The sequence below is a fragment of the Burkholderia sp. AU17457 genome, from assembly GCF_002223255.1.
In the GTDB taxonomy this organism is placed as follows: domain Bacteria; phylum Pseudomonadota; class Gammaproteobacteria; order Burkholderiales; family Burkholderiaceae; genus Burkholderia; species Burkholderia sola.
In genome coordinates this window covers 228,107-689,479 of the sequence record NZ_NKFB01000005.1, presented here as the reverse complement: position 1 = coordinate 689,479, position 461,373 = coordinate 228,107, and the positions used below count along the sequence as shown (strand labels likewise).

Genomic DNA, 461,373 nt, shown 5'->3' with positions numbered 1-461,373 from the left:
CGCCGCACGCCCCGCCCCGCGCGCGAACCGGCCCGCAAGTCCGCCGCCGCCCTTGAGCAGATTGCCGCGCCAGAGCGCGAAGCCGCCGGCGATCGTCAACAGCAGCACGCCGAGCGCGCCGCCCGCATAGACGACCCAGCCGTCCTGGCGGTGCGGGTGGGCAGGTGGATCGAGCGCATCGGCCGGCACGCTCGTCACGCTGACCTGATCGTAGGTCAGCCCCTCTATGCTGTGCACGACCAGGTTCTTGATCGCCGGCGTCATCCGATCGAGATTCGCGTCGGGCCGGTACTTGATGAAGACCGATGCGGACGACGGCTTGACCGACTGCGCGAGCGGGTCGTTGTTCGGCAGCACGATCTGCACGCGCGCCACGACCACGCCGTCGATCTTCGACAACGTATCGTCGAGTTCCTGCGACAAACCGTAAATGAAGCGCACGCGCTCCTCGGTCGGCGTGGAAACGAGCCCGTCCTTCTTGAACAGCGAGCCGAGGTCGTCGAATTTCTTGCGCGGCAGGCCGCGTGCGCGCAGCACTTCCACGGCATGCACGATCTGCTTTTCGTCGACGCTGACCGACCAGGTCTTGCCGCCATCGGGCGTGCTCTTTTGCGCGTCGACGCCGGACATCAGCAGCGCGGCCGCCATTTCGTTGCAGTCGCTTTCGGTCAGTTGCCCGTAGAGCTCCTGCTTGCAGGCCGCAAGCGACAGCACGAGCGCCGCCACCGCGACGAGCCGCCATGTGGAGGGCAGCCTCGAAGGCACGAGGTTCGGTTTCATCAGTTGCTCCGGCCAGTGTGAGAATCCTCTCCCTTTAGGGAGAGGAGAACGTCAAGTCATTGGTTCTTCATGAGCGTCTGCACGGCGTCCTTGGACGACTGCACGGTCGCCATCTTCACCTGCAGATCGGCGTTCAGGCTTGCGATCTCGAGCTGGATCGTCATGTCGGCGGCGGCAAGGCGCTCCATCGACAGCGCGCTCATGTGCTGAGTCATATAGAGCACGTCGTTCGGCACTTGCCGGTAATAGTCCGCCTGCTCCTCGACTGCTTTCGTCACGAGGTCCGCGCGCTCGGTCGGGTGGACGGCTGCCGCATGGTGGGGCGCCGAAGCCATCATCGCCTGGAATTTGTCGACGAGCGGCTGCGATATCGCGTCCGCATTCGGCGCCGCGGGCGTCGTGCCGGTGACGCGGGCCAGTTCGTACTGGAGTTGCGATGCAGTCGTGATGCTCATTTCGTTTCTCCTGGTAGGGGCAACAGGCTCAGACACGCATGTACTGCATCGTCAGCAGCATGTCGCTGGATGAGGACGACGGCGTCGCGACCGCTTCGCCGTCTTCGGCGTGCGCGCCGTTCTCGAACGCGAGCGCGGAATCCGGCGCAACGAAGCGGCCCGTGCGCTTCGCGGTCGCGACCGCCTGCTTCAGCTCCTCGCTCGCAAGCAGAACCTTCGCGAGCCGTTCAACCTCTTCGTTGCCGCCCTCCTCCAGCAGGTGTCGGGCCTCGTCCTGCCAACCGAACTCCTGGCGGGCCTTCAGGCACTGCAGCAACATTCCCTTGCTGGCCGGCAGGCAGACCGCGCGCTCGACCAGATCGCGAAAGAGCCGTTCGGCCTCGCTCCATTCCGCGCGCACCATATGCAGCCAGCCGTCGAAAAACGCGAATTCGGCGGAATCCGGGCGCAGCAGATGCAGCACGTCGACGAGGTGCTCGAGATCGTCGATGTCGACTTGCTGCGGCGTGCCTGCGCGGGCCAATGCCACCCTGACCAGGTCGACGATCGCGCCGACGACTCCCGATGGGCACTGCGGCCGATCCTTCAGAACGTCCATCCTTTCCCCCAAGGAAATCAGATTCGATCCGATGGGCCGCACCCGATGAGGCGTGGCCTTCCGTTGACGCTAAGTTACGCAACACGACGGGCGCGCCACGTGCCGGGCACGAAGTCGCACAACGAATTGCGAAGCGCCGCATGCGATGCGGCGGCGGTCCGAGCCGCTTTCGCGGACGCCTTCGCGCGCGCCCGCCGCCGCGCGGTTTGCCTTGCTCACGTGGCCTGCGCCCGAGCGACGCGCCGTCGCGCCGCCCGCTTCGCAGCCCTTGTCCTTGCTTCGCATCGCCGTCGCGCCGGATACCGCGGCGCCGCTAACGTTGCATCGGGGCGCCCCATCCCGGGTGCGCGCCGGCGACAAGCGAAGGACAGCGGTCATGAGCGACGAGAAAACCGAAGAGCCCACAGACAAGAAGCTGGACAAGGTCCGCGAGGAAGGCCAGGTCGCGAAGAGCACCGACCTCGTCGAAGTCGCGTCGCTCGGCTCGATCGTGCTGGTGCTGACGGCGGGCCAGCACTATCTGGCCGACACGCTGCGCGCGGTCGTCAAGGAAGCGGTCGATTTCACCCACGGCGAGCGCGAGTTGCAGGACCTCTGGCCCATCCTCGTTCATATCGGCCTGCAGGCGCTCGGTCTGCTGTGCGGGATCGCGGCCGTCGCGCTCGTCGCCGCCATCATCGCGCTCGCCCCCCAGACGGGACTCAAGATTTCGCTGAAAGCCGTGATGCCGAAGCTTGCGTCGGTCAGCCCCGGGTCCGGCTTTCAGCGCATCTTCTCGATGAACTCGGCCATCGACCTCGCGAAGATGGTCGGCAAGGCCGCGATTCTCGTCGCCGTCATGTGGCAGACGATCAAAAGCGCGATGCCCGTGGTGGCGAGCGCGCTCGATCAGTCCGTACCGCAGTTGATCGGCGTGCTGTGGTCCGTGCTCATGCATGTGGTCGTGGTCGCGCTCGGCGTGTTCGTCGTCATCGGCGCGTTCGACTACAAGCTGCAGAAGTGGCTCTTCATCCGCAAGAACCGGATGTCGAAAGACGAGGTGAAGCGCGAGCACAAGGAAAGCGAAGGCAACCCCGAACTCAAGGGCGAGCGCAAGCGCATGGCCAGGGAGATGTCGCAGGAAGGCCCGAAAGGCGGCGTCGCGCGCGCGAACGTCGTCGTGGTCAACCCGGTTCACTACGCGGTCGCGCTGCGCTACGACCCGGCGGAGTTTCCGCTGCCCGTCGTCCTCGCCAAGGGCGTGGACGAGCAGGCGCTGCGGCTGCGCCAGCAGGCGATGCACGCGCGCGTGCCCATCGTCGCGAACCCGCCCGTCGCGCGCATGCTGCACAAGGTGCCGCTCAATCAGCCGATTCCCGAAGAACTGTTCGAAGTCGTCGCCGCGATTCTTCGCTGGGTGGACGGCCTCGCGCCTCAAACCGCCACCACGGAGTAGTGGACATGTTCAAGACCATGAAACTGCCCGGCATCGGCGAGGCCGGCATCGCCGTCCTGCTGATCGCGATCGTCTCGCTGATGATCCTGCCGCTGCCCCCCGCCATCATCGACGGGCTGCTCGCGATCAACATCACGATCAGCATCACGCTGCTCATGGTGACGATGTATGTGGGCCATATCGCCACGCTCTCGGCGTTCCCGTCCGTGCTGCTCTTCACGACGCTTTTCCGGCTCTCGCTGAATATCGCGTCGACGAAGTCGATCCTGCTGCATGCCGATGCCGGCGAAATCATCGAAAGCTTCGGCCAGCTCGTCGTGGGCGGCAATCTCGTCGTCGGCCTTGTCGTGTTCGTCATCATCTCCGTCGTGCAGTTCATCGTGATCGCCAAGGGCTCGGAGCGCGTCGCCGAAGTGGGGGCACGGTTCACGCTCGATGCGCTGCCCGGCAAACAGATGAGCATCGATGCCGACCTCCGCGCGAACATCCTGACGCCGGACGAAGCCCGCAGGAAACGCGCAAGGCTCGCCATCGAAAGCCAATTGCATGGCGGCATGGACGGCGCGATGAAGTTCGTGAAAGGCGATGCGATCGCCGGCCTCATGATCACGATGATCAACATCGTCGCGGGCATCGCCGTGGGCGTCGCCTATCACGGCATGTCGGCCGGCGAGGCGGCCAACCGCTTCTCGGTCCTCTCGATCGGCGACGCCATGGTCTCGCAGATTCCCTCGCTGCTGATCTCGGTGGCCGCGGGCGTCATGATCACGCGCGTGGACGAGGGCGGCGACCATGGAAACTCCTCCCTCGGCGAAGACATCAGGCGCCAGTTCACGAGCAGCTCGCGCGCGCTGTACTTCGCCGCGCTGCTGCTGCTCGGCTTCGCCGCCGTGCCCGGTTTTCCGGCCGCGCTCTTCGCGCTGCTCGCCGGGCTGCTCGGCTTCGTCGGCTACCGTCTGCAGAAAAAGCAGGATGGTCCCGCCAAAGGCGCCGGCAAGCCCGTAGGGGCACTGCAGCGCGCCGGCGCCAAGGGCGACGCGCCGTCGATCCTGCCACGCCCGCCGCAGTTCACCTGCCCGCTCGGCGTGCGCCTCGCAACCGACGTCAGCGCGCGTCTCGCGGCCGATGCCCTTGATCGCGCGTTCGACGCACAGCGCCACGCGCTGCAATCGGAAGTCGGCCTGCCGTTCCCCGGCATCATGATGTGGTCCGACGGCACGCTGCCCGAGGACAGTTACGAAGTGCTCATCTTCGACGTGCCGCAAGGACGCACCACGCTCGCCGAAACGCGCGCGGTACACGCGGCGGCCGACGGCGGCGCACCGGACGCGCCTGCCGCCGCGGCGACACCGGAAGCATTGATCGCACGCCACACGATCGACCTGCTGCGGCGCAATGCCCATCTCTTTCTCGGCATCCAGGAAGCACAGTGGATGCTCGATCAGCTCAACGAGGACTACCCGGGCCTCGTCGCGGAGGTACAAAAGGCACTGCCGCTGCAGAAGATGGCGGACGTGCTACGCCGGCTGCTGGAGGAAGACGTGCCCGTGCGCAATATCCGCAGCATCACCGAAAGCCTGATCGTCTGGGGACCGAAGGAGAAGGACATGCTGATGCTGACCGAGTACATCCGCATGGAGCTCGGCCGGCTCATCGCCTATCGCGCGACGGGCGGCGTGCGGGATTTGCCCGTCGTACTCGTCGACGTTCAGGTCGAGCAGCACATCCGGCAGTCGATCAAACAGACCCCCACGGGCAACTTCCTCGCGCTGCCGCCCGACGAAATCGGCCAGCTCGTCGGCAAGATCGCCGACATCGTCGGCGATACGCCGCGGCAGCCGCTGGCGCTCGTCGCGTCGATGGATATCCGGCGCTACATCAAGCGCATGATCGAGGCACGGCTGCCCTGGCTGCCCGTGTATTCGTACCAGGAGCTCGGCGCGCATGTCGATCTCCAGCCCGTCGGCCGCCTGGCGATGTGATCGAGGGAGCCGCGCCATGCACTCCTCCGCCCCTCATCGCGCCCGCGTCATCGCGGCGCCGGCCGCGCACACCGACCCCGCACCCGAGATGCCGGCCGCGCAGTTGAGCCGCCAGGCCGCCCTTTTTCAGCGCCTGCGCGAAGGCACGCGCGCCGGCGCATCGGAAGCGCCCGGCGACGGGCAGCCGTGCGCCGCACCGGCCGAGCCGCCGTTCGCCGAGCCAGCCGATCCGCTCTACCCGGTCGCCGGGTTCGCCGCGGACGAACATCGCGACGATGCCGGCAGCGGCGAGCGCGACGACGACGCACAGGCCGGCTCCGGCGACGAACACGACGACGCTGCGGCGCACGCCCGATCGGCAGCCCCGGTGCCCGCTCCGGTACCTGCGACGATTCATCCGCCCATGCATTCGACGATGCGCGTGCCGGTGCATTCGGCCATGCATGGGCTCGTGCATGTGCCGGCATATTCGACGATGCCCGTACCGACGCCGATGCCGGCGCGCGGCGCGGCGCCGCTTTCACCACAGAGGCCGCCCAACGCCCGGCCATCGGCGACTGCGCCGGACACGCCGCACGTACAAACCGCGCGCGAGCCGCGGCGCCCCGAAGCAGGCGGCCCGCACGCCGTGGTCGCCGTGCAGGCACCGGCGCGCACGGGCCAGGACATGAACCGGTTCGTCGATTCGATCGTCGCCGAGGTGTCGGACTTCTGCGCCAATCCGATCGTGTTCGCAAGCGGCGACTGGCAGATCACGATTCCCATCGATCCGGCGCTGCTGCCAGGCTGCACGTTGAGCCTCGCGCTTTCGCATTTCCAGTTGACGCTTCGCTTCGACACCACCGACGCACGCTCGCGCGAACTAATCTCACAGCATGCGGCGACGTTGCGCACAAGCCTCGAAGAAGTGATGCAAGGCCGCTTCGACGGCGCGCGCAGCGTCGAGATCATCGTCACGTAAAACCCATATGGACACCACACGAACGCTACTGACAGACCACGTTGCGGCGGGCGCCCAAGCGCCGGCGGTAGCCGTTTTGCTCGATCCCGCGCGGCTGCCCGCGCTTGCGGCCGCCACCGCGCGCCAGCATCGGCTCGCCGTCGACGAGCGCCTGAGCGCACTGCTCGCTCACGCGCTCGGCGTCTCGGCCTTCAGCGTCGGCGCGCACGACTTCGTGGCGCCGGAGCGCGCCGCCGTCGTGCGCGTGCGCTGGGGCATGGAGACGGCCGCGGTGCGCATCGACGTCGGACAGCACACGGGGCTCGCGAGCGTCGTCGCGTCGGACGAGCCCGTCAACGAGCGCTTGCGCGATGCCGTGTGCGCGATCCTGCTCGATCCGCTGCGGCGTGCCCTGCAAGCGCTCGGCTTCGACGGCGCGGAAATCGTCTCGCTCGAACGCGCCGCGCGTCAGCCGCCGAGCGCGCCTTGCTGCGCGCTCTCGCTGCGCCTGGGCGATACCCGCTTCGATGCGGTGATCGAGCACATCGACAGCGGCTGGCTCGACGCGCTCGAAACGCTCGTGGCCCGGCAATGCACGCCGTTCGCCACCCACGTCAGCGAGATCGCCGTACCGGGCCGGCTGCGGATCGGCGAGAAAACCATGAACGTGACGACGCTCGATTCGCTGCGCGCGGGGGACGTCATCTTGCGTGCCGTTCCCGAAGCCACCCGCGCGCTCTTCGCGAGCGAGCGCTCGTCCGCCCCGATGCAAGTCGTCTGGGGCCGCTACGGGACGCGGCAACTGCGCGCCGTGGCAGACGTCACCCACCACCTGATGACCTTGAGCGAGGACCCCACCATGAGCCATGAGACGCAGTTCAACGCGCCGCTTACCGATTCGATCGACACGCCCGTCGAAATCAGCCAGCTGGACCTGCCGCTGAAGCTCGAGATCGACACGGTTTCGATGCCGGTCGCCCAGCTCTCGGCGCTGCGCGCGGGCTACGTGCTCGAGCTGCCCACCGCGCTGCCCGATGCGCGCGTGCGGCTCGTCACCTACGGGCAGACGATCGGCTTCGGCGAACTCGTGAGCGTCGGCGATCATCTCGGCGTGCGTCTCGTTCAGCTGTCGCGCGGCCATGGTTCAGTTTAGCGATCTCACCGGGCTGCTGATCACCGTCGTCGCGATCAGCCTGATCCCGTTCGTCGCCATGGTCGCGACCTCGTACGCGAAGATCGTGGTCGTGCTCGGACTGTTGCGCAACGCGCTCGGCGTGCAGCAGGTGCCGCCGAACATGGTGCTCAACGGCATCGCGGTCCTCGTCTCCGCTTACGTGATGGCGCCGATCGGCATGCAGGCCATGCAAACCATGCAGACCATGCACCGTACCCCCGGCAGCGACACGTCGCTCGTCGTGCTCGATGCCTTCGATGCGGCAAAGGAGCCGTTTCGCGCCTTTCTGAAGAAGCACGCGCACGAGCGCGAAAAGCGGTTCTTCGTGCGCTCGGCAACCGTGGTCTGGCCGAAGGACATGGCGGCGAAGATCCGTGAGGACGACCTCATCGTCCTTGCCCCGGCCTTCACGCTGACCGAGATGACCGACGCCTTCAAGATCGGCTTTCTGCTGTACATCGCATTCATCGTCGTCGATCTCGTCATCGCCAACGTGCTGATGGCGATGGGCCTGAATCAGGTCCAGCCGACGAACGTCGCGATTCCGTTCAAGCTGCTCCTGTTCGTCGTCATGAGCGGCTGGTCCACATTGATTCACGGTCTTGTCATGACCTATCGCTGAGGCGCGCACCATGGAAACCGATACGCTCGTTCGCATCACCTCGCAGGGCCTGCTGCTCTGCCTGTCCGTCTCGATGCCGGTGGTGGCCGTCGCCGCGCTCTCCGGCCTCGCGATTTCGTTCGTGCAGGCCATCACGTCGATGCAGGACCAAAGCATCTCGTACGCGGTGAAGCTCGTGGCCGTCGTGGCCACCGTGCTCATGATCGGCGCCTGGGGCGCCGCCGCGATCCTGCGCTTCGCTAATCAGATCATCACGCTCGCGGTGCCGTCATGAATTCGCCGATCCGCAACAACCACGGCCACCACGCCGCCGATCTCGCGCAGCAGGCGCAGGCCGGCGCCGAGCACGTGGGGCAGATGACCCAGGCGCGCGGCTTCACGGGCGTGAAGGTGCAGCACACGAAGATGCAGCGCGCGCGCATGCAGCACAACAAGATGCTCGCCGCCGCTTTCTACCGCGGCAAGCGTTTTGCCGAAGGCATGCACAAGCCGCCGCCCCCTTCCGCGCAAAAGCTGATGCGCCAGCTCGGCCAACGGCCGCGGCCGGCGGGCTCGGCGAAGACGCAGGGCAAAGAGGCATCGGCTCACGAGCGGCCGGACGACCCGCACGCGCTCGAGCCCAGGCACGAGCATGAACACGAACACCCGCACGAGCGCGAACGCAAGCACGAGCAGGGTCAGCAGCAAAAGCACGGACAGCAGCAAAAGCGCGAGCGCGATCAGCAACACGGCGACGGGCAGCAACAGCATCGCAACGGCCATGGGCACGATCGCGGCTCGAATCAGCACGGCGAAGAGCAGGGGCAGCCGCAGCAGGGTGCGCCGCGCGACGGGCAGCCTCGGCGCGACGGCCGTCAGTCCGGCGAAGGCCGCGACAAACCGCGCAAGTTCGCGATCGGCAAGGCGGGCCGGGCCAAGGCCGCCGCGCGCAGCCAGCCGCTCGCGGCCACGATGCAACTGCTCGCGACGCACAAGCTCGGTGCGCCGGACTTGCCGGCCGAACTCGCGGCGGCGTGCGCGAAGGAGGTGCTGCGGCTTGCCGCGCAGATCGAGCTGGGGCCCTTGCTGGCGGTGCCGATGCTGCTCGCGATGCGCTCGCCGATGGCGCTTCGGCGCAATGCTGCCCGGCTTCACGCGCACCGCCATGCGGCACTGATGCAAAGTGCCGCGACCCCGGGCAAGGCCGCCGCGGTGGCGGGGCTTCTCGGCGTATCGCTCGACAACACGCTCGCCCGCCAGAGCGCGGGCATCGAATACTCGTACGACGATCAATCGATCGCGGCCGTGAAGCAACGCATTCTCGACACGCAAGCCGCGCTGCCGGCCGGCGGGGTGCCCGCCGGCGCCGCCGTCACGGGCGGCGCGACGGGCGGCGCGATCGGTGGTCCAACCGGCGCCGCGCGGCAAGGGACGGCCAAGCCCACGGCCGGCGCTTCGGATAAGACGTTCGAAGTTCGCATGGCGCCGGCTGCGCCACCGGCAAAACCCTAAACTGATTTCGACGGTCAAGGCCCGGCGGCCCGATGCGCGAAGCAGCGAAACGCCGGAGCGGCGACCAGCAAGGGCAACCGCATGACCCACGTCGGATACACGGATACCACGATCATGAAAGCGCTTCGAGTACTGACCGGCACCCACGCCGGAGCCCAGGTCCGGCTCACGAGCGGCACCTACCGGATCGGCGCCACCGAGCACTCGGATGTCTGCATCAGCGACTGGACGGTCGAGGACATCGAGCTTTGCGTGGGCGAGGACGGTGTGGCGCGGATCCGCTCGGCGAACGGCGACGAGGTGCTCGTGGCGGACTTCGTGGCCGTGCCGTTCGGCGACGTCGTGTTTTGCGTGGGCCCCGACGGCGAAGCCTGGCCGCGCGATCTCGATTTGCTGGCGGGCCTCTGGAAGACGGCCGAGCCGCCTGCCGCCGACACCGCGACGGGGGCTGACGCGGATAGCGGCGCGCCGGATCGGGCCCCGGCCCATGCGAACGAATCCCGCGCCGGCCATGCGCCCGCCGATTCGCCCAAGGTGCCCTGGCGCACGGCCGTGCTGGCGCTCGTCTGCACCGCTGCGATCGGCGGCATCGCCGTGGCCGGTGTGATGTTCGCGGGTACGCAGTCGAGCGAAGCGGCGAGCGTGAGGTTCGACGCCGACGCGCTCGCACGGCAGTTGCAGGAGGCCCTGCACCGCGAAGGCCTCGGCGACCTGCAGGCAATGGCACGCAAGGACAGTGTGGCGGTGCGCGGCATCGTGACGAGCACCGACGAAAGCGCGAAGGCGCAGCGGATCATGGACAGCCTCGCGCGCGGCAAGGTGCGGCGCGAATACGACGTCGCGCAGCAAGACGTGGACAACATCCAGCAGTCGCTCGCCGGCACGGGCGCGGCAGTGAGTTACCAAGGCCACGGCGTCTTCCGCGTGAGCGGCAGCGTGCAGTCGATGACGACCTTCCGCACGCTGATAGCGGGTATCAGGGCCGACCTCGGCGACAACGTCAAGCGCGTCGACGTCGATGTCAAGGAGGCGCAGGCGCTCACGCCCGATGTCGAGTACACGTCGGTGATCGCCACGGGCGGGCTGCGCTACATCGAGACGCCCGACGGCACGAAGCATCTGTTCGCGAGCAGCGGGAACGAAGCAAACAATTGACCTCGACCACCAAAGGAACCGACATGTACGACGCATTGCTTCTCATCGCGCAGGATCTGAACGCGCTCGATGCCACGCTCTCGGCGCCCGACGGCGCGCAACGGGTCGCGCGCATCGCGGCGGCCTTCGACGAAACCGCGCGCCGGATCAGTACGGCCACGCAGTCCGCGGCCGACGAGCGCGAGCGGCTCGATCTGCAAAAGCTTTATCGCGGGATGATCGCGGCGCGCCGCATCGTGCTCACGCTGCAGGAGCGCCACAGCGCCCGTGGCGCGGCGCTTTGACGGCATCCGCGGCGATACGGAAGACGGTTGAACAGTTTGCAGTTGCAGCATCCGGCTGCGCGTCAGCCGGTCCGGACCGGCGGCCACCACGGCCACGGGCCTTTTACCGAAGCATCAGGCGTCAACCCACAGCAGTGCTTTTTCCATCACTTTCTTGATAAGGGGAATACATCATGTCTTCATCGATCGGAAGCTCGGGCGTCTCGCAAGCCGGTTCGCAAAACGCCGACATGGTCGGCCAGATGCAGGCCATGGCCAACCAGAACAACGCCATGACGATGGCCGCCATGCAGATCAACATGCAGCAGCAGGAAACGTCGGCGCTCGCTTCCGTCGGCAACAACGGCGCGAAGAACATCGCCGACGCCGCGAAGGGCCAGTAAGCCGCTCGCGTTGCCGCAGTCCGTTCGCGCGAGGGGCACGAAGGCGGAAAGCCCGGCTTTCCGGCTACGTGCCCCCGCTTTTTTGCAAGCGGGCCGCCCTATTTTCGCCGGAGATTGCCGCCCATGAGCAGGGAACGTTTCGTCGAGTTGATTCACGAGGTTTGCGCGGTGGTCGGGCTGCCCGACGCCGAGTATGTCGTCGAGACGCAAACGCTCGAGATCGAGGGGTTCGACGTCCATCTCGACCACCACGAGACCGACCCCGATTCGGTCTATGTCAGCTTTCATTACGGCGCCGTCACGCCCGGCCGGTCGCTCGTCGTTTTTCGGCTCATGCTCGAAGCCAACCTGCTCGTCTACGCGCAGGACCAGGCGCAACTGTGCCTCGAATCCGATACGGGCAACGTCGTGCTGCTCGTCCATCTGCCGATGGGCCCGACGATCACCGGCGATTATCTCGCCGATCTCTTCTCGCACTACGCCGAACACGGCCGCTACTGGCAAAACAACATCCTCGAATCGCCGGACGAAATGTTCGAGGGCATCGCCTCGGGCAATTTCATGTGGCTGCGGGCGTAAGCCCGGCGAGCGCAAGCGCGCTTCAGGCAACGGGCGCATCCGCGCGCGCATCGATGCCTGGCCAGCCATCGCATCCGTTCGTACACGGCACGTCGCTTCACGCTCACGCGGTCGCGGGCGCCCGCCCGCTCGGCGCTATGCCGCCACGCGCGGGATCAGCAAGACGAGGCGGCGGCGCGTGCCCCCGTCTCCCGCACCGCCGGAACCGGTATCGTCCGCGCGACGCGCGACATCGCTTCCGTGCCCCGCCGGCCCCTCGATGACGAGGCACTCGCCCGGCGCCAGGCTTTCGTCGACCGCCCGATAGCCGCGCGCATCGCGGCGGCGCCCCAGTTCCACGCGCAAGCCGATACGCGGCATCGACGCGGCGCCTTCGACCGTCGGTGCAATCGAGAGCCAGAGGTCGCGGGCACCGTCATCGGGCAGGTCATCCTCGTCACGGCGTGCGAGGCGTGCCTCGTGGCGGTCGATGACGGCCGGCGAGCGGTCGTGCGTGAGCGCCGTTTGCGACACCTCGATTTCGGCGCGGCCGCTCCTGGCCAATGCCTTGATCTGCGCGATCAGCGCGCGGCCGCCGTCGGGCGCGACACCTGCATCGCGGTGCTCGCGCACGTCCGCCGTCGCCTGCTCCGCGCCTGCCCCGTCGGCCATGGCCGGCGGCAGCGCGGGCCGCAACGCGTCGAGCGCGTCGCCATCGACATCCACCACCCACGTTTGGACCGATACGAGCTGCGCACGCACGTCCAGGCTGGCGACGAGCGCGCCGTCGGCGTCGATGCGCTCGGCCCGATCGCGTATCAGGATGGAATTCGTGGTCGCATCCGCTTCGATCACCGGCAAAGCCGCATCGAACTCGACGATCCGCGGTGCATCGGAGACGGCGGTCCCGCTCGCAACGGCCGGGCGCTCGAAACGGCGCCGCAAGAGCGTGGCCACACCGGGCACGACGAGCGTGCGGCCATCGACCACGCGCGTTTCGTCGGCGGCATTCGCGGCACTCAGGCGAAACACCCGCACGGACAAACGCACGCGCGCTCGCGCGTCGCGTTCGAAGCGCTCGGCCGCGGCACGAATACGCTCCACGTAGGTCGCCGGCCCGTGCACGTTCACAGTTTGCGCGGCGGCGTCCACCGCCAGCGGGAAGTGCGTATCGGCAAGACCTGCCTGCTCGAGCGACACACGCAGCGCATTCGCCGAAAGGAAGTGAGGCCGGATGGCGATATGCGCCTGCTCGTTCGCGGGCGACACATGCAGGACCGCACCGTCGTAGTACCAGACGAATCCGTACGAACGGCTCATGACATCGAGAAAGCGCTGCGGCGGCATCGCGAAACGGCCGCTCACGACGCCCTCCACTTGACCGTCGATGCGCAGCGCAACGTGCTGCCCCGCCGCGAAGGCATTCAGGACCTCCGCGAGGCCCGCGCCGTTCGTCGCGTAGACGAAACGGGCGCCGGAGCCGCCGGCCCACGCCATGCTCGCCGCCTGCGCATGCACGGTGGCCGCGCAGACGAAGGCAGCGACGGCGCCGCGCGCGAGCGCTCGCATTCGTGCCGCGTTCATGCGGCGCCTTCCGGCGACGCACCGGCGCCCGACGCAGCGGCACCCGACGCATCGGCGCCCGACTGATCCTTATCCGGCTTGAGGGTCAGGCGGTAACCCGTCGCATAGACCGATTGCACGGTCCAGCCGACGCCGGCCGCCTTCAGGCTCGCACGCAGGCGGCTCACGTACATGTCGACGGAGCGGCTTTGCACGGCCGCATCCCAGCCCCAGACCACGCTCATCAGATCCTGCCTCAGCACGACGGCGCCCGTGTGCCGAGCGAGATGCCAGAGAATGTCGAACTCCTTGGTGCCGAGCTTGTGCGCCACGCCCGCCACCACGAGCGAGCGCGCCTGCTGATCGAGCACGCATTCGTCGTCGACGAACATCTTGCGGCCCTGCACGTTCATCGGCGCGAAGCGCCGCAGCAGAGCGCGCATGCGCGCGAGCAGCACCTGCCTGTCGTAGGGCTTCACGAGATAGTCGTCGGCACCCGCATCGAGTATGCGCACGATGTCGGACTCCGCCGAGTGCACGGTCTGAAAAATCACGGGCATGATCGATTGCGAGCGGCTGCGGATCTTTTGCAGCAGCTTGTCGCCGGACACGCCCGGCAGATCCCAGTCGAGAATCGCGAGATCGGCCCACTGCTCCGACAGAAATTGCTGCGCGTCGAGCCCGCTGTGAAAAGCGTCGACGTGGTAGCCCTCGCTCTTGAGCCAGGAATGGATGAGCGCGTGATGCGCGACGTCGTCCTCGACGAACAGAATGCGTACGGGTTTGCCTGCAAGCGATTTCATGTGAACTCTTGGTTCTGACGGCCGCGCGGGAGTCGGCGCCCGGCCCGCGCAACGCGTGTCAAACGAATACGGGCCGCGCGCTGGCGCCTCACTCGCGGCGCGCCGCGCGCAACGCGCGGTCGGCATCGACAAGCGATGTCGCGTGCGGCTTCGCGGCGACAGGATTCAGGCACGGCAGACGCAGCACGAACATGGTACCGCCTTGTCCGTTGAGCTCGGCGTAAAGTGCGCCGCCGTGCATGCCGACGATCTGCACGGCGAGCTTGAGCCCGAGACCGAAGCCCGTTGCCGTCCGCTTGCCGAGCTTCTCGAAGTCGGTCAGCCGATCGCCCTCGACGAGACCCGGCAGCCCGCCCGCGCGATCGTCGACGACCACCTCGGCGAAACCGTCGGCCTGCCGGATCGACACCGTCACCGCCTCGCCGCGCGGCGACGCGCGAACGGCATTGTCGATGACGTTCTGGACGGCGCGCGCCACGAAGTTGCGCATGCCGCTCACCCAGAGCGGCGCGCTGTCGGGCAGCCACAAGTGTAACGCGACGCCGCAATAGACGGCGGTGACCTCCAGCTGCGAGATGATCTGGCGCAGCGTCGCGCGCAGATCGAACCGTTTGAAGTCGCGCGCCTGCAAATGCTCGGTCACCGACGAGAAGATGAACTGCTCGCCGAGTGAGAGCACGTACTGCGCGAGCGAGGTGATCTGCTGCATGCCGCCGCAGCGCTCGAACGCCTCCGGGTCGCTCGCATCGAGCTGCGTGAGCGCGCTGATCGAATTGAGCGGCGAGCGCAGATCGTGCAGCAAGAAGCGCAGCGACATGGCTCGCTCGTCGAGCGAGCGCGCGAACGGCGTCACGTCCGTCACGGCGATGACGGATTCGCCCGCCCCCGCACCGGCACACGCACCGGCGGGGCCCGCCTGAATCCAGAAGGTCGAATCGTCCACGCGCACCTCGCGGCCCGCTTCGAGATCGCGCAGCCGCGGCACGTCCGTCATCTCGAAGCGCTCGCTCAGCGCCACGCTGAAATCGACGCCCGCGGGCAGCGTCATCGCCAGCATCTCGAGCGCACGCGCGTTCGCGTGAACGACCGTGCCCGCGCGATCGAGCACGATCACCCCGCACGGCAGCCCGCGCAGCGTGCCGCGCAGGCGGCGCGCGTCGTCGTCGGACAGGCGGCGATCGGCGGCGCCCTCGCCGCATGCGTCGGCGGGCAAGCTCGATGGGATGGGCCGCGGCTCGGGCTGCTCCCCGGGCGGCACGCCGGGCAGCGAATGCGGCTGAGTATGGGATTCGTTCACATGGCCTCCTGCATTCCCCGGTGCGGGCGGTTGCGGTGAATCACGGCGAGATGACGCGCGGCGACAGCAGGAAGAGCCGCTCCATGTGACTCTTCTGGCGGTTGTCGGTCCTGAAGAGCGCGCCGATCAACGGAATCTTCGAGAGCCCGGGCACCCCGGTCACGCCCATCGTCGCACTGTCCGCGCGATAGCCGGCGATGAGCAGCGCCTGCCCCTCCTCGATGAACGCCTGCGTGTTGATCGTGCTGTTCTGGATCACCGGCAGGTTGCTGACCGTCTGATCGGTGAGCTGGCCGTCCTGAATCGCCACGTCGAGCTTGATGCGCGTGCGCCCGTCCTCCTCCACGACCATCGGCAGCACACGCAGCGAGATGCCCGTCGACACGCTGTAGAGATCGCCCGACGTGTATCCCGACACCGGCACGAAAAACTGCGTCTGGTTGTCCATCACGGCCTCGATGTTGTTGAGCGTGACGACCTTCGGGCTCGCGTCGATCTTGGCGGCCTTCGTCTGCTGCAGCGCCGAGATGCGCGCCATCAGATAGCGGCCGGCGTCGCCGAGCACGGCGGCCACCGATGCGCCCACGGGCGTCGCCGCCGCGAGCATGTTGCCCGCCAGCGCCGTCTGGCCGAAGTTCTGCGAGAGCGTGCCGTTGTAGGTGCTCTGCGCGAGCGTGCCGGTACCGGTCTGTACGTCGACGTGGCTGTTGTGCGCGGTCCAGTCGACGCCGAGCTGATGCAGCGCGTCGTCGTCGATCTCGATGATGTGCGCCTCGATCTCGATCAGTTGCGGTTTGACGTCGAGGCGATCGATCAGTTTGCCGTACTGATCCATCCGGTCGGCCGTATCGCGAATCACGACGGAGTTCGTGCGCTGGTCCGCGACGATGACCGGCAGTTGATCGTCGCTCGCCGGCGCCGTGCTCGTGTTCTGCGGCGGCGGCGGCTCGCCCACCGCCGCCGCCACGGCCGGCGAAGGCTGCCCGGTGAGCCCGGCGAACATGCCCTTGCCGGCCGCGCCCGACGGCACCGGCGGCGGAATGTACGGGCCGTTGTACGCATTGCCGTTCACGTCGTTGATCGGCGTGGTGCGCTTCACGCCGCTCGCCGCGCGGCCGCCCTCGCCGCGCTTGTCGGCGGCCTTGGCCGTGCCCGGGTGGTAGATGCCGTTGAGCACGGCCACCACGCCCTGCAGCGTGACCTGCTGGCCGTCGATGGGCACCGTGCGGTCGTGCGCCCACGCGTGATAGAGCGGAAAGACGCGTACCTGCGTGCCGCTTCGATGCGCCGCGTTGTTGTCGAGCCGCGAGGCCACGTTCGTCACCATCTGCACGTAGCGAGGCGGCCCGCTCACGAGCGCCGTGCCCTGCGCGCTGTCGTAGACGATCGGAAAGCGCTCGTCGGCGATGCGCAGGCGGTCGAGTGCGTCGCGCAGCGCGCCCGTATCGGCGGAATCGAGCTTCACGAGCGTGCTCTGCAGTTCGGCGGCCGTCGTGATGTCGAGCACTTCGCCGTCGTAGTACCACACGAAGCCGAACGACGCCGCGAGCGTATCGAGAAAGCGCCGCGGCGGCAGATGGAACTTGCCGCTCACGGTGCCGCTCACATCGGCGGCGATGCGCGTCGGGACGCCCTGGCTCGCGCCGAAGTCGCGCAGCACATCCTTGATGTCCTTGCCCTGCGCTTCGTAATCGACGATCGACGACTTCCAGCGCACGGCCGCCGCCTCGGCAACGGGGGCGGTCGCCCCGAATGCGAGCGCGGCGGCGAGGGCCACGGTGCCCAGTCGGCGAGCCCAGTTCATGACGCGCCGCCCGCGATGAAACGTACGAACCGCCGCCGGGTGCTTCTCCGACACATCGACAAAATTTTCATGTAAGTTCCGACTATCTTTCATAGGAAGGGCACTGACGATGAACGCTCCGAGTCACGAACGTCGCGACCTGACGCGCGAGATTCTCGAATTGATCGACCTGCGGCAGACTTTCACCGACATCCATATCGAGCAGGACCGGCCGATCATGATCAAGGCGCCGCGCGGCTGGCTCGCCGTCGGCGAGGAGCCCGTGCTGCACGACGAAATGCTGCCCACGCTGGCCTCGATCGAACCCGACTGGGAGGCGCAGCTTCAGCACGGCGCGATCGATCGCCCGTTCGTGCTCACGCGCTGCCGCCTTCGCTGCAACATCTACCGCACCAATGGCGGCCGCAAGCTCGTCATCTCGATCCGGCGCCTGCCGCTGCAGCCGCTCGCGCTCGACAAGCTCGGCCTGCCCGCGTATGTGCGCTCGATGATCGACAGCGCCAAGGGGCTGATCCTCGTGACGGGCCCGACCGGCTCGGGAAAGACGACGACGATCGCGTCGCTGCTCGAGCACATCAACCGCACGCGCAACAGCCACATCGTCACGATCGAGGAGCCGATCGAATACGAACTCGAGGGCCGCACGTCGATCGTCTCGCAGCGGCAAGTGCCCACCGACACACCGAGCTTCTCGGCCGGCCTGCGCGAGGCGCTGCGGCAAAAACCCGACGTCATCATGGTGGGCGAGGTGCGCGACCCCGAGACGGCGGAGACGGCGCTGCAGGCCGGCGAATCGGGCCACCTCGTGCTCGCGACGATGCACACGGGCAGCGCGATCGGCACGCTCACGCGACTGCTGTCGTTCTTTCCGGCCGAGCAGCGCGAGCGCTATGCGGCCGCGCTCGCGAACTGCCTCATCGGCGTGATCTGCCAATGCCTCGTGCCGACGGAGGACGGCGAGAACTTCGTGCTCGCGAGCGAACTGCTCTTCAACAACAATCAGCAGATCAGCGGCCTGCTGACCGATCCGGGCAAGCTGCCGTACCTTGCCGAGTTCATGAAGCGCAAGGAAGACAACATGTCGCGCATGCTCAACGATCACCTCTTCAGCCTCGTATCGAAGCAGCAATGCCTGCCGCGCGACGTGCTGCGCGCGACCTACAACCGGCTCGAGCTGCACGAAATGCTGCAGACGCTCGCGCCGCACTGAGCCCGCGCGACGGCGGCGCCGGCGCAATGGCGCCGCTTTCGCCGGTCGCGCCGTGCGTGACGATGCTGCGAAGGTGTGCGGTATGGATAGGCTCACGGTCGGGCGCTCAGTAGTAGGAGTTGATCGTCCAGCCCGCCGCGACGGGCGTGTTCCAGACCGTCTGGCCGGACTCCCCGCAAAAGCTGCTGATCCACGGCGTCGTGATACCGGCGTACGTCGCCCAGTTGGTCGTCACGACGATCGTGTAGGTGCCGGGCGTGCCCGCCTGGGACAGCGCGTTGTTGATCCCGCCCGAATCGTCCTGAAGCGTCGGCGTCTGGCTCTCCGTATGCCCGAGGTTGCGGTTGCCGCCGTCGGTGATGTCGATGCTCTGCGAGAGCTGCCCCCGGTTGCCGGTGGGGCCGTTGCACATGCCGTCGTTCAGGTGCGCCCAGGTGGACGCGACGATGATCCCCGGCTTGGTGAGGTTGACGGTCGTCCTGAACGTATACGAGTACGTCCCGTTGCTGCCGTTGTACGAATAGGCGCCCGACTGGAAGTTCGTCGCCGGCTGGCCCGTGCAGGCCGAGTAATCGCCCGCGCCGTTCGGGTTGGCCATCACGAGCTGACAGCCCGTGAGCGATGACGCCGGCTCGATTTCGCTTTGCGTTTGCCACCTGCCGCCGCGGCACGACAGCACGCGCCCGTTCGCATCGGTGGAGACGAGCGTCGTGCTCGCCGACGCGGGGGCGATGGCCGAATTCTGCGGCGCGGGCGGGCATGGGTCGCCGACGTCGTGCGCGTTGCCGAGCGCGAGATTGCCCGCTTCGTCCACCGCCAGTGCCTGCCATGTGGCGCCGTTGTACGCATAGGCCCGATTCGTCGCGGCGGTGAGCCGCACGTCGCCCCGATGCGCGGCAACGCCCGCGAGCGCCGCTTCGTCGTCCACCGGTTCGCGCCAGTGATAGGCCGCCTGCGGCACCCAGAGGTTCTGCGCTCCATCGCAATTCAGGACGTTGCCCGAAGCGTCGGCCGCGATGGCGCCGGGCTGCGTGCAGGCGGCATAGTCGATCTGCCGCGCGAGCACGATCGGCACTTGCATCGTGTTCGCCTGCGGATTGCCCGGCACGGCCACGCGGTACAGATAGTCGACGTTCTGCGCCTGCGTGCCGTCGTAGAAAATGAGGCTCGCGAGATGGCCCGTGCCCGTTTTCTTGTTTGTGCAGGATGTATTCGCCGGGTTGGGCGTATCGATCTTCCAGGTGCCGAAGGCGCCGATGGCCGCGCCGATCGCATTGTTCGTCGCCTGGATCGATCCGCCGCCCGGGCCGGCGTTCGCCGCGATGTAGCCGAGTTCGGGATCGGGAATGGTCCGGCCGCCCTCCGTGACGAGCAGCGCCTGCAACGCCACCGGGCTGGCGCCGCCCGGGGCCGCGTAGACGAGCAGGCACGGCGCCTGACCGTAGGGATTCGTGCCGCTCAACGCATTCGGAAGGTAGGTCGACAGCTGATACGTCGAGCCGGTCATTTTCGCGATCACCGGCGAGGTGGTCGTGGCCTGGGCCGCGAGCGCCGTGTAGTTTTGCCGAATGAGCCGCGTGGCAGCCGCCGTCAGCTGCGACTGATAAAGCGCGGCCTGCTGCGCGCGCGTATCGTCGAGCGACGAGTTCGTGAGCGCGACGAGGCCCGCCATCATCAATGCGGCGAGTGCAAGCACGGCCAGCATCTCCACCATCGTGAAGCCGGACATGCGGCGAGCCGGCCGCGCGCGCGGGCCGGCGCGCCGCATGCCGGTGCGGGCAAGGGTACGGGTGCGCTCAGTCATACGCTTGCGCCATCCATACCGGCATGCCGTTCGGGATCGCGTTCGCCAGGGCGGCCGGCAGCGGCACCGCCGGGTTGCCGGGGGACACGAGGTTGGCGCCGAGCGCCACGCCGGCCAGCGCGGAGCCCTGCGCAATCTGCTCGATGCCGTCGACCGCGGCCGCGGCTGCCGCCGACGCCGCATAGACCACGACCAGGCTGCCCGCATAGCGGGCATTGGGCTGGACATAGTTCCGCCACATCGGATCGGGAACGGTCGCCCCGAGGTAAGGCGCGAGGCTCGCCGCCGGCACGCTGCCGGCGAACGACGGGTTGGCGCGCGCGTAGGCCACCACGGCCTGCCGGTAGGCGCTCATGTTCGCCGCGAGCGCCATCGCCGACGGCGCGAGCGGTGCCGGCGCCGCCTCGGCGCCGAGCAGCGCGTAGGCACCGGTCAGCATCGCGAAGGCGGCGACGATCCAGATCAGGAACATGGCGGGCGGCTCGTGGCGTCAATCGGAGCGAAGGCCGATACTCCGGCCTCGATCAGGCCGAGGTCCAGATGATGTTCTTCGCACCACCGGCACACGCCGCCTGCGCGGCGGCGGGCGTGACCGGCACGGTTTGCGCCGCACCGCCGATCGAGACGGCCGTCCAGGTTCCGCCGGCAGATGCCGCGTTGATGCATACGTCCGTCGGCACGGAATCGAATTCGATCGTGAATGTACCGGTGCCAGTGCCCGTAACGGTTACTGCGCCCCCCCACGCATCGGTGACTGTATTTGCCGCGGTGTCGATGACGAGCGTCGTCGGGATGATGCCGGCGGCAATGGCGACGGTCGTCGCCAGCCCGTTGTAGCCGTTGGTCTGCCCCATATACAGCTTCTTGACGCCGGTCTGGATGGCCGTCACCTGCTCGGCCGTCTGATTCGACGAAGCACTGCCGAATGCGCCGCGCAGCAGCGCAATGGCGCCGATGACGACGATGGCGGCGATCCCGAGATAGGCGATCGCTTCGAGCAGGGTGGCGCCACGCTGCATGCGCCGCGACCCGCGGCTGCCCACCCGGGCGCGAATCGATGCGACGGTCTTGACCTTCATGTTGCTCTCCTTGGTTTCCTCAATCGGCACTCGACAAACACGTGCCCTCTCCTTTCAACACCCGTTCGTTTGCACTGCGCCTGCACGCCATTACACGGCAGGCTCAATGCAGACTCCGAGCCAAAGCCGCAATTTCCTGCTGAATTCCGAAGAAGCCGCTGATGAGCCACGACAGCACGAGCGCGAGCACGACGATCGCCGCGCCGTTGACCACGCGCATCTGCGCCTCGATCGTCTCCACGCCGTCGGTCATCCATTCGTTGGCGATCGCGTGCAGCGCCTCGGCGAAGCCCTTGTATTCGGCATACACACACAGATCGTCGACGATCTCCTCCGAAGGAAACCGGTAGCCGGCGTTCTTCATCGCCTCGCCGACGTTGAGCCCCGACTTCACGCCGAAGAGCATGTCGTCGATTCGCCGCCTGAGCCACGGCTTCGCATCGGTGGCCAGCCGCGCGAGCGAGCGTTCGACCGTGAAGCCCGCCGCCTGCAGCGACGAAAACGCGACGAGAAAACCGCAGCCCGTAATGAGCCGATAGATCGAGTAAGGCGGGTAGCGGTCGAGCCAGACCCGCACGTTGCCGGACCAGCGCGGCATCGAGTAGAAGAGCGCCGCGACGAGGATCGCGAGCACCACGAGGCAATAGATCATGCCGCCCTGCACGAACCGGGACAGCTCGTAGAGCGACTTCGCCACGCCGTGCCAGCGCTCCGGGCTCACGATCGACGCGAAGCGGGGAATCACGAGCTGGCCGAAGAGGTAGACGTACCCGATCGTCATCGCCACGATCACGCACGGGTAGGTCAACCCGCCGACGATGGCCGTGCGGATCCGGCGGCTGTACTGCACGACGTTGCACACGTTCAGCAGCGCGGCCTCGAGGCGCCCCGACTGCTCGCCGGCCATGACGATCATCTGCTCGGTATGCGGCACCCACCACGCCATTGCCTCGGCCAGCATGCCGCCGTTTTGCACGACGCTGCGCCAGTCCGCGAGCGTCAATGCCAGCGGCTCGTTCGGCTTGCGGCCCTCGTGCGACGCACGCAACTCGAGCTCCTCGAGAATCTTGAGCAACGGCAAACCGTTCGCGAGCATTTTCGCGATCTTGCGATAGAGCCGCAGGCGTGCCTGCGTCGTGAGTTGCAGGCGCGCCCAGCGCCGGTTGAGCTCAAGTGCCATAGCCGCTTCCGATCGGCTGGGGCCGCCCCCCGCTGCCCGGCATGAACGGGCCGACCACGCGCTCCGCCATGCGCGGATCGACGAGGCCCGCCGCCACTTTTTCGAGCGCATGCTGCGCGACCGTCTGCCCCGCGAGCTCGCTGAGCCAGTACGCCTGCGCATCGGGCTTGCGCCCGGCGCGCAGCAATTCGCAAAACGTCGCGTCGGTGCGCACGACCTCGGCCACCACGGTCCGGCCGACCGTCCCGTTCTTGCAATGCGGGCAACCGGGCCCGGCCACGCGCACCGCGTCGAACCGCGCGCCGACGGCCCGCTTCACGCGCGCGACGAGCCCCATGTCGAGCTGCGCCATCGACTCGGCCAGCGGGCGCGAGCAGTGCGGACACAGCAGCTTGACGAGCCGCTGGCTGATGAGCCCCGTGACGAGCGATTCGTCCGTCACCATCGCGATCGGCAAGCCGAGATCGACGAGCCGGTCCACGATCGCGAGCGCGCCGTTCGCGTGCACCGTCGTCCACACCTGATGGCCCGTCATCGCGGCGCGCAACGCGCTTTGCGCCGATGCACGATCGCGCACCTCGCCGATCATGATCGTATCGGGATCGAGCCGCATCGCATTCGCGATCGCGGCGGCGAACGCGAGCGAGCGCGCCTCTTCCGTCGGCGCGTTGACGACGGGCGTCTGCACGGCGCCCTCGATCGGGTACTCCACCGGGTCTTCCACGGTGATGACGTGGATCGAGCCGGCCATCTCGCGCAATTGCTTCGTCAGCACGCGCTGCAACGTCGTCGATTTGCCCGAGCCGGTCGGGCCGCTGATGATGTTCATGCCGTGCGGCTGCTGCGCGAGCAGCTCGAACGCGTTCGCCTGCGCCACCGTGAAGCCGAGCTCGGTCAGGGCCGTCGCCTCGCCCGCATCGTTGTAGAGCAGCCGCAGCACCATGACGCTGCCGACGCTCGTGGGCGCCGTCGCGATCCGCACGCCGAAAAGCCGGTCCGGCAGCTTGTCGCGGTCGCCGATGGCCGCGTCCTGGCGCTCGTTCGGCTTGTACGTGTTGTCCGATACGCTCGACATCGCCGCATAAAGCGTGGCGAGCAGCCGCTCGCCGTACTCGCGCGTCTGCTCCGACATGCGCACGAGTTCGTTGTGGACGCGAAAAAGAATCTCCGTGCTGAAGCGGTTCACACGGATATGGATATCCGAGGCCCGCGCGTCGCACGCTCGTGTGATCAGGTTCTTCGCGACGACCTGCATCTGCGTGTGATCGATGCGCTCGGCACTGCCGTCGCGGCGCGGGCCCTGATAGCTGCGCCTGATCGCATCTAGCGCCACGAGCCGCGTCGTATAGCGGCAATTGAGCCGTTCGAGCCTCGCGCAGTACGACAGCACGAACGGATTCATTTCGTGCCCTTCGGCAACGAGCAGCGTGCCGTCGTCGAGCAGACAGAGAAACTTGCGCTCCTCGTCGCTCGCGGCGAACTCGCCGCTGTCGGAAAGCGGGCGCGCCACCGCGGCGAGCGGCAGCGCCTGCCCCGGCGGCTGGCCTTGCGACGCCGTTTGCGCGGGCTGCACCGAAGCGGCGGCGGCAGCGGCCACGGCGCTCAGCACCGGCTCACGTGGCCGCGCAACGGGCGCGAGAGCCGGCGCGGCTGGGGCCGTGGGCTGAACCTGCGTAACAGACGGATCGGTTTCGATCGGTTTCACGGCGCGCGAGAGAATCAGCGGCGTCACGCTGTTGGGCGTCTTGCCCGGAGGTGTCGGAGACGAACTCATGACGTCACCTCGCAGACATCGGCAAGGCAGGCAGCGTCGGCACCGGCGGCACGCCGGGCGAGCCTGTCGACGCCACGTTGCGCGCGGGCTGCTGCCGCGCGCTCGCGGAGACGGTCAGCGTCGTGCGCCGTCCGTCTTGCGATGCGAGGACGATCGCGCCCGGGCGAATGGCCGCCACGCGCATGCCGTTGGGCAGCGTATCGCCCGGCCCGACGTCGAACTCCGCGCCGTCGCTCGTCGCCACCGTTGCGCCGAGCTTCTTGCCGAGCCCTTGTGTCGCCACCAGCGACACGTCCGAATACGAGGAGACGGTACTGCCCATCCGGTGCAGCGCTTCTTGCCGCTCCGCCACCTGCGCCTGCGCATCGAGCTTCTTCAGCTGTGCCTTGAGGATCATCGTTTCCTCCTGTAGCCGCATCAGTTCGTTGGCTGCCTGCACGGCGGCCGGCGTCGGAACGACGTTCATGCGCGGCGCCGCTTCAGCGGGCGCGGCGGCCGTGGCAGCTGCGGCGCTGGCCTCGCCGAACGCGGCCAACGGCCACGCCCAGCAGCAGGCGAGCACCAGCACAGTCAATGCATCGTCATTTCTCATAGAGCACTCCGTCGAGCGTCCACTGCCCGGATTTGTATGAAAGCGTCTCGACGCGCACGCCCGGCTCGTCGAGGTACCTGATGAGGCTGTCGGGCCGCACGTCGCCCAGTTGCGCCGACATGCGCCAGGTCTGCCAGCTCGGCGCCGGGGGCGGGCCGCCGCCCGGATGCAGCCGGTCCAGCGTTTGCGAAGCGAGGCTGCGCTGCGGCGCGCTTGCCGGCTGCAGCGTGAACGTCAGGCCGATGCCCAGCAACTGGAAGGCGGAAAGCATGCGCAAGCGCACGCCGCGCACGCCATCGAGCACTTCGTCTCCCCCCACGGGCAATGCCAGCGGCTCCACGTAGCTCGCATGCTCGCCGTTGCCGTCGATCGTCGCGCGCGGCTCCGCCGCCATCAGCATCGCCACGTTCGATCCGCCCCGCGACCAGCTGTAGCTGACGTTCGAGGCCCGGCAAACGTAGTCGTCGAGTTCCCAGCCGCCCGGCGCGATGTGCGTGAAGTGATCGAGGCACGCGCGAACGAATGCATCGGGCCGCGGCTCGCCGGCCCACGGGTGCGCGGCTTCGGGCGGTGCCGCGGGCTTGGGCGGATGCAGCGCGAGCTCCGCGCGCATCCGCTCGAACGCCTGCTGCCGCTCGAGTTCCATGCGGTGGCGCCGATACGCGACGATGCCGGCCGCAACCGCGGCCGCCACCACGATCGCAACGGCGGCCAGCAGCACCTCGCGCCGCGGCGCGCGCCGCGAGACACGCGACAGGTTGAGCCAGCGCGGCAAATGCGGCTTGCCGCCCCGGCGCGGGATCATGTCCTCGATGCGACGTGCGTAGAAGTTGTGGAACCCCTGCACTTCCAGCTGCGGATCGCCGATGACGACGTTCCAGCCGCCGAGGCTGTAATCGCTGTGCAGCCGCTCGAACACTTCTTCGCTGGAGCCGATCCAGTCGCCGTTCGGCAGGAACGCGCCGTCGCGCACCGCGAAGTAGGCCCAGCGCCCGTCGGGCAGATGGAACGCACCGAGCCAGTTCGGCGCCGGCTGCTGGCGCCCGTCGTAAAACGCGCCTTCGGCCGCGATCGTCTTCGACACGAGCGCGCCGAGCGACGGCAAGCCCAGTTGCGCGCCCTCGCGCGTGCTCGCGAAACCGGCGCCCGCGAAGGTGCGGTCGATACGCAGCACCATCGCATCGAAATTCAGGCGCGCGGCGAGTTCCACGGCCTCCGCGCGCAGCGCGTGCCGGCGCGAGAGCGATTGCCAGAAAAGGCCGCATATGAAACGCTGGCGGCCGATCTGGATGACTTGCGTCGCCATGACGGATCCTGTGCCCGAGCGCGCGTCAAGCGCCGTTGATCGCGATCGGCGAGAGCAGGATGACGATCACCTCGCGCGTGCCGGAGGCGTTGAACCCGCCCATCGCGTAGTTCGACGGATGGCCGACGCCTTGCCGGTTATCCAGATCGGTGATGCCCTCGTAGCCGCTGATGACGAGCGTCTGCCCCGACTTCACGGCGATGCGCTGCAGGAAGTTGCGCGTATCGACGGTCGGCAGCTGGATCTGCTGGTTCGCCGGGCCGAACGGCGCAAGGTTCACGAGCGACGAAATGTTGCTGTAGAACTGCATCATGATCGTGCCGTCGTCGAGGATGTGCGGCAGCACCGTGAGGTTGAAGCCGGTCGTGATCGTGCCCGGCGTGAGCGACGTCTGGCTGCCGATGTTGACGGTGTTGGTCGTCGAGATCTGCGCGAGATAGCCTTGCTGCTCGGCCACCTGCACGGGAACGGGCTGATCGTTGAGCGTCGTGATCGAGGCCGAGGTCTTGCGGTGCACCGTGCCCTGCGTCGAAAGCGCATCGATGATGGCCGTCGTGCTCGAGGCGCGGCTCGACGGCGTGATCACCGTGGCCGAGAGCTCGCTCGGGTTCTGGATCATGCTCGTGAACGCGGTGGTGATGCCGAACTGCGTGCCGAGCGCCTGATAGACCGCGTGCCAGTTGATGCCGTAGCTGTCCTGCGCGGAAAGCGTGACCGAGAGCACCGTCACGTTGACGAGCACCTGCCGCGCGAGCACGCGGTTTTGCTGCTCCATGAACTCGCCCACGCGCTCGAGCACATCGGGCGTGTCGGTGACCGAGATCGAGCCCGTGGCTGGCGAGGTGATGACCGAGCCTACCGGAGAGAGCATCGCCTTGATCGCCGTCTGCAAGCCGTTGTACACGGAGAGCTGCGCGTTCATCGTGATATTCGCGGTGTTGTCCGACGACACGGACGGCGAACCGGACGACCCGCCGCCTCCACCGCCCCCGCCGCCGATGCCCGCGCCGCCTGCGCCCGATCCGCCCGCCCCCGCGCCGTTGCTCGACGCGCCGCCGCTGTTGCTCGCCCCGCTCACGACGTTCGTATCCAGCTTCGAGTCGCCCGGAATGGCGACGACCTGATAGACGCGCGTGGCCGTGTAGAAGAAGACGATCGCGCCGTCCTCGTACTTCCAATAAACGCCGAAGCGAGCCGACGCCGTGTCGAGCAGCCCGCGCAGCGTGCCGCCCGAATACGCGATGCGCACGGGCGAGGATACGCCCGGCACGCGCGCGGCCACCGTCGCGGCGCTCGTGCTGGGCGCGGGCCCCTGCAGCAGGCCGGGGGGCAGCGGCGGCACGCCGGGATAGGCTCCGGCGCCGCCCATATCGACCGCGGCCTGCGTCGCGCGCGCGGCCGCTTCGCTCGTGCCCGGCGCGACCTTGGCCGGCAGGTGCGCGAGACGCGAAATGCGATCGGCGAACATGCGCAGCGAATCGACCGTGCCGTCGAAGCTCGCCGGCTCGTCGAAGAGCTTCGGCAGCGTCGATTTCGTCGCGATCTTGATCGTCTTGCCCGAAAGCCAGAGTTCGTCCTTGACGATGACGTCGTCACTGCCCGGCGCCGCGCGGTTGTCGCCGTTCGACAGCTTGCCGAGCAATTGCCCCGCACGCGCGGTATCGGCCTGCGAGCTGCGCTCGATCTTGTCCAGGAGACCCGTGCACCCCGCAAGCAGCGAGAGGCTCGCGGCAAGGATGACGAAAGGACGGCAGAGGACGCTCATCAACTTGCTCCTTTGGGAACGACGCGCATGACGCGATTGCGCTGGTACAAGACCACCTGAATCGGCACCTGCGAGCCGGCGAGCGCATTGGTCACCTGACGCAGCGCTTCGGCGAGCGTGCCGTGTATCGTGGCCGTCGCGTCGACCTGAAAATCGGTCGGTACGTCCCAAATGAATTGCCAGCCGGCTTCGCTCGCCCAGCGCGCGAGCGCATTGCGCACGGAGCCGTCCGACAGGCGCATCTGCCACTCCGTGCGCTCGGGCGCCGCCGCGGGTACGAACGCCGGCGGCGCGGCGGGCGCCGCCGATGGCGCCGGCGAGTCCGGGCGGAACGCCAGTTGCGTGGCGGCGAGCAGCGGGGGCTCTATCGCGTCCCGCTTTGCGGGCGCGGATACCTGCGCTCGCGGCGGTGCTGAAACACGTGCCGGTACCGATGCCGGCATGGCCGGCCCGGCTGCCGGTGCGGGCGACATCACCAGAGCGGGTGCGGGTGCGGGTGCGGGTGCGGGTGCGGGTGCGGGTGCCGGTGCCGGTGCAGATGCCGGCACGGGCTGGACCGCCAGTGCTGCCGCCGGTGTGCGAGCCGATGCCGGTGTGGCGGGCATCGACGTCGAAACGCGCGCCTGCGCCACGGTCTGCGCCCGTGCAATGGCGGGTCCCGCCGCGGGAGCCGTCGCCGCCGCGCCCGTGGGCAAGGTGGAAGACGCATTCGTGGCGGCACTGTTCATGCGCGACGCCGCGCCGGCCGCCGGCGCGGAAGGCTGCGGCTGCGGCACGTCAACGTTTGCGCGCCGCGCATGCGCAGTCACCGTGAGCAGACGCATATCCGTATCGATGCGCGCCTGCAGCGCAGGATCGACCGACAGCACCTCGCCAAGCGCTTGCACGACCGACGAGCCGGCGCGCCAGCTCACGGGCGCGTCGGCCCATGCGCCCGCGTTCGGCACATTGATGCTGTAACTCGTCGGCATGATCTGCTCGAGCGCGCGCAGCAGCGGAACGCCGTGGCCGCCCGTGCGCACGGCGCCGCCCAGGCGCTGCCCGCCGTCGACGATGACTTGCTGATCCGAAGCGTGCGCGACCGCGCAGGCGAACCAGACGCCGCACAGCAGCGCCCGAATTGCCGGCGGCATCGCCGCTATCCAGACATTCGCCCTCGCCCGGTTCCACCTCTTGTCGCTCATGCACCTCGGATGCACCGGAAGCTCTATTTTTTTTGTTGCCACGTTCTTTTCAATCTGCTTGAACCATGCCGATAGCCGCCCTAAAAGCAGTACCGAAAGGCGTCAGGAATTCGAAAGAAATTATGTAAGAAAACAGTAACGACGCGTAAGGATAGCACTACAGCTCATTGGGTGTTTACGGCAAAGTACACCGCACCTTTAAGTAAAAAATAATCCCGGAAAATCACGCTTTCTCGGCCGGCATGGATGATACAGGCACTGGCGCGAGAACGTCGTCCTCACGCCACAAGCCCCGCCCAGCAAGGCGCTGCGGCAGTCGCCACATTTTTTTTGACGTTTCGACGCGAATCGCGGAATGGCCGCCCGTGGAAATATGCCAGATACAATAATGTGCTACGGCGCCGTTCGCGGGCGTGCCGACAATTGGGTGCCCGTTCAGGAGGTATCCGGAATTCCGTGTGTGACGCGGATTGAGATTCAGACTCCAATGTTTAATCGTTCCGGATAAACAAGCGCGAACTGCTTCATGCCGCTCTTCCAATCGTGCCGGGAACCGGTTCGCTTTGGCCAAGACGCCAAGACGTTACGCAGCGCCAGCCAGATCAGTTTGAGCGCGGCCTCGTTCGACGGATCCTGACTCGCAAGGCGTCGAAGAACACGACCGGGTACATCGGCTCGAGCGGCCTGCCGACTCGGCGTCGCCCCTTCCCGTAGTTCAGGTGGTGGATCAGTTCGCCGCCCACCGCGCGTTCGAAGACATCAAGAGCCGGACACGCTCGCCGTGCGCCGCGCCAGACAGCGCACGGCGGCGGCAAACGTAACAAATCATCAAAGAACCGCGACGCAGGCCTCCCGCGCGTGCGTGGAGATCCACCGCGGCACCGCCCTCTCCGGCCAATGCCGATGCCAAACCGAAGGTAACAAACCATCACAAACACGCGCCTAAATCGGCCCGCGATGAAAACATGCGCTCACGGCTTCACGAATCGTTTCACGCCGCTTAACGCATCGCTCATCGAGTCAGGAGCACGACATGTTCTCAACGATCTACTTCGCCGCCGCCTCGGCCCTCGCTTTCGACGACACCCCTGCGGACGTCGCCTCGAAAATGCTCCAGGGCCAGTTTCTCGACGCTGTCCGCCACGCCGCACGCCATGCCGATACCGACACGGCGCAAGCTCAGCCCGGCTACGCACTGCTGCAAGTCTGCGCCGACCTCGAGCTGATGCTCGGCCGCCATGAAGAAGCGGAGGAAACGTATCGCCGCGCGCAAAAAGCCATTCGCGCCCATCGCGACGATCTCCGTATCGCGTCGTGCCGCAATACCGGCTGGCAAGCCTTGTTCCGCAACCAGTTCAACGTCGCGCTCAGTTGCTTCAAGCGCGTCGGCGAGGAAAAGGCGGCCACGCCGCGCCAACGGCTCGACAGCCTCGTCGGTGCGACACTCGTTTCGTTTCATCTGGGCCTGATCCAGGCGGCGTGCCATCGCCTCGGCGAACTGGCCGCGCTGGCGGCAGCGCATGGCGATCGCCGCTGGAGCTACCTCGTGGAGGCGCTGCGGCGGGACCTCTTCGCGCAGCACGAGCTGCACGGTGCCGAGCGACTCGCCGACCACATCTACTGGCGCTCGGCTATCGCGGAATTCGAGCCGAGCGAGGCACCGGTACCCGGCTCGCAGCCCGCCGGGACCGTGCTGCCGCTGCTGGCCGAACGACTCTCGCACCTGGACCGGCTCGTTTCGCTGGCCGACGGCCGGACGAGCGCGGGCGAAACGCTCAAGCAATACGTGAGCTGGAGCCGCCAGGCCGGCCTCAACGATTACCACCGCAGCCTGTGCCTCGAAATCACGCTGGCCGCGATCGCCGGCCACGCGACGCCGTTGGCCGAAGCGATGCTCGATGCGTCCGGCGCGGCGAACTCGCAAGGCAGCCAGCATGCGCGCTGGTACCTCGACTATCTCTACTGCCGCGCGAAGATCATGCAGCAGCAGATGCGCACGCAGGAATTCGCGCAGTTCTACGGCCGCTACGCGCTCGCCTCGATTCAGCACGTGCGCGCGGACAGCATGTCGATGCCCGCCGCCGCGGCCGATCACATGCAGGCATCGCGTACGGCGCAGCGCTCCGACGACGTGAGCGCCCGCCTGCCGGCGAAATACCGCCGCGCCTATCGCTACCTGATGGACAACCTCGACCAAAAGGACCTTTCGGTGCGCGAAGTGGCATCGCATGTGGGCGTGACCGAGCGCGCGATGCAGGCAGCGTTCAAGAACCACCTCGGGCTGTCACCGAGCGAGCTGATCCGGCGCCAGCGGATGGAGCGCATTCGCGGCGATCTGCTCGACGACGGCGCACCGGCCACGCGCGTGCTCGACGTCGCGAACAAGTGGGGCGTGCGCCATCGTTCGACGCTGGTCAACGGCTACCGGCGCGTGTTCCAGGAAGCGCCCTCGGAGACGATGGGCCGCTGAGGGCAGCGTGTGCGGCGCCAAAGCGCCTGCACCACCGATCGGTAACACGGCCGGCCCGCGGCTTTTTTCCGCCCACGCCGTCCGACGAAACGCGCACGCGTGGGTCGGACGGCGTTTTCATTCGCACGTCGGTGCGAAGCGATTCCCGCACCGCTTCTCTTACCGGATGATCCATGAAGCGACTATTCACACCCAAGCCGGCGCTCGCGCTGGCGCTTGCCGTTCTGTCCGTGCGCCCCGCCGAAGTGCGCGCGCAGACCGTCGACTGCTTTGCGGCGGCCGCGGCCTATCAACATGTGAGCCCCGTCGTGCTGCGCGCGATTGCGTGGCAGGAATCGCATGGCAACGCGAACGCGCTCCATCGCAACCGGAACGGTTCGACCGATTACGGCATGATGCAGATCAACTCGATTCACCTTCCGCTGCTGTCGCGCTACGGCGTCTCGGCGGACGACCTCATGAACCCATGCTCGAGCGTCTACGTGGCTGCGTGGCACCTGCACAAGATGATGGTCAAGTACGGGAATACCTGGGAGGCGATCGGCGCCTACCATTCGGAGACACCTGCCGAGCGCGACCGCTACGCGCGTTCGGTGGAACGCATCGTCGAGCGCATGAAGCTGGCGGATGACGGGCAGTAGGACGTGCGCGGGCAGCCGGGGAGACCCGGCTGCCCGCGCACGTCATCAAGAGAGAAAGCGACGTTGCATGAGGAAGTCGTCCCGTATGGCAAGCGCCAAGGCAAGCGCGAAGCGGAACGAAGCAGGAACGAGGCAGGCAGGAAGCGTGGACGAACCGGGGCGTTCGCGAGCCGCGCGCGAAAAGCCGCGGCCCGCCGTAGCCGTTACTGCCCCTTGGCGGCGTTCGAAATGTTGCTGGCGCCCTTGTTACCCACCGACGCCAACGCCGACGTGAGCTCCTGCGACTGCTGGTTGACCGCGGCCGCCAGCGTGTTCGCGTTGTTGAGCCGCGTCATCTCGTTTTGCTGCTTCATGAAGTCGTTTTGCATCGCGGCCATTTGCGTCACGGGGTCCCCCGCGCCGAGGGCCGATGGACGCACGATGTCACCCGCCGCATGCATTGCGGTGGACGCGACGCCGGGCGGCAGAAAGTGACTGCCGGCATGAAGCGCCGAACTCAGAAACTGTGCGCCGACGTTCCCCGCGCGCCCCGGCAGGCTGGCAAAGTTGCGGGGCGGCGCAGACGGAGCCGGCGGCGCACCGGCGGCCCCCTTGAAGCTGGACAGCCCGTCCAGTTGGCCTTTGCTGCGCGCGGGCGCCTGCTTTTGCGCGCCGTCGGCCGCACCGTTCTTCGTCCCCTTCTCGAACTCCGCGACACGGGACTGGACGAGCCCCGGCCGAATACCTAAGTTGTTCATGGCGAACTCCTTGAGTGACATGACGATTTCCGTCGCCGGCAACATCGCTCGATGTCGGTGCGGCACGGTCTCCGCATCCCACTCACGCGGAGCGATATCGAGGAATGCAAGCGCAAGCTTATGCGCCACGGCATTGCGCCACGCAAGCGACGCGACGCGGCGAGCGAAATTGCGAAGCGCGCATGCGGCACATGCGATGAAATACGCAAAAGGGATCCGAAGCCGCAGCGCCCGCGCCGGCATCGACGTGCGTTTTTTTGCACGCCACTTCGGAATCGGCAGGCTGCCATCGTTATGTCGTTTTACCTTTCCAACACGAGAACCCACGTTCGCAAAGCACGAAGACGGAATCGGCGGGCAAAGGCGCGCCGACCGCCTGGACGCGATGAAGCAGCGCGCAAGTCCATCAAGGCCTTTGTCGCGAGGCGACGTCGAACGATCGAAATCAACTGAAAGGAAACGTCATGACGATCAGCACCAGCACGCAAGTACGGTCATCATCGCTCGACCTCCCGCGCAACGACACGCAGCCCGCGCCGGCCCCGCGCCAACGAAGCGCATCGATGACCGGCCCGCGCCCCTCCGGCGGCGCATTGCTCGGCGCGTTGAGCAATGCACCCGCCTTTCCGGCGCACACCGGCACCGATGCACCGGCGCCGGCGAGCCCGCTTTCGACGACATCGCAACCGGCCGGGACGGCGCAGCCCCCATCGCCACCGCTGCCGGCACCGTTGCCGGTCAGGCGCAACTCGCTGCCGCCGCGCGCATCATCGTCGTCAGGCGCCGCGATCGGCCGCCACGGTGAAGGCTCACGGTCGCTGCCCGGTTCGGGCAAGCTGGGCGCTCAACGTACGGCTCTCGGAGACGAGACGGTGCCGGTGCTCGACTTGTCGGCGGGCGGGCAGTCGAACGAAGAATTGCCCGTACACGAGGAACCGCCGCCACACACGCCTGCATCGCAGGAAAGTGCGGCGCCCGTTGGACATCAGGAGCCGGTGGAAACGGAAGCTGCCGGCAAGCAACCGGCCACGTCGCGTTCGGGTAGCCCGCTGCCGCACGAGAAGGAAACCACGGGGCTGACAACCGCGACGACGAACGAGGCCGAATCGAAACCCGAAACGTCCCGCTCGAGCAGCGCGCTATCGCTCGATAAGGGGGTGAACCCGGCGTTGCTCCACCGCGCCGCATCGGACGCTTCCTCATCCGCTCCGTCCAGCCCCGCCCTCGATCGACACAACCCTGCGCTGGGGAAAGCTGTTTCCGAGCCCCCCGAAGACAAACCCGTGCCGGAAAAAAGCACTTTCACGATGCCTTCCCTCGCGAAGGCGTCATCGTCGCGCCTACCCGAGACACCTTCGGTGCCCGAGGAGCACGACACGACGTCCCGGAGCCCTCTCTCCCCGAATCCGGCCAGCTTCTCGGCGCCTCACCGCGTCGCGCACGACATCGAAATTCAGGATCCCGAAATCCAGCCCGAGGCAACCGTTCCGAGCTCGTCGTCCCGGGTAGCGCCGGAAACCCGTACGCTGGCCGCCGCCGGGACATCGGTGCCCGCGGAGATCTCGGCGGTCGCGGAACCCGAAGACGTACGTCCGGCATCGGCCGCCGAGATGAGCAGCCACCTGTCGGCCGCGCTGTCCCGGCCGGGGCAAATCCGGTCGTTCATCTCGAACGTCGGCGACATGCTGACTCGGAACCCCTACGGCGCCGCGCAACCGCTCAAAGGGTGGACGGCCAACCTCGTCAACGCGTTCAGTCATGAATTCGTCGCAACCGGCGGCGCCACGCTCTTCCGCGAGTTGTGCTCGATGGCGACCGAAGCCGTCCTCGACAAGACCGGCGCCGGGCCCGAAACACGCGGCGTCATCACGGCCTCGCTGTTCACCGCGGCGGCGATGGGCAACCTGGTCGCGATGTTGCACAAGTATCACACCGGCACCGCGGACAAGAAGACCTACGCGGGCCACGGTGCGCAGCTCATCGCGCTGATCACGACGATGGGCCTCGCGGCCCATGCCGGCAAGAACGACGAGGGCAACGGGCATCTTGGGCAGCTCGCCGGCATGCTGCCGAGCGCGATCAAATCGTACGCCTACCTGGCGCGCGACGTGATCAACGTGTTCCGCCCGCTCGAAGGCAATCACGACGCAGGCTACGAGCGCCCCGTCAGAGGTCAGGCACTCAACGGCGTTCCGTATTTCGGAAACCAGCTCGCGGTGAACACCGCGCAGGGCAGCTCGCAATGGTCGGCCACGTCCTACGTCGACAGCCTCATTCACCACACGAAGAGCAACGCAGCGATCAAAGGCCTGTTCGGCTATTCGGCAGCGAATGCCGCCGGCGAGGGGCTGGATGCGATCGGGGGACGCGTGGCCTCGGAAATCTCGACGCACGGCTTCACGGGCAAGGCGCTCGATGAACTGAAGACGCTGCGCCTGAGCTGGGGCAAGATCGACACCGCCGAAACCAGCACGGCCAGGCAGCTCGGGGACAAGGCGGCTGGCGCGGGAATCGCGCGTCTCAGCCTGTTCCTCTCCCTCTATGCCGCCACCGCCGTGGTCAATCACGCCGTGGAGGGCAGAAGCGATTGGTCCGCCGGCCACAAGAGCTTCACGGAGAACGCGTTGGGCGCACTGCTCATCATCGCGGGATGCCTGCCGTTTGCCGCGAGCACGTCGAGCCCGTCGAACCGGTCGAACGAGGGGCGAACGGCCGACGCCGACAACGCGGTGGAACTGGGCATGATGCGTCGCACGACCGCCTGAGCACGCGAGCCGCGCCGAGCAAGCGAAACGACGAAGGTTCGCGCAGGTGGCCGCATCAGTGGCGCGGCGGCTCGCCTGCCGCAAGCCGCTTGCATCGACATCGCGGCCGCCACCCGGTTCGGCGGTTCGGCAATCCGGCGACGGCTTCGCATCGGTCAACGCGCTGTAAGCACCGGGCAATAAATTAGGTTTCGCAGGCGGCCGCTATCGGCCCTCCATCAGCAACTGATGAATACCGTCATTCTCACGCGGAGAAAATCATGTCCACCACGGCAGTGCAAGGCTATAACGCCGGCTATCTGAACGGCATCGACGATGTCGGCGGCATCGGCGGCACGAACGAATCGCAGCTCGCACAACTGCTCGAGTTGCTCATCGAAGAAATCAAGCAGATTCTCGATCCCTCCAGCCAGAATTCAGGCGATGCGGGTGGTGTGGGCGGCATCGGCGGCGGTACGCCTTCGTATTCCCCGCCGCCCGCCTATGCCGGCGGCGGCGCCGCCGCGCCGGCCGGCACGAGCGGCGGCGGCGGTGGCGGCCAGAGCGGTGGCGGCGCGTCGCCGGGAATAGGCGGCGGTGGAAGCGGTGGCGGCGGCCACGGCAACACGCTGCCCAATGTATCGGGCGGGGACGCCGCGCACGCCATCGCACAGGACCTCAAATCGCGCTACGGCCTGACCGACGCGCAGGTCGCCGGCGTGCTCGGCAACCTGCAGCAGGAAAGCGGGCTGCAAGGCAACGTCAATCAAGGCGGAGCGACAGGCGCGCCCTCCGGCAACTTCGCGGACGACAACGCCAACGGTTGGGGTCTTGCGCAATGGGGCGGCACACGCAAACAAGGCGAAATCAACTATGCGAAGGAGCACGGGCTCGACCCGGGCAGCCTCGAAGCCAACATCGGCTTCATGAATCAGGAACTCGACACGACGTACAGCAAGACGATCACCGACATCAAGCAGACGACGACGGCGGACCAGGCGGCACTGGTCTGGGACAAGGACTACGAACAGGCCACCGATCCGCAAATGGAAAACCGCAACAAGTACGCCGAGCAATTCCTCGCGCAAGGTCTCTGAACGCGAACGCGTCCGCCCCCCCGGGGGCGTTTGAAGCCCGCACGATCCCGCCCGATGTCCGGGTGGGATTTTTTTGCGCGGCATGTTCCGCCGCGCGAAAAACACCGCTCGTCGGCAATACACAGACTATCCGGATTCAGGGGAAACGACTCGATGGGCTCGCCGAGCGGGGCCGAAGGCCCCGGGAACGGCCATCAGTCTCTTTCGAGCAGGCGCCGCATGGCAAGGCGCACGTAGGGATCGGTACTGTCCTCGTGTGCCGTCGCATAGCCATGCCACGACGGATCATCGAGGACTTTCAGGCAGATTGCCTTCAGTTCGGGCGCGCGATCGTCGGGCAATCCGTTCACGATCTGCCACGCTTCGTGCGGACGCCCGCGCACCAATGCGATCGTCACGGCAAACACGTGCACCTCGCGCGTTTCGGGGTAGACATCGTGCATGCGCGCCAGCAGCGCCTCGGCCTCGTCCAGCTCGTTGGCCTCGATATGCTCGATGATCGCCTGCGCGATGGCCGGCGCATCGGCCGGCAGTTCGGTAAGAAGCTCCATCATGCTCGTCACCGTCCGTGCGTCAGGCGGCGCCCGTGCCCGAGGTCAGCGTTCGCACCGCCTCCTTGCCGCCCGCCAACGCGAGCGCGGTAGCGGCGCCCTCCGGCGTCAGGTTTTCCGCGAGCGCCGTGCCGCCCTCGAGCGCCTCGAGCCCACCCTTCGCAATGGCCCCCGCCCCCGCAAGGGCTTCCTTCGGGTTGCCGCTCAGCAGCCCCTTGCCGAACGTCGCCGCGCCGTGCAGCGCGTTGCCGACACCATGGAGAACATCCCCTGCAGCCTTGGTGACATCCCCCACTACGCTCTTCACAATATTGCCGATGAAGCTCATTCGTTTTCTCCTTGATCGTGAACGAAACGCGCGTTCGATGAAACGCGCGAAGCCGAACCGCATGAAGGCGGCCCTCGTTCCAATCTAATGAATGCGGATGCGAAAGCGTTCGCGCGCGCGAAGCCGCACCGCGAAAGCCGAATGCGCGACACCCGCGAGACGGCTCGGCGGTATGCCGCCGCGAACCTGCTTCGCCAATCCGAACGACGCTTCGCGCGGTTCACCGGAGTGTCATGACCGGCTCGCACAGTGCAGTCCATCTTGTCTCCTGGTCGAGAACATCATGGCGCCCCCACCCAAGATCGAGCCCCGGTCGCATGCGATCGAATCCGCCTCCCTCGCCCGCACGCCGAGCGACCCCGGCCCCTCCACGGGCACGAAATCCGCGCCGGCGCCGACCCGGCGCGCGAGTGCCGGCGCGCTCATCGAGGAACTCGGCAGCCTCGGCAAGCGCCCGCGCGCGGAAAGTCCGCCCGCCGCGCCCGCTGTTCCCAAGCCGGCAACGGCTATCGCGCCGCAGAAGCCCGGTGTGGACGACATCGGCGCATTCGTGCCGGGTGCCGGCGGCAAAGGCCGGCGCTTCGCCGATTTCGCGCACGCGATGGGCGTCAACCGCAAAGGCATGACGTTGACGGCATTCGCCGCCAAGCGGCCCGCGAAAGACGGCCTGAACGGCGTGTCGACGGCGGCGCACGGACAGTTCGGCTACGACGCGGCGCCCGCCACCGACCTCGTGAACGCGCTGGCCTCGGGCTCGAACGCCGCCGCCGCGCATTCGATCCATAGCCGTTACGAAAACAAGGTCAAGGCGATGCTCGCCGCCGACGTCGAACGCTTCGAGCATCCCGAAAAACGCCCTCCGGGCGCGCCGATGCCCAACCAGGTCGACAATCTCCTGCTGACGAAAAACAGCAACGGAGAATGGCAATACGACAAAGGCAAGCTCTCGCGCATGGCGCGAGACGACGCGCACCCGCTCACGCAGCATGCCCGCGACGTACTGACCGCCATGAGCATCGCGGAGAACAAGGGCAAGCAACGTAACGGCGCGCTCTACCAGTCGGTCACGTCCGCCATCGGTCTGACCGCAAGCGGGCTGCTCGTAGGCGGCTCGCATGGCGCGCTGGCACCGCTCGCGGCATCCGGGCACCTGACCAACGCAGTCAAGGAAGCGCTCGATTTGAAGAAGCCGTTTGTCGAAGGACGGCAAAACCTGCGCAATGCGAAGGCCGCCACGATTCAACGCTACGTCGACACGGTATTAGCCCCGCACGACTACACCGGCCAGACGCAGGACGAGCGCCTGCGCGCGGCGCTGCAAACGAGCCGCGCGAAGATCGATGATCTGCGCACCATGGAGGCGCGGCCGGAGGACGAAGGCCTGCCTGCGGACTTGCGCAGCCCGCAGGCGCAGGCCGGTGTCTATGCGTCGCTCTATGACGATGCACGCCGCTACGCCAACAGCACGACGTCGTTCGGCAAGCGCTTGATCTCGGGCATGCACGCCGAAGACAAGGCGAAGGTACACAAGGACGCCGAGCGCGACATCGTGGTCAAGCACATTCTGTCGATGGTCACGAAGAGCATCGGGCGCCTCGATCCAGTCTCGCTTGCGGCGCTCGCGGGCGCCGACATGGCAGTCGATGCATCAGGCGCGCAGCGCGCCAGGCAGGCGCTCGCGATCGTGGGCAACCATCCGCGCGCGAGCCGCAATCAGGATCTGATCGCCGCGCACACGCTGCTGACAGACAGCGGCATTCCGAAGGGCGAAGCGGCGCTGCTGCTTTCGCAGCTTGCCCGCGCGCGGCGCGAAAAACCGCAAGAGGCGTCGGCGCCGCGCGATACATCGGCCTCCAGCCCGGGCGCCGCACCGCTGACCGAAAGCGAGCGGCTCAAGCAGATCGCCAACATCATCGGACAGCCCGGCCTCACGGCAACCGCCGCCAAGACGGCGGAGGACGCCATCAAGAAAAACCTCGGGCTGAGGTCTTGACGCGCGGCGCGGCGTAGGGCGCAATAGCGACGCCCTCGCCGCGGCGCGCAGTCGGCGATTGATTTGCCGGTTCGCGGCACTCGACGAAACTTCGGAATGCGCAGGTTGTCCTCCACCGTGCGCGCTTACCGTGAAGCGGGGTGGCCGTCGGCCGTCATCGCCGTCCATGCCGCCATGACCTTCAATGCGAAAGGGAGAACCGATCATGCGATTCGCGTTCGCCGGCTTCGATCGCTGGCGTGTCGTCTTCGACGCGTTCGTGGCCGCCGGCTGGGAGCCTGTGGCGCTCTACTCGATTCCGGTCGACAACCGGCTCGACTTCAATAGCGAGCTCGTCGAGCGCGCGGACAAGCTGCGCATTCCGGTGCAGCTGTCACGCATCGACGAAGACGATCTGCGCTGGCTCGCCGAACGGCAATGCGAGGCACTGATCGTGGCCGGCTACAACTGGAAGATTCCGGCGTGGCAGCCCTATCTGCGCCATGCGGCGAACTTCCATCCGTCGCCGCTGCCCGACGGGCGCGGCCCGTACCCGGCCATGCGCGCCATCCTCGAGGGGCGGCGCGAATGGGGCATCAGTTGCCATCGAATCGATGCCGATTTCGATACCGGGGACATCATCGATTCCGAATGCTTTCCGCTCGATGCCGACGAATGGCACGAGACGCTGCAGCTGAAGCTGCTGATGGCCGCCCGTCGGCTGGCCACGCGCGTGGCCGGCGACTTCGATCGGCTTTGGAACGAACGGCGTCCGCAAAGTGCGGGCAGCTACTGGCCGCGCCTTGCCGATGCCGAGCGCACGATCGATTTCGCGCGGCCCGTGGCCGAGGTGATGCGCGTCGTGCGGGCCTGCGGGAACGTCGAATCGATCGCGCCGCTCTTCGGCACGACCGTCCACGTGCGGCGCGCCACCGCCTGGCAGGAAGCACACACGTACGCGCCCGGGCAGATCGTGCATCAGTACCGGCGCTGGGTCGTGGTCGCCGCGCAGGACGGCTTCGTCGCCTTGCTCGAATGGAGCCCGCTGAACGCGTCCCTTCGTCAGCAGATGGCGGGCTGAATCGGGACATCGGTTGCGCCGGTAAACAACGATGCGGCCGTGCTGCGGTGTTTCGCAGCACGGCCGCCGATTGTCGCCGGTTGTTGCTTCCTGCAGCCCCCGATCGGCGGCCGCTCGGGTCGCCGATCGGGATGATCGCCGGAACGGCCGGCGACGTTACTTCGTGCTGACGCCGGCGATCGTACCCGTGTGAATGCCGGTGATGTTCTCGAAAGCGACCGCGGCGCGCGTCTTGCCCGGCGTCAGCACGTTCGCGCCGCCCAGCGCATCCGAAAGCGCCTTGCTCGCGTCGTGGCTGATCTTGCCACCGCCATGCGCGTTCGCCGTCTGCTGCAGTTGTGCGCCGATCGCCGCCGCATCCGACTGGCTCAGCTTGCCCGACTTCACCGCGTTGGCGAGCGTCTTCGCCGCGGCATTGCCGTCGCCGTGCGACAACGCGCTTTCCATGGCCTGGAAGTCGGCGCCATCCTGCGCGTTGAAATTGGCCAGCGCCTTGCCTTCGTCGGCCATCTGCAGCGGCTTGCCGTCCTTCAAGAGATCGCCCGTACCGGGTGTGAAGCCTGCCGTCGCGCCCGTTGTCGGCAAGCCGCCCGTCGTCGGCAGCGTACTGGTGTTCGCCGGAAAACCGCCCGTGCCGGGCAAGCCGCCGGTCGTCCCCGGCTGCGCCGCCGCGCCGCCTGCGCCAGCCGCGCCACCCGTTGCGTTGCCCGCCGCGCCGAGTCCACCTTGAGCCGCCCATTGGAAATTGCCGACCGCGGACTTGCCGTCGGTGCCCGCCACGTCGTGCGTCTCGATCTGCTGGTAGGCACCCGGGTTCGCGAGCATGGTCTGCGCCGCTTGCTGCACCGTGGGCGGCGTGCCGCCGTCGGCGTTCGTCGCGAGTTTGTACATCGTGTTCGGGTCCGACGCGTTGATGCCATGCTGCCCCATGTACGAGGCCAGCACGCCCGCAGCGTTTTGCACCGTCATCCCGCCGGTGCCGCCCGGCATGGCGCCTGCGCCCCCCACGCCGCCGGGCGTCGCCCCCACACCGCCGGGCGCAGCCCCCATACCGCCGGGCATTGCGCCCGCGCCGCCACCGGGCATGCCGCCAGCACCGCCGGCGCCGCCCGGCATGCCGCCGGCCTGCCCGTTCTGCCCGCTCTGCATCTGCTTGAGCAACTGGCTGATGAGGCCGATGAGATCCTTGAGCACGTCCTGCGTCGAGCCCGTCGAGGCACCGTTGGTCAGCCGTTGCAGGTAGCTCGCCGGATCGGTGGGGTAGGTGGTCATATTCGGAACGTTCAGATTCATGATGTTTCCTTCCTGTCGGGTAAGTGTTTGCGTGACCGTCGGTACTACGAGGCAAAGTCAGTCTAGGTTGCTGTCGCTGCTACAAGCGCACCGATGCGAAGGCTGCAATTGAAATGCGAATCGCCCGGCGCGCGGAAAACGTGAAAACGGATGCTCATGCGCGGACCCACGTCATCGACGCGGAGAATCCGCTGTTGTCGGCCGGCACGCCGTGCGTGCTCGCCGGTGCGTCGGTGGACGCAGGCGCTTGAACGCCGATGTCGAGCTTTGCGGCACGCTCGAGCAGACGCGCGCCGATCTTCGCGCCCTCGATGCTTTCGCGCTGGTCGGCCGCGCTGAGCGCATAGCTGTGCCACAGCGGGTCTTCGAGGCCGAACAGACACACCGCCATCAGTGCGGCATGAAGCCCCGAGCGCTTCGCTTCGGTGTCGTCGTCTTCGAGCACGCGGCGCGCGTCGCCCCATGCCTGGCGCCGGACGTAGCGCCACGCGGCGACCGTCCCCGCCCCGGGCCACCTGGGCCAAAGCACGCGGATCGCTTCGAGGAGATCCTCGAAGTCGGCTTCGTCGTCGAGCTGCGAAGCCGTCCACAGCACCTTGGTTAGGCCGCCGGCAATCTCATCCCTGCATCCTGTGTAAGTCACGATGTCCTCGTCTGCTGGAGTGCTGCAATCAAAAAGCGCACGGCGGCGCCGCGCACGGCCGTGCCGTGCTTGCTGCCGGCTCGTGCGGTGGACGTCCCCTGGCGGTTAGTCTCTTGTATCGGGTCGGCTTTCGCCGACGCGATGCGAACGGAACGATCGGGATGCGAAGAGAGAGCGGAGAAGAAAACCGACCGCGGCGATGGGATCGATCGGTGCGATAAGCCGGATCGCTCGCTGGGTATCGAAAGGCGGGGATTTGCTCGATGGTCGGTGCCGAAGAAGGTCCGCCATCGGTCGACGCGCTGCCGGCCATCGGCCATGGCTGCCCGTCGAATCGCCCCGGGGAAGCCACGAACACACCGCCCCCCCAAATCGCTTCAAAATCAGCGGTCTGCGGGCCGGTTACGGAATACGCGGGAAGCCATGACTGGCGGAAGGCAGCCAGAGTCGAACTGACCCGGGAGTGTCTGACACCCCCAACTGGATTTGAAGTCCAGCCGTACCACCGGATACGAATGCCTTCCGTGGGAAAAAGAAACCGAAGAACGACGAGCGCCTACGCCTGAATACCCATCCAACCGCTGTCAGGCCGCAGGTAGTGAAGATCGCGGTGGAAGCGAGTATACCCAACCCGATCGAAGAACTCGAGAATCTGGATCGCACGCTTGCGACCGAGCCCCGTCGCGTCGCGGAACGTCGCCGCATCGAGCCCGCCGCCGCGCGACGGCGCGAGATGCGCGACCAGTTCCGCGAGTTCGCGCGCGACGTCCGCATGATAGAACAGGTCGCGCACGACCTGCTGCACGTCGCCGCGCCGTGCGAGCTTGCGCAGCAGCGCGCGCACCGCGTCCTCGGCCGTGCCCGTGTCGCGCGCCAGGTCGCGCACCCACGGCGGATCGAAGCGCCCCGCGTGAATCAGCGGCAGCAGTTGCCGCGCCAGCGCTTCCTCGCGCGGATCGAGGCTCACCGAATGCGACGGCAGATGCAGCCACGGCCCGCTGCGCACGACTTCGCCGCCGGACACCAGCGCGTCGACGAGCGCGCGCCACAGCGCATCGCCGACGAGCGGCGCGGCCATCCGCCGCAGGCGTGCGGCGTCGAGCCCCTGCTCGTCCGGCATGCGCTCGTGATACGCGCGCAGCGTCTCGATCGCCCGCGTCTGCAATGCCCGCCAGTGCGCATGCGAAATCACGGCCCCTTCGTTCGACGCGGCGTCGCGTTGCCCGATCGCCAGCGCATCGTCCGGCAACGCCAGCACATTCGGCGCGAACCCCGTCAGATGCGTGAGCGTCGCGCGCGCAATGCCGAGCGGCGCCTGCGCGAGCAGCGCATCGACGCGCCCTTCGTCGAGCCACGCCGCGAGCGCATCGAGCCACGCGCGACGCGCGGGCGTGCGGCGCTTGCGAGCCGGCCCGAACGGATCGAGCACCCGGCCGCCGCCGACGGTGCGCGTCGCCTGCGGATTGCGGACGATGAAGCGGTCGCCCGGCAGCGCGAACACCGGCTCGTCGAATACCAGTTGCACGCGCATCCGCTGGCCGGCCGCGAGCGTGTCGCCGTCGAGCAGCGCGACGTGCGCCACGCGATGCAGCGTACCGAGATGCACATGCAGCGGCGCCCAGTGGGTCAGCGTCAGCCCGGCGTCCGCGAGCAACGTCAGCTCGACGTCCAGGCGCGGCGACGTCGCGACGAGCCGCGCGTCGGCGACGGTGTCGCCCCGCTCGACGTCGGCCTTGTCGACGCCGGCCAGGTTCAGCGCGCAACGCTCGCCCGCGCGGCCGGCCTCGACCGGCCGGTTCTGCGCATGGATGCTGCGCACGCGGGCCGCGCCGCCCGTGCGCACGATCGCGAGCGTGTCGCCCGTCGCGACGCGCCCCGCGAACGCGGTACCCGTCACGACGGTACCCTGCCCGGCAAGCGTAAACACGCGATCGACCGCGAGCCGGAACAGCCCGTCGTCGCGACGCGCGCGCCACGCGATCGCCGCGTCGGCGAGGTGCTGCTTCAACGCGGCGACGCCAGGATCGTCGGTCACGGTCGCACGCGTTTCGAAGATCGGCACGCCGGCCAGCGTCGAGTCGTGCAGCCACGCGGCGATCTCGTCGCGGACCTCGGCGACGCGCGCGGCATCGACGCGATCGCATTTCGTCAGCGCGACGGCGCCATGCGTGACGCCGAGCAATTGCAGGATCGCGAGATGCTCGCGCGTCTGCGGCATCACGCCGTCGTCGGCGGCAATCACGAGCAGCGCGAAGTCGATCCCGCACGCGCCGGCCGCCATCGTGTGAATCAGCTTCTCGTGGCCCGGCACGTCGATCAGGCCAAGCACGTCGCCGTTGTCGAGCGGCGTATACGCATAGCCGAGCTCGATCGAGATGCCGCGCGCCTTCTCTTCCTTCAGGCGATCGGTGTCGACGCCCGTCAGCGCACGCACGAGCGTGGTCTTGCCGTGGTCGATGTGCCCCGCGGTCCCGACGATCATGCGGCGGGCCCCGCGAGCGGCACGCATTGCGCGACGAACGCCGCTTCGTCGGCCGCTTCGAGGCAGCGCAGGTCGAGCCGCAGCGCGTTGTCGGCGATGCGGCCGATCACCGGCCGCGGCCATTCGCGCAGCCGCTTCTCGAGCTGCGCGAGCGCGCGGCCGCTGCGCTTGCCGTCCGCCGAGCGCACCACGAGCCCGGCGCTCGGCAACTGGTCGACCGGCAGCGCGCCGCTGCCGATCTGGCTGAACATCGGCTCGACGGTCACGTCGAAACCGCTGCCGAGCGCAGCCTGCAACGCCGGGCGCACGCGTTCGGCCGCGTCGGCGATCTCGCGCTGCGGGCGCGTCAGCAGACGCAGCGTCGTGAGCCGGTCGCGCAGGAATTCGGGCGACTGATACAGGCGCAGCACCGGTTCGAGCGCCGCGAGCGTCAGCTTGCCGACGCGCAGCGCACGCTTGAGCGGATGCTTCTTGATCTTCGCGATGAGCGCGCGATCGCCGACGATCAGGCCGGCCTGCGGGCCGCCGAGCAGCTTGTCGCCACTGAACGTGACAACGTTTGCGCCGGCGGCGACGGTTTCCTGCACGGTCGTCTCGTGCGGCAGACCCCATCGAGACAGGTCGGCCAGCGTGCCGCTGCCGAGATCGACGGCGACCGGCACGCCGTGCTCGCGCGCGAGCGGCGCGAGTTCGGCGAGCGTCGCCTCCTTCGTGAAGCCGCTGATCGCGTAGTTGCTGCAGTGCACCTTCATCAGCAGCGCCGTGCGCGGGCCGATCGCGTCCGCATAGTCGCGCAGATGCGTGCGGTTGGTCGTGCCGACCTCGCGCAGCTTCGCACCGGCACGGCTCATGATGTCGGGAATACGGAATGCCCCGCCGATCTCGACCAGCTCGCCGCGCGATACGACGACTTCCCGCTTCGTCGCGAGCGCGGACAGCGTCAGCAGCACGGCCGCCGCGTTGTTGTTGACGACGGTCGCGGCTTCCGCGCCCGTCAGTTCGCACAGCAGAGCGTCGATCAGGTCGTCGCGATCGCCGCGGCGGCCGGTGGCGAGATCGAATTCGAGGTTGACGGGCCGCGTAAGCACGTCGACCACGGCACGCACCGCGTCGTCGGGCAGCAGCGCGCGCCCGAGGTTCGTGTGCAGCACGGTGCCGGTCAGGTTGAACACGGCCCGCACCGCGCCGGCGCTCTGCGCGGCCAACGTATGCGCGACGGCAGCGGCGATGCGCGGCTCGTCGAGCGGCTCGGCCGCGGCGGGGTCATGCTGCGCGGCCGTGCGCCAGCGCTCCAGTTCCGCGCGCACGGCGTTCAGCACGCGCGTGCGGCCGTAGTCGGCGACGAGCGGCTGCAGCGGCGCCGACGACAGCACGCGCTCGACCGACGGCACACGCGCCAGCACGGCATTCAATTCATTCACACCCGGTTCGGTCACGTCGTTATCGCTCCAGTCTCATGCTTCGCAGTCGGCCGGGCCGACGCTCGCGCACCGTCCCGGCCCGTACCGTCAGTCCGCTTCCCGCGACACGTCCGGCCACAGCAGCGGGTTCGGCGAACTGCGCTGGTAGCCGGCCTCGTTCATCAGCAGGTCGAGCGTGAGGCTCGCGAGATCGTCCGCCAGCGGCTCGAACTCGTAGTCCTTCTCCTGATAGCCGATCTTGCGATAGGTCTTGCATTCGTCGCACGATTCGGCCTTGACGGCTTCGCTGCCGCCTTCGATCCCGTGATACGCGATGCCCTTCGTCGAATCGCAGTGCGAGCACTTGGTACGCACCATGTGCCACTCGGTCGTGCACAGCCCGCACTGCAGGAAACGGTAGCCCTGATACTGGCCGCCGACCCGCACGACGCTCGCGACCGGATGCGTGCCGCACACCGGGCACAGCCCCGGCTGATCGAGATACGGAACGTCGGACGGCGTCACCCGGCTCGCGAGGTCCGTCCACACGACCTGCAGCGCGGCCATCAGGAACGGCGCGGTGGCCGGGTCGACTTCGGCGAAGCGCAGCGCGAGGATCGCGTCGGCCTGCGCGTCGAGCTCGGCGGGCGCCATCAGACGCAGCCGGTCGAGCAGCTTCGCGAGTGGCGGATTGACGAGCCCGGCGCTTTCGACGCGGTCGAGCAGTTCATACAGCACGGCGCGCCAGCGCGAATCGCGCTCGCCGTCGAGCGCCGGCACGGGCGGCATCGAATGTTCCTGCGCGCGTGCGATCGCTTCCTTCGACGGCAGCGGCAACTCCAGCGTCTGCAGCGTCGCGTGCTGCGCATCGGCGACGGTGGCCATCAACCGCAGGTAGCCGCTGATCGGGTTCAGGTCGGCAAGCTTGCGCAGCCGCGCGGCGCGCGCCGCGAACGCGGTCGTGCGATCCGGCAGACGAAAGCGCGGAATGGCCGAATGATCGAGTGCCGAGATCTCGGTCGGCTCCAGAATGCGTTGTGTCACGAAAATGTCTTCCAAAAAACTAAGCGCCGACGAATCGGCGCTTTCGGGCGATTCCGACGGTTGGCGGAGCAGCACGCCGCAATCGGCGTACCGCCCCGCTCCGGTGCGTTACTTCACGCTTTCACGGAACCACTTCGGGTGATGCTTGCGGGCCCAACCCAGCGTGACGGTGCCGCGCACCATCGCGCCGATCGAACCCTTCACCCACAACGCCGCGTAAATGTGCACGATGATGCTCGCGATCAGCACGAAGGCCGCCACGGCATGCACGACAGCGGCCGCGCGGATCACCCCGATCGGGAAGTAGAACGAGAAGTAGCGCCGCCAGATCACGATTCCCGACAGCAGGAGCAGCAGCAGGCACGCCACCAGCGTGAAGAATAGCAGCTTCTGCCCGGCGTTATAGCGCCCGACCGGCGGCAGCTTGTCTTCCTGGTTGGTCAGCACGTCGCCGATCTGCTTGAGCCATTGCCGGTCGTCCGCGTCGAGCGCATTGTGGTGCCAGAAGCGCACCACGAGAATCGCGAACGACACGAACATCACGAGGCCGACGAACGGATGCAGGATCCGCGTCCACTGGCCGCCGCCGAACAGCGCGGTCAGCCAGAACATCGACGGATGAAACAGCGCGAGCCCGGACAACGCGAGCAACACGAACGTGATCGCGGTGATCCAGTGGTTCGTGCGCTCGTTCGGCGTGTAGCGAACGATCAGGTTGGGGTCGTCGTGGTTCATTTCGCGTCCTCCTTGATGCGTCGCGCCTCGTCGCGGGCGGCGGCTTCCTCGTCGTCGGTGACCTCGTTCGGACCGACCCGCGTGTAGTGGAAGAACCCGGCCAGCGCGGTCAGCGCGAGGCCGGCTACCGCCAGCGGTTTCGCGATGCCCTTCCACAGCTTCACCATCGGGCTGATCGACGGGTTGTCGGGCAGCCCGTGGTACAGCGACGGTTTGTCCGCGTGGTGCAGCACGTACATCACGTGCGTGCCGCCCACACCTTGCGGGTCGTACAGCCCCGCATGCTCGAAGCCGCGCTCCTTCAGGTCCTCGATCCGCTCGGCCGCGTGCTGCTTCATGTCCTCCTTGGTGCCGAACACGATCGCGCCCGTCGGGCAGGTCTTCACGCAAGCCGGCTCCTGGCCGACCGCGACGCGGTCGGAGCAGAGCGTGCACTTGTACGCGCGATGATCCTTCTTCGAGATCCGCGGCACGTTGAACGGGCAACCGGTCACGCAGTAGCCGCAACCGATGCAGTTCTCCTCGTGGAAATCGACGATCCCGTTGTTGTACTGCACGATTGCGCCCGGCGACGGACACGCCTTCAGGCAGCCCGGATCCTCGCAGTGCATGCAGCCGTCCTTGCGGATCAGCCACTCGAGGTCGCCGGCCGGGTTCTCGTATTCGGAGAACCGCATGACCGTCCACGAATGCTCGGTCAGGTCGGCCGGGTTGTCGTACACGCCGACGTTGGTGCCGACCTCGTCGCGCAGGTCGTTCCACTCCATGCACGCCGTCTGGCATGCCTTGCAGCCGATGCACTTCGATACGTCGATCAGCTTCGCGACGCTCCCGGTCACCGGTTCGCGCACCGTGGGCGGTGGCGTCGTGGTGGCCGAGACCCGCTTGATATCCAGCGATTGCAATGCCATCTCTTCCCCCTTACGCCTTTTCGACCTTCACCAGGAACGACTTGAATTCCGGTGTATAGGAGTTGCCGTCGCCCACGGACGGAGTCAGGGTGTTGGCGAGATAGCCGGGCTTCGTCAGGCCCTTGAAGCCCCAGTGCAACGGGACGCCGACCGTCTGGACCTTCTTGCCGTCGACCGTCAGCGGCTTGATCCGCTTCGTGACGAGGGCGACCGCGATGATGTAGCCGCGCTTGGACGACACCTTCACGCGCTCGCCATGCGCGACGCCGACTTCCTTCGCGAGGTCTTCGCCGATCTCGACGAATTGCTCGGGCTGGATGATCGAGTTCAGCCGCGCATGCTTGGTCCAGTAGTGGAAATGCTCGGTCAGCCGGTACGTGGTCGCCACGTGCGGGAAGTCCGCCACCTTGCCGAACGACGCACGGTCGTCCGGGAACACGCGGGCAGCCGGGTTGTTCAGCGCCAGCGGGTTGTTCGGGTGCAGCGGGTTCGCCGCGAGCGGCGTCTCGAACGGCTCGTAGTGCTCGGGGAACGGGCCTTCGTTCATTCCCGCGCGGGCGAAGAAGCGCGCGACGCCTTCCGGGTTCATGATGAACGGACCCATCCCGTTTTCGGGTGGTTCGTCCGCCTTGAAGTCCGGCACGTCGGCGCCCTTCCACGCGCTGCCGTTCCAGCCGATCAGCTTGCGGGTCGGGTCGAACGGCTTGCCGGCGACGTCGCACGACGCACGGTTGTACAGGATCCGCCGGTTCGCGGGCCACGCCCACGCCCAGTTCAGCGTCTGGCCGATGCCGGTCGGGTCCGAGTTGTCGCGCCGCCCCATCTGGTTGCCGGCCTGCGTCCACGCGCCGCAGAAGATCCAGCAGCCGCTCGCGGTCGTGCCGTCGTCCTTCAGTTGCGCGAACGCGGCGAGCTGCTCGCCCTTCTTCACGAGCGTCTTGGCCGGGTCCTTCGGATCGGGTAGATCGGCGAGCGCCTTCCCGTTGAACTCCATCGCCAGTTCTTCGGGCGTCGGGCTTTCCGGGTTCGCGTACGGCCAGGTCAGGTTCACGATCGGGTCCGGGTACTTGCCGCCGTCCTTCTGGTACAGCTTGCGCATGCGCAGGAACAGCCCCGACATGATCTCGAGGTCGCTCCTCGCTTCGCCCGGCGGCTCCGCGCCCTTCCAGTGCCACTGCAGCACGCGGCTCGAACTGACGAGCGAACCGTTTTCCTCCGCGAAGCAGGTGGTCGGCAAGCGGAACACCTCGGTCTGGATCTTCGACGCATCGACGTCGTTGTAGTCGCCGTGATGCTTCCAGAACTCGGACGTTTCGGTCGCGAGCGGATCCATGATCACGAGCCACTTCAGCTTCGCGAGGCCCGCCGCCGTCTTCACCTTCGACGGCGCCGCCGCGAGCGGATTGAAGCCCTGGCAGATGTAGCCGTTCATCTTGCCGGCATTCATCAGCTCGATCGCCTGCAGCAGGTCGTACTGCTTGTCCAGCTTCGGCAGGTAGTCGTACGCCCAGTTGTTCTCGGCGGTGGCCGCGTCGCCCCACCACGATTTCATGAAGCTGACGTGGAATGCCTTGTAGTTCTTCCAGTAGCTGAGCTGGTTCGGCCGCAGCGGTTGCTGCACGCGCTTCTTGATGTACGCGTCGAAGTCCTGCTCGGCCTGCATCGGCAGCGTCATGTAGCCCGGCAGCAGGTTCGACATCAGCCCGAGATCGGTCAACCCCTGGATGTTCGAGTGACCGCGCAGCGCGTTCATCCCGCCGCCGGCGATGCCGATGTTGCCGAGCAGCAGCTGCACCATCGCGCCGGTGCGGATGATCTGCGCGCCGATCGAGTGGTGCGTCCAGCCGAGCGCGTACAGCACCGTGCCGGCGCGGCCGGGAACGGCCGTGGTCGCGAGCATCTCGCACACCTTCAGGAATTTGTCCTTCGGCGTGCCGCAGACCTGCTGGACCATCTCCGCCGTATAGCGCGCGTAGTGCTGCTTCAGCAGGTTGTAGACGCAGCGCGAATGCTGCAGCGTCGGGTCGACCTTGACGAAACCGTCGTCGCCGCGCTCGTAGTCCCAGCTCGATTTGTCCGGGTACGCGTGTTTCTCCGCGTTGTAACCGGAATAGATGCCGTCGTTGAACGCGAAATCCTCGCGCACGATGAACGAGAAGTCCGTGTAGTTCTTCACGTACTCATGCTGGATCTTGTCGTTCGTCAGCAGATAATTGATGACGCCGCCCAGGAAGACGATGTCGGTGCCGGTACGGATCGGCGCGTAGTAATCGGCCACCGAGGCCGTACGCGTGAAGCGCGGGTCGACGACGATCAGCCGCGCCTTGCGGTGCGCCTTCGCCTCCGTTACCCACTTGAAACCGCACGGATGGGCCTCGGCTGCATTGCCGCCCATCACGAGAATCACGTCCGCGTTCTTGATGTCGACCCAATGGTTCGTCATCGCTCCACGGCCAAACGTCGGGGCAAGACCTGCCACCGTCGGGCCATGTCAGACACGCGCCTGATTGTCGAATGCGAGCATCCCGAGACTGCGGATGGTCTTGTGCGTCAGGTAGCCGACCTCGTTGCTGCCCGCCGACGCGGCCAGCATGCCGGTCGTGAGCCAGCGGTTGACCTTCGCGCCGTCTTCGGCCGTCTCGACGAAGTTCGCGTCGCGGTCGGCCTTCATCAGCTTCGCGATGCGGTCGAGCGCGTCGTTCCACGAGATGGGTTCCCACTTGTCCGAGCCGGGCGCACGATACTCGGGGTGCGTCAGGCGGTTCGGGCTGTGGATGAAGTCGATCAGGCTCGCGCCCTTCGGGCACAGCGTGCCGCGATTGACCGGGTGGTCGGGATCGCCTTCGATATGGATGATGCTCGGCTGCGCGTTCTTCGCGCCGTCTCCGAGGCTGTACATCAGGATGCCGCAACCTACTGAACAGTAAGGACAGGTGTTGCGCGTTTCGACGGTGCGCGCCAGTTTGTACTGTCGGACTTCGGCCAGCGCTTCGGACGGAGAAAAGCCCATCAGGGCAAGACTCGATCCGGCAAGCGACGTGGCGGTCACCTTCAGGAACTGGCGCCGGGACATTTGTAGCATGGCGGTCTCGGCGTTATTGTGGGGTGGGGTACGACTGAAAGGAATTATAGACAGTTCAGGCAACTCTGATCGAATCCTCGGATCAATACCGATTTGTCCGACCAACCCGCGACCAACCCGCGATGATCCGCGTTCCGCGCGCAACCGAACCGTCATGAAACGACAGATCACTTCCGAAGCAACCCGTCTCGCCCAGCAGCAGGCCAACTGGGCCCTCACCGCGTTCAAGCGCTTCTCGTCCGACCGCTGCTCCGCGATGGCCGCGGGCATCGCGTTTTTCTCCGCGTTCTCGCTCGCGCCGACCCTCGTGATGGTGATCGCGGTGGCCGGCTGGTTCTACGGCGACGACGCCGCGCGCGGCCAGGTGTTCGAACAGGCGCACCAGCTGATCGGGGACGACGCGGCGGCCAGCATCCAGACGATCGTGCAGAACGCGCACCGCGCGGGCCAACGCGGCGGCCTCGCCACGCTGATCTCGTTCGCCGCGCTCGCGATCGGCGCGTCGGCCACGTTCGCGTCGCTCAGCGCGGCGCTCAGCGTGATCTGGCCGGCCACCGAAAGCCGCTGGTCGAGCATGCTCGGCCTCGTGCGCGTGCGGCTGATCTCGTTCGGGCTCGTGCTGGGCGTCGCATTCCTGCTGATCGTGTCGCTCGTGCTCGACACCGCGATCACCTTCGTCGGCACATGGCTGCTCGGCGATTCGCCGTACGTGGTCGTCACGAACCTCATCCAGTTCTTCGTCGGCATCGCGGTGCTTGCGGCCGCGTTCGCGTCGCTGATGAAATTCCTGCCCGATGCACGCGTCGCATGGCGCGACGCCGCGATCGGCGGCATCGTGTCCGCGATCCTGTTCTCCGGCGGCAAGAAGCTGTTCGCGCTGTATCTCGCGCATGCGGGCACCGCGAGTGCGTTCGGCGCGGCCGGATCGTTCGCGGTCCTGCTGATGTGGCTGTACTTCTCCGCGATCGTGCTGCTGCTCGGCGCGGAATTCGCGGCGGCCCGCGGCGACGCGCATCGGCCGGCCGAGCACCCGGCGCCGGCCGCGTCCGTTCAGGCGGTTCAACCCGGGCACGCCGACGATCGCCCGCGCGACGACTGATTCACCGCCCCTCTGCAGGCGGCCGCGCATCGGTCTCGCGCGCGCCCGGCACACGCCTCCCCCCTTTGCAACCCTGTTGTCCCGCCGCGCATGCGCTGCATGCCGACATGCACACACTTGCAACGGCAAACGTTTGCACACCCTCGTTTCGTTGCTGCAACGGGCTAAAACAACGGATCTGCGGTCATGGGCATCAACTATTGAAACAATCGCGGCGCAGCAATTGTCAACTGTTTCATAAACAGGAACAGTTGCTGATGTGCTTGATCTATATGGACTTTTTCCCGCTGTTACCTTTTCGAGACACTTTATTTTTTGAGCTTTCTTGCGTGTATGGCACTGAGCTATTCTCCAATCCGCAACAAATAACGATGAATCACTTGCGTGGAGAAACTCAACGATGAAGAAACTTGCTCTCTCGACCCTCTCGCTCGCCCTGCTGGGCGCCGCTGGTGCTGCTCAGGCTCAGTCGAGCGTGACGCTGTACGGCGTGATCGACACGTCGATTGCCTACGTTCACGGCAATGACGGCACGGGCAACAACATGTGGCAGATGCTGTCGGGCAACCTGCAAGGCAGCCGTTGGGGCCTGAAGGGTGCGGAAGATCTGGGCGGTGGCCTGAAGGCAATCTTCCAGATTGAAAACGGCTTCAACCCGGGCACGGGCAAGCTGAGCGCATCGAACACGATTTTCAACCGCCAGGCTTACGTCGGCCTGGAAAGCAGCCAGTACGGCACGCTGACGCTGGGCCGCCAGTACGACCCGGTGGTTGACCTGGTCCAAGCAGTCACGGCTGACAACTACTTTGGCAGCTTCTTCGCAACGCCGGGCGACGTCGACAACAACGACAACAGCCTGCGCGTCAGCAACGCGATCAAGTACACTTCGCCGGTTTGGGGCGGCTTCCAGTTCGAAGGCCTGTACGGTCTGAGCGGTGTCGCTGGCAAGCCGGGTTCGGGTCAGACGTGGTCGGTCGCAGCCGCTTACAACAACGGCCCGATTGGTGTTGCAGCTGGCTACTTCTACGCAAACAACCCGACGCCGGCAGCAGGCGCGCGCACCAATTGGACGTCGACGACGGCCGACAACATCGTCGACGGCCCGATCAACTCGGGTTACGTGACGGCGAAGTCGATCGGCATCGCACAAGTCGCAGGCCAGTACGCAATCGGCCCGGTCACGCTCGGCCTCGGCTACAGCAACGCACAGTACAAGCCGGACGCATCGTCGGGCTTCGGTTCGACCGAGAAGTACAATACGGGCCGCGCGTTCGTGACGTACCAGGTCACGCCGCCGCTGCTGCTGGGTCTGGGCTACTCGTACACGAAGGCGAGCGGCGACACGGACGCGAAGTACCATCAGGTTTCGCTGGGCGCGGATTACTCGCTGTCGAAGCGCACGGACGTCTACCTGGTCGGCGCATACCAGCACGCAAGCGGCACGCAACGCGTCGACGCGAATACGACGCAAGCTGCGCAAGCGTCGATCGGCTCGTACGGCTACGCCGGCACGAAGTCCCAGGAAATGGTCGCACTCGGCCTGCGTCACAAGTTCTAAAAACGAAGTATCCGGTGTGCATGGCGTCTCCGACGCCTTGCCGCCGACCTGGAAAGCCAGCCCCGGTTTCGGCCGCGGCTGGCTTTTTTTCGTCCGCCTCCGGCAGGTAGAGCCAACCTCGCCTGCAGCGCCTCCGCGGCGAAGCCGGGACCGACACAGGTCGGCGCGCCGGGAGCGGCGCCTGGCGGCTGCAATGCACCCGCAACCCCGTTTCCGATGGCCGGAGAGGTCGCCGTTTCTCCGTTGAGCGCCTATCATCCGCACAGCCGGCGCTGCCCGGTGCGACCGACGCAGGATTTGTTTGCGCCATGTGTCGATTTCGGCGGGCGTCGTCCGTCGTATCGATGGCGGCATACGGTTTGCCCCGCACCCATACAGACAGGAGACTCGTCATGACGATTCAGAAGATCACGCCTTTTCTCTGGTATTCGACGGAAGCCGAAGAAGCCGCGGCCTTCTATGCCGGCATCTTTCCGGACTCGCGCATCGTGCGCGTCACGGCGGTGCCTGGCACCGACGGCACGCGGATGGTCGAATTCGAGCTCTTCGGGCAGCCATTTTTTGCGATGAGCCACCCGCGCACGGAGACGTTCAATCACGCGATATCGCTGCTCGTCAGCTGCGCGGACCAGGCGGAACTCGACCGCTACTGGAGCGCCCTGCTCGACAACGGCGGCACGGCCGACGGCTGCGGCTGGCTGAGGGATCGCTACGGCGTGTCATGGCAGATCGTTCCGGAAGCGCTCATCCCGATGATGGCCGACCGCGACACGGTCAAGGCGGGACGCGTGGCCGCCGCGATGATGCAGATGACGAAGTTCGACGACGCCGCGCTGAAGGCCGCGTTTGCGGGCACCGCGAGCTGACGGCAGGCGTCCGGCTGCGCATGCGTGATGCCGCGCCGGATCGCCGTCTGCACGCACCCGACTCGACGGGTTGCGCATGCAGCCGGCTCGAACGGGTTCGCCATCCGCGGCAGGCGGCCCGTATGCCGTTAACGTGGCTCGTCGGCGGCCGCTGCTACGCCGACAGCATCGACTCGATCGCGCGCCGCGCGTAGCCGATGAATTCGGCCAGCGGCTCGCCCGCCACGATCGCCGCGCCCGCTTCGCCATCGAGACAGGCAGCACGCGCAACCGCTACGACCGGCCGGTGCGCGTCCGGCAAGCGCGCCAGCACGCACGTCGCGGCGACGCCCTTCGGCGCGATCCTGCCGGTCGCGGTGCTGTACCCGATGCGTGAGAGCGCGAGCACGATGTTGCATTCGTCGCCGCGCCAGTCCGGTTCGGCCTTCCACTGCGCAACGGTCGCGAGCAGCGCGGCGACGAAGTCGCGTGCGGGCGCCGGCTCGAACAGCACGTCGGCGGGCGGACCGATCAGCGCGACACTGTGCTGTCGCGCCTTCGTCAACAGGATGGCCAGATCGTGACGACCAGCGGCGGCTCGACGACGCCGGCCTCCAGATCGCCGCGCAGCCACTCGCCGAACTGCAACTCGCGTCGCGCCGGATGACGCCACGGCACCAGGTCGTCCGGGGAACCCTTGCCTCCGGCTAACACGTCCCCTTGCCGGGTGTGTAGGGGACTTTCACCCCGCAGCGAGTGCGCCCTGCCGGGCGCACCAATAAAAATCCCCGCACGCTTTCGCGTACGGGGATTTCGGGACATCGCAACGGCTGCCGACATGCATTCGGCAGTCGTTGCGCGGCATTACGCTGCCGCGTCCTTCAGCTTCTTCAGCGCACGCGCCTTCACGCGCACGCTGGCCGGCTTCGCCGGGAACCAACGCTCTTCGCCCGTGAACGGATCCTTGCCGAAGCGCTTCTTCTTCGCCGGCACGACTTGTGCCGTGATCTTCAGCAGGCCCGGCAGCGTGAACTCGCCTGCGCCCTTCTTGTGAACCGAGCCCAGCACGACGTTCTCGAGTGCGACGAGCACTGCCTTGACCGCCTTCACTTCGACAGCTGCGCGCTCAGCGATGTGCGTTGCGAGCGATGCCTTCGTGAACTTGTCCTTCAGCGGCGTCGGAGCAGCCGGTGCTGCCTTTGCGACAGCCTTCTTGGCCACTACTTTCTTCGCGGGCGCAGCCTTTTTGGCAGCCACTTTCTTGGTCGCCGGTGCGGCAGCCTTCTTGGCCACCTTTTTTGCGGAAGTCGCCATGTTTCTCCTACCAGGTGTGGTCGTTGGATACACGAAGCGTGCAACGCGCGCGCTTCAACGCCGGATTCTACAAGCGCCTTGACGCTTCGTGCAGTACTTTTATGCGTTTTCACGGGGTTTCCCGCAGGTTTTGTTGCGCGCGACCGACTTCATCGACGCTCGAACGTGAAAAAACGCCTTCACGTATACGTCCGAACGCGAATTACGTTCGATATTTGCGCACCTATACTGGGCGTGCTCAATGCCCGGATGCCTCCATGCGCGAAGTCAGATACGTCAAAGGACTCGACGGCCTGCGAGCCCTCGCCGTCATCCTCGTTTTCCTGTCCCACAAGGGCCATGTCCTTGCCGTCGACGTCGGCAAGCTTGGCGTGTGGACGTTTTTCCTCATCAGCGGATTCCTGATCGTCGGCGAGTTGCATCGCAACCGCCAGGCGGTCGAGCGCGGCGCCATGACGCGTCGCCACGCGCTCGCGCTGTTCCTCGCGAAGCGCGCGCTGCGGATCTTCCCCGTCTACTACCTGCTGCTCGCCGCGCTCGCGATCGCGCACGCGCTGTTCTATCAGCGCGGCGTCAACCTCGGGCTCGCATGGCACGCGGTGTTCCTGTCGAATTACTGGATCGGCGTCGTCAAGGACGGCTGGCCGGGCTCCACGTCGCACTTCTGGAGCCTCGCCGTTGAACAGCAGTTCTATCTGATCGCCCCGCTCGTGCTGCTCGCGGTGCCCGCCGCGCGACACGTCGCGCTCGGCATCGCGGCCGTCGCGCTGTGCGCGCTCGCGCATCTCGCGCTCTATCTGTCCGACGCGTCGCCGGTGCTGATCTACGCGTTTTCCCCGTGGAATTTCGCGTTGATCGCGCTCGGCGGCGTCGGCGCGATGGCGCTCGCCGATCGCGGCGCGGCCGCCGCGCGCCGCGTGCCGCCCGGCTGGCTCGGTGCGGCCGGCGTCGCCTTCTTCCTCGTGCTGCCTGCCTGCACCGCATTGCCCGATGCAGTCGCGGGGCTCGCGGATCTCGGCCTGTCGGTGTCGCTCGGCGCGCTGATGCTGTGGATCGTCAGCGCGCCCGAGCATCCCGCCGTCGCGCTGCTCGACTGGGCGCCGCTCGCGTATCTCGGCACGATCAGCTACGGCTTCTACCTGTTCCACAACCTGATTCCGGCGCGCTTCGGCGCGCTGCCCGCGTCGTTCGCGCACGTGCCGATGCCGGAAATCGTCCGCGACGCGCTGCCGGAAATGCTGCAATTCACGCTCGCCGTGCTGCTCGCGCACCTGTCCTGGCGTTATCTCGAAAAGCGGCTGCTCGACTTCAAGAAGCCGATCGCCGCGATGCTGGCCCGGCACTTCGCCGCGCAGCCGAGCGCGTCGCCGCGCTGAGCGGTGCGCGGCGCGAACCGGATCGGAACGCGTCGATACCGGTGATGCCCGGCGGCATGGCAGTCGATGCCACATCATCGCGCGACACCCGAGCGCGCGTCGTGCAACCCGCGCAACCCATCCACCGATCCGGTCACGCGACGAATGCTTCGGCACCGGTGTCACGCGCGACGTCCCGCCTCATCGGCATACTTCCCCCGTCGCGCGGCGCCACCCTCCGCACATGCGAAGTGCGACATCCGGACGTCGCGCACCACGTCCGGACGCCCGCCAACAACAAAAAAGCCCCGGCGCGCGAGCGGCCGGGGCCAACGGAACAACCACCACCTGAAACGACGGAGCGCGCGGCCGCTTAAGCGACGGCAGCCAGCGCGGGCAAGCAGGTACGCAGGTACGCCTCGAATTCGCGGCTCACTTCCGGATGCTGGAGCGCGAGCTCGACGGTTGCCTTCAGATAACCGATCTTGCTGCCGCAGTCGAAACGCGTGCCGTAGTAGCGATACGCGAGCACCTGTTCGTTCGCGAGCAGCGACTGGACGGCGTCGGTGAGCTGCAGTTCGCCGCCCGCGCCCGGCTTGAGCTTGCGCAGATGATCGAAGATCGTCGGCATGAACACGTAGCGGCCGACCACGCCGAGGTTCGACGGCGCATCCTCGGGCGCCGGCTTCTCGATGATGCCCGACAGCTTGATGATGTCCTCTTCCCACTCCCGGCCTTCGACGACGCCATACGAGCGGCTGTCCTCGCGCGGGATCGTCTCGACGCCGATCACCGAGCTGTGATAGTGGTCGAACACGTCGACGAGCTGCTTGAGCACGGGCTGTTCGCCGTGCAGCAGGTCGTCGGCGAGGATCACCGCGAACGGCTCGCCGTGCACGAGCTTCTCCGCGCACAGCACCGCATGGCCGAGGCCGAGCGCTTCCGGCTGGCGCACGTAGAAGCAGTTGACGTGGCTCGGCTTGATGCCGCGCACGAGCTCCAGCAGCTTTTCCTTGCCGCGTGCCTCGAGCTCGGCCTCGATCTCGTACGACTTGTCGAAATGATCCTCGATCGCGCGCTTGCTGCGCCCGGTGACGAAGATCATTTCGGTGATACCGGCGTTGATCGCCTCCTCGACCGCGTACTGGATCAGCGGCTTGTCGACGACGGGCAACATTTCCTTCGGGCTCGCCTTCGTTGCCGGGAGGAACCGCGTGCCGAGACCGGCAACGGGGAACACGGCCTTGGTGACTTTCAACATGTTCGCATCCTGATAGCGTTGACTGCGCCGCGTCGACCTGCGACCCGGCGCGATTGTGTTCCGAACGGCATATCGAGAATCGACGGCACTGCCAATTCCGCTCCGCTCATTTTCGATATGAACTGATTGCCCAATTATTCCGGAAAAAATATAATCGCTTCAACCCGGTCGATATTTCCGAACCGATTGCCGGAGCAGAAACAAATTACCGATTTTCCGGATACAAATTCTTACGATTCGAATTCCTCGATATAGGGCACGCCGCCCCGCTCGAGGCCCGGGCGGATCGGTTCGTTCTTCAGCGCCTCGCGGTACGCCGACAGCACGGCCATGACCAACAGTACTGCAGCGCTCGCGATCCAATGCATGTCCATCTTGCCGCTCCTTGCATCAATCAACTGGAGCTTCAAACTATCAGAAAAAAATCGGCAAATAATTCGCACCCGTCGCGGAACCGCTTTCGGGCCGCGATAAATCCATGATGTGGAATACCGATATTTGCGGGCGAGATTTTTTTATTCATTGACCGAATTCTTGCGCATTACGATTGGATGAAACTTCCCGTCCATCCGTCGCAAGGAATCGAATCGCATGCAAGCTTTCAGCGGATCGTCTCTGGCCGCGCCGCCCGTCGCCGACCACAAGGAACACGTGATCGACGCGATGCGCGGCTTCGCGGCGCTGCTCGTCGCCTATTTCCACTGCCGCCAGGTCGTCTGGGTCGGCATGCAGAGCTTCCATCAGGCTTACGGTCATGCACTGAGCCCGGGCGCGATCGCCGGCTACCTGACCTTCCCGTTCGCGTGGGGCTCGGCCGGCGTCCCGATCTTCTTCGTGATCAGCGGCTACTGCATCCACCGCAACGCGGCGCTCAAGCTCGCGGCCAATCCCGCGTACCGGCTCGACGCGCCGAACTTCTGGGTGCGCCGCTTCGCGCGCATCTACCCGGTGCTGCTCGCCGCACTGCTGTTCACGCTCGCGCTCGATGCGGTCAGTCTGCAGATCGAGCCCGTCAGCCACAAGATCCGCGACGTCGGCCTCGTCGCGTTCCTCGTGAACCTGTTCTCGCTGCAGGGCGTCGCCGGCCACACGTACGGGTCGAACGGCGCGTTGTGGACGCTGTCGCTCGAAGTGCAGTTCTACGCGATCTACCCGCTGCTGTTCGCGCTGCGCCGGCGCATCGGCATGCCGGCCGTCGTGGCCGCGGTCGCGCTCGTCAACGTCGCGTCGGCGTGGCTGCTCGAACGGCACGACCTGCAGTTCTTCACGTCGTACTGGCTGTCCTGGACGATCGGCGCATGGATCGCCGACGTGCGCGCGCAGCAGTCGCGCGGCACGGCCGTCGTGCCGTCGCGCGCGTGGTACGTCGCGGCCGCCGTGCTGCTGGCCGCCGGCTGCGGCGCATTTCATTTCGGCCAGTACGGCGCGTTCCAGCTGTGGTCGGCCGGCTTCGCATGCTTCCTGTACCGCGCGCTCGCCCGGCCGCCGCGCGCGACGCCGCCGCTGCGCGTGCTGGGCTGGTTCGGCGACTTCAGCTACTCGCTGTATCTCGTCCATCTGCCGCTGTTCGTGTGCCTCGGCTCGGTGCTGTTCCACTCCGAACTGCAACTGTCGATCTGGCCGTCGTTCGCGTTCATGGCCGTCGCGGTTCCGGTCGCGTACCTGTTCTACCGGATGTTCGAACGGCCGGCGATGATGTGGTCGGCCAGCTTCAAGCCGACCCGCTCGGCCCGCGTCGTCGCGTCGACACCCGAACAGGCCGCCTGACGCGGGCCGGACGGCTCGATCAGCCGTCCGGTCCCGGAGCCCCCGCGCGGCGCGTCGCTGCGCGGGGGCTTTTTCATGGCCGGCACGCGGTTGCAGGCCGGGTCGACAACGAGTGGGGCAGCCTGCCGCCCTCCGACGGCGCCACGGCCCGCACGGGCCCCTTCCGCGCGGTTGCCGAAGCACGAGTGCGACGGTGTCGGCTGCTCGCTTCACGTTCCTGACGGCCCGATCCTGTTCCAGATGACGCTCGGCCACGCTCGCGCCCGACCCGAACCCGGGGCGCAAACCAGCCCGTCCGTCCCAACCAGACGCGTCGCCCGCTGAAAAGCGAAGCCCCCGCGCAGCGCAACGCCGCATGGGGGCCCGTTTTCCGCCATTTCCCGCCAGCTCCCGCCGGCCGCTACTTCTTCGCGCTCGCCGCCTTGGCGGCCTTGGCCGTATCCGCGAGAATCTTCTCGACCCGCTCCACGTAGGTTTCAGTCCCGAACCGGCGCACCGCGGTCGCGCGACCGCTCGCGACGAGCCGCTCGCGCAACGCGCGGTCGCGCTTGAGCGTCGCCAGCGCATCGGCCAGCGCGGCCGCGTCGCCCGGCTCGCAGAGCAGTCCGTTGTCACCGTCCTCGATGATCTCGACGACGCCGCCCGCGCGCGCCGCGACGACCGGCCGGCGCGCGAGCATCCCCTCGACGATCACGCGCCCGAACGGCTCCGGCGTGATCGACGTGTGCGCAACGACGTCGACCGCCGTCATGCAGGCGGCCACGTCGCGCTGGAACCCGAGGAAATGCACGCGCTCGTCCATCGCATGCTGCGCGACGTATTCGTGCAGTTGCGCCGCATAGTCGTCCTCGCCGAACAGCGGCGCGCCGACCAGCACCACGTGCATGTCGGGATGCCGCGCGGCGGCCTCCAGCAGCACGTGCTGCCCCTTCCAGCGCGCGAGACGGCTGAACGAGCCGACCAGCCATGCATCCGCGGGCAACCCGAGGCGCGCGCGCAGCGCGGCCTGGCTCACGCCGTCCAGCGCATCGAACGGTTCGGCCGAAATCCCGTTGAACACGACGTCGACGTGCTGCGGCGTAAAGCCGGTCAGCGCGCGGAACGCCTGCGCGGATGCGTCGGAGTTCGCGATCACGCGCGTGACGCCGAACCGCGCGCAGTACTTGATCGCCTGCAACTGCTTGCCGCCGAAATGGTCGGTGCTGACGATGTCGCGCAAATGCCAGACGACCGGCTTGCGCGCCAGCCGCCCGGCAAGCGCGGCGACCACCATCGCGCGCTGCGTGTTCGCGTAGATCACCTCGGCGCGGCGCGCGCGCCGGGCGACGTCGCGCACCAGCCGCACGAGCTGCTTCACCGCGCCGAACGACACGCCGCCCTGCTTGCGCACGCCCGCGAGCGCGCCCTGCTCGACCACGTCGACGCGCGCGCCGATCTCGTCGAGCGCCGCGCGAAACGGGCCGTCGTCGAACAGCAGCACGTCGGCGTTCGCGCGCATGTGCTTCATGATCTCGAGCAGCGACAGCTCGGCGCCGCCGAGCACGCCGCTCTGGTCGAGCACGAGCGTCGCCGGGCCGCGCGCGACCGGCAGCGGGGCCGCCGTGCCGCGCTGCGCGGTCGAGCCGGGCAGCGCTTGCTCCACGTAGTCGAGGAAGCGCCGCCGGAACGTGTCGGCGGAAAACCGCTCCGCGTTCGCGCGGCACGCGTCAGGCGTGAAGCGCTGCGGCGCGCGCTCGAAATCGTCGACGGCCGCGACGATCGCGTGCGGCGTCTGTTCGTCGAAGAAAAGGCCGGTCGGGTTCAGGTTCGACTGCGGGTCGAGCACGGTCTCGAGCGCGCCGCCCTTGCCGTACGCGATGACCGGCGTGCCGCACGCCTGCGCCTCGACGACCGAGATCCCGAAGTCCTCCTCGGCCGCGAACACGAACGCCTTCGCGCGTCGCATCCGGTCGTGCAGCACCGCGAACGGCTGGTAGCCCATGATCTCGACGTTCGGGCCGGCCTTCGCGCGAATCTTCTGCATCTCGGGGCCGTCGCCGATCACGACGAGCTTGCGCTCGGGCGTGCGCGAAAACGCTTCGACGATCAGGTCGATCTTCTTGTACGGCACCATCCGCGACGCGGTCAGGTAGAAATCCTCCTTCGCCGCGTTGAGCGAGAACGCGTCGACGTCGACCGGCGGAAAGATTACCGCCGCGTCGCGGTGGTAAACCTTCTTGATGCGTCGTGCGATGAACGCGGAGTTCGCGACGAAGCCGTCCACCGCGTTCGCGGTGCGCGTGTCCCAGTTGCGGATGTAATGGAGAATCATCCGCGCGAGCAGCGATTTCGGCCCGTGCGTGAGATTCGACTGTTCCAGATACTGGTGCTGCAGGTCCCACGCATAGCGGATCGGCGAATGCACGTAGCTGATGTGCACCTGGTCCGGGCCGGTCAGCACGCCCTTCGCGACCGCGTGGCTGCTCGAGATCACGAGGTCGTACTCGGACACGTCGAGCTGCTCGATCGCGAGCGGCATCAGCGGCAGGTAGCTGCGGTACTTGGTGCGGGCGAACGGCAGCTTCTGGATGAACGACGTCGTCACCGGCTTGCCGCGCACGAACGCGCGATCGTCGAGGAAATCGACGAGGCTGAACAGGTCCGCGTCGGGAAAGCACGCGACGATCTGTTCGAGCACGCGCTCCGCGCCCGCGTAGGTGACGAGCCAGTCGTGGACGATCGCCACGCGCAGCGCACGCGCCGGCTGTCGCGCGCCGGCGCGCTCGGCCGGGTGCAGCGCGGCGGCGTCGCCGGCGTGGACCACGACGGCATCGGCCGTGGCGAGATTCAGGACGGCGTGTTCCGCCAGATCGCGATTCATGCAGTTCTCCTCGCATTGAGACGGACAAACAGGTCGCGCACGAGTGCGCGCAATCCCGGCGTCATCGTGAGCGACCACGCGACGTTCAGCACCAGCACGACCGCGCACATGCCGATCGACTGGACCAGCCCCGGCCATGCCTGCGCCAGGAACAGACTCGCCAGCAGAAACGCGAGGTGCGCGAGCATGTCGAGTACGATCGCGCGCATCCGGATCGCCGACAGGTACAGCAGCACGCCGTAGTCGACGAGCGCGCGCGCCGCGACGACCACCGCCGCGCCGATCAGCCCGAAGTGATGAACGCCGAACCACAGGCCGCCGACGAAGAACGGCATCTCGACGAGCCCGGCGAATGCCGCGCGGGCCGGGTTGACCTGCGACTGGATCAGAATGCGCGTGACGCTCGCCTGGCCGACGAGCCACACGCTGATCACCAGCACGCGCCCGACCGGCGCCGAATGCGCGGCGAGATCGGCGCCGACCCACAGCGTGAGGAACGGTGCGAGCGCGAAGATCGCGACGATGCCGACCGGCGTGAATACGCCGTTCAGGAATTCGAGCGACTGGCGCGCGAGCGTATCCGCGTGATCGCGGCCGACCGCCGACAGGCGCGGGAACAGCGTGCGCACCAGCGCGTTCGGCAGCATGTTCAGCCGCGTGACGAGGTTCTGCGGCACCGTGTAGTACGTGACGAACTTCGCGCCCATGCCGGCGCCGAGCATCACGCGGTCGAGCGTGTCGGCGATCATGCTCGTCGTGCTCGCGATCAGCATCCAGCCGCCGAAGTTGAACAGCCCCTTCGCGGTGCCCCACTGCGGCGGATCGATGCGGCGGATCCCGAGCACCTTGATGCTGGCCTGACCGAGCATCACCGCCGCGATCAGCCGCGCGACGACCGCCGCGGCGAGCACCGTCTGCAGGTTCGGCGCGATCCACCACGCGGCGCCGAGCGGCAGCAGCTGGAACAGGAACGTGCCGATCGTCTGGTTCGTGTTGAACACGCCAAACCGTTCGGCGCCGTTGATCGCGCCGGCGAACACCCACGATACGTTCGCGAGCGGAATCGCGAGCGCAAGCCACGGCAGCGCGAGATACACCTCGTGCTGCATCGCGGCCGACACCTTCGTGAAATACGCGGTGTAGACGAACGCGCCGAAATAGATCAGCAGGCCGCCGACGATGCCGGTGCCGAGATTCAGCCAGAACGCGCTCCAGAACACGCGCGCGCTTTCGTCGGCGTTGCCGCTCGCGAGCGCCTTCGAGATGTGGTTCTGCGCGGCCATGCTCATCCCGAGATCGAGTATCCCGAAATAGCCGATCAGCGTCCACACGAGGCTGACGACGCCGTAGCGTTCGACGCCCAGCGCGTGGATATACGCGGGCACCGTCACCAGCGACACGAAGGTCGGCAGGATCAGCCCGATGAAGTTGATCGAAACGTTCTTGAGTATGCCTTTGTCCATGCTTTAGCCCAGGGGCCCGTTACGGTTTCCAGCGGTACATGAGCACCTTGCCGCGCGCGTCTTCCTCGACGAACACCAGGTACTCGCCGTTCTCGCGCCGGAACGCGCTGATGCCGAACGGCACGTCGACCCAGCCCGACGCCTTGCCGACCTCGGCGCCCGGGCTCATCACGCCGACTTCCTTGCCGGTTTCCTTGTCGTACACGTGGATCTTGCCGACCGGCTCCACGGTGAAGATGTAGCGGCCTTCGACCGTGATCCCGATCAGGTCGAGGATCGGCTTCGCGTCGAGCTGCCACGGCAGCGCGACCTGGTAGCGCACCACCGGCGAGCCGCTCGACCATTTGTCGAAGCGCACCAGCACGCGGCCGACTTCCTTGTTGATGCCGGGCTGCGGCGGCGCGTCGGCCGTATAGCCCGTCACGTACAGCGTGTCCGTCTGCGGCTCGTAGATCGCGCGGCGCAGCTGCGTGAACGGCTGCGGCATCGGATAGGTCGTGACCTTGTCGTACGAGTAGATCGGGTTGCCGGCCTTGTCGATGCCGCCATAGCCGAAACGATGAATCCCTCGCACGTCGCTCGTGCGCCAGATGTCGCCCTTCGTGTCGACCCACCAGCCCCAACCGCCCGCCTTTGCCTTGCCCGTCGTGTTGATCTCGGACTCGTCGGCATCGATCCGACCGTTGCCGTTCGCGTCGCGCCACAGCCAGTCGCCGCCCGGCGGCTTGTTCGGCACCTTGTCGACCGGCCGCGCGCGGCCCGCGATCAGGCCCGACGGAATCGCGACCTCGCCGTCGCGCTTCGCGTCGAAACGGTAGATCTTCAGGTGATCGGCGTACATGTCGGTCAGGTACAGGAACGTGCGCCCGTCGACGCGCCGCGCGATCGGCATGCCCGGATACTGGTCGGTGTGGAACACCGGGTCGTCCGGATACTTGAAGCGGTTCGACAGGAAGCCGACGTATTTCCAGTCCTGGCCCGACGGCTTCGACAGGTCGAGCTCGAAGCGCTTGTTGCCCGTGTACACGCTGTTCGGCCGCGCGGGGTCGAGCCACGCGCCGTCGACGAACAGCAGCCCCTGCACCTGCCAGCGCAGCTTGCCGTCCGGCGTGTAGCTTTCCAGCACCGCGCCGAGCCCCGCGCCGATCGTGTCGTGGCGCGGCCCGATCCCGTTCATCGACACATAGATGTTGCCCGCGCGGTCGACCCCGACGCCCGTCAGCCCGTTGAAACGCTGCGGCCCCGGCCGGCCCGGCACCGGGCCCGCGAAGATGCCGCCACGCTCGCCGAGCGTGCCCGACGGCGCATAGCCCTTGCCGCCTTTCGAGAAGATCAGGATCTGCTGGCGCGGCCCGTTGTCCGCGACGAGCACGCGCCCTTTCGCGTCGACCGCCACGTCCACCGCGTCGGTGCCCTCCGGCAGCACCGGCGCGTCGTCGAGCTTGCGGCCGTCGGGCCGCACGTGCACGAGATGCGCGGGGCCGCCCAGCGTATCGGTCAGCAGCCACAGCGTGCCGTCGCCCGCCAGCGCGATGCGGCCCGGCTCGTGCGCGTTCCACGTGCCCTTCTGCTGCATCGTCTCCGCGTCGTACACGTCCACCACGTTGCGCGACGGATTGGTCGCGAACAGCGTCTTGTCGTCGGCCGCGAGGCCGCCCACTTCCGCCTTCGCCTCACCCACTTCCGAGCGCGCGGGCGCCGGCACCTCGTTCATCATCATGAAGCTCGCGGCCATCCGTGCGCGGCCGGTATCGGCGCGCCCGCCCGGCGCGACCTGCGGCGCCGCGCGAAACGGCGCGGGCTGCTTCATGTCGCCGATCGTGCGCCGCGAGATGCCGAACCATTGCTTGCCCTTGTCCGGCCAGATGCCGGGCGACTGCAGGTGGCCGCGCTCGTTGCCGACGCCGATCGCGACATACGCGTACTTGCCGTTCACCGCGATCGCGCTGCCGCCGAGGTTACCCCAGCCGTGCGTGCCGCCCGCGAAGCCGAGCATCTTCCCGTCCTGGTAGACGCTCGCCTCGGCGCCGCTCTCGTCCCACGGCGCATTCGTATACACCTTGCCCTCCGGCGTCACCGCGATCGCGCGAATGTCGATCTGCGTCCACGTGCCGTCGCCATAGCCGAACGTGTTGCCGATCCACGACGTCGTCGCGGGCAACACCGTTTCGGCCGGCACGGCGCTCGTCAGCAGTGCCGCGCATACCGTCATGCCAACCAGAATCAGACGTCGCAATGCACTTCTCCAGACTCGATGTCGATGCAACAGCGACCGGCGCCGCCTCGGATCGCCCGCGGCGGCGCGCTGTCGCTAAATGGGTTTCAAACGTCGCGATGCAGGTTACAAGCAAAAATAATCACAAGAAATTTGGAAATATTTGGGGATGTTTCCGCGTGAAATATCGAACCGGAACAGCGAGTAAATGACCGCGGAAAACGGCAATAACGACCGCCCCTCCCGCGCCATCACGTAGAAAATTCCGCCCCAGGCCGCCTGTCATGCCTGTCCGGGAGCAAACCTTTCACCTCGCGATCGTAATAATCGGCATTTGCCTGTTTGTCGTCAGATAAATGGCACGCGTTTTTTTACCGATTTCTTTTCCCTAGAATCGATTTCGATTCCATATTTCATTTAAAGGCATGCAATACGTACACGCATCGGATGCGGGTCGTGAAGGAGCCGCGCGATGACGGCCCTGTCGCGCCCCGCCCTCGCCCCGCCGCAACACGGCCGCATCGTGCAGCTCGACGGGTTGCGCGCGATCGCGGTGGGCGCCGTATTCCTGCAACACGCGCTGAAGGCGCCGCTGTGGATGGGCGTCGATCTGTTCTTCGTGCTGAGCGGCCTGCTGATCACCGGCATCCTGCTCGATCGCAAGGCGCGCGGACAGTCGTACTTCAGCCACTTCTACGCGCGCCGCGTACGCCGCATCCTGCCGCCGTACGTGCTGTTGCTGGTGGTGTCGACGCTGCTGTTCGGCGCGAGCTGGCTGCCGCACTGGCCGTGGTTCGCGTTCTTCTCGACCAATATCGGGCTGTCGCTCGGCAGCATCGGCCATGACAGCCTGAACGTGCTGTGGTCGCTCGCGGTCGAGGAGCAGTTCTACATCTTCTGGCCGTTCGTCGTGCTGTGGTGCTCGGAGCGCGCGCTGCTGTGGGTCGCCGCCGCGCTGATCGTCGCGGCGCCGGTGCTGCGCGCGATCGCGACGCCGTGGTTCGATTCGTTCTGGCCGATCTACTACCTGACGCCGTTCCGGATGGACCTGCTCGCGGCCGGCGCGTTGCTCGCGATCGTCCTGCGCCGCGACCGGCGGGCGCTGGAGCCGTTCTATCCGCTCGCGATCGTCGGCGCGCTCGTGTCGCTCGCGATCCTCGGCTGGCTGCACCTGTCGTTCCCGCGCTTTCGCGCCGCGAACACGCCGCTGTCGAATGCGGCGCTCTACAGCATCTCGCTGCTGCTGTGCACGTCGATCGTCGTGATCGCGCTGCGCGGCCGCGGGCTCGTGCAGCGCGTGCTGACGAACCCGATGCTCGTCTACGTCGGCACCGTCAGCTACACCGTCTACCTGATTCACCTGAGCGTGCTGTACGCGCTGTGGCCGCTGCACCTGAACCGCTTCGTCACGGCCGCGCTCGCGCTCGCGATCACGCTCGCGTACGCGACCCTGAGCTGGTACGGCTTCGAACGACGCCTGACGCGCGGGCCTGCGCGCCGTGCGGTGCCGACCACCGCCGGCACGACCGCCTGACTTTCATCATCCATCGCTTCTACCAGGACAACGCCATGAGCCAAACGCGTAAGAAGGCCATCATCACCGGAATTTCGGGGCAAGACGGTGCGTACCTGACCAAACTGCTGCTCGACAAGGGCTACGAGGTCACCGGCACCTACCGCCGCACCAGCTCGGTGAATTTCTGGCGCATCGCCGAGCTGGGTGTCGACACGCACCCGAACCTGACGCTCGTCGAACACGACCTGACCGACGCGGGCTCGAGCCTGCGCCTGCTCGAACGCACGCAGCCGGACGAGCTGTACAACCTGGCCGCGCAAAGCTTCGTCGGCGTGTCGTTCGACCAGCCGGCGACGACCGCCGAAGTAACCGGCATCGGCCCGCTGAACCTGCTCGAGGCAATTCGCGTCGTGAGCCCGAAGACGCGCTTCTACCAGGCGTCGACGTCCGAGATGTTCGGCAAGGTGCAGGCGATCCCGCAAACGGAAACCACCGCGTTCTATCCGCGCAGCCCGTACGGCGTCGCGAAGCTGTACGCGCACTGGATGACCGTGAACTACCGCGAATCGTATGGCCTGTTCGGCAGCAGCGGCATCCTGTTCAACCACGAATCGCCGCTACGCGGCCGCGAATTCGTCACGCGCAAGATCACCGACACGATCGCGAAGATCAAGCTCGGCAAGGCGACCAAGCTCGAGCTCGGCAATCTCGACGCGAAGCGCGACTGGGGCTTCGCGCTCGAATACGTCGAAGGCATGTGGCGCATGCTGCAGGCCGACGAACCCGACACCTACGTGCTGGCGACCAACCGCACCGAAACCGTGCGCGACTTCGTGCGGATGGCGTTCGCGGCGGCCGGCTACCAGCTCGAATGGACCGGCAAGGGCGAGCAGGAACGCGGCCTCGACGCATCGACCGGCAACGTGCTCGTCGAAGTGAACCCGAAGTTCTATCGCCCGGCCGAAGTCGACCTGCTGATCGGCTGCGCGGACAAGGCGAAAAGCAAACTGGGCTGGGCACCCAAGACGACGCTCGAACAACTTTGCCAGATGATGGTCGAAGCGGATTTGACGCGGAACCAACACCATGACACGTTCTGAAACCGGGCGTCCGTCGCGCCGTGCGTTCGTCACGGGCCTGACGGGCTTCACCGGTCGCTACATGGCCGAACGCCTGCAGGCGGCCGGCTATGACGTCTGGGGCACGGTCGCGCCCGGCACGCCGCCCCCCGCCGATCCGGCGTTCGCACACTGCACGCTACTGCCCGTCGACCTGCTCGACGCGGATGCCATGCGCGCGGCCGCGGCCGACGCACGACCCGACGCGGTCGTGCATCTCGCCGCACGTGCGCATGTCGCCGACGACGAGCCGTCGTCCACCTACGCGGTCAACATCGTCGGCACGCGCAACGTGCTGGCGGCGCTGGCCGGCCTCGACCGCCGTCCGTCGGCAGTGCTGCTGGCCAGCAGCGCGAACATCTACGGCAACTCGACGGCCGGCGTGCTCGACGAAACCGTCGCGCCCGCGCCGGCGAACGACTACGCGGTCAGCAAGCTCGCGATGGAATATGCGGCGAAGCTATGGTCCGACCGGCTGCCGATCGTGATCGCGCGGCCGTTCAACTACACGGGTGTCGGCCAGAGCGATGCGTATCTGCTGCCGAAGCTCGTCGCGCACTATGCGAGCAACGCGCCGCGGATCTCGCTCGGTAACCTCGACGTGAGCCGCGATTTTTCCGACGTGCGCGACGTGACGGCCGCCTATCTGAAGCTGGTCGAAGCCGCGCCGGCCGGCGAGACGTTCAACGTCTGCTCGGAGCGCGCGTATTCGCTGAAGGAAGTGCTGGCGATGCTGTCGCGGATCGCCGGCTACGTGATCGACGTGACGATCGATCCGCGCTTCGTGCGGCACAACGAAGTGAAAAGCCTGAGCGGGTCGCGCGACAAGCTGCGCCGCGCGGTGGGCGAATTACCGGTCACGCCGCTCGACGAAACGCTGCGCTGGATGGTGGACGCGATGCGTGCCGCACCGTCCGCGCACGCCGCCGGCTGAACGACGGCACAACACGCGCGACGGCATGCGCCGAAACGACAACGGGCCGCTCTCTTGAGCGGCCCGTTTCATTGATGCCGAGCGAAAACCGGCGGTATCGCTCAGCCGTCCAGGCCGCGCGCCAGATCGTTGCGAATGTCGGCTGCATGCTCGAGGCCGACCGCTAGGCGAATCAGCCCCTCGGTGATCCCCGCCGCCGCCCGCGCTTCCGGCGTGATGCGGCCGTGCGTCGTCGTGGCCGGATGCGTGATCGTCGTGCGCGTGTCGCCGAGGTTGCCGGTGATCGACACCAGCTTCGTGCCGTCGATCACGCGCCATGCGTTCGCGCGTTGCTGCTCGGGCGTGTCGCCCTTCAGCTCGAACGACACGATCGCGCCGCCCGCCTTCTGCTGACGCTTCGCGAGCTCATGCTGCGGATGCGATTCGAGGCCCGGATAGAACACGCGCGCCACGGCCGGATGCGAGTCGAGCCAGCGCGCGATCTCCAGCGCGTTCGCCGATTGCTTCTCGACGCGCAGCGACAGCGTCTCCATTCCCTTCAGCAGCACCCACGCGTTGAAGGCCGACAGCGTCGGGCCCGCGCTGCGCACGAACGGGAACACCTTGCCCATGATGAATTCCTTCGAGCCGACCAGCGCGCCACCGAGCACGCGGCCTTGCCCGTCGAGAAATTTCGTCGCCGAATGCATCACGACGTCCGCGCCGAGCTTCAGCGGCTGCTGCAGCACCGGGCTGCAGAAACAGTTGTCGACGACGAACAGCGCATTCGCCGCCTTCGCGATCTTGCCGATCGCCTCGATGTCCGCGAGTTCGGTCAGCGGGTTCGACGGCGTCTCGAGGAAGAACATCTTCGTTTCCGGCCGCACGGCTTCCTGCCATGCGTTCAGGTCGGTCGGGTCGACGAAGGTCGTCGTGATCCCGAACTTGCTGAAGATCTGCGAGAACATCCCGAGCGTCGAGCCGAACAGGCTGCGCGAGCTGACGAGGTGATCGCCCGCCTGCAGCGCGGACATCACGACCGACATGATCGCGGCCATGCCCGACGCCGTCGCGATGCAGGCCTCGCCGCCCTCGAGCGCCGCGAGACGCTCCTGGAACATGGTGACGGTCGGATTCGTGAAGCGCGAATAGGTGAAATAGTCTTCCGAATTCGCGAAGCGCTCGGCCGCATCGGCCGCGCTCGAGAAGCAGAAGCTCGACGTGAGGAACAGCGCTTCCGAATGCTCGTTGAAGTCGCTGCGCAGCGTGCCCGCGCGCACCGCGAGCGTGTCGAAGTTGAGGGAGTCGTCCATGTTCCGTTTTCCGTATTCGATGGCCGCGCCGACGGTCGTGCACAAGGCGCGGACCCGGTCAAAACCGAGGCCAAAAAAACAAAAAGCCCGCTATGCGTCGGCATCAGCGGGCTTCGGTGCGGTACGACAGCGATCGACTCGGGCCGGCTGCCACCGGCCTTCGCTTTAGCTGTTTTGGGAAGTTGCCCCGCGTCCGCAAGCTGATATCAAATCGACGCAAGGCCACATCCTATCACGCCTCGATAAAAGCGTGCGCCGGCGTTACTCGACCGACAGCTGCAGGTTCATCTGCGAACGCTCGGTGTCGCCGGCCGTGTCGCGATCGGCCTGCGACGCCGGCGTGAGGCGCGCGCGCTCGATCGCATCGAGATACTCGGGCGTCACGGCGCCGGTGATGTAGTTGCCGTCGAAACACGACGCCTCGAAGCGCTCGAGCTTCGGGTTGATGTCGCGCACCGCGCGGCGCAGATCGTCGACGTCCTGATAGATCAAATGATCGGCGCCGATGATCTTCGCGACTTCCTCGTCGGTGCGGCCGTGCGCGACAAGCTCGCCACGCGTCGGCATGTCGATGCCGTACACGTTCGGGAACTTCACGGGCGGCGCCGCCGACGCGAAGATCACCGACTTCGCGCCCGCATCGCGCGCCATCTGCACGATTTCGTGCGAGGTCGTGCCGCGCACGATCGAATCGTCGACGATCAGCACGTGCTTGTCCTTGAATTCGATGCTCATCGCGTTGAGCTTCTGGCGCACCGACTTCTTGCGCACCGCCTGCCCCGGCATGATGAAGGTGCGGCCGACGTAGCGGTTCTTGAAGAAGCCTTCGCGATACTCGACGCCGAGTTTCGCAGCGACCTGCATCGCGGCCGGGCGCGACGAATCGGGAATCGGCATCACGACGTCGATCGGCACGTTCGGCAGTTCGCGCTTGATCTTCTCGGCGAGATAGTCGCCCATGCGCAGGCGCACGTTGTAGACCGGCACGCCGTCGAGGCACGAATCCGGACGGGCCAGATACACGTATTCGAACATGCACGGATTCAGCGTCGGGTTCTCCGCGCACTGCTGGCTGTGGAAGTTGCCGGCCTTGTCGATGAAGACCGCTTCGCCCGGCTCCAGGTCACGCACGAATTCGAAACCGATGCCTTCGACCGCCACCGACTCCGACGCGACCATCCATTCGGTGCCGTGCTCGGTTTCGAGCTTGCCGATGCAGAGCGGGCGGATGCCGAACGGGTCGCGGAACGCGAGCAGGCCGTAGCCGGCGATCAGCGACACGATCGCGTACGAACCCTGCAGGCGGCGATGCACGCCCGAGACCGCCTTGAACACCGACGCCGGATCGAGCTCGAGGCCCGTGGTCGACAGTTGCAGCTCGTGCGCGAACACGTTGAGCAGCACTTCGCTGTCGGAATTGGTGTTGATGTGCCGGCGGTCGATCCGGAACATCTCGTCCTTCAGCTGCATCCAGTTCGTCAGGTTGCCGTTGTGCGCAAGGATGATCCCGAACGGCGCGTTCACGTAGAACGGCTGCGCCTCGGCCTCGCTCGACGCCGAACCGGCCGTCGGGTAGCGCACCTGGCCGATGCCGTAGGTGCCGGGCAGGCTGCGCATGTTGCGCGTGCGGAACACGTCGCGCACCATGCCGTTCGCCTTGTACATGTGGAAATTGCTGCCGTCCGCCGTCGCGATGCCCGCCGCGTCCTGACCGCGATGCTGCAGCAGCAGCAGGCTGTCATAGATCAGCTGATTGACAGGGGATTGGGAGATAACGCCTACGATGCCGCACATGGCATGTCCTTCAGAATGACAAAATCGGTTCCGTCCTGCCCGGCCGCGTCGTCACACGCGTACGTACTGGGCCATGCCGTCGGGCAGGAGCTGCTTCAGCTCGTGCACGCCCTGTTCGGCAAAAGGACGCAAGAGCGCATTGCGCCAGAAATCCTGTTTGGGCAGTTCGGTCAGCCCGGCCGCCGCGACCAGCAGCACCACCAGCACGCAGCCGCGGACGAGCCCGAACATCATGCCCAGCGAGCGGTCGACGCCGCCCAGGCCACTCGCCTGCGCGATCCGCGACAGCAGCGCGTTCGCCACGCCGGCGACCAGCACGACGCCGATCACGAGCAACGCGAAGGCGATCACCCACTGCGTCAGCGCGCCGCCCGGCCAGTTCGCCGGAATGTATGGCACGACCAGCCCGACGTAGCGGCCCGCGATCACGATCGCCGCGATCCAGCCGATCAGCCCGAAAATCTCGGATACGAAGCCCCGCCACGCGCCGCGCAGCGCCGACAACACGATCACCGCCAATACAGCGTAGTCGAAAGCCGTCAGCATCGTGGCATTACTGCGTCAGACCGGCTTCGCGCACCTTCGCGATCGCGGCGGAGGCCGCCGAGCGATCCGCGAACGGGCCGGCACGCAACAGTGTAGCCGTGCTGCCGTCTGCCTGCTTGCGATGCTCGACATATGCGGGCACGCCCGCCGATTTCAACTTGGTCGCCCACGAACGGGCCGTCGCGTCGTCCTTGAACGAGCCGAGCTGCACCGCGAAGCGCGCACCGGCCGGCGACGCCGGCGACGATGCGTCGCCGCTGTCCGGGCTCGCGGCGCCGTCATTCGCGACCGTTGCGGGCGCAGGCTTCGGCGCGGCCGGCTTCGGCGCGGGTGCGGCAGCCGGCTTCGGCGGCGTCACGCTCGCGGTGGTGGTCGGTTCGGGTTTCGCGACCGGCTTGGCCGCATCCTTCGGCGCGGGCGCCGGTGCGGCCGCAACGGCCGTGTCGGAGGCCGGCGGTTCGTCGTGCGCGACGCCTGCCTGCACGTCGGACACATCGTCGTCGCGCGGCGCGACTGCCTGGTGCGCGGGCCGGTTCGGGATGTCGATCGCGATGTCGTCGGTGACCGGCTTCGGGTGCGAATCAAGCACCATCGGCAGCACGATCACCGCGGCCACGACGAGCGCGATCGCGCCGACGAGGCGACGGCGCGCGCGTTGCTTTTCTGGAAGGGTCGGATCGAGGAGCAGTGCATCCGATTCCGGACGCTCGGTACGGCGCGAGCGTCGCTCGACGCGTTCAGTGCGCTCCGTGCGCACGTTCCGGGAGGCCCCGGTGCGACCGCCGCGCCGCGGGGGCGCGTCGTCGTCTTTCTTGCCGAACGAGAAAATTCCCATGAATGGCTGAGTCCGAAACTGCCCGTCAGTCAGTGTTGCTGCGATTTACGGTAGGCCAGCACGCCGGCAACCGTATGGAAACTGCCGAAAACCACGATTCTATCATTCTCGGATGCTCTTTTTAGTGCATCGCGAAACGCTTCCGCGGGCGACGCGTAGCGCGTCACGCTCGAATCGGGCCCGTCCTCCACGCCGGCCTTGCGCAGCGCGGCTTCGAGCTGCTCCGCCGAGGCCGCGCGCGGCAGCGGCAGGTCGGTCACGCACCAGTGGTCGATCTCGCCCTTCAGGTGCTGCAGCACGCCGTCGATGTCCTTGTCGTGCATCGCGCCGAACACCGCGTACGTGTACGGGAAGAAGCCCATGTTGCCGAGGTTCTGTTCGAGCACGGCCGATGCATGCGGGTTGTGCGCGACGTCGAGCACGATCGCCGGCTTGCCGGGCAGCACCTGGAAGCGCCCCGGCAGCTCGACGTTCGCCAGCCCGAGCCGGATGTCCTGCGCGGACACCGGCAGCACCGGCCGCAGCGCCTCGAGCGCCGCGAGCGCGGCCGACGCATTGATCAGCTGATTCGCGCCGCGCAGCGCCGGATACGCGAGCGCCGGATAGCGCTTCTCGCGGCCGAGGTAGCTCCATTGCTGGCGTTCGGCACCCGCCTGCGCCTCGTAGCGGAAATCGCGGCCGACGAGCCACAGGTCGGCGCCGATCGCTTCGGCGTGGTCGATCAGCGTCTGCGGCGCGGCCGGATCGCCGCAGATCGCCGGCTTGCCCGCGCGGAAGATCCCGGCCTTCTCGAACGCGATCTTCTCGCGCGTATCGCCGAGGTACTCGGTGTGGTCGATGTCGATGCTCGTGACGATCGCGCAATCGGTATCGATGATGTTCACCGCGTCGAGCCGGCCGCCGAGGCCGACTTCGAGGATCACCGCGTCGAGCCCGCGCGATGCGAACAGATGCAGGATCGCGAGCGTCGTGAACTCGAAATACGTGAGCGAGACCGGTTCCGGCAGCGACGTGCGCGCGGCTTCGACGGCCTCGAAGTGCGGCAGCAGTTCGTCGTCGGTCACGTTCTGCCCGTTCACGCGCGCGCGCTCGTTGAATTCGAGCAGGTGCGGCGACGTGTGGCAGCCGACCTTGTAGCCCGCGCGCACGAGGATCGTCTCCAGGAACGCGCAGGTCGAGCCCTTGCCGTTCGTGCCGCCGACGGTGATCACCGGGCACGCGAATTCGAGCTGCAGCGCCGCCTTGACCTGCCCGATGCGGGTCAGGCCCATGTCGATGCCGACCGGGTGCGCGCGTTCGAGATGCGAAAGCCACGCGTCGAGAGTGGGAAAAGTGCTCATCGGATCAAATCTGGATCGGTACCGCCACTACGCCAAAAAACGAAGCGCGCCGCCTGACGCTGAAGCCAGGCGACGCGCGGAGTCACAACCTTGCGCCGGTCAGGCCAGCGCGTCGGCCGGCTGTCGCTGCAGCAGCGCGAGCAACTGCGCGATCTCGTCGCGCATCTTGCGACGGTCGACGATCATGTCGATCGCGCCCGTCTTCAGCAGGAATTCCGCGCGCTGGAAGCCTTCCGGCAGCTTCTCGCGGACCGTCTGCTCGATCACGCGCGGGCCGGCGAAGCCGATCAGCGCCTTCGGCTCGGCGATCACGACGTCGCCGAGGAACGCGAAGCTCGCCGACACGCCGCCCATCGTCGGGTCGGTCAGCACCGAGATGAACGGCAGCTTCGCTTCGGCCAGCTTGGTCAGCATCGCGGTAGTCTTGGCCATCTGCATCAGCGACAGCAGGCTTTCCTGCATCCGTGCGCCGCCCGATGCGGTGAAGCAGATGAACGGCACGTGCTGCTCCAGCGCGTTCTGCGCACCGCGCGCGAAGCGCTCGCCGACGACCGAACCCATCGAGCCGCCCATGAACGAGAACTCGAAGCACGCGGCGACGACGGGCAGCGTGTGGATCGCGCCGCCCATCACGACCATCGCGTCGGTCTCGCCGGTTTCGTCCATTGCTTCCTTCAGACGATCGGGGTACTTGCGGCTGTCCTTGAACTTCAGCGAGTCGACCGGCACGATTTCCTGGCCTATTTCATAGCGGCCTTCCGAATCGAGCAGCCCGTCGAGGCGCTCGCGTGCGCCGATGCGCATGTGGTGATCGCACTTCGGGCACACGTGCAGGTTCGCGTCCACGTCGTTGCGATAGAGAACGGCCTCGCAGGACGGGCACTTGACCCACAGGCCTTCCGGAATGCCCTTGCGGCTTTTCGGGTCGGTCTGCTTGATCTTCGGCGGCAACAGTTTGTCGAGCCAGCTCATCGTATGGTTTCCTGTTCCGTGGCGGGGCGGGCCGACCGGCCCGTTCCCGCTTCCTGTGTTGTGTTTATCGCGCCGTGTTGCCGGCACCGTCCAGGGCGGCGCGCAGCTCGGCGATGAACGACTTCAGCGCGGCGGCGGCACCTTCCGGCGCAGCGCTCTCGAGCAGTTGCACGAGGCGGCTGCCGATCACGACGGCGTCCGACACCTCGGCCACCGCGCGCGCCGTTTCGGCGTCGCGGATGCCGAAGCCGACGCCCACCGGAACCGGCACGCGCGACTTGATGGCCGGGATTTTACCCGCAATGCTCGAAACATCCAGATTTCCGGCGCCGGTCACGCCCTTCAGCGACACGTAATACACGTAGCCGCTCGCGATCTTGCCGACGTCGGCGATGCGTTCGTCGGTCGACGTGGGCGCGAGCAGGAAGATCGGATCGATCTGCGCGGCCCGCATTTTTTCCGCAAACACGCCCGCCTCTTCCGGCGGGTAGTCGACCACCAGCACGCCGTCGACGCCGGCCGCGTGCGCTTCGGCCGCGAACGCATCGACACCCATCCGTTCGATCGGGTTCGCATAGCCCATCAGCACGACGGGCGTTTTGGGATCGGTCTCGCGAAACCGCTTCACGTCGGCGAGCACGCTCTTCAACGTGACGCCGCGCGCGAGCGCGCGCTCCGACGAGCGCTGGATCACGGGGCCGTCGGCCATCGGGTCCGAGAACGGCACGCCGAGTTCGATCACGTCCGCGCCGCCGGCGGCGAGCGCGTGCATGAATTCGACGGTTTTCGCGGGATCAGGGTCGCCGGCCGTGATGAACGGGATCAGGCCCTTACGGCCTTGTTCGGCGAGTGCGGCGAAGGTCTGCTGAATACGGGACATGGCAATTTTTTCCTATGTCGATCGGAGTGAGCGCTTCAGCGCTTGCTCCGATCCCATACAAAGTAGCATTCGGCGATGCGGCGGCGCGATTCACGCGCACGCCGGCGCGGCGAGCGCGCTCACGCGCTCGTGCGCGATCGCACAATAGCTTTCGTTGATCTCATAGCCGACGAAGTCGCGCCCCTGCCGTGCGCAGGCCACCGCGGTCGTGCCGCTACCCATGAACGGATCGAGCACGCGGCCGCCCGGCGGGCAGCTCGCGAGCACCATCCGCTCGATGATTTCCAGCGGCTTCTGGGTCGGATGATCGACGCGCTCCGCGTGCTGCCGATGCAGGCGCGAGACCGACCAGACGTCCTTCGGGTTGTAGCCCATCTCCAGCCACTTGCTGCCTTCGAACAGCTTGCGCGAGCGGGCCTTCTTCGTATCGGCGTCGTACGGGATGCGGACCGGATCGAGATCGAAGTAATACGCTTTCGAAACCGCGAAAAAGCCGATGTTGTCGTGCACCGACGTGAAACGGCGCGTCGTGCCGCCCATGCTCGGCACGCGCCGGTCCCAGATGATCTCGTTGACCATCGTGAGCTGCGTCTTCAGGAAACTGAAGATTTCCGGCGCGTACTGCCACGTGCAGAAGATGTACATCGACCCGCTCGGCTTCAGCTTCGGAATCGCGAGCTCGAGCCACGCGCGCGTCCACGCGAGGAAATCGTCGCCCGAACGCTTGTCCGAATCGTTGCCGTAGTCCTTGCCGAGCCCGTACGGCGGATCGGCGACGATCAGGTCGATCGACGCATCCGGCAGGTACGCGGCGTGGGTCAGGAAATCGCGGTTGTGCAGCTCGATACCGGACGGCAGCGCGCGCGGCACCGCAGCGGCGGGCTGAACCGCCTCCGCGTCGCTCGCGGCGCCGCCGCCCGGCTCTTCGATCAGGTCACGCATCGGTCGGGGTCAGAGCTCGATGCCCGATCGCTCGGCGACCGTGTGCATGTCCTTGTCGCCGCGACCCGACAGGTTGACGAGCAGGATCTTGTCCTTCGGCAACGTCGGCGCGAGCTTCACGCCATACGCGATCGCGTGGCTCGACTCGAGCGCGGGGATGATCCCCTCGATCCGGCAGCAGTCGTGGAACGCCTTCAACGCTTCGTCGTCGGTGATCGGCACGTACTGCGCGCGGCCGCTGTCCTTCAGCCATGCGTGCTCGGGGCCAACGCCCGGGTAGTCGAGGCCCGCCGATACCGAATGCGTCTCGATGATCTGGCCGTTGTCGTCCTGCAGCAGGTACGTGCGGTTGCCGTGCAGCACGCCCGGGCTGCCGGCGATCAGCGAGGCCGCGTGATGGCCCGTGTCGAGGCCGTCGCCGGCCGCTTCGACGCCGATCAGCTGCACCGACGCATCGTCGATGTACGGATAGAAAATGCCCATCGCGTTCGACCCGCCGCCGACGCACGCGATCACCGCGTCCGGCTGGCGGCCGGCGAGTTCCGGCATCTGCACCTTGCACTCGTCGCCGATCACGCGCTGGAAGTCGCGCACCATCATCGGGTACGGGTGCGGGCCCGCGACCGTGCCGATGATGTAGAACGTGCTTTCGATGTTCGTGACCCAGTCGCGCATCGCTTCGTTCAGCGCGTCCTTCAGCGTGCGCGAACCCGATTCGACCGGCACGACCGTAGCGCCCAGCAGCTTCATCCGGTAGACGTTCGCGGCCTGCCGGCGCACGTCCTCCGAACCCATGTAGACGACGCACTCCATCCCGAAGCGCGCGCAGATCGTCGCGGTCGCGACGCCGTGCTGGCCGGCGCCCGTTTCCGCGATCACGCGCTTCTTGCCCATGCGCTTCGCGAGCAGCGCCTGGCCGATCACGTTGTTGATCTTGTGCGCGCCCGTGTGGTTCAGGTCTTCGCGCTTCAGGTAGATCTGCGCGCCGCCGAGCATCTCGCTCCAGCGCTGCGCGTGATAGATCGGCGACGGGCGGCCGACGAAATACTTCAGCTCGCGCTCGAATTCGGCAACGAAGTCGGGATCGTTCTGGAACTTTTCATACGCCGCGCGCAGTTCGTCCAGCGCGTGAATCAGCGTCTCGGCGACGAACACGCCGCCATACGGGCCGAAGTGGCCGCGATCGTCAGGAAGGTTGTACATGGTGTCTCTCTCGATCGGTCGGTGCGCCCCGCTTGTCAGGCCGCACCGGCTTGCATCACCCGGCGTCCGCTTCGCGCACCGCGCGCACGAACGCCGCCATCCGGGCGTGATCCTTCACGCCCTTCGCGCCCTCCACTTCGATGCCACTCGAGACATCGACAGCAAACGGACGCAGCTGGCGGATCGCATCACCGACGTTTTGCGCGTTCAAGCCACCACTCAAAACGGCCCGACGCGCGAGCTCTGCGGGAATAAGAGACCAATCGAAGACCTTGCCGCTACCGCCGTAATCCGGCACCAAGGTGTCGAACAGGAGGCCGCGCGCTTTCGAATAATGAAGAGCCGATTCTACCAAATCGGCACGCTGCGTCGAGGGGCCGACGCGCACCGCGCGCAACCACGGCAGCCGTGCCGCGCGGCCGAGCGCCTCGCACTGCGCCGGCGTCTCGTCGCCATGGAGCTGCAGCATCGTGAGCGGCACGTCGCGCACGACGGCCTCGATCTCGGCTTCGGTCGCATTCACGAACAGCCCGACCACCGACACGAACGGCGGCGCGAGGCTTGCCAGCTCGGCCGCCTGTGCGATCGTCACCGCGCGCGGGCTCTTCGGGTAGAACACGAGGCCGATCGCATCGGCGCCGAGCGCGGCCGCATGCAGCACGTCCTCGGGGCGCGACAGCCCGCACAGCTTGATGCGCGTGCGCGGCGACAGGCCGGCCGCGGCGGAAGTCGAAGAAGACACGGCGTGCTCCGTCATGGTTGTGGGTCCAGATCCGCCCAGACGCTGCTCCACGGCACGCTGCCGAGCTGCGCGGGCGGGACGGCGAATTCCGCCGGGTAGCCGACGTGGGCGAGGTACAGCCCGTCGGCCATGAACGTCGGGGCCGCGAGGTTGCGGTCACGGCCGGCCAGCACGTCGGCGAGCCAGTCGGCCGGATAGCGGCCCCGCCCGACCGCGACGAGGCAGCCCATCAGGTTGCGCACCATGTGATGCAGGAACGCGTTCGCGCGGAAGCGGAAATGGATGAAATGCCCCACCCGCCGCACGTCGATCTGATACAGGTGTTTGACCGGCGTCTTCGACTGGCATTCCGACGACCGGAACGACGAAAAATCGTGCTCGCCGATCAGATGCGCGGCGGCGACGCGCATCGCATCGTCGTCGAGGGGCGTATGGATCCAGCCCGCGCGCCCGGCCAGCATCGGCGAACGCACCGGGTGCACGTACAGCGCGTAGTAATAGGTGCGCTCGAACGCCGAGAAGCGCGCATGGAACGTGTCCGGCATCGGCTTCGCCCACTGCACCGACACGGTCGGCGGGAGGAACGCGTTAGTGCCGCGCACCCACGAGAACACCTCGCGTTCGAGGTCCGTGTCGAAATGCACGACCTGCCCGAGCCCGTGCACGCCGGTATCGGTCCGCCCGGCCACCGTCGTGTGCAGCGGCACCCGCGCGAACTCGGCCAGCGCATGTTCGAGCCGGTCCTGCACGGTCTTGCCGTGCGGCTGCGCCTGCCAGCCGCAAAACGCCGCGCCGTCGTACTGGATGCCCAGCGCGATCCGCATCACGCCTCGTCCGCCAGTTTCGCGAGCAACGCGCGGGCGTCGTCGCGCGTCGCGGCGTCGTTCGCGTCGATCACTTCCTGCAGCAACGTCCGCGCGCCGGCCAGATCGCCCAGTTCGACGTATTCGGTCGCGAGGTCGAGCTTGTTGCGGGCGATGCGCGCGAGCTCGTCCGCGGTGAGCGCAGGCAGCGCGGCGCCCGGCGTGGACGGCAGGTCGAGATCGAAGTCGAGCTTCAGCGCGCCGAACTGCGCGCCGCCGAGCGGCGGCAGCGACGACGTCGCAGGCGGGCTGCCGGCCTGGCCGGCCGGCGTCGCCGCGTCCGGATCCCAGTCGAACTCGTCGTCCTGGTCGGCCGGATGTTTTGCTGTCGTTCCCGCCGAGCCCACCGGCGGGTGTTGGGCGAATTGACCGTTAGTTGCAATTTCTTCGACGTCGGACTGCGGTGTGCGCGCAGACGGTTCCTCCGCCGTCCGCGGCGGCAACGGCATGTCGAGACTGTTGAGCGCGCTAATTGCGTTCTGCATCAGTGCCGCATGCTGCGCTTCGGCGCTCGAAGGCGCGGCAGGTGCGACGGTCGGCTCGGCCGGCTTGTCGGTGGCAGAGGGTTCTTCCGCCGGTTCTGCTTCGTGCGAAGCCTCGGCCGGAACCGGAGTCGCGTCGTTCGTGGCCGGCGCGACAGTATCAGCAGGCGGCAATTCGGGCGACTCGACGCGCGGCGCCGTCATTTCCGGCGCGGGCGACGTATCCGCTGCGGGCGGCTCGATCGTCTCCGCCGCGGCGGCAGTCGCCGCGACCAGATTCATGTCGGACGCGGCATCGCGTGCGACCGGCATCTCGGGCGTGATCGGCAGTTCGCGTTCGACGGACGGCGCGGCTTCCGCTTCTGCAGCCGCGGCGCCGCCTGCTGCGACCGCGGGCGCGGCGGCACCCGCCTCATCCGCGCGGCGCCCCTTCCGGCGCTTGCGCCATACGAAACCGGCCGCGAGCACGATCACAGCGGCGCCGGCCGCGGCGGCCGGGCGCCAGTCCATCTGTTCGGTACGACGTGCCGGTGTCGCGACAGGCGCGACCGGTTGCACGGAAGCCGATGCCGGTTGCGGCGCACTGGCTGCCACGGCCGACGCGGCTTCGTCCGCCGTCGATGCGGCGGCCGATGCACCCGCGTCATTCCCGGCCGCACGCGGCGCGGCAGGCGCCGGAGCAGGCGCGATGCCGGTCGTCGTCGCCGGCTTGCCGATGCCGTGCTTCTGCAACTCCATCAGCACACGGTTCTTCAACGCGAGCAATTGCTGCAGGCTCGACGGCCGCGGCTGCGACGCACCCGCGGCGGGCGCTGCGCCGGCCGGCTCGCGCACGCCGGAAACCGGGTTGCCCGGCACCGACTGCGCCGTGGCCTCGCTCGCGGACGACGGCGCCGCCTGGATCGCACCGCTCCATACATGCGGACCGCTCGCACCGCCCGTGGGCGCCGCCGGCTGCGTGCTGTCGACAGACGACGCGCCATGGGCGGCGGACGCCCCGCTCGAAGCCGAAGCACCAACCGAAGCCGACGCCCCCGCCGCCGTCGCGGCACTCGCGCCGCTCACCGGAGCCGCATGCACGGCCGGCGCCACCGGCGCGGGTTGCACGGCCGAACCGGGATGCGGCGCGGATGCGCCGTACTGCGCGATCGCCGACCCGCCCGATGCGACGACGGGCGCGGACGCGGCTGCCGTACCGGACGCGGCGGATGCACCGGCCGGCGCGAGCGCCGCGCCGGTTGCGTCGAGCGCGGGCACCGTCAGCGTCGCGCCGACCTTCAAACGACTCGCGTCGCGCTTCATGAACGCCTGCGGATTGGCGTCGAACAGCGCGCGAGCGGCGCGCGCGAGCACGGCCGGATCGTGCGATTGCGTGGCCGCTTTCGCGATGTCGTTCAACGACTGGCCCGGCTGGACCGTCACGGTAAGCGGTGCGGCGGCGCCGACAGCGGATGCCGGCAGATCGCCGACGCCGACTGCCCACACCGATGCGGCTGCGCCGAGCGCCAGGATCGCCAGCGCGCCACGCACGGCGCGCGACAGACGGGACTGGCGCGGAAACAAGGAAATTCGGGACATCGTTGGCTCTATCGCCGCGCACGGGCGCGGCTCGGATTCGCGGTTGGAAGCGTCAATAAAGTGCTGCAGAAATGCAAAAGCGTCGCGCGGAACGCGACGCTTTCGGCGGGTCTGTGCGTCGTAACCGCGTAGTTTACTTCACACGATCGGGTTCCGGCCGAATTCGTCGCCGACAGCTGCCACCGGGCCCGGGTGGGCGCTCATATCGCGGGGGTCCGCCTGCCCGCAACCCATGCATCCGATCGGCCAAACGAACCTGCATGCCGCAGCTGAAAGCCGGCGGCGGCAGCCGCGCGCCCCGCTCGAATGACGCGACTTTCTGGCGCTCAGCGGCCGTCGGCGCAGGATCACGGCGCCAGAATCGCAAGCACTCCCTCAACAATCCATCCCGCCCGCCGTTAATGAATTAATAGCCGGAAAATCAAAACGCATGCTGACCGGCCACCCATTCCGCTCCAATTGATTCCAATTCCCCGATAAGAAGGCAATATCCCTCTCTTATCAGAGAAATGAAAATCCACATCACCAAAGCCCCACCCCGTAAGGCTTTGACCGCCTGTCGCTCGCTTCATTGCTCATACAAAAGCCATTATTTCTGCATCAATTCAATTACATTACACAAAATTACACAGACCCTGTAACTGCCGTCGATACGATCGCCTTCAAACACGAATCGGCACATTTCGACGTCGCGCTCGCCCATGCCGGAAAGACGGGAGCGCGCGACCGGGCTGATGCCGTGAAGTACCGGAGGGCCATCGCGCAGTCGCACGACTGCATCACTCACCAGCTCGTTACGGGGACGAACATGGGCTATCAACAGGGTTTGAGCGGGTTGGCCGGCGCGTCGAGCAATCTCGACGTCATCGGCAACAACATCGCGAACGCAAACACGGTCGGCTTCAAGCAGGGGCGTGCAAACTTCGCCGACATGTACGCGAATTCGGTCGCGACGTCGGTCAACACGCAGATCGGCATCGGGACGCGGCTCGCGTCGGTGCAGCAGCATTTCAGCCAGGGAACGATCAATTCGACGAAGTCGTCGCTCGACGTCGCGATCAACGGCAACGGCTTCTTCCAGATGTCGAGCAACGGCGTGACCACGTACTCGCGCGACGGCACGTTCCACCGCGACAGGAACGGCGCGATCGTCGACGCGCAAGGCCGCAACCTGATGGGCTATGCGGCAGGCGCCGGCGGCGTGATCAACACCGCGCAGACCGTGCCGCTGCAGGCGCCGACCAGCAACATCGCGCCGCGCGCGACGAACAGGATCACCGGCCAGTTCAACCTGAACGCGCAGGACAAGGTGCCGGCCAAGACGCCGTTCAACGCGACCGACAACACGACGTACAACTACAACACGTCGATCCAGGTCTACGACTCGCTCGGCGGTGCGCAACCGGTCAACATGTACTTCGTGAAGTCGGCGGCCGGCACGTGGCAGGCCTACGCGGGCGCGCAGGGTCAGACGCCGACGAATCTCGGCACCGTCACGTTCGACGCATCGGGCCGGATCAGCTCGACGACGTCGGCCGCGACCGGCCAGCCGACCCCGAGCCTGGGCCAGTTCGCGTTCTCGATCCCGAATACGACGGGCGGCGCGAATCCGCAGAACCTGACGCTCGACCTGGGCGGCACGACCCAGTATGGCGGCAAGGACGGCGTGAACAACCTCGCGCAGGACGGCTTCGCGAGCGGTACGCTGACGACGTTCTCGATCGGCACCGACGGCAAGCTGACCGGCAATTACTCGAACGGCCAGAGCGCGGTGCTCGGCCTGATCGCGCTCGCGAACTTCAACAACCCGAACGGGCTCGTGAACATCGGCGGCAACCAGTATGCGGAGACGGCCGCGTCGGGCGTGCCGCAGATCTCCGCACCGGGCAGTACGAATCACGGCACGCTGCAGGGCAGCGCACTGGAAAACTCGAACGTCAACCTGACGACCGAACTCGTGAACCTGATCACGGCGCAGCGCAATTACCAGGCGAATGCGCAAACGATCAAGACCCAGCAGGCCGTCGACCAGACGCTGCTGAACCTGCGCTGAACCACATGAAAAACGCGCCGCGCCAGCCCTGAATCTCAAGGCCGACGCGGCGCGTCGTATCGTGCGGCCCGGCCCGCGGGCCGGACAGCCAGCGTGCTTACTTGTCGAGCAGGATGCGCAGCATGCGGCGCAGCGGCTCGGCCGCGCCCCACAGCAGCTGATCGCCGACCGTGAACGCCGACAGGTATTCGCCGCCCATCGCGAGCTTGCGCAGGCGGCCGACCGGCACCGTCAGCGTGCCGGTGATCTTCGCTGGCGACAGGTCGCGCATCGACGCTTCACGCTCGTTCGGCACGACCTTCACCCAGTCGTTCGCCGACGCGAGGATGCCGTTGATCTCGTCGAGCGGCACGTCCTTCTTCAGCTTGATCGTCAACGCCTGCGAGTGGCAGCGCATCGCGCCGATCCGCACGCACAGGCCGTCGACCGGGATCGAACCCGGCTCGCCCATCGCCGGCTTGCCGAGGATCTTGTTGGTTTCCGCGCCGCCCTTCCACTCTTCCTTCGACATCCCGTTGCCGAGATCCTTGTCGATCCACGGAATCAGCGAACCGGCGAGCGGCACGCCGAAGTGGCTCGTCGGCATCGCGTCGCTGTTCATCGCGGCCAGCACGCGGCGGTCGATGTCGAGGATCGCGGAAGCCGGATCGGCGAGCTGTTCCTGCACCGCGCCGTTCAGCGTGCCCATCTGCGACAGCAGCTCGCGCATGTTCTGCGCGCCCGCGCCCGATGCGGCCTGGTAGGTCATCGCGGTGATCCAGTCGACGAGGTTCTCGCGGAACAGGCCGCCCAGCGCCATCAGCATCAGGCTGACCGTGCAGTTGCCGCCGATGAAGTTCTTCGTGCCCTTGACGAGCGCGTCCTTGATCACGTCGAGGTTGACCGGATCGAGGACGATGACCGCGTCGTCCTGCATCCGCAGCGACGATGCCGCGTCGATCCAGTAGCCGTTCCAGCCGGCCGCGCGCAGCTTCGGGAACACGTCGTTCGTGTAGTCGCCGCCCTGGCACGTGATGATCACGTCGCACTTCTTCAGCTCGTCGACGTTGGTCGCGTCCTTGAGCGTAGTCTCGTTTTTCGCGAACGACGGCGCCTTGCCGCCCGTGTTGCTGGTGCTGAAGAACACCGGTTCGATCAGGTCGAAATCGCCCTCTTCCTGCATACGCTGCATCAGGACGCTGCCGACCATGCCGCGCCAACCTACGAGACCTACGTTCATGACTAACCCTTTGCTTTGAATGGAGCTTCCCCGCCATTTCCGTCCCCGCGTGACCGCGCGGGGAAACAGGCGGGCACGACGGCGATCAGCGTTTAATGATCGTTTTCGTGGTAATGGTTTTCGTGATGACGATGGCGCGCGCACCCGCACGGGCAGTGTTGCCGTGGAGTTTCAGGACCGGGGAGATCAGGGAAATCAGCGCCATCGTTCGAGTCTACACAAAGCCGGTGGCCCGCACAACGGCCAACCGTGCGCGAACCGGGCGATTTTTCCGGCCCGTTCGCGCCCTTTTCCACATTAATTACCGCACTTCATTGCGACGCGCTTACAGCGCGGCGACCACCGCATCGCCCATCGCGGCCGTGCCGACCTGCTTGCAGCCCGGCGTCGCGATGTCGCCGGTGCGGTAGCCCTGTTCGAGCACCGTTTTCACCGCGCGCTCGATGCGGTCGGCCTGCTCGGCGCGATTCAGCGAGTAGCGCAGCAGCATCGCGGCCGACAGGATCGTCGCGAGCGGGTTCGCGATGCCCTTGCCCGCGATGTCCGGCGCCGAACCGTGCGACGGCTCGTACAGGCCCTTGTTGTGCTTGTCGAGCGACGCCGACGGCAGCATGCCGATCGAGCCCGTGAGCATCGACGCTTCGTCCGACAGGATGTCGCCGAACATGTTGCCGGTGACGATCACGTCGAACTGCTTCGGCGCCTTCGCGAGCTGCATCGCCGCGTTGTCGACGTACATGTGCGACAGCTCGACGTCCGCGTACTCCTTGGATACGTCGATCATGATGTCGCGCCAGAACTGCGACGTCTCCAGCACGTTCGACTTGTCGACCGACAGCAGCTTCTTCGCGCGCTTTTGCGCGGCCTGGAACGCGACGTGCGCGATGCGGCGCACTTCCGGCTCCGAATAGCGCATCGTGTCGAAGCCTTCGCGCTCGCCGGCGAACGGGCCGTCCGGCGCCGCGCGCACGCCGCGCGGCTGGCCGAAGTAGATGTCGCCGTTCAGTTCGCGCACGATCAGGATGTCGAGGCCCGCGACCAGCTCCGGCTTCAACGGCGATGCATCGACGAGTTGCGGATAGCAGATCGCCGGACGGAAATTCGCGAACAGCTCGAGGTGCTTGCGCAGCCCGAGGATCGCCTGCTCGGGGCGCAGCGCGCGTTCCAGCGAGTCGTACTTCCAGTCGCCGACCGCGCCGAACAGGATCGCATCGGCCTGCTTCGCGAGCGCCAGCGTCGCGTCGGGCAGCGGATGGCCGCTCGCCTCGTAGCCCGCGCCGCCGACCGGCGCCTGTTCGAGTTCGAACTTCTCGTCGAGTGCGTTCAGCACCTTCACCGCTTCATTGACGATTTCCGGACCGATGCCGTCGCCGGGCAGCACTGCAATCTTCATGCGAAATTCCTGACTGGGTAGAGTGTGATGGAGGCAGGCCGGCGAGCGCGCGCAAAGCGCGCCCGCCCCGAAGGCGATGTCAGCCGACCAGCTTGGTGTTGAGCCAAGGCTGCTTCACGAGCCGCTCTGCCTCGAACTGGCGAATCTTGTCCGCGTGGCGCAGCGTGAGGCCGATGTCGTCGAAACCGTTCAGCAGGCAGTACTTGCGAAACGCGGCGATCTCGAACGGATACTCGCGGCCGTCGCCCGCGCGCACGACCTGCGCGTCGAGATCGATCGTCAGTTGAAAGCCGTTGAACGCGACCGTCTCGTTGAACAGGTGATCGACCTGCTGCTCGGTCAGCACGATCGGCAGCAGACCGTTCTTGTAGCAGTTGTTGAAGAAGATGTCCGCGAAGCTCGGCGCGATGATCGCGCGGAAGCCGTACTGCTGCAGCGCCCACGGCGCGTGCTCGCGCGAGCTGCCGCAGCCGAAGTTCTTGCGGGCGAGCAGCACCGATGCGCCCTGGTAGCGCGGCTGGTTCAGCACGAAGTCCGGGTTAAGCGGGCGCTTCGAGTTGTCCTGGCCCGGCTCGCCGTGATCGAGATAGCGCCACTCGTCGAACGCGTTCGGACCGAAGCCCGTGCGCTTGATCGACTTCAGGAACTGCTTCGGGATGATCGCGTCGGTGTCGACGTTCTCGCGATCGAGCGGCGCCACGACGCCAGTATGTACAGTGAATTTTTCCATGATCCGTCTATCCGGTTGAAGGGCCGGCAGTCAGCCGGCGCACATCGACAAATTCTCGGCGGGAAACGTCACTCCGCGGCGCGCTTCAGCGCGCTGCCGGCGGCGTTGACGTCTTCCCCGAAGCCTCGGACGGTATTGCAGCCGGCCAGGCCGAAGCCCAACCCGGCCAGCGCCAGCACGGCAACCAGCCGCGCGATGACCTTCGATGCCGTCACGTGTTACCCCAGCTGGCGAATGTCGACGAAATGACCTTCGATCGCCGCGGCCGCCGCCATCGCGGGGCTCACGAGGTGCGTGCGACCGCCCGCGCCCTGCCGCCCTTCGAAGTTGCGGTTCGACGTCGACGCGCAGCGCTCGCCCGGCTCGAGCCGGTCGGCGTTCATCGCGAGGCACATCGAGCAGCCCGGCTCGCGCCATTCGAAGCCCGCATCGGTGAACACCTTGTCGAGCCCTTCGCGCTCGGCCTGCGCCTTCACGAGGCCCGAGCCCGGCACGACCATCGCGAGCCGCACGTTCGACGCGATGCGACGGTTCAGCTTCTTCACGACGTACGCGGCCGCGCGAATGTCCTCGATGCGCGCGTTCGTGCACGAGCCGATGAAGATCTTGTCGACCTTGATCGATTCGATCGGCGTGTTCGGCTCGAGCGCCATGTACGCCAGCGCGCGCTCCATCGCGTCGCGCTTGACCGGATCCTTCTCGCGCTCGGGATCGGGCACGCGACCGTCGATCGACGTGACCATTTCCGGCGACGTACCCCACGTGACCTGCGGAACGATCTCGGCGGCGTTCAACTCGACCACGCGGTCGAATTGCGCACCGTCGTCCGACTTGAACTGGCGCCAGTATTCGACGGCCTGATCCCACTCCGCGCCGGTCGGCACGAACGGACGGCCCTTCAGGTAATCGATCGTCGTGTCGTCCACCGCGACCATGCCTGCGCGCGCGCCGGCCTCGATCGCCATGTTGCACACGGTCATGCGGCCTTCCATCGTCAGCGCACGAATGGTCGAGCCGCCGAATTCGATCGCGTAGCCCGTGCCGCCCGCGGTGCCGATCTTGCCGATGATCGCGAGCACGATGTCCTTCGCGGTACAGCCACGCGGCAGCGCGCCCTCGACCTTCACGAGCATGTTCTTGCTCTTCTTCTGCAGCAGGGTCTGCGTCGCGAGCACGTGCTCGACTTCCGACGTGCCGATGCCATGCGCGAGCGCGCCGAATGCGCCGTGCGTCGACGTATGCGAATCGCCGCACACGATCGTCATGCCCGGCAGCGTCGCACCCTGCTCCGGCCCGATGATATGGACGATGCCCTGGCGCACGTCGTTCATCTTGAACTGCGTGATGCCGAACGCGTCGCAGTTCGCGTCGAGCGTGTCGACCTGCAGCTTCGAGACGGGATCGGCGATGCCGTGGCTGCGGTCCGTCGTCGGCACGTTGTGGTCCGACACGGCGAGGTTCGCGCTGATGCGCCACACCGGACGCTGCGCGATCTTCAGCCCTTCGAATGCCTGCGGGCTCGTGACTTCATGCAGCAGCTGACGGTCGATGTAGAGCAGGGTCGTGCCGTCTTCCTCGGTGTGGACCACGTGGGTGTTCCACAGTTTGTCGTAGAGAGTCTGTGCCATGGGTATGCGGGGTCGTTGTGACTACAAGCCTTGCGGATGCGGTCGATTATGCCACGCAAAAGCGGCCCACGGAGTACCACGATAACGAAAAAAGTGAATAAAAACAGTGGGTTGGGTGGTACACGCGATACCCGGATAAGCATTACCCGGCAAGCGCGGCAGCCGCACGCGGACCAATCGGGCGCTCGGGATACGCACCTGGCGCAGGTTGTCGCGCGTCATGCGCCCAACCCGGCCAAACGCGCCAGCGCGTGCGACGCACCCATGCGGCTTGCGCGGCGCGGTTTCTCGACCGTCGCGGGCCGCGCCGGGGCATTGCAATCGACTTGCGGCGGCGTGTTACCGGAAGAAACTGCGCAGCTCGCGCGCCAGCGCGTGCGGTTGCTCCTCAGGAATGAAATGCCCGCTATACGCGATCGTCGCGGCCGTCACATCTTCCGCGACATGCTCGAGCGGCCCCGCCATGTCGGGTATGGATCCCTGCTCCGCACTGACAGCGAGCACGGGCATCTTCAGCTTCCCCAGCGCCTGCAGCTTGCGGTTCTGCGCCGACGACTCCGACACGGCCCGGTAGAAGGCCAGCCCCGCTCGCAACCCGCCGTCCCGGGTGAACACCCGGAGATACTCGTCGACATCCGCGTCGGAGAACGACTCGGGATTGGCCGCCTTGCGACGCAAGAACCAATCGAGATACGCGCGCTCCTTGCCGGCAATCAACGTCTCCGGCAGATCGGCGACAGCATGAAATGCGAAGTGCCACGTGCGCCATGCTTTACCGGGCTCGATCGGCAGCGCGGCGGGCAGCGTGATGCCGGGGATCCCCGCGTCGAGCAACGCCAATCGCTTCACTGAATCGGGATACATCGCGGCAAACGGATAGGCGACCCACGCCCCGACGTCGTGAGCGGCCAGGTAAAAGCGCGCGATATTTTGCTGCTCCAGCAGGCGCGCAAGCGTTGCCGCGACGGTCTGCGTGTCGTAACCGACGAGTGGACGGTCCGAATCGCCTTGCCCGGGAAGATCCGGCGCCACGATCCTGAATTCGTCCGCGAGAAGCGGCATGATTCTCCGCCACGCGTACCAGCTTTCCGGAAACCCTGCGAGCAGGACAATGGTCTCGCCGTCGGCGCGGCCTCCTTCGACAAAATGAAGGCGCACCCCGTCTACAGTATCGAACCGATGACGAAAGCCGCTGAGCCGCGGGTCTTCCCGAAAATAGGGCGCGGCCTCGAGGTGCGAAGCATCCGCGGTTGATTGATGCTGGTGCATAAGTTCGTCCTCTCTACAGAATCGACTGTCCTGGATGATGCCCCCCCCCGTGCAGTGGGAGCAATTTAATTCGGAAATATTAATTTCCAAATTCGGCGAAACCGCCTCACGCGCACGCGCGATTTCGCGCGTCACTTCACATCGAATCACCTGTCGGGTAACGCGGAAACCTTAGTCGAGCAGCCGCATTGCCTCGTCCACCAGCATCGACATGTCGCTCCGGCTCTGGCCGAGCTTCCCCACCACTCGAAGCCCCTGCACCATGGCGAACAGGCAGCTCGACGTGGCTTGCGCGTTCAGCGCGGCATCGACGGATCCATCGGCCTGCCCTTGCTTGATCAAATCGCGAAGGAGACGCTCGATCCTCTGCATCGATTTGTGGACGATGCCGGCGATCTCGCTATCCAACGTACTCAGAACAATGGCGCCGGCGACGACCAGACAGCCCTTTCGACCCTCGTCTCCATGCGAGACGTCCGCGTAAAAGCGCAGGAGCGCTCGCACCTTGTCCCGACCGTTTTTTTCATCGGCAAGGATCATGTTGAGCTCGCTTGCGCGCCGATCGATGTACCGGCTCAACGCGGCAACGAATATGGCGTTCTTGTCGGGAAAGGCCTTGTAAAGACTGCCGGCGGTGAGCCCCGTCTCCCGCGACAGATCGCCGATGGAAGTCGCATGATAGCCACGCTCGCGAAAGACGCGGATGAAGCCGTCCAGCGCTTCATCCATATCGAATTCTCGCGGCCTGCCAACGTTCGATGCCATTTTCGTAGCCATGCGGCATTATAGGAAATGATCATTTCCAAATCAAGTACTCCAAGCCGTGCAGGCGCCACTGGCATTTCGCACTCGATCTCATAGACTGTCTATTCGCAACGGGCGGCGCGCGGCCGCCCTCCCAATTTCACGATGCCGGCATCGACCGACGCATCGACGGACAGGAGCATTGCATGCGATACGAACTCTATTACTGGCCCGAGATCCAGGGCCGCGGCGAATACGTACGACTCGCGCTCGAGGCAGCCGAAGCCGACTATGTCGACGTCGCGCGCGAATCGGGGCGCGGGATGGGCGTGTCGGCCATGATGCGCATGATGGACAGCACGAAGGCCGAATGCGTGCCGTTCGCGCCGCCGTTCCTGAAGGCGGGCGACGTGGTCGTCGGGCAGACCGCGAACATCCTGCTGTTTCTCGGCGCGCGGCTCGGGCTCGCGCCCGACGACGAAGCCGGCCGGCTGTGGGTCCATCAGATCCAGCTGACCGCCGCCGATTTCATCACCGAGATCCACGACACGCACCATCCGATCGGCAGCGGCCTGTACTACGAGGACCAGCAGGCGGAAGCGGCCGAGCGTGCGGCCGATTTCCTCGAGAACCGGCTGCCGAAATTCCTCGGCTACTTCGATCGCGTGCTCGAACAGAACCCGCACAAGAGCGGCTATATCGCGGGCAGCGCGCTCAGCTACGCGGACCTGACGATGTTCCAGTTGATCGAAGGTCTGCGCTATGCGTTCCCGAAAGCGATGAAACGCGCGGAGCGCAAGGTCGCGGCGCTCGTCGCGCTGCACGATCGCGTCGCGCGGCATCCGCCCGTCGCGCGCTACCTCGAGTCGGAACGCCGCATCCCGTTCAACGACATGGGGATCTTCCGGCACTATCCGGAACTGGACAAGTGACGGCCCGGCACGTACCGCGGAACGTGCGCGCACGGGCGGATTTCACGCAGGATCAGTGCGGCTGCCCGTGCTGCGCGGCGGCTGCGTCGACGGCTTCCACCGAGCGCGTGAGCCACGGCCCGATGTCCATCTCCTCGTAGCGCACGAGCCGGCTCTTGCGCGCGCGGCGATACGTCCACCAGATCGCGACGAACAGCGGAATCCATACATAGATCGACAGCACTTCCATCCAGTCGATGCGCGCCGCGAAGAACGCCTGGTAATCCTGGCCGAGCGAAATCACGATGCAGACGGCGATCGCGAACACCGGCCCGAACGGAAACCATTTCGCACGATACGGCAGTTGATCGAGCCGATAACCCTGCTTCAGGAATCCCTTGCGGAACCGGTAATGGCAGACCGCGATGCCGAGCCACGCGATGAAGCCGGTGATGCCGACCGTATTCAGCAGCCACAGATAGATGCGCTGGTTGTTGGTCAACGACGTGAGAAAACACAGCCCGCCGACCGCCATCGTCGCGTACAGCGCGTTGCGCGGCACGCCGCCCGGCGACAGCGTCGCGAACACGGCCGGCGCGCGCCCTTCCGATGCGAGGTTGTACAGCATCCGCGTCGCCGCGTAGGTGCCGGAATTGCCGGCCGACAGCACGGCCGTCAGGATCACCAGATTCATCGCGCCGGCCGCGAGCGGGAACCCTGCGTGGCTGAACACCAGCGTGAACGGGCTCACGCCGATGTCGGTCACGTCGCTCTTCAGCAGGTTCGGATCGGTGTACGGCACGAGCAGGCCGATCACGAAGATCGCGAGCACGTAGAACAGCATGATCCGCCAGAAGATCTGCTTCACCGCGCGCGGAATCGTCTTGCGCGGGTTTTCCGATTCGCCGGCCGTGATGCCGACCAGCTCGGTGCCGAGAAACGAGAAGCCCGCGATCAGTGCGACGCTGATCATCGCGTGCGCGCCGCCGACGAACGGCGCGTCGCCGGTCGTGAAGTTGCGCCAGCCGACGGGGTGCCCGGAGCCGGCATGGCCGCTACCCAGCACGCCGGCCGCGATCAGCAGCCCGGCCGCGATGAACGTGATCACGGTGACGACCTTGACCAGCGAGAACCAGTATTCCGATTCGCCGAAGCCGCGCACCGACAGCGTATTGAGCAGGAAGATCAGCACGAGGAAGCCCGCGCCCCACCACACGCCCGGCACCGACGGAAACCAGTAGCGCATCACGATCTGCGCGGCGACCAGCTCGATCGCGATCGTCACCGCCCAGCTGTACCAGTAGGTCCAGCCGAGCGCGACGCCGAAGCCTTCGTCGACGTACTTCTCGCCGTAGATCGCGAACGAGCCGGATACCGGCATCAGCGCGGCCATCTCGCCAAGCCCGGTGACGACGAAGTAGACCATGATCCCGATCGCCAGATACGCGGCGATCGCCCCGCCCGGCCCGGCCTGCGCGACCGACGCGCCCGACGCGACGAACAGCCCCGTGCCGATCGACCCGCCGATCGCGATCATCGCGATGTGGCGGCCCTGCAGACAGCGCTTCAGCGTCGTCCCGGACGGCGCGGCCGTCTGCGCTGCCGCTTGCATGGCATCCATAGTGTTCACCCTGATTGTGAGCCGGCCAGCCCGTTTGATTCGGGATGCAAATCGATTGACCCGGTCATTCGCATCGCAACCGACCCCTGCCGGGCCGGTCGCATCACATGAGGCTGCGCTTGATCGCCTGCAGTTCGGCCGTCGTCACGATCTTCTCGATCCGGAACCGCGGGCTTTCGAGCCACGCGTTCGCGATCCGCCGGTACTCGTCGAGATCCTCGCACGCGAGCCGCACGAGAAAATCGAACGTGCCGCTCACCAGCCAGCAATCGATCACGGCCGGATTCGCGCGCATTTCCTCTTCGAACGGCGCTTGCGAGCGCCCGTGGTCGGCCAGCACGATCTGCGCGATCACGACGATCGGCTTGGTCGCGCGCGGCGCCTTGATCACCGCGCGGTACCCTTCGATCACGCCGAGCGCCTCGAGCCGCTCCACGCGCGCCTGGCACGGCCGCGGCGTAAGGTTCACGCGCTCCGACAGCTTCCGGTAGGAAATCCGCCCGTCGGTACGCAGAATGTCGAGGATCCGGAGATCGATCTTGTCGAGCTGCATCTTCTTGTCGGTCATCCGCGTTCGCTCCGGTCGGGTCGTGGCTCCGCACGGAACGTCTGCCGTTCCGCGCGCGGCCCACATTATCCGGCCGAAGCCGCCGCGCGCCAATCGGCTAGAACCGCAGCGACAGGCAAGTCAGGCCGCCATCCATCTTGCGGAACTCGCTCGTGTCGATCACGTGCAGCGGCATGCCGAGCGACGCGATCGCGTCATGCACGCGCGGATAGCCGGCCGGCGTGATCAGCGTGCCGTTCACGCGCAGCGTATTGCCCGCGTATTCGTCGGCGGCCGCAATCGCGATCCGGCGATAGTCGGCGAACGCCGGATGCGCGGCCAGCGCGTCGGTCACGAGCAGCGTGTCGTCGCCGAGCGCGTTGACGACCGATTTCAGGTGCAGGCCGGCGCCGACCTGCACCGCGACGACCGAATAGCCGTAGCGCGACACCAGCGACTCGAATGCGGCGATGCCTTCCGCGTCGGTGCGGCTCGTCAGGCCGATGAAGAAGCGCTTGCCGACCAGCATCACGTCGCCGCCGTCGAGGCGGCCTTGCTGCATCGGCAGCAGTTCGCGATGCACGCGCAGCGCCGCTTCGATGTGCGCGGTCTCGCCGCGCCGCGCGGGCGCGCCGGGGCGCGTGATCACCGCGAATTCCGGCGTGACGACCGCGACGTCCTCGACGAAATGCGAATCGGGAAATCCATCGAGCGGCGGCAATTCGGTCAGCTCGACGCCGAGCATGCGCAGCGCGTCGCAGTATGCGTGGAACTGCGTGAGCGTCCTGCCGTAATCGGGTGCGCCGAGTTCGGCAGTGGTCAGGCCCGCGCCGCAGGACGGCGCGGGACGGCGAACGATCGCTTGCGTGAATTGCATCGACTCCTCCATGATCTGCGCCGCGTTCGTGCGGCGCACGGGCCGGCGGCGTTGTGTCCGGACCATTATCGGAAGCCAATTTGCGCAATTCGCGTCGATTTCGGCGGCGCCGACAGCCGATTGCGTCGAATTGCGCGCACCACGCAGCGGATTCGGCAGACGGGCCGGCCGCCGTGTCGCGAACGGCCGCTTTTGCCCGCCCCACGCGCATTACGCGCCGGGCTCGAATCCCATCTGCGCACGGCCGAGCGCCGTGAGATCGCCCTCCCCGGCGCGGCCGTCGAAATCGACTTCGAAATGGTCGGCCGGGAAATCGGGCGGGCTGTCGCCACACAGGAACGCGAGCCGCTGCCGCTGCAGGTACGCATCGTTCTTCGCGCAGCCGGGCGCGGCCGCGATGTACATCACGTTGCTGTCGCCGCTGCCGCGATGCGCATCCTCGACCGCATGCACGACGTCGCCGTGCCAGAACACCGCGTCGCCCGGTTCCATGTGCGGGATCGGCACCAGCGCGTCGAGCAGCAGCGCGTGCCATTCGGGGCGGATCGACAGCGCGCGGCCGGGACGCGCGCCGCACAGGTCGTCGTCGGCGACGTCGTCCTGCAGCGCGCGCAGCACGACATAGGCCATCGCGTTCGCGACCGGGATCAGTTGCAGCGTGCCGTCGCCAGGCCCCTGCGGCGTCAGCGCGGTCCAGCCCTGGAACGTGCGGAACATCGAACACACGGCCGGCGACGGAATCTCCTCGACGTCGGGGCGGAACGCCGCATCGAACGGATCGTAATCGCGCCAGCGGCCGGCCAGCACGTGGCGATAAACCTGGCGGAAATTCGCGCCGAGCCAGCGCTCGACCGAGCCGCCGTCGACGTGCGGCGACAGCCCGAGCGACGTCGAGCCGGGCGGCCGGCGACGAATCCGGTCCGCGTAGGCCGGCACCTGGTCGGGATCGAAATGCGTGCGCGTACCGTCCGCATGCCGCCACAGACGGTTCAGGAACACCCGCGCCTGCGTGAGCGCCGGCGACTGGCGCGCGGCCACCTGCGGCTTCGACCAGTAGACGCCGTAGATCTGCGGCTTGCCCGACGCGAGATTGCCGAAATAGCGGTCTTCCGCGCGCGCGTGCAGCCGGTCGGTGAAACGGTTCGCATCCAGATACGCGCCGATCTCGTCGTTCCAGTCGCATGCCTGCCGCGCGTCGAACACGCCGCGGATCACGACCGCGCCGTGCGTACGGATCGCGGCAATCGCGAGCGGATCGACGGTCCCCGCCGCGACATCCGCGAACGGCACGACCGGAATCACGTCTTCGCCGTGCGCGTGCGCGCGGCGGATCGCGTCGACCTGCCGCGCGATGTCGCCTTCCACTTCGCGGAACGTGGCCGCGTAGCCTGGCAGGTCGGCGCGCAGCGCCCGTTTCGCCGTGCGGATCGCGTCCGGCAGATCGTCAATCGTCAGGTGCATCGCTTGTCTCCTCGCTGAAGCGCGTTTTGGTGAGCACTGAGCGTACGGCCGCCGCACGGTCGCCATCGACACTATCCAGCCAACAATCGATACAATCCTGACAACCGCGCGTTACTCGGGACGATGACAGACCACGCACAGCTTGTTGCCGTCCGGGTCGCGAAAATACGCGCCATAGTAGTCGCGGTGATAGTGCGGCCGCAGGCCGGGCGGCCCTTCGCAGGCGCCGCCGTGCTGAAGCGCGAGCGCATGGCAGCGATCGACATGCGCGCGGGTCGGCGCATCGAACGCGATCGTGTGGCCGTTCCCCGGTTCGGACGCGCGTCCGTCGAGCGGCTTGCCGAAGAAGAACAGCGGCCGGTCGGTGTCCGCGGGCATCCAGCCCGACCAGCCGTCCGGTTCGTGGAATTTGACGCGCAGCCCGAGTTCGGCGAACAGCGGCGCGTAGAAATCGTAGGCGCGCGCCGTATCGCCGACGCCCACGCAAACATGTGAAAACATGGCATCGCTCCGTGGTGACGATCGCTCACGATCATGCCACGACGCGCTGCCCGTCCCTACCGGAGGCCGCGATGAAACCGCAATACGAGCACGTGACGTTCGCGTCCGGCTGTTCGATCCGCGTGTATCACCGTCAGCTCGCGCGCATTCCGTTCGAGTGGCATCGCCATCCCGAGTACGAACTGACGCTGACGCTCAACAGCCGCGGCCAGCGCTTCATCGGCGATCACGTCGCGCGCTACGCGGACGACGATCTCGTGCTCGTGCCGCCGAACCTGCCGCATACGTGGTCGTCGAACGCGCGCATCGATCGCGACGCGCCCGAGGTCGCGCTCGTCGTCTGGTTCGACGGAGACTGGGTACGGCGGCTGGCCGACTGCTGCCCCGAATACGCACCGCTGCGCTCGCTGCTGCGGCGCGCGGCGCCCGGCCTGCGCTTCGACGTGGAGACGGCCCGCGCGATGCGCGCGCGGCTGCCGCGGTTGCTCGATCCATCGCCGCGCGTGCGGCTCGCGGCGACGCTCGATACGCTTGCCGACCTCGCGGAAGCCGGCGGCGAACCGCTCGCCACCGCGCAGGCGTACGACCGGCCCGATGGCGCCGCCTCGCCCGCCGACCCGGCCGCCCCCGAAGCCGAACGCCTCGACCGCGTGCTCGACGCGATCGACCGGCAGTTCCACGAACCGCTGCGCATCGACGCGCTCGCGGCCGTCGCGCACCTGTCCGAACGCACGCTGCAGCGGCTGTTCGCGCGTCATCTCGGCGAAAGCGTCGGCCGCTACGTGCAACGGCTGCGGCTCGCGCACGCGTGCCGCCATCTCGTCGGCACCGACTGGCCGATCGCGACGGTGGCCGCGCGCTGCGGCATTGCGAACGCCGCGAACTTCAACCGCCAGTTCCTCGCCGCGCACGGCATGACGCCCGGCGCGTACCGGCAGTTCTTCAAGCAGCACGGCCACGCGCCCGACGACGATGCGCCCGCGCTCGACACACGGCCGCCGTCGCTGGAGCGCCGCGCCGGATCACGTATCGCCTGATCGGCACCGCACGCCTGAACGGCCTCGATCCCGACGAGTGCGAGCCAAATGGCGCCCGCACCTTCGATTCGACTTCGCGCGCGATCAGCGCGCATCTGCTGCCAGAGGTTCTGCTCGCGCCGGCCCAGCTCATCGCGCATGCGGAAGAATGCCTTCACAGGCGCAATCTTTAGTTGCACTCCTCCCGGTCAATTACCGCTTCCGGATTGAAGCGTTCTCCGGTTCGCGTTTCATGCTTTTATTGCGCGTGAGTGAGGCTTCCGGGTCGGCGTACATCATTAATATCGGCGCTACACCTTGTGTTAACCGGAGAAACCACATGACGAGCAGCAACAACTTGTCTCGAGTTACGTACGGCAACAGCGCTTACACGACTGATTTTCATGAACCGTACCCAGCGCCCGGCTCGGGGGCAGGGTCGGGGACCGGGCCCGCCTCTCACACGCAGCCTCCTATCCATGGGATGCCTCCGGCATTCAACGGGCGTCCATCTTCCGCGCCAACGACGACTAATCCCGCGTTTGCCGGCACCTATGGCAGCGTAAGGCGACACGGTATCCTTTCTCAAGACCAGATGCGAGATCAGCACATTACATTTAATCAATCACACGACGGTCAAGTGGCGCGGAGCGATATCGATGTTACCCGGATACACGGTAGCCCGGATCCTCAACAGAGGGCGCGCGCCGCGCGCATGGCCGTGGAAAACCCTGCGCATGGGGCGCTGTCCGTCGCGCTCGAGCGCCATGGATACGGCCCGCTGCATACTGAAACACACGCGCCATCAACCGAAGAGGTGCTTCGCTCGTTGAGTCCCCAACAACGTCAAGATTTTGAGGCAGCGAAGGAGTACGCGAAGGAGTCCGGTATGACGCCTGAGGACCTTCTCAAGATGATGGCGACGGATCAACGAACAACAAGTTTGTCGCCGCAGGGGCAATCGCAGGCCTACCATCGGATGCAGAGTACTTTTATGGTGACAGCGCACGCCAGTGCCCCAGCGGCCTACGCATCCCCGTACGAAGACACCCGTCGCAGTATTCCGCCGTCAGAGTTTCGTGGCGTTTACGTCCCGCAATCGCATGCGCACACCGCTCGTCAGGTTGATCGGGAATTAGCCGCGCGTCAGCCGGTATATCCGCCGGCCGTGGCCGTGCCGGATCAACCCGGAATGAACCCATATTATCAGGCGTCAAATGGTAGCCAGCATCAGGTCCATGGTGTTCAAGCTCCTGACTATTACAATGCCCTTAGAACCCAGCTCAGTTCCGAGGCCGACTATGACGCGCACATCGTAAAGACCGGCATTCGGCGCGAATGGTAAGAACGCCTTTAGCGAATCGGCAACGAACGTTGGGAGCGTAAAGCATGGCGTTGACATCCTCCCTGCCCGAAGGCAGCGGAGGATGTCAATTCCATTGCACCTCTGATGGGAATCAGATTGCCCGTGTCGCACGCTCATGAACAGACGGTGTGCATCGAGCGCTTACCTCGCGCCAGCGTCGGCCGCACAAATGAAAACACCCCGGCGGGATGACCCGTCGGGGTGTCGTGGCGTGGCGATTGCCGGACGCGAGCGGCCTGACGGCCGTTCGCGCCGCGCACGGTTTAACGTGCGTTGAGCGGCTTCGCTTCGCGCGGCGTGTCGCCGATGAACAGCTGACGCGGACGGCCGATCTTCTGCTCCGGATCCGCAATCATTTCGTTCCACTGCGCGATCCAGCCGACCGTACGCGCCATTGCGAAGATACATGTGAACATCGACGTCGGGATGCCCAGCGCGCGCTGAACGATGCCCGAGTAGAAGTCGACGTTCGGGTACAGCTTGCGCGACACGAAGTATTCGTCTTCCAGCGCGATCTTCTCGAGCTGCATCGCGAGCTTGAACAGCGGGTCGTCGTGCAGGCCGAGTTCGTTCAGCACTTCGTAGCACGTTTCGCGCATCAGTTTCGCACGCGGGTCGTAGTTCTTGTACACGCGGTGACCGAAGCCCATCAGCTTCACGCCCGAATTCTTGTCCTTCACCTGCTTGATGAATTCGGGGATGTTGTCCGGCGAACCGATCTGCTCGAGCATGTTCAGCGCGGCTTCGTTCGCACCGCCGTGCGCCGGGCCCCACAGACACGCGATACCGGCGGCGATACACGCGAACGGGTTCGCGCCCGACGAGCCGGCCAGGCGGACCGTCGACGTCGATGCGTTCTGCTCGTGATCGGCGTGCAGGATCAGGATACGGTCGAGCGCGCGGACGAGCACGTCGTTGACCTTGTACTCTTCGCACGGGTTCGAGAACATCATGTGCATGAAGTTCGCGCTGTACGACAGTTCGTTCTTCGGATAGACGAACGGCTGGCCGATGCTGAACTTGTATGCCATCGCGACGAGCGTCGGCAGCTTCGCGATCATGCGGATCGCCGACACTTCGCGGTGACGCGGGTCGTTGATGTCGAGCGAGTCGTGATAGAACGCCGACAGCGCGCCGACGGCCGCGACCAGCACCGCCATCGGGTGCGCGTCGCGACGGAAGCCGCGGAAGAAGAAGTGCATCTGCTCGTGCACCATCGTGTGCTTGGTGACGGTGTCGACGAACTCCTTCTTCTGCGCCGCGTTCGGCAGTTCGCCCTTCAGCAGCAGGTAGCAGCTTTCGAGGAAGTCGGCGTTTTGCGCGAGGTTGTCGATCGGGTAACCGCGGTACAGCAGCTCGCCCTTGTCGCCGTCGATGTACGTGATCGCCGAATTACAAGCTGCCGTCGACATGAAGCCCGGGTCGTACGTGAACTTGCCGGTCTGGCCGTACAGCTTGCGGATGTCGATTACGTCCGGGCCCATCGTGCCCTTGTAGATCGGCAGTTCGACGCTCGGCGAGTTGTCGCTGAACGATAGCGTGGCTTTAACATCAGACGGAGTCATGGCACATCCTCAATCGAAATAAAGAAACGGGATTCGATAACGGGCACAGCGTGTTACACCTTGGCGTTACACGTTGCGCAGCATCTCCAACAGCCGGTGAATCTCCGGGCTGTCTAGGTCGCCCTCTGGTTCCTTGCGCGCGAGGAGCAAGTCCATCAGGTCGTTGTCGCTCAGATCGAGCAGGCGCGACAACGCGCCTACGTCTGCATCGGTGAGGTCATGCTCGTATCGGCTGAAGAAACGCTCGAATACGATGTCGTTCTCCAGCAGACCCCGCCGCGCGCGCCAGCGAAGGCGCGCGCGGCGGTGCGGGTCGGATTGATGCGAATCGTCGCTCATCGAGCTTTATACCGCGCGGCGAACCATCAGTTCCTTGATCTTGCCGATCGCCTTCGTCGGGTTCAGGCCCTTCGGGCAAACGTCGACGCAGTTCATGATCGTGTGGCAACGGAACAGACGGTACGGGTCTTCCAGGTTGTCGAGACGCTCGCCGGTAGCCGTATCGCGGCTGTCCGCGATGAAGCGGTAAGCCTGCAGCAGGCCGGCCGGGCCGACGAACTTGTCCGGGTTCCACCAGAAGCTCGGGCACGACGTCGAGCAGCTCGCGCACAGAATGCACTCGTACACGCCGTCGAGCTCGTCGCGCTCTTCCGGCGACTGGAGGCGTTCCTTCTCCGGCGGCGGCGCGTCGTTGATCAGGTACGGCTTGATCGAGTGGTACTGGTTGAAGAAGTGCGTCATGTCGACGATCAGGTCGCGCACGACGGGCAGGCCCGGCAGCGGACGCAGCACGATCTTCTGCGGCAGGTCGTTCAGGTTCGTCAGGCACGCGAGACCGTTCTTGCCGTTGATGTTCATCGCGTCCGAACCGCACACGCCTTCGCGGCACGAACGGCGGAACGACAGCGTCTCGTCCAGTGCCTTCAGCTTGACCAGCGCGTCGAGCAGCATGCGCTCATGCTGGATCTCGAGCTCGTACGTCTGCATGCGCGGCGCTGCGTCCTTGTCCGGATCGTAGCGGTAGACTTCAAAAATGCGTTTTGCCATTTCGGATTCCTTTGACTCGGCTTAGAACGTGCGCGGCTTCGGCGGCACGGATTCGACCGTCAGCGGCTTCATTTGAACCGGCTTGTAGTCGAGGCGATCGCCTTCGCTGTACCACAGCGTGTGGCGCAGCCAGTTGTCGTCGTCGCGGTGTTCGTAGTCGCTGTGCGCGTGCGCGCCACGGCTTTCCTTGCGCGCTTCCGCCGACACCATCGTCGCGCGGGCCACTTCGATCAGGTTCTCCAGCTCGAGCGCTTCGACGCGCGCGGTGTTGAACACCTTCGACTTGTCCTTCAGGTGGATGTTGTCCACGCGCGCCTTCAGGCCGGCCATCTGGTCGACGCCTTCCTTCAGCAGCGCCGACGTGCGGAACACGCCTGCGTGCTTCTGCATCGTCGCGCGGATGTCGTTCGCGACGTCCTGCGTGTACTCGCCCGAGCTCGACTTGTCGAGCTTGTTCAGGCGCGCCAGCGAGAACTCGCCCGCATCGGCCGGCAGCGGCTTGTGTTCCTTCTGGTTCTTCACGTGCTGAACGATGTGGTTGCCGGCCGCACGGCCGAACACCACGAGGTCCAGCAGCGAGTTCGTGCCGAGACGGTTCGCACCGTGCACCGACACGCACGAGCATTCGCCCACTGCGTAGAAACCGTTGATCGGTTCCTTGTGATCGCGCGACGTGCCAACGACCTGACCGTGGATGTTGGTCGGGATGCCGCCCATCTGGTAGTGGATCGTCGGGACGACCGGGATCGGTTCCTTGATCGCGTCGACGTTCGCGAACTTCAGCGCGATTTCGCGGATCGACGGCAGACGCTTCATGATCGTCTCGGCGCCGATGTGCGACAGGTCGAGCAGCACGTGATCCTTGTTCGGACCGACGCCGCGACCTTCCTTGATTTCCTGGTCCATCGAACGCGACACGAAATCGCGCGGCGCCAGATCCTTCAGCGTCGGCGCGTAGCGCTCCATGAAGCGCTCGCCGTTCGCGTTGCGCAGGATACCGCCTTCGCCGCGCACGCCTTCGGTGATCAGCACGCCCGCGCCGGCCACGCCGGTCGGGTGGAACTGCCAGAACTCCATGTCCTGCAGTGCGACGCCCGAGCGGGCCGCCATGCCGAGGCCGTCGCCGGTGTTGATGAACGCGTTCGTCGACGCCGCGAAGATCCGGCCAGCGCCGCCCGTCGCGAACAGCGTCGTCTTGCCTTCCATGATGTAGACGTCGCCCGTCTCCATCTCGAGGGCCGTCACGCCGAGCACGTCGCCGTCCGCGTCGCGGATCAGGTCGAGCGCCATCCATTCGACGAAGAACTGCGTCTTCGCCTCGACGTTCTGCTGGTACAGCGTGTGCAGCAGCGCGTGACCGGTACGGTCGGCGGCCGCGCAAGCGCGCTGGACCGGCTTCTCGCCGTAGTTCGCGGTGTGGCCGCCGAACGGGCGCTGGTAGATCGTGCCGTCCGCGTTGCGGTCGAACGGCATGCCGAAGTGCTCGAGTTCGTACACGACGTTCGGCGCTTCACGGCACATGAACTCGATCGCGTCCTGGTCGCCGAGCCAGTCGGAGCCCTTGATCGTGTCGTAGAAGTGGAAGTGCCAGTTGTCCTCGCTCATGTTGCCGAGCGACGCGCCGATACCGCCTTGCGCGGCCACCGTGTGCGAACGCGTCGGAAACACCTTCGACAGCACGCCGACCGACAGGCCCGCGCGCGACAGTTGCAGCGCTGCGCGCAAGCCGGAGCCGCCTGCGCCGACGATCACGACGTCAAACTTGCGGCGCGGGAGGGAAGTTTTGATTGCAGCCATTCTTTACACTCTCCAGAGAATCTGCGCGGCGTAGCCCGCACATGCGAGCAGCCAGACGATGGTCAGCGATTGCAGCAGCAGGCGCACACCGACGGGCTTCACGTAGTCCATCCAGATGTCGCGCACGCCGACCCATGCGTGGTAGAAGAGGGAGAGCAGCATCACGAAGGTCGCGAGCTTCATCCATTGCGCGGCGAAGATCGATGCCCAGCCTTCGTACGAAAAATCGTGCGCGCCGAAGAACAGGACGAGCAGAATGACCGTGTAGACCGCCATGATCGTGGCGGTGACGCGCTGCGCGAGCCAGTCGCGCAGGCCGTAGTGAGCGCCGACGACGAGGCGCTTCGAGCCGATTCGGTTGTTGGCTGCCATTTTCTTAGAATGCTCCGAACAGTTTGAGTGCCATGGCGATCGTCAGCGCGATCGAGACGACAAAGACGACGACGGCCGTCCGCTTGCCGCCTTCCTTCGAGACGGCGTCGTGGTTGACGTCCATCAGCAGGTGGCGAATGCCGGCGCAGAAATGGTGAAAGAAGGCCCACGACAACGCGAGGACGATCAGCTTGACGACGATGTTGGAGAGGAAAGCCTTGAAGACTTCGAAGCTGAGCTCGGAGGTGAGGCTCTGGTCGAAGAGGAACAGCAGGAACGGCAGGAACAGGAACAGCAGCGCGCCGCTGACTCGGTGGAGAATCGACAATATCGCCGCCAAGGGCATGCGATATTTCAACGTGATGTCGCCGATTCCGATGTTCCGGTATTCCGGCCTCGGCTTTCTTACTGCGTCAGTCATGCTAGACCCCTACTATGTTGTCACACTAATCCGCGATTTTAGCGCCTTTTTATATCGCGCTGCAGCGAAAGTCTGCTCTGGATAATTGCGCGAACACGAACAAAGGCGGCCCGAAACGTGCTTCGCGAGCGTGGGAAACGCGAATGCACGCGGCTGAGCCGAACGTCGTCAGCTCAAGTCATTCTGATAGTAGTACCCGGTTGTGACATACCAGCCGCGACGCACTTCCACCGGCCGGTCCCCATATGTATAGGACACGCGCTCGACCGACAGCAGCGGGAAGCCCGCCGGCACGTGCAGCAGGTCGGCCACCGCCGGATCCGCCGCGACCGCGCGGATCTTCTCCGTCGCGCGGATCATCCGCGTCCCGAACTCCGTCTCGAACATCGCGTAGAGCGGCCCCTTGTACTCGCTCAGCCGCTCGAACGTCAGCCCGCGGAACATCGCGCCCGGCAGCCAGATCTCGTCGAGCACCGTCACTTCGCTGTCGAATTCCAGCAGGCGGCGCACCTGCACGACCGGATCGGCGGGCTTCAGGTCGAGCTGCCGCGCGATCTCGGCCGGCGCGCGCAGGCGCCGGCATTCGAGCAGGCGGCTCACGTGCGGGTGCTCGGCGCCGTCGTCGGCCAGCAGACGCAGAAAGCGGAATTGCGCGCGATCTTCGTTGTGCGTTGCAACAAAAGTGCCCTTGCCCTGCCGCCGGACCACGAGGTTTTCGGCGGCGAGCTCGTCGATCGCCTTGCGCACGGTGCCCTGGCTGACCTTGTAGCGGGCCGCGAGCTCCACTTCGCTGGGAATGATCTCGCCCGGCTTCCATTCGCCGGATTCGAGACTTTGCGTGATCAATGACTTGATCTGCTGGTATAACGGGCTGAACGTCGGCGACGCGGAGGCCGCGGGCGAGGCTGCGGGATCGCCCGCGCCCGGCTGCCCTGGGCCGCCTGCGCCGGTCTGATTCGCGGTGTTCGCCTGGTTCGATGTCATGGCGCGCATTTCATCACAAACCGCACTTTTTCGTCCACTCAATTTCCGCAAAACATCTGTCTTATATAAGACATATGATACCGTTTGACTTTGCGCGTGACGGCTCCTACACTCCCGGTCGAGCAAGGGTTCGCGGGTGCAACAGCGCGTCCCCGGCTACGTGCCACGGCCGTCTCCAGGTTCACCGCGTCTGCCATCGCGAGTCCTCCGCCCTGCTTCAATGCAACGCTACGCACAACGCGCATAGAATGGCGTTTTCGCTCGCGTCCAACGCTTCACCCGTCCTGGAGATTTTCAATGGCTAAGCCCGCAAAGCGCGTTGCCGTCACCGGCGCCGCAGGTCAAATCGCTTACTCCCTGCTGTTCCGCATCGCGAACGGCGACCTGCTCGGCAAGGACCAGCCGGTCATCCTGCAACTGCTCGACCTCCCGCAAGCCCAAGGCGCCGTCAAGGGCGTCGTGATGGAACTCGACGATTGCGCGTTCCCGCTGCTCGCAGGCGTCGTGATCACCGACGATCCGAAGGTTGCATTCAAGGATGCAGACGTCGCGCTGCTGGTCGGTGCGCGTCCGCGCTCGAAGGGCATGGAACGCAAGGACCTGCTGTCGGCGAACGCCGAAATCTTCACGGTTCAGGGCGCCGCGCTGAACGAAGTCGCGAGCCGCGACGTGAAGGTGCTGGTCGTCGGCAACCCGGCGAACACGAACGCGTACATCGCGATGAAGTCGGCGCCGGATCTGCCGAAGAAGAACTTCACGGCCATGCTGCGCCTCGACCACAATCGCGCGCTGTCGCAGCTCGCCGCCAAGTCGGGCAAGCCGGTCGCGTCGATCGAGAAGCTCGCCGTGTGGGGCAACCACTCGCCGACGATGTACCCGGACTTCCGCTTCGCGACCGCCGAAGGCGAATCGCTGCTGAAGCTGATCAACGACGACGTGTGGAACCGCGACACGTTCATCCCGACCGTCGGCAAGCGCGGCGCGGCGATCATCGAAGCGCGCGGCCTGTCGTCGGCCGCATCGGCAGCCAACGCGGCGATCGACCACGTGCGTGACTGGGTGCTCGGCACGAACGGCAAGTGGGTCACGATGGGCATCCCGTCGGACGGCTCGTACGGCATCCCCGAAGACATCATCTACGGCGTGCCGGTCACCTGCGAAAACGGTGAATACAAGCGCGTCGAAGGCCTGGAAATCGACGCGTTCTCGCGCGAGAAGATGGACGGCACGCTGGCCGAGCTGCTCGAAGAGCGCGACGGCGTCGCCCACCTGCTGAAGAACTAAGCATCACGCATCGAGCCGGGCAGCCTTCGGGCGCCGGCTTCGGCAGGGCCGGCATGCTGCCGGCCCTGCCGACCGATCCGATTCGCGCACGTTTTGCCGCCGCGCACCGGCCCAGAGCCTGCCCGAATCCGATTTCCGCCACGTTGACCCGCTTCCCTGACGTAGAAGAGATGGCCGCGCTCACTCCTGCACAAGTGCTGTACGACGGGGCGTCCCCGCCCGCGATCCTGCCCTGCTGCGATCACTACGCGGGCAGCGAGAAGCTGATGCGCAAGTCGCTCGTGCTGCAGGCCGAGCTGGGTCCCGTGTTCGACCTCACGCTCGACTGCGAGGACGGCGCGGCCGTCGGCCAGGAAGCCGCGCACGCGGCGCTCGTCGCCGACCTGCTCGGCAGCGCCGAGAACCGCTTCGGCCGCGTCGGCGTCCGCATCCACGACTTTTCCCACCCGCACTGGCGCGACGACGTGCGCATCGTGCTGCGTGCATCGCGCGCCCCCGCCTACATCACGCTGCCGAAGATCGCGAGCGCCGCCGACGCGGCCGAAATGACCGCGTTCATCGAAGGCACGCGCCGCGAGCTCGGCATCGCGCAGCCGATCCCGGTCGACGTGCTGATCGAGACGCACGGCGCGCTCGCGCAGGCGGCCGCCCTCTCCGCGCTGCCGACGGTCGGCACGCTGAGCTTCGGGCTGATGGATTTCGTCTCCGCGCACCACGGCGCGATTCCCGATTCCGCGATGCGCTCGCCCGGCCAGTTCGATCACCCGCTCGTGCGCCGCGCGAAGCTCGAAATCGCCGCCGCCTGTCACGCGCACGGCAAGACGCCGTCGCACAACGTGACCACGGAAGTACGCGACATGGCCGTCGTCGCCGGCGACGCCCGCCGCGCGCGCGACGAATTCGCGTTCACGCGGATGTGGAGCATCCACCCGGCGCAGATCCGCCCGATCGTCGACGCGTTCGCGCCGCGCATCGACGAAGTCACGCTGGCCGCCGAGATCCTGCTGGCCGCGCAGGCCGCCGACTGGGGCCCGACGCGCCACGGTGATACGCTGCACGATCGCGCGAGTTATCGTTATTACTGGTCGGTGCTGCGCCGTGCGCGGGCCACCGGCCAGCCCGTACCGGACGAGGCCGCACCGCTGTTCGACCGGCCCGCCGCGGGCGTCGCGCTGTAAGCACGCGCCGCCCGTCGATACACGCGGTCCATGCATTCGACGTTTCGCAAACCGGACAGACGTTTGCGAAACGACAAAAAACGTAACGGAGCCCGAAAACCTGATATATGCGCGGCCAAATAGGTGAAAATAGCGGCCGCTGCGCGCTTTCGGGGCGCGTGCAGTTTCAAACCGGCCGGCAGTTTCGATTGCCGGCCCTTGTCAACTGATTATCGAAAGGTTCTGACTCCATGAAGAAACTCCTGATCGCTACCGCCATCGGCGCCTTGTCCGCCACGATGCTGGTGTCGGCTCCGAGCGCGTTTGCCCAGGGTACGGCCACCACGACCGCGAAGAAGGCCACGGCCAAGCGCCCGGCGCCGGCCAAGCGCATCATCCCGCGCAGCAAGAAGGCGCAGGCACGCGCGGCCGCCAAGGTCGATCCGGTACCGGACGGCGCGGTCAAGTGGTCCTGTAAGGAAGGTCTGTCGTTCGACCTCGCCGGCGACATGAAGCGCGACCAGGTCGTCACGGTTCACTGGGCGAAGAAGAACTACAAGCTGCCGCGTCAAGCCACGACGACGGGCGCCGACACGTTCTACGATCCGGCCGCAGGCTTCAAGCTGGTCGTGATCCCGACCAAGGCGATGCTGTTCTCCGACGCCAACGGCGGCGAGCGCCTCGCGGACGAATGCGTGACGCCGGAAATGGCGCAAGGCACGGCAGCACCGACGCAGTCGAACGAGCTGAAGCCGGCAACGAACTAAGCGCGTTCCCCCCGGCCCCTCGATGTCCGCCCCGGTCTCCAACGTCCGCCCCGCGCCGGATTCGGTACTCGTCGACATCGTCGACTACGTGCTGAACACCGGCATCGACAGCGCGCTCGCGCTGGAGACGGCGCGTCATTGCCTGATCGACACGCTCGGATGCGGACTCGAGGCGCTGTCCTACCCTGCCTGCACCAAGCTGCTCGGCCCCGTCGTGCCCGGCACGATCGTGCCGAACGGCGCGAAGGTGCCCGGCACGTCCTTCCAGCTCGATCCCGTCCAGGCCGCTTTCGACATCGGCGCGATGATCCGCTGGCTGGACTTCAACGACACCTGGCTCGCCGCCGAATGGGGTCATCCGTCCGACAACCTCGGCGGAATCCTGGCGACAGCCGACTGGCTCTCCCGCACGGCCCGCGCGGCCGGCCGCAAGCCGCTCGCGATGCGCGACGTGCTGGTCGGGATGATCCAGGCCCACGAGATCCAGGGCTGCCTCGCCCTCGAGAATGCGTTCAACGCGGTCGGGCTCGACCACGTGCTGCTCGTGAAGGTCGCGTCGACGGCCGTCGTCGGGCGCCTGCTCGGGCTCACGCGCGACGAGCTGATCAACGCGGTGTCCAACGCGTTCGTCGACGGCCACGCACTGCGGACCTACCGCCATGCGCCGAACACCGGTTCGCGCAAATCCTGGGCGGCCGGCGACGCGACGTCCCGCGCGGTGCGCCTCGCGCTGATCGCGAAGACGGGTGAAATGGGCTATCCGTCGGCGCTCACCGCCAGGACCTGGGGCTTCTACGACGTGCTGTTCGACGGCAAGCCGTTCCGCTTCCAGCGCCCGTACGGCACGTACGTGATGGAAAACGTGCTGTTCAAGATCGCGTTCCCCGCCGAATTCCATGCGCAGACGGCCGCCGAGGCCGCGCTGCAACTGCACGCGCAGCTCGCCGCGGCGGGCCGCACGACCGACGACATCGGCCGGATCACGATCCGCACGCACGCGGCCGCGCTCCGCATCATCGACAAGCAGGGCCCGCTCGCCAATCCGGCCGACCGCGACCACTGCATCCAGTACATGGTTGCCGTGCCGCTGCTGTTCGGCCGGCTGACCGCGGCCGACTACGAAGACGCGGCCGCCGCGGACCCGCGCATCGACGCGCTGCGCGCGAAAACCGTGTGCGTCGAGGATCCGCAGTTCACGAAGGATTACCACGATCCGGACAAGCGATCGATCGCGAATGCGCTGACGATCGAGTTCAAGGACGGATCGAAGCTTGCCGAAGTGGCGGTCGAGTATCCGCTCGGCCATCGGCGGCGCCGGGCCGAAGGCGTCCCGCTCCTGGTCGAGAAGTTCAGGACCAACCTCGCCCGCCGCTTCCCGGCCAAGCAGCAACAAGCGATTCTCGACGTGTCGCTGGACCAGGCAAAGCTCGAAGCGATGCCGGTCGATGAGTACGTCGACTTGTATGTGATATAGCCGTCAGATACAGGACACGTAGTTTCCTAGCCTTAAACCCAGGAAAATCACCATGGCCCACAATCTCCACAAGACCCTCAAGGAATTCGACAGCGGTTCCGGCAAAGGCAAGTTCTACTCGCTGCCGCAGCTCGGCAAGGAACTGAAGACGAAGATCGAACGCCTGCCGGTGTCGATCCGCATCGTGCTCGAGTCCGTGCTGCGCAACTACGACGGCAAGAAGATCACCGAGGAGCACATCGAGCAGCTCGCGAACTGGAAGCCGACCGCGAAGCGCGTCGACGAGATCCCGTTCGTCGTGTCGCGCGTCGTGCTGCAGGATTTCACGGGCGTGCCGCTGCTCGCCGACATCGCGGCCATGCGCGGCGTCGCGGAGCGCACGGGCAAGAACCCGAAGAAGATCGAACCGCTGGTCCCGGTCGATCTCGTCGTCGACCACTCGGTCCAGATCGACTACTTCCGCCAGAAGGACGCGCTCGACCTGAACATGAAGCTGGAATTCCAGCGCAACAACGAGCGCTACCAGTTCATGAAGTGGGGCATGCAGGCGTTCGACACGTTCAAGGTCGTGCCGCCGGGCGTGGGCATCGTCCACCAGGTGAACCTCGAGTATCTGGCGCGCGGCGTCCACAAGAAGACCGACGGCGCCGACACCGTGTACTACCCGGACACCCTCGTGGGTACGGACAGCCACACGACGATGATCAACGGCATCGGCGTGGTCGGCTGGGGCGTGGGCGGCATCGAGGCCGAAGCCGGCATGCTCGGCCAGCCGGTGTACTTCCTGACGCCGGACGTCGTCGGCGTCGAGCTGAAAGGCAAGCTGCGCGAAGGCGTGACGGCCACCGACCTGGTGCTGACGATCACCGAAATGCTGCGCAAGGAGAAGGTCGTCGGCAAGTTCGTCGAATTCTTCGGCGAAGGCACGCGCTCGCTGTCGCTGCCGGACCGCGCGACGATCGGCAACATGGCGCCGGAATACGGCGCGACGATGGGCTTCTTCCCGGTCGACGAAAAGACGATCGACTACTTCGAAGGCACGGGCCGCACGAAGGCCGAAATCGCCGCGTTCGAAAACTACTTCAAGGCGCAGAACCTGTTCGGCATCCCGAAGGCCGGCGACATCGACTACACGAAGGTCGTGACGCTGGATCTGACGACGGTCGCGCCGTCGCTGGCCGGCCCGAAGCGCCCGCAGGACCGGATCGAGATCGGCAACGTCAAGTCGACGTTCACCGACCTGTTCTCGAAGCCGGTCGCGGAAAACGGCTTCGCGAAGAAGGCGGAAGACCTGAACGTGCAATACACGACGAGCAACGGCGTCGACGTGAAGAACGGCGACATCCTGATCGCCGCGATCACGTCGTGCACGAACACGTCGAACCCGAGCGTGCTGCTGGCCGCCGGCCTGCTCGCGAAGAAGGCGGTCGAGGCCGGCCTCACGGTCGATCCGAAGATCAAGACCTCGCTCGCGCCGGGATCGCGCATCGTCACCGAGTACCTGACGAAGACGGGCCTGCTGCCCTACCTGTCGAAGCTCGGCTTCGAAGTCGCGGCGTACGGCTGCACGACCTGTATCGGCAACGCGGGCGACCTGACGCCGGAGCTGAACGAAGCGATCACGAAGAACGACATCGTCGCGGCGGCCGTGCTGTCGGGCAACCGTAACTTCGAAGCGCGTATCCACCCGAACATCCGCGCGAACTTCCTCGCGTCGCCGCCGCTCGTCGTCGCGTACGCGATCGCCGGCAACATCACGCGCGACCTGATGACCGAGCCGGTCGGCAAGGGCAAGGGCGGCCGCGACATCTACCTCGGCGACATCTGGCCGACCAGCGAAGAGATCCACGCGCTGCTCAAGTTCGCGCTCGATCCGAAGAAGTTCGAGGACAACTACTCGAAGCTGACCAAGAAGGGCGACCTCTGGAGCAAGATCGAAGGCGAGACGGGCGAGGTCTACGACTGGCCGAAGTCGACCTACATCGCCGAGCCGCCGTTCTTCGGCAACGACTTCTCGATGGAACCGGCCGCGTCGATCCCGACGGTCAAGGGCGCGCGCGCACTGGGCATCTTCGGCGATTCGGTCACGACCGACCACATCAGCCCGGCAGGCTCGATCAAGGAAGACTCGCCGGCAGGCAAGTGGCTGAAGGAAAACGGCGTGCAGAAGGCCGACTTCAACAGCTACGGCTCGCGCCGCGGCAACCACGACGTGATGATGCGCGGCACGTTCGCGAACGTCCGGATCAAGAACCTGATGATCCCGGCGAAGGCGGACGGCACGCGCGTCGAAGGCGGCCTGACGATCCACCAGCCGAGCGGCGAACAGCAGTCGATCTACGATGCAGCGATGCAGTACGTGGCCGCCGGCACGCCGACCGTCGTGTTCGCGGGCGAAGAATACGGCACGGGCTCGTCGCGCGACTGGGCCGCGAAGGGCACGCAGCTGCTCGGCGTGAAGGCCGTGATCGCACGCAGCTTCGAGCGGATCCACCGCTCGAACTTGGTCGGCATGGGCGTGCTGCCGCTGCAGTTCAAGGGCTCGGACAGCGTCCAGTCGCTCGGCATCACCGGTGAAGAGACGTACGACATCGAAGGCCTCGGCGACGACTTCAAGCCGCAGCAGGACGTCACGCTCGTGATTCACCGCAAGAACGGCGAAACGCAGCGCGTGCCGGTGTTGCTGCGCATCGATACGCCGATCGAAGTCGACTACTACAAGCACGGCGGGATCCTGCCGTTCGTGCTGCGCTCGCTGCTCGCAGCGTAAGCGCGCGGCTTTTGCAGGTGCCGCAGCCGCCTCGCGGGCGGTTGCGGCCGATTTGGATGCCCGACCTCGTGTCGGGCTTTTTTTCGCCTGCGCTTGATGCGGCCTTACGCCGCCTTGTCGCCGCGCGCCTTCGCGGCGGCCCCTCGTGCGTTCTTCTTCAGATGCGTGCGGTTGTATTCGATCGCCGCGCGCACGAGGTGCTTCAACGCCCGCTTGTCGATGTTGTCGCCTTCGAAGAAATCGATCGCGCGCCGCGCATTGCCTTCGAGACCATCGTTGAACAACTGGTCGGGATCGGGCAGTTTCGCACCGTGCATGAACGTCAGCTTCACCTTGCCCTTGTGCGCATTCGCAACCGCGATCATCCCGTCGCACGACCACACGGGGCTGCCCATCCACTTCCATTCCTCGACGATGCCTTCGTCGGCCGCGAGGATCGTCTGGCGAAGCTCGGCGAACGTCTTGCGGCGCCAGTCGGTGATGCCGGCGATCAGTGCGTCGATGCGCTCGGACGGTTGCAGCTCCGTTGCACTCATGCGCGGGCCTCCGTTTGCGTGTCAGGACGCGACAACACCTGTTCGAGCGACTCGAAGAACCGTACCCAGCCATACTGCGCGCCGCGGTACGCCTGCTCCTGGTCGGGGCGGAAGCCGACCTGCTCCATGCGCAGGTGCGTGCCAGCCGGCGTCGGCGTGAGCGTCCACGTGACGACGCTTTCGAGGCCGTGGGCCGCCCACGTATAGGACAGCGTACGGTGCGGCTCGATCGCGAGGACCGTGCAGTCGACCGAGCCCCAGTCCGCGCGAAAGGTGAATGCATGGCCCGCGACGGGCTCGAAGTCGCTCTTCATCAGCCACGCCTCGATCAGGTGCGGTTGCGTGAGCGCACGCCAGATCTTCTCCGGCGGATGCGGCAGCTCGCGGTCGACGACGACGGAGCGCGTTTCGGTAGTGGCTTGGTTCATTACTGATCCATCCTTTTGAGCAGATCTTCGAGGGCATCGAACCGGCTTTGCCAGAAGCTCGCCATCTGGCTCGTCCAGTCGATCAGCGGGGCCAGCGCCTGCGGCTGCGCGCTGTAGTGCGTCTGCCGGCCTTCGTGACGGTCGTTCACGAGCCCGGCCTGCTTCAGTACGCCCAAATGCTTCGATACCGCCGGCTGCGACACGCCCGCATGGGCGGTCAGCGCGGCAACCGTCAGCTCGCCCTCCGCGCAGAGCCGCTCGAAAAGCGCACGGCGCGTGGGGTCGGCGAGTGTCCGGAAAAGCGTGTCCTGAGCGTTTTGCATATCCTTCAATCCATAACCTTATGGTTATGGATTGAAGGATATGCGCTGATCGGCCCGCGTCAAGGCGGGATTTCATGAATGACGTGGCCCGATCCCGAACGACCGGCGCGTGCGTCGCACCGGCTCTCGTCGACGCCCGATTCGAGCATTTCCTCTAATCCGCGATGCCGCCGCGCGATCCGAAAGCGGCCTGCAAGACTGGCCGATGCGCTGTTCCACAGTTCGGGAAACGTCCGAGCTCCCCCGGCCCCGTTGTTGTGCATGCGCGCAACCGTTCCTGACGAGTCGCTTCCAATGACCACATAGTGCGATACGGCGTGTTGCCATTGACACGCAAACGCCATGCATCCGCGCGCCCTTTCCCTCCACGACCGCGCACATTCCGCTGCCGCAACGAACGAGTCGTGCGTGTGAGCGACGCGCGTTGCCGCGCCGTCGTACCGCGAACCGGTTCCGCGCATCGGCTCCGCCATTGCCGGCGCGTCCGACGCCGTGCATGCAGTCATGCCTTCCGTTGTCAGAACTGACAGCTATGGAAAATGGCAGCTACCCGAACGGCACCGACGCCCTACGCTCGTCACCGCTCGCGGCCCCACAAGGGCCGGGGGTTCCAGTAACGTCGCCTCTCCTAAAAAGGACTCCCGATGAAAAGGAACGCCTGGTTTGCCCTTCCCCTTCCGTCGCCCCGCCGCCTCGCGTGCGTGGCACCGCTCGTGTTCGCCGCCGCAGCGGCGCACGCGGCAACGGATTGGGTCGATACTCATACGAAGGCCTTTCTGACCGGCCCGCAGTTGATGGCGCGCAGTGTGGCGCCGTCGCTAGAACTGGCAGCCGGTGAAACGACCAACGTCGTCGTCAGCCTGAGGCTGCGCAACGCCGCGCAACTCAAGCAACTGGCGCGCGACGTGAACCGGCCCGGCAGCGCGCATTACCGCCAGTACCTGACGCACGAGCAGTTCCTCGCGAACTACGCGCCGACCGACGCGCAGGTGAAGTCGGTCGTCGATTATCTGCACAAGAGCGGCTTCACGAATGTCGAGGTCGCGCCGAACCGGCTGCTGGTCTCCGCCAGCGGCACGGCCGGCACGGTGAAGGCCGCGTTCAACACGTCGCTCGTGCACTTCGAGTACGCGGGCCGTTCGGGCTTCGCCAATACGTCGACCGCGCAAGTGCCGCGCGCGCTCGGCGACGTGGTCGGCTCGGTGCTCGGGCTGCAAAGTGTCGCGCGGGCGCGGCCGATGCTGCGCATCGGCAACGTGGCGAAGCCGCAGGCGCTCGCGGCCGGTACGGCGACGGGCCACTATCCGAAGGAATTTCCGGGCCTCTACAACGCGACGGGCGTGCCGACCGCGGCCGGCGTGACCGTCGGCATCATCACGATCGGCGGTGTGTCGCAAACGCTGCAGGACCTGAAGCAGTTCACGTCGAGCAACGGCTACGGCACGGTCACCACTCAGACCGTCAAGACCAACGGCACGGGCGGCAGCTACAGCGACGATCAGGACGGCCAGGGCGAATGGGATCTCGACAGCCAGTCGATCGTGGGCTCGGCCGGCGGCCAGGTCGGCAAGCTCGTGTTCTACATGGCGGATCTCAACGCCGCCGGCAACACGGGCCTCACGCAGGCGTTCAACCGCGCGGTGTCGGACAACACCGCGAAGGTGATCAACGTGTCGCTCGGCTGGTGCGAAACCGATGCGGACGCGGACGGCACGCTCGACGCCGAGGAGCAGATCTTCACGACGGCAGCCGCGCAAGGCCAGACGTTCTCGGTATCGTCGGGCGACGAAGGCGTGTACGAGTGCAACAACCGCGGCTATCCGGACGGCTCGAACTACACGGTGTCGTGGCCGGCTTCGTCGCCGCACGTGCTCGCGATCGGCGGCACGACGCTCTACACGACGTCGTCCGGCGCGTTCTCGAACGAGACGGTGTGGAACGAAGGGCTCGATTCGAACGGCAAGCTGTGGGCGACGGGCGGCGGTGTCAGCACGATCCTGCCCGCGCCGTCGTGGCAATCGGGCAGCAATCGCCAGTTGCCGGACGTCGCGTTCGATGCCGCGCAAAGCACGGGCGCGTACATCTACAACTACGGCCAGTTGCAACAGATCGGCGGCACGAGCCTCGCCGCGCCGATCTTCACGGGCTTCTGGGCACGCCTGCTCGCGGCGAACGGCACGGGCCTCGGCTTCCCGGCCGCCAATTTCTATGCGGACATTCCGTCGCATCCGTCGCTCGTGCGCTATGACGTCGTGTCGGGCAACAACGGCTACCAGGGGTATGGCTACAAGGCCGGCACCGGCTGGGATCTGACGACCGGCTTCGGCAGCCTGAACATCGCGAACCTCAACCAGCTGATCAAGTCGGGCGGGTTCTGAGCGATGCATGAAGACCGGCGCGCGGCGATGGCTTGCCGCGCGCCGGTTGTGATCGTCCCGCACGCTACTCCGTCGCCGGTTCCTCCACGCGTTCCGACACGACCGGCGCGCCGGCCCGATGCGACGGCGCGAACAGCCGCAGCCCGCTCGCGACGCTCGCCGCGCCCGCGAAACCCGCACCGAGCATCAACGCAAGCGTCGGCCCGTGGCGGCCCGCGATCCCGAACGACAGCGCCACCAGCGCCGCGCCCGTCGCCTGACCGATCAGCCGCGCGGTCGCGATGATCCCGCTCGCGCCGCCGCTGCGCTCGGGCGGCGCGCTCGACATCAGCGCCTTCAGGTTCGGCGACTGGAAGAAGCCGAAGCCCGCGCCGCACAGCATCATCCGCCAGCCGATGTCGACGACGTCCGGCGACGCCGGCAGCGTGGCAAGCGACACCATGCCCGCACTCAGCAACGCCAGGCCGATCGCGCCGAGCAATCCGGGCGGGTAACGATCCGACAGCCGCCCCGCGATCGGCGCGGCGAGCGCGACGATCGCCGACCACGGCGTCATCAGGAATCCCGTCTCGACCGCGTTGCGATGCAGGACAGTTTCGAAATAGAACGGCAGCGACACGAACGCGAGCCCCTGCGCGGCGAACGCGCACACGGCAGTCAGCGCGGACAGCGTGAACACGGGCCGGCGGAACAGGTCGACCGGCAGCATCGGCGCCGGATGCCCGGCCTGGCGGCGGATCAGCAGCCAGCCGAATGCGAATGCCACCGCGGCCGCCGCGAACACGACCGACAGCGGCCCGCGCTGCGCGAATTCGCCGAGCGCGAAAATCAGCGACGCGAACGTGATCACGTTGAACAGCGCGGCCACCGGATCGAACGCATGCTTGCCGCGCGCCGTCTGCGGCAGCGACGGAATCGCCACCGCAAGCGCGAACACGCCGAGCGGCACGTTCACCGCGAACAGCCACGGCCACGCGGCCACCGACAGGATCAGCGACGCGATCGTCGGCCCCACCGCGAACGACACACCGACGACGAGCGCGTTGAAGCCGACGCCGCGCCCGAGCCGGTGCGCGGGAAACAGGCCGCGGATCAGCGCGACGTTGACGCTCATGATCGCGCTCGCGCCGAAGCCCTGCACGATGCGCGCGGCCGTCAGCATCGGCAGCGTCGCCGCGAGCGAACATCCGAGCGACGCCAGCGTGAACACCGCCAGCCCGGCGACATACACGCGCTTGTGGCCGACGATGTCGCCGAGCGACGCGAACGGCAGCAGCGTCGCGACCATCGCGAGCTGGTACGCGTTGATGATCCATACGGACGCGGCCGGCGACGCATGCAGGTCGGTCGCGATGGCGGGCAGCGCGGTGTTCGCGATCGCGGTGTCGAGCGTCGCGAGCGCGACGGCCAGCAGCACGGCGGACATCGCGCGCCAGTTGACGGCCGGCTCGCGCGCGCCGGCGGGGGAAGCGAATTCGGACAAGATGGGCTCGGCTGACGAGCGACGCGTGGCGCCGCGGATTGAGCGGCGCGGCACCGGATGCTCCGTGCAGCAGCGATGGAGTGCGCGGCACCGCGACCCGTATTGTTGCAGAGCCGTATCGAACGTGCAGGCGAGCGCTTCGTCAGTCAGCGAAACGAAAGCTTCGGCACGCCGCGCCGCGCGCGCGGCATCATCGAAGAAGCAACGATCGGCGGGCTCGCGGCCTGCCGGACGGCGTTCGGCCGGCCGCCGCTATTTACGACACCGCACGCCGCGCATTGCGGCCGCGCAGCCATTCGAGCGCGAGCAGCAGGCTCGTCGAGAAGATGATCAGGATCGTTGCGAGCGCAGCGATCGTCGGACTGATGTTTTCGCGGATGCCCGTGAACATCTGGCGCGGCAGCGTCGTCTGGTCGGCGCCCGCGAGGAACAGCGTGACGACCACTTCGTCGAACGACGTCGCGAACGCGAACAGCGCGCCCGACATCACGCCCGGCGCGATCACCGGCAGCGTCACGCGGAAGAAGGTCGTGACCGGATTCGCGCCGAGCGACAGGCTCGCGCGCACGAGGTTATGGTTGAAGCCCTGCAGCGTCGCGGCCACCGTCGTCACGACGAACGGCACGCCAAGCGCCGCGTGCGCGGCGATCAGCCCCGTGTAGGTATTCGCGAGACCGAGCGGTGCGAAGAACAGGTACATGCCGACGCCGACCACGACGACGGGCACGATCATCGGCGACAACAGTACGGCCATCAGCAGCCCCTTGCCGCGGAAGTCGGCTTTCGTCAGGCCGATGGCCGCGAGCGTGCCGAGCACGGTCGCGACGACGGTCGCCGACGGCGCGACGATGAAGCTGTTCTTCGCGGCCATCCGCCACTCGTCCGAGGCGAGCAGGTTCTCGTACCAGCGCATCGAGAAGCCCGGGATCGGATAGACGAGGAACGTGCTCGACGAGAACGACAGCGGCACGATCGCGAGCACCGGCAGGATCAGGTACAGCAGCGTCAGCACGACGAGCACGCGCAGCGCGACGTACCACGCGCGCTCGACGAACGACATGTGCGGCGCGAACAGCGGCCTGGCGAGTTTCATGATCGGCATCCCCTTCCCGTTTCCCTGTGCCCGGCGCTCAGCCGAGGCTCACGTTGGTGCGCGTGAAGCGCCCGTACACCGCATACAGCACGAGTGTCGCCGCGAGCAGCAGCCCGCCGAGCGCACACGCCATGCCCCAGTTGATCGTCACGTTCGTGAAGTACGCGACGTAGTAGCTGACCATCTGGTCGTTCGGCCCGCCGAGCAGCGCGGGCGTGATGTAGTAGCCGATCGCGAGGATGAACACGAGCAGCGCGCCCGCGCCGACGCCCGGATAGGTCTGCGGCACGTACACGCGCCAGAACGCGGCGAACGGATGGCTGCCGAGCGACACGGCCGCGCGCTGATAGGTCGGCGGGATCGACTTCATCACGCTGTAGAGCGGCAGGATCATGAACGGCAGCAGGATGTGCGTCATCGAGATGTACACGCCGACGCGGTTGAACAGCAGCGTCAGCGGATGCGAGATCAGCCCGCTGCCGAGCAGCGCCGTGTTGATAAGCCCTTCGCTTTGAAGCAGCACGATCCATGCGGCGACGCGCACGAGCACCGATGTCCAGAACGGAATCAGCACGAGGATCATCACGAGGTTCGCACGCCGTTCCGACAGCGTCGAGATCCAGTACGCGAGCGGATAGCCGAGCAGCAGCGCGAACAGCGTGACGGCCACGCCGATCACGAACGTGCGCCCGAAGATCGCGAGGTAGATCGACTGGTCGGGATCGGCCTGCACGATATGGCCGAAGCCGTCCTGCTTGTGATCGAGAGCGGCGAGCAGGTAGAACGGCGACACCTGGCTGCCGTTCTTCGCGATCGACTGCCAGTATGCGACGTCGCCCCAGCGCGCATCGAGATCGATGAATTTCGCGCGGGTCTGCGCGGGCGTCAGCGCCGCGTCGCCCGCGTTACCGTCGCCCTTCAGCGGCATTGCACGCGCCGTCTTCGCGACGAGCGAGCGATAGCCGGGAATCTCGGTGTTCAGGCGCCGCGCGAGCGCGCCCATCGCCTCGCTGTCGGCCACCTTCGTCATGTCGGCCGCGAGCGCGACATAGGCCGCATCCGCCGGCGGCGTCTTGCGGTCCCAGCCCGACAACGCGGCGACCGTGTTCGGCAACGCGGTCGCGATCTCCGGGTTCTGCACCGCGCGCGTGAGCAGCGTGCCGATCGGCACGACGAAAATCAGCAGCAGGAAAATCGCGAGCGGCGCGATCAGCAGCAGCGCCATCGTGCGCTTGCGGGACTCGGCGGCCTTCAGCTCGCGCTTGAGCGCGGCGGTCGACGGCGAGGAAGGCGCGATCGTCATCGTATCCAACGGTTTTCTCCGGCCGGGCACGTTCCGGCGGAATGCCGCGCGACGCGATCGACGCGTCGCGCGGCCGGTTGCATCACGACACCCGTGAGGATGCCTGACCGGTTACTTCGTTGCCCACGCGGCGAAGCGCTGTTCGAGCTCGTCGCTGTGGTCGGTCCAGAAGCCGATGTCCTCCAGTACCGCGTTCTTGCCGTTGGCCGGCGAGTTCGGCAAGTTGGCGAGCGTCTTCGCATCGAGCGACTTGATCGCGGCGACGTTCGTCGGGCCGTACGCGATGTGCTGCGCATACGCCTGCTGCGGCTTCGGCGTCAGCGAGTAAGCGATGTACTGCTCGGCCAGCGCCTTGTTCGGCGAGCCCTTCGGAATCGCCCAGTAGTCGAGGTCGTAGATGCTGCCGTTCCACACGACCTTCAGGTTCTTGCCTTCCTTCTGCGCGGCGTCGATGCGGCCGTTGTACGCGGTCGACATCACGACGTCGCCGGCCACCAGGAACTGCGGCGGCTGCGCGCCCGCTTCCCACCACTGGATGTACGGCTTCAGCTCGTCGAGCTTCTTGAACGCGCGATCCTGGCCGGCCTTCGTGCCGAGCACCTTGTAGACGTCCTTCGTCGCGACGCCGTCGGCCATCAGCGCGAATTCGAGGTTGTACCGCGCGCCCTTGCGCATCCCGCGCTTGCCGGGGAATTTCTTCACGTTCCAGAAATCGGCCCAGCCGGTCGGCGCCGACTTCAGCTTGTCCGCGTTGTACGACAGTGCGGTCGACCACACGAAGAAGCCCACGCCGCACACCTGCGGCGCTTCCGGAATCAGGTCGGATTTCTTCGCGATCTTCGACCAGTCGAGCTTCTCGTACAGCCCTTCGTCGCAGCCGCGGTTCAGGTCGCCCGATTCGACTTCGACCACGTCCCAGTTGACGTGCTTCGCCTCGACCATCGCCTTCACCTTCGCCTGCTCGCCGTTGTACTCGACGGCCGTGACCTTGTTGCCGGTCGCCTTCTCGAACGGCTGGTTGAACGCGACCTTCTGCGCGTCGCCGTTCGCGCCGCCGAAGTTGACGACCGTGAGCTCGGCAGCGGTGGCCGATGCACCGAACGCGACCAGTGCCAGCGCGAGCGCCGTGCGGCGGGCGGTAAAGCTTGCTCGTTTCATGATGGTTCCTCTCCTCTCGTGGTGGAAGTAGGCTTTGTTGTTGACGACGTGCTGCGGAAAACCGGGTAAACCATGCTCACGCGAACACGCGCAGGTGTTCGGGCGAGAACGCAAGCGAGACCGGTGCGCCGGGCGAGAACGCGTCGAGCGCGCCGGTGCCGAGCGGCACCTTCACGAAGCATTCGTCCTGGCCCGGCAGTGCGCAGCGCATGCGCACGTGATCGCCGAAATAGATGAGGCTGCGCGCCTCGCCGCTCACGCAATTGGCGGCGGCGCCATTCGCGCCGTTCGCGCCGTGTGTGGCAAGACTCATGCGCTCGGGGCGGATGCACGCGACGGCCGATGCGCCCTCGGCGGCTTCGCCGATATGGCGGCCGACGAGCTTCGTGCCGTCGTCGAGCCGGAATTCGCAGAATTCGCCGTCGACGCGCGCGATGGTGCCGCGCAGCCGGTTGCTGTCGCCGATGAAGTTCGCGACGAATTCGTTGCATGGCGATTCGTACAGGCGGTCGACGGTGTCGAGCTGCTGCACGATGCCCTTGTCGAACACGGCGACGCGATCGGACATCGTCAACGCCTCGCCCTGGTCGTGGGTCACGTACACGAAGGTCACGCCGAGCTTTTCGTGCAGCGCCTTCAGTTCGTACTGCATGTGTTCGCGCAGCTGCTTGTCGAGCGCGCCGAGCGGCTCGTCCATCAGCACCAGCTTCGGCTCGAACACGAGCGCGCGGGCCAGCGCGATGCGCTGCTGCTGGCCGCCCGACAGTTGCGCCGGATAGCGTTTCGCGAAGCGCTCCATCTGCACCATCTTCAGCGCATGCGCGACGCGCTCCGCGCGCTCGGCGGCCGGCAGCTTGCGCACCGTCAGCGGATACGCGACGTTCTGCTCGACCGTCAGGTGCGGAAACAGCGCGTAGTTCTGGAACACCATGCCGATGTTGCGCTTGTGCGGCGGCACGTTGTTCAGCAGCTCGCCGTCGAGGCGGATCTCGCCGCCGGTCGGGAATTCGAAGCCGGCGAGCATCATCAGGCAGGTCGTCTTGCCCGAGCCGGACGGCCCGAGCAGCGTCAGGAATTCCCCTCGGTGGATGTCGAGGTCGAGCGATTTGACGACCAGCGTCTCGCCGTCGTAGGTCTTCCGCACGCCGCGAAAGCTGACGATCACATCATCGGACTTCATCGTGGCTGTCCCCTTGCTGCGCAACAAAACGTTTATGAACGCCCCAAACCTGTCGCTGCGCGCCAGGCCCCCCGAGGGGGTCAAGAAAACTTGGGGCGGCCCGGCGTTTTCTTGTGAGATGGACCGACTATACGGCCCGCACGGTTCTATACTAGGGAACCATTTCAATATTCCTAGTAGGACCACTTTGGATACCGTGATCCTCGCCGACTGGCTGTCCGCCCGTCTGGACCGCAACTCGCCCGAACCGATGTACCGGCAACTGCTGCAACTGATGCAGCAGGCCATCCTGACCGGGGAATTGGGGCCCGGCACAAAGCTGCCGAGTTCGCGCACGCTCGCGGGCGACCTGTCGATCGCGCGCAATACGGTGCTGCACGTGTACGACCAGCTGACGGCCGAAGGCTACGTGCTGACGACGACCGGCAGCGGCACCTACGTGGCCGACACGCGGCCGGACGCCGCGGCGATCCGTGTGCCGGGCGCCGCGCCGCCGCCGTCGGCCGCCGACGAACTGCCGCCGCCCGACGCACAGGGCAGCCTGTCGATGCGCGGGCGGCAACTGGTCGAGCATGCGGGCGTGTCGCGGCGCCAGTGGGGGGCGTTCATGCCGGGCGTGCCGGACGTGGCGGAATTCCCGAGCCGCACGTGGAGCCGGCTGCAGGCGCGGCTGTGGAAGGAGGCCAATCCGGAACTGCTGACCTATGCGCCGGGCGGCGGCTACCGGCCGCTGCGGCGCGCGCTCGCCGACTACCTGCGCGTCGCGCGCTCGGTCAAATGCTCGCCGGACCAGGTGATCATCACGACCGGTATTCATCAGTCGATCGATCTCGCGGTGCGGCTGCTGTCCGACATCGGCGATCGCGCGTGGGTCGAGGAACCGTGCTACTGGGGCGTGCGCAGCGTGCTGCAGGCGGCCGGCCTCACGCTCGCGCCGGTGCCGGTCGACCAGGAAGGGCTCGACCCGCGCGCGAGCGACATGCAGCATCCGCCGCGGCTCGTGCTCGTCACGCCGTCGCATCAGTACCCGCTCGGGATGGTGATGAGCCTCGCGCGGCGCCGCATGCTGCTCGAATATGCGCGCCAGCACCGCTGCTGGATCATCGAGGACGACTACGACAGCGAATTCCGTTACGGCAGCCGCCCGCTCGCGTCGCTGCAGGGGCTCGACGAGGGTGGCCGCGTGATCTATGTCGGCAGTCTCGGCAAGATGCTGTTCCCGGGGTTGCGGATGGGCTACATGGTCGTACCCGAGCATCTGGTCGACACCTTCCGCACCGGGCTGTCGGAGCTGTATCGGGAAGGCCAGCTGATGCAGCAGGCCGTGCTCGCCGAATTCATCATGGACGGCCACCTCACTTCGCACGTCAGACGAATGCGCACGCTGTACGGCGAGCGCCGGCAACTGATGATCGACGCGATCCGCGCGCGCTTCGGCGACGCGCTGCCGGTGATGGGCGACGAGGCCGGCCTGCATCTGGTGCTCGGCCTGCCCGACGCGTGCGACGATCGCGCGGTCACGCAGAGCGCATTCGACGCGGGCGTGATCGTGCGCCCGCTCACCAGCTACTACAGCAGCCTCGATACCGCGCGGCAGGGTTTGTTGCTCGGCTATGCATGCGTCGCGCACGAAAGCATCCGCCCCGCGTTCGACACGCTCGCCGATACCATCGAGCAACATCTGCCGCGGAACGTCACACGCGCCGCGTGAAGCCTGCCGCACACGGCGGCGCCCGGTTCGTCAATGCGCGCTGCCCGCTCCGCGATCGAGCGACGCCGCGCGCACGGCTTCGCCGGGCTTCGTGAACACACGCTGCCGCAGTGCGGCGATCTGCGCGTCGCGGTCCTGCGGCGACAGGCCGGCCGACTCGATCTGCTCACGCTGCGCCGCGTAGTCCGAGTAACGGCTCTGCCACGATGCATCGTCCTGCTGCATCTGAGCGACGCGCGCGGCGGCTTCGGGGCCGAGCGTCTGCGTCAATTGCGCGCGCATCGCGTCAGGCGTCGCGCCGCGCTTCTGCAATTGCGCGATCTGGTCGATCGCGGCGCGCTGCCGGTCCACCTGCTGCCGCGCCGCGCGTTCGTCGGCCGGCATCTGCTGCTCGAGCGCCGCGAGCCGCTCGGCCTTCTGCGCGTCGGTCAATGAGCGATCCTGGGCAATCTTCAATCGCGCGAGGTCATAGCGCTGACGCCACTGCTCCGCGCCGAAGAACGGCTGGCTCCAGTCGCCGAGCGTGCGATACGCGATCGACGCGCGCTGGTCGAGCGCGAGCTGCAACGCGCCCAGGTCAGCCTTGTCGACCGCACCGGCATCGCTCAATTTGGCGAGCGCATCGAGATACGCGCGGTACCGGCGCCACACGTCGAGCGCCTCGGCCTGTGCGACCGAGCCGTCGAGCTGCGCGGCAATCTCGCGCACGACGAACGCATCGAGCGCGGCCGCGCTCAGGTCGCTCTGCGCGGTCAGGCAATAGTCGAAGAAATCGCGCACTGCGCGCGATTTCGCGAGATGGCCGCCCGCATCGAGCGGCAGGCGCGGCGCGCTGGAACCGGCGAGCGACGTCGGCAACCCCGCACTGGCCGGTACGGCCGGCTGCGGCGCAGCGGCCGCCACGCCGCCCGTCGCGGCCGCATCCGGCACGTCAGCCGCGGCGCCCGTGCCGCGATGCGATCCCGCAGCGCTCCACATCGCGACGCCGGCAATCGCCACCAGTCCCACCACACCGTAGATCGCCGCGCGCCGCGCCAGCGGCGCGCGCCCTTCACGTGCCGCCATCGATCACACGCCCGCGAGTTTCAACCGGTTCGCATGCGTGCGGATCACCGCGACCGGATCTTCCGCATACGCGCCGCGCACGCCGAGCAGCTGGTTGATCTCGTCGATGTGGTTCCACTTGTAGCTCGTGCTCAGCACCTTGCCGTACAGCGCGCTGCACTTCGATACGAGCCCGTCGTTCTGGCCCGAGCCTCGGTTGATCATCACCGTGCCCGTGCCAAGCAGCGCGAGTGTCGACAGGTCGAGCGCGTTCGCCGGATCGACGACCGGAATCGTGCTCGTGTCCGTCGCGCCCGTCACGCCGAGCACGGAAAGCGTCGGCTGGATCGCCGTGCCGGCCCACGAATACAGCAGATGCGTGTTGCCGCCGACGGTTTCGGTCGGCGCGCCGGTCTGGCAGCTTCCGGGCGCGCCGAGGCCCGCGCTCGGATAGTTCTGGTTGTAGGTGGCGGCCTGCGCGGTCGTCAGCGTCTTCAGTGACGCGAGCGCGTCCTGATTCGTGTTGTGGCTGCTGCTCGTCAGGAGCCCGAACACATTGACGAACGCGGCGATCACCGTCGACGACAACCCGGTCGGATCGTATGCGAGCACGCCCTGCACGAAGTCGGCGAACTCGGAGCCGCGATGCGGCGTGCCGATCGTCGTCACCGACGCGACGAGATCGGGTGCGACGGCCGCGACATAGCGCGACGTCAGCCCGCCCTGGCTGTGCCCGACGAGATTGACCTTGGTCGCGCCGGTCGCGGCGAGCACCGTCTTCACGTAAGCGAGCAGCTGTTCGCCGCGCCCGTTCGGGCCGTCGTCGCTCTGGAAGCCCGACAGGTTCGCGACGTAGACGGTCGCGCCATGCTGCTGCAAGTCTTCCTGGATGCCGTACCAGTAGTCGAGTACGCCCGCATACTTGTCGGTGCCGGTCAGCCCGTGCACGAGAATGATCGGATAGCGCGTCGTCGCATAGTTGTCGGCGGGCGCGGTTGCCGCCATTGCCGTGTGCGTCGTCGCGAGCGTCGTCACCGCGATCGTCGCCGCGAACGGCGCGACGCTCATCGCGCATGCCACTGCCCCTGCCATTACCCTTGAACGCATCGATCTGGCCATGCATGTTCTCCTGATTATTGTGCTGCCGGTGCGGATGACACCGGATCGACACGCACGCCGCATTGCGCGCACCGCGTGGGTCGAATGCGGGAGTGAAGCACGACTCGCGAACGTTTGCGCCCCGACTAGATACGGCTCTCTAATCGGTTGACGCGCGCCGCCCGTTCGGGCGGTGCGGCGTTCAGGCACGCGCATGCTGCGACGCACACGCGCGATCCGGGCTACAGCTTCGCGCTCACGCGCACCCATGCGGTACGCCCCGGCTCCATGACCGGCGCGTTCGCCGGATAGCCGAATCCGGCATTGCCGGCGAGGTTCAAATGCTCGGTGTAGGCCTTGTTCAGCACGTTATCGACGCCGACCGAGATCTGTACGGTCTTGCTGACGTTGTACTGCGTATGCAGCGACAACACGCCGAATCCGGCGCTCGGGCCGAAGTCCTTGCCGACCACGTTGCCCTCGTTCGGCGCGTAGCGATGCTGCGGCGCAACGACGCGCCACAGCCCGCCCGCCGACCATGCGCCGCGCGTGTATTCGAGCCCGATGCGCGCTTCGAGCGGCGGCATCTGCGGCAGCGGATCGCCGTTCGCCACGTTGCGCCCCCACGCATACGCGAGCGACGTCTCGACGCGCAGCGGCGCGACCGGCCGCCACGACACGCCGGCTTCGCCGCCCATGATCTGCGCGTTGACGTTGGTGGCCTGCGTGCTCGGGTCCATCATGCCGGCCGCATAGTTGAACAGGATGAAGTCCTGGACGTAGCCCGCGTACGCGGACACCCACGCATCGAACCGGTCGCTCTTGTATTGCGCGCCGACGTCGAGCTGGGTGGTCTTCTCCGGCTGCACCGCCGAGAATGCGTTGACCGAACCGGCCGGCCCGCGCGTCGCGGAAAACAGTTCCCAGTAGTCCGGATAACGCTCCGCGTGGCCGATCCCCGCGTACCACGTGACGGGCAGCGACGCGAGATCGCGCTCGTAGCGCACGAAGCCGCTCGGCAGCACCTTCGTCCGATCGTCGTCGAAAGTCGGATTCGGCTTGCTCGTCATCATCCCGCGCTTCATCGCGCGCTTGTCGCGTGCGCTCGCATAGTCGACGCGCGCGCCGCCGATCACGCGCGCGACGTCGCTCGCATACCACGTCAGCTCGCCGAACACGCCCGCGTTCCACATCGTCGCCTGCGCATCCCACGGCTGGTCGCGGTAGTTCTGCCATCCCATCGACGAACGCGAATCGAGCCGGTTCGACTGCGCATCGACACCCGTGACGAGCTTGACGTCGTCGCCGAAGCGCAACGTCGCGGCCGCACGCGCGCCGACCGTGCGGCGCCGCACGTCCGCGGCCATGCGCATCGGCATGCTGCTCGTCGGGTCGGGCTGCCGCAACGTGTAGTTGTCCATCACGTGATCGGCTTCGTTGTAGTACACGCGCGCCTCGATCCGGTCGAGCACGCCGCCCAGATGCCGCTTGTCGAACGACAGCCCGAACGTCTCGCGGCGAAAATGCGCGCCGTCCATTCCGCGGCCCGCATAGCGCGCATAGCCGTCGCCAGTGCCGGCGGTCAGCTCGACGCGCGTATGGTCGTCGGGCGTCCAGCCGAGCGCTGCATCGGCGTTCCATTTGTCCCACTGCGACGGCACGGTGTTGCCGTTGCCGTCCTGGTAGTCCTGCGAATGCGCGTGGTTCGCGGTGACGCGGCCATAGACGTCCGGCGTGCCGGCGGTCAGGTCGACGTTCTGGTCGTTGCGGCCGAACGATCCGCCGACGAGGCTGCCGTCGACGCGCATGCCGGGTCGCTCGAAACGCGGCGTCACGCGTTCGAACAGCACGGTGCCCGCCGACGCGCCCGGACCGTACAGCACGGTCTGCGGCCCCTTCACGACGGTGACCTTGTCATAGCTTTCCGGCGCGATGTACGACGTCGGCGCATCCATCCGGTTCGGGCACGCGCCAAGCGTCGGCATCCCGTTCGCGAGGATGTTCAGCCGCGATCCGAACATCCCGCGCAGCACGGGGTCGCCGTTCGTGCCGCCGCTGCGGATCGACGTGAAGCCCGGAATCGTCTTCAGGTAATCGGCGCCGTCGCTGGCGGGCAGCGGCTGGCGCGGCGCCTTCGGATCCGTGACGACGACGAGCGGCGTCGACAGCGGCGACGCGACGACTTCGACGGGCGGCAACAGCATGGCCGCATCGCCCGTCGGCGCACCTTCAGCACGCGTGGTGTCGGCAGCGGCAGCGCTCGCGGCCAGCGCGCCGACGGCGAGCGCGGGAACGGTGAGTTTCAGCATGCGCGGCAGAGGCCGCACACCGGCATTGCGTAGCGCCCGCGGCGCACGCAACTGGGAATTGGTCATGATCGAAAGCCCGAGTGACGCCCTCCACGCGGCCTCGACGGGCCGCACGGATAGTGGCGGTGATAAGAACGGAAGAAACGCGTCAGACGCGCTCGGGCGGTGCGCGCGGATAGGCGCGCGGATAGCGGTCGCCGCGTGCCGCGACGGCAAGCGACGCGACGGCGGAAACGGAAACGACGGGAATGGAGCCGACCGACACGGCGGCAGGCGCGCCGATGGCCGGGCTATGCGCGAAGAAGCCGCAGTAGCCGCATGCGTCGAGATGCAGCGCATGATCTTGCATGCCGCGCGCATCGGACGAACGATGCGCAGCATGCTCCGTACTGCAGACGATCGCCTCGGGCGTGGCCGTCTGTGCGATACGCCACTGCGACACCAGCGGCGCCGCGATCGCGATCCAGATCGCGAGCAGGCCAAGCCAGGCAGTCAGGTGACGATGTCGGTGCAGCATGTACGGCAACGAGTCAGCGGAATGTAAAAAAACAGCCGCGATGTTACAGAATGTTCAACGTGATGACCAGTGCGGACGCACGGTAAACGAACCGGGGGCGCATGGTTGTCGACACAACCATGCGCCCCCGCGTGCTGCACGTGCCGGCAGCCGGACGATCAGGGAACCATGCGCCGCAGCACGTCGTCGCGCCGGATGAAATGATGGTAGAGCGCGGCCAGCGCATGCAGGCCGATCACGAAGTAGAACGCATTGCCGATCAGCTCGTGCACCTCCTTGATCGTGGGCCGCAGCGCCTTGTCGGGGCCGAACAGCGTGAACGACACGCCGAGCCAGTCGAGCGACACCGGCTTGCCGCCCATGTTGATCGTCATGATGCCGAGCAGCGGCTGCGCGATGATGAACGCGTAAAGCGCAAAATGCGCGAGCTTCGACAGCCAGCGCAGCAGCGTCGTCTGCGGAATCGGTTCCGGCACGCGGCTGACGACGCGCCACAGCACGCGCAGCACCGACAGCACGAGGACGAACGTACCGGCCGTCAGGTGCACGTTCATCCAGAACGCCCGGCTGTCGCTACCCTTCGGTCCGCGGATCTCGATGGCCAGGTAGGCCAGCGCGACCAGCAGGAAGATGGCCCAGTGGAAGAAGATCGCGGGCGAGCTGTAGCGCGTCTGTTTTGCGAGGATGTTTTTCATGCTTCGTCTCGTGTCGTATTCGGGAAGGGGCGCCTACTGCAAACGGTCGGCGCCCGGCAAAGCTGTGGCGATTGTAGCCGCACGGGCGTCCGGTCTTGCACGGCGCGATCAAATATCCGATGAATCGTCGGCGCGCGCCGCGCGTCGGCGCGTCCTATGGAAAATCCGCATCGCGCGCCCGGGCGGCTGTGGCACGATGAAGCTTTGGTGCGACGGCGCGCGGGCATCATGAGCAAAGCGTTCTTCGTTGCGGCCTACCGGCTGATCGCCGCATTGCTCGCGGTGTCCACCACGCTGCACAGCGTCGCCGACTACTGGCGCCTGCCAAGCTTCCATCTCGGCAACTACCTCAGCTACTTCACGCAACTGAGCAGCCTCTACGCGGCCGCGATACTGGCCGCGGGGCTGTGGCGCATCGCGCGCCCCGGCTCGGCCCGCTACGAATCGATGCGCGGCGCGGCCGTGCTGTACGTGCTGATCACCGCGATCGTCTACGAGTTGCTGCTTGCGCGGCTCGATGCGCTGCTCCACGTCACGCCGGCGTTCAACAACTGGGTATTGCACCGGATCGTGCCGCTCGTGATGCTGTGCGACTGGCTGTATGTCGAACCGCGCTCGCCGATTCCGCGCCGCAGTGCGTTCGCGTGGCTCGGCTTTCCGGTCGTCTATCTCGGCTATACGCTCGTGCGCGGCGCGGTGGAGAACTGGTACCCCTACCCGTTCGTCGATCCGCGGCCGCACGGCTACCTGCCCGTCGCGATCCAGTGTTCGCTGATCGCGCTCGGCGCGGCGGCGCTCGCGTTGTGCATTTGCTGGCTCGGTAATCATGCGAGACAGTCTGGCAGCGCGACGCTTAAGGAAGGATGAAGGCGGGAAAGGTGAAAGAGGCGGGAACGTGTGCGCCGGCAGGCGCACACGTGGCGATACCGACGATCAACCGCCGTTGCGCGGCAGGAAGTTCATCGGATCGACGACCTTGCCGTTCTGGCGGACTTCGAACTCGAACGTCGAGCGACCGCTCGCGTCGATGCCCATTTCGGCGACCGGCTGGCCCTGACGCACCGCGTCGCCTTCGTTGACGAGCAGCTTGCCGTTGTGCCCGTAGGCCGTGATGAGCCCGTTGTCGTGCTTCAGGATCACGAGCGGACCGTATGCCTTGACGCCGGAGCCGGCGTACACGACGCGCCCGTTTGCCGCGGCCCGCACCGAATGGTCGGGCCCGGATGCGGCGATCACGACGCCGCGCGTCTTGCCGGCCGAGAACGGCGCCGCGACGACGCCCGTGGCCGGCCATGCGAGCGAGCCCGGCTGGGCGGCGGCCGCGGGCGGTTGCCCGTACGAGGTCGCGGCCTGCGGCGGCGCGACCCGCAGAACCTGGCCCGGCGACACGGCGTCCGTGGGCGCCATGCGGTTCCAGTTGGCGACGTCCTGCACGCGCTGCCCGTAGGCGTTCGCGATGCCCGCCAGCGTATCGCCCGGGTTCACGCGGTAATAACCGGCAATCACGCCCGGCGTCGCCGCCGACGTGGGCGCCGGCTGGCGCGTGGGCTGCCAGCTGTCGGTCCACGGCGTCATCGTGCAGCCCGCCAGCGCAATGGCCGCGGCGACGAGCGCCGCCTGCGGCAGCCAGCGCGTGAGCGCGTCGTGGATGGGAATAGTTTCTCTCAAGGGTCCTCCCGGATTTGCGTCGTTGCGCCGCCCACCGCCCCCCGGCGCGCGACGCACGATGTCCGGCCGAACGGCCGGATCAATCAGTATCCGACCGCTTTCGCGGCCGTCAGTTTCCACAGCGGAACGTGGGTGCGAAGCGCTCACCGGCCCTTTTTCGCATCGTCCCGATCGGCAAAGATACCATTTGTCGCGGTCAGGGCCCCGACAGTTGCCCGATCCGGAAACAATCTTGCGGCGTCGCGCGGGCCCCCGGCGGCCTGCGAGCCGTGTCGGGCGGGCCGCCCGGTGGCCGCTTGCGGTTTTTCGCGGAGGCGCCCCCGGCGGCTGCCGGATCGGCGGCGTCATATTGTCCGCTTCGATCGCCGCCTATACTCGGTGATGCGCAGCGCGATCCAACGACAACGAGGAGCATGACAATGAATAACGCGACGTTTCTTTCCGTGCAGCTCGACGCCGACGATTTCGCCGGTTCCAGCGGTCTGGTCGAATTGCTCAACCGGCACCTGCTGTTCGCGACCGACGTCGCCGAAGCGGCCGATGCTCTCGTCCAGCTGGCGAGCGTCACGCACCTGACCGGCGCCACGCGCCACAGCGTCGAGCTGCCGGTCCTCGCGATCGAACGGCTGCGCGACGCGCTCGACACGCTGAGCGGTTACGACGAAACGTGGCTGCAGGTGCTGGAACCGGCGGAAGCGCTGTTCCGCGATATCGGGCGCGGCAGACGCCCGCTGCACTGAATGCCGGCGCATTGCGCGCCGCCAATGAAAACAGCCCGTCGTTCCGTTATGCGGAACGACGGGCTGTTGTACTACAGGGGGTCAGATTGGGTCGCCAGCGCGGCCGTACCATTAACGACCCTTGTAGACCGGTGCGCCGTCAGCGATACGCTTGACTTGCCAGCCGGTCTTGGCGGCAGCCGGTACGCCCGATTCCTGGCCGGCGGCCGGTTGTGCGCCGTAGCCGGTCGTGTCGGCGGCAGCGACGTTCTGTTGCGGGTTCACACGTGCTTCAGCAGCCTGGATGCCTTCCGGGTAGTTGGTCCGGTCGCTGCCCAGCTTGTAGCCGGCCTGTTGGAGCTGGACCAGTTCGGCCTTCACCTGGGCACGGGTGACGGGCGCGTTCTGTTGGGCGAACGAGACGGCGGGGACGGCGAGGACAGCAGCAGCAGCGAACGTTGCGATCAGCGATTTCATGATTACCTCCGGGATTTTTTTGCTCCGCCGCACACACCATGTCTGCAGCGATGGAACAGAGTTTAGTCCCGGCAACACCTAGGGAAAACCATGAAAGAACGAAAACACTGTTTCCCCGGAGCCAACAATGCTGGCATCCGGGATAGAAAAACCCTATTCAGAGAATAGATTTTCGCAACAATGCTGTCCTCGCCAGCCGGTCAGGACCAGTTCGCGTGGAAGCTGCCCGGCTTGTCGGTGCGCTCGAACGTATGCGCGCCGAAGAAGTCGCGCTGCGCCTGCACAAGATTCGCCGGCAGCCGCTCGGAACGATAGCTGTCGAAGTACGCGACCGCCGATGCGAACGCCGGAACCGGCACGCCGGCCTTCACCGCGGCCACCACGACGTCGCGCAGCGCGGTCTGGTAGTTCGCGGCGATGTCCTTGAAGTACGGGTCGAGCAGCAGGTTCGCGAGCGCCGGATCCTTCGCGTATGCGTCGGTGATCTTCTGCAGGAAGCGCGCGCGGATGATGCAGCCCGCGCGGAAGATCTTCGCGATCGTCCCGAGATCGAGGTTCCAGCCGTATTCTTCCGACGCCGTGCGCAGTTGCGCGAAGCCCTGCGCGTACGAGATCACCTTGCTCAGGTACAGCGCGCGGCGCACCGCTTCGACGAACGCGGCGCGATCGCCGTCGAACGGCGCGGCGGCCGGGCCCGACAGGATCTTGCTCGCCGCGACGCGCTCGGTCTTCAGCGACGACAGCACGCGCGCGAACACCGACTCCGTGATGAGCGGCAGCGGCACGCCGAGATCCAGCGCGTTCTGGCTCGTCCATTTGCCGGTGCCCTTCTGCGCGGCGCGATCGAGGATCACGTCGACGAGGTGCTTGCCGGTCTCTTCGTCCTTCTTGCCGAAGATCTTCGACGTGATCTCGATCAGGTAGCTGTCGAGCTCGCCCTGGTTCCATTCGGTGTACACCGCGCCGAGTTCGTCGTTGGTCAGGCCCGCAACGTCCTTCAGCACCGAGTAGCTTTCGGCGATCAGCTGCATGTCGCCGTATTCGATGCCGTTGTGGACCATCTTCACGTAGTGGCCCGCTCCGTCCGGGCCCATGTACGCGACGCACGGCTCGCCGTCCGACGGCGCCTTCGCGGCGATCTGCTTGAGGATCGGCTCGACGAGATCGTACGCGTCGCGCTGGCCGCCCGGCATGATCGACGGACCGCGCAGCGCGCCCTCTTCGCCGCCCGACACGCCGGTGCCGATGAAATGCAGGCCCGACTGCGCGAGTTCCTGGTTGCGGCGGATCGTGTCGGTAAAGTGCGTATTGCCGCCGTCGATCAGCACGTCGCCCTTTTCGAGCAGCGGCTTCAGCGATGCGATCGTCGCATCGGTGGCTTCCCCGGCCTTCACCATCATCAGGATCCGGCGCGGCGTTTCGAGCGACGCGACGAATTCCTCGAGCGTATAGGTCGGCACCAGATTGCGGCCGGGGAATTCGGCGATCAGTTCGTCGGTTTTCTCGCGACTGCGGTTGAACACCGACACCGCGTAACCGCGGCTCTCGATATTGAGTGCGAGATTGCGGCCCATCACCGCGAGCCCGATCACACCGATTGCTTGTTTGCCCATTAGTCAATTCTCCGGAAAAAACGGGGCGCGACCCGAGCCGGACCGCGCGCACAGGCGAAAGGATAGTGGAAACCCGGCGGCGCTGCCCGCTCGCGTGTCATTGCTCCGCGTGCGGCAGGCGCCGGAACGCGACGCTCAGGTTGTTCGCCGGCATCTCGACGACCTCGATGCAGTCGAGCCCGCGATCGAGCCCGAGCGCGACGACGGTCTCGAGATCGCGCACGCCCCACGACGGGTCGCGGCTGCGCAACTGGCGGTCGAAGGCTTCGTTCGACGGCGCCGTATGCCGGCCTTCGCGACGGTACGGGCCGTACAGGAACAGCACGCCGCCCGGCCGCAGCACGCGCGACGCGCCTGCGAACAGCGCTTCCGTACAGGCCCACGGCGAGATGTGGATCATGTTGATGCAAACGATCGCGTCGAGCGCCGCGACCGGCCACAGCGTGTCGCGCACGTCGAACGCCAGCGGCCCGGCGACGTTCGCGAGGCCCGCATGCGCGACCCACGCGGCGATCGAACGCCGCGCCTGCGCGTCGGGATCGCTCGGCTGCCAGTGCAGGCCCGGCAACGCCTGCGCGAAGTGAACGACGTGCTGCCCGGTGCCGCTCGCGATTTCGAGCACGCTGCCGGTCGCCGGCAGCACGCGGCGGAGCACGTCGAGGATCGGCCCGCGATTACGTTCGGCCGCCGGCGCCGACAGCCGCGCGGACGGATCGTGAGAAGAAGCGTCGCCGGTCACGATGCACGCTCCGCCGTGTCGCTGTCGATGTTGCTTCCGAGCCCCAGCCGCGTCACGAGTGCGTCGAGCGCGGATGCACAGCGCGCCTCGACCTTCAGCGTCAGCATCGGGTCGGCGCGCGTATGGCCGAGATTGAGTGCGGCAATCGGCTTGTGCTGCGCCTGCGCCCACACGCAGAAGCGGTAGCCGGAATACACCATCAGCGACGAGCCGACGACGAGCAGCGCGTCGGCCGCTTCAAGCGCCTGCGACGCCAGCGCCACGCGCTCGCGCGGCACGTTTTCACCGAAGAACACCACCGCCGGCTTCAGCAGGCCGCCGCACGCGGGGCACGCCGGGATGCGGAACGTATCGAGCGCGGCCCATTCGAGATGCGCGTCGCCGTCCGCGGCCGGCTCGGCCTGCGCGCCCAGCAGTTCGGGATTGTCGGCTTCGAGCACGGTCTGGATCGTCGCCCGCGCATGATGCGCGCCGCAGTCGAGGCAGGTCACGCCGTTGATGCCGCCGTGCAGTTCGATCACGTCGTCGCTGCCCGCGCGCTGATGCAGGCCGTCGACGTTCTGCGTGACGAGACGCTCGATCCGGCCCGCGCCGCCGAGCCGCGCCAGCGCGACATGCGACCCGTTCGGCCGCGCGCGGCCAACCACGGGCCAGCCGATCATGCTGCGTGCCCAGTAGCGGCGCCGCGCGGCATCGGAGCCGAGGAATTCGTTGAGCTGGATCGGCGGCGAGCGCATCCATTGGCCGTTGCGGTCGCGGTAGCCGGGAATGCCGGAATCGGTGCTGATGCCCGCGCCGGTCAGCACGAGCAGGCGCGGATGACGCTCGACGAACGTCTGCAGCGCATCGAGCGCGGCCGGATCGACGTCGGCGAGGGAGGGGTCGGGCAAGGCTTTGTCGTTCATGTTGGCAACGTGATCGGGCGCGCCGGCAGGCCGTGCGCCCGCACGGGCGGCCACGCGCGCCAGCACATGATACAGAACGCCGTGCGATCGGGCGGGCTGCCGCCGCGGCACGCAACAGGACGCAAAAAGACGCCCATCGCCGCTCGGCGACGGGCGCTCCAACAATTGATCCATCGGGGTAGTGGATCAACTGACAGCACAATGTTGCGACGCCCGTCGTACCGCGATCGACGGACGCTCCCCCGGACTTCACGTGTTCCGCACTGCCGCGCACATCGGCGCGTCATCGGCTTTCCAGACCCGGTCCTGTTCGTCGCGCTCGTCACGCCGCCGTCATGCGCGGCGTGCAAGCGCATTCGCCGCGCGACGGTGTGCGTTGCGCCATGGCATGACGATTCGGGATCCGGGCCGCGGCCATCCGCCCGCGTTCGCGGTTCATCCCGGACGGCCGACCGGCGTTGGTCGGACGCGTGCGTCACGCTTGCACGCCGTCGTTCAGAACGAACCCGATTGTTCAGATGGAACGGAAAGCCGCTCGCTCACGTCGCCGCGATCAACGGCGAAGCGAATACCCTGGCAGGTCGGCGATTCATGCTTGCAACACGGCATGTTGCGTTTCGGTCTTTTTTCATTCTCTTGTCCCCGTCTTCGATACATCCGACCCACTGAAGCGATTGCCGGGCTGACTGCACCTGCGATCGCGCTCACGGCCCATACAACCATGCAAGGAGCGCACCATGCTTCATGCCGCAAGGCCGCGCGGGCATATCCGGGGCCGCGGGCAGGCATCGCGCCCCGTCAGAAAGCGCGAATGTTTCGAAACTGAAACGCACCGCCGGCGTCGCCGGTATCGTCCGGTCGCGGCCTTGCCGCGCGGGCAGCCGCCTTGCAATCCCCCCACGATTGGCGTCGCACGCGCACGGACTTGCCCTTTCCCGCGGCGCGCCACCGCCCGACCGGTACCCGCACTCGCCGCATGTCCGACACGAGGCACGGGCTGGATATCGACTACCGCACGCTGTTCCACGGCACCGATCGCGACAACCGCGCGTCGCAATGCGCGGCGTTCCGCCCTGGGGCGCGCGTTGCGGAGCGGATAGCGCGGAGTTTGCGCCGTCCCGCTCGCGCATCGAACAAACACGCTAGCATTCGGACACGGAGCGCCGCACGCTTGCGCTGCCTCGCCGCCAAGGATCCACCATGACCCCACCCGCTTCCGCCCATCCCGACGTCGCGCATCGCGTCTTCTCGGCCGGGCGGCTGTCGATCGGCCTCACGCTTCCGCTGCTTCGCGGCGGCCACGTCGTCGCGGACTTCAACGAGCAGCTCGAACTCGCCGCGCTGGCCGATTCGCTCGGCTTTCGCGCGCTGTGGATTCGCGACGTGCCGCTGAACAGCGCCGATTATCCGGACCCGGTCGGCCACCTCGACCCGTGGGTACTGCTCGGCGCACTCGCGTCGCGCACCCGCCGGATCGCGCTCGCCAGCGGCGCGATCGTGCTGCCGCTGCGTCATCCGCTGCATATCGCGAAAGGCGCGCTGTCGGTCGCGACGCTGTCGGGCGGGCGCTTCATCCTCGGGCTCGGCTCCGGCGACCGGCCGCCCGAATATGCGGCGTTCGGCGTCGACGCGGAAACGCGGCGCGACCGCTATCGCGCGCACTGGGACGTCGTCGCGGCCGCGCTCGGCGTGCCGTCGCGCGTGCTGCCCGACCAGACGCCACCCGATGCGCCCGCATTCACGCTGCTGCCGCGCGACGGCGACGCGGTGCCGATGCTGGCGGTCGGCTCGGGCGGACAGAGCGTCGACTGGATCGCCCGTCATTCGATCGGCTGGATGACGTATCACCGCGATCCGGATACGCAGCGCGCCCGCTATTCGATGTGGCGCGCGGCGGTCGACCGGCTCGCATCGCCGGCATTTCGCGCGTTCGGCGTAGCGATGCGGCTCGATCTCGCCGCGCATCCGGATACGCCCGCCACCGCGCTGCCGCTCGGTTATGCAACCGGGCGCCGCGCGTTGGTCGACATTCTGCAGGACATGCAGGCGGCCGGGACGCACCATGTCACGCTGAACCCGGGATCGGACCGGCCGGTGCGCGACGTCATCGAGGAAATCGCCGAACATGTGTTGCCGGTCTTTCACGACGAGCAAGCGTGATTCGTCAGGAATCCCGATCCATACGATGCGATTCAAGCACTGATCGGGGCCGGACGAACACTCACGCAGCGGCGCATCGCTGACCGGAACCGGCAAACGCGTGTTACAGACGCCTTACGACCGGACAAACAGGACGTTCCCGCGATGTCGGACGGCCGACGACCTGTATCCGGCGCCTTCATGCCCGATTCAAATCGTCGGCGACGGAACTATTCGGTTTCGATCGCGATCATGTTAACTTCCGTCCATCGTTCAGCCTGGCGGGCCGCGTGACGAGACGCACCCGCATGCCCACTCCATGCGACATATCCTCCTCGGCTGGCTGCTCGCCGCCGTCGTCTCGGCCGCCCACGCGGCCGCTCCCGCACCGGCCGCCGCGTCGGCCGCCTCCGGCGCCGCGCCCGCGCTGACGCCACAAGAGGCGCGGCAGGCACTGAATGTGCTCGAAAACCCGCGCGAGCGTGCGCAGGTCGAAACGACGCTGCGCGCGATCGCGGCCGTCGGCGCGTTGAGCGCGCCCGCCGTGCCGGCAAGCGCAGCGCCCGCGGCCAGCGGCGCATCGGCTGCCGCGGCGCCGGCCGCGCTCACGTCGAACGGGCTTGCATCGATGCTCGTCCGCCAGGGATCGCGCTGGGCCGCGCAGATCGGCCACGCGCTGCAGGAATCGCTGCGCTCGCTGCTCGATATCGGTTCGGTGGGAAGCTGGTGGCACGACACGCTCGTGCGCGCCGACGAGCGTGCGAATCTGACTCGCACGCTCGGCATCCTCTTCGCGGTGCTGCTGCCTGCGCTCGTCGTCGAATGGCTCGCGAAGCGGCTGCTGCGACGCGCACTGGCCGCGGTGGCCGCGCGCCGCGCCGTGCCCGACTCCGCCGCATCGGACGGGGACCACGCGCCGCCGCCCGATGCTTCCCCTCCGCCCGACGCCGCAGCCGCGGACACGGCCCCGTCGCCCTCGCAAAGCCAAGGCCACGCACGCCGGCACACCACGCTGCTGCACCGGATGCCGCGCGCACTCGTCAGTCTCGCGCTGCGCGCGGTGCCGCTGCTCGTGTTCGTCGGCGTTGCGAGCCTGACGATGTCGTTGCTCGTCGAAGCCGACACGCCGATCGAGTCCGCGCTCGAAGCGTTGATCGACACCTACGTGATCTGCCGGCTCGTCACGATCGTCAGCCGGCTGTTCTTCCAGCCCGACGCGCGGCAGCTGCGGCTGCTGCATATCAGCGACGCATGGGCCGCGTTCGCGCAACGCTCGATCGCGCGGATCGTGATCGTGGTCGGCGCATGCACGGCGGCCGTCGAGATCGCCGCGAACTTCGGCCTGACCGAAGCCGGCCATGTCGCGCTGCTGAAGGCCGTCGCGCTCGTCGGGCACGTGATGATCTCGGTGTTGATCCTGCAGTGCCGCCGACCGGTCGCGGCACGCATCCGTGCCGCCGGCGCGGATCGTCCGACCTTCACCGTCGTCGGCAACGCGCTCGCGGACGCGTGGGCGCCCGTGTCGGTCTTCATCGTGATGGCGCTGTGGTTCGTGTGGGCGCTCGACGTCCACAACGGCTACCGCGTGCTGATCGCGCTCGGCGGCCGCTCGATCGCCGTGATGATCGCGATGCGGATGGTGTCGATCGTCGTGTTCGGCGCGCTCGCGCGGCTGTTCCAGCGCCGCGAGGACGACCGCACGCTCGTTCATCTGCACGCGTACCGCTACTACCCGCTGCTGCGCCAGATCGTGTCTGGCGCGATCGGCGTCGTGACCGTCGTGCTGCTGCTGCAGATCTGGGGCGTGCCGATCTTCCGCGCATTCGGGACGGGCACGATCGGCCATCGGCTCGCGTCCGCGCTGGTGACGATCGCGATCGCGGCGATCGTCGCGCTCGTCGTGTGGGAAGCAGCCAACATCGCGATCGAGCGCCGGCTGCAACGCTGGACGCGCGAAGGCAACCTGGTGCGCGCCGCGCGGCTGCGCACGCTGCTGCCGATGCTGCGCTCGCTGCTGTTCGTGATGATCGCGCTCGTCGTCGTGCTGACGGGCCTCAGCGAACTCGGCGTGAACGTCGGCCCGCTGCTGGCCGGCGCCAGCATCTTCGGCGTCGCGCTCGGTTTCGGCTCGCAGAAGCTCGTGCAGGACTTCATCACCGGGATCTTCCTGCTGATGGAAAACGCGATGCAGGTCGGCGACTGGGTCACGCTCGCCGGCGTGTCGGGGACGGTCGAATACCTGTCGATCCGCACCGTTCGGCTGCGAGCGGGCGACGGGTCGCTGTACACGATCCCGTTCAGCTCGGTGACGACCGTCAACAACACGAATCGCGGGCTCGGCAATGCGGCCGTCAAGGTCAGCATCGCGTATGGCGAGGACATCGAGCGCGCGATCGCGACGCTGAAGGAAATCGGCGCCGCGTTGCGCGACGATCCGAAGTACCACGACGGCATCCTGTCGGACTTCAGCTACTGGGGCATCGATCAGGTCGACGGCGCGGCGCTCGCACTGGCCGGACAGATCCAGTGCACGGATTCGGCGCGCTGGAGCGTGCAGCGGGAATTCAACCGGCGGATCGCGGAGACGTTCCGCGAACGCGGGATCCGGATCGCCAATCCGCAGCGCAGCGTCGTCGCCTATGCGGACGGATCGCGGCCGGTCGACAACGATGAAGACGGCCCGCGCCCCGACCCGCGGAATACCGCCGAGATGGCAGCCCGGCCGCCGTCGCCCGACGCAGCGGAGCGCAAGCCGGGTTGATCGCGATCGCCCGGGGCCGGTGACCGGCGGCGCTCAACGCGCGGCGGGCTTCTTCACGCGCGCCGTGCTTTTCGCGGCGGGCGGTGCGGCCCCCGGCTTCGCCGCACGTCGTTTCGTCGCGGCACCTTGCCCGCGCTTCGCAGCGGTTTCCGGACCGGCGGCACCCGCATCGCGCTGCGCATGCCATTGTTCGAGCAGCACGCGCGTCTGGTCCGCAATCGTATCGGTCACCAGCGCCGCGCGTTCGCCCTCGAACGCGTCCCATTCGAGCAACTGCAGCGCCGAACGCTGCGCGATGTGGAACACCGTGATCTGCCCGAACAGGCTCAGCGCGCGCAACCGCGTGACGGGGTCGTCGGCCGGCCGCCCGGAAATGCGGCCAATCAACTCGGCGCTCACGTCGTTCAGCGGCTTGCGCATGCGCTTCATCAGGATTTCGCTCGCGCTCGCCGGTTCCTGGCCGCCCTGCTCGCGCGCGAAGAACATCCGCTGGTTCATCGTCTTCGGCGCAGTGAACATCCGGTCCGACAGCGCCCGCAGCAGCCCGATGAACGCATCGATCAGCGCATCCACGCTCGCATGGGCGTCAAGCATCGCCCGCGCATGGCCGACCGCCGGCGCGAACACCTGCCAGCCGTGCTCGGCGATCGTCTCGACGCACGCGCGGTACACGCCTTCCTTGTTCTCGAAGTAGTACTGGAGCGCCGGCGCGTTCACGCCCGCCATCGCGGCGATCTCGCGCGTCGACGCGCCCGCGAACCCGCGTTCGCCGAACAGTTCGATCGCCGCCTCGATGATCCGCTGGCGCGTTTCGTCGCCGCGCGCGTAGCCGCCCGCCGACGTGCGGCGCAGCTTCTTCGCTTCGTTCATGGCTTCCTCGTCATTCGCTCGGTCGACATTCTACTTGACACAATTTTATCAACTGGAATAATTCTTCCACTTGGAATAAATTGGATCCCGCATGTCGACGCCACAAGACCCGCCACAGAAAGCAGATCGTCAGGAAAACGGAACAATGCCGCGCAACGGCGGAACGAGGCGGCGCATCCTGCTCGCGGTCGCCGTGCTCGCGGCCGTCGGCGGCGCGGTGTGGCTCGGCCGCTGGTGGACGGTCGGCCGCTTCATCGAAAGCACCAACGATGCGTATCTGCAGGCGGACAGCATGACCGCCGCGCCGAAGGTCGCCGGCTACGTGACCGACGTCTACGTGCGCGACAACCAGCCCGTCAAGGCCGGCGATCCGCTCGTTCGGCTCGATGTCCGCCAGTACCAGGTGGCGCTCGCGCAAGCGCAGGCGACCGTCGACGCCCGTCGCGCCGATATCGCGCGCGCCGAAGCCGACATCAGCCAGCAGCGCGCGAATCTCGAACAAGCCGACGCGCAGGCGAAGGTATCGCGCATCAACGCCCAGCACGCGAGCGACGAGTACGCGCGCTATGCGCCGCTCGCGGCGACCGGCGCCGAAACGCACGAACGCGTGGCCGACCTGAAGAGCACGCGCGACCAGGCGGCGGCGACGCTCGCCGCGAACAACGCGTCGATCGCCGCCGCCCGCACGCAGATCGCGTCGTTCACCGCGCAACTCCAGCAGGCGCGCGCGCAGCTCGAGGCCGCGCAGGCCAGCGCCGCGCAGGCGCAGCTCGACCTCGACAACACGATCGTGCGCAGCACGCTCGCGGGCCGCGTCGGCGATCGCACGGTGCGCGTCGGGCAATACGTGCAGCCCGGCACGCGCCTGCTGACCGTCGTGCCGGTCGATTCGATCTATCTCGTCGCGAATTTCAAGGAAACGCAGATCGGCAACATGCGCATCGGCCAACCCGTCGAGCTGCATGTCGACGCGCTGCCGGACGGCCCGCTGTCCGGCGTCGTCGACAGCTTCGCGCCCGGCACCGGCGCGCAGTTCGCGCTGCTGCCGCCCGAGAACGCGACCGGCAACTTCACGAAGATCGTCCAGCGCGTGCCGGTGCGCATTCGCCTGGCCGCGAACGCCCGCGCGCAACGCATGCTGTTGCCCGGGCTGTCGGTGACGGTCGACGTCGATACGCGCTCGGCGCGCGACGAGCAGCATCATGGCTGATACGCCCGCCACGATCCCCATGCCGCCGCACGAAGGCCGCGCGAGCGTGACCGACTGGATCGCGGTCGCGGCCGGCGCGCTCGGCGCACTGATGGCGACGCTCGACATCTCGATCACGAATTCCGCGCTGCCGCAGATCCAGGGCGAAATCGGCGCGACCGGCACCGAAGGCACGTGGATCTCGACCGGCTACCTGATGTCGGAAATCGTGATGATCCCGCTTGCGGCCTGGCTCACACGCGTGTTCGGGCTACGCAATTTCCTGCTGACGAACTCCGCGCTGTTCATCGCGTTCTCGATGATGTGCGGCTGGTCGCATTCGCTGCCGATGATGATCGCCGGCCGGATCGGCCAGGGCTTCACCGGCGGCGCGCTGATCCCGACCGCGCAGACGATCATCCGCACGCGCCTGCCGCTGTCGCAGTTGCCGGTCGGGATGACGCTGTTCGGCCTGATCGTGCTGCTCGGGCCGCTGTTCGGCCCGGTGCTCGGCGGCTGGCTCGCGGAAAACGTGAACTGGAGCTGGTGCTTCTTCCTGAACCTGCCCGTGTGCCTGCTGCTGATGGCGCTGCTCGTGTTCGGCCTGCCGTCGGACCGCCCGCAATGGAGTGCGTTCTTCAACGCGGACTGGCTCGGCATCCTCGGCCTCGCGATCGGCCTGAGCTCGCTGACCGTCGTGCTCGAGGAGGGCCAGCGCGAACGCTGGTTCGAATCGCAGATGATCGTCACGCTGAGCGTCGTGTCGTTCGTCGGGATGGTCCTGATCGCGCTGTCGCAGCGCTTCGCCAAGCGGCCGATCATGCGGCTGTCGCTGATGCGCAACCCGCGCTACGCGAGCGTGATCGTGATCGTGTCCGCGGTCGGCGCCGGGCTGTACGGCGTGTCCTACCTGCTGCCGCAGTTCCTCGCGATCGTCGCCGGCTACAACGCGGAACAGGCCGGCGCGATCATGCTGCTGTCGGGGCTGCCGGCCTTTCTCGTGATGCCGATCCTGCCGCGCCTGCTCGGCAAGGTCGATTTCCGCATCCTCGTGATCACGGGGCTGCTGCTGTTCTGCCTGAGTTGCATGCTCGACATCAGCCTGACCGCGCAGAGCGTGGGTCACGATTTCGTGTGGTCGCAACTGATTCGCGGCCTCGCGCAGATGCTCGCGATGATGCCGCTCAACCAGGCGTCGATGGCGGCCGTCGCGCGCGAAGACTCGGGCGATGCGGCCGGGCTCTACAACATGGCGCGCAATCTCGGCGGCTCGATCGGGCTTGCGATCATCGGCACCGTGATCGACCGGCGCACGACCTTCCATACGGCCGCGCTGCGCGAATCGGTGACCGCGAACTCGCTGATCGGCCAGGATCGACTGTCGGCCTATGCGGCCAACTGGTTCGCGCACACCGGCGATCTCGCGTATTCGAACATGCGCGCGCTCGGCCAGCTCGCGCGGCAGATCCAGATCCAGGCCGTCGTCATGACCTACTCCGAAACCTTCTATCTGCTCGGCCTCGCGCTGCTCGCCTGCGTGCCGCTCGCGCTGCTGCTGAGAACGCCGCCGCGCGGCCCGCAACCGATGTCGTCCGGCCATTGACCCGTCATACGCGATGAAATCCTTCCCCCTGCCCCGCCGCCCCGCGCTCACGCTGTGCGCGGCCGCGTGCCTGCTCGCCGGCTGCACGGTCGGCCCCGACTATCGCGGCGCGCCCGCCGCGCCGGATGCGCCGACCTTCGTGCGTGCGCCGGCCACCGGCGTCGACACCGCCGCGCCGGCGCCGAGCGCCTGGTGGCACGCGTTGAACGATCGCCAGCTCGACGCGCTGATCGTTGCCGCGCTTGTATACAACCCCGATCTGCACGCCGCGCAGGCGCGCTTGCGCGCGGCACGCGCGCAGCTCTCGCAACAGCGCGCCGCGCAGACGCCGAAATCGTCGGCCACCGCCGCGGCCATCCGCATGCGCGAACCGGACATCGGCGCGCTCGGCTCGCTGCTGCCGTCGAACGGCTCGGGCCAGTCGGGCGGCACGTCGCCGTCGCTCGGCGGCTCGGGCCCGCTGCAACTCTATTCCGCGGGCTTCGACGCGACGTGGGAAATCGACCTGTTCGGCGGCACGCGCCGCGCGGTCGAAGCCGCTTCCGCGCAGGCCGAAGCGGTCGACGCCGATCTCGCCGACACGCAGGTGTCGATCGCGGCCGAAGTCGCGAATGCGTATGTCGACCTGCGCGACCAGCAGCAACGGCTCGCGTTGTCGCGACGCACCGCGCAATTGCAGCAGCAGATGCTCGAACTCACGCAGCAGCGCCGCGCGCGCGGCGTCGCGGCCGACGCGGACATCGAGCGGCTGACGACCCAGGTCGAAAACACGCGCGCGTCGTTGATCCCGCTCGATGCCCAGGTGACCGAATCGCTCGACCGGCTCGCGATCCTGACGGGCCGCGCGCCGGGCGCGCTCGACGCCGCGCTGTCGACCCCGGACGCGGCATTGCCGACGCTGCCCGGCAGCGTCGCGATCGGCGATCCGGCCACGCTGCTGAAACAGCGCCCCGACATCCGCGCGGCCGAACGCCGGCTTGCGTCGAGCAATGCGCAGATCGGCGAGCATGTCGCCGATTATTTCCCGAAGGTGACGTTGCTCGGCGATCTCGGCTTCAGCGCGACCGACCCCGGCCACCTGTTCCGCAAGCAGAATTTCACCTGGGTAGGCGCGCCATACCTGCAATGGAACATTCTCGATTTCGGACGCACGCGCGGCGCGGTGCGCGCAGCCGAAGCGTCGCGCGACGAAGCGGAAGCGAATTATCAGAAGGCCGTGCTCGGCGCGTTGCAGGACGCCAATACCGCACTGCAGCGTTACGGGCATCAGCGCGAGCATGTGGTCGCATTGACGAAGGTGCAGACGTCGGCCGTGCATTCGCGCACGCTGATGGACCAGCGCTATCGTGCGGGCGTCGCGTCGATGATCGACCTGCTCGATACGCAACGCGAAGCGCTGTCCGCGCAGCAGAACGTGATCGCCGGGCAAGCCGAACTGATCAAGGACTATGTGTCGGTACAGAAGAGCCTCGGGCTCGGATGGCAGGCAAGCGCCGGTTGACGGCGCGGCCGCAAATCATGCACGACCGATGCATCATGCTCGCCGAAACAATCCGGTAACAACTCATTGCGCGCGCAACAATACGCTTCGTTTCCTGCGCAACGAACGGGCTCGCGCCGCATCGCCCCGCGGCTATCGAAAACATATCGAATATCAATTAGCCAATCGTCTGACGATCTCTTCTAATTCAGTCGGCTTCCCCACCACCGATCGGATTCAAGGAGTTCCATCGTCATGTCCTCATCTTCCCCTCGCGTGCTGCGGCACGCAGTCGCCGCGATCTGCGTCGCGCTCTCCGCCTCTCCGTACGCCGCCGAACTCACGCGCGATACCGGCGCGCCGGTCGGCGACAACCAGAATTCGCAGACGGCCGGCCCCGCCGGCCCGGTGCTGCTGCAGGACTCCGCGCTCATCGAGAAACTGCAGCGCTTCGATCGCGAACGCATTCCGGAACGCGTCGTGCATGCGCGCGGCACCGGCGCCTTCGGCGAGTTCGTGCCGAGCGCCGACATCTCCGACCTGACGAAAGCGAAAGTCTTCACGCCGGGCACCCGCACGCCGGTGTTCGTGCGCTTCTCCACCGTGATGGGCTATCGCGGCTCGCCGGAGCAGGCGCGCGACCCGCGCGGCTTCGCGGTGAAGTTCTATACGCAGCAGGGCAACTGGGACATGGTCGGCATCAATTGGCCGGTGTTCTTCATTCGCGACGGCATCAAGTTTCCCGACTTCGTGCACGCGAACAAACCGAGCGCCGTGACCGGCGTGCAGGACCCGAACCTCGCGTTCGACTTCTTCGCGCACACGCCCGAAGCGACCCACATGCTGACGCGACTGTACACGGACGAAGGCATGCCCGATTCGTATCGCCACATGGACGGCTTCGCGGTGCATGCGTTCAAGTTCGTCAATGCGCAAGGCGACGTGCACTACGTGAAGTTCCACTGGAAGAGCCAGCAAGGCGTGCACGGCCTGCGCCCGCAAGAAATCGCCGCATCGATCGGCCGCGACTGGAACCTGATGACGAACGACCTGTACGGCGCACTGAAACAGGGCGATTTCCCGAAGTGGGACCTGTACGTGCAGGTGCTCACGCCGAAGGACCTGAACCGTTTCGACTTCGACGCGCTCGACGACACGAAGGTGTGGACCGGCGTACCTGAACGCAAGATCGGCACGATGACGCTCAACCGCGTGCCCGACAACTACTTCCAGTCGACCGAGGAATCGGCGTTCGCGCCGTCGCGGCTCGTGCCGGGGATCGAGCCGTCCGAAGACCGGATGCTGCAGGATCGCCTGTTCGCATACGCCGACACGCAGCTGTACCGGCTCGGCGCGAACTACATGGATCTGCCGATCAACCGCCCGGTCGTGCCGGTCGTCAACAACAACCAGGACGGCGCGATGAATGCCGGCAGCCGCAAGGGTGAGGTGAATTACGAGCCGTCGACGCTGAACGAACTCGCGCAGGATCCTCAGTACAAGTCGGTCCGCATGGCGCTCAGCGGCACGACGCAGCAGGAGGCGATCCGCAAGAAGCTGCCGTTCCGTCAGGCGGGCGAGTACTACCGCAGCCTGTCGCCGCAGGACAAGGACGACCTCGTCACCGCGCTGTCCGGCGACCTCGGCCAGGTGAAGAACGCGCAGAACCAGTACGCGATGCTGTCGTACTTCTACAAGGCCGACGCGGACTACGGCACGCGCCTCGCCCAGGCCGTTCACGCGAACGTCCAGCAAGTGCAGTCGCTCGCGGCGAAGCTGAACGACAACTGATCTCGCGACACCGGTCGCCGCCGACGTGTGCGCTCCCGCCGCGCACGTCGGCCCGATCCTTTCATCTGGACTTCCCCCATGCGATCCGAACGCTTCACCCACGCGATTCGCGCGGCCGCGGCGGCGCTCGCGCTGACCGCACTCGCCGGCTGCGCGCACCTGCCCGACCGGCCGGCGTACGGCAAGGCCGACCCTGCCGCGCTGCGCCGCTATGACGACGACTGGTTCGACGCCGCGCGCGTCGGCCGCGTCGATATCCTTCGCGCGTTGCACGACGCCGGCTATCCGGTCGACGCGACCGACAGCCACGGCTATACGGCCGTGATCCTCGCGTCGTACGACGGCCAGCCCGCGGCGCTCGAGTACCTGTTGTCGGCCGGCGCCGATGCGTGCGTCGGCGATCGTCACGGCAACACCGCGCTGATGGGCGCGCTGTTCAGGAACGAGCCCGACATCGCGCGGCGCCTGATCGACACGCGCTGCCCGATCGACCAGACGAACGGCGCCGGCGAAACCGCGCTGGGGTTCGCGACGCTGTTCAACCGCTTCGAGCTGATTCCGCTGCTCGTCGCGCATGGCGCGAATCCGAACCACGTCGACCGGCGCGGCCAGTCGCTGCTTCAGCTCGCGCTGACGCACGACAATACGTATGCCGCGGACGCACTGCGGGATGCCGGCGCAAAACAGTAGCGCGGCTACGCGTCAAATGGCGCGCCCCATTCGCTGACCCGATCCGCGTCGCCATCGCGCGATGCCGGCGCCGCGTCGCACCCGTCGTGCGCCAAGCGGCCCCGTCATGGCCAGCCAGCGCAGACGCGCCGCCTCGTCGGGCAGTTCGCCCAGCGACCCTGCCGGCTCGATCTTCAAACACCGGCGCGGGCCCACGCGCGCATCGAGCCGAAACACCGCGCGTGACACCGCGCCGCGCCCCTTGCTGCGGCTCCCCCTCCTTTCGCCGCCTCCATCGAATCTCCATCTTTCCGCATAAAAGCCGCCAACTAATCCAAGCAAACTCCGCTCCGTCAAAGCAGGCCGTGGGCTGCCTGCGCTTCCTGGAGTTGCTATGAACAATCAGAAACGATGCTGCCACGGCGCCGTATGCGCGCTGGTGGCGGCCATGCTGGCCGGTTGCGGGCCGTCCGGGCAGCAGGCCGCCGCACCGGCCACCCCGGTCGCGGCCATGACCGTGGCCGCCACGCGCGTCGACGTGGCCGAAGATCTGCCGGGCCGCGTCGCGGCCGTGCGGGTGGCCGAGATCCGGCCGCAGGTGAGCGGCATCGTGCAGCGCCGGCTGTTCGAACAAGGCACCGAAGTGCGCGCTGGCCAGTCGCTGTTCCAGATCAATCCGGCGCCGTTCAAGGCCGAGATGGACACGGCCGCCGCGTCGCTGCAGCGGGCGCAGGCCGCACTCGAACGCGCGAAGGTGCAGACCGCACGCTTCAAGCCGCTCGTCGAGGCCGATGCGATCAGCCGCCAGGTATACGACGACGCCGTGTCGCAGCGCGACCAGGCCGCGGCCGACGTCGCACAGGCTCGCGCGACGCTCGCGCGCCGCCAGCTGGACCTGAAGTTCGCGACCGTGGAAGCGCCGATCGCCGGCCGCATCGACCAGGCGCTCGTGACGGAAGGCGCGCTGGTATCGAGCAGCGACAGCCAGCCGATGGCGCGCATCCAGCAGATCGACCAGGTGTACGTGGACGTGCGCCAGCCGGCCGCGTCGCTCGAAGCGCTGCGCGGCGCGCTCGCGTCGCAACCGCAAGCGTCGGACAGCAACAGCCTGCCGGTCGACGTGCTGCGCGACGACGACACGCGCTACGACGTGAAGGGCCGCATGCTGTTCTCGGGCGTCAACGTCGATCCGGGCACCGGCGACGTGTTGCTGCGCGTGCTGGTCGACAACCCGAAGCGCCAGTTGCTGCCGGGCATGTACGTGCGGGCCCGGATTCCGCGCGCGCACTACGCGAACGCGGTGATGGTGCCGCAACAGGCCGTCGTGCGCGCCGGCGGCAAGCCGCAGGTGTGGGTGCTCGACGCAAAGGGCACCGCGCACCTGAAGGCCGTCGAAGTCGGCGAGCTCGCGAATCGCAGCTACCGCATCAAGTCGGGCCTGCAGGCCGGCCAGAAGATCGTCGTCGAAGGCATGGAACGCCTGACCGACGGCGCGCCGGCCGCCGCGACCGACTGGAAGTCGCCTGACGCGCCCGCCACCGCGTCCGCGCACTGAGTCACGAGGAGCCTCCAGCCATGGCTGAATTCTTTATCCGACGCCCGGTGTTTGCGTGGGTAATCGCGCTCTTCATCATCCTGACGGGGCTGATCGCGATCCCGCAACTGCCGGTCGCGCGCTATCCGTCGGTCGCGCCGCCGTCCGTCACGATCACCGCAACCTATCCCGGCGCCACGCCCCAGACGATGAACGACGGCGTGCTGAGCCTCATCGAGCGCGAACTGTCCGGCGTCAAGAACCTGCTGTACTTCGAATCGTCGGCCGACACGTCCGGCGGCGCGCAGATCACCGTCACGTTCAAGCCCGGCACCCATCCGGAGATGGCGCAGGTCGACGTGCAGAACAAGATCAAGTCGATCGAGCCGCGCCTGCCTGCCGCGGTGCGCCAGAACGGGCTGATCGTCGAATCCGCGTCGTCCGGCTTCCTGATGCTGATCGGCCTGCGCTCCGACAACGGCCGCTTCGACGAAGGCGCGCTCGCCGACTACATGGCGCGCAGCGTGTCCGAAGAGTTGCGGCGCATCGACGGCGTCGGGCGTGTGCTGCACTTCGGCTCCGAGCGCGCGATGCGCATCTGGGTCGATCCGCAGAAGCTGATCAACTTCGGCCTGTCGATGAACGACCTGACGACCGCGATCGGCCAGCAGAACGTGCAGATCGCGCCGGGCAGCCTCGGCGCGCTGCCCGCGCTGCCGGGCCAGCGCGTGACCGTTCCGCTGACCGCGCAGGGTCAGCTCACGACGCCGGAGGAATTCGCGAAGGTCGTGCTGCGCGCGAACGCGGACGGCTCGAGGGTCGTGCTCGGCGACGTCGCGCGCGTCGAGCTCGGCTCGCAGAACTACATGTTCGTGAGCCGCGAGAACAGCAAGCCGGCCACCCTCGCCGGCGTGCAGCTCGCGCCGGGCGCCAATGCGGTGAAGACCGCGGACGCGATCCGCACGCGCATGGCCGAACTGAGCAAGTCGATGCCGTCGGGCATGAGCTATTCGATCCCGCTCGACACGTCGCCGTTCGTGAAGATCTCGATCGAGAAGGTGCTGGCCACGCTGTTCGAGGCGATGGTGCTCGTGTTCCTCGTGATGTACCTGTTCCTGCAGAACGTGCGCTATACGTTGATCCCGGCCATCGTCGCGCCGGTCGCGATGCTCGGCACCTTTGCGGTGATGCTGCTGACCGGCTTCTCGATCAACGTGCTGACGATGTTCGGCATGGTGCTCGCGATCGGCATCATCGTCGACGATGCGATCGTCGTCGTCGAGAACGTCGAGCGTCTGATGGCCGAGGAAGGGTTGTCGCCGAAGGACGCGACGTCCAAGGCGATGAAGGAAATCACCGGCGCGATCATCGGCATCACGCTGGTGCTGACCGCGGTATTCCTGCCGATGGCGATGGCGAGCGGCTCGGTCGGCGTGATCTACAAGCAGTTCACGCTGTCGATGGCCGTGTCGATCCTGTTCTCCGCGCTGCTGGCGCTGACGCTCACGCCGGCCCTGTGCGCGACGATGCTCAAGCCGCTCGCACCGGGCCATCACGAGAAGCGCGGCTTCTTCGGCTGGTTCAACCGCCGCTTCGACCGCCTGACGACCTGGTACGAGACGCGCGTCGGCCGCCTGGTCGGCCGCACCGGCCGCGTGATGCTCGTGTTCGTCGCGATCGCGGGCGCGCTGGTGTTCGGTTTCCGCAGCCTGCCGTCCTCGTTCCTGCCGGACGAGGACCAGGGCTACTTCATCACCAGCTTTCTGCTGCCCGCGGACGCTACCGCCGAGCGCACGCATGACGTGGTCAACACGCTGGAGAAGCATCTTGCTTCGCGTCCGGCAATCCAGTCGAGCATTTCCGTGATCGGCTACGGCTTCTCGGGCCAGGGTCCGAACGCGGCGATCAACTGGTCCGTGATGAAGGACTGGAAGAACCGCGGCGGCGCGTCGACGCTCGAGGAAGGCATGCTCGCGCAGCAGGCGATGGCCGGCGTGACCGAAGGCACGGTGATGAGCCTGCTGCCGCCCGCGATCGACGAACTCGGCAACAGCTCGGGCTTCTCGATGCGCCTGGAAGACCGCGCGAACCAGGGCACGGCCGCGCTCAAGGCAGCGGAAGTCAAGCTGCTCGAACTCGCCGCGCAAAGCAAGGTCGTGACCGGCGTGTACCCGGACAGCTTGCCGGCCGGCACGAGCATTCGCCTCGAGATCGACCGCGCGAAGGCGCAGGCGCTCGGCGTGTCGTTCACGACGCTCAGCGACACGCTGTCGACCGCGATGGGCTCGACCTACGTGAACGACTTCCCGAACGCCGGCCGCATGCAGCAGGTGATCATCCAGGCCGACGCGCCGGCGCGCATGCAGATCGACAACGTGATGAAGCTGTACGTGCGCAACGCGGCTGGCGGCATGGTGCCGCTGTCCGAAGTGGTGCGCCCGGTGTGGGCCGACACGCCGCTGCAGATGGTGCGCTTCAAGGGCTATCCGTCCGCGCGGATCTCGGGCACCGCGGCCCCCGGCCAGTCGAGCGGCGCGGCGATGGCCGAGATGGAACGGCTCGCTGCGCAACTGCCGCCGGGCTTCGCGGTCGAGTGGACCGGCCAGTCGCTGCAGGAACGCCAGTCGGCGTCGCAGGCGACGATGCTGATGGCGCTGTCGATGATCGTCGTGTTCCTGGTACTCGCCGCGCTGTACGAAAGCTGGTCGATTCCGCTGTCGGTGATGCTGGTGGTGCCGCTCGGCCTGATCGGCGCGATCGGCGCGGTGCTGCTGCGCGGCTTGCCGAACGACGTGTTCTTCAAGGTCGGGATGATCACGGTGATCGGCCTGTCCGCGAAAAACGCGATCCTGATCGTCGAGTTCGCGAAACAGTTGCGCGAGGAAGGCAACGGGTTGATCGAGGCAGCCGTGCAGGCGTCGAAGCTGCGCCTGCGCCCGATCCTGATGACCTCGCTCGCGTTCGGCCTCGGCGTCGTGCCGCTGATGATCGCGACCGGCGCCAGCGCCGAGACCCAGCACGCGATCGGCACCGGCGTGTTCGGCGGCATGGTGACCGCGACGGTCCTGGCCATTTTCTTCGTCCCTGTTTTCTTTGTGTTCGTGACGAGCATCCAGGAGCGCATCGGCGCATGGCGGGCTTCCCGCAAGCAGCCGGCCGCCCCGACTCACGGACAGGAAGGTTGATGCCATGCGATCGCTTATTCTTCCCTTCGTCCTCGCGCTGTCGGCGTGCTCGCTGGCACCGACGCTGGTCAAACCCTCGATGCCGGTGCCGACGGCCTACACCGCCGCCGCTGCCGCCGACCGCGACGCGAACGCCGCCGACCTCGGCTGGCGCACGATGTTCGGCGACCGCCGCCTGCAGCGCCTGATCGAGCTCGCCCTCGACAACAACCGCGACCTGCGCGTGGCGGCGCTGAACGTCGAGGCCGCCGAAGCGCAGTACGGCATCCAGCGCGCCGCGCATCTGCCTGCGATCGGCGCCGGCGCGAACTTCACGCGCCAGCGTACGTCGGACGACACGCAATCGAATCCGCCGTTGTTCGGCACGACGCAGAACCAGTACGGCGTGAACGTCGGCATCAGCGCGTTCGAGATCGACCTGTTCGGCCGCGTGAAGTCGCAGTCGGATGCCGCGTTCGCGCGCTACCTCGCGACCGATCACGGCCGCCGCGCGGTGCAGATCTCGCTCGTCGGCGGCGTGGCGGACGCGTACTTCGCGGAACGCCTCGCGCACGAGCAACGCCAGTTGTCCGAGCGCACGCTCGCCGATTGGCGGCAGTCGCTCGATCTCGCGCGCCGCCTGAAGGAAGCGCATCAGGCGAGCGGCGTCGACATCGCGCAGGCCGAAGGCCAGGTCGCGAGCGCGACGGCCGATCTCGAAGCACGCACGCGCGCCGTCGAGCAGGCGCGCAACGCGCTGCGCCTGCTGGTTGGCGCCGAGCTTCCGAAGGATCTGCCCGAGCCGCTGCCGCTGCAGCAGCAACCGGTGATGACGCAACTGCCGGCCGGCCTGCCGTCCGAACTGCTGTTCCGTCGCCCGGATATCCAGCAGGCCGAACAAAATCTCGTCGCCGCGAATGCGGACATCGGCGCCGCGCGCGCCGCGTTCTTTCCGCGCCTGTCGCTGACGTCGTCGATCGGCTTCCTCAGCCCCGCGATGGGCAGCCTGTTCGACGGCGGCCAGCGCGTGTGGAGCTTCGCGCCGCAGGTCACGGTGCCGATCTTCCAGGGCGGGCGGCTGCGCGCCGAGCTGCGTCTCGCGGAAGTGCGCAAGTCCAGCGCGGTCGCCGAATACGAACGCGCGATCCAAGCCGCGTTCCGCGAAGTGGCCGACGGCATCGCCGGACGCGAAACCTTCGGCCGCCAGATCGACGCGCAGACGCGCGTGGTCGGCTCGGCCGAACGCCGCACCGGCCTGTCGAACCTGCGCTATCGCGCGGGGGTCGAGGGGCGGCTGGAGTTGCTCGATTCGCAGCGGCAGCTCTATGCGGCACGGCAGGCGTTGCTCGACCTGCGCCGCAGCGAGCTCGGCAACGCCGTTGCGCTGTACAAGGCGCTCGGCGGCGGCCTGACGGACCAGGACGTCGCACCGTCGACGCGCGTGGCGCAGAACTGAACGAACGGCGCCGTTTCGTCCTCCGCGGCAGCGTGGCGGAACGGCGCGCCCCGCGCCCGGCAACGGGCCGCCCCGATGGTTCGACATCGCACGGCACACTCCATGACGAATTCCCTGATACTGATTGCAGAAGACGAGCCCGACATCTCGGACATCCTCGATGCGTACCTGAAGCGCGACGGCTTTCGCACCTACCGCGTCGTCGACGGCCGAGCGGTGCTCGACATGCAGCCGCACCTGAAGCCCGACCTGATCCTGCTCGACGTGAAGATGCCGCATAAAAACGGCTGGGACGTGCTCGCCGAGCTGCGACGGCGCGACAACACGCCTGTCGTCGTCGTCACCGCGTTCGACCGCGAGCTCGACCGGCTGCAGGCGCTGCACGCCGGCGCGGACGACTACATCGTCAAGCCGTTCAACCCGGCCGAGGTCGTCGCGCGGCTGCGCGCGATCCTGCGCCGGTCCACCGCGCCGCCGAGCTTGCGCGTGCTGCGCGTCGGCGACCTGGAGATCGACACCGACAGCTATCTGGCCCGCGTCCGCACGGCGGGCGCCGAGGTGCCGATCACGCTGACGCTGACGGAGTTCCGGCTGCTCGCGCACATGGCGAGATCGCCGAGCCGCGTGTTTACGCGCGGCGAGTTGCTCGATGCATGCATGGCCGACGTGAGCGCGCTGGAGCGCACGGTCGACAGCCACATCTGCAGGCTGCGCAAGAAACTCGAACAGGCCGGCGCACCGGGCATGCCGGAAGTGATGCGCGGCGTCGGCTACCGGCTGCGAGGCGTGCGGTGACGCTGTCGGCACGGCCCGGCCGGCAAACTCGGGCGGACGATCGGCCTCGTCGCGATCGTCGCCGTGCTGCTCGCCTGCATCGCCGCGTTCTTCATCTACGCACTGCATGCGCCGGCCGCGTTGCCGCATGACGCGACCGGCGCGATGTTCCGCAGTGCGTCCACTTACCTGGTGCTCGCGACGGCGCTGTTCGTCTGCCAGCTGGCCGCCGCGTTCGAACTCGTCACGTTGATCCGCCGCATGCTCGCGATGCTCGACGCGATGGCGGATACCGCCGGCCGGATCGTCGCCGCCAGCAGTCGCGTCACGCACACCCAGCTCGCTGAACTCGAAACCGGGCTCGACGCCATCAAGGTGTTCGCCACCGATGCGGACGTTGCCTCTCACGACTGCTTCAGCATGTCGACGCACTGTTCCGGTTCGTCGAAGATCTTCAGGCAGCCGAACGACAGGCGCCGGCGATTCGAACATTTCCTCGATAACGAACGGCCGTTTCAACACGCATCGGAAAGGATCGGCGAGTCGCTTTCGGCATTACCTGCTTTACCGGTTTCGAACATTACAAAATGCCGCCGATCTTTCAAAATCATTGCATCTTATTCGATTTAATTTTGTTTCATATAATCAGAAAAAGTTTGACACCGCGCTTTCGTTCTTGATACCGTCCGATGCAAGCAATCCGACGGATTGCCCGCCACGCAATCGATTCCGCTCTACGTTTTTCGCTTCCGCTGCACCGAAGTACGCGTCGCCGAATGATTCGTTCGTCCGCCGGCGCGTGCAGTATCCCGATGCATTTCACTGGACGGCTGCCATCCGGCAGCGGGCCGAAGGACCGAATCAAATGAGCAGGACAACGAAGCTGTTGCTCTAGCAATCCCGCCCGCGCCGACTCCGGCGCGACTGCCCCGCCCTGCGGCGCAGCCTTCCCGTTACCGCGTTTTCCGTATTTCGCCCCCGGAGAAAAACCGCTTTCCGGATCGGGCGAAGGGCCCTGTCGCGTCCGTGCCATCCGCCCGCATGCGACAGAAAACGGCGGTGCATGACCCGCACCGCTGTCGACCGTTGTTGTTCGTGCCGTTCGTTGTTCAACCGGAGGGGTAATTCAAATGAATCAGGTTGCAAACAAGAAACAAAAGCACATTCGCGCCGTCAATCTCGCACTCGCCGCCGCGGCCGCCGCCGTTTCGTTCGGCATGGCTGCCGCCCATGCCGCGCCTGCGGCCGGCTGGACGGAAACGCGCACCAAAGGGTTCCTGCCGCTCGTGCAGCAGAACGAAGCCGGCACGGCCGGCGCGCCCGCCGCAAGCACGGCAGCCGCTGCCGCGTCGGCCGTCGACATGGCGCCCGGCGAATCGGTGGACATCGTGCTCGGGCTGAACCTGCGCAACGAAGCCCAGCTCGACCAGTACCTGCGCGACCTGCACACGCCCGGCTCGCCGCACTACCGGCAGTTCCTCACGCCTGCGCAATTCGCCGCGCAATACGCACCGACCGACCAGCAGGTCGCGTCCGTCGTCGCCCACCTGCGCAAGGCCGGCTTCGTGAATATCGTGGTCGCGCCGAACCGGCTGCTGGTCTCCGCGTCCGGCACCGCGGGGACCGTCCAGTCCGCATTCCGCACGACCCTCAAGCGCTTCACGCGCAACGGCCGCAGCGTCTATGCGAACACCGACGCCGCGCAAGTGCCGAACGCGATCGGCAACGTCGTCGGCGCGGTGCTCGGCCTGCAGAACGTCGAACTGATGCATACGGGCGCGGGCAGCAAGCCGCAAGGCGATACCAGCAACCTGACGATCCCGGCCGGCGCGTCGGCGGTGCCGCACAACCCGACCGAGTTCTCGTCGATCTACGGCGGCGACGGCACGCCGACGGCCTCGCAAACCACGGTCGGCATCATCTCCGAAGGCGACCTGTCGCAGACGGTGAGCGACCTCAATACGTTCGCCGCGAACAACGGCCTCGGCACGATCAACAGCAGCATCGTGAAGACGGGCCCGGCCGGCAGTTCGTACACCGACACCGACGGCACCGTCGAGTGGAACCTCGACAGCCAGTCGATCGTCGGCACGGCTGGCGGCAGCGTGAAGCAGGTCGTGTTCTACGTCGCGCCGTCGATGACGCTCACCGCGATCACGGCCGCGTACAACAAGGCCGTGACCGACAACGTCGCGAAAGTGATCAACGTATCGCTCGGCGTATGCGAGTCGTCCGCGTACAGCACCGGCTCGCAGGCAACCGACGACACCATCTTCAAGCAGGCGGTCGCGCAAGGGCAGACCTTCTCGGTTTCCGCCGGCGATCACGGCGCGTACGAATGCGCGAGCGGCAAGCCGTCGCGCTCGACCTACACGGTGAGCGAGCCGGCCACGTCGCCGTACGTGATCGCCGTCGGCGGCACGACGCTGTTCACGAATACGTCGACCAATGCGTACAACAGCGAAATCGTCTGGAACGATCCGAGCTGGCAGTCGGGCACCGTGTGGTCGACGGGCGGCGGGTACAGCAAGTACGAAGCCGCGCCGACGTGGCAATCGTCGACTCTCACCGGATCGACCAAGCGCGCGCTGCCGGACATCGGCTTCGACGCCGATCTCCGCACGGGTGCGATTCTCGTCGTGAACGGCCAGACGTCCGACACGCTGTGGGGTTCGGGCTACCTGAACAACGAAGGCGGCACGAGCCTCGCCGCACCGATCTTCACCGGCATCTGGGCGCGGCTGCAGTCGGCCAACAACAATGCGCTCGGGTTCCCCGCGTCGAGCATCTACAAGTACTTCCCGACCAACGCGGCGCTGCTGCACGACGTCACGTCCGGCAACAACGGCAGCGGCACCTACGGCTACAAGGCGAAGGCCGGCTGGGATGCGACGACGGGCTTCGGCAGCGTGAACATCTCGAAGTTGAACGCGTTCATCCAGAGCACGTCGGATTTCGCGCGCTGATAGGCCACTGACCGAACCGGGTGCGGGAGCGCGACGTATCGCACGCAACCGCGTCCAACAGCCCGCGAAGGCTGCGAAGCCGTCGCGGGTTTTCTGCATGCCGCGTGATCTCGCCTCCGCCGATGCGGCCCCGCCGCGCCGCACCGCACCGCTCAATCGGCCCAGTTCCGGACATAGTCCGGCATCGGCGCGTTGCCACCTGCATGAACCGGCGCGCCGCGTGTCGTCTTCAGCGGCAGGATCCCGGCCCACACCGCCAGCCCGAGATCCTCTTCCTTGTCGGACGGCAGCGAATCGCTGATTTTCACGGCCGCTTCCGCCATCGAAATCCGCAGGACGCTGGTCGCATTGATTTCCTTCGAATTGCCCGGTCGCGCTTCATGCTTGCGGCCCGGCGCGATCTTGTCCATCAACGCATCCAGCGCGGCGAGTTTTTCCACGCTGCCTTCGATCACGTCGAATTGCCCGTAGATCACCGCGGATCGATAATTCATCGAATGGTTGAAGGCGGACCTGGCCAGCACGAGACCGTCCAGCAGCGTCATCGCGACGCTAGCTTGCACGCCGGCCGACAGCGCCTTGATCATCCGGCTGCCGTTGGACCCGTGGATATAGAGCGCGTCGCCCCTCCTCCAGTGCGCGGTCGGGATGCAGTGCGTGTTCTGTCCGTCGCCGAATGCGACGTGACAGACGTACGCGTCGTCCACGACGCGGTAGAGCATCGTGCGATCGTGACACGCCAGTTCAGGCAGGCGGCGAATGGTCGTGCGCGGCGTGGAAGAGAGAGTGGTCTGGTCGCTCATATATATCTGTACTACGAAGTGAATTGCATCGGCATCGTGCCGTATCCGTATCTCAGCGCGTGGTTGCCCCGCCGATCGACAATCGCGCGCCGAATCGAGCAAAATACGCGCACATCGCAAGTCGCGCCGATCGCTCGCCATGTGCGCGAACCTGCCTGCGCCGCGAAAGCATGAACGATACGATGCGCGCCGCGTCTTCGAAAGAACCAGCACAAGGAAAATTTCTGGAACCAGCCCATGGATCTCGCGCTGCTCATCTCATCGCTTGCCAGACAGGACGGCGCGACAACGCATAGTCAGCAGGAAGCGCTCTACCGGAGCCTGCGCGACATGCTGCTGGACGGGCAGCTTCCGCCCGGCACGCGGCTCGCGTCGACGCGCGTGCTCGCGGCGGAGCTGGGCATCGCGCGCAATTCCGCGGTCTATGCGTACGAGCGCCTTGCCGAGGAAGGCTTCGTGGCGGCCACGCGCAACGGCACGATCACGCTATGGGACGGATGCCGCCGCCCGGGCGCCGGAAAGGAAGACGGCTCCGCACCGGTTCACCTGTCGGCGCGCGTGCACGGGCTGGAGAACGCCGATCCCGAGCCCGAACGCATGCTGCCGTTCGTTCCCGGTCTCCCGTCTCTCGACGAATTCCCGGTTGCCCAGTGGCGCCGCTGCATCGAGCGCGCATGGAAGACCATCACGCCCGCCCGGCTGGCGTACGGTCCGGTCGAAGGACTGCCCGAATTGCGGCGCGCGGTGGCCGCGTACATTCGCGTGTCGCGCGGCGTGCGCTGCGACATGGAGCAGGTATTCATCACCGACGGCACGCAGGGCAGCCTCGAACTGTGCGCGCGGATGCTGGCGAATCCCGGCGAATACGGCTGGCTCGAGAACCCTTGCTACAACGGCGCGAGGACCGCGTTCCGCTCGACCGGCCTGAATCCCGTGCCGATCGAGGTCGATCGCGAGGGGATGGCGCCGACCGACGCGCAGTGGCGCACCCACCCGCCCCGGCTGATCTATACGACCCCGTCGCACCAGTACCCGCTCGGCGCGCTGATGAGCCCACGGCGGCGCGCGGCGCTCATCGAACATGCCCGTGCATGCGGCGCGTGGATCCTCGAGGACGACTACGACAGCGAGTTCCGTCACGGCGGCCAGCCGCTGCCCGCGATCCAGGGTCTGCAAGCGGACGCGCCGGTATGCTATCTCGGCACGTTCAGCAAGACGATGTTCCCGGCCCTTCGGCTCGGTTTCATGGTGGTACCGCCGGTGCTGGTCGAACGCTTCACGCGCACGCTGCGCGAACTCGTCCATCGCGGTCATTCGGCCGACCAGCTGGCAATGGCGGAATTCATCGATACCGGCCTGTTTGCGCGGCACCTGCGCAGAATGCGGGCGCTTTATGCGGACCGGCGCAGGAGCCTCGAAGCGGCGCTCGCCCGCCATCTCGGCACGTCGCTGAGCGTGCGGGAAAGTCCGGGCGGCATGCATCTTTCCGCGGATCTCGCGGCGCCGCTGCACGATACCGACGTCGCGCGCACTGCCGCCGCCCATGGCTTGCTGCTGCAACCGCTGAGCAGCTACTGCATCGGCGACGGCCGCCGCGGCAACGGCCGCCGCTACAACGGTTTCGTGCTCGGCTATTCCGGGCTGAGCGACGCGACGATCGAGACAGCAGCGATGCAGTTCGCGGCCGTCATCGACGAGCACCGCCGCGCACGGCGCTGAGCGTCGCTCACAGTTGCGATTCGATCGGAAACAGCCCGAGGAACCACACTTCCATCCGCCGCCCGGCGGACACTTCCGGCTCGTGATCGATCTCGGTGACCTTTCCGTCCGCGTCGGTCTGAACCCACTTGAGTCGCCCTTTGCCGGCCGCGTCGGTTCTCGCTTCCACGCGCCATGCGATCTGGTCGAGCCGCGCTTCCAGATCGTTGGCCACCTGGGAGGCGATCGCCGGACTCTCGCAGTAAAGGCCGATCTCCGTATTGAGGTTCAGCGAACGTGGATCGAGATTCATCGACCCGATGAAAATGCTCGTGTGATCGAACACGTAGGTCTTCGCATGCAGCGATGCACGCGACGAGCCGATGATGACCTGCTTCGAAATGCTCTTGTCGCCCGACGGCCGGCGCTCGTAAAGCCGCACGCCCGCATTCACCAGCTCGCTTCGATAGCGGCGGTAGCCGGCATGCACGGCCGCCACGTCGGTCGACGCGAGCGAATTGGTCAGCACCGTCACGCGCACGCCACGCGCCACGAGCGCGCGCAGCCGCTCGACGGCATCCTTGCCCGGCACGAAATACGGCGACACGATCAGCAGGTCGTGCTGCGGCTGCAACGCGAGCGCACGCAACTGCGGCATCAGGTGCCCGTCGCGGTCCTTCGGCGGGTGCGCGATCTTCGACGGATCGTCGTACAGCACCGTCGCATGCCCCCACGACAATTCGGTGCCCTGCCCGTGGACGATCCGGTCGAGCCGCTGCCGGGCCTCGAGCACGTACGGATTGTCTTCCATCGCCCTCAGGTAGTCGCGCAACCGTTCGCGCTCGCGGTCGAGCCCGCCCGGCGCCGCATCGTGTCCGACCAGCGTATCGACCGGATACGCATACGGCGAATTCCAGAACGTATCGAATTCGGTCGAGATGTCCTTCACGACCGGGCCGTGAACGACGACGTCGAGATCGCCGAATTCCAGCATCGACGATGCGCCGAAGTATTCGTCGCCGATATTGCGGCCGCCGACGATCGCCGCCTGGTTGTCCGCGATCATCGCCTTGTTGTGCATGCGCCGGTTGACGCGCGAGAACTCGAACACGGTGCCGATCTTCTTGAACCGGCGCGTGGCCACTGGATTGAACAGCCGGATCTCGATGTTCGGATGCGCGCTGATCTCGAGCAGCTTGCGGTCGTCCGCGTTGGTGCCGAGATCGTCGAGCAGCGCGCGCACGCGCACGCCGCGATCGGCCGCGCGCATGATCGCGTCGGCGAGTTCGTGCCCGGTCAGGTCGTCGTGCCAGATGTAGTATTGAAGGTCCAGCGAGCGGTCGGCGCGGTCGGCGAGCAGCACGCGCGCGTCCAGCGCGTCGACCGGATCGGTCAGCAAATGAAACGCGTCCTGCCCGGGATGGGCGGCTGCCTGCTGGCGAAATGCCGCGCCGAGGCGCGTATTGCCGGTATCGGTAAATGCATGCGTCGGCGCGCGCTCGGCCTGCGGCGGCAGGCTCGCGCACGCGACAAGCATCAGCAACGACAGAATCGCACCCCACGAACGCAGCATGATCATGTTGGCCGCCCCCACTGTCGGGCGAAGTCGGATTGTGTTTGTTCTGGCTGGCTGCCGGACGGAGCGCGGCGCTGGTCCTCGGTGTGCGCGCGACAAAGCAGCGTGCGACCGGATCGCGCCACAGCATACTTCGATTGATATCGGGGCCGCACGCTTTCCGTGTTTCCGCGGTGGCGAAGATGCGACAGCCGGTGCCGACGCGAACGCGAACGCGTTCAATACGGTCGACCGCGCCCAAAGAAAAACCCGCGACGCCTTGCGGCATCGCGGGTTTCGCGGCTTCCCCGGATAACCCTGGAAGCGAATCTGGTGGGCCCCCCGGGAGTCGAACCCGGCACCAACGAATTATGAGTTCGCTGCTCTAACCAAGCATGAGCTAGGGGCCCAGACGAGAAGCAAAGCGTGCTACACGCTCTCCCGGCAACGAGGCCGGGCCGGCATTGTAACAACAAAGACGACAGAGGGAACGAACGCCACCGGCATCATGCGGATACCGGCGGCGTTCGTAGAAGAGACGCTGGAAATCAGTTCCCTTCGAGGAACGACTTCAGCTTGTCGGAACGGCTCGGGTGACGCAGTTTGCGCAGCGCCTTGGCCTCGATCTGACGGATCCGCTCGCGCGTGACGTCGAACTGCTTGCCGACTTCCTCGAGCGTGTGATCGGTGCTCATCTCGATACCGAAACGCATCCGCAGCACCTTCGCCTCGCGCGGCGTCAGCGAATCGAGCACGTCCTTCACGACGTCGCGCATGCTGGCATGCAGCGCGGCATCCGCCGGCGCGACCGTGTTGGTGTCCTCGATGAAGTCGCCGAGATGGGAATCGTCGTCGTCGCCGATCGGCGTTTCCATCGAGATCGGCTCCTTCGCGATCTTCATGATCTTGCGGATCTTGTCTTCCGGCATCTCCATCTTCTCGGCGAGCGTTGCCGGATCCGGCTCGAGACCGGTTTCCTGCAGGATCTGCCGCGAGATGCGGTTCATCTTGTTGATCGTTTCGATCATGTGAACCGGAATACGGATCGTGCGCGCCTGGTCCGCGATCGAGCGCGTGATGGCCTGACGGATCCACCACGTCGCATAGGTCGAGAACTTGTAGCCACGACGGTATTCGAACTTGTCCACCGCCTTCATCAGGCCGATGTTGCCTTCCTGGATCAGGTCGAGGAACTGCAGGCCGCGGTTCGTGTACTTCTTCGCGATCGAGATCACGAGACGCAGGTTCGCCTCGGTCATTTCGCGCTTCGCCTGACGCGCCTTCAGTTCGCCGGCCGCCATCTGGCGGTTGGTTTCCTTCAGGTCCTTCAGCGGCAGCACGACGCGCGCCTGCAGGTCGAGCAGGCGCTGCTGCTGTTCGCGGATCGCCGGGACGTTACGCGACAGCACCGCGCTGTACGGATGGCCTTCCGCGGTAATCTTCTCCGCCCAGTCGAGATCCGTCTCGTTGCCCGGGAAGCGCGCGATGAATTCCGAACGCGGCATGCCGCACTTGTCGACGACGATGTGCAGGATCTGACGCTCGACCTGACGCACTTCGTCCACCTGCGCACGCAGCGTGTCGCACAGGCGTTCGACGGTACGCGCGGTGAAGCGGATCGTCATCAGCTCGCTCTGGATCGTTTCCTGCGCCTTCAGGTAGGCCTTCGACTTGTAGCCTTCCTTCTCGAACGCACGGCGCATCTTGTCGAACCACTCGCTGATCTGCGAGAACTTTTCGAGCGACGCGCGCTTGAGGGCTTCGAGTTGGGCGGCATTCGCCGATGCCTGCGCGGCACCGTCGTCCTCCTCCTCTTCCTCCTCTTCCTCTTCCTCTTCGGCTTCCTCGTCCTCGTTCTCGATGGCTTCCGCTTCCTTCGCGGAGAAGCCGTCCGTATCGGCCGCGTCCGCGGCGTTCGGATCGAGCAGGCCGTCGACGAGCTCGTCGACGCGGATCTCTTCGTTCGCGACGCGTTCGGCCATCGCGAGGATGTCGGCAATCGTCGTCGGGCACGCGGAGATGGCCATCACCATGTGGCGCAGGCCGTCCTCGATCCGCTTCGCGATCTCGATTTCGCCTTCGCGCGTGAGCAGCTCGACCGTGCCCATTTCGCGCATGTACATCCGGACCGGATCGGTCGTGCGGCCGAATTCCGAATCGACGGTGGACAGCGCGACTTCCGCTTCCTCTTCGACTTCATCGTCCGACGACGCGGCGGGCGCGTTGTCGTTCAGGAGCAGCGTTTCCGCGTCCGGCGCCTGCTCGTAAACCGCCACGCCCATGTCGTTGAACGTGCCGATGATGCCCTCGAGGGCCTCGGTCTCGGTGAAGTTGTCCGGCAGGTGGTCGTTGATTTCGGCGTACGTGAGGAAGCCGCGCTCCTTGCCGAGCTTGATCAGCGCGCGCAGTTTCACGCGGCGCTCTTCGAGCTCCTCGGCCGTGCCCGGCGTGCTCGTCGCGAACGCTTCCTTCAGCAGCGCCTTTTCCTTGGCGCGACGATCGCGCACCTTGGACTTGCCCGGTGCAGCCGCCGCTGCGGGCTGCTCGTCGCTCTGATTTGCGTCGTCTTCGACGGATACTTCGTTCAGCTTTTTGGTCATGGAGTTCGCCGTACCGGCTATATCGACTCGCGGCTGCTGGACGACAGCCGGTTGAACCGTGGGTGCATGAGTAGTACGTACTGCCGTTTCGTCCGCGTCGGCAGTCGTGTCCCTTGCGCTTTTCGCACTTGCCCGCTTCGCCGCCGGCTTGGCCGGCCCGGAGTCGGGTCTGGCGGCAGCCCGTGTTCTGGCTGCCGGCGCCGGCGCAGCCTGAGCAGTGCCGGCCGCGGTTTTCTTTCCTGCAGGGGCTGACGTGGCTGAAGACGTTGTCCTGGCGGAAGAAGCAGACTTGGCCGCTGTGACCTTCTTGGTCGGCTCCGTCGAGCCCTTGCCTGTTGCTTTCTTTCCGCCTGTCGTCTTTGCCATCGCGATTCTCGCCTCTGCTTGGAAAACAAACCGCTGGAAACCTTATATTATAGCACGCTGGGGAGCCCTCTCTAAGCGCCCCAGCCGCCTACAGCCCGAGCCGACGCTTCATGTCGGTTCGCTGCTGGTTCAATTCCGTCAATTCAGCCAATTCCTCGGGGGTGAACGTGGATTGCCGCGCCAGCCTGTCCAGCCGGTCGCAGCAGGCGTCATAGCGCATCTTGAGCACCGCTGCCTGCAGCTCCTCCCCCGCAATCCGCTCCTGCTCACGCTGCCGCTCGGGCACCGTCTCGTCTTCCGGATTCTGTAACAGCAAATCGCGGACGTTTTCATCATAGTCCAGAATTTCGCGGAAGATTTCCTCGTAAGTCGCCCCGTTCGAGGACGTCCTCAGGACATCCGACAACAGCCGGAACTCCGCGCCGTCGCCCAGCGCACGCGCATGATCGACGACTTCCGCGAACAGCTCGCCGATGCGCGGCAGCGCGCGCAGGGTCGCAATCTGTTCGTCGTCGAGTTGCGATGCGACGCGCGGATGCATCACCAGCGTGCGCAATGCGCGCTTTTCGCTGTCCGTCACGCGGCGCCGCTCGCTGCGCGCGGGCGCCTGCCGCGGCGGCGCCGCGATGCGCGTATCGACGTCGGAAAGCGCCGCGACCTCTTCGAACGGGATATCGAGACGATCGGCGAACATGTGCATGATCTGCGCGCGCAACGCGTTCGCGGGTAGCGCCTGCAACAGCGGCTTCGCATCGAACAGCGCTTTCGCGCGGCCTTCCGGCTGATCGAGCGCCTTGCCGGCAATTGCTTCGTTCAACAGAAATTGCGACAGCGGCATCGCGCGTTCGACCTGCTCGGAGAACGCGTCCGCGCCGAACTCGCGCACGTAGCTGTCCGGATCGTGCTCGGTCGGCAGAAAAAGGAACCGGATCGTACGGTTGTCGCCCGCATGCGGCAGGCAGGCCTCGAGCGCGCGCCGGGCCGCGCGCCGCCCGGCCGAATCGCCGTCGAAACTGAAAATCACGGTGTCGGTCTGACGCAGCAGCTTCTGTACGTGAATCGGCGTGCACGCGGTGCCGAGCGTCGCGACCGCGTTCGGAAAGCCGAGCTGCGCGAGCGCGACGACGTCCATGTAGCCTTCGACGACCAGCACGTACTTGCGCTCGCGAATCGCGAGGCGCGCCTCGAACAGGCCGTACAGCTCGCTGCCCTTGTTGAACAACGGCGTTTCCGGCGAGTTCAGGTACTTCGGCTCGCCGCTGCCGAGCACGCGGCCGCCGAAACCGATCACCTGTCCCTTCACGTTGCGGATCGGGAACATGATCCGCTCCCGGAACCGGTCGTAGCGGCGCGCGACGCCCTGCGCGTCGGTTTTCTCGCTGACGATCACGAGCCCCGCCTCGACGAGCGACTCGTCGCGATAGTCGGGAAACGCGGCTTCGAGGTTCTGCCAGCCGTCCGGCGCATAGCCGAGACCGAAGCGCGCGGCGATCTCGCCGGTCAGGCCCCGGTTCTTCAGGTACTGGATCGCGACGGTCGCGCCGCGCAACTGCTTGCGGTAGTAGTCGCACGCCGCCGTCATCGCATCGGACAGCGCCGTCGCCACCGATTTCGACACGGGCGCCGGATAGTCGCCGCCACCGCCTCCGCCCCCACCGCCGCGCATCGACGGCTCGTGCGGCACGGTCAGCCCGACGGATTGCGCGAGTTCCTGCACGGCTTCCGGGAACGTGAGCCCCGCGTGCTCCATCAGAAAGCCGATCGCCGTGCCGTGCGCGCCGCAACCGAAGCAGTGATAGAACTGCTTGGTCGGGCTGACGGTAAACGACGGGCTCTTCTCGTTGTGGAACGGGCACAGCCCCATGAAGTTGGCGCCGCCCTTCTTGAGCTGCACGTACCGGCCCACCACGTCGACGATATCGACGCGGTTCAGCAAATCCTGCAGGAACGAATGCGGAATCACCGTGGGATCGAGCGAAAAAAGACAATACGACGCCCGGCGCACGCATCGCTGGGCGCGCCGGGAACGGGTTTTACTTCGTGAGCGCGGCCTTGACCTGTGCGGAAACGGCCGTCATGTCGGCACGGCCGGCGAGCTTGCCCTTCAGCACGCCCATCACCTTGCCCATGTCCTGCGGGCCGGCTGCGCCGGTTTGCGCGACCGCCGCCTGGACCTCGGCCGCCACTTCGGCGTCCGACAGTTGCGCGGGCATGTAACCGCCCAGCACGGCCAGCTCGGCCTGCTCCTTCGCGACGAGATCGTCACGGCCGGCCGCCTGGAACTGGCTGATCGAATCCTTGCGCTGCTTGATCATCTTGTCGATCACGGCCGTGATGCCCGCGTCGTCGAGCGTGACCCGGTCATCGACTTCGCGCTGCTTGATCGCGGCCATCAGCAGGCGAATCGTTGCCAGGCGCTCGCTTTCCTTCGCGCGCATCGCGGCCTTCATGTCTTCGCTGATCTGCTCTTTCAAACTCATCTTTCACCCGGGATGGAAACGTGAATCCGACGCCCGCGAACGGGCGTCAACACAAAAACCCGCTTGGGACATTGTCTCAAGCGGGTTGCTCGAATCCGGCATCGGCGACTCGCCGCCTGATCGGCTGCGCGACCGCACCCGATCGCACGGAGTCGCCGGTGCGCCGCTCAGCGAACCGCGCGGCGCCCAATCGTTCAGTACAGCTTCTTCGGCAGCGTCTGGCTGCGAATACGCTTGTAATGACGCTTCACCGCAGCGGCCTTCTTGCGCTTGCGTTCTGCGGTCGGCTTCTCGTAAAACTCGCGCGCACGAAGCTCGGTCAACAGACCGTTCTTCTCGATCGTGCGCTTGAAGCGACGCATTGCAACTTCGAACGGCTCGTTCTCTTTAACGCGAATGATCGTCATGATCCGACACGAATAAAGGTTTGCAGGGAAAGACTACCGAGTATAGCAGAGCGATTGCTCGAAGGCACGGACCCCAGCCCGCCGGAACGGCGCCGGCCGGCGCGTCAGGCGCCGCGCGCGTACTCGGCCGCGGCCTGCCCGGCCGCCGTGCCGGACGCCCACGCCCACTGGAAGTTGTAGCCGCCGAGCCAGCCCGTCACGTCCACCGCCTCGCCGACGAAGAACAGCCCGGGCACGCGCGCGCTCATCATCGTCGCCGACGACAGCTCCCGCGTATCGACCCCGCCCTTCGTCACTTCGGCCTTCTTGTAGCCTTCGGTGCCGTTCGGCGTCAGCGTCCAGCCGGACAGCGCGTCGCCGATCTGCCGCAGCGTCTTGTCGGGCAGGTCCGCGAGCCGCGCGTCGGCCGCGACGCGATGCGTGTCGAGCCACGCATGCGCGAGGCGCGACGGCACCCAGTCGGCGAGCAGCGAACCGATCTGGCGCTTCGACGTGCGTTTCGCGTCGAGCAGATCGGCCACGGTGTCGCGCTGCGGCAGCAGGTCGACGTGGATCGGGTCGCCGGGCTGCCAGTAGCTGGAAATCTGCAGGATGCCCGGCCCGGACAGCCCGCGATGGGTCAACAGCAGGTCCTCGACGAATTCGCCGCCGCGCTTTTTGTCGCCGGTCGACACGCGCACTTCGAGCGACACGCCGGACAGCGGCGCGAACGGCGCCCAGTCCTGCGGCGCGAACGTCAGCGGCACGAGGGCGGGCCGCGTATCGACGAGCTTGTGGCCGAACTGCTTCGCGAGCCGGTAGCCGAAGTCGGTCGCGCCGATCTTCGGGATCGACAGGCCGCCGGTCGCGACGATCAGCGCGCGCGCGCCGATCCGGCCGGCCTGCTGCGTGTCGAGCGTGAAGCCGTCGGCCGGCGCATGGCGCACCGCGTCGACGACGACGGGCCGGCGCCACGCGATGCCGCCCGCATCGCACTCGTGCTTCAGCACGTCGATGATCGCATCGCTGCCGTGGTCGCAAAAGAGCTGCCCCTTGTGCTTTTCGTGCCAGGTCACGTGATGGCGCTTGAGCAGCCCGAGGAAGTCGCGCGGCGTATAGCGCGCCAGCGCCGAACGCGCGAAATGCGGATTCGACGACAGGTAGTTGTCGGGTCCGGCGTACAGGTTCGTGAAGTTGCAGCGGCCGCCGCCCGAGATGCGGATTTTCTCGGCGAGCCGCGGCGCGTGATCGATCAGCACGACGCGACGGCCGAGCTGCCCGGCGACCGCGGCGCTCATCATGCCGGCGGCGCCCGCGCCGATCACGGCGATGTCATAAGTTTCCATGGCGCGGATTGTACCTGCCCGGCCTCGCGCCCGGGCCGCCCGCGGCGGCGGCGAGCCCCTGCCTGCTATAATTTCATGTTACGTCGACCTACCCGCGGCGCGTCCGAAACGGCGCGCCCTGCCCTCACCCATGCTCGTTCTCGGCATCGAAAGCTCCTGCGACGAAACCGGCCTCGCGCTTTACGACACGCAGCGCGGCCTGCTCGCGCACGCGCTCCATTCGCAGATCGCGATGCACCGCGACTACGGCGGCGTCGTGCCCGAGCTCGCGTCGCGCGACCACATCCGTCGCGCGCTGCCGCTGCTCGAGGAAGTGATGGCGCAAAGCGGCACGCGCCGCGACGACATCGACGCGATCGCGTTCACGCAGGGCCCCGGCCTCGCCGGCGCGCTGCTGGTCGGCGCGAGCATCGCGAATGCGCTCGCGCTCGCGTGGAACAAGCCGACCGTCGGCATCCATCACCTTGAAGGCCACCTGCTGTCGCCGTTGCTGGTCGACGAGCCGCCGCCGTTCCCGTTCGTGGCGCTGCTGGTTTCCGGCGGCCATACGCAACTGATGCGCGTGACCGACGTCGGCGTGTACGAGACGCTCGGCGAAACGCTCGACGACGCGGCCGGCGAAGCGTTCGACAAGACGGCGAAGCTGATCGGTCTCGGCTATCCGGGCGGCCCCGAAGTATCGAAGCTCGCCGAAACGGGCACGCCGGGCGCGGTCGTGCTGCCGCGTCCGATGCTGCATTCGGGCGATCTCGACTTCAGCTTCAGCGGCCTGAAGACGGCCGTGCTCACGCAGATGAAGAAATTCGAAGCGGCGAAGCTCGAGGGCGAAGCACTCGAACGCGCGAAGGCCGACCTTGCGCGCGGCTTCGTCGATGCGGCCGTCGACGTGCTCGTCGCGAAGTCGCTCGCCGCGCTGAAACAGACGAAGCTCAAGCGCCTCGTGGTCGCGGGCGGCGTCGGCGCGAACCGCCAGTTGCGCGCCGCATTGTCGGCGGCCGCGGCCAAGCGCGGCTTCGACGTGCACTACCCCGATCTCGCGCTGTGCACCGACAACGGCGCGATGATCGCGCTCGCGGGCGCGCTGCGGCTCGGCCGCTGGCCCGAACAGGCGAATGCCGATTACGCGTTCACGGTGAAGCCGCGCTGGGATCTCGCGTCGCTCGCAAGCTGAATCGCGCCACGCGATGCCTCGAGCAGGAAAACAAAAAGGCCGCTCGGTTCCGAGCGGCCTTCGTCATTGGCGGAACAAAACGCCGCGGCGTTATGCAGCCAGCCGCTTGTCGCGCTCAATCAGCGCATACGCGCTGTGATTGTGGATCGACTCGAAGTTCTCGGCTTCGAGCACGTACGCGATCACCCGCTCGTCCGCATCGAGACGCTGCGCGACGTCACGCACGAGATCCTCGACGAACTTCGGGTTCTCGTATGCACGCTCGGTGACGAACTTCTCGTCCGGACGCTTCAGCAGCCCCCACAGTTCGCACGACGCCTCCTCTTCCGCGATGCGGATCAGCGCCTCGACCGGCAGATCGGCGGCCAGCTCCGCATCGATCGTCACGTGCGAGCGCTGGTTGTGCGCGCCGTACTGCGAGATCTTCTTCGAGCACGGGCACAGGCTCGTCACCGGCACGAGCACTTTCAGGAACAGGCGCGTGTCGCCGTTGCGGCTTTCGCCCGCGAGCGTCACTTCATAGTCGAGCAGGCTCTGCACGCCGGACACCGGCGCCGTCTTGTTCACGAAATACGGGAACGTGACCTCGATGCGGCCGGCCTCGGCTTCGAGCTTCACGAGCATCGACGCGAGCATCGCGCGGAAGCGCTCGACCGTCAGCGGCACGCGATTCTCTTCGAGCAGCGCGACGAAGCGCGACATGTGCGTGCCTTTCTGGTCGGCCGGCAGATGGACGTCGAGGTTCCAGACACCGACGGTCGGTTGCACGTCGCCGCTCTCGGTACACACCGTCAACGGATGCCGAACCGCCTTCACGCCCACGCGCTGAATCGGGATCTGACGGGTATCCACCGTGCTCTGCACGTCGGGCATCACGAAGGCGGGATTCATCTGGTTCATTTGTTCAATCCTTGTAAGCCGCGCGTCCGACGACGCGCACGCCGCATCATGCGGCGGCCGGAAAAGCAACATGGGCCCGCAGGCCCATGTTTTCCGCATCAATGAAGACCGGTTGCACCAGTCGCACCGACGCCGCCCGCGGGCGGCGTCGGCTTATGCGACGCGCTTCGCCTGACCGGCGACATCGGCCGCCGGATTCAGAAAGCGTTCGCGAATCGATTTCGCGATGCCCGCGCCGTCGAGGCCGCATTGCGACAACAGCTTCGCGGGGTCACCGTGATCGATGAACAGGTCAGGGAGGCCCAATTGTAGTACGGGTCGGATAACCCCACTCTCCATCAGGGCTTCGACGCACGCCGAGCCCGCGCCACCCATCACGCAGCCTTCCTCGACCGTGACGACGTAGTCGTGCGTTTCGGCGAGCTCGCGCACGAGCGCCGCGTCGATCGGCTTCACGAAGCGCATGTTCGCGACCGTTGCATCGAGTTCCTCGGCGGCGGCAAGCGACGGCGCCACCATCGTGCCGAACGCGAGGATCGCGACGCGCTTGCCTTCCGGCTGCGACGTGCGGCGCCGCACTTCGCCCTTGCCGACCGGGATCTCGGTGAATTCCTTCACCGTCGCCACGCCCGTGCCCGCGCCGCGCGGATAGCGCACCGCGGTCGGGTTCGGTTGCTGCAGCGCCGTATGCAGCATCTGGCGGCACTCGTTCTCGTCGGATGCGGCCATGATCGTCATGTTCGGGATGCAGCGCATGAACGCGAGATCGTACGCACCCGCATGCGTCGCGCCGTCCGCGCCGACGAGACCCGCGCGGTCGATCGCGAACACGACCGGCAGATTCTGCAGCGCGACGTCGTGGATCAGCTGGTCGTACGCACGTTGCAGGAACGTCGAGTAGATCGCGACGACGGGCTTCAGCCCTTCGGTCGCGAGACCGCCCGCGAACGTCACCGCGTGCTGCTCGGCGATGCCGACGTCGTAGTAGCGATCCTTGAAGCGCTTCTCGAATTCGACCATGCCGGAGCCTTCGCGCATCGCGGGCGTGATGCCGACCACGCGCGTATCGCGCTCGGCTTCGTCGCACAGCCACTCGCCGAACACCTGCGTGTAAGTCTTCTTCGCAGGGGTGGTCGACGGCTTGATGCCTTCGGCCGGATTGAACTTGCCGGGGCCGTGATAGAGCACGGGATCCGCTTCGGCGAGCTTGTAGCCCTGGCCTTTCTTCGTCACCACGTGCAGGAACTGCGGGCCGCGCAGTTCGCGGATGTTCTGCAGCGTCGGGATCAGCGAATCGAGATCGTGACCGTCGATCGGGCCGATGTAGTTGAAGCCGAACTCCTCGAACAGCGTGGCCGGCACGACCATGCCCTTCGCGTGCTCCTCGAGCTTGCGCGCAAGTTCGAGCACCGGCGGCGCCACGCTCAGCACGCGCTCGACGCCCGCGCGCGCGGCCGCATAGAAGCGGCCCGACATCAAGCGGGCGAGATGGCGATTCAGCGCGCCGACCGGCGGCGAGATCGACATGTCGTTGTCGTTCAGGATCACGAGCACTTTCGCATCTTCCGACACGCCCGCGTTGTTCATCGCCTCGAACGCCATGCCGGCCGTCATCGCGCCGTCGCCGATCACGGCGATCGAGAAGCGGTCGTCGCCGTTCAGCTGGCTGCCGATCGCCATCCCGAGCGCGGCCGAGATCGACGTGCTCGAGTGCGCGGTGCCGAACGTGTCGTATTCCGACTCCGAACGGCGCGGGAAACCCGAGATGCCGTCCTGCTGACGCAGCGAGTGCATCTGGTCGCGGCGGCCCGTCAGGATCTTGTGCGGGTAGGTCTGGTGACCCACGTCCCAGACGATGCGATCGTTCGGCGTGTCGAACACGTAGTGCAACGCGATCGTCAGCTCGACCGTCCCGAGGTTGGACGACAAATGGCCGCCCGTCTTCGACACGCTGTCGAGCACGAACGCGCGCAGTTCATCCGCGAGCGGTTGCAGTTGGCGACGATCGAGGCGGCGCAAATCCGCCGGGTCGTCGATGGTTTTCAGCAAGTCGTACATCGTCGTTCCATTGTAGGAAATCAAACGCGCCCGCATTCTTTTGCACGCACCGTAGCATGTGCGCGGCGGCGGGCTTTCGCGTCAGCTGACCCGGTTCACTACCAGGTCGGCAAGTTCGGCGAGACGCTGTGCGCGTGCGCCGAACGGTTTCAGCGCGTCGTGCGCTTCGGCGCGCAGCTGCGCTGCCAGCTCGCGCGACGCCTCGAGACCGAGGATCGATACATAGGTCGGCTTGTCGTTCGCCGCGTCCTTGCCGGCCGTCTTGCCGAGCGTCGCCGAATCGGTCGTGACGTCGAGAATGTCGTCGACAACCTGGAAGGCCAGGCCCACGGCGCCCGCGTAAACATCCAGCGCGGCCATCGTTTCCGCCGACGGCGTCTCGCCGGCCAGCGCGCCCATCCGTACGGCCGCGCGCAGCAATGCGCCCGTCTTCATCCGGTGCATCGTCTCGAGCTGTTCGCGCGTCAGCTTCAGGCCGACGCTCGCCAGGTCGATCGCCTGCCCGCCGGCCATGCCGATCGAGCCGCTCGCGAGCGCCAGCTCGCGCACGAGCGCCGCCTGCTGCACCGGCGACAGCGCATCGGCGTCGGTCAACGCGACGAACGCCTGCGACTGCAGCGCGTCGCCGACCAGCAGCGCCGTCGGCTCGTCGTACTGCACGTGCACGGTCGGTTTGCCGCGACGCAGCGCGTCGTCGTCCATGCACGGCATGTCGTCGTGCACGAGCGAGTAGACGTGGATCATCTCCAGCGCCGCCGCCGCCGCGTTGCGCGCCGCTTCCGTCGCGCCGGTCAGTTCGCCTGCTGCATGGCACAGCAGCGGGCGAACGCGTTTGCCGCCACCGAGGACCGCATAGCGCATCGCCTCGTGAAGTTTCGCGGGCGTCGCGGTTTCGGCCGGCAGATAGTGGCCGAGTGCGTCCTCGACACGGTCAAGCACGGACCGCATCCATTGTTCGAATGTCATAGATCGTCGTCTTCGCCGTCCGTGGCGGCCGTTCCGGACGAAAGCGGCTTCAGCGTCGCGCCGTCGAGCACGCGAACCTGCTGCTCCACTTTCTCGAGCTGCTGTTGGCAAAACGCAACGAGGGTCGCACCGCGGCGATACGCCGCCAGCGAATCCTCGAGGCTCAACGCGCCGCCTTCCATCCGGGCAACCAGCGTCTCGAGTTCCGCCAGCGCCATCTCGTAATTGTCCGGCAACGGTTCGGTGCCATTGCCGGGCGGCGTGGCGCCTGGGGATGCGGTTTTCGCCATGGACGAGGGTGTCAAATTTCAAAACAAGTCGGACATTCTACGGCAAAAGAGAATTTTCCGACCTGCCGTGTTGGGCGCCCGCGCACAATTCCGGCCCCATCTACGACGCACAGTGTGCGCCTTTGGACGGCCGCCCGACAAAAAATTGACACAAATCAGGCACTTAATCCTAGCCTTGCGAGGCGAACCGGGTATAATTCTCCGTTTCCCTAAATCGATTTTTCGATGGTTGGGTTGTTCACTGCTTTCACGCTAACACCGGGAGTGGGAATGTCCAATCTGAGCGATGCGCTTCAGTTGAAGTCGGCCCACAGCCAGCTTCCAGTCACTGCATATTTCGATGAGGCGCTGCTTGAGCGCGAGATCGAAACCCTCTTCAAGAAAGGTCCTCGTTACGTCGGGCACGAGCTGATGGTGCCCGAGGCGGGAGACTATTTTGCGCTGCCGTCCGAGAAGGAAGGCCGCGTGCTGGTCCGTAACCAGACGAACCGGATCGAACTGCTGTCGAACGTGTGCCGCCACCGGCAGGCGATCATGCTCAACGGGCGCGGCCATGCACAGAACATCGTGTGTCCGCTGCACCGCTGGACGTACGACCTCGATGGCCAGCTGCTCGGCGCGCCGCACTTCCCCGACAAGCCGTGCCTGAACCTCGGCAAGAGCCCGCTGCAGAACTGGCAGGGGCTGCTGTTCGAGGCCGAGGGCCGCAACGTCGCGCGCGATCTCGCGAACCTCGGCACGAAGCATCACTTCGACTTCTCCGAGTACCAGTTCGATCACGTCGAAGTGCACGAGTGCGATTACAACTGGAAGACGTTCATCGAGGTCTACCTCGAGGATTACCACGTCGTCCCGTTCCACCCGGGCCTCGGCAGCTTCGTGTCGTGCGACGATCTCAAATGGGAGTTCGGCGACTGGTACAGCGTGCAGACGGTCGGCGTGCACAACGCCCTCGCGAAACCGGGCAGCACGACTTACCAGAAATGGCACGAACAGGTGCTGAAGTTCCGCAACGGCGTGCCGCCGGAGTTCGGCGCGATCTGGATGGTGTACTACCCGGGCCTGATGATCGAGTGGTATCCGCACGTGCTGGTGGTGTCGTGGCTGATTCCGCGCGGGCCGCAGAAGACGACCAACATCGTCGAGTTCTATTACCCCGAGGAAATCGCGCTGTTCGAACGCGAATTCGTCGAGGCCGAGCGTGCCGCCTATATGGAAACGGCCGTCGAGGACGACGAGATCGCGATGCGGATGGACGCGGGCCGCCGTGCGCTGATGGCCCGCGGCGAGTCGCAGGTCGGCCCGTACCAAAGCCCGATGGAAGACGGGATGCAGCACTTCCACGAGTTCCTGCGCCGCCACCTCGGCGACCTCTGACAGCGGCTGCGGCGCGTTGACGCCGCGCGGCATCCGGCAGACGAAAAGACGGGCTTCGGCCCGTCTTTTTTTGTTTAGACTTGGAGTGTCAGGCCATTTGCACTCCAGGGAGTCGTCATGTCGCACACTCATTACACCACGCTCATCTCCGCCGCCAATCTCGCCGAGCGCCTGGCCGCGGCGCCCGGCAGCGTCGCGCTGTTCGACTGCCGCTTCGATCTCGCCGATCCCGGCGCCGGCGAAGCCGCCTACGCAGCCGGTCACCTTCCCGGCGCGCACTATCTTCATCTCGACCGCGACCTGTCGGGCCGCAAGACGGGCACCAACGGCCGCCATCCGCTGCCGACCCGCGACGCGCTCGCGACGCTGCTCGCCAGCCGCGGCCTCAAGCAGGGTCAGCAGGTCGTCGCGTACGACGCGCAAGGCGGCGCCTATGCGGCGCGCCTGTGGTGGCTGCTGCGCTGGCTCGGCCACGATTCGGTTGCCGTGCTCGATGGCGGCCTGCAGGCCTGGGAAGCGGCCGGCCAGCCGCTGACGACCGACGTGCCGCACCCGGCCGCCGGCGACTTCCGCTCGGCCACGCCACTCGAATCGACGGTCGATGCAGCGACCGTGCTGGCGAACGTGTCATCGCCCGCGCGCGTCGTGATCGATGCACGCGCACCGGATCGCTATCGCGGCGAAAACGAAACGATCGATCGGGTGGGCGGCCACATTCCGGGCGCGCGCAACCGCTTCTTCAAGGACAACCTGACCACCGACGGCCGCTTCAAGACCGGTCATGAACTGCGTGAGGCATTCACCGCCGTGCTGGCCGGCACCGAGCCGAACCGCGTGATCCTGCAATGCGGCTCCGGCGTCACCGCATGCCACAACGCGCTGGCGCTGGAAGTGGCCGGCCTGCACGGCGCGTCGCTGTATCCGGGCTCGTGGAGCGAATGGAGCGCCGATCCGTCGCGGCCGATCGCGACCGGCCCGAATCCTTGAGCGCCCGCGCGGCGCGACGACGATGATGCGGCGGCCGATGCCGCGGCGGCCGGTGCCGCGGCGACCGATGCCGCCGCTCGTCGTTTACATCACGCCGTACTTTTGGAACCACTCGATCGCGCGCTTCCAGCCGTCCTCGGCATCGCCCTTCACGTAACTCGGCCGGTAGTCGGCGAAGAACGCGTGACCGGCATCCGGATACACGACGATCTCCGATTCGCGCGCGCGCTTCGAATCGCTCGCCTGGATCGCCTTGCGCATGTCCGCGAGCGACGCCTGCGTGATGTTCTGATCCTTCTCGCCATACAGCCCGAGCACCGGCACCTTCAGCAACGACGCATGGTCGACCGGATTGAACGGCGTCATCTCGTCGGTCTTGCCTTCGACGAAGCCGTACCACGCCACGGCGGCCAGCACGTGCGGATTGTGCTCCGCATACAGCCACGCCTGGCGACCGCCCCAGCAAAACCCCGTCACGCCAAGACGCGACAGGTCGCCGCCGTTCTTGCCGGCCCACGCGACGGTCGCATCGAGATCCTCCGTCACCTGCCGGTCCGGCACCTTGCTGATGATGTGGTCGTACAGCTCCTTCATCGTCGGATACTTCGCCGCATTGCCCTGCCGGGCGAACAGGTCGGGCGCGATCGCGAGATAGCCGAGCTTCGCGAAGCGCCGGCACACATCGGCGATATGCGCGTGCACGCCGAAGATCTCGTGGATCACGATGACGACCGGCAGGTTCGTCTTGTCGACCGGCTGTGCGCGATACGCCGGAATACTCGCATCGCCCGAGCGGATCTCGATGGTGTCGACGTCCAGCCCGGCGCTGTCGGTCGTGACCGTCTGCGCCGACACGGGCAGCACGGCCGCCGCGAAGGTGCCGCCGAGCGCAGCCTGCATGAACTTGCGGCGCGAGAACGGGACGTGGGGGACCAGGCTGTCGACTTCGGGTTTCAACATGAATGCACTCCTCGATTGGGCGCCGCCGTCACGATCGCCGATACGGCATGACGGAGCATCGCACCGGCGCGCGGCGCGGAAGTCGCGGCGGTTGGCACGCCGCCGCAAACGAAAACCCGGACAAGATGCCCAATAATCCGTTGTCGCGTCAACTGTCGGATGTGTAAGACTCGATTACGACACGAGGCGGCGCCGAATCGATCGTCGCGCGAACCCTGGCGAATCGAAAAGAAAAACGGGCGGCGAACACGCACGACATGCGCATTCCCCGCCCGCTCCGCGTGCGACGACGCGATCAGTGCAGCTTGACGCGCGGCAGCGTCGTGCGCCGCAGCCAGTGCGCGACCGTGTCGAGCATCATCCGCGGATAACCGTGCAGCGCCGCGATGTGCAGCCGGTACAGCGACATGTACATGAAGCGCGCGAACAGCCCTTCGATCAGCATGTTGCCGCCGATCAGCCCGCCCATCAGGTTGCCGACCGCGCTGAAGTGGCCGAGCGACACGAGCGAGCCGAAATCGCGGTACGTGAACTCCGGCAGCGAGCGGCCTTCGAGCCGGCAGCCGATCGCCTTGAGCAGGAAACTCGCCTGCTGGTGCGCCGCCTGGGCGCGCGGCGGCACGTTGCGTTCGTTGCCCGGCCATGCGCAGGCCGCACAATCGCCGAGTGCGAACACGTTGTCGTCGGTGAAGGTCTGCAGCGTGCGGCGCACGTCGAGTTGACCGAGCTTGTTGACCTGAAGGCCGTCGAGGTGCGACAGCACGGACGGCGCCTTGATGCCGGCCGCCCACACCGTCAGGTCCGCGCGCACCGCCTTGCCGCTCGCGGTATGCACGAACCCGGGCGCCACCTCGGTCACGCGCTCGCTGAGCATCAGCCGCACGCCGAGCTTTTCGAGCAGTTCGGCCGTCGCCGTCGACACGCGCTCCTGCAGTGCCGGCAGGATCCGCGGCCCCGATTCGATCAGCACGATGCCGACGTCATGGCGCGGATCGAGCTTGTGCAGCCCGTACACGGACAGCACCTGCGCGGTATTGCGCAGCTCCGCGGACAACTCGACGCCCGTCGCGCCGCCGCCGACGATCACGACCTGGATACGCGGCTCGGCCGACTCGCCGGGCACGGTAGGCGCCGGCGCCTGGTGCTCGGCGCGCATGCATGCCGCGATCAGCCGCTTGCGGAAGCGTTCGGCCTCCCCGACCGTGTCGAGTGCGATCGCGTTTTCCGGCGCGCCCTGCACGCCGAAGAAGTGGGTCGTGCTGCCGATCGCGATCACCAGCGTGTCGTATTCCAGCTCGCGCGCCGGCAGCAGTTCCTCGCCGTCGCTGTCGTTGAGCGGCGACAGCGTGACGCGCTTCGCCGCGCGGTCGAGCCCGGTCAGCTCGCCCTGCTGGAACTCGAAGCCGTGCCAGCGCGCCTGCGCTGCATATTCGAGTTCCTGCGTGAACGGGTCCATGCTGCCGGCCGCGACCTCGTGCAGCAGCGGTTTCCAGATGTGAGTCGGATTGCGGTCGACGAGCGTGACGAGCGCACGCGCGGGACGATTGCCGCGCGCGCCGTAACGGTCGCCGAGCCGCGTCGCCAGTTCCAGGCCACCCGCGCCTCCGCCTACGATGATGATCCGATGCATCTGATTCCCCCTTTGCGAGTCGAAATGCTGCCGCCGGATGAAGCAAACGCGATGCACGCGCGCCGCCCGGTGGATTAACCGGTTCGGACATCATCGATGTGCAGTTCGAAGCACTACGATGCGGCCGATCCGGCACGCGGGGCGCGCCGCCCCGCTTCAATGACATGCCTGACATGCATTGTCCGGGAGCTTGCGCGTTGACCACAAGCAAACCATCTCGATATTTGGCATCCCTGCAACAATATGCCGCGGGAAGCGGGGAATCGCACGGGGTGCGTCAGTGTGCCTCTTCCCAGTTCGCGCCGGCGCCCACTTCGGCGACCAGCGGCACCTTCAGCTTCGCGACGCCGCACATCATTTCCGGCAGTTTCTCGCGCACGAGCGACAGCTCGCTTTCGGGCACCTCGAGCACCAGTTCGTCGTGCACCTGCATGATCATTCGCGACGCAAGCCGGTCGCGCGTGAGCCAGTCGTCCACCGCGATCATCGACAGCTTGATCAGGTCGGCCGCCGTGCCCTGCATCGGTGCATTGATGGCCGCGCGCTCGGCCGCCTGGCGGCGCGGACCGTTGCCGCCGTTGATCTCCGGCAGCCACAGGCGGCGACCGAAAACGGTTTCGACGTAGCCCTTCTCCTTCGCCGCCGCGCGCGTGTCTTCCATGTACTGCGCGACGCCCGGATAGCGCGCGAAATAGCGGTCGATATAGAGCTTCGCCGCGTCGCGCGTGATGCCGAGATTCGATGCGAGCCCGAACGCGCTCATCCCGTAGATGAGCCCGAAGTTGATTACCTTCGCGATCCGGCGCTGGTCGGAATTGACCTCCAGCGGCGTCACGCCGAACACCTCGGCGGCCGTCGCGCGGTGGATGTCCTCGCCCTGCGAGAACGCACGCAGCAGCGACGCGTCGCCCGAGATGTGCGCCATGATCCGCAGTTCGATCTGCGAATAGTCGGCCGACACGATCCGGTGGCCCGGCGAGGCGATGAACGCTTCGCGGATACGCCGGCCTTCGGCCGTGCGCACCGGAATGTTCTGAAGATTGGGATCGTTCGACGCAAGGCGGCCCGTCACCGCGACGGCCTGCGCATAATTCGTGTGCACGCGGCCGGTGGCGGGGTTCACCATCCGCGGCAGCTTGTCGGTATAGGTCGACTTCAGTTTCGACAGCCCGCGATGCTCGAGCAGCAGCTTCGGCAGCGGGTAGTCCTCCGCCAGCTTCTGCAGCACTTCCTCGTCCGTCGACGGCGCGCCGCTCGGCGTCTTCTTCACGACCGGCAACTGCAGCTTCTCGAAGAAGATCTGCCCGATCTGCTTCGGCGAGCCGAGATTGAATTCGCCACCCGCCAGTTCGTATGCCTCGCCCTCGAGTTCGATCAGGCGCGTCGCGATTTCGGTGCTCTGCGCGTGCAGGCGCGCATCGTCGATCAGCACGCCGGTGCGCTCCATCTTGCGCAGCACGAGCGACACCGGCATCTCGATCTCGCGATACACGCGCTCGAGGCCCGGCTCGCGCGCGACCTGCGGATACAGCGCGTGATGAAGCTGCAGCGTGATGTCGGCGTCTTCGGCCGCGTATTCGGCGGCCTGCGCGAGCGCCACTTCATCGAAACCGATCTGTTTCGCGCCCTTGCCGGCCACGTCCTCGTACTTGATCGTCTTGACGCCCAGATGACGCAGCGCGAGGCTGTCCATGTCGTGCGTGCGGTGCGATTCGAGCACGTACGATTCGAGCAGCGTGTCGTGCTCGATACCGTTCAACGCGATGTCGTAGTTCGCGAGCACCTGTGCGTCGTACTTCAGGTGCTGGCCGACCTTCTTGCGATCGGCCGATTCGAGCCACGGCTTCAGGCGCGCGAGCACTTCGTCGAGCGGAAGCTGCTCGGGCATGTCGGGGCCGCGGTGCGCGACCGGCAGGTAGGCCGCCTTGCCCGGCTCGATCGAGAACGACAGGCCGACGAGCCGCGCGAGCATCGGATCGAGCGCGGTCGTCTCGGTGTCGAACGCGGTCAGCGCGGCCGCGTCGATCTTCGCGAACCACGCATCGAACTGTTCCCAGGTCTGGATCGTGTCGTATTCGCGCACGACGTCGGCTGCGATCACCGGGGCCGGCTCGCCTTCCGGCGCATCGGCGCCGCCGCCTTCGGCCGGTGCGCTCTCGACTTCACGCAGCCAGGTCTTGAAGCCATAGCGCGCGAAAATGTCGCGCAACAGGTCGCGCGCCTCGCCGTCGCTCTTCAGCGAAGCTTCGATCGAGTCGAGATGCGGCGCGAGATCGCAGGCCGTGTCGACCGTCACGAGCCGGCGGCCGAGCGGCAGGAAGTCGAGCGCGCGGCGCAGGTTGTCGCCGACCACGCCCTTGATCTCGGCCGCGTGTTCGATGACGCCGTCGAGGCTGTCGTATTGCGACAGCCATTTCACGGCCGTCTTCGGCCCGCATTTCTCGACGCCCGGCACGTTGTCGACGGTGTCGCCGATCAGCGCGAGGTAGTCGATGATGCGCTCGGGCGGCACGCCGAACTTCGCGAGCACGCCGTCGCGGTCGAGCGTCTCGTTGGTCATCGTGTTGACGAGCGTGACGCGGTCGGTCACGAGCTGCGCGAGATCCTTGTCGCCCGTCGACACGATCACGTTCATCCCGTGCCGTTCGGCTTCGCGCGCGAGCGTGCCGATCACGTCGTCGGCCTCGACGCCTTCGACCATCAGCAGCGGCCAGCCGAGCGCGCGCACCGCGCCGTGGATCGGCTCGACCTGCAACGCGAGGTCGGGCGGCATCGACGGACGGTTTGCCTTATAGTCGGCATATAGGTCGTCGCGGAACGTCTTGCCCTTTGCATCGAACACGCAAGCGCTATACTCTGCACTGACTTCCTTGCGCATACGGCGCAGCATGTTGATGATTCCGTAGAGCGCTCCGGTCGGCTCCCCGCCAGGGCCACGCAAATCAGGCATCGCATGGTAAGCCCGATACAGATAGCTCGAACCGTCAACCAATAGCAGGGTCTTACCTTCCAGATTTCGTTCTTCAGGCATTATGAACAAGAGAAAAGTGATTCCGAGTCTGCGTTCGCTCGCAGATCAAGAGCGCGCGACGGCCAAGAAGGCGCGCGCATCGTGGCAGATGTTCACGATTATGGCAGAGTTTATCGAGGCGACCGAGTACCTGTCGGAGATCCGCCCGGCTGTCAGCATCTACGGTTCTGCCCGCCTCAAACCCGACACGCCGCACTACAAGCTCGCCGCGCAGATCGCGCGCAAGCTGTCGGACGCCGGCTTCGCGGTGATCTCCGGCGGCGGCCCCGGCATCATGGAAGCCGCGAACAAGGGCGCGCACGCCGGCAAGGCGCCGTCGGTCGGCCTGAACATCGAGCTGCCGCACGAACAGGCCGGCAACCACTATCAGGACATCTCGCTGCGCTTCCGCCACTTCTTCACGCGCAAGGTCACGTTCGTGAAGAATTCGGATGCGGTGATCGTGATGCCGGGCGGCTTCGGCACGCTCGACGAACTGTCCGAAGTGCTCACGCTGATCCAGACGAAAAAATCGCGCCTCGTGCCGATCATTCTCGTCGGCAGCGAATTCTGGCAGGGGCTGCTGCAATGGTTCCGCGATCAACTGATTCCGATGGGCCTGATCAATCCGGAAGACATGGATCTGATGCAGGTGATCGACGATCCCGACCAGGTGCTCGACGCGGTGCTCGCGTTCTACGAGGACAGCGGCGAGGAAGAAGGTTCGGACGACGACGATCATCCGCCGCGCCCGGAAGAAGACCGGATGTTCTATCTGTAACTATTCGGTGACGACAGCCGGCCCGACGGCCGGTTGTCGTGCTTCGCACGCGACCGACATCGTGGTCCGGCGGCACGCCGGGCGCGACTTTGTAACGCGCTGTTAATACCGTTCACCGCCGCGCGCGGTCGAATGTCAAATCCCCGCAGTCGGCGCTGCGTCATGCGACGGGCTCAGCCGCACCGGCGGCCCGCCACTGTCAAATGGATGGCCCTTCGCGCGCCTGCGCGCCGCCAATCCTCCGTAATAATCATGACTCGCCTTTTCCGTCGCGCGGCAGCACACTGCATTGTGTCGACGCGGCGTTCCCCCGGTGGAACGGTCCCCCTCGCTTCCATCGCGTCGCGTCGGCCCATTCATCACGACACCACGGAAAAGAACATGCAACGCTCGCTGATCGCCCTCGCTTTCGCCGGCCTCGGCCTTTCGCTGTCCGGCCTCGCTCACGCCGTCAACGTCGACGTCAACATCGGCACGCCCGCGCCGGTCGTCGTCGCACCCGCGCCCGTCGTGGTCGCCCCGGCACCGGCGGTAATCGTCGGCTGGCACGGCGACCGCTACTGGGACGGCCGCCGCTACTGGGAACGCCGCGAATGGGAAGATCATCAGCGTCATCGCGGTCATGGCGGCTATCACTGCCCGCCGGGACACGCAAAGAAGGGTGAGTGCTGAGCCCCGGCCTTGCCGCTTTGAGCCGCCTGCACCGCAAATCGGCGATCTGCCGACGCAGGCGCGCCCTTCTATCGAGCCGCCCTGACCGGGCCGAAAGAACGTCGACCGACGCCCCCACCCTCGGCAGTCACACACGTCACGCCCGCGCTTGTGATGGCGCAAATACGCCTGCGCCGCGCAATCAGCCCGCTGTCGGGAGATTGCCGGTTCGCGCCGCGATATCGATCCGATGCTCGACGATATCGGCCATGTCGTCGCTGACGATCGACTCGGCCGTCACGCCCGGCTGCCAGTCGCAGAATTCGCCGCGCAACGGCGCGAGAAAACGACGGGCCAGCGAATACGGCGCCGCAACACGGAAAGATGCTCACGTTCCGGCGACAACACGGCCTCGCCCGGTTCGTGTCGATGCAGAGCCGGTACAGCCTGGTCTGCCGCGACGACGAGCGCGACATGCTGCCGTCGGTGACACTAGCGAATACCGTCATCGCATTCAATCGATTCCCCGTACCGGGCACGCCTTCATGGCACTGCTCAGAACGGAGACCGTAGCGATCACAATGACGAGAAAAAGCCGACGGCCGATGAACGATGAAATCTCGAGGCTACCGGCGCCTCCCCCGGCTTGCGCAGTAGAGGCCGCTCCGTCGCGCCATCGACGCGTTCCCTTCTCTGTCACGCTTGAACCTGCGAACGAGGCGCACCCAAGGATGGATGCGCCTCTTTCACGGCTTAATTAACGAGGTAGCACCAACACGGTTTGGGTTTGCTCGGGCCGACTACTGCGACGGGTTTGCAAGGATCGGAGGGGCCGAGCACCGCTTCTCTTTCGCAAGGCGGCTTCGGCTTGGATGGACCGATCACCGCTTGGGCCATGGCCGACAGCGAAGCAGTGAGCATCAGGGAAGCCAGCAGGATTTTGATTTTCATCGGATATGTCTACTCTCAATATTATAAGAATCAATTGGATCGGCTGTTCGCCGTTCCTTCGTGCGGGCGTCGGACAACGCCACGCAGGAGAGCATACTTTCGATGACAAGGACAAAACTATAGGACAACTTCCAAATTGGAGAATATGGTCACGTCCGAGTACGAAGGCCGCATTGCGGCCACGACGAGTGTCCGGACGACCGGAGGGGTAACGCAGGCGCGCGCCCGCCGCCGCGAAGCCCGGCAGGGCATCGCCCTCCCCCTGCCAGTCATGCGCGTTACTGGAACGCCACTTCCGCGAAGCTCCGCAGCTTCCGGCTATGCAGCTTGTCGAGCCCGTTCGTGCGAAGGATCTCCATCGCCTTCACGCCGATCTGCAGATGCTGGTCGACCTGCCCGCGATAGAACGTGTCGGCCATGCCCGGCAGTTTCAGCTCGCCATGCAGCGGCTTGTCCGACACGCACAGCAGCGTGCCGTACGGCACGCGGAAGCGGAAACCGTTGGCGGCGATCGTCGCGCTTTCCATGTCGAGCGCGATCGCGCGGCTCTGCGACAGCCGCTGCACGGGTTCGCGATGGTCGCGCAGCTCCCAGTTGCGGTTATCGACGCTCGCGACCGTGCCCGTGCGCATCACGCGCTTCAGCTCCACGCCCTCGAGCCGCGTGACCTCGGCCACGCCGCGCTCGAGCGCGAGCTGCACTTCGGCCAGCGCCGGGATCGGCACCCACAGCGGCAGGTCGGCGTCGAGCACGTGATCTTCCCGCACGTAACCGTGCGCGAGCACGTAGTCGCCGAGACGCTGCGTGTTGCGCAGCCCCGCGCAGTGACCGAGCATCACCCACGCGTGCGGACGCAGCACCGCGATGTGATCGGTGATCGTCTTCGCGTTCGACGGACCGACGCCGATGTTGACCATCGTGATCCCGCTGCCGTCCGCGCGCTTCAGGTGATACGCGGGCATCTGCGGCAGGCGCGGCGGCGCGGTGCCCTCGGCCGGCTCGCCGCCGAGGTTCGCGTTGTACGTGACGACGTCGCCCGGCTCGACGAACGCGCTGTACTCGCTGCGGTACGCGCGCACCTCGGGATCGTCGCTTTCCGTCATCATCGTGCGGCCGAGCTTCACGAACTCGTCGATGTAGAACTGGTAGTTCGTGTAGAGCACATAGTTCTGGAAATGCGTGGGCGACGTCGCCGTATAGTGGCGCAGCCGATGCAGCGAGAAGTCGACGCGCGCGGCGGTGAACAGCGCGAGCGGATGCGGCTCGCCCGGCGCCGGCTCGAACGTGCCGTTGACGATGCGGTCGTCGAGATACGACAGGTCGGGCGTGTCGAAGATGTCGCGCATCGCGAGCAGGCGGTCGCGATCGAGTTCGCCCTCGAGATGGATGCCTTCCGGAAACGCGAAATGGATCGGAATCGGCTGCGACGACACGCCGATCTCGATCTTGACATGGTGGTTCTTCGCCAGCAGGCGCAGTTGCTCGCGGTAGTAGTTCGCGAAGAGATCGGGGCGCGTGACCGTCGTCTCGAACACGCCCGGCCCCGCGACGAAGCCGTACGAGCGGCGCGAATCGACGTGCGTGTTGACGTCGGTGCGGATCCGCACGAACGGATAGCACGCGCGCACGTGCTCGGTGATCGCTTCGTGGCGGCGATAGCGCGCGAACGCATCGCGCAGGAAACCCGTATTCGTGTCGTAAATGGCGGACAGCCGCGCGACGGCAGCGATCGGATCGTCGAAAGCCTCGGTCGACGGGCTTTCGGGCGACAGCACACGGTGCCGGCGGCTCAAATCGTTCTTCATTTTCATCACCTCGTCTGATCCGACGACATTACCACGGAACCCGGTCGCCCTTATGGTCGCCCTGCGCACGCGGGGGCCGGATGGCGCGCAGTATTTGCTAAAATCGGTAGGTTCACTGGAGACTCATCATGAAGCCGCTCATTTTCGTCGCCGCTGCCGTCGCGTTTGCCGCCGCCGGCGTCGCCCACGCCGCCGGCGGCACGCCTGACGCCGACGCGCAGGCCCGGGCCGAGGCCAACGAAGCCGCCGGCCTGCCCGATCTCCGCAAGATCAACCGGCCGGGCGCCGAAGTCACGTCGAAAGTGGACTTCGCCGACATCCGCCGCACGCCGAGCTTCCACGAAAAGAGCAAGAACGGCACCGAAGTCACCGAGTACCGCGACCGCGGCAAGCCGGTCGAGATCGACGTGAAGTCGAACTTCGGCACGCGCTACCAGATGAGCTCGACGCCCGACACGTCGCCGAAGCCGCACGACGCGGGCATCCCGATCACGCGCCTGCCGTCGCTGAACCTGCGCTACTGATTCCGTGGCGCCGCGCACCGACCGCGCCGCGCCGCCCCTTCACCTGCTGTCGCGCTGCACGCCGCCCGCGTGCCGACACCCTGACCTGACGCATCCGCATGGCCGTTTTCACCGCTGTTTCCGACTCCGATCTCGCGCAATGGATGCGCCACTACGAACTGGGCGACGTGCTTGCGTTCCGCGGCATTCCGTCCGGTATCGAAAACAGCAATTTCTTCCTGACGACGACGCGCGGCGAATACGTCCTCACGATCTTCGAAAAGCTCACGGCGCAGCAGTTGCCGTTCTACCTCGACCTGATGCGCCACCTGGCCGCCCACGGCGTGCCGGTGCCGGACCCGGTCCCGCGCGACGACGGCGCGCTGTTCGGCGAGCTGCACGGCAAGCCGGCCGCGATCGTCACGAAGCTCGACGGCGCGGCCGAACTCGCGCCCGGCGTCGAACACTGCATCGAGGTCGGGCAGATGCTCGCGCGCCTGCACCTCGCGGGGCGCGACTATCCGCGCAGCCAGCCGAACCTGCGCAGCCTGCCGTGGTGGCAGGAGAACGTACCGGCGATCGTGCCGTTCATCACGGACGCGCAACGCACGCTGCTCGAAAGCGAGCTCGCGCACCAGGCCGGTTTCTTCGCGTCGGACGACTATGCGGCGCTGCCGGCCGGCCCATGCCATTGCGACCTGTTCCGCGACAACGTGCTGTTCGCGCACGCGGCGCCCGGCACCGGCCACGACGTGCGGCTCGGCGGCTTCTTCGACTTCTATTTCGCGGGCTGCGACAAGTGGCTGTTCGACGTCGCGGTTACCGTCAACGACTGGTGCGTCGACCTTGCGACCGGCGTGCTCGACGTCGCGCGCGCCGATGCGCTGCTGCGCGCGTACCAGACGGTCCGGCCGTTCACGGCCGAGGAACGCCGCCACTGGAGCGACATGCTGCGCGCCGGCGCGTACCGCTTCTGGGTGTCGCGCCTGTACGACTTCTACCTGCCGCGCGCGGCCGAGATGCTCAAGCCGCACGACCCCGGCCATTTCGAACGCATTCTGCGTGAGCGTATCGCGCATACGCCCGCGCTTCCCGAGATCCAAACCGCATGCAACTGATCGAAGTGCCCGCGAAAACGGGCTATGTCTGGTTCCGTCAAGGCATCTGGCTGTTCCGCCGGAATCCGCTCGCATTCATTACGCTGTTCTTCACGTACCTGCTCGCGATCACGCTGGTGTCGATGGTGCCCGTGATCGGCTCCGCGCTGCCGCTGGTGTTCATTCCCGGCATCGCGGTCGGCTTCATGGCCGCGTGCCGCGACACGGTGGCCGGCAAGACCGTGATGCCGACGATCCTCGTCGACGGCTTTCGCTCGTACGGCACCGTCGCGACGCAGCGGCTGCTCGTGCTCGGCGTGATCTACGTCGTGTCGATGGTGCTGGTGTTCGCGGCATCGTCGCTCGTGGACGGCGGCGCGCTGTTCCACGTGATGATGGGCGCGGCCGACGAAGCGAACACGACGCCCGAGACGCTCGCCGCGCAAGGCACGCTGGGCGCGCTGTTCTTCGCGACGCTACTCTATCTGCCGGTCGCGATGCTGTTCTGGTTCGCGCCGGTGCTGGTCGCGTGGCATGACGTTCCGCCCGCGAAGGCGCTGTTCTTCAGCGTCGTCAGTTGCTGGCGCAATCGCGGCGCGTTCGTCGTGTACGGCGTGCTGTGGTTCGGCGTCGCGCTCGGCACGTCGCTCGCGCTGTCGCTGCTGCTGCAGGCGCTCGGCGCCGGCGCGTATGCGCTGACGATCATGATGCCGGTGACGATCATCATCGTCACGATGCTGTACTGCTCGTTCTACGCGACCTATCGCGGCTGCTTCGGCGTGCAGGAACCGGGCGCAACGACGACGATGTCGGGCCGCTGACCCTTCTCCCGGCCGGCGCATGTCGCCGGCCGTCACGCTGTTTCCCGCGCCGGGTGGCCGCCCGGCGCGCTTCCGATCTCTCCCCTTTTCCGGTATCGACCGTCTCTGGTCGCCCCCTGTTCAACCTGAACTTTTGCGCGCAAAATAATTTGTGTACAAATCGTTCGCGCATCCGACGCGCTTCCCGAATCATGGATCGCCTGCCTCCGCTGCCCCAGACGCTCGACGAGCAACTCTGCTTCGCGCTTTACTCGACTTCGCACGCGATGACGAAGGCGTACAAGCCGCTGCTCGACAAGCTGTCGCTGACCTATCCCCAATATCTCGCGATGCTCGTGCTGTGGGAGCGCGACGACCTGGCCGTGAAGGACATCGCAGCACGGCTCGACCTCGATCCGGCCACGGTCACGCCGCTGCTCAAGCGGCTGGAAGCGCTCGGCTACGTCGAGCGCGTGCGCAGCGCGACTGACGAACGCGTCGTCAACGTGCGCGTGACGCCGGAAGGCCGTGCGCTGAAGGACCGCGCGCGCTCGGTGCCCGCCGATCTCTTTTGCGCGATGCAACAGACGCCCGACTTCCTGATCAGGCTGCGCGCCGATCTCCAGCAGTTGCGCGACGCGTTGTCGGTAGCCAACGAACGCTGACACTTCGCGCGCGAAGCCACCCGCCCGGCGCGGGCGGGTTTTTCTTCAAAATTTCATTTGTACACTAATCATTTGTGTTCTATATTTCACTCATGGCCGGCGACATCCCGTCCGACCGGACCGCTTTCCCCCTCTCTTCCCGACAGGAGTTGCACGATGAACATTCTGTACAAGACCAGCGCCACGAGCACGGGCGGCCGCGACGGCCGCGCGGTATCCGCCGACCACAAGCTGGAAGTGAAGCTGGCCGCGCCGCGCGAACTCGGCGGCACGGGCGCGGAAGGCACGAATCCGGAGCAGCTGTTTGCCGCAGGTTACTCGGCCTGTTTCCTGAGCGCGATGAAATTCGTCGCGGGCCAGAACAAGCAGACGCTGCCGGCCGATACGCAAGTGACGGCGGAAGTGGGCATCGGCCCGAACGACGCGGGCGGCTTCGGGCTCGACATCGAACTGCGCGTGTCGCTGCCGGGGCTCGACAAGAACGACGCGCAAGCGCTGGTCGACAAGGCGCACCACGTGTGCCCGTATTCGAACGCCACGCGTAACAACGTGCCGGTGCGCCTGACGGTCGTCTGACGCGACCAGGTTCGGGCTTCGACAGAATACGAAAAGGGCGCGTGCAGCTCGATGCCGCACGCGCCCTTTTGCGCGATTCGTCGAAATGGCGGGCCGGCGGGCCCGCGTGCGCCGCTTAGCGCGCGCCGATCGAATACGGACGGTTCATTGCCGCGTCGCGATCGATCTTGCGCATGCGGAATTCGAGATCGTAGATGTCGGTGGCTTCGGCCAGATACGCGTCGGCGCGCTCTTTCGCGGCCTTTTCGGCGTTCTTGGTCAGCATCAGGAACAGGTGGCTCAGCAGGTACATGGTCGATCTCGCTATTCAAAGGTTCTGGACTAGGGTTTTCCCGAATTATAGGGAAAACCCTAGGCTTTGACCAGCGTCGATCAAACCGTGCGTCGTTCGGTCGCCACAGTGCGGCGATGGGTTTCGAAAAAAGCCCAGATCATCGCGCTTGCGTCGGGGCCGACCGCCGCGTGAAACGGCACGGCTTCGTCGCCGCCCGCCCACGCGTGATCGAGCCCTTTCACGTGACACAGCCGCACGACCGGCTCGCCGTCGCGGCACACGTCGGTAATCTGGACGCCCGTTTTGCGCGTCTCGACGCGCTCGCCGCCACGCAGCGCGCCCCGGCTGTCGGCGAGCCCGTTCAGGCGCATGAACTGGACGGTCAGCTGGTCGGCATTCTTCGGCGCCACGACATGGTCGCCGTCGCCCTGGACGATCAGCGCGGGCATGCCTGGATATGCGCTGGCGTCCACCAGCGCGTCGACCGCCGCGGCCGGGTTCTGCCGCAGCCCGCGGCGCATCACGTCCATCGCGGTGATGCCGGAATTCGCCTCGCCGAGCGCGGGGCCCGAGTGCAACGCGACCGCCGCGAAACGGTCCGGATGGTGCAGCGCAAGCAGCGATGCGAGCCCCGCGCCGGCCGACAGCCCCGCGACGTAGACGCGCGACGCGTCGAAACCCTGCTCGTCGACCAGCGCGTCGACCAGCGCCGCCACCGTGTCCGCCTCGCCGCGCCCCGCGCGGTCGGTGTCTTCATACCAGTGCCAGCACCCATGCGCGTGCGCGCGCAGCGACTGTTCCGGATACAGCACCGCGAAGCCGTGCTTGTCGGCCAGCAGGTTCATCCGCGTGCCCTGCGCGAACTCGTCGACGGACTGCTGGCACCCGTGCAGCATCACGACGAGCGGCATCGCGCCACGCCGGCGGCCGGGCGGCATGTAAAGCGCGTATGCGAGATGCTGGACGAGGCGTCCGAGCGCGGGCGCCATCGGATGTTCGCCGCGCGTCCACTCGCCCGCCGCCCACGCGGCCGCGCGCGGCCGCACGCGCGATTCGCGAGGCGGGGACGGATCGGACACGGCAGGAGAGGCCGCGGCCTCGAGTGCGTCGCGCGCGATGCGCTGCGCATCGCGCGCCGCGCGCTTGGCGACCGGGGACAGCATGCGTTTCATGCCGCCCAGCCACACCTTGGTCAGACTTTTGGTCATCGATCGGGCTCGCAGTCAGGAAAAATAGGGGCGCGATGAAGCCGCCGCAACGGATGCATCGTTTGACTTTGTGCAATGCACCATAACATTGTTTCCAGGATTTTTCCTGCTCGCCGAGCGTTCCCGGCGGCGCAAAAGCGGGCCCCATACGGACACGGCGCTATACTGGGGTTTCGTCGCTTGTATCCGTTGTAGTCGTTCTTCCCGGCTCGCGCGTTGATTTAAGCATTGTCCCGCCTTCGTTCGTCCCCTTCCCGATGTTCGACCTGCCCGCTCACCTGTGGATCATGATCACCGCGTTCGGCGGCGCCGGTCTGACCTTGCCGCTCGCGATCACGATAGCCGTCTGGCTCATGCTCGGCTACTCATGGCAGCGCGCGGCCGCGTGGCTCGGCGTGCTCGCGGCCGCAATCGGCGTGGTCGCGCTCACGAAGATCGCGTTCCTCGGCTGGGGCATCGGCATCCGCGCGTGGGATTTCACCGGCTTCAGCGGCCATGCGATGCTGTCGACGTCGGTGTATCCGGTCGCGATTTTCCTCGCGCTGATCCGCACGCGCACGCCGGTGCGGATCGCCGGCATCGCGCTCGGACTGGCGGCCGGCGTCGCGGTCGGCGTGTCGCGGGTCGCGCTCGACGCGCATTCGCCGTCCGAATCGATCACAGGCTGCATCGTCGGCGCGATCGCCGCGCTCGCGTTCATCGCCGGCTCGTGGCGCGCGGCGCCGCACCGCTGGTCGGTGCCGGCGGTCGTCGCGAGCCTCGCGCTCGTCACCGTGGCGCTCCACGGCCTCACGGTGCCGTCGCATCGCTGGGTCACCAAAGTCGCGCTGGAACTGTCGGGCCACGAGCGCCCCTTCGTCCGCGCGCGCTGGAAGGCCAATCCGAACTACCATCCCGCGTCGCAGCCGTCGTCGCTGCAGCGCACCGAATCGGCGCCGCCTGCGCTTCATGCGTGACCGGCCGCCCGGCCGCCCGTTTTCATGTCTGATCATTTCATGCGCACCGTCGCATGCGCAGTATGTCGAGCGTTATAACCCGCCCTATATTACGATGACGGTTTCCACCCATTCACAACGAAACCCATGCGCTCAACCGCCCGTCCGCTTCGCCGCGCCCTGCTTCGCCTGCTGCCGATCGCCACGCTTGCCGCCGGGGTCGCGCTCAGCGCACCCGCTTGCGCCGCCGACGAACTCGTCGTGTCGGCAGCAGCCAGCCTGACGAACGCGTTCAAGGCCGTCGGCGACGCGTACGAGAAGCAGCATCCGGACACCAAGGTGCTGTTCAACTTCGGCGCATCGGACGTGCTGATGCAGCAGATCGCCAAGGGCGCGCCGGCCGACGTGTTCGCGTCGGCCGACCAGAAGGCGATGGATCGCGCGGTGAACGAGAAGGTGATCGTGCCCGGCACGCGCCGCGACTTCGCGGCGAACTCGCTCGTGCTGATCGTGCCGGCGGACAGCCGCGCGGCCGCGCCGACGTCGCTGAACGACCTGACCGCGCCGGGCGTGAAGCGCATCGCGTACGGCGACCCGGCCTCGGTGCCGGTCGGCCGCTACACCGAGGGCGCGCTACGCACGGCCGGCGTGTGGGATGCGGTCAGCGCGAAGGGCGTGCTGGCCGCCAACGTACGCCAGAGCCTCGACTACGTCGCGCGCGGCGAGGTCGACGCGGGCTTCGTGTTCGGCACCGACGCCGCGATCATGCCGGGCCGCGTGAAAGTCGCGCTGACGGTGCCGACCCGGACGGCCATCACCTACCCGATCGCCGTGGTCAAGGACAGCCGCCACGCCGCGCAGGCGCAGTCGTTCATCGATTTCGTCGCGTCGCCGCAGGGGCAGGCCGTACTGTCGACGTTCGGCTTCAAGCCCGCCAAGTGAGCGAATCGCGATGCAAGACGCCTGGGTCCCGCTGCTGCTGTCGCTGAAGGTTGCCGGCTGGGCGACCGCACTCGACATCGTGCTCGGCGTCGCGGCCGCGTTCGTGCTCGCGCGCTGGCGCTCGCCGCTGCGCGACGTCGTCGATTCCGTGCTGACGCTGCCGCTCGTGCTGCCGCCGACGGTGCTCGGCTATTACCTGCTCGTGCTGCTCGGCCGGCGCGGCGTGTTCGGCGCGTGGCTCGACAAGTTCGGCATCGAACTGGTGTTCACGTGGCAAGGCGCGGTGATCGCGTCGATGGTCGTCGCGTTTCCGCTGATCCTGAAATCGGCGCGCGCGGCGTTCGAAGGCGTCGATCCGCATCTCGAACGCGCCGCGCGCACGCTCGGGCTCGGCGAAGTTGCGGTGTTCTTCCGCGTGACGCTGCCGCTCGCTACGCGCGGGATCCTCGCCGGAGCGCTGCTCGCGTTCGCGCGCGCGCTCGGCGAATTCGGCGCGACGCTGATGATCGCCGGCAACCTGCCCGGCCGCACGCAGACGCTGTCGGTTGCAATCTACGCGGCCGTGCAGGCCGGCGACGACAACACGGCCAACTTCCTCGTGCTGGTGACGTCGATCACCTGCGTGCTCGTGCTGCTCGCGACCGGCTGGCTCGTGCCGTCGCGCGCCCGGCGGAGCCAGTTGACATGAAGCGGCCGTCCTGTCCGTATCAGTGGCGCCGCCCGGCGGCCGGCCCGCTTCGGCGGAGGCCCGCATGAGCGTCGTCGTCGACATCCGCAAGACCTACGCGAACGCCGAGCGCCGCTTCACGCTCGACGTGTCGTTCACGGCGACGACGCAGCGCGTCGTGCTGTTCGGGCCGTCTGGCGCAGGCAAGAGCATGACGCTGCAGGCGATCGCCGGGCTGCTGACGCCCGACGAAGGCGCGATCACGCTGAACGGCGAGCCGCTGTTCGACGCCGCGCGCCGCATCGACGTGCCGACCCGCGAACGCCGTGTCGCGTACCTGTTCCAGGACTATGCGCTGTTCCCGCATCTGAACGTGCGGCAGAACATCGCGTTCGGGCTCACGGCCGGCCTGCGCAACCCGCGCGCGAAAACGGCGCCGCCGGAGGTCGCGTACTGGCTGCGCGCGTTCGATCTCGAATCGCTCGCGGGGCAATATCCGTCGCAACTGTCGGGCGGGCAGAAGCAGCGCGTGGCGCTCGCCCGTGCGCTGGTCGCGCAGCCGCGCATCCTGTTGCTCGACGAACCGTTCGCGGCGCTCGACGGCGCGATGCGCCAGCGGATGCGCCATGAGCTCGCCGAACTGCAGGCGCGGCTCGACATTCCGATGGTGCTGATCTCGCACGACCCCGACGACGTCGCCGCATTCGGCGACCAGGTCGTGCAGTTGAGCGAAGGACGCGTGCAGGCGAGTTCGCCGCACGCCGAGTGGCCGACGCGCGTCACCTGAACGCGCGACGCCGTGGTCGTGAGCGTGGCGCCCGCCGCCACGCTGGAGCCTGAGAGCAGCCGCGTCGCGGCACATGCTGAAAGCGGAAACGAAGCCGGTGCGATGCGCACGCATGCGGCACCGGCTTCACGCCGCCCCGAACGACGGCCCCAGGCCAACGGAAGCCACGCTGCCGGCCGGGTCAGCCGGTCACCGCCAGAATCACGCTCGACGCCTTGAACAGCGCGATCGCGCGCCGGCCGGCGCCGAGCTGCAACGCATCGACGCTGTCGTTGGTCACGACGGCCGTCAGCGTCCCGCCGCCGTCGAGCGCCAGCGTCACCTCGCTGTTCACCGCGCCCGCCGTGACGGCTTCGACGCTGCCGCGCAGCCGGTTGCGCGCGGACACCTTCAGGTCGGGCCCGCCATCGTCGACCGCGAGCACGACCCACGACGCCTTCACCAGCGCGCACGCGCTCGCGCCTTCCCGCAGCCCGAGCGCTTCGGCGCTTTCGTGCGTCAGCACGGCGACGACGGCTTGCCCGCCCGGCAGCGCAAGCGTGACCTCGTCGTTGACGGTGCCGCGCACGATCGACGCGACCTTGCCGAACAACTGGTTGCGCGCGCTCGTCTTCATCCCGATCCGGCCGATCAGCGCCCAGTCGACGTCGAAGCCGGCAACGGCCGCGCTCGCGGCCTCGATGAAACGGCGATGCTCGCGCTCGATCGTGCGGAACGCGGCGATCAGCGACGTCGCGCGCGGCGTCAGCGTCGTGCCGCCGCCGCCCTTGCCGCCCGTCGAACGCGCGACGAGCGGCTCGCCGGCGAGATTGTTCATCGTGTCGACCGCCTCCCAAGCGGCCTTGTAGCTGAGGCCGACGGCCTTCGCCGCGCGCGTGATCGAACCGGTGTCGCCGATCGCCGCGAGCAGCGCGATACGCGTCGCGCCGCCGAGCGTCTGTTCGCCGGCACGCAGCCACAGCTCGCCACCCAGTTCGAGCGGCCCGGCGGACGAGGAAGAATGCGGTGCGTCGGTCATCATCGGCATGCGAGCAGGAAACGGGCGGCCATTATAGGGCCCGGCGCGCGGCGCTCAGCCCGGCTTGCCGTCGAGCTTCGGCGGCCGCAGGCTGGCCAGCAGCGTCTCGGCGTCGCGCGCGGCCCGCTGTTCGAGCGCGGCGCCGTAGCCGCGCACGAAACCGAGCTGATACGGCGGCGCCGCCAGTTGTTCGAGATGGTGCAGCGCGACCATCGCGTCGTTCGCTTCGCCGAGCACGCTCTGCACGCGCGCCAGCGTCTTGACCGTCTCGGTGCGCGTGCGGCGCGACGCCAGCGACGCGAAGAATTCGAGGGCGTAGCGCAGCCGCTTCGCATCGATCCGCACCTGGTGGCGCGCCGCCGTGTCGAGCGACGTGAGCGACGGCGAGCCGTAGAGATGACCGAACAGCCGCCGCACGCGCTTGGTCGCGTGACGCCGCAGCGACGGCGCGTCGTCGTCGCCGGCCGCCGGCAGCGCGAGCGCGCTCAGCCATTCGAGCCAGCCGAGCGTCAGCCGCGCATAGCGGGCCGAATGCAGCGCCTGCCGCAGTTCGACGCGCGCGGCCATCGACTGCGCGCGGGCGGCGTCGAGCGTGCCGTCCCACGCACTGCCGCCGCCGTCGGCCGCGATCAGCGCGGGCAGGCTCTCTGTCGCGAACACGTCCCAGTCGCGCACGGTGCCGAGCAGCGCGGCGAGCCAGCGCAGGTCGACACCGAGCGTGTCCTTCCATTGACGGTCGGTGAAGCGCGGAAAGAAGCGCATCAGCGTGCGCAGGCGGCGCAGCGCGACGCGCATCTGGTGCACGAACTCGGGATCGTCGCGATCGAGCACGCCGCACTCGTTGCCGAGCCATTGCGCGGTGATGTCGCCGGACAGCGCGAACAGCGCGGCGCGCTGCGTGCGGATGCCGCTCAGGTCGACGGGCTGCGCCTTGACCAGCGCGGCGGCTACCGGCCCGCCCGCACAGGCGCGGTCGATCACGCTCGTCAGTTGCACGAAGGCGGGCCACGCGCCGGTCAGTTCGCGCGCCGCGGCAAACAGCGCGTGCAGCGCGGCCGTGCGCGCGGCAACGGTTTCCCAGTCGGGCGCGGCCAGTCGCAACTCCACGTAGCGGCGCGGCGGCTCGCCGCCGCCGTGCAGCGCGATGTCGTCGAGCGTCATCTCGACCACGACGCCGCTGTCATCGGCCCAGCGCCCGCGCCGCCGTTCGCTGACGATGCGCAGCGCCGACGCCTGGGATCGCGCTTCGTCGGTGTCCGATGCAACGCCGTCGATCTCGGCGGCCGGCGCGTCGGCACCGGCCGCGGCACGTGCCGCAGGTACCGGCGACGTCGCGACGACGATGCCCGCGTGCTCCGCGTCGAACAATTCGCGCTGCGTGACGCCGGGCGCGAACGTCTCGGTGCGCGACGCGACGACCCGTGTGCCATGCGCGTTCGCTTCGACCCAGGTCCACCAGCTCGCGCCCGGGCTCCGCTCGGCCTCCTCGATCTGGCACGGCTCGATCGTCACGCGCTCGTGGCCGCGCCGCATCCGGACCTGCGGGCAGATCCGCCACGCGCGCACGAGTTCTGCGCCGAAGTCGCGCTGCGCGCCACGGGCGCGGCTTGCGCCCTTTCCCGGCCACCCTTCCAGCGACAACGACAACACGATTTCCAGCACACGCGACATGGAGGCTCCTGCACAAGAAGGATCGCCGGCGCATCGACCGCGCCGGCGTCGCTCGTGAAGCAACTTCCATAGTACACGCCCCAAAAGAGCGCAGCCGACGATCCGGCCCTGTCTCCCTGTGGCACGTCAAACCGGCACGTCAGACGGCGTATTGCGCGATGCCGTTGCCGAACGACCAGTTCTCCTTCAGCACCTCGACGAGACCGATGAATACGTCTTCCTGCCGCACACCGGGCTGCTGCGACAGGTTGTCGGCGATCGTCCGGTACAGCGCCCGCTTCTGCTCGAGCGTGCGCGTGTTGTTCGCGGTGATCTGGATGATCACGAGATCGTCGCTGCGTTCGATATCGAGGTAATGACGGCCGAACACGAAATTCTCGGCCGCGTGCTCGGTGACGACCATGAAGATGTCGTCCTCGGGCACGTTGAACGTCTGTATCAGCGCGCGTTGCACACCGTCGACGAGGGCCTTGCGGTAGGCGGCCGGTTTGCCTTCGCGTACGGCGATACGGGTGAATGGCATGGTGCTGCTCCTGTCGGTGAGTGACGTTGAAGATCGAAAACACAGCGTCAGGTTAAGCGCGGCAACCTATAATGAACAGTCATTGATGAATATTTCATTCATTTTCAACCGAAATGAAAGTACTCGATCTCGATGCGGTACGCGCGTTCGTGCTGGTCGCCGACCTCGCCAGCTTCACGCGCGCAGCCGATGCGCTCGGCACCACGCAGTCGGCCGTCAGCCTGAAGCTGAAGCGGCTGGAGGCCCATCTCGGCAAGCCGCTGCTGGCGCGCACGCCGCGCGTCGTCAAGCTGGCCGCCGACGGCGAGACTTTCCTGCCGGCCGCCCGCGCGCTGCTCGACGCGCACGAGCACGCGCTCGGCGCGATCTCGACCGGCACGGTGCGCCTGTCGCTCGGCGTCAGCGAGCACGTCGCGGTGCCCGACCTGCCGGCCGTGCTGACGAGCCTGCACCGGCAGGATCCCGGGCTGTCGCTGGAAATGCATCTCGGAGCGTCGACGAGCCTGCTTCCGCAATACGACGAACGGCGGTTCGACGCGGTGATCGTCCGGCACGAGCCCGGCGAGGATCCGCCGCGCGACGACGCCACGCCGCTGTTTACCGAGCCGCTGGCGTGGCTCGCCGCGCCCGACTGGGCGCCGCGCGCAGGCGAGCCGCTGCCGCTCGCTGTGCTGGCCGGCCCCTGCGGGGTGCGGGCCGCCGCGCTGCGCGCGCTCGACCGTGCGGGGCTGCCATGGCGCGAGCGCTTCACGGGCGGCGGGGTCGCGGCGGTCACGGCCGCCGCCGCGGCGGGGCTGGCCGTCTGCCCGCTCGCGCGGCGCGTCGCCCCGCGCACGCTGGTCGACGTCGGCGCGAAATTCGGGCTGCCGGCGCTGCCGCGATCGCAGGTGGTGCTGTATTCGCGCGTCCGCGACGCCCGCGCCGCCGCCGCGCTGCGCAGGTTCGCCGACAGTCTTGCAATCTCGGCGTAAACTAGCGGGCTCCTCCGTAATCTCCAGACGAATTCCCATGAAGCCCGACGCCCGCAAGCACCTCCGCGCCAACCTGCTGATGCTGGGCGCCGCCGCGATCTGGGGCTCCGCTTTCGTCGCGCAACGCCTGAGTCTCGACGTGATCGGCCCGTTCCTGTTCACCGGGCTGCGCTTCCTGCTCGGCGCGCTCGTGCTGGTGCCGCTGCTGATGCTGAATCCGGCGTCGCGCACGCAACTCGCGGCGATTCGCCGCGAACCGGCGCTGCTGCTGCCCGGCCTCGCGCTCGGCGGGCTGCTCGCCGTGTCGATCTCGCTGCAGCAGGTCGGCCTGCAATACACGCGGATCGCGAACGCCGGCTTCATCAGCTCGCTGTACGTCGTGATCGTGCCGCTGATGGGCGTGTTCGCGCGCCACCGGATCGGCGCTGGCACGTGGTTCGGCGCGTTGCTGGCCGCGATCGGCCTGTATTTCCTCAGCATCGACGAGCACTTCTCGGTGCTCTACGGCGACTGGTTCCAGCTCGCGGGCGCCGTCATCATCGCCGCGCACGTGATGGCGGTCGGCCATCTCGCGAAGCGCCACGATCCGCTCGTGCTCGCGTTCCTGCAGTTCGCCGTGTGCGGCGTCGCGTGTCTCGCGGCCGGCCTGGCCGTCGAACCGGTCAGCGTCGCGATGCTGCGCGGCGCGCTGCCGACGCTGCTGTACGGCGGGCTGCTGTCGGTCGGGGTCGGCTATACGCTGCAGGTCGTCGCGCAACGCGACGCGGCGCCCGCGCACGCGGCGGTGATCTTCAGCATGGAAGGCGTATTCGCGGCGATCGCCGGCTGGGCCGCGCTCGGCGAAACGCTGACGCTGCGCGCGCTCGTCGGCTGCGCGCTGATGCTGGCCGGCCTGCTCGCGTGCCAGTTGCTGCCGAACGGCGACGCGCGGAAAAAGGACGAGGACGCGCTGCCGGCGTGACGCCCACCGTCCCTATAATGGCGATTCGCGTGACTTCCACGCCAACCGCTTCCGACAGGCCAGCTCCGTGACGTCCACTTCCGTCGATCCCGCCGCCGACCTGCTGCGCGAACGCGCAGCGCACTACGCCGCCCAGGCGGCGCTGTTCCTGCGCGACCAGGCGCTCTCCACCGCGTCGCACGACCTGCGCAGCCCGCTGAATGCGATGCACAGCTGGGCCTACGTGCTCGAGCGCCAGCTCGCCAATGCCGATCCGAACCTGCAGCGCGCGCTCGCGGGCATCCGCACGGGCATCGACCAGCAGGTCGCGCTGATCGATGGCGTGCTCGACGCGCCGCGCGCGGAAACCCGCACGCTCGCGCTCGCGCCGCGGCCGTTCGCGCTGCGCGCGCTGCTCGACGAAACGATCGCGCTCGTGCGTTTCACGCTCGCCGACACCCGCCAGGTCGCGCTCGACACGACGCTGCCGGATGGCGAGCCGTCGCTCACCGCCGATCGCGAACGCGTCGCGCAGGCGCTCTGGACCCTGCTGACGACGGCCGTCGAGGCCAGCGCCGCGGGCAGCCGCGTCGTGTTCGCCTGCACGCGCGACGGCGCACAGTTCACCGCGCGCGCCACCTGCACCGTGAACACCGGCGTGCTCGTCGATCCCGCGCAGCCACACGCGTTCGAATCGTTCGCCCGGCACGAGATGCTGCGCGAGCGCGACGCGAAACGCAGCGCATGGGCGCTCGCGCTGTGCCAGCGCGTCGCCCTCGCGCACGGCGGCACGTTCGCGCACGACGTGTTCGTCGACGGCGCACCCGCCACCCTCACGTTCTCGATTCCGTGCGAGGCGCCGGTGTAAGCAAGCGGCCGTCCGATACATTACAAAATCCTTTCCGGCTCTATACTGACGGGCCTTTCATAACCGGAGCGATTCTTTGTTACAGATCTTCGCGCTCATCGGCGCGTTGTTCCTGGTGGCCCTGAACGGGTTCTTCGTTGCGGCCGAATTCGGCCTCGTCAAACTCCGCGCGACGCGCGTCAAGACCCTCGCCCGCAAGCACGGCCTGCGCGGGCGCATCCTCGCCATCGTGCACGGCCGGCTCGACGCGTATCTTTCCGCGTGCCAGCTCGGCATCACGCTCGCGTCGCTCGGCCTCGGCTGGGTCGGCGAACCGGCGTTCGCGGAACTGATCGGCCCGCTGCTCGACCTGATCGGCGTCGAGTCCGAACGCGTCGTGCACCTGATCTCGCTCGTGTTCGCGTTCTCGCTGATCTCGTTCCTGCACATCGTCGTCGGCGAACTGGCGCCGAAATCGATGGCGATCCGCCAGCCGGAGAAGGTCGGCCTGTGGGTCGCGCTGCCGCTCTACGCGTTCTACTGGGCGATGTATCCGGCGATCTGGGTGCTCAACACCAGCGCGAACGCGGTGCTGCGGCTCGCGGGGCTGTCGGCCGACCACGGCGGCGATGCGCACTATTCGACCGACGAGCTGAAGCTGATCCTGCGCAGCCGCCGCAGCGCGGCCGGCAATGCGGCCCAGCCGGCCCGCGGCACATACAGCAACGACGAGTGGAACACGCTCGCGCATTCGCTCGATTTTTCGTCGATGACCGTGTCGGACCTGATGCGGCCGGCCCATGAAATGATCGGCCTGCGGCGCGACCTGCCGCTGCCCGACAACATGGAGATCGTCGCGCGGCACCGCTTCAGCCGCTATCCGCTGTTCGAGGATGCGTCGCGCGAACAGGTAAGCGGGCTGATCCACCTGAAGGACCTGCTGCTCGCGCGTCACGCGGGCGCCGCGCTCGCGGATCTGTCCGACTACGTGCGCCCGGTCCAGTACGTGAAGCCCGACACGCCGGCGCTGGAGCTGTTCCGCCGCTTCCGCAAGGGCGCGCCGCACTTCGCGCTGGTCGGCAACAAGGGCGAGAAACCGATCGGCTTCCTGACGCTCGACAACCTGCTCGGCGCGCTGGTCGGCCAGATCCACGACGAGTTCCGCCAGGGAGACGCCGACTGGAGCCGCCTCGACGACGGCACGCTGATGGGCAAGGGCAGCCTGCCCGTCGTGTCGCTCGAGCAGGCGCTCGGCATCGACATCGACGAAGGCCGCGCGGAATCGGTCGGCGGCCTCGTGATCCAGGCATTGAGCGACCTGCCGACCGAAGGGCAGCGCGTGTCGTTCGACCGCTTCGACGTCGTCGTGAAGAAGATGAACGGGCCGCGCATCGTGCTCGTGCGCGTCTATCCGAAGATCGCGAAAGAGGCCGACGAATGACGGCGGCGGGTTGCATCGCGCGATGAACGCGCCGCTGCCGCGCTGCTGCGTGATCACGCCGGAGCCGGCATCCGCATCGGCGGCCGATCGGGCCGCGTTCCTCGATCGGCTGTCGACCGTGCTCGCGCGCGGTGAAGCGCTCGTGCAACTGCGCGTGAAATCGTTCGACGCGGCCGCGTTCGCGTCGCTGGCCGCCGCGGCGCTCGCGCGCTGCAACGCGGCCGGCGCGCATCTGATGCTGAACGGCCCGATCGATGCAGCCGGCGTGATGCGGCTCGACGGCGCCGGCTGGCATCTCGACGGCCCCGCGTTGCGCGCGGTCGCGCAGCGGCCGCTGCCGGCCGGCCGGTGGGTGTCCGCCGCGTGCCACTCGGAAGACGACCTGCTGATGGCCGCGCGCGCCGGCGCGGATTTCGTCACGCTGTCGCCGGTGCTGCCGACGCTCAGCCACCCCGGCGCGCCGACGCTCGGCTGGGCGCGATTCGACGCGCTGGCCGCGCAGGCCGCGATGCCCGTGTTCGCGCTCGGCGGCATGACGCGCGCGCACCTCGACGACGCGCGCCGTCACGGCGCGTACGGGATCGCGGGCATTCGCGGGTTCTGGTAATTCGGTATGTTCCGGCCGCGCGGCCGTGCGCGACCGATGGCCGCCACGCCGCTTCACGCGTTCATCGGCTCATGCGTTCAGGTTCGCACGCCTGCCGCGCCATGAACCGTCGTCGAGGCGACGCACGTCGTGCGTCAGCGCGTAGCGATTGACGTCGCCCGTCAGCCACGCGACGAGCGAATACGGCGGCAACTCCCCTTCATCGACCCGGTCGCGCGCGCGTGCCGGCGTCTCGAACACCACCCGCCCGACCGGTGCATCGAACGGCAGCGCATCGGGCGACAGGTTCAACGCGATCGTCAACGTCTCGTCGTCGGCGAGCCGCCATGATGCGCACAGCGCGTCGGCATCGCCGTCGCCGTCCGCCTTCAGCGCATGGGCTTCCTGCGGCCGGCAATCGGTCAGCCTGGGCGCGATCAGCTTCGCGCGCACCGCGAGCGCCGACTGTACGAAATGCGCACGGTCGATGTCGCGCGCGGTTTCGTCGAAGACCAGCGGGATCTGCGGCGTGAGCAGCGACAGCGCGAGCGCGGCCAGACCGGCCGCCTGCCCGTGATCGCCCGGGCCGCTGTCGCGCCATGCGCCGTCCGACAGCACGAGCGACGTCAGCGACAGCCCGCTGTCGGCGGCCATCCCGTCCGCCGATGCGGCCGGCTGATACGCCGCGCCAGCCGCGGTCAGCGCGCGGGCGAGCGTGTGAATCGACTGGTGCGTGGAAATGCCTTCATGAGCCGACGTGTCGCGCCCGGTGAGCCGGTGCAGCGCGCGTTCGCCGCAACCGTTCCACTGCGCATCGAAATGGGTATCGGCGAGATGCGCCGGATGCCGCTCGCTGCCGAGCACGAGGTGGATCAGCCGGTCGGCCGGCACGGCGGCGCGCACGCGATCCGCGATCTCGCGCAGCCACGACACGCCGATCCGGTCGGCTTCGCGCAGGCGCAGCCCGTCGCAGCGGTATTCGTCGATCCAGTACAGCGCGTTGTCGCAGAAGAAATCGCAGACTTCCGGATGATCGAGCGCGAGCGGCGCGGCCTGCAGCGGATCGTCGCGCGTATGGAAAAACGGCCCCGCGTAGTGGCGCAGCGCGTCGGTGCCGCTGCCGAAGCGCGCGTAGTCGAGCTCCAGCAGCACCGCGAGACCGTAGCCGTGCGCAGCGTCGATCAGTGCCTTCAGCGCGTCGGGGCCGCCTTCGGCCGCAAGCGGCGCGAACGGCAGGCTGTCGTGCGGCGACGCGAGCAGTTCCAGCGCGGTCACGCCGAGACGCGCCAGCTGCGGCAGGCGACGGCGCACGGCGTCGAAGCCGCCCACCGCGTGCGGGCGGATCGCGTAGAGCGCGATGTCTTCCCACGCGCGCCCGTGCCAGAACGTATTGCGCCACGTGAACGCGCGCGGATCGACGACCTCGCTCGGGCCGTCGAGCCCGTCGGGCTGCGAGCGCGAGGCGGGATCGGGAATCGACACGGTATCGTCGAGACGATAGCGGTAACGCGCGCCCGCGCCGCAGTCGACGAAAACCTCGAACCAGTTCGGGCCGGCGCTCGTCATCGGCACGAGCGTCGGGCCGTAGCCGGTATCGAGTTCGAGCTCGACGTGGGCGCTGCCGGGCGCCCACACGCGGAAATGCGTGCGCGGCGTCGTGCACAGCGCGCCGCAGGGCTGCGCGCCAAACGGCAAACAATGGATGTAGTGCTGCGCGTACGGATCGTGCGGACAATCGGACATCATGCGCTCCTCGTGCGTACCGAGCGGCATGGCCGCGCCGATGGCGCAGCGCATCGGGGCCCGGCATGCGAAGGCCAGGCGGGGGGAGAGCACCGAGTATGCGCCGGATTCGCGACGTCGATGCATCGTGGTCAGACATTTTTAAATGCGAATCGACCCTTGGAAAATCGCGCGGGAAACCGGCCGGCACGCGCCCGCGAGTCGGGTAGTCGGCATACCGGAATGATTGCTCGTCTTGTTGCGCCGGCCGCGCGCACATACGCTCTGCGTCCTGTTCGCGGACATGTCGTCCGCCCCAACAACCCGAGGACCTGCCATGTCGCTTCCCGCCAGCGCCGCGAAATTCGATCCGTCACGCGCACACGACTACGCCGAGCAATCGCGCATCGCGCTCGCCGGCTACGATGCGTGCCACGAACTCACCGCATGCATGCTCGCGTCGGCGATCGGTGCGGCCGATGCGCGGATGCTCGTCGCCGGCGCGGGCGGCACGGGACAGGAAATCTGCGTCGCGGCCGCGCTCGAACCGGGCTGGCAGTTCACGGCCGTCGACCCGTCCGCGCCGATGCTCGCGCTCGCCCGCGCGAACGTCGAAGCCGCGGGCTTCGGCGCGCGTACGACATTCGTCGAGGACGGCGTCGACGCGTTGCCCGACGTGCCCGCGTTCGACGGCGCGACGCTGATCGGCGTGCTGCATCACGTGCCGGGCGACGACGCGAAAGCCGCGCTGCTGCACGCGATCGCGCGACGCCTGAAGCCCGGCGCGCCGCTCGTGCTCGCCGGCAACCATCGCCGCTACGCGGACCACCCGCGCCTGCTCGACGCGTGGCAGCAGCGCTGGCGCATGAAGGGCGCCACCCCCGACGCCGTGCGCGCGCAACTGGCGAAGATCCTGCAGGGCGCCGATCCGCCCGCGTCCGAGGAAGCCGTGTTCGCGCTGCTTCGCGACGCGGGCTTCGATGCGCCGCTGCGTTTTTTCGCGAGCCTGTTCTGGGGCGCGTGGATCGCGGTGCGGCGCGCATGACGGTCGATGCGGCCCGCGACGGCGCGCGTCACACGATTCGCGTACGCGGCGCATGGGCTCGGTATGATGGCGTTCCCGCCCCCTTCCGGCCTCGACATGCTGACCGTCCATCACCTGAACAACTCGCGTTCGCAGCGCGTGCTCTGGCTGCTCGAAGAACTGGATGTGCCGTACGAGATCGTGCGCTACGAGCGCGATCCGAAGACGATGCTCGCGCCGGCCGAATTGCGCGCGATCCATCCGCTCGGCAAGTCGCCCGTCGTGACCGACGACGGCCGCACCTTCGCCGAATCGGGCGCGATCATCGAGTACCTGGTCGAACGCTACGGCGACGGGCGCCTCGCGCCGCCGCCCGGCTCGCCCGAGCGGCACGACTACACATACTGGCTGCACTACGCGGAAGGGTCGGCGATGCCGCCGCTGCTGCTCAAGCTCGTCGCGCTGCGGATCGCGCATGCGCCGATGCCGTTCTTCGCACGGCCGATCGCACGCAAGATCGCCACGACGCTGCAGTCGGGATTCGTCGATCCGCAGATCGACCTGCATCTCGGCCATGTCGACGGCACGCTGGCGCGCAGCGGCTGGTTCGTCGGCGACGGCTTCAGCGCGGCCGACATCCAGATGAGCTTTCCACTCGAAGCCGCGACCGCGCGCGGCGGCGGCAGCCGGTATCCCGCGATCGCGCGCTTTCTCGACACGATCCATGCGCGGCCGGCCTACCGGCGCGCGCTGGAGCGCGGCGGCCGGTACGACCTGCTCAAATAACCGGCGTCAGCTCAGCAGCCCCGCCGCGACGTTGATCGACAAGCCGAGCACGGCCATGTTGAAGTAGAACGACAGGATCGATTGCGCGAGCACCGAGCGCCGCGCGGTGCGGTTCGCGAGCGACACGTCGGCCGTCTGCGACGCGACGGCGATCGTGAATGCGAAATACAGGAAATCCCAGTAGTCGGGCTCCGGATGCTGGTCCGGGAAACGCAGCGCGCGATCGCCGCTCGGCGAGCCGTAATAGAGCCGCGCGTAGTGCAGCGTGAAGATCGTCGGGATCAGGAACCACGCGCCGAACAGCGTCGCGCCCGTGATCGCGTAGTGGCTGAGCCCCGCGCGAAAGCCGACGCTCTTGGCGGTCGCGAGTTCGATCGCGATCGCGGCCACGCTCGCGATGGTCGCGAGGCACACGACGGTCAGCACGGTCGTCGCGTTTTCGTCCTCGCGAATCGCGACTTCGCGCACCTTGTAGTGATGCGCGGTGACCATGCGCACCCACATCAACGCCAGATACAGCCAGACCGCGCAATCCCAGCCGATCAGCGCCCGCGCGGTAGCGCGCAGCGGAAACGGCAGCAGCACCGCGCACAGCACGCCGGCGACGAACGCCGCGACCATGCGCGGCCGGTTGCGTAATACCTGCGGATAAAGCGTCATCGTGTGATTCCGAAAGCAGATGGAAAGGGTTCGGCCGCGTGCCCGGCAGCGCCGCCGCGCCGGCGTGAAACGCGCCCCGATTATCCTCATTCCATCGTCAGATGGCGATGGGTGCGAGCGCCCGAGGAGCGCCTAAGATAAGGGGATGACCGCCACCGCCTTGCTCTGCCGCCATCCCGCGAACACGGCCGGCCGCGACTTCGTCGTCGGCGACCTGCACGGCTGCGTCGACGTGCTGCGCGCGCTGCTGCACGACGTCCGCTTCGATCCGGCCCGCGACCGGCTGTTCTCGGTCGGCGATCTCGTCGACCGCGGCCCGGCCTCCGACACCGCGCTCGACCTGGTCGACCGACCATGGTGCCACGTCGTGCGCGGCAATCACGAGGAAGTGCTGAGCCTCGTCGCGCGCGGCAAGCTGCCGCCCGACGCGTGGCGCGGGATCGGCGGCGACTGGGGCGCCGACCTGCCGCCGGAACGGCTGCGCGCGCATGCGGCGCGCGTCGACGCACTGCCGCTCGTGCGCGTGATCGGCGACGGCGCGACGCGCTTCAACGTGCTGCACGCGGAATTCTTCGGCTCGGACGCGGATCTCGATGCCGGCAGCTATCCGCACGACGTGCGCGAGCGGCTGATCTGGGGCCGCGATCTCGTCCAGGGGCTCGCCGATCCGGCGGTGCAGGCCGGGCTGTCGCTGACCTGCACCGGACACACGCCGGTGCGTGAGCCGCAGCGGATCGGCGCGCAATGGTTCATCGACACGGGTGCGTTCGCGCCGGCCGGGCGGCTGACGCTCGCCGAGCCGCGCACCGGCCGCACCTGGTCGATGACGCAGGCCGAAGCGCGCGAGCGCCACGCGGGCGACTGGCCGCTGCCCTGATGCGCCGGCCGGCGCTTCGTCCCGCACGCGAACGCTAGCCGACCTGATTCAGTTCGAACACCGCATCGACGGCCGAGCCGTTCCAGTTGTATTCGAGATAGGCCGCATGCTGGCAGTCGCGCAGCAGCGTCGTGCGGAACGCGGCGAGACACTCGCCGCGCGGATCGCGCACCGACGGATAGACGATCCCCGCGCCGCCGGCATGGCGCACCGCGCGGCCGAACGCCTGCCCCGCGCCGTAGTCGACCGGATCCAGCAACGCGGGGTCGCGCTGCGGCCACGTGCGCACGTCGACGACGTCGCCGTGCGCGAACACGGTATAGAGCCGCATCTGCTGGCGCATCGGCGGCTCCTTCGTCGCGGCGAGGAACAGCCCGCTGTGATAGCGCGTTTCGGCGATCGCCGTGTCGCGCGAGCGCGTGCAGTAGAACACGCCGTAGCTGCCGTCCGAAAAGCGGCTGCCCAGCGGATTCAGGTGCGTGAACGCGGCCATGATCGGCCCCCAGCCCTGCCCGTAGCGGCGCTCGGCCGGCGGCACGAGATCGAGCGTGCCGACTTCGTTGCGGATGCGGTCGTTGGTCAGCGATTCGAGCGCGTAGAGCGCGTCGAAATCGTCCGCCGATGCAACGCGGTCGAACAGGTTGATGGCCGGAAAACGGGTGGGAATCACGCGATAGGCTGGCGCCCAGTCGACGGTGGTCGTGGGCCACCGGGTGACTTCGATCGGTGTCGTCACGCCCAGCCACCCCGCATTGCGTCAAGATATTGCCGGACGGCCACCAGATCGCCGACGTTGCCGGCCAGCATCCGGTCGAGCGCGCGCTTGCCGCCGAACGGCGCCGCATCGTTGGGCCGCTTGACCCACGCATCGGCCGCGGCCGGTTGCGGCAGCAGGATCTGCAGCGCCTTGTAGATGCCGAGCAGCAGCGATAGCCGCTCGAGCGTATCGCGCGGCAGGCGTGCCGATTCCGGCGCGGCCTTCCACTTGAAGAACGTCGAGCGGCCAGGCGACCCGAGCAGCACGATCTGCTCGTCGATCGTCAGTTCCCAGTCGCGCGCAATGTTGAAAAACGCACGCAGGCCGGCCGCGGACATCTGCGCGACCGAAGCGTGCGGCACGGCGGAATGCGAATCGTACGCGGGCTGTGACATGATCGTTAGTCTCTAAATGAATTTACTAACAAGGTTAGTCCATTATCGTATTTTTGCAAGGGTCGCACCCATCGATCGTCACACCGATCCGCCAGATCGATATTTTTTGTCCATTCTGGACTCTTATTTTATTTTCTGCGTTAATGGCCGTGCGGACACCGCGTCACGGCGCGGGTCGCGTCCGTGGAGACCCTGTCGCACGGAAACCGGATGCCCCACGCCAAGGAACGCACCATGAAGAGACTGATTGCCGCCGTTTCGATCGCCCTGCTCGCGGTATCCGCAGGCCCCGCCGTCGCGAAGGACTGGACCACGATCCGCTTCGGCACCGACGCCAGCTACGCGCCGTTCGAGTCGAAGGCGCCGGACGGCAAGCTCGTCGGCTTCGACATCGACCTCGGCAACGAGATCTGCGCGCGCCTGAAAGCGAAATGCGTGTGGCTCGAGAACGATTTCGACGGGATGATTCCTGCATTGAAAGCGAAGAAGTTCGACGCGGTGCTGTCGTCGATGTCGATCACGCCGCAGCGCGCGCAGCAGATCGCCTTCACGACGAAGATCTACAACCAGCCGACGCGGCTCGTGGTGAAGAAGGGCTCGTCGCTGCTGCCGACCGCCGAATCGCTGAAGGGCAAATCGATCGGCGTCGAGCAGGGCACGACGCAGGAGACGTATGCGAAGGCGTACTGGGGCAAGCAAGGCGCGAACGTCGTGTCGTACCAGAACCAGGACGGCGTGTATGCCGACCTGATCGCCGGGCGCCTCGACGCGGCGCTCCAGGATGAAGTGCAGGCCGCGATCGGGTTCCTGAAATCGCCGCGCGGCGCGAACTACACGTTCGTCGGGCCCGAGCTCGTCGACGAAAAAGTGCTCGGCATCGGCGCCGGCATCGGCCTGCGTCAGCAGGACACCGACCTGAAGGCGAAGATCGATCGCGCGATCGCCGACATGGTCAAGGACGGCACCTACAAGCGACTCGCGTCGAAGTACTTCGACTTCGACATCTACGGCGGTTGAAAAACGGCGTCGCGCGCGTACGGGTACTGCTCCCGTCGCGCGCGTCCGACCGCCCCTCCCCTTCAACCGGATGGCAACGGCGGCGCGTGGTTCGCCGTTGCATCGAATGCCTGTCTTCCCGCATCGCGCGCAGCACGATGCGTCGACCATCGTTCGGGTAACGGATCAATCGTTCGCGGAACAGATAGTCATGCGAACGGACCGCGTGCCGCTCGGGTCAATAGGCGAAGATCGGACGTCGCGGTATCGGCGCCCGCGTGCACATGCCCATGCGGATCGGATTCGCGTGCAGGAAAGTGCCGACCCGGCGCGGATGACCGGCAACCAGCCGGATCCGCCTCGCACCGGGCGCGGAGAGATGGCCTGTCGAGGCATGCCGGTCTGCCGCAAGCGCGACGTTCGAGCGGCGATGTCCCGAATCACTGCGATCGCGGCCTGCGGACCGCGGCGTGTGATGATCGATCATTTTTCTACCCCGTTTGCTGTCTGATGTTTGTTCCGGCAACCGGACGATGCCGATGCCCCGGCGATCGGGCGACGACGTTCCCTGCTCGCCGTGACGCGGCCGCTGCACCGCGCACGGCCGCCGCATCCCCGCGGACTGCATCCTGGCCGGCAGCGGCGGCTGTCGCCGCCCGACCGGACGGATCTCGCGCCGTCGACTCTCGCATGCCCTTCTTCGCAAGGACCGGGCCAGCGCTGCGCGAGCCCGGCAGGACAAGGCGGTGACCGGACCGGCTGGCGGCCGGAACGGGCGTGGAATGCCGGAAGTTACGAAACTGAAACATCGGCGCCGCGGCACGCGCCGGCCGCGCAACGGCGGGGCCTTGCGGAATAAGGCTGAACAATGGAGCGCGGAATTTTTACCGGCGGCGGGCTGGCCGATCGGCCCGGTTCGCCGCGGAAATTCGCGTGGCGGCCAACGCGAAATGTTTCATGCGCTTTACATGCCGGCGGCGGCAACGCGCACCGCAGGTCGCTGCCGGACGCTGGACGCTACGACCGATCGCATGGCTATACTGCGACACCGCTCCACGCGACTTCACGCAAACGCCCGCCCACGATGATCCGTACCTTCCATGCCGCCGAGCGCGCGAGACTGATCCGCTTCGGCGTGTCGGGCCTGGGCTCGACCGCGCTGCATGCGCTGATCGCCGCCGCGATGTTCGCGCTGTTCGACGCAACGCCCGTCGTCGCGAACGCGACCGCGTTCGTCTGTTCGACCGCGTTCTCGTATCTCGCCAACACGCTGTGGAGTTTTGCGTCGACGGTGACATGGGGCAACTTCGTGCGCTTTCTCGCGGTCGCGATGGCCGGCCTCGCCGCGACGATGCTGCTGGCGCGCGGCACCGACGCGCTCGGGCTCGCCCGTGCATGGAGCATCGTCGCGGTCGTGCTGTGCGTGCCGCCCGTCACGTTCGTGCTGCACCGGCTGTGGACCTATCGGTGAGCCGCGCCACACGCATCGCACACGCCGCTCATCCGACCCGCTGATGCTCCGCGTCGCCCGACGGCGCGCCGTCGTGCCCGCCACTGTCGCCGTTTCCGCCGTTGCCGCCGGTGTTGTCGTGATCGTTCAGCCCGTGCTCGATCATCATCCGGTAGAGCGTCACGCGTGAAATGCCGAGTTCGGCGGCGGCCTTGTTGATCCGGTGGTCGTTGCGCAGCAGCGCGTTCTCGATCGCGGTGCGCTCGGCCAGCGAGCGCGCCTGCTCGAGCGTCACCGGTTCGGTTTCCCCGGGCGTGTCGAGCCCGAGATCGTGCGGCGTCAGCAGCCGGCTCTCGGCCATCACGATCGCGCGCCGCACGCGGTTGATCAGCTCCCGCACGTTGCCGGGCCATTCGTAGCGCCGCATCGCGTCGAGCGCGGCCGACGTGAAGCCGCTGATCTTGCGGCCGCTGTCGGCCTTGAATTTCTGCAGCACGTAGTGCGCGAGGATGTCGATGTCCTTGCCGCGTGCGCGCAGCGGCGGCTCGTGGATGCGCAGCACGCACAGCCGGTGATAGAGATCCGCGCGGAAGCGCCCGGCCTCGACCGCGCCGTCGAGATCGACGTGCGTGGCCGAGATGATCCGAACGTCGACCGGGATCGATTCCTGCCCGCCGAGCCGCTCGATCTTGCCTTCCTGCAGGAAGCGCAGCAGGCTCGCCTGGCTTTCGACCGGCATGTCGCCGATCTCGTCGAGAAACAGCGTGCCGCCGTTCGCCGATTCGATCCGGCCCGCGCGCCGCTGGTTCGCGCCGGTGAACGCGCCGCGTTCATAGCCGAACAGCTCCGACTGCAGCAGGTGATGCGGGATCGCGCCGCAATTGATCGCGACGAACGGCCCCTTGCCGCGGCCGGAGCGCTCGTGAATCGCGAGCGCCGTCAGTTCCTTGCCGGTGCCCGATTCGCCCGAGATGAACACGCTCGCATCGGTCTTCGCGACCTTGCGGATCGTGCTGAACAGCTGCTGCATCGCCTCGCAGTTGCCGATCATCCCGTGTTCGCCGATCGACGCCGCATAGGCGGCGCCGTCGACGCGATCGAGCGCGGCCATCCCGCGCGCATGGCCGAGCACGTGCGAAATCCACTCGTACGGCAGCGGCAGCGTCACGTAATCGAAACAATAGCTGCGGATCAGTTCGCGCACGGCGGGGCCGATCGTGATGCCGGCCTGCGCGATGGAAATCCAGCCGATCGCCGGCTGGCTCAGGCACATCTTCAGCGCGGGATAGTCGCGCGACGTGAACCCGGTGAAATCGACCAGACCGGCGGCCACGCTCACGCCGGAGGTCATGTTCTGCGCGGCGCCGGCCGTCTTCGCGACCGCGATCTCCCAGCCGAGCCCGCGCAGTTGTGCGAGCAACGGCTCGTCGGGCGTGCGCATGATCACGAACAGCTTGCGTCCGGCCTCGGGAGCGGTGACGGACATGTCCGTCATCTCGGGCGCCGCCTGCCCGTTTGCGTCGGGTGACCTTGCAACCATCGTTGTTCCCCGCTTGGCGTTGGTATCGCGCGCCGGCTCACCGCCGCGTACGACGGACACGATCGAACCGACATATTGGCCGTATTTCCGTCCGAATAAAATCCCCCTGCGCATGAATCGCGCCGGAGGTAGACGTTGTCATGAACGGTATATCGATACGGCCGGCCTGCGGCTAGATGGGTGTTATCCCGGAGGCGGGCACGGCGCGCGACCGGAACGGACCGCCGCCGCGCGCGCACAGCCGCGCCGGTGCTGGCGCGCGGCGATTGCGTGCGACGCGGCGCACGCCGATCGGCGCGCCGGCGCATGCGCGTGCAACCGGTCGGCCGGGCAGGCGGGCGCCCGCGCAACCGGTTCCGGTTGATTTGCGTCAATCGTCGGAAGCAGTCAGATGATGCACGCACGCAACATGCGCGGCGCCCGCCGTACGGCGGGCGGCCGGGTCAGCGGCCCGACGCGAGCGGCGCCGGCGCGTTCGCGCGGCCGCGGCCGGCCGGCGTACCGCCGTGCTGGCCATAGCTGGCGGCCAGCGCATCGACCCGCGCGAGATGGTGGCGATTGTCGTGATCCCACGGGTGGAAGCCCGGCCGGAAAAAGCTCAGCCATTCGCCGGCGATGCGCGGGAACAGCCCGCGGCGCGGCCCATACAGGAACGCGATCACGCGCAGCAGGCCGCGCACGTGATGGCCGGCGCCGCGATCGCGCCACAGCAGCGTCACATGGATCAGGAACACGGTCGGCCAGAACGTCAGCGTCGTCAGCAGATACACGCCGATGCGGATCAGGTAACGGCGCAGCCCCGGCTTCATCGCGGCATTCCACACGTCGAACGACACGGCCTTGTGCTCGGTTTCCTCCAGCGCGTGCCAGAGCCACATCTGCCGGTAGCCTTCGACCGAACCGGCCAGGCGCGTCGGGTCGCCCAGCAGCCAGTCGGCGAGCATCGCCGTGTAGTGCTCGGCCGCCACCGTGTGCGCGAGCTGCACCGAATGCGGCAGCTTGCGCTTCATGTAGCCGAGCACCGTCCACACGCGCTTGTCGAGCTTGCGCGCGGGCAGCCGGTTCGCCTGCATCAGCTCGTTGTATTCGACGTGCTCGCGCGTGTGCATCGCCTCCTGGCCGATGAAGCCGAGCACCTGCTGCTTCAGCACCGGATCGTCGATCCGGTCGCGGTAATTGCGCACCGAATCCATGAAGAAGCGCTCGCCGGCCGGAAACAGCAGCGACAGCGCGTTGAAGAAATGGGTCACGTGCGACCCGAGGCCATGCCAGTCCTTCGCGCGTTCGACCGGCAGGTCGAAGCGCAGATCGCGACGCACCGGCATGATCCCGGCTGCGGTGGCGGAAGCGGCTGACTTCATGTTCATCTTTCTCCTGGTGCGGAGCCACCCGGCGCATCGTCCGACGCGGCCGGCGCAAGCCCGGGCGGCACATCGCGCACCGCCAAATCATGACATCGACAGATGTAAAGATAGGCCGCACGCGCCGGCGCACGCAAGCCGCGCGGTAGATGCGCGCTTCCAAACAGGGCACGGTCGGAAAGGCGGAAAAAACGGCGCTCGAACGGCGCCTGGGCCCGGTGCGATTCGAACGCGCGGACGCGCGGGCGAGCGAGATGCCAGGCCCGATACGGCGCGCCGCTATCGGGCCGCAAGCCCCGTGTGGCGGCCATTTCGCCGCCTCTGGCGCCGGTCGTGCAACCCGCGGCAACGCGTGCCGGTCGCATCGATTCATACGCGCAGCACACTGCCGTGGTGCAACCTCGGCGCCGCGACGCGCGAAAAATTCAAACGCGCGTTCCAATGGCGTTTCGGGCGATCCCGCGCGCGGCGCTCCGCCGCGCCTGGCGACACGCTTGCCGACACGCGCACGGCGGCGCGAGATCCGCGCACGCCGGCCCGCTGCGCGCTCGCCTACAATAGCGGTTTTACGTCACGCTCTTTCAGGAGAAATCATGTCCGTCATCACGACCGAATCGGGCCTCAAGTACGAAGACCTGACCGAAGGTACCGGCGCGGAAGCGCAAGCCGGCAAGACCGTCAGCGTCCACTACACGGGCTGGCTGACCGACGGTCAGAAATTCGATTCGAGCAAGGATCGTAACGACCCGTTCGCGTTCGTGCTGGGCGGCGGCATGGTCATCAAGGGCTGGGACGAAGGCGTGCAGGGCATGAAGGTCGGCGGCGTGCGTCGCCTGACGATCCCGCCGCAACTCGGCTACGGCCCGCGCGGCGCAGGCGGCGTGATTCCGCCGAATGCGACGCTCGTGTTCGAAGTCGAACTGCTCGACGTCTGAGCGCGCATCCGGCCGTTTTCTTCCCGATGGAACGCATCGCCTCCCCCGCCATCGCGCTGCGCCGCTACGCCACGTGCGAAGCGTCGGATGTGCACGACTTTCACCAGGTCGTGCTCGGCGTCGATGGCGCGATGGTGATGGCGGTGGACGGAATCGGCCGGCGCATCGACCGGCACGCGGCCTGGCTGATTCCGGCCGGCGCGCGCCACGACTACGCGGGCCTCTGCGACAATCGCCAGCTCGTGATCGACCTGCCCGCCGCGTCGCTCGCGGTACCGCAGCGGCTGTTCGACCATGCGCGCGCCGTATCGATCGACCCGGCGCTCACGTCGCTCGTCGCGCAAATCGCGGCGGCGGCCATGCAACACGATGCGCCTGCCGGCGACGCACGGCAGGCCGCCGCGCACCGTTTCCAGTGGCAGGCCGCCGCGCGCCTGTGCGACGCGCTGCTCGACGATGCAGGCATCGCCGCGCCCGCGTCGGGCCTCGATTTCGCGCGCATCGACCGCTGGCTGCGCGCGCGGCTCGCCGAGCCGCTGCGCATCGCGGATCTCGCCGCGCACTGCGGCTACGGGATGCGCCGGTTTCATCAACTGTTCGTCGACGCGTTCGGCGAAACGCCGCATCGCTACCTGCAGCGGCTGCGGCTCGACGCCGCGGTCGTGCTGCTCGCCGACGGCCGGCATTCGCTCGTCGACATCGCGGGCAGCGTCGGCTTCGCCGATCAAAGCACGTTCACGCATGCGTTCACGAAGCGCTTCGGCGTCGCGCCGGGGCGCTGGCGCGGCGAACGGCACTGAACGCATCGGCCTCGCCGAATACGTAACGACGCACGTAGCAGGCAGCACGCGTCGGCATGCGTATCGACGCTTCACGTCCCGCTGAAACATCGCGTGCCCGTCGCCGCCTACGATGGACGCATGGATGCGACGCCACCGTCCCCTGCTTTCCCGTCTGCGCCCACGCGCGTCGTCGCCACCGTCGGCATCGGGTTCGTCGTCACGCAGCTCGACGTGACGATCGTCAATATCGCGCGCGCATTTCGCCGCCGACCTTGAATCAGGTCGTCACGCCAACGACAGGACGTCTTCCTGAAGCGACTCGCGTAGCCGGCCGGGCCGGGCCGCGCCCGTGCTTCCGCGCCGAATGCCATCCGACGGTACAACCCTCGCACATGACGCTCACCGCCGTGCCGCACCGGCCTCTTCATCGATCTTCCTGACGACTGTATCGGCCGCCTTCACGGGCCGGCCGTCGTCGTGCCGCAGCGCGAGCTTGCGGATCGCGCGCCCGGTGCCGCGGTCGACCAGCACCGAATGCGGCTCGCCGCGCGCGAACAGGTTGGCCTCGCCCCACTGCCGCAGCATCACGATGACCGGAAACAGCCCCTCGCCCTTTTTGGTCAGCACGTACTCCTGATACGCGGTGCCGTCGGACGCCGGCACGACGTCGAACACGCCGGCGTCCACCAGCCGCTTCAGCCGGTCGGACAGGATGTTGCTCGCGACGCCGAGACTCGCGCGGAAATCGCCGAAGCGGCGCACGCCGTCGAACGCATCGCGCACGATCAGCAACGCCCAGCGATCGCCGACGATGTCGGTCGCACGCGCCACCGGGCACGGCGAATCCGCAAGACTTTTCTGCCTGGCCATCTTCCTCTCCGCAATCGCGCCGGCCGCCTTCGCGGGCATGCCGGCCATCCGTGCACGGGCCTTCGGCCCGCCACCCAACAAGTTGCATTTTAAAACCACTTTCCCTACACTCCAAACAAGTTTCAAATTGCAACTACATTGCGTGAGGCAACCATGGAGTCGTCCTGCCGTTCCGGCACCGTTGCATCGAACGCGCGAACCGATGCGGTCCATCCGGCCGATGGCGGCCGCCTGTCGTCGGCGCGTGTCGCGCTGCTCGCCGTCTGCTGCGCGGCGAGCGTCGCGAACGTCTACTACGCGCAGCCGCTGCTCGATTCGATCGCACGGGATTTCGGCGTGTCGCAGGCCGCCGTCGGCGGCGTCATCACCGCGACGCAGCTCGGCTGCGCGCTCGCGCTGCTGTTCGTCGTGCCGCTCGGCGACCTGCTGGACCGCAAGCGCCTGATCGCCGTGCAGCTTCTGCTGCTGACCGCGGCCTGCATCGGCGTGGCCGCCGCGTCGACACGCGTCGCGCTGGTGGCGGGAATGGCCGCCGTCGGATTGCTCGGCACCGCGATGACGCAAGGGCTGATCGCGTGCTCGGCCGCCCTCGCCGGGGCGGGCGAACGCGGGCGCGTCGTGGGCGCCGCGCAGGGCGGCGTCGTGGTCGGATTGCTCGCCGCGCGCTCGGTCGCGGGCGTCGTCACCGACATCGCCGGGTGGCGGGCCGTCTATCTCGTATCGGGTGCGCTCGCGATCGCGATGCTGGTCGCGCTGTCGCGGCTGCTTCCCGACATGCGCGAGCCGCGCGAACGCATCGGTTACGCGGCGCTGCTGCGCTCGATGGTGTCGCTGCTGCGCGAAGAACGCGTGCTGCGCGTGCGCGGCGCGATCGCGCTGCTGATGTTCGCGGCGTTCAGCATCTTCTGGAGCGCGCTCGTGCTGCCGCTGAGCGCGCCGCCGCACGCGATGTCGCACACGCAGATCGGTGCGTTCGGCCTCGTCGGCGCGCTGGGCGCGGCGGCGGCCGCCCGCGCGGGCCGGCTCGCGGATCGCGGGCACGGTGAAACGACGACCGGCGCCGCACTCGCGCTGCTCGCATGCGCGTGGCTGCCGCTCGCATTCGGCAATACGTCGATTGCGCTGCTGATCGTCGGCATCGTGCTGCTCGACGTCGGCGGACAGGCCGTGCACGTCGTCAACCAGAGCATGATTCTCGGCGCGCGGCCCGACGCGCAGGCGCGTCTCGTCGGCTGCTACATGCTGTTCTATTCCGTTGGCAGCGGGCTCGGTGCGATCGCGGCGACGATGATGTATGCGCGCGCCGGCTGGACGGGCGTCTGCGTACTCGGTGCAGGGGTGAGCGTGGCCGCGCTCGGCGTATGGGTTGCGACGCTGCGGCGCGCTTGATGCGTGCCGGTCGGGCGGACGGAACGGGAAAAGCCGGCACGCCCCAGGCGGGCGGCCGGCACGCGAACCGGCCACGCACGCGCGCCGGTCGGCTTCGATCTGGCGCACCGGGTGCGCGCCCCGGGCGTTCAGCCGGCCGCCTGAATCGCCTCTTCGTAGACGCCGGCCACGCGTCGCGCGATCACCGCGTTGTCGAAATGATCGCGCGCATAGCGCTTGCACGCGGCCTCGTCGGGCAGCGCGATCGCGCCCGACAGCGCACCGCCGAGCCCTTCGGCGATCGCGTCCGCGCCCGTCGACGGCAGCACGAGATCGTTCGACAACCCTGCGACCGCCTCCGGCAGCCCGCCGACCGGCGTGACCAGCACCGGCGTGCCGGATGCCAGCGATTCGACGGTGATCAGCCCGAAGCCCTCGAGCGCGACCGTCGGCACGACGCTGACCGTCGCCGCGCGGTACAGCGCCGCGAGATGATGGTCGGGCACGAAGCCGAGCAGCTTCACGTTGTCCTGCAGCCCGGCTTCGTCGATGCGCTGCTGAAGTTCCTCGCCGATCTTGCCCTTGCCGGCGATCAGCAGCAGCACGTCCGGGTGACGGCGCTTGACGAGGCCGATCGCGTCGATCAGGTCCTCGAGCCCCATGCGCCGTACGAGCCGGCGCACGGCCAGCACGATCGGCCGGTCCTGCGGCAGTTGCAGCTTGTGCCGCGCCTCGGCCGGCGTGAGCGGCGTGTCGAACTGCGCGGTATCGACGCAGCCGGGAATCACGCGCACGCGGGACGGATCGATCCCGTAGCGGTGCGTCAGGATCTGGCCGAATGCCTGCGACAGCACGATCAGCCGCGACGAGCGCGTATAGACGGCCTGTTCGAGATAGCGCTTCGCGCGCTGCCCGAGCGACGCGGCGCCCTCGACCTGGCTTTCGTCGGCCCACGGCCCCTGGAAGTGCGACACCTGCGGAATCCCGCGCGTCACGTCGAGGCCGGGGAACGTGTACAGCGCGAAGTGCGACGAAATCACGTCCGGCCGCGCGCTGCGGATCTCGTCGCGCAGCGCGCGCCGCGCGGCGAGCATCCGGCGCGCGAGCGGCTGCGATGCCGGCCCGAAGCCCTGGATCGCGCCGCCCGTGTCGTCGGCGACCTTCGGCGAGCCGGCGACGAGCCCGCGCACCTCGACGCCCGCGCCGGGCAGCGCGCCGACGAGCGAGTAGTACATCCGGTCGAGGCCGCCCGCGCGTTCGGGGAACCAGTGCATGCCGATCTGCAACGATTTGATCGGCCGGGAGGATTGGGACATCACGGTTGCTCCTGCGTGATTGCATGCTCGACCCGCTCGAACGCGGACGGCTGCGTGGGTTGGCCGATGCGCCGGTAAAGCGCGACGTACTGGGCGCCCATGTGCGCCCAGCCGAAACGGGTCATCAGTTCGCGGGCCGCGTCGCCCATCGCGCGACAGGTGTCGCGCGACGCCGCGAGCGCGCCGATCGCCTGCGCGAGCGCGGCCGGATCGTCCGGATCCTCCAGCACGATCCCGCATTCGCGCGTGATGATTTCCGCGCCGCCCGCCGTGCGCGCGGTGACGACCGGCAGCCCGGCCGCCATCGCCTCCAGCAGCGACAGGCTCATCGCTTCGTAGCGCGACGGAAAGACGTACGCGTCGACCGAGCGCATCAGCGTCGGCATGTTCTTCACGAGCCCGAGGAAATGCACGCGCGAATCGATGCCGAGCGCACGCGCCTCTTCCGGATACGGGCTGCCGGGCAAGTAGCCGGCCACCGCCAGATGCACGTTCGCGGGCAGCTTCGTCAGCGCCTTCAGCACGGTGCCGAGGTTCTTGCGCGGCGTGCGCAGGTCGCCGACGAACAGCAGCAGGAACGCGTCGTCCGGCAGCTTGAACGCCGCGCGGTCGGCCTGCGCGCCCGCGAACGCGCTGCCGTCGACGCCGTTGTAGATCACGCTGATCTTGCGGCTGTCGATGCCGAGCCCGGCGATCTCGTCGGCCACCTTCTGCGACACGGCGGTGATCGCGCGCGAACGCTTGTACGCCCAGCGCTCGAGCACGGTATTCACACGCGTATAGACGTACTGGTAGGCCGACCACAGCCCCTTGGTGGGCCCGAACGGATAGTACGGACTCTTGAACCAGCCGCCGTGCACGAAGTGCGCGGTATTCACGTCGGCCTTGATCCACGAGATGAAGCCGTTCACGTGAAGCACGTCGTATTCGCTACGATGCGCGCGCAGCCACGCCGCGCTTTTCAGCGCGAACACCTGCTGCTTGACGAGATTCGACGGCCAGAAGCCGCCGACCTTCACCGGCACCCAGCGCACGCGCGGATCGGCCAGCAGCTCGGGCGCGACATGCGACGCGACCAGCGTGACCTCGTAGTGTTCGGCCAGCGCCGCGCGCGCGATTTCGTAATTGACGCGGCCCTGCCCGTCGTTATGTCGCACGACGTGCGTGACGATCGCGATTCTCAATGGTCGCCTCCCCGTGAACGCGCGGCGGCCAGCAGGCGTTGCGCCTTCTGCCAGTGCGCCGCGGCAAGTATCGAAAAAATGGCTGTGAACATCAGCAGGCCGCCGGTGCCGATCAGCGAGTTCGTGAACACGAGCATCGCGAAGGTCGACAGGCACAGGCTCAGGCACGCGCCGACGAACTTGTCCTGGCGCAGTTTGAACGCCGCGCGCAGCGTACGGCCGAACAGCATCACGACGCCGGCGAGATACAGCAGCGTGCCGGGCCAGCCGAGCACGAACGGCACGTTCATCACGCCGCTGTCGAAGCTGCCGTACTTGCCGAGCTCGCCGCTGTCGCTCGACAGCTTCGTGGACGCGCCGGTCGCGCCCATCCCTTCGCCTGCGACGTCGGTGAACGCCGTCTGCGCGAAGGTCGCGTAGAACTTGTTGCGGTCGTCGTAGCTGCGGTCGTCCTTCAGGTTCGTGATCGACTGCAGGCGCGCGCCGAGCCGGTCGGCCACCGGCCCGACGGTCAGCAACGGCACGCACAGCCCGACCAGCACGACGCCGCTGATCAGGATCCGCATCCGCACGCGATTGCTCGATTGCACGAGCTGGATCGCGAGCGCGATCACCCAGCCGCCCCAGGTCGAGCGCACGAGGCACAGCGCGAACGACACGAAACCGGCCGCCCCCGCGAACCAGCGGATCTTCTGCGGCGCGACCAGCACGAACACCAGCGCGCCCATCATCGCGAACGCGAACGGCCCCGACGAATTCATCGTGCTGAACACGCGCACGCCGTACGGCACCGGCTCGCCCTGCGAGCCCATCTGCGAGCCGACCATCCACAACACGTCCCACTGCGGCATCACGAAGTACTGCACGACGCCGTACACGCCCATCACGAGCATGCCCCACATGAAGGTGGACAGCAGCACGTCGCGATACTCCGGATAGTTGCGCGCGTTCACCATGATGTGAAAGCCGATCAGGATCGGGTACAGCCAGTTCGCGAGGTCGTAGGTCGCGGCCATCACGCCGCTCGACACGATCCCGACCAGGTACGCATACACGAGCCCGAACAGGATCAGCAGCACCGGAATCCCGCGCCGCTGCGCGAGCACGCGGTAATGCCGGATGAGCCCCAGGCCGGCGATCATCGTCACCGCGAGCGGCGCGACCTGGATCAGGCTCGTCGGCGTGAACGCGCCCTTCGACCAGTCGGCCAGACGCCGCACTTCCGGGCTCAGGAACCACACCCACCACATGAAGCCGACATAGCGCGCCGGGCTCTTGAAATACAGCCAGATGCCGACCCCGATGGCCAGCACCGGGAACGCGAGCGTCAGCACCTTGCCCTGGTGGATCGCGATCAGCGCGGCGGTCAACGTCCACAGCCCGGCCTGCCCGGCCCAGTGCCTCCGCTCGGCGAACCAGCTGCGGGCGCGCGACGGCGCGCGTTCGGCGGCAATCGTACTCATCGATGCGCGCTCACTGCGACGAAGGGTGCGAATCGGCGAGCGGCATCGCGACGCCGGCCGCCGCGGGCGTGCGGCGCCGGCGCAGCATGTCGCGCGTGATCCGCACGTGCTGCTCGGCGAACGCCTGCGTGGTCAGGTCGCGCTCGCGCAGGCACGCGGCGGCCGCCCGCGCGCAGTCGAGCGCCGCCGCCGGATCGGCGACGAAGCGGTCGGCGGCCTGGCGCATCGCCTGCGCGTCGAACGCCGGCACATACGCGGCCGTATCGTGCGGGAAGTAGTCGCTCAGGCCGCCCACGTCGGACACGATCATCGGCTTGCCGACGGCCGCCGCCTCGAGCATCACGGTGATGCCCGACGCATGGAAATTCGGCCGCAGCGGCACGACGATCACGTCGGCCCACGCGTATAGCTCGTGCTGCTTCGCGAGCCCCGACGCCGCGCCGATCTTCACGTTCGGCGCGTGCCATTCGCGCGGCACGCGGCGGCGCGTCGCGAGCCGCACGTCGTAGCGTTCGTCGCCGCCGAACGCGGCGAGGAACGTGCGCCAGTCGCGGTCGCGGTCGTTGCCGATCGCGGCGATCCGCAGCGGCCGGTTCGGCTGCCACTGCAGCGGCTCGACCGGCGGGAAATCCTGCGTATTCAGCCCGTAATAGACGAACTCGGCTTCGCGCCCCAGGTAGCGGCGGCACAGGTCGGCGTTGTCGCGGGCGAGCGTGGTCAGCACGTCGGCGCGCGCGAGCAGCTTGCGGTACAGCCAGCGGCGCGGGCCGCCGAAGCTGCCCCACTTGTCGAACAGCCACACGCTCTGCGCGAGCAGCAGCGGGCGCTTGCCCTGCGCGCCGGCGAGCTTGAGGATCAGCGCGGCGGCCAGATGCTCCTGCTCGGTGTGCGTCCAGATCACGTCGCTCGCGAGCAGCGCCGCGCGGTTGCGCCATGCATGCACGACGTCGAAGCCGAGCGCCGCCTTCAGCGCGCGGCGCGCGACGCTCACGACGCGGTTCTCGCGGACGTCCTGCGAATAGGTCAGCCGGAATTCGTCGGATTCGGCGTGGTGATAGCCGTACAGGCAGCCGATGTCGTCGCCTTTCCGATAGGTACGCGGATCGGCGCCGTAGAACAAATGGACGTGAACGTTCGTTGCAGCCTTCGTGGTCATGCGAGCCCTCCGGGCATGGCCGCGCGCGAGGCGCGCGGGCCGTTCAAGACGTCACCGGCGGCATCGCCGCACGATGGGGGGCAAGGTTGGTGCGACGCGCATCGCGCGCGCCGCGGCGCACCGCGCGCCAGTGCGCGAGCACGCGGGCGCGCCGCGCGGTGGGCAGCGCGAGCAGCACGTGCGCGAAGCCCGGATAGACGCGCGTGCCGACCAGCGTCCACCACCACCACGCGATCTCGCGCCGCAGCGGCGGCAGATGCTCGCGCAGCGTCAGTTGCAGGTTGTACGCGCCGTTGCTGATCGCGTTCAGCGACGCCGCATCGCGCCGGTCGTCGTCGAAGCGCTCGGCCGGAAAATGGTCGACGGCGATCGCCGGGTCGTACAGCAGCGTCCAGCCCGCGCGCTGCACTTCCATGCTGAACGCCATGTCGTTGTGCACCTGCGCGCCCGCGCCGCGCAGCCGCGTGTCGAAGCGCAGCCGTTCGATCGCCGCGCGGCGGTAGCTCATGTTCGCGCCTTTCAGCATGTCGACTGCACGCGCGCCGCCGACGCCGAGGTGATGATTGCCGATGATCTTGCCCGACAGCGTGAGCTGACCGACCAGCTCGCGCGATTCGTCGAGCAGGCGGCCCTTCTCGTGCACCCAGTCGCGGCCGCCGACCGCGCCCACGCGCGGGTCGGACAGGAACGCGGCTTCGATGCGCGCGAGCCAGTCGGGATGCGGCGCCGCATCGTCGTCGGTGATCGCGACGATGTCGCCGTTCACCGAGTCGAGCCCCTTGTTCAGCGCGGCGACCTGCCCCGCCACCTCCACCGGCACGATGCGCAGCGGCAGCGCGCCGCCGACCGCCGGATCGGCGAGCCGTTCGTGCGTGGCGTCGTCCTCCGGGCGCGCGACGACGATCACCTCGTCGGGCAGCCGCTGCTGCCGCTGCAGCGCCAGCAGGCAGCGCGCGAGGTCGGCGGGACGCCGATAGGTCGGAACGAGCACGGAAATTTTCATCAAGGATTCTCCAGTCGGCCGGGCAGGCGCCGCTCGCGCCGGCCCGGTGTCGTGAAATGCGATCAAGCGCTCAGGTATTCGTGCACGGCCGCATAGCCGCGGCCGTAGCCGCGCGCCTTCGGCGGCACGCCGTTGAAGATCCCGCCTTCCAGGTCGACCCCCGCGGTGCGCAGACGCTTGATCGCATCGGCGATCTCGCCTTCGGTATGCATGCCCGAGCGCAGCACGAGGAACGTCGAGCCGGCCATGCGGCCGATGATGGTCGCGTCGGTCACCGCCAGCACCGGCGGCGAATCGATCAGCACGACGTCGTAGCGCTTGCCGAGCCCTTCGAGGTATTGCGGCAGGCGCGTCGACATCAGCAGCTCCGACGGGTTCGGCGGACGCGTGCCGGCCGCGATGAACGACAGGCCCTGCACCGGCGTCTCGCGGACCGCTTCCTCGAGCGGCGCCTGGTCGCTCAGCAGCTCGGACAGGCCCGGCTGCACGGTCAGCCCGAAGTAGCGGTCGAGCATCCCGCGACGCATGTCGGCGTCGATCAGCAGCACGCGCTTGCCCGAATGCGCGAGCAGCACCGCGAGGTTGACCGTCAAAAAGCTCTTGCCGATGCCCGGCGTCGGCCCGGTCAGCACGATCACGCGGTTCTTCGCGTCCATCATCGCGAACTGCATCGCGGTGCGCAGGCTGCGCATGCTTTCGACGCTCAGGTCCTTCGGGCGCAGGCTCGCGAGGATCGGCCGCGCACGGCTGCCGCCCTTCTCCGCGGCCGCGTCGAGCTTCACCTGCTCGGCGCTTTGCGGCACCAGCCCGTACAGCGGCAGGTTGAACGTGCGTTCGATGCGGTCCGGATCCTCGATGCCCTGGAACAGGTTGCGACGCAGGAACACGACGCCCGTGCCGAGGATCAGCCCGAGGAACACGGCGGCCGACAGGATCAGCACCTTCTTCGGCTTGACCGGCGCGCCGGGACGCAGCGCCGAATCGATGAGGTGGATGTTGCCGCCCGTGCCGGCCTTCTGCACCGACAGCTCCTGCACGCGGTTCAGCAGCAGCACGTAGATGTCCTCGGCGACCTTCGCATCGCGCTGCAGCTGGACGGCCTTCACCTCGGTCGCCGGCAGGCTGCGGAAGCGGTTGCTGAACTTGTCCTTCTCGCCCTGCAGCTCCGCGAGCTGCTGCTTCGCGGCGATCACCATCGGGTGCGAATCGGTGAAGCGCTGCGCGAGCGACGCGAGCTGCAGGCGCTGCGCGGCGATCTGCTGTTCGTACTGCACGCTGCCCTGGAGGTAGACCTTCGCCTCGTCGCTCGCGTTGATCGAGCCCGACGTGCGCTGGTATTGCGTGAGCGCGGCTTCCGCGCGTTCGAGGTCGGCCTTCAGGCGCGGCTCCTCGCCCTTCAGGAAGTCGAGCATCTTGGTCGCCTCCGCCTGCTTCGCGACCACGTGCTGGTTCAGGTACGACTGCGCGAGCGCGTTCGCGATCGCGGCGGTCTGGTCCGGGTCCTTGCCTTCCAGCGAAATCTGCACGACGCCCGTCTGCTTGCCCTGCTCGCTCACCTGGATGCCGGCCTGGAAGCCGCTGATCGCGTCGAGATCGTTGTAGCGCACGACCGTGAATTGCGTGCCGGGGCGCGCGACGAGCTTCCGCACGAGCAGCGTCACGCCGCCGCCCTGCGCCGATTCGCCGACGCGGCCGGCCAGCAGCCGCGTGCCGTTCTCGTCGACCAGCGAATAGGTGCCGTTCGGACCGGCCGTCAGCGTCAGCTTCTTGCCTTCGAGCGCCGGCACGACGCTGATCGAATCGACGTCGGCGAGTTCGCCGCCCCACGCGTACGACTTCAGGCCGAGCCACGGCCGCGACGGCTCGCCGGGCGTCGCGAGGCGCGCGGCGAGGCTGCCGAGCACCGGCAGCGTCTTCGGCGCGACCGAGAAGTTCAGCTTGAACTGTTCGACGACCGGCGTGACGACGCCGCGGCTCTTGATGATCTCGATTTCCGCATCGGTCGGCGCCTGCTGCGGGCCGCTGTTGATCGACGCGCCCGTCTGCGTCTGCGTGAGCGCCTGCGACGTGTTGTCGTTGCCCTCGACCCGCACGTGCACGTCCGCCTGGTAGACCGGCTTCGCGATGAAGCAGTAGAGGCCGGCGAGCGCGACGACCGTCACCGCGATGCCGAGCAGCAGCCAGATGTCGTCCATGATGACCTGGAGCAACTGGCCGAGAACGACGTCCTCTTCCTCGGTCTTCGCGGTCAGGTCCGCGTAGGAGTGTTTCGCTTGCGTGTTCACCATTCGTTCCCGCTTGAGTGGTGCCGGGGGGCGGACGCCGCCCCGGCGGGCTATCAGCGCGTGATTTGCCGCATGTAGAAGATCGTCTGGATCGTCGGCAGCACCTGCTGCAGCACACGGTTGAACTGCACCGAGCCGGCCGTGCTGACGTAGACGACGTCGAGCGGCTGAAGCGGGAAGCGACTCGACAGCATCAGCGCATCGGGCTGCGTCATGTCGAGACGGAACACTTCAGGCTTCGTCGGGTTGTCGCGCATCCCGCGCATCACGTAGATCTTGCGCGGGTTCGCGTCGGTGTCGAGAATCCCGCCGCCCGCGGTCAGCGCGTCGGCGATGGTCAGCCTGCCCTTGAGCATCGGCACCGTGACCGGCGTCTTGACCTCGCCCATGATGAACACGCGGCTGTCGCTGCGATCCGGCACGTTGACGATGTCGCCCGGCTGCAGCATCACGTTTTGCTTCACCTCGCCGCGATCGAGCACGCCGTTCGCGTCGAGCGTGTACAGCTTGCCGTCGCGCGTCAGGCGCACGCGCTGCAGGTCGGCCTCGGCGGTCGAGCCGCCGGAGCGCGAGATCGCGTCGACGAGCGTGAGCGGCACGTCGCTCACCGCGAGCGGGCCCGGCTGCTTCACCTCGCCCGTCACCTGCACCTTCTGGCTGCGGAACGACAGCACGCGCACGTCGAGCTGCGGATTCTTCACGTAGCGCGCAAGGCTGGACGCCATCTCGTCGCGGATCTGCCCGACCGTCTTGCCCGCCACGCGAATCCGGCCGACGAACGGGAAGAAGATCGTGCCGTCGGCGGCGACCGTCTGGCCGTACGGATCGGCCTGGCCCGGCAGCGCGGTCGTATACGGCTGCTGCAACGCGCCCGCGACCGATTGCGTCGTGTTGCCGCCGCTCGAGAACGACTGGCCCTGCGGCGTCGTCAGCTCCGGGTGGTCCCACACGGTGACGCCGAGGATGTCCTGCGGGCCGACGCGATACGTGTACTGCGACGGATCGGTATAGCGCCCGGGCGGCAGCGGATGATCGACCTGCGCTTTCTGCAGCTGGTCCATCACCACTTTGGCGTCGATGTAATGAACCGGATAGGTTTCGGCCGCTTCCTGCCGGCCTTCGTCCTTCAGGTTCGACGAGTCGAGGTAGTTGCCGGGCGCGGTTGCACAGGCTGACAGGAAAGTCGTCAGCGCGACGGCAAGCGCCACCGGGCGCATCGGGCGTTTCAGCATAGTTTCTGTAGCCATCCTTGAACCAGACGTTCGATCAGTGAGTAGCTCTCGCGGTAGTCGGCCTCGGGGCCGCCGTGCGGGTCCGCAATCTCGGCCCCCTCCCACTTGCCGAGCAGGTGAACCTTGCCGCGCGCGAACGGATCGACCGCTTCGACGGCCGCGATCTGCCGGCGCTCGCTGACGAGAATCAGGTCGGCGTCGCGCACGATCCGGCGCGACAGCCGCCGCGAGCGATGAGTCGTCGCATCGACGCCCCGCTCGGCCAGCAGTTGCCGCATCACCGGATCGATGCCGTCGCCGTCGTTCGCGTGGACGCCGGCCGAATGGAACGTCGGGCGCGGGCCGCCGCGCGACGCGGCGTGCGACTTGAACAGCATTTCCGCCGCCGGGCTGCGGCAGACGTTCGCGTGGCAGACGATCAGGATGTTCCGGAACATGGCGTCTCGTAACGAGTGACGAAAAACGGGTTACGCGCTGGCGCGCGCGGCGCCCGGCACGCGCGCGGCGACGGCCTGGCGCGAGCCCGGCCGGCCGATCGGGTGGTACTCGATGCCCTGCTCGCTCATCGTCTCCGGCTCGTACAGGTTGCGGCCGTCGAAGATCACGGGCGCCTTCCACAGCCGGCCGAGCGCGACGAAGTCGGGGCTCTTGAACGCCTTCCATTCGGTGACGATCACGAGCGCGTCGGCGTCGCGCGCGGCCTGCGCCTCGTCGTCGACGAAGGAGAGGCGCTCGAGCCAGCTCGGGTGATCGGCGAGATCGAGCGCGATCACGCGGCGCGCTTCCTGCTGCGCGACCGGGTCGTAGGCGGCGACGCGCGCGCCGCGCGACAGCAGCTCGGCGATCAGCTCGCGGCTCGGCGCCTCGCGCATGTCGTCGGTGTTCGGCTTGAACGCGAGGCCCCACAGCGCGAACGTGCGGCCGCTCAGGTCCTCGCCGAAACGCGCGACGATCTTGTCGGCGAGCACGCGCTTTTGCGTCGCGTTGACCGACGACACGGCCTTCAGGATCTGCAGCGACTGGCCGTGCTCGTCGGCCGTGCGGATCAGCGCCTCGACGTCCTTCGGGAAGCACGAGCCGCCGTAGCCGCAGCCGGCGTACAGGAAGTGGTAGCCGATGCGCGGATCGGAGCCGATCCCGCGGCGCACGGCCTCGATGTCCGCGCCGAAGCGGTCGGCGAGGTTCGCCAGTTCGTTCATGAACGAGATGCGCGTCGCGAGCATCGCGTTCGCCGCGTATTTCGTGAACTCGGCCGAGCGCACGTCCATGTACAGCGTGCGCTCGTGATTGCGGTTGAACGGCGCATAGAGCTTCTTCATCAGCTCGCGCGCGCGCTCGCCCGGCACGTCGTCGTCGCAGCCGATCACGATGCGGTCCGGCCGCGTGAAATCGTCGACGGCCGCGCCTTCCTTCAGGAATTCCGGATTCGACACGACCGAGAACATCGGGGCGTCGCCGCCGCGCTTCGCGAGCTCCTCGGCCACGGCCGCGCGCACGCGCTCGGCCGTGCCGACCGGCACCGTCGACTTGTCGACGATCACCTTGAAGCCGGTCATGTATCGGCCGATGTTGCGCGCCGCCGCGAGCACGTATTGCAGGTCGGCCGAGCCGTCCTCGTCGGGCGGCGTGCCGACCGCGATGAACTGCACGTCGCCGTGCGCGACCGCGGCCTCGATGTCGGTCGAGAAGCGCAGGCGGCCGGCCGAGCGGTTGCGCGCGATGACTTCCTTCAGGCCCGGCTCGTGGATCGGCACGCCGCCCTCGTTCAGGATGTCGATCTTTGCCTGGTCGACGTCGAGACAGAACACGTCGTGCCCGATGTCGGCGAGACAGGCGCCGGTGACAAGCCCTACGTAACCGCTGCCGATGATAGTCAGATTCATGATGTGTCGGACCCCTTGACCAATGATTCGAAATTCGGAAAACCGGAATGCCTGCGCGACGCAGCGCGTCGGTGTCAGTACGCGTTGCTGCCGGTGAAGCCTTTCCACAGCGTCAGCACGACGATCTTGATGTCGAGCCAGAACGACCAGTTCTGCATGTAGTACAGGTCGAGTTTCACGCGGCCCATCATCTTCTCGATCTGGTCGGTCTCGCCGCGATAGCCGTTGATCTGCGCCCACCCGGTGATGCCGGGCTTGATCCGGTAGCGGAACATGTAGCCCTTGACCAGATCCTTGTAGATGTCGTCATGTGCGAGCGCATGCGGGCGCGGGCCCACCACCGACATCTCGCCCTTCAGCACGTTGATGAACTGCGGCAGCTCGTCCAGGCTCGTGCGGCGCAGGAACCGGCCGACCGGCGTCACGCGCGAGTCGTTCTTGGTGGCCTGCGTGACCTGCCCGGCCGCCTCCTGGTGCACCTTCATCGAGCGAAACTTGTAGATCTCGAACTCGTGCCCGTCGATGCCCTTGCGCTTCTGCCGAAAGAACACCGGCCCGCGCGAGGTCAGCTTGATCAGCGCCGCGATCAGCACCATCACCGGCGCGAGCGCGGTGAGCGCCGCCAGCGCGAACAGCCGGTCGAACACGAACTTCGGCAGGATCCGCACGTCGGTGATCGGCGACGCCGCGAGGTTGATCGCCGGCACGCCGAGCACCTCGACCACTTCCTGGTTGAAGAACGACAGCGTGCGCACGTCCGGGATGAAGCGGATGTTCACGAAGTCGTGGCGGAACACCGTCACGATCTGGTGAATCCGGCGCTCCTCCGTGATCGGCAGCGTGAGCCACAGCTCGCTGATCGCGCGGCTGCGCACCAGCCACACCAGCGATTCGAACTGCCGCTCGATGCGCACGTCGTCGAGCGCGACTTCGCCCGGCGCCTCGCTTTCGTCGTACACGCACACCGGGTTGAAGCCGGCTTCCGGCCGCGCCCGCATCTGCGCGATCAGCCGCCGCGCCGCCGGCGTGCCGCCGACGATCGCGACCGCCTTCAGGTTGTAGCCGCCGCGGCGCAACTGGCGCAGCACGACGTGCACGCAGGTCTTCGAACCGGCGAGCAGCGCCATCGTCACGAGCGCCCAGTAACCGAGCCACAGCCGCGACAGGTCGCCCGACTGGTGAAAACTGAAACTCATCAGGATGCCCGCGAGCTCGACCGCGAGCCACGCGAACGCCACGCGCATCACCAGCCCGACGAGACGCTTGCCGCGCCACGACTGGTAGATGCCGACGGCCGGAAAGAACACGACGACCAGCAGGCAGTCGAACAGCACCGTCGTGCGCTGCAGGTCGCTGAGCCCGATGCTGCCGTCGTGCAACGCGGCCGCGATCAGCGCGCCCGTCACGACCATCGCGATATCGATGACTCTCGCCAGCACGCTCAACATGTCTGTTTCCTCTTCTTTGAACAGGCGTTTGCCGAACAGCGCCTTGCGCGACCCGTGCCGCACATTCGATTCAAACGTTGCATGACGCTATTGAAGCGACAAGAAAATTCCGCCTCAAGCGCACAAGTATTTCGAAAAATAATCGGAAATTCTTGCCGCGATCTTTTTTAATTAAATCGGCAGGTTTTCCCGAATCGGGCCCGAACGAGGATTTTTTCTGAATCTTTACGCTTTCCGCTCGCCCTTTGCAGGCGGGCATGACAGGCGCACGACCGGAATTATTTTTTATTTTTTTATTTGCGGCCGGTGCTACCGCGGAAAATTCTCCCGGATGACGGTGCGGCGGATATCCGGCATTGGGTCCGGTTTTATTGTCGATTTACTTCATGCTACAACGACAGGCACTGACTTCAACCGTGGAGAGTGTCATCATGAATGCTCCGGCAGTGGTCGCCGAAACGCGCCATTCTTCTTCCGCCGCACCCGATGCCGGTATGCCCGCCGTCGGCACCCGCCTCGCCGTGCAGCCCGTGATTCTCGCCGGCGGTTCCGGCACGCGCCTGTGGCCGATGTCGCGCGAGCGTTTTCCGAAACAGCTGATCGGCCTGCTCGGCGATCATTCGCTGCTGCAGTCCACCGCACTGCGCCTCGACGGCCTGACGGCCGAGCACCCGCTGAACGACGACGTGCTGATCGTGTGCGGCGAGGATCACCGCTTCACCACCGCCGAACAGCTGCGCCTGACGGCCAAGCACGCGACCATCATGCTCGAGCCGCTCGGCCGCGACACCGCGCCCGCGCTGACGCTCGCCGCGTTGCGGCTCGTCGCCGGCGGCAACGACGCCGTGATGACCGTGATGCCCGCCGACCATGCGGTCGCGGACGTGCCGCGCTTTCACGCGGCCGTCGCGGCCGGCGTGCACTGCGCGGCACAAGGCAAGATCGCGACGATGGGCATCGTGCCGACGCACGCGGAAACCGGCTACGGCTACATCCGCGTCGGCGCGCCGCTCGGCGACGCCGGAACGGGCGCCCTCGACGTCCGCCGCCTCGACCGTTTCGTCGAGAAGCCACACCTCGAACTCGCGCAGCAGTACGTCGCGTCGGGCGAATACTGGTGGAACAGCGGGATCTTCATCGTGCGCGCGTCGGTCTGGCTGAAGGCGATCCGGCAACTCGAACCCGAGATCTACGCGGCCTGCGAACAGGCCGTCGCACAGGGCAAGGAAGACGGCGATTTCTTCCGCGTCGATCGCGATGCATTCGCCGCGTCGCCGTCGAACTCGATCGACTACGCGGTGATGGAGCCGCTCGCGAGCCTGCCGCAACTGTGCGAAAGCGTCGTCGTGCCGCTCGACGCGGGCTGGTCGGACGTCGGCTCGTGGGACGCGATCTGGCAGATCTCGCCGAAGGACGACGCCGGCAACGTCGGCCGCGGCCACGTGCTGTTCGAAGGCGCGGACTCGACGTTCGCGCATTCGGAAAGCCGGCTCGTCGCCTGCGTCGGCACGCAGAACCTGGTCGTCGTCGAAACGCCCGACGCCGTGCTCGTCGCGGATAAATCGCGCGTGCAGGACGTGAAGAAGATCGTCGGGCACATCAAGGCGCGACATGGCACCGAAGCGACCGATCACCGCAAGGTGCATCGTCCGTGGGGCCACTACGACTCCGTCGACACGGGCGAGCGCTTCCAGGTGAAACGCATCGTCGTGAAGCCGGGCGCGCAACTGTCGCTGCAGATGCACCACCATCGCGCCGAACACTGGATCGTCGTGCGCGGCACCGCGCGCATCACGCGCGGCGACGAAACGTTCCTGCTGTCCGAAAACGAATCGACGTACATTCCGCTCGGCGTCTCGCACCGCCTCGAAAACCCGGGCAAGATGCCGCTCGAACTGATCGAAGTGCAATCGGGCGCGTATCTCGGCGAGGACGACATCGTCCGCTTCGACGATACCTACGGCCGGCAGTAACGCGCATGCAACAAAGGGCGCCGCTTCGACGGCGGCGCCCGGGCAAGGGTCTGTTCACGCTAATAACGGGCTTGCGAACGTGCCCTAGGCAGACATGGAGACACGGGACTTCCGCGCGGGCGTCGTGGCACACGACGGCCCGCGCGTGACACGGCAACGGCGATCAGCCCACGCGATACGCGTATTCGCGACGCTCCGCCTGCACGGGATCGTTGCGGCTTTCCGACAACGCGCCCGCGCGACGCTCGGCGATGAAGCGCTTGATGTCCGATTCCGCGCGCGCCAGCGCCGACAAGCCGGCCAGCACTTCGCCCTGCGGCTCGCGCGCCGGGGCGTCGCTCGCACCGTGGCGATCGATCCACTGGCGCGCCCAGTCGAGCGCGTACTGCTCGGCTTCCTCGGCGTCGGTGAAGCGCGGGCCGATCAGGCCCGAGCGTTCGACCCGACGGTCGTCCTGCGAGATCTCGGCCCACGCGCGATACATCAGGTTCTGCACGGGCTGCGCGATGCCGCTGATCGTATAGCCGCGATACTCGTCGACCTGCGGCTCGGCCGCGGCGAAGCTCGCCGCCGACGCGCGCGCATGGCGCAACTCCGTGCCCGGCGCGCCGGGCACGGTAAACGACACGTCGGCGCGGCCGGTCACCTGGTCCTCCGCCATCGCGCTCAGCGACGCACCCTCGTCCCGCCAAACGTTTGCCTGCGCAACCGGCAATTGCCACGACTCGGGGTTCTGCCAGAATACGCCGCGCAGACGGTCGTTGTCGGGCGCGGGCTCCGCGCGGCGAGCCGGCACGACGGCCTCCGGCGGCGGCGGAATATACGCGAACGTGCGCCCGCTGAACTGGGTCAGCACGTCGATCATCTTCAGCAGCGTGCCGTTCGCGAGCCACTCCTCGTAGCGACGACGGCACGTCGGCCCGGACGGATAGCGACCGGGCAGCTTGGACCAGGCTTCCCCGGTCGTCAGGATCCAGAGCACCGCGTTCGCGACGACTCGCGGTTCGGCACGTGGACGCCCACGACGGTTCAGCCTGATGGGTTCATCGGCGATCAGCGCTGAAAGGCGAAACCACTCTTCATCGTTAAGCTCATCGAAGAACATAGTCGATCTCTCCACGCAGCCAGGCCGGGGCTGCGATTGGCGGCGCCGTCACGACACATCGCGTCGCGGGGCGGCCAGGTTGCACATTATGGTTATCCGGCGTTGTGCATACCGGGCGACACCGCACTTTCACGGTGCCGCGATTCCCGGCAATGGCGCACAAATCGCGGTCTCACTCCAATGTGGGAATTTTTGTGCACGAAGCATACCATCCTTAGGGTTTATCTCAATATGACAATGACTTAATGTTACGCACTGAAACAACCTGCCATCGGCGAGCAATCCATTTACGCTTGAATTTTTTTACGGGATCTTTATGCCGATGGCTGCAACGGCCCGGCTGACGGGGCTCCGCAGCGTCTGAGGAATGCGCTGCACCGGTGGTTACAGGCTGGTCCGACCCTTGCCGGCAAGCTCTTCCGGAATGGCTTCCGGAAATCGGTAAATCATGGAAAATTTCGTAACGAGCCATTCACAAATCGGTAAATCATTCAAATTGAGCTAAATCAAATTATCTCGATGCACAATCTTTTTATTGTTTCGCTGCGAGGAATGAAAATACGCTGACGTAGCGCGCCCACTCTGTCCCCGCATGCAAATCCGTCACGCTTGTTACATTTTCGCGGAGAGCGGCAAGCGGCCGCGCCGCAGGCCGCAGGGCGCTGCTGTTCCGGGTCGGAACGGAAAGCCCGAAGCCGGCGTACGCGGCTCCGCGACGACGGCGGCGCTAGCGCAGATCGCCGACCAGCGACGCGGTCACGTCCGCGTCGATGCGCTGCGCCGGCATCGTATAGGCCGGGTGATCGCAGCCGATCGACAGCGCCGCCCCGCCCTTGAGCGCCGCGCGCATCGGCGCGTCGAACTCGAAGCGGACGAAGTGCACGGCCGACGTCTTCTCCGCGTTGTCCCGCTCGAGATCCTCGTCGGCGATCGCGTAGACGCTCGCGTGCCCGTCGACCCGCAGGTACACGCGATCCTCGACACCGATCAGCCGCGCGAGCGCCGCGCGCCGTTCGATCTCGTGCTCGTACTCGATCTGCATCGTCGCCTTCAGGTTGGTGCCGTCGGGCACCAGCGGCAGATACGCGTCGAGTTCCCCTTCGATGCCGGCTTCGTCGAAGATCTTCTCGATGTGCAGCATCTCGTGGATCTGGTAGCGGATCGTCGTCTCGTCCTCGAACAGGAACCGCAGGTGGTTGCCGAGCGCCACCGCGCGGCGGCGCTTGTACGCGACGAGTCGCGCGTGTTCGGCCTTGCGGATCTTCGCGTACGCTTCGAGCGTCAGCAGGGAATCGCGGGTCAGCGTCATCAGTTGCTCCGAGAAACCCCGTCCTTCAGGACGGGGAGGAAAGGGGTGCTGTTGACAGGCAGCTTCTTCCACGGGGTGGGATCACCTGCATGATTCTTGTCTACCGCTACCGCGTGAAGTCGCTCAACGGACTGCTCAACAAGCAGAGCCGTGAGTCGACGAAAGCGGTTCCACCCAGTCCTGTTCGGCGTGCGGATCGAAAGACAGCACGACGCGGCCGAAAGGTATCGCGGGACTGAGAATAAGAGCGTGGGCCTGCAGTGACTGTGGTGTCTTGCATGATCGAGATACCAATGCTGCGTTGAACATTCTCCGATGCGGACGTGCATCGCCAGGTGCGGGAATCCTCTCCCTTCAGGGAGAGGAGAACGTCAAGGATGTCCTCGTGGATGCGCGGCCGCGGCTCAGATGCCGTACGCGCGCCGCAGCAGCGTCAGCGGATGCGCGAGCGGCGCCGGCGGCAGCCCGTTCTCGTCGATGCCCTGCACGATGTGATGGCCGGCGAGCGCGCAGTCGGACGACACGACGTCCGGCCGCGGCTCGGCCATCGCCTTGAACACCGGCGCGCCGATCCGCATCGCGTCCGCATGAAATTCCTTCTTCACGCCGAACGTGCCCGCGTGGCCCGAACAACGCTCGACGACGGTCACGCGCGTATCGGGCACGAGCGACAGCGCATCGGCCGTCTTGCGGCCGATGTTCTGCACGCGTGCATGGCACGGCACGTGATACGACACGCTGCCGAGACCGGTCTTGAAATCGGTCTTCAGCAGGCCGTCGCGATGCCGCGCGATCACGTATTCGAACGGATCCCAGAACGCGTCGGCCACCGCGCGCACGGCTGCGTCGGCGGGGAACATCAGCGGCAACTCGCTCTTGTACATCAGCACGCAACTCGGGATCGCGCCGATCAGCGCATAGCCTTCGCGTGCGTAACGTTCGAGCACCGGGATGTTCACCGCCTGCTTCGCGGCGACGCCGTCGAGATTGCCTTGCTCCAGCAGCGGCATCCCGCAGCACGCTTCGCGCGTGACGAGTTCGTACGGGATCTCGTTGTGCGCGAGGATCGCGAGCAGGTCGTGGCCGATCCCCGGCTCGTTGAAATTCACGTAGCACGTCGCGTAAATCGCGACCTTGCCGGGCGTGCGTTCGCCGTCGCGCACGGGCGGGTTGTCCGAGCGCTCGGCCGCGCGCCGGAACGTGCGCGGCGCGAACTCCGGCAGCCACGCGTTGCGATCGACGCCGAGCGCCGCTTCGAGCGCGTGGCGCGCGGGCGGCGTGCGGTTCACCGCGTTGACCGCCTGCGTGACGACCGGAATGCCGGCGAAATGGCCGAGCGCATCGGTATTCGACAGCACCTTGTCGCGCAGCGTCGCTTCGCCGCGCTTGTAGCGCGCGGCCTTGCCGCGCAGCATCAGGTGCGGGAAGTCGACGTTCCATGCATGCGGCGGCACGTACGGGCATTTCGTCATGTAGCAGAGGTCGCACAGATAGCACTGGTCGACGACCTTGCCGAACGCTTCCTTCGGCACTTCGTCGATGTCGCCCGTCGGCGTGTCGTCGACCAGGTCGAACAGCGCCGGAAACGCGCCGCACAGCGACACGCAGCGTCGGCAGCCGGCGCAGATGTCGAATACGCGGGTCATTTCCGCGTCGATCTCGGCCTGATCGTAGAACGCTTCGGACTGCCAGTCGAGCGGATGCCGGGTCGGAGCTTCGAGACTGCCTTCCTTGTGGGGCATGAGGCGCTCCCGCATGGCGCGCATGTGCGCAAGCGCACCGCCCGCGCGACGCAGGCGGCGATGAACGAACAGCTGCCGCGTGCCGGTCGCGCGGCGATGCCGTGCGGCCTGCGGCGGCCCGTCAGTCGACGAGACTGTCCAGCGCCTTCGTGTAGCGGTTCGCGTGGCTGCGCTCGGCCTTCGCGAGCGTCTCGAACCAGTTCGCGATTTCGTCGAAACCTTCGTCGCGCGCGGTCTTCGCCATGCCCGGATACATGTCGGTGTATTCGTGCGTTTCGCCGGCGATCGCCGATTCGAGATTCAGCCGCGACGAACCGAACGGCAAGCCCGTCGCCGGATCGCCGACGGCTTCCAGGTATTCGAGATGGCCGTGCGCATGGCCGGTTTCGCCTTCGGCGGTCGAGCGGAACAGCGCGGCGACGTCGTTCTGCCCCTCGACATCGGCCTTCGAAGCGAAATACAGATAGCGCCGATTCGCCTGCGATTCGCCCGCGAATGCGGCCTTCAGGTTCTCTTCGGTCTTGCTGCCCTTGAGTTGAGCCATGTGCGCCTCCGTTCGAGTCGGCGCGGCCGCGTGCGACGCCGGGCCGATCAGGTATGTGGGGAACGAAGCACACGCCGGACGCGCGCGCTTCGTGCCTTTTAATCTAGGCGCTGGCGTTCGCATCCCCCAATAGGCTTTTTCAATCCGGCCGATAGCGGCCGCCCGCTGCCGGGCGATCGTTCGTGCAAGCGTGCGGGCGACACGACTTCCATCACGGACCGCGGCCGATATCCGGGCCATGACGAAGCGCGCCGTGGCGATGCGAGTGAAGGACCGGGCATCGCCAACGACGCGACGCCCGGCTTGCCCGACTCGGTACGAGCCGTGCGATCGAGGTTTATCGGACCTTGTCGGCCGGCAACGGACGCGCCATGTAGCTGACGACACGCCCAGGCCCCGACATGCGCCCGAAGCCGGTCACGCCGCCGTAGCTGCTGGTGATGCCGGACAACCCGTTGTACAGGCTGCCCATCACGAGGACGGAATCGTCGCCGTGCAGCGTGCCGTCATTGGTCGTATTGCCCATGATCCGCACGTTGCCGGCGTCGATCGTACCGCGGTTGGTCACGTTGCCCATCGCGGACAGCGATTTCTCCGCGCGCAGCGAGCCGGTGTTGACCAGGTTGCTCATCACCTGAATGTTGCGACCGCCGACCGTACCGCTGTTGGTCAGCGATCCCATGAGCTTCAGGGACTCGGCGCTCCCCAGCGTTCCTTCGTTGACGACGTTGCCCATGACCCGAACGTCGCGCCCGTCGACGGCGCTGTCGGCGCCGTTATTGGCCAGACGGCCAGCGATGTCGAGCGCGCCGTCGCTGTGCAGCGTGCCGGCATTGGTTGCGTTGCCGCTGATCGAGACGCTGCGTCCCTGTACGGAACCGTCGTTGTCGAGATCGCCAGCGACGTTTACAGTGCCGCCGCGAACCGTACCGCTGTTGTCGAGCCCGTTCATCAGCCGCAACGCGCCCGCTTGCAGGTGTCCGGTCGACTCGATCCGCGTCTTGCCGGTAGACGAGATCGAGACGCCACCGGCCGATGCGTCCACCGTACCGGCGATCCTGACGCCGGTTTTCGCCGACGCGCCGACCAGCGCCATCGTGTCCGCCTGCAGGCTGCCCGACGCGGACACGTCGAGCGCCACGTCCGGCGCGTTGCCGCTCGCCGGCCCGGAAAACGTCCGCGGCACCGTCTGCTCGAGCGCCGCCGTCCCTTGATGGGCGATCGCGAACAGCTGCTTCGCGCGTACCGCCGCATCGACCTTCACGCCGCGCGCCACGAGATCGAGCTGATTCGCGCTGCTCGCGTCGAGCCCGTCGCCTTCGATCGTGAGGCGGCCGTCCTCGGTCCGAAATTGCTTGACGCGACCGTACCTGTCGAATTCCGTCGTACCCGCGACAAGCGACACGCGGCTCGCGTTGATGAAGCTCGCGCCGTTCACGCTGATCCCGTTCGGGTTCGCGACGATCACGCGCGCCTTCTGCCCCGCGACTTCCGTCGTGCCTGCGAGCACCGACGCGTTGCCGCCCGTCACCTGGTTCAGGATCACCTGCGCCGACCGGCCGCCGAGCCGCGCGTTACCGTCGATATCGCCGGCCAGTCGCGTGTGCGTGCGCTTCGTGCTGTTGTTCAACACAAGGCCGTTCGGACCGACGTTGTATTCGAGGAACCGGTTCGACGAAATGCCGGCGGCGTCCGGTGCATTGATGTCGACGATCGGCGTGCCGTTCGGCGCGGCGCCAAGCACGGGGCGATCGGCTGCGTTCGGGTCGACGACGAGTTTCGGGTTCGTTTCGACGACCGGCGGTTCCGGGTCGACCGGCGGCTTCGTTTCCGCGACCGGCGGTTCCGGGTCGACCGGCGGCTTCGTTTCCGCGACCGGCGGCTCAGGGTCGACCGGCGGCTTCGTTTCCGCGACCGGCGGCTCTGGGTCGACCGGCGGCTTCGTTTCCGCGACCGGCGGTTCCGGGTCGACCGGCGGCTTTGTTTCCGCGACCGGCGGCTCCGGATCGACCGGCGGCTTCGTTTCCGCGACAGGCGGCTCCGGATCGACTGGCGGCTTCGTTTCGGCGACCGGCGGCTCCGGCTTGACCGGCGGCTTCGTCGCCTCGTCGTCGTCCGTCCAGTTCCCCCCGATCTGCAGGCCGGACGGCACCGACAGACGCTTCGCGCGCAGCGACCCGCCATTCGAGATCCGGACCTTGCCATCCGACAGCAGCGAGATCGAGCCCGTCACCGCCTCGAGCTTGCCCGAGATATTGATGCCGACGCCCGCCGACGTGCCACGCATGACGATCGAATCCTCGCCATGCACGCTGCCGAGTTTCGACACGTCGATCGCGACACGCGGCAATTCTCCACCCGTCGCAGCATCGAACGACATCGCCTGCGGATTCTCGATCGCGGCCGTCCCTTGCTGGGCGACCGCGACCAGCTTCTTCGCGTGCAGCGCGGCGTTCACCTTCAGGGTGCGCGCCACGAGATCGAGCTGATCCATATTGCGCGCATCGAGCCCGTCGCCGTCGATCGTGAGGCGGCCGTTCTCGGTCCGGAATTGCTTGACGTTGCCGATCTCGTCGAATTCCGTCGTGCCCGCGACGAGCGACACGCGGCTCGCGTTGATGAAGCTCGCGCCGTTCACGCTGATCCCGTTCGGGTTCGCGACGATCACGCGCGCCTTCTGCCCCGCGACTTCCGTCGTGCCCGCGAGCACCGACGCGTTGCCGCCCGTCACCTGGTTCAGGATCACCTGCGCCGACCGGCCGCCGAGCCGCGCGTTGCCGTCGATGTCGCCGGCCAGTTGCGTGTGCGTGCGGCCCACGCTGTTGTTCAGCACCAGGCCCGTCGAACCGACGTTGTATTCGGTGAAGCGGTTGGTCGAAATGCCGGCGGCGTCCGGTGCGTTGATGTCGACGATCGGCGTGCCGTTCGGTGCGGTGCCGAGGCCGGGGCGATTGGCCCCGCTCGGATCCACGACGAGCCCGGGCTGCGCGAACGCGGGCTGTGTCGCGAGGATCGGCATTGCAAGCGTGAGCGCCGCGGCAAGCGCGGTGCGCACGGATGGCACGGCCGCACGCCGGCGATGATGGTCGAGTTGATGTTTCATGGTCTTCTCGTTTTTCTGAAGATGAATGACAGGCATGGCTCAGGCCACGCCGGATCGGGCCGGTCCGTCGATCGGCCGATGAACGGGCAAACGTGCTTACATGGCGGTTCCCTCCGTGGCATATGGCGAACGCGGGTGCGCCCGCACCGATCAGAAACGGCTCGTAAGCGACATGAGGAACATGGGTTGCGCGGTTCGCAGCGCGCCCGGCTTGTGAAGCGGCATGCCGAGCGCGACGTCATAGCCGAGCATCCGGTAACCGCCGCGCACGCCGAGCGCGGCGCCGATCAGCATGCGGCCTCCCCGGCCCGCGCCCTCGTCCGCGCCTTCGCCGACGATCTGGCCGGCATCGAGCGCGGCATAGACCTCGTGCATGCCGAACAACGGCGTCGCCAGCTCGTTGCGCCATAACCAGCCTGAGGCTCCAGCGAGCGTCTGGTTGCCGTCGAACCCACGCACCGTGTAGCGGCCGCCGATCTGCAGGTACTCCGTGGACGGCAGCACGCCGGGCGTGTACTGGAACTGGACGAACCCGCGATAACCGAACGGCCGCGCGCCGATCCGGAACGGGGCATCGGCGCCGAACGCCGCGGTAAACACGCGATAGCGGCCGTCCCACGAGTCCCGACCGTTGATATGGCCGGGGAAAGGACTCAACCCGGCGAGACTTGCGCGCATGCTGATGCTCGCGTCGATGGTCGCGCGCGCGAGCTTCTCGCGATGCGCCGCGCTCACCTCATAGCTGACGATGTCATGGCGCATCACGTCGATACCGATCGGCCCCAACCACGAACGGTCCTCGCGTCGAGCAAGCCGGAAACCGAGCGTGGTCTTGCCGTGACCGGAGCGATACGGCACGTAGCCGATGCCGGCCTCGTAGCGGCGGGTCCGCTGGCCGAACGGCGGCACGACAAGGCCGGGCACATCGTTCAACAGCGCCTGCCGGCTCGTCCACTCGCTGATGCCGAGCGAGAACGACGCATAGCCGATCGGCACGTTCCATGCGGCGCTTTTCGCCTGCGAGCCGATCGCCTTGTTGCCCAGCGATGCGTCCGTGTTGTAGGTGAGGATCAACTGATCGTAGAGCCGCAGCGGCGAATCGATCGCGACGATCGCGCCGAGCTGGTTGCGACCGGTCGCATCGAGCCCGCCGTTGTCGGCCGTCGCGATGAAGCGAAAGCGGCGCGTATCGTCCGGAGGCCGGACGACGATGTCGGTATCGCCAAGCGACGCGCCGGGAACCAGATCGAACGCGGTGGCTGCCTGACCGGGCAGACGACGTATGTTCTCGAGCGCCTGATCGAGATCGCGCACGTTCAGCAACGCGTGCGCGCCGCGCGCAAACGCGATGCGCACCCAGCCGATCCGGCCGCGCTCGTCGCTTATCGCGCCGATGCGGCCGGGAAGCACCTCGATGATCAAGCGTCCCGTCGACAGATCCTGCGACGGAATGCTGACGAGCGACGTGACGTATCCGCGTGCGACGAGACGGCGGCCGATCCGTTCGCGCAGCAGACCCAAGCCTTTTTCACCGATGCAGGCGTGCTCGAACGGGACGGCGTCGCGCAGCCACAGGAATGCGTCGGCGCCGCGCCATTCGATCGTGTGAATGTCGAAACACGGCGTTTCTTCGGGCAATGGCAGCGCGTCGGATTCACGCGGCGGCTTCGCGGACAGCACGTCCGGCCGGTCGAGCATCTGCTGCCGGATCTCGTCGAGCTGTTGGGCCTGATGGCGCTGCGCATTGAGCGGCTGCGCGCCGGACTCGGGGGTCTGGGCAGCCGCGGCAACAGCGAATGCCACCAGGTTCGCGGCGCACAGCGCGCGGCTCGCAATGCGTCGCGGCCGCATGACCAGATCCGGGAGCTGACCGATGCGACCGGATCTTATCGGGCCGCGCCCGGTCTCGCATGATGCGCAAGACTGGCGCATGCGGGCGCGTCGCGACTCCGTGGGCTCCATCCGCCCATACTTCTTTTTGTTAACTATCCTTAACACTCGGACCCCGCCCATCGCGCGACATGTCAATCAAGCGCGGATTATGCGAAGCCTTGCATTTAAGTTTCAATTAAAATTATCATCTTGAAATATAATTCGTACACGTATTATTATTTTTTAGCGTCCAATTAGGACATCGCTTAAATCGGCCGACATATCGCGGATCCCGCCGAGAGGCGCCGACTCGTGCGCACCGGCCGGTCATGCCGCATTCGGCGTGTCGTCACCGCACCGCTTCCGGCCGGGCTCGCGAGCATTTCCCGCCGACGCGCCGCGACGGCGCGCGATCCACTTCACGCATCCGTCGCACGCTTGAGCAGCAATTCCCTTTCGCGCGCGTTGCGGGTCAGTTCCGCCGCGCGCCGGAACTCGAGCTTCGCTTCGTCGGTGCGGCCCAGCTTCGCGAGCAGATCGCCGCGCACGCTCGGCAGCCAGTGATAGCGCGCGAGCGCCGGATCGTCGCGCAGCCCGTCGACGAGTTCGAGCGCCGCAGCCGGCCCGAACGCCATTCCCACGGCCACCGCGCGATTCAGTTCGACGACCGGCGACGGCGCGACTTCGGCGAGCGCGTCATACAGCGCGACGATCTGCGCCCAGTCCGTGTCCGCCGCCCGACGCGCACGCGCATGGCACGCGGCGAGCGCGGCCTGCAGCGCATACGGCCCGCGCACGCCACCGAGCTTCGTCGCCCGTTCCAGTGCCGCGAGGCCGCGCCGGATCAGCAGCGGATCCCAGCGGCTGCGGTCCTGGTCGAGCAGCAGCACGGGCCGGCCCTGCGCATCGACGCGCGCATGCATGCGCGACGCCTGTAGCTCCATCAGCGCGACGAGCCCGAGCACCTCGCTTTCATCCGGCGCGAGCCCGGCCAGCACGCGGCCGAGCCGCAACGCCTCGTCGCATAGCGCCGGACGCATCCAGTCGTCTCCCGCCGTCGCCGCATGGCCTTCGTTGAACACGAGGTAGATCACTTCGAGCACCGACGCGAGCCGCGCGGGCCGCGCATCGGCAGCCGGCACTTCGAACGGCACGTGCGCGGCCGAGAGCGTGCGCTTCGCGCGCACGATCCGCTGCGCGATCGTCGGCTCGGGCGTCAGGAACGCGCGCGCGATCTCGCCCGTCGTCAGCCCGCCGAGCAGCCGCAGCGTCAGCGCGACGCGTGCGTCGGTCGACAGCACCGGGTGGCATGACGTGAAGATCAGCCGCAGCAGGTCGTCGCCGATGTCGTCGTCGCGCGCGTCGGCGAGCGCGTCCGCGATGTCGGGGACGACATGCGCTTCGAGCGCGTCCATCTCGTGGCCGAGCTGGTCGCGCTTCGCCGCATGCAGCGACTCCTGCCGGACCCGGTCGAGCGCACGACGCTTCACGGCCGTCATCAGCCACGCGGCCGGGTTGTCGGGCACGCCGTCGACGGGCCAGTGCTCGAGCGCCGCGACGAGCGTGTCCTGCGCCAGCTCCTCGGCCACGCCGACGTCGCGCACCACGCGCGCGGCGCGCGCGATGATCTTCGGCGCCTCGATTCGCCAGACCGCTTCGATCGCACGATGCGTCGCCTCATGCGTCACGACGCCGGCCCCTGGGCGGACGCCTCCAGCGGCATGGCCATCAGTTCCCACGTGTGGCCGTCCGGATCGGTGAACCCGTGGCCGTACATGTTCGGGTACTCGCGCGGCGCCTGCGGCGCAGCCCCGCCGGCGGCCAGCGCCTTCGCGACGAGCGTGTCGACTTCGGCCCGGCTGTCGCATGACAGGCACGACAGCACCTGGATGTGCGTCGCCGGATCGATGATGGTCTTGTCGGTGAAGGTTTGGAAAAACGGCCGCACGAGCAGCATCGCGAAGATCGTGTCGCTGATCTTGATGCAGGCGGCCTGCTCGTTGGTATAGGCCGGCACGACCTCGAAGCCGAGCGCCTGGTAGAACGTCTTCGCGCGCGGCAGGTCGGCTACCGGCAGGTTGATGAAAACCATCTTGTGCATGACGGGTGCTCCCGGTGAGGTTGGATTCAGGCGTGGCTGCGGCCGACGTGGAGATCGCGGAACCGCTCGACCGCATCGCTCGGCGTGAGGTCGTCGAGCTCGAACAGCGGCCGCACCTCGATCTCGCAATCGAGTTCGGCGCCGAACGGCGCGGGGAACCGGCGGGTCCATTCGAGCGCCTCGTCGCGCGAGCGCACCTGGATCAGCGTGTAGCCGGCGATCAGTTCCTTCGTTTCGGCGAACGGGCCGTCGACCACCGTGCCCTTGCCGCCCGTGTAGCGCACGCGCCAGCCGTGGGCGCTCGGCCTCAGGCCGTTGGCGTCGAGCAGCACGCCGGCCTTCGCCAGTTCCTCGTGATAGACCGTCATCGCCTCGACCAGCCGGTTGTCCGGCAACGCGTCGGATTCGCTGACGGCGTTCGCCCGGATCATGATCATGAATCGCATCGTTCACTCCTTGTCGTCGGTGGAAAGCGGCGCCCGTTCCGCGGCGCCTTACCCGGACGACGGGCGGAAGACGGCCAGATCGACACGCGCCACGACAAATCAGGGTAAATACCGAGTCGCGGCACTCACAGGAAACACGGGCCGACCGCGCGTACCTCGACCGTGCACCATTGCGCGGCCGGGCACTGGCGCGCGATCTCGATCGCTTCCTCGCGCGTGTCGACGTCGACGAGGAAGAAGCCGCCGACCATCTCCTTCGCCTCCGCGAACGGGCCGTCGAGCAGCCGGGTCTCGCCGTCGCGCACCTGCACGCGCGTGCCGCGCTCGGACCGCTCCAGCGACTCGACGCCGCGCAGCACGCCGCGCGCCTTCAACGACTCGGCGAATTCGACCATCCGCGCATAAAGCGCCTGGCCTTCGTCGAGCGTGCGCTCGGCGCGCTGTTCGACCGGTTCGACAATCAACAGCATGTAAGACATGGATTTCTCCTGTGGGAACGGGGTGCGGCGACATGCAGCGGACGAGCGGCACACGACGCCCGGTGCGAAAGCGTAACAGCCGCGGGGCGGCTTGCCGCATCGTTGGCCAACCGGCAATGGCCGAACGGCCATTTCGCCCGCAGCCTGACATTTTGCCTTCAAGATGCGGTCCCGAACTGTCGGATTCTCATCCTGTGGATCGCCCCATGTCACGCCCGCTCCCCCTGCTTGCCGTCGCGCTGTTCGTCGTGGTGTCCGTCGTGCTGTCCGTGGCCTTCTGCGCCCGGCGGACCACCGCCGCGCTGCCGGTCAGCAGCGGCTGCGGCGGCGCAGCCACGGCGATTGCCGAGATCCGCCGCGCCGGCGGTCGGTCGCCGCTCGCCGGGCAAACGACGTCGATCGAGGCGGTCGTCACCGCGGCGTTCGGCGGCGCCGACGGCCTGGGCGGCTTCTTCGTCCAGCAGGCCGACGCACAACGGCAACGCCGGCCGGGCGTTTCGGAAGGCCTGTTCGTCTACGCACCGGACGCGCGCGCCGAACCCGGCGATCTCGTGCGTCTGACCGGCAAGGTCGACGAGAAATACGGCCGGACGCAGCTCACGCTGTCGGGCCGCGTGGCCGTCTGCGCACGCGGGCAGACGGCCACGCCGGCCGCGCTCACGCTGCCGGTCGCGTCGCCCGCCGTCCTCGCCGCGCACGAAGCCATGCGCGTACGCCTGCCGCAAACGCTGACGGTCAGCGATACCCACGAACTCGGCCGCTACGGCAGCATCGTGCTGAGCAACGGCCGGCTGCGCGTGCCGACCCAGGTCGCGCCGCCGGCCGACGCTGCCGCCCAGGCAACGGCCAACGCATTGAATCGCATCGTGCTCGACGACGGTTCGAACCGCCGCGACCCGGCGACCGTCCGCTATCCGCCGCCCGCGCTGAGCGCCGCCAACACGCTGCGCGCGGGCTACACGGTACGCGGCGTCGAAGGCGTGCTCGAGTTGCGCTACGGCACATGGCGGCTGCAACCGGTGGCCGGCACGGCGCCCGTATTCGATGCCGCCGCGAACCCGCGTACCGCGGCGCCGGCCCGGCATCCCGATGCCGACGTACGCATCGTGTCGTTCAACGTCTTCAACTATTTCAACGGCGACGGCCAGGGCGGCGGATTCGACGCGCCGGCCAACCGCGGCGCGAAAACGGCCGCCGCGTTCGCGCGGCAGGAAGCGAAGATCGTCGCGGCGTTGCGCGCGCTGCGCGCCGACGTGATCGGGCTGATGGAAATCGCGAACAACGGCCACGGCGACGCGAGCGCCATCCGTCGGCTCGCCGCGCAACTCGGCGACGGCTGGCGCGCGGTCGATCCCGGCACCGCGCGGCTGGGCCGCGACGCGATTGCAGTCGCGCTGCTGTACGACAGCCGCACGGTCGAGCCGGTCGGGCGCGCCGCCACCGTCTCGCTCGGCGGCCGGCATCGCCCGCCGCTCGCGCAGACGTTCCGGCGCATCGGCGGCACGCGTGCGCTCACGGTCGCGGTCAATCACCTGAAGTCGAAGAACTGCCCGCATGCGAGCGGCGCCGATCTCGACCAGTCGGACGGCCAGGGCTGCTGGAATGCGGCGCGCACGCGGGCGGCCGCGCGCGTCGCCGACTGGCTCGCCACGTCGCCGACGGGCGTCGCGGCCGGCGGCGTGCTGCTGATCGGCGATCTCAACAGTTATGCGAAGGAAGACCCGGTCCGCACGCTCGAAGCGCGCGGCTACGCGAATCTGGTTGCGCGCTTCGTCGGCGATGCTGCGTACAGCTACGTATTTCGCGGCGAAGCCGGCAATCTCGACCATGCGCTCGCCACGCCGCCGCTCGCCGCGCGCGTGAAGGCCGTGCGGTTCTGGCACATCAATGCGGACGAACCGCTCGCGCTGCAACCCGTGCCCGATTACAAAACGCGCACGCGACGGTCGGCTTATTACGCGCCGGACGCCTACCGCTCGTCGGACCACGATCCCGTCGTCATCGACGTCGCGCTGAACGACACCGGCCCACAGCCAGCATCAGGCACGAATCGTGCGCCTGAATCGAGCGTCGAGTAGTGCATTTGCATCAACGCTCAACCTGCAACGGCACTATTTACCTGATGCCCGTGGGGGCGCCATATTTACCGGACCTTCACTGCGACCCGCTGCTCGACACGCTGTATCGCCCCGACGCGCGAAATTTTTTCAACCGCTGCGCCGCCCCGCGCGACGGGGTTTCCCGGCGATCCGGCTGACGAATTGAAAATTTGTCTCGAAACTCAATCGGATCAAGTGAATCACATTAGTTGCAGCGATTCGTCTTATCTTCAAATTGCCTGGAATCAAAGGAGGATAAACACCATGGCGCTTACCGACTCGATCGAACACAAGCTGGACCGCGGGCTGTCCGATATCCGTCGCACCGGCCGGCGCGTGGGCCGCACGACGCGCGCGGCCGCCCGCGATCTGCATGCCGACGTGACCGACGATCTGCGCGGGCTGGTCGACGAACTGGAAGATCTGCTGAAAAACGATGGCGATGGCGATATCGCCGCGCTGCGCAAGCGCGTGCAATCCCGGCTCGACGAAGCGCGCGGCGCGCTCGACTACGCATCGGGCAGCGCGGCCGCCCGGCTGCGCGAATCGGCCGAACGCGTGTCGCAGGCCGTGCACGACAACCCGTGGCAAACCGCCGGCGTCGTCGCGGGCCTTGCGTTCGTTGCGGGCCTGCTCCTTTCCCGCCGTTGAACGGGGCGGCGTCCACCGCCGCCCGCCTCGCCCGTCATCCATCAGACAACGAAGGAGAAACGCCATGCAGAAATCCCTCGCCATGAAAGCCGCCGCTGCCGTGATGCTCGGCAGCCTCGCCCTTGCCGGCTGCACGACCACGTCCGGCAAACCCGATAGCCCCGCGGCCAGCGCGTCGAAGCGCGAGTCGATCGACGCCAGCGTGAACGCGACGCTGTCGCGCCTGTATTCGACGGTGCCCGGCTCGCGCGACCTGGTCTCGAAAGCGCGCGGCGTCCTCGTGTTCCCGAACGTGCTGCAGGCCGGCTTCATCGTCGGCGCCCAGTCCGGCAACGGCGCGCTGCGCGTCGGCGGCAGCACCGTCGGCTACTACAACACGTCGTCGCTGTCAGTCGGCCTGCAGGCCGGCGCGCAGTCGAAGGCGGTCGTGTTCCTGTTCATGACGCAGGATGCGCTCGACTCGTTCCGCAAGTCGGACGGCTGGTCGGCCGGCGCAGACGCGTCGGTCGCGGTCGTGAAGGTCGGCGCGAACGGCGCGGTCGACTCCAACACGGCTACCGCACCGGTGGAAGTGCTGGTCCTGACCAATGCAGGCCTGATGGGCGACCTGTCGGTGAACGGCACGAAGGTCACCAAGCTCAACATCTGACGATGCGGCACGCGGCCTCCGGCCGCGTTCGCTTCCCGGCAGCGCCGCGGCCCCGGCCGCGGCGTTTTCGCATGTGCATCACGCAGCGGCTATGATGGCGGCACCTTTGCGGGCATACTCCGCATGGGCCGCCCGGCGGCGCGTTGCGCCGCGAACCCGACGTTCGCGAACCGATCGCGCGCGGGGCAACGAGATTCAATCAAACCACGCATCAATCTGCGCGAATGTACCCATGGATAGCGGACACGATCACCAAAAATTCTTCTACTTCCTGCTGTTCGCGGTCACCGTCGGACTCTGCTGGATCCTCGCGCCGTTCTCCGGCGCCGTCTTCTGGGGCACCATTCTCGCGATCCTGTTCCAGCCCGTGCAGCGCTGGCTGGCCGCACGCTTCGGCAAGCGGCGCAATCTGGCCGCGCTCGTCACGATGTCGCTGATCATCCTGATCGTGATCCTGCCGCTTGTGTTCGTCACGGCCACGCTCGTGCAGGAAATCGCGTACGTGTACCAGGAGCTCAAGGATGCCCAGCCGAACTATTCGCAGTATTTCCACGACATCATTCACGCGCTGCCGACGTCGATCCAGAACCTGCTGCAGAAATACGGGCTGACCAACATCCCGGGCATCCAGAAGAAGCTGACCGACGGCGCCGCGCAGATCAGCCAGTTCGCGGCCACCCAGGCGCTCAGCATCGGCCAGAACACGTTCCAGTTCGTCGTGAGCTTCGGCGTGATGCTGTACATGGTGTTCTTCCTGCTGCGCGACGGCGGCGAGATCGGCCGCCGCGTGCGCCGCGCGCTGCCGCTCGACGAAGAGCACAAGAACCTGCTGCTCGCGAAATTCACGACGGTCGTGCGCGCGACCGTGAAGGGCAACATCGCGGTCGCGCTCGTCCAGGGCGCGCTCGGCGGCCTGATCTTCTGGATCCTCGGGATCGAGGGCGTCGTGCTGTGGGGCGCGCTGATGGCGTTCCTGTCGCTGTTGCCCGCGATCGGCGCGAGCCTCGTGTGGGTGCCCGCCGCGCTCTACTTCCTGATGATCGGCGCGGTATGGAAGTGCGTGATCCTCGTCGCGTTCTGCGTCGGCGTGATCGGCCTCGTCGACAACCTGCTGCGCCCGATCCTCGTCGGCAAGGACACGAAGATGCCCGACTGGGTCGTGCTGATCTCGACGCTCGGCGGGATGGCGCTGTTCGGCATCAACGGCTTCGTGATCGGGCCGCTCGTCGCCGCGCTGTTCATGGCGAGCTGGGACATCTACGCGCGCGCCGAACAGGGCGAATGACGCGCGTCCGGCGGCCGGCGATCCGCACGCGGGCGGACATCGCCGGTCAAGGATGACGGATATGGATCACGACGGGCGCCACGGCGCCCGTTGCTTCATCCGCCGCAACCGTCATCACGCCGCCATACGGGCCGACGCGATGAACACGGCCCGGCGCCAGCGGCACGCTGCGATCGTCGCGCGCGTCGTGCCACGTGGCGCGCACCGCCGCGCCGCCATCGGCCGCGAGCGGCGCGCCGCCCGGCCCGACCAGCGTCACCAGCGCACCGGGTAGGCGCCGCCCATGCGCATCGAACCGGAGCGTGGCCGCTGCCCCGCCGTGATCCGCGTTCCGCGCGTCGACCTGCACACCCGCCGGGGCATCGAGCGTCACGTCATAGAGATCGACGAGCGCGCCGGTGAATCGCACGACACCGTCCGCCGCGGGCTGTCCGGCCATGTTCGTGTTCGACATTGCGATCGACGTCGCAGTCGACATCGCGAGCGCGACACCGAGCCCGAACATCCTCTTCCGCACGACTCCCGCACTCACTACCGTCGCCGATGCCAACCGCTTCGCGTTGTCGCGCATGTTCCCTCCCTCCGCCGCGTCACCAGAAAAAACAGGCGGCGTGACGCGTCGATCACGCCGCCTGTGTGCTGGCAATCACTGTAGGGAGAGCGGCCCGGACAATATATGGGACAAGTCCTAAACTGCAGCCGGATTGATCGAACTCAGCGCGATCGATACGCGCCCGCGCCCCGATCCGCCAGGCGAGACACGTCCGTCACGCTACCGGATCGACGCGCAGCACGAGCTTGCCGCGATGGTCGCCGTCGAACAGGCGATTCAGCACGTCGGGCGCGTTTTCGAGGCCGTCGGCCACGGTTTCCTCAGCCTTGAGCCGACCGTCGCGCAGCCAGCCGGAAAGCGTCTGCACGGCTTCGCGGCTCTTGCGGTAGTCGAGGATCAGGAAGCCGCGCATCGTCAGCCGCTTCGAGATCAGCACGCCGACGTCGTCGGCCGCGCGGCCGCTGTTGTAGTTCGAGATCACGCCGCACAGTGCGACCCGCCCGCCGATCACCATTCGCGACAGCACCGCGCGCATCACCTCGCCGCCGACATTCTCGAAGTTCACGTGCACGCCGTCCGGCGTCGCTGCCTTCAGTTGCTGGCGGAAATCGTCGGCCTTGTAGTCGACGGCCGCGTCGAAGCCGAGCGTCTCGGTCAGGTAGCGGCACTTGTCCGCGCCGCCCGCGATGCCGACCACCCGTGCGCCGTGGATCTTGCCGATCTGCCCGGCAATCGAGCCGACCGAGCCGGCCGCCGCCGACACGACGAGCGTTTCGCCCGGCTGCACCGGCGCGATGTCGGTCAGCCCGTAGTACGCGGTCAATCCGCTCATTCCGCATGCGCCGAGCAGCGTCGGCAGCGGCAGGCCGGACTGCGCGGGCAGCTTCACGAACTGCGCGGCCTGCTCGGCCGGCACGACCGCGTAGTCCTGCCAGCCGACGAGCCCCTGCACGAGATCGCCTTCCGCGAACCCCGCATGGCGCGACGCGATCACGCGGCCGATCCCGAGCGCGCGCATCACCTCGCCGATCGCGACGGGCGGCAGGTACTGCGGCACGTCGCTCATCCACACGCGGTTGGTCGGGTCCATCGACAGATACAGCACGCGTACGAGCACGTCGCCGTCGGCGAGCGCCGGCACCGGCGTCTCGACGAGCGAAAAATGTTCGCGGCCGACCCGCCCTTCCGGGCGCGTCTTCAGCAGCAGCTGACGGTTCACGGGTGTCGACATGCTGTTCTCCTCCAATCGTTGTGGTTCGGGATGCGCGTCAGACCGCGCACATGCCGCCGTCGATCACGAGTTCGGCGGCGGTCACGAAGCGGCTCTCGTCGGACGCGAGATACACGGCCGCATGCGCGACGTCGTCCGGCTCGCCGAGCCGGCGCAGCGGAATGCCGCGCGCGAGCTTGCGCGTCGCGTCGCGTTCGCCGAGCGACTGGAACAGCGGCTCGACGATCCCCGTGCGGATGAACGCCGGGTGAATCGAATTGCAGCGCACGTCGATCTCGCGGCGCGCGCAGTCGATCGCGACCGACTTCGTCAGCGACGCGACCGCCGCCTTCGACGCGTTGTACGCGGTGAAATCCGGTTCGACCTTGAACGCGGCGACCGACGAGATGTTGATGATCGATGCGGGATGGCTCTCGGCCAGATACGACAGCGCATGCTTGCAGCCGAGCACGATGCTCTCGACGTTGATCGCCATCACGCGCCGCCATTCGTCCAGCTCGATTTGCGCGGGCGAGCCGATCGAGCCGACACCCGCGTTGTTGACGAGCACCGACAGCCCGCCCATCGCATCGGTCGCCTGCGCGAGCAGCGTCTGCCAGCGTGCTTCGTCGCGCACGTCCTGGGTCGCGGCGAACGCGACCGGCGTCGCGCGGCCTGCGTTGAGTTCCTGCGCGAACGCGTCGAGCACCGCCGCTTCGGCGATGTCGGTCACGAACACGCGCGCGCCCTGCTCGACCATCCGGCGCGCGATCGCGCGGCCGAGGCCGCCCGCGGCGCCCGTGATGTATGCGCACTTGCCGGCGAGGCGCGGAGAAACGATTGTCATGTGTCTGCTCCTGTCTTGAATCGTCGTCGCGGAACGCTGCCGCGACGGGGTGTGCGTGCTTTCCGGGCCTTCAGGGCCGCTGCCGGCCGACGTGCGCCGGTGGCCGGTGCGCCGACATGACGACGCGCCACACGGTTTCCGCGAGTATATCGAGACGAACGCGACGCACGCATGCCCGGCCGGGCAGACTGTCCGCGGTTGAACGACAGCCAGCGTACGCGAATGCAGCCGATCGTTGAAGTGAATGTTCGTTATGCCCTGTCATAGACATCGAACGGGCTGGCAAGCAAGTCGATTTTCGGGATGCCGGGCGTTGCGTTCCGCACAACCGGGGAAAGCAATCGGGAAGATGAACCGGCGTGGCATCGTGCAACCCGCCGGAAAAACGCCAGAAACGCCGGACGAACGCCGGCAACAGGAAGGCGGCGCCACAGCGCCCGCCATCTGCACCGGTCAGACCCGGTCGCCCGACGGCGCACGCATGAACGCGCAAAACTGCGGCGAATGCGTGTCGATCATCTGCTGGAACGGCGCGCGGTGCCCGTACGCGATGCCCGACACCAGCAGCAGGCAGGCCGCCGCGACGCGCGGCGAGAACGCGCGCTGCCGCGCGCCGTCGTAGCCGCGCAGGAACACCAGCGCGACCAGCGCGCCGAGCATCCAGCCGGCGACGACTTCCGGCACGGTATGCGAATGATCGAACACGCGCGCGACGGCCGTGATCGCGCCGACGGCCAGCCCGGCCGCGATGCCGGGCGCCCTGCCCGGCCGGAACGCCTGCCACAGCATCGACAGCGCGACCGTCCACACCGACGTCGACAGCATCGTATGGCCGCTGATCACGCGGAAATCGAATTGCGGAAGCTCGATCCCGCATCCGGCATACAGGATCTTCGTCGCGCCGACGACGCCCATGCCGGCGGCCAGCAGCACGCCCCAGCGGGCGGCGAGGCGCCAGTCGATCAGCACGAGCCATGCCGCGCAGGTCAGCGCGATCGGCAAGGTCAGCGCGGCATCGCCGATATTGCTGATTTCACTCCACATAATGGACTTCGGGGTCGATCCAAAGGCGGCAGTTTACCGCATGCGCGCCGCACGCCTGTGTCAGCCTGTGACAGGCTGTATCAGCCCGCGACACCGGTAATCAACAGCAGGTTCGTGCCGGTGATCACGGCGAACAGCGCCCAGGCGACCACCTGCATCCCGCGGCCGATCGCGTGTTCGCCCATCGTGTGGCGGTCGCTGACCGAGCGGATCAGCGGCCACATCGCGAACGGCAACTGCAGGCTCAGCAGCACCTGGCTCCAGACGAGCAGTTGCCCGACCGAGCCGTCGCCGAGCCACAGCACGCCGATCAGCGCCGGCACGAGCGCGAGCCCGCGCGTGATCAGCCGACGCTGATAGCACGGGATCTTCGTATGCAGGAAACCGTCCATGATGACCTGGCCGGCGATCGTGCCGGTCAGCGTCGAGCTCTGCCCCGATGCGAGCAACGCGATGCCGAACAACAGCGCGGCCGCGCCGCCGGCGATCGGCGTGATCAGCCGGTACGCCTGTTCGATGTCGGTCACGTTGTGCTGGCCCGTCGCATGAAATGCGGCGCCCGCGACGACGAGGATCGCCGCGTTGACGAGCATTGCGACGAACAGCGACACGCAGGTATCGATGCGTACGAGCCCCAGCGTGTCGCGGATCACGCCGCGCGCGCCGCCGACCACATGCCGCGTCTGCACGACCGACGAATGCAGGTACAGGTTGTGCGGCATGATCGTCGCGCCGACGATGCCGAGCGCGAGCACGATCGCGTCCTTGCGGTCGTGGCCCGGGTCGCCCGGCACGAGCCCGCCGACCACCGCGTGCCAGTCGGGTGGCGTGATCGCCACCTGCGCGACGAAGCAGAACGCCATCGTCGCGATCAGCCCGAGCACGATCGCCTCGATCTGCCGGAATCCCTTGCCCTGCAGGCCGAGCACGATCACCGTATCGAGCGCGGTGAGCACGACGCCCCACGCGAGCGGCACGCCGAGCAGCAGCTTGAACGCGAGCGCGCAGCCGAGCACTTCCGCGATGTCGCACGCGATGATCGACACTTCGGCGGTGATCCACTGCACGACGCGGCCGAACCGGCCGTAGCGGTCGTAGCTGGCCTGCGCGAGATCCTTGCCCGCGACGAGGCCCAGCCGCGCCGCGAGCATCTGCAGGAAGATCGCCGCGAGGCTCGAGAACGCGACGACCCACAGCAGCGAATAGCCGAACTGCGAGCCCGCCTGGATATCGGTCGCCCAGTTGCCGGGATCCATGTAGCCGATCGCGACCAGCAGGCCGGGGCCGAAGAAACGCTTGAGCTTCTGCCAGCGCGGCGCGGCGGCGTCGATCGTGATGCTGCCCTTTACTTCCGACGGGCAGAAAGGGGCGGTGGCGGTAGAGGGGAGGAAGGGCATGGAAACCGGGAATCGAGGTCGCGACACGACGATTCTACGGGTATCCGTCCCGTTTTCCCGCGCGCGGCCACGCACGCGTCGCATTCCGCCCCGTCGCCGTCGCGGCACGCGGCGGCGGCCCCGTCATCCGGATCGGGCGACGCCGCGCCGTGCGCGAGGATTTTTTCCCGCTCGGCGACGCGAAATTCGGTCGGCGATATCAACAGGCGCTGGCGAAACAGCTTCGCGAGCCGCTCGCCGCTGCCGAACCCGGTGCGCCGCGCGACCTTGTCGGCCGGCAGCGTCGTATGAATCAGCATGTGGCACGCGCGTTCGAGCCGCACGTGCTGGACGAACTCGGTCGGCGTCACGCCGATTTCCTTCTTGAAGCGTCGCAGGAAATTGCGCTCGCTCATCGCGGCCGCCTGCGCGGCGTTGGCGATCGAGATGCGGTTCACGCTCTGCGCGCGCAGCCGCTGCGCGGACATCCGGATCGACGGGCTCGCGCTCAGTTCGCGGAACGCCCACATCGACTGAACATAGCGCTGCTCGACCGGCCGCATCATGTTGCTGGCGATCTCCCGCGCGGCGCCGTCGCCGAGGTCGGCGCGGAACATGTCGAGCGCGGCGGCGAACACGTCGGTCTCGCCGGCCCGCGATTCGATCGTCGTGGCGGCGCGGCGCCGCGCCCTGCCCGGCCGCACGTCGATCGACGACGACGGCCGCTGCGTGGCGGCGAGCGCGGGCAGGTCCATCGCGTCGACGATCCAGCGCGCATGCTGGCGAATGTCGGCCAGGCGCCGCTGCAATGCGTCGTCCCAGTTGACGGCCGCGCGGTCGCCATGAAGATGAAAGAACGCGCGCGCGCGGCGGCTGTGTTCGTCGCCGAGCGGATCGGCCGCGATTCTCACGCCGGACGACGACTGCAACAGTCCCCCGCTTTCGGATACGTACTTGAGCTGGTAATCCACACCGTACCCATGCAGGCGATTCGCCAGGTTGAAGGCCTCGCCGAGACGCGCGGCCTGGGCCAACGAAAACCCCGTACTCAAATAGATAATGACCCACCGCTGATCTGCTGCATTCACTGGCCAAGCCCCCGACTTGTTCGACTTCTTCTAATACCGTCGAACTGTCAGGCTTATATTTGGTTTGAATGCGTGCGACAGGACGGCTATCCCGAAATATGAAGCGACGGCATCTTAGCCGAACGGGTAGCGCCTTTGGCGCGAAATGGCCGACGGGGACAGCATGATGGCGGATTACTACAGGTTGCCGCGCGCCGCTGGTATGCCGATACAGAATCGCGTATGCGATGCAGCCGATTATTGCAGCCGTCATGCGTAATGGCGTGCGTGTTCGATTGCGTTACATCGGCAACGCGAACGCTCGCGTATCGGCGCGAACGGCAGCGACGTGCATCGAACGCGGGCGAACGCATCGCCGCGCTCGTGCGCAGCAGCGCCGGCATCGCCGATGCGTAGCGCGCTGCGCACGCCCGCGCGGCCGGGACGGTATGCTGACGGCTGCACGCCGCCACGCGGCGCCCGCTTTCCTTTATTTGCTTCCCGGAGACCTGCCATGTCGCTCATCCACGCCGCCGCCGTCCTCGATGCCGACGCGCCCGACTACGTCGTCCAGCTGCAGGCCGGCACGCACGCGCTGACCGGCGACGAAGCGCCGCGCGAAGGCGGCCAGGATCGCGGGCCGGCGCCGTACGAATTCGTACTGGCCGGGCTCGCGCAATGCACGGCCGCGACGCTGCGCATGTACATGCAGCGCAAGACGTGGCCGGCCGCGCGCATCGCCGTGCGCACCGAGTTGCACGCCGATCGCGAAGGCGTGCAGTACGTGCGCCGCGTCGTGACGCTCGACGGCCCGCTCGACGACGCGCAACGCCAGCGTCTCGCGGAAATCTGCGAGAAAACCCCGGTGACGCAGTTCATCAAGCGCGGCACGCGGATCGACACGACGTTGAACTGACGCACGCGGTACGCCGTACGGTTTGCCGCTCGAAAAACGAAACGGGCGGGCCACGCATCCGGCGCGCCCCGCCCGTTCGTCGATCCTCCCCGGCGCTTACAGTCCGAGCGCGGCGAGGTCCAGCTTGCCGTCCTTCATCGGCGGGCACCAGAAGTACGCGCCCGTCAGCGGCCGCGTGAAGCGGAACAGGCCGTCGACGATCCCGTCTTCCGCGCCGCTCATCCGGCGCATCTGCACGTCGAACGCGCGGAACGAGCAGCCGAACGCGACGAAGTACAGGCCCGCACGGCGCGTGTCCGACCATGGCGACGAACGGCGCAGCATGAATGCCTCGGGTTCGAAGCTTTCCTGTGCGGTGCGCTTCACGTGCGCGAATTCGGGCGCGTCGTCGAGTTCCTCGTTGTCCGAACGGCGACGCCCGATGATGTGGTCCATCTCGCCCGACGGAATGCGCTCCATCTGGTCGAAGTCGTGCACCCACTGCTGCACCGCGACGAAGCTCGAGCCGTCGAGCCCCGCGCCCTGCCCCGTGACGATCGCCGCGGCTACCGCATCGTCGCCTTCCGGGTTCTCGGTGCCGTCCTCGTAGCCGGACAGGTCGCGATCGTTCGAATAGCGGAAGCCGTCGACGGCCTCCTGCAGCACGAACGCCGGCGCGAGCGCGCGTTCGATCGCCCGCGCGCGCAGCACGATCTCGCCGCGGTCGTCCGAGCGCAGCCAGACCCACACGTCGGCCGGCGTCGCGGGCAGCGTGCGGTCGTTCACCGAGAACGCCGGATAGTCGGTCAGGCCCGGCACCGGGTGCCCGAGATAGGCGGCCAGCGCGTGTCCGAAACCGACCACCGTATCGCGTCCGTCGGCGATCTCGCGCAGCGCGGCCAGCGCCGCGGCGACATTGCCGTCGTTCGACATCGTGAAAGTGAGGTATCGGGCTGCCGTATCGATCGGAGCCAGGATGCCTTGCTGAACGTCGCTCATCGTTTCCTCGGGAATGGTTCGGAATGAATCTGTGCGGGCCACGCCGTCGCGCGCCGCGGACGCGGAAGTGTAATCGATGCGCGCGCCGGCTCCGCACCCGCCATCGCGCAACGTACGCGAAAAGGGGCCAAAACCCCGAATACTAACCGTATCGACGCAGCAACGCCGCATTCGTCAGACGTTGCGGCGCGCGCGACTGTCCTGATAAAATCGCTGCACGTCTTTTCGGCGTCCTTTCATTCAACCGTTCACTTCAGGGAGGTGCAGATGTTCCGAATGCCAGCAACCTTCCCGAACGTGGTCTCGCGGCGCAGCTGATCCAGCCCGCCGTCCGCGCCGGCTCCCGAGTTTTCCGCTAACCCGTCAGCCGCGCTTTTCCCGACAGCCCGTTTTCGTTCCGCCCGCGCGTGTTGCGCGGCCCGGCTGTTGCGTTTTCGACGTTCTCCGAACCGGAAAGTCCCGTCGCGCGATGCGCCGGGCAACGATACATGACCAGAAAAACCTCCCATCTGGGCGGCCACGCATTCCAGGCCGTCTTCGGCTTCACCATCCGTTACTGGCGCAAGCAGCCGGCGCGCATCGCCGCGGTCGCGAGCCTCGCGCTGCTCGCCGCGCTCGCCGACGTCCTCACGCCGCTGTTCGCCGGCCGCCTCGTCGACGCGCTGTCGACCGGCCTGACCGACCGCGCCGCCGCGTGGCATTCAGCCCTCGTCGCGTTCGGCACGCTCGCCGCGCTCGGCATCGGCGCGACGGTGCTGCGCCAGGGCGTCTACCTGAACATCATCACGCTCACGCTGAAGATGATGAGCGAGATCGCCGCCGCGTCGTTCCACCGCGTGCAGCGCTTCTCGACCGACTGGCACGCGAACAGCTTCGCGGGCTCGACCGTACGCAAGATCACGCGCGGGATCTGGGCGCTCGACCTGCTCAACGACACCGTGCTGATCGCGCTGCTGCCGTCGGTCACGATGCTGGTCGGCGCGACCGTGCTGCTCGGCACGCACTGGCCGGTGATGGGGCTCGTCGTCGGCGCGGGTTCGCTGCTGTACATCGCGGTGACGGTCGCGGTGTCGCTCGGCATCGTCGCGCCGGCCGCCCGGCTCGGCAACCTGTGGGATACGCGCATGGGCGGCGCGCTCGCCGACGCCGTCAGCTGCAACGCGGTCGTCAAGGCGTTCGGCGCGGAAACGCGCGAGGAAGCGCGGCTCGCGCGGGTGATCGGCAAGTGGCGGCAGCGCACGCGCCGCACGTGGGTGCGCGGCACGTTCAACGGCGGGCTGCAGGGCGCGATGCTCGTCGCGATGCAGGCCGCGATGATCGGCGTCGCACTGCGGCTGTGGATGAACGACGAGGCGAGCGTCGGCGACATCGCGTTCGCGCTGACGATGTTCTTCATGCTGCAGGGTTACCTGCGCGACGTCGGCATGCACATCCGCAACCTGCAGCGCTCGGTGAACGACATGGAAGAACTCGTCGCGCTCGAACGCCAGCCGCTCGGCATCGACGACCGCCCCGGCGCGCCGGCCATCCGGATCGGGCAAGGCGAGATCCGCTTCGAGCACGTGACGTTCCGCTACGGCAACCATCCGGTGCCGCTGTACGACGATTTCTCGATGCGGATCGCGCCCGGCGAACGCGTGGGCCTCGTCGGCCATTCGGGGTCGGGCAAGACGACGTTCATCAAGCTGATCCAGCGCCTGTACGACGTGTCGGGCGGCCGCATCACGATCGACGGGCAGGATATCGCGCAGGTGCGGCAGGATTCGCTGCGCAGCCAGATCGCGATCGTCCAGCAGGAGCCCGTGCTGTTCCACCGCACGCTCGCGGAAAACATCGCGTATGCGCGCCCCGACGCGAGCCGCGCCGACATCGAGCGCGCCGCGCGTCTGGCGAGCGCGCACGACTTCATCGCCGCGCTGCCGGACGGCTATGACACGCTCGTCGGCGAACGCGGGATCAAACTGTCGGGCGGCGAGCGCCAGCGCGTCGCGATCGCGCGCGCGTTCCTCGCCGATGCGCCGATCCTGATCCTCGACGAAGCGACGTCGAGCCTCGACAGCGAAAGCGAGCTGCTGATCCAGCAGGCGATGGAGCGGCTGATGGTCGGCCGCACGACGCTCGTCGTCGCGCACCGGCTGTCGACCGTGCGCGCGCTCGACCGGCTGCTGGTGCTCGATCGCGGCAAGGTGATCGAGGAAGGCAACCACGATGCGCTGATCCGCATCGACGGCGGCATCTATCGCCGGCTGTTCGAGCGGCAGGCGCTGGAGCTCGCGAAGGGGCTCGCCGATTCGCCGCGGCGTATGGCGGATCGCGATGCCGGGCCGCTGGGAGAGCCGGCGAAGGTTTGATGCAGGCGCATCACGACACGGCCCGGCGGCGCGGTCATCGCCGCCGGGCCGTATCGGCCAGCCAGCGGATCCGGATCGAGGCCGTGCCACGCGCACGGCCTTTTTTGTATCTGCGGCACGTGCTCGCCGGCGCCGGCCCGCGCGCCGCGGCATGTCCGGCAGCGGGATCACTTATCATGTCGGCCAGGAAATTTGCGACGAGGGATCGATCATGTTTACAGGCATTGTTCAAGGTGTTGCCGTCATCAACGCCATCAAGGATCACGGCGAGCTGAGAACGTTCAGCATCGAATTCCCCGAACGGTTCACCGACGATATCGAGATCGGCGCGAGCGTGTCGGTCGACGGCGTGTGCCTGACCGTGACCACCATCCACTCGCCGGTGCTGATCGACTTCGACGTGATGCTGCCGAGCCTGCGGATCACGACGCTCGCCGACCTCACGACCGGCGCGCGCGTCAACGTCGAGCGGGCCGCGAAGGACGGCGCGGAAATCGGCGGCCATCCGCTGTCCGGTCATGTCGATTTCACGGGGACCATCGCGCACGTCGCCTCGTCCGAGCACAACCGGATGATCCGTATCGGCGTGCCGGCCGAATTCAAGCGCTATGTGTTCGCGAAGGGCTACATCGCGATCAACGGCTGCAGCCTCACCGTGTCGGACGTCAATCGCGACGAAGGCTGGTTCGACGTCTGGCTGATTCCCGAAACGCGCCGCGCGACCACGTTCGATGCGAAGGGTGTCAACGACAAGGTCAACATCGAGATCGAGCGCAGCACGCAGGTCGTCGTGGATACGATCCGGGAATCGGTCAAGGAAACGCTCGGCGAATTGAACGGCGTCGTCACCGCACTGCTCGCGGAAAAAGGCATCGATATCGAGGAACTGCTCGCGCGTCATGTCGCGCGGCTGCCGAAGCAGTAAGCGCGATGCCCGCGTGCTAGGTGATCCGCTGGATCACCGAGTACCGGCTGCCGTCGAAGAACACCTCGACCCACGACTCCGGTTCCTCGAACGTCCAGAGGACGAGTTCGAGGTCGATCAGTTCATTCCAGTCGTCGTCGGGCCATGGCATGTTCCATCCGCCCGCGACGGCCACCATGCCGCCCGTGTAGAGCGGGCATTGCGCCATCCATGCACGCTCGTAGTCGTGCGCGGCCGCGCCCTTGAAGTTGCCGTTGAATCCCCAGTCGCGCTGCCAGCCGTGCGCGTCGAGGTATGCGCCGATCGCGGCGGAACCGAAGCGGAACACCGCGTCGACCGGCGGAAGCGACAGCGCGTCGGATCGGCACAGCGGGCGGGCGGAGCGGACGGGTTGCATGGAAGTCTCCGCACGGCCTGACGTGCCGCTATCGTCGAGATAGACGTTCAGCCAGACGCCGTCGCGTTCGATGGAAATACACAACTCGCCGGCATCGACCCCATGCCAGTATCCGGCGACGGGTTCGCCGTCGTCCGCGAAACGGTACTGACGGCACGGCCTCGCGAGCCGCCCGGCTTCGTTCAGAAAATCGTCCGACGTCATTGGATGCCTCTCTTTTTAGCGTCCCGGGTATCGCATCGCGCCGCCGCGATCGACCGACATCGACCGCGCCCCCGCCTCACTCCGCCTCAACCCGCGCCCCCTTCCCCACCGCCACGCGCTGCGCGCGATAAATCCCCGCGTGCCCCGAGAACAGATACGCGACGACACAGGCGACGATCGCGTACACGCCGATGTCCGCGCCGAACAATTCGATCGCCATGATCGTCGACGCGATCGGCGTGTTCGCCGCGCCCGCGAACACCGCGACGAAGCCGAGCCCCGCGAGCACGGGCACCGGCAGCGCCAGCACCTGGCCGAGCGCGTTGCCGAGCGTCGCGCCGATGTAGAACAGCGGCGTCACCTCGCCGCCCTTGAACCCCGACGCGAGCGTGACGACGGTGAACGCGAACTTGCCCGCGAAATCGTAAGGCGGCAGCGGGCCGCGAAACGCGGCCTCGATCGTCGGGATGCCGAGGCCGAGATACTGCGGCGCGTTCAGCACGGTCGCGGCCACCGCGACCAGCAGGCCGCCGAGCACCGGCTGCAGCGGCGCATAGCGGATCGCGCGGCGAAACCACGCGGTCAGCGCATGCGTCGCGAACGCGAACAGCCGCCCGACCACGCCGAACGCGACGCCCGCGACGACCGTCACCGCCAGCCCGGTCGCCGAGACGGCCGGCACGAACGGAATCGCATAGGCCGTGTGATGGACGCCCCACGCGCGGCACACGACGTCCGCGACGATCGCCGACGCGACGCAGGTCAGCAGCGCGTCGTAGCGCAGGCGCCCGATCGCGAGCACCTCGAGCCCGAACACGGCGCCCGCGAGCGGCGTGCCGAACACCGACGCGAAGCCGGCCGCGATGCCGCCCATCAGCAGCACGCGGCGATGCTCGCGATCGAGACGGAACAGGTGCGTGACGCGATCGGCGAGCGCGCCGCCCATCTGCACGGCCGTGCCCTCGCGGCCGGCCGAGCCGCCGAACAGGTGCGTGACGACGGTCGCGACGAGCACGAGCGGCGCCATCCGCTTAGGCACGAGCGCCTTCGGGTCGTGGATCTCGTCGATCAGCAGGTTGTTGCCGCGCGCGACCGACTGGCCGAAGCGATGGTAGATCCAGCCGGTGGCGAAACCGGCGGCCGGCAGCCCCCACAGCAGCCACGGATGCGCGACGCGCGTACCGGTCGCCCAGTCGAGCGCGATCAGGAACAGTGCGGAGGCCGTGCCGGCGAGCGCGCCGAGCAGCGCGGAAAGCGCGAGCCAGCGGCACACGTAGCGCACGGTCGCGAAAAGATCGGCAGAAGTGGTGAAGAACATGATTTCCAGATTCGACGGAACATCAAAACCTGGGCGGCAGAATACCGGATGGACGGCCTGCGACCTCCTGACGACCCAGGAACACGCAGGCATCATCAGCCGGGCAAACCGGCGGTTGAGGGTCGCACCGTGCGCCACGCGCCGGGAACGACCGCAGGGAGGCATGCCATCTCCGCAGGCCGCAATTGTACGCGACGCCGCGCCACGCAGGCAATGCAGCGCCGGCGCGCCACGCAGCGATCGCCTCTGCCCGACGCGCGGTCAGTCGCGCGGCGCGAGCGCGATCCGCGCGGTCAACTGCGGCGCGATCTGCTCGAGCGGCAGGATCGCCGACGCCGCGCCAACCGCCGCGGCCGCCTTCGGCATCCCGTACACGGCGCTGGTCGCTTCATCCTGCGCGATCGTGTAGCAGCCCTTCGCCCGCATCGCCTTCAGGCCGAGCGCGCCGTCGCGCCCCATGCCCGTCAGCAGCACGCCGAGCGCCTCGCCCTGCCAGCCGTCCGCGACGCTGTTGAAGAACACGTCGATCGACGGCCGGTACGGCGTTTCGACCGGATGCCGCGTATAGCCGAGCACGCCGCGCGGCGACAGCATCAGATGGTCGTTGGTCGCCGCGAGCAGCACCGTGCCGGCTTCCGGCATGCTGCCCTGCCGCGCGACGCGCACCGGCAGCCGCGTATAGCCGTCGAGCCATTCGGCCATGCCATGCGCGAAGGCCTGGTCGACGTGCTGGACGATCACGATCGCGGCCGGGAAATCCGCCGGCAGCGCGCGCAGCAGCGCGGTGAGCGCGGTCGGCCCGCCCGCCGACGCACCGATCGCGACGAGCGTCGGTTGTCCACGCGCGGGCGTCGGCCCCGGCGGCACGAGCGCCGCGCTGCGGCTTTCGAGCAGCCGGCCGATCTGGTCGATCTTCGCGAGCAGCGCCTGAGGCGACGCGTCGGTCGACAGCCCGAGCGCGAGCGTCGGCGTGTCGACCGCGTCGAGCGCGCCGGCGCCCATCGCCTCGTACACCGACGACGTGTTCGCGCTGACGCTCGCCGTCACGATCAGGATCGCGCACGGCGCGCGCGCCATGATCCGGCGCGTCGCGGCGACGCCGTCGACCTTCGGCATCACGAGATCCATCAGCACGACGTCGGGCGGCTGCGCGACGCAGAAATCCACCGCCTCGTCACCGTCGGTCGCCACCCACAGCACGCGATGGTCCGCGCGCAGCGCGATCACGCGGCGCAGCGCCTCCACGGCCAGCGGCAGGTCGTTGACGATGCCGATGTTCATCCTCGCGCGTCCCCGATCAGGTCGTGCACGGCGTCGAGCAGCGCTTCGTCGTGGAAGCTGCTCTTCGCGAGGTAGTAGTCGGCGCCGGCGTCGAGCCCGCGGCGGCGATCCTCGTCGCGATCCTTGTACGACACGATCATCACCGGCACGCGCTTGAGCATCGGGTCACCCTTGATCAGCGTGACGAGTTCGATCCCGTCCATGCGCGGCATGTCGACGTCGGTCACGACAAGATCGAACGCATCGCTGCGCACCGCGTTCCATCCTTCCATCCCGTCGACCGCGACCGTCACGTCGTAGCCGCGCTTTTCCAGCAGCTTGCGTTCGAGCTCGCGCACCGTCAGCGAATCGTCGACGACGAGCACGCGGCGGCGCCGGTCGGCCAGCGCGAGCTGCGGATCGCGCGTGAGCCGCGCGAGCTGACCGCCGCGCACGAGCTTGTCGACCGAGCGGATCAGGTCCTCGACGTCGACGATCAGCACCGGGTCGCCGTTCTCGAGCAACGCGCCGGCCGCGATGTTCTGGATCTTGTGCAGGCGGCTGTCGAGCGGCTGCACGACGAGCATCCGTTCGCCGAGAAAGCGGTCGACCGCGACGCCGTACAGCTCGGGTTCGGCGCCGACGACCACGACCGCCGTGCTGGCGCGGGCCACGTCGGGTTCGCCCGCGTCGAGCAACTGGTGCGCGGCGACGAGGCCCGCACGCCGGCCGTCGAACGGAAAATGCGGCTGCCCTTCGAGCACGTCGATATCGTCGTGCGCGAGTTCGAGCGTGCGGCGCACATGCGCGAGCGGGAACGCGTACGGCTCGCCGCCGACCTCGACGAGCAGGCTGCGGATCACCGACAGCGTGAGCGGCAACTGCAGCACGAAGCGCATGCCGGCGCCCGGCTCGTTGAAGATCCGCACCGCGCCGCGCACGCCGCGCACCATCTCCTGCACCGCGTCGAGGCCGACGCCGCGCCCCGATACGTCGGTCACCGCATCGCGCATCGAGAAGCCCGGCAGCAGCAGGAACTCGAGCAGTTCGGGGTCGGACAGCCGCGCGGCCGTCTCGTCGTCGGTCAGGCGCTGGCGCACGACGGCCGCGCGCAGTGCGTCCATGTCGACGCCCGGCCCGTCGTCGATCACGCTGACGAGCAGCGAGCCGGCGCTGTGGCGCGCCTCGAGCGTGACGCTCGCCTCGGCCGGCTTGCCGCGCGCCTGCCGCGCGTCGGGCGAATCGACGCCATGGTCGATCGCGTTGCGCAGCAGGTGGCCGAGCGGCGCGTCGAGCAGGTCGAGGATGTCGCGATCGACCTGCGTGCCTTCGCCGACGATCGAGAAACGCACCTGCTTGCCGAGCGAGCGCGCGAGATCGCGGACGATGCGCGGATACGCGCGCGTCGCGTCGCCGAACGGCCGCATCCGGCATTGCAGCGCCTCGTCGTACAGCTGCTCGGCGATATGCGTGCTGCGCCGCTCGAAGCGGTCGAATTCGTCCATCCGCTCGGCGAGCGAGCGCTGCAGGTCGTTGAGCATGTGCCGCACTTCGTTCATCGACGCCAGCATGCCGGCGTCGAGCTCGTCGGCGAACTGCTCGACCATCAGGTCGAGCGAACGGGCCGCGTCGCGCTGCGCGCGCTTCACGCGCAGCATCGATTCGGCGAACGGCTTGAGCCAGCGCGATTCGACCAGCGATTCGCCGGACAGGCTCAGCAGCCGGTTCAGCGTATCGGCGCGCACGCGGCGCATCGCGCCGGCGCCCGCCACGCGGCCGGCCTGGACCGGATCGGGCACCGGGCTCGACACGGCGAGCGGCGGCACCGCGGCACCCGCACCGACCGGCTCGTTCGCGGCGCCGTCGTGATCGCGATACGGCACGAACGACGGCGGCATCGGCACCGGCGGCGGCACGGCGGCCGGCGCCTGCATCGTCTGCGCGCCGTCGGCGCCCGTCAGCGCCGCCGCGAACACGTCGATCTCGGCCTGCGACACGGGCTGCCCCTGCGGATCGCCGACGCGCACCAGCAAATCGACGCCGGCCAGCAGCACGTCGACGTGCGTGGCCGTCAGCGCGATCGTGCCGGCCTGCGCGGCGACGAAGCATTCCTCCATCCGCCCGGCAATCTCGACGCCGAGCGGCACGCCGACGATCCGCGCGGCGCCCTTCAGCGAGTGCGCGGCGCGCATGCACGCTTCGAGTGCGACGGAATCGGGCTCGCCCGATTCGAGCGCGAGCAGCCGCTCCGACAGCGCCTGCGTCTGCGTGCGCGTCTCCTCGCGATACAGCTCGAGCAGCGATAGGTGGCTCAGGTCGTCATCGCCGCTCATCGCATGCTCCGTGTCACGGCGTCGAACAGACGATCGTCGTCGAGCAGGCCCACCGACTTGCCGCGCCACGACAGCACGCCGCGCGACAGGCCGGCGCTCGCGCGCCCGACCGTCGCCGGCACCGGTACCCAGTCGGACGCGCCGAAGCGCAGCACGCCCTCGACCTCGTCGACCGGAAACACGACCGGTTCGCCCTGGTGCGCGGCCACCAGCAGCCGCGTGAACCGGCCGTCGCCACCGCCGCGGCCGGCCTTGCCGGCATCGAGGCCGAGCAGCGCGCCGATCGAGATCGCGATGCGCAGCGTGCCGCGGATGTTGACCACGCCGCGCACGGCAGAATGGCGGCGATGCGGCAGCGAATGGATCGGGCGCGTGCCGGCGATCTCGCGCAGCACGCCGATCGGCAGCGCGAGCCATTCGTCGGCCACCCGGAACGCGAGCGCCGCATGGCGCGTATCGCCGTCGTCGTCGCCCGCGCGCGCCGTGCCGAACGCGCTCATCCGGCGCGTGACGTCCGCCATCTCGGCCACGTCGAGCGGACGCTCGAGCAGCTTCGCCGCGTGCGACGCGTAGACCGGGCAGTTCAGGCAGCGCAGGCAGTCGTTCAACCGCTCGCACGAGCGGTCGCCGCGCGTGCCGATCCGGTTCCAGCAATCGTCGACGTCGAGCGTCGCGTCGTCAGTGGCAGCGGCGCGGTTCATCAGAATTTTCTCCGAGAGACCCCGCCATTGATGGCGGGAAGGAAAGGCGTGCTGTTGACAGGCAGCTTCTTCCACGAGTTAGGATCACCGGCATGATCCTTGTCTACCGCTACCGCGTGAAGTCGCTCAACGGACTGCTCAACAAGCAGAGCCGTGCGGTGAACTACGTCTGGAACTTCTGCAACGACACGCAGAAGCACGCGTTGAAGTGGGGCAAGAAGTGGCCTACAGGATTCGACCTGAACGTGCTGACGACCGGCAGCAGCAAGGAACTCGGCATCCACTCCGGCACGATCAACGCGACGTGCGAGCAATACGCGAAGTCGCGCAGCCAGCACCGTCGGCCCTACCTGCGCTATCGCGGCAGGAAATCGCTGGGCTGGGTGCCGCTGAAGGGGCGTGACCTGAAGCGCGAGGGTGACGCGTTCCGCTTTGCCGGCAACACCTTTCGCGTGTTCAACAGCCGGCCGCTTCCCGAAGGCAAGATCAAGGACGGGAGCAACTTCGCGCAGGACGCGCGTGGCAACTGGTTTCTCAACATCGTGATCGAGATACCCGATGTTCAGGCCCGACCGATCCGTTCCGGCGTCGGCATCGATCTCGGCTTGAAAGACTTCGCCACACTTTCGACCGGCGAGAAGCTGCCTAACGATCGGTTCGGTCGATGCGCGGCCGAGAAACTCGCGAAAGCGCAACGGGCGCGAAAACACAGGCGGCATATCGCGAAGTTGCACGCCAAAGTGACGAACGCCCGTGCCGATTTCCAACACAAGCTCGCGCTCGATCTGGTGCGGCGCTTCGATTACATCGCGGTCGGCAACGTATCTGCCGTCAAACTCGCCAGAACCAGGATGGCGAAGAGCGTCTACGACGCGTCCTGGTCGTCCTTCCGAAACAAGCTCCGTTACAAAGCGATGGCGCACGGAGTCACGTTCGATGAAGTCGATGAAAGCGGTTCTACCCAGTCCTGTTCGCCGTGCGGGTCGAAAGACAGCACAACGCGGCCGAAAGGTATCGCGGGACTGAGAATAAGAGAGTGGACCTGCAGTGACTGTGGTGTCGAGCATGATCGAGATACCAACGCTGCGCTGAACATTCTCCGATGCGGACGTGCATCGCCAGGTGTGGGAATCTTCCGCCTTTAGGCGGAGGAGGACGTCAAGGGTTCCTCTGGTCATCGCGGTGTCGGTCCCATTTCCCGTCGTCGTGTCAGCCGGCCGAACGCCGGGCGCGTTCGAGCAGCCATTGCGCGCCCGCGCGATCGCCGCCGACGTCGAGCAGCGTCGCGAGATGCGTCAGCGCCTCGTGATGCGTGGGGCGCAGGTACAGCGCCTTCCGGTAGAAGTCGCTCGCTTCCGCTGCGCGGCCGCGCGCATCCGCGATCAGTCCGTTCAGGTAGAACGCGTCGGCATGCGGGCCGACACGCGCCGAGAATTGCGCAAGCACGCGCTCGGCGTCGTCGAACGCGCCCGCGTTCGCCAGCGCCTGCGCATCCTCCAGCGTCGGCGCATCGTCGATCGTCGGCGCGATCCCGTCGTAGGCCGGGGCGGCCGCCACGGCGGTCGCCGCCGCCAGAGAGGCCCGCGCGTCGACTGCGGCAGCCTGCACGGCCGGCGCCGCCGCGAACGGCTGGCGCCCGTCGCCGAGCCAGCCCGGCGGCGCGACGGCCACCACCGGGCGCGGCGCGGCGAGCGGCGCGACCGTGAAGCGCTCCGCGCGCCGGTCCGGCGCCGCGGACAGCGGCACAACCGGCCGGGCCGCGCATGCATCGGCCGCCGCGCCCGCCGGCTCGCGATGAAACGCGAACGCCAGCGGCACGCGCGCCGAGCGCATCCCGTGCCGCATCGCGACGCCCGTCTCCGCCGGCCCGACGAACAGCATGCCGTCGTCGGCAAGACGCGCGTCGAGCGAGCGGATCGCGCGATCCTGCGCATCGCGGTCGAAATAGATCAGCACGTTGCGGCAGAACACGAAATCGTAGCGAATGCCGTTATCGGCAACCGGTTCGACGAGGTTCGCGTGACTGAACTGCACGCGCGCGCGCACGCGCTCGTCGAGCAGCCAGCCGTCGCGGGTCGGCGTGAAATACCGCGTACGGAACTCCATCGCGGTCCCGCGGAACGCATTGCGCCCGTAACAGCCGAGCCGCGCCTGTTCGATCGCGCGCGCGCTGAGGTCGATCGCGTCGATCGCGAAGCTCGCCGGCTCGAGCCCCGCATCCAGCAACGCCATCGCCGCCGAATACGGCTCCTCGCCCGTCGAGCACGGCGCGCTCAGCACGCGGATCACGCGGCCGGGCATCGCGGCGAGCCGTTCGGCGGCCTGCCGCGCGAGCGTCGCGAAGGCCTCGCGGTCGCGGAAGAACCACGTTTCCGGAACGACGAACAGCTCGATCAGCGCGCGCCGTTCGTCGGCCGACGCGTTGAGTTGCTGCCAGTACGCGTCGAGCGCTTCCGGCGTGACGGGCGGCCGCGCGGCCGACGGCACGCGCTCGCCGTCCGCCCGCAACGCATGCACGCGATCCGTCAGCGCCCGCATCAGGAAATCGTTGCCGAGCGAATCGGCGTCGATGCCGGTCTCGCGCAGCAACCAGTCGCGAAAGCGCGATTCGGACGCGTTCATGCGAACTCCTCCCCGTGGCCCGACAGGCCGTCGAACAGATACAGGCGTGCCACGTCGTCGATCAGGTCGGACACCGACAGTTGCTGCACGACGCCATCGGGCGTGTTCGCGACCCGCCCGAGCCAGCGCGTGCGTGCGGTCGAGACGCCGCTGGCGCGGAATGCCGCGCGGTCGATCCGCATCGTCTGCGTCGCGCGCTCGACGATCAGGCCGATCGTGCGCTCGCCATCGGCGTGACCGGAGCGATGGCGGACCATCACGAGCCGCGTCGAGCGCAGCGCCTGCGCGCGCCGCCCGAGCGCCAGCATCGGCACGTCGATCACCGGCACCGGCTGGCCGCCGCGCATCAGCAGCCCGGCGATCCAGTCGGGCGCGCCGGGAACCGCCTTCATGACGGCGAGCGGCAGCACCTCGTCGATGCCGGCCGCGTCGAGCGCATAGCGCTCGCCGTCGAGCTCGAACATCAGGAACAGCGCGTGCGCGCCGTTCTGCGGATCGGCGCGCGTCACGCGTCGACCTTGAAGCGCGACACGCTGGTGCGCAACTGGTTCGCGACGAGCGTCAGGTCGTCGATCGCCTGCGACGACTGGCGCAGCGACTCGGCCGTCTGCTGCGCGGCTTCCGACAGTTGCGACAGCGCCTGCGTGATCTGCTCGGCGCCGTTCGCCTGCGTCTGCATCCCTTCGTTGACCATCTGGAAGCGCGGCGCGAGCGTCTGCACCTCGGCGATGATTTGCGACAGCTGGCCGCCCACCTGCTGCACGTCGAGCATCCCGCGGCGCACTTCCTCGGAGAACTTGTCCATCCCCATCACGCCCGCCGACACGGCCGACTGGATTTCCTTCACCGTCTGCTCGATGTCGTAGGTCGCGACGGCCGTCTGGTCGGCCAGGCGGCGGATCTCGGTCGCGACGACCGCGAAACCGCGGCCGTACTCGCCGGCCTTCTCGGCCTCGATCGCCGCGTTCAGCGACAGCAGGTTGGTCTGGTCGGCCACCTTGGTGATCGTCGCGACCACCTGGTTGATGTTCAGCGCCTTCTCGTTGAGGATCGCGAGCTTCGCGTTCACCGAGCCGGCCGCGTCCATCACGCTGCGCATCGTCTCGCCCATCCGCGTGAGCCCGCTCTGGCTCACGCCCGCGAGCGTCGCCGACTGCTCGGCCACGCCGGCCACCTCGTTCATCGTGCGCAGCAGGTCGCGCGACGTCGCGAAGATCTCGCGCGACGTCGCGCCGATCTCGGTCGTCGTCGCCGCGGTCTCGTTCGCGGTCGCCTGCTGCTCGCGCGACGTCGCCGCGATTTCGGCCACCGACGTCGTCACCTGCAGCGACGACTGCTGCGCGCGCGAAACCAGCTCGGTCAGCTCGTCGGCCATCCGGTTGAAGCCGGTCTCGAGCGTGCCGAATTCGTCGCGGCGGCGCAGATCGAGGCGATGTGTCAGGTTGCCGGTGCGCATCACGTCGTGCACCTCGACGAGCCGCGCCATCGGCACGGTCACCGAGCGGTACAGCATGTAGCCGAGCCCGAGCGCGGACAGCAGCATGAACGCCAGCGCGGTCGCGAGCACGATCTCGGTGTCCTGCACGGATTCGCGGATCAGCTTCGCGGACTGCTCCGCGAACTTGCGGTTCTCCTGCACCAGCACGTTCGCGTTGCGCACGACCTCGGTCCATGCGGGCAGCGCTTTCGCGTACGCGGCAACCGCCTCGCCGTGCGATGCGCGGCTGTTCTGCACCGCTTCGTTCAGCAACGGCACGTAGTGATCGTACGCGCCGCGGAACGCCATGAAGCGCTGCCGGTCGTCGTCGCGAAACGTCGTGTTCTGGTAGTCCACCGACAGCGACTCGATCTCCTTCAGCGCGTCGGCGATCTTCGCGAGATCGCGCTGCGCGGCGTCGGGCTCGGTGTCGACGAAGATGCCGCGCTGCAGCAGCGTGAACGACTCGTTGACCGCGCCGCGCAGCGACGACGCAAGGTAGACGCCGGGCACCGAGTCGCGCTCGATGCTGACGGCTTCGGCGTTGATCGCACGCAGTCGCTCGTACGACACGCCGGCGGTCACCAGCATCAGCACGAACAGCAGGCCGAAGCTGAGCAGGATGCGATTGCCGAGCGTCAGCCGGGCAGCGCCGATCGTCGGATGCAGGCTTTCATTGGTCGCGCGGGGCGTCAAGGTGGCCATGTTCGTTATGGGCTTTCTAAATTCAGCGTTGAAAAATCCGCGCCCGCCTGGCGCGCCGGCTGGCGCGCCACGAGCGCATCGGGGTCCCGCGGGCGGCGCGGCGCCGGCAGGCCGCGTCGCGACATCATCGCTCCGCTTGCGCCGGCAGCCGAAGTGCGACCATGAAGCCGCGCGCCGTATTGCGCATCAGGATCTGGCCGCGATGCCGCGCCGCCGTCGCGCGGACGAACGCGAGGCCGAGGCCGAAACCGCTGCGCGCCGCGCCGTGCGCGGATTCGAGCTGCACGAACGACTCGGTCGCGGCCGTGCGCTGCTCCGGCGCGATGCCGGCGCCGGCATCCTCGACGCCGATCAGCCAGGCGTCGTCCTCGCCGGTCAGCGTGCAATGTACGTCCATCCCGGCCGGCCCATACTTCAGCCCGTTGTCGATCAGGTTCGCGACCGCGCGCGTCAGCATCATGCGGTCGCCCATCGTCACGCACTCGGTATCGGGCACGCACGCGCTCACCCGGCAGCCGAGCCCGGCCGCCTTCTCCCACAGCTGGTCGACGGCGTCGAGCACGATCTCGTTGAGACTCACGACCTCGTGCGCGCGGCGCTCGGACTGCGCGCGGGTCAGATGGATGAAGCCGTCGGCGAGCGCGAGCGCGCGCCGTGCATGGCCGGCGATGCGCTCCATGATCGCCGGCATGTCGCCGTGTTCGGCCCGGTAGACGTCGAGCAGCGCGAGGATCGACGTCTGCGGCGAACGCATGTCGTGCGACAGGAAATCGAGCGCCTCGTCGCGCTGCCGCGACATCAGGTACGAATTCGAGTGATAGCGGATGCGTGCGGTCAGCTCCATCGCGTCGGGGAGCTTCACCAGATAGTCGTTCGCGCCGGCGATGAACGCCTCGCGCTTGACGATCGGCTCCTCCTTCGCGGACAGCACGATGATCGGCACGCGCGCGGTGCGGGGGTCCGCGCGCCAGGCACGCACGAGATCGAGGCCGTCGATCTCCGGCATCACGAGATCCTGCAGGATGACCGTCGGCTTCACGTCGCGCGCGACCGCCATCGCCCGGTGCGCGTCGGTGCACACGTGCAGGTCGATGTCATGCTCGCTGCGCAGCGCGCGGCGGATCACCTCGCCGACGAACGGCTGGTCGTCGACCAGCAGGACCGATAAGCCCGATTCGAGGCAATCCGAGGCATTATCACTGCTCGATTCTTTCATAAATACAGTTTCAAACGCCGAATCTCCAATCGATTCTTTCATGGGAGTTGTTTATCCGACTTGGACGCTATCTTATATTGGCAGTTGAAAAAACCGCCTGATTCCGCCGATTTGGCCTGTCGGCATTGCCTCGCGGGGCTTTGGACGCCGCTTTCTTCCCCGTCGACGACCACATTACCTCCGCATTCTTTCTCTCAATAAACATAACCGGCTGATTCTAAATGAAATTAGAACACAGCATCTATCTCCTTCCGGTTTAGTTTTGCCAAATATGCAGAAAGATACGGAATCAGATAAATCAGATCATTTCCGGATTCGAGGGACGATAACGTTTGCGAGACCGGCGCCATGAGGTTTGCATGCGCTGCAAGGGTGGCGGCGGGTCGTATCAGGGGCGTGTATTGGGGCCGGATTCGAAGAGCGGCAAACGGCAGGCGGGAGAAGAGAAATCGCGCGACGGACGCGCTCGACCCGCGCGTTTCAGGGCCGGCAGGACGCCGGCCCGTGGGCCCGCTTACCCGCGCGCGTGCTGCGCGGACACTTCCTGCAGGTCGAGGTCGCGTTCGAGCGTGTGCAGCATCTCGTCGTGGATGCGCCCCGACCGATGCAGGCGCAACAGTTCGGCACGCCCGGCCCGGATCGCGGCCAGCACCACGTCGTAGTGCGCCATGCGCACTTCCGCCGGATACGCGGGTTCGTTCTTCGACCGTTCGGTCAGCTCGGCGCGATACGTATACTGCTCGAGCAGACGCGGATGGATCACGACGCCGTGCTCGTCGCGTACGAGCGGCTGGATCGCCGCGAGCTGCGCGGCCTCGACGTACGCCCACGTCTGCGGCTCGGTCAGATGGTGCGCGGCGCGCTCGTCGCGCTGCGGCAGGCGCAGCAGCCGGATCAGCGGCCCGATCGTCGTGCCCTGCAGCAGCACGGTCACGAGGATCACCGCGAACGACGCGACCAGGATCACGTCGCGGCCGGGCAGCGCCTCGGGCAGCGACAGTGCGATCGCCAGCGTCACCACGCCGCGCATCCCGGCCCAGCTCATGATCGTCGCGGCCTTCCAGTCGGGCGCGTCGCCGCGCCGCACGAGGCCACGCACCGGCCACTTCAGCGCCTCGACCGCGTAGATCCACACGAAGCGCGACAGGATCACCGCCGCCAGCACCGCGAGCACGGGCGGGACCATCGTGCCGAGCACCTGCTCGAAGCCGCCGAGCCGGTGGATCGCACCGCGCAGCGACAGCCCGATCAGCACGAACACCATCGCCTCGAGCAGGAACACGATGACCTGCCAGAACGCGGTGCCGCGCGTGCGCACGGCCGCCGAGAACACCTCGTGCTGATGCCAGCCGACGATCATGCCGGCCGTGACGGTCGCGATCACGCCCGACACCTCGACCATTTCGCCCGCGATGTACGCGATCCAGCCGGCGATCACCGCGACGGTGATCACGAGATAGTCGTCGTCGAGCAGCTTCAGGAACCACACGACGAGCTTGCCGACCACGAAGCCGACCACCACGCCGCCGAGCCCGAGTTCCGCGAAACGAACGACCGCATGCTCGACGCTGAACGCGCCGGTGAGCGCGGCCGCGACCGCGAAGCGGAACAGCACGAGGCCGGCCGCGTCGTTCAGCAGGCTCTCGCCTTCGAGCAATACCATCAACCGGCGCGGCAGCGCGACCCGTTCGAGCACGGCCTTCGCGGCGACCGCATCGGGCGGCGACACGATCGCGCCGAGCGCGAAGCATGCGGCCCACGGCAGCGCCGGCACCACCCAGTGCACGGCAAAGCCGACCGCGAATGTCGTGAACACGACCGCGCCGATCGCCAGCATCAGGATGCCGCCGACGTTGCGCTTGAACTCTTCCCACACGGAGAAGTACGCACCGTCCATCAGCAGCGGCGGCAGGAACACCAGCAGCACCAGCTCGGGATCGAGGTTGACCGGCGGCAGGCCGGGGATGAACGCGATGCCGATGCCGCCGATCAGCAGCGCGGCGGCGGGCGGCAACCTCAACCGCTTCGCGATGCATTCGAGCGCGACGATCGCGAGGAATGACAATAGAACCAGCTTGAATGCCGAGACGGGGGACATGAATCGACCTTGTGAAGAATGAATTCGCGCGTTCCGGCGTCGTACCCCGGTCGGCAGTTTCGCGCGATTACATCACGACGCGACACCCGCAGTCGAGCCCGTTCCGGGCGGCCCGCCGCGCGGAACACGCGCGGCGCCGTCATGAAAAAACGGCACGCGGGCCGGCCCGATCGCCCGCCCGCGTGCCGTCGCGGCGCCGCCCGGCCTGCCGCGCGTTACCGGCGCCGCACGACCATCAGCCGCGGCTCGGTCATGTCCTCGATCGCATAGCGGATGCCTTCGCGGCCGAGACCGGAATCCTTCACGCCGCCGTACGGCATGTTGTCGACGCGGAACGACGGCACGTCGTTGATCACGACGCCGCCGACTTCCAGCTCGTCCCATGCGCGGTGCGCATGCGCGAGCGAATCGGTGAACACGCCGGCCTGCAGCCCGAAGTCGCTGTCGTTGACGCGCGCGAGCGCGTCGTCGAAGCGGTCGAATTTCTCGAGGATCGCGACCGGGCCGAACGCCTCCTTACGGTACAGGTCCTGCTCGCGCCCGACGTTTTCCAGCAGCGTCGCCTCGAACATCGCGCCGTCGACCTTGCCGCCGGCGACGATCTTCGCGCCGGCCGCGACGGCCGCGTCCATCCAGCCCGACAGCCGGCGCGATTCGGATTCGGAGATCATCGGGCCGACGAACGTCGACGGATCCTTCGGATCGCCCATCTTCAGCGAACGCGTCTTCGCGATCAGCTTCTCGCGCAGCGCGTCGTACAGGTCGGCATGCACGAGGATCCGCTGCACGCCGATGCAGCTCTGGCCTGACTGGTAGTACGCGCCGAACGCGAGCCGCTCGACCACGTAGTCGAGCCGGTCGCGTTGATCCGCATCGACGATCGCCGCCGCGTTGCCGCCCAGTTCCAGCACGACTTTCTTCTTGCCGGCCTTCTCCTTCAGCGCCCAGCCGACGGCCGGCGAACCGGTGAACGACAGCAGCTTGAAGCGCTCGTCGGTCGTAAACAGGTCGGCGCCGTCGCGATGCGCGGGCAGCACCGAGAACGCGCCCTTCGGCAGGTCGGTTTCGGCGAGCACCTCGCCGATGATCAGCGCGCCGATCGGCGTGCGACTCGCGGGCTTCAGCACGAACGGACAGCCGGCCGCGAGCGCGGGCGCGACCTTGTGCGCGGCGAGGTTCAGCGGGAAGTTGAACGGCGAGATGAACGAGCACGGGCCGATCGGCACGCGCTTCGTGTAGCCCGTATAGCCCTGCGCACGCGCGGAGATCTCGAGGTTGACGATCTCGCCGTCGATGCGCACCGATTCCTCGGACGCGACACGGAACGTATCGATCAGCCGCGTGACTTCGCCCTTCGAATCGTTGATCGGCTTGCCGGCCTCGATGCACAGCGCCTCGGCCAGTTCGTCGAAACGTTCGCGAAAGCGCGCGACGCAATGATCGAGCACGGCCTGCCGCTTGTAGGCCGGCATCTCGCGCATCGGCTTCGTGGCGTCGACGGCCGCGGCGATCGCCGCATCGATCGCCTTCGCGTCGGCGAGCGCGACGCGCGTGGCGACCTTGCCGCTGAACTTGTCGGTCACCTCCAGATCGGTGTTCGCGTAGACGGCTTCGTTGGCGAGGTAGTACGGATAGGTTTCCTTCAACATGGAACGACTCCTTCCTGTGAACGGGGAATTCAGAGTTGCGCCGACAGGCGCTTGATCTCGCGATTCAGCACGCGCTCGTTGTCCGAGTAGTCGATCGGCACGTCGATCACGTGCACGCCCGGCGACGAGAAGCACTCGCGCAGCAGCGGCTCGAGATCGTCGGCCGACTCGACGCGGTGCCCGTGCGCGCCGTAGCTTTGCGCGTAAGACACGAAATCGGGGTTTTGCAGCGTCATCGCGAAATCGGGAAAATTCATGTTCTCCTGCTTCCAGCGGATCATCCCGAACGCGTCGTCGCGCAGGATCATCACGACGATGTCGAGCTTCAGCCGCACGGCCGTTTCGAGCTCCTGCGAATTCATCATGAAGCCGCCGTCGCCGCACACGGCGATCACCTTGCGCTGCGGATGCACGATCTTCGTCGCGATCGCCGACGGCAGGCCCGCGCCCATCGATGCGAGCGCGTTGTCGAGCAGCAGCGAGTTCGGCTCGTGCGCACGCCAGTAGCGCGCGAACCAGATCTTGTACATCCCGTTGTCGAGGCAGACGATGCCGTCCACCGGCAACGCGTTGTACAGGTCGTTGACGATCCGCACCGGATACATCGGAAAACGCGGGTCGTGCTGCCCTTTCTGCAGATGCGCGTCGAAATGCTCCTTGATCATCCTGAAGCGCTCGAAATCCCAGTGCGATTGCGGCGTCACCGCTTCCTTCATCTGCCACACCGCGTTCGCGATGTCGCCGACCACCTCGATCTGCGGAAAATAGACGGGATCGACCTGCGCGCCGAGGAAGTTCACGTGGATCACGGTCTTGTCGTCGGTGCGCATGAAGAACGGCGGCTTTTCGATCACGTCGTGGCCGACGTTGATGATGCAATCCGCGTGCTCGATCGCGCGATGCACGAAGTCGCCGTCGGACAGCGTCGCGTTGCCGAGCCACAGCGGGTGCGTCTCGTCGATCACGCCCTTGCCCATCTGCGTCGTGAAGAACGGGATGCCCGTCTTGTCGACGAATTCGAGCAGCATCTTGCAGGTGGTCTTGCGATTGCCGCCCGCGCCGATCATCAACAGCGGATGGCGCGCGGCCTGGATCGCGTCGACCGCGTGCGCGACCGCCTTCTCCTCCGCCACCGGCCGCCGGCTGTAGCTGCGCGGGATCGGCTTGCCGTCGCCCTCCTCGTGCGCGATGTCTTCCGGCAGCTCGAGGTGCGCGGCGCCCGGCCGCTCTTCCTCCGCGCGGCGGAACGCCTCGCGCACCGCCGACGGGATGTTGCCGATCGACACGATCTGCCGCGTGAACTTCGTGAGCGGCTGCATCATGTCGACCACGTCGACGATCTGGAAGTGGCCCTGCTTGCTGGACTTGATCGGCTTCTGCCCGGTGATCATCAGCATCGGCATCCCGCCGAGCTGTGCATATGCGGCGGCCGTCACGAAGTTCGTCGCGCCCGGCCCGAGCGTCGCGAGACACACGCCGGTGCGGCCCGTGAGGCGGCCGTAGGTGGCGGCCATGAACCCGGCCGCCTGCTCGTGCCGGGTCAGCACGAGCTTGATCTTCGATCGCCGCAGCGATTCGAGCAGATCGAGGTTTTCTTCGCCTGGAATGCCGAACACGTACTCGACGCCTTCGGCTTCCAGCGCCTTCACGAACAGATCCGATGCTTTCATGGGGACTCTCGGTTATGCCGCCTGCCCGGCCTACGGACACGCGGCGTTCAGGACGCGCGCCGGCCTACGGCACGCGGACGCCTTACCTACTGGACACAGACCACGGCACTGCTCGCCGCGCAACACGCGATGCTCGAGGCGTGAGGCGTGGCGGCGCCCCCGGGATGCCGGAGGACGAACGGATTCGCCCGCGCGCGGCAAGCGCGCACGGGCGGCAAAGACGCTTTTGATTGTAGACGGATTCGCGGCATTCCGGCTTCGGCCGGATGGCCGGCTCCGGCCTCGCGACAGGATCGGCCTGACGGCCAATTCGACCTCGAACGACGCGCGCGGCGCTACCGTAGGCGCGACGACTCCATTCATCGAACATGTGAACCATGGTTGACATCCTGCAATCCGTGCCTTACTGTGCGCCTACGTACAGCATCCGGACCACCGACGTCTTCGACGCCTGGTTTGCCGGCCTGCCCGATCGCCTCGCCAAGCGCCGCATCCAGGCGCGCATCGACCGCCTGTCGATGGGCAATACGGGCGACTGGAAATCCGCCGGCTCCCCCGTCGTCGAAATGCGTATCGACCACGGCCCCGGCTATCGCGTCTACTACGTGAGGCGCGGAACGATATGGGTCATCCTGCTCTGCGGCGGCGATAAATCGACGCAACGGGCCGACATACGCGCCGCGCATGCAATGCTCGCGCACCTCGACATGGAGTGATCGATGGACAAGATCAACACGCGGCCGTGGGATTCGGCCGAACATCTGAAAACCGAAGACGACATGGCCGAGTACTTCGACGCCTGCCTGCAGGAGGGCGGCGACGATCCGGCCTTCATCGCGCACGCGCTCGGCGTGATCGCCCGCGCTCGCGGCATGTCGCAGGTCGCACGCGATGCGGGCCTGTCGCGCGAAGGGCTGTACAAGGCGCTGTCGCACGACGGCAATCCGAGCTTCGGCACGATCCTGAAAGTCATCAAGGCGCTCGGCCTGCAATTGCACGGCGCGAAGGCGGCCGCATAATCCGGCGGCGCACCGCGTCGGGCCGCGGGCGCAACGCGCGTGCCCGCGTCAGTGCAGCCACCCGGCCGCCCAGCGCGGCGCGAGCGACACCAGATACAACCCGAGCCCGATCAGCCCGCCGACCAGCGTGCCGTTGATGCGGATGTATTGCAGATCCTTGCCGATGTTCAGCTCGATCTGTCGCGACATCTCGCGCGCATCCCAGTTGCGCACCGTGTCGCGAATGTGACGCATCAGGAAATCGGCGAAATCGGGCGCCATCTCGTGCACGGCCTTCTCGACGTGCTCGTTCAGCGACGCACGCAGCGCCGGGCTCTCCGCGAGCCGTGCGCCGAGCCAGCCACCGAGCGTCGCGGCTTGCCGGTGCAGCGCCGAATCGGGGCGCGCGAGATCGGCCTTCAGCCACGCGCGCAACTGGTCCCACAAATCGCGCACGTAGTCGTTGAACGCATCGCCATCGCGAATATAGCGCTTGATCTCCTCGCCCTTCTCGATGAACGCGGGGTCGTGCTTCAACCGCTCGGTCAGCCGCACGACCGTCCGATCGAAGCGTTGCCGCAGTTCGTGCTCGGGGTCGGCCGCGACGCCTTCGAGCACGCGGCTCACCGCGCTTGCGAGCATCCGCGCGCCGTTTTCGCCGAACCACTGCGTCGGCATGATCTTCTCGACCTTCGGGTATTGCGTCTTCAGCCATTCGACGATGAAGCCCGCGATCACCTCGCGGTTCTCTTCCTTGTCGAGCACGTCGACCACCTGTTCGATCGCGTCGTCGAGCAGCGCCTGGTGGCGGCCGTCCTTCGTCAGCGTGTCGAGGATCGCGCCGGCCGATTGCGACAGGTCGACCCGGTCGATCACCGCGCGGAACGCGTCGTGGACGAACGACTGGATCCGCGCGTCGTCGGTCATGTCGAGCGCGAAGCTCATCAGCTTCGTCACGTAGCCGCCGAGCGCGTCGGTGTTCGCCGGCTCGCCGAGCCACGCGCCGAGCTTCTGCGCGGGATCGTGCTGGCGGATCTGCGCGGCGAGCGCGTCGGGGCCGAGGAATTTCTCGCGCACGAATACCGCGAGGTTGTCGGCGATCTTGTCCTTGTTCTTCGGAATGATCTCGGTGTGGCGCGACACGAACGGGATCGGCACGCGACGGAACAGCGCGACGACCGCGAACCAGTCGGCGAGCGCACCGACCATCGCGGCTTCGGCGACCGCCTTGAAGCCGTCGACCCACGGGCCGCGCGGCAGCAGGATGGTGGTGACGAACACCGCGACGGCCGCCAGCAGCAGCCACAGCGCACGGCGTTTGCTTCGTTTCAGTTCGAGGGCTTTGTCTGGCGTCATGGAGGGCGGGGGGATCGGCGATGCCGTTAATATCCCCGATTTCGCCCCCACCGACAAACCCGTAGCCGGCGCGGGCACGCACGGCGCATGCGCGCCGCCCGCGCCGCGCTGCTACATGAACGTCTTCAGATTGACCGCCGGATCGGCCAGCTTCACCGGATCGGGCACCGCGCCTGCCGCGATCAACCGCCGCGACGCGCCGATGTCGCGCCCGAGGTTCGCCGCGGCCACCGCGACGATCCTGCCGTCATCGCCGAGTCCGAACACCGTAAACGGCCCGCTCGCCGGATCGCCGCGCACGACGATCGTGCGTTCGTCGCCGAACAGCCCGAGCATCTGCAGGTTGCAGTCGTACTGATCGGACCACAGCCACGGCAGCTCGGCATAGCGCTCGTCGGCGCCGAGCAGGTTCGCGGCCGCGACGGCCGGCTGGTTTTCGGCCACCTGCCACGATTCGATCCGCACATGCCGCCCGAGCAGCGGATTGAAGTGCATCGTCACCTCGCCCGCCGCGAAGATCGCCACATCGGCCGTGCGGCAGCCCGCGTCGACGCGAATCCCGTTGTCGACGTCGAGCCCGGCCGCCTGCGCGAGCTCGACGTTGGGCACCACGCCGATGCCGACCACGACGATGTCGGCCGGCACGTCGCCGCGATCGGTCTCGACGATCGCGCCGCCGCCCGGCGCGCGGCGGATCGCGCGCGGCAGCGTCGCCGTCCGGAACGCCACGCCGCGCGCATCGTGCAATTGCCGCGCATACGCACCGACCACTTCCGGCAACGCGCGTTGCAGCAAGCGCGCAGCCGGGTCGATCACCGTCACGTCGCAGCCGAGCTGACGCGCCGCCGCCGCGACCTCGAGGCCAATGAAGCCGCCGCCGAGCACCGCCACGCGGCGCCCGGGCGCAAGCTGCGCACGCAATGCACGCGCATCGTCGACCGTGCGGACGTAGTGCACGGCGACACCTTCGTCGATCGCCCCGCCGAACGTGCGCACGCGCGAGCCCGTCGCGAGCACGAGCTTCGCGTACGGCAACGACGCACCGTCGTCGAGCCGCACGCGCTGCGCATCGCGCTCGATCGCGTCGACGCGCGTGCCGAGCCGCAACTCGATGCGCTGCGCGTCGTACCACGCGGCATCGCGGATGAACGCGCGCCGTTCGCCGCCCTCCGTCAGCAGCGCATCCTTCGACAACGCCGGCCGGTCGTACGGCAGCTCGCGCTCCGCGCCGATCATCACGATGCGCGCATCGGCATCGCGCTCGCGCAGCGCCTCGGCCGTGCGCCGCGCCGCGTGGCCGGCGCCGACGATCACGAACGGGTCAGCCGACATTGACTTCCACCTGTCCGTCGACGATCCGGATCGGATAGGTCCGCACCGGCTCGGTGATCGGCGCGCATTTCGGCGCGCCGGTGCGAATGTCGATCAGCCCCTGGTGCAGCGGGCATTCGACGCAGCCGTCCTCCACATAGCCTTCGGACAAGCGCGCGTGACCGTGCGAACACAGGTCGTGCATCGCGAACAGTTCGTCGCCGATCCGGAACACGGCGATCGGCTTCTGGCCGGCGACGCGCGCCGCCGGTTCGTCCTCGGAGAATTCGTCGAAAGCGCCGAGCGGATGCCACTCGGCCAGCGTTGCTTCAGTCATGTCGGTTCCTTGCTTCGTCAGAGCGGTCAGATCGGCGTCGCGAGCAGCGTCTGCACGCGCGACGTGTCGTAGATCACGCGCTTGGTCTTGTAGCGCAGCCCGTCCGGCGTACGCACAACCGTGTCGTAGTACTTGCCGGCCTGGTACACGTTCGATTCGCCGTTGCTGCGCGTCTGCACGACCACGTAGTTGCTCTCGGTATCGAACTCGCCGTCGCGTTCGGCGACGATCGTCAGGCCCGACGTCATGTGCCGGTACGTATGCTCTTCGTAGATGTTCGCGTGCCGCAGCGACACCACGCGGTCGCGCAGCATCCGCTGGTTCGTGCAGTGCACGATCCCGACCGGCAGCCCGAGATCGGCGTTCTCCTTCGGCACGATTTCGTACGTGCAATCCTCGGTGAACATCTCCGGCCAGTGCTCGAGCCGGTCGTTGTCGAGGTGCCCGATATAGCGGTTCTGGAGCATGTAAATCTCGAACCACGTCTTCATGTCTTCCGTCATTTTTTGCTCCCGCGTCAATAGCCCATCAGCTTCTGGTAGCCGACCCAGAACTTGCGGATCAGGCTCTCGGTAATCACCGTGTCCTGCTGGTCAGGATTGCCGCGCGACATCTCGATCACCGACGTCGCATCGGCATCGCGCACGGTGCCGCGCTGCACGAGCTCGGTCGCTTCGGTGTCCTCCATCGAGATGTAGCCGGCCGGCCCGACCAGGTTCGCCTGCTTGATGCGCAGCGCGCGCAGCTCGGGCGTGTCGTCCGCGTAGCCGAAGAAGTGGAAGATCAGCTCGAAGTTGTCGGGGCCCTTCGGCAGGATCTGCCGCGCGACCAGCGTATTGTGGATCTGCTGGATCACGAGTTGCGGGAAGATCGGCTGGATATGGTTCGTGCAGTCCTCGTCGTATTCCGACACGAGATCGAGGATCGATTCGTCTTCCAGATGGAAGCCCTCGTCGAACGAGCGAATGTTCTGCTGCTTGTACGCGGCCGACGTGTCGTCGCCCGTCTTCGTCACCGTGATGATGCTGTGCAGCCCGTGGTTCGCGTCCGGAATCGAGCGCGCCTTCATCCCGACGCGGAAGATGTTGAAGGTCGTATGGAACAGGTGCAGCATGCTCGCGTGATACGGATCCTTCACGTTCTCCATGTACAGCTTCCAGTTCGACTTCGAATACTGGCGCGTGCAGCCGAGATACTCGATCGGCTTGTGGAAGATCCGGTCGATCCACGGGCGCATCTGCTCGCCGAGATACTCGGGCAGCGGCGCGACTTCATCGCTGAAGGTCGCGAACACGAGCCCGCGATAGCTGTCGACGCGCAGCTTGCGCAGCCCGTGCTGCTTCGGATCGAAATCGGCGGGCATCCCGGTCATTCCCTTCTGGCCGCGCCGGAACGGCACGCCGAGCAGGTTGCCCTCGTTGTCGAAGCTCCACTGGTGATACACGCACGTGTGCGAGCTCGCGTTGCCGCGCGACTTGCGGCACACCTGCGCGCCGCGGTGCGCGCAGCGGTTCACCCACGCGGACAGCGCGCCGTCCTCGGTGCGCGTGACGACCACCGGCGTGTCGCCGACGAACGTGCTCTTGAAGTCGCCGGCGTTCGGGATTTCGGCTTCGAGCGCGACGAAGTTCCACGTCGGCCCGCGGAAGATGCGTTCCTGCTCGCGATCGTAGACCGCACGCGAGCTGAACACCTTGTACGGCACGCGCGAGCCGTCGTCGTGCGGGAAAGTCACGTCGGATGCGTCGCCGCGCGCGGCGAAAACGACGGGCGATTCTGTCTGCTCCATGTCGGACTCCTTGTCGATCCGTTGCGTTGAATGCATGGAGCCGATTTTTGAAAAGCTAATATTCGGCGTCTATCCGGAAAGTGCGATTGCGGCGGCGCAATATCCACTTTCGGCGGATTTCTGCGCTAGCATGACGGCACACGCGACCCGGCGCGCGATCGCGACCCATTCGTGGGATCGAAGCGCGCATCGTCCATACCAAGGCTGAGGCCCATGTCCCCAACGTCGTTCGAGCCGCTCGCGCTGCGCGCGCACCGGCTGTTCGAATCCCGCGATCTCGACGAGACGCGCGAGCGGATCTCGCGCGTGATGCAGCCGCACGCGCTGCTGCCGAGCGGCCGCGTGCAAGGCGCGTCGCACATGGATTTCGTCAGGCTGGGCGGCCTCGGGATCGGCACGATCGCGTTCGGCGATGCGATGCGCGTGCAGGTCGACGCCGTCGACGGCTATTACCTGCTGATGTTCTGCCTGTCCGGCCAGGCCGAAGTGCGCGCGATGGGGCGGCAACTTGGCGTCGACGGGCAGACCGGCGTGCTGTGCGCGCCCGGAGAGCGCTTCGACGCGGTGCTGTCGGCCGATTGCGAGCAGTTCGTGCTGCGCATCGACGCGACGACCGTCGGCGCGCTGACCGGCGACCCGCGCGCGACGCTCGACCCGGTGCTGCACGTCAGCGACGCCGCGCTCGCCGCGTGGCGCCAGCAACTGATGCTCGTCGCGCGGTCGCCCGAGCTGCTCGAACGCGCGAACGCGAACCCGCGTGTCGCGTCGCAGCTCGAGCATCTGCTGATCGACCTGCTGATCGAAGGCCATCCGCCTTCCGCGCTGCAGGCGTCGCACCGCGACCCGGCGCCGGGCTTCGTGCGGCGCGCACAGGAATTCGTCGATGCGCACTATGCGCAGCCGCTGCAGCTCGCCGATATCGTCCAGGCCGCCAACGTGCCCGAACGGACGCTGCGCGACGCGTTCCTGCAGTTCCGCGGGATGAGCCCGATGCAATACCTGCGTGCGACGCGGCTCGCGCACGCGCGGGAACTGCTGCGCGGCGCGGCATCCGACCGGCGAATCGCCGATATCGCGCTGGACTGCGGGTTTACCCACCTCGGACGGTTCGCGATCGCGTATCGGGAAAGGTTCGGCGAGTCGCCGTCGGAGACGCTCGGCGCGACGCGCTGAACGCACGCCCGGGCGTATCCGGGTGGGCGCGTTCGCGGCGGCTGCGCGAGCGGTTGCCGGTTACGTGGCGGGCGCGCACGATGACCGGCGGGCCGACGATCACTCCGTTACAGCACCGCGCTGACGGCTGCGGTGGCCGGGGCCGCCCCCGGCATGGGGTGCTGCGGTGGCCCGAGCAGCGTGAACGGCATCAGCCGCTTTTTGCCACTCGTGCTTATGCCGGCGCCGTTTACGCCGTATCCGCGGCGCCCGCGGACGGCAATGGCGGACCATCCAGTCGCGACGACGCGCAGGCCAGCGCGCATTCGACCTGTTCGAACATCGCCCGCGTGGCCGGACTATGCGGGCACGCGCGCAGCAACAATTCCAGCCATTTCAGCCGCCGCGCGAGCATCGGCACGACCATCGTGCGCACGATCAGCCGCTGATCCGCGTCTGACGGATCGAAACGCGCGCACGTGTCGACGAGCGCGTCGAGCGTCAGTACTGCCTGAGTCGGGTTCGTCATGAGTGTGAGAGGCAACTCCACCGCCCGCATCGCCGCGGACGGATCGTGTACGTGAACGGCGAACGCGCGCGCCGGCGTATCTGGCGCACCGGCATGCGCGTCGCCACAGGGGCGAGCCGCGTGGCGTTCAAAACGCGTGCCATTCGGCGGCCCCGCCCCCTGTCGCAGCCGCTACCGGCACGCTCGGCGGCCGCGCTGCCGACGGAGACTGCGCCCGCGCCGTCGGCGCGACCGCCGGCGCGGCAGGCCCGTCCGGGAAGGCTCCCGCCAGCCTGAACGCCGACATCGCCGCCTGCAAATGGCCGGCCTGCTCTTCGAGAGAATGCGCGGCGGCGGCGGCCTGCTCGACGAGCGCCGCGTTCTGCTGCGTCACGCCTTCCATCTGCCCGATCGCCACGTTGACCTGCTCGATTCCCTGACTCTGTTCTCGCGACGCGGCCGCGATTTCGGCGACGATGTCGGACACCTGCTTGATGGCCTGCTTCACGTGACCCATCGTCGCGCCCACGTCCGTGGCCTGCTGCGCGCTGTCGCGGATCATCGACACCGACGCGCCGATCAGCTCCTTGATTTCCTTCGCCGCCGCCGCCGAACGCTGCGCGAGGTTGCGCACTTCGCTCGCGACCACCGCGAAGCCGCGCCCCTGCTCGCCCGCGCGTGCCGCCTCCACGGCCGCATTGAGCGCGAGAATGTTGGTCTGGAACGCGATCCCCTCGATGACGCCCGTGATGTCGGACACCCGGCTGGAGCGGTCGCTGATCTGCCCGATCGTCGCGACCATGTGCTGCACGGCGTCGTGGCCGGCGTCCGCGATGCCCGTCGCACGCGTCGCGAGCGTATTCGCCTGCTGCGCGTTGTCGGCGTTCTGCTTCACGGTCTCCGTCAGTTGCGTCATGCTCGACGCGGTCTCCTCGAGCGACGCGGCCTGCTCCTCCGTGCGAGCCGACAGATCCGCATTGCCGCTCGCGATCTGGTGCGACGCGATCGCGACCGACTCCGCGCTGCGCTTGATGCCGCGCACCGTCGTGCCGAGCTGCCGGTCCATCGTCGCCAGCGCGCCGAGCAATTGGCCGAATTCGTCGTGCAAATCGACGTCGATGCGGTTGTCCAGCGTGCCGCCCGCGATTTCATCGGCCACGCGCACGGCTTGGCCGAGCGGCGTCGAAATGTGTCGCAGCAGGTGCACGGACGCCCACACCGCGATCAGCACGCCGGCGCCGATCAAGCCAATCGCGATCCACAGAATGATCCCGAACGTCGACTCGCTGTCGTCGACGAACGACTTCGCCTGCTCGGCGTTCAGTGCGATGTCGTCTTCGAGCACCTGCCTGAGTTCGCCCGAGGCCGGCAGCAGCCGGTCGATGGCCGCGCTGATCGCATCGGGGTTCGAGCCGCTCATCGCCGCGACGACGTCGTTGACGCCCGCCCTGAAGCGCGGCAGCACACCGTGGATGCGCTCGGCGATCGCGCGCTCCTTGTCGCTCGTGATCGATTCCGCGTAATAACGGTTCCAGAGCGTATCGAGGCGGCTTTGCTCGGCACGAATTTCGTCGACGCCGCTTCGCGTGCGTACCGGGTCGCGCTCCGCCTGGATCCGGCGCATCCGAAGCTGCATCCCGAGCGAGATGGCGCGAATTTCGGTCAATTCGCAGATCGGCAATGTATTGCCCTGATACGCGCGATGCAGATTCGAATTCAGTCGGGACAAACCGAATACGCCAAACACGCCGATCGCGACCATTAATGTGACACACGACGCAAGGGTGAGAAAAATCCTGAACTTTATGCTTTTTGCAAATCGACTCATTTTCACGCTCCTCCGGCTTTCCAGGTCGATGCGGAATGGCAAGCGCCGTTCCATGACCGGGGTTTACGGAAGGAAAACGAGTCGATTTAGGCATCTCGATCCGAAATAATCAAAATCGAAAACGGCAAGAATCCGGATATCCACCGCACTTTTATCGATCGATATCTCATTAATAAATCCATATATATTTGAGCCCTCCTTTATCTCATTAATAAACTATCTCATTAATGGAGCTGGCACGATTCGGTCGACGATATGAGGTCGCAGCAACGTGCCGCATTTCCATCCGAGGACGTATCGCAGATAGACCGTTAGTTGCATGAAAAGGCCGAAGCGGCGTCCCGCTACGCCGGCGGCACGATCATCTCGCGCGCGATCGCGCAGAACGCGGCCGTCGCGGCGCTTTCGCCATGCAGCCGGCGGCTCATGATGATCGGCGACGTCGCGCCCGGCTCCGGCAGCCGCCGATAGACGACGCCCTTCACGCGCACGCCCTCCACGCTCTCCGGCACCAGCGACACGCCCACCTGCGCCGCGACGAGCCCGAGCGCCGTCTGCAGCTCGCGCACCTCGTGCACGGCAGCCGGCACGACCGCGCCGTCGCGCAGCGCCGACAACTGCTGATCGGCGAAGCTCGGCCGCGGCGTGCTCGGGTAGACGATCATCGTCTCGTTCGCGAGATCCGCGAGCGTCAGCGGCCGGGACGGATCGGCGAGCCGATGCCCGACCGGCAGCGCCGCGATCAGCTTTTCCTCGATCAGCGCCTCGCGTACCAGTTGGTCGTCGTCGAAGCGCAGGCGGCCGAACCCCACGTCGATCCGCCCGCCCTTCAGCGCGCCGAGCTGTTCGAGCGTGAACATTTCGATCAGCGACAGCTCGACGTCCGGCTGCGCCTCGCGAAACGCGCGGATCACGTCCGGCAGCGCGCCGTACAGCGTCGACGGCACGAAGCCGATCACGATCCGCTCCGACAGTTGCGCGAGCCGCCGCGTCAACGGCCCCAGTTCGTCGGCCTGGTCGACCAGACGCTTGGCCTGCGCATAGAACACGCGCCCGGCATCGGTCAGTTTCAGCGGCCGCGCGCCGCGCTCGAACAGCGGCAATCCGATCTCCTCCTCGATCGCCTGGAGCTGGCGGCTGAGCGGCGGCTGCGTCATGTGCAGCCGCTCCGCGGCCCGCGTGATGTTCATTTCCTCGGCGACGGCGATGAAGTAACGGAGCTGGCGCAATTCCATTTCATGCCTCAAAGGTATGGAAGTAGTCGGAAAGAGTGTTGGACGGCGCGGGGCGGGCATTCCTACCATGTGCACCAACAGGAGGAATCGCATGATAGCAACTGCCGCCACCATCGCACGCATCGAGACGTTGCTGGTCGACGTGCCGACGATACGGCCCCACAAATTGTCGGTCGCCACGATGAATTGCCAGACGCTCGTGCTGGTCCGAATTCGATGCACGGACGGTATCGAAGGCGTCGGCGAGGCGACGACCATCGGCGGTCTCGCCTATGGCGAGGAGAGCCCCGAGAGCATCAAGGTCAATATCGACACCTACTTCGCGCCGCTGCTGCAGGGCATGGACGCGACGCGTCCGGGCGCCGCGATGGCGCGGGCGCGCAAGCTGTTCCAGGGCAACCGTTTCGCGAAGTGCGCGATCGAGACCGCGCTGTTCGACGCGCAGGCGCGGCGTCTCGGCGTGCCGCTGTCCGAACTGTTCGGCGGGCGCCGGAGCGACGCGGTCGATGTCGCGTGGACGCTCGCGAGCGGCGATACCCAACGCGACATCGCGGAAGCCGAAGCGATGCTCGACGCCCGCCGCCATCGCGCGTTCAAGCTGAAGATCGGCGCGAACGCGGTCGCCGACGACGTGGCCCACGTGGTCGCGATCAAGCGCGCGCTCGGAGAACGCGGCGACGTGCGGGTCGACGTGAACCAGGCGTGGAGCGAGACCGATGCGATCTGGGCCGGCGCGCGGCTGGCCGACGCCGGCGTGAGCCTCGTCGAGCAGCCGATCGCCGCGACCAACCGGGCGGGGCTGAAACGCCTCACGCAACTCGCGCAGGTGCCGATCATGGCCGACGAAGCGCTGCACGGCCCCGTCGATGCGTTCGCGCTCGCGCAGGATCGCGCGGCCGACGTGTTCGCGGTGAAGATCGCGCAATCGGGCGGCCTGCAGGGCGCGGCGAGCGTCGCGTCGATCGCGGCGGCGGCCGGCATCGAACTGTACGGCGGCACGATGCTCGAAGGCGCGGCCGGCACGATCGCGTCCGCGCAACTGTTCAGCACGTTCGACTCGCTGAAATGGGGCACCGAACTGTTCGGCCCGCTGCTGCTCACCGAGGAGATCCTCGTCGAGCCGCTGCGCTACCAGGATTTCAAGCTGCATCTGCCGGCGACGCCCGGCCTCGGCATCACCTTCGACTGGGCCCGCATCGAACGGATGCGACGCGACGCCCGCTGATCCCCACACGACACCCGAAACCGGAGACACAGATGAACAAGCAAGCCATCGACGCCCTGCTGAAGACCTTCGACGACGCCGCCGAGAAGCCCGGCAACCCGCGCGTGCGCGCGATCGTCAACCGGATCGTGAAGGACATCTGCTACACGATCGAGGACTTCGACGTGCAGCCGAGCGAGTTCTGGACCGCGCTCAACTTCCTGAACGAAGCCGGCCGCGAATTAGGGCTGATCGCCGCGGGCCTCGGCCTCGAGCGCTTCCTCGACGTACGGATGGACGAAGCCGAGGTGAAGGCCGGCATCCAGGGCGGCACGCCGCGTACGATCGAAGGGCCGCTGTATGTCGCCGGCGCGCCGGAATCGGTCGGCCACGCGCGTCTCGACGACGGCACCGATCCGGGCCAGACGCTGATCATGCGCGGTCGGGTGCTGGGCCAGAACGGCGCGCCGCTCGCGAACGCGCTGGTCGAGGTGTGGCACGCGAATCATCTGGGCAATTACTCGTACTTCGACGCGTCGCAGCCCGCGTTCAACCTGCGCCGCTCGATCCGCACGGATGCCGAAGGCCGCTACAGCTTCCGCAGCGTGCTGCCGGTCGGCTACAGCGTGCCGCCGGGCAGCAAGACCGAGCAGTTGCTCGACCAGCTCGGCCGCCACGGCCATCGTCCGGCGCATATTCACTTCTTCGTTTCCGCGGACGGTTATCGTAAGCTGACGACGCAGATCAACATCGATGGCGATCCGCATCTGTGGGACGACTTCGCGTTCGCGACGCGCGAGGGGCTGATCCCGCCGGTGCGGCAGGCGGAAGGCGCGGAAGGCAAGCCGTACGGCATCGACGGGCAGTTCGCGCTGATCGACTTCGACTTCTCGCTGCTCAAGGACAAGCAGGACGTGCCGGGCAGCGAAGTCGAACGGGCCCGCGCGCAGGCGTGAGCGCCCTTCCCGTTCGACGAATCGACAACGCAAGGAGTGCAGGATGCTGTTTCATGTGGAAATGACCGTTCGCCTGCCGGCGGACATGGATCCGGTCAAGGCGGCCACGCTGAAGGCGGAAGAGAAGGCGATGTGCCAGCGGCTGATGAACGAAGGAACGTGGCGTCATCTGTGGCGAATCGCCGGGCAGTATGCGAACGTCAGCATCTTCGACGTCGAAAGCGTGCAGCAGCTGCATGACGTGCTGAGCCAGCTGCCGCTGTTTCCGTATATGGAGATGGAGGTGCGGGCGCTGTGCCGGCATCCGTCCTCGGTGCGGGAAGACGATCGCTGAGTCCGCGGTCGAGCACGGACTGGAAAAACGGGCGGCCTGCGATTGCCTCGCAGGCCGCCCGTTTCATTGCGTCATCCGCACCGGCGGATCAGGGTGCCGCGCGCCCTACTTCTGCGCATCCATCTTGTCGGCGACTTCACTGCCATACACCTTCGCGACACGTCGCGCGACGATCGCCTGCATCAGCGTCTTGTCGAAATCGTCGGCGGTTTTCCAACCGCTGCCGTCCTTGATGAACGTGAAATCGCCCTTCAGCTGCAACATCGACGGCGCGCCGATCGCGCCGAGCAGCCGGTCGCGATAATCGATCAGCAACGGACACGAAACATGGTCGCCATCGATCTGCTTGCAGTCGGCGGCCGGCATGACGCCCAGCACGCTGCTCGTCAGCGTCGTCGGTTCGTCGCCGCCGGGCAGCGGCTTGCCGTAGCTCGGCGAACGCTCCGACACGTTCTTGTCGACTTGCGCGACGCCCGCCATGAAAGCCGCGCTGATGACGTCGCGGCCGAGCGGTGCACCGAGCTTCGGATCGAGGCCCTGCGCACTGTAGCGAGCCGTCACGTATTCAGGCGGGAACATCTGCACGACGAAGGCGCTCTTGTCCTTGTCGTCGTGCTGAACGACATAGCCGAACGTCGTATGCTCGTCGGCGATACTCACGTCCGCCAGGCAACCGCGCGCTCGATTTGCGTCGTCGTAGCCGACTTCACGGGGGTTGCTGACGCGTGGAAACGGCGCACTGTCCTTGTCGAGCATCTGCATCGGATTCTTGCGCATCATGTCCATGCGCGCGCGGAACATCAGCGCACCCAGTGCCTTGGTGGTACTCGACGCGCCGCATGCGGGCGCCGATGCGGGCCACAACAGGTAGGCGCCCACCGCCAGCGCGGCGGCGAGGCCGCCGAAACCGATCAGCATCTGCTTCTTCTTTTGCGCGCGCTGGACTGATGCGACCGTTTCGTTCAGACGCTGTTCGAACCGGGGCGGATCGATCTCCTCCAGCATCGTCATCAGGACGAGTTTCTCGTCGGCGCTCGTGGCGCGGCCGTCCAGCAGCTCATGCGTCGCTTTCGCCTCGGCGTCCGTCGTCGTGTAGCCCTCGACGATCAACCAGTCGAGCATTTTGCGGGCGGAATCGGTTTCGGGAAGCTCGGCCGGTGTGTTCCTCAGACGCTGGGTGACGCGCGCCGCCTGTTCCTCCGTCAGATAGCCGCCGGCTTCGAGTGCGATCAGCAGCGTGGCGCGGTTGTCATCGATCAGTTCTGCCGGGCCCTGTTGTTCGAAAGTCATCGTTGTTGTTCTCCGTCGAGACCGATTCGCTGCGCGGGCTGTGCCGCCCTATTGTCCAGACGAATCGCGTCGATCTCCGGAAACTACTCGATTCGGGCTCCGGTGTCGACATGCCCGCGCGTCGCTTTCTCGCGCGGGCCGGCCATGCATCGTCAATGCCCGTGCGCCAGATGCACGGCAAACCCCGCCTTCCCCGGCGCGATGTCCTCCTTCAACGTCAGCGCCGGGATCTCGTAATCGCCCGCGTTCTGCCGGCGGAACGGAATCGGCGGCGTGGTCCACAAATCGTCGAGACGCCGGCCGAGCGCCGTGCACGTTTCGTCGAAACGCGCGGCGTTCATCTTGCCCGTCCGGTAGATCACGAATGGCGGCAACACGTCGAACCCCGGGTAATACAGCACGCCGTGCTGGATCGGGAACAGCAAGTCGTCGATCGGCCCGTTGATGCCGCGCGGGCCGTAGTGCGATTCCCACCCGCCCGTGGTGACGACGATCATCGCCCGCTTGCCGGCCAGCGAACCTTCGCCGTAGCGATCGCCCCAGTGCGTATCGGAATGCTCGCCGACGCCATAAGCAAAACCGTACGCGTACACGCGCTCGACCCAGCCCTTCATGATCGCCGGCATCGAAAACCACCACAGCGGAAACTGCAGGATCACCGCGTCGGCCCACTTCAGCTTGTCCTGCTCGCGTGCGATGTCTTCGCTCTGCGTACCTTCCGCAAACGCGCGCTTCGAATCGAGCACGGGATCGAAGCGTGCGCCGGGCGCATGATCGACCACATCGTTCGCATCGAACGCCGCCTTCCAGTTCATCGCATACAGGTCGCTCACCTGCACCGCGTGGCCGGCCGCTTCGAGATGCGCGACCGCAAAATCGCGCAGCGCGCCGTTCAGCGAACGCGGTTCAGGATGGGCATACACGATCAGCACATTCATGTCGTCACTCCGTGGATTGAATGACTGCAGGATGCCGCCTTCGAAGGTATATTTGAAATGAATTCCTGATATTCCAGGTATAACCATGAATAATCTCAGAAGGCTCGATCTGAACCTGCTCGTCACGCTGGACGTCCTGCTCGCGGAGCACAACGTCACGCGCGCGGCCGAGAAGCTGAACATGTCGCAGCCGTCGGTCAGCGTGCAGTTGCAGAAACTGCGCGACGTGTTCGGCGATCCGCTGCTGCTGCCGGGGCCGCGCGGGATGCGGCCGACGGCGCGCGCGGAAGCGCTGCGCGAACCGTTGCGCGATGCGCTCGAAGCGGTCGAGCGCGCGGTGATCCCGGCCACGCCGTTCGATCCCGCGACCGCGACGAACACGTGGCGCGTGGCCGCGACCGACTACGGCGAATCGACGATCGTGCTGCCCGCGCTGCGCACGCTGCGTTCCACCGCGCCCGGCACGCGGCTGGCCGTCCTCGAGCTCATGCCGCCGCGTATCGAGCAGGATGCCGAACGAAACGGCATCGACCTGGCCTTCCACATGACCGAAGCGTCGCCGCCCGGCATGCGGCGCCTGCCGCTGTTCGTCGAGCGTTACGTGCTGATCGGCCGCGCCGGTCACCCGAAGCTGAAGCGGCGCCCCACGCTCGCGCAATTCGGCACGCTCGAGCACGTGATCGTGTCGCCCGACGGCGGCGGCTTCTTCGGCGTGACGGACGAAGTACTCGCGACGGTCGGCGCCACGCGGCGCGTCGTGCTGTCGGTGCCGCACTTCCTGTTCGTGATGTCGGCCGTCGCGAGCACCGATCTCGTCGCGATGCTGCCCGAACGGCTGGTGCGCGACGTGCCCGCGCTGCGCGTGGTGGACGCGCCGGTCGAGGTGCCCGGCTATGAAATGTCGATGCTGTGGCACGAGCGCGTGCATCGCGATCCGGCGCATCGATGGCTGCGGGAGACGATCGCGGCGGCGGTGTAAGTCGCCCGCCCGATCGCGGCGATTCACCCGCGCCGAGCGCCGACGCACAAAATCCTTTATTCGGGACTTGAAACCGCCGCGAACACTGTATATATTTACAGTGCTTTTGCACCATTTGACCCGAATTCCGTCATCCACCGACGAACGGACTTTTGTGAGGCGACCATGTTCCAGGCTTCCGCATTCGATCCCGAGCAACCCGGCTTCAATCCCGTCCACTTCGAGCGCGCCGCGCAGCGGGCGGTCGTCGATCTGCAGCGTGTCGTCGGCGGCCCCGCGCAGCGGGCGCTCGGCCTGCGCCGCCGCACGCATCCGGCGGCCGTCCGCACGATGAGCTGGCAGGCGCTGCTGAACGTCGAGGAGCTGGCGTTCTCGAATCCCGGGTTCCTGAACCGCAACGATCCGACCGTCGTCGACGCGTTCATCCGGCTGCGCGACAGCCGGCTGGTCGCCGCGGACGTCGAGGAGCCGGTCGACTGGCAGCGTGACGATGACGACCTGCCGGCCGTCTATCTGATCGTCAAGGCGATGCTCGAGGCGGAACAGGAAGAACGGGCCGAAGCGGCCTGAGCCGCGCCTGGTCGATCGCGATCACGGTCTGCCGGGCTCGCGCCGTCACGTTGCATGGTGGCGCGAGCGGCGCCGCGGCTGGTTATGGTTCTGCACCCACGAATCGGCGCATCAGACGGCGAGCCGCGAACCGTCGCGTAGCCGTTGCGCGTTGCGCAACGACGGATCATCGCCACGCTGCGACGACCCAATGACCATCGCAGCGCCCGCCCGTTACAACCGCGCCGCGAGCCGCGCCCCCTGATCGATCGCCCGCTTCGCATCGAGTTCGGCGGCCAGTTCCGCGCCGCCGATCAGGTGCACCGAGCGCCCGGCCGCCCGCAGCGGCGCGAGCAACGCGCGCTGCGGCTCCTGCCCCGTGCAGAGCACGATCGTATCGGCTTCGATCAGTTCGTGATCGGTGCGTTGCTCGCCGTACGACACATGCAGCCCGCGCGCGTCGATCCGCTCGTAGTTCACGCCGCCGATCATCTTCACCTGCTTCATCTTCAGCGTCGCACGGTGAATCCAGCCGGTCGTCTTGCCGAGCCCCTTGCCGAGCGGCGCGGCCTTGCGCTGCAACAGCGTCACTTCCCGCGCCGGCGCCGACACCTGCGCCCGCGTCACGCCGCCGCGCGTCGCGGCCGGGTCGGTCACACCCCACTCGGCCTTCCATGCGTCCAGATCGAGGGCCGGCGATTCGCCGTCCTGCACCAGATATTCGGCGACATCGAAGCCGATCCCGCCTGCGCCGACCACCGCGACCCGCCGGCCGACCGGCTGTTTGCGCGCGAGCACGTCGATATAGCTGAGCACGTTCGGCCCGTCCTGCCCCGGAATCTTCGGGTCGCGCGGCGCGACGCCCGTTGCGAGCACGATCTCGTCGTAGCCGCCCGCGATCAGGTCGCGCGCGTCGACGCGGCGGTTCAGGTGCAGCTTCACGCCGGTCAGTTCGACCTGCCGGCCAAAGTAGCTCAACGCTTCGTGAAACTCCTCCTTCCCCGGAATCCGCTTCGCCATGTTGAACTGGCCGCCGATCTCCGCCGCGCCGTCGAACAGGTCGACCTGATGGCCGCGCTGCGCGAGCACGGTCGAGCACGCGAGCCCGGCCGGCCCCGCGCCGACCACCGCGATTCGCTTCGGCTGCGGCGCGGGCGTGTATTTCAGCTCCGTCTCGTGGCACGCGCGCGGATTCAGCAGACACGATGCGATCTTGTTCTTGAACGCGTGGTCGAGACACGCCTGGTTGCAGCCGATGCAGGTGTTGATCTCGTCGGCGCGACCCTGCGCGGCCTTGACGACGAACTCGGCATCCGCGAGCAGCGGGCGCGCCATCGACACCATGTCCGCGCAGCCGTCCGCGAGAATCTGCTCGGCCACTTCGGGCCGGTTGATCCGGTTGGTCGTCACGAGCGGGATGCCGACCTCGCCCTTCATCTTCTTCGTCACCCACGCGAACGCGCCGCGCGGCACCGACGTCGCGATCGTCGGCACGCGCGCCTCGTGCCAGCCGATCCCGGTGTTGATGATGGTCGCGCCCGCGCGCTCGACCGCCTTCGCAAGCTGCACGGTTTCGCGCCAGTCGCTGCCGTCCGGAATCAGGTCGAGCATCGACAGCCGGTAGATCAGGATGAAGTCGCGGCCGACCGCTTCGCGCGTGCGCTCGACGATCTCGATCGGCAAGCGGATGCGGTTCTCGTACGAGCCGCCCCACTGGTCGGTGCGCTTGTTCGTATGCATCGAGATGAACTGGTTGATCAGGTAGCCCTCGGAGCCCATGATCTCGACGCCGTCGTAACCGGCCTCGCGCGCCAGCTTCGCGCAGCGCACGAACGCGCGGATCTGCCGCTCGACGCCGCGCGCGCTCAGTTCATGCGGTGCGAACGGCGAGATCGGCGACTTGATCTTCGACGGCGCGACCGCGAACGGGTGATAACCGTAGCGCCCCGTATGCAGGATCTGCAGCGCGATCTTGCCGTCCTCCGCATGCACGGCATCCGTGATCTCGCGATGCCGGCGCGCGGCGGCCGACGTCATCAGCGTGCCGCCGAACGGCTTGGTCCAGCCGGCCACGTTCGGCGCGAAGCCGCCCGTCACGATCAGGCCGACCCCGCCGCGCGCGCGCTCGGCGAAATATTCGGCGAGGCGAGGCAGCGTCTTGCGGCTGTCCTCGAGGCCCGTGTGCATCGAGCCCATCAGCACGCGATTCTTCAGCGTCGTGAAGCCGAGATCGAGCGGTGCGAGCAGGTGGGGAAAGGGTGTCGTCATGATGATTCGGCCAATAAGCGATGCCTGCCATCGTAGGCGCGCCCCGCCTTGAACGTGAGGGGGCAAACAGCCATAATGCTTGTCATTTCCGGCCAAATCGACATGACTTCCCCGTCTCGAAAGGATCGCCTCGGGCTGCGCCGGCCAACGATTCCGGTCGCCTATACGCGTCTGCTGCTACAGGCGCTGGCCGCGCGCGGCGTCGACCTGGCCGCCGTGCGCGCCGGCACGGGCCTGCGCGACGCGGTGCTGGCCGAGCCGGACGCACGCGTCGCGCCGTCGCAATGGGGGCGGCTGGTGCTCAACGCGATCGAAATCGGCGGCGATCCGGGCATCGGGCTCGCGTTCGGGCTACTGTTGAAACCGACCGTGCACGGCTTTCTCGGCTACGCGACGCTGACCGCACGGGACATCCGCGAAGCGCTGTCGGTCACGCAGCGCTACTTCCGGATGCGCAATCGCCAGTACCGGCTGACCTATGCGGAAGACCAGCGCGGCGCGACGCTCGAGTTGCATGGTGTGCAGGCGAACCCCGTGCTGCAGCACCACGTGATGTTCGAGTTCGTGCTGACGGGGCTCGCACAGAACATCTCTCAATGGTCCGGGCGCGCGTCGCCGCCGATCAGGCTGCAATTCGCGTGGCCGGAGCCCGCGTATTTCGCGCGCTATCGCGATACGTTGCCGCCGGTGGCATTCGGCTGCGCGGCCAACGCGCTGTGGATCGCGCGCGACGTGCTCGACTGGCCGCTGCCGCTCGCCGACGAAGTCGCGCACCGGCAGGCGCTCGTGCAGGTCGAGCGCGAATACGCGCAGGTGCGGCAGGAAGAAGGCGATCTGGTCGAGCGCGTACGGGCGGAACTGGCGCGCGCCGCCGGCGATTATCCGGGGCCGGACATGCTCGCCGACGCGCTGCTCGTGTCGACACGCACGCTGCGGCGCCGGCTGGAAGAAGCCGGCTCGAGCTATCGGCAATTACTAGACGAAGCGCGGTTTCGCGACGCGAGGCAGTTGCTCGCCGCGTCGGATCTCGATCTGAAAACGATCGCCGAACGGCTGCAGTTCACCGACCCGGCGAATTTCACGCGTGCGTTCCGGCGCTGGGCCGGGCAGACGCCGAGCGCGTTTCGGGAAGCGGCTGCGGGTTCTGCACGCGAGTGACGCCCGGATGCCGTCGGCACGAGATGCCTGCCCGCAGTTTCATCGGTATGATCAATGCCACACCGGTGCCCCGTCCTGCCTATGCGCAATCACACGACCCTGATCGAGTCGACGATCGACCGTATCGATACGAATCTCATTCGTATCGAAGCCGACATCAAGAAAGTGCCGCTTTACCGCCTGACGATGCAGGACGCCTGCTACTTCATCGCGGCCTACGATATCGACGCGGAGGCGTTCAAGCAGGTCGATCAACTGAAGCCCGGGATGGCCGTGCGCGCGTGCATCTTCGACGATCGCGGGCGTCGCCGGATCGCATGGATCAGAAGCGATGACGTGGCGATCGCGCCTTACGATGCGTTCAGCCAAAGAAACAGCAATCTGTCGCTGCTCACGTGGGCGTCATGCATCTTCATACTGAGCCTGCTGAGCGGGGCCGCCATATTCAAACAGGGGTGGGCACTCGTCGGCGCCATCAACGTGTTCGTGAGCATCATCAGCATGCTGGGTACTTTGCTCGCGATTGCCGGCCTGTCCGAACTGGCTTTTCAGCCGCAGCGGCGCGAGGCCTACGAGAAGTGGCAATCCGAACCGGCCCGTTTCACCGCGGAACGGAGCAACGCATGACCGATCGCACCATGCAGATCGCATCCGGCTGCGTGACGTCCGTCAGCCAGACGACGATCAGTACGAAGGTCTGGAGCAACAACCTCGGCTGGACCACGCAAAGCATCGAGGAAATCGCGCTGCAACTCGACACGTTCGACGCGCTGCTCACCGTCAGGACGGACAGCACGCGAAGCCTGTTCATCGTCGCCGGCGACCGGCTGACCGTGGCGTACGCGCGAAGCGGGGATCGCGCCCGCCTCTACGGCATCCGGAACGTCACCGACGGCTCCGTGTATCTCGTTCGAACCGCGCAAGTCGCCGGTGCACGCACCGATACGTTCGTTACGATCGGCATGCTGTGCGTCATCCTCTGCGTCACCGGCATCCTGTCCGCGGTGCAACGCAGCACGGACGGCATGCTTGACATATCGATGGCGTTCGGTGCAACCGCGATCGGCTTTTTCGTGCTGAGCGCGATGCTGCGCGCCGTGTTCGGCGTCGTCGTGTGGCCCGAAATCCGGCGGCTCAAGCAGCCCGGCGGCAGGCGCGAGATGAATGCCGCGAAGCACGCGCTGTCGCTCGCGAATACGGAGACGCGAAACATTCGCTTCCTCTGACGCGAACGACGAGCGCTCGGCGCATCAACGACCGATATAAACCCGCGCGCCGCCGTCCCCTTCGCCCGCTTCGATCCGCACGTCGCCCGTGGCAGCGGCGATCGCGTCGTACACATCGTCGCTCACGCACACCACCGGCACCGCAATCGCATACAGCTCGGCGGCCACGATCGCGCCGATCGAGATGATCAGGTCGCGCTCCTTCAGCACGATCCCGACCGGCCCGGTGCCGTTGCGCACCGCTTCCGCGAGCACGCTGCTGCTCGAACTCGATCCCTTCGCGTGCGGCATCACCATCACCTTGCCGGCAAGGCTCGCGCCGGCCTGCGGATGCCCGCGATCGACGATCCTGCCCGCGCCCGAGTCGTAGCCGCCCCAGAAGCTGAGCGGCTTGTCGAGGACGAACGGCCGCGCGCACGCGCTGCCCGGCACGAGCGTGTCGCCCGTCAGGAATTTGTCCACCGCTTCAGTCATCGAATCGCACCTTGCCTTCGTACGCGGACCGCACGCATTCGCGCATGCTGCCGTACGCGACCGTCACGCCAATGTTAGCGGGCGCATACGACGCCCATTTCCCCGAATTGGTCATCACCAGTCCCGACAACCGCTTCATCACCGGGGTGATGTACGTGCAGGTATCGACGACGATCTGGACGCCGCGCGCGGCGAATTTCTCCGCGAGGCCGGCCTCCTCCAGCTCCCACAGAATGAAGCGGCTCGTGTTCACGTAGAAATCGCAGGCCGGCTTGCCGTCGAACGCGTCGAGCAACGTGTCGAGCGTGCGAAATTCGGCCAGCGAGAAATGCGGCGTGCCGAGCGCGACCGCGACCAGCGCGTCGCCGGCCGCGCCGTGATTCAGCGTGCGGCGAATCTCGTCGAGATCGGCCATCGCGATATCGATCGTGCGTTGCGCGGCGCGCCCGTGCAATGCGGCGTCGAGCGTCGGCGCCTCGGGCGTCACGCCGACCGCATGAAACAGCGCGACGGCCCCGCTCGATGCGGCGGCCGCGCCGAGCGCCTTGAGTTCGTCCTCGGTGGTGTCCGCGGGTAGCCCGACGATCGCCGGCACGACCGCGCCCGCGATCTTGCCGACCGCCAAACCGAGCGCGGCGAAATAGATGTCGCGCGACGGCAGGCCGGTGAAATCCGGCGCATTGAACACGATCCGCGCGGCGCGGTTCGCATCGACATGCAGCCCCGCATACGGCGCGCGCCCGGTGATCGCGGCGGCCAGGTCGAGAAAATCGCCGTAGCGGCTCGTGCGCGCGCCGAGCACCGAATTCGCGAACACGATCGCATTCGATTCGGCCCATGCGATCTGCTCGCCCAGCGCGGGACGATTCTTCAGTTGATACGGCGCGCACGTGAAGCTCGATTCGCAGCCGAGCAACACATGCGCGTCCATCAGGCGCTGCGCATCGCGCTGGATCGTGCGATCGCCGTGATACAGCTCGGGATGGATCAGGTCGAGCGACCCGACGTTCAACGTGGTCGGCACCGCGACCTTCGCGCCCGTGTCGACGAAATAGTCGACGAAATCGAGGCTCGTCTGGCCGTGATACAGACAGCCGTCGATATGGGCGGACGTAATGTCGATCAGGTGCGGCGCGGACATCACTTGCGCGGTGCGCGCGACGATCCGCATCGCGCGGGCGACGCCGTGCCCGAAATCCCCGCGCAACATGGCGTCGTCGCGGTCACTCAACTGCAGCATCGGTTGCTCCTCGTGACGCGTGCCGACCGGCGCGGCGGCGCCGGCTCATGGAATCAGTCAGAGGACTCTACAACTGGAAACAAAAACTGTCCAGATTTCATTCAATCCGGACGCCATTGAAACCAATTTTTGCAACCGAATGCTTTTAAGTCGGCCAATGGCTCGAATTCCACACCAGTTGATCGCCCGGCCGCCCCACCCGCCCCTCGCCTAACGTTCCGCCGTCAGGCTGAACAGCTCCGCGCGCAACGCCTTCGCGCGATCGCGGCCGAACTGCGTGTCGAATTCGTCCTGCGCGGCCTGCCACGCGACTGTCGCCTGCGCGAACGTGCGCTCGCCGAGCTTCGTGAGGTGCAGCGCGTGCGCACGCGCATCGTGCTCGGACGCCGCCGTGGCGACGAAACCGTCGCGCTGCAACGGCTTCAGCGCACGCAGCAACGTCGTGCGATCCATCACCAGCGCATCGGCGAGTTCGCTCATCAGCAGGCCGGGCCGGCGTTTGAGGTTCACCATGATCGAGAACTGGGCCGGCGTGACGCCGACCGGGGCCAGATGGCGTTCGTACAGTTGCGTGACGAAGCGCGCCGCCTGACGCAGCGCGAGGCAGTTGCACGCCTCGGAAATCGGAATGTCGTTCATGTTTCCGAATCTATATGTGCATATGCATAAAGTCAATGTACACTCCGCCGTAACATGGCCGGGCCGGCCATCGCGTCAAGGAGACGGACATGGACTACATCGACAAGCTGCGCATCTTCCGGTCGGTGGTGGAGATGCGCAGCTTCACGCGCGCCGCCGACATGCACGGCCTCGCGCGGCCGGTCGTCTCGCGCGCGGTCGCGGATCTGGAGGCGCGTTTCGGCAGCCGGCTGCTGCACCGGACCACGCGCCAGGTGTCGCTGACCGAAACGGCCGAGCGCATCTACGAGCGGTGCGCGGCCGTGCTCGACGAACTCGACGCGCTCGAAGTGGAAGCGCAGACGCACACGCGCGAGCCCGAGGGCCTGCTGCGCCTCGTGGCCCATACGACGGCCGCGCTGAACCGGCTCGTGCCGCTGATCGCCGGCTTCAAACGCGCACACCCGAACGTGCGCCTCGACGTCACGCTGACCGAGCGCCCGGTCGATCTGGTCGGCGAAGGCTACGACATCGGCATCGTCGTGCCGTACATGCTGACGAGCGAGTCGACCGTCGTGCGGCTGGTCGAGCGCATTCCGGTCGTGATCGTCGCGACGCCTGCGTATCTGCAAACGCATGCGCGCCCCGAGACGCCGGCCGACCTCGCGAATCATCCGTTCGTGCCGATCTCGCCGTCGCTGCGCCGGCCGGCGCTGTCGTTCCGTGTCGACGGCAACATGCTCACCGTGCCATTCCGCTTCGACGTCTCGTCGAACAGCCCCGTTTTCAACCGCGAAATGGTGATGCACGACTTCGGCATCGGCGTCGTCCCGAAAACGCTCGTCGAGGCGCAACTCGCGTCAGGCGCGCTCGTGCAGTTGCTGGAAGACGCCGATCTCGTCGATGCGTTCGTCGAAATCAAGCTCGCATACGCGAACCGCGCGCTGCTGCCCGCGAAGGTGAAGGCATTTATCGACTACACGGCCGCGTACTGCGACCGAGAAGGCTGGATCGTTCCGGCCGCGGCGTGACCGGCGCGAGCGCGCCTTTCCGACACCGATTGGTACAGCCACGACACCAATCTGATCCTGTCCCGCTCCTCGCTTCGCACCGCCCCGCCGCCTAACATGTGCACATGCACAAGACCACGCTCACCGATGACGATTGCTTTGCGGTCCGGCAAGCCGCCCGGCGAATCTCGCAGTTCTACGAGCGTTACCTGTCGCGAGCGGGCGTGACGCCGTCGCAATACAGCATCCTCGCGCTGCTGCGTGAGCGGCCCGGCCTGACGATGGCGACGCTGTCGAACGTGCTGGTGATCGAACGCACCGCGCTGCTGCGCGCGCTCAAGCCGCTCGTCGGCGCGGCGCTGGTGACGGGGCGGATCGAGCCGCCGTGCCGCGGTCAGACGTTCGCACTGACCGCGCACGGCGAAACGAAGGTGGCCGACGCGCACGTGCACTGGCTCGCCGCACAGGAAGCGTTCGAGCGGTGCTTCGGGTCGACGCAGGCGGCCCGCCTCAGAGACGAATTGTTCCGGATCACGCACAACCTGCCGGAACGCTAACCCTTTTCCCGATCGACACGACGTCGTCGATCGTTTTGATTAGTGCATATACATAGGTGATTCGATGGATACGACCCAAGCCGCTGCCTCGTCACGCGAAGCAGCCACAACCGAGCGGCCCGCGAAGCAACAACGCCGCGTGCCGTGGATGCGCATCGCGGTGGGCGCCGTCGTCGTCGTGGTCGCGGCCGCCGCGCTCGACTGGCTGTTCGTGCTGCGCTTTCAGGAAAGCACCGACGACGCGTATGTCGGCGGCGACGTGACGGTGCTCGCGCCGAAAGTCAACGGCTTCGTCGACAAGATTCTCGTGACCGACAACCAGCGCGTGAAGGCCGGCGACGTGCTCGTGCAGCTCGATGCGCGCGACTACGACGCGAAGCTCGCGCAGGCCAGCGCCGAAGTCGACAGCGCGCGCTCCGCCGTGACCGAACTCGAAGCAAAGCAGCAACTGCAATACGCGGTGATCGGCCAGCACGCGGCGGACAAGAACGCGTCGTCAGCCGAACTGACGCGCGCCGCATCGGATCGCGTGCGCTATCGCGAGCTCGTGAAATCGGATGCCGTATCGAACCAGATCGTCGAGCGCGCGGACGCCGATTATTCGAAGGCCGGCGCGGCCGTCGAACGCAGCGACGCCGCGCTGCTCGCGTCGAAGCGGCAGCTCGACGTGCTCGGCGCGCAGCTCGCCGATGCGCGGGCCCGCGTGAACACCGCACTCGCCGCGCAGCGCGTCGCGGCGCTCAACGTCGAATACACGACGATCCGCTCGCCGGTCGACGGTTACGTCGGCAACCGCACCGGCCGCGTCGGGATGCTCGCGAACGTCGGCGTGCCGCTGCTGACCGTCGTGCCGGCCTCCGGGCTGTGGATCGATGCGAACTTCAAGGAAGACCAGCTTCGCAAGATGCGCGCGGGCGACCGCGTCGACGTCGCGCTCGATGCGTCGAGCACGCGCCTGCATGGCCGCGTCGACAGCCTCGCCCCCGCGACCGGCGCGACCTTCAGCGTGCTGCCGCCCGAGAACGCGACCGGCAACTTCACGAAAATCGTCCAGCGCGTGCCCGTGCGCGTGCATCTCGATCCGCAGCCGGGCATCGAGCACGTGCTGCGCCCGGGGCTGTCCGCGGTCGTGACCGTGCATACCGACCACCAGCACTGAGCGGGAGCCGACAATGACCACCGCGTTTTCCGGCGACCCCGCGTCGCAACCGACCAAACAACGCGTGTTCGCGTTCGCGCTGATGTGCGTCGGCTTCTTCATGGCGACGCTCGACATCCAGATCGTCGCGTCGTCGCTGCGCGACATCGGCGGCGGGCTGTCCGCGAGCCAGGACGAACTGTCGTGGGTGCAGACCGCGTACCTGATCGCCGAGATCATCGTGATCCCGATGTCGGGCTGGCTGTCGAAGGTGATGTCGACGCGCTGGCTGTTCGTCGCGTCGGCCGTCGGCTTCACGATCACCAGCATGCTGTGCGGGCTCGCGTGGGACATCAATTCGATGATCCTGTTTCGCGGGATGCAGGGCGCGCTCGGCGCCGCGATGATCCCGACCGTGTTCACCACCGCGTTCGTGCTGTTCCCCGGCAAGCAGCGGCTGATCGCATCGACGACCATCGGCGCGCTCGCGTCGCTCGCGCCGGCGATCGGCCCCGTGATCGGCGGCTGGATCACCGACCAATGGTCGTGGCACTGGCTGTTCTACCTGAACCTCGTGCCCGGCATCGCGGTGGCCGCGCTCGTGCCGCGCTACGTGCATATCGACGCGCCCGACCTCAGCCTCGTCAAGCGCGGCGACTATCTCGGCATCGTGCTGATGTCGGGCTTCCTCGGCTGCCTCGAATACGTGCTCGAGGAAGGCCCGCGCAAGAACTGGTTCGGCGACGACGCGATCGTGCTCTGCGCGTGGATCTCCGGCATCTGCGGCTTCCTGTTCATCGTGCATGCGCTGACCGCGAAAGATCCGATCGTCGACCTGCGCGCGCTCGCCGTGCGCAACTTCGGGATCGGCAGCCTGCTGTCGTTCGTGACCGGCATCGGGATCTTCGTGACCGTGTTCCTGACACCGCTGTTTCTCGCGCAGGTGCGCGCGTTCAGCTCGCTGCAGATCGGTATCGCGCTGCTGTCGGTCGGCGCGTTCCAGTTGATCGCGCTGTGCGCGTATGCGTTCGCCGCGCGCTACGTCAGCATGCGTGCGCTGCTCGTGTTCGGGCTGATCTGCTTCGGCCTCGGGTGCTACCTGTACACGCCGATCACGCACGACTGGGGCTGGCAGGAACTGCTGCTGCCGCAGGCGCTGCGCGGCATCGGCCAGCAGTTCAGCGTGCCGCCGATCGTGACGATGGCGCTCGGCTCGCTGCCGCAGTCGCGGCTGAAATCGGCGAGTGGCCTGTTCAATCTGATGCGCAACCTCGGCGGCGCGATCGGTATCGCGGTGAGCGCGACGATGCTCAACGACCGGCTGAATTTTCATTACCTGCGGCTGAACGAGCACGTGAGCGCCGGCGAACCGCAGGTTGCGTCGCTGCTCGACCGCCAGGCCGCGTACTGGGGATCGGTGGCCGGCAATACGCTGAATACCGCGCAGGCCGGGCTCGCGAACCTGCATCGGCTGATCTATCGCGAAGCGCTGACGCTGACCTATGCGGATGCGTACTACGCGCTGTCGCTGTGTTTCGTCGTCGCGCTGCTTGCCGTCGTGTTTTCCAAACCCATCACGTTGAACGCGCCGCCGCCGGACGCGCACTGAGGCCCAGGGATCATCATCATGAAGAAGCTACTCGTCGCGCTGGCTGTCAGCGCATTCGCCGCCGGGTGTGCGGTGCAGCCCGCGCAGCATCCGGCGCTGAACGAATCGGTTCAGGCGCTTGCGCCCACCGCATGGGATACCGACGTGCCGCGCGCGGACATCGACGCCGCCGCCTGGTGGGCGCAATTCCACGACCCCGTGCTCGACCGGCTGATCGCGACCGTGCTCGACGGCAACCTCGATCTGCAGGCCGCCGCCGAACGCGTGAAGCAGGCGCAGGCGCTGACCGTGCAGAAGCGCGCGGTGTTGCTGCCCGAACTCGACGCGACCGCGCATGCGGCCGACGCGCGGCAGAACACGCCGCCGCCGCTCGGTTATGTGCGGCAGGCCGGCGCGGGGCTCGCGCTGAGCTGGTCGCCCGATGTGTTCGGCGGCGAACGGCTCGATTTGCTGGCCGCTCAAGCGGAGTGGGTCGGGCAGAAGCACGCGGAAGATGCGATGCGGCTCGCGCTCGCGGCCGATACGGCAGCCGCGTATGTCGATCTGCGCTGGGCCCAGCAGGAATTGAAGATCCTGCAGGACAACGCGAAGATCCGGCAGCATGCGCTCGAACTCACGCGCAAGCGGCAGGCGTTCGGGCTGTCGACGGAGCTCGACGTAACGCGCGCGCAGAATCAACTCGATGCGCTCGAAGCGCGGATTCCGCCGACGCAGGCGCAGATTTCGCATCAACTGAATCTGATCGCCGTGTATTCCGGGCGGACGCCGGAATCGGTCGATCGGCTCGTGCTGGCGCAGGCCGGCGAGATTCCCGCGCCGCCGGTCGGCGCGCCGGGGACGTTGCCTTCGCAAGCGTTGTTGCGGCGGCCCGATGTGCTGACTGCCTACGCTCGAGTCGAGCGGCGTGCGGCGCAAGTGGGCGTGGCGAAGGCCGAGCGGTATCCGAAGTTTTCGTTGAACCTCACGGACGGAATTCTCGCGGCTTCGTATCTCGGGTTGCCGACGTTGACCGATAACCTGTTCAGCGCGGCGCTGAGTGCGACGAGCCCGATCTTCAATGCGGGGCGGATTACCGCCGATATCTCGCAGAGCGAAAGCCGGATGCGCGAGTCGGAACTCGGGTTGCGGCAGACGATGCTGCAAGCGCTGCGGGAAGTCGAGGATGCGCGCGCGAATCTCGTCAGCTCCGATGAGGCGACGCGGCGGCTCGATAGTGCATTGGCGGCTTCCGATAAAGCGCTCGGGTTGGCGAATCAGCTTTATAAGGGCGGCGCGACCGACTTCCTGGACGTGCTGTCGGCGCAGGAGGTGTATCTGCGCGATTCGGATTCGCTCAACCAGGTCAAGCGCGAGCATGCGCTGGCGGCGGTGGCGTTGTATCGGTCGCTTGGGGGTGGGTGGAGCCGGAACGATGCGGCCGGCGGGCCGCCGACGGAAACCGAAGCCGTGGCGAAAAACTAGGCGCCGCACGCGGCGCCGAAGTCAGCCGCCGGACTCGCGCACCACCGCGGCTCCTCCCACACACATCCGGCCCCCAGCCCGGCCAGCGTCGGCCCGGCCCGCCGCGCCACCCGCTCCAATCGCGCAAGCCGCCGCGACGGACGATTGGGACACCTTCTAGGCGGCCACCCGTGTCGCGAGTAAACTGACAGGAGGCGCAAACCGCGCGGGTCGGCGCCGGCCCGGAAGGGCCGCGCGCATCTTCGTGAACGTTGAAGAAGCCGGAGACGGCGTCGGTCATCGGCGCAACGAACTCCCCGGATGCGACGGATACCCGCCTGGCATCCGCGAGACCTCAACTCAAAGGGAACGTTCAGATTGAATACGAGCGCACCGTCGCCCCACCCCGCCGACGATCAACCGGAGTCGGGCAGCAAAGCCGGCACACCGGAATACGTCTACCTCGGGCGGCAACCGATTCTGGACCGCAGCGGAGCGTTGATCGCATTCGAACTATTGTTCCGCTCCGGGACAGCCAATCGCGCCCACATCACGGATGACGCCGCCGCCACCGCGCAGGTGATCGGGCGACTCATCGGCGATATCGGCCTCAACGCCGCACTTGGCGATCGCACCGGCTATGTGAACATCGACCGGACGGTGCTGATGTCCGACATCGTCTGGTTGTTGCCGCATGAACGCTTCGTTCTCGAAATCCTCGAAACGGTGACGTTCGACGACGCGCTCTGCAAGCGCTGCAGCGAACTGCGGCGCGCGGGCTACCGGCTCGCGCTGGACGATGTTTCCGAGGTTTCCCCCCGCCTGTTCGAATTTCTCCCTTACGTCGATATCGTCAAGATCGATTTTCTCGAGTGTCCGCGCGAGCACCTGACCGAACTGATCGGCGCCGTCAGGCAGCACGGGAAGATGTCGGTCGCCGAGAAAATCGAAACGCCGGAGGACCATGGCGCCGCCATGCAAGCGGGCTTCGAACTGTTTCAAGGCTACTACTTCGCGAAACCGCAGGTGCTGACATCGCGACGCGTCACGCCATCGCGCGACGCGCTGCTGCGCCTGCTCGTGCTTCTGGGCGGCGAACCGGAGATCGTGGCGCTCGAAGCCGAGCTCAAGCGCATTCCGAACCTCGTCATTCCCCTTCTGATGCTGCTCAATTCGAGCGCGGTGGGGCTCAGCCAGCCCGTTTCATCACTGCGCGAGGCGATCATGCTGGTCGGCACGCGACAGATTACGCGCTGGACCCAGTTGCTGCTGTTTGCCGATGAGCGTCTGGATGCGTTGCGCTCGGATCCGCTGGCACAGCTATGCGGCGCGCGGGCACGATTCATGGAGCTTGCCGCGGCCCGGCTGCGGCCCGATGACGACCGGTTCGCCGCTACCGCGTTCATTGCGGGCGTGTTCTCACTGGTTCATGTGCTGTTCGGCAGCACGATCGAGGACGTCGTCACGACGACGCCGATTCACGCCGATATCCGGCGGGCACTGCTCGAACGGCATGGCGAACTGGGTTGGCTCTTGAACGCCAGCGAGGCAGCGGAATCGGGCGACTTCGACGCCATCCGCGCAGTGTGCAATGCATCGCCGATCTTCACCCCGAACGACCTGACCCTGCTCTGGCTCGCTGCCGCCACCTGGTACGACGATCAGGTGCGAGGACTACCCGCACACCGCCCTCAGTAAGCCTCGCAATAGGCGGCGCGACGACCGCGCCGTCAATCTCGCCTTGCCCGCGGCCGCTCGATTTGCCGCCGCGTGGCCCGAACGTTGTAATCGCACTCAACTCCTGGCCGGATCTGCCGTTAACTCAGGGCGGCGGCCCGTGCGAGAGCGATGCGCCGGCGTGCGGTTTCGCCGGACACCGGGGCATCGATCGCGATCTCGGGGCAAAAGTGCCGCGCTCGTCGCCACGACACCTCGAACGAGGGGTCGATTCCGCGGGCGAGTTCGATGAGTGCGCAACCAGTCGAGGCGAGCAAGATCACGCCTTGCCGGCCGGCGTGGGTGCGCCCGACGGTTGCCGGACCGAAGCGCGCCGGCGACGATTTTTCGTCTTGGTTAGAGAATGTATCCGAACAGCTACGATGTTCCGATTGCGCGCCTCGTCGCGCGCCAGATTCTGTCCTGCGCGCCCGCCACGCCGGTGCGGGAGGCCGCGCGACGCATGTTCGCCGAACGTTGCAGCTCGATCGTCGTGATGAAGGAAGAACAGGTCGTCGGGATCTGGACCGAGCATGATGCACTGTCGGCCGGCGACAATCCGGGCGAGCTCGATCGGCCGGTCAGCGAGGTGATGAGCCATCCGGTGCTGACGCTCGAGGCCGACACGCCACTGGGCGAAGCCGCGATGAAGTTCAAGCCGTCGGGCGTGCGGCACTTCGTGGTGGTGCGGGATGGCGCCGCGATCGGCGTGCTGACGCAAACGGACGTCGTCGTGAACCAGGGCCCGGAATTTTTCCTGCACCTGAAGCCGATCGAGTCGATCCGCATCCATCCGCCCGTCGTGGTGCCCGAGCAGGCCGGACTGCACGACGTCATCGCGCAGATGCGCGCGCAACGGCTCGATGCGATCCTCGTCGGCTACGACGACGGCGAGCACGGCATCCTGACCGAACGCGACATCGTCCGGCTGCTGGCGGGCGGCGGCGCCCAAGGCACGGTCGGCGACCATGCGAGCAAGCCGCTGCAGATGCTGACCGCCAAGCAAAGCCTGTATGCGGCGCAGCGCTTCATGACCGAACACAACATGCGGCATGTCGGCATCCGGGACGACGATGGCCGACTGACCGGGCTGCTCTGCTTCGCGGACGTGCTGCAGAGCATCGAGCACGAATACGCGAACGAGCTGCGCAGCGCGTTGCGCGAGCGCGACGAAGCGCTGGGGCTCGCACGCTTCAACCTGCGCATGGCGGATCGGGTGTTCGAATCGGCACTCGAAGGCATCATGGTGACCGACCGGCGCGCGCGGATCGAGCGCGTCAACCAGGCGTTCACGCGCCTGACCGGGTACAGCGAGGATGAAGTGATCGGGCGCAACCCGGGCTTGCTGAGTTCCGGGCGCCAGACGCCCGATTTCTACAAGCAGCTGTGGCATTCGCTCACGACCGATGGCCACTGGCAAGGCGAAATCTGGAATCGCCGCAAGACCGGCGAGCTGTTTCTCGAATACCTGACGATCACCAGCATTCGCGACAGCGCAGGCGAGATCTCTCACTACGCGGCGATCTTTTCCGACATCACGCAGCGACGCCAGGCGGAGGAGCGGCTGGGCTATCTCGCCACGCACGACGTGCTCACCAACCTCGCGAACCGGATGCTGTTCGAGGAGCGGCTTGCGCACGCGATCAGCCATGCGAAGCGGTTCGGTCGCAAGGTCGCGGTGATGTACCTCGATCTCGACCGCTTCAAGCTGATCAACGATACGCTCGGCCACAACGCCGGCGACGAGGTGCTGAAGACGGTCGCCGAGCGCATCGTCGCCAATGTGCGCGCGAACGACACGGTGGCGCGCATGGGCGGCGACGAATTCGCGCTCGTACTCGAGGAGATCGACGACGTCCGCGACGTGGGACGCGTCGCGCGCAAGCTGCTGGACGAAGTGGGACGGGCGATCGATATCGGCGATCGCGAGATCTTCGTGACGCCCAGCATCGGCATCAGCATCTATCCGGACGACGGCACCGCGGCGGAGGACTTGATCCTGCTCGCGGACCAGGCCATGTACGGCGCGAAGAGCCGCGGCAGGAACGTGTTTCAGTTCTTCGAGAGCAAGATGACGTCGTCGGCGATCGAGCAACTGGAGACGCTCGGCGAATTGCACCGCGCGCTCGAGCAGAATGAATTCCGCCTGTTCTACCAGCCGCAATACGATCTGGCGAGCGGCCGGATCGTCGGCATGGAAGCGCTGCTGCGCTGGCTGCACCCGCACCGCGGCCTGGTGCCGCCGGGCGACTTCATCGGGCTGGCGGAGCGATCCGCGCTGATCGTCCCGATCGGCAGATGGGTTTTGCACGAAGCGTGCCGACAGGCGCGCCGCTGGCTCGACGAGGGCTTCGAGTTCGGGCGTGTGTCGGTGAACGTATCGGCGCGCCAGTGCTTTACCGACCACTTCCTCAGCGACCTGACGACCATTCTCAGCGAAACCGCGTTGCCGGCCGAATACCTGCAGCTCGAGTTGCTCGAAAGCATGGCAATGAACACCCGCGAGGAAATCGGCATCTTGCTGCGCGAACTGGCGACGCGGGGAATCAGCCTCGCGATCGACGATTTCGGCACGGGCTATTCGTCGCTGGTGTATCTGAAGGATCTGCCCGTCGATACGCTGAAGATCGATCGGTCGTTCCTCACGAACTGCGGTTCGGGCAGCACGGACGACGCGATCGTGCGCGCGATCGTGGCGATGGGGCGTGCGCTGGGGCTCGACGTCGTGATGGAGGGCGTCGAGACGGCGAAGCAGCTGGCCTTCCTGCAGGAGATCGGCTGCCACCAGGGGCAGGGTTTCCTGTTCGCGCGGCCGCAGCCCGCCGATCAGTTGGTCGGCGTCTCGTCGCGCCGCGGCGCTGAACTGTTGATGGAGTGAGGCGATCGCGGGGGGCGCGGCGCGTAGTACGACATGCCGGCTCGACAGGTTAGCAGTAGCGGGAATGGCGTTGTTTGCTGCTTTGCGTGTGCTGCTGCACGGTCACTCGGTGGAGGGCCAACGGTAGCCGATCACTTCATCTAGCGGATACGCAAGTTCCCGGACTTCCTCCAACTGGTTGCCGCCGAACAGATGGACGTGTTCGGCATCGTGACGCAGGTAGAAACCGACGTGCCCTTTCCAGCTCGTCGGGTCGTCACGCGTCAGGATCGCGATGCAGCCGTAGACCGGGCGCTCCAGCGGTTTGCCCCATTCGAGCCACGAGCGTGCAAGCGCGGAGCCGGTGCCGCGAAATCCGGCGTGCGCCATGCACCAGTTCACGAACGACGAGCACCAGGAAATCTTGTCGTCGTAGCCGACCAGGTTCGTCTGGTTGTTGTATTCGACGATGCGCGGGTTGATGCTGCCCGGCGGGTGGCGGCGGATGCCGAGTTCGGCCAGCGCGACGGGCATCCAGGGTGGGTGGACGGCTTTCACGTTGCTCTCAGGGTTTGATAGGGTCACGTCGTTCTCGGGTACGTGTCGGTGCTGTTTCGCTCAATCTTCGCATGAATGAATACGGCGAATCCACAGCGCCCTTCACGGGTTGCGATTTCCGTCGGATCCACCCGTATCATGGAGGCAGCGCCCTCGACTTCCTGCCCGCCATGCGCATCACGCCCCTGCCGCCTCTTCAGTGCCTCATCGCGTTCGAAGCCGCCGTGCGGCACGCGAGTTTCACGAAAGCCGCCGCCGAACTGCACCTGACCCAAAGCGCGGTCAGCCGCCAGATCCAGCAGCTCGAGGAATTCCTCGGCCGCTCGCTGTTCGTGCGCGAACACCGTTCGCTACGACTGACGATCGCCGGCGAACAATACGCGGCACAAGTCCATCATTTGCTCACGCAATGCGCCGAAGCCACGCACGACGTGATGAAACCGTACGGCGATCTCGAACTGACGATCGCGTGCTCGTCCGGCGTCGCGGTACTGTGGCTCACGCCGCGGCTGCCGAACTTCCGCGCCACGTATCCGAACATTAAGCTGCGCCTGATCGTGCGCGACAGCCTTGCATCGATGTCGCCCGCGGAATTCGACGTCGGCGTCTACTACGTGCGCCAGCAGGCACCGGCCGAATACACCGCGCGCCGGCTGTTCGACGAAGAAGTGTTCCCCGTCTGTGCGCCCAGCTATCTGGCCGGCCGCACGCTCGACCCGGCCGATCTCGCGAACGAAACGCTGCTGCGCCTCGAAGACGGCCAGCGCCAATGGATGTCGTGGTCAGAATGGTTCGACCTGAACGACGTCGACCGGCAGAAGGCCCAGCCGCAGGACATCTCGATCAACTCCTATCCGCAGATCGTGCAGATGACGATTCTCGGTCAGGGCGTGTCGCTCGGCTGGCGCTACATGATCGACGCATGCATCGAAGCCGGGCTGCTGGTGCGCGTGACGGAAGCGTCCGCGAGCCACGGCGGCGGCTATTACGTGATCTCGCCGAACGACCGCGCGCAGAACCAGGCCGCCCGCCTGTTCACGCGCTGGCTGTTCGAGCAGGCGGAGCAGCAGACCGGGGCCTGAATGCCCCGGGCGCGACGCATGCGTGCAGCGCATGCAGGCATGCGAATCTTTCGTTTCAGAAAAAAATCCGGCTCTCCTTAGCATGGGATTCATGCGGGGCAGCCGTCCCGTCTTCGGACTTCTGACAAAGGAAGAGACCATGCAAGGAACGCTTTCCCCGCGCGCCGCGCCTGCCGTCGATGCGGCGGTGCAACAGCGCCGCCGCGCCATCGTCGCGACCGTCATCGGCAACGGCCTCGAATGGTTCGACTTCACCGTCTACAGCTTCTTCGCGGTGATCATCGCGAAGCTGTTCTTCCCGACCGGCAACGAACTGACGTCCGTGCTGCTCACCGTCGCGACGTTCGGCGTGGGCTTCTTCATGCGGCCGGTGGGCGGCATCGTGCTCGGCGTCTATGCCGATAAGGTCGGGCGCAAGGCCGCGCTGTCGCTCACGATCCTGCTGATGGCGGCCGGCACCGCGCTGATCGGGATCGCGCCGACCTACGAACAGGCCGGCATCGCCGCGCCGCTCCTGATCGTCGTCGCGCGGCTGCTGCAGGGCTTCTCGGCCGGCGGCGAGATGGGCGGCGCCACCGCGTTCCTTACCGAATACGCGCCGCCGGAGAAGCGCGCGTATTACTCGAGCTGGATCCAGTCGAGCATCGGCTTCGCGGTGCTGCTCGGTGCGGCGACCGGCACGTTCGTCACGACGTCGCTCGACACGCAGGCGCTGCATAGCTGGGGCTGGCGGCTGCCGTTCCTGCTCGGGATCATCGTCGGGCCGGTCGGCTACTTCATTCGCAGCCATATCGACGAGACGCCCGCGTTCAGCGCCGTCGAATCGCAGGCGAAGGAAAGCTCGCCGCTGAAGGAAGTGCTGCACACGTATCCGCGCGAGACGTTCGCGAGTTTCTCGATGGTCATCCTGTGGACCGTCTGCACCTACGTGCTGCTGTTCTACATGCCGACCTATTCCGTGCGCACGCTGCATCTGCCGCAATCGACCGGCTTCACGGCCGGCATGGTCGGCGGGCTGATGATCATGTGCTGCTCGCCGATCGTCGGGCGACTCGCCGACGCGTGGGGACGGCGCGTGTTCCTGTCCGGCGCGGCGCTCGCGATCCTCGTGCTCGCGTGGCCGATGTTCTCGTGGATCAACCATACGCCCGGGTTCGCGTCGCTGATCGTGTTCCAGGCCGTGTTCGGCGTGCTGATCGCGACCTATACGGGGCCGATCCTCGCGGCGTTCGCGGAGCTGTTTCCGACCAAGGTGCTGTCGACCGGGTTATCCGTTGCGTACAACTTCGCGGTGACGATCTTCGGCGGGTTCGCGCCGTTCCTGATCACGTGGCTGATCGCCCGCACCGGCAGCAACATGGCGCCCGCGTTCTACGTGATGCTCGCGGCGGCCGTCAGTTTCGTCGGCACGCGCTTCGTGAAGGACGCGAAGCGTGCGGCCGCAACGACTCGATAAGGATATTTCTCCCATGACCATTACCGTGCTTCAAGGCGGCAACGTGCTCGACCTCGAACGAGGCGTGTTGCTCGAACATCATCATGTCGTGATCGAAGGCGAGCGAATCGTCGAAGTCACCGATCGGCCGGTGGATTTGCCGAATGCGCAGCTGATCGACGTGCGCGGCAAGACCGTGATGCCGGGGTTCATCGATTGCCATGTGCATGTGCTGGCGTCGAATGCGAACCTGGGTGCGAATGCGACGCAGCCGAATATTCTCGCGGCGATTCGGTCGCTGCCGATTCTCGATGCGATGTTGTCGCGGGGGTTTACCAGTGTGCGGGATGCGGGGGGCGCGGATTGGAGTTTGATGCAGGCCGTTGAGACGGGGCTGATTCCGGGGCCGCGGATTTTTCCGTCGGGGAAGGCGCTGTCGCAGACTGGTGGGCATGGGGATTTCCGGCCTCGGGGGGATTTGCTGGAGCCCTGCTCCTGCTGTTTCAGGACGGGAGCGATTGCGCGGGTCGTCGATGGTGTTGAAGGCGTGCGGCTTGCGGTGCGTGAGGAGATTCAGAAAGGCGCGACGCAGATCAAGATCATGGCGTCAGGCGGCGTCGCTTCGCCGACCGATCCGATTGCGAACACGCAGTATTCGGAGGATGAGATTCGGGCGATTGTTGATGAGGCCGAGGCGGCGAATACTTATGTGATGGCGCATGCGTATACGGGGCGGGCGATTGCGCGGGCCGTGCGATGCGGCGTGCGGACGATCGAGCATGGGAATCTCGTGGATGAAGCGGCTGCGACGCTCATGCGTGAGCGGGGGGCGTTTGTGGTGCCTACGCTGGTGACTTATGACGCGTTGGCTAAGCATGGGGCTGAGTTTGGGATGCCTGCCGACTCGGTGGCAAAAGTCGCTTCCGTGCAGCAGAAAGGACGCGAGTCGCTTGAGATCTATGCGAAATCCGGCGTGAAGATGGGGTTCGGATCGGACCTGCTCGGCGAGATGCACGCGTTTCAGTCCGGGGAGTTTCGGATTCGGGCGGAGGTGCTGGGGAATCTGGAAGCGCTCAGGTCGGCGACGACGGTGGCGGCGGAGATTGTGAATATGACCGGGGAGCTTGGGGTCGTTGCGGTTGGGGCGATCGCCGACCTCATCGTGCTCGATGGGAATCCGCTCGAGGATATCGGGGTCGTGGCCGATGAAGGCGCGAAGGTCGAGTATGTGTTGCAGCGGGGAGCGGTTGTGAAGCGGCGGGCCGGCGGGCGGTGATTTAACGCCATTCGGGTATTTCGGCAGGCGCGATGTAGCCTCACGGGCCTTGCGGTCGTGACAGTTGTTGAAGGTCACTAGAGGTGTGAATCGCGGCGTTCGCGGCAATGGCCGGGGCGGTGTCGCCCCGGCAGTCAGTCGTGTTCATGCAACGCCTGCGTTCCACTCGCTAGAGCCGCATCGAGCGGCCCTGGCAGGTGTTAGAGCGGCGACGGTCCCCGGTCAGGATCGTGGTACGGCTGCTCTCGCAGCGCCAGCTGGCTGTAGTCCGGCGTGATCGTGATCGATCGGTCGACATCGCTGACTCTCAGGTACACGCGGTCGCCCGGCTTGAAGCCGAAGATCTTGAAATTGATATCGATCGCCTTCATCCACGGCAGGTACGGCCAGCCTCGCTTGGGTAGGTCCGGGTAGTTGCGAAGGACCAGCTCAAACGTCTTCTGCATGTTGACGGGTTTGTTCTTTCTACGACGTGTCTTACTATTGGCGTCAGCCATTTCCGACTCCTGCTACGAGTTGGTGGTGGTCAGCGGGTCGTATGGGTTGCCGCCCATGCGGCCCGCGCTTCTTTGATGCCTCGGGTTTCCCCTTCTTTCTCCCCTCTTCGCTACGTCTTGTTGGGCAAGACGGCTTTCTTTCGACCATCGGGGTGGAGGGGTTGCGTTCAGTTCCGATGACGAGAAGCATCGCTTCATGACCAGTGTAGTCCCGCCGGCATCTCAGAAATGGGAAAATAAGCGGGACTGGCCGTTTGGCAGAGGGACTTGGACAGATCAAGAGCATTGATATTTTGAATGCCGCTTACCTTCAAAGCCAGATCCCACACAGTCAAATACACGCCTCACAAAAATTACAATCGATCAAAAATTGATCCTTTGTGCGGATAATACAATTTCTCGTACAATCTAGCTGCGTATTCGTCCGTCATCCCAGCAATAAAATCACACACGATACGAGTTGCCATCTGCGCATCACCCCTGACTTCCCGATATTTTCTCAGCGCATTACTAGGCAAAAGCCGCTCCGGATCCGAATTTATAGCATCAAACAATTCTATAATAAGTTTTTGCCCCTTGAATTCCAACTGCTGGACATTGCTACTTTTTATGACCTTAATTTTAACGAGCTCAAATATGTGACGCAACAGATTCTCGTACGACGGCTCCATTTCGGCATTCCACTTAACAAGATCACACATTGCGGCCGAGACACCTGACCTTACAATCTTCGTATTGGTAATAAATCCATGAACCAGACCACCGATAGTCTTTTTACGTCGATAACTCTCATCCGCAAACAGCTCTTCAGCCAAAAGATCATCATCCAAGTTACAATCAGAGAACAACTCTCGATGCCCTTCGTTATGCTCCTTCCAATCTTTTCGCGTCACCATCCTCAACGAAATAGCGTCCTCCAAATCATGCAGGCTATATGAAATATCATCAGCCAACTCCATGATCGATGTATCCAACGCCTTATTTATTGGCTTATTATGCTTTCTACCACCATCCTTTTCAAATTTCTTCTCCGTCCTCGCAAATTCCAACTTCTCATCCGAACTCAACGGCTGAAAAATCCACTCAACCACTTCATGCTCGTCATCCATGTAGCACTTGGGCGGATGCTGTTCTTCTGCTTTACTAAGCCATGCTGGATTTCGAAGCACACCATAATGACTTTCCACCACGGTAGCTTCATAGGATGCCGGATATTTAAGAATACCCAACATCAATCTGCGAGTCGGATTTAAGCCATGACCCTCAGTATACTTATCCAGACGAGACAATATACGCAATGTTTGACCGTTACCCTCAAACCCACCAAAATCCCTCATACAGATATTAAGCGCAACCTCTCCACCATGCCCAAATGGTGGATGCCCAATATCATGCGCAAGACAAATAGAACTCATCAAGGCGTCATCTGGAAGAGCACTGGCAATTCCAACGTCATCTTGATGACATGACTTCAACCATCGAACAATTCCCACTCCAATCTGAGCGACCTCCATCGAATGAGTGAGCCGTGTACGATAAAAATCACTCTCCCCCAACCCCAAAACCTGTGTTTTTGACTGCAATCGGCGAAACGCAGATGAATGGATCAAACGAGCATAGTCCCGCTCCCATTCAGAACGAACATCATTTGGGCGCGACGTGCTCGCCTCCCGCCTCTCCTGCCACACATCTTCCTGCATATTATTGCCCCCCATATTTACCCCAGAACAAAGCCCTGATTTATTAACAACCCAATCGAATCAGGTCACACAATTCTATCGATCGATTCAACAATATCAAAAATCAAACGAGACACGTCCCGAATATCGGCCTTAATTATAGGCCATGGATCTCTTGGTATTCCTGGTTGTAGATCTCCCTCGTGCGCAATTTTATTTCTCCTTTCCACGACGATCGATAAAGATCGCTTAATTGCCTTCGCTCTATCAACTTTTGTTGCTGAGGTTGCGCCGAGGGCTAACGCAACCTCATTCCACAGCTCACAATTAGATATCATTCGAATACCATCAGCAATCTTTTCTGGATCTTGGTATGTCAAATACCCTAACCGCGTCCTGACCTCAAGATCGAACGCTGCGGCGGCATTTACGAAATTGCTTGCGCCGCGAATCCTCATCAAAACATCAGTTGGAATTACAAATTTTCCAAACCCGCTGGCTGCTGGGCGCACTCCCTCAAACGTTTCAAGCATCTTTTGTGCAACAAGTTCGTGCACGTAAAGATCTAACGCACTTACCCGGGCGACCCATTCTGCACGTAACAACTCATCCGGACGAAGCGCAGCAGTGAGGCGATCTGCCAGAAAAGTATGCATAGTACTTAATTGATCACAGCGCTCCCATATGGATCGAAAATGGTCAATTGGGGACATATGATTTACGCCGTCAGAGCGATAAATTTATCGGCACACTCACTGAATGCATCCTCAAACACCCTCATACTCTCAGCAGTTTGCTCCCAAATTCGTCCTTGCTGCCCTAGCTTTTCGGCAGTCAGAGCATAGACTGGAAGTTGATGCTCCTGCGACAACGCAATAAGACTGTTAAAATCGGCCACTGACAAAATAGGCTCTGACGGCGGAAATTCAACTCGAGCCTCAAAATCTGCACCGTCCAGCAACTGCGCCGTTTCCAAACTCGGAACCAGCTGCTGCTGCAATCCATCCTTAAGCTTCTCAACCCACCGGTCAAACGCCGCACTTGGCCTACCATTTCTAGGTCGATATTTCTGAATTATTGCCCCAATAAAAGTCGCACGCGGCTCCGGGAACGGATAGTCAGCATTTCGCAAAACATCCATACTATACGCCGTTCTCGCCCACACAGCCCACCTTGGCAGTGATTTTGCAAGCGAGCTGAGAGCCATTGATGAAAAATAATCAGGATGTAACGGAACAATGAAATGATCGCTTGTCATTAAAAGATTCTGATTAATCGGACCGAGACTTGGGCTCATATCAACGAGAACATAATCAGCCCGATACTTCTCTGCGGTCCGATCAAGGAGAAAGCGCAACGCTCCCGGCAAATTACGCAAAGCAAGCAATGATCCACTCAGTTCTTGAGCAATACCCAACGTAGTTTCATATTCTGCCAACCCAATATGACCAGGCAGCAAGAACACATTGTCGTTCCCCGGAATTTCTCCACATTCTGCACCTATAATTTGGCGCGGCCTCGACTCAAAAGCAGGTGCCAAACCATCCTTAACATTATTTGCAGGATCGGGCTGATAAGTCTGCTCAAGATCCTCAACACCGCGGTAACCGAGGACCATACCTGTAAGATTACACTGTGGATCAAAATCGGCCAAAACCACTCGCTTCCCTTTCAATCCCAACATCCAACCTAAGTTAAAAACCGTGGTTGTCTTACTTACACCACCCTTATGATTAAACAGGCACACTATTTTTGTCATATTATTTCCTTTAAATTAAGATGAAATTGGTACAGAAGCTATTGAAAAACTTCGCCTGCTATAGCTTACATGCCAGACACGAATCTCATGCATTCAAGCTGCCGAGAGAATCACTTTGCGAAGCGGCCCTTCCTTCGCTCTTCAGGAGCAATCGGCACGAAGGGCGACAATATATTGAACACGCATTTCTCGCCACATGAATAAACCCCTTCCTTTTCTTAATCGCCTTCGTCAATGTTTTGCCCTCCACCACCACCTTATCCCGGCTTTCTGCCAGCAGCAACAGCCTCACCGTCACATTCACGGGCTTCTGCTTCAGCAACAGTTCGGAAAAACCGAAACGTCGCCATATCATCCGTAAGCACATCGGTATATGAATCTCGTTATCGAACGATAACGGCAACATCGCCGCTAAACTTGAGACCAACACTACCACCTTCAACAGGCATCTAAAAGCCGGGGCAGTCTAACAAGCAGATTCACCTTCCATCATCCGATTTGAAGAACCACTGATCAGGCCAAGACGTCATCCCGTCATCGGCAATCCCACCCCACCTTCACGGAGAAAGCCATTCACCTTACGCGCCCCAACAAGCTTTATCGGATCCGCATTCAGCCAGGTGGTGTATTTCTTGCCGCCCAATCTTCGGTCGAAGCCGTGTTTCCTGATTTCACAACCCTCCGATCCGCGAGCTAAGAATCGATCGACAACAACCATAGCCAGAAGCACAACCGGCGACTTTCAGCCAGGAAATGTCTTTCGTTGTCTATAACGCCCCTGAAACCATATCGGAATGTAAAAACGGCCGCCGTGACCCACGGCAGCCGCCCTCAGAAACACCCCCGATCAGCCCTTACTCATCCACCTTAAAAGCCGAAACCAGCTTGGTCAATTCCGCCGCCTGTTGCTTCAAACTCTCCGCCGCCGCCGCGCTTTCCTCAACCAAAGCCGCATTCTGCTGCGTCATCTGATCGAGCGACTGCACCGCGTCCCCAATCTGATCGATCCCGGCACTCTGCTCCAGGCTAGCCTCGGCAATCTCGCTCATCATCGCGCTAACGCCCTGAACCTGCGACACAACATCACTCATCACCTTCCCCGCCTCGCTAACGAGCCGCGACCCGGCACCCACCGTCCCCGCGCTATGCTCGATCAGCGATTTGATCTCCTTCGCCGCCTGCGCACTGCGCTGCGCCAGATTCCGCACCTCCGAAGCCACAACAGCAAACCCACGCCCCTGCTCCCCCGCCCGCGCCGCCTCCACCGCAGCATTCAACGCCAGAATATTCGTCTGAAACGAAATACTGTCGATCATCACGATGATCTCGGAGATCCGCTGCGACGCGTTGCTGATCTGCTCCATCGTCGTCACGACCTCGCCCACAACCTGCCCACCACGCGCCGCCGTATCCGCCGCGCCGTTGATCATCTTCGCGGCCGTCGTCGCCGTCTCGGTGTTGTTGCGCACCACGGCCGTGATCTCTTCCATCGACGAAGCCGTCCGCTCCAGGTTGCTCGACTGCCCTTCGGTGCGTTCGCTCAGATCCGCATTCCCCGACGCAATCTGCGCCGACCCGGTCGCAATCGAAGCCGAAGCCGCCCGAATCCGGTGAACCAGCGTCGACAGCGACGACACGAACCGGTTGAACGCATCCGACAACTGCCCGATCTCGTCCTCGCTCTCGACCGTCATCCGGCGCGTCAAATCGCCCTGACCGCTGGCGATCTCCGACAGCAGCGTCGCCGCCCGACGAATCGGCGCGGCAATCGCTCGGCCCACCAACCAGATCACGAACAGCGCAACCCCAAGCCCCACCACCGCCGCGACCAACGCCGCACTACGAATCGCACGCGTCACCGGCCCGAGCAATTCGGCCTCCGGCACCTGAACAACCACATACGCATTCAGCTCCGGAATGAACGACGTCGCGATGAAGCGCGCGCCGCCATCACCCTCGTAACTGAGATACGCATACGGCTTGCCCGCAAGCAACGTCGACGACGCATCGCCCGGTAGCCCCGGCTCGTCCTTCAGAAAATGCTTGCCGTCGATCAGCGACGTATCGCGATGCATCATGATCGCGCCGTCGGGGCGCACGAGATACGCAAACCCGCTCTCGCCGATCCGGTAGGCCGAGATCCCCTTCGCGAGCGCATCGACGGACAGGCTCATGCTCGCCGCGCCGATCGGCACGCCGTCGAGTTCCACGCGGCTGTTGATGAACATCATGTAGCCGCCGACGGTCACCTCGCGATCCATGTTCACGTCGTACGCCTTGCCCGACGAAAGAAAGCTGGTCAGCCACTGATCCTTGTCGGTCACCTTCCGCTGCAAGCCGGCTTCGTTGTAGTAGTTGCCGCTCTTCACCGACACCCACTGCACGGACGCGGCCTTCTGCTCGTCCTTCACGTTCTTCGCGAGCTGAATCCAGTTGCGTGTGCCGGCATCGGGTTCGCCGTCGGCTTCCCATTGCAGCAGGAACGCATCACGCGCGAGAATGCGCGACGCGGCGATCGGGCCAGCCATCTGGCGCTGCACGTCGGCGCGGATGCCGTTGACGGCGGTCGGCAACTCTTCGCGGACGACGCGATCGCGCACCGCGTTGCCGATCAGACGGACACTGAGCCCGCTCGAAATCGCGACGAACACGAGCAGGCAACTCGTCATGCTGAGAATCAGCTTGTTCTGAATGGAAAGCTTGCGCCAGAAATGCATGGGGAACCCTCGATAACCGCTCGGTCTGAGCCAGATTGGGTTATCGGCAGGCGGGCGCAGAATCGCATCGCTGATTTCAGATAGCGATCATTCGAGATTCGTTATGTTGTTAAAGAGCGGGCATATGCGGCCGCCTATATGCACGAGAAACAACGCAAATACGAGGCGCTGATCAGTAAGCAACGAAGATCGTGACGCGCCGGTTCCTCGCCCTTGAAGCCGCATCGTCCCCCGCGACGAGCGGCTGCGTATCGGCCCGCCCGATCGCGGCCAGCCGATGCGGCGCGACACCGCGCTCGGTCAGGTAGCGGACCACACTCCCCGCACGCGCCGACGAAAGCTCCCAGTTCGATTCATATTTCGCGTTCGCGATCGGCACGCTGTCGGTGTGGCCTTCGACGAGGATGTCGCCGGTGGCATGCGCGCTCAATGCCTGTGCAATCTGGTTCAGCACCGGCGACGAATCGGGCAGCAAGCGTGCATCGCCGACGTTGAACAGGATCTTCGCGTCGATACCGATCTCGACGCCATGCGGCGCCTTCACCAGCGAAATGCGCCCATTCGACTTCAACGAATCGAGCAACGCGAGCCATGGCGGCGCTGGCTCGGACTTGGCGGCATCGACGGAAGCAGTCGCAGCGCCCCCAGCCTGTCGCGCAAGCGTCTGATACCGCGCATCGAGCGCGTTGTATTTCGCGAGCTGAAGCACATACAGCGCGAGAAACAGCACCATCAGCGTCGTGATGAGATCCGCGTACGAAATCAGCCAGCGCCCGGACTGCGCGCCTTCGAGTTCGTGATCGTCGCGATCGGCAGCGGATGCGCCGTCAGTTCGAGCAGTCATGCTGTCGGGAATCCGGGTTCGTCATACGAGACAGGCACAGGTACAGGTGCAGATACACGCAAGCACAAAGCGCACGACCATCACGCCAGCGTTTCCGCCGCCCGCCCACGCACATCGCCGGTCAACCGCGTCTCGATCGTATGCGGCGATTCCTTGCGCGAGATCGCGAGCAAGCCGTCGAGATACAGCTTGCGGAACCGCATCTCGCTATCGATCTGCGCGCGCAGCTTGCCGTACAGCGGCAGGAACACGAGGTTCGCAAACGCGAGCCCATACAGCGTCGCGACGAACGCCATCGCGATGCCCGGCCCAAGCTGCGCCGGCTCCAGAATATGGCTCGTCACCTGCACGAGCCCGAGCACCGAGCCGAGAATGCCGAAGGTCGGCGCATAGCCGCCGGCCTGCTGCCACACGCGCACGGCGGCGAGGCGGCTGCGTTCGTACGCATCGAGTTCGCGCTGCAACGCATCTTCGAGCACCGCGGTCGACACACCGTTCGCCAGCAGTTCGAGCCCGCGTCGCGCGAACGGATGAATTCCGCTCACGTCCATCGATTCGAACGCGAGCAGCCCGTCGAGCTTCGCGCGGTCGCCCCATTCGAGCAGATCGGACAGGTTCTTGCGATCGACTTCGCGCGCGCGCACGAACGCGAGCCGCAACTGCTTCACCGCGTCGAAGAAGCGCGCCCACGTGTTCTGGATCATCACCGCGCCGAGCGTACCGCCGAGCACGATCACGAGCGCCTCGAACTGGAACAGCATCGAGAAATGCCCACCTTCGAGCGCGAACCCGAACACGATCGCCGCGCCGCCCAGCATCACACCGACCAGGGTCAACAGATCCATACGCCCCCCGTATCACGCATCCGACGACAGTGTCGCCGCGACGGACGCCGCACCCGCCGCAGGCGCCTTCGCCGCGCGCACGGCCTCCAGCACGCGCTGTTCGATGTCCTCGATCTCGATCGGATCGAGCTTGAGTTCGCGGCGCATCACCCACGACACCTCGTTGCGCCGCGCCTCGGTCATCACGGAAAACAGCTTGTCGGCCACCGCGCGATCGTCGAGGTTCGCGATCAGTTTCGCGAGGTCGTAGGTATCGAACGCGCTGATCACGTCGAACAGCGTGCGCGGGTCGATCCACACGAGATCCTCGAGCGCGCGCACGTCGCCGCCGCGGCGGCCATTGCGGCGCGAGAAGTACGCAACGCCCTTCTGTTCGACGTAGTTGAGCACCTTCGATTTGCGGAACGCGAACACTTCTTCAGCGATCTCGCCGTTCGACAGCTTGTTGAGCAACAGCGTCTTGTCGACGCCGATCAGCGATTCGAGATCGGTCAGCTCGATGAGTTCGAGTTCGCTGTTGATGGACACGTCGAGATCGTGATCGGCCACCTGCTGCGCGCGGTCGACCACGCGTGCGGCGTCGAACGTGACGACCTGGCGCGCATCCGACGAAGCCGCGTAATCGGTTGCGCCACCGCCATCGCCCTGCGCGGCTTCGATCGTGACGAGGTTGAGCTTCTCCATGCGCCGCAGCATCGCGAGCACGTGCGGCCGTGAATGGCCGGCAATCGCGCGGCATTTGCGGATCACTTCGGCGAGCGGCACGGAGGTTTCGGCCGCATGCGCCTGCATCGGCCGGCGCGCCCACATGTCGCCAGGTTCGCGCCCATCGGCGCCCGCCATCAGCGACAGCACGTGCGCATACGACAGCACGCCCGGCATGAAATCCGCATGCGTATAGGTCGCGAGCTGGTCGTCCTTGCGCTTCACGCGGCGGATCATCGTTCGCACGATATGACGCAGCAGCGCGGACACGCGCTCGATTTCTTCATCGAGGATGCCGGCCGGCACGACCGTGAGCTGACAGAACGACAGCGCCTTCGCGGTATGCGCACGCGGCTCGGCGGCGAGCAGCGCCGATTCGCCGAAGAACTCGCCACGGCCGAGCGTCGCGACGATCACGCGCTTGTCGTCGCAGCGCGTGGACAGCTCGACCTTGCCGTCGGTAATGAGGAAGATGACGGGCTCGCCCGCGAAGCCCTCCGAGTAAATGATTTCCCCGGGCGCGGCGGTACGCGTCCACGATTGCTGACGATTCACAAGTCGATCCCCCTGCTGCGCTGGTTGTTGCGGACTGCGCGTCGCACGTCTGAAGCATGCGATCGCGAGTCGTCCCCGTGACTTGTTTACGTCATCGGGCGCAACGCCCTTTAGGGCATTCGTGCTCGTTTTGAACCGAAATCAAGGTGAAACGTTTGCGAGTTGCGCAGGTCCATCGATCGTTCGTTTCGTCGTTCGCACCTGTAGTGAAATTGAAAGCGCGCCGCGATCGAACGCGTCAGAACTCCATGTCGAGTTCGTCGATGTCTTCGTGCTCGGCCTTCGCCGCGTCGATCCACTCGGCGACGAACGGATGCGCCAGCACGCGCATGCAGTACTCGGCGATATCCGGTTCGAGCTTCACGTCGTAGGTCAGGAAGCGCGTGACGACCGGCGCGTACATCGCATCGGCGATGCCGATCTCCGCCCCGAACAGCCAGGGGCCGCCGTACTCGGCCAGGCACTCGCGCCAGATGGTCACGATTCGCTCGATGTCGTGCTGCGCGCGCGACCAGATCCGGAAGCCGGGGAAATGCCCGCGCAGGTTCATCGGCAGCGCGGATCGCAATGCGCTGAAGCCGGAATGCATCTCGCCGCAAATCGATCGGCAGTGCGCGCGTGCGTGGCGCTCGTCGGGCAGCAGTCGCGCCTGCGGGCGGATCTCGTTCAGGTACTCGGCGATCGCGAGCGTGTCCCACACCGCGTTGCCGTCGTGCGTCAGGCACGGCACGAGGATCGATGGCGACAGTAGCAGCAGTTCGGCGCGCGACGTGGCATCAATCGGCACGCTGATCGTCTCGAACGCGAGGCCGCTCAGCTTCGCGAGCAACCACCCGCGCATCGACCACGACGAGTAATTGCGGCTGCTGATGGTCAGCGTCGTCCGTGCGTTGGATTCCATGTCGCTCCCCTGCTGAATGTCGTTCGTGCCCCTGCACCGTAAACGGACGCGCCGTCGGACCGCGCACCACGCCTGTGCGGTCCGTACGCCGAACTGGCGCAACGTCGCACGGCATCGCGACACGTGTCGCACGCCCGGCCAGCAAGGCAACGGATCGCCTTCGCCCTGCTCATCACGTACCGCGCGCGTCGCCGCGCTCCCGAACCGCTGCAACGCGCGTGCCAGCCGCATGCTGGCATACGCCTTGCCTCGTTACCTGCAATGCGGCGTCACGAGCGACGGTCATGAATCTGCTTGCCTATCCGTTTTATCAATGGTCTGCGGAATGCCTGCGCCCGGCGCGTGCATGGGCGGCCGCCACGCGCGCGACGATGTCGCTGTGGCCGCCGGCGACATCGACGCCGACGGGCCGCATGGTCGACGCGCTGTGCGAGCTGCTCGAATGCTGCGCGTTCTCGCACCGGCGGCCGCCGTTCGGGATCGCGTCGGTCGTCGTCGACGGCGAAACGGTGCCGATCGTCGAGGAAGCGGCCGCGGCCACCCCGTTCGCGACGCTGCTGCATTTCCGCAAGGCGCGGCCGGTCGCGCGCCAGCCGCGCGTGCTGATCGTCGCGCCGATGTCCGGGCACTTCGCGACGCTGCTGCGCGGCACGGTGCGCACGATGCTGGCCGATCACGACGTGTACATCACCGACTGGCACAACCCGCGCGACATCCCGCTGGCGGCCGGACGTTTCGGTTTCGACGAATACGTCACGCACGTGATCGACTTCATTCGCCACATCGGCCCGGACGCGCACGTGCTCGCGATCTGCCAGCCGACCGTCGCGTCGCTCGCGGCAGTCTCGCTGATGGCGGCGGGCGGCGATCCCGCGCAGCCGGCGAGCCTGACGCTGATGGCTGGCCCGATCGACTGCCGCGTGAATCCGACGAAGGTCAACGAACTCGCGACGAGCCAGCCGATCGAGTGGTTCGCGCACAACCTGATCAGCGTGGTGCCGACGGGCTTCGTCGGCGCGCAGCGGTGCGTGTATCCGGGCTTCGTGCAGGTCGGCGCATTCATGTCGATGAACCCGGACCGGCATGCGGCGTCGTTCGCCGATCTGTACTACGAGCGCGCGAAAGGCGACCCCGCGAAAGCCGATACGTTGCGGCATTTCTACGATGAATATTTCGCGACGGCCGACCTCACCGCGGAGTTCTATCTGGAAACGGTCGAGAAGGTGTTCCAGCAGTACGCGCTCGCGCGCGGCGAATTGACGGTCGGCGGCACGCTCGTCGAACCGGCGGCGATTCATCGTACCGCGCTGTTGACGGTCGAAGGCGAGAAGGACGATATCTGCGCAGTGGGCCAGACGGTCGCCGCGCAGGAACTATGTTCGGGGTTACCGTCGTACCTGAAGACGCACCATGTACAAACGGGTGTCGGGCACTACGGCGTGTTCAACGGCAGCCGATGGGAAGCGCAGATCTATCCGATCGTGCGCGCGACGATCCACGACAACGAGCCGTACGATCGCACCGCGGATGCGGAAGGCGACACAAGCGGCGCCTATTACGTCACGCTGCGCGCGCTGCTCGATGCGCGCACGGCCGGGATCGATGCGGCGAACGAAGCGCAATCGGATCACGCGACTGAACGCGGGTAGTGACACAGTGAATCACCCCGCCGGAAAGGCGGGGCGACGTTTGCTGCAGCATCCGGACGACGCGCGATCGAACCACTCACGCGCCCGGCCGGCTCGTTGCACGCAGGCCTTGCCGTGCGGCTAACGCCCGGCGTCGACAGGCCGTGCACCGCATCTGCGTGCAATCGACGATCTTTGACATCGCACCGTCAATTGACGGCCGAAGCTGACGACTGTCTTTCTTTTCTTTCTGGTTCTTGGGCTTCAGGGCCGTTTGGAATTCGAATCAACAGGCGGAGGCGGAAGGTCGGTCGCGGATTTGGGCGGACCATAAAAAACCGCCTGAATGCAGGCGGTTCGTCGAAAACGCACACCGAGCCGGCACGCTACGCACCGACCTCGCCCCACGGCGTTGGCTCCGGCACCGCGCACGGCCCGTCGACGTCGATCGATTTGAAGTCGGCAGGCCCGACGATCTCCAGATACTCCATGTCCGGCGAGTAGTCGAACAGGTAGTGGACGATCCCCGGCGCCTGGTGCACGCAGTCTCCGGCCGCCACCAGCGTTTCCTGGTCGCCGTACATGAAGCGCGCCCAGCCCTTCAACATGATCACGATATGGAACTCGGCCTCATGACGGTGCCAGCCGGTGCCCGCCGCCGGTGCATGATTGGCCCTGACGAGTTGCGCGACGACCTTGCCGTTCGTCGCGGCGGCGATGCCGAGATCGCGATACAGGAAGAAGTCGCGCAGGCCCTCGCCTTGATAGGCGGTGTCCTGCGGCTTCACGTGGGAAAAAGCGGTGGTGGTCGGCGTGCTCATCGCGGTGCTCCTTCATCGAAAGGATCACGCGAGACAAGCATTAAGCGTTCCAGTTTGCGACGGCGCGAAACCGTGCGTACTTACTTCAACCGCCCCGACAGAAACTGCCCGAGCCGCTCGCTCTTCGGATTCACGAGGATCTGCTGCGGATCGCCCTCTTCCTCGATCTTCCCCTGATGCAGGAAGATCACGTGGTTCGACACGTTGCGCGCGAAGCCCATCTCGTGCGTGACGACGACCATCGTCCGTCCTTCCTCGGCCAGCTTCTGCATCACCTTCAGCACTTCGCCCACCAGCTCCGGATCGAGCGCCGACGTCGGCTCGTCGAACAGCATCACCTCCGGCTCCATCGCAAGCGCACGCGCGATCGCGACGCGCTGCTGCTGGCCGCCCGACAGGTGCGACGGGTACATACCCTCGACGCGCGGCGCGAGCCCGACCTTCTCCAGGTACTTGCGCGCCCGCGCGACCGCCTCTTCCTTGCCGACGCCGAGCACGGCCATCGGCGCCTCGATCACGTTCTCGAGCACCGTCATGTGCGCCCACAGGTTGAAGTGCTGGAACACCATCGACAGCTTCGTGCGCATGCGCTGCAACTGCTTCTGGTCGGCCACGCGCAGCGAGCCGTTGCGGTCGCGCGTGGTCTGGATCGGCTCGCTGCCGATCGTGATCTGCCCGGAGCACGGCTGTTCGAGGAAATTGATGCAGCGCAGGAACGTGCTTTTGCCGGAGCCGCTCGAGCCGATGATGCTGATCACGTCGCCGGCCTTCGCCTTCATCGACACGCCCTTCAACACCTCGTTGTCGCCGAATTTCTTGTGCAGGTTGTCAACGGTAAGCTTGTACATGCTGGGTCCTTCGTTGCGGATCTTGCGAATGCATTAATGGCTGCGCGGCGCGAGGTACGCGAGCCAGCGCGTCTCGAGCTTGCGGAACGCCCAGATGAGCGCGAACACGACGACCGCGTACAGCACGGCCGCGATGCCGTACGCCTGGAACGACATGTACGTCGCCGAATTGACGTCGCGCGTGACCTTCAGGATGTCGGGGACGGTCGCGGTGAACGCGAGCGTCGTCGCATGCAGCATCAGGATCACTTCGTTGCTGTAGCTCGGCAGCGAGCGGCGCAGCGCGGACGGCAGGATGATGCGCGTATAGAGCTTGAAGCGCGACATCCCGTAGGCCATGCCGGCCTCGATCTCGCCGGCCGGCGTCGCCTTGATCGCACCCGCGAAGATCTCGGTCGCATACGCGCATTCGTTCAGCACGAACGCGAGCAGCGTGCAGTTCATCGCGTTGCGGAAAAACGTGTCGAGCAGCACGTGGTCGTGCACGACCTGCAGGCTGTAGATGCCCGTGTAGCACATCAGCAGCTGCACGTAGAGCGGCGTGCCGCGGAACACGTACGTATAGAGCCACACGGGGCCGGAGATCCAGCGGTTCGACGACGCACGCGCGATCGCGAGCGGCACGGCGAGCGCGAAGCCGAGCGCGATGGACACGACCAGCAGCCACAGCGTGATCGCGAGGCCGCTGAAGCGGTAGCCGTCGGAATAGAGATAGCTTTGCCAGTACTGGCCGACGAGTTCGATCACAGTGCGAGCCTCCGGACACCGACGGAATAACGTTTCTCGAGGTGGTGCAGCACGACGTTGGACACCGTCGTGATCGCGAGGTAGATCGCGCCCGCCGCGAGCGTGAAAAAGAAGAAATCGAGCGTGCTCTTGCCCGCGTCCTGCGACGCCTTCACGACGTCGGCGAGGCCGATGATCGACACGAGTGCGGTGGCTTTCACGAGCACCTGCCAGTTGTTGCCGATGCCCGGCAACGCGAAGCGCATCATCTGCGGGAACAGGATGCGGTAAAACACGCGCCAGCCGCTCATCCCGTATGCGAAGCCCGCTTCGAGCTGGCCGCGCGGCACCGCGAGGAACGCACCGCGGAACGTCTCGGTGAAGTACGCGCCGTAGATGAAGCCGAGCGTCACGACGCCGGCCACGAACGGGTCGATGTCGATCTGGTCCCAGCCGAGCAGGTCGGTCACGTCGTTCAGCAGGATCTGGATCCCGTAGAACAGCAGCAGCATCAGCACGAGGTCGGGCACCGCGCGGATCAGCGTCGTATAGAACGTGCCGACCGACTTGAGCGCGCGGTTGGCCGACAGTTTCGCGGCCGCACCCGCGAGGCCCAGTATCAGCGACGCGGCGAGCGACAGCACCGCGAGCTTCACGGTCTCGACCGTGCCGGCCCACAGAAGCGGGCCAAATCCTTGGAAGATCATATTAGGGATCCAGAACGATGTGGCTGGATTGTCAATAGCCATTAAGCGCGCATCAAACGAGTTCTGCGCACTACCTGATGCCGTCCGCTCATCAAGCCGGACGCGTCGCGCGAGGGACGCGGCGCGCGCCGCGATCGATGCGCGGCGCACGGGCGGTCAGCCGCCGTAGACGTCGAAGCGGATCGTCGGCCCATCCTTGGCATGGGCGCCGACCGCGAGGCAGGCGAGGGCAATACTGAGCGCGAGTTTCTTCATGGCGTTCCTGTCAGAGGCGAACCGGGACGGGTTCCAGCCGGACTGCGCGCCGTGAACCCTCCAACCGGGAAATCGCTCGTTCAGGCGATGCCCCAAGTTGTACATACAACTTTGCCTTTTCAGGGTGGAGGCCAGCAATCCGTGTTTATCTCTAATTGTCGGCGGATTAGGATCAGCGAGCCTTATTTTCCTTGATTTTCAATTAACTACTGATTACGCAAGGCTGAATGACAGCTTTCTCGCCGCGTATGGAGGTGGCCGGACAGTGCGCGGCAGCTGTCTAGACTTCGTCGGCCGAGTCATCCAACGACAGACCCACCACCGCGCTCGTCATGCCTTCCGCTCTTGGCCAGCACGGCCCGGCACGTTTACGCATCCTTTGCAGGCGCGCGGCGAGTCTATACACCGTCTCGCCACGGCGATTTCTAGAATGGGGGCCATGTCCAGGACGAGATCTCCGCGGTGCGGAGCCCGCTGCGACCGGGGATGAGCACATGAAACCGACCAGAACCGATTCCGCTGCTTCACGCACGCTGCCGCCCGATCGTTCGCGGCGCCGCTCTCCCACGGACGCACTCGTGCTGCTGTCGATCCGCGTCGAATCGGACAACCTCGCGCTCGTGCGGCGCCAGTTGCATCAGGCCGTCGGCGCCGCGCTCAACTGCTACACGGCCGCGATCGACAGCCGCACCGGGTGCGCATGCATCGAACTCGAAGTCGCGCGGTCGCAGGCGTCGCCCGCGATCCTGTCGATCCTGCGCGTGCTGCCGGCCGCCGAGTTCGGCACGATCCGCCTGCTCCTGCATTAGCCGGCGTCCACCGCCACGCGTGACACGCGTCACGCGCTCCCCTTTCATCGATTCGCACACGCGTGTCCGCACGGGCGCGCGTGACGGATCGCCGTTCCCGTCGCAACGGGCCTTTCCAGGAAACATACGCAATGAAAAAAGCAGTCGTCGGTACCCTCTCGCTCGCCTTCATCGGCGCCGCCGCGCATGCGCAAAGCAGCGTCACGCTCTACGGAATGCTGGATGCCGGTATCGCCTATACGAACAACCAGTCGGGCAAGAGTGCGTGGCAGCAAGGCAGCGGGCTGCTGTCGAATACGGTCTTCGGGCTGAACGGCAACGAGGATCTCGGCGGCGACCTGCATGCGCTGTTCCGGCTCGAAAGCGGCTTCAACCTGAACAACGGCACGCAGTCCTATCGAAACACGATGTTCGGCCGCCGTGCGTACGTCGGCCTGCAGAGCGACCAGTACGGCACGCTGACGCTCGGCCGCCAGTACGACGCCGTGGTCGACTATCTCGGCCCGCTCGCGATGGCGAACAACGGCGACGGCAACAACCTCGCGTCGCATCCGTTCGACAACGACAACCTCGACGATTCGTTCTACATCGACAACGCGGTGAAATACACGAGCCCCACGCTCGCCGGCTGGCAGTTCGGCGGCCTGTACGGGTTCGGCAACGCGGCCGGCGGCTTCGCGAACAACCGCGCATACAGCGCGGGTGTGTCGTTTGCGAACGGGCCGGTCAGCGTCGGCGCCGCGTACCTGCAACTGAACCGCGGCGGCCTGACGGCCGGCGGCGCACTGTCGACGAACGACGCGCCGAACTTCCCGGCCGTCCGGCAGCGCGTGATGGGCGCCGGCGGCAGCTACGCGTTCGACCGTCTGACGATCGGCGCATTGTGGACGCATACGATGTTCGACGAGACGGCCGCGTCGTCGCTGCCCGGCGCGCTGAACGCGTTGCGCTTCGACAACTACGAAGTCAACGCACGCTATGCGCTGACGCCGGCCGTCTCGTTCGCGGGCGCCTATACGTTCACCGACGGCCGCTACGACGAAGCGACCGGCAGCCACCGGCCGAAGTGGCACCAGGTGACGCTGATGGCCGACTACGCGCTGAGCAAGCGCACCGACGTGTATGCGGAAACCGTGTACCAGCACCAGTTCGGCGTGTCGTCGGGCGCGACGCTCGGGTTCGCGAACGTCACGGGGCTCGCGGCTTCGTCGACCGGCACGCAGGTGGTCGCAACGGTCGGCATCCGGCATCGCTTCTGACCGCGCGCGGCCGTCGAAGGCCGGCCGCTCTGTGCAATCCCGCATGGACGCGCGCCGGCCGAACAGGGATCATTCGGGGAATCCGGGCCGGCACGCCCGCGAAACCGGTACACTCGGCGCCGGGCGCGCGCCGGATCGGCATTCGGCGGCGGCCCGCTGCCGACTCTGAATCGTGATCCCATGACCACACCGATCTATCAGGAAATCAAGGACTTCATCCTCGCGCGCATTCATGCCGGCGAATGGGCGGAAGGCGACCAGGTGCCGTCGGAGAACGAGCTCGCGCGCGAATTCAACGTCGCGCGGATGACCGTCAACCGCGCGCTGCGCGAGCTGACGGCCGAACAGGTGCTCACGCGCACGCGCGGCTCCGGCACCTATGTCGCGTCGCCGAAATACGAATCGACGCTCGTCGCGATCCGCAGCATCTCCGACGAAGTCGCCGCGCGCGGCCACGGCTATCGCGCGCAGGTACTGCTGGTCGGCGCGGCCGTCGCCGATGCGAAGCTCGCCGACGAACTGCAGCTCGACACCGGCAGCCCGATCTTCCATTCGCGCGTGCTGCACTTCGAAAACGACACGCCCGTGCAACTCGAGGAACGCTGGGTCAATCCGGCCTGCGCGCCCGAATACGCGCTACAGGACTTCACGACGACGACACCGAACCAGTACCTGACGCGCGTCGCGCCGCTGCAGCGCGTCGAATACCGGATCGAGGCCGCGATGCCCGACGCCGACACGCGCCGCCACCTGACGATGGACGACCGCGAGCCGTGCCTGCTGCTGCATCGGCGCACGTGGTCGCAGGGGCTCGTCGCATCGGTCGCCAATCTGTGGCACCCGGGCAGCCGCTATCGGTTCACCGGGCATTTCTGATGCCGATGCGCGGGCTCACCTCGCGCGCGGTTGCGCCCATCGTTCGATCGCACTGACGGCCCGCTCCAAGCCTGCTTCTTGCGCGAGACGCGCACCGAGTTCCGTCGCACGCGCCTTCGTCTCACTCCGTTCGGCAAACGCGATGGCTCGCGCCAGCGCGGCAGCCTCCATGCGCCGGCCCGGCACCGGCGCATCCGCGACACCGAGCCGTTGCAGCCGGTTCGCCCAGAAGAACTGATCGCCCGCGAACGGCACGACCACCGACGGAATACCGGCCCGCGCGGCCGAATGCGTGGTGCCCGAGCCGCCGTGATGAACCGCCATCGCGACGCGCGGGAACAGCCAGTCGTGCGGCGTATCGCCGATCACGCGAACGTGCGCCGGCAGCAGCGACGCGTCGATGCCGCTCCAGCCCGGATAAAACAGTGCGCGCCGGCCGGCCAGCGCGTGCGTCAGCGCCGCGGCCATCGCCGCGCGATCGAAGCCGGCCATGCTGCCGAAACCGACGTACACGGGCGGCTCGCCCGCGTCGAGAAACGCCGAGAGTTCGGCCGGCGGCGCCCACGCACGCGCATCGATCCGCCACTGGCCACAGGCCTGCGCGTTCGCCGGCCAGTCGGCCGGGCCGGACAGCAGCGCGGGCGACACGCCATACAGCATCGGATGATCGGTCCACACGCGCTTGCGTGGCGGCAACCCGCATACGCTGGCGCGCGCGGCGTTGGTCGACTTCCTGAACGCCTGCCACAGCAGCGCATTCACGAGCCGATGGCTCGCGCGATTCAGCCCGCACGGCCACTTGCCCGGCGGCAGGAACGGCGACGCGAATTCCGCAGTGGGCGTGATCGGGATCATGCCCGTGCCGATCGCCGGTATGCGGCGATATTCGGCGACCGACAACCCGACGAACGACGCGAGCCCCGACACGAGCAGCGCGTCGCAGTCGGCCGACGCGTCCGCCACTTCACGCATCCACGCGGCCGTGTTCGCGTTCGCGATCGCCGCGAGCGCCTTCGACGTATCGGTGAAGCCGCCGCGCCCGCGCACCGCATCGGCCAGCACGCCTTCCGGCGCGATCGCGCGGCGGATATCGCCGGACAGCGGTGCCGACGGCACGCCGAGCGCGGCGGCCGCCCCGAGCGTCGCCGCGTCGGCGAGCAAGCGAACGTCGTGGCCGGCATCGATCAGCGCGCGGCCGAGCGCCGCGAGCGGGCGCGTGTCGCCTTCGGTGCCGTAGGTGGCGATGACGAGTTTCATGCAGGACTCCTCGTGCACGGCGGAAAAGGTTGGATTCAAAAAAGTGCACGTCGTATACTAATGCAATCCGCACACTTTCAGTCAATCCCCTGCCATGACGATTCCGACCGACGATCCGGGCCGCCGCGCGCGCAAACGCATCCAGATGCTCGCGCATCTTGCCGCGACCGGCGCGCGCCTGTTCGATGCGCACGGCTACGATGCCGTCACGATGGAGCAGATCGCCGCGCAGGCCGATGTCGCGAAACGCACGCTGTACAACCACTTTCCGACGAAGGAAGCCGTGCTCGCGCACTGGCTCGAAGGCGAACTCGCGCGCGATCTCGCGCATCTGCAGCAGGACGTCGCGCGGCGCAAGACCTTTGCATCGCGGATCGGCTGCGTGCTCGACGCGTCGGCCGCGTGGTGCGAACAACATCCGGTGTATCTGCTCGCGTACCTGCGGCACCGCTTCCTGAGTATCGGCGCAGCCGAACCGGAGCGTGCGGGAGAGAACGGCAGCGACATCGCACTGGTATGGCAGCAACTGATCGCAGCCGGCCAGCAGGCCGGTGAACTGAACGGCACGCTGCGGGCCGATCAGCTCGCGACCTGGTTCCATCACCTGTATCTCGCGGCGATGCTGCGCTGGCTGACCGTGCCGGGGCTGTCGCTGAAACGGGAGTTTCAGTCGATTGCGAAGCTGTTTATCGAAGGCGCCGAAGCGAAACGGTGACGCGTGCACCAGCGCCCGGAAGAGCGTCGCGTAACCGGGCAACGCAGCGCCACGGGCAGCGGGACGCAGCCAACGCGTCGCACGCCGCATACACATTGTTACAACGAACGCACGCTTCGCATGCCAAATTTCCCGTGCAGCAGTATGCTGATGCGGTACGGCTGCGCACTGTGCATCGGGCAATCCCGTCGTTTGCACGCGACACGCGCCGCCGTCGCGACCGCAATCACGCGTTGCAAGGAGGGTTGTGATGGCTACCACGCATCAGCACTTCCACCTCGAACTACGGCACGCCACCGCGCCGACCTACTTCATCAGTTACCTGTTCCCTGCGTTGCTGTTCGTCTACGAACTGCTGCGCGTCGGCCAGTGGATCCGCGATCACGGGATGCAATTCGTCGCGTTCAAGCAGATGGGCTACGAGTATCTGCTGATGCTGCTGTTCGTCGGGCTGCAGATCGTCGTCGAGGCGATCTTCCTGCTCGGCGCCGCGATGCGCAAGGATCACCGCGATTTCGAACACCGGTTGCCGAACGTGATTCTCGGCATCGGTCTCTCGATCGTATTGCTGGCGATCGATCTCGCGATCCAGCTTTCGTTCTGATGGCCGGCGGGCGTCCGCCCGCTGGCGACGGCAAGCGCGCTCAGGCGCGCGCGTCGCGCACCCACGCCGCGACGGCGGCCAGCACGTCGTCCGTTCGCTCGCGATGCGGCATGTGTCCGCAGCGAGCGAGCAACAGGAACGACGACGGCCCCGCGACGCGCGCGGCGATCCGCTTCGGATGCACGTCCGAGCCGTATTCGTCGTCTTCGCCGTGAATCGCGAGCGTCGCGCACTGCACGCGCGGCAGGTCGTCGTCGAGACTCCAGTCGCGAAACGCCGGCGACAGCCACGTGTCGACCCACGCGCGCAGCACCCATTCGGCCTTGTCGCCGTGATAGCGCGCGAGCCGGTCGAGCTGCCCCGGCTCGTCGAACTGTCGCCCCGCGTCGCGAATGCCGGCCAGCGTGCGATCCTCGACGAACGCCTGCGCGGCGACCGTCACGAGGGCCCGGCAACGCGCCGGATGCGCGGCCGCACAGCCGACCGCCATCCCGCCGCCGACGCTGTGCCCGAACGCGACGAACGCATCGACGCCGAGCTGCTCCAGCACCGCGACGAACGCGTGATCGGCCTCGTCGCGCACGAACGTCGTGCCAAGCGCTGCCGGATGACGATCCGAACGGCCGAAACCGAGACGGTCGTAGGCGATCACGTCGCGTTGCGTCGCGCGTGCGAGTTGCGCGGGAAAGTCGCGCCACAGATCGACGCAGCCGAGCGAATCGTGCAGCAGCACGATCGGCGCGGCCGCGTGCCGCGCCGGCCCCGCACGCCAGCGTTTCGCAAAGAGACGCCCTTGCGGCGTCCCGACGGTCGTCTCCTCGGTCACGATATCGGTCATGTGTCGGTCGTCTGCTTGAAAGCGGCCGCCGGTCGGCGGCCGCGTCGAATCGGGACATGGTGGCCTGCCGGCGCGCGCAGCGTCAAGCAAGCCCCTATCGCCCACGCGCTCATTCGGGCTGCGGCGGCAGGTACTCCATCTGCGCTTCGTCGTACAGCCGGTAGATCAGCGCCTGCATCGCGCGAATGTCCTCCGATTCGTCGAGCATCCGCATGCTCATGATGATCGGCGACACGAGGTTCGGATCGTCGAGCGGCTTGTAGCTGATGTCGTCGCGCTTGAGCCCGTACACGCTGTGCGGCACGACGGACACGCCCTCGCCCATCGCGACGAGGCCGAGCGCGATCTGCAGTTCGCGCGTCTCGTAGATCCTCCGCGGTTGCAGCGCGCGATCGTGGAAGGCCGCGAGCACCTGGTCCGCGTAGCTCGGGCGCGGCGCCTTCGGAAAGATGATCAGCGTGTCGTTCACGAGATCGTGCAGCGACAGCACGGGCTTCGCGCTGTCGAGCACGTGGCCGACCGGCAGCGCGACGATCATCCGCTCCTCGCGCAGCACGACGCGGCGCACGCTCGGATCCTCGTGGCGGATGCGCCCGAACCCGACGTCGATGCGCCCTTCCTTCAGCGCCTTGATCTGGTCCATCGTCGACATCTCGTGCAGGCTCAGCTCGACGGCCGGATATTCGCTGCGAAAGCGCCGGATGATCTTCGGCAGCATCCCGTACAGCGTCGAGCCGACGAAACCGACCGACATGCTGCGCTCGATCTTGCCGACCCGCTTCGTCATCGATTCGAGCTCCGTGGTCTGCGCGAGCAACTGCACCGCGTGCGAATAGAAGAAGCGCCCGGCATCGGTCAGCTTCAGCGGCCGCGCGGTGCGCTCGAACAGCGGCACGCCGAGCGCGTCCTCGAGCTGCTGGATCTGCCGGCTCAGCGGCGGCTGCGCGATATGCAGCCGTTCCGCCGCCCGCGTGAAATTCCGCTCTTCGGCTACCGCGACGAAGTAGCGGAGGTGTCTCAACTCCATGTTCGAATCCTCCCGGGACAGGCAACGGACGCTCATCCGGCACCGCGCGGACAGCGCCCGCAACGGTCGCCCTCGTCGGCTATCCGTACCGGCCTTCTCGATCGCCTGCTGCCCGCTCCCGTCACGATACCTCAGCCGGCGCCGATCCCGGCTCGAGCAGCGTGGTGCTCGCGGCGACGTCCGGGGCCGCGCAAAGCAAAACGGGAAGCCGCGAGGCTTCCCGTTCGTTCACCGACGCCGCGCCGCGGCATCGTGCCGACCGCATCACACCTCGGTCGCATACAGCGCGTCGCGCTGCTCGTGGCTCAGCGAGTCGAGCGGCACGTCGGGCAACTGATAGCAGATCATCGTGCCGTACAGCTCGGCCAGGCAGTTGCTGCCGGCGTCGAGCGCGTAGCCGTCCTCGCCGTTCGGCGCCGGCGGGTACACTTCGCGCCACGCGTTGATCGCGGCTTCGATTCGCACGATGGAAACGGGTCCGGCCTTCCGCTCGGCGGGTGATGCGCTCATGAATTCCTCTGGGTTGCGCGCTCCGCGGGCCATGCCGGCCCGGGTGGAGCGATGAAAACGCCGGGCGTGTCGCCGGCCGCCGCGCGCCGCGCGCGCCGGATGCCGATCCGCGCCGCGCCTGTCGCGCCGGCCGGGCCGCGGCCCGGTAGGGTCGGGCAATATAACCGGCTTTGACCCCGCGCAGGCAAAAGCCGGGCAAAAAAAACGGGAAGCGCGCGGCTTCCCGTTTCGTCGTCCGTCACGCGGCTGCGTGCGGCGCCGGCGTCAGCCCACGGTTTCGCGGTTCGCCACCGGCTGCCGCTGCGCGCCGCGATTCGCGGCGATCCACGGCGCGATCTCCATGTCCTCGTAGCGCACGAACCGGCTCTTCTTCAGGAGCCGGAAACCGAGCCACACGACCACGAACAGCGGAATGCCGACATAGGTCGCGGTCACGCCGGCCCAGTCGATCCGGTTCGCGAGGAACGCCTGGTAATCCTGGCCGAGCGCGATCACGAGGCACAGCACGAACGCGAACAGCGGGCCGAACGGGAACCACTTCGACTGATACGGCAACTGGTCGAGCGAATAACCCTGCTTCACGTACCCCTTGCGGAACCGGTAGTGGCTGACCGCGATGCCGAGCCACGCGATGAAGCCCGTCATCCCCGACGTGTTCAGCAGCCACAGGTACACGGTCTTGTCGCCGTACAGCGACGTGAAGAAGCACAGCGCGCCGACGGCGGTGGTCGCGTACAGCGCGTTGCGCGGCACGCCGCCCGGCGACAGCTTCGCGAACACCTTCGGCGCGCGGCCTTCGGTGGCGAGGTTGTAGAGCATCCGCGTGGATGCATACATGCCCGAGTTGCCGGCCGACAGCACGGCCGTCAGGATCACCGCGTTCATCACGCCGGCCGCGAACGCGAGGCCCGCGTGGCAGAACACGAGCGTGAACGGGCTCACGCCGATGTCGGTCACGTCCGTCTTCAGCAGGTTCGGGTCGGTATACGGAATCAGCACGCCGATCACGAAAATCGCGAACACGTAGAACAGCAGGATCCGCCAGAACACCTGGCGCACGGCGCGCGGGATCGTCGTGCGCGGATGCTCCGATTCGCCGGCCGCGACGCCGATCAGCTCGGTGCCCTGGAACGAGAAGCCCGCGATCATCGCGACGCCCATCAGCGCCGGCAGGCCGCCCGCGAACGGCGCGTCGCCGATCGTCAGGTTGCCCCAGCCGTTCGCCGGCGCACCCTTGAGAATGCCGAAGATCATCAGCAGGCCAACGCCGATGAACGCGACCACCGTGACGACCTTGATCAGCGCGAACCAGTATTCGGCTTCGCCGAAGCCGCGCACGGTGAGCGCATTGAGCAGGAACATCACGGCGAGGAACGCCGCGCTCCACCACACGCCCGGCACGTCCGGAAACCAGTAATGCATCACGAGCTGCGCGGCGACGAGCTCCACCGCGATCGTCACCGCCCAGTTGTACCAGTAGTTCCAGCCGAGCGCGAAGCCGAAGCCTTCGTCGACGTATTTCGCGCCGTAGGTCGCGAACGAGCCGGACACCGGCATGAACGCGGCCATCTCGCCGAGGCTCGTCATCAGGAAGTAAACCATCAGGCCGATCAGCATGTACGCGACCATCGCGCCGCCGGGGCCGGCCTGCGAGATGGATGCGCCGGACGCGACGAACAGGCCCGTGCCGATCGAGCCGCCGATGGCGATCATCGTCAGGTGGCGCGCCTTCAGCGCGCGATGAAGCTTGGGTGGGTTCGCGGGCGAACCGGGTGGGTCGGAATTCGGAATGGCGGACATAAACGAGACGAACGTTGAGCGAGCCGGCATCCGTAGCCGGCGCATGCGGAATCGGAGCGCGGTGCGCGTCCTGCGATGCATTCGATGCGGCCCCGATACGCGTTGCGCGGCGGGCGCCTGCGGCGAAGCGCGGATTCTACCTGATTCGATAGGGGCAGCCGAGGTCGCGCCGCCTGCCGCCACGCCGGGATTTCGCGAAATCAACGGGTTGGCCGCGCCAGCCGTCGCCATTTCCCCGCACCCTTGCAAAACCACGACGACGATCGGGTCATTCGATTTTCGATTCCTTCGAGACCCTGTAATCCTGTCCCGATCCGCCAAATGCCGCGGCAATAGGCAAAATCGACTGATGATTACACGATTAATCAGACAAAAAGACCGACACTACTGTCAATTGATTCAAATCAAGTTTCCCGCGTGCAATGCGGTAATGATGCGTCACCGCTGCGAATGACGCCGTTCACATGCATGTTTTGCATGTGCACGCGAATTTCAGGATTTCGCGGGATAATGACGCTTAATTCGAAATAATCCGCGCGCGGAACCGCCAACGACGCGAGTAGCCGCCGCCCGCTGCCCCCGAGGATGAAGTCATTCCCGCTGCCCGCCACGCTGCGCCGCCATACCGCGTCGATCGTGGCACGCATTCTGTCGCCCCGCGGCGTACTCGTGGCGGGCATCGTCCTGCTGATGTTCAGTTGGGGACTTTCCACGTCGCTATTAATCGAGGCGCGGCGCGACGCATATGGCCATGCGGTAGAAAACGCGCGCAACCTGATGCTGCTGATCGAACGCGATATCGCGCGCAATATCGAACTCTACGATTTGTCGCTGCAAAACGTCGTCGACGGCATGGCCGATCCGGAACTGATGACCTTGCCGCCGCGCCAGCGCCACCGACTGCTGTTCGACCGCGCGGCCACTGGCGCCTATCTCGGCTCGATTTTCGTGATGGATGCGCACGGCAATATCGCGATCGATTCGAGCGCGTCGCCCGCGCGGGAAGGCAATTTCGCCGACCGCGACTATTTCGCCGTGCATCGCGACCGGCTCGCCCCCGGCCTCTACATCAGCCGGCCGTACGCGTCGCGGCTGCGCGGCGGCGCGCTGACGATCGCGCTGAGCCGCCGGATCAACCGGCCCGACGGCACGTTCGGCGGGATCGTCGTCGGCACGCTCAGCATCGACTACTTCCGCGCGCTGCTCGACGGCCTCGCGGTCGGCCGGCACGGCAGCGCGGCGATCGTCGAGGACAACGGCACGCTCGTGTCGCGCCTGCCTTACGACACGCGGGTGGTCGGTCTCGACCTGCACGACTCGCCGTTGTTCATCGACGCGCAGCGCGGCCGCGCCGGCGAGCTGACCGGTGTCGGCGCCATCGACGGCGTGCGGCGCATCTATGTTTACAAGCATCTCGCCGGGCTGCCGCTGATCGTCGACGTCGCGCCCGCCGAGATCGACGTCTACGCGGCGTGGCGCCACCGCGCGATCTGGGCCGTCGTGCTGATGAGCCTGTTCACGGCGTTCATCGCGTGGGGCTCGCTCGCGCTGTCGCGCGAGCTGAAGCGCCGGCAGGATGCCGAATCGAAGCTGTACCGGCTCGCGCACACCGATTCGCTGACGGGCCTCGACAACCGCGGCACGTTCGACACGGTGCTCGCGAAGGAGGCCCAGCGCGCATCGCGCAGCGGCCGCCCGTTGTCCGTGCTGTTCGTCGACGTCGACCACTTCAAGGCGTTCAACGACTACTACGGCCACCCGGCCGGCGACGACGTGCTGCGCCAGGTCGCACAATCGCTGACGCGCAGCCTGCGCCGCGACAGCGATCACGTCGCGCGCTACGGCGGCGAGGAATTCGTCGTCACGCTGCCCGACACCGACGCGCCGGGCGCGGCAACCGTCGCCGAAGGCATCCGGCGCGCGATCGCGGAACTCGACATCGAACACGTGAAGAGCCCGTACGGGTGCGTCACGGCCAGCATCGGCACGGCCACCGCCGCCGACGGCCGGATGAACGCCGCGACGCTGCTGCGGCGTGCCGACGAAGCGCTGTACCGCGCGAAATCCGGCGGCCGCAACCGCGTGCTGGACGCGCAATCGAGCGCGGCCGACGCTTGAAGCACGCTAAGGCGATGCGATCCGGCGGGCCGCGTGATCGGATGCGGCCGCCTGCCGCCCGGCCACGGCCCGGCGGCCTCGCCGTGGACAGCCCGCGCGCGTTCGGCTAGCGTTACGTCAGCTGCGCATGCGGCGCGGCGCCGGCCCGCGCACGCCGCCGTGCGCGTTCCCGCCACTCCCGCTCCGTCATGACCTCCCCGCTCCCGACCCGACTGCCACCGCTCGTGCGCCACGCGCTCCGCCCGCTGCTCGACCCGTACCGCCGCTACCGGCACGCGAAGCTGATCCACGCGGCGCGCGTCGCCCTCGCGATTCTCGTGTCGATCGCGCTGTCCACCGGGCTGAACGTGCCGCATGGCGAATGGTCGACGATCACCGTGCTGATCGTCGTCGGCGGGCTGCAGCATCACGGCAACATCCGCAAGAAGGCGGCCGAACGCGCGCTGGGCACGTCGATCGGCGCGCTGGCGGGCCTCGGGCTGATCCTCCTCTACTCGTTCCTGCATGCGCCGTTCGCGATCTACCTGCTGATGGCCGTCGGGTGCGGCGTCTGCGCGTATCACGCGATCGGCAAGGCCGGCTACATCGCGCTGCTGTCGGCGATCACGATGGTGATCGTCGCCGGACACGGCGACAACGAGATCGTCGACGGCCTGTGGCGCGCGGTGAACGTGCTGGTCGGCATCGCGATCGCGCTGGCGTTCTCGTTCGCGCTGCCGCTCTACGCGACCTATTCATGGCGCTACAAGCTCGCCGACGCGCTGCGCGCGTGCGCGGCCGTGCATGCGCGGCTCGCGGGCGACCGCCACGTGAGCGACGACGCGCACCTGAAGGAAATGGCCGCGCTGAGCGCGCTGCTCGTGCAGTTGCGCTCGCTGATGCCGTCGGTGTCGAAGGAATGCGAGACGTCGATGGCGCAGCTCGAGGCGATCCAGCGCAGCCTGCGCCTGTGCATCGGGTATCTGGAGATCCTGTCGAGCGCGCTGCCGGCCTCCGACGACGTGGCGGCCCGCGAATACGTGCGTGTCGAGATGAAGGGCGTGAACCGGCGCATCCGCGACACGCTGGTCGGCGCGAGCCGCGCGCTCAAGTTCGGCACGCCGAGCCGGCTCGCGGCTCGCCGCCGGCCGGCCGAGCCGCCGCACGACGCGCCGCCGCCGCAGTTGTCCGGCTACGTATCGATCACGGCCAAGCTGGCCGGCGAAGTCGACCAGTTGCGCGAGCGGCTGCTCGATACCGCGCGGTCGTGGAATATCTGAGTTCCGATTTCACGCACCATGCTTTCATATGCCTTTCTGTGCAACGAGGCGATGCGCTGGCGACGGGGAACGCCGGGTTGACCGCCGATCCGGCCCCGGAAACTCGGCGGCGGCCCAGCCCTTCAGCGCACGTTTCGGCGGCGATGCAACACCGTCCAGCCCGGTGTTCTCCAGCCGGTTAACCGCCCGTCAGGCCCGCCGCGACAGGCGCGACGACGGTTCCGCACCAAAATCAGCCCTTGCCCCAACTTCGCGGACAGCCGATACTCGCATATTCCGCGAAATACGATCCCACCGGCTTCAATCCACGGTAATTCCTATGAGCACGATTCTCGAAAGCCTCCCGACCGGCCAGAAGGTCGGTATCGCCTTCTCCGGCGGCCTGGACACCAGCGCCGCGCTGCACTGGATGAAACTGAAGGGCGCCGTCCCGTACGCATACACGGCGAACCTCGGCCAGCCCGACGAAGACGATTACGACGCGATCCCGAAACGCGCGATCGAATACGGCGCAGCCGGCGCCCGCCTGATCGACTGCCGCGCGCAGCTCGTCGCCGAAGGCATCGCGGCGCTGCAAAGCGGCGCGTTCCACATCACGACCGCCGGCGTCACGTACTTCAACACGACGCCGATCGGCCGCGCCGTGACGGGCACGATGCTCGTCGCCGCGATGAAGGAAGACGGCGTCAACATCTGGGGCGACGGCAGCACGTACAAGGGCAACGACATCGAGCGCTTCTACCGCTACGGCCTGCTCGTGAACCCGGATCTGAAGATCTACAAGCCGTGGCTCGACCAGACGTTCATCGACGAGCTCGGCGGCCGCGCCGAAATGTCCGAATTCATGAACCAGGCCGGCTTCGCGTACAAGATGTCGGCCGAGAAGGCGTATTCGACCGATTCGAACCTGCTCGGCGCGACGCACGAAGCGAAGGACCTCGAAAGCCTCGAAAGCGGCATCAAGATCGTGAACCCGATCATGGGCGTCGCGTTCTGGCGCGACGACGTGAAGATCGCCGCAGAAGAAGTGACGGTGCGCTTCGAAGCCGGCCAGCCGGTCGCGCTGAACGGCGTCGAGTTCAAGGATCAGGTCGAGCTGCTGCTGGAGGCGAACCGCATCGGCGGCCGCCATGGCCTCGGCATGAGCGACCAGATCGAGAACCGGATCATCGAGGCAAAGAGCCGCGGCATCTACGAAGCCCCGGGCCTCGCGCTGCTGTACATCGCGTACGAGCGTCTCGTCACCGGCATCCACAACGAAGACACAATCGAGCAGTACCGCGAGAACGGTCGCCGCCTCGGCCGCCTGCTGTATCAAGGCCGCTGGTTCGACCCGCAGGCGATCATGCTGCGCGAAACGGCACAACGCTGGGTCGCACGCGCGATCACCGGCGAAGTGAAGATCGAACTGCGCCGCGGCAACGACTACTCGATCCTGAGCACGAAGTCGCCGAACCTCACGTATCAGCCGGAACGCCTGTCGATGGAGAAGGTGGCGTCGACGTTCTCGCCGCGCGACCGGATCGGCCAGCTGACCATGCGCAATCTCGACATCACCGATACGCGCGACAAGCTGCGCGTGTATTCGCAAGTCGGGCTGCTGACGCCGGGTGAAGCGTCGGCGCTGCCGCAGATCAAGGGCGATAGCGACAAGTAAGCCAGTCGCTGTGGCGAGCGGCCGGGCGGCGTGACAACCGCCCGGCTGCATGCAGTCCTTCCCTTCCCGCTTTTTCTTCAAGCACTGCCGGATTCGCAGCGCATATCGCGACGATCCTGCAGGCGCGTCAAAGTTTGTTCGACGCCGTGGCTGTGGCTGTGGCAGTGGACGTCGCAGCGGCTGCAGGCGTCGTCATCGTCGTGGCAGCAGTGGCCGGCGCCGGCGTACGTGCCAGATCCCGACCGATCATGTCCGCGACCGACTTCTCGCACGATTTGATCCCTTCCACCGACTTGTCGAAATTCTTCTCGAGATCGCTGAAGCTGCCGTACGTGTATGCGAAATCGCTGTCGACGTGGACGCTGTTCGCCTTGACGTCGTAGCCGCACGCGAACGTCTTGTAATAGAGGTCCTGCTTCGTCTTCGCGTCGAGAATGCGCGCGCGGATGACGACCCACGGAATGTAGTCAAGCTGCTGGGGCGGCGAGATGTAGCCGAACGACGAGAACCACACGTTCATGATCGCATCCGCGTCGGTCTGGATCGCCGAGTAGTCGTCCGACTTGCCGTCATCGGAGAGCTTCACCTTCTGGCCGTCCAGCTTCACGACCTGATAGCCGTTGCCGGTGAGGCGGCCCGCCACGCCTTCCGAGATGTCCGGTGCGAACACGATCTTGCCGGCCGCCACGTGATCCGTGTACGTGCTCGTATGGCTCGCGTTGACGGCCACTTGCGCGAGCGCGCCGATCAGGCCGAACCCGCCCGCCGCGCCGCCGAGATTGAGGACCGAGACACGCTTCGGCTCGGTGACGTCGAGCATCGCGATCGAATGCAGCTTCTGACGCGCCTCGGGTTTCATGTCGGTATTCGGCAACGTGGTGCAGCCGGACAGCAGCGTCACGAGCAGGCCGCAACCTAACAGGGTGGCTTTGGAGAAGTTCTTCATTGGATGAGTGGCTTTCGTTGTTGACGGAACGTATTCATCGGGCCGCCGCACGCGGTGCGTCGACGCGCCGTGTGCGGCTCGGCCGTGCGTTTATTGTTTGATCACCTGACCGTACGCGATGAAGCTGTAGTCAGCCGCGCGCAGTACGTAGAGGATCGAGCGCTTGAAGCCGTTGGTTCCCGTGATCGGCACGAACATGATCGCGGCGCTGCCCGATAGCGGAACGCCGGCCGGCAGCTTGCAGCCCGTCGACGCGGAGGCCGTCACCGTCATGTCGTACATGTTCTGGTTCGAGCCGGGCGTGGAAAGCAGCAGCGTGCCGCTCAGGTTGCAACCGCTCAGCGTGCCGGTCAGCGTACCGCCCGATGCAATCGCGAACGACGCGTTGGTCGTCGCCCACGTGCCCACCACGCTGTCCTGCGTGACGGCAAGTGCGTTCGCGGCGTTGTAGGTCCACGTGAAATTCGACGCCGTACCGTTGCGGGTGATCGTGCCGGACAACGTCTGCTGCGGGCTGTATGCGCCCGAGCCCGAATCGATCTTCGTGACGATGCCGCTCGTTCCTGCAAAGTTGATACCCGGCGCGATCGACCACGTCGAGCCGTTGACGGTCAGGGTCGAGAAATCGTCGGACATCACGAACGATCCGAGCAGATTGAGCGTGCTCAGGTTGTTGTGCGGGTCGATCAGGGCGATCGTCGAGTAGCCGAGGTTGCCGGATGCCGACCAGATCCCGACCGGGCCGGTTGCCGTTGCGGCCGTCGAACCGGTTTGCGGGGTCGTCAGGCTGGGCAGTGCCTCGCCGACCGTCACCGGCTGTGACGATGCGACGGGGGCGCTTGCCGGCGGTGCTGCGAGGGGTGTGGACGCGACGGTCGGTGCGCTGGCTGCGTTGTTGGCGCCGCCGGTGTTGGCGGGCGTGCCGCTGCTTGCGTTCGACGAGCCGTCACCGCCGCCGCAACCGGCGACGACGAATACCGAGATCGCGGCTGCTGCCAGCAGGCAAAGGGAATGCTTGTTCAATTCAATCCTCGATTATTTGATGCGTTTTTTTAGTGGTCTAGATTCGAATCGCATTACTTTTCTGGTGTGGTGCTTGGGCCTCCTCGAGCGATGTGGGGTGCTTGGAGTGATGTGTTGGGGAAGCGCGATGAGGGGGGCGTCGGTTGCCGGATAGTCGGCACGACGGGGACGAGCGTGGAGGGGTGGTCGTGCGGGAGCGCGCACGCAACGGTGAGATCCGCGTGCAGCAGCATGCCGCGGCAAGGCAAAGGCGCAGCGCGCGCCAGCCCCCGGTGCCTGCGCGCCCAATCGAATCGGTGCATCCCATCTTCTATACTGCGCACGGCTTCGCCGGCCGCGCGCCCCCTCGGTTATCTGGTCGTGTGGTTTGGTTCTACGGCTCTAATAATACTTTTTTGAGCTACCGAGGAAGGTAACGGCGGTGGTGGGGATTTCTTTAGGGTGGGTTTATCGAGGGAATTTTCTAGGGACTTTGTCGCTCGAAGCATTCCCGTTCTCGCCCGGGCGCGGGGTCAGGTGATGTGGTTAATCCGCGTGATCCCGGACGAACCGAGCATCCTCACGGATGCGTCGTGAAGGTGGTCGCTCAAAGTCGTTTTCACCCTGCACTGACGTTGAGGCGCGCCAAGCTTCTGCTGGAGACCCGCCCGCCGCGTCATCGGCCGCGCATCCAAGGGGGTGTCAGGATTTCCGTGTTCACGGCGGGTTGAGTAATTACACGGCCCAGAATGTCACGGGTGCCGTCAGGCAGCACGCCCAGCGCCAGGTACACCGCCTTGTTGCGCACGACGGCGTCTTCACGAATCTTGACCCGAAGGGCGTCGAAGAACACGACCGGGTACATCGGCTCAAGCGGTCTACCTGCCAGGCAGTCACTTCGGCCATGACCTCGTCGGTCACGGAACTGATGAAGTCGGGCGAGACCTCGGTACCGTATTGCTCCAGCAGGAAGCCCTGAATCTCGCGCACGGTCATGCCCCGGGCATACATGGCAACGATCTTGCCGTCGAAGCCGGTGAAGCGCCGTTCGTGCTTGGGTATCAGGATGGTTCGAAGCTGCCGTCGCGGTCGCGAGGCAACTTGATACGAATCGGGCCGTCTTCGGTCAGGACCGTCTTGGCGCCCCGCCCGTTGCGCTGATTCGTGGCGTTGGCCGGCTTGGCCGCACCGGCAGGGTAGCCGAGATGATGACTCATCTCGCCGCTTAGCGCTCGCTCGATCAGTGTCTGCTTGAGCGCCAGCGTCGCGGCATTGATGGCTTCGGTGGTCATCGGACCGTTGCCAAACTGCTCAAGCAGTTCGGCCGGAATTGCCGGCAGTTCCACCGCTTGGGCTTTCGGTTTGCGAGGCATACACTCTCCATGAGAGCATGTTATGCCTTAAACACGAAATTCCTGACAGGCCCGGCGCGCGCCGCGACGGCACATGACTACAATGAGACTCGACCTCACATGGCGCTCAAGGATCTAACGCCGGGCGCATTCGCCGGGCAATACAGCCTTCGGCCTACGGCCGAAGGCTCATGAAAGACCGAATACTAACGCTCGGCACTGTCCAAGAAATCCAAGCGGTTCAAATTCTCCAACCTAAGCGTGACCTCGTGTCCGGTCATACAGGGGGCAAGTCCAAGCCTGTCGAAAACTCGCAGACTCAAGCCCCAAAACAAACAACACTTTGTTACTTGGCAGCACGAGGAACCACTCCCGCATGAAAGGCGGCGAGCACTTCTACCACTTGCGAGAACACCTTCTCCGCATCGGGATTAGCATCATGATATCGATCCCAGAAATCTCCTGAAAATGCGCTTGGCTCAATGGCATAGGAGCCACCACCAAAATCGGAGAGGCACCAGCCGGTCGGAATAGCTGAATCGACAATGTCGAAATTGCGAAGCTCCGCCATGACCGGAGCTCCATCCGAGTCACGCTGGACAATAATCATCGCTGGCCGTGCTTCCGGCAGAAAGCGGACGCCGAGAACCACATACGTATTTCCCAATGTAAAACTCGGGTCAGCTTCTTGCCCGCCATGCGCTTGCACCTTGCAATATTTAACCTTCATGGTTTGACAATACCCTTAACTTTGAAATCAGACGTGACGTAATCAACCTTACCCGTCACCGTATTCATGTAGTAGTGAATTTGCATTGACTGCCCGTTAGGCATCTTCGCCGATTGCGTCGTGTACTTCCCCCAGTCGGTGATGGCCGAGCCGTCGCGCGTGAGTTCCTGCACGACGACCGGGTTCTTGATTTTCCCCTCCGCGAGCGGAATCGGATCCGAATTTCGAATCGCCGACTGCGTCAGCAAACCATTCGCGTCAAGAATACCAGCCTCCTCAAACGCCAACTGCGTGCGAAGCTGCACAGAAGCTGTCATGTTCGCCGCGCTTCCAGCAGTAGCCGTGCTGCTTGTGGTTCCGCCCACATTGGAAGCAACCGGATGCGACATTCCTCCATCCCAAGTCTTACCCGGACCCGCATAGGGCTCGTCGCCCACCGTGAGCGGCTCCGAAGCTGTGCCAACGGTAACCGACGACGAAGCACCAAAGCCACGCACTGCTCCAATAATTCTGCCAAGAATACTGCCTGCAAGCAGCCCGACGCCGGCGGACACGACGTTGTGAATCGCGTTGGACGCGATCGTGTTGTTGTCCGTCATCGTCGCGACGGACTGCGCAAGCGCCTTCTGATTGACGTACAACTGCGCCATGTCAGCCTGTGCGGTCTTGCACGACGCACTGCTGCCACCAGCACCGCATGATGCCGCCACGTCCTGCCTGGATTGTTCGTAGGCGTCCTGCGTCGATTTCAGCGCCTCGACATAGCATGATTTCGGTTGTCCGCCGCAGGCATCCAATTGAGCCTTGAGCGGCGCATACTTCCGACTCAGTGCATTGTTCAGCACCTCGTTCTCAGCTGCAAAGGTTGCGCCGGAAGTGTTCTGTCCCGCTGCGCTGGCCAGCGCACCTCCAGCCATCGTGGAGATCCCCGCGGTCAGCGCATTGAGCCCCGGATCGTCAAAGCCCGTTACTTTCTCAACGGTGCCGTCCGCACGCTCCACATAGTTGGTGTTGTCCTGGCCGTTGTACAACGCATCGCGCACGACCGGAGCAACCAAGGCGCTGGCCGCTCCGCCAATCGCTCCACTTGCACACCCCGTTCCTTTCGCCGCCGACAATGCACATCCCAATCCGGCATGGGCCAATACGTATCCAGGGCTCCCTTCTGCGAGCATTGACGTGTTGTCTGTGGAAGCGACACCGATCGCACCTGCGCCGACCATACCGAGATCGCTGATCATGCTGTTCGCAAGCGCACTGCCGAAGCTGCCTCCGGATACGGCCGTATTAATTGCGGCCGACACGACGCCGCGCTCAACAATCTTCTCCAACACCTGGCCGAGTTGCCCCATCGAGACCGCTCCACCGGTTCCGATTGTTCGACCGAGATCCTGCAAACCCTGAAGATTAGCGAGACCCGTCCCAGCCATGACGCCGGCCGTCAATGCGCCGAGCGCTCCCGCCTGGAGGATCCGCCCGAAGTTCAGCCCATCCCCCGAAAACGCTTGACTGGTAATGCTTCCAACCATGCCGCCAAGTGCGCCGATCATTACCGAACCGACCGACAGCTGCGTCATCACAACGCCCGCGGCGGCAGCGGCGGCGCCCGCCGTCACGATCGACGCTGCGATCGCGATGGCCGCAATGGCAAACGTCGGCAGCCCGCCGCCCTCCTGCACGAAGTCCGAATGCAGGTGATCACTGACTGACGTCTGCGTAAAGTTCACGCCGAGTTGCTGCTGCAGGTTTGCGAGTGCCTGCTGCGTACCAGCCTGATCGACCGTGCCGTCTGCATTCAACTTCTGCAGCGCCCCACCAATCTGATCGAGCGTCTGCACGTTCAGATCCATGTTCGCCGCGCTCATGAACCCACCGGGCTGCACCACCGTCCCGGTCGTCTTCAGATACCCGCCATCGACCTTCTGCCAGATCTCGCCGACATCAACCTGATTCGCCTGGTTCGTCAGCGTGTGCGTGTCGACGCTCAGCGTCCCCGACGCGGTGATGCTCCCCGTATTGAGGATGCTGCCGTTACCGTCCTGATTGAACTTCAGCGTGACGTCATGCCCGGAGATGTTGCCGCCCGCCGACAGCGCCTGCGTGTCCTGCGGCAGATACACCTGCGGCATCAGCGCGGTAATCGTCGGGCACGTCGCCGCTCCCGTCGCGTGACACGACGGGTCCGGCACCGTCTGCTCGACGTACCACAGCATCGGCTTGTCGAGCGTGTTGATCTGCTCCTGCGTCAGCGCGGCGCCCAGTTGCAGGTCGTGCGCCTTCGAGTAATCGATCGCGTTCTGGTACAGGTACATCTTTTCCTGCGCCGTCACCGACAGGTTTTTCTCGTTGTCGTACGTCAGCCCGTCGACGAAGCTCGACTTGCCTGTCTGCTTCAGCGCCGCCTGCTGCAACAGCAGGTCCTCTTCCTGCGGGTTGTAATAGAACAGCGTCGACGAAGGCTGCAGCGCCGACGGCAGATTGTTCAGCAAGTCCTGCGGCCCGAGCGAACCGAGCACGGAACCGCCGAGCGACGCGTCGACGTACGACGCAGCGCCCGCGATCGGTGTCGGCAGCTTGCCGGTGCCGACGGCACGAGGCACCGACAGGTTCAGCCCCGGCAAGTCCACCGGGCTCAGCGAAATGACCTGCGACGGCGCATTGACACGCGGCGTGTAGGTGTTCGCGGTCGTGATCCCGTTGATCAGCTTCTGGCCCGTCAACGACACATACGTGCCGATCACGTTGCCCACGTTCTGGATCTGCCCGCCCGACGAGATCGACAGGTTCGGCGCCTGGATCGTCGCCGCGATGTTGCCGACCGGCGTCGGCGGATCGATAGTGCCGCCCGTGCTCGTGTATGCGCTCCCGTACAAGGCCTTGCACTGCTCCGGCGTACCGCACGCCCAGACGTCGTGACGCTTGTCGCTGCTGAACATGCCGGTTTCCTGCACCCAATGCGAGTGCCAGTAGGCGTTCAGCACCTGCGCCTCGTTCACGACGGGACCTGCGACGGCGATCGTCGCGGTGTTGCCGGCCGCGATCAGGCTGCCGATGTTCGTCAGGCTACCCGCATTGATCTGCAGGTTGTTGCCCGCGCTGATCACCGACGAGCTGCCCGACTGCTGGTCGACATAGCCCTCGCAGTAGCTTTCCTTGTAGCCGCCGGCCGTCATGCAGCCCGAGTATTGCTCGTGCTTGCCGTAGTTCTCGTGTACCGGTACGGGTGGCGGCAGATTGTTGGTGATCGCGCCCGATACGTTGAGCTTGATGTCGTTGCCCGCGACGATGTTGCCGGACGTGTTGTTCAGGCTCTGTGCGGGCGTGGTCGAGCTTGCGGTCGTGCCGACACCGCCGATGACGATGTCGTGGCCTGCGAGCAGGTTGCCGTACGTATTGTTGATCTGGCCGGCCGCGATCACGAGATCGTGGCCCGCATAGATCGTCGCGTCGTTCTGGCTGTAGCCGAACGTCGTCGTGGTCGGGTTGTTGCCGCGCGGTTGGCCTGCGTTGCCGCAGGCGGAGTTCGGCACGCCGGATGCGCAGCCGACCTGGCTCGCATAGTTCTGCTGGTTGCCACCCTGGTTGGTGAGCGTGCCGGACGTGATAGCGACGTTGTTGCCGGCATACAGCAGACCCTCGTTGGTCAGATTGCCGCCGCCGACCGTCAGGTTGCTGCCCGCCGCGATCATGCCGGTCGGCGTAGTGAAGGTCACCGTGCCGGTAGCCGCAGGCGCAACTGCTCCCTTGTTGATCTGGAACGTCGTCGGCAGGTAAGGCTGACCCACCTGGCAATAGTTGCCGCCGTCGCAATTGAAAGCGCCGGTCGGATTGCCGGTGCCCTGGACCCCGATCGTTCCGAGCGCCGCAAGCTGCGCCAGAAAGTTCGCGTACTGGGCCTGATCGACATAAGTCGAGTTGTTGACCGTCATGGTCGGCGCAACCGCGCCGTTGCTCAACGACTGGACGTTGAGCGCGATGTTGCCTTGCGCCGCGATCTGCCCGCCCTTATTGGACAAGGTACCGGCAGTCAGCGAGATCGAGCCGCCGGCGGAAATCACGCCCGACGTTCCGGCTTGCTGGGTAGTCGTCGTTTGATAGACCGTCGGCAATGTGAACGTCGCCGATTTGAGTGCACCGGCCCCGGGCCCGGTTCCGACGAACCAGTAGTTTGAAGACTGCGAAACACCGTGGTCATTGGTGCCGGTCTGTACGTTGTATTGATAGAACGTCACCGTGCCGGACGTCGCCACCGGATCGGAAGCCGACATCAAACTGGTGTTCGTGGTCGAGCCCGTCGGCGCCAGCAGGCCACCGAGCGTCGCAGGCAGCGATTTGTACGCAGCCTGGACATAGCCATGGTCTCCATTTTTGACATCTTCGTAGCCAACGACCACCCAGCCCACCGACCCTGACATCAGGAGCGCCGGGTCGTTGACCTGCGTGGTCGTCGTGATGGCCCCCTGCGGAGCAGTCTGATCGTTGATCACCTGCGCCGCAGAGATGCCAATGTTCCGGCCGGCGAATATCGAGCCGCCCGTATTGAGCAGCGAACCGCCGAGATTGAAATTCGCATCCCCCTTCGACTGCGTCGTCGCACCCTGGTTGTCGTAATTCCCCCCGTTCACGGTCAGCACACTGCCGGCCTCGACCGTCCCGCGGTTCGTCGTATCGCCATTCAGCGTCAACGCGTTATCCGCGTGCACCACCGCCCCGGCCGCATTGTTCAGCGTGCCGTTGAACGTCACATCCGCCCCGGTGACCTGCCCGTGATTCTCGAAGCTGCCGCCTGCCGTCAGCGTCAACGGCGACGTCCCGGTGATCATGCCGTTGTTCGTGATCCCGTTCAGCCCCGTCAGCGAAACGCTCTGCCCGCCGTAATTCCACGTGCCGCCGACATTCACGTACCCGGCCGTGATCGACAGGTTGCCGCCCTGGCTGATCGTCCCCTGCGACGGATCGAACGCCATGTTGACCGCGCTGATCCCCATGTTCCGTTGCGCGAGCAGCTGTCCGCCGGCGTTGTAGAACGCGCCGTTGCCGCCATTGATCGTCAGCGACACGTCGCCGGTCGCACCGGTCGCCGCCTGCGGATTGCCGGCAAAAACGATCCCGTTCTGGTTGTTCAGCGTCCCGGTATTGACGTTGAGCGCGTTCACCGCCATCAGCGAGCCGCCCACGTTCGTCAGCGCCCCGCCGACGGTGACGTTGGTCGTCGTCCCGTTCACCAGCCCGGCGTTCGCGAAGCTCGATGCATTGATCGTCGTCGTGCCGATCGACGCGAGCGACGCACCGGCCGCATTCGTCAGGTTCGGCGCCGACACGTTGAGCGATCCGGCCAGCACGTTCGCGGCGTTATACAAGCCGTTCTGCGAAGCCAGCGTCGCGTTGCCGACGACGTTCACCGCCTTCCCGCCCGCCAGCGTGAGCTGATTCGATGCCTGCGCGGTGAGCGCGCCGCCGACCGTCGCATTGCCGAGCGTCACGTTCGCGCCGTTCACCTGCAGGTTCTGCGATGCGACGAGTGATGCATTGCCGGCATCGACCGTTCCCTGCGCGGAAACGGTCACGTTCTTCGATCCGACGGCCGAACCGCTCAGCGTGACGTTGCCGCCCGACACGCCCAGTTGCCCCGCAACGATGCTGTTGCCGGTCAATGCGACGGTTTGTCCGGCATGCAGCGTCGCGTCGCCGTTCGCCGACACGCCCGCGACCGACACGTTGCCGCCGATGCCGTTGACGTCGACCGTCCCCATCGAACCCACACCGCCCGCGAGCGACACGTTGTTCGCGGCCTGAACCGCGACATTGCCGCCCGACTGCAACAAGCCGCCGAACGACACGCTGCCGCCCGTCGACTTTGCCGACACGTCGCCGACCGCGGTGGTCGCACCGAGCGACATGTCGCCGCCGGACACCGCCGTCAACTTGCCGGCGCCCTGAATCGCGCCGAGCGTGATGCTGTTTCCGGCATTGACGGCGATGTCCTTGCCGTACGTCAGTGCCGCGCCGCCGCCGAGCGCACCGCCCGCGTTGATACTGGCGGCCCCGAGACCGAACAGCGCGCCGCCGAGCGTCATCGCACCGCCCGACGTCAACGTCGTATCGCCGTTCACGAGCCCGCCGGAAAGCAGCGCGAGTCCGCCGCCCGCATTGGCCCGCACATTCCCGGTCGACATGACCGCGCCGCCGACACCGAGATTGCCCGCCGTCGCGGTCAGCGTCGCGTCGCCGGTCGCATTGATCGCGCCCGCGACACCGAGCGAGCGCCCGGCCGTGACGTTCAGCGCACCGCCGCTGGACGCGGCACCGATCCCCGCATCGCGCGCGGCCACGATCGTCGTCGCGTTGCCCGACGTCACCGCGCCGTTCACCATCACGTCGCCGGCGCCGTTATGGCCCTGCGCCCGCAATCCGATCGCGCCGCCCGCCTGCACCGAGCCGGCCGACAAGTCGTTGCCGGCGGTCATCGCGAGATCGCCGTTGGTCGCGACGTTACCCGTCACCGCGATATTGCCGCCCGCGGTGACGCTCGCCTGGTGCGCGAACGCGATCGCGTCGGCAGTCACCGAGCCACCCGCCGTCAGCGTGCCGCTTTGCTGCGCGCCCACGCCTGCGAGCGCCATGTCGCGGCCCGCGTTCAGCGAAGCATTGCCACCCGCGACACTCTGCCCCGTCACCGCGATGTCCTGTGCGGCGCCAACGCTCAGGTTGCCCTGCGTCGTCAGGCTCGTCGCACGCGCGTCGCCACCCGAAGCGATCACGGCGAGATCATCCGCCGAATTCACCGCCGACAGCGCGACACTGCGCGCCGCATTGATCGCCGTCGTGCCACCGGTATTGATTGCGCCCGCAACGGACGCGTCCCGTGCGGCTTGCAGTTGCATCGCGCCGAATGCGGTGGCCGCTCCGCCGAGCGTCACATCGCCGCCGCCGGCACCGCCCTTCGCGGTGACGTCGAGATTGCCGTTGACGGCCTGAACCGTGCCGAGCCCCGCATTGTTGCCGCCCGTCACATTGACGGCCGCGGCTTGCAGCGCACCCGTCAGCGCGACGTCGTGCGCGGCATCGAGTGTCGCCGCCTGGGCGAATGCCGCGGCGCCCGCACCGTTGATGTCGCGGCCCGCGCTCAGCGTGCCGTCGCGTTGACCCGCGAGTGTCCCCGTCAACGCGATATCGCGGCCGGCCTGCACGTTCGTCGACTTCGCCACCGCGATCTGGCCGCCGAGCTGCGTATCGAGCCCGGAAAGGCTGTTGAACGCGCCCGCCGTCGTGGTCGACCCCGTGAGCATGACGCTACCGTTCGCGGCGGTCGTATTCAGGTCGCCGTTCGACTCCACGCCGCCGCTAACCGCCACGTTGCGTTGCGCGGTCAATGCGAGCGCATCGCCGCTGCCGAGGGTGCCGCCGATCGACACGTCCCGCGCCGCCGTCACGTTCGCCGCCCCCTGCGCGGACGCCGCACCCGTGACGCCCGCATCGCCTTCGCCGGCATTGCCGTTCGCCGCCAGCGTCAACGTGGTCGACGACGACGCATCGTGCAGCGTCGCGTTGTTCCCGCCCGTCACCGTGATCGCGGCCGCCTGCATGCCGCCGGTCAGCGCGACGTCGTGCTGCGCCGCATAGGTCGCGGTCGCGGCAAACGCCTGCTTGCCGCCGCCGTTGATGTCGTGTGCGGCCGTGACCGTGCCGTTCGCCTGTCCGACCATCGTGCCGTTCAGCGTGGCATCGCGGCCGGCCGTCAGCGTCGCGTCGCCGATCGCGCTGGTGCTCGCGCCGAGCGACAGGTCGAGGCCGGTCGCGATAGCGAGCTTGCCGCCGCTGTTGATGCCGCCGGTCGCGTTGAGGCTGCCTTGCCGCGCAGCGAGCGCCGTATCGCCGACCGACTCGATCGCGCCGCTCACGGCGATGTCCCGCTGCGCGGTCACGCCGATCGTCGACCCGCTCGCGACCTTGCCGCCGATCGCAACGTCGTTCTGCGCGAACGCCGTGATCGCGCCCGCGGCGGCGACCGAACCGTCGATGCGCAGATCGCCTGCACCCGTTGCGGTATTCGTGCCGTTCGCGCGTAGCGCGATCGTGCCGGTCGATTCGACGTTGTTCACGGCCGCATTGCCGGCCGCCGTCACGCTGACCGACTGCCCCTGGATCAGCCCGCGCTGCGCGACGTCGCGCCCGGCTTCGAGCGTGGCCTGCTGGCGGAACGTCAACGTGCCGGCACCGACGATGTCGCGCGCCGCATTGACGATGCCTTGTCCCTGCCCGGCCAGCGATCCGCTTACGTTGACGTCGCGTCCGGCCGCGAGCGTCGTGTCGCGCGACACGGTCGTGTTGCCGCCGAGGTTGATGTCGCTGCCTGCCTGCGCGTCGAACGCGCCATTGCTCGCGATCGCACCGGTCGACCCGATACTGCCGCCGGTCGCCAGCAGCGACGTGTTGCCGGCCGACTGCAACGAACCACTGATGTCGATATTGCGCGCCGCGGCAAGCGCCACGTCCGCGCCGCCCGTCACCGCGCCGGTCACGCTCAGGTCGTTCGCCGCATTGAGCGCGAGCGCCGATGCAGCCTGCACGTCGTGCAGCGTGGCCGATCCGCCGGCCGTCGTCCGCACGTTGCCGCCGCGCAGCGAACCGGTGAGAGTCGTATCGCCGCCGGACCCGAGGTTCGCCGCGAGCCCGAACGCAACGGCGGCCGCGCCGCCTATCGCGCCGCCGGCGTTCAGCGTGCCGTTGCCCTGCGCGACGACGGAGCCGTTCATCGTCAGGTCGCGTCCCGCGTCCACGGTCAGGTCGCCGAGCGACGACGTCGAGTGCGTGCCCAGATCCACGGACTGCGCGGCGTTCACCGACAGATTGCCGCCCGACTGGATATTGCCGGTGCTCGTCAGCGAGCCGGCCGCATTCGCCAGCGCGACATCGCCGTTCGACTGGACCGTCCCGCCGATCGACGTATTGCGGCCGCCACCGATGACCAGGCCGCTTGCCGTGCGCAACGCGCCATTGACGATCACGTCGCGCGCCGCGTCGATCGTCCCGTTCGTCAGCGAGTTCACGTTGCCGCCGATCGAAACGTCGCCCGTGCGCGTCGCGAGCCGAAGCCCCGCGTTGGCCTGCACGTCGTTCAGCGCGATCGAACCGGCTGCCGTCATCGAGACGGCGCGCCCCTGGAACGCACCGGTCACGCCGATATCGCGCCCCGCGCTCAACGTCGTGTCCTGCACGAAGCCGCTGGTGCCGCCGGCGACGATGTCGCGCGCGGCCGTGAGCGTCGCGACACCCTGCCCGGCCAACGCACCGCCGATCACGAGATCCCGGCCAGCCGTGGCGGACACGTCGCCCGTTACGGTCGTCGCGCCGGTCAGCGAGACATCCTGCGCGCCCTGCACCGCCAGCGCACCCGCGCCGTTCAACGTGCCGGCCGACGCGACGCTGCCGCTGGCCGCCGTCATCGCCAGATCGCCGACGGCCTGCACGGTGCCGCTGCCGCCGACGATCACGTTGCGCTGCGCGGCAAGCGCGACCTGCGCGCCACCGGCCAGCGTGCCGTTCACGACGACGTCGCGCGACGCGCGCACGTCGGCGGCGCCAAGTGCAGCCGCATTGCCGTTGAACGCGACGTCGCCGCCGCCAGCATTGCCGTTTGCCGTCACACCGAATGCGCCGCCCGCCTGGACCGTCGCGAGATTCGCGCTGTTGCCCGCGTCGACCTGCAGGCCATTGGCGAGCAGCTTGCCAGTCAGCGCGACGTCATGCGCGGCGTTCAACGCGCCGTTCTGGCCGAATGCGATCGAACCGCTTCCGGTGATGTCGTTGCCTGCGCTCAGTAACCCGTTGCGCTGGACGATCACGACACCGGACGTATCGACGTTGCGCCCTGCATCCATGCGCGCGTCGGTCCCGACCATCAGCGAGCCGCCGACCGACGCGTCGCGCGCGATATCGGCGGCGAACGTCGTTCCGCTCGCGAGCGACCCGCTCACGCTCAGGTCGCGCCCCGTCTGCACGCTGACCGCGTTCTGCGCGGTCGCCTGCGATGCGACGACGGTGTCCTGTCCGGACGTCAGCGCAAGATCGCCCCCGCTCTTCACCGTCGCATGCGTGGCGACGCTGCCCTGCGTCGCCGTCAACGCCAGCGCGCCGGAGGTCTGCAGCGCCGCGTTGACCGTCGCATCGCGTTGCGCGGTTACGCGCAGCGTGTCGCTGTTCGTCTGCCCGTTCACGTTGACGTCGCGGGCAGCCTGTACGGTCGTTGCACCGGTCACGACCGACGTGCCGTTCAGGTTCACGTCGCCCGTGCCGTCGGCGCCGCGCGCGGTAACGGACAACGCACCGCCGCCCTGTACGTCGCCGAGCGTGACGTTCGTGCCGCCCGCGACCGTCATGTCGCCGTGCGCCTGTGCATTCGCGACGTTCACGTTGCCGCCTGCCGCCACGGTGAGCTTGCCGCCGGACTGGATCGATCCGGTCGACGTCACGTCGCCATTCGCGTCGATCGCGTAACCGCCGACCCCGATGTGCGTACCGGTCATCGACACGTTGCCGGCGCTGTGGACCGTCGCCTGCTGCTGCGCGGCCGAGCCCGCGACCGAGACGTCGCCGTTCGCCGACAGCAGCAAGTCCCCCGCGTTCGCGGCAAGCTGCGCGTCGGATCGCACACCCATCCCCGCCGCGGTGCTCACCACCTGGATCTGCCCGGCCGTCATCGCGCCGAACGCGGTCGCGTCGATCGCGAGCGAACGATTCGCGCCGCCGTTCGCGGCATTGATCGCCGCGGCGGAGTTGTCCGAGCCGTTCGACGCCGTGCCGTACGTGGTGCCGTAGGTATCGACGGCGGCCGGTGTCACGAACTGACGCCCGGCGATCACGTTGATGCGCGTGCCGGCATAGAGCGGCGCGTTGATGCCGATCGTCTCGCCGATCAGGTCGATCGTGCCCACGGTCCCCTCGATCCCTGCCCCGGGCCCGTTGACGCCGGCATTGCCTTCGATCTGCAGGTGACCGCCGGTCACGTTGTAGCCGAGCGCCTTCGCGTTCGCGAAGTCGGTCGCGCTTCCGCCGACGCCGCTGAGAAATTGCGGCGCGCCGGTCGACAACGTCACGCCGATCGTGTTGGTGAAGCCGGCGCCGCGTGTCGTGATCCCGTTCGGATTCGCGATCACGACGGCCGCGGGTGCGCCGAACACTTCGAGCGGACCGTTCAGCAAGCTCGCGTAGGCATTGCCGGTCGACGTGATCTGGTTGACGATCACGCTCGCCGTGCGGCCGTTCAGGTTCGGGTTGGCCTGCACGTTGCCGCCCGTCAGCGACGTGCCCGACATCAGGCTGTTGTTCAGAATCAGCCCGACCGGATCGATGTTGAATTGCTGATACTGGTTCAGCGAAATGCCGGCCGCGTTCGGCGCGGTGATATTGACGACCGGCACGCCGCCGCCTGCGCCGGTCGACTGCGTGATGGCAGGCTGAAACGAGATCGGCGCCGTGGGATCGGCGATGGGCGCGGCGGCCGCGAGCTGCATCGAGAATCGGACATGCAGCGACGCGAGATCGAGCAGCCGCTGCCATGCGTCGTCGTCGATACGGCGATTGCCCGCGCCGAGCACGCCGGCTGCATCGCGACCCTGCTCGACGGTGACCGTGATCGGTCCGATGAACATCGCCAGCGCGAGCAGCGCGCTCGTCGCACGCTGCCACCAGCGGTACGATCCCGCGACCTGCTCGACCGCGAAGAATCGCGGCGCACTTGCCGCCGACCGCGCACGTGCACCGATTCGCGCCGCACCGGCGGCGGCAAGCTGCTGCAAGGTCTTACGCTTGGACGTGTTCATCTTCTGTTGTTCGCTTCGTTTCATGGTCCCGCGCCGTACGCCACCGGCCTGCCGACCGTGGCGCCGAGCGATGCCGGGTTTCCCCGCCCGGCATCGCATGCGTGTTCGCCGGGCGGCTGCCCGACGCTGATGCTTGCTACCTACTGCTTGCCGCCTACTGCTGGATCCGCGCGTTGCGGATCAGATCCGCAACGACCTGCGCGGTCGCCTTCTCCATCGCGACCTGCTCGAGTTGTTGCCGCAGCGTGTCTTTCGCCTGGTCGAACGGCGGCACCTGCGTCGGGCGCCTGTCGTCGGCGCGCACGATCCAGTACGCATCGCCGACCTGCACGGGTTCGCGCGTCAGCCCGCCCTGCGGCAGTTTCACGAGCGCTTCGGCGAGCGGCTGCGGCCAGTTCTGCGTGTGGCCTGCTTCGATCGGCGTCTTGAACGAGATCCAGTTCAGCGCGCCACCTTGCGCCGCGGCCGGCCCCTTGCTGAACTGCCGCGCGAGCGCGCCGAAGTCCTCGCCTTTCTTGAGCCGCGAGAGGATCTGCTTGGCGGTGTCCGCGTCGTTGACCGCGATCACGCTCGGCTTGTATTCGTTCTCGCCGAGCGTCGCGACAACCGCGTCGTAGCGCGCCTTGACGTCCGCGTCCGTGACGGGCGCCGGCTTGACCTGATCGCGCAGGTACGCCTGCGTCATCGCGAGCGCCTTCGCCTGCTCGACGGCGGCAACGACCTGCGGCTTCGTGTCGTAGTGCTGCTTGAGCGCCGCCTGTCGAAACAGCTCGCGTGCGATCAGCTGGTTCTTCAGCGCCGCGCGCAGCGCCGGCGTATCGGGCGCCTTCGACGCGCGCACGGCTTCGTCGACCTGCGCTTGCAGGATCGGCACGCCGTTCACGCTCGCGATCGCATCGGCGGGCATCGCGGCGGTTGCATCGGCCGGTTTCTTCGCCGCCTTGGGGACCGCGTACGCGTGCGGGACGATAGCGCCGCAAAGCATCGCCGCGACGAGCGCGACGCCGATCTTGCGAATACGCGCCGACAGGTTGGGTTGCATCGCGATCTCGCGACCGTTCGACAGGCGATTCATGAAGTTCTCCATCAGTCCGTCCAGTTGAGTGTTGCCAGCAACACGCTGGCCTTCTTGCCGAGTGCGGCCGGTTGCGCGAGCGCCTGCCCGACCAGCACTTCGGTCGACAAGGTTCCGCCTTTCAAACGCCATTGCGCGCGCGCGCCGACACCCGTGCCGACGAGCGAGGGCCAGCCGCCTTGCGCGTTCAGGTGCGTCTTGCCGCCGTCCAGAAACACATACGGTTCGAGGCGCGCGTCGTGCCACGCCGGCACGTTCTGCCAGGCCAGCTCGTTGCGCACGAACGCGCCGCTGTCACCGGCGATCCCGCCTTCGGTAAACCCGCGCACCGAGCCCATGCCGCCCAGAAAGATCTGCTCGTTGCCGAACAGCGCGACGCGGCTGTACTGCGCGCGAAGCGTGCCGCGATACGCCCAGACGGAACCGGCAAAATTGCCGAGCGTGAACTGCAGCGTGCCGGTGGCATCGAGCTTCGTGAACTGGCTGTGCGCATCGTCGATGCCGATGTCCGACGCATCGTGGCTGGCCGCCAGCCAAGGCAAACCCTGCGACACGCCGACATCCCAGGTCGCGGCCGCACCCTGATCGCGCATGACGAAGCGGGACAGCCCGTTCAGCGCGACACGCAACACCGTCAGGTTCTGCGGCGACAACGGAATGCCGTTGAGGTCGCGCTCGGTGCGCAGCTTGTTGAGCGTCACGTCGACGCTCATGCGCCCGCGCGGCGAACGCATCAGCACGTCGTTCCAGCCGAGCATCTGGCTGAACGTGCGCCCTGCAATCAGCGCGACGTCGCCAATCGCCTGCTGGTACTCGGACATCGACGCCGTGTAGCTGAACGTTTGATAGCCATACGGCACCGCCGCCGACAACACGACCGCATTCGTGTCGGTCGTCCCGACGTAGCTGAACGACAGCGATTCCTGCAGTCCGATCACGTTGTCGGCTTCGACACCGGCGCGATAGCGCGTCTTGCCGGTCTGCGCGCTGCCGTAGTTGTCGATGCCGAAATCGTAATGAAGACGGTCGCCGTAGCGGTTCGAGATCGCGACGATCGAATCGCCCGGCGCTTCGCCGGGGAGAATCCGGATTTCGGCCTGATTGCGCCGCAACCGGTTGATCTGGTCGACGCCCTGCTCCAGATCGGGCAGACGTAGCACATCGCCCGGCGTGCTCGCGAACGCCCATGCGGTGCCGGCTTCGGTCAGCCACCCGCCGCCGCGCACTTCGTACCACTTCTCGTCGGGATCGCGCGGCCTCAGCGGTTTGCCGTTCAGCGTCAACGCGGCCACGCGGCCGGGAACGAGATTGATCTTCAGCGTGCCGGACGCGAGATTCTGCGGCCCGAGGTACGCACGCGTCGTGATGTAGCCGCGCGCAATGAACGCTTCGGTCAGCCGGCGCAGCAGCAGGTTGATCCGGTTGCGCCCGAGTTGCTTGCCGATGAACGGCGCCGCGATACGGTCCAGTTCGTGCTGCCCGAGGATCGCGTCGCCGGTGAATTCGATCCGCTCGATCGGGAACGTCGGCGCGACGTCCGGCAGCGTGTCGACGTCGGCGCCCGGCGGCAGGTCGGGCATCGCCGGCTGCTCGGGCACCGCGATCTGCGCCGGCGGCTGCGCGATCTCGTCGCGACGCTGCCGGTCGCGCTGCTCCTGCAGCAGACGTTGCGCGGGATCCTGTTCCGCACGCGGCACCGCAAGCCCGGCCGGGAGCGCGCCGAGGCCCGGAAGCGCGCCGGCCGGCGGCGCGCCCGCGAGCTGTGCATGCGCGCACGGCAACATCGCGCCGATTGTCAGCGCGAGCGCGGCGGCAATGCGGTGATTCTTGTGCGACATCACAGGCCGAACCACGACACAAGGCCCATGTGGTTGCGGTTGCCGATCGTCACGAGATCGCGATGCGGCGGCCGGATCGTCACGACGCCGCCCGCGGCGAGCACACCTTCGGGCGCGCTGTACGCGCCGCCTTCGATGTCGGCCTCGCCGGTCAGGCGTACCTTGCCGGTTCCGCCGGTAAACACACCGCCGGTGTCGGCCGCATAGATCGCCGCCCAACGATTGCCGAACCACGCTTTCAGGTCGTGGTCGCGGTTGATCACCGTATAGCCCGGCACCCCCTGCGCAAGCGTTTTCGGCGCGTCGAGCGTCAATGCGCCGAGCGCGAGCACGGTTCCGCCCGTGTTCGTGATCTGCGTACCGGCTTTCAGCTGGATGTCGGCGTTGGCCTCGATCACGCCGCCGAACGCCTGCACGTTCGACGATGCGCTCGCGCGGCAGAACACGAAACACGAGCGCCGATACGCTGCCTGCCCGGTGAAAACAGCTTGCGTGAGGATGTTTTCGCGCGCGGCGATGTCGATCGCGCCGCCATTCGACAGGATCGATCCGCCGATATTCGTCACGTTCGCGGCGCGTATGGTCACGTTGCCCGCATCGGCCGTGATGTACGCGAGTTTCGATGCGTCGGCCAGCGCGCCATAGTCGACGGTGAAGCCGTCGCTACGATGCTTGAAGAACAGGAAGCGGCCGCCCTGCTCGGAGAAGCCGACCACCGCACCGTTCTGCACGCCGGTGCTGTGGTCGACGATGTTCTGCAGATCTCCGCCCGCGTCGATCGAAACGTTCCGGTTCGACAGGATCCGTGCATTCCGGTTGACGACCTCGGCGCCCGCGGTCAGCGACACGTCGCCCTGAACGCCGAACAGGATGCCGATCCGCGTCTGCGGCAGCGACTGGTTCAGGATGCGGCCCGCCGCGTTCAGCGTGACCGCGCCCGCGGAATCCGGATCCGCGTCGATCGCGGTCTGCCCTTGCACCAGCGAGCCGACGTTCACGATGTCCGCCGCGCTCTTGAGCACCACGCCGCTTTGCGACGATGCCACGGTGGCGCCCTTCATCGCGTCGTCGGGATTCAGCGCGATGCCCGCGCCGCTCAGCTTGACGCTGCCCGACGCCATCAGGCTGCTGCCCGTCAACGCAATCGCATCGGCTGCCGACACATTCGCGTGACCGCCGCGCGACTTCAGGTCGGTGTCGGTCAGCGTCATGCCGCCCTGCACGGTGACGTCGAGGTCTCGCGCGACGTCGATCTTCGCGTTGGACATCTCGACGTTGCCGTTCGACGTCAGCGTGAAATCCCCGAGCGACGCATTCATCGCGCCGGCGCTGCGCACGCCGGGGCCACGGTCCGTGACGATCAACTGCACGCGCCCGCTCGTCACGCTGCCCGCGGCCGTGATGTCGATCGCGTAGGATGATGCGGTGTCCGGCTGGGTCGTCGCGGTACGCGAGAGCCAGTCGTTGGCGTTGTCGTTCGGCGACAGCCCCGTGTTCAGCTCGACACGGCTGCGTCCGGCCAGCAGGCGCACGCCGGCCGTCGCCGACGAAAACGTGTTGTCGATCGCACCGTCCACGACGATGTTCTTCGCGATCAGATCCAGCCCGATCAGCGCGCCGGCCAGGCCGCCCGGACCGACGACGATCGTGCCGGTCGACGTATCGAGCACGATGTTGCGCTGGATCACGCCGGGGGCGATCTGCAGGTCGTTGAAGCTCACGTTGCCGGTCGACAGCGCGACGTGCCCCGTATTGACGAACGATCCGCCGTTGACGGTGATGCCGTTCGGGTTCGCAAGCACGACGTTCGCGCGCGGCCCCGCCACGGCGATCTCGCCTTCGATCAGGCTGCGGTTCGTGCTCGTCACCTGGTTGACGATCGTGCGCGCATTGATGCCGACGTTGTTCAGCGTCGCACCGGCCGCCGTCACGTTGAACGACGAATACGTGTTGCTCGATACGCCGGCGACCGCCGGCGCAAGATTGACGAGCTGCCGGCCATTCGGCCCGACCGACACGCTCGTGGGCGTGCCGCCGTCCGCGGCGATCCCCGCGGCCGCGGCGCAATGCGGCAGCAGTCCCGTTACGGCAAGGCAAAGGCACAGCGCGCGCCAGCCCCCGCTGCCTGCGCGCCCCATTGAATCGGTGCATCCCATTCTGATCCCGCGCACGGCTTCGCCGGCCGTGCGCCCTCGGTTTTCTGGTCGTGTGGTTGTACTGCTTTCGTCATACTTTTTTGAGATACCGAGAAAGAGTAACGGCGGGGCCACGCCTTTCTTTAGGGCGCTTTATCGAATAATTTTTCTAATCGCTTCGGAGTCGACATTACAAATAGATTTCAAGCCGAGGCACAATGAAGGCGTCCCATCAATCCCGCTCCTCATGTCCTTTACATCGACGAACACGCCGCTTACCGTCATCCATCTGAACGGTCCGATCAACAGCGGCAAGACGACGATCGGTCGCGCGCTCGCACGCCTGCTGCCCGACGCGCGCTTCGTCGACGGCGACGATCACGACGCGCCTGAAGATGCGCCGTTCGACGTGCAATGGGCCATCGCACTGGAGCGTCTGGTCACGCGGATCGCGCTGGCGCGCGAACGCCACCTCGTGATCGCCTATCCAATCGGCGAAGCGGAATTCGAGCGGCTGCGCGCGGCGTGCGAAGCGCGCGATGCGCGATTGTTCGTCGTCACGCTGGCGCCGCCCGAAGCGGTTGCGCGATCGAATCGGGGGGCGCGTGTGTTGACGGACTGGGAGCGGCAACGGATCGCGCAGATGTATCGGGAAGGATATGCGTCGCGCGCGTTCAGCGATTGCGTGATCGATACGTCGAGCGCATCGGCCAACGTGTGCGCGACGGAGATCGCTCGCCGCGTGGCCTTTCCCGCCCATTGACGCGACTGCTTCGGTGGTGCGCCGTCGCCGGCGCACCACATGCACGTCCGGACGCATGCAAGCGAACGCGCGCCGCTCTCAATGATGTTGCCGTACACCCGACACGACTTGCTCCCGTGCCCCCTTCCGGCTCAACATCAGCGTCACCGCCGCCGACACCGCGAGCGTCCCCGCGACCACATACAGCCCCGCCGCATACCCGCCCGTCACATGCTTGAGCCAGCCGATCGCGAACGGCCCGACGAACCCACCGAGATTGCCGATCGAGTTGATCATCGCGATCCCCGCCGCCGCGCCGGCTCCCGACAGGAACGCGCTCGGCATCGCCCACAGCGGCGCCTTCGCGGCACTGATCCCGATGTTGACGACCACCAGCGCGAGCACGGTCAGCAACGCAGTGCTCGCCTGTCCCGCGAACACGAAGCCGATGCAGGCCAGCACGCACGGAATCACAACATGCCACGTGCGCTCGCCGGTGCGATCCGAGTGCCGCGCCCACACGATCATCGCGACCACGGCGGCGATGCTCGGAATGCCGGTCAGCAAGCCCGTCTGCAACGCGGTGAAACCGAACTGCTTGACCATCAGCGGCGCCCACAGGCCCAGCGTATAGAGCCCCGCCGACGTGCCGAAGTAGATCAGCGCGAGCGCCAGCACGCGCGGGTCGCGCAGCGCCTGCCACGCGCCGGCCGTATGCCCGGCATGCGTGTGGCGCGCATCCGCTTCCGCTTTCAGCTTCGCGATCAGTCAGTCGCGCTCGTCGGCGCGCAGCCACGCGGCCTGCGACGGCGCATCGGTCAGGCGCTTCAGCACGACGAAGCCGAGCACAACCGCCGGCAGCGCTTCGACGATGTACAGCATCTGCCAGTCGGCAAGCCCGAACATCGGCGGCATCTGCATGATCGCGCCCGACAGCGGCGAACCGATCGCGGTCGAGATCGGTGCGGCCGCCATGAACCACGCGGCGGCCACCGCGCGCTGCTTCGCGGGAAACCACAGGCTCAGGTACAGGATGATGCCGGGGAAGAAACCGGCTTCGGCCATGCCGAGCAGGAAGCGCAGCACGTAGAAGCTCGTCGGCCCGGCCGCGAACGCCGACACCGCCGACACGATCCCCCACGTGATCATCACGCGCGCGATCCAGATGCGCGCGCCGACGCGATGGAGAACCAGGTTGCTTGGCACTTCGAATAGAAAGTAGCCGATGAAGAACAGGCCGCCGCCGAAGCCGAACGCGGTCGGCGACAGGCCGATCGCCTTGTTCATCGTCATCGCCGCGAAGCCGACGTTGACGCGATCGAGAAAGCTGACGAAGTAAAGCAGCATCACGAACGGAATGATGCGCCACATCAGTTTCCGCGCGACGCGGGTTTCCAGATCCGCCTGCATGTGTCTCCTCCTTCGAGGTCGGGCCGTGCGCCGTCGGTCGATGGACCTCGCGCGCCGGCCGGCGCCCGGCTCGCGTCGCATGCGCGAGTCGCGGGCTGAAAATGCGTGAGTGAAGCGAGCGGGCGGCGCTCGGCTGCGCGCACGCGCGGCCGTCACCGCGTCGCTGCCGTCAGGCCGCGACCGCCGCGTTCGCGACGCGCTCGCAGACGGCCGCCGTCACTTGCACGGTCGTCGCGCTGCCGCCGAGGTCGCGCGTATGCAGCGACGGGTCGGTCGTCACGGCCTCGATCGCCTGCATCACGCGCGCGGCGGCGTCCGTCTCGCCGAGATGTTCGAGCAGCATCACGACCGACCAGAACGTGCCGACCGGATTCGCGAGCCCCTTGCCCATGATGTCGAACGCGGAGCCGTGGATCGGCTCGAACATCGACGGATAGCGGCGCTCGGGATCGATGTTGCCGGTCGGCGCGATGCCGAGGCTGCCCGCGAGCGCGGCGGCGAGATCGCTGAGGATGTCCGCGTGCAGGTTGGTCGCGACGATCGTGTCAAGCGACGCCGGGCGGTTGACCATGCGCGCGGTCGCCGCGTCGACGAGCTCCTTGTCCCACGTCACGTCGGGAAACTCCTGCGCGACCTGTTTCGCGATCTCGTCCCACATCACCATCGCGTGCCGCTGCGCGTTGCTCTTCGTGATCACGGTCAGCAGCTTGCGCGGCCGCGACTGCGCGAGCCGGAACGCGAAGCGCATGATCCGTTCGACGCCGGCGCGCGTGAGAATCGACACGTCGGTCGCGGCCTCGATCGGATGGCCCTGGTGCACGCGGCCGCCGACGCCCGCGTATTCGCCTTCGGAGTTCTCACGGACGATCACCCAGTTCAGGTCGTCCGGCCCGCAGCGCTTCAGCGGCGCGTCGATGCCGGGCAGGATGCGCGTCGGGCGCACGTTCGCGTACTGGTCGAAGCCCTGGCAGATCTTCAGGCGCAGCCCCCACAGCGTCACGTGGTCGGGCACGTCCGGGTCGCCCGCGGAGCCGAACAGGATCGCGTCCTTGCCGCGCAGCGCGTCGAGGCCGTCGGCCGGCATCATCGCGCCGTGCCGGCGGTAGTAATCGGCGCCCCAGTCGAAATCCTCGAAGTCGAACGCAAAGCGGTCGCTGCCGCGGGCCAGCGCTTCCAGCAGCTGCTTGCCGGCAGGCACCACTTCCTTGCCGATGCCGTCGCCGGGAATCGTTGCGATACGGTAGGTCTTCATGGGGACATCCTCGGTTGATCATGAGCGTGAACGCACTTTACCGAACCGGAAGTACGGAAACCGGGGCTATACTCAAAGCATCTTTAACTTCAATTCATGAATCCCGTCATGGCGGATACCGTCCAGCCGGCCGATCTCGGCTTCTTTTCGACGCTGGCCGCGTCGGGCAGCCTGAGCGCGGCCGCGCGCGAACTCGGGCTGACCGCGGCGGCCGTCAGCAAGCGGCTCACGCAGATGGAGCGGCGCGCGGGCGTGACGCTCGTCAATCGCACGACGCGGCGGATGATGCTGACGCCGGAAGGCGACGTGTATCTCGACTACGCGCGGCGGATCCTCGACCAGATGGACGAACTCGGCGAGCTGCTCGGCAGCGCGAAGCAGCGGCCGAAAGGCCTGCTGCGCGTGAACGCGACGCTCGGTTTCGGGCGCAGCCACGTCGGTCCGGCGATCTCGCGCTTCATCGCACGCTATCCGGAGGTGTCGGTGCAGCTGCAGTTGTCGGTGATGCCGCCGCCGCTCACCGACGACGCGTTCGACGTGTGCATCCGCTTCGGCGAACCGCCCGACACGCGCGTCGTCGCGCGGCGGCTCGCGCCGAACCGCCGGCTGCTGTGCGCGGCGCCCGCGTATCTCGCGCGCCACGGGACGCCCGGCACGCCGCACGACCTGACGCGGCACAACTGCATCGGCATCCGGCAAGGCGACGAGGGCTACGGCGTGTGGCGCCTGACGAGCGGACGCGGCGCGGCCCGCCACACGGAAGCCGTGCGAATCAACGGCAACCTGACGACGAACGACGGCGAGATCGCGGTGAAGTGGGCGCTCGACGGGCACGGGATCCTGATGCGCGCGGAATGGGATCTGCGCGACTATCTCGCCGACGGCAGGCTGGTCGTCGTGCTGCCCGAGCACGAAACGCCGAGCGCCGACATCTACGCGGTGTATGCGCAGCGTCACCAGATGTCCACGCGGATTCGCGCGTTCGTCGATTTTCTGGCGGAGGAATTCGGGCGGTTTAGGGTGGTGTAAGGCGGGTATTCCGCACCTCATGCGGGTTGGCTGTCGGTGCTGCGGGCATGCGCACGCCTGTGCCTCTCCGTATGCTGCTGCACTGCTGGCCCTGCGGCATACGATGTAAATATTCCGGCGAATTTCGTGCTAAATCGCCAAAATATTTACATCCTCCGATACGGATCAGATGGCCAGCGCGTTCCGCCTCGCAACCGCTTGACGACTTACCGCCACATACCGCCATCAGGCCACCGCTACCAGCCCGCTGTAGCGATCGCCGGTAGCAACCGCACCCGGCAGCGCCGGCCGCCACCCCACTGCCCCCGCCGCCGCCAGCCCTTCCTGCTCGTGCCCAGCTTGTACGAACCGCTCAGCGATCCACTCGACGAACGCCCGCACGCCGGGCGACACATGCGGGCGCTTCACATAGACGGCCGACACCGCGAGCGCATCGGGTTGCCAGCGCGGCAGCACTTCCCGCAACCGCCCCGCGTCGATCAGGGGCTGCGCGGCGACGCGCGTCGGCTGGATCAGCCCGAGACCGTGCACGCCGCATGCGAGATACGCCTGCTCGTCGTCCACACTGACGATACCGTCGAGCTGCACCTTGCGCACCGCGTCGTCCACCACGAACTCGAGCTCGCCCGGACGCTGGCCGGACACGTGCGACCCGGCTACCGCGCGATGCGCATCCAGATCGTCGAGCGTGCGCGGCACGCTGAAGCGGTCGAGATACGCGGGGCTCGCGCACGTCACGCGCTCGAGCGAGCCGAGCCGGCGGGCAACGAGCGACGAATCGGGCAGCGCACCGAGCCGGACGCTGCAGTCAATCGCGTCGCCGATGCGATCGCCCGCGCGCCCGGCCATGGCGAGCATCAGCTCGAGATCGGGATGCCGTGCATGAAATGCGCCGAGCGCCGGCAACACGATCGCACCTGCCACCGACGCCGGCAATTCGACGCGCAACGGTCCGCTCGGATGCAGCGCGGCGCCGCGGATGCTCGCTTCGAGCTCGTCGACGTCCGCCGTGATGCTGACGCAGCGCCGGTAATACGCGTCGCCTTCGGGCGTCGCCCGCAACGCGCGCGTCGTGCGCACCAGCAGCGGCATGCCGAGCGTCGCCTCGAGTTCCTGCACGGTGCGCGTCGCCGTGGCGCGCGAAATGCCGAGCGCCTGCGCCGCGCGCGTGAAGCTGTTCATTTCGACGATGCGCGTGAAGATGCGCATCGCGCGGATCGGATTGTCCACCCAACACCTCTGCGTGGTTGCGATATGCCGCGGCGCGCGTTCGCGCACCGTGCGTGCGTGTCAATATCGATGTCGATGCGACGCAAGCCGCGCGACCCGCGCGGCCGCCGGTCAGGCGTTCGCCGCCGCGACGCCGGGCGCCGGTTCGGCGAGCAGCCGTTGCGCGAGCGCCAGTGCGTCATCGCGGCTCGCCGCCGCGCTCAGCGGATAGCCCCAAACCTTCTCGAAGGCGCCCGAAAACGCATTGAGCGCCACGCGCCGCGCCGCATTGGGCTCGATCGCGATCATCCCGGGGATCCGTTCGCGCGACAGTGCGCGGTTGGCCTTGCTCCACTTCGCGAGCTGTTTGCGCATCTCGTGATCGTTGTCCGCGCGATCGTCGCCGGACGGCGCATCGTCGGTCAGCAAAACGAAGCGCTCGCGGCGCGCGAGCAACGCGTCGAGTTCGGCAATCAGGTGAGCGGGATCGGTGTGGGTCGAGCCGCTGTAACGCAGCCAGACAAACGGGAATTCAGTCGTGACGATTTGCATGTCGGCCTCAAGATGAGAACGATTCTCATCTTATGGATCGAGACCCGATGCGTCATTTCTCATCCCGGCCAACTGCTTTTTCAATCCGGCCAAACGTGCGCGAGCGCGCCGCGTGAACGGTCAGCGTTGCCGGTCGGTCAGGAATTGCGTGGGCGACTTGCCGGTCGCCTTGCGGAACATCGTGACGAAACTGCTCGCGCTCTCGTAGCCGAGATCGATCGCGATCTGGTGCACGCGGCGGCCGGTTGTCAGCATCCGCAGCGACAGCGCGACGTGCAGCCGACGGCGCCAGTCGCCGAGGCTCATCCCGAGTTCCTTCGTCGCGAGCCGCGTGAGGCTGCGCTCGCTGATGCCCGCGCGCCGCGCGAGTTCGGGCAGCGGCGACTTGTCGGCCGGATCGTCGAGCAAATGGTCGATCAGCTTGCGCAACCGGCGGTCGGCCGGCATCGGCAGGTACAGATCCTCGACCGGCGCCGCGACGAGTTCGTCGAGCAGCGTCGCCACCAGCCGCCCCTGCGGCCCGTCGACGTCGTACAGGTTCGGGAAGCTGGCCGCCTTCAGCAGCAGTTCGCGCAACAGCGGCGACATGGCCAGCGTGCAGCAGCGCGTGGGCAGCTCGAGCGCCGCGTCGGGTTCGACCAGCACCGCGTAGAAGGTCGCGCCGGCCGAACCACGCGCCGCATGCGGGACGTCGCCCGGAATCCAGACCGTGCATTGCGGCGGCGCAGTCCACACGCCGCCGTCGATCTCGCAATAGACGACGCCGGTCAGCGTGTAAAGCAGTTGCGCCTGGCGATGGCTGTGCCGCTCGAGCCGCCATTCGGGCTCGACGACCGAGCCGCCGAACACGACGAGCGGACGCGGCACGTGATAGACGTCGGCGTCCGCGGCGGGATCGGTGATCGGTGGAAGGTCGCGCATGGAACGACGGGTTGAGAAGAAAGCCGGACGCCGGCGCGTCCTTTCGTGCTTATACCAGAAAGGCGCCGGCGCGGCCGCGCCGTTTGAAAACGGCCGTCTGCGGCCACGCGCCGAACCGAATACAATCCGCAGATCCCCGCCGCTGCGCCAACCTGCCGGAGCCGCCATGTTCGACCTGACCACGCTGACCACCTTCACGGCCGTCGTTCTGGGCCTGTTCCTGATCCCCGGCCCCGCCGTGCTGCTCGTGCTGAGCCGCACCGTGCAGGGCGGCCGCAAGACCGGCATCCTGACCGGCCTCGGCGTCGCCAGCGGCGACTTCGTGCATACGCTGTTCGCGGCCGTCGGCCTGTCCGCGCTGCTGATGACGTCGGCGCTCGCGTTCAACGTCGTGAAACTGATTGGCGCCGCGTACCTGATCTATCTCGGCGTACGCGCGCTGCTGGAGAAATCTGCCGACCCGTCGTTGCCGCAGGTGTCGCCCGTCACGCCGCTCAAGGCGTACCTGCAGGCGATTCCCGCCGAGGTGCTGAATCCGAAAACCGCGCTGTTCTTTCTCGCGTTCATGCCGCAGTTCGTGCACCCGGAGCGCGGCTCGACGTTCGCGCAGTTCGCGGTGCTCGGGCTGATCTTCGTCGTGCTCAGCTCGCTCTACACGACGCTGATCGCATGCTCGATCCGGCCGCTCGGCCGCATCGTGAAGCGGCTCACGTGGCTCACGCGCTGGCAGGGCAAGATCATCGGCTCGATCTTCATCGCGCTCGGGCTGCGCGTGGCCGTGCAGCAGCGCTGATGCGCGTCGCCACATGACGCACGTCGCCGCGGACCTGCTCTACACCGACCCGCGCCTCGTCGCGGTGTACGACCTGTTCAACGCGGGCGATCGGGACTTCGCGTTCTACGCCGCCGCGATCGGCGCCGCCCGGCAACGCATCCTCGATCTCGGCTGCGGCACCGGCACGTTCGCGCGACGGCTCGCGGCGGCCGGGCATGACGTCGTCGCGATCGATCCCGCGCCGGCGATGATCGATTACGCGCGACGCCAGCCGGGCGCCGACGCGGTACGCTGGCTCGCGTGCGCGCTCGACGGCCTGCCACCCGGCGCGCCGTTCGATACGGTCGTGATGACCGGGCACGCGTTCCAGTGCCTGCTGAGCGACGACGACATCGACGCGACGCTGCGCGGCGTGCGACGCGTGCTGGCCGACGGCGGCCGTTTCCTGTTCGACACCCGCAACCCGCGTACCGAACCGTGGCGAGCATGGACGCCCGCGCAGTCGGCACGCAGCGTCGAGTCGCACGCATGCGGCATCGTCGATCTCCATCACGCGGTGCGTGCGATCGACGGTGCGATCGTGACGTTCGACACGCACTACCGCTTTCGCCGCGACGATACGGTGCTGACGAATACGAGCCGGCTGCGTTTCATCGCTCAATCCGAATTGCAGGCCCGCGTGACGGCGGCCGGTTTCGCGTCGGCCGACTGGTGCGGCGATTGGGAGCATGCCACGTTCGACGAAGCGACCAGCGCGGAGATCATCGCGATCTGCCGCGCGTAACGGGCGCAGCGCAGCCATCACGCGCCCCGCTCGTCGTCACACGCCGTCGAGCGCGCGCCGCACCCCGTCCCAATCGAGCCCGAACCGCGCGAGATACTTGCGCAATCGGTCCGCATCGTTCGGCTGCTTCTTGCTCTGCCGCGACACCGCGAACAGCGTGCGCCCGGCTTCCGACAGGCTCGCCGACGTGCGGCACACGTCGAGCACGCGTTCGAGCTGCGCACGGTCGAACAGATCGAGTTCCGTCGCACGCGCGCCGAACACCGCGTCGACGCATGCATCGGGCGCCTCAGCGCCACCCGGCGACGACCACGTGCGCGTCAGCCGTTCGACCTCCTGCTCGGCGAGCGCCTCGGTAATCCGCCCCGCATCGGCCAGCGTCGCCATCCGCGTGACCGACGCCGACAGTTCGCGGAAGTTGCCGGCCCACGTCGCGCGCGGTGATGTCGCGAACGCGAGATAGCGCCGCTTCGCCTCAACGTTGAACCGCACCTGCTCACCCTGCTCGCGATCGAAACGGTCGAGCTCGAATTCGAGGTTCGGCTCGATGTCCTCGCGGCGCTCCGCGAGCCCCGGCAGTTCGTAGGTCCACAAGTTGATCCGCGCATAGAGATCCTCGCGGAACGTCCCGGCCGCCACCATCTGCCGCAGGTCGCGGTGCGTGCCCGCGATCAGCTCGAAATCGCTGGTCGCCTCGACGTCCGCGCCCACCGGCAGGAAGCGCTTTTCCTCGATCGCCTTCAGCAGCATCGCCTGTTCGTCGAGCCCGAGTTCGCCGATTTCGTCGAGAAACAGCAGCCCGCCGTCCGCCGCGCGCAGCAGCCCGGCGCGCGCCGACTGCGCGCCCGTGAACGCGCCCTTCACGTGACCGAACAGCGTCGACATCGCCGCGTCGCCGCGCAGCGTCGCGCAGTTGACCTCGATGAACGGCCCCGCGAGCCGATGCCGGCCGCGCTTCAGTTCGTACACGCGCTTCGCGAGAAACGACTTGCCGGCCCCCGTCGGCCCGACCAGCAGCATCGGCGCGCGCGAGCGCACGGCCACGCGCTCCAGTTGCTCGATCAGCGCATTGAAGCGCGCGTTGCGTGTCGCGATGCCGGCCTTCAGGAACGACACCGTTTCGTCGCGCTCGCGCGTGAAGCGCTGCGCGATCCGGTTGTAGCGGGACAGGTCGAGATCGATCACCGAGATCGTGCCCGGCCCGCTCGGCCCCTCGTCGGTCCGCTGCGGCGGCCCCGTCTGCACGAGGCGCGCGGGCAGGTAGCGCGCTTCCGCCAGCAGGAACCAGCAGATCTGCGCGACGTGCGTGCCGGTCGTGATGTGGATCAGGTAATCCTCGTGCTCGAGGTCGAACGGATACGCGCGTGCGAAATCGTGCAGCGTCGCATAGACCTCCTCGAAATCCCACGGATCGCGGATCGTGACCGGCGTGAGCCGCACGTCGGTGTGCGGCGACACGCGCGCGAGATCGTCCCGCACGTGCTGCGCGAGACGCACGTATTCCTGCGGATACAGCAATTCGAGCCGGTCGATCGGCAGTTCGGGCTGCTCGCACAGCGAAATCGTCGGCCGCCATTTCGGGTAGCGACGCGACGTGCGGTCGCCCTGGTCCAGCACGATGCCGAGAAAACCGATCGCGACGGTTTTACGCATATTTATCTCATGGGATAAGAGGCGATCCGATTGTATCAGATGTGCATGGCGAGATGGAGCAACAAGCGCCGCCACCAGGCGGTGAGAAATAAAGATTTCCCTTTGTTTTCAATCGCCTGGGAAATTTCATGAAAGCCCCTGCCCGCACTGGCACGCTCCTCGCTAAATAGAAGACGCCGGATGTCCCGCTGGCCCACGAGCCAGGGTTCAACAAGCCCTGCTGGTGCGCCGCCGCCGAACCTCGTTCGTCGCGGCAGCGCATGCCGCCATGGACAGACGAAGGCAAAGGGGCGCGCGCCAGGATGCCTCGCCCGGGTTCGAATCCCGGGGCGCCCCATTGTTCGGAAGCTCAGTCAGGTGGAGCAGCCGGCGAAAGCCGGCCGGTGGCGGGTTCGAATCCCGCTCGAACGCTGTCCGCAAGGACGGTCTCGTATGAAAAGCAGTACCCGCCGGTGCGGGCCGACAGGCCCGCCGCGCGTCGGACCGGTTGCGGTTCCGCGCGATCGGCCGGACGGCCGCACGGCCCGCGCGAAGGCGCACGACGACGCGACGCAGGATGCGTCGTCGTGCACTTCGACGCCGGGCCGGCGCGCCGCCCGCCCGGTTGCGTCGCACCGCGATCCGTCCGATGCGCGTCACCCGGCGGTCATTGAAAAAAAGGACAAAAATATGTGGAAGCGTCATGTCGTAAAAAAGAACGAACGCGCGCTGCTGATGAGCGAAGGCGATTTCGTGAAGGTGCTGGAACCGGGCGTGTTCAAGGCCTTCGATCCGTTCAAGCGCCTGTCGGTGCAGACCGCGCGTCTCGATGCGCCGCTCGCCGACGAAGCGCTGGCCGATTACCTGCGTCACGACGCACAGGACGTGCTCGCGCAGTATTTCGTCGCGATGGATCTCGCCGACGACGAAGCCGGCCTGCGCTATGAAGACGACGTGCTCGTCGAGATTCTGGCGCCGGGCACGCGCCGGCTGTACTGGCGCGGCCTGACCGCGCACCGTCTCGAGCGCGTTGATCTCACGCAAGACAGCATGCTGCCGGCCGCGCTCGTGAAGCGCATCGCGCAACCGTCGCTGCGTGCGCGCGGTGTGGCGGGGCTCACGGGCGTACTGCTCGCGCAGGTGCCGGCGTACCACGTCGGTGTACTGAAGATCGACGGCAAGATCGAGCGGTTGCTGGACGCGGGTACGTCGGCGTTCTGGCGCTTCAACCGCGACGTCGCGGTCGAACTCGTCGATCTGCGCTTGCAGGCGATCGAAGTCGGCGGGCAGGAAATCCTGACGCGCGACAAGGTCGCGCTGCGGCTGAACCTGTCGGCGACGTGGTGCTATGCGGACGTGCTGCACGCGTTCGGCCAGTTGCAGAAACCGGTCGAACACCTGTATCGCGAGCTGCAGTTCGCGCTGCGTTCGGCGGTGGGCACGCGCTCGCTCGACGAGCTGCTGGAGGACAAGCAGTCGCTCGACGACGTCGTGATCGCGCAGGTGCGTGCCCGTCTCGACGATTCGGGCGTGAACGTGCGCAGCGTCGGCGTGAAGGATATCGTGCTGCCGGGCGACATGAAGACGATCCTCGCGCAGGTGGTCGAAGCGGAGAAGTCCGCGCAGGCGAACGTGATTCGCCGCCGCGAGGAAACGGCGGCCACGCGTTCGCTGCTGAACACCGCGAAGGTGATGGAAGAGAACCCGACCGCGCTGCGGCTCAAGGAGCTGGAAACGCTCGAGCGCGTCGCGGAACGGATCGACCGCATCTCGGTGTTCGGCGGTCTCGACCAGGTGCTGAACGGACTCGTCAGCATCAAGGGCGCGTAATGCAGGACCGACGCCGCGCGGATGTGCGGCGTCGACTCCGAAATGAATCAGGTGAAGCAAATGACAGACATGGATTATCAGGTGATGGAACTGGCGAACGGCAAGCCGGTGAAGATGTGGACGCAAGGCGTCGCCGTCGAAGAGGAAGCGCGCGCGCAACTGCGCAACACCGCGCAAATGCCGTTCATCTTCGGCCACGTCGCGGTGATGCCGGACGTGCACCTCGGCAAGGGCTCGACGATCGGCAGCGTGATTCCGACGAAGGGCGCGATCATTCCGGCCGCGGTCGGCGTCGACATCGGTTGCGGGATGATGGCCGCGCGCACGACGCTGACGGCGTCCGACCTGCCGGACTCGCTTGGTGGGCTGCGCAGCGCGATCGAACGCGCGGTGCCGCACGGCCGCGCGCCGGGCCGCCGCGATCCGGGCGCATGGGGCGATCGCACGCCGGCCGCCGTGACCGACGCGTGGAAGTCGCTGCAACCGGGCTTCCAGCGGATCGTCGACAAGTATCCGAAGCTGGAGAAGACGAACCACTACGCGCATCTCGGCACGCTGGGCACCGGCAATCACTTCATCGAAGTGTGCATCGACGAAGCGGACCGTGTGTGGTTCATGCTGCACAGCGGCTCGCGGGGCGTCGGCAATGCGATCGGCAGCCTGTTCATCGAACTCGCGCAGGCGGACATGCGCCAGCACATCGCGAACCTGCCGGACCGCAACCTCGCGTATTTCACCGAAGGCAGCCGGCACTTCGACGATTACGTCGAGGCGGTCGGCTGGGCGCAGGACTACGCGCGGCGCAACCGGCAGGCGATGATGGATGCGGTGATCGGCGCGGCGCGCGGCGTGATCGGCACACCGTTCTCGGTCGACGAGCATGCGGTGAACTGCCACCACAACTACGTGCAGCGCGAACGCCACTTCGGCGAAGAGGTGCTCGTCACGCGCAAGGGCGCGGTGTCCGCGCGGAAGGGGCAGCTCGGGATCATCCCGGGCTCGATGGGCGCGAAGAGCTTCATCGTGCGCGGGCTCGGCAATCCGGAAAGCTTCTGCTCGTGCAGCCACGGCGCGGGCCGGACGATGAGCCGTACCGAAGCGAAGCGCCGCTTCACGGCCGACGATCAGGCGAAGGCGACGCAGGGCGTCGAATGCCGGAAGGACGCGGGTGTCGTCGATGAAATCCCGATGGCGTACAAGGACATCGACGCGGTGATGGCGGCCCAGCGCAGCCTCGTCGAAGTGGTGCATACGCTGCGTCAGGTCGTGTGCGTGAAGGGATAGCGCAGCGACGCCCGCCACGCTCTTGCGCGGCGGCCGACAGGCGATGAAAACGAACGGCGCGGTGCCTGCGGGTATCGCGCCGTTTGCGTGCCGGTCGATGACGTGCGTGCCCCCGCACCGTTTCGTCACGTCGATCATCCGTTCGGCAGCGGTATACTGGAGGCCGTTCGCGCCACTGCACTCGACCTGCACCGCTTGCTGACGATGTGCTTGCAGTCCGGCATCTTCCGCCCGCTTTCTCCCAGTCGATCCGAACCGCCATGTCGCACCGTTTTTCGCTCGCGCTCGCCGTCCTCCTCGCCGCTTCCCCGATCGTCACGCAGGCCCGTCCGCTGTCGCGGCCGCCGGTCGAACGCGAGTTCAAGAGCTGGTCGGTCGTCTGCGACAACGGCAATCGCTGTATCGCGGAAAGCCACGCCGACGATATCGACGATGCGCGCACCGGCCTGGTCCTGCGCGTCACGCGCGATGCCGGCCCCGACGCGCAACCGTCGCTCGACCTCTACGCATCGGCGCCGGTCGACTTGCGCACCGCACGCGTCGACGGCCGACCGTTCGATGCAATGCCGGCGCAATGGCATGCGTTCGGCGACAAGACCGACGATGTTGCCCGCCCGTTCCGAATCCGGACCAACGATCCGGCCACGGTGGCCGCGTGGCTCGCCGCGGCGCGCAATGCACAACTGTTGAGTTTCGGCGATCCCGCGTCGGCGCCCACTGCGCGTACGCCGTTGTCGGGATTGAATGCCGCGCTGCTGCTGATCGACGATACGCAGGGCCGCGTCGGTACGGTCACGGCGCTGCTGCGCCCGGGCACCAAGCCTGCATCGTCGGTGCCGGCCGCGCCCACGTTGCCGCCCGCGGTCACGCCCGCGCCGCCGCCCGCTTCGGCCCTGTCGGCCGCCGAACAGCGTCCGCTCGTCGATGCGGTCCTCGCGAAATTCGGCGCCGACGTGAAGCAATGCGCGGCCGATGTCGAAGACGAAATGTCGGCGAGCGACCGCAGGAAAGCGTCGCGAGCCGTCGCGATCTCGTCCGACGAGGCGCTCGTCGCGATCCCGTGCCAGACCAGCAGCCTGTATAACCATACCGACCTGTGGTATCGCGTGCGGCGAACTGCGCCCTACTCGCCGACGGCGATGAATTTCGGCGAGAACGCGAATGCGGGACTCGATTCGGCGTCGTTCGCGAACGAGCTGACCGATGCCGGCTACGATCCCGCCAGCGCGACGCTGTCGAGCAAGGTGAGGCTGCGCAGTGCCGGCGATTGCGGCTCGATCGCATCGTGGATCTTCGACGGCCGGCGCTTCATGCTCGACGATATCGCGACGCACGGCGCATGCAACGGCCTGTTCGACGATCAGTGGCCACGCCTGTATCGACGGGCCGATGCGGCACGAAGCCGCTGACGCACGTATCACACCGAAACACGCCGGCAGACATCACCCATAACAAACCGAGGGGCCGAACCATGCATCACTCGCTCATCGCCCCATCGCGCCACGCGGCTGCGACGCGGCGCACGCGCGGCTGGCGCAGCGCGCTTGCGTTCGCGCTGATCGCCATCACCGCATTCGCGTCGCTGCCCGCGCGCGCGGCAGACGCCGACGGGTCGGTCGAGATCCCGTTCTGGTCGCGCGACTGGACCGGCACGATCGGCAATCGCCATGTCGAAGTTTCTTTGTCGCGCGTCGCCGATACGATATCCGGCTGGTACTGCTACGCGCCATGCACGTCCGACAAGCGCTATCGGCTGGCGTTGAAGGGTTCGCTCGATCCGCATGGCATGACGCTGTCGGAACGCGACAGCGGCGCGAAGACGAATGCCGATCGCGTGACGGGCACGTGGCGCGTCGCTTCGTTCGACAATGCGGTAACCGGCACATGGACCGCCCCGGACGGCAAGCGCACATTCCCTGTCTCGCTCGCGCAAAAGCGCGACGGCAGACCGTTCCCCTACGACATCCGCCTCGTCGCCGACCATCTGCCGGACGATGGCGGTTCGTGCAACGACGCGCCGCAGGTCACCGCGATCCGCCTGTACGACCACGACCGACTCGTGCAGACGCTCAAGACCGATTCGCACGGCACCTGCAACCTGTTCACACCGAATTTCGCCGATGTGAACTTCGATGGCTGGCCCGACCTGATGCTCGCCCAGTCGATGGGGGCCGGCCCGAACATCCCGTATCAGACGTGGATCTTCAACCCGAAGACGCGGCGCTTCGCCGATGCGCCGCAGGGGCTGCAGGACATCACGTCGCCGGATTTCGATCCAGTTCACCGGATCATCTGGACGAGCTGGCGCGCGAGCTGCTGCGAGCATGGCGTGACGACCTACCGCTGGCAGGGCAACGACGTGAAGGAGGTCGATTCCGCCAGCAGCTACATGCTGCCGGTGCTCGACGGAAACACGCGTCGCTATTGCTACGTCGTGCCCGGCTACGGCAACGGCCATATCGAATATCCGCAACGCATCGAGCAGACCGATACCGGGCTGCGTTCGACCCTGGGCGCGCTGAAGGACTGCGAGGTCGGCGATTCGCCTCAGATGTCGCGCGTGTATATCGACATCTGGAAACCGGGTGCGCCGGGCAGCGCCCCGACGCTCGTGCGTACCGAAAAGGTCGCTTGGAAACGTACGTCAACGCGCGCCGGCACGAAGTTCTGCCCCGACGTGCCGTTCTACGACAATGGCCGCATCCGTCGCATCATGTTGCGCGACGATCCCGACCAGTGCAGCGACTCGAATCCCGACAAGAGCTAGTGTGCGTTGCGCCCGCAAGGGCGCACCGGCGTCACCTCACGCGGCGCCGACGATCGTCTGCGGAAAAACGCATTCTATGCGCCGCGTCCCCATAAGCAACCCACGATTCGTTCTAAAGGCAGCCGCACACGTGCTCCTATAATCGCCGGACGGCAGCCCCCCATCGACCTTCACAACAACAAACGGAGCACCCATGACCGATCAGGCCCATTCGAACTGGCGTCTCGAAACCATCGCCGTGCACGGCGGTTATCGTCCCGACCCGACCACGCGTGCGGTCGCCGTCCCGATCTACCAGACCGTTGCGTACGCATTCGACGATACGCAGCACGGCGCCGACCTGTTCGACCTGAAGGTCCAGGGCAACATCTACACGCGGATCATGAATCCGACGACGGACGTGCTCGAGCAGCGGATCGCCGCGCTCGAGGGCGGCATCGGCGCGCTCGCGCTCGCGTCGGGGCAATCCGCCGTCACGTACGCGATCCAGACGATCGCCGAAGCCGGCGACAACATCGTGTCCGCGAGTTCGCTTTACGGCGGCACCTACAACCTGTTCGCGCACACGCTGCCGCAATACGGAATCACCACGCGCTTCGCCGATCCGCGCGACCCCGCGTCGTTCGAGCCGCTGATCGATGCGCGCACGAAGGCGATCTTCGCGGAATCGGTCGGCAACCCGCTCGGCAACGTCACCGACATCGCCGCGCTCGCGGCAGTCGCGCATCGCCACGGCATCCCGCTGATCGTCGACAACACGGTGCCGTCGCCGTACCTGCTGCGCCCGTTCGAGCACGGCGCGGACATCGTCGTACACTCGCTGACGAAGTATCTCGGCGGACACGGCACGAGCCTCGGCGGCGCCATTGTCGATTCGGGCAAGTTCCCGTGGGCCGACCACGCGGACCGCTTCAAGCGACTGAACGAGCCGGACGTCAGCTATCACGGCGTCGTCTATACCGAAGCGTTCGGTCCGGCCGCGTACATCGGCCGCGCCCGCGTGGTGCCGCTGCGCAACATGGGCGCGGCGATCTCGCCGTTCAATGCGTTCCAGATCCTGCAGGGAATCGAGACGCTCGCGCTGCGTGTCGAACGGATCAGCGACAACGCGCTGAAGATCGCGCAGCATCTCGCGCGCCACGAGCACGTCGAATGGGTGAACTATGCGGGCCTGCCCGATCACCCCGATCATCCGCTCGTCGCCCGCTACCTGTCGGGCCGTGCGCCGGGCATCCTGACGTTCGGCGTGAAAGGCGGCCGCGACGGCGGTGCGAAGTTCCAGGATGCGCTGAAGCTGTTCACGCGGCTCGTGAACATCGGCGATACGAAGTCGCTCGCGACGCATCCGGCATCGACCACGCATCGTCAGTTGTCGCCGGCCGAACTTGCGAAGGCCGGCGTGAAGGAGGAAACGGTGCGGCTGTCGATCGGCATCGAGCATATCGACGACCTGCTCGCCGATCTCGACCAGGCGCTCGCGCAGCCTTGAGCGAAACGTGCGCACCGGCTTGTCGGTGCGCACGCATCGAATCGCTTGACCCTGGAGCGGCTTCAAAGTGTTCAATCGCCGATCGATGCCGGTGCGACGCCCGGCGCATACGATCGTGCCACGCAGCGTCCGGCTTCATCGCGTTCTTCCTGATCGAAGGATCGCTGAAAGCCGGGTAAGCCGCGCGCGACGGCGCTGCGGCTACCAGGTCGTCGCACCGGTCGGATAGGTGTCGACGACACGCGTGCCGTTCACCGGCGTGACACCCGCGTTGCGCAGCGCGGCCCACAGGTCGATCGCATGTTCGCGCGATTTGCGGCCGCCATCGTCGGCCAGCACGTTCAGCGCGATCACTTCATCGCGCGTCGTCAGTTGCAGTTGTTCCTTCAGCTTGCGCGACTGATGCGACGCGGTGCGGACGTCACCGAGCGCGATCCGTTTCTCCGTGACGGTCGGCGCGTCACCGGCATCGGCCGGCACGAACGTCAGCCGGCCGTTGTCGACTTCGCATTGCCCTCGCGCGAACGTCGCAGTCCACGCGCCGGCCGGCACGGCCGCGAACTCGCAGCGCATCCGCTCGTTCGCGCGGCTGCCGACGTCGTGCGCCGGCGCGTGCGATAACGCACGTTCCGGCCAGCCGGCCGCCAGCGCGGCCGTCGACATCAGGCACGCCGCCAGCACGATTCCTTTCGCGATATCGCGCATGACTTTCTCCGTTTCGTCATTCCGTGACAGGCGCCTTCACTTTGATCCCACGGCGGTGCGGATTCGTGATCGGTTCATGACGGTTTCGTCACCGTTCCGACGATTTTTGACGTCCGCTGACTATGCGCTATCGACGCCCACCCATCTTCATACGGTCGGCGCTTTCGCAGGGCATCGTCAAATCTCGGGTGGCGCCACAGGTTCTGATTTCAGCGCCCCTCATGCGCGGTGCGTGACGAAAATTTCATGTTCCGATCAGGTTCACGATGCGTCGCATCGCTACGATCGGAACGGTAGCGGGCCCTGCCCGTTCCCGTCCACGCAGCGGGTCGCTGCCGCACGGCGCGATCACGCATTAGGCCCGGACTCGTCGAGCGCCGGGCCTTTTTTTACGCGTGTCCGACGATCACCGCGCGGAATTGCGCTGCGGGTACACGCACGGATGCGTTTTCACATGCAGGTTCGGATTACCGCACCGATGCCCGGCATAGTCGACCTGCTCGCCTGGCGTCAGGTCGGCCGGCACGGGCTTTCGCGCGGCGGCAGAAGCAGTGGCCGTGGTGCCGGAACGTGTCGATGCGCAGCCCGCGAACAACGGGACGATCAGGACTGCGATCAAGGCGAGGCGAATGACGGGACGATGCAATTTTCGATCCGGGATGAAGGTCTGAACGGCACCGCCCGCGATCGATGCTGCTGTCTGTCGCGACCGGCACGAACGCCGCCGGCGCGTGGCCAACGGCAGACTGCATGTTCCGCTTCCCGCTCATCGCACCCATGACGCGAACATGACGGTTGCGTCATGTCGATCGAGTCCGCCCAGCACACCTCCGCACCGCGCAATCTGACGCATTTTTCATCTCGCGATCACGATCACGCACGGCTGCTTTCGCATACTGGGTCCATGGTTCGCCACCCGGCGGCCCTGATCAAGGAGAGCACTCGATGAAAACGGCACAACTCGCAGCACTGTTCGTCACCGCCACGCTGTCGCTCGGCATGGCCACGCAGGCCGCGTTCGCCCAAACGCAAACGCAGGGCAAGTCCCGCACGCAGGTCGTCAACGAACTGAAGCAGGCGCAGCACGACGGCATCGTGCCGATCAGCAAGACGCAGTACCCGCCGACCGCCGAGGTCGTCGCGCGCAACAAGGAGCTTCACGTGATTTCGGTGCATGGCGGCGAGAAAAAGCCGCAGGCCGACAACCACGACGACCTCGCCGCGAAACAATGATGCGCGGCCAGACGGCCGCCGGCAGCGCGCCGCGCGCGGTTGCGTTGCGGCGAATGCGCGGGCGTGTCCGCCCGTGCTGTCAGGTGCTGATGGCGGCCGGCCGTTCGGGCTCGGCCGGCCGTCGCGGAAAGCGCAGCCAGAAGGTCGTGCGACGCCCCGGCTCGCTGTCGACGCCGCATTCGCCGCCGTGGTTGTCCATGATCGACCGGACGATCGCGAGGCCGAGCCCCGTGCCCGACGCCGAGTTGTGCCGTGACGGATCGATGCGATAAAAGCGCTCGAAAATCCGCCCGGCATGTTCCGCCGCGATGCCGGGCCCCGTATCCGACACGGCGATCGTCGTCGCGCCGCGCTGCTCGACGCAGTCGATCGTCACGACGCTGCCGCGCGGCGCATAGGTCAGCGCATTCGACAGCAGGTTGCTCAACGCGCGCTGGTACAGCGTCAGATCCGCATCGACCCACGCGTGGCCGTCGACCTTCACCGTCACGCCTTCATCTTCCGCCAGCGGCTCGTAGTAGCCGGCCACCCGCTCCGCCTCCTGCGCCGCATTCAGCCGCCGCACGCTGATCGACGTGCCCGCCTGTTCCGAGCGCGCGAGAAACAGCATGTCCTCGATCATCCGCGACAGCCGCTGGTATTCGTCGATGCTCGACTCGATCACGCTCCGGTATTCGTCCGCGCCGCGCGGTTGCGACAGCACGACCTGCGCGGCCGCCTGCAGATTGGTCAGCGGCGTGCGCATGTCGTGCGCGAGATTCGACGAGAACTGGCTCAGCCGCGTGAACGATTCGTTCAGCCGCGCGAGCATCCCGTTGAACGCGTGCTCGAGCTCCTTCAGCTCGCCCGACGTATCGAGTTCCGGCAGCGGATGCGCGAGCCGGCTCGTCGACATCTGCTCGGCCCGCGCCGCGAACCGCCGCAGCGGGCTCAGCCCGAGCGCGGCGATGCCGTACGCGATCGCCGCCGCGATCACCACGCCGAACACCTGGATCACGACGATCGTATAAGCATGCGTGCGCAACAGCAGCATGTCGGCGCTGCGGTCGTACTGCACGGCGACGCGCACCACGGGCGCACCCGCGCCGGCGAGCGGCACGGTCGTCAACAGATACTGGTGCCGGGCGCCGGGCGGCGCAACGCCGAACGGCACGCGCCCGACGTTCATCGACAGCAGCGGCGCGTACGGACGGAATCCGGGTGTGCCGACGAGGCGCGCGCCGCCGGCATCGAAGATCGCGAGATCCATGTTCGGATGCCCGTGCAACTGGTCGATCCAGATATCGGTATGGCGCGCGACGTCGTCCGTCGTGCGCGCCTCGGCCAGATGCGCGCCCAATGCGGCGGAAATACCGGCCATCTGCTCGGCTGCCGTCGTTTCGACACGGTTGCTCAGCGCTTCGTACAGTGCGACGCCGCTCGACGCGAGGATCACCGACGTCGACAGGACGATCAACGCGGTCAGCCGGCCGCGCAGCGTGCGCGGCAGCAGGCGCGCGATCATGCGGCCGCGCCGCCGCGCGCTTCGAGCACGTAGCCCATGCCGCGCACCGTATGGATCAGCTTCGGCTCGTACGCGTCGTCGATCTTCGAGCGCAGCCGGCGGATCGCCGAATCGACGACGTTCGTGTCGCTGTTGAAGTTCATGTCCCACACCTGCGACGCGATCGTCGCGCGCGGCAGGATCTCGCCTTCGCGGCGCATCAGCAGCCACAGCAGCGCGAACTCCTTCGCGGTCAGCAGGATCGTGTCGCCCTGCCGCGTGGCCTTGCGGCGCGTCAGGTCGAGTTCGAGATCGGCCACGCGCAGCGTGTTCGAATCGCGCGGCTGGCCGCGCCGCAGGATCGACTTGATGCGTGCGGTCAGCTCGACGAAGTCGAACGGCTTCGCGAGATAGTCGTCCGCGCCAAGTTCCAGCCCCTTCACGCGATCGCCGACGTCGTCGCGCGCGGTGAGGAATAGCACGGGCGTCGACTTGCTGCGCCGCAGGTTCTGCAGCAACGTCCAGCCGTCCTGCCCGGGCAGCATCACGTCGAGCACGAGCAGGTCGTATTCCTCGGTTTCGGCCTGGTGCTGACCCGTGATGCCGTCCTCGACCCAGTCGACGACGTAGCCGGCCTCGGTCAGCCCCTTGCGCAGATACGCGCCCGTCTTCGGTTCATCCTCGACAATCAGAATTCGCATCACGCATTACCCTTGAAGAAACCCAGCCGGCGCATCATGCCCGCGGCGAAACCGCCACGCAACGCCGCGCGCCACGACACCGCATGGCTCACGCGATACAGCACCGGCAGCACCAGCAGCGTCAGCGCGGTGGACGACAGGATACCGCCGATCACGACCGTCGCGAGCGGGCGCTGCACCTCGGCGCCGGTGCCGGTCGCGAACGCCATCGGCAGGAAGCCGAGCGACGCGACCAGCGCGGTCATCAGCACGGGCCGCAGCCGCGTGAGCGCGCCGTCGTGCACGGCCGCGTCGAGCGACATCCCTTCGTCGCGCAGGTTGCGGATGAACGAAATCATCACGAGGCCGTTGAGCACGGCCACGCCCGACAGCGCGATGAAGCCGACCGCCGCCGTGATCGACAGCGGAATCCCGCGCAGCCACAGCGACACGACGCCGCCGCTCAGCGCGAACGGAATGCCGGTGAACACGAGCAGCCCGTCCTTCACGTTGTTGAACATCACGAACAGCAGCACGAACACCATGAACAGCGCAAGCGGCACGACGAGCTTCAGGCGCTCGCTCGCGCTTTGCAGCTGCTCGAACTGGCCGCCCCACGACACCCAGTAACCGGCCGGCACGCGCACGTCCTGCTGCAACTGCTCGCGCGCGTCGGCGACGAACGAGCCGACGTCGCGGCCGCGCACGTTCGCGCTGACGACCACCCGCCGCTTGCCGTCCTCGCGGCTGATCTGGTTCGGGCCCGGCGCCACGTCGATCGTCGCGAGCTCCGCGAGCGGCACGTACGGCGCCGCCGCGAGCGGCGCGCTGGCGCCGGCCGCAGGCGCCGGTAGCGCGATCGGCAGCCGCTTGATCGCCTCGATATCGGTACGCAGTTCGTCGGGCAGCCGCACGACGATGTCGAAGCGACGATCGCCCTGGAACAGCGTGCCGGCCTTCTGCCCGCCGACGGCTGCGGCCACCGAATCCTGCAGGTCGGCGACGCTCACACCGTAGCGCGCGAGCTTGTCGCGATCGAGGTTGACGGTCAGCACCGGCAGGCCCGTGGTCTGCTCGACCTTCACCTCCGACGCGCCCGGCACTTTCTGCAACGCGGCCGCGATCTGCTCGCCGGTCTGGTTCAGCACTGCCATGTCGTCGCCGAAGATTTTCACGGCGACGTCGCTGCGCACGCCGGAGATCAGTTCGTTGAAGCGTAGCTGGATCGGCTGCGAGAACTCGTACGCGTTGCCCGGCAGCTCGGCGAGCGCGTCCTCGATCTCGCGCACGAGCTGCTCGCGCGGCTTCTTCGGATCGGGCCACGTGTCGGCCGGCTTCAGCATGATGTAGCCGTCCGACAGGTTCGGCGGCATCGGGTCAGCCGCGATCTCGGCCGTGCCGGTGCGCGCGAACACGCGCTCGATCTCGGGGAAGCGCGCCTTCAGCGTCTTCTCGATCGACTTCTGCATCTCGACCGACTGCGACAGGCTCGTGCCGGGAATCCGCAGCGCGGACACGGCCAGATCGCCTTCGTTCAGACTCGGAATGAACTCGCTGCCGAGCCGCGTCGCAAGCCCGAGCGTGACCAGCACGATCGCGCCCGCGCCGAGCATCACGCGCGTCGGGCGCGTCATGAACGCGGCGAGCACCGGTTCGTACGCGCGCCGCGCCCAGCCCATCAGCCGGTTCTCCTTCTCCTCGACCCGCTCGCCGATGAACAACGCGACGGCCGCCGGAATGAACGTGACGGTCAGCACCATCGCCGCCGCGAGCGCCATCACGACGGTCGTCGCCATCGGATGGAACATCTTGCCTTCGACGCCGGTCAGCGCAAAGATCGGCAGGTACACGACCATGATGATCAGTTGCCCGAAGATCAGCGCGCGGCGCGCTTCCTGCGATGCGCCGAACACCTCGGCGAAACGCTCGTCGCGCGTGAGCGGCCGCCCGGCCGCCGACTGCGCATGCGCAAGCCGCCGCACGCAGTTCTCGACGATCACCACCGCGCCGTCGACGATAATTCCGAAGTCGAGCGCGCCAAGGCTCATCAGGTTCGCGCTCACCTTCGCGTTGACCATGCCGGTGAAGGTCATCAGCATCGACAGCGGAATCACGAGCGCGGTGATCAGCGCCGCGCGGATGTTGCCGAGGAACAGGAACAACACGGCGATCACGAGCACCGCGCCTTCGAGCAGGTTCTTCTTCACCGTGGCAACCGCCTTCTCGACGAGCACCGTGCGGTCGTACACCGGAATCGCCTTCACGCCGGCCGGCAGCGTGCGGTTCACGTCCTCCATCTTCGCGGCGACGGCCTTCGACACCGTCCGGCTGTTCTCGCCCATCAGCATGAACACCGTGCCGAGCACGACTTCCTCGCCGTTCGACGTCGCGGCGCCAGTGCGCAGTTCGCGGCCGATGTCGACCACGCCGACGTCCTTCATCCGCACCGGCACGCCCCCGACATTGGTCAGCACGATGTTCGCGATGTCGTCGACGGTGCGCGCCTGGCCCGGCACGCGCACGAGATACTGCTCGCCGCGCTTTTCGATGTAGCCGGCGCCGACGTTGTCGTTGTTGCGCTCGAGCGCCCGCACGACGTCGGCGAGCGTCAGCCCGTACGACATCAGCTTCGCCGGATTCGGCGCGACGCGGTATTCCTTCACGTAGCCGCCGATCGAGTTGACCTCGGTCACGCCGCGCACGTTGCGCAATTGCGGCCGCACGACCCAGTCCTGCAGCTCGCGCAGGTCGGCCGCCGTATAGCGCGTGCCGTCGGGCTTGCGCGCGCCGGCATCGGCCTCGACGGTCCACAGGTAGATCTCGCCGAGGCCGGTCGACGTTGGCCCCATCGCGGGCGCGATGCCGGCCGGCAGCTTGTCCTTCGCCTCCTGGATGCGCTCGTTGACGAGTTGCCGCGCGAAGTAGATGTCGGTGCCGTCCTTGAAGATCACGGTGACCTGCGACAGCCCGTAGCGCGAGATCGAACGCGTCTGTTCCAGCCCCGGCAACCCGGCCATCACGGTCTCGACCGGATAGGTGATGCGCTGCTCGGCCTCGAGCGGCGAGTAGCCGGGCGCGGACGTGTTGATCTGCACCTGCACGTTGGTGATGTCGGGCACCGCGTCGATCGGCAGCCGCTGGTAGCTGAACACGCCCAGCGCGGCCACCGCCGCGATCGCCAGCATCACGAGCCAGCGGTGCGCAATCGCAAAGCGGATCAGGCGCTCAAACATGTCGGGATTCCTTGAAGCGGGGCACGGTCGTCCGCACTGGGCGAGCCGCGCGGCCAGTCACCCGGCCGATTGGAAAGCGGGCCGCATAGCAGGCCGCCAGTCGCGCCACGGCGCGCACGTATTGCTGCTCATTCATGTTCCGCGCTCCCCTTGCCGAGCTCCGCCTTCAGCACGAAGCTGTTCGACGCCACGTATTCCTGGCCCGGCTTGATCCCCTTCAGCACTTCGATCGCGCGTTCGTCGCGCCGCCCCGTTTCGACGGCCTGCGCGACGAAACCCTTCGGCGAGCGCACGAACACCGACGGCGCGCCGTCGACGTCCTGCAGCGCGTCGCTCGCGACCGCGAGGGGCACGCGTTGTGCGCCCGCGTCGACCGATACGTTCACGAACATCCCCGGGCGCCACACGCGGTCGGGGTTCGGCAGCACGACGCGCGCCGGCGCGGTGCGCGTCTGCTCGCCGAGCAGCGACCCCACGTACGCGATCGGGCCGCTCGAGCGCGATTCGAACGCGGTCGCCATCACCGTTGCGTCGCGACCGACGCGCACGTCGTTGAGCCGCTGCGCCGGCACCGCCATCTCGGCCCAGACGGTCGACAGGTCGGAGATCACGAACATGCTCGCGTCCGCAGCAATCGCCTCGCCGGGCGTCGCATGTTTCTCGACGATCGTGCCGGCGAACGGCGCGCGCAGTTCATAACGGTTCAGCGCCCCCGCGCCGACCGGCGCGTTCAGCGCGGCGAGCTTCTGCCGCGCGTTCTGCACGGCGATCTCGGCCTCGCGCAACTGCACCTGGGCCTGCTGGTAGTCCTGCTCCGCCGAAATGCGCTCCTGCCACAGCGTGCGTTCGCGCTCGTAGGTCGCGCGCGCGCCCGACAGCCGGCGCTCGGCCGTCAGCAGCTCGCTGCGGCGGTCGGCGAGATCGGTGCTCGCGATCACGGCGAGCACCTGCCCCTTCGCGACGTTCTGCCCGAGCGACACCGCCACCTGCTCGACGATGCCGGCCACGCGCGGCACCACGTGCGCGGTGCGGTCCTCGTTGAACTTGATTTCGCCGGGAAGCTGGAACGGCGTCGCGATCTGCGCGGGGCCGGCTTTCGCGAGCGCGATTCTCGACGTCGCCAGTTGCGCGTCGGTCAGCGCGATCGCGCCGTCGGCGCGCGCGAACGGGAACGACGCGGCGTCGTTGCCCGCCTTCACGTCGATCGTCGCATCGAACACGTGCGGCTTCGCGATCGACTGCGCGGACACGAACTTCTGGCCGACCGCGTCGAACCGCAACGGTTCCTGCGTGCGGTCATACCGCACCAGCGTGCCGGACACGGTCACGCCCTTGTCCACCGGCTTGCCGTCGACGGACGGATAGACGACGAGCCGCGCGTCGCCGGGCTTTTCCGTCATCACGATCTCGACGGACAGCTTGCCGCGCCTGAGCACGACACCGCCGCGCGCGCCGGCGCCATCGGCCGGCTGCGCGGCTTCGGCGGCCGTCGGCGCCGATGCGCTGCCGCCGCTCCGCGTGACGGCGAGCGCGCCGATCACGATTCCTGCGCCGCCGAGCACGGCCGCCGCGATAACGAAGATTCTGCTGCGTGACATGATGGTCCTTCCGGTAAGAGGGGCGCTTATGGCGCGACGGCCGCGAGCGGCGTGCCGACGAGCCGGCCGATGTCGGCGCGGGCCGCATGAGCGTCGGCGAGCGCACGCACGTATTGCGACTGCCCCTGGAACAGCGTGCGCTGCGCGTCGAGCACGTCGAGGAAACTGAACTTCCCGAGTTCGTAGCCGCGCGACATCGCATCGAGCGCGAGGCGCGCGGCCGGCAGGATGTCGGACTTCAGCCGCTGCGCTTCCTGCTCGGCCCCCTCGAAATTCGCGTATGCCCGCGTCAGTTCCAGCCGCAGGCGCGTGCGTTCGCGATCGAGGTCGGCGTTCGCGCGCGTAGCCTTGTGCGTCGCCTCGAGCAACGCGCCCTTGTTCGTGTCGAACAGCGGAATCGGGATCGACACGCCGACCACGGCCTGGTTGTCGGGCACGCCGCCCGTGGTCACGCGCTTTACGCCCGCACTGACGGTTACGTCCGGCATGCGCCGCGCGCGTTCGAGCGACACGGCCGCGTTCGAGCGCAGCATCTCGGCTCGCGCGGCCCGCGCGAGCGGAGCATCGTCGAGCTGTGCGGTCAGCGCGGACAGCGGCTCGACTGACGGCACGGTTTCCAGGTCGCCTAGCACCGCAAGCCGGTCGTTGCGCGCCTCGCCCATCACCGCGTTCAGTTTTTCGCGCGCGACGTCGACACGGCCGCGCGCGGTCACGACTTCGATCTGCACGCCGGCCGCCGCCACCTGCGCCTTGGTCGCCTCGACCGGCGACACCTTGCCGGCCTGCGCGCGGCGTCCGGCGAGATCCGCCGAGCGCGCGGCGATCGCGGCCGATTCCTCGGTCACCTGAAGCTGGCGCTGTGCGGCGAGCAGCCCGTAGAACGCGGCGATCACGTCGGCGCGTACGGCCGCGCCCTGGTCGTCGAACGACGCGTTGGCTGCCTCGCGGCCGTAGGACGCGACGTCGAGCCGCGCGCGGCGCTTGCCGCCCAGTTCGATGGTCTGGTTGATCAGCGCGGTCGACGTGCGTTCCGCGCGGCTGAAACCTTCCTGCAGGAACGACACTTCGGGGTTTGGCCGCGCGCCGGCCTGCATCAGCGCGCCGAGCGATGCATCGACGTCCGCGCGCGCGCCGCGCAGTGCCGGATTGTTCCGGGCTGCGACCGCGAGCGCATCGGACAGCGTCAGTGACGATGCCGGAAATGTGTCGGATGGCGATGCGCCGATCGGCGCGGCGGCGGTAGCCGGAGCCGGCGACAGCGAGGGCTGCGCATGAGCCGTCGCGGCCATCGCGAAGACGATGGCCGCGACGAGGTTGAGCTTGAGCATGTTCGGTTCTGCGGTAACGGTTCGCGACCGATGCTACGGACCGGCCGCAGTGCGAACATGAGGCGAAGATGATATTTCCGTCATGTTGGGCGCAACCGTACGCCGATGTGCGGTGCCCTTGGGGGAACGGCGTCCCTTTCGACAATCAGGAAGATTCGGTGAGCGCGCGGCACGATGGCCGCACGAAAGAATGCAGAAGTTCGGAGATTCGAGACGTGCCGGCCATACGCCCCGCGCGTGAATCAGGTGATGCGCTGCTTCCCCCGCCGCCGCTGCACGAGCCAGTCCAGCAACTGCCGCCCGTCGCGTTCGCCGAACCAGCGCGCGTGCCCGATCAGATAGCCGTCGTACGCAATGTCCACAATCGCCGGCGCATCGATGATGCAGCCGAAATACGCGACTTCCGACAGCGCGAACTCCGTATGCACGATCGGCAGCAGCGCGACGAGCGCCGCGTATGCGTCGTCGCTCAGCGGTTCGAGGGATTCATAGCCATCGAGCAGCGCGTCGATCTGGTCGTATTCCACGCGCCGTGCATCGGCCGGCGCCATCCAGTCGACCGTATTGCGCTCGATCGCCAGCGCAAGGTCCATCACCGCGCAAGTGCGGTCCGACAAGCCGAAATCGAGCACGGTACGTACCTGCGCGCCGGGCCCCGCATCGGTCCACAGCAGGTTCGACGCATGCCAGTCGCCGTGCGTCCACAGCGGCGTCAACGTGGGCAGCAGCGGCACGAGACGCGCGTGAAACGGGCCGATCGCGTCGGCCACATCACCGCGCCAGTCACGCGAGCCCAGCGCGCGCACGAGCAGCGGCTGCGCATCGACCCAGCGTTCGAGCGCGCCCGCCAGATCGGCGGACGACAGCACGCGAAAACTCGACAACAGCGTGTGCACGGGCCGCGCGGGCGCATCGTAGCCGGCCGACGCGCGATGCAGTTCGGCCAGCGCGCGGCCGGCCGCATACGCATGAGAAGCATGCGTGAACGGCTGCCACGACATCACGCCGCGATACGGATCGACGCCCGGCGCGAGCACGTGCACCTCGTACGTCCACTCGCCGGAAGCAAACGCGGTCGCACCGTGACGATCGGCCAGCACGTCCACCACCGGCATCCCGCGTTCGCGCAGATGCGCGATGAAACGATGCTCTTCCTCGAGCCCCGCGACATCGCGCAGGCTTGCGTGATGTCGCTTGACGAACAACCCGCGCCCGTCCGCCATTCGCACGAGCACGGCGGCCGCGAACTGCCGCGGGCTGTGCCACGTCAGCCGCACCGGCTCGCCCACGCCGTCGATCCGCGCGAGCACGGCCGCCACTTCGTCGTGCGTGATCAGCGGCCAGTCGCGTTCGGCCTGCTCGCCGTCCACGCCGAATTGCGGCGGCGCGACGTCGCGCGACAGGGGGCCGTCCGGCTCGAGGGGGAATGACATGAACGGCGTTGCTCCGTAGTTGAATCCGTGAATCAGCGTGTACCGCCACCCGAAGCGAGCGGGCCGCCCGATGCCGCCCGCAACGCGGCGGCCGTCCGGCTCCAGTCGCGCCAGCCGACGACGGCCAGCCCGATGAACAGCGCATAGAGTCCGGCCGTCAGATACAGTTCCTTGAACACGAACATCCCGACGTACACCACATTCACGACGATCCACAGTCCCCACGACGCGATGTAGCGCCGTGCGGTCCAGTATTGCGCGACGAGGCTGAACGCGGTCAGCGACGCATCGACGAACGGCAGCGCCGCATCGGTCCAGCGCGCCATCATCCCGCCGAGCAGCGCGCTGCCGATGACCGCCGCGATCAGGTCGGGCAGCATCGTGAGTGGCCGCACGCCGGTGACAGGCGCGACATCGCCGGCCGGCGCCGCGTCGCCGCCTGCCTCGCTCGCGCGCTGCGCGAGCCAGCGCTGCCAGCCGTACACCTGCAGCACCGCGAACGCGCCCTGCAGCAGCATGTCCGAGTACAGCTTCGCGTCGAAGAAGATCCAGCCGTACAGCGCGACCGACGCGAGGCCGACCGGCCAGCACAGCATGCGCCGCTTCGCGGTCAGCCAGATCGCGAGCGCGCTGACGATCACGCCGGCGATTTCGAGTGGGGACATCGTCTGTGCTCTCCTGGTGGGCTGCCGGAGCCGCGCGTCACGCGGCCGCTTCCGGTCGGTCAGAAATCATAGGTCAACGATACGCGCGCGGTGCGCGGCGCACCGGGGAACAGGTACGCATCGCCCTGCTGCTCGCCTGCGTCGCGCCAGTAGAACTTGTTGAACAGATTGTCCACCGACACGCGCAACACCGTACGATGGCCGCCGATCTTCGTCGTATAGCGCGCGCCGAGATTGAATACGAACCACGACGGCACGCGCGCGGTGCCTTCCTCGTTCGCGTTGCGTGCGGCGCTGTACTCGACGCCGCCGAGCACGTTCAGGCCTGCGACGCCCGGCACCGCGTAGTCCGCGTACAGCGACGCGCGCAACGCGGGCACGTTGATGACCTGATGTCCTTCGTAGGCGGGCGAGCCCGAATCGACCGCGCGGGCGCGAATCGCCGCGACGCTGGCCGTGAGGCCCAGCCGCTCGGTCACGCGCCCGGCCGCGCCGAGTTCGATCCCCTGGTGCCGCTGCATGCCGCGCTGCACGAACGTGTAGGACGTGCCCGACGCGTCCGGGTCGGCGAACTGGAACGGCTTGCTGATCGAGAACACGGCGGCCGTCAGGCTCAGCCGGTCGAGCCAGTCGTATTTCGCGCCGACCTCGATCTGGTGCGATTCGACGGGCGGCAGGAACGCATACGCGTTGGTCGCGCGCACGGGCGCCTGGTCGCCGAGCGACAGCGCCTTGCTGTACGACGCATACAGCGACAGCACGTTCACCGGCTTGTAGACGAGCGCGACCTGCGGCAGGAACACCGAGCGGTCGGTATGCGTCGTCTCGCCGTCGAGGCTGCTCCAGCTACGCTGGCGCAGCAACACTTCCTTGCCGCCCGCGAGCACCTGCCAGTGTTCGCCGATGCTGATGCGGTCGAGCCCGAACACGCCGTACTGCCATGCGTCGAGGCGCGGATACGACGGCCCCGGCGCATTGGGTGACGGCGGGAAGGTCAGGTCCGGCCCGTAGATATTCTCGCTGCCCACGTAGTCGTACACGGCGTCGGCCATGTGCACGACGCGGCGCTGCACGCTCACGCCGAGCGTCAGTTCGTGCCGCAGCGGCCCCGTCGCGAACTTGCCGGTCGTGACCGCGCGCAGATCGTCGTTGCGCCGGTATTCGCCGGGGCTGCGGAAGTCGTACACGTCGTAGTCGCCGTTCGCGCCGAAGAAGAACGGCGACGTCGCGCCGGCCGCGCAGCTTGCCGCGTACGAGCAGCCGTACGCGAACGCGCTGTTGTCGTCGATCATCGTGCGGCTGCGACCCACGGCGATATAGGCCTTCCAGTCGTCGTTGAACTGGTAGTCGAAACGCGCGTTCAGGTTCAACGCATCGGTCGTCACCGGCTTCGCCCACGGCTGCGTGCCGAGCGCCTTCGACGTGGTCTTCACCGACGGCACGACCGTGCCGCCCAGCAACTGGTAGCCAGGCGCGGAACGCTGGATCCACTGCTGGAATTCCGCGTTCAGCTGCAGGCTCGCGCGGGGGCTGATGTCCCAGTCGGCGGCGATCGAGCCGAACGTGCGCCGTCCGTTCGTGCCGTCGATATACGAGTGCATGTTCTCCTTCGCCGCGTTGATCCGGAAACCGAACTGATTGTCCGGACCGAAGCGGCGGCCGAGATCGACGGCCGCCGACGTCGAGCCGCGGCTGTCGACGCCGCCCGTGACGCTCGCGACGTTCGCGGAGCGCTTGGTCACGAAGTTGATCACGCCGCCCGGCGCGACGACGCCGCTATCGATGCCCGCGAGCCCCTTCAGGATCTCGACGCGTTCCTTGTTCTCGAGCGGCACGTTCTGCTCGCCGGATACCGTCAGCCCGTCGATCCGGATCGCGCTCGCGAGATCGACCGGAAAGCCGCGAATCGCGAAGCCCTCGAAATAGCCGACCGGCGCATAGTCGTTGACGACCGACGCATCGTTGCGCACGACGTCGCTCAGCCGCTTCGCCTGCTGATCGTCGATCAGCGCGCGCGTGATGACGTTCACCGACGCCGGCGTGTCGCGCAGCGGCGCGTCGTCGAGCCCCGCGACCGACGCTTCGCGCGCGCGCAACGCGTGGCCGCGCTCGCCGCTCACCGTGATCGCGGGCAGCGTCGCGTTGCCGGCCGCGTCGGCGCCCGGTGCGGCCGTGTCGCCCTGAGCCGCGGCAGCGTGCGCCGCGAAAAGCGTGACGCCGAGACCGACACCGAGCCCGACCTTCGCGCGCCGCCGCCGTGCGCGTGCCGCTGTTGTTCTATTCACCGTCATTGTTCTGGATGGAAAACTCGCCATTCGACCTGTCGAAACCCGAAACCCGAAAACCCGTTAGGAAGCTGCGAAGCGCGCGCCCGCGAACGCCGCCGCGCCCGTCGCCGGACACGTTCCGTCGACACGATATTCATCGGACGAACCAGACCCTGCGGCGTGCAAGCGGGCCGGCCGGTCGGAACAACGCAGGATGGGACATCGGATTCGGATGACGCGCCGGAAGCCGATGCAGCGGCCGACGGATTCGCCGGGTGCCTGTCGGGCGGCGGCTGCGTCACGCGGTCGTGTCATGCGGGGGACGCTTCGAACGCCCCGGTTCGGGCGGCGGACAGTCGCGCCGGCCGTTCATCGGAACGGCGGCCTGTCCGTCGCGCGCGACATCGCGGCGTGGCGCGCATTTTACCCCGGGCGGGGCGAAGGGCCGCCGAATCGGGCGGAACGGGAAACGGGGAAGGCGGGAACGGGCGCAGGCGGTTCGGGCGGCGCGACAACGGTGGCGATTCGGTCGCGATTCCCGCGGCGCGTGCCGACGCTGAAACCGGCGTCATCGTGCGCCGGTCGGGCAACCGCAAACCGGAGCGGGAATGGCGGCCCGCTACCGGTTCACCGGCTGTTCGCTCAGAAGCCCTGCATCGTCACGGTCGGATCGACGACCAGATGCACGACGCCGTAAATGACCGCGCCGACCAGCAGCGCAAGCAGAAGCGCCACGAACGGCAGCAGCGTGAAGTTGGCGTTGGCGAGATCGTTCGCGTGCGCCTTGCTGTTGCGTACGCCGAAAAAACTCCACAGGACCAGGCGAACCATGCCGAGCAGTTTCATGATGGGCTCCTTTATCGAATCGGTTGACGCTATCGTCGATCCGGACGGCATCCGAAAAAAGAAGCAGTTGCGCATGCTTTTCGCGCAGCAGGCCATCTGCGGCCGCATGCCGCAGGTGCGTCAGCGGTCGAGCACGAGTGGCGCCGTGGCCCCTTGCGCGGGTCGCGCGACACACAGCAGCGCGCAGCCGGGTTCGACCGGCGCATCGGGCATTTGCTCGTAGTCGACCGCGCCGGACAGCACGCGCGTCGCGCACGTGCCGCACGACCCGGAGCGGCATTCGGACGGCACGGCCACGCGCTGCCCTTCCGCGAATTCGAGCAGCGTGCCGTCGGCGGGCGTCCACGCGGCTTCGCGCGCCGTGCGCCGGAACACGACGGGCACGCTTTCCGTCGCGGGCGGGGCAGTTGCCCGGGCCGCACTGCGCGAGACACTCGACGGCCCGAACGCCTCGAACCGGATGCGCTCGTCCGGCACGTTCAGCGCGCGCAGCCCGTCGTACAGGTCGCGCATGAATGCTGACGGCCCGCACAAATAGAAATCGTAATCGTCGAATGAAAGGACCCGCTTCAATTGCCCGATGTCGATGCGGCCGGCCCGCGCAACTGAGCCTTCGTGAGGATGACTGTCGAACCAGTGAAGCGACACGCGTGCATCGGTGGCCGCGATGCGCACCAGTTCCGCGGCGAATGGCCGGTCGGCCGCTTCGCGTGCGCCGTGCACGAACACGACGCGACGCGACGGCGTGTCGTCGGCCAGTGCCCGGCGCAGCATCGCGACCATCGGCGTGATGCCGATGCCGGCCGACACCAGCACGGCCGGGCGCGGACTTGCGAGATCGAACGTGAAGCGGCCGCGCGGCATCTGCGCGTCGAGCGTCATGCCGGCCTGCGCGTGATCGTGCAGCCACGCCGATACGCGTCCTTCGCGCTTCACGGTGATCCGGTAGTGTGCGCCGCCCGGCGCGTCGGACAGCGTGTAGCTGTGCATCGTCGGCGCGTCGCTGCCCGGCAGCGCGATGCGCAACGTCAGGTGCTGACCGGCTTCGTAGGCCGGCAATGCGCCGCCGTCCGCCGGTTCGAAATGGAACGACCGGACCGCGCGCGCTTCGTCGACGATCTTCGCGATCCGCAGCGACCGCCATGCGGGCGCCGATGCCGGCGCGGCCGCGGACGGCGCAGATCCGGCCGTTGTCGCCGCGCCACCCGACGACGCCGCCATCGCCGCGAACTGCGGCGCGCGCTCGACCGCCGACCACCGGAACGGCAGCACCGCCCGCATGCGCCGCACTTCCCGCACGTGGAAACGCACGACGCGCTGCGCGCCGTCGAACGACGCGACGACCGGGCCGTCCCACACGATCTCCGCGTGCGCGGCGACATACAGCACATCGCCGCTGTCGAAATCGACGAACAGCAGCCCCGCGCGCGGATCGTGCTGCAGGTTGCCCAGCGTATTGAAGAACCGGTTGCCGCTGAAATCGGGCGTCGTCAGCGTGCGCGCATCGTCGACGCGCACGAAGCCCGGCATCCCGCCGCGATGCGACACGTCCGCGCCGCGCGCCGCGCCCGCGTCCGCCGACGTGTTCGCACTCGCGACGAAGAACGTATCGGCCTGCGCGAGCAGCGCGCGGTCCGTGTCGCTCAGCGCATCCGATACGTCCGGCGCGACGGACGCCCCGACGTCCCGCGCGATGAAAGTCGGCTTGCGGCCCTGGATGTACTTCGCACAATTGCCAAAGCTCTGCTCGACCGCGATCGTCAGCGCATCGCCGTCGGCCGAGCGCACGACGCCGTTCACGCGATTGCGCCGTCGCGTATCGAATTCGATGCCGAGCCCGCCGAGCGGTGCGCCCGCCTGCCACGCGCCGGCCAGCGGATCGCCCGGCAGCGCGCGCGCCGCGATGCGCAGCGTGCGTGCATCCGGCGACGTGACGAAACCCGGCGCACCGACCCGCAGCGTCGCCCACGGCTGCCCGCTTGCATCGACGCCGCCGAGCACGAAGAACGGCAGTTGCGCGAAAAACGTCCGGTGCTGATCCGGCATGAAGCGCCGGATTCCGCGCCGGCCGGCCGCGCCCGCCGCGTCCGTCACGCCTGCGCGCTGCTGCACGGCAAGCTCGCCCGCGTGAAACGGCGCGGTATCGAGTTCCCAGCCCGGTACGACGGCGGTCGGCGCATTCATCGCGTTCTCCTGAACAGGCGCGGTGGCAGTGAGCGTCAAGCGGCGAGCAGGCCCGCGCGCGTCGTCGGCATCGCGACGAAGCCCGGCAGCGCCTCGATACGGGCCAGCCAAGCACGCACGTGCGGATACGGTTCGAGCGACACGCCGCCTTCCGGCGCGTGCGCGATGTACGTGTACGCGGCGATGTCCGCGATCGTCGGCTGCGCGCCGGCCGCGAACGGCTTGCCGGCCAGCTCGCGATCGATCACGTCGAGCACCTTCGCGGCCGTGCGCTTGGCCGCTTCCGGGTCGAGCTGCGCGCCGAACACGGTCACGAGCCGCGCGGCCGCGGGGCCCGATGCGATCGGGCCGGCCGCGTACGACAGCCAGCGCTGCACGACGGCCGCGCCGACCGGATCGTCGGGCAGCCAGTGCGCGTCGCCGTAGCGCTTCGCGAGATACACGAGGATCGCGTTCGAATCGGCGATCACGGTACCGCCGTCGTCGATCACCGGCACCTGCCCGAGCGGATTCAACGCGAGGAACGCCGGTTCGCGCTGCGCGCCGGCCGCGAGATCGACGTCGATGGTCTTCGACGGCAACCCGAGCAGCGACAGGAACAACCGGACACGGTGCGCGTGCCCGGACAGCAGGAACGAATAGACGCGGATCGGCGAGGCGGGCTTGCTGGCGGCAGACATGGAAACACTCCGGAATCTCGCGCCGCCGGGAATCGGCGACGAACGACTCCAGCGTAGCGCTCGCCGTTCGTCACCGGAAGACGGATAATCGTGGAAACATTCTCCGCTTTCATAGGACAATCGACGATGGCCGATCTGCGCGACGTGAACCTGAACCGGCTGGCGATCTTCGTCGCGGTGGTCGACGCCGGCTCGCTGACGGCGGCCGCCGAGCGGCTCGGCCTCGCGAAGACGGTCGTCAGCACGCACATGCAGCGTCTCGAATCCGAGGTCGGCGCGAACCTGCTGGTGCGCACGACGCGGCGGCTAAGCGTGACCGATGCCGGCCGCGTGTTCTACGACGCGTGCCGCGATATCGTGCGCGCCACCGAAGCCGCGCTCGACGCGGTGTCGTCCGACGCCGGACCGCTGCGCGGCACGCTGCGCGTGAGCGTGCCGATCGACTATGGCGCGCTGGTGGTCGCGCCGGCCGTCGTCGCGCTGCGCGACCGGCATCCGGCGCTCGCCGTCGAACTCGTCGCGAACGACCGCGTCGTCGATCTCGTCGCGGACAACCTCGACGTCGCGATCCGCATCGGCCGTCTCGCCGATTCCAACTATCGCGCGGTGCAGCTCGGCACCTACGAGAAATGGCTGGTCGCGAGCGCGGCGTTCGTCGCGCGGCACGGGCTGCCGCGCGATCCCGATGCGCTCGCCGCGCTGCCGTTCGTGATGTTGTCGTCGCTGCCGCGCCCGCATACGCTCGAACTCGTCAACGTGCGGGGCGGTAGCGCATCGGTGCACTGCGTCGCGCCGGTCGTGTCGAACACCGCGACCGCGTGCCGCGCGATCGTGCTCGCGGGCGGCGGCTTCGGGCTGCTGACGGATTTCTCGACCGCGGACGACGTCGCGGCCGGCCGGCTCGTGCGGCTGCTGCCGGGCTGGCATACGGCGCCGGCCGGGATCCATGCGGTGTATCCGTCGACGCGGCTGCCTTCGCCGAAGGTGCGGGCGTTCATCGAGGCGATGAAGGGGAAGCTCGGGGAAACGCCGATCGCGCCCACGAAGAGACGCTCACGTTCGAAATAGCAAAAAAACGGAGAAAGGCAGAGGTCCGCGTTCAATACGCCTGCATGAGCCGTCTCATGAGCAACGACTTCAAATCCCTACGCGTATCGCACACGATATGCACATGGATCGTGTCGCCGCGCACGTCGTAAATGATGCGATTCATTCCGGCAACGACTTCGCGATACTGACTGAGGTTGATATGCGCGAGCTCGTCGGGAATCCGGCCCTGAGCAGGAAAGGCACGAAGCGACGCGATGGCATCCTTGATCTGGCCATAGCTCGCCTGCCAGGTTTCCGAACCGAAATTCGACAGGAGATAACGCTTCAACGTCTTCAGATCTTCTTCCGCCGAACGAAGAACGACAACGCGTAACGTCATTGATCATCATCCTTGTCGAGGTCGGCGAAAACATCCTCGACAGGACGAAAGTGACCTTGGTCGATCTCGCGGTTGCCCAGCGCAAGCAATTTCAGCAGCGCGAGTGTCTCTTCATGCTCCTCATACGACTTGACGTCCATGACGACGAGCTTCGCCTCGCCGTTCTGGGTGATGAGCATCGGCTCGCGGCTCTCCGAGATGTCCTTGACGATCTCGGCCGCGTGACTCTTGAGATAGCTGATCGGTTTGACTTGAGTGGAGAATTTCATGGAATGCGTCCTTTGGCCGGGCACCGGATGAGACCGATTATAGTCTGAATTCGGTCTTGATCAGGCGAGGATAGTCGACCGATCACCGCGTCCTTACCCACCCGCTTCCCCCAACGTCCCCAACAACACCTTCCTGCAACTCGCGATCATCTGCGCCTCCGGATCGCGATATTCCGTGAGTAGCCACGCCGCGCCGACGTTCGTCATCGCGCCCACCAGCGCGAGCCCGATCAGCCGCTGCTCGGTGCGCTCTGCCGGCGTCGCGGCCTCGCGCGGCGCGCCGATCGCCATGATCAGCTTGCCGAAGTCGATCAGCATGCGCTGATACGTCATGTCGGTATCCGCGCTCACGCCCATCACCTCGAGCAGCAAGACGCGCGCCGCGCACGGGTCGCGCAGAAACGCGAAGAACGCGGCGAGTCCCGCGTCGACGCGCTCGCGCAAATCGCCGCCGCGCGCGGCGACCGCCTGCGCGACCGCGTCATGCAATTGCTGCGCGTGATGCAGGTAGGTGCAGCGCAACAAATCCTCGGTGCTGTCGAACGCCGCATAGAAATAGCGGTCGTTCAGCTTCGCTTCCTGGCAGATCGACCGCACGGTCGCCTTGCGAAAACCCACCGTGCCGAACACGCGCGTCGCCGCGCGGATCAGTGCGTCGCGCCGCTCGGCGGCCCGCACCTCCGGCGCCACGCCGCCATACGACCGCCCCTTTTTTTCCGTTTCGAGTGCTTTCTCCATTCCGCTATTTGACATCAGGACACCCGAAAACTAAAGTGGTGACGACCAACACCACAATAGATGCGCCGCCGGTACAGCGCAAGCGGAACGGGAGGAACGACGGATGAAGGGATTTTCCGGCAAGGTCGCCGCGGTCACGGGCGCCGGTTCGGGCATGGGCCGCAGCCTCGCGGTCGAACTGGCGCGGCGCGGCTGCGAGGTCGCGCTCGCCGACGTCGACGATGTCGGGCTCGCCGGCACGGCGGCCATCTGCGCGCGGCACGGCGTGCGTGTGAGCACACGGCGGCTCGACGTCGCCGACCGCGACGCGGTGTTCGCGTGGGCCGATTTCGTTCGGGCCGAGCACGGCAAGGCCAACCTGATCTTCAACAATGCGGGTGTGTCGCTGGCCGCCAGCGCCGAAACCGCACGTCTTGCCGATCTCGAATGGATCGTCGGCATCAATTTCTGGGGCGTCGTGCACGGCACGCAGGCGTTCCTGCCGCATCTGCGCGCGTCGGGCGACGGCCACGTCGTCAACACGTCGAGCCTGTTCGGGCTCGTCGCGATGCCGACGCAAAGCGCGTACAACGCGACCAAGTTCGCGGTGCGCGGCTTCACCGAGGCGCTGCGGATGGAGCTCGAACTCGACGGCGCGCCGGTGAGCGCAACCTGTGTGCATCCGGGCGGCGTCGCGACGAACATCGTCGACGCGGGCCGCGTCGACACCAGCATCCACGCGCTGACGGGCCAGGACGAAGCGACCCATCGCCGCCAGGCGAACCGCCTGATCAACGCGACGACGCCCGACGAAGCCGCGCGGCAGATCCTCGCGGGTGTCGAACGCAATGCGCGCCGCGTGCTGGTCGGTGCCGACGCGCGCCGGCTCGACCGGATCGCGCGGCTGCTCGGCGCCGGTTACCAGTGGCTGATGCTGCGCCACGTACGCCGCGCCCGCGCACGCAACCTCGAACGCGCGCACGCTCCGGCCGCGCGCCCGACCACGCCGACCCAGGACCCCGCATGATCTCGACGACGACCGACCGGCACGACGCGCCGCCCGCCGCCGACGCCCGCCACGCCGGTGACGATCACCGCGACCTCGACGTGCTGATCGTCGGCGCCGGCCTGTCCGGCATCGGCGCCGCGTATCACCTGAAGCAGCGCTGCCCGCATGCGAGCGTGGCGATCGTCGAGGCGCGCGACGCGATCGGCGGCACCTGGGACCTGTTCCGCTATCCGGGCGTTCGTTCGGATTCCGACATGTTCACGCTCGGCTACAGCTTCCGTCCGTGGCACAGCGACAAGGCGATCTCCGACGGGCAGACGATCCTCGACTACATCCGCGACACCGCGCGCACCTACGGCATCGACAAGATGATCCGCTACGGCCGGAAGGTCGTCGCGGCCGACTGGGATTCGAACCGCGCGCGCTGGACGGTCCGCGTCGAGCGCACGCGGGACGGCGCGACCGACACGCTCGTCTACACCTGTCGCTTCCTGTTCATGTGCAGCGGCTACTACGATTACGACGCCGGCTACCTGCCCGACTGGCCAGGCATGGACGCGTTCAAGGGCAAGCTCGTGCATCCGCAGCACTGGCCGAAGGACCTGTCGTACGCGAACCGGCGCGTGGTCGTGATCGGCAGCGGCGCGACGGCCGTCACGCTGGTGCCGTCGATGGCGGCCGACGCGCGGCACGTGACGATGCTGCAGCGCTCGCCGACCTACATCGTGTCGCTGCCCGCGCGCGACAAGATCGCGAACGCGCTGCGCCGCGTGCTGCCGTCGCGGCTCGCGCACCGGCTCGTGCGCGTGAAGAACGTGCTGCTGACGATGTACCTGTACAACGTGTCGCGCCGCAAGCCCGACCGGACGAAGCAATTCATCATCCGCGCGGCCAGCAGGCAGCTCGGCCCCGACTTCGACGTCGCGAAGCACCTGACGCCGCGCTACATGCCGTGGGACCAGCGCGTGTGCCTCGTGCCGAACGGCGACCTGTTCAAGGCGATCCGCGCGGGCCGCGCATCGATCGTCACCGACGAAATCGAGCGCTTCACGCCGACCGGACTCGCGCTGAAGAGCGGCCAGCAGCTCGACGCGGATGTGATCGTCACCGCGACCGGGCTGAAGGTGAAGATGCTCGGCGGCGCGCGCGTGACGGTCGACGGCCGCGCGGTCGATTTGCCGGAAACGGTGTCGTACAAGGGGATGATGTACAGCGACGTGCCGAACCTCGCGTCGTCGTTCGGCTACACGAATGCATCGTGGACGCTGAAGGCCGAGCTGATCGCGCGCTACGTGTGCCGGCTGCTCAACCACATGCGCGCGAACGGGTACGACACATGCGTGCCGCGGCTCGGCGCGGGCGAGTTCGGCGACGTGCCGGCCGTCAACCTGAGCTCGGGCTACATCCAGCGCGCGGCCGGCATCCTGCCGAAGCAGGGGCACCGCAAGCCGTGGAAATTTCACCAGAACTACGTGCTCGATCTCGCGTCGCTGAAGTTCAGCGCGCTCGCCGATTCCGCGATGCATTTCGAGCGCCGCGCCCGAACCGGCCCGGCCGCCGCCGCGCCGGCAGCCGAACCCGCACTCGACACCCGCTGAGGCCGACATGACTCCTACGCTCCACCTGATCCAGAACGCGCTGCTCGGCGTCGTCGCGGTGCTCGCCGCGCTCGCGCTGTTTTCCGGCTACGTGGCCCGTCGCGTGACGCGCGCGTTCCCCCCCGAAGGCCGCTTCGTCGACATCGACGGCGATCGTATCCACTACGTCGAATACGGCAACGGTCCGCCGATCGTGTTCGTCCACGGGCTCGCGGGGCAATGGCGCAATTTCGCGTACCTGCCGCTCACGCGGCTCGCACAACAGCATCGCGTGATCCTGATCGACCGCCCGGGCGCCGGCCGCTCGCTGCGCGGCGCGGCCTCGCAGGCGAACGTGTTCGCGCAGGCCCGCACGGTGGCTGCATTCATCGACGCGCTGCAGCTCGACAAGCCGGTACTGGTCGGCCACTCGCTCGGCGGCGCGATCGCGCTCGCGGTCGGCCTCAACCATGCGGACCGCGTGAGCCGGCTCGCGCTGATCGCGCCGCTGTCGCACGAGCAGACCGAGCCGCCCGCGCCGTTCAAGCCGTTGATGCTGCCGTCGCCGCTCGTGCGCCGTTTCGTGTCGTGGACCTTCGCGATCCCGCTGACCATCCTGACGGGCCGCAAGGCCGTGCGCCAGGTGTTCGCGCCGGAGGACGTGCCGCGCGACTTCCCGGTCAAGGGCGGCGGCCTGCTCGGGATGCGCCCGCACGTGTTCTACGCGACGGCGACGGACCTGTTGTCGGCGCCCGTCGACCTGCCTGCGATGGCGCGCCGCTACGCGGAGCTCGCGCTGCCGGTCGACGTGCTGTACGGCCAAGCCGATCCGATCCTGAACTGGCGCGAGCACGGCGACGCGCTCGCGAAGAAATCGGCGCGCGTGCGGCTGAAGGTCGTCGACGGCGGGCACATGCTGCCGGTCACGATGCCCGAGGCGACGGCCGACTGGCTGCTCGAAGTCGCCGCCGCGCCGGCCGACGTTGCGGCACAGCCCGTGCGCATCGCGTAGATCGCGGCGACGACGCGCGGCCTGTTCCGTGGCGGGCAGCCGACGCCGCGACGGAATCAGGCTTCGTCGTCGGGCATCGACAGCCCGCGCTCCGCGAGCACCTCGCGCGCGCTGCGAAACGCCTCGACCGCGGCCGGCGCCCCGGCGTACAGCGCGCTGTGCAGCAATACCTCGCGGATCTCGACGAGGCTCGCGCCGTTGTTGAGCGCGCCGCGGATGTGCCCCTTCAGCTCCGTGCCGCGGCCGAGCGCCGCCAGCATCGCGCACGTGCACAGGCTGCGCGTCTTCAGGTCGATCCCGCCCCGCTGCCACGTGCTGCCCCACGCATGCTCGTTCAGCCAGTTCTGCAGCGGGCGCGAGAATCCGTCGAGGTCGCTCATCGCGCGCTCGACGAACGCCTCGCCCATCACGTCGATCCGCCGCGCCTTGCCGTATTCCCTGTCCTGTTCGCTCATGTCGGTGTCCTCGTGGTTGGCGTCGTGGCCGCTGCTGCGCCGCCGGCGGCCGGGGGTTTCGCGTCATGTTCGGCGGGACGGCGCGTTTCGTCAAAGGTGCGGGCCTCGGCTCGCGGCCGCGCGCGTCACGTGCGGTCGAACGCTACGTAACATCCCGTCGCGCGTTACGGCGCCTTACGGGAACATCGCAGCCGCGACGTCCGCGCGCCGCGCGTGCCTGCCGCGCGAAACCGCCATTCCTCCGTTTAAATCGCATCGATATACCCGATTCCCGCAACAAATCACGACACCGTTTCGCGAAACATGCCGTGGCGCGGAATTTGCAGTGAAGGCTTGGACACACTTCCAATGTCGAGGCCAACATGCACATTCTCTTCAAGAAGACGACGGTAACGATGGCCGTCTCGTCACTGCTCGCGCTGTACGGCTGCGGCTCGGTCGATGGACCGACGACGCCGACCATCAAGCCGAGCACGTCCGGGACAAGCGGCACGTCGGGGACTTCCGGAACATCGGGCGGCGGTTCGTCGGGGACGTCGGGCGGCGGTAGTTCGGGGTCGTCGGGGACTTCTGGTACGTCGGGGACTTCTGGCACTTCCGGCACCTCGGGTACGTCGGGCACCTCCGGTACGTCGGGGACTTCCGGCACCTCGGGTACGTCGGGCACGTCCGGTACTTCGGGTACTTCGGGTACTTCGGGTACTTCGGGTACGTCGGGTACTTCCGGCACGTCGGGTACGTCGGGCACGTCCGGTACATCAGGCACTTCCGGTACTTCGGGTACTTCTGGCACGTCGGGTACTTCCGGTACGTCGGGCACCTCCGGTACGTCGGGCACCTCCGGTACGTCAGGCACCTCAGGTACGTCGGGCACGTCAGGCACGTCAGGCACCTCTGGCACGTCAGGTACGTCGGGCACTTCCGGCACTTCCGGCACTTCCGGTACTTCGGGCACATCCGGCACTTCCGGTACGTCAGGTACGTCAGGCACCTCCGGCACCTCCGGCACCAGCGTCACCCCCCTCGGCAATGTCCTTCAGCAATCCGGCAACCTCGTGACGGCGCTCGGCACGACGGTCGTGAACGGCGGCGCCCAGATCGGCGGCGTGCAGATTCCCGGCACGAACGCGACGACGGTCAACAGCGTCGGCAACGCGGTCAGCAGCCTCGGCAACGGCGTGCAATCGCTCGGCAACGGCGTCGCGGCCGGCCTCGGTTCGATCGGCGTGTCGCCGAACCCGCTCGGGCCGACACTCACGTCGACCACCGGCCTGCTGACCGGCGCCGGCGGCGCGGTCAACAACCTCGGCAATGCCGTGACGAGCCTCGGCACCGGTCCGCTGTCGCCGCTCGCGCCGGCGACGACCCTCGTCGGCAGTCTCGTCAACACGGTCGGCACCGCGGTCAACTCGACCGCATCGGCGCTGAACACGGCGCTGAACAGCGCGCCGGTGCAGCAACTCGAGACGCAGCTCGGCAGCGTGATCAACCCGATCACGAACACGCTGACCGGCGGCGTCACAACGCCGGGCGTCACGCAGACGCTCGGCAACGCGACCCTGCTCGGCGCCCCGCTCAACGGCTTGCTGAGCACGCTCGGCAGCGGCCTCGGCCTCGTCGGTTCGCAGGTCGGCGGCGCAACCGGCAACCCGGTCGGCACGAGCGCCGGCAGCAGCGTGTCCCAGCTCGGCAACACGGTGGCATCGGCCGGCGGCCTGCTGTCCAGCGGCAGCTCCAGCAGCGGCACCAATCCGCTCGCCCCGATCACGGGCGTGCTCGGTTCGCTGACGGGCGCACTCGGCGGCGGCAGCTCGAGCGGCTCAGGCGGCACGAGCGGTACCAGCGGCGGCCCGCTCGCGCCGATCACCGGCCTGCTCGGCACGGTGACGGGTGCGCTCGGCAGCATCGGCTCAAGCGGCACCGGCGGCACCAGCGGGACGAGCGGCGCAGGCGTCGGCGGCCTGCTCGCGCCGGTCACCAACCTCGTCAACTCGCTGACGCCGCTCGGCGCGAGCCTCACCGGCACCGTCACGACGCCGGGCGGCAACGTGTCCGGCGCGCTCGGCGGCGTGCTGACGAGCGGCCCGGTCGGCACGCTCACCGGTGCGCTGGGCACGCCGGCCGGCTCGGCCGGCGCCGTCGGCACGGTCAGCCCTGGCGGCGCAACGGGCACCGTGACGACGCCGGGCGGCAGCGGCTCCGTGGTGACCGGCCTGACCGGCGGCACGAGCGGCGGCGCCGCGAGCGGCACCGGCAACCTGCTGTCGCCGGTGACGAACCTGCTCGGCGGTCTGCTGGGCGGCGTCACCAAGAAGTAAGCCTTAACGCATCACGTATCAGAACGACAGGCCAATGGCCGGGCGCGCATCCATAAACAGCCCGGCCGACGGCCGGCGTCACCCGCCAAGCGGGGGCGCCGGCCCTCATCCCTACGAGGATCCGATCATGAATTCCACGCTCGACGGCATCGTCGCCGCCCCGGACCGCCCACCCCGTTCCGCCACGCCGTTGCGCGCCGGCCTGCTCGGCATCGCGGCCGGACTCTTCGCGCTATGGGTCACGCGCGACCAGCCGGCTCTCGACGCGGCCACGCGCGCCGTCATCGCGAGCCTCGCGATCATCGGCACGATCGCACTGCACGAACTCTTCATCTCGCGCGTCTACCTGCGCCCGAGCGCGGGGCTGTCGCGGCAGGCCGTCCGACCGCTCGGCATCGCGCGCGTGGCCACGCGGCTCGGCGCGCTGACGTCGATCTATGCGGGCATCGGCGCGATCTACTGGCTGCTGCCCGAATACCACGGCGCGTTCTACCTGCCGTTCTGGTCGCTGCTGCGCGCGCTCGCGCCGTACGTGATCGTCGCCGCGCCGTTCTACTTCGCGTGGATGGATCGCCACCAGCGCGAGACCGACGACGCGTACCTGCTGTGGGGCCGCTTCCTGTTTCGCCGCGAGCGGCCCGCGAGCTGGAAACCGGTGCGCGAGATGCTGGCCGGCTGGGGCGTGAAGGCGTTCTTCCTGCCGCTGATGACCGTCTACCTGTCGAAGGACGCCGATCACCTGAGCGCGTCGCTCGCGAACGCGATGCATGCGCCGATGACGATCGCGACCTTCGTGTTCATGTACGACCTGTCGTTCACGATGGACCTGATGTTCGGCACCGTCGGCTATCTGTGCACGTTCCGCATCCTCGACAGCCACGTGCGCACCGTCGAGCCGACGACGCTCGGCTGGGTCGCCGCGCTGATCTGCTACCAGCCGTTCTGGTCGCTGATCTCGAACAACTACATCCGCTACGAAGGCTCGCTGTTCTGGGACAACTGGCTGCTGTCGGCGCCGACGCTGCGCGCGATCTGGGGCACGACGATCATCCTGCTGCTGCTGACCTACGCGCTGTGCACGATCTCGTTCGGGCTGCGGTTCTCGAACCTCACCAATCGCGGAATCATCACGTCGGGCCCGTACCGCTTCACGAAGCATCCGGCGTACATCACGAAGAACCTGTCGTACTGGATGGTGTCGGTGCCGTTCGTCGAACCGCTCGGCTGGCAGATCGGGCTCATGCACTGCGCGGGGCTCGTCGCGGTCAACCTGATCTACTACACGCGTGCGAAGACGGAAGAGCGTCATCTGATGCGCGATCCCGACTATCGCGCGTATGCGGAGTGGATCGCGCAGCACGGGTTGTTCGCGCGAATCCGGCACGCGTTCGGCGGGCGGCAGGCGGTGTGACGCGCCGCTTCCCGGCCGGGCCGCCGATGCATCGACCCGGCCGGCACGCACACACACGGGTTCATCCGCGCGTGCGCTTCGACACGGCGAGCGAGACGACGCATGCCGTCGGCATGACGAAACAAAACGCCGCCAGCGGCCACGGCGTATCGCCGGGCAGCGCCAGCGTCACGAACGTGCCGGCACCGCCGACGATCAGGCTCTGCACGCAGTAATACAACGCGACCGCCGTCCCCGCCGCGTCGTCGAAATCCCGAAGCGCACCGTTCGCCGTCACCGACGACATCAGCACGATGCCGATCGCGACGATCCACATCGGCATCACGAACGCGACGAACGACGGCGCCATCAGGGCCGTGCACGCCGCCAGCGCGATTGCGCCGGCCATCATGACGCCCGCGCCGCGCACGAAACAGCCCGGAATCCCCCAGCTCGACACGCACCCTCGCGCAAAGCGCGCGGCAACGATCATCACGATCGCGACGGTGGCAAACGCCGCGCTGAATTCGGTGCGGGAATAGCCGGCCTGCCCGACCAGCACACGCGGCGCAATCGAAAAGAACACGAAAAATGCGCCCATGGCCGTACCGAAGCCGAACGAATAGACGAGGAAAGACGGACTGCGCAGGATCGATACGACGGGGTACCGCGGCGTGCCGCCGGCTCGTCGCCGCGTTTCGTGCCAACGCGACGACGCGCGGCCGAGCGCCAGACATCCGGCGCCGCCGAGCATCACGAAAATCGCGCGCCAGCCGAAACCGTGCGCAATGCCCGCGCCGAGCATCGGCCCGAGCGCCGGGACGAACGCGAGGATCGCGCCGAACTGGCTGTAGAGGGTGCTGCCTTCCGGACGGTCGGCATAGACGTCGCGCACCGTTGCAAAGGTCGCCACGAGCGCGGCGGACGCCCCCAGCGCCTGCAGCAGGCGCAACGCGACGAATACGCCGCCGCTTCCCGCCATCGCGAGCGCCAGCGAACTCGCCGAGAACAGTAACGCACCGCCCAGGAGCACGGGGCGACGTCCGAACCGGTCCGACAGCGGGCCGAACACCAGCTGGCCGAGGCCGAGGACGACCATGTAGACGCTCAGCGTCAGCTGCACGATGGCGGGCGACGTGTGCAGCGCCGACGGCATCTCCGGCACCACCGGCAGATACACGTCCATCGCCAGCGACGCGAGGAGATCGAAAGGGGCCATCAGCAGCAAGGCCGACGGCAGCGAATAAGCCCACGCGGGCGTGGTTCGGGTTTGATCAGGCATGACGAAGCATCCGCTCGGAAAAAGGGAAATCCGGCGGCAATCTGCCTGCTGAGTCATCGACGAGAGGAGATCGCCGCAACAACCGGGTGAAGCACGTTGTTGCGGCTCAGCGATCCGTGGACGGGCCCGCTCCCATGGTCAGATCCTTGTGGGGTTCGTTCGCGGTGAAGTGTATGCGATTTCGACGCATGAACAAGGGCTGCTGTCGGAAACCGCTGCGCGATCAACCGCGGACTTCGCGGCGAATCGTGGCGTGCCGACAGCCCCCATGCGGCCAATTGCCGCGAAACACCGCGATTCCTCGCGTTTCATCGCTTTTCTCCGTCAGTCCGATTGCCCGCCCGTTGCCCGTCGCGTATGGTGCTGACCGTCCGCGTGCGCCCGTCGCCCGGACGCCCGACCGTCGTCCCGCACGACGGCCGTGCGGGCCGTGCCCGCCGCTCACCGTCTCCGCGGCGCCGCCCGTCTGCGCCGCGCATTCAAGAGGAAAGAGGCGTGATCCACAAAGTCCTGATCCTGTTCGCACTCTGCATCGCGGGCCTCGCCGCGATCGCCGCCGGTTTTCAGCACATCCCCAGCTGATTCGCGGCCCCGGCTCGCTTCGCCGAGCCCGGGGGCCGCTTCCATTTCCGTTCCCCCGTTGCCATGAAACCCTTTCTCGATGCGCCCGGGACGGGCGCCTTTTGCCATGCGTATCGACGTACAGCATTCCCAACACGACATCGACGACGAACTCGACACCCTTTATGACCGCCTGCACCAGCCGGGCCATCGCCTGCACGGCCTGTCGGCCGTCGCGCTCGGCCGTTCGGGCCTGATCGTCCGCCACCGTGAAGCCGACGGCGAATATTTTCTTTACGTCGAGGATCCGGTGGCCCGCCAGCTCGCCGGCTATACGGTGTTCAACCGGCTTCCCGAAATCCCGCGCCGCGCGGATCGCTACCTGCGCGCGCCGCATACGCGGCTGCGCGGCTCGGCGCAACGCAAGGGGCTCGCGACGACGCTGTATCGATGGGGGCTCGACGCGGGCCTGTGCCTGATCAGCGGCGCGCGCCAGTCGGTCGGCGCCGCGCAGTTGTGGACGGCGCTCGCGCAGGATTACGCGCATGGCTTCGTCGACGTCGAAGGCCGCGCGCTGCATTATCTCGGCGAAGCCGTCGCCGACGACGTACACGGTGCGCTGCATACGCGGCGGCTGTTGCTCGGGAATGGATGGACGCTCGGTGAACTGGCGCAAGCAACCGGGATGACCGGCGTCGATGCCGCCGAGGATGCGAACGGGAACGTGCGGCGCGGGGAACACGAACGACATCCCGTGCGGAGCGTCGGCCACGCGCGGCCCGTCGCTCACATGGCTCACGCCCCGATGCGATAATTCGCCGGAGCCGCGCGCCGCCGCCGCGCGAGCCACCCACCCACACGTTCCGCGATGGCCAACGAAACCCGAACCGCTTCCGAGCGCCGCATCGACATCGTCGCGCTATGCGGCAGCCTGCGCGCGCAGTCGAACAACGCCGCATTGCTCGACGCAGCCGCGCTCGTCGCACCGCACGACATGCATATCGCGCGCTTCGATCGTCTCGGCGAATTCCCGTTGTTCAATCCCGATGCCGAATACCCGACGCCCGTCGCGGTGCGCGATCTGATCGACCGCCTGAACGCGGCCGACGGCATCCTGATCGCGAGCCCCGAATACGCGCATGGCGTCACGGGCGTGATGAAGAACGCATTGGACTGGGTCGTGGGATGCGAGGCCGTCGTGTACAAGCCGGTCGCGGTGCTGAACGCAGCGCCGCGCGCGACGCATGCGGACGCGGCGCTGCGGGAAACGCTGTCGGTGATGTCGGCGCGGATCGTCGAAGATGCGTCGATCGCACTGCCGATCCTCGGCAGCCAGCTCGACGCGGCGGGCATCGCCGCCCATCCGCCGTTCGCGTCGGCACTCGTCGAAGCATTGCACGCGCTGCGCACGGTAATCGACGCCCCGGCTGCCGACCGATAGGCGATCCACCCGCTGAACGCGTGCGCCGTGGCGTTATCGCGCCTTCGCGCGCGTCGTCTGCGTCGTCTTTTTCGCCGGTTTGGCCGCCTTCGCGCGCGGCGCTTCCTTCTCGGGCTGCGTGCCGCCGCCCGCGAGATCCTCGAGCCATGCGAGTGCATCGACGTACGACAGGAACTGCTGCAGGTATTCCGGCGACAGCTCGCGCATCGTCGCGAGCGAACGGTGCACGAGGCTGTTCGAATTGAGCGGCCCCGCGTTGCGCGGCACCTGGTCGAGCGACTGGCGATACTGCTGTTCGGTGCGGACCTTCGACCACATCGCGCGGAAGTAGTCGACCAGTTCGGGATCGATCCCGCGCCGGTCGGCCTGCGCATCGCGGCCGAGCCCTGCGACGAGCGCGGCAAGCGCGCCGCGTGCGGGCGCACCTGCCGCGGCCTCCACCGTCTCGCGCGCAGCTTCGGCTTCACCGGCGCGCGCGACGATCTCCGCAAACCCTTCGATCAGCGTTGCAAGCCGCGCATCGACCAACGCACGCGCGTCGCCATCGAGTACGGCCGCGCGCTTCTCGAGCGCGTCGATCCGGTGAAAGCGCACCGGATCGAGCCGGTCGGCGCCCTGCTCGCGCCAGGCGTCGAGCGTCGCGCGCACCTGCGTCGCGTCGCCCGTCACTTTGCCTTTCCTCCGTTCGACGCCGACTTGCGCGGCACCGGCGCGATCTCCACGCGGCGGTTCTTCGCGCGGCCTTCATCGTCCGCATTCGAGCTGACCGGCTGCTCGGAGCCGAACGCGGCCGCGAACACCGACGACGCCGGCACGCCGGCATCGATCATCGCGCGCGTCACCGTCAGCGCGCGCTTGGCCGACAGTTCCCAGTTGTCCGCGAACAAGCGGTTGCCGGCGTGGACCTGCTGGTCGTCCGCGAAGCCGCTGATCATCAGGATCTCGTCGCGCGTCTTCAGGTACGTGGCGAGCGGGCCGGCCAGCGTCTTCAGCAGGTCGCGGCCCGCGGGCTGCAACTGGTCGGAGTTCAGCGCGAACAGCACGTTGCCGCTGATGCCGATGCGCCCGTTCACGAGCGTCACGCGGCCGGCCGCGAGCGGCCCGGCGAGCGCCTGTTCGAGCGACTTGCGCTGCTGCGCCTCGAGCTGGCGCGCGCGCACCGCCTCCTCGAGCTTCGACGTGAGCTGGAGCTGCATGCCGATCACGCCGACGAGGATCAGCACGAACGCACCGAGCAGCACCGACATCAGGTCGGCGAACGCGGGCCACACCGGCGCCGATTGCGCGCCGCCGTCGATTTCGTCGTGCATGCGTTACGCTCCGACGGGCGCTCGCCGGCCGGCGAGCTGCTGCAGGTCTTCGACGATCTGCTTCTGCGACATCACGCTCAGGTCGATCACCTCGCGCGCCTGCGCGACGTAGTACTCGAGCTGTTCGTCGCTGCGCGCGAGCGATTTCTCGAGCGCGGCCTCGATGCGCTGCAGATGCGTCAGCAGCTTGTCGTTCGATTCGCCGAACACCTGCACGGCCATCCCGAACGCATCGCCGAGGCTCGCCACTTCGACGGCGCCGGCCGTGACCTGCGCGGCCACCGAATCGAGCTTGCGCGTTTCGGCGTCGACGGTGTCGTTGAAGCGCGCGCCGACGCGGTCGAGCAGATCGGCCGACGTGCTGACGAGCGCGTCGATTGCGGTGCGTTGTTCGGTCGACGCATGGTTGACCGCGCCGAGCAGCGTCTCCAGCGTCGCGAGCAGGCGGCTGCGTTCCTCCAGCATCGCGGTGTCGCGCACCATGCTGTCGGACAGGCGCTGGCGCAACTCGGCGACGACGTCGGCCGCGGCCTTCGGCGCTTCCGACGCGGCCTGCACGAGGCGCGAGATTTCGTTGATCGTGTCGCTCGCGTGCACCTGCGCCTGCGCGGTGATGTCGTTCGCGGTGCGGGTCAGCGTGTCGCAGATGTCCTGCTGGCGCGCGGCGGCTTGCGCGCTCGTCTGCGCCCATTCGTCGCGCAGCGCGGCGGCCATCGCCGCGAGCGAATCGTTCCAGGCGGCGAGGCGGGCTTCGTCGCGCGCGGCGAGTTGCGATTGCAGGCCGGTGTGCGAATCGCGAATCGTCGACAGCAGATCGGTCGAGCGTTGTTCGAACGTCGATGCCTGTGCAGCAAGGTCACGCGTCGTTTGTGCAAGCGCGTCGCAGATTTCCTGCTGACGGCCCGCGCTGTGCACACCCACGCGCTGCCATTCTTCGCCGAGCTTCGCGGCCATTGCGGCCAGCGAGTCGTTCCACGCAGCGAGGCGTTCTTCGTCACGTGCGGCCAGTTGCGATTGCAGGCCGGTGTGCGAATCGCGGATCGTCGACAGCAGATCGTTCGAGCGTTGTTCGAACGTCGATGCCTGTGCAGCAAGGTCACGCGTCGTTTGCGCCAGCGCGTCGCAGATTTCCTGCTGACGGCCCGCACTATGCACGCCCGCACGCTGCCATTCGTCGCCGAGCTTCGCAGCCATCGCGGCGAGCGAATCGTTCCATGCCGACAGACGTTCTTCGTCACGTTCCGCCAGCTGCGATTGCAGACCGGTGTGCGAATCGCGAATCGTCGACAGCAGGTCGTTCGAGCGTTGTTCGAACGTCGACGCCTGTGCAGCAAGGTCACGCGTCGTTTGCGCCAGCGCGTCGCAGATTTCCTGCTGACGGCCCGCACTATGCGCGCCCGCACGCTGCCATTCGTCGCCCAGCTTCGCGGCCATCGCGGCCAACGAATCGTTCCACGCCGACAGACGCTCTTCGTCGCGTGCGGCGAGTTGCGATTGCAGACCGGCATGCGACTCCTGCATCGCGGCGAGCGTCGCGGCCGAATGGCGTTCGAACGTCGCGGCGGCCTCACCCAGCGCGCGCGCATGCTGGCCGGCCAGCGTCTCGCCAACCTGCTCCTGGCGCGCCAGCGCGTCGCGCCATGCGTCCGACAGGCGGCCTTCCGTCGATTCGAGACGCGCCGCGACGCCGTCGAGCAGAGCCGACGAACGCTGTGCGAACGTGTCGGTGAACTGGCCGAGCGTCGTCTGCAACTGCTGCGCGACGGCGTTGCCCGCCTGACGTTGTTCGTCGATCGCGCGGTTCCAGACAGCCGTCACGTTGCCCGTGGTCTTCTCGAAGCCGTCCGTCAGACCGTCGAGCTGACGCTGCACCGCGCCCGTCACGGTATCGCGCAGCGCGGCCATCTCCTGCGCGAGCCCCGCCATCGTCGCGGCGACGACCGGCTGCAACGCGGCGCCGGCCACGCGCGCGCTTTCGGCGGCGCTTTCCTTCAGCGCGTCGCCGACGTTCGACGCCAGGCCCGCATACGCCCGCTCGGTCCGGTCGAAAAACGCCTGCTGGCTTTCGAGCTGACGATCGTGCAACGCGACGCTGCGCGCCTCGAGCGTCGTCATCATCGTCTGCAACCGGTCGACCAGCGCCGGCATCACGTCGGCCTGCCGCTGCAGCAGCCGGAACGATTCGTCGCGCTGGTGCGCGGACGAATGCACGCGCAGCGTCGTCGCGATCTTCGCGTCGAGCTGCTGGGCCGCGTCGATCCGCTCGCGGCGCACGAGCGCGGACAACAGCCCGAGCATCGCGGACGTCGCGACGCCGGCGATCGACGTGCCGAACGCGAACCCGAGCCCCTTCACCGGCGCGATCAGCGACGCGCGGATCGCATCGAGATCGGTCGCGCTTTCGAGCGCGGCGCCCGTGCCCTTCAGCGTGACGACCATCCCGAGCAGCGTGCCGAGCATGCCGAGCAGCACCAGCAGGCCGACGAGGTAAGGCGTGAGCGCCGGGCCGGGCAGCGCGACGCGCGCGCCTTCGACGCGGGCGCGCACCGCGCCGCGCAGGCCCGGATGCAGCGTGTCGAGCCACGTGTCGAGCTTCGCGGGCGGCTCGGTCAGGCCGGCGACCGCGCGCGACAGCGTGGCGGTCGCCTGCCGGTAGCGCAGCAGCTCCCATGCGCCGGCGACGTAGCAGGCGCCGATCAGCAGCGTGACGGCCGCCGCCAGCGGGTTCGACGCGACATAGCCGGCACCGATCCAGCCCACAGCGAGCAGACCGGCGACGAAGACAACGAGATCAAGGCGAATTCTGGACATAGCGTGTTGATTAGCAGGTGCGAAGGGCCGCGAGCAGCCCGTCTACCGTTTGAAACCGGACTTCGAGTTCGGCAAGCAGGATGCTTTGCATCTCGTCGCGAAACGTATCGAGCCATGCGCCGGGCACGATCGCCGCGACGGTCGGGGTATCGGCCACCGGGCCTTCATCGGCCGGAGCCGATGCGTCGGCGGCGTCGGGCGCAGCGGCGGCCGCGGCCGCGGCCGCGGCCGCGGCTTCGGCATCGGCCAGCGCCTGCCGCTCCGCGTCGCGCAGCCGCGCGAAGCGCGTGCCGAGCAGCGCGGGCACGGCCGACAGCAGGCTGCGCTCGCGCGCGCCGAGCACGCGCTCCATGATCGTGTCGAGCGTCGCGAGCCGCGCCATCCCGGACGAGCGCGCGGCGAGCGCGACGCGCAGGCGGCCGCGCAACTGGCCGATCGCCGTTTCCATGTCCTGCTGGAGGGTCAGATAATGTTGGCGAAAGTCCGCGAAATCGGCCGTGTCGGCGGCCGGCGGCGGCAGATCGCCGGGCCGGCGCCGCGCCCGCTGCCGGTTGGTGGCCGTGATCGCCTGCGCGAGGTCGTGGCGCACCCGCGCGCAGTCGCGCTCGGCGTCGTAGCCGCGCACGCCGGCCGCGACGCCCGGCGGGCTCGCATTCAGCGCGGACGACAGCGTGATCGCGTCGGTCCAGCCGAGCCACTGGCTCAGCCGGTCGGACAGCGTCTGCCGGGATTCCGCGACGTCGGCATCGGCCAGGCGCGCGAGCAGCCGGACGAGCGTCGGACCGCTCAACGCCGGGCGCGGAGATGCTTGCACCATGCTGCAAACCGTCAAAAAAGGCAGCAGTTTACACGTCGTCGGGCGCTGGACCGCCAGAATCGGGGAAGCGGCGCGGTCCGGCGTGCCGCGCGACAGACGGGAACGCCCGTCACGCAAGGCTCGGCGGGCGGTGGGAGGGGCGGGAAACACGGTCGGCGGCGGCCGGCGAGCGGCCGCGCCATCGGGAAGTCATGCGTCGTGTGTGTGCAGTGCCGACCCGGCATGACCGACGAAAGGGCCGAGCCGCCGCGACGGGTGCGGGCATTCCGCAAGACGCGCCCGACCATGGCCGAACGATGAACCGGTAATCATGGAATTCGGGACGCCGGCGCGCGCTGGGGCGAGCGGCCGGGGCGGTTTCCGCCGCTAACCAGCGACGGCCATGGCCGGCCGCCGCGACGTGCCGATAAAGAAGCGCTCAGATCCCCGCTTTCGGCGCATTCAGGATCAGCCGCAGCCCGAGCAGCGTGATCGCGCCGGCCGCGATGCGGTCGACCCATTTCTTCGCGCGCAAGTAGAGTTCGCGCGGCCGGCGCGTCGAAAAGCACAGTGCGACGAGCGTGTACCAGCCGAATTCGACCGCGAACACGAGCGGCGGCAGCACGAGGTAGCACCACAGCGGCGGATGCTGCGGGAGCAGTGCCGCGAAGATGCTGCCGTACCAGATCGCCGTCTTCGGGTTGCTGAGCTGGGTCGTGAGGCCGGTCCAGAACGACTTGCGCGCGCTGCCGCCGGCCATCGCCTGCAGATCGTCCATCGCGATCGGCCGGTCGGCGCCGCGCCAGATCTTCGACGCCATGTAGATCAGGTACACGCCGCCCGCGACCTTGAGGCCCACATACAGCCATTCGACAGCCTGCAGCAGCGTGTAGAGCCCGGCCAGCGCGACGCCGCCGAACACGATGCCGCCGATCCCCATGCCGAGCGCGGTGGCGAGCCCGTCGCGGCGCGACAGCCCGATCGAATTGCGGGCCACCAGCACGAAGCTCGGCCCCGGAATCATCGCGCCGAGAAACAGCGCAGCCAAGATGGCAAGTACGGCAGCCGATGCGGTCATCGAAGTCTCCTTGATCAGCGACGCCGCTGCGCCGGCGCCTGCGTGTCGTTTCCGACGGTCGGAGCGCCGATTCTGGCACGCTTCGCGCATGGCCGAAAGCGGCCGTGCGCTGCTATGCTGGCCCTCTTTCCCGTCATTCCGCGCCGCCCCATGATCGAGATCCGCGCCGCCCGCCATCCCGACGCTGCCGCCGCCGTCGCAGCGATCTTTCGCGAGTACGTCGCGGGCCCGACCGTCAGCGTCGAACTCCAGGACTATGCGCTCCGAAATCCGGCGTCTGGCGCCGAATTTCCCGGGCGCGATCTGTAACGCCGCGCGGCTGATCGTCATTCATCTTTTCGACCGGACCGCCCGCCATGCGCGCTCTTCGCCTTTCCATCCTGCTGCTCCCGCTGCTCGCGGCCCTCTCGTTCGGTGTCCGCGCCGACACCCTGCCGAAGTCGATCGCCGCGCAACTGCCACCCGGCTACCAGCCGCTGCTCGCGCAAGCCGGCCCCGATCTCGACAACGGACGGCACAGCTTTCTCGTCGTCGTGCATCGCGCGGTCGACACGCGCGATCAGCCGTCGCCGCGCCCGCTGCTGATCTACGAGGAGCAGGCCGACCGCACCTACCGGCTCGCCGCCCGCAACGACCAGGTCGTACTGCGCGCGAACGAAGGCGGCCAGTGCGATCCGTTCGATCCTGAAGACGCGGCCGACAACGGCTTGTCGGTGAAGGGCCGCTATTTCACCGTGCAGAACTTCGTCGCGTGCGGGCAGCACTGGACCGACTACATCACGTTCCGCTACGACCCGCGCACGCGCGGCTGGCTCTTTTCGAACCGGATCGTCACCGAATCGTTTCCGCTCGACGACAAGCCCGACCACGTCACCGTCACGCGGGCCGACGCGCACCGGCCGGTGTCGTTCGGGCAGTGGAAACGCAACGACTAGCCGCCCGGTACGCATCCACGCCCGCGGCGGTGCCGGTTTTCAACGCGACGCGCGATCCGTCCGCCGCTCGCGGCGTCCGGCCAACAGGTCTACCATAGGCGCTCGTCGCCCGCGCGACCGCCGGCACGGCATGCGGCTTGCGCCTGCCCCTTTCCTCGTTGCCCCGCACAGGAGGACGTCATGACGCAACACTTCGATGCGATCGTCATCGGCACCGGCCAGGCCGGGCCGCCGCTCGCCGCGCGGCTCGCCGGCGCCGGCATGAAAGTCGCGATCGTCGAGCGCGGCCGCTTCGGCGGCACCTGCGTGAACACCGGCTGCATCCCGACCAAGACGCTGATCGCGAGCGCGTACGCCGCGCAGCTTGCACGACGCGCCGGCGAATACGGCGTGTCGGTCGGCGGCCCCGTCACCGTCGACATGAAAGCGGTGAAGGCGCGCAAGGACCAGATCTCGGGCCGCTCGAACCACGGCGTCGAGCAATGGGTGCGCGGCCTCGACAACACGACCGTCTTTCAGGGTCATGCCCGCTTCGAACGCGCGAACGCGGTGCGCGTGGGCGATGACGTGCTCGAAGCCGAACGCATCTTCATCAACGTCGGCGGACGCGCGCAGGTGCCCGCGATGCCCGGCCTCGACTCGGTGCCGTACCTGACCAACTCGACGATGATGGACGTCGACTTCCTGCCCGACCATCTCGTGATCGTCGGCGGCAGCTACGTCGGGCTCGAATTCGGCCAGATGTACCGCCGCTTCGGCTCGAAGGTCACGATCGTAGAGAAAGGCACACGCCTGATTCGCCGCGAGGACGAAGACGTGTCGCAGGCCGTGCGCGAGATCCTCGAAAAGGAAGGGATCGACGTGCAGCTCGACGCGAACTGCCTGAGCGCGCGCCGCGACGGCGACGGCATCGTCGTCGGCCTCGACTGCGCGGGCGGCGGCCGCGAGGTCGCGGGCTCGCACCTGCTGCTCGCGGTCGGGCGCGTGCCGAACACCGACGATCTGGGGCTCGACCGCGCGGGCATCGACACCGACGCGCGCGGCTACATCACCGTCGACGAGCAGTTGCGCACGAACGTGCCCGGCGTCTGGGCGCTCGGCGACTGCAACGGGCGCGGCGCGTTCACGCACACCGCGTACAACGACTACGAGATCGTCGCGGCGAACCTGCTCGACGACGATCTGCGCAAGGTGTCCGACCGCATCACGGCCTATGCGATGTACATCGATCCGCCGCTCGGCCGCGTCGGCATGACGCTCGCGGAAGCGAAGCAGACGGGCCGCCGGCTGCTGGTCGGCACGCGCCCGATGACGCGCGTCGGCCGGGCGGTCGAGAAAGGCGAGAGCCAGGGCTTCATGAAGGTGATCGTCGACGCGGACAACCATGCGATCCTCGGCGCGTCGATCCTCGGCGTGACCGGCGACGAAGTGGTGCACGGGATCCTCGACGTGATGGCCGCCGGCGCGCCGTACACGACGATCAGCCGCGCGATGCATATCCACCCGACCGTGTCGGAGCTGCTGCCGACGCTGCTGCAGGACCTGCATCCGGTCGAGTGACGCACGGCAGGCGGGCGGCCGCGACGTGGAGAGGTGTTCGCCACGGCGCGCGCCGCCCGTCAGCTTTCGAAATACCGCGGCCGGTCGATATCGGCCAGCAGCCGCGGCTGCGTCGGCGCCCAGCCGAGCGATGCCCGCGTGCGCTCGCTGGTTGCGGGCGCATCCATCCCCGCAAATATCGCGAACCAGCCGAAGTGCTCGCCGGCCTCCGCCGCCGACTTCGCGACGACCGGCACGTTCAGCCGCCGGCCGATCACCTCGGCGATCTCGCGGAACGGCACGCCCGTATCGTCGACTGCGTGATAGCGCGCGCCGGCCGCGCCGCGTTCGATCGCGAGCCGGTATACGCGCGCCGCGTCGAGCCGGTGCACGGCCGGCCAGCGGTTCGCGCCGTCGCCGACGAACGCCGATGCGCCCTTCTCCCTCGCGAACGCAATCAGGCGCGGCACGAAGCCGTGATCGCCGTCGCCGTGCACGGACGGCGGCAGGCGCACGACCGACGCATGCACGCCGCGCGCCTCGAGCGCGACCGCGGTCGCTTCCGATGCGCGCGGATAGTGCGCCGACACCGGCACGTGCGGATCGTCCTCCGTCGCCGCGCGACCGGGCGCGACGAGCGCAAGGCCGGACGTGACGACGAGCGGCCGCGCCGAGCCGGCGAGTACCGCGCCGATCGTCTCGATCGCGCGGCGGTCGAGTTCGCAGTTCTGCGCGAAGCGCGAGAAATCGTGATTGAATCCCGTGTGGATCACCGCGTCGGCGGCGTCGGCGCCGCGCGTCAGGCTGTCGAGATCCTCCAGCGACCCGCGATGGACGTCGGCCCCGACCGCGGCGACCGCCGCCGCGGCCGCATCGGACCGCGCGAGCCCGAGCACCGAGTGCCCGGCGGCCACGAGTTCGGCGACGACGGCCGAGCCGACGAATCCCGACGCTCCCGTAACAAAGACACGCATGTTCAGCACCTCCGGATGAAATGGAGGCTTACTATCTGTCGATGGCCGCTCGCGGTGAAGTCGTGACGGTTTACTAGTAAACGAACTAACAGGATATGGCTGACGCTCCCGACAATCTGCTCGGCGCGTACCTGCGGGACCGCCGCGAGAAACTCGACCCGGCCGCGCTCGGGCTGCCGGCCACGCGCCGCCGCACGCCGGGCCTGCGGCGCGAGGAAGTCGCGCAGCGCGCGCACGTGAGCGCGGCGTGGTACACGTGGCTCGAACAGGGCCGCGGCGGCGCACCGTCGGCCGACGTGCTCGACCGGCTCGCCCGCGCGCTGATGCTCAACGACGCCGAACGCGAGCACCTGTTCCTGCTCGGCGTCGGCCATCCGCCCGAAGTGCGTTATCACGCGCCGGCCAGCGTGACGCCGCGCCTGCAGCACGTGCTCGATTCGCTCGACGCGAGCCCCGCGATCATCCGCACCGCGACGTGGGACGTCGCCGCGTGGAACGACGCGGCGGCCGCGACGCTCACCGACTATGCGACGCTGCCGCCGGCCGCGCGCAACATCCTGCGGCTGATCTTCGTCGACGCGGGCGTGCGCCATGCACAGCCGAACTGGGAGCGCGTCGCGCGGTTCGCGGTCGGCGCGTTTCGTGCGGACGTCGCGCGCAGCGGCGCGACCCGGAGCGTGCAGGCGTTCGTCGACGAAATGCGCGCGACCAGCGCCGAATTCGACACGATGTGGCGCGACCACGATATCCGTACGCACGACGAAGGCACGAAGGAGATTCGCCATCCGCAAGCCGGCCGGATCGCGCTTGAATACTCGGCATTCTCGGTCGCCGGCAGCCCCGACCTGAGCCTCGTGATCTTCACGCCGGTCACGCCGGCCGACCGCGCGCGGATCCGGGAACTCGTCGCGGCCCGCGAACAGGCCCGCGCGGCGCAGGCGCCGGCTGTGTAACCGCGCACGGCTTTCTCGCGCGCCTGATTCAGAGCGGCACGTATCAGCGGATCAGGCAGGAATCCTTCCGATTCGATATCGCCCCCTGACGAACGTGCGCGGAAAACGCAAAGGGGCGTCGCGCACGAATGCGCGACGCCCCTGGTTCGCTCACGGAAAGTGCCGACTATGCCGCGCGCTGCAGCAAATCCGTGGCGAAAGACTTCGCATGCGCGACGGCTTCCTGCGCGTCGCCGAATACGCCGAGCTGATCCCAGTGCTCTTCGGCCGCGTAGGTGCCTTTCACGGCGAGCGCCCGCTGGACGCTCAACTGCGCCGCGTATCGGCCGTCATCCAGCGGCCGGGCCGTCGCGACGACCTTGTGCGGCGGGCTGGCCCGCTCCGGCTGAACCAGCTCGACAGGGCCGCTGACCGTGCCGACATTCATCAACTCGTTTCGGGTGTTGCAGTCCGGGCAGTAGAAGCACCAGCCCGCACCCTCCTGATGGTGCCTGACCTGCCCGCGAGCCAGCACGGCACGACATTCGACGTTTTCGCAGATGAACGGCATCGCAGTCTCCGGAGTTGTTTGACGGAAATCCTAGCATGTCCGACGGCGGTCAACCATCGGCATCCGCATGATTGCCGCACCGGAGGTTTCGGTTGGTTACGTGCGCGGCAGGGTAAGCGTCTCCGCGTTTCGCTGCGCTGCAAAATCGGCGCTTTCCCGCCGGATCGCGCCGACGCGTCTGCTCGACATCGCCCGCGATAAACTGTCGGCCCGACACCGAACCGAGAGAAGCTCAATGTTGATCCGCGTTGCGACCCTGGCCGATGCCGTCCCGCTTGCCGAATTGAAGCGCGATACGTTTCGCGAAACCTTTCTGCAGGACGGATTCGGCATCGACTACCCACCGGACGATCTGGCCGAGTACGAAGCCCGCACCTACTCGGTGGCAGCGATCACGAAGCAGCTCGGCGACCCGCAGTGCCGCACGTGGGTCGCGGAAGGCGACGGCGGCACGCTGGTCGGGTATGCGCACGCGGGGCCGTGCAAGCTGCCGCACCCGGAAGTGGCGGACGGCTCGGGCGAGATCCATCAGATCTACCTGCGACGCGGCACGCAGGGAACCGGCGCCGGACGCGCGTTGTTCGACACCGCGCTCGCGTATCTCGCCGCGACGCGCCCCGGCCCGGTATGGCTGGGCGTGTGGTCGGGCAATGCGAAAGCCATCGCGTTCTACGAGAAGGCGGGTTTCAAACGTGTCGGTACGTACGATTTCAAGGTCGGCGAATCGACCGATCTGGAGTTCATCTACCGTCGCTGATCGTCGCTTCCTGTCGACACCGCATCGGTGCGACACCCACGAATACAGTTGATCGACGACGGCGTAAACGACGTTTTTCCCTCGTTTCGAGTCAAACGACACAATTCGACGGTCCCCCGGTAAAATCCGCCATTCCGGGGTTATCGATCAATCGCTTCGTCATGCATCGAATTGGATTCTTCGTTTGCCGCGGCTACGATGCGCTCGATCTCGGGGGACCATTGTCGGCCTTCAATCAAGTCGCCACGGCCGCCGGCCACACACCTTACGATCTTCACGTCGTCTCGCCATCCGGCGGCCCGATTCCCGGCAATACCGGCCTTTCGATCGACACGAAGCCGATCGGAAGGCGTGCGTTCGACACCGTCGTGTTCGTCGGCGGCAATATCGCGCCGATGCAGACATCGGACAATATCGCCGCCGCGAGCAAACTGGCCGCCAAGGCGTCGCGCGTCGCAAGCGTGTGTACGGGCGCATTTTTGCTGGCTGAAACCGGCGCGCTCGACGGTTTGAGAGCGGCAACGCACTGGCGCTACGCCGCGCAGTTGCAGTCGCGCTTCCCTCGCACGCGGGTCGACGGCGACAGTATCTATGTCGTCGATGGCCGCGTCTGGACATCGGCGGGCATCGCGTCCGGCATCGATCTCGCGCTCGGCATGATCGAACGAGACATGAGCACGGAGATTGCGCGCGAGGTCTCGCGGCTGCTGGTGGTTCCGTATCGGCGGCCCGGCGGGCAGTCGCAGTTCTCCGCGATGTCGCAGATGGAGCCGGAATCGGATCGCATCCGCATCGCGCTGAACTTCGCGCGGGAACATCTGGCCGAGACGTTGCCGGTCGAGCGGCTCGCCGACGCGGCAAGCCTGAGTGTGCGGCAGTTCGGGCGCGCCTTTCGCCGGGAAACCGGTGAAACGCCCGCGAGGGCCGTCGAGCGCCTGCGCGTCGAAGCCGCGAGGCTGCGCCTGCAGGGCGGCAGCGAACCGATCGAGCAGATTGCGCTGGCGGTCGGCTTCACCGATCCGGAACGGATGCGCCGCGCCTTCATCAAGCTGCTCGGGCATCCGCCGCAAGCGATTCGACGCGAAAGCAGATCGAACGCAGCGCGCTGACCGACCGCCGGCCGATCAGCGCGCTGCCGGGTCGACGTCTCGCCAACGGGCGATTGGCGCGCGGCTACGCCACGCGCCATTTCGCCGGACGTCGATAATCGTCGTCAATCCTTGACGCTCGGGTAGGCGTTCCACATGTCGCGATGCAGCTTCCACGTGCCGCCCTGCTTCAGGAAGACGAGCGTCTGCTTCGCGCGGACCTTGAGCTTGCCGTCACCGTCGCGAACCTCCGCATCCGATACCTCCGTCACGACCCGGTCATCACCGTAGAACTCGTAGTTGCCGAACGATACGGTGCCGGGCTTCGATCCCGCATACCCGTTGGTGAAGTAGTCGGTGATCGCGCGGCGGCCGATGACCTTGTCGCCTCCCGGCGGCAGGAGCGCGCCGTCGTCGGTATAGAGGCGACCTATCGCGTCGTAGTCGCCTCGCGCGAATGCATCCGCCCATCGCGCGTTTTCGGCCTTGATGGCCGCTTCCGGCAGGCGTTGCGCACCGCCGGCGACAGCCGGCGCCGTGAATGCAAAAAAGGACACGCACGCTGCGAGCGCAGCCGTACAAAGATGAATCTGTCGCATCGAATGAATTCCGAATCGGGTTTGAATTGAAGAGGCGGCGACGCTGCACGCGTCGCCGGCAAGCGCGTCAGCGGACGCCGGGAACGCGTGCGAGTCCCTTCGATGCGCCGGGCAGCTTCTTGTCGACCATCGCGACGAGTTCGGGCCGTGCATCTCGCGGATGACCGGAGTGGAACGGCGGGTCGGGATCGTATTCGACGACGAGTTGCGTGTATTCGGCAGCCTGCCGGCCGCGCAGCTTCGCCGCCACGCGCAGCGCGAAGTCGATGCCTGCCGTCACCCCGCCGCCGCTCATGAAGCGGCCGTCGTCGTCTTCGACGAAGCGATCGGGAACGGGAATCGCGCCGTATTCGGCCAGCTTGTTGACGAACGCCCAATGGCACGCGCTGCGCTTGCCGTTGAGCACGCCCGTCGCGGCGAGCACGAGCGAGCCGTTGCACACCGACGTCACGTGTTTCGCGCTTTCCGCCAGACGCCGGATCTGCGCCTGATACGCCGGTCGCATCGGCGCCGACAAATCGGAGCCGCCGGGCACGAGGATCACGTCCGTCTTGTCGATGTCGGCCAGCCGTTCGGTCTTGCCATACACGACGCCGAATTCGAGCGTCACGTTGCCGCCATCGAGGCTTGCGTAGCGAACGTTCGTATTCGGCAGCCGGTGGAAAATCTCGCTGGGGCCCGCGAAGTCGAGCAGCGTGCCGCCGTCGTAATTGACGATCAGGATGTCGAGCGGCGCGTTCGGCGCGAGCAGCCCGGCGCTGCCCGCCTGCGCCGGCGCAGGCGTGGCGTGCGCGAGCAACGCGCCGCCGCCCAATACGGCGCCGAGCGTGGCGGCGCTGCCGAACTTCAGGACATCGCGGCGCGACCGGCCTGCCCGCGTGAGTTGCGTGGCAGAGGCATGGTTATCGCTACTGTCGGTCAAGATGATTGCTCCTTGCACTTCGGCCCATGGGCGAGCGCAACCCCGCCGGGCCGGATCGAATAACCGCCACCGCGAACGGCGTGGCGGACGTGAAATCGGAATGAGGATGAGCCGAGACGGCGTGCCGGGCTCGGGAAGCGTGACGCGCCGGCTTAAAGCTGCGACGCACCGCCGTCGACGACCAGCTCGGTGCCGATGACGTACGAGGATTCGTCGCTGGCCAGATAAAGCGCCGCGTACGCGATATCGTCGGCCGTGCCCATGCGGCCCGCCGGATTCGCTTCCGCGAATTCGGCCTTGCGGTCGCGCACCCATTCGTCGGGCTTGCCCCACCTGGAAAGCAGCGGCGTATCGATCGGGCCGGGCGCGATTGCGTTGAAACGGATTTTCCGGTCGAGAAATTCATACGACCAGCTGCGGGCCAGCGATCGCACGGCGGCCTTCGCCGCCGCGGTCAACGAGATGCCATGCTTGCCCGTCTGATCGACGAACGAGGTATTGAGGATCACCGACGAACCTTCGCGCAAGTACGGCAGCGCTGCCTGAAGCGTGAACACCACGCCCTTGACGTTGACGTCCATGATGTCGTTGTAGAGCGTGTCGTCGATGTCGTCGACGGCGGACGGGAAAGCCCAGCCCGCGTTGGCGAACACGACGTCCAGGCCGCCGAACGTCTCGTCGACCTCGGCGGCAATCGCGCGCATGTCGTCGAGTGATCGTACGTCGCCCTTGAGCACGATCGCATGCGCGCCGAGCTCCGCCTTCACGCGCTCGAATACGGCTTCGTCGCGCCCCGTCACCGCGACGCGCGCGCCTTGCGCAATGAACAGCTTCGCGGTGGCCAGACCAATACCGCTGGTGCCGCCCGTGATCAACGCCGATTTACCCTTGAGTCGCATCTTCCGTTCCTTTTCATGTGGTGAGTGAGCAGGCCTGATACGCGACACGCGATGGTGGTCGCGTGCTTGTTCCGGCTTGATCGTTCACGTGCAGTATGGAACGGGAGGCAGATGTCTCAAAGGTCGTATAACCCTCGAAAAGCGTCATTCGAGGTGTGCAAGCGGCGCCGCTAAAAAACAAAAGCGCGCAGGACCACTGGACCCTGCGCGCCTTGACCGGACGGGAATGGCTTGCGCACGCGAACCAATGAAACGGCAGCGCGCGACGCGGCTACACGGTTTTCCCCGATAACCCGTGCATCGGCCGCCGCAACGCGGCGTCGAACGGATTGGTGCGCGGCCCGATCGCATCAGCCTGCCGCCGCAGCAGTTCGACGACCATCGGCATCCGGTCGTCGCCGAGCCGCGACGCGAGCGTGCCGACGCTCAGCGCGCCGACCGGATAACCGGTGCGATCGAGGATCGGCACCGCCACGCCGGCCATCCCGTCGAGCACGCCGCTGTTGCGGCCCGCGTAGCCGAGCTGCCGCACGCGTTCGATCTCGGTGCGCAGATACACCTCGTCGAGCACGCCGTAGCCGCGGATGCGCGGCACGTTGAAACGGATCACTTCCTCGCGTTCGGCCTCGGGCAGGAACGCGAGGATCGCGAGGCTGCCCTGCCCGACGCCGAGCGCGATGCGCCCGCCGATGTCGCCGGTAAACGAGCGGATCGGAAACGGCCCTTCGCACAGGTCGAGACATACGGCGTCGAAGCCGCTCTTCACGAGCAGGAAGATGGTTTCGCCGAGGCTCGCGCACAGCCGCAGCAGCGCGGGCCGGCACAGCGTGCGCATGCTGCTCGGGTTGCCGGCCAGCGCGGCGAGCGCGAAGAAGTCGACGCTCAGCCGGTACAGCTTCGACTGCTCGTCCTGTTCGACCATTCCTTCGGCGATCAGCGATTGCAGGATCCGGTGCGCGGTGCCCTGCGTGAGGCCGACGGCTTTCGCCAGATGCGTGACGCGCACGCCGTCCTGCTGCATGCCGGCCAGCGCGCGCAGGATCGCGAACGCACGCTGCAGCATGCCGGTGCCCGGCGCACCGGCCGCATCGGCCGGGTCGACGGCGTCCTCGTCCGGGCGCGGCGTCCGTGCGGCCGGCGACGTTCCGGTCGAATGGGGTTCCTGCATGCCGGCTCTCCTCGACGATTTCATTGAACGGAATACGATAGACCGATTGTCGTCCGGCCGAAAATCCGCGGGCATCCGGGTGTGCACGGGATTGACGCGCGCGTTTCACCGGTCGGCCGCCCTTCATCCACCGGAACGATTCGCGGGCGATTTTCACGTTCATTCCATTGAATGGAATTTTTCAGAAATTCATCCCGTTCAGCAGAATTCGAAATTGACGCTCCGAAATATGGCTGGCTAGAGTCCGCGTCATCGGCGCACCGGCCATGCGGTGTGCGAACCCGGAGCTCCCCATGTCGTTTCTCACGCTTACGGATCTGACGAAAACGTTCGGCGAGCTCACCGCCGTCGCGGACGTCAACCTGTCGGTCGAGCAAGGTGAATTCGTGTCGCTGCTCGGGCCGTCCGGCTGCGGCAAGACCACCACGCTGCAGATGATCGCCGGCTTCGTCGACGTCACGCGCGGGCGCATCGCGCTCGACGGGCAGGACATCACGCACCTGAAGCCGAACCGCCGCGGGCTCGGTATCGTGTTCCAGAGCTATGCGCTGTTTCCGCACATGAGCGTCGCGGAGAACGTCGGCTTCGGCCTCGACATGCGCGGCGTCGACAAGGCCGAGCGCGCGGAGCGCATCCGCGCGGCGCTGGCGCTCGTGCGGCTCGACGCGCTCGCGCACCGCTTTCCGCGCGAACTGTCGGGCGGCCAGCGGCAGCGCGTGGCGATCGCGCGCGCGGTCGTGATCGAGCCGCCGGTGCTGCTGCTCGACGAACCGATGTCGAACCTCGACGCGAAACTGCGCGAGGACATGCAGTTCGAGCTGCGCGCAATCCAGCGCAAGATCGGCACGACGACGATCATGGTCACGCACGATCAGTCGGAAGCGCTGTCGATCAGCGACCGCGTGGTCGTGATGGAAGCCGGCCGCATCACGCAGACCGATACGCCGTACCGCGCGTACGAGCGCCCGGAGAATCATTTCGTGTCGCAGTTCATCGGCAAGGCGAACCTGCTGCCCGGCACCATCGTCGCGCACGACGGCCACGCGATCCGCATCGACCTCGGGCACGATCTCGCCGAGACCGGCCGCACCGCGCACCTGCCGCCGCGCGAGCGCGACATGCGCGTCGGCGATGCGGTGTCGGTCTGCATCCGCCCCGAGAAGCTGCGACTGTGCGCGCCCGACGCCGGCCGCTTCGCCGCGACCGTCACGAGCCGTTTCTTCCTCGGCAGCCAGTGGCTGTACCGCGTCGACAGCGCGCTCGGCGAAGTGCTCGTGTGCTGCCAGAACGAAGGCGCGGAGCCGCTCGCGGAAGGCGCGCCGGTCGGCATCGACTGGCACAGCGACGCCGTGCGCGTGATGCGCCGGGAGGCCTGAATGGGACAGCCCTCCCGCCCGCTCTCGACCGACGGCGCGCCGGCCGGGCTCGCGGCCGCCCCGGCAGCCGCCGACGCAATGTCGCCGCGCGCCGTCGGCGGCCACGCGCCGCGCGCGAGCTGGCGCGCCCACGCGCCGCTGTGGCTGATGTGCACGCCCGCCTTCGCGCTGTTCGCCGCGCTCGTGCTCGTGCCGCTCGCGATGACGTTCGTGCTGACGTTCTACCGCTTCGACCCGGCCACCGGCCCGATCGCCGCGTTCCAGTTCGGCAACTACGCGGAAGTGCTCGGCTCGTCGTACTTCCACACGATCTTCGCGCGCACGTTCGGCATCGCCGCGCTGACGACCGCGATCTGCGTCGCGATCGGCACGCCGGAGGCGTACGTGCTGTCGAAGATGCGCGACCCGTGGCGTTCGCTGTTCCTGCTCGCGATTCTCGCGCCGCTGCTCGTGTCGGTGGTCGTGCGCGCGTTCGGCTGGAGCATGCTGCTGAACACCAGCGGCCTCGTGAACCAGGCGCTCGCGCTCGTCGGCCTCGGGCCGTACAAGCTCGAATACACGACGTTCGCGATCGTGATCGCGCTGGTGCACGTGATGCTGCCGTTCATGGTGATTCCGGTGTGGACCGCGCTGCAGCGGCTCGATCCGCAGACCGAACACGCGGCGCTGTCGCTCGGCGCGTCGCCGTTCACGACGCTGCGCCGCATCGTCGTGCCGCAACTGATGCCGGGCGTGCTGTCGGGCAGCCTGATGGTGTTCGGGCTGTCGGCGAGCGCGTTCGCGATTCCGGGCCTGCTCGGCGGCCGTCGGCTGAAGGTCGCGGCCACGGCCGTCTACGACGAATTCCTCGGCTCGCTGAACTGGCCGCTCGGCGCGACGATCGCGGTGATGCTGCTCGCCGCGAACCTCGTCGTGATGCTCACCTACTACCGCGTGCTCGAACGCCGCTACGCGCGCAGCCTCGGAGGCGCATCGCGATGAGAAAGAACGGCCCCTTCGCCCTTGCCTTCCACACGCTCGTGATCCTGTTCGTGCTCGCGCCGCTCGCGATCGTCGTGCTGGTCGCGTTTACGCCCGACGAAACGCTGACGCTGCCGACCCGCGGCGTGTCGCTGCGCTGGTTCCGCGCGATCCTCGACTATCCCGACTTCGTCACCGCGTTCGTCAACAGCGTGAAGCTCGCGTTCGCGTCGGCGACGCTGTCGCTCGCGATCGCGTTGCCGGCCGGCCTCGCGATCGGCCGCGCGACGTTTCCCGGCCGCGCGTTCCTGAACGGGCTGCTGCTGTCGCCGCTCGTGATCCCCGGCCTCGTGCTCGGCATCGCGCTGCTGCGCTTCTTCGCGCTGATCGGCGCGACCGGCTCGTTCGCGTGGCTGGTGCTCGCGCACATGATCGTCATCACGCCGTTCGTGATGCGGCTCGTGCTCGCGTCCGTCGCGGGCCTCGACCGCAGCATCGAGCAGGCCGCGTGTTCGCTCGGCGCGGACCCGTGGACAACCTTCCGCCGCATCACGCTGCCGATGATCGTGCCCGGCATCACCGGCGGCTGGCTGCTCGCGTTCATCAACAGCTTCGACGAGCTGACGATGTCGATCTTCGTCACGTCGCCGCAGACGGTCACGCTGCCCGTGCGCATGTACATGTACGCGACCGAATCGATCGACCCGATGATGGCGTCGGTGTCGGCGCTCGTCATCTTCATCACCGCCGGCGCGATGCTGCTGCTCGATCGCGTGTACGGCCTGAACCGCATCCTGATCGGCCAACATTGATGACGACTCCCGTTCCCCGTTCCACCGGCATCGCGGACGACGGCGCGCAGTTCGTGCGCATTGCCGAACGCGAGCGCGCCGCCGTCACGTTCACGCTCGACGGCCGCCCCGCGCACGCGCTTGCCGGCGACACCGTGCTCACCGCGATCCTCGTCGCGCAGCGTCGCGTGCGCGTCAGCGAATTCAGCGGGCAGCCGCGCGCGGGGTTCTGCCTGATCGGCGCGTGCCAGGACTGCTGGGTGCGCACCGAAGCCGGCGCGCGCGTGCGCGCGTGCTCGACGCCGATCGCCGAAGGCATGCGGATTCTCACGACCGCCCGACCGGCCGCGACCGGAGACGCATCGTGAGCGCCGCACTGCAACCGGTGATCGTCGGCGCAGGACCGGCCGGCGTGCGCGCGGCCGAGGCGCTGGTCGACGCCGGGCTGCGCCCGGTCGTGATCGACGAGAACGCGCGCTGGGGCGGACAGATCTATCGTCAACCGCCGGCCGACGCCGCGTTCGTGCGCGGCAAGCGCACGCTGTACGGCCTCGAGGCCGCGAAGGCCGACGCGGTGCACCGGACGATGGCCGCGCTGCTGCCGCACGTCGACTATCGGCCGAACACGCTTGCGTGGTCATGCGGCGCGGGCCGCGTCGACACGCTGCAGGACGGCCGCGAAGTGACGGTGCCGTACTCGCACCTGATCGTCGCGAGCGGCGCGACCGATCGCATGCTGCCCGTGCCGGGCTGGACGCTCGCGGGCGTCTATACGCTCGGCGGCGCGCAGGTCGCGCTGAAGGCGCAGGGCTGCGCGATCGGCCGACGCATCGTGTTCGCGGGCACCGGGCCGCTGCTTTACCTCGTCGCTTACCAGTATGCGAAGGCCGGCGCACACGTCGCGGCCGTCCTCGACACGAGCCCGCTGCGCCGCCAGGCCGCCGCCGCGCCCGCGCTGCTGCGCATGCCGTCGATCTTCGCGAAAGGGCTCTACTACAACGGCTGGCTGCGCGCGCATGGCGTCGCGATCGAAACGGGCGTCACGCTCGAGCGCGTGCTCGGCGACCAGCACGTGACGGGGCTCGCATGGCGCACCGCCGGCAACGACGCACAGCCCGCGTCGCCGCGCCTGCTCGATTGCGATGCGCTCGGCCTCGGCTTCGGCCTGCGCGCCGAAACGCAGCTCGCCGATCTCGCCGGCTGCCGGTTCGAATTCGACCCGCTCAATCGCGCGTGGCTGCCCGAACGCGACGCGGCCGGTCGCACGTCGGTACGTGGCATCTACGTCGCCGGCGACGGCGCGGGCATCGCGGGCGCGGACTCGGCCGAAGCGTCGGGCCGGCGTGCGGCGCTCGCGCTGCTCGACGATGCCGGCGTCGCATCGCGCTCGCCGTCCGGCCAGCCCGACGCGGCGGCGCTCGAGCGCACGCTCGCCCGCATCGGCGCATTCCGCGCGGGCCTCGAGGCGGCGTTCACGCCGCCGGCCGAACAGGTTGCCCGCTGCCCCGACGACACGATCGTGTGCCGCTGCGAGGAGATCGATGCGGGCACGCTGCGCCGCTGCGTGCGCGAAGGCGCGGCGACCGAATTGAACCGGCTGAAGGCGCTAACCCGCGTCGGCATGGGCCGCTGCCAGGGCCGCATGTGCGGCGACGCGGCCGCGCTCGTGCTGGCCGTCGAAACCGGCCGGCCGCTCGCCGACGTCGGGCGGTTGCGCGCGCAACCACCCGTGAAGCCGTTTCCGATCTCGGCGGCGCTGGCAGGCGACGACGTCGCGGCGATTCCCGACGAGGCGCGCGATGAGTGAGATCCGGCATTACGACGTCGCGATCGTCGGCGGCGGCCTCGTCGGCGCGTCGGCCGCGCTTGCGCTCACGCGGCGCGGGCTGCGCGTCGGGCTGTTCGAACGGCGCGACTGCGGCGCGCAGGCGAGCGGCGTGAACTACGGCGGCGTGCGCTGTCAGGGCCGCCCGGCCGAGCAATTGCCGCTCGCGCTGCGCGCACGGCGTATCTGGGATCGCCTGCCCGAGTTGATCGGCATCGACGGCGAATTCGTCGTGTCCGGCCACTTGCGGCTCGCACGCAGCGACGCCGATCTCGATGCGCTCGACGCGTACGCCGTGCTCGCCGGCGAACACGGCTTGCCGCTGCAGGTGATGCGCGGCGACGCGTTCCGCCGCCGCTACCCGTGGCTCGGCCGCGCGGCACTCGGCGGCTCGCTGTGCGAGACCGATGGCCATGCGAACCCGCGCGTCGTGTCGCCCGCGTTCGCGCGCGCGGCCCGCGCAGCGGGCGCGGACGTGTTCGAGCACACGCCTGTCGACGCGGTTCATCACGATGGCACGCGCTTTCACTTTCAGGCGGGCAGCCGCGCGCACACCGCGACGTGGCTGATCAATTCGGCCGGCGCATGGGCGAACACGATCGCCGAACGCTTCGGCGAAGCCGTACCGATGGAGCCGATCTACCCGAACATGTGGGTGACCGAGCCGCTGCCGCCATTCATCACGCACAACCTCGGCGTGTATGGCGGCGGCGTGTACGCGCGCCAGGTCGCGCGCGGCAACTGCGTGATCGGCGGCGGCCGAGGCCGTGGCGACGGCGAATTCGGCCAGCCGTCGGTCGATACGACGCGCGCAGTGATGCGCGACGCGTGCGCGCTGTTACCCGCGCTGCGCGACGCACTGCTGATCCGCACGTGGAGCGGCGTCGAAGGCTGCACGCCCGACCACAACCCGATCATCGGCGCGAGCCGCACCACGCCGAATCTGCTGCATGCGTTCGGCTTTTCCGGCGGCGGCTTCCTGCTCGCGCCGGGCGTCGGCGACGTGCTCGCCGATCTCGTCACCACCGGCGAAACCGCCACGCCACTCGATGCATTCTCGATCGGCCGCTTCTTCCCGCAAGCCGCGCCGACCGCCCCTTTCCGTCAAGAGGAGATCCAAAATTGACGTCCCCCTGCGCCTAAAGGCGAAGGATTCCCACAGCTGGCGATGCACGTCCGCATCGGAGAATGATCAGCGCAGCATTGGTATCACGATAATGTGCGACACCACATCTACAGCAAGTTCACTCTCTTATTCGCAGTCCTGCGATACCTTTCAGCCGCGTCGTGCTGTCTTTCGATTCGCACGCCGAGCAAGACTGGGTAGAACCGCTTCCTTCGACTTTCTTGAACGTGGCTCCGTGCGTAATCGCCTTGTAGCAGAGCTTGTCCCGGAAAGACGACCAGAACGCGTCGTAGACGCTTTTCGCCATCCTGGTATTGGCGAGTTTCGTGGCCGACACGAGCCCATTCAAGTCGAATCCGTCGATCACCTCTTGTTCCACTTGAGCGCATGCTTCCGCGTGTCGTTGCAGAGGTTCCAGACGTAGTTCTCTACGCGGCTCGTTCAGCAAACCGTCGAGCGACTTCACCCGGTAGCTGTAGACAAGAACCATACCGGTGATCTTAACCCGTGGAAGAAGCTGCCTGTCAACAGCAATCCTTTCACTCCTCGCCACACCCCCAAAGGAAGTCCCCTTGGGAGAAAGGCCGGGGTTTCCAGGAGTAAATTTTGATGAAACTGCTCGGAACGATCGCGGCGGCCGCCGCACTGTGCGTGGCAGGCGCTAGCGCGCCCGCGTTCGCGCAAACGAAGACGATCTACGTCGGCATGAACGGCGGGCCGATGGAAAAGGCCTATACGAGCCAGGTGCTGCCCGACTTCGAGAAGGCGAACAACGTCAAGGTGGTGATCGTGCCCGGCACGTCGTCGGACGTGCTCGCGAAGCTGCTCGCGAACCGCAACAAGCCGCAGATCCACGTCGCGTTCCTCGACGACGGCGTGATGGCGCGCGCGGTGAGCCTCGGCGTGTGCCAGAAGCTCGACGATTCGCCGGTGCTGAAGGAGCTGTACCCGTTCGCGCGGATGAAGGACGACGTCGGCGCGGGCGTGCAACTCGGAATGACCGGCATCGCGTACAACAGGAAGCTGTTCGCCGAGAAAGGCTGGGCGCCGCCGACGTCGTGGATGGATTTCGCCGATCCGAAATACAAGGGCAAGGTCGTGTTCCAGTCGGCGTCGAGCAGCACGTTCGGGCTACACGGCTTCCTCGCGATCAACCGGCTGCTCGGCGGCAACGAACAGAACGTCGAGCCCGGCTTCGGCAAGTGGGCGAGCACGGTCGGCCCGAACGTCGTCGAGTACATCCCGAACTCGGCGAAGATCTCCGAGATGGTGCAGACCGGCGAGGCCGGCCTGTTCCCGCTGACGCCGACCGGCGTCGGCGACCTGCAGGACAAGGGCATCCCCGTCGCGTACGCGAACCCGAAGGAAGGCCCGGTGCTGCTGCTCGTCGACCTGTGCGTGGTCGCGAACAATCCCGATCCGCAACTCGCGCAAAAGCTCGCGCAGTTCCTGCTGTCCGCGCCCGCGCAGACGAAGGCGGCCGAGGCCGGCAAGCAGATTCCGACCAACCGCCTCGCGAAGATGCCGGCCGCGATGCAGCAGAGCCTCGGTAACGTCGATGATCTGGTACGCAAGGTGACGGTGGTCGACTGGACCGCGATCAACGCGCGTCGCGCGCAGTGGGATACGCGCTGGAACCGGCAGATCGAGCGGTAAGGGGCGCAGGCGCGCGCCGGCACGGAGCCCGCGCACCACGACCATCATTTGCGGGAGTGATGACACTCCCCTTTTTCTGCGGATTTGACCGGGGAGCGGCGGGCCGACAACACTAGCCCGCAGTGCCGCACAAGACGGCACGCGCCCGCCTCCCCCTTCAGAGTCCGCCATGTACCCGACCGACACCGTGCAATCCCCGAGCGCCGCCCGGCCGCTCGCCGACCGGCAACTGCGCCGGATCGTCATCGCCTCCGTCGCCGGCAACGCGATGGAATGGTATGACTTTTTCGTCTACGGCACGGCCGCGGCGCTCGTGTTCGGCCACGTGTTCTTTCCGCCCGGCGCCTCGCCGCTCGCCGGCAGCCTCGCCGCATTCGCGGCGTTCGCGCTCGGCTTCGTCGCGCGGCCGCTCGGCGGGATCGTGTTCGGCCACGTCGGCGATCGCTACGGGCGCAAGGCGTCGCTCGTGTGGACGCTGCTGATCATGGGTGCGTCGACGTTCGCGATCGGCCTGCTGCCGACCTATGCACAGATCGGCCTGTGGGCGCCGGCCGCGCTCGTCGTGCTGCGCCTGCTGCAGGGCATCGCGTCCGGCGGCGAATGGGGCGGTGGCGTGCTGATGATCAGCGAGAACGCGCCGCCCGAGCAGCGCGGCTATTACGCGGCGTGGAGCCAGCTCGGCGTGGGCGGCGGCTTCGTGCTGTCGTCGGCCGCGTTTCTTGCCGCGCAGGCGCTGCCGGACGACATGTTCCGCACGTGGGGCTGGCGGCTGCCGTTCCTCGCAAGCATCGCGATCTTCGCGATCGGCATCTATATCCGCCGCCATCTGCCGGAAAGCCGCGACTTCGAGCAGGCCGGCAAGCGCGGCGCGCACACGCATTTGCCGATCGTCGAGTGCATCCGCCGCCATCCGAAGGAAATCCTGCTGGCGATGGGGCTGCGCGTGGCCGAGAACGGGGGCGCCTACATCTTCCTCGCGTTCTCGCTCGTCTACGGCAAGTACGTCGGGATTCCGAACGGCACGATGCTGACCGGCGTGATGATCGCGATGATCGTCGAGATGGGCGCGATGCTCGCCTGGGGCCGCTTGTCCGACCGGATCGGCCGCAAGCCCGTATACCTGATCGGCGCGCTGAGCCTCGTCGCATGCGCGTTTCCGTTCTTCTGGCTGCTCGACACGCGCGTGACGCCGCTCGTGTGGCTCGCGCTGACGGTCGGCACGGCGGTGAGCCACGGCGCGATGATCGGTACGCTGCCCGCGCTCGTCGGCGAGCTGTTCAGCACCGAGGTACGCTACTCGGGCGTCGCGCTGGGCCATGAAGTCGCGTCGATCTTCGCGGGCGGGATGTCGCCGCTGATCGCGACCGCGCTGCTTGCGCGCTATCACGCGTCGTGGCCGGTGTCGCTGTTCCTCATTGCGCTCGGCCTCGTCACGGTCGCGACGCTGTGCGTGATGCGCGAGACGCGCACCACGCCCGCCGACGGTTCGCGCGGCAACGAGGCATGACCACGCGACGCTCAGCGCCCGGCGTCGCGCCGCGCGCTGTCGAACGCCGGCGCCAGCCCGAGATGGTCGAGCAGCCGCGCGAATTCGCCGAGCCGCCGGCGCATGTACGCGGGCACGTCGACCGCCGCATAGTCGTGAAAGCCGGCGCCCGTGCGCACGCCGTCGCGCCCGGCTTCCATGTTGCGCACGACGCTCGCGGCCGGCGCGAAACGCGGGCCGATCTCGCCCGCCAGGTACTGCGACGCGTAGTACAGGATGTCGCAGCCGCCCCAGTCGATGAATTCGAGCAGCCCGAGCACCGCGAAGCGCGGGCCGAAACCGGTGCGGATCGCGATGTCGATGTCCTCGGCGCTGGCCACGCCCTCCTCGACCATCCGCGCGGCCTCGTTCATCGCGAGCGCCTGGATGCGCGGCACGATGTAGCCGGGCGCCGGCCCGCAGATCACCGGCTTCTTGCCGACGCGTTCCAGCAGCGCCGCGAGCGCGTCGACGACGGCCTGATCGGTCGCATCGCCGCGGCTGACCTCGACGAGCGGCATCAGCAGCGCGGGATTCAGCCAGTGTGCGTTCAGCATTCGCGCCGGATGCGCAACGTGGCGCTGCAATTCGGTGACGACGAACGTCGACGTGGTCGACGCGATCGTTGCGTGCGCATCGACGTGTTCGCCGAGCCAGCGCAGCGCGTCGGCTTTTGCATCGAGCACTTCGGGCAGCGCTTCGAACACGATATCGGCATCGCGCACCGCGTCGGCCGCGCCGTCCCGCGCCACCAGTGCGATACGCGCGACGACGGCGTCGGCCTGCGCGGCATCGATGCGACCCAGCGCGACCTGCGCATGCAGCGGCCGCGCGATCTCGTCGCGCGTGCGATCGTCGAACGCGCGACGGCCGGCCGCATCGCGCGGCTTGAAATCGATCAGCGTCACGTCGAGGCCCGCGAACGCGAACACGAGCGCGATGCCCTGCCCCATGCGTCCCGCGCCAAGCACGTGGATGCGCGTCACATCGGCGGCGGCCTTCATGCCGCGTACCCCACGTCGAGCAGCGCGCGCAGCGCGTCCTTCGACAGCGCCGCGAGCCCGAGCCGCTCAAGCGTGCGGCCTTCCGCATACAGGTCGCGCACCGCGACCACGCTCGCGACGCTCAGCAGCCCCTGCGCGACGGGCGTCGGCACGCCGGCCCAGCGCCCGCACGACACGATGAACGACAGCCCGATCCGGGTGTCCTCGAGCATGTAGCGATGCGTGCGCAGATCGATCTTCTCGCGCCAGTCGCCGCTATCGGTCAGCTTGCCGTGCGCGCCGCGCCCGTACATCCATTCGTCGCCGTCGGTCGCGTAGTGATCGGCGAGCGGGAAATGCGGCGCACGGTAGCCGAGCGCTTCGCGCACCGCGATGCGTTCGGCGTCGAGCGCGTTCGTCACGCGGCGGATCGACGGCTGCGTGCCTTCGTTGTGGATGTCCCACGCGTCGAAATGTTCGAGCGGCCCGGCGTTCATCAGGATCAGCGGCGGATGGATCACCGGGCCCGCATTCATCAGCGCGCCGGACAATGCATCCTCGACCGGCTCGACCGACGGATAGCCGGCGCGCAACACGTCGAACGCCCAGCCGGCTGCGTTCGCCGGCCACACGCCGGTCGGCAGGCGCGTCGCGTACGCGCTGATCACGACATCGTTGTCGCGATGCTTGCGCACCAGGTACGGCAGCGTGCCTGTTTCGGCGAACGCAACGCGCGAACGGTTACCGGCGTCGGCCGCCGCGCGGGCGAACACGACGCTGCCGAACGTGCCGGGCGGCAGGAACACGACCTGGCCGTCCTCCAGCAGCGGCGCGACCTGCGCGGCGAGCGCGTCGTGCGACGTGGCCGGCAACGGCACCACGACGAGCCGCGCGCCGTGCAGCGCGGCGGGCAGATCGTCGGTCAGGCGGATCGCGCCCGGCGCATCGCCGAGCGGCACCGCGCGCTTGCCGCGATAGTCGGTGACGTTCAGCACGCCAAGCGCGCGCAGCCGCGCGTGCGGCTCGCGATCGCGCCGCCACCACGTCACGTCGTGGCCTTTTTCGAGCAGGTCGATGGCCGCCGCATGGCAGCCGTGGCCGCCGCCCAGAACACATACCTTCATCGTCTTCTCCTGGTGATCGAGTACGTCCGAGACTACGCGGCCGCCTGCGCCGCGTCGCTTCAAAACACGCAACGACGCGCCCGTTCGCGCAACGCAATCGCGAGGCCGCGCAAGCCGACGCACCCCTGCATCCGTTACGAGGTCTATCAATGGACATCGCCCTTTCCCGCCATGCGCCGAACCGGCTCGGCACACTGCACGCCCCCGACGAAGTCGAACGCGCGGTCGCGCACCGGCTCGGGCCGCACCGGATGGCCGCGTGCGGCCGCGATCCGTTTCGCGCGGAGCTGTACGAAGTGCCGCTGCATCACGGTGCACTGCTCGAACTCAGCTACGGACGCGAAACGCGCATCGAATTCGGCGACGACGCCGATCACTTCCTGTTCCGGCTGACGCTCGCCGGTGCGTGCGAGCTGCAGGCCGGCAGCGTCGTCGCGCGCGCCGGCCCCGGCGAGTTGACCGTGTCGTCGCCCGCGCTCGCGAGCCGCCTGCGTACGAGCCCCGATTGCCGCAACCTCGTGCTGCGGCTCGAGCGCGGCGCGCTCGAACGCAAGCTGCAGGACATGCTTCACGCGCCGCTCGCACGACCGCTGCAGTTCGACGTGGCAGCCGGCGGCGCCGGCGCGGGCGGCGCGCTCGTGCTGCCGACCTTCGAATACCTGTGCCGGCTCGGCGCGCAGCCGGGCATCGGCACCGCGTCGCCGGCGTTCGGCGCCGACCTCACCGCGTGGCTGATGTCGCTGCTGCTCACGCACCTGCCGCACGCTTACAGCGACGCGCTGCTGCGCGGCACGCCGCCATTGCCCGCGCATGTGCGGCGCGCGTGCGCGCATGTCGATGCGCACCTCGGCGAACCGCTCGCGCTCGCCACGCTGGCGGCCGTCGCGGGCGTCGCGCCGCGCACGCTGCAGCATGCGTTCCGCGCGTTCCTGCACACCACGCCGGCCGCGTACGTGCGCGAACGCCGGCTCGCCGCCGTGCATGCGGCGCTGCAACGCGGCAACGCGCGCAGCGTGACCGACGTACTGATCGCGCACGGCATCCATGGCTTCGGCCATTTCGCGAAGGCGTATGCGCGGCGTTACGGCCACGCGCCTTCCGTCACCGCGAGGCAGACACGATGACGCTCTCCGCTTCCGGCCGCCCGACGGCCCCGTCCCGCCCCGAACCCGCGCCGCACGACAGCGACTCCGCCGACGGCCTGCGCGTGCAGGATCTCGATCTCAACCTGTTGAAGACGTTTCGCGCGGTGTATGAAGAGCGGCACGTCGGCCGCGCGGCGCTGCGGCTCGGCGTCACGCAGCCGTCGGTCAGCTACGCGCTCGGCCGGCTGCGGCTGATGTTCCGCGACGCGCTGTTCGTGCGCACCGGCACCGGCGTCGAGCCAACCCCGCGCGCGCAACGGCTCGCGATCTCGGTCGACAAGGCGCTCGCGATCCTGCAGCACGTGCTCGACGAAGGCTCGCGCTTCACGCCCGACAGCACGCAGCGCGTGTTCCGCCTGCACATGAGCGATTTCGCGGCGAGCGCGTTCCTGCCGACGCTGCTCGGCGCGCTCGACCGGCGCGCACCGGGCGCGGTGATCGAGACGCTGCACGTCGACGAATGCCAGCTCAACGTCGCGCTCGAATCGGGGCGCATCGACTTCGCGCTCGGCCATTTCGCCGATGCGTCGAGCCACTTCCAGCGCACCGCGCTGCTGCACGAACGCTGCGTGCTGCTGATGCCGCGCCGTACCGCGCAGCGCGCAGGGTTGCCCGACGGTTTCGTGCTCGACGGCACGGCGCCCGATGCGCTGCGCTTCGTCGCGGTCACGTCGCATCCGCAGTCGATGCAACTGCTCGAGCGGCACGAACTGATGCCGCGCGTGCGGGCGGCGCTGCCCGACTTCATGGTGGTGCCGGCGCTGCTGCAGGACGGCGATTACGCGCTGATCCTGCCGGAGACGATCGCGATCACGTTCGCGGCGCGCCAGCCGTGCGTGCTGTACGAGATCGCCAGCGCCGGCGAATGGGCCGTCAACGCGTACTGGCATCGCCGCTTCGACGCGGACCCCGGCCATCGCTGGCTGCGGGCGCTGCTGCTCGAGCTGTTCAACATCGGCGAGCAGGCGCCGTTCGACGCGTGGCTCGCGCCGCAGCCGCCCGCCTGCGCGTAGCGGCGCGGGCGGGCCCGCCGACACGCTCAGAACGACGTGAGGATGCCCGCGACGAGCGAACTCGCGGTCGCGCCCGGCTTCGCCACCGCGACACCGCCGCCCGCCGCGCCGTTGACGACGAAGCGCGCATGCGCGCCGTTGCGCACCATCGCGGCGCCCGTGTACAGCACCGTGCGCTTCGACAGCGGGTAGTCGAAGCGGATGCCGTACGAATCGGCATTGCCGTCGCTATCGGCCACCTTCCGGTAATGGCCGACGCTCAGCAGCAGCGATGCGCGGCCGATCGGCACCGTCGCGCTGAGTTCGACGATGTCGCTGTGCGGATACGCGCTCTGGCTGTCGATCGCGGTCGCGACGTCGGGGCCGCCGCGATGGCGCATATACAGCGCGGCGATCTTCACGACGTTGAAGTCGTACGAAATCGCACCGAGCGTGTAGTTGCCGTTCGCGGCCGTGCTCGTGGCGCCGAGCGTCGATGCGGCGACCGGGCTGAACTTCTGCTGCATGGTGTCGATGTCGACCGACAACCCGCCGCGCACGTAGTTGATGCCGGCGCCGTACGTATCGCCGAGCGTCGCCGGCTGCCCGGCCGCGCCGTTGGCGCCGCGCGCGGCCATCGCGCGCAGCAGGAAGCCCGCGTAGCGCGGCGACGTGTAGCGCATCGAGTTGCGCACGCGCAGGAACGCGGGCCCGACGAAGTTGTTGGTCGCGTTGCCCCATGCGAGCCCCGCGCCGAGGCCTGGCAGGCTGTACGTGACGAGCGTCGTATGCAGGATCGTGTAGAGCTCGCCGAACTGCACGCCGCCGAACGGCCCCGTGATGCCGACCCACGCTTCGCGGCCGAACAGCGCGCCGCTGTTCGACAGCGCGCCGCTCGCCGCGTTGAAGCCGTCCTCGAGCTTGAAGATCGTCGCGTAGCCGCCGCCGAGATCCTCGACACCCTTCAAGCCCCACTGCGACGCCCACAGGTTGCCGCTGCCCATGCGCGTCACGTGGTTCGGCCCGGCGTTCGCGTATTCGATCGCGGTGTCGATGCGGCCGTAGAGCGTCACGCTCGATTGCGCGACGGCAGGCAGCGCGTTGCACGCGAGCAGCGCGGCGAGCGGTACGGCAAGCCGGAAGGCCCGCCCGTTCGAATGGTTCATCTGCGTCGTCCCGTAGAAGTTGCGGCGCCTGTCGGCATCGCGCCGCTTGATGTGAAGCGCGTTCGCTTTCAGAGACGAACGCTGCCGATCAAAACCGGCCCGAGTCTAGGAACGACAATTTCGGACGTCGACGCAATGCGCTCTATAACGCTTATAGACGCGCCGCATGACGCGCACGGGCCCCGCCGCACGCGCGCTGCGCGGCGGCCCGCGCGCACGGCCTCGGTGTTTTCTTTATCCGGGTCGGTAGATGTCCGTGTGGCGCGGCTGTCACTCCGGCTATGGCGGCCGAATTTGGCCGACTACGCTGCGTCACCGATCGTGTCATCCGCACGCTTTCGCGCCCGCGACGGCGCCCGGCCCGCGAGGCCGATGCCGCGCTTTTCCACCGCCCGCTCCTGGAGAACCCGCATGTCCGCATCCACGGCCCGCGCTGCCGACGGCAAGCGCTATACGTACGAATGGTATGTCGTCGTCATCTGCATGCTCGCGTACATCTTTTCGTTCGTCGACCGCCAGGTCCTCGTGCTGATGATCGAACCGATCAAGCGCGACCTGCACCTGTCCGATACGCAGTTCAGCTTGCTGAACGGCTTCGCGTTTTCGCTGTTTTATGCGGTGATGGGGCTGCCCGTCGCGTATCTCGCCGACCGCTATGCGCGCCCGCGCATCATCTCGCTCGGCATCGCGCTGTGGAGCGTCGCGACCGCCGCGTGCGGGATGAGCCAGCACTTCGTGCAGATGTTCGTCGCACGGATGGGCGTCGGCGTCGGCGAGGCCGCGCTGTCGCCCGGCGCGTATTCGATGCTCGCCGACTACTTCCCGAAGGAGAAGCTCGGGCGCGCGATCGCCGTGTATTCGCTCGGCTCGTTCATCGGCGGCGGCATCGCGTTCCTGATCGGCGGCTACGTGATCGCGCTGCTCAAGCACGCGAGCGCGTTCACGCTGCCGGTGGTCGGGCAGGTGCATGCGTGGCAGGTCACATTCCTGATCGTCGGGCTGCCGGGCATCCTCGTCGCGCTGCTGTTCGCCGCGACCGTGCGCGACCCGCAGCGCAAGGGGCTCGCGCAGGATCGCTCGGGCGCCGTGCGGCGCGTGTCGATGCGCGATTCGCTGCGCTTCGTCGGCATGCACCGCGCGACCTTCGCGTGCCACTACCTCGGCTTCTCGTTCTACGCGATGACGCTGTACTGCCTGCTGAGCTGGACGCCCGCGTTCTATATCCGCCGCTTCGGGATGACGGCCGTCGAAGCCGGCTACACGCTCGGCATCGTGCTGCTGGTCGCGAACACGGCCGGCGTGTTCTGCGGCGGCTGGCTCAACGACTGGCTGCTGCGGCGCGGCCGTGGCGATGCGCCGATGCGTGCCGGCGCGATCGGCGCCGCCTGCATGGTGATTCCCGCGACGCTGTTCACGCAGCTCGACAGCCTGCCGGCGTCGCTCGCGATGCTGGTCGTCGCGATGTTCTTCGCGTCGTTCCCGATGCCGACGTCGACCGCCGCGATGCAGACGCTCGCGCCGAACCAGATGCGTGCGCAGATCTCCGCGCTGTTCCTGCTCGTGTCGAACCTGATCGCGCTCGGGATCGGCACGACCGTCGTCGCGCTGTTCACCGATCGCGTGTTCGGCGCGCCGGCCGCGGTCGGTCATTCGATGTCGATCGTCAACGTCGCGGCGGCGACGCTCGCCGTGCTGCTGCTCGCCGTCGGCTGCCGCCACTATCGCCGCAGCCTCGAGCGTGAACGCGGTCATGCATCGGCTTCGGCTGATGCGGCCGTCGACGCCGGCAACGCCATTGCCGCTCGCTGAAGTCACGCGGTTCACCAATTGCGTGGTCGGCGCACCGGCCGCGCGATTGCCGCCCCGCTGACCGGCGACGATCGGCACGCCCACCATCATCCATCCAACTTATTCCGTCATCACTTTTTAATCGATTTGATTTATGCGATGCCCGTCCCTATTCTCGACTGCATGACGGCGCGGGGCTCTGCCGCGCCGCGTTCTTCTACCCCACGGAATTTCCCCATGCAAGCGAACCGCCACCAGGTCCGGATCGACGCGCTGATCGACGCGGCGCAGGACATCCGCTGTTTCCGGGTCTCGCGCGTCGACGGCCAGCCGTTCGACGCGTACGAACCGGGCGCCCATATCGACGTCACCGCGCCGTCCGGCATCACGCGGCAATACTCGCTGTGCGGCAACCCCGACGAGCGCGGCAGCTATCTGTTCGCGGTGAAGAAGGAAGCGCAGTCGCGCGGCGGCTCGCGTTCGCTGCACGATGACGTGAGCGTCGGCGCCGAATTGTCGATCGGCACGCCGCGCAACCTGTTTCGTCTGGCCGATGACGCGAGCGAGCACGTGCTGGTTGCGGCCGGCATCGGCATCACGCCGCTGCTGTCGATGGCGTATGCGCTGCGCCAGCGCGGCGCGCGTTATCGACTGCACTATTTCGCGCGCAGCCGCGACCATGCCGCCTTCGTCGACGAACTGTCCGCCGAACCGTTCGCATCGCACGTGACGTTCCATTACGGCGTCGAGCCCGATGCACTCGCGGCCGAACTCGGCCGCTGCATCGAGTCGATCGACCTGGAAGCGCATGTCTATACGTGCGGCCCCGGGCCGTTCATGGATGCCGTTGTCGCAGCCGCGGCCACGCGAATCCCGGAAAACGCGATTCATCTCGAACGCTTCGCGGCGGAGCCGTCCACATCCGTCACCATCGCGGACACCGCGCCGGCAGAGGGCTTCGAAGTGCGCCTGCAACGCAGCGGCCAATCGGTGCGCGTCGCGCCCGGTACGTCGATCGTCGACGCACTTGCAAAGATCGGCGTCGAAGTCGATACGTCATGCGGCGAAGGCGTATGCGGCACCTGCATGGTGCCCGTCATCGACGGCGAACCCGATCATCGCGATCACTGCCTGAGCAAGGCCGAGCGCGCGAGCAACACCGTGATCTGCTGCTGCGTGTCGCGCGCGCGCTCGGCGGTGCTCGTGCTCGATCTCTGATGCGCCGAGCACGCCGACGTGCTGCCGCACGGATTCACTGATTGACTGACGGAAGGCGCCCGGGCGATGGACATTCAGCCACGACGGTAGCATCACGCGCGAGCTGCCTGCCGCACACCGCCGATCGTCATTCGTCGAAACGCTCGACGATTTCGGCGAGCAGCGCGCGCATCCACGCGTTGCCTTCGTCCTCGTGGAAATGCTCGTGCCAGTGCATCGTCACCGGCGCGGGCGGCAGCGTGACCGGCAGCGCATACAGGCGGAATGCGTTGTCGCGGTTCAGGATCTGCGCGAGCCGCCTCGGCAGCGTCGCATACAGATCGGTGACCGACAGCACGCTCGGCAGCGCGACGAAGTGCGGCACCTCGAGCGCGATGTTGCGCCCCACGCCCTGCGCGCGCAACGCGTCGTCGAGTGCGTGGTGGCTATGCTCGACCGATTTCACGTTGACGTGCGCGGCGCGCACGAACTGCTCGAGGCTCAACGCGGCCGCCGCCGGCAGCCCGCGCCGGCGCCCCGTCATGCACACGTAGGTTTCCTCGAACAGCACCTGGTGGCGCGTACGCGGCATCAGCTCCGGCAGGTTGCCGATCGCGAAATCGAGCCGGCTCGCGCGCAGCGCCTCCTCGATCTCCTCCACCGGCAGCGGCTGCACGCTCAACGTCACGCGCGGCGCGCGCTCGCGCAGCGCCTGGCAGATCGCCGGCAGGTACGCCATCTCGCCGGCATCCGACAGCGACAGCCGGAACGTGCGCGTGCTGGTGGCCGGATCGAAGCGCTCCGCATAGCGCAGCGCGACGCGCACCATGTCGAGCGCCTTGCCGACGATGCCCGCGAGTTCGAGCGCGACCGGCGTCGGCTGCATGCCCGAACGCGTCCGCACGAACAGCGGATCGTCGAACAGCGTGCGCAGCCGGCCGAGCGAATAGCTGACGGCCGGCTGCGACAGCGCGAGCCGCTCGCCGGCCTTCGTCAGGCTGCGTTCGTCGACGATCGCCTGGAATACGCGCAACAGGTTCAGATCGAGATGATCGACCGATGTCATCGTGACCTCCATCATTTGCTGCATTTATTTGATTATCGATTTTAGATCAATTTGACCGATATGCGACAGAAGACGAGACTCGTCTCCGGACGCTGCGCACGGCGCGGCCCGATTTTCGCGACTCTTTCCCCACGACGACGATGAGCGACATTGCCTACCAGACGATCGACACCCGCGCCTTGCAGGGTCTCGCGCAGCCCGACCGCATCGCGCCCGCGATGTATCACGATCCCGCGCTGTTCGAAGCCGAGCTCGACCGCATCTTCTACCGCACCTGGATCTGGGTCGCGCACGAAAGCGAACTGCCGAACCCGGGCGACTTCATCACGACGACGATCGGCCGCCAGCCGGTGATCGTCGTGCGCGACAAGACCGGCGAGATCAACGTGCTGCAAAACCGCTGCCGCCATCGCGGCGCGACCGTGTGCGAATCGCACAAGGGCAACGCGAAGGGCTTCACGTGCCCGTATCACAGCTGGTCGTACGCGCTCGACGGCACGCTGCGCGCGCTGCCGTACGGCGACGGCTACGAAGGCGTGTGCGACAAGGGCGACCTGCCGCTCGTGAAGCTGCGCGTCGGTGTGTACCAGGGGCTCGTGTTCGCGAGCTTCAACGACGCGATCGAGCCGCTCGAGGATTTTCTCGGCGGCGCGAAGCCGTGGATCGACCTGTTCATGAAACAGGGCGCCGGCTACCCGATCAAGGCGAACGGCGAGCACAAGTTCAAGTTCAAGGGCAACTGGAAGATCCAGCTCGAGAACACCACCGACCTCTATCACTTCCCGGTCGTGCACAAGTCGTGGATGAAGTCGATCGACGACGAGACGGCCGCCGCGATCACGAGCTTCATGACGAGCGAGGACGCGTTCTGCCGCGCGCTCGGCAACGGCCACAGCCTCGCGGTGCTGATGCCCGAACTGATCGATCTCGACGACGACGACGGCGCACCGCTGCCCGAACGCTTCGCGCCGCTCGCGGCGAAACTCGCCGAACGTCACACGCCCGAGGAGGTGCGCCGTATCGTGCGCTCGCTGATGGGTGTCGGCTTCAACCTGAACCTGTTCCCGAACCTCGCGCTGTCGATGGCGTTCTTCCGCGTGCTGCGGCCGATCTCCGCGAACGAAACCGAGATCCGCCACGTCGCGCTCGCAATGGATGGCGGCCCCGACGAAGCGAACCGCGAGCGGCTGCGCATCCACGAGCACTTCCAGGGCCCGTTCGGCTTCGGCAGCCCCGACGATGCGGAAGCGTGGGAGCGCGTGCAGCGCGGCGCGCAGGCGGGGCCCGACGTGCCGATCCTCGTGAATCGCGGGCTGAACCGCGAGACGACCGCCGCGAACGGCGAAAAGACCGCGCATGCGACCGACGAGACCGGCATGCGCGAAGCCTACCGGCAATGGCGCAACATGATGGAGCAGCAATGATGGACGACCGCAACGCCCTCTTTTCCGAGCAGACCTTCGCCCGCGCGGTCGAATTCGTGTGGCGCGAAGCCGAGATGCTCGACCGCCGCGACTACCGCGCGTGGCTCGACCTGTGGGACCCGGCCGGCCACTACGTGGTGCCGATCGATCCCGACGCGACCGATTTCGCGGCGACGCTGAACTACGTGTTCGACGACCGGGACATGCGCGAGAAGCGCGTGCAGCGGATGGTGTCCGGCTATTCGGCGTCGGCCACCGACGCGGCGCGCACGGTGCGCACCGTGTCGCGCTTCACGCGGGAAAGCGGCAGCGCCGATACCGTCGAGCTGAAATCGGCGCAGGTCGTGGTCGCGTACAAACGCGGCGTCGCGACGCTGTTCGCGGCCGACGTCACGCACAAGCTGCACGTCGATGCCGAAGGCGAGATGCGGATCGCCGAAAAGGTCGTGCGCCTGATCGACTCGACCGAAGCGCTCAGCGCGATCGGCTTCCTGCTGTAAGCCGCGGCCGGTTCACCGTCGCCAACGCAACGGTGAACCAGGCACCTTCACCTGTGAGCGGCTGCCGGTTCGCCGTCTCCCGCGCAAAGGTGAACCGGTCACCTTCACCTTTCCGGACCCTCATGCCCACACTCGAAGTTTTCCTGCCGGCCGGCCACGACGACGCACGCAAGGCCCAACTGATCGCAAGGCTCAGCAACGCGACCGTCGACGCGACCGGCGCACCGATCGAATCCGTGCGCGTGCTGCTCACCGAGCTGCCCGCGACGCATATCGGCCTCGGCGGCCGCAGCGCCGCGGACGGCGCGCCGCCGTCGCTGCCGGTGATCGTCGCGATCCTGATCGCCGGCCGCACCGACGCACAGAAGCGCGCGCTGATCGCCGCGCTGTCCGATGCGGGCGCGAACGTGCTCGACGCGCCGCTGCAGGCGACGCGCGTGATCATCAAGGACATTCCGAACACCGACTTCGGCATCGGCGGCCAGACCGCTCGGGCGCTGGGGCGCTGACCATGCGTCGCGCGTCGCCGCCCCGCCGCACTGCGCCCGAGCGGTTGCGCTCACCCGTCGGCGAGCGGCAGCGTCACGCGGCAGTCGAGCCCGCCGCCCGCGGCCGGGCTCGCGGCGATCCGCCCGCCGTGGCGCGTGACGATGCTCTTGCACAGCGACAACCCGATTCCGTTGCCGCCCGCCTTCGACGACGAGAAACCGTCGAACAGCCGGTCGTGCGCGCCGGCGTCGATGCCCGGCCCATTGTCGATCGCATGCAACTCCGCATGGCCGGCCACGTTCGCGGTGCCGAGCGTCAGCGTGCGCGGCACGCGCTCGCAACCGGCGAACGCCTCGATCGCATTGAACGCGAGATTCAGGATCACCTGCCCGATCAGCACGCGCTCGCAGCGGATCGGCAGCGGCGCGTCGGCCTGCACGATCGCCACCGTCACGCCGGCCTCCTTCGCGCGCAGCTCGATGAAGTACGCGACGTCCGCGAGGATGTCGCGCAGGTCGGCCCGCGCGACGACCGGCTCGCGCTTCACGATGAATTCGCGCACGCTCTTGATGATCAGCGCCGCATGCTCGGCCTGCCGGTCCGCGCTGCGCAGCCCCCAGATCGCGTCGTCGACGGCGCCGTTGCCGTTCAGCCGCCGCACCGCGCCTTCGATGAAATTGCGCACGGCCGCGAGCGGCTGGCTCAGTTCGTGCGCGATCACGGTCGCCATCTCGCCCATCGCGTTGTAGCGGCCCGCGTATTCGAGCATCCGCGCCTCGGCGCGCCGCGCGTCCTCGATCGCGACTTCGTCGCTCACGTCGCGAAACTGCACGAGCAGCCCGTCGAGATCGCCTTCGATCTCGACCTGCCGGCACAGGATGCGCAGCCAGCAGGCGGAGCCGTCGCGC

General features: G+C 67.0%; 395 protein-coding genes, 3 tRNA genes, 5 pseudogenes and 1 riboswitch (2 of these 404 only partly in view). Of the genes and pseudogenes, 162 read left to right on the top strand and 241 right to left on the bottom strand.

Annotation, left to right across the window (positions count from 1 at the left end):
* The 3 genes in view from sctJ to CFB49_RS20340 are tightly spaced (at most 56 nt apart) and all read right to left on the bottom strand, a layout consistent with a single transcriptional unit that may run on beyond the window.
* On the bottom strand, window positions 1–780 hold the 5' portion of the coding sequence (gene sctJ, locus CFB49_RS20350; protein ID WP_069618409.1) for a type III secretion system inner membrane ring lipoprotein SctJ. 15 nt of this gene lie to the left of the window's left edge; the window shows 780 of its 795 coding nt (coding positions 1–780); it begins with the start codon at window positions 778–780; the stop codon falls past the left edge of the window.
* Between the two features lie 56 nt (window positions 781–836).
* Window positions 837–1,235, bottom strand: a complete 399-nt coding sequence (locus CFB49_RS20345) for a serine kinase (protein WP_069618410.1) — start codon at window positions 1,233–1,235, stop codon at window positions 837–839.
* Between the two features lie 28 nt (window positions 1,236–1,263).
* On the bottom strand, window positions 1,264–1,875 hold the full coding sequence (locus tag CFB49_RS20340; RefSeq protein WP_256979911.1) for an HrpB1 family type III secretion system apparatus protein: 612 nt from the start codon (window positions 1,873–1,875) through the stop codon (window positions 1,264–1,266).
* Between the two features lie 334 nt (window positions 1,876–2,209).
* Between CFB49_RS20340 and sctU the strand changes: the two genes are divergently transcribed.
* Genes sctU through sctS form a run of 6 tightly spaced genes read left to right on the top strand, consistent with a single transcriptional unit; the run spans window position 2,210 to window position 8,260 of the window.
* Complete coding sequence (gene sctU, locus CFB49_RS20330) at window positions 2,210–3,268, top strand: type III secretion system export apparatus subunit SctU (RefSeq protein ID WP_089492135.1); 1,059 nt, start codon at window positions 2,210–2,212, stop codon at window positions 3,266–3,268.
* Window positions 3,269–3,273: 5 nt separating this feature from the next.
* Window positions 3,274–5,250 carry an FHIPEP family type III secretion protein gene (locus tag CFB49_RS20325; protein WP_089492794.1) on the top strand — a complete coding sequence of 659 codons (1,977 nt, stop codon included), beginning with the start codon at window positions 3,274–3,276 and terminating at the stop codon, window positions 5,248–5,250.
* Window positions 5,251–5,266: 16 nt separating this feature from the next.
* Complete coding sequence (gene sctP, locus CFB49_RS20320) at window positions 5,267–6,211, top strand: type III secretion system protein SctP (RefSeq protein ID WP_089492134.1); 945 nt, start codon at window positions 5,267–5,269, stop codon at window positions 6,209–6,211.
* Between the two features lie 7 nt (window positions 6,212–6,218).
* On the top strand, window positions 6,219–7,343 hold the full coding sequence (gene sctQ, locus CFB49_RS20315) for a type III secretion system cytoplasmic ring protein SctQ (RefSeq protein ID WP_089492133.1): 1,125 nt from the start codon (window positions 6,219–6,221) through the stop codon (window positions 7,341–7,343).
* Complete coding sequence (gene sctR / locus CFB49_RS20310; protein ID WP_069618416.1) at window positions 7,330–7,986, top strand: type III secretion system export apparatus subunit SctR; 657 nt, start codon at window positions 7,330–7,332, stop codon at window positions 7,984–7,986. Before sctQ ends, sctR begins: the two co-directional genes overlap by 14 nt.
* A gap of 10 nt (window positions 7,987–7,996) precedes the next feature.
* Window positions 7,997–8,260 carry a type III secretion system export apparatus subunit SctS gene (gene sctS / locus CFB49_RS20305; RefSeq protein ID WP_027782683.1) on the top strand — a complete coding sequence of 88 codons (264 nt, stop codon included), beginning with the start codon at window positions 7,997–7,999 and terminating at the stop codon, window positions 8,258–8,260.
* Here sctS and CFB49_RS36840 read toward each other — a convergent pair.
* Complete coding sequence (locus CFB49_RS36840; protein WP_249190515.1) at window positions 8,230–8,958, bottom strand: hypothetical protein; 729 nt, start codon at window positions 8,956–8,958, stop codon at window positions 8,230–8,232. The genes sctS and CFB49_RS36840 overlap by 31 nt on opposite strands.
* 18 nt (window positions 8,959–8,976) lie before the next feature.
* Here CFB49_RS36840 and CFB49_RS36835 point away from each other — a divergent pair, with 18 nt between their 5' ends.
* From CFB49_RS36835 to CFB49_RS20280, 5 genes are all read left to right on the top strand, one after another.
* On the top strand, window positions 8,977–9,477 hold the full coding sequence (locus CFB49_RS36835) for a hypothetical protein (protein WP_249190514.1): 501 nt from the start codon (window positions 8,977–8,979) through the stop codon (window positions 9,475–9,477).
* 81 nt (window positions 9,478–9,558) lie between these two features.
* Window positions 9,559–10,632 carry an HrpD5 family protein gene (gene hrpD5, locus CFB49_RS20295; protein WP_089492131.1) on the top strand — a complete coding sequence of 358 codons (1,074 nt, stop codon included), beginning with the start codon at window positions 9,559–9,561 and terminating at the stop codon, window positions 10,630–10,632.
* Between the two features lie 23 nt (window positions 10,633–10,655).
* A complete protein-coding gene (locus CFB49_RS20290; protein WP_089492130.1) occupies window positions 10,656–10,916 on the top strand; it encodes a type III secretion system protein in 261 nt (86 codons plus the stop codon).
* 173 nt (window positions 10,917–11,089) lie between these two features.
* On the top strand, window positions 11,090–11,299 hold the full coding sequence (locus CFB49_RS20285) for a hypothetical protein (RefSeq protein WP_006765597.1): 210 nt from the start codon (window positions 11,090–11,092) through the stop codon (window positions 11,297–11,299).
* Window positions 11,300–11,422: 123 nt separating this feature from the next.
* A complete protein-coding gene (locus tag CFB49_RS20280; protein ID WP_040139485.1) occupies window positions 11,423–11,878 on the top strand; it encodes a molecular chaperone Tir in 456 nt (151 codons plus the stop codon).
* Between the two features lie 135 nt (window positions 11,879–12,013).
* On the opposite strand, the gene CFB49_RS20275 is transcribed toward CFB49_RS20280, so the two are convergent.
* From CFB49_RS20275 to sctC, 4 genes are all read right to left on the bottom strand, one after another.
* The gene (locus tag CFB49_RS20275) at window positions 12,014–13,354 is read right to left on the bottom strand and encodes a secretin N-terminal domain-containing protein (RefSeq protein WP_249190513.1); all 1,341 of its coding nucleotides are present in this window, start codon (window positions 13,352–13,354) and stop codon (window positions 12,014–12,016) included.
* An 83-nt stretch (window positions 13,355–13,437) separates the two neighbouring features.
* Window positions 13,438–14,223, bottom strand: coding sequence for a response regulator transcription factor (locus CFB49_RS20270; protein WP_089492128.1), 786 nt, complete (start codon window positions 14,221–14,223; stop codon window positions 13,438–13,440).
* An 88-nt stretch (window positions 14,224–14,311) separates the two neighbouring features.
* Window positions 14,312–15,520, bottom strand: coding sequence for a sensor histidine kinase (locus tag CFB49_RS20265; RefSeq protein ID WP_089492127.1), 1,209 nt, complete (start codon window positions 15,518–15,520; stop codon window positions 14,312–14,314).
* A 40-nt stretch (window positions 15,521–15,560) separates the two neighbouring features.
* A complete protein-coding gene (sctC, locus tag CFB49_RS20260; protein ID WP_069618658.1) occupies window positions 15,561–17,324 on the bottom strand; it encodes a type III secretion system outer membrane ring subunit SctC in 1,764 nt (587 codons plus the stop codon).
* A gap of 103 nt (window positions 17,325–17,427) precedes the next feature.
* On the opposite strand from sctC, the gene CFB49_RS20255 reads away from it, so the two are divergent.
* On the top strand, window positions 17,428–18,534 hold the full coding sequence (locus CFB49_RS20255) for a type IV pilus twitching motility protein PilT (RefSeq protein WP_371090891.1): 1,107 nt from the start codon (window positions 17,428–17,430) through the stop codon (window positions 18,532–18,534).
* A gap of 106 nt (window positions 18,535–18,640) precedes the next feature.
* On the opposite strand, the gene pilV is transcribed toward CFB49_RS20255, so the two are convergent.
* From pilV to CFB49_RS35840, 10 genes and pseudogenes are all read right to left on the bottom strand, one after another.
* Window positions 18,641–20,338: a shufflon system plasmid conjugative transfer pilus tip adhesin PilV gene (gene pilV / locus CFB49_RS20250; protein WP_089492126.1), complete on the bottom strand. Its 1,698-nt coding sequence runs from the start codon at window positions 20,336–20,338 to the stop codon at window positions 18,641–18,643.
* Window positions 20,331–20,810: a type IV pilus biogenesis protein PilM gene (gene pilM, locus CFB49_RS20245; protein ID WP_089492125.1), complete on the bottom strand. Its 480-nt coding sequence runs from the start codon at window positions 20,808–20,810 to the stop codon at window positions 20,331–20,333. Before pilM ends, pilV begins: the two co-directional genes overlap by 8 nt.
* Before the next feature lie 52 nt (window positions 20,811–20,862).
* Entirely contained in the window at window positions 20,863–21,417 is a 555-nt protein-coding gene (locus CFB49_RS20240; RefSeq protein ID WP_089492793.1) for a type 4 pilus major pilin, read from the bottom strand.
* Window positions 21,418–21,520: 103 nt separating this feature from the next.
* Window positions 21,521–22,597: a type II secretion system F family protein gene (locus CFB49_RS20235; RefSeq protein ID WP_069618424.1), complete on the bottom strand. Its 1,077-nt coding sequence runs from the start codon at window positions 22,595–22,597 to the stop codon at window positions 21,521–21,523.
* On the bottom strand, window positions 22,587–24,371 hold the full coding sequence (locus CFB49_RS20230; RefSeq protein ID WP_069618425.1) for a GspE/PulE family protein: 1,785 nt from the start codon (window positions 24,369–24,371) through the stop codon (window positions 22,587–22,589). The genes CFB49_RS20235 and CFB49_RS20230 overlap by 11 nt, the downstream gene beginning before the upstream one ends.
* A gap of 4 nt (window positions 24,372–24,375) precedes the next feature.
* On the bottom strand, window positions 24,376–24,939 hold the full coding sequence (pilP, locus tag CFB49_RS20225; protein WP_256121978.1) for a type IV pilus biogenesis protein PilP: 564 nt from the start codon (window positions 24,937–24,939) through the stop codon (window positions 24,376–24,378).
* Between the two features lie 13 nt (window positions 24,940–24,952).
* Window positions 24,953–26,269 (bottom strand): type 4b pilus protein PilO2, encoded by a 1,317-nt coding sequence (gene pilO2 / locus CFB49_RS20220; protein ID WP_069618427.1) that lies wholly within the window; start codon window positions 26,267–26,269, stop codon window positions 24,953–24,955.
* A gap of 25 nt (window positions 26,270–26,294) precedes the next feature.
* Complete coding sequence (gene pilN / locus CFB49_RS20215; protein WP_089492124.1) at window positions 26,295–28,034, bottom strand: PilN family type IVB pilus formation outer membrane protein; 1,740 nt, start codon at window positions 28,032–28,034, stop codon at window positions 26,295–26,297.
* Entirely contained in the window at window positions 28,034–29,218 is a 1,185-nt protein-coding gene (locus CFB49_RS20210) for a toxin co-regulated pilus biosynthesis Q family protein (protein ID WP_249190511.1), read from the bottom strand. Before CFB49_RS20210 ends, pilN begins: the two co-directional genes overlap by 1 nt.
* Before the next feature lie 477 nt (window positions 29,219–29,695).
* Window positions 29,696–29,848 (bottom strand): annotated as a pseudogene (locus CFB49_RS35840) (IS256 family transposase); the annotation flags it as partial.
* Window positions 29,849–30,251: 403 nt separating this feature from the next.
* Between CFB49_RS35840 and CFB49_RS20205 the strand changes: the two are divergent.
* Entirely contained in the window at window positions 30,252–31,688 is a 1,437-nt protein-coding gene (locus CFB49_RS20205; protein ID WP_089436225.1) for a helix-turn-helix transcriptional regulator, read from the top strand.
* A 173-nt stretch (window positions 31,689–31,861) separates the two neighbouring features.
* Complete coding sequence (locus CFB49_RS20200) at window positions 31,862–32,329, top strand: lytic transglycosylase domain-containing protein (protein WP_089492122.1); 468 nt, start codon at window positions 31,862–31,864, stop codon at window positions 32,327–32,329.
* 203 nt (window positions 32,330–32,532) lie between these two features.
* Here the strand turns inward: CFB49_RS20200 and CFB49_RS36830 are convergent, their stop codons facing one another.
* Entirely contained in the window at window positions 32,533–33,393 is an 861-nt protein-coding gene (locus CFB49_RS36830) for a hypothetical protein (RefSeq protein WP_249190510.1), read from the bottom strand.
* Between the two features lie 137 nt (window positions 33,394–33,530).
* On the opposite strand from CFB49_RS36830, the gene CFB49_RS20190 reads away from it, so the two are divergent.
* A complete protein-coding gene (locus CFB49_RS20190; protein ID WP_249190509.1) occupies window positions 33,531–35,831 on the top strand; it encodes a hypothetical protein in 2,301 nt (766 codons plus the stop codon).
* Between the two features lie 260 nt (window positions 35,832–36,091).
* Window positions 36,092–36,907: a phage tail tip lysozyme gene (locus CFB49_RS35835; RefSeq protein WP_143329303.1), complete on the top strand. Its 816-nt coding sequence runs from the start codon at window positions 36,092–36,094 to the stop codon at window positions 36,905–36,907.
* Between the two features lie 194 nt (window positions 36,908–37,101).
* On the opposite strand, the gene CFB49_RS20175 is transcribed toward CFB49_RS35835, so the two are convergent.
* Together CFB49_RS20175 and CFB49_RS20170 are read right to left on the bottom strand one after the other, a co-directional pair.
* Window positions 37,102–37,461, bottom strand: coding sequence for an HrpB1 family type III secretion system apparatus protein (locus CFB49_RS20175; protein ID WP_069618433.1), 360 nt, complete (start codon window positions 37,459–37,461; stop codon window positions 37,102–37,104).
* Window positions 37,462–37,480: 19 nt separating this feature from the next.
* The gene (locus tag CFB49_RS20170; protein ID WP_027782660.1) at window positions 37,481–37,786 is read right to left on the bottom strand and encodes a hypothetical protein; all 306 of its coding nucleotides are present in this window, start codon (window positions 37,784–37,786) and stop codon (window positions 37,481–37,483) included.
* A 283-nt stretch (window positions 37,787–38,069) separates the two neighbouring features.
* On the opposite strand from CFB49_RS20170, the gene CFB49_RS20165 reads away from it, so the two are divergent.
* Window positions 38,070–39,779 (top strand): hypothetical protein, encoded by a 1,710-nt coding sequence (locus tag CFB49_RS20165; RefSeq protein WP_089492121.1) that lies wholly within the window; start codon window positions 38,070–38,072, stop codon window positions 39,777–39,779.
* Window positions 39,780–39,984: 205 nt separating this feature from the next.
* The gene (locus tag CFB49_RS20160; protein ID WP_069618436.1) at window positions 39,985–40,839 is read left to right on the top strand and encodes a methionyl-tRNA formyltransferase; all 855 of its coding nucleotides are present in this window, start codon (window positions 39,985–39,987) and stop codon (window positions 40,837–40,839) included.
* A gap of 156 nt (window positions 40,840–40,995) precedes the next feature.
* Here CFB49_RS20160 and CFB49_RS20155 read toward each other — a convergent pair whose 3' ends face one another.
* From CFB49_RS20155 to fdnG, 9 genes are all read right to left on the bottom strand, one after another.
* Window positions 40,996–42,132 carry a hypothetical protein gene (locus CFB49_RS20155; RefSeq protein ID WP_069618437.1) on the bottom strand — a complete coding sequence of 379 codons (1,137 nt, stop codon included), beginning with the start codon at window positions 42,130–42,132 and terminating at the stop codon, window positions 40,996–40,998.
* 154 nt (window positions 42,133–42,286) lie between these two features.
* Window positions 42,287–42,775, bottom strand: coding sequence for an HrpB1 family type III secretion system apparatus protein (locus tag CFB49_RS20150; RefSeq protein WP_069618438.1), 489 nt, complete (start codon window positions 42,773–42,775; stop codon window positions 42,287–42,289).
* 428 nt (window positions 42,776–43,203) lie between these two features.
* A tRNA-Sec gene (locus tag CFB49_RS20145) sits at window positions 43,204–43,299 on the bottom strand.
* 32 nt (window positions 43,300–43,331) lie between these two features.
* Window positions 43,332–45,257 (bottom strand): selenocysteine-specific translation elongation factor, encoded by a 1,926-nt coding sequence (gene selB, locus CFB49_RS20140; RefSeq protein WP_089492120.1) that lies wholly within the window; start codon window positions 45,255–45,257, stop codon window positions 43,332–43,334.
* Window positions 45,254–46,693: an L-seryl-tRNA(Sec) selenium transferase gene (gene selA / locus CFB49_RS20135; RefSeq protein WP_069618439.1), complete on the bottom strand. Its 1,440-nt coding sequence runs from the start codon at window positions 46,691–46,693 to the stop codon at window positions 45,254–45,256. The genes selB and selA overlap by 4 nt, the downstream gene beginning before the upstream one ends.
* Before the next feature lie 72 nt (window positions 46,694–46,765).
* Entirely contained in the window at window positions 46,766–47,701 is a 936-nt protein-coding gene (gene fdhE / locus CFB49_RS20130; protein WP_176730201.1) for a formate dehydrogenase accessory protein FdhE, read from the bottom strand.
* A gap of 108 nt (window positions 47,702–47,809) precedes the next feature.
* Window positions 47,810–48,436 carry a formate dehydrogenase subunit gamma gene (locus CFB49_RS20125; protein WP_027805740.1) on the bottom strand — a complete coding sequence of 209 codons (627 nt, stop codon included), beginning with the start codon at window positions 48,434–48,436 and terminating at the stop codon, window positions 47,810–47,812.
* Window positions 48,433–49,347, bottom strand: coding sequence for a formate dehydrogenase subunit beta (fdxH, locus tag CFB49_RS20120; protein WP_059783956.1), 915 nt, complete (start codon window positions 49,345–49,347; stop codon window positions 48,433–48,435). Before fdxH ends, CFB49_RS20125 begins: the two co-directional genes overlap by 4 nt.
* 10 nt (window positions 49,348–49,357) lie before the next feature.
* Complete coding sequence (gene fdnG, locus CFB49_RS20115) at window positions 49,358–52,429, bottom strand: formate dehydrogenase-N subunit alpha (RefSeq protein ID WP_084044227.1); 3,072 nt, start codon at window positions 52,427–52,429, stop codon at window positions 49,358–49,360.
* Between the two features lie 154 nt (window positions 52,430–52,583).
* On the opposite strand from fdnG, the gene CFB49_RS20105 reads away from it, so the two are divergent.
* From CFB49_RS20105 to CFB49_RS20095, 3 genes are all read left to right on the top strand, one after another.
* Complete coding sequence (locus tag CFB49_RS20105) at window positions 52,584–53,528, top strand: YihY/virulence factor BrkB family protein (RefSeq protein ID WP_089436215.1); 945 nt, start codon at window positions 52,584–52,586, stop codon at window positions 53,526–53,528.
* Window positions 53,529–53,928: 400 nt separating this feature from the next.
* A complete protein-coding gene (locus CFB49_RS20100) occupies window positions 53,929–55,086 on the top strand; it encodes a porin (protein ID WP_089436214.1) in 1,158 nt (385 codons plus the stop codon).
* Window positions 55,087–55,478: 392 nt separating this feature from the next.
* On the top strand, window positions 55,479–55,952 hold the full coding sequence (locus CFB49_RS20095) for a VOC family protein (protein WP_060212508.1): 474 nt from the start codon (window positions 55,479–55,481) through the stop codon (window positions 55,950–55,952).
* Window positions 55,953–56,106: 154 nt separating this feature from the next.
* Here CFB49_RS20095 and CFB49_RS20090 read toward each other — a convergent pair whose 3' ends face one another.
* The 3 genes from CFB49_RS20090 to CFB49_RS20085 form a co-directional block, all read right to left on the bottom strand.
* Window positions 56,107–56,496 carry an aminoglycoside adenylyltransferase domain-containing protein gene (locus CFB49_RS20090; RefSeq protein WP_249190508.1) on the bottom strand — a complete coding sequence of 130 codons (390 nt, stop codon included), beginning with the start codon at window positions 56,494–56,496 and terminating at the stop codon, window positions 56,107–56,109.
* Window positions 56,493–56,645: a hypothetical protein gene (locus tag CFB49_RS36825; protein WP_249190507.1), complete on the bottom strand. Its 153-nt coding sequence runs from the start codon at window positions 56,643–56,645 to the stop codon at window positions 56,493–56,495. The genes CFB49_RS20090 and CFB49_RS36825 overlap by 4 nt, the downstream gene beginning before the upstream one ends.
* 150 nt (window positions 56,646–56,795) lie before the next feature.
* Window positions 56,796–57,245 carry an HU family DNA-binding protein gene (locus CFB49_RS20085; protein WP_011548077.1) on the bottom strand — a complete coding sequence of 150 codons (450 nt, stop codon included), beginning with the start codon at window positions 57,243–57,245 and terminating at the stop codon, window positions 56,796–56,798.
* A 257-nt stretch (window positions 57,246–57,502) separates the two neighbouring features.
* Here CFB49_RS20085 and CFB49_RS20075 point away from each other — a divergent pair, with 257 nt between their 5' ends.
* Window positions 57,503–58,621, top strand: coding sequence for an acyltransferase family protein (locus CFB49_RS20075; protein WP_089436213.1), 1,119 nt, complete (start codon window positions 57,503–57,505; stop codon window positions 58,619–58,621).
* Between the two features lie 352 nt (window positions 58,622–58,973).
* Here the strand turns inward: CFB49_RS20075 and galU are convergent, their stop codons facing one another.
* A complete protein-coding gene (gene galU, locus CFB49_RS20070) occupies window positions 58,974–59,861 on the bottom strand; it encodes a UTP--glucose-1-phosphate uridylyltransferase GalU (RefSeq protein ID WP_011548079.1) in 888 nt (295 codons plus the stop codon).
* A 230-nt stretch (window positions 59,862–60,091) separates the two neighbouring features.
* A complete protein-coding gene (locus tag CFB49_RS36395; RefSeq protein ID WP_006479318.1) occupies window positions 60,092–60,235 on the bottom strand; it encodes a hypothetical protein in 144 nt (47 codons plus the stop codon).
* Window positions 60,236–60,452: 217 nt separating this feature from the next.
* Here CFB49_RS36395 and CFB49_RS20065 point away from each other — a divergent pair, with 217 nt between their 5' ends.
* The gene (locus tag CFB49_RS20065) at window positions 60,453–61,628 is read left to right on the top strand and encodes an acyltransferase family protein (RefSeq protein WP_089492118.1); all 1,176 of its coding nucleotides are present in this window, start codon (window positions 60,453–60,455) and stop codon (window positions 61,626–61,628) included.
* A 400-nt stretch (window positions 61,629–62,028) separates the two neighbouring features.
* On the opposite strand, the gene CFB49_RS20060 is transcribed toward CFB49_RS20065, so the two are convergent.
* Genes CFB49_RS20060 through CFB49_RS20050 form a run of 3 tightly spaced genes read right to left on the bottom strand, consistent with a single transcriptional unit; the run spans window position 62,029 to window position 68,163 of the window.
* Window positions 62,029–64,488 (bottom strand): glycosyltransferase family 4 protein, encoded by a 2,460-nt coding sequence (locus CFB49_RS20060; protein WP_179234924.1) that lies wholly within the window; start codon window positions 64,486–64,488, stop codon window positions 62,029–62,031.
* A complete protein-coding gene (locus tag CFB49_RS20055) occupies window positions 64,485–65,951 on the bottom strand; it encodes a flippase (protein WP_089492117.1) in 1,467 nt (488 codons plus the stop codon). Before CFB49_RS20055 ends, CFB49_RS20060 begins: the two co-directional genes overlap by 4 nt.
* A gap of 19 nt (window positions 65,952–65,970) precedes the next feature.
* Complete coding sequence (locus tag CFB49_RS20050) at window positions 65,971–68,163, bottom strand: hypothetical protein (RefSeq protein WP_373453191.1); 2,193 nt, start codon at window positions 68,161–68,163, stop codon at window positions 65,971–65,973.
* A gap of 475 nt (window positions 68,164–68,638) precedes the next feature.
* Between CFB49_RS20050 and CFB49_RS20045 the strand changes: the two genes are divergently transcribed.
* From CFB49_RS20045 to CFB49_RS20035, 3 genes are read left to right on the top strand one after another with little or no spacing between them, the layout of a single operon-like run.
* Entirely contained in the window at window positions 68,639–69,700 is a 1,062-nt protein-coding gene (locus tag CFB49_RS20045; protein ID WP_089492115.1) for an acyltransferase family protein, read from the top strand.
* Window positions 69,701–69,735: 35 nt separating this feature from the next.
* Window positions 69,736–70,782 (top strand): GDP-mannose 4,6-dehydratase, encoded by a 1,047-nt coding sequence (gmd, locus tag CFB49_RS20040; RefSeq protein ID WP_050011265.1) that lies wholly within the window; start codon window positions 69,736–69,738, stop codon window positions 70,780–70,782.
* Window positions 70,769–71,734, top strand: a complete 966-nt coding sequence (locus CFB49_RS20035; protein ID WP_089436209.1) for an NAD-dependent epimerase/dehydratase family protein — start codon at window positions 70,769–70,771, stop codon at window positions 71,732–71,734. Before gmd ends, CFB49_RS20035 begins: the two co-directional genes overlap by 14 nt.
* Before the next feature lie 101 nt (window positions 71,735–71,835).
* Here CFB49_RS20035 and CFB49_RS20030 read toward each other — a convergent pair whose 3' ends face one another.
* The 12 genes from CFB49_RS20030 to CFB49_RS19975 all read right to left on the bottom strand — a co-directional run bounded on the left by CFB49_RS20030 (window position 71,836) and on the right by CFB49_RS19975 (window position 85,203).
* Window positions 71,836–73,026: an O-succinylhomoserine sulfhydrylase gene (locus CFB49_RS20030; RefSeq protein WP_069618450.1), complete on the bottom strand. Its 1,191-nt coding sequence runs from the start codon at window positions 73,024–73,026 to the stop codon at window positions 71,836–71,838.
* A gap of 261 nt (window positions 73,027–73,287) precedes the next feature.
* Window positions 73,288–74,820, bottom strand: a complete 1,533-nt coding sequence (gene purF / locus CFB49_RS20025; RefSeq protein WP_069618451.1) for an amidophosphoribosyltransferase — start codon at window positions 74,818–74,820, stop codon at window positions 73,288–73,290.
* A gap of 51 nt (window positions 74,821–74,871) precedes the next feature.
* Window positions 74,872–75,366 carry a CvpA family protein gene (locus tag CFB49_RS20020; protein WP_027782633.1) on the bottom strand — a complete coding sequence of 165 codons (495 nt, stop codon included), beginning with the start codon at window positions 75,364–75,366 and terminating at the stop codon, window positions 74,872–74,874.
* Between the two features lie 7 nt (window positions 75,367–75,373).
* Window positions 75,374–76,201, bottom strand: a complete 828-nt coding sequence (locus CFB49_RS20015) for an SPOR domain-containing protein (protein ID WP_089492114.1) — start codon at window positions 76,199–76,201, stop codon at window positions 75,374–75,376.
* A 29-nt stretch (window positions 76,202–76,230) separates the two neighbouring features.
* On the bottom strand, window positions 76,231–77,541 hold the full coding sequence (gene folC, locus CFB49_RS20010; RefSeq protein WP_089492113.1) for a bifunctional tetrahydrofolate synthase/dihydrofolate synthase: 1,311 nt from the start codon (window positions 77,539–77,541) through the stop codon (window positions 76,231–76,233).
* Between the two features lie 99 nt (window positions 77,542–77,640).
* A complete protein-coding gene (accD, locus tag CFB49_RS20005) occupies window positions 77,641–78,513 on the bottom strand; it encodes an acetyl-CoA carboxylase, carboxyltransferase subunit beta (RefSeq protein ID WP_089492112.1) in 873 nt (290 codons plus the stop codon).
* Between the two features lie 64 nt (window positions 78,514–78,577).
* The gene (gene trpA, locus CFB49_RS20000; RefSeq protein ID WP_069618454.1) at window positions 78,578–79,393 is read right to left on the bottom strand and encodes a tryptophan synthase subunit alpha; all 816 of its coding nucleotides are present in this window, start codon (window positions 79,391–79,393) and stop codon (window positions 78,578–78,580) included.
* 90 nt (window positions 79,394–79,483) lie between these two features.
* Complete coding sequence (locus CFB49_RS19995; protein WP_089436206.1) at window positions 79,484–80,335, bottom strand: DNA-methyltransferase; 852 nt, start codon at window positions 80,333–80,335, stop codon at window positions 79,484–79,486.
* Window positions 80,336–80,344: 9 nt separating this feature from the next.
* A complete protein-coding gene (gene trpB / locus CFB49_RS19990; protein ID WP_089436205.1) occupies window positions 80,345–81,538 on the bottom strand; it encodes a tryptophan synthase subunit beta in 1,194 nt (397 codons plus the stop codon).
* A gap of 55 nt (window positions 81,539–81,593) precedes the next feature.
* Window positions 81,594–82,295, bottom strand: a complete 702-nt coding sequence (locus CFB49_RS19985; RefSeq protein ID WP_069618457.1) for a phosphoribosylanthranilate isomerase — start codon at window positions 82,293–82,295, stop codon at window positions 81,594–81,596.
* Complete coding sequence (gene truA, locus CFB49_RS19980) at window positions 82,292–83,104, bottom strand: tRNA pseudouridine(38-40) synthase TruA (protein WP_069618458.1); 813 nt, start codon at window positions 83,102–83,104, stop codon at window positions 82,292–82,294. The genes CFB49_RS19985 and truA overlap by 4 nt, the downstream gene beginning before the upstream one ends.
* The gene (locus CFB49_RS19975) at window positions 83,104–85,203 is read right to left on the bottom strand and encodes a FimV/HubP family polar landmark protein (RefSeq protein WP_089492110.1); all 2,100 of its coding nucleotides are present in this window, start codon (window positions 85,201–85,203) and stop codon (window positions 83,104–83,106) included. Before CFB49_RS19975 ends, truA begins: the two co-directional genes overlap by 1 nt.
* Before the next feature lie 808 nt (window positions 85,204–86,011).
* Here CFB49_RS19975 and flgE point away from each other — a divergent pair.
* Complete coding sequence (flgE, locus tag CFB49_RS19970) at window positions 86,012–87,256, top strand: flagellar hook protein FlgE (protein WP_089492109.1); 1,245 nt, start codon at window positions 86,012–86,014, stop codon at window positions 87,254–87,256.
* Between the two features lie 97 nt (window positions 87,257–87,353).
* Here flgE and asd read toward each other — a convergent pair whose 3' ends face one another.
* The 8 genes from asd to CFB49_RS19930 all read right to left on the bottom strand — a co-directional run bounded on the left by asd (window position 87,354) and on the right by CFB49_RS19930 (window position 94,272).
* The gene (gene asd / locus CFB49_RS19965) at window positions 87,354–88,475 is read right to left on the bottom strand and encodes an aspartate-semialdehyde dehydrogenase (protein ID WP_089492108.1); all 1,122 of its coding nucleotides are present in this window, start codon (window positions 88,473–88,475) and stop codon (window positions 87,354–87,356) included.
* A gap of 85 nt (window positions 88,476–88,560) precedes the next feature.
* Complete coding sequence (locus CFB49_RS19960; RefSeq protein WP_006756675.1) at window positions 88,561–88,680, bottom strand: hypothetical protein; 120 nt, start codon at window positions 88,678–88,680, stop codon at window positions 88,561–88,563.
* 120 nt (window positions 88,681–88,800) lie between these two features.
* Complete coding sequence (gene leuB, locus CFB49_RS19955; RefSeq protein ID WP_011548096.1) at window positions 88,801–89,868, bottom strand: 3-isopropylmalate dehydrogenase; 1,068 nt, start codon at window positions 89,866–89,868, stop codon at window positions 88,801–88,803.
* A 79-nt stretch (window positions 89,869–89,947) separates the two neighbouring features.
* Complete coding sequence (leuD, locus tag CFB49_RS19950) at window positions 89,948–90,598, bottom strand: 3-isopropylmalate dehydratase small subunit (protein WP_011548097.1); 651 nt, start codon at window positions 90,596–90,598, stop codon at window positions 89,948–89,950.
* Between the two features lie 68 nt (window positions 90,599–90,666).
* A complete protein-coding gene (locus tag CFB49_RS19945; protein WP_027810579.1) occupies window positions 90,667–90,813 on the bottom strand; it encodes an entericidin A/B family lipoprotein in 147 nt (48 codons plus the stop codon).
* 3 nt (window positions 90,814–90,816) lie between these two features.
* A complete protein-coding gene (gene leuC / locus CFB49_RS19940; RefSeq protein ID WP_059582772.1) occupies window positions 90,817–92,226 on the bottom strand; it encodes a 3-isopropylmalate dehydratase large subunit in 1,410 nt (469 codons plus the stop codon).
* Window positions 92,227–92,565: 339 nt separating this feature from the next.
* Window positions 92,566–93,495, bottom strand: a complete 930-nt coding sequence (locus tag CFB49_RS19935; RefSeq protein ID WP_089437065.1) for an alpha/beta fold hydrolase — start codon at window positions 93,493–93,495, stop codon at window positions 92,566–92,568.
* Between the two features lie 171 nt (window positions 93,496–93,666).
* The gene (locus tag CFB49_RS19930) at window positions 93,667–94,272 is read right to left on the bottom strand and encodes a TetR/AcrR family transcriptional regulator (protein ID WP_084044229.1); all 606 of its coding nucleotides are present in this window, start codon (window positions 94,270–94,272) and stop codon (window positions 93,667–93,669) included.
* 173 nt (window positions 94,273–94,445) lie between these two features.
* Here CFB49_RS19930 and CFB49_RS19925 point away from each other — a divergent pair, with 173 nt between their 5' ends.
* Window positions 94,446–95,171 carry a glutathione S-transferase gene (locus CFB49_RS19925; RefSeq protein WP_089492107.1) on the top strand — a complete coding sequence of 242 codons (726 nt, stop codon included), beginning with the start codon at window positions 94,446–94,448 and terminating at the stop codon, window positions 95,169–95,171.
* 52 nt (window positions 95,172–95,223) lie between these two features.
* Here the strand turns inward: CFB49_RS19925 and CFB49_RS19920 are convergent, their stop codons facing one another.
* The 5 genes from CFB49_RS19920 to CFB49_RS19900 all read right to left on the bottom strand — a co-directional run bounded on the left by CFB49_RS19920 (window position 95,224) and on the right by CFB49_RS19900 (window position 100,157).
* A complete protein-coding gene (locus CFB49_RS19920) occupies window positions 95,224–96,771 on the bottom strand; it encodes an amino acid permease (RefSeq protein WP_089492106.1) in 1,548 nt (515 codons plus the stop codon).
* A 103-nt stretch (window positions 96,772–96,874) separates the two neighbouring features.
* Entirely contained in the window at window positions 96,875–97,339 is a 465-nt protein-coding gene (locus tag CFB49_RS19915; protein WP_089492105.1) for an Lrp/AsnC family transcriptional regulator, read from the bottom strand.
* Between the two features lie 97 nt (window positions 97,340–97,436).
* A complete protein-coding gene (locus tag CFB49_RS19910; protein ID WP_089492790.1) occupies window positions 97,437–98,195 on the bottom strand; it encodes a dimethylarginine dimethylaminohydrolase family protein in 759 nt (252 codons plus the stop codon).
* Window positions 98,196–98,405: 210 nt separating this feature from the next.
* Window positions 98,406–99,656, bottom strand: coding sequence for a DUF1479 domain-containing protein (locus CFB49_RS19905; protein ID WP_089492104.1), 1,251 nt, complete (start codon window positions 99,654–99,656; stop codon window positions 98,406–98,408).
* Window positions 99,657–99,767: 111 nt separating this feature from the next.
* A complete protein-coding gene (locus CFB49_RS19900) occupies window positions 99,768–100,157 on the bottom strand; it encodes a VOC family protein (RefSeq protein WP_089492103.1) in 390 nt (129 codons plus the stop codon).
* 71 nt (window positions 100,158–100,228) lie between these two features.
* Between CFB49_RS19900 and CFB49_RS19895 the strand changes: the two genes are divergently transcribed.
* Window positions 100,229–101,194 (top strand): helix-turn-helix domain-containing protein, encoded by a 966-nt coding sequence (locus tag CFB49_RS19895; RefSeq protein WP_089492102.1) that lies wholly within the window; start codon window positions 100,229–100,231, stop codon window positions 101,192–101,194.
* 574 nt (window positions 101,195–101,768) lie between these two features.
* Entirely contained in the window at window positions 101,769–102,518 is a 750-nt protein-coding gene (locus CFB49_RS35825) for a hypothetical protein (protein WP_143328614.1), read from the top strand.
* A gap of 284 nt (window positions 102,519–102,802) precedes the next feature.
* Here the strand turns inward: CFB49_RS35825 and gltA are convergent, their stop codons facing one another.
* The 7 genes from gltA to CFB49_RS19860 form a co-directional block, all read right to left on the bottom strand.
* Window positions 102,803–104,104 carry a citrate synthase gene (gltA, locus tag CFB49_RS19890; protein WP_027782607.1) on the bottom strand — a complete coding sequence of 434 codons (1,302 nt, stop codon included), beginning with the start codon at window positions 104,102–104,104 and terminating at the stop codon, window positions 102,803–102,805.
* A 66-nt stretch (window positions 104,105–104,170) separates the two neighbouring features.
* Window positions 104,171–104,443, bottom strand: coding sequence for an FAD assembly factor SdhE (locus CFB49_RS19885; RefSeq protein ID WP_050011290.1), 273 nt, complete (start codon window positions 104,441–104,443; stop codon window positions 104,171–104,173).
* Window positions 104,444–104,449: 6 nt separating this feature from the next.
* Window positions 104,450–105,151 (bottom strand): succinate dehydrogenase iron-sulfur subunit, encoded by a 702-nt coding sequence (locus CFB49_RS19880; RefSeq protein WP_006479352.1) that lies wholly within the window; start codon window positions 105,149–105,151, stop codon window positions 104,450–104,452.
* 21 nt (window positions 105,152–105,172) lie between these two features.
* Complete coding sequence (sdhA, locus tag CFB49_RS19875) at window positions 105,173–106,948, bottom strand: succinate dehydrogenase flavoprotein subunit (protein WP_069618471.1); 1,776 nt, start codon at window positions 106,946–106,948, stop codon at window positions 105,173–105,175.
* Between the two features lie 3 nt (window positions 106,949–106,951).
* Window positions 106,952–107,320: a succinate dehydrogenase, hydrophobic membrane anchor protein gene (sdhD, locus tag CFB49_RS19870; protein ID WP_006487767.1), complete on the bottom strand. Its 369-nt coding sequence runs from the start codon at window positions 107,318–107,320 to the stop codon at window positions 106,952–106,954.
* Between the two features lie 4 nt (window positions 107,321–107,324).
* Window positions 107,325–107,741 (bottom strand): succinate dehydrogenase, cytochrome b556 subunit, encoded by a 417-nt coding sequence (sdhC, locus tag CFB49_RS19865; RefSeq protein WP_059582807.1) that lies wholly within the window; start codon window positions 107,739–107,741, stop codon window positions 107,325–107,327.
* Between the two features lie 168 nt (window positions 107,742–107,909).
* Complete coding sequence (locus CFB49_RS19860; protein ID WP_006479356.1) at window positions 107,910–108,734, bottom strand: GntR family transcriptional regulator; 825 nt, start codon at window positions 108,732–108,734, stop codon at window positions 107,910–107,912.
* A 288-nt stretch (window positions 108,735–109,022) separates the two neighbouring features.
* Here CFB49_RS19860 and CFB49_RS19855 point away from each other — a divergent pair, with 288 nt between their 5' ends.
* The 5 genes from CFB49_RS19855 to acnA all read left to right on the top strand — a co-directional run bounded on the left by CFB49_RS19855 (window position 109,023) and on the right by acnA (window position 116,177).
* Window positions 109,023–110,009, top strand: a complete 987-nt coding sequence (locus CFB49_RS19855; RefSeq protein WP_006479357.1) for a malate dehydrogenase — start codon at window positions 109,023–109,025, stop codon at window positions 110,007–110,009.
* 170 nt (window positions 110,010–110,179) lie between these two features.
* Window positions 110,180–111,187 (top strand): HpcH/HpaI aldolase/citrate lyase family protein, encoded by a 1,008-nt coding sequence (locus CFB49_RS19850; RefSeq protein WP_089492101.1) that lies wholly within the window; start codon window positions 110,180–110,182, stop codon window positions 111,185–111,187.
* A gap of 230 nt (window positions 111,188–111,417) precedes the next feature.
* Window positions 111,418–111,933, top strand: a complete 516-nt coding sequence (locus CFB49_RS19845) for a hypothetical protein (RefSeq protein WP_050011294.1) — start codon at window positions 111,418–111,420, stop codon at window positions 111,931–111,933.
* A gap of 22 nt (window positions 111,934–111,955) precedes the next feature.
* Window positions 111,956–113,407, top strand: coding sequence for a bifunctional 2-methylcitrate dehydratase/aconitate hydratase (locus CFB49_RS19840; RefSeq protein ID WP_089492100.1), 1,452 nt, complete (start codon window positions 111,956–111,958; stop codon window positions 113,405–113,407).
* A 52-nt stretch (window positions 113,408–113,459) separates the two neighbouring features.
* The gene (acnA, locus tag CFB49_RS19835) at window positions 113,460–116,177 is read left to right on the top strand and encodes an aconitate hydratase AcnA (protein WP_089492099.1); all 2,718 of its coding nucleotides are present in this window, start codon (window positions 113,460–113,462) and stop codon (window positions 116,175–116,177) included.
* 104 nt (window positions 116,178–116,281) lie between these two features.
* Here acnA and CFB49_RS19830 read toward each other — a convergent pair whose 3' ends face one another.
* Genes CFB49_RS19830 through CFB49_RS19820 form a run of 3 tightly spaced genes read right to left on the bottom strand, consistent with a single transcriptional unit; the run spans window position 116,282 to window position 117,464 of the window.
* On the bottom strand, window positions 116,282–116,713 hold the full coding sequence (locus tag CFB49_RS19830; RefSeq protein ID WP_069618475.1) for a DUF1801 domain-containing protein: 432 nt from the start codon (window positions 116,711–116,713) through the stop codon (window positions 116,282–116,284).
* Window positions 116,710–117,141 carry an SRPBCC family protein gene (locus CFB49_RS19825; protein WP_089492098.1) on the bottom strand — a complete coding sequence of 144 codons (432 nt, stop codon included), beginning with the start codon at window positions 117,139–117,141 and terminating at the stop codon, window positions 116,710–116,712. Before CFB49_RS19825 ends, CFB49_RS19830 begins: the two co-directional genes overlap by 4 nt.
* Window positions 117,141–117,464, bottom strand: a complete 324-nt coding sequence (locus CFB49_RS19820) for an ArsR/SmtB family transcription factor (protein WP_089492097.1) — start codon at window positions 117,462–117,464, stop codon at window positions 117,141–117,143. The genes CFB49_RS19825 and CFB49_RS19820 overlap by 1 nt, the downstream gene beginning before the upstream one ends.
* A 644-nt stretch (window positions 117,465–118,108) precedes the next feature.
* Here CFB49_RS19820 and CFB49_RS19810 point away from each other — a divergent pair.
* On the top strand, window positions 118,109–119,842 hold the full coding sequence (locus CFB49_RS19810) for a S53 family peptidase (protein ID WP_089492096.1): 1,734 nt from the start codon (window positions 118,109–118,111) through the stop codon (window positions 119,840–119,842).
* 64 nt (window positions 119,843–119,906) lie between these two features.
* Here the strand turns inward: CFB49_RS19810 and CFB49_RS19805 are convergent, their stop codons facing one another.
* The 5 genes from CFB49_RS19805 to CFB49_RS19785 form a co-directional block, all read right to left on the bottom strand.
* Window positions 119,907–121,325 (bottom strand): MFS transporter, encoded by a 1,419-nt coding sequence (locus CFB49_RS19805; protein WP_089492095.1) that lies wholly within the window; start codon window positions 121,323–121,325, stop codon window positions 119,907–119,909.
* Between the two features lie 256 nt (window positions 121,326–121,581).
* Window positions 121,582–122,418 (bottom strand): ABC transporter permease, encoded by an 837-nt coding sequence (locus CFB49_RS19800; protein WP_089437063.1) that lies wholly within the window; start codon window positions 122,416–122,418, stop codon window positions 121,582–121,584.
* A gap of 37 nt (window positions 122,419–122,455) precedes the next feature.
* Complete coding sequence (locus CFB49_RS19795; protein ID WP_069618665.1) at window positions 122,456–123,721, bottom strand: ABC transporter permease; 1,266 nt, start codon at window positions 123,719–123,721, stop codon at window positions 122,456–122,458.
* A gap of 111 nt (window positions 123,722–123,832) precedes the next feature.
* Window positions 123,833–124,879 carry an ABC transporter substrate-binding protein gene (locus tag CFB49_RS19790; RefSeq protein WP_089436186.1) on the bottom strand — a complete coding sequence of 349 codons (1,047 nt, stop codon included), beginning with the start codon at window positions 124,877–124,879 and terminating at the stop codon, window positions 123,833–123,835.
* 76 nt (window positions 124,880–124,955) lie between these two features.
* Entirely contained in the window at window positions 124,956–126,059 is a 1,104-nt protein-coding gene (locus tag CFB49_RS19785; protein ID WP_089492094.1) for an ABC transporter ATP-binding protein, read from the bottom strand.
* Window positions 126,060–126,246: 187 nt separating this feature from the next.
* Between CFB49_RS19785 and pdxR (CFB49_RS19780) the strand changes: the two genes are divergently transcribed.
* On the top strand, window positions 126,247–127,770 hold the full coding sequence (gene pdxR, locus CFB49_RS19780; RefSeq protein WP_089492093.1) for a MocR-like pyridoxine biosynthesis transcription factor PdxR: 1,524 nt from the start codon (window positions 126,247–126,249) through the stop codon (window positions 127,768–127,770).
* 30 nt (window positions 127,771–127,800) lie between these two features.
* Here pdxR (CFB49_RS19780) and CFB49_RS19775 read toward each other — a convergent pair whose 3' ends face one another.
* The 5 genes from CFB49_RS19775 to CFB49_RS19750 form a co-directional block, all read right to left on the bottom strand.
* Window positions 127,801–128,835, bottom strand: a complete 1,035-nt coding sequence (locus tag CFB49_RS19775; protein WP_089492092.1) for a lipase secretion chaperone — start codon at window positions 128,833–128,835, stop codon at window positions 127,801–127,803.
* A gap of 3 nt (window positions 128,836–128,838) precedes the next feature.
* Window positions 128,839–129,933 (bottom strand): triacylglycerol lipase, encoded by a 1,095-nt coding sequence (locus CFB49_RS19770; protein ID WP_089492091.1) that lies wholly within the window; start codon window positions 129,931–129,933, stop codon window positions 128,839–128,841.
* Window positions 129,934–130,154: 221 nt separating this feature from the next.
* Window positions 130,155–132,287, bottom strand: coding sequence for a TonB-dependent copper receptor (locus tag CFB49_RS19765; RefSeq protein WP_089492090.1), 2,133 nt, complete (start codon window positions 132,285–132,287; stop codon window positions 130,155–130,157).
* 82 nt (window positions 132,288–132,369) lie between these two features.
* Window positions 132,370–132,738 (bottom strand): DUF2946 domain-containing protein, encoded by a 369-nt coding sequence (locus CFB49_RS19755; protein WP_089492089.1) that lies wholly within the window; start codon window positions 132,736–132,738, stop codon window positions 132,370–132,372.
* 158 nt (window positions 132,739–132,896) lie between these two features.
* The gene (locus CFB49_RS19750; RefSeq protein WP_089436179.1) at window positions 132,897–133,433 is read right to left on the bottom strand and encodes a cytochrome b; all 537 of its coding nucleotides are present in this window, start codon (window positions 133,431–133,433) and stop codon (window positions 132,897–132,899) included.
* Between the two features lie 228 nt (window positions 133,434–133,661).
* Here CFB49_RS19750 and CFB49_RS19745 point away from each other — a divergent pair, with 228 nt between their 5' ends.
* Window positions 133,662–134,300, top strand: coding sequence for a Pr6Pr family membrane protein (locus CFB49_RS19745; protein WP_069618667.1), 639 nt, complete (start codon window positions 133,662–133,664; stop codon window positions 134,298–134,300).
* A 66-nt stretch (window positions 134,301–134,366) separates the two neighbouring features.
* Here CFB49_RS19745 and CFB49_RS19740 read toward each other — a convergent pair whose 3' ends face one another.
* A complete protein-coding gene (locus CFB49_RS19740; RefSeq protein WP_069618485.1) occupies window positions 134,367–135,101 on the bottom strand; it encodes a M23 family metallopeptidase in 735 nt (244 codons plus the stop codon).
* 419 nt (window positions 135,102–135,520) lie between these two features.
* Between CFB49_RS19740 and CFB49_RS19735 the strand changes: the two genes are divergently transcribed.
* On the top strand, window positions 135,521–135,841 hold the full coding sequence (locus CFB49_RS19735; protein ID WP_011694691.1) for a hypothetical protein: 321 nt from the start codon (window positions 135,521–135,523) through the stop codon (window positions 135,839–135,841).
* 111 nt (window positions 135,842–135,952) lie between these two features.
* Here CFB49_RS19735 and CFB49_RS19730 read toward each other — a convergent pair whose 3' ends face one another.
* From CFB49_RS19730 to CFB49_RS19715, 4 genes are all read right to left on the bottom strand, one after another.
* Complete coding sequence (locus CFB49_RS19730) at window positions 135,953–136,297, bottom strand: DUF4148 domain-containing protein (protein ID WP_069618486.1); 345 nt, start codon at window positions 136,295–136,297, stop codon at window positions 135,953–135,955.
* A gap of 200 nt (window positions 136,298–136,497) precedes the next feature.
* Entirely contained in the window at window positions 136,498–137,910 is a 1,413-nt protein-coding gene (gndA, locus tag CFB49_RS19725; RefSeq protein WP_006479382.1) for an NADP-dependent phosphogluconate dehydrogenase, read from the bottom strand.
* Between the two features lie 97 nt (window positions 137,911–138,007).
* Window positions 138,008–138,649, bottom strand: coding sequence for a DUF938 domain-containing protein (locus CFB49_RS19720; protein WP_089492088.1), 642 nt, complete (start codon window positions 138,647–138,649; stop codon window positions 138,008–138,010).
* Window positions 138,646–139,554, bottom strand: a complete 909-nt coding sequence (locus CFB49_RS19715; protein WP_069618489.1) for an NAD-dependent protein deacetylase — start codon at window positions 139,552–139,554, stop codon at window positions 138,646–138,648. Before CFB49_RS19715 ends, CFB49_RS19720 begins: the two co-directional genes overlap by 4 nt.
* A 1,200-nt stretch (window positions 139,555–140,754) precedes the next feature.
* On the opposite strand from CFB49_RS19715, the gene CFB49_RS19705 reads away from it, so the two are divergent.
* Both CFB49_RS19705 and CFB49_RS19700 read left to right on the top strand, forming a co-directional pair.
* On the top strand, window positions 140,755–141,714 hold the full coding sequence (locus CFB49_RS19705) for an LLM class oxidoreductase (RefSeq protein ID WP_089436177.1): 960 nt from the start codon (window positions 140,755–140,757) through the stop codon (window positions 141,712–141,714).
* 298 nt (window positions 141,715–142,012) lie between these two features.
* A complete protein-coding gene (locus tag CFB49_RS19700; RefSeq protein ID WP_089436176.1) occupies window positions 142,013–144,454 on the top strand; it encodes a mechanosensitive ion channel family protein in 2,442 nt (813 codons plus the stop codon).
* Window positions 144,455–144,487: 33 nt separating this feature from the next.
* Here the strand turns inward: CFB49_RS19700 and CFB49_RS19695 are convergent, their stop codons facing one another.
* Window positions 144,488–145,324, bottom strand: coding sequence for a CerR family C-terminal domain-containing protein (locus tag CFB49_RS19695; RefSeq protein WP_069618492.1), 837 nt, complete (start codon window positions 145,322–145,324; stop codon window positions 144,488–144,490).
* A 91-nt stretch (window positions 145,325–145,415) separates the two neighbouring features.
* Here CFB49_RS19695 and CFB49_RS19690 point away from each other — a divergent pair, with 91 nt between their 5' ends.
* The 11 genes from CFB49_RS19690 (at window position 145,416) to CFB49_RS19630 (ending at window position 161,950) form a co-directional block, all read left to right on the top strand.
* The gene (locus CFB49_RS19690; protein WP_089436175.1) at window positions 145,416–146,534 is read left to right on the top strand and encodes an HlyD family secretion protein; all 1,119 of its coding nucleotides are present in this window, start codon (window positions 145,416–145,418) and stop codon (window positions 146,532–146,534) included.
* Window positions 146,527–148,116 (top strand): MDR family MFS transporter, encoded by a 1,590-nt coding sequence (locus CFB49_RS19685; protein WP_089492087.1) that lies wholly within the window; start codon window positions 146,527–146,529, stop codon window positions 148,114–148,116. The genes CFB49_RS19690 and CFB49_RS19685 overlap by 8 nt, the downstream gene beginning before the upstream one ends.
* 13 nt (window positions 148,117–148,129) lie before the next feature.
* Complete coding sequence (locus CFB49_RS19680) at window positions 148,130–149,617, top strand: efflux transporter outer membrane subunit (protein WP_089492086.1); 1,488 nt, start codon at window positions 148,130–148,132, stop codon at window positions 149,615–149,617.
* Between the two features lie 234 nt (window positions 149,618–149,851).
* Window positions 149,852–151,387 carry a catalase gene (locus CFB49_RS19675; protein ID WP_089436172.1) on the top strand — a complete coding sequence of 512 codons (1,536 nt, stop codon included), beginning with the start codon at window positions 149,852–149,854 and terminating at the stop codon, window positions 151,385–151,387.
* Window positions 151,388–151,465: 78 nt separating this feature from the next.
* Window positions 151,466–152,077, top strand: coding sequence for an ankyrin repeat domain-containing protein (locus CFB49_RS19670; RefSeq protein WP_069618497.1), 612 nt, complete (start codon window positions 151,466–151,468; stop codon window positions 152,075–152,077).
* 373 nt (window positions 152,078–152,450) lie between these two features.
* Window positions 152,451–153,611: an efflux RND transporter periplasmic adaptor subunit gene (locus CFB49_RS19660; RefSeq protein WP_089492084.1), complete on the top strand. Its 1,161-nt coding sequence runs from the start codon at window positions 152,451–152,453 to the stop codon at window positions 153,609–153,611.
* Window positions 153,612–153,631: 20 nt separating this feature from the next.
* Window positions 153,632–156,775, top strand: a complete 3,144-nt coding sequence (locus CFB49_RS19655; protein WP_089492083.1) for a multidrug efflux RND transporter permease subunit — start codon at window positions 153,632–153,634, stop codon at window positions 156,773–156,775.
* 4 nt (window positions 156,776–156,779) lie between these two features.
* Window positions 156,780–158,210, top strand: a complete 1,431-nt coding sequence (locus CFB49_RS19650) for an efflux transporter outer membrane subunit (RefSeq protein WP_089492082.1) — start codon at window positions 156,780–156,782, stop codon at window positions 158,208–158,210.
* Window positions 158,211–158,312: 102 nt separating this feature from the next.
* Window positions 158,313–159,005 carry a response regulator gene (locus CFB49_RS19645; protein WP_089492081.1) on the top strand — a complete coding sequence of 231 codons (693 nt, stop codon included), beginning with the start codon at window positions 158,313–158,315 and terminating at the stop codon, window positions 159,003–159,005.
* Between the two features lie 63 nt (window positions 159,006–159,068).
* Window positions 159,069–159,614 (top strand): hypothetical protein, encoded by a 546-nt coding sequence (locus tag CFB49_RS19640; protein WP_249190506.1) that lies wholly within the window; start codon window positions 159,069–159,071, stop codon window positions 159,612–159,614.
* Between the two features lie 500 nt (window positions 159,615–160,114).
* Window positions 160,115–161,950 carry a S53 family peptidase gene (locus CFB49_RS19630; RefSeq protein ID WP_089492080.1) on the top strand — a complete coding sequence of 612 codons (1,836 nt, stop codon included), beginning with the start codon at window positions 160,115–160,117 and terminating at the stop codon, window positions 161,948–161,950.
* Between the two features lie 152 nt (window positions 161,951–162,102).
* Here the strand turns inward: CFB49_RS19630 and CFB49_RS19625 are convergent, their stop codons facing one another.
* The gene (locus CFB49_RS19625) at window positions 162,103–162,753 is read right to left on the bottom strand and encodes a pyridoxamine 5'-phosphate oxidase family protein (protein WP_069618503.1); all 651 of its coding nucleotides are present in this window, start codon (window positions 162,751–162,753) and stop codon (window positions 162,103–162,105) included.
* 237 nt (window positions 162,754–162,990) lie between these two features.
* Here CFB49_RS19625 and pdxR (CFB49_RS19620) point away from each other — a divergent pair, with 237 nt between their 5' ends.
* Window positions 162,991–164,472 (top strand): MocR-like pyridoxine biosynthesis transcription factor PdxR, encoded by a 1,482-nt coding sequence (gene pdxR / locus CFB49_RS19620; RefSeq protein ID WP_069618504.1) that lies wholly within the window; start codon window positions 162,991–162,993, stop codon window positions 164,470–164,472.
* A 7-nt stretch (window positions 164,473–164,479) separates the two neighbouring features.
* Here the strand turns inward: pdxR (CFB49_RS19620) and CFB49_RS19615 are convergent, their stop codons facing one another.
* The 7 genes from CFB49_RS19615 to CFB49_RS19585 form a co-directional block, all read right to left on the bottom strand.
* Window positions 164,480–166,030, bottom strand: a complete 1,551-nt coding sequence (locus CFB49_RS19615) for a phospholipase D family protein (protein ID WP_089492079.1) — start codon at window positions 166,028–166,030, stop codon at window positions 164,480–164,482.
* 307 nt (window positions 166,031–166,337) lie between these two features.
* Window positions 166,338–166,416, bottom strand: a tRNA-Ile gene (locus tag CFB49_RS19610).
* Window positions 166,417–166,554: 138 nt separating this feature from the next.
* Window positions 166,555–168,972, bottom strand: a complete 2,418-nt coding sequence (gene rpoD, locus CFB49_RS19605; RefSeq protein ID WP_089492078.1) for an RNA polymerase sigma factor RpoD — start codon at window positions 168,970–168,972, stop codon at window positions 166,555–166,557.
* Between the two features lie 88 nt (window positions 168,973–169,060).
* Window positions 169,061–170,935 (bottom strand): DNA primase, encoded by a 1,875-nt coding sequence (dnaG, locus tag CFB49_RS19600; RefSeq protein WP_089436162.1) that lies wholly within the window; start codon window positions 170,933–170,935, stop codon window positions 169,061–169,063.
* Window positions 170,936–171,005: 70 nt separating this feature from the next.
* Window positions 171,006–171,452, bottom strand: a complete 447-nt coding sequence (locus tag CFB49_RS19595) for a GatB/YqeY domain-containing protein (RefSeq protein ID WP_050011331.1) — start codon at window positions 171,450–171,452, stop codon at window positions 171,006–171,008.
* Between the two features lie 194 nt (window positions 171,453–171,646).
* A complete protein-coding gene (rpsU, locus tag CFB49_RS19590; RefSeq protein ID WP_006479415.1) occupies window positions 171,647–171,859 on the bottom strand; it encodes a 30S ribosomal protein S21 in 213 nt (70 codons plus the stop codon).
* 104 nt (window positions 171,860–171,963) lie between these two features.
* Window positions 171,964–173,193 (bottom strand): NAD(P)/FAD-dependent oxidoreductase, encoded by a 1,230-nt coding sequence (locus tag CFB49_RS19585; protein WP_256979916.1) that lies wholly within the window; start codon window positions 173,191–173,193, stop codon window positions 171,964–171,966.
* A 121-nt stretch (window positions 173,194–173,314) separates the two neighbouring features.
* Between CFB49_RS19585 and tsaD the strand changes: the two genes are divergently transcribed.
* On the top strand, window positions 173,315–174,355 hold the full coding sequence (gene tsaD, locus CFB49_RS19580) for a tRNA (adenosine(37)-N6)-threonylcarbamoyltransferase complex transferase subunit TsaD (protein ID WP_089492076.1): 1,041 nt from the start codon (window positions 173,315–173,317) through the stop codon (window positions 174,353–174,355).
* A 90-nt stretch (window positions 174,356–174,445) separates the two neighbouring features.
* Here tsaD and folE2 read toward each other — a convergent pair whose 3' ends face one another.
* The 4 genes from folE2 to CFB49_RS19560 form a co-directional block, all read right to left on the bottom strand.
* On the bottom strand, window positions 174,446–175,255 hold the full coding sequence (gene folE2, locus CFB49_RS19575; RefSeq protein WP_089492075.1) for a GTP cyclohydrolase FolE2: 810 nt from the start codon (window positions 175,253–175,255) through the stop codon (window positions 174,446–174,448).
* A 153-nt stretch (window positions 175,256–175,408) separates the two neighbouring features.
* A complete protein-coding gene (gene dxs, locus CFB49_RS19570; RefSeq protein WP_069618509.1) occupies window positions 175,409–177,313 on the bottom strand; it encodes a 1-deoxy-D-xylulose-5-phosphate synthase in 1,905 nt (634 codons plus the stop codon).
* An 81-nt stretch (window positions 177,314–177,394) separates the two neighbouring features.
* Window positions 177,395–178,279, bottom strand: coding sequence for a polyprenyl synthetase family protein (locus CFB49_RS19565; RefSeq protein WP_050011336.1), 885 nt, complete (start codon window positions 178,277–178,279; stop codon window positions 177,395–177,397).
* The gene (locus CFB49_RS19560) at window positions 178,276–178,569 is read right to left on the bottom strand and encodes an exodeoxyribonuclease VII small subunit (protein ID WP_006479428.1); all 294 of its coding nucleotides are present in this window, start codon (window positions 178,567–178,569) and stop codon (window positions 178,276–178,278) included. Before CFB49_RS19560 ends, CFB49_RS19565 begins: the two co-directional genes overlap by 4 nt.
* Window positions 178,570–178,839: 270 nt before the next feature.
* Between CFB49_RS19560 and CFB49_RS19555 the strand changes: the two genes are divergently transcribed.
* Both CFB49_RS19555 and CFB49_RS19550 read left to right on the top strand, forming a co-directional pair.
* The gene (locus CFB49_RS19555) at window positions 178,840–179,946 is read left to right on the top strand and encodes an aromatic ring-hydroxylating oxygenase subunit alpha (protein WP_069618510.1); all 1,107 of its coding nucleotides are present in this window, start codon (window positions 178,840–178,842) and stop codon (window positions 179,944–179,946) included.
* Between the two features lie 117 nt (window positions 179,947–180,063).
* Window positions 180,064–180,933: a sulfurtransferase gene (locus CFB49_RS19550; RefSeq protein ID WP_089492074.1), complete on the top strand. Its 870-nt coding sequence runs from the start codon at window positions 180,064–180,066 to the stop codon at window positions 180,931–180,933.
* An 84-nt stretch (window positions 180,934–181,017) separates the two neighbouring features.
* Here CFB49_RS19550 and CFB49_RS19545 read toward each other — a convergent pair whose 3' ends face one another.
* The 3 genes from CFB49_RS19545 to polA form a co-directional block, all read right to left on the bottom strand.
* Entirely contained in the window at window positions 181,018–181,893 is an 876-nt protein-coding gene (locus CFB49_RS19545) for a dienelactone hydrolase family protein (RefSeq protein WP_069618512.1), read from the bottom strand.
* A gap of 295 nt (window positions 181,894–182,188) precedes the next feature.
* Window positions 182,189–183,523, bottom strand: coding sequence for an NAD(P)/FAD-dependent oxidoreductase (locus CFB49_RS19540; protein WP_089436159.1), 1,335 nt, complete (start codon window positions 183,521–183,523; stop codon window positions 182,189–182,191).
* 277 nt (window positions 183,524–183,800) lie between these two features.
* Window positions 183,801–186,554: a DNA polymerase I gene (gene polA / locus CFB49_RS19535; protein WP_089436158.1), complete on the bottom strand. Its 2,754-nt coding sequence runs from the start codon at window positions 186,552–186,554 to the stop codon at window positions 183,801–183,803.
* Between the two features lies 1 nt (window position 186,555).
* On the opposite strand from polA, the gene CFB49_RS19530 reads away from it, so the two are divergent.
* A complete protein-coding gene (locus tag CFB49_RS19530; protein WP_059237322.1) occupies window positions 186,556–187,314 on the top strand; it encodes a TIGR00730 family Rossman fold protein in 759 nt (252 codons plus the stop codon).
* Window positions 187,315–187,695: 381 nt separating this feature from the next.
* Entirely contained in the window at window positions 187,696–187,986 is a 291-nt protein-coding gene (locus CFB49_RS19525; protein ID WP_069618515.1) for a hypothetical protein, read from the top strand.
* Window positions 187,987–188,718: 732 nt separating this feature from the next.
* On the opposite strand, the gene CFB49_RS35800 is transcribed toward CFB49_RS19525, so the two are convergent.
* Complete coding sequence (locus CFB49_RS35800; RefSeq protein WP_124502739.1) at window positions 188,719–188,916, bottom strand: hypothetical protein; 198 nt, start codon at window positions 188,914–188,916, stop codon at window positions 188,719–188,721.
* 278 nt (window positions 188,917–189,194) lie between these two features.
* Window positions 189,195–190,721, bottom strand: coding sequence for an AMP nucleosidase (locus tag CFB49_RS19510; RefSeq protein WP_089437061.1), 1,527 nt, complete (start codon window positions 190,719–190,721; stop codon window positions 189,195–189,197).
* Between the two features lie 128 nt (window positions 190,722–190,849).
* Here CFB49_RS19510 and CFB49_RS19505 point away from each other — a divergent pair, with 128 nt between their 5' ends.
* From CFB49_RS19505 to CFB49_RS19485, 5 genes are all read left to right on the top strand, one after another.
* Complete coding sequence (locus CFB49_RS19505; protein ID WP_006486478.1) at window positions 190,850–191,245, top strand: hypothetical protein; 396 nt, start codon at window positions 190,850–190,852, stop codon at window positions 191,243–191,245.
* Window positions 191,246–191,343: 98 nt separating this feature from the next.
* Entirely contained in the window at window positions 191,344–192,342 is a 999-nt protein-coding gene (locus tag CFB49_RS19500; protein WP_069618517.1) for a homoserine kinase, read from the top strand.
* Window positions 192,333–193,142: a BPSS1780 family membrane protein gene (locus tag CFB49_RS19495; protein ID WP_069618518.1), complete on the top strand. Its 810-nt coding sequence runs from the start codon at window positions 192,333–192,335 to the stop codon at window positions 193,140–193,142. The genes CFB49_RS19500 and CFB49_RS19495 overlap by 10 nt, the downstream gene beginning before the upstream one ends.
* Before the next feature lie 191 nt (window positions 193,143–193,333).
* Entirely contained in the window at window positions 193,334–193,786 is a 453-nt protein-coding gene (locus CFB49_RS19490) for a MarR family winged helix-turn-helix transcriptional regulator (RefSeq protein ID WP_069618519.1), read from the top strand.
* A gap of 156 nt (window positions 193,787–193,942) precedes the next feature.
* The gene (locus CFB49_RS19485; protein WP_069618520.1) at window positions 193,943–194,362 is read left to right on the top strand and encodes an organic hydroperoxide resistance protein; all 420 of its coding nucleotides are present in this window, start codon (window positions 193,943–193,945) and stop codon (window positions 194,360–194,362) included.
* 115 nt (window positions 194,363–194,477) lie between these two features.
* Here CFB49_RS19485 and CFB49_RS19480 read toward each other — a convergent pair whose 3' ends face one another.
* Together CFB49_RS19480 and CFB49_RS19475 are read right to left on the bottom strand one after the other, a co-directional pair.
* On the bottom strand, window positions 194,478–194,654 hold the full coding sequence (locus CFB49_RS19480) for a DUF3563 family protein (protein ID WP_069618521.1): 177 nt from the start codon (window positions 194,652–194,654) through the stop codon (window positions 194,478–194,480).
* An 80-nt stretch (window positions 194,655–194,734) separates the two neighbouring features.
* Window positions 194,735–195,844 (bottom strand): extracellular catalytic domain type 1 short-chain-length polyhydroxyalkanoate depolymerase, encoded by a 1,110-nt coding sequence (locus tag CFB49_RS19475; protein ID WP_089492073.1) that lies wholly within the window; start codon window positions 195,842–195,844, stop codon window positions 194,735–194,737.
* Between the two features lie 257 nt (window positions 195,845–196,101).
* On the opposite strand from CFB49_RS19475, the gene CFB49_RS19470 reads away from it, so the two are divergent.
* The 4 genes from CFB49_RS19470 to CFB49_RS19455 all read left to right on the top strand — a co-directional run bounded on the left by CFB49_RS19470 (window position 196,102) and on the right by CFB49_RS19455 (window position 199,175).
* Window positions 196,102–196,800, top strand: a complete 699-nt coding sequence (locus tag CFB49_RS19470; RefSeq protein ID WP_089492072.1) for a phosphatase PAP2 family protein — start codon at window positions 196,102–196,104, stop codon at window positions 196,798–196,800.
* Window positions 196,801–196,926: 126 nt separating this feature from the next.
* A complete protein-coding gene (gene modA, locus CFB49_RS19465; protein ID WP_069618524.1) occupies window positions 196,927–197,721 on the top strand; it encodes a molybdate ABC transporter substrate-binding protein in 795 nt (264 codons plus the stop codon).
* A gap of 10 nt (window positions 197,722–197,731) precedes the next feature.
* A complete protein-coding gene (modB, locus tag CFB49_RS19460) occupies window positions 197,732–198,409 on the top strand; it encodes a molybdate ABC transporter permease subunit (RefSeq protein ID WP_089436154.1) in 678 nt (225 codons plus the stop codon).
* A gap of 64 nt (window positions 198,410–198,473) precedes the next feature.
* Window positions 198,474–199,175: a sulfate/molybdate ABC transporter ATP-binding protein gene (locus tag CFB49_RS19455; protein WP_069618526.1), complete on the top strand. Its 702-nt coding sequence runs from the start codon at window positions 198,474–198,476 to the stop codon at window positions 199,173–199,175.
* Between the two features lie 181 nt (window positions 199,176–199,356).
* Here the strand turns inward: CFB49_RS19455 and CFB49_RS19450 are convergent, their stop codons facing one another.
* From CFB49_RS19450 to CFB49_RS19440, 3 genes are all read right to left on the bottom strand, one after another.
* Window positions 199,357–200,193, bottom strand: a complete 837-nt coding sequence (locus CFB49_RS19450; protein ID WP_089492789.1) for a TOBE domain-containing protein — start codon at window positions 200,191–200,193, stop codon at window positions 199,357–199,359.
* A gap of 54 nt (window positions 200,194–200,247) precedes the next feature.
* Window positions 200,248–201,864 (bottom strand): CHAD domain-containing protein, encoded by a 1,617-nt coding sequence (locus CFB49_RS19445; RefSeq protein ID WP_089492071.1) that lies wholly within the window; start codon window positions 201,862–201,864, stop codon window positions 200,248–200,250.
* 139 nt (window positions 201,865–202,003) lie between these two features.
* Entirely contained in the window at window positions 202,004–202,387 is a 384-nt protein-coding gene (locus CFB49_RS19440; RefSeq protein WP_069618528.1) for a tautomerase family protein, read from the bottom strand.
* A gap of 113 nt (window positions 202,388–202,500) precedes the next feature.
* On the opposite strand from CFB49_RS19440, the gene CFB49_RS19435 reads away from it, so the two are divergent.
* From CFB49_RS19435 to CFB49_RS19415, 5 genes are all read left to right on the top strand, one after another.
* Window positions 202,501–203,358 (top strand): LysR family transcriptional regulator, encoded by an 858-nt coding sequence (locus CFB49_RS19435; protein WP_069618529.1) that lies wholly within the window; start codon window positions 202,501–202,503, stop codon window positions 203,356–203,358.
* Window positions 203,359–203,395: 37 nt separating this feature from the next.
* Window positions 203,396–204,319 (top strand): DMT family transporter, encoded by a 924-nt coding sequence (locus CFB49_RS19430; RefSeq protein ID WP_069618530.1) that lies wholly within the window; start codon window positions 203,396–203,398, stop codon window positions 204,317–204,319.
* Between the two features lie 67 nt (window positions 204,320–204,386).
* Complete coding sequence (locus CFB49_RS19425) at window positions 204,387–205,166, top strand: sensor histidine kinase (RefSeq protein WP_089436152.1); 780 nt, start codon at window positions 204,387–204,389, stop codon at window positions 205,164–205,166.
* 76 nt (window positions 205,167–205,242) lie between these two features.
* Entirely contained in the window at window positions 205,243–206,586 is a 1,344-nt protein-coding gene (locus CFB49_RS19420; protein WP_069618532.1) for a hemolysin family protein, read from the top strand.
* A gap of 22 nt (window positions 206,587–206,608) precedes the next feature.
* Complete coding sequence (locus CFB49_RS19415; protein ID WP_089436151.1) at window positions 206,609–207,193, top strand: thiamine phosphate synthase; 585 nt, start codon at window positions 206,609–206,611, stop codon at window positions 207,191–207,193.
* A gap of 69 nt (window positions 207,194–207,262) precedes the next feature.
* Here the strand turns inward: CFB49_RS19415 and CFB49_RS19410 are convergent, their stop codons facing one another.
* Window positions 207,263–208,915, bottom strand: a complete 1,653-nt coding sequence (locus tag CFB49_RS19410; RefSeq protein ID WP_089437059.1) for a DUF3459 domain-containing protein — start codon at window positions 208,913–208,915, stop codon at window positions 207,263–207,265.
* Window positions 208,916–209,231: 316 nt separating this feature from the next.
* On the opposite strand from CFB49_RS19410, the gene CFB49_RS19405 reads away from it, so the two are divergent.
* Window positions 209,232–209,939 carry a class I SAM-dependent methyltransferase gene (locus tag CFB49_RS19405; RefSeq protein ID WP_089436150.1) on the top strand — a complete coding sequence of 236 codons (708 nt, stop codon included), beginning with the start codon at window positions 209,232–209,234 and terminating at the stop codon, window positions 209,937–209,939.
* A gap of 96 nt (window positions 209,940–210,035) precedes the next feature.
* Complete coding sequence (locus CFB49_RS19400) at window positions 210,036–210,704, top strand: glutathione S-transferase (RefSeq protein ID WP_069618534.1); 669 nt, start codon at window positions 210,036–210,038, stop codon at window positions 210,702–210,704.
* Window positions 210,705–210,710: 6 nt separating this feature from the next.
* Here CFB49_RS19400 and CFB49_RS19395 read toward each other — a convergent pair whose 3' ends face one another.
* Window positions 210,711–211,364, bottom strand: coding sequence for a DUF1345 domain-containing protein (locus CFB49_RS19395; RefSeq protein ID WP_069618535.1), 654 nt, complete (start codon window positions 211,362–211,364; stop codon window positions 210,711–210,713).
* A gap of 145 nt (window positions 211,365–211,509) precedes the next feature.
* Between CFB49_RS19395 and CFB49_RS19390 the strand changes: the two genes are divergently transcribed.
* Window positions 211,510–212,241 (top strand): metallophosphoesterase, encoded by a 732-nt coding sequence (locus CFB49_RS19390; protein ID WP_089492070.1) that lies wholly within the window; start codon window positions 211,510–211,512, stop codon window positions 212,239–212,241.
* A 34-nt stretch (window positions 212,242–212,275) separates the two neighbouring features.
* Here the strand turns inward: CFB49_RS19390 and CFB49_RS19385 are convergent, their stop codons facing one another.
* Together CFB49_RS19385 and CFB49_RS19380 are read right to left on the bottom strand one after the other, a co-directional pair.
* Entirely contained in the window at window positions 212,276–212,977 is a 702-nt protein-coding gene (locus CFB49_RS19385; protein ID WP_069618537.1) for an RES family NAD+ phosphorylase, read from the bottom strand.
* A complete protein-coding gene (locus CFB49_RS19380; protein WP_069618538.1) occupies window positions 212,974–213,393 on the bottom strand; it encodes an MbcA/ParS/Xre antitoxin family protein in 420 nt (139 codons plus the stop codon). The genes CFB49_RS19385 and CFB49_RS19380 overlap by 4 nt, the downstream gene beginning before the upstream one ends.
* A gap of 234 nt (window positions 213,394–213,627) precedes the next feature.
* On the opposite strand from CFB49_RS19380, the gene CFB49_RS19375 reads away from it, so the two are divergent.
* Window positions 213,628–214,410, top strand: coding sequence for an ABC transporter substrate-binding protein (locus CFB49_RS19375; protein WP_069618539.1), 783 nt, complete (start codon window positions 213,628–213,630; stop codon window positions 214,408–214,410).
* A gap of 217 nt (window positions 214,411–214,627) precedes the next feature.
* Here the strand turns inward: CFB49_RS19375 and CFB49_RS19370 are convergent, their stop codons facing one another.
* The gene (locus CFB49_RS19370; RefSeq protein ID WP_084044237.1) at window positions 214,628–214,876 is read right to left on the bottom strand and encodes a hypothetical protein; all 249 of its coding nucleotides are present in this window, start codon (window positions 214,874–214,876) and stop codon (window positions 214,628–214,630) included.
* A 597-nt stretch (window positions 214,877–215,473) separates the two neighbouring features.
* Between CFB49_RS19370 and CFB49_RS19360 the strand changes: the two genes are divergently transcribed.
* On the top strand, window positions 215,474–215,860 hold the full coding sequence (locus CFB49_RS19360; RefSeq protein WP_089436148.1) for a GtrA family protein: 387 nt from the start codon (window positions 215,474–215,476) through the stop codon (window positions 215,858–215,860).
* A 28-nt stretch (window positions 215,861–215,888) separates the two neighbouring features.
* Here the strand turns inward: CFB49_RS19360 and CFB49_RS19355 are convergent, their stop codons facing one another.
* Complete coding sequence (locus CFB49_RS19355) at window positions 215,889–217,379, bottom strand: sigma-54 dependent transcriptional regulator (protein WP_069618541.1); 1,491 nt, start codon at window positions 217,377–217,379, stop codon at window positions 215,889–215,891.
* Between the two features lie 443 nt (window positions 217,380–217,822).
* Window positions 217,823–218,740: a metal-dependent hydrolase gene (locus tag CFB49_RS19350; protein ID WP_089492788.1), complete on the bottom strand. Its 918-nt coding sequence runs from the start codon at window positions 218,738–218,740 to the stop codon at window positions 217,823–217,825.
* Between the two features lie 593 nt (window positions 218,741–219,333).
* Here CFB49_RS19350 and CFB49_RS19345 point away from each other — a divergent pair.
* From CFB49_RS19345 to CFB49_RS36390, 3 genes are all read left to right on the top strand, one after another.
* On the top strand, window positions 219,334–219,675 hold the full coding sequence (locus CFB49_RS19345; protein WP_006479474.1) for an FKBP-type peptidyl-prolyl cis-trans isomerase: 342 nt from the start codon (window positions 219,334–219,336) through the stop codon (window positions 219,673–219,675).
* A gap of 26 nt (window positions 219,676–219,701) precedes the next feature.
* A complete protein-coding gene (locus tag CFB49_RS19340) occupies window positions 219,702–220,475 on the top strand; it encodes an AraC family transcriptional regulator (protein ID WP_089492069.1) in 774 nt (257 codons plus the stop codon).
* A 120-nt stretch (window positions 220,476–220,595) separates the two neighbouring features.
* Complete coding sequence (locus CFB49_RS36390) at window positions 220,596–220,733, top strand: hypothetical protein (protein ID WP_179234911.1); 138 nt, start codon at window positions 220,596–220,598, stop codon at window positions 220,731–220,733.
* A 123-nt stretch (window positions 220,734–220,856) separates the two neighbouring features.
* On the opposite strand, the gene CFB49_RS19335 is transcribed toward CFB49_RS36390, so the two are convergent.
* Window positions 220,857–221,327: a winged helix-turn-helix transcriptional regulator gene (locus tag CFB49_RS19335; RefSeq protein ID WP_179234923.1), complete on the bottom strand. Its 471-nt coding sequence runs from the start codon at window positions 221,325–221,327 to the stop codon at window positions 220,857–220,859.
* 153 nt (window positions 221,328–221,480) lie between these two features.
* Here CFB49_RS19335 and CFB49_RS19330 point away from each other — a divergent pair, with 153 nt between their 5' ends.
* The gene (locus tag CFB49_RS19330) at window positions 221,481–222,716 is read left to right on the top strand and encodes an MFS transporter (protein WP_089492067.1); all 1,236 of its coding nucleotides are present in this window, start codon (window positions 221,481–221,483) and stop codon (window positions 222,714–222,716) included.
* Window positions 222,717–222,844: 128 nt separating this feature from the next.
* On the opposite strand, the gene CFB49_RS19325 is transcribed toward CFB49_RS19330, so the two are convergent.
* The 10 genes from CFB49_RS19325 to CFB49_RS19280 all read right to left on the bottom strand — a co-directional run bounded on the left by CFB49_RS19325 (window position 222,845) and on the right by CFB49_RS19280 (window position 235,665).
* Complete coding sequence (locus CFB49_RS19325; RefSeq protein ID WP_089492066.1) at window positions 222,845–224,011, bottom strand: glycosyltransferase family 4 protein; 1,167 nt, start codon at window positions 224,009–224,011, stop codon at window positions 222,845–222,847.
* A complete protein-coding gene (locus CFB49_RS19320) occupies window positions 224,011–225,195 on the bottom strand; it encodes a glycosyltransferase family 4 protein (protein ID WP_069618546.1) in 1,185 nt (394 codons plus the stop codon). The genes CFB49_RS19325 and CFB49_RS19320 overlap by 1 nt, the downstream gene beginning before the upstream one ends.
* A complete protein-coding gene (locus tag CFB49_RS19315; RefSeq protein ID WP_089492065.1) occupies window positions 225,192–226,658 on the bottom strand; it encodes a glucose-6-phosphate isomerase in 1,467 nt (488 codons plus the stop codon). Before CFB49_RS19315 ends, CFB49_RS19320 begins: the two co-directional genes overlap by 4 nt.
* A gap of 10 nt (window positions 226,659–226,668) precedes the next feature.
* The gene (locus CFB49_RS19310) at window positions 226,669–227,814 is read right to left on the bottom strand and encodes a glycosyltransferase family 4 protein (protein WP_089492064.1); all 1,146 of its coding nucleotides are present in this window, start codon (window positions 227,812–227,814) and stop codon (window positions 226,669–226,671) included.
* A gap of 43 nt (window positions 227,815–227,857) precedes the next feature.
* Window positions 227,858–228,817: a glycosyltransferase family 2 protein gene (locus CFB49_RS19305; protein ID WP_089492063.1), complete on the bottom strand. Its 960-nt coding sequence runs from the start codon at window positions 228,815–228,817 to the stop codon at window positions 227,858–227,860.
* Between the two features lie 62 nt (window positions 228,818–228,879).
* On the bottom strand, window positions 228,880–231,105 hold the full coding sequence (locus CFB49_RS19300; RefSeq protein ID WP_069618550.1) for a polysaccharide biosynthesis tyrosine autokinase: 2,226 nt from the start codon (window positions 231,103–231,105) through the stop codon (window positions 228,880–228,882).
* 50 nt (window positions 231,106–231,155) lie between these two features.
* Window positions 231,156–232,334 (bottom strand): polysaccharide biosynthesis/export family protein, encoded by a 1,179-nt coding sequence (locus CFB49_RS19295; protein ID WP_069618551.1) that lies wholly within the window; start codon window positions 232,332–232,334, stop codon window positions 231,156–231,158.
* Window positions 232,328–232,771: a low molecular weight protein-tyrosine-phosphatase gene (locus CFB49_RS19290; RefSeq protein WP_006482944.1), complete on the bottom strand. Its 444-nt coding sequence runs from the start codon at window positions 232,769–232,771 to the stop codon at window positions 232,328–232,330. The genes CFB49_RS19295 and CFB49_RS19290 overlap by 7 nt, the downstream gene beginning before the upstream one ends.
* 30 nt (window positions 232,772–232,801) lie before the next feature.
* A complete protein-coding gene (locus CFB49_RS19285) occupies window positions 232,802–234,217 on the bottom strand; it encodes a UDP-glucose dehydrogenase family protein (protein ID WP_069618552.1) in 1,416 nt (471 codons plus the stop codon).
* A 74-nt stretch (window positions 234,218–234,291) separates the two neighbouring features.
* Complete coding sequence (locus CFB49_RS19280; protein WP_089437057.1) at window positions 234,292–235,665, bottom strand: undecaprenyl-phosphate glucose phosphotransferase; 1,374 nt, start codon at window positions 235,663–235,665, stop codon at window positions 234,292–234,294.
* A 431-nt stretch (window positions 235,666–236,096) separates the two neighbouring features.
* Between CFB49_RS19280 and CFB49_RS19275 the strand changes: the two genes are divergently transcribed.
* Entirely contained in the window at window positions 236,097–237,638 is a 1,542-nt protein-coding gene (locus CFB49_RS19275) for a mannose-1-phosphate guanylyltransferase/mannose-6-phosphate isomerase (protein ID WP_089492062.1), read from the top strand.
* Window positions 237,639–237,801: 163 nt separating this feature from the next.
* Here CFB49_RS19275 and CFB49_RS19270 read toward each other — a convergent pair whose 3' ends face one another.
* A complete protein-coding gene (locus tag CFB49_RS19270) occupies window positions 237,802–238,743 on the bottom strand; it encodes a transposase (RefSeq protein ID WP_069618554.1) in 942 nt (313 codons plus the stop codon).
* A 727-nt stretch (window positions 238,744–239,470) separates the two neighbouring features.
* Complete coding sequence (locus tag CFB49_RS19265) at window positions 239,471–240,052, bottom strand: DUF3501 family protein (RefSeq protein ID WP_089436138.1); 582 nt, start codon at window positions 240,050–240,052, stop codon at window positions 239,471–239,473.
* 154 nt (window positions 240,053–240,206) lie between these two features.
* On the opposite strand from CFB49_RS19265, the pseudogene CFB49_RS19260 reads away from it, so the two are divergent.
* A pseudogene (locus CFB49_RS19260) lies at window positions 240,207–240,407 on the top strand (zinc ribbon domain-containing protein); the annotation flags it as partial.
* Between the two features lie 49 nt (window positions 240,408–240,456).
* Here CFB49_RS19260 and CFB49_RS19255 read toward each other — a convergent pair.
* From CFB49_RS19255 to CFB49_RS19220, 8 genes are all read right to left on the bottom strand, one after another.
* Entirely contained in the window at window positions 240,457–241,794 is a 1,338-nt protein-coding gene (locus tag CFB49_RS19255; protein ID WP_089492787.1) for a heterodisulfide reductase-related iron-sulfur binding cluster, read from the bottom strand.
* A 121-nt stretch (window positions 241,795–241,915) separates the two neighbouring features.
* Window positions 241,916–242,338: a rubrerythrin family protein gene (locus tag CFB49_RS19250; RefSeq protein WP_006497294.1), complete on the bottom strand. Its 423-nt coding sequence runs from the start codon at window positions 242,336–242,338 to the stop codon at window positions 241,916–241,918.
* Between the two features lie 337 nt (window positions 242,339–242,675).
* The gene (locus tag CFB49_RS19245) at window positions 242,676–245,441 is read right to left on the bottom strand and encodes a filamentous hemagglutinin N-terminal domain-containing protein (RefSeq protein ID WP_089492061.1); all 2,766 of its coding nucleotides are present in this window, start codon (window positions 245,439–245,441) and stop codon (window positions 242,676–242,678) included.
* Window positions 245,442–245,591: 150 nt separating this feature from the next.
* Window positions 245,592–247,373 carry a ShlB/FhaC/HecB family hemolysin secretion/activation protein gene (locus CFB49_RS19240; RefSeq protein WP_249190676.1) on the bottom strand — a complete coding sequence of 594 codons (1,782 nt, stop codon included), beginning with the start codon at window positions 247,371–247,373 and terminating at the stop codon, window positions 245,592–245,594.
* Window positions 247,374–247,732: 359 nt separating this feature from the next.
* Window positions 247,733–249,001, bottom strand: a complete 1,269-nt coding sequence (locus CFB49_RS19235; protein WP_089436135.1) for an RNA polymerase sigma factor — start codon at window positions 248,999–249,001, stop codon at window positions 247,733–247,735.
* A complete protein-coding gene (locus tag CFB49_RS19230) occupies window positions 248,998–249,414 on the bottom strand; it encodes a VOC family protein (RefSeq protein WP_089492059.1) in 417 nt (138 codons plus the stop codon). The genes CFB49_RS19235 and CFB49_RS19230 overlap by 4 nt, the downstream gene beginning before the upstream one ends.
* Before the next feature lie 26 nt (window positions 249,415–249,440).
* Window positions 249,441–249,860, bottom strand: coding sequence for a YciI family protein (locus CFB49_RS19225; protein ID WP_069618561.1), 420 nt, complete (start codon window positions 249,858–249,860; stop codon window positions 249,441–249,443).
* Window positions 249,861–249,985: 125 nt separating this feature from the next.
* On the bottom strand, window positions 249,986–250,339 hold the full coding sequence (locus CFB49_RS19220; RefSeq protein ID WP_069618562.1) for a YciI family protein: 354 nt from the start codon (window positions 250,337–250,339) through the stop codon (window positions 249,986–249,988).
* Window positions 250,340–250,545: 206 nt separating this feature from the next.
* On the opposite strand from CFB49_RS19220, the gene CFB49_RS19215 reads away from it, so the two are divergent.
* The 4 genes from CFB49_RS19215 (at window position 250,546) to CFB49_RS19200 (ending at window position 255,023) form a co-directional block, all read left to right on the top strand.
* Entirely contained in the window at window positions 250,546–252,417 is a 1,872-nt protein-coding gene (locus CFB49_RS19215; protein WP_089492058.1) for an ExeM/NucH family extracellular endonuclease, read from the top strand.
* 285 nt (window positions 252,418–252,702) lie between these two features.
* Window positions 252,703–253,089: a DUF883 family protein gene (locus CFB49_RS19210; protein WP_069618563.1), complete on the top strand. Its 387-nt coding sequence runs from the start codon at window positions 252,703–252,705 to the stop codon at window positions 253,087–253,089.
* A gap of 64 nt (window positions 253,090–253,153) precedes the next feature.
* Complete coding sequence (locus CFB49_RS19205) at window positions 253,154–253,738, top strand: BPSL1445 family SYLF domain-containing lipoprotein (RefSeq protein ID WP_069618564.1); 585 nt, start codon at window positions 253,154–253,156, stop codon at window positions 253,736–253,738.
* A 232-nt stretch (window positions 253,739–253,970) separates the two neighbouring features.
* Window positions 253,971–255,023, top strand: coding sequence for an AI-2E family transporter (locus CFB49_RS19200; RefSeq protein WP_050017367.1), 1,053 nt, complete (start codon window positions 253,971–253,973; stop codon window positions 255,021–255,023).
* 46 nt (window positions 255,024–255,069) lie between these two features.
* On the opposite strand, the gene CFB49_RS19195 is transcribed toward CFB49_RS19200, so the two are convergent.
* Window positions 255,070–255,501 carry a thioesterase gene (locus CFB49_RS19195; protein ID WP_249190677.1) on the bottom strand — a complete coding sequence of 144 codons (432 nt, stop codon included), beginning with the start codon at window positions 255,499–255,501 and terminating at the stop codon, window positions 255,070–255,072.
* On the opposite strand from CFB49_RS19195, the gene CFB49_RS36820 reads away from it, so the two are divergent.
* Entirely contained in the window at window positions 255,461–255,715 is a 255-nt protein-coding gene (locus CFB49_RS36820) for a hypothetical protein (protein ID WP_249190680.1), read from the top strand. The two genes, CFB49_RS19195 and CFB49_RS36820, sit on opposite strands and share 41 nt — an antisense overlap.
* A 75-nt stretch (window positions 255,716–255,790) precedes the next feature.
* Here the strand turns inward: CFB49_RS36820 and CFB49_RS19190 are convergent, their stop codons facing one another.
* From CFB49_RS19190 to CFB49_RS19170, 5 genes are all read right to left on the bottom strand, one after another.
* Window positions 255,791–256,807: an NADP-dependent oxidoreductase gene (locus CFB49_RS19190; RefSeq protein WP_089492786.1), complete on the bottom strand. Its 1,017-nt coding sequence runs from the start codon at window positions 256,805–256,807 to the stop codon at window positions 255,791–255,793.
* Window positions 256,808–256,844: 37 nt separating this feature from the next.
* A complete protein-coding gene (locus CFB49_RS19185; RefSeq protein ID WP_069618567.1) occupies window positions 256,845–257,633 on the bottom strand; it encodes an SDR family oxidoreductase in 789 nt (262 codons plus the stop codon).
* A gap of 453 nt (window positions 257,634–258,086) precedes the next feature.
* A complete protein-coding gene (locus CFB49_RS19180) occupies window positions 258,087–258,677 on the bottom strand; it encodes a phosphatase PAP2 family protein (protein ID WP_089436132.1) in 591 nt (196 codons plus the stop codon).
* Window positions 258,678–258,757: 80 nt separating this feature from the next.
* Window positions 258,758–260,074, bottom strand: a complete 1,317-nt coding sequence (locus CFB49_RS19175) for an Nramp family divalent metal transporter (protein ID WP_069618569.1) — start codon at window positions 260,072–260,074, stop codon at window positions 258,758–258,760.
* Complete coding sequence (locus CFB49_RS19170; RefSeq protein ID WP_069618570.1) at window positions 260,023–261,087, bottom strand: helix-turn-helix domain-containing protein; 1,065 nt, start codon at window positions 261,085–261,087, stop codon at window positions 260,023–260,025. The genes CFB49_RS19175 and CFB49_RS19170 overlap by 52 nt, the downstream gene beginning before the upstream one ends.
* Window positions 261,088–261,634: 547 nt before the next feature.
* Between CFB49_RS19170 and CFB49_RS19165 the strand changes: the two genes are divergently transcribed.
* A complete protein-coding gene (locus CFB49_RS19165; RefSeq protein WP_069618571.1) occupies window positions 261,635–262,036 on the top strand; it encodes an OsmC family protein in 402 nt (133 codons plus the stop codon).
* Window positions 262,037–262,132: 96 nt separating this feature from the next.
* On the opposite strand, the gene CFB49_RS19160 is transcribed toward CFB49_RS19165, so the two are convergent.
* Complete coding sequence (locus CFB49_RS19160) at window positions 262,133–263,014, bottom strand: Dyp-type peroxidase (protein WP_069618572.1); 882 nt, start codon at window positions 263,012–263,014, stop codon at window positions 262,133–262,135.
* Window positions 263,015–263,502: 488 nt separating this feature from the next.
* Between CFB49_RS19160 and CFB49_RS19150 the strand changes: the two genes are divergently transcribed.
* Window positions 263,503–265,365 (top strand): ABC transporter ATP-binding protein, encoded by a 1,863-nt coding sequence (locus CFB49_RS19150; protein WP_089492056.1) that lies wholly within the window; start codon window positions 263,503–263,505, stop codon window positions 265,363–265,365.
* A 211-nt stretch (window positions 265,366–265,576) separates the two neighbouring features.
* Window positions 265,577–266,290 (top strand): riboflavin synthase subunit alpha, encoded by a 714-nt coding sequence (locus CFB49_RS19145; protein ID WP_089492055.1) that lies wholly within the window; start codon window positions 265,577–265,579, stop codon window positions 266,288–266,290.
* Window positions 266,291–266,306: 16 nt separating this feature from the next.
* On the opposite strand, the gene CFB49_RS19140 is transcribed toward CFB49_RS19145, so the two are convergent.
* The 5 genes from CFB49_RS19140 to CFB49_RS19120 form a co-directional block, all read right to left on the bottom strand.
* Window positions 266,307–266,891, bottom strand: a complete 585-nt coding sequence (locus tag CFB49_RS19140; RefSeq protein ID WP_089492054.1) for a hypothetical protein — start codon at window positions 266,889–266,891, stop codon at window positions 266,307–266,309.
* A 76-nt stretch (window positions 266,892–266,967) separates the two neighbouring features.
* Window positions 266,968–268,209, bottom strand: coding sequence for a voltage-gated chloride channel family protein (locus CFB49_RS19135; RefSeq protein WP_089492053.1), 1,242 nt, complete (start codon window positions 268,207–268,209; stop codon window positions 266,968–266,970).
* Between the two features lie 79 nt (window positions 268,210–268,288).
* A riboswitch (Fluoride riboswitch) is annotated at window positions 268,289–268,392 on the bottom strand.
* 78 nt (window positions 268,393–268,470) lie between these two features.
* Entirely contained in the window at window positions 268,471–269,490 is a 1,020-nt protein-coding gene (locus tag CFB49_RS19130; protein WP_069618576.1) for a chemotaxis response regulator protein-glutamate methylesterase, read from the bottom strand.
* Window positions 269,487–271,802, bottom strand: a complete 2,316-nt coding sequence (locus CFB49_RS19125) for a hybrid sensor histidine kinase/response regulator (protein ID WP_069618577.1) — start codon at window positions 271,800–271,802, stop codon at window positions 269,487–269,489. Before CFB49_RS19125 ends, CFB49_RS19130 begins: the two co-directional genes overlap by 4 nt.
* Window positions 271,799–272,503, bottom strand: coding sequence for a chemotaxis protein CheW (locus CFB49_RS19120; protein WP_069618578.1), 705 nt, complete (start codon window positions 272,501–272,503; stop codon window positions 271,799–271,801). The genes CFB49_RS19125 and CFB49_RS19120 overlap by 4 nt, the downstream gene beginning before the upstream one ends.
* A 92-nt stretch (window positions 272,504–272,595) precedes the next feature.
* Here CFB49_RS19120 and CFB49_RS19115 point away from each other — a divergent pair, with 92 nt between their 5' ends.
* Window positions 272,596–273,648 carry an RNA-guided endonuclease InsQ/TnpB family protein gene (locus tag CFB49_RS19115; protein ID WP_089492052.1) on the top strand — a complete coding sequence of 351 codons (1,053 nt, stop codon included), beginning with the start codon at window positions 272,596–272,598 and terminating at the stop codon, window positions 273,646–273,648.
* A gap of 64 nt (window positions 273,649–273,712) precedes the next feature.
* Here CFB49_RS19115 and CFB49_RS19110 read toward each other — a convergent pair whose 3' ends face one another.
* The 7 genes from CFB49_RS19110 to CFB49_RS19075 form a co-directional block, all read right to left on the bottom strand.
* Window positions 273,713–275,125: a CheR family methyltransferase gene (locus CFB49_RS19110; RefSeq protein ID WP_089492051.1), complete on the bottom strand. Its 1,413-nt coding sequence runs from the start codon at window positions 275,123–275,125 to the stop codon at window positions 273,713–273,715.
* Window positions 275,122–275,634 carry a chemotaxis protein CheW gene (locus CFB49_RS19105; protein ID WP_089436124.1) on the bottom strand — a complete coding sequence of 171 codons (513 nt, stop codon included), beginning with the start codon at window positions 275,632–275,634 and terminating at the stop codon, window positions 275,122–275,124. The genes CFB49_RS19110 and CFB49_RS19105 overlap by 4 nt, the downstream gene beginning before the upstream one ends.
* Window positions 275,631–277,307: a methyl-accepting chemotaxis protein gene (locus CFB49_RS19100; protein ID WP_069618582.1), complete on the bottom strand. Its 1,677-nt coding sequence runs from the start codon at window positions 277,305–277,307 to the stop codon at window positions 275,631–275,633. The genes CFB49_RS19105 and CFB49_RS19100 overlap by 4 nt, the downstream gene beginning before the upstream one ends.
* Before the next feature lie 124 nt (window positions 277,308–277,431).
* The gene (locus CFB49_RS19090; RefSeq protein WP_089436123.1) at window positions 277,432–278,565 is read right to left on the bottom strand and encodes a hybrid sensor histidine kinase/response regulator; all 1,134 of its coding nucleotides are present in this window, start codon (window positions 278,563–278,565) and stop codon (window positions 277,432–277,434) included.
* Window positions 278,566–279,037: 472 nt separating this feature from the next.
* Window positions 279,038–280,621 (bottom strand): Na+/H+ antiporter, encoded by a 1,584-nt coding sequence (locus tag CFB49_RS19085; RefSeq protein ID WP_069618584.1) that lies wholly within the window; start codon window positions 280,619–280,621, stop codon window positions 279,038–279,040.
* Between the two features lie 215 nt (window positions 280,622–280,836).
* Window positions 280,837–282,270, bottom strand: a complete 1,434-nt coding sequence (locus tag CFB49_RS19080) for an aldehyde dehydrogenase family protein (protein WP_069618585.1) — start codon at window positions 282,268–282,270, stop codon at window positions 280,837–280,839.
* A 29-nt stretch (window positions 282,271–282,299) separates the two neighbouring features.
* A complete protein-coding gene (locus CFB49_RS19075) occupies window positions 282,300–283,940 on the bottom strand; it encodes an acetolactate synthase large subunit (protein WP_089492050.1) in 1,641 nt (546 codons plus the stop codon).
* A gap of 377 nt (window positions 283,941–284,317) precedes the next feature.
* On the opposite strand from CFB49_RS19075, the gene CFB49_RS19070 reads away from it, so the two are divergent.
* Window positions 284,318–284,656: a type II toxin-antitoxin system RelE/ParE family toxin gene (locus tag CFB49_RS19070; RefSeq protein ID WP_089436120.1), complete on the top strand. Its 339-nt coding sequence runs from the start codon at window positions 284,318–284,320 to the stop codon at window positions 284,654–284,656.
* Between the two features lie 3 nt (window positions 284,657–284,659).
* Entirely contained in the window at window positions 284,660–284,959 is a 300-nt protein-coding gene (locus tag CFB49_RS19065) for an addiction module antidote protein (RefSeq protein WP_050017389.1), read from the top strand.
* 48 nt (window positions 284,960–285,007) lie between these two features.
* On the opposite strand, the gene CFB49_RS19060 is transcribed toward CFB49_RS19065, so the two are convergent.
* From CFB49_RS19060 to andAc, 5 genes are all read right to left on the bottom strand, one after another.
* On the bottom strand, window positions 285,008–286,294 hold the full coding sequence (locus CFB49_RS19060) for a DUF445 domain-containing protein (protein ID WP_069618588.1): 1,287 nt from the start codon (window positions 286,292–286,294) through the stop codon (window positions 285,008–285,010).
* A gap of 111 nt (window positions 286,295–286,405) precedes the next feature.
* A complete protein-coding gene (andAa, locus tag CFB49_RS19055) occupies window positions 286,406–287,626 on the bottom strand; it encodes an anthranilate 1,2-dioxygenase system ferredoxin--NAD(+) reductase (RefSeq protein WP_089492049.1) in 1,221 nt (406 codons plus the stop codon).
* Entirely contained in the window at window positions 287,616–287,942 is a 327-nt protein-coding gene (gene andAb, locus CFB49_RS19050) for an anthranilate 1,2-dioxygenase ferredoxin subunit AndAb (protein ID WP_039344765.1), read from the bottom strand. The genes andAa and andAb overlap by 11 nt, the downstream gene beginning before the upstream one ends.
* A gap of 26 nt (window positions 287,943–287,968) precedes the next feature.
* Window positions 287,969–288,445 carry an anthranilate 1,2-dioxygenase small subunit AndAd gene (andAd, locus tag CFB49_RS19045; protein WP_006479528.1) on the bottom strand — a complete coding sequence of 159 codons (477 nt, stop codon included), beginning with the start codon at window positions 288,443–288,445 and terminating at the stop codon, window positions 287,969–287,971.
* Window positions 288,446–288,459: 14 nt separating this feature from the next.
* Window positions 288,460–289,731, bottom strand: a complete 1,272-nt coding sequence (andAc, locus tag CFB49_RS19040) for an anthranilate 1,2-dioxygenase large subunit AndAc (RefSeq protein ID WP_069618590.1) — start codon at window positions 289,729–289,731, stop codon at window positions 288,460–288,462.
* A 213-nt stretch (window positions 289,732–289,944) separates the two neighbouring features.
* Here andAc and andR point away from each other — a divergent pair, with 213 nt between their 5' ends.
* Window positions 289,945–290,904, top strand: coding sequence for an anthranilate 1,2-dioxygenase regulatory protein AndR (andR, locus tag CFB49_RS19035; RefSeq protein ID WP_069618591.1), 960 nt, complete (start codon window positions 289,945–289,947; stop codon window positions 290,902–290,904).
* Between the two features lie 229 nt (window positions 290,905–291,133).
* Here the strand turns inward: andR and CFB49_RS19030 are convergent, their stop codons facing one another.
* The 3 genes from CFB49_RS19030 to CFB49_RS19020 all read right to left on the bottom strand — a co-directional run bounded on the left by CFB49_RS19030 (window position 291,134) and on the right by CFB49_RS19020 (window position 294,454).
* Complete coding sequence (locus CFB49_RS19030) at window positions 291,134–291,412, bottom strand: hypothetical protein (protein ID WP_089492048.1); 279 nt, start codon at window positions 291,410–291,412, stop codon at window positions 291,134–291,136.
* A 127-nt stretch (window positions 291,413–291,539) separates the two neighbouring features.
* Window positions 291,540–293,219, bottom strand: coding sequence for a methyl-accepting chemotaxis protein (locus tag CFB49_RS19025; protein ID WP_089492785.1), 1,680 nt, complete (start codon window positions 293,217–293,219; stop codon window positions 291,540–291,542).
* Window positions 293,220–293,563: 344 nt separating this feature from the next.
* A complete protein-coding gene (locus CFB49_RS19020) occupies window positions 293,564–294,454 on the bottom strand; it encodes a LysR family transcriptional regulator (protein WP_089492047.1) in 891 nt (296 codons plus the stop codon).
* Window positions 294,455–294,545: 91 nt separating this feature from the next.
* On the opposite strand from CFB49_RS19020, the gene CFB49_RS19015 reads away from it, so the two are divergent.
* From CFB49_RS19015 to catC, 3 genes are read left to right on the top strand one after another with little or no spacing between them, the layout of a single operon-like run.
* Window positions 294,546–295,679, top strand: a complete 1,134-nt coding sequence (locus tag CFB49_RS19015; protein ID WP_089436115.1) for a muconate/chloromuconate family cycloisomerase — start codon at window positions 294,546–294,548, stop codon at window positions 295,677–295,679.
* A gap of 32 nt (window positions 295,680–295,711) precedes the next feature.
* The gene (catA, locus tag CFB49_RS19010; protein WP_089492046.1) at window positions 295,712–296,614 is read left to right on the top strand and encodes a catechol 1,2-dioxygenase; all 903 of its coding nucleotides are present in this window, start codon (window positions 295,712–295,714) and stop codon (window positions 296,612–296,614) included.
* A gap of 43 nt (window positions 296,615–296,657) precedes the next feature.
* On the top strand, window positions 296,658–296,948 hold the full coding sequence (catC, locus tag CFB49_RS19005) for a muconolactone Delta-isomerase (protein ID WP_050017398.1): 291 nt from the start codon (window positions 296,658–296,660) through the stop codon (window positions 296,946–296,948).
* A 105-nt stretch (window positions 296,949–297,053) separates the two neighbouring features.
* Here catC and CFB49_RS19000 read toward each other — a convergent pair whose 3' ends face one another.
* Both CFB49_RS19000 and CFB49_RS18995 read right to left on the bottom strand, forming a co-directional pair.
* Window positions 297,054–298,238: a hypothetical protein gene (locus tag CFB49_RS19000; RefSeq protein WP_089492045.1), complete on the bottom strand. Its 1,185-nt coding sequence runs from the start codon at window positions 298,236–298,238 to the stop codon at window positions 297,054–297,056.
* 152 nt (window positions 298,239–298,390) lie between these two features.
* Complete coding sequence (locus tag CFB49_RS18995; protein WP_089436112.1) at window positions 298,391–299,176, bottom strand: NAD(P)H-dependent oxidoreductase; 786 nt, start codon at window positions 299,174–299,176, stop codon at window positions 298,391–298,393.
* Window positions 299,177–299,261: 85 nt separating this feature from the next.
* Between CFB49_RS18995 and CFB49_RS18990 the strand changes: the two genes are divergently transcribed.
* Window positions 299,262–300,155: a LysR family transcriptional regulator gene (locus tag CFB49_RS18990; RefSeq protein ID WP_089492044.1), complete on the top strand. Its 894-nt coding sequence runs from the start codon at window positions 299,262–299,264 to the stop codon at window positions 300,153–300,155.
* Between the two features lie 165 nt (window positions 300,156–300,320).
* Window positions 300,321–300,725, top strand: coding sequence for a DUF2471 family protein (locus tag CFB49_RS18985; RefSeq protein WP_089436111.1), 405 nt, complete (start codon window positions 300,321–300,323; stop codon window positions 300,723–300,725).
* Window positions 300,726–300,938: 213 nt separating this feature from the next.
* Here the strand turns inward: CFB49_RS18985 and CFB49_RS18980 are convergent, their stop codons facing one another.
* Window positions 300,939–302,972, bottom strand: a complete 2,034-nt coding sequence (locus CFB49_RS18980; protein WP_069618600.1) for an NADPH-dependent 2,4-dienoyl-CoA reductase — start codon at window positions 302,970–302,972, stop codon at window positions 300,939–300,941.
* A 75-nt stretch (window positions 302,973–303,047) separates the two neighbouring features.
* On the opposite strand from CFB49_RS18980, the gene CFB49_RS18975 reads away from it, so the two are divergent.
* The 3 genes from CFB49_RS18975 (at window position 303,048) to CFB49_RS18970 (ending at window position 305,356) form a co-directional block, all read left to right on the top strand.
* Entirely contained in the window at window positions 303,048–304,130 is a 1,083-nt protein-coding gene (locus tag CFB49_RS18975; protein WP_089492043.1) for an AraC family transcriptional regulator, read from the top strand.
* An 81-nt stretch (window positions 304,131–304,211) separates the two neighbouring features.
* Window positions 304,212–304,757: a hypothetical protein gene (locus CFB49_RS36385; protein ID WP_069618602.1), complete on the top strand. Its 546-nt coding sequence runs from the start codon at window positions 304,212–304,214 to the stop codon at window positions 304,755–304,757.
* Entirely contained in the window at window positions 304,754–305,356 is a 603-nt protein-coding gene (locus CFB49_RS18970) for a hypothetical protein (protein WP_069618603.1), read from the top strand. The genes CFB49_RS36385 and CFB49_RS18970 overlap by 4 nt, the downstream gene beginning before the upstream one ends.
* Before the next feature lie 24 nt (window positions 305,357–305,380).
* Here CFB49_RS18970 and CFB49_RS18965 read toward each other — a convergent pair whose 3' ends face one another.
* The 3 genes from CFB49_RS18965 to CFB49_RS18955 form a co-directional block, all read right to left on the bottom strand.
* On the bottom strand, window positions 305,381–305,830 hold the full coding sequence (locus tag CFB49_RS18965) for an aconitase X swivel domain-containing protein (RefSeq protein WP_089492041.1): 450 nt from the start codon (window positions 305,828–305,830) through the stop codon (window positions 305,381–305,383).
* Window positions 305,823–307,070 carry an aconitase X gene (locus tag CFB49_RS18960; RefSeq protein ID WP_089492040.1) on the bottom strand — a complete coding sequence of 416 codons (1,248 nt, stop codon included), beginning with the start codon at window positions 307,068–307,070 and terminating at the stop codon, window positions 305,823–305,825. Before CFB49_RS18960 ends, CFB49_RS18965 begins: the two co-directional genes overlap by 8 nt.
* Before the next feature lie 210 nt (window positions 307,071–307,280).
* On the bottom strand, window positions 307,281–307,709 hold the full coding sequence (locus tag CFB49_RS18955; RefSeq protein WP_069618606.1) for a MarR family winged helix-turn-helix transcriptional regulator: 429 nt from the start codon (window positions 307,707–307,709) through the stop codon (window positions 307,281–307,283).
* An 89-nt stretch (window positions 307,710–307,798) separates the two neighbouring features.
* On the opposite strand from CFB49_RS18955, the gene CFB49_RS18950 reads away from it, so the two are divergent.
* The 7 genes from CFB49_RS18950 (at window position 307,799) to CFB49_RS18920 (ending at window position 318,036) form a co-directional block, all read left to right on the top strand.
* Window positions 307,799–308,719, top strand: a complete 921-nt coding sequence (locus CFB49_RS18950; RefSeq protein ID WP_069618607.1) for a LysR family transcriptional regulator — start codon at window positions 307,799–307,801, stop codon at window positions 308,717–308,719.
* 104 nt (window positions 308,720–308,823) lie between these two features.
* Window positions 308,824–309,255, top strand: coding sequence for a MarR family winged helix-turn-helix transcriptional regulator (locus tag CFB49_RS18945; protein WP_011548253.1), 432 nt, complete (start codon window positions 308,824–308,826; stop codon window positions 309,253–309,255).
* Window positions 309,256–309,319: 64 nt separating this feature from the next.
* Window positions 309,320–310,414 carry an HlyD family secretion protein gene (locus CFB49_RS18940; RefSeq protein ID WP_089436103.1) on the top strand — a complete coding sequence of 365 codons (1,095 nt, stop codon included), beginning with the start codon at window positions 309,320–309,322 and terminating at the stop codon, window positions 310,412–310,414.
* 13 nt (window positions 310,415–310,427) lie between these two features.
* The gene (locus tag CFB49_RS18935; protein ID WP_089492039.1) at window positions 310,428–312,002 is read left to right on the top strand and encodes a DHA2 family efflux MFS transporter permease subunit; all 1,575 of its coding nucleotides are present in this window, start codon (window positions 310,428–310,430) and stop codon (window positions 312,000–312,002) included.
* A gap of 18 nt (window positions 312,003–312,020) precedes the next feature.
* Window positions 312,021–313,463, top strand: coding sequence for an efflux transporter outer membrane subunit (locus tag CFB49_RS18930; protein ID WP_089492038.1), 1,443 nt, complete (start codon window positions 312,021–312,023; stop codon window positions 313,461–313,463).
* Window positions 313,464–313,820: 357 nt separating this feature from the next.
* Window positions 313,821–315,140: an EAL and HDOD domain-containing protein gene (locus CFB49_RS18925; RefSeq protein WP_249190399.1), complete on the top strand. Its 1,320-nt coding sequence runs from the start codon at window positions 313,821–313,823 to the stop codon at window positions 315,138–315,140.
* 382 nt (window positions 315,141–315,522) lie between these two features.
* Window positions 315,523–318,036 carry an EAL domain-containing protein gene (locus tag CFB49_RS18920; RefSeq protein WP_089492036.1) on the top strand — a complete coding sequence of 838 codons (2,514 nt, stop codon included), beginning with the start codon at window positions 315,523–315,525 and terminating at the stop codon, window positions 318,034–318,036.
* Between the two features lie 102 nt (window positions 318,037–318,138).
* On the opposite strand, the gene CFB49_RS18915 is transcribed toward CFB49_RS18920, so the two are convergent.
* Entirely contained in the window at window positions 318,139–318,549 is a 411-nt protein-coding gene (locus CFB49_RS18915) for a TIGR02594 family protein (RefSeq protein ID WP_089492035.1), read from the bottom strand.
* A 194-nt stretch (window positions 318,550–318,743) separates the two neighbouring features.
* Between CFB49_RS18915 and CFB49_RS18910 the strand changes: the two genes are divergently transcribed.
* From CFB49_RS18910 to CFB49_RS18900, 3 genes are all read left to right on the top strand, one after another.
* Window positions 318,744–319,655 carry a LysR substrate-binding domain-containing protein gene (locus CFB49_RS18910; protein WP_089492034.1) on the top strand — a complete coding sequence of 304 codons (912 nt, stop codon included), beginning with the start codon at window positions 318,744–318,746 and terminating at the stop codon, window positions 319,653–319,655.
* Between the two features lie 139 nt (window positions 319,656–319,794).
* Window positions 319,795–321,111, top strand: coding sequence for an MFS transporter (locus CFB49_RS18905; protein ID WP_089492033.1), 1,317 nt, complete (start codon window positions 319,795–319,797; stop codon window positions 321,109–321,111).
* A gap of 13 nt (window positions 321,112–321,124) precedes the next feature.
* The gene (locus CFB49_RS18900) at window positions 321,125–322,366 is read left to right on the top strand and encodes a metal-dependent hydrolase family protein (protein ID WP_089492032.1); all 1,242 of its coding nucleotides are present in this window, start codon (window positions 321,125–321,127) and stop codon (window positions 322,364–322,366) included.
* Between the two features lie 200 nt (window positions 322,367–322,566).
* On the opposite strand, the gene CFB49_RS18895 is transcribed toward CFB49_RS18900, so the two are convergent.
* From CFB49_RS18895 to CFB49_RS18860, 9 genes are all read right to left on the bottom strand, one after another.
* Entirely contained in the window at window positions 322,567–322,863 is a 297-nt protein-coding gene (locus CFB49_RS18895) for a hypothetical protein (RefSeq protein ID WP_089492031.1), read from the bottom strand.
* 353 nt (window positions 322,864–323,216) lie between these two features.
* Window positions 323,217–324,563: an anti-phage deoxyguanosine triphosphatase gene (locus tag CFB49_RS18890; RefSeq protein WP_089492784.1), complete on the bottom strand. Its 1,347-nt coding sequence runs from the start codon at window positions 324,561–324,563 to the stop codon at window positions 323,217–323,219.
* Window positions 324,564–324,628: 65 nt separating this feature from the next.
* On the bottom strand, window positions 324,629–325,198 hold the full coding sequence (locus CFB49_RS35785) for a hypothetical protein (RefSeq protein ID WP_143329299.1): 570 nt from the start codon (window positions 325,196–325,198) through the stop codon (window positions 324,629–324,631).
* Between the two features lie 62 nt (window positions 325,199–325,260).
* A complete protein-coding gene (locus tag CFB49_RS18885; RefSeq protein WP_089492030.1) occupies window positions 325,261–326,301 on the bottom strand; it encodes a ParA family protein in 1,041 nt (346 codons plus the stop codon).
* Window positions 326,302–327,155: 854 nt separating this feature from the next.
* Window positions 327,156–329,018, bottom strand: coding sequence for a methyl-accepting chemotaxis protein (locus CFB49_RS18880; protein ID WP_089492029.1), 1,863 nt, complete (start codon window positions 329,016–329,018; stop codon window positions 327,156–327,158).
* 172 nt (window positions 329,019–329,190) lie between these two features.
* Window positions 329,191–329,862: an OmpA/MotB family protein gene (locus CFB49_RS18875; protein WP_089492028.1), complete on the bottom strand. Its 672-nt coding sequence runs from the start codon at window positions 329,860–329,862 to the stop codon at window positions 329,191–329,193.
* A gap of 80 nt (window positions 329,863–329,942) precedes the next feature.
* Window positions 329,943–330,707, bottom strand: a complete 765-nt coding sequence (locus CFB49_RS18870) for a flagellar motor protein (RefSeq protein WP_089492027.1) — start codon at window positions 330,705–330,707, stop codon at window positions 329,943–329,945.
* A gap of 12 nt (window positions 330,708–330,719) precedes the next feature.
* The gene (locus CFB49_RS18865) at window positions 330,720–331,967 is read right to left on the bottom strand and encodes a Crp/Fnr family transcriptional regulator (protein ID WP_089492026.1); all 1,248 of its coding nucleotides are present in this window, start codon (window positions 331,965–331,967) and stop codon (window positions 330,720–330,722) included.
* A gap of 238 nt (window positions 331,968–332,205) precedes the next feature.
* Window positions 332,206–332,868 carry a glutathione S-transferase family protein gene (locus tag CFB49_RS18860; RefSeq protein ID WP_069618621.1) on the bottom strand — a complete coding sequence of 221 codons (663 nt, stop codon included), beginning with the start codon at window positions 332,866–332,868 and terminating at the stop codon, window positions 332,206–332,208.
* 284 nt (window positions 332,869–333,152) lie between these two features.
* Here CFB49_RS18860 and CFB49_RS18855 point away from each other — a divergent pair, with 284 nt between their 5' ends.
* Window positions 333,153–334,517, top strand: a complete 1,365-nt coding sequence (locus tag CFB49_RS18855; RefSeq protein ID WP_089492025.1) for a polyhydroxyalkanoate depolymerase — start codon at window positions 333,153–333,155, stop codon at window positions 334,515–334,517.
* A 365-nt stretch (window positions 334,518–334,882) separates the two neighbouring features.
* On the opposite strand, the gene CFB49_RS18850 is transcribed toward CFB49_RS18855, so the two are convergent.
* The 4 genes from CFB49_RS18850 to CFB49_RS18835 all read right to left on the bottom strand — a co-directional run bounded on the left by CFB49_RS18850 (window position 334,883) and on the right by CFB49_RS18835 (window position 337,598).
* Window positions 334,883–335,317 (bottom strand): cupin domain-containing protein, encoded by a 435-nt coding sequence (locus CFB49_RS18850; protein ID WP_069618623.1) that lies wholly within the window; start codon window positions 335,315–335,317, stop codon window positions 334,883–334,885.
* Between the two features lie 80 nt (window positions 335,318–335,397).
* Window positions 335,398–336,165 carry an ABC transporter ATP-binding protein gene (locus CFB49_RS18845; RefSeq protein ID WP_069618624.1) on the bottom strand — a complete coding sequence of 256 codons (768 nt, stop codon included), beginning with the start codon at window positions 336,163–336,165 and terminating at the stop codon, window positions 335,398–335,400.
* Between the two features lie 33 nt (window positions 336,166–336,198).
* Window positions 336,199–336,912, bottom strand: a complete 714-nt coding sequence (locus CFB49_RS18840; protein ID WP_089492024.1) for an ABC transporter permease — start codon at window positions 336,910–336,912, stop codon at window positions 336,199–336,201.
* Complete coding sequence (locus tag CFB49_RS18835) at window positions 336,909–337,598, bottom strand: ABC transporter permease (protein WP_089436087.1); 690 nt, start codon at window positions 337,596–337,598, stop codon at window positions 336,909–336,911. The genes CFB49_RS18840 and CFB49_RS18835 overlap by 4 nt, the downstream gene beginning before the upstream one ends.
* A 749-nt stretch (window positions 337,599–338,347) precedes the next feature.
* On the opposite strand from CFB49_RS18835, the gene CFB49_RS18825 reads away from it, so the two are divergent.
* The 3 genes from CFB49_RS18825 to hutC all read left to right on the top strand — a co-directional run bounded on the left by CFB49_RS18825 (window position 338,348) and on the right by hutC (window position 340,797).
* Entirely contained in the window at window positions 338,348–338,662 is a 315-nt protein-coding gene (locus CFB49_RS18825) for a hypothetical protein (RefSeq protein WP_089492023.1), read from the top strand.
* Window positions 338,663–338,793: 131 nt separating this feature from the next.
* Window positions 338,794–339,921, top strand: coding sequence for a porin (locus tag CFB49_RS18820; RefSeq protein WP_089492022.1), 1,128 nt, complete (start codon window positions 338,794–338,796; stop codon window positions 339,919–339,921).
* Between the two features lie 180 nt (window positions 339,922–340,101).
* Entirely contained in the window at window positions 340,102–340,797 is a 696-nt protein-coding gene (gene hutC / locus CFB49_RS18815; protein ID WP_069618629.1) for a histidine utilization repressor, read from the top strand.
* A gap of 15 nt (window positions 340,798–340,812) precedes the next feature.
* Here hutC and CFB49_RS18810 read toward each other — a convergent pair whose 3' ends face one another.
* A complete protein-coding gene (locus CFB49_RS18810; RefSeq protein ID WP_089492021.1) occupies window positions 340,813–342,054 on the bottom strand; it encodes a glycosyltransferase in 1,242 nt (413 codons plus the stop codon).
* Between the two features lie 94 nt (window positions 342,055–342,148).
* Here CFB49_RS18810 and CFB49_RS18805 point away from each other — a divergent pair, with 94 nt between their 5' ends.
* Both CFB49_RS18805 and CFB49_RS18800 read left to right on the top strand, forming a co-directional pair.
* Window positions 342,149–342,769 (top strand): TetR/AcrR family transcriptional regulator, encoded by a 621-nt coding sequence (locus CFB49_RS18805; protein ID WP_089492020.1) that lies wholly within the window; start codon window positions 342,149–342,151, stop codon window positions 342,767–342,769.
* A 250-nt stretch (window positions 342,770–343,019) separates the two neighbouring features.
* Window positions 343,020–343,373, top strand: coding sequence for a hypothetical protein (locus CFB49_RS18800; RefSeq protein WP_006482519.1), 354 nt, complete (start codon window positions 343,020–343,022; stop codon window positions 343,371–343,373).
* Between the two features lie 40 nt (window positions 343,374–343,413).
* On the opposite strand, the gene CFB49_RS18795 is transcribed toward CFB49_RS18800, so the two are convergent.
* From CFB49_RS18795 to CFB49_RS36380, 5 genes are all read right to left on the bottom strand, one after another.
* Window positions 343,414–344,211 (bottom strand): alpha/beta fold hydrolase, encoded by a 798-nt coding sequence (locus CFB49_RS18795; protein ID WP_089492019.1) that lies wholly within the window; start codon window positions 344,209–344,211, stop codon window positions 343,414–343,416.
* Window positions 344,212–344,320: 109 nt separating this feature from the next.
* Complete coding sequence (locus CFB49_RS18790; RefSeq protein ID WP_069618633.1) at window positions 344,321–345,238, bottom strand: LysR family transcriptional regulator; 918 nt, start codon at window positions 345,236–345,238, stop codon at window positions 344,321–344,323.
* Between the two features lie 264 nt (window positions 345,239–345,502).
* Window positions 345,503–345,748 carry a DUF3717 domain-containing protein gene (locus CFB49_RS18785; protein ID WP_069618634.1) on the bottom strand — a complete coding sequence of 82 codons (246 nt, stop codon included), beginning with the start codon at window positions 345,746–345,748 and terminating at the stop codon, window positions 345,503–345,505.
* A gap of 264 nt (window positions 345,749–346,012) precedes the next feature.
* Window positions 346,013–347,548: an amino acid permease gene (locus tag CFB49_RS18780; protein WP_089492018.1), complete on the bottom strand. Its 1,536-nt coding sequence runs from the start codon at window positions 347,546–347,548 to the stop codon at window positions 346,013–346,015.
* Between the two features lie 404 nt (window positions 347,549–347,952).
* A complete protein-coding gene (locus CFB49_RS36380; RefSeq protein ID WP_176730198.1) occupies window positions 347,953–348,195 on the bottom strand; it encodes a hypothetical protein in 243 nt (80 codons plus the stop codon).
* Here CFB49_RS36380 and CFB49_RS18775 point away from each other — a divergent pair.
* The 3 genes from CFB49_RS18775 to argG all read left to right on the top strand — a co-directional run bounded on the left by CFB49_RS18775 (window position 348,134) and on the right by argG (window position 352,582).
* On the top strand, window positions 348,134–349,666 hold the full coding sequence (locus tag CFB49_RS18775) for a GGDEF domain-containing protein (RefSeq protein WP_089492017.1): 1,533 nt from the start codon (window positions 348,134–348,136) through the stop codon (window positions 349,664–349,666). The genes CFB49_RS36380 and CFB49_RS18775 overlap by 62 nt on opposite strands.
* Before the next feature lie 188 nt (window positions 349,667–349,854).
* The gene (locus tag CFB49_RS18770; protein WP_089492016.1) at window positions 349,855–350,925 is read left to right on the top strand and encodes an FUSC family protein; all 1,071 of its coding nucleotides are present in this window, start codon (window positions 349,855–349,857) and stop codon (window positions 350,923–350,925) included.
* A gap of 319 nt (window positions 350,926–351,244) precedes the next feature.
* Window positions 351,245–352,582: an argininosuccinate synthase gene (gene argG, locus CFB49_RS18765; RefSeq protein WP_050018060.1), complete on the top strand. Its 1,338-nt coding sequence runs from the start codon at window positions 351,245–351,247 to the stop codon at window positions 352,580–352,582.
* A gap of 127 nt (window positions 352,583–352,709) precedes the next feature.
* Here the strand turns inward: argG and CFB49_RS18760 are convergent, their stop codons facing one another.
* The 8 genes and pseudogenes from CFB49_RS18760 to CFB49_RS18730 all read right to left on the bottom strand — a co-directional run bounded on the left by CFB49_RS18760 (window position 352,710) and on the right by CFB49_RS18730 (window position 373,485).
* A complete protein-coding gene (locus CFB49_RS18760) occupies window positions 352,710–353,528 on the bottom strand; it encodes a hypothetical protein (protein ID WP_089492015.1) in 819 nt (272 codons plus the stop codon).
* Between the two features lie 90 nt (window positions 353,529–353,618).
* Complete coding sequence (locus CFB49_RS18755) at window positions 353,619–354,551, bottom strand: hypothetical protein (RefSeq protein ID WP_089436077.1); 933 nt, start codon at window positions 354,549–354,551, stop codon at window positions 353,619–353,621.
* Between the two features lie 721 nt (window positions 354,552–355,272).
* A pseudogene (locus CFB49_RS18750) lies at window positions 355,273–355,903 on the bottom strand (IS256 family transposase); the annotation flags it as partial.
* A 325-nt stretch (window positions 355,904–356,228) separates the two neighbouring features.
* Entirely contained in the window at window positions 356,229–356,612 is a 384-nt protein-coding gene (locus tag CFB49_RS35770) for a hypothetical protein (protein WP_143328611.1), read from the bottom strand.
* Window positions 356,609–368,434, bottom strand: a complete 11,826-nt coding sequence (locus CFB49_RS18745) for a two-partner secretion domain-containing protein (protein ID WP_249190421.1) — start codon at window positions 368,432–368,434, stop codon at window positions 356,609–356,611. The genes CFB49_RS35770 and CFB49_RS18745 overlap by 4 nt, the downstream gene beginning before the upstream one ends.
* 154 nt (window positions 368,435–368,588) lie before the next feature.
* Window positions 368,589–369,509 (bottom strand): peptidylprolyl isomerase, encoded by a 921-nt coding sequence (locus tag CFB49_RS18740; RefSeq protein ID WP_089492782.1) that lies wholly within the window; start codon window positions 369,507–369,509, stop codon window positions 368,589–368,591.
* Between the two features lie 11 nt (window positions 369,510–369,520).
* On the bottom strand, window positions 369,521–371,347 hold the full coding sequence (locus CFB49_RS18735) for a ShlB/FhaC/HecB family hemolysin secretion/activation protein (protein WP_089492014.1): 1,827 nt from the start codon (window positions 371,345–371,347) through the stop codon (window positions 369,521–369,523).
* Complete coding sequence (locus CFB49_RS18730; protein WP_249190398.1) at window positions 371,347–373,485, bottom strand: filamentous hemagglutinin N-terminal domain-containing protein; 2,139 nt, start codon at window positions 373,483–373,485, stop codon at window positions 371,347–371,349. The genes CFB49_RS18735 and CFB49_RS18730 overlap by 1 nt, the downstream gene beginning before the upstream one ends.
* 244 nt (window positions 373,486–373,729) lie before the next feature.
* Between CFB49_RS18730 and CFB49_RS18725 the strand changes: the two genes are divergently transcribed.
* Window positions 373,730–374,245 (top strand): shikimate kinase, encoded by a 516-nt coding sequence (locus tag CFB49_RS18725; protein ID WP_089492013.1) that lies wholly within the window; start codon window positions 373,730–373,732, stop codon window positions 374,243–374,245.
* 78 nt (window positions 374,246–374,323) lie between these two features.
* On the opposite strand, the pseudogene CFB49_RS18720 reads toward CFB49_RS18725, so the two are convergent.
* Window positions 374,324–375,634 (bottom strand): annotated as a pseudogene (locus CFB49_RS18720) (MFS transporter).
* 169 nt (window positions 375,635–375,803) lie between these two features.
* Window positions 375,804–376,886: a tartrate dehydrogenase gene (locus tag CFB49_RS18715; protein WP_089436073.1), complete on the bottom strand. Its 1,083-nt coding sequence runs from the start codon at window positions 376,884–376,886 to the stop codon at window positions 375,804–375,806.
* Window positions 376,887–376,994: 108 nt separating this feature from the next.
* Here CFB49_RS18715 and CFB49_RS18710 point away from each other — a divergent pair, with 108 nt between their 5' ends.
* Entirely contained in the window at window positions 376,995–377,915 is a 921-nt protein-coding gene (locus CFB49_RS18710) for a LysR substrate-binding domain-containing protein (protein WP_089436072.1), read from the top strand.
* A 225-nt stretch (window positions 377,916–378,140) separates the two neighbouring features.
* Here CFB49_RS18710 and CFB49_RS18705 read toward each other — a convergent pair whose 3' ends face one another.
* The 3 genes from CFB49_RS18705 to CFB49_RS18695 all read right to left on the bottom strand — a co-directional run bounded on the left by CFB49_RS18705 (window position 378,141) and on the right by CFB49_RS18695 (window position 380,597).
* Complete coding sequence (locus CFB49_RS18705; RefSeq protein WP_089492012.1) at window positions 378,141–379,145, bottom strand: LysR family transcriptional regulator; 1,005 nt, start codon at window positions 379,143–379,145, stop codon at window positions 378,141–378,143.
* Window positions 379,146–379,256: 111 nt separating this feature from the next.
* A complete protein-coding gene (locus CFB49_RS18700; RefSeq protein WP_069617269.1) occupies window positions 379,257–379,676 on the bottom strand; it encodes an ATP--cob(I)alamin adenosyltransferase in 420 nt (139 codons plus the stop codon).
* A gap of 120 nt (window positions 379,677–379,796) precedes the next feature.
* On the bottom strand, window positions 379,797–380,597 hold the full coding sequence (locus tag CFB49_RS18695) for an AraC family transcriptional regulator (protein ID WP_069617268.1): 801 nt from the start codon (window positions 380,595–380,597) through the stop codon (window positions 379,797–379,799).
* 166 nt (window positions 380,598–380,763) lie between these two features.
* Here CFB49_RS18695 and CFB49_RS18690 point away from each other — a divergent pair, with 166 nt between their 5' ends.
* A complete protein-coding gene (locus tag CFB49_RS18690) occupies window positions 380,764–381,390 on the top strand; it encodes a LysE family translocator (protein ID WP_069617267.1) in 627 nt (208 codons plus the stop codon).
* A gap of 13 nt (window positions 381,391–381,403) precedes the next feature.
* Complete coding sequence (locus tag CFB49_RS18685; protein WP_089492011.1) at window positions 381,404–382,156, top strand: class I SAM-dependent methyltransferase; 753 nt, start codon at window positions 381,404–381,406, stop codon at window positions 382,154–382,156.
* Between the two features lie 36 nt (window positions 382,157–382,192).
* On the opposite strand, the gene rtcR is transcribed toward CFB49_RS18685, so the two are convergent.
* Window positions 382,193–383,809 (bottom strand): RNA repair transcriptional activator RtcR, encoded by a 1,617-nt coding sequence (gene rtcR / locus CFB49_RS18680; protein WP_089492010.1) that lies wholly within the window; start codon window positions 383,807–383,809, stop codon window positions 382,193–382,195.
* Window positions 383,810–384,147: 338 nt separating this feature from the next.
* Here rtcR and CFB49_RS18675 point away from each other — a divergent pair.
* From CFB49_RS18675 to CFB49_RS18650, 6 genes are all read left to right on the top strand, one after another.
* Window positions 384,148–384,220: transfer RNA gene (locus CFB49_RS18675), tRNA-Phe, on the top strand.
* Between the two features lie 258 nt (window positions 384,221–384,478).
* A complete protein-coding gene (locus CFB49_RS18670) occupies window positions 384,479–385,618 on the top strand; it encodes a slipin family protein (protein ID WP_069617271.1) in 1,140 nt (379 codons plus the stop codon).
* A gap of 60 nt (window positions 385,619–385,678) precedes the next feature.
* Complete coding sequence (locus CFB49_RS18665; protein WP_089492780.1) at window positions 385,679–386,902, top strand: RtcB family protein; 1,224 nt, start codon at window positions 385,679–385,681, stop codon at window positions 386,900–386,902.
* 260 nt (window positions 386,903–387,162) lie between these two features.
* Window positions 387,163–388,311, top strand: a complete 1,149-nt coding sequence (locus CFB49_RS18660; RefSeq protein ID WP_179234922.1) for a DUF1176 domain-containing protein — start codon at window positions 387,163–387,165, stop codon at window positions 388,309–388,311.
* Between the two features lie 62 nt (window positions 388,312–388,373).
* Window positions 388,374–389,669 (top strand): XAC2610-related protein, encoded by a 1,296-nt coding sequence (locus CFB49_RS18655; RefSeq protein ID WP_089492008.1) that lies wholly within the window; start codon window positions 388,374–388,376, stop codon window positions 389,667–389,669.
* Window positions 389,670–389,862: 193 nt separating this feature from the next.
* Window positions 389,863–391,158 carry an O-acetylhomoserine aminocarboxypropyltransferase/cysteine synthase family protein gene (locus tag CFB49_RS18650; RefSeq protein ID WP_089492007.1) on the top strand — a complete coding sequence of 432 codons (1,296 nt, stop codon included), beginning with the start codon at window positions 389,863–389,865 and terminating at the stop codon, window positions 391,156–391,158.
* A gap of 201 nt (window positions 391,159–391,359) precedes the next feature.
* Here CFB49_RS18650 and CFB49_RS18645 read toward each other — a convergent pair whose 3' ends face one another.
* Complete coding sequence (locus tag CFB49_RS18645; protein WP_089492006.1) at window positions 391,360–391,863, bottom strand: hypothetical protein; 504 nt, start codon at window positions 391,861–391,863, stop codon at window positions 391,360–391,362.
* A gap of 945 nt (window positions 391,864–392,808) precedes the next feature.
* On the opposite strand from CFB49_RS18645, the gene CFB49_RS18635 reads away from it, so the two are divergent.
* Window positions 392,809–393,096 carry a DUF4148 domain-containing protein gene (locus tag CFB49_RS18635; protein ID WP_089436064.1) on the top strand — a complete coding sequence of 96 codons (288 nt, stop codon included), beginning with the start codon at window positions 392,809–392,811 and terminating at the stop codon, window positions 393,094–393,096.
* Between the two features lie 79 nt (window positions 393,097–393,175).
* Here CFB49_RS18635 and CFB49_RS18630 read toward each other — a convergent pair whose 3' ends face one another.
* The 11 genes from CFB49_RS18630 to CFB49_RS18575 all read right to left on the bottom strand — a co-directional run bounded on the left by CFB49_RS18630 (window position 393,176) and on the right by CFB49_RS18575 (window position 409,493).
* Window positions 393,176–394,600 carry a heavy metal sensor histidine kinase gene (locus CFB49_RS18630; protein WP_089492004.1) on the bottom strand — a complete coding sequence of 475 codons (1,425 nt, stop codon included), beginning with the start codon at window positions 394,598–394,600 and terminating at the stop codon, window positions 393,176–393,178.
* Window positions 394,597–395,280, bottom strand: a complete 684-nt coding sequence (irlR, locus tag CFB49_RS18625) for a heavy metal response regulator transcription factor IrlR (RefSeq protein WP_006490455.1) — start codon at window positions 395,278–395,280, stop codon at window positions 394,597–394,599. Before irlR ends, CFB49_RS18630 begins: the two co-directional genes overlap by 4 nt.
* Window positions 395,280–398,492 (bottom strand): efflux RND transporter permease subunit, encoded by a 3,213-nt coding sequence (locus tag CFB49_RS18620; protein WP_089492003.1) that lies wholly within the window; start codon window positions 398,490–398,492, stop codon window positions 395,280–395,282. Before CFB49_RS18620 ends, irlR begins: the two co-directional genes overlap by 1 nt.
* A 128-nt stretch (window positions 398,493–398,620) precedes the next feature.
* Entirely contained in the window at window positions 398,621–400,090 is a 1,470-nt protein-coding gene (locus CFB49_RS18615) for an efflux RND transporter periplasmic adaptor subunit (protein WP_089492002.1), read from the bottom strand.
* 26 nt (window positions 400,091–400,116) lie between these two features.
* Window positions 400,117–401,418 (bottom strand): TolC family protein, encoded by a 1,302-nt coding sequence (locus tag CFB49_RS18610; protein WP_089492001.1) that lies wholly within the window; start codon window positions 401,416–401,418, stop codon window positions 400,117–400,119.
* 242 nt (window positions 401,419–401,660) lie between these two features.
* On the bottom strand, window positions 401,661–402,851 hold the full coding sequence (locus CFB49_RS18605; protein WP_089492000.1) for a phosphotransferase enzyme family protein: 1,191 nt from the start codon (window positions 402,849–402,851) through the stop codon (window positions 401,661–401,663).
* 32 nt (window positions 402,852–402,883) lie between these two features.
* Window positions 402,884–403,516, bottom strand: a complete 633-nt coding sequence (gene pnuC / locus CFB49_RS18600; protein WP_069617254.1) for a nicotinamide riboside transporter PnuC — start codon at window positions 403,514–403,516, stop codon at window positions 402,884–402,886.
* Window positions 403,517–403,575: 59 nt separating this feature from the next.
* The gene (locus tag CFB49_RS18595; RefSeq protein ID WP_089491999.1) at window positions 403,576–405,807 is read right to left on the bottom strand and encodes a TonB-dependent siderophore receptor; all 2,232 of its coding nucleotides are present in this window, start codon (window positions 405,805–405,807) and stop codon (window positions 403,576–403,578) included.
* Window positions 405,808–406,425: 618 nt separating this feature from the next.
* Complete coding sequence (locus CFB49_RS18585) at window positions 406,426–406,629, bottom strand: DUF2970 domain-containing protein (RefSeq protein ID WP_050014477.1); 204 nt, start codon at window positions 406,627–406,629, stop codon at window positions 406,426–406,428.
* A 120-nt stretch (window positions 406,630–406,749) separates the two neighbouring features.
* Window positions 406,750–408,813: a pyridoxamine 5'-phosphate oxidase family protein gene (locus CFB49_RS18580; RefSeq protein ID WP_089491998.1), complete on the bottom strand. Its 2,064-nt coding sequence runs from the start codon at window positions 408,811–408,813 to the stop codon at window positions 406,750–406,752.
* 35 nt (window positions 408,814–408,848) lie between these two features.
* Window positions 408,849–409,493, bottom strand: a complete 645-nt coding sequence (locus CFB49_RS18575; protein WP_023475046.1) for a glutathione S-transferase family protein — start codon at window positions 409,491–409,493, stop codon at window positions 408,849–408,851.
* A gap of 126 nt (window positions 409,494–409,619) precedes the next feature.
* Between CFB49_RS18575 and CFB49_RS18570 the strand changes: the two genes are divergently transcribed.
* A complete protein-coding gene (locus CFB49_RS18570; RefSeq protein ID WP_089491997.1) occupies window positions 409,620–410,561 on the top strand; it encodes a LysR family transcriptional regulator in 942 nt (313 codons plus the stop codon).
* 31 nt (window positions 410,562–410,592) lie between these two features.
* On the opposite strand, the gene CFB49_RS18565 is transcribed toward CFB49_RS18570, so the two are convergent.
* The 3 genes from CFB49_RS18565 to CFB49_RS18555 form a co-directional block, all read right to left on the bottom strand.
* A complete protein-coding gene (locus CFB49_RS18565) occupies window positions 410,593–410,922 on the bottom strand; it encodes a type II toxin-antitoxin system RelE/ParE family toxin (protein WP_089436056.1) in 330 nt (109 codons plus the stop codon).
* Complete coding sequence (locus CFB49_RS18560; protein WP_069617249.1) at window positions 410,919–411,191, bottom strand: type II toxin-antitoxin system Phd/YefM family antitoxin; 273 nt, start codon at window positions 411,189–411,191, stop codon at window positions 410,919–410,921. The genes CFB49_RS18565 and CFB49_RS18560 overlap by 4 nt, the downstream gene beginning before the upstream one ends.
* Before the next feature lie 93 nt (window positions 411,192–411,284).
* Entirely contained in the window at window positions 411,285–411,944 is a 660-nt protein-coding gene (locus CFB49_RS18555) for a TetR/AcrR family transcriptional regulator (protein ID WP_089491996.1), read from the bottom strand.
* A gap of 88 nt (window positions 411,945–412,032) precedes the next feature.
* On the opposite strand from CFB49_RS18555, the gene CFB49_RS18550 reads away from it, so the two are divergent.
* Genes CFB49_RS18550 through CFB49_RS18540 form a run of 3 tightly spaced genes read left to right on the top strand, consistent with a single transcriptional unit; the run spans window position 412,033 to window position 415,506 of the window.
* Window positions 412,033–412,935 (top strand): SDR family NAD(P)-dependent oxidoreductase, encoded by a 903-nt coding sequence (locus CFB49_RS18550; protein WP_089491995.1) that lies wholly within the window; start codon window positions 412,033–412,035, stop codon window positions 412,933–412,935.
* The gene (locus CFB49_RS18545) at window positions 412,932–414,515 is read left to right on the top strand and encodes a flavin-containing monooxygenase (protein WP_089491994.1); all 1,584 of its coding nucleotides are present in this window, start codon (window positions 412,932–412,934) and stop codon (window positions 414,513–414,515) included. The genes CFB49_RS18550 and CFB49_RS18545 overlap by 4 nt, the downstream gene beginning before the upstream one ends.
* Before the next feature lie 7 nt (window positions 414,516–414,522).
* Window positions 414,523–415,506 (top strand): alpha/beta fold hydrolase, encoded by a 984-nt coding sequence (locus CFB49_RS18540; RefSeq protein WP_089491993.1) that lies wholly within the window; start codon window positions 414,523–414,525, stop codon window positions 415,504–415,506.
* Window positions 415,507–415,562: 56 nt separating this feature from the next.
* On the opposite strand, the gene CFB49_RS18535 is transcribed toward CFB49_RS18540, so the two are convergent.
* A complete protein-coding gene (locus CFB49_RS18535) occupies window positions 415,563–415,961 on the bottom strand; it encodes a carboxymuconolactone decarboxylase family protein (protein WP_069617244.1) in 399 nt (132 codons plus the stop codon).
* 362 nt (window positions 415,962–416,323) lie between these two features.
* On the opposite strand from CFB49_RS18535, the gene CFB49_RS18530 reads away from it, so the two are divergent.
* Together CFB49_RS18530 and CFB49_RS18525 are read left to right on the top strand one after the other, a co-directional pair.
* A complete protein-coding gene (locus tag CFB49_RS18530) occupies window positions 416,324–418,279 on the top strand; it encodes a collagen-like triple helix repeat-containing protein (RefSeq protein WP_089491992.1) in 1,956 nt (651 codons plus the stop codon).
* 127 nt (window positions 418,280–418,406) lie between these two features.
* The gene (locus CFB49_RS18525; RefSeq protein WP_089491991.1) at window positions 418,407–419,690 is read left to right on the top strand and encodes an isoprenylcysteine carboxylmethyltransferase family protein; all 1,284 of its coding nucleotides are present in this window, start codon (window positions 418,407–418,409) and stop codon (window positions 419,688–419,690) included.
* A 61-nt stretch (window positions 419,691–419,751) separates the two neighbouring features.
* Here the strand turns inward: CFB49_RS18525 and cml are convergent, their stop codons facing one another.
* Both cml and CFB49_RS36375 read right to left on the bottom strand, forming a co-directional pair.
* Window positions 419,752–420,951, bottom strand: a complete 1,200-nt coding sequence (cml, locus tag CFB49_RS18520) for a CmlA/FloR family chloramphenicol efflux MFS transporter (protein WP_089491990.1) — start codon at window positions 420,949–420,951, stop codon at window positions 419,752–419,754.
* A gap of 441 nt (window positions 420,952–421,392) precedes the next feature.
* Window positions 421,393–421,641: a hypothetical protein gene (locus CFB49_RS36375; RefSeq protein WP_179234921.1), complete on the bottom strand. Its 249-nt coding sequence runs from the start codon at window positions 421,639–421,641 to the stop codon at window positions 421,393–421,395.
* Between CFB49_RS36375 and CFB49_RS18515 the strand changes: the two genes are divergently transcribed.
* Together CFB49_RS18515 and CFB49_RS18510 are read left to right on the top strand one after the other, a co-directional pair.
* A complete protein-coding gene (locus tag CFB49_RS18515) occupies window positions 421,640–422,326 on the top strand; it encodes a histone acetyltransferase (protein WP_179234920.1) in 687 nt (228 codons plus the stop codon). The two genes, CFB49_RS36375 and CFB49_RS18515, sit on opposite strands and share 2 nt — an antisense overlap.
* A 54-nt stretch (window positions 422,327–422,380) precedes the next feature.
* A complete protein-coding gene (locus CFB49_RS18510; protein ID WP_089491988.1) occupies window positions 422,381–422,953 on the top strand; it encodes an NADPH-dependent FMN reductase in 573 nt (190 codons plus the stop codon).
* A gap of 33 nt (window positions 422,954–422,986) precedes the next feature.
* Here CFB49_RS18510 and CFB49_RS18505 read toward each other — a convergent pair whose 3' ends face one another.
* The 5 genes from CFB49_RS18505 to CFB49_RS18485 all read right to left on the bottom strand — a co-directional run bounded on the left by CFB49_RS18505 (window position 422,987) and on the right by CFB49_RS18485 (window position 428,948).
* On the bottom strand, window positions 422,987–423,622 hold the full coding sequence (locus CFB49_RS18505) for a DUF2894 domain-containing protein (protein ID WP_089491987.1): 636 nt from the start codon (window positions 423,620–423,622) through the stop codon (window positions 422,987–422,989).
* On the bottom strand, window positions 423,619–424,263 hold the full coding sequence (locus CFB49_RS18500; protein WP_069621492.1) for an OmpA family protein: 645 nt from the start codon (window positions 424,261–424,263) through the stop codon (window positions 423,619–423,621). Before CFB49_RS18500 ends, CFB49_RS18505 begins: the two co-directional genes overlap by 4 nt.
* Window positions 424,264–424,266: 3 nt before the next feature.
* A complete protein-coding gene (locus CFB49_RS18495; protein WP_089491986.1) occupies window positions 424,267–427,074 on the bottom strand; it encodes a DUF802 domain-containing protein in 2,808 nt (935 codons plus the stop codon).
* Between the two features lie 10 nt (window positions 427,075–427,084).
* Window positions 427,085–427,891 (bottom strand): DUF3348 domain-containing protein, encoded by an 807-nt coding sequence (locus CFB49_RS18490; protein WP_089491985.1) that lies wholly within the window; start codon window positions 427,889–427,891, stop codon window positions 427,085–427,087.
* 418 nt (window positions 427,892–428,309) lie between these two features.
* Window positions 428,310–428,948, bottom strand: coding sequence for a LysE family translocator (locus CFB49_RS18485; protein ID WP_089492779.1), 639 nt, complete (start codon window positions 428,946–428,948; stop codon window positions 428,310–428,312).
* A gap of 114 nt (window positions 428,949–429,062) precedes the next feature.
* On the opposite strand from CFB49_RS18485, the gene CFB49_RS36815 reads away from it, so the two are divergent.
* The 3 genes from CFB49_RS36815 (at window position 429,063) to CFB49_RS18470 (ending at window position 431,443) form a co-directional block, all read left to right on the top strand.
* Window positions 429,063–429,257 carry a hypothetical protein gene (locus CFB49_RS36815; protein ID WP_249190397.1) on the top strand — a complete coding sequence of 65 codons (195 nt, stop codon included), beginning with the start codon at window positions 429,063–429,065 and terminating at the stop codon, window positions 429,255–429,257.
* 47 nt (window positions 429,258–429,304) lie between these two features.
* Complete coding sequence (locus CFB49_RS18475; protein WP_089491984.1) at window positions 429,305–429,883, top strand: hypothetical protein; 579 nt, start codon at window positions 429,305–429,307, stop codon at window positions 429,881–429,883.
* Window positions 429,884–430,063: 180 nt separating this feature from the next.
* On the top strand, window positions 430,064–431,443 hold the full coding sequence (locus CFB49_RS18470; protein ID WP_089491983.1) for an FAD-containing oxidoreductase: 1,380 nt from the start codon (window positions 430,064–430,066) through the stop codon (window positions 431,441–431,443).
* Window positions 431,444–431,502: 59 nt separating this feature from the next.
* Here CFB49_RS18470 and CFB49_RS18465 read toward each other — a convergent pair whose 3' ends face one another.
* On the bottom strand, window positions 431,503–432,396 hold the full coding sequence (locus CFB49_RS18465) for an SDR family oxidoreductase (RefSeq protein WP_089437050.1): 894 nt from the start codon (window positions 432,394–432,396) through the stop codon (window positions 431,503–431,505).
* 95 nt (window positions 432,397–432,491) lie between these two features.
* Here CFB49_RS18465 and CFB49_RS18460 point away from each other — a divergent pair, with 95 nt between their 5' ends.
* On the top strand, window positions 432,492–433,349 hold the full coding sequence (locus CFB49_RS18460; protein ID WP_089436041.1) for a helix-turn-helix transcriptional regulator: 858 nt from the start codon (window positions 432,492–432,494) through the stop codon (window positions 433,347–433,349).
* Between the two features lie 166 nt (window positions 433,350–433,515).
* Here CFB49_RS18460 and CFB49_RS18455 read toward each other — a convergent pair whose 3' ends face one another.
* Window positions 433,516–433,899, bottom strand: a complete 384-nt coding sequence (locus CFB49_RS18455; protein WP_089436040.1) for a hypothetical protein — start codon at window positions 433,897–433,899, stop codon at window positions 433,516–433,518.
* A gap of 235 nt (window positions 433,900–434,134) precedes the next feature.
* On the opposite strand from CFB49_RS18455, the gene CFB49_RS18450 reads away from it, so the two are divergent.
* Together CFB49_RS18450 and CFB49_RS18445 are read left to right on the top strand one after the other, a co-directional pair.
* Window positions 434,135–434,656, top strand: a complete 522-nt coding sequence (locus CFB49_RS18450) for a GNAT family N-acetyltransferase (protein ID WP_069618854.1) — start codon at window positions 434,135–434,137, stop codon at window positions 434,654–434,656.
* A 161-nt stretch (window positions 434,657–434,817) separates the two neighbouring features.
* A complete protein-coding gene (locus CFB49_RS18445) occupies window positions 434,818–435,765 on the top strand; it encodes a GlxA family transcriptional regulator (protein ID WP_089436039.1) in 948 nt (315 codons plus the stop codon).
* Window positions 435,766–435,869: 104 nt separating this feature from the next.
* Here CFB49_RS18445 and CFB49_RS18440 read toward each other — a convergent pair whose 3' ends face one another.
* The 4 genes from CFB49_RS18440 to CFB49_RS18425 all read right to left on the bottom strand — a co-directional run bounded on the left by CFB49_RS18440 (window position 435,870) and on the right by CFB49_RS18425 (window position 439,332).
* Window positions 435,870–436,343 (bottom strand): YybH family protein, encoded by a 474-nt coding sequence (locus CFB49_RS18440; protein ID WP_069618856.1) that lies wholly within the window; start codon window positions 436,341–436,343, stop codon window positions 435,870–435,872.
* 67 nt (window positions 436,344–436,410) lie between these two features.
* Window positions 436,411–437,265, bottom strand: a complete 855-nt coding sequence (locus CFB49_RS18435; protein WP_089491982.1) for a DJ-1/PfpI family protein — start codon at window positions 437,263–437,265, stop codon at window positions 436,411–436,413.
* Between the two features lie 152 nt (window positions 437,266–437,417).
* Entirely contained in the window at window positions 437,418–438,164 is a 747-nt protein-coding gene (locus tag CFB49_RS18430; protein ID WP_089436037.1) for an SDR family oxidoreductase, read from the bottom strand.
* A 271-nt stretch (window positions 438,165–438,435) separates the two neighbouring features.
* Window positions 438,436–439,332 (bottom strand): IclR family transcriptional regulator, encoded by an 897-nt coding sequence (locus tag CFB49_RS18425; protein WP_069618859.1) that lies wholly within the window; start codon window positions 439,330–439,332, stop codon window positions 438,436–438,438.
* A 293-nt stretch (window positions 439,333–439,625) separates the two neighbouring features.
* Between CFB49_RS18425 and CFB49_RS18415 the strand changes: the two genes are divergently transcribed.
* From CFB49_RS18415 to CFB49_RS18390, 6 genes are read left to right on the top strand one after another with little or no spacing between them, the layout of a single operon-like run.
* Entirely contained in the window at window positions 439,626–440,708 is a 1,083-nt protein-coding gene (locus CFB49_RS18415) for an ABC transporter ATP-binding protein (RefSeq protein WP_069618860.1), read from the top strand.
* Window positions 440,709–441,689: an ABC transporter permease gene (locus CFB49_RS18410; protein WP_089491981.1), complete on the top strand. Its 981-nt coding sequence runs from the start codon at window positions 440,709–440,711 to the stop codon at window positions 441,687–441,689.
* Window positions 441,686–442,480, top strand: coding sequence for an ABC transporter permease (locus CFB49_RS18405; protein ID WP_089436034.1), 795 nt, complete (start codon window positions 441,686–441,688; stop codon window positions 442,478–442,480). Before CFB49_RS18410 ends, CFB49_RS18405 begins: the two co-directional genes overlap by 4 nt.
* The gene (locus CFB49_RS18400; RefSeq protein WP_089491980.1) at window positions 442,480–442,827 is read left to right on the top strand and encodes a (2Fe-2S)-binding protein; all 348 of its coding nucleotides are present in this window, start codon (window positions 442,480–442,482) and stop codon (window positions 442,825–442,827) included. Before CFB49_RS18405 ends, CFB49_RS18400 begins: the two co-directional genes overlap by 1 nt.
* The gene (locus tag CFB49_RS18395) at window positions 442,824–444,266 is read left to right on the top strand and encodes an FAD/NAD(P)-dependent oxidoreductase (RefSeq protein WP_089491979.1); all 1,443 of its coding nucleotides are present in this window, start codon (window positions 442,824–442,826) and stop codon (window positions 444,264–444,266) included. The genes CFB49_RS18400 and CFB49_RS18395 overlap by 4 nt, the downstream gene beginning before the upstream one ends.
* A complete protein-coding gene (locus CFB49_RS18390) occupies window positions 444,259–445,410 on the top strand; it encodes an NAD(P)/FAD-dependent oxidoreductase (RefSeq protein ID WP_089491978.1) in 1,152 nt (383 codons plus the stop codon). Before CFB49_RS18395 ends, CFB49_RS18390 begins: the two co-directional genes overlap by 8 nt.
* A gap of 13 nt (window positions 445,411–445,423) precedes the next feature.
* Here the strand turns inward: CFB49_RS18390 and CFB49_RS18385 are convergent.
* Window positions 445,424–445,753 (bottom strand): annotated as a pseudogene (locus CFB49_RS18385) (zinc ribbon domain-containing protein); the annotation flags it as partial.
* Between the two features lie 266 nt (window positions 445,754–446,019).
* Here CFB49_RS18385 and CFB49_RS18380 point away from each other — a divergent pair.
* Window positions 446,020–447,066, top strand: coding sequence for an ABC transporter substrate-binding protein (locus CFB49_RS18380; protein WP_089491977.1), 1,047 nt, complete (start codon window positions 446,020–446,022; stop codon window positions 447,064–447,066).
* Between the two features lie 169 nt (window positions 447,067–447,235).
* The gene (locus CFB49_RS18375) at window positions 447,236–448,573 is read left to right on the top strand and encodes an MFS transporter (RefSeq protein WP_089491976.1); all 1,338 of its coding nucleotides are present in this window, start codon (window positions 447,236–447,238) and stop codon (window positions 448,571–448,573) included.
* Between the two features lie 11 nt (window positions 448,574–448,584).
* On the opposite strand, the gene CFB49_RS18370 is transcribed toward CFB49_RS18375, so the two are convergent.
* Together CFB49_RS18370 and CFB49_RS18365 are read right to left on the bottom strand one after the other, a co-directional pair.
* Window positions 448,585–449,595: a 3-hydroxybutyryl-CoA dehydrogenase gene (locus tag CFB49_RS18370; protein ID WP_089491975.1), complete on the bottom strand. Its 1,011-nt coding sequence runs from the start codon at window positions 449,593–449,595 to the stop codon at window positions 448,585–448,587.
* Window positions 449,592–450,698: an NAD/NADP-dependent octopine/nopaline dehydrogenase family protein gene (locus CFB49_RS18365; RefSeq protein WP_069618870.1), complete on the bottom strand. Its 1,107-nt coding sequence runs from the start codon at window positions 450,696–450,698 to the stop codon at window positions 449,592–449,594. Before CFB49_RS18365 ends, CFB49_RS18370 begins: the two co-directional genes overlap by 4 nt.
* A gap of 149 nt (window positions 450,699–450,847) precedes the next feature.
* Here CFB49_RS18365 and CFB49_RS18360 point away from each other — a divergent pair, with 149 nt between their 5' ends.
* Window positions 450,848–451,822, top strand: a complete 975-nt coding sequence (locus CFB49_RS18360; protein ID WP_089491974.1) for an AraC family transcriptional regulator — start codon at window positions 450,848–450,850, stop codon at window positions 451,820–451,822.
* Window positions 451,819–452,856, top strand: coding sequence for a LysR family transcriptional regulator (locus CFB49_RS18355; RefSeq protein WP_089491973.1), 1,038 nt, complete (start codon window positions 451,819–451,821; stop codon window positions 452,854–452,856). The genes CFB49_RS18360 and CFB49_RS18355 overlap by 4 nt, the downstream gene beginning before the upstream one ends.
* A gap of 26 nt (window positions 452,857–452,882) precedes the next feature.
* Here the strand turns inward: CFB49_RS18355 and CFB49_RS18350 are convergent, their stop codons facing one another.
* Complete coding sequence (locus tag CFB49_RS18350; protein WP_089436026.1) at window positions 452,883–454,001, bottom strand: porin; 1,119 nt, start codon at window positions 453,999–454,001, stop codon at window positions 452,883–452,885.
* A 411-nt stretch (window positions 454,002–454,412) separates the two neighbouring features.
* On the opposite strand from CFB49_RS18350, the gene CFB49_RS18345 reads away from it, so the two are divergent.
* Together CFB49_RS18345 and CFB49_RS18340 are read left to right on the top strand one after the other, a co-directional pair.
* Window positions 454,413–455,810 (top strand): spinster family MFS transporter, encoded by a 1,398-nt coding sequence (locus CFB49_RS18345; RefSeq protein ID WP_089491972.1) that lies wholly within the window; start codon window positions 454,413–454,415, stop codon window positions 455,808–455,810.
* A gap of 216 nt (window positions 455,811–456,026) precedes the next feature.
* On the top strand, window positions 456,027–457,007 hold the full coding sequence (locus CFB49_RS18340; protein ID WP_089491971.1) for a PDR/VanB family oxidoreductase: 981 nt from the start codon (window positions 456,027–456,029) through the stop codon (window positions 457,005–457,007).
* Between the two features lie 127 nt (window positions 457,008–457,134).
* Here the strand turns inward: CFB49_RS18340 and CFB49_RS18335 are convergent, their stop codons facing one another.
* On the bottom strand, window positions 457,135–458,052 hold the full coding sequence (locus CFB49_RS18335) for a LysR family transcriptional regulator (RefSeq protein WP_089492777.1): 918 nt from the start codon (window positions 458,050–458,052) through the stop codon (window positions 457,135–457,137).
* 140 nt (window positions 458,053–458,192) lie between these two features.
* On the opposite strand from CFB49_RS18335, the gene CFB49_RS18330 reads away from it, so the two are divergent.
* From CFB49_RS18330 to CFB49_RS18320, 3 genes are all read left to right on the top strand, one after another.
* Window positions 458,193–459,476, top strand: a complete 1,284-nt coding sequence (locus tag CFB49_RS18330) for an aromatic ring-hydroxylating oxygenase subunit alpha (protein WP_069618876.1) — start codon at window positions 458,193–458,195, stop codon at window positions 459,474–459,476.
* Window positions 459,473–459,976 (top strand): aromatic-ring-hydroxylating dioxygenase subunit beta, encoded by a 504-nt coding sequence (locus tag CFB49_RS18325; RefSeq protein ID WP_069618877.1) that lies wholly within the window; start codon window positions 459,473–459,475, stop codon window positions 459,974–459,976. Before CFB49_RS18330 ends, CFB49_RS18325 begins: the two co-directional genes overlap by 4 nt.
* Before the next feature lie 122 nt (window positions 459,977–460,098).
* Window positions 460,099–460,485 (top strand): tautomerase family protein, encoded by a 387-nt coding sequence (locus CFB49_RS18320; RefSeq protein ID WP_089491970.1) that lies wholly within the window; start codon window positions 460,099–460,101, stop codon window positions 460,483–460,485.
* A 50-nt stretch (window positions 460,486–460,535) separates the two neighbouring features.
* On the opposite strand, the gene CFB49_RS18315 is transcribed toward CFB49_RS18320, so the two are convergent.
* Window positions 460,536–461,373, bottom strand: the 3' portion of a protein-coding gene (locus tag CFB49_RS18315) for a sensor histidine kinase (protein ID WP_089491969.1). Its footprint extends 710 nt past the window's final position; only the last 838 of its 1,548 coding nucleotides appear in the window; the start codon falls outside the window, past its right edge — the gene reads right to left on this strand; it ends in the stop codon at window positions 460,536–460,538.

Bases quoted from the DNA above. Each gene is read 5' to 3' on its own strand.
- CFB49_RS20345 (WP_069618410.1), bottom strand. From the start codon at position 1,235: ATGAGCATCACGACTGCATCGCAACTCCAGTACGAACTGGCCCGCGTC.
- sctU (WP_089492135.1), top strand. From the start codon at position 2,210: ATGAGCGACGAGAAAACCGAAGAGCCCACAGACAAGAAGCTGGACAAG.
- CFB49_RS20325 (WP_089492794.1), top strand. From the start codon at position 3,274: ATGTTCAAGACCATGAAACTGCCCGGCATCGGCGAGGCCGGCATCGCC.
- sctP (WP_089492134.1), top strand. From the start codon at position 5,267: ATGCACTCCTCCGCCCCTCATCGCGCCCGCGTCATCGCGGCGCCGGCC.
- sctQ (WP_089492133.1), top strand. From the start codon at position 6,219: ATGGACACCACACGAACGCTACTGACAGACCACGTTGCGGCGGGCGCC.
- sctR (WP_069618416.1), top strand. From the start codon at position 7,330: ATGGTTCAGTTTAGCGATCTCACCGGGCTGCTGATCACCGTCGTCGCG.
- sctS (WP_027782683.1), top strand. From the start codon at position 7,997: ATGGAAACCGATACGCTCGTTCGCATCACCTCGCAGGGCCTGCTGCTC.
- hrpD5 (WP_089492131.1), top strand. From the start codon at position 9,559: ATGACCCACGTCGGATACACGGATACCACGATCATGAAAGCGCTTCGA.
- CFB49_RS20290 (WP_089492130.1), top strand. From the start codon at position 10,656: ATGTACGACGCATTGCTTCTCATCGCGCAGGATCTGAACGCGCTCGAT.
- CFB49_RS20285 (WP_006765597.1), top strand. From the start codon at position 11,090: ATGTCTTCATCGATCGGAAGCTCGGGCGTCTCGCAAGCCGGTTCGCAA.
- CFB49_RS20280 (WP_040139485.1), top strand. From the start codon at position 11,423: ATGAGCAGGGAACGTTTCGTCGAGTTGATTCACGAGGTTTGCGCGGTG.
- CFB49_RS20275 (WP_249190513.1), bottom strand. From the start codon at position 13,354: ATGGCGTGGGCCGGCGGCTCCGGCGCCCGTTTCGTCTACGCGACGAAC.
- CFB49_RS20270 (WP_089492128.1), bottom strand. From the start codon at position 14,223: ATGAAATCGCTTGCAGGCAAACCCGTACGCATTCTGTTCGTCGAGGAC.
- sctC (WP_069618658.1), bottom strand. From the start codon at position 17,324: ATGAACTGGGCTCGCCGACTGGGCACCGTGGCCCTCGCCGCCGCGCTC.
- pilV (WP_089492126.1), bottom strand. From the start codon at position 20,338: ATGACTGAGCGCACCCGTACCCTTGCCCGCACCGGCATGCGGCGCGCC.
- pilM (WP_089492125.1), bottom strand. From the start codon at position 20,810: ATGTTCCTGATCTGGATCGTCGCCGCCTTCGCGATGCTGACCGGTGCC.
- CFB49_RS20240 (WP_089492793.1), bottom strand. From the start codon at position 21,417: ATGAAGGTCAAGACCGTCGCATCGATTCGCGCCCGGGTGGGCAGCCGC.
- CFB49_RS20235 (WP_069618424.1), bottom strand. From the start codon at position 22,597: ATGGCACTTGAGCTCAACCGGCGCTGGGCGCGCCTGCAACTCACGACG.
- CFB49_RS20230 (WP_069618425.1), bottom strand. From the start codon at position 24,371: ATGAGTTCGTCTCCGACACCTCCGGGCAAGACGCCCAACAGCGTGACG.
- pilO2 (WP_069618427.1), bottom strand. From the start codon at position 26,269: ATGGCGACGCAAGTCATCCAGATCGGCCGCCAGCGTTTCATATGCGGC.
- pilN (WP_089492124.1), bottom strand. From the start codon at position 28,034: ATGAGCGTCCTCTGCCGTCCTTTCGTCATCCTTGCCGCGAGCCTCTCG.
- CFB49_RS20210 (WP_249190511.1), bottom strand. From the start codon at position 29,218: ATGAGCGACAAGAGGTGGAACCGGGCGAGGGCGAATGTCTGGATAGCG.
- CFB49_RS20205 (WP_089436225.1), top strand. From the start codon at position 30,252: ATGTTCTCAACGATCTACTTCGCCGCCGCCTCGGCCCTCGCTTTCGAC.
- CFB49_RS20200 (WP_089492122.1), top strand. From the start codon at position 31,862: ATGAAGCGACTATTCACACCCAAGCCGGCGCTCGCGCTGGCGCTTGCC.
- CFB49_RS20190 (WP_249190509.1), top strand. From the start codon at position 33,531: ATGACGATCAGCACCAGCACGCAAGTACGGTCATCATCGCTCGACCTC.
- CFB49_RS35835 (WP_143329303.1), top strand. From the start codon at position 36,092: ATGTCCACCACGGCAGTGCAAGGCTATAACGCCGGCTATCTGAACGGC.
- CFB49_RS20175 (WP_069618433.1), bottom strand. From the start codon at position 37,461: ATGATGGAGCTTCTTACCGAACTGCCGGCCGATGCGCCGGCCATCGCG.
- CFB49_RS20170 (WP_027782660.1), bottom strand. From the start codon at position 37,786: ATGAGCTTCATCGGCAATATTGTGAAGAGCGTAGTGGGGGATGTCACC.
- CFB49_RS20165 (WP_089492121.1), top strand. From the start codon at position 38,070: ATGGCGCCCCCACCCAAGATCGAGCCCCGGTCGCATGCGATCGAATCC.
- CFB49_RS20160 (WP_069618436.1), top strand. From the start codon at position 39,985: ATGCGATTCGCGTTCGCCGGCTTCGATCGCTGGCGTGTCGTCTTCGAC.
- CFB49_RS20155 (WP_069618437.1), bottom strand. From the start codon at position 42,132: ATGAATCTGAACGTTCCGAATATGACCACCTACCCCACCGATCCGGCG.
- selB (WP_089492120.1), bottom strand. From the start codon at position 45,257: ATGATCGTCGGGACCGCGGGGCACATCGACCACGGCAAGACCACGCTC.
- CFB49_RS20125 (WP_027805740.1), bottom strand. From the start codon at position 48,436: ATGAACCACGACGACCCCAACCTGATCGTTCGCTACACGCCGAACGAG.
- fdxH (WP_059783956.1), bottom strand. From the start codon at position 49,347: ATGGCATTGCAATCGCTGGATATCAAGCGGGTCTCGGCCACCACGACG.
- CFB49_RS20105 (WP_089436215.1), top strand. From the start codon at position 52,584: ATGAAACGACAGATCACTTCCGAAGCAACCCGTCTCGCCCAGCAGCAG.
- CFB49_RS20100 (WP_089436214.1), top strand. From the start codon at position 53,929: ATGAAGAAACTTGCTCTCTCGACCCTCTCGCTCGCCCTGCTGGGCGCC.
- CFB49_RS20095 (WP_060212508.1), top strand. From the start codon at position 55,479: ATGACGATTCAGAAGATCACGCCTTTTCTCTGGTATTCGACGGAAGCC.
- CFB49_RS20085 (WP_011548077.1), bottom strand. From the start codon at position 57,245: ATGGCGACTTCCGCAAAAAAGGTGGCCAAGAAGGCTGCCGCACCGGCG.
- CFB49_RS20075 (WP_089436213.1), top strand. From the start codon at position 57,503: ATGCGCGAAGTCAGATACGTCAAAGGACTCGACGGCCTGCGAGCCCTC.
- galU (WP_011548079.1), bottom strand. From the start codon at position 59,861: ATGTTGAAAGTCACCAAGGCCGTGTTCCCCGTTGCCGGTCTCGGCACG.
- CFB49_RS36395 (WP_006479318.1), bottom strand. From the start codon at position 60,235: ATGGACATGCATTGGATCGCGAGCGCTGCAGTACTGTTGGTCATGGCC.
- CFB49_RS20065 (WP_089492118.1), top strand. From the start codon at position 60,453: ATGCAAGCTTTCAGCGGATCGTCTCTGGCCGCGCCGCCCGTCGCCGAC.
- CFB49_RS20060 (WP_179234924.1), bottom strand. From the start codon at position 64,488: ATGAATCGCGATCTGGCGGAACACGCCGTCCTGAATCTCGCCACGGCC.
- CFB49_RS20055 (WP_089492117.1), bottom strand. From the start codon at position 65,951: ATGGACAAAGGCATACTCAAGAACGTTTCGATCAACTTCATCGGGCTG.
- CFB49_RS20050 (WP_373453191.1), bottom strand. From the start codon at position 68,163: ATGACGGTATGCGCGGCACTGCTGACGAGCGCCGTGCCGGCCGAAACG.
- CFB49_RS20045 (WP_089492115.1), top strand. From the start codon at position 68,639: ATGACGGCCCTGTCGCGCCCCGCCCTCGCCCCGCCGCAACACGGCCGC.
- gmd (WP_050011265.1), top strand. From the start codon at position 69,736: ATGAGCCAAACGCGTAAGAAGGCCATCATCACCGGAATTTCGGGGCAA.
- CFB49_RS20035 (WP_089436209.1), top strand. From the start codon at position 70,769: ATGACACGTTCTGAAACCGGGCGTCCGTCGCGCCGTGCGTTCGTCACG.
- CFB49_RS20030 (WP_069618450.1), bottom strand. From the start codon at position 73,026: ATGGACGACTCCCTCAACTTCGACACGCTCGCGGTGCGCGCGGGCACG.
- purF (WP_069618451.1), bottom strand. From the start codon at position 74,820: ATGTGCGGCATCGTAGGCGTTATCTCCCAATCCCCTGTCAATCAGCTG.
- CFB49_RS20020 (WP_027782633.1), bottom strand. From the start codon at position 75,366: ATGCTGACGGCTTTCGACTACGCTGTATTGGCGGTGATCGTGTTGTCG.
- CFB49_RS20015 (WP_089492114.1), bottom strand. From the start codon at position 76,201: ATGGGAATTTTCTCGTTCGGCAAGAAAGACGACGACGCGCCCCCGCGG.
- folC (WP_089492113.1), bottom strand. From the start codon at position 77,541: ATGAGCACTTTTCCCACTCTCGACGCGTGGCTTTCGCATCTCGAACGC.
- accD (WP_089492112.1), bottom strand. From the start codon at position 78,513: ATGAGCTGGCTCGACAAACTGTTGCCGCCGAAGATCAAGCAGACCGAC.
- trpA (WP_069618454.1), bottom strand. From the start codon at position 79,393: ATGTCCCGTATTCAGCAGACCTTCGCCGCACTCGCCGAACAAGGCCGT.
- CFB49_RS19995 (WP_089436206.1), bottom strand. From the start codon at position 80,335: ATGCGTGACCTGATCGAAGAGCCGGGCGGCGGCGCCGCGAGCGACGCG.
- trpB (WP_089436205.1), bottom strand. From the start codon at position 81,538: ATGTACAACCTTCCTGACGATCGCGGCCACTTCGGCCCGTATGGCGGC.
- CFB49_RS19985 (WP_069618457.1), bottom strand. From the start codon at position 82,295: ATGACGGAGCACGCCGTGTCTTCTTCGACTTCCGCCGCGGCCGGCCTG.
- truA (WP_069618458.1), bottom strand. From the start codon at position 83,104: ATGCGGATCGCGCTGGGCATCCAGTACGACGGCGCGGCGTTTTGCGGC.
- CFB49_RS19975 (WP_089492110.1), bottom strand. From the start codon at position 85,203: ATGTCCCGAATTTCCTTGTTTCCGCGCCAGTCCCGTCTGTCGCGCGCC.
- flgE (WP_089492109.1), top strand. From the start codon at position 86,012: ATGGGCTATCAACAGGGTTTGAGCGGGTTGGCCGGCGCGTCGAGCAAT.
- asd (WP_089492108.1), bottom strand. From the start codon at position 88,475: ATGAACGTAGGTCTCGTAGGTTGGCGCGGCATGGTCGGCAGCGTCCTG.
- CFB49_RS19960 (WP_006756675.1), bottom strand. From the start codon at position 88,680: ATGGCGCTGATTTCCCTGATCTCCCCGGTCCTGAAACTCCACGGCAAC.
- leuB (WP_011548096.1), bottom strand. From the start codon at position 89,868: ATGAAGATTGCAGTGCTGCCCGGCGACGGCATCGGTCCGGAAATCGTC.
- leuD (WP_011548097.1), bottom strand. From the start codon at position 90,598: ATGGAAAAATTCACTGTACATACTGGCGTCGTGGCGCCGCTCGATCGC.
- leuC (WP_059582772.1), bottom strand. From the start codon at position 92,226: ATGGCACAGACTCTCTACGACAAACTGTGGAACACCCACGTGGTCCAC.
- CFB49_RS19935 (WP_089437065.1), bottom strand. From the start codon at position 93,495: ATGCACCAGCATCAATCAACCGCGGATGCTTCGCACCTCGAGGCCGCG.
- CFB49_RS19930 (WP_084044229.1), bottom strand. From the start codon at position 94,272: ATGGCTACGAAAATGGCATCGAACGTTGGCAGGCCGCGAGAATTCGAT.
- CFB49_RS19925 (WP_089492107.1), top strand. From the start codon at position 94,446: ATGCGATACGAACTCTATTACTGGCCCGAGATCCAGGGCCGCGGCGAA.
- CFB49_RS19920 (WP_089492106.1), bottom strand. From the start codon at position 96,771: ATGGATGCCATGCAAGCGGCAGCGCAGACGGCCGCGCCGTCCGGGACG.
- CFB49_RS19915 (WP_089492105.1), bottom strand. From the start codon at position 97,339: ATGACCGACAAGAAGATGCAGCTCGACAAGATCGATCTCCGGATCCTC.
- CFB49_RS19910 (WP_089492790.1), bottom strand. From the start codon at position 98,195: ATGCAATTCACGCAAGCGATCGTTCGCCGTCCCGCGCCGTCCTGCGGC.
- CFB49_RS19905 (WP_089492104.1), bottom strand. From the start codon at position 99,656: ATGCACCTGACGATTGACGATCTGCCGGACGCGATCCGCACGGCGAAA.
- CFB49_RS19900 (WP_089492103.1), bottom strand. From the start codon at position 100,157: ATGTTTTCACATGTTTGCGTGGGCGTCGGCGATACGGCGCGCGCCTAC.
- CFB49_RS19895 (WP_089492102.1), top strand. From the start codon at position 100,229: ATGAAACCGCAATACGAGCACGTGACGTTCGCGTCCGGCTGTTCGATC.
- CFB49_RS35825 (WP_143328614.1), top strand. From the start codon at position 101,769: ATGCGAGATCAGCACATTACATTTAATCAATCACACGACGGTCAAGTG.
- gltA (WP_027782607.1), bottom strand. From the start codon at position 104,104: ATGACTCCGTCTGATGTTAAAGCCACGCTATCGTTCAGCGACAACTCG.
- CFB49_RS19885 (WP_050011290.1), bottom strand. From the start codon at position 104,443: ATGAGCGACGATTCGCATCAATCCGACCCGCACCGCCGCGCGCGCCTT.
- CFB49_RS19880 (WP_006479352.1), bottom strand. From the start codon at position 105,151: ATGGCAAAACGCATTTTTGAAGTCTACCGCTACGATCCGGACAAGGAC.
- sdhA (WP_069618471.1), bottom strand. From the start codon at position 106,948: ATGGCTGCAATCAAAACTTCCCTCCCGCGCCGCAAGTTTGACGTCGTG.
- sdhD (WP_006487767.1), bottom strand. From the start codon at position 107,320: ATGGCAGCCAACAACCGAATCGGCTCGAAGCGCCTCGTCGTCGGCGCT.
- sdhC (WP_059582807.1), bottom strand. From the start codon at position 107,741: ATGACTGACGCAGTAAGAAAGCCGAGGCCGGAATACCGGAACATCGGA.
- CFB49_RS19860 (WP_006479356.1), bottom strand. From the start codon at position 108,734: ATGCGCGCCATGACATCGAACCAGGCGAACACCGCGAATCAGACCGGC.
- CFB49_RS19855 (WP_006479357.1), top strand. From the start codon at position 109,023: ATGGCTAAGCCCGCAAAGCGCGTTGCCGTCACCGGCGCCGCAGGTCAA.
- CFB49_RS19850 (WP_089492101.1), top strand. From the start codon at position 110,180: ATGGCCGCGCTCACTCCTGCACAAGTGCTGTACGACGGGGCGTCCCCG.
- CFB49_RS19845 (WP_050011294.1), top strand. From the start codon at position 111,418: ATGAAGAAACTCCTGATCGCTACCGCCATCGGCGCCTTGTCCGCCACG.
- CFB49_RS19840 (WP_089492100.1), top strand. From the start codon at position 111,956: ATGTCCGCCCCGGTCTCCAACGTCCGCCCCGCGCCGGATTCGGTACTC.
- acnA (WP_089492099.1), top strand. From the start codon at position 113,460: ATGGCCCACAATCTCCACAAGACCCTCAAGGAATTCGACAGCGGTTCC.
- CFB49_RS19830 (WP_069618475.1), bottom strand. From the start codon at position 116,713: ATGAGTGCAACGGAGCTGCAACCGTCCGAGCGCATCGACGCACTGATC.
- CFB49_RS19825 (WP_089492098.1), bottom strand. From the start codon at position 117,141: ATGAACCAAGCCACTACCGAAACGCGCTCCGTCGTCGTCGACCGCGAG.
- CFB49_RS19820 (WP_089492097.1), bottom strand. From the start codon at position 117,464: ATGCAAAACGCTCAGGACACGCTTTTCCGGACACTCGCCGACCCCACG.
- CFB49_RS19810 (WP_089492096.1), top strand. From the start codon at position 118,109: ATGAAAAGGAACGCCTGGTTTGCCCTTCCCCTTCCGTCGCCCCGCCGC.
- CFB49_RS19800 (WP_089437063.1), bottom strand. From the start codon at position 122,418: ATGAAACTCGCCAGGCCGCTGTTCGCGCCGCACATGTCGTTCGTCGAG.
- CFB49_RS19795 (WP_069618665.1), bottom strand. From the start codon at position 123,721: ATGACGATCGCGCCTTCCTCGCCGTCGACCGCCGCGCTCAAGCGCGAG.
- CFB49_RS19790 (WP_089436186.1), bottom strand. From the start codon at position 124,879: ATGAAACGAGCAAGCTTTACCGCCCGCCGCACGGCGCTCGCGCTGGCA.
- CFB49_RS19785 (WP_089492094.1), bottom strand. From the start codon at position 126,059: ATGAAGTCCGATGATGTGATCGTCAGCTTTCGCGGCGTGCGGAAGACC.
- CFB49_RS19775 (WP_089492092.1), bottom strand. From the start codon at position 128,835: ATGGCGGCACGTGAAGGGCGCGCGCCGCTGGCGCGGCGCGCGGCGATC.
- CFB49_RS19770 (WP_089492091.1), bottom strand. From the start codon at position 129,933: ATGGCCAGATCGATGCGTTCAAGGGTAATGGCAGGGGCAGTGGCATGC.
- CFB49_RS19765 (WP_089492090.1), bottom strand. From the start codon at position 132,287: ATGACCAATTCCCAGTTGCGTGCGCCGCGGGCGCTACGCAATGCCGGT.
- CFB49_RS19755 (WP_089492089.1), bottom strand. From the start codon at position 132,738: ATGCTGCACCGACATCGTCACCTGACTGCCTGGCTTGGCCTGCTCGCG.
- CFB49_RS19750 (WP_089436179.1), bottom strand. From the start codon at position 133,433: ATGAAAAACATCCTCGCAAAACAGACGCGCTACAGCTCGCCCGCGATC.
- CFB49_RS19745 (WP_069618667.1), top strand. From the start codon at position 133,662: ATGAGCAAAGCGTTCTTCGTTGCGGCCTACCGGCTGATCGCCGCATTG.
- CFB49_RS19735 (WP_011694691.1), top strand. From the start codon at position 135,521: ATGAATAACGCGACGTTTCTTTCCGTGCAGCTCGACGCCGACGATTTC.
- CFB49_RS19730 (WP_069618486.1), bottom strand. From the start codon at position 136,297: ATGAAATCGCTGATCGCAACGTTCGCTGCTGCTGCTGTCCTCGCCGTC.
- gndA (WP_006479382.1), bottom strand. From the start codon at position 137,910: ATGGGCAAACAAGCAATCGGTGTGATCGGGCTCGCGGTGATGGGCCGC.
- CFB49_RS19715 (WP_069618489.1), bottom strand. From the start codon at position 139,554: ATGAACGACAAAGCCTTGCCCGACCCCTCCCTCGCCGACGTCGATCCG.
- CFB49_RS19705 (WP_089436177.1), top strand. From the start codon at position 140,755: ATGACCCCACCCGCTTCCGCCCATCCCGACGTCGCGCATCGCGTCTTC.
- CFB49_RS19700 (WP_089436176.1), top strand. From the start codon at position 142,013: ATGCGACATATCCTCCTCGGCTGGCTGCTCGCCGCCGTCGTCTCGGCC.
- CFB49_RS19695 (WP_069618492.1), bottom strand. From the start codon at position 145,324: ATGAACGAAGCGAAGAAGCTGCGCCGCACGTCGGCGGGCGGCTACGCG.
- CFB49_RS19690 (WP_089436175.1), top strand. From the start codon at position 145,416: ATGTCGACGCCACAAGACCCGCCACAGAAAGCAGATCGTCAGGAAAAC.
- CFB49_RS19685 (WP_089492087.1), top strand. From the start codon at position 146,527: ATGGCTGATACGCCCGCCACGATCCCCATGCCGCCGCACGAAGGCCGC.
- CFB49_RS19680 (WP_089492086.1), top strand. From the start codon at position 148,130: ATGAAATCCTTCCCCCTGCCCCGCCGCCCCGCGCTCACGCTGTGCGCG.
- CFB49_RS19675 (WP_089436172.1), top strand. From the start codon at position 149,852: ATGTCCTCATCTTCCCCTCGCGTGCTGCGGCACGCAGTCGCCGCGATC.
- CFB49_RS19670 (WP_069618497.1), top strand. From the start codon at position 151,466: ATGCGATCCGAACGCTTCACCCACGCGATTCGCGCGGCCGCGGCGGCG.
- CFB49_RS19660 (WP_089492084.1), top strand. From the start codon at position 152,451: ATGAACAATCAGAAACGATGCTGCCACGGCGCCGTATGCGCGCTGGTG.
- CFB49_RS19655 (WP_089492083.1), top strand. From the start codon at position 153,632: ATGGCTGAATTCTTTATCCGACGCCCGGTGTTTGCGTGGGTAATCGCG.
- CFB49_RS19650 (WP_089492082.1), top strand. From the start codon at position 156,780: ATGCGATCGCTTATTCTTCCCTTCGTCCTCGCGCTGTCGGCGTGCTCG.
- CFB49_RS19645 (WP_089492081.1), top strand. From the start codon at position 158,313: ATGACGAATTCCCTGATACTGATTGCAGAAGACGAGCCCGACATCTCG.
- CFB49_RS19630 (WP_089492080.1), top strand. From the start codon at position 160,115: ATGAATCAGGTTGCAAACAAGAAACAAAAGCACATTCGCGCCGTCAAT.
- CFB49_RS19625 (WP_069618503.1), bottom strand. From the start codon at position 162,753: ATGAGCGACCAGACCACTCTCTCTTCCACGCCGCGCACGACCATTCGC.
- pdxR (WP_069618504.1), top strand. From the start codon at position 162,991: ATGGATCTCGCGCTGCTCATCTCATCGCTTGCCAGACAGGACGGCGCG.
- CFB49_RS19615 (WP_089492079.1), bottom strand. From the start codon at position 166,030: ATGATCATGCTGCGTTCGTGGGGTGCGATTCTGTCGTTGCTGATGCTT.
- rpoD (WP_089492078.1), bottom strand. From the start codon at position 168,972: ATGGCAAAGACGACAGGCGGAAAGAAAGCAACAGGCAAGGGCTCGACG.
- CFB49_RS19595 (WP_050011331.1), bottom strand. From the start codon at position 171,452: ATGAGTTTGAAAGAGCAGATCAGCGAAGACATGAAGGCCGCGATGCGC.
- rpsU (WP_006479415.1), bottom strand. From the start codon at position 171,859: ATGACGATCATTCGCGTTAAAGAGAACGAGCCGTTCGAAGTTGCAATG.
- tsaD (WP_089492076.1), top strand. From the start codon at position 173,315: ATGCTCGTTCTCGGCATCGAAAGCTCCTGCGACGAAACCGGCCTCGCG.
- folE2 (WP_089492075.1), bottom strand. From the start codon at position 175,255: ATGAACCAGATGAATCCCGCCTTCGTGATGCCCGACGTGCAGAGCACG.
- dxs (WP_069618509.1), bottom strand. From the start codon at position 177,313: ATGTACGACTTGCTGAAAACCATCGACGACCCGGCGGATTTGCGCCGC.
- CFB49_RS19565 (WP_050011336.1), bottom strand. From the start codon at position 178,279: ATGACATTCGAACAATGGATGCGGTCCGTGCTTGACCGTGTCGAGGAC.
- CFB49_RS19560 (WP_006479428.1), bottom strand. From the start codon at position 178,569: ATGGCGAAAACCGCATCCCCAGGCGCCACGCCGCCCGGCAATGGCACC.
- CFB49_RS19555 (WP_069618510.1), top strand. From the start codon at position 178,840: ATGTCCAATCTGAGCGATGCGCTTCAGTTGAAGTCGGCCCACAGCCAG.
- CFB49_RS19550 (WP_089492074.1), top strand. From the start codon at position 180,064: ATGTCGCACACTCATTACACCACGCTCATCTCCGCCGCCAATCTCGCC.
- CFB49_RS19545 (WP_069618512.1), bottom strand. From the start codon at position 181,893: ATGTTGAAACCCGAAGTCGACAGCCTGGTCCCCCACGTCCCGTTCTCG.
- CFB49_RS19540 (WP_089436159.1), bottom strand. From the start codon at position 183,523: ATGCATCGGATCATCATCGTAGGCGGAGGCGCGGGTGGCCTGGAACTG.
- polA (WP_089436158.1), bottom strand. From the start codon at position 186,554: ATGCCTGAAGAACGAAATCTGGAAGGTAAGACCCTGCTATTGGTTGAC.
- CFB49_RS19530 (WP_059237322.1), top strand. From the start codon at position 186,556: ATGAACAAGAGAAAAGTGATTCCGAGTCTGCGTTCGCTCGCAGATCAA.
- CFB49_RS19525 (WP_069618515.1), top strand. From the start codon at position 187,696: ATGCAACGCTCGCTGATCGCCCTCGCTTTCGCCGGCCTCGGCCTTTCG.
- CFB49_RS35800 (WP_124502739.1), bottom strand. From the start codon at position 188,916: ATGAAAATCAAAATCCTGCTGGCTTCCCTGATGCTCACTGCTTCGCTG.
- CFB49_RS19510 (WP_089437061.1), bottom strand. From the start codon at position 190,721: ATGAAGAACGATTTGAGCCGCCGGCACCGTGTGCTGTCGCCCGAAAGC.
- CFB49_RS19505 (WP_006486478.1), top strand. From the start codon at position 190,850: ATGAAGCCGCTCATTTTCGTCGCCGCTGCCGTCGCGTTTGCCGCCGCC.
- CFB49_RS19500 (WP_069618517.1), top strand. From the start codon at position 191,344: ATGGCCGTTTTCACCGCTGTTTCCGACTCCGATCTCGCGCAATGGATG.
- CFB49_RS19495 (WP_069618518.1), top strand. From the start codon at position 192,333: ATGCAACTGATCGAAGTGCCCGCGAAAACGGGCTATGTCTGGTTCCGT.
- CFB49_RS19490 (WP_069618519.1), top strand. From the start codon at position 193,334: ATGGATCGCCTGCCTCCGCTGCCCCAGACGCTCGACGAGCAACTCTGC.
- CFB49_RS19485 (WP_069618520.1), top strand. From the start codon at position 193,943: ATGAACATTCTGTACAAGACCAGCGCCACGAGCACGGGCGGCCGCGAC.
- CFB49_RS19480 (WP_069618521.1), bottom strand. From the start codon at position 194,654: ATGTACCTGCTGAGCCACCTGTTCCTGATGCTGACCAAGAACGCCGAA.
- CFB49_RS19475 (WP_089492073.1), bottom strand. From the start codon at position 195,844: ATGACCAAAAGTCTGACCAAGGTGTGGCTGGGCGGCATGAAACGCATG.
- CFB49_RS19470 (WP_089492072.1), top strand. From the start codon at position 196,102: ATGTTCGACCTGCCCGCTCACCTGTGGATCATGATCACCGCGTTCGGC.
- modA (WP_069618524.1), top strand. From the start codon at position 196,927: ATGCGCTCAACCGCCCGTCCGCTTCGCCGCGCCCTGCTTCGCCTGCTG.
- modB (WP_089436154.1), top strand. From the start codon at position 197,732: ATGCAAGACGCCTGGGTCCCGCTGCTGCTGTCGCTGAAGGTTGCCGGC.
- CFB49_RS19455 (WP_069618526.1), top strand. From the start codon at position 198,474: ATGAGCGTCGTCGTCGACATCCGCAAGACCTACGCGAACGCCGAGCGC.
- CFB49_RS19450 (WP_089492789.1), bottom strand. From the start codon at position 200,193: ATGACCGACGCACCGCATTCTTCCTCGTCCGCCGGGCCGCTCGAACTG.
- CFB49_RS19445 (WP_089492071.1), bottom strand. From the start codon at position 201,864: ATGTCGCGTGTGCTGGAAATCGTGTTGTCGTTGTCGCTGGAAGGGTGG.
- CFB49_RS19440 (WP_069618528.1), bottom strand. From the start codon at position 202,387: ATGCCATTCACCCGTATCGCCGTACGCGAAGGCAAACCGGCCGCCTAC.
- CFB49_RS19435 (WP_069618529.1), top strand. From the start codon at position 202,501: ATGAAAGTACTCGATCTCGATGCGGTACGCGCGTTCGTGCTGGTCGCC.
- CFB49_RS19430 (WP_069618530.1), top strand. From the start codon at position 203,396: ATGAAGCCCGACGCCCGCAAGCACCTCCGCGCCAACCTGCTGATGCTG.
- CFB49_RS19415 (WP_089436151.1), top strand. From the start codon at position 206,609: ATGAACGCGCCGCTGCCGCGCTGCTGCGTGATCACGCCGGAGCCGGCA.
- CFB49_RS19410 (WP_089437059.1), bottom strand. From the start codon at position 208,915: ATGTCCGATTGTCCGCACGATCCGTACGCGCAGCACTACATCCATTGT.
- CFB49_RS19405 (WP_089436150.1), top strand. From the start codon at position 209,232: ATGTCGCTTCCCGCCAGCGCCGCGAAATTCGATCCGTCACGCGCACAC.
- CFB49_RS19400 (WP_069618534.1), top strand. From the start codon at position 210,036: ATGCTGACCGTCCATCACCTGAACAACTCGCGTTCGCAGCGCGTGCTC.
- CFB49_RS19395 (WP_069618535.1), bottom strand. From the start codon at position 211,364: ATGACGCTTTATCCGCAGGTATTACGCAACCGGCCGCGCATGGTCGCG.
- CFB49_RS19390 (WP_089492070.1), top strand. From the start codon at position 211,510: ATGACCGCCACCGCCTTGCTCTGCCGCCATCCCGCGAACACGGCCGGC.
- CFB49_RS19380 (WP_069618538.1), bottom strand. From the start codon at position 213,393: ATGTCACAGCCCGCGTACGATTCGCATTCCGCCGTGCCGCACGCTTCG.
- CFB49_RS19375 (WP_069618539.1), top strand. From the start codon at position 213,628: ATGAAGAGACTGATTGCCGCCGTTTCGATCGCCCTGCTCGCGGTATCC.
- CFB49_RS19370 (WP_084044237.1), bottom strand. From the start codon at position 214,876: ATGATCGATCATCACACGCCGCGGTCCGCAGGCCGCGATCGCAGTGAT.
- CFB49_RS19360 (WP_089436148.1), top strand. From the start codon at position 215,474: ATGATCCGTACCTTCCATGCCGCCGAGCGCGCGAGACTGATCCGCTTC.
- CFB49_RS19355 (WP_069618541.1), bottom strand. From the start codon at position 217,379: ATGGTTGCAAGGTCACCCGACGCAAACGGGCAGGCGGCGCCCGAGATG.
- CFB49_RS19350 (WP_089492788.1), bottom strand. From the start codon at position 218,740: ATGAAGTCAGCCGCTTCCGCCACCGCAGCCGGGATCATGCCGGTGCGT.
- CFB49_RS19345 (WP_006479474.1), top strand. From the start codon at position 219,334: ATGTCCGTCATCACGACCGAATCGGGCCTCAAGTACGAAGACCTGACC.
- CFB49_RS19340 (WP_089492069.1), top strand. From the start codon at position 219,702: ATGGAACGCATCGCCTCCCCCGCCATCGCGCTGCGCCGCTACGCCACG.
- CFB49_RS36390 (WP_179234911.1), top strand. From the start codon at position 220,596: ATGGATGCGACGCCACCGTCCCCTGCTTTCCCGTCTGCGCCCACGCGC.
- CFB49_RS19335 (WP_179234923.1), bottom strand. From the start codon at position 221,327: ATGGCCAGGCAGAAAAGTCTTGCGGATTCGCCGTGCCCGGTGGCGCGT.
- CFB49_RS19330 (WP_089492067.1), top strand. From the start codon at position 221,481: ATGGAGTCGTCCTGCCGTTCCGGCACCGTTGCATCGAACGCGCGAACC.
- CFB49_RS19325 (WP_089492066.1), bottom strand. From the start codon at position 224,011: ATGTCCCAATCCTCCCGGCCGATCAAATCGTTGCAGATCGGCATGCAC.
- CFB49_RS19315 (WP_089492065.1), bottom strand. From the start codon at position 226,658: ATGAGTACGATTGCCGCCGAACGCGCGCCGTCGCGCGCCCGCAGCTGG.
- CFB49_RS19310 (WP_089492064.1), bottom strand. From the start codon at position 227,814: ATGACCACGAAGGCTGCAACGAACGTTCACGTCCATTTGTTCTACGGC.
- CFB49_RS19305 (WP_089492063.1), bottom strand. From the start codon at position 228,817: ATGAAAATTTCCGTGCTCGTTCCGACCTATCGGCGTCCCGCCGACCTC.
- CFB49_RS19300 (WP_069618550.1), bottom strand. From the start codon at position 231,105: ATGGTGAACACGCAAGCGAAACACTCCTACGCGGACCTGACCGCGAAG.
- CFB49_RS19295 (WP_069618551.1), bottom strand. From the start codon at position 232,334: ATGCTGAAACGCCCGATGCGCCCGGTGGCGCTTGCCGTCGCGCTGACG.
- CFB49_RS19290 (WP_006482944.1), bottom strand. From the start codon at position 232,771: ATGTTCCGGAACATCCTGATCGTCTGCCACGCGAACGTCTGCCGCAGC.
- CFB49_RS19285 (WP_069618552.1), bottom strand. From the start codon at position 234,217: ATGAATCTGACTATCATCGGCAGCGGTTACGTAGGGCTTGTCACCGGC.
- CFB49_RS19280 (WP_089437057.1), bottom strand. From the start codon at position 235,665: ATGTTGAGCGTGCTGGCGAGAGTCATCGATATCGCGATGGTCGTGACG.
- CFB49_RS19275 (WP_089492062.1), top strand. From the start codon at position 236,097: ATGAATGCTCCGGCAGTGGTCGCCGAAACGCGCCATTCTTCTTCCGCC.
- CFB49_RS19270 (WP_069618554.1), bottom strand. From the start codon at position 238,743: ATGTTCTTCGATGAGCTTAACGATGAAGAGTGGTTTCGCCTTTCAGCG.
- CFB49_RS19265 (WP_089436138.1), bottom strand. From the start codon at position 240,052: ATGACGCTGACCCGCGATTCCCTGCTGACGCTCGAAGCGTACGCGAAG.
- CFB49_RS19255 (WP_089492787.1), bottom strand. From the start codon at position 241,794: ATGCCCCACAAGGAAGGCAGTCTCGAAGCTCCGACCCGGCATCCGCTC.
- CFB49_RS19250 (WP_006497294.1), bottom strand. From the start codon at position 242,338: ATGGCTCAACTCAAGGGCAGCAAGACCGAAGAGAACCTGAAGGCCGCA.
- CFB49_RS19245 (WP_089492061.1), bottom strand. From the start codon at position 245,441: ATGAAACATCAACTCGACCATCATCGCCGGCGTGCGGCCGTGCCATCC.
- CFB49_RS19240 (WP_249190676.1), bottom strand. From the start codon at position 247,373: ATGCGCCAGTCTTGCGCATCATGCGAGACCGGGCGCGGCCCGATAAGA.
- CFB49_RS19230 (WP_089492059.1), bottom strand. From the start codon at position 249,414: ATGCACAAGATGGTTTTCATCAACCTGCCGGTAGCCGACCTGCCGCGC.
- CFB49_RS19225 (WP_069618561.1), bottom strand. From the start codon at position 249,860: ATGCGATTCATGATCATGATCCGGGCGAACGCCGTCAGCGAATCCGAC.
- CFB49_RS19220 (WP_069618562.1), bottom strand. From the start codon at position 250,339: ATGTCTTACATGCTGTTGATTGTCGAACCGGTCGAACAGCGCGCCGAG.
- CFB49_RS19215 (WP_089492058.1), top strand. From the start codon at position 250,546: ATGTCACGCCCGCTCCCCCTGCTTGCCGTCGCGCTGTTCGTCGTGGTG.
- CFB49_RS19210 (WP_069618563.1), top strand. From the start codon at position 252,703: ATGGCGCTTACCGACTCGATCGAACACAAGCTGGACCGCGGGCTGTCC.
- CFB49_RS19205 (WP_069618564.1), top strand. From the start codon at position 253,154: ATGCAGAAATCCCTCGCCATGAAAGCCGCCGCTGCCGTGATGCTCGGC.
- CFB49_RS19200 (WP_050017367.1), top strand. From the start codon at position 253,971: ATGGATAGCGGACACGATCACCAAAAATTCTTCTACTTCCTGCTGTTC.
- CFB49_RS36820 (WP_249190680.1), top strand. From the start codon at position 255,461: ATGTTCGTGTTCGACATTGCGATCGACGTCGCAGTCGACATCGCGAGC.
- CFB49_RS19195 (WP_249190677.1), bottom strand. From the start codon at position 255,501: ATGTCGACTGCGACGTCGATCGCAATGTCGAACACGAACATGGCCGGA.
- CFB49_RS19190 (WP_089492786.1), bottom strand. From the start codon at position 256,807: ATGTCGACACCCGTGAACCGTCAGCTGCTGCTGAAGACGCGCCCGGAA.
- CFB49_RS19185 (WP_069618567.1), bottom strand. From the start codon at position 257,633: ATGACAATCGTTTCTCCGCGCCTCGCCGGCAAGTGCGCATACATCACG.
- CFB49_RS19180 (WP_089436132.1), bottom strand. From the start codon at position 258,677: ATGTGGAGTGAAATCAGCAATATCGGCGATGCCGCGCTGACCTTGCCG.
- CFB49_RS19175 (WP_069618569.1), bottom strand. From the start codon at position 260,074: ATGCCCTTCCTCCCCTCTACCGCCACCGCCCCTTTCTGCCCGTCGGAA.
- CFB49_RS19165 (WP_069618571.1), top strand. From the start codon at position 261,635: ATGTCGCTCATCCACGCCGCCGCCGTCCTCGATGCCGACGCGCCCGAC.
- CFB49_RS19160 (WP_069618572.1), bottom strand. From the start codon at position 263,014: ATGAGCGACGTTCAGCAAGGCATCCTGGCTCCGATCGATACGGCAGCC.
- CFB49_RS19150 (WP_089492056.1), top strand. From the start codon at position 263,503: ATGACCAGAAAAACCTCCCATCTGGGCGGCCACGCATTCCAGGCCGTC.
- CFB49_RS19145 (WP_089492055.1), top strand. From the start codon at position 265,577: ATGTTTACAGGCATTGTTCAAGGTGTTGCCGTCATCAACGCCATCAAG.
- CFB49_RS19140 (WP_089492054.1), bottom strand. From the start codon at position 266,891: ATGACGTCGGACGATTTTCTGAACGAAGCCGGGCGGCTCGCGAGGCCG.
- CFB49_RS19135 (WP_089492053.1), bottom strand. From the start codon at position 268,209: ATGTTCTTCACCACTTCTGCCGATCTTTTCGCGACCGTGCGCTACGTG.
- CFB49_RS19130 (WP_069618576.1), bottom strand. From the start codon at position 269,490: ATGAACATCGGCATCGTCAACGACCTGCCGCTGGCCGTGGAGGCGCTG.
- CFB49_RS19125 (WP_069618577.1), bottom strand. From the start codon at position 271,802: ATGAGCGGCGATGACGACCTGAGCCACCTATCGCTGCTCGAGCTGTAT.
- CFB49_RS19120 (WP_069618578.1), bottom strand. From the start codon at position 272,503: ATGAACCGCGCCGCTGCCACTGACGACGCGACGCTCGACGTCGACGAT.
- CFB49_RS19115 (WP_089492052.1), top strand. From the start codon at position 272,596: ATGATCCTTGTCTACCGCTACCGCGTGAAGTCGCTCAACGGACTGCTC.
- CFB49_RS19110 (WP_089492051.1), bottom strand. From the start codon at position 275,125: ATGAACGCGTCCGAATCGCGCTTTCGCGACTGGTTGCTGCGCGAGACC.
- CFB49_RS19100 (WP_069618582.1), bottom strand. From the start codon at position 277,307: ATGGCCACCTTGACGCCCCGCGCGACCAATGAAAGCCTGCATCCGACG.
- CFB49_RS19090 (WP_089436123.1), bottom strand. From the start codon at position 278,565: ATGAAAGAATCGATTGGAGATTCGGCGTTTGAAACTGTATTTATGAAA.
- CFB49_RS19085 (WP_069618584.1), bottom strand. From the start codon at position 280,621: ATGTCCCCCGTCTCGGCATTCAAGCTGGTTCTATTGTCATTCCTCGCG.
- CFB49_RS19080 (WP_069618585.1), bottom strand. From the start codon at position 282,270: ATGTTGAAGGAAACCTATCCGTACTACCTCGCCAACGAAGCCGTCTAC.
- CFB49_RS19075 (WP_089492050.1), bottom strand. From the start codon at position 283,940: ATGAAAGCATCGGATCTGTTCGTGAAGGCGCTGGAAGCCGAAGGCGTC.
- CFB49_RS19070 (WP_089436120.1), top strand. From the start codon at position 284,318: ATGGTTGACATCCTGCAATCCGTGCCTTACTGTGCGCCTACGTACAGC.
- CFB49_RS19065 (WP_050017389.1), top strand. From the start codon at position 284,660: ATGGACAAGATCAACACGCGGCCGTGGGATTCGGCCGAACATCTGAAA.
- CFB49_RS19060 (WP_069618588.1), bottom strand. From the start codon at position 286,294: ATGACGCCAGACAAAGCCCTCGAACTGAAACGAAGCAAACGCCGTGCG.
- andAa (WP_089492049.1), bottom strand. From the start codon at position 287,626: ATGTCGGCTGACCCGTTCGTGATCGTCGGCGCCGGCCACGCGGCGCGG.
- andAb (WP_039344765.1), bottom strand. From the start codon at position 287,942: ATGACTGAAGCAACGCTGGCCGAGTGGCATCCGCTCGGCGCTTTCGAC.
- andAd (WP_006479528.1), bottom strand. From the start codon at position 288,445: ATGACGGAAGACATGAAGACGTGGTTCGAGATTTACATGCTCCAGAAC.
- andAc (WP_069618590.1), bottom strand. From the start codon at position 289,731: ATGGAGCAGACAGAATCGCCCGTCGTTTTCGCCGCGCGCGGCGACGCA.
- andR (WP_069618591.1), top strand. From the start codon at position 289,945: ATGTCCCCAACGTCGTTCGAGCCGCTCGCGCTGCGCGCGCACCGGCTG.
- CFB49_RS19030 (WP_089492048.1), bottom strand. From the start codon at position 291,412: ATGACGAACCCGACTCAGGCAGTACTGACGCTCGACGCGCTCGTCGAC.
- CFB49_RS19025 (WP_089492785.1), bottom strand. From the start codon at position 293,219: ATGAGTCGATTTGCAAAAAGCATAAAGTTCAGGATTTTTCTCACCCTT.
- CFB49_RS19020 (WP_089492047.1), bottom strand. From the start codon at position 294,454: ATGGAATTGCGCCAGCTCCGTTACTTCATCGCCGTCGCCGAGGAAATG.
- CFB49_RS19015 (WP_089436115.1), top strand. From the start codon at position 294,546: ATGATAGCAACTGCCGCCACCATCGCACGCATCGAGACGTTGCTGGTC.
- catA (WP_089492046.1), top strand. From the start codon at position 295,712: ATGAACAAGCAAGCCATCGACGCCCTGCTGAAGACCTTCGACGACGCC.
- catC (WP_050017398.1), top strand. From the start codon at position 296,658: ATGCTGTTTCATGTGGAAATGACCGTTCGCCTGCCGGCGGACATGGAT.
- CFB49_RS19000 (WP_089492045.1), bottom strand. From the start codon at position 298,238: ATGACTTTCGAACAACAGGGCCCGGCAGAACTGATCGATGACAACCGC.
- CFB49_RS18995 (WP_089436112.1), bottom strand. From the start codon at position 299,176: ATGAATGTGCTGATCGTGTATGCCCATCCTGAACCGCGTTCGCTGAAC.
- CFB49_RS18990 (WP_089492044.1), top strand. From the start codon at position 299,262: ATGAATAATCTCAGAAGGCTCGATCTGAACCTGCTCGTCACGCTGGAC.
- CFB49_RS18985 (WP_089436111.1), top strand. From the start codon at position 300,321: ATGTTCCAGGCTTCCGCATTCGATCCCGAGCAACCCGGCTTCAATCCC.
- CFB49_RS18980 (WP_069618600.1), bottom strand. From the start codon at position 302,972: ATGACGACACCCTTTCCCCACCTGCTCGCACCGCTCGATCTCGGCTTC.
- CFB49_RS18975 (WP_089492043.1), top strand. From the start codon at position 303,048: ATGCTTGTCATTTCCGGCCAAATCGACATGACTTCCCCGTCTCGAAAG.
- CFB49_RS36385 (WP_069618602.1), top strand. From the start codon at position 304,212: ATGCGCAATCACACGACCCTGATCGAGTCGACGATCGACCGTATCGAT.
- CFB49_RS18970 (WP_069618603.1), top strand. From the start codon at position 304,754: ATGACCGATCGCACCATGCAGATCGCATCCGGCTGCGTGACGTCCGTC.
- CFB49_RS18965 (WP_089492041.1), bottom strand. From the start codon at position 305,830: ATGACTGAAGCGGTGGACAAATTCCTGACGGGCGACACGCTCGTGCCG.
- CFB49_RS18960 (WP_089492040.1), bottom strand. From the start codon at position 307,070: ATGCTGCAGTTGAGTGACCGCGACGACGCCATGTTGCGCGGGGATTTC.
- CFB49_RS18955 (WP_069618606.1), bottom strand. From the start codon at position 307,709: ATGAACGACATTCCGATTTCCGAGGCGTGCAACTGCCTCGCGCTGCGT.
- CFB49_RS18950 (WP_069618607.1), top strand. From the start codon at position 307,799: ATGGACTACATCGACAAGCTGCGCATCTTCCGGTCGGTGGTGGAGATG.
- CFB49_RS18945 (WP_011548253.1), top strand. From the start codon at position 308,824: ATGCACAAGACCACGCTCACCGATGACGATTGCTTTGCGGTCCGGCAA.
- CFB49_RS18940 (WP_089436103.1), top strand. From the start codon at position 309,320: ATGGATACGACCCAAGCCGCTGCCTCGTCACGCGAAGCAGCCACAACC.
- CFB49_RS18935 (WP_089492039.1), top strand. From the start codon at position 310,428: ATGACCACCGCGTTTTCCGGCGACCCCGCGTCGCAACCGACCAAACAA.
- CFB49_RS18930 (WP_089492038.1), top strand. From the start codon at position 312,021: ATGAAGAAGCTACTCGTCGCGCTGGCTGTCAGCGCATTCGCCGCCGGG.
- CFB49_RS18920 (WP_089492036.1), top strand. From the start codon at position 315,523: ATGTATCCGAACAGCTACGATGTTCCGATTGCGCGCCTCGTCGCGCGC.
- CFB49_RS18915 (WP_089492035.1), bottom strand. From the start codon at position 318,549: ATGCCCGTCGCGCTGGCCGAACTCGGCATCCGCCGCCACCCGCCGGGC.
- CFB49_RS18910 (WP_089492034.1), top strand. From the start codon at position 318,744: ATGCGCATCACGCCCCTGCCGCCTCTTCAGTGCCTCATCGCGTTCGAA.
- CFB49_RS18905 (WP_089492033.1), top strand. From the start codon at position 319,795: ATGCAAGGAACGCTTTCCCCGCGCGCCGCGCCTGCCGTCGATGCGGCG.
- CFB49_RS18900 (WP_089492032.1), top strand. From the start codon at position 321,125: ATGACCATTACCGTGCTTCAAGGCGGCAACGTGCTCGACCTCGAACGA.
- CFB49_RS18895 (WP_089492031.1), bottom strand. From the start codon at position 322,863: ATGGCTGACGCCAATAGTAAGACACGTCGTAGAAAGAACAAACCCGTC.
- CFB49_RS18890 (WP_089492784.1), bottom strand. From the start codon at position 324,563: ATGCAGGAAGATGTGTGGCAGGAGAGGCGGGAGGCGAGCACGTCGCGC.
- CFB49_RS35785 (WP_143329299.1), bottom strand. From the start codon at position 325,198: ATGCATACTTTTCTGGCAGATCGCCTCACTGCTGCGCTTCGTCCGGAT.
- CFB49_RS18885 (WP_089492030.1), bottom strand. From the start codon at position 326,301: ATGACAAAAATAGTGTGCCTGTTTAATCATAAGGGTGGTGTAAGTAAG.
- CFB49_RS18880 (WP_089492029.1), bottom strand. From the start codon at position 329,018: ATGCATTTCTGGCGCAAGCTTTCCATTCAGAACAAGCTGATTCTCAGC.
- CFB49_RS18875 (WP_089492028.1), bottom strand. From the start codon at position 329,862: ATGACTGCTCGAACTGACGGCGCATCCGCTGCCGATCGCGACGATCAC.
- CFB49_RS18870 (WP_089492027.1), bottom strand. From the start codon at position 330,707: ATGGATCTGTTGACCCTGGTCGGTGTGATGCTGGGCGGCGCGGCGATC.
- CFB49_RS18860 (WP_069618621.1), bottom strand. From the start codon at position 332,868: ATGGAATCCAACGCACGGACGACGCTGACCATCAGCAGCCGCAATTAC.
- CFB49_RS18855 (WP_089492025.1), top strand. From the start codon at position 333,153: ATGAATCTGCTTGCCTATCCGTTTTATCAATGGTCTGCGGAATGCCTG.
- CFB49_RS18850 (WP_069618623.1), bottom strand. From the start codon at position 335,317: ATGAGCACGCCGACCACCACCGCTTTTTCCCACGTGAAGCCGCAGGAC.
- CFB49_RS18845 (WP_069618624.1), bottom strand. From the start codon at position 336,165: ATGTACAAGCTTACCGTTGACAACCTGCACAAGAAATTCGGCGACAAC.
- CFB49_RS18835 (WP_089436087.1), bottom strand. From the start codon at position 337,598: ATGATCTTCCAAGGATTTGGCCCGCTTCTGTGGGCCGGCACGGTCGAG.
- CFB49_RS18825 (WP_089492023.1), top strand. From the start codon at position 338,348: ATGAAACCGACCAGAACCGATTCCGCTGCTTCACGCACGCTGCCGCCC.
- CFB49_RS18820 (WP_089492022.1), top strand. From the start codon at position 338,794: ATGAAAAAAGCAGTCGTCGGTACCCTCTCGCTCGCCTTCATCGGCGCC.
- hutC (WP_069618629.1), top strand. From the start codon at position 340,102: ATGACCACACCGATCTATCAGGAAATCAAGGACTTCATCCTCGCGCGC.
- CFB49_RS18810 (WP_089492021.1), bottom strand. From the start codon at position 342,054: ATGAAACTCGTCATCGCCACCTACGGCACCGAAGGCGACACGCGCCCG.
- CFB49_RS18805 (WP_089492020.1), top strand. From the start codon at position 342,149: ATGACGATTCCGACCGACGATCCGGGCCGCCGCGCGCGCAAACGCATC.
- CFB49_RS18800 (WP_006482519.1), top strand. From the start codon at position 343,020: ATGGCTACCACGCATCAGCACTTCCACCTCGAACTACGGCACGCCACC.
- CFB49_RS18795 (WP_089492019.1), bottom strand. From the start codon at position 344,211: ATGACCGATATCGTGACCGAGGAGACGACCGTCGGGACGCCGCAAGGG.
- CFB49_RS18790 (WP_069618633.1), bottom strand. From the start codon at position 345,238: ATGGAGTTGAGACACCTCCGCTACTTCGTCGCGGTAGCCGAAGAGCGG.
- CFB49_RS18785 (WP_069618634.1), bottom strand. From the start codon at position 345,748: ATGAGCGCATCACCCGCCGAGCGGAAGGCCGGACCCGTTTCCATCGTG.
- CFB49_RS18780 (WP_089492018.1), bottom strand. From the start codon at position 347,548: ATGTCCGCCATTCCGAATTCCGACCCACCCGGTTCGCCCGCGAACCCA.
- CFB49_RS18775 (WP_089492017.1), top strand. From the start codon at position 348,134: ATGAAGTCATTCCCGCTGCCCGCCACGCTGCGCCGCCATACCGCGTCG.
- CFB49_RS36380 (WP_176730198.1), bottom strand. From the start codon at position 348,195: ATGCGTGCCACGATCGACGCGGTATGGCGGCGCAGCGTGGCGGGCAGC.
- CFB49_RS18770 (WP_089492016.1), top strand. From the start codon at position 349,855: ATGACCTCCCCGCTCCCGACCCGACTGCCACCGCTCGTGCGCCACGCG.
- argG (WP_050018060.1), top strand. From the start codon at position 351,245: ATGAGCACGATTCTCGAAAGCCTCCCGACCGGCCAGAAGGTCGGTATC.
- CFB49_RS18760 (WP_089492015.1), bottom strand. From the start codon at position 353,528: ATGAAGAACTTCTCCAAAGCCACCCTGTTAGGTTGCGGCCTGCTCGTG.
- CFB49_RS35770 (WP_143328611.1), bottom strand. From the start codon at position 356,612: ATGAAGGTTAAATATTGCAAGGTGCAAGCGCATGGCGGGCAAGAAGCT.
- CFB49_RS18745 (WP_249190421.1), bottom strand. From the start codon at position 368,434: ATGAACACGTCCAAGCGTAAGACCTTGCAGCAGCTTGCCGCCGCCGGT.
- CFB49_RS18740 (WP_089492782.1), bottom strand. From the start codon at position 369,509: ATGAATCGCCTGTCGAACGGTCGCGAGATCGCGATGCAACCCAACCTG.
- CFB49_RS18735 (WP_089492014.1), bottom strand. From the start codon at position 371,347: ATGTCGCACAAGAATCACCGCATTGCCGCCGCGCTCGCGCTGACAATC.
- CFB49_RS18730 (WP_249190398.1), bottom strand. From the start codon at position 373,485: ATGGGGCGCGCAGGCAGCGGGGGCTGGCGCGCGCTGTGCCTTTGCCTT.
- CFB49_RS18725 (WP_089492013.1), top strand. From the start codon at position 373,730: ATGTCCTTTACATCGACGAACACGCCGCTTACCGTCATCCATCTGAAC.
- CFB49_RS18715 (WP_089436073.1), bottom strand. From the start codon at position 376,886: ATGAAGACCTACCGTATCGCAACGATTCCCGGCGACGGCATCGGCAAG.
- CFB49_RS18710 (WP_089436072.1), top strand. From the start codon at position 376,995: ATGGCGGATACCGTCCAGCCGGCCGATCTCGGCTTCTTTTCGACGCTG.
- CFB49_RS18700 (WP_069617269.1), bottom strand. From the start codon at position 379,676: ATGCAAATCGTCACGACTGAATTCCCGTTTGTCTGGCTGCGTTACAGC.
- CFB49_RS18695 (WP_069617268.1), bottom strand. From the start codon at position 380,597: ATGCGCGACCTTCCACCGATCACCGATCCCGCCGCGGACGCCGACGTC.
- CFB49_RS18690 (WP_069617267.1), top strand. From the start codon at position 380,764: ATGTTCGACCTGACCACGCTGACCACCTTCACGGCCGTCGTTCTGGGC.
- CFB49_RS18685 (WP_089492011.1), top strand. From the start codon at position 381,404: ATGACGCACGTCGCCGCGGACCTGCTCTACACCGACCCGCGCCTCGTC.
- rtcR (WP_089492010.1), bottom strand. From the start codon at position 383,809: ATGCGTAAAACCGTCGCGATCGGTTTTCTCGGCATCGTGCTGGACCAG.
- CFB49_RS18670 (WP_069617271.1), top strand. From the start codon at position 384,479: ATGTGGAAGCGTCATGTCGTAAAAAAGAACGAACGCGCGCTGCTGATG.
- CFB49_RS18665 (WP_089492780.1), top strand. From the start codon at position 385,679: ATGACAGACATGGATTATCAGGTGATGGAACTGGCGAACGGCAAGCCG.
- CFB49_RS18660 (WP_179234922.1), top strand. From the start codon at position 387,163: ATGTCGCACCGTTTTTCGCTCGCGCTCGCCGTCCTCCTCGCCGCTTCC.
- CFB49_RS18655 (WP_089492008.1), top strand. From the start codon at position 388,374: ATGCATCACTCGCTCATCGCCCCATCGCGCCACGCGGCTGCGACGCGG.
- CFB49_RS18650 (WP_089492007.1), top strand. From the start codon at position 389,863: ATGACCGATCAGGCCCATTCGAACTGGCGTCTCGAAACCATCGCCGTG.
- CFB49_RS18645 (WP_089492006.1), bottom strand. From the start codon at position 391,863: ATGCGCGATATCGCGAAAGGAATCGTGCTGGCGGCGTGCCTGATGTCG.
- CFB49_RS18635 (WP_089436064.1), top strand. From the start codon at position 392,809: ATGAAAACGGCACAACTCGCAGCACTGTTCGTCACCGCCACGCTGTCG.
- CFB49_RS18630 (WP_089492004.1), bottom strand. From the start codon at position 394,600: ATGATCGCGCGCCTGCTGCCGCGCACGCTGCGCGGCCGGCTGACCGCG.
- irlR (WP_006490455.1), bottom strand. From the start codon at position 395,280: ATGCGAATTCTGATTGTCGAGGATGAACCGAAGACGGGCGCGTATCTG.
- CFB49_RS18620 (WP_089492003.1), bottom strand. From the start codon at position 398,492: ATGTTTGAGCGCCTGATCCGCTTTGCGATTGCGCACCGCTGGCTCGTG.
- CFB49_RS18615 (WP_089492002.1), bottom strand. From the start codon at position 400,090: ATGTCACGCAGCAGAATCTTCGTTATCGCGGCGGCCGTGCTCGGCGGC.
- CFB49_RS18610 (WP_089492001.1), bottom strand. From the start codon at position 401,418: ATGCTCAAGCTCAACCTCGTCGCGGCCATCGTCTTCGCGATGGCCGCG.
- CFB49_RS18605 (WP_089492000.1), bottom strand. From the start codon at position 402,851: ATGTCATTCCCCCTCGAGCCGGACGGCCCCCTGTCGCGCGACGTCGCG.
- pnuC (WP_069617254.1), bottom strand. From the start codon at position 403,516: ATGTCCCCACTCGAAATCGCCGGCGTGATCGTCAGCGCGCTCGCGATC.
- CFB49_RS18595 (WP_089491999.1), bottom strand. From the start codon at position 405,807: ATGACGGTGAATAGAACAACAGCGGCACGCGCACGGCGGCGGCGCGCG.
- CFB49_RS18585 (WP_050014477.1), bottom strand. From the start codon at position 406,629: ATGAAACTGCTCGGCATGGTTCGCCTGGTCCTGTGGAGTTTTTTCGGC.
- CFB49_RS18580 (WP_089491998.1), bottom strand. From the start codon at position 408,813: ATGAATGCGCCGACCGCCGTCGTACCGGGCTGGGAACTCGATACCGCG.
- CFB49_RS18575 (WP_023475046.1), bottom strand. From the start codon at position 409,493: ATGTCTGCCGCCAGCAAGCCCGCCTCGCCGATCCGCGTCTATTCGTTC.
- CFB49_RS18570 (WP_089491997.1), top strand. From the start codon at position 409,620: ATGGCCGATCTGCGCGACGTGAACCTGAACCGGCTGGCGATCTTCGTC.
- CFB49_RS18565 (WP_089436056.1), bottom strand. From the start codon at position 410,922: ATGACGTTACGCGTTGTCGTTCTTCGTTCGGCGGAAGAAGATCTGAAG.
- CFB49_RS18560 (WP_069617249.1), bottom strand. From the start codon at position 411,191: ATGAAATTCTCCACTCAAGTCAAACCGATCAGCTATCTCAAGAGTCAC.
- CFB49_RS18555 (WP_089491996.1), bottom strand. From the start codon at position 411,944: ATGTCAAATAGCGGAATGGAGAAAGCACTCGAAACGGAAAAAAAGGGG.
- CFB49_RS18550 (WP_089491995.1), top strand. From the start codon at position 412,033: ATGAAGGGATTTTCCGGCAAGGTCGCCGCGGTCACGGGCGCCGGTTCG.
- CFB49_RS18545 (WP_089491994.1), top strand. From the start codon at position 412,932: ATGATCTCGACGACGACCGACCGGCACGACGCGCCGCCCGCCGCCGAC.
- CFB49_RS18540 (WP_089491993.1), top strand. From the start codon at position 414,523: ATGACTCCTACGCTCCACCTGATCCAGAACGCGCTGCTCGGCGTCGTC.
- CFB49_RS18535 (WP_069617244.1), bottom strand. From the start codon at position 415,961: ATGAGCGAACAGGACAGGGAATACGGCAAGGCGCGGCGGATCGACGTG.
- CFB49_RS18530 (WP_089491992.1), top strand. From the start codon at position 416,324: ATGCACATTCTCTTCAAGAAGACGACGGTAACGATGGCCGTCTCGTCA.
- CFB49_RS18525 (WP_089491991.1), top strand. From the start codon at position 418,407: ATGAATTCCACGCTCGACGGCATCGTCGCCGCCCCGGACCGCCCACCC.
- cml (WP_089491990.1), bottom strand. From the start codon at position 420,951: ATGCCTGATCAAACCCGAACCACGCCCGCGTGGGCTTATTCGCTGCCG.
- CFB49_RS18515 (WP_179234920.1), top strand. From the start codon at position 421,640: ATGCGTATCGACGTACAGCATTCCCAACACGACATCGACGACGAACTC.
- CFB49_RS36375 (WP_179234921.1), bottom strand. From the start codon at position 421,641: ATGGCAAAAGGCGCCCGTCCCGGGCGCATCGAGAAAGGGTTTCATGGC.
- CFB49_RS18510 (WP_089491988.1), top strand. From the start codon at position 422,381: ATGGCCAACGAAACCCGAACCGCTTCCGAGCGCCGCATCGACATCGTC.
- CFB49_RS18500 (WP_069621492.1), bottom strand. From the start codon at position 424,263: ATGCACGACGAAATCGACGGCGGCGCGCAATCGGCGCCGGTGTGGCCC.
- CFB49_RS18495 (WP_089491986.1), bottom strand. From the start codon at position 427,074: ATGTCCAGAATTCGCCTTGATCTCGTTGTCTTCGTCGCCGGTCTGCTC.
- CFB49_RS18490 (WP_089491985.1), bottom strand. From the start codon at position 427,891: ATGGTGCAAGCATCTCCGCGCCCGGCGTTGAGCGGTCCGACGCTCGTC.
- CFB49_RS18485 (WP_089492779.1), bottom strand. From the start codon at position 428,948: ATGACCGCATCGGCTGCCGTACTTGCCATCTTGGCTGCGCTGTTTCTC.
- CFB49_RS36815 (WP_249190397.1), top strand. From the start codon at position 429,063: ATGCTGGCCCTCTTTCCCGTCATTCCGCGCCGCCCCATGATCGAGATC.
- CFB49_RS18475 (WP_089491984.1), top strand. From the start codon at position 429,305: ATGCGCGCTCTTCGCCTTTCCATCCTGCTGCTCCCGCTGCTCGCGGCC.
- CFB49_RS18470 (WP_089491983.1), top strand. From the start codon at position 430,064: ATGACGCAACACTTCGATGCGATCGTCATCGGCACCGGCCAGGCCGGG.
- CFB49_RS18465 (WP_089437050.1), bottom strand. From the start codon at position 432,396: ATGCGTGTCTTTGTTACGGGAGCGTCGGGATTCGTCGGCTCGGCCGTC.
- CFB49_RS18460 (WP_089436041.1), top strand. From the start codon at position 432,492: ATGGCTGACGCTCCCGACAATCTGCTCGGCGCGTACCTGCGGGACCGC.
- CFB49_RS18455 (WP_089436040.1), bottom strand. From the start codon at position 433,899: ATGCCGTTCATCTGCGAAAACGTCGAATGTCGTGCCGTGCTGGCTCGC.
- CFB49_RS18450 (WP_069618854.1), top strand. From the start codon at position 434,135: ATGTTGATCCGCGTTGCGACCCTGGCCGATGCCGTCCCGCTTGCCGAA.
- CFB49_RS18445 (WP_089436039.1), top strand. From the start codon at position 434,818: ATGCATCGAATTGGATTCTTCGTTTGCCGCGGCTACGATGCGCTCGAT.
- CFB49_RS18440 (WP_069618856.1), bottom strand. From the start codon at position 436,343: ATGCGACAGATTCATCTTTGTACGGCTGCGCTCGCAGCGTGCGTGTCC.
- CFB49_RS18430 (WP_089436037.1), bottom strand. From the start codon at position 438,164: ATGCGACTCAAGGGTAAATCGGCGTTGATCACGGGCGGCACCAGCGGT.
- CFB49_RS18425 (WP_069618859.1), bottom strand. From the start codon at position 439,332: ATGCAGGAACCCCATTCGACCGGAACGTCGCCGGCCGCACGGACGCCG.
- CFB49_RS18415 (WP_069618860.1), top strand. From the start codon at position 439,626: ATGTCGTTTCTCACGCTTACGGATCTGACGAAAACGTTCGGCGAGCTC.
- CFB49_RS18410 (WP_089491981.1), top strand. From the start codon at position 440,709: ATGGGACAGCCCTCCCGCCCGCTCTCGACCGACGGCGCGCCGGCCGGG.
- CFB49_RS18405 (WP_089436034.1), top strand. From the start codon at position 441,686: ATGAGAAAGAACGGCCCCTTCGCCCTTGCCTTCCACACGCTCGTGATC.
- CFB49_RS18400 (WP_089491980.1), top strand. From the start codon at position 442,480: ATGACGACTCCCGTTCCCCGTTCCACCGGCATCGCGGACGACGGCGCG.
- CFB49_RS18390 (WP_089491978.1), top strand. From the start codon at position 444,259: ATGAGTGAGATCCGGCATTACGACGTCGCGATCGTCGGCGGCGGCCTC.
- CFB49_RS18380 (WP_089491977.1), top strand. From the start codon at position 446,020: ATGAAACTGCTCGGAACGATCGCGGCGGCCGCCGCACTGTGCGTGGCA.
- CFB49_RS18375 (WP_089491976.1), top strand. From the start codon at position 447,236: ATGTACCCGACCGACACCGTGCAATCCCCGAGCGCCGCCCGGCCGCTC.
- CFB49_RS18370 (WP_089491975.1), bottom strand. From the start codon at position 449,595: ATGAAGGCCGCCGCCGATGTGACGCGCATCCACGTGCTTGGCGCGGGA.
- CFB49_RS18365 (WP_069618870.1), bottom strand. From the start codon at position 450,698: ATGAAGGTATGTGTTCTGGGCGGCGGCCACGGCTGCCATGCGGCGGCC.
- CFB49_RS18360 (WP_089491974.1), top strand. From the start codon at position 450,848: ATGGACATCGCCCTTTCCCGCCATGCGCCGAACCGGCTCGGCACACTG.
- CFB49_RS18355 (WP_089491973.1), top strand. From the start codon at position 451,819: ATGACGCTCTCCGCTTCCGGCCGCCCGACGGCCCCGTCCCGCCCCGAA.
- CFB49_RS18350 (WP_089436026.1), bottom strand. From the start codon at position 454,001: ATGAACCATTCGAACGGGCGGGCCTTCCGGCTTGCCGTACCGCTCGCC.
- CFB49_RS18345 (WP_089491972.1), top strand. From the start codon at position 454,413: ATGTCCGCATCCACGGCCCGCGCTGCCGACGGCAAGCGCTATACGTAC.
- CFB49_RS18340 (WP_089491971.1), top strand. From the start codon at position 456,027: ATGCAAGCGAACCGCCACCAGGTCCGGATCGACGCGCTGATCGACGCG.
- CFB49_RS18335 (WP_089492777.1), bottom strand. From the start codon at position 458,052: ATGACATCGGTCGATCATCTCGATCTGAACCTGTTGCGCGTATTCCAG.
- CFB49_RS18330 (WP_069618876.1), top strand. From the start codon at position 458,193: ATGAGCGACATTGCCTACCAGACGATCGACACCCGCGCCTTGCAGGGT.
- CFB49_RS18325 (WP_069618877.1), top strand. From the start codon at position 459,473: ATGATGGACGACCGCAACGCCCTCTTTTCCGAGCAGACCTTCGCCCGC.
- CFB49_RS18320 (WP_089491970.1), top strand. From the start codon at position 460,099: ATGCCCACACTCGAAGTTTTCCTGCCGGCCGGCCACGACGACGCACGC.